The following is a 461373-nucleotide window of genomic DNA, read 5'->3' on the forward strand; positions in this document are numbered from 1 at the left end:
GCAAAAAACTGTCCCAGTGATATTCTCCGGGTTGCGATTCAATTAAATACCAACGGGCGCCATCGCGTGCCGTCAGGATCTGATGGCTGGCTAACAGCGCATAATCTTTCTCCAGCAGCGTGTCATGTCCGCTGCTGATCATCAGGTCGGCGCGCTTGCCCGGTGTCCGGCAGGCAGTGGAGCAGGCGAAGCTCCCCTGGTAGAAGCTGGAAAACAGACCGGGCGGGTAATGTCCATCATGCATAATGTTCTCCTGAGGGAATAAAACGCAGGCGATGGGCTAAGTCTAGACTATATGTTTGCAGGCCTGAACAGACTGTGGGCCAGGCCGGAGTTAACCGGATGAATAACCGTATTACCGCACAAGGATTGCTGATGACCGACACGCTTCACCCATTGCAGGCAGTCAGCCCGGCTGACGCGACACGCCTGGCGCAGGCGATTACGCCACTGGTCGCACAGCATCCCCTGTACAGCGGGGTCTATCCACTGGCCGAAGGGCTGGATGCCTTTGCCGCGCGCTATCAGTTGATCACCCTGGCGGAAAATACGCTGGATATTCAGTATTACATCTGGCAGAACGACCTGTCGGGCAGGCTGTTGTTCAGCGCACTGCTGGCGGCAGCCCAGCGCGGCGTGAAAGTGCGTCTGCTGCTGGACGACAATAACACTCAGGGACTGGACCGGACCCTGAGCGAACTGAACCGTCACCCGCTGATCGAAGTGCGCCTGTTTAACCCGTTTACCTTCCGCACGCTGAGGGCGCTGGGTTACCTGACGGACTTTGCCCGCCTGAACCGACGGATGCACAACAAAAGTTTCACGGTTGATAATCAAGCCACCATCGTGGGGGGGCGTAACATCGGTGATGAATATTTTGGCGTGGGTGATGAACCGCTGTTTTCCGATCTGGATGTGCTGGCCGTGGGCCCGGTGGTGGATGAAGTGGCGCAGGACTTTGACCGCTACTGGCAGAGCCGGCCCGTGGCACCGCTGCACCGCGTGGTTGAAGAGGAAGAGGGCGAGACGTCGGCGGTGTCACTGCCGGAGGCCTGGCGCGACAGCCCACAGGTGGCGCGCTATCTACGTCAGGTGGATGAGTCAACGTTCGTGACCCAGTTAGACAATCGCAAGCTGCCTTTTACCTGGGCGAAAACGCGTCTGTTAAGCGACGACCCGCGTAAAGGGCTGGGACGGGCCAGAACCAGCACGCTGCTGCCACAACGTCTGCTGGAGGTGATTGGTAAACCGCAGCAGCAGCTCGACATCATTTCTGCCTATTTTGTGCCAACACGTACTGGCGTGGCGCAACTGCTGGCCCTGGTGCGCAAAGGGGTAAAAATCTCTATCCTCACGAATTCGCTGGCGGCCAACGACGTGTCGATTGTGCACGCGGGCTATGCAAAATGGCGTAAAAAGCTGCTGCGTCACGGTATTCGTCTATACGAGCTTAAGCCGAACAGCGGAACACGCGAGCCCAGCCACGATCGTGGTCTGACGGGGAACTCGGGGTCCAGCTTGCATGCAAAAACCTTCAGCGTGGATAACCAGACGGTATTTATCGGTTCGTTTAACTTTGACCCGCGCTCTGCCGTGCTGAATACCGAAATGGGGCTGGTGATTGAAAATGATGCGCTGGCAACGCGCATTCACGAGCGATTTATCAGCAGTATGCGCGACCGCGCCTGGACGCTACGTCTGGATAAATGGGGGCGGGTTAACTGGGTGGAGTATCCGGGAGAAGGGTCCAATGAAGTGGTGCATAAGCATGAACCGCGCACCCGGCTGATGCAGCGTCTGCTGGTGCGCCTGGTATGGCGTCTGCCAATCGAATGGTTACTGTAAGGGGCGACCCTATTTCCGGTCGCCCCCTGCCATTACTGGCGCTGTGGCTTCCCGGAGAACAAGAAGCGCAGCAGTGGAATGCGCAGATGAATCTCATACAGCAGGAAGGCGATGCCAAACACAAACACCAGACCGGCGAAGAATCCGAGGGTGTTGCTGTCGATCTGCTTCACAAACAGAATGCCATAGAGAATGGTTAATGGATGGTGGACCAGGTAGATAAACAGTGAGGCGTTCACCAGATACGTTACGCGTGGAGAGTGGGAGTTCAGCAGGCGATGACCGAAGGTAAACACCACGTTGACCATCCACAGGCCCATGAGCATCGAGACCACCGCATCAATCTCATACAGCCAGCCTTCCCCTTTACTCCAGGTCTGATTGGCCACATAGGCGGCAAAAGCCAGCGCCGATCCCACAAAGGTCCAGGGAACCGGACGAACAAACAGGGCCTTAATCGCCGGATATTTCCATGCCATGGCACCCAGTATAAAGAAAGGCAGGAACATCAGTGTTTGCATCACCGCCATATTAAACAGCGCATCGCTCAGGATCTGTGGTGCAAAAATAAACATCAGACGACGAAATGCACCCCAGGCCAGGCTGCAAAGCAGAATAAAACAGGTTAAACGGGTCCAGGTGAGTTCGGAATAGTCTGTTTTCTCACGTGCGCCATCGCGCAGAAAACGGAACAGCCAGAAGCCTGCCACGGTCAGAACGATCAGGACCAGCAGGAACCACAGATGGGAAATCAGATCCCAAACCAACGTATTATATTTCTCATACAGGGTCTTACTGCTCCAGTCACCGATCTTACTGGTCCACTCTTTCAGCATAAAAAACTGCGGCAGCGTAATCAGGGGGATGGCGGTCAGCATCGGGATACCAACCCGCTCCACACGCACCTTCAGCCAGTCTGATGGGGTGTAGCGCAGGAACAGCATATAGGAAAAATAGCCTGAAATAACAAAGAACACCTGCATGCGAAACGCATGGATGAAGTCATTCAACAGCGTCAGCCATTCGGAGGGCGCGACACTGTTGACCGACCAGTTTTGTGTGGAATAAATCAATGAGACATGAAAAGGCACCCCTAATAACATCAGCCAGGCGCGAATCGAATCCAAAAAGTATTCTCGTTGTGGTGTTTTTTTAGTCATATATGTCCAGTATTCAACAAGTTAATCACCCGGTTCACCCTGAACCAGTCTAAAGCTTACCGCTTACTTTAATAGAGCAAACCCGCGTATACTATCAGCCGAATCTGTTTCCGCTAAACGCTTGAGAATCGGGCTATTAGCCACTCGGAATAGTGGAACAAAAACGGGCTCAGGCTGTCGGAATGCTGAATTATCCTTTAAGATGGATCCATTGATTTAAGCACCCGAAAGGGGGGGATGTGCGGACTAAAATGAACAATAAACCAAAACTGATGAAATTGCGCTGGGTTGGCGCGGCAGTTTTGCTTTCAATGTATGCCAACACCAGTTGGGCTTTCAACATTGACGATGTGGCAAAACAGGCGAAAGAGTTAGCCGGTAAAGGCTTTGAAGCGCCGAAAAGTAATCTACCGTCACAGCTGCGTGATATGAAGTATGCCGACTATCAGCAGATCCAGTTCAATCATGAAAAAGCCTATTGGAACAAGTTGAAGACCCCTTTCAAACTTGAGTTTTACCATCAGGGTATGTACTTCGATACGCCGGTACGCCTCAATGAAGTGACGGCTAACAGCGTTCGTGAAATCAAATACTCTCCGGAATATTTCAATTTCGGCAATGTGAAGCACGATCCGGATACCGTGAAAAACCTCGGTTTTGCCGGTTTTAAAGTGCTGTACCCGCTGAACAGTAAAGATAAGAAAGACGAGATTTCCAGCTTCCTGGGGGCCAGCTACTTCCGCGTGATTGGTCAGGGCCAGGTATATGGTCTGTCTGCCCGTGGTCTGGCCATCGATACGGCATTGCCGTCCGGTGAAGAGTTCCCGCGCTTCAAACAGTTCTGGATTGAGCGTCCGAAACCGCAGGATAAACATCTGGTGATCTATGCGCTGCTGGATTCGCCGCGCGCGACCGGCGCCTATCGTTTCCTGATCACCCCGGGTAAAGACAGCACCGTTGATGTGCAGTCAAAAGTCTACCTGCGTGACAAAGTGGGCAAACTGGGCGTGGCTCCGTTAACCAGCATGTATCTGTTCGGTGCGAACCAGCCGTCTCCTGTGGCTAACTACCGTCCGGTGCTGCATGATTCCAACGGCCTGTCGATCCATGCCGGCAACGGTGAATGGATCTGGCGTCCGCTGAATAATCCGAAACACCTGGCCGTCAGCACCTTCACCGTGGAAAACCCACGTGGTTTCGGTCTGCTGCAACGTGGCCGTGATTTCGATAAGTATCAGGATCTGGATGACCGCTACGATCTGCGCCCAAGCGGCTGGATCGAGCCTAAGGGTGACTGGGGTAAAGGCCGCGTTGAGCTGGTCGAAATCCCAACCAGCGATGAAACTAATGACAACATCGTGGCATTCTGGACCCCGGAAAGTCTGCCAGAGCCAGGCAAAGAGATGAAGTTTGCCTATCGCCTGCACTTTACACGTGACGAAAGCCAGCTGCATACGCCGGATACCGCCTATGTGAAAAGCACGCTGCGTTCTCTGGGTGATGTGAAACAGTCTAATCTGGTGCGTCAGCCAGACGGCACAGTGGCGTTTATCGTCGACTTTGTTGGCCCGGACATGAGCAAGCTGCCGGAAAACACCCCGGTCACGCCGCAGGTGAGCATCGGTAATAATGGTGAGCTGGTAGAAAACAGCGTGCGCTATAACCCGGTCACCAAAGGCTGGCGTCTGGTGCTGCGTGTTCGTGTTAAAGACAATAAACAGCCGACCGAGATGCGTGCTGCACTGGTTAACGGTGACAAAACGCTGACGGAAACCTGGAGCAATCAGTTGCCTGCCAATGAATAAGTCTACCGTAATACCCAACGAATATATCGATGCGCTGCCCCTTTCCCCGGAGCGGAAAGGGGCGCTGCGTGATGCGTTGCCAGAACAACCGTCCGATACCTTCAGCCAGTTGCACTATCAGCTGGCCGAAGACGGCCCGGTCGAAACGCGCCCCGATGATGCTCCGCAGGAATCGGTAAAAGCGCGTGTCGAGATGAGCTGGCCTGACTCTGTTGATGGCGGTCGTCAGTTTGACAAAGACGCGCTGGATCGCACCACGCTGAAAGCGATGCCGAAACACACCCGTTCTTCTATGTATCCGGAAGAGTGGCGGACCAACCCGGTGGCGCGCGCATGGGATTCCCTGCGTGGGCGTAAAAGCACACCGCGTTACGACAGCCGCGAAGAGCAGAAAAATGAAGACAAATGGCGCCATGTTGGCTCTATTCGTCGTTATATCCTGCTGTTCCTCTCCGTCTTCCAGACGGTGGTGGCCACCTGGTATATGAAAACCATTCTGCCTTACCAGGGCTGGGCGCTGATCGATCCTATGGAGATGATCAACCAGAACTGGCAGCAGTCGGTGTTGCAGATCCTGCCTTATGTGTTGCAGACCGGGATCCTGTTCCTGTTTGCCATCCTGTTCCTCTGGGTATCTGCGGGGTTCTGGACGGCACTGATGGGGTTCCTGCAACTGATGATCGGCAAGGACAAATACAGTATTTCGTATCTGACCAACGGCGACGAACCGATTAACCCGGAACACCGCACCGCGCTGATCATGCCCATCTGTAATGAAGATGTCGGGCGTGTGTTTGCTGGTCTGCGTGCTACCTGGGAATCCGTGGTGCGTACCGGTGAGCAGGCGAACTACGATGTGTATATCCTCAGCGACAGTTACAACCCGGATATCGCCATGGCTGAACAGAAGGCCTGGATGGAGCTGGTACGTGATGTCGGTGGGGAAGGGCGTATTTTCTATCGCCGCCGTCGCCGTCGCGTGAAACGCAAATCCGGTAATATCGATGACTTCTGCCGCCGTTGGGGCAGCCAGTACAGCTACATGGTCGTACTGGATGCCGACAGCGTGATGAGCGGTGACTGTCTGAACGGTCTGGTGCGCATGATGGAAGCGAACCCGAAAGCGGGCATCATCCAGTCATCACCAAAAGCATCGGGTATGGATACGCTGTATGCGCGTTGTCAGCAGTTTGCGACCCGCGTTTACGGTCCGCTGTTTACCGCCGGTCTGCACTTCTGGCAGTTGGGTGAGTCGCACTACTGGGGCCATAACGCGATTATCCGCGTGAAGCCGTTTATCGAACACTGTGCGCTGGCGCCATTGCCGGGCGAGGGCTCGTTTGCCGGTTCCATCCTGTCCCATGACTTCGTGGAAGCGGCCCTGATGCGCCGTGCAGGCTGGGGGGTGTGGATCGCTTACGATCTGCCGGGTTCTTATGAAGAACTGCCGCCAAACCTGCTGGATGAACTGAAGCGTGACCGTCGCTGGTGCCACGGTAACCTGATGAACTTCCGTCTGTTCCTGGTGAAAGGGATGCACCCGGTTCACCGTGCTGTGTTCCTGACGGGCGTGATGTCTTATCTGTCAGCACCGCTGTGGTTTATGTTCCTGGCGCTCTCCACCGCTCTTCAGGTGGTGCATACGCTGATGGAGCCGCAGTACTTCCTGCAACCGCGCCAGCTGTTCCCGGTGTGGCCGCAGTGGCGTCCGGAACTGGCGATAGCGCTGTTCTCCACCACGCTGGTGCTGCTGTTCCTGCCGAAGCTGCTGAGTATTGTGCTGGTGTGGTTCAAGGGCGCGAAACCTTACGGCGGTGCACTGCGCGTACTGGCTTCCCTGTTCCTGGAAATGCTGTTCTCCGTGCTGCTGGCACCGGTGCGCATGCTGTTCCATACGGTGTTTGTGGTCAGTGCCTTCCTCGGTTGGGAAGTGGTGTGGAACTCACCGCAGCGTGACGATGATGCTACGCCATGGAGTGAAGCCTTTAAGCGCCACGGTTCGCAGATGCTGCTTGGCCTGGTCTGGGCGGGCGGTATGGGCTGGCTGGATCTTAACTTCCTCTGGTGGCTGTCGCCGATTGTCTTCTCACTGATCCTGTCTCCGTTTGTTTCGGTATGGTCCAGCCGTCGTACGCTCGGTCAGGCATCGAAGCGCGGTAAACTGTTCCTGATACCGGAAGAGTTCAGCCCGCCGCAGGAGCTGGTGGATACGGATCGTTACGTTGAGCTGAACCGCGAACGTGAGCTGGATAATGGCTTTATGCACGCCATGTTCCATCCCTCGTTTAACGCGCTGGCCAGCGCCATGGCGACCTCGCGTCACCTGAAGAGCGATATCCTCGACTTCGCCCGTGACCGTCGTATTGAGCAGGCGCTCAGTGAATCGCCAGCGAAGCTGGACCGCGATCAGCGCCTGGCGTTGTTAAGCGACCCGGTCACGCTGTCACGCATGCATTACCGCCTGTGGCAGCACGCCGATAAGTATCACGACTGGTTAGATCATTACCATACGTTGAAACTGAATCCACTGGCGCTGAATAACGCTAAATAGTATGCGGGTCGGGCATGCCCGACCCCTACGTGATGGCATACCCGATCTTGTAAAGGCTGACTTTCTTTTCCGGTCAGCCCGTCAGGCGGGAAGATAAAAGCCGGGGCCTTGTGTCCCGGCTTTTTTACGTTTTTTTTGCATTGAGTGCTATGGTGCTGTGATGTACAGACGGTAAGATAGTGCGTTTTTTATTCGGGAATAATGTGGTGAGCATGTTTTTACGCGGTGTGATGTTGGCAGTCAGTGTGCTGGTACTGAGCGGGTGTGGCAGTATTATCAGCAGAACCGTGCCCGGACAGGGGCACGGTAATCAGTATTATCCCGGCGTACAGTGGGATGTGCGTGATACGGCGTGGCGCGTGATCACCATTATCGACCTTCCGCTGTCGCTGGTGGTGGATACCTTGTTGTTACCGGTGGATGCACACCACGGTCCGTACGAGTAATCCCTTTTACCGTACCTCAGGCACGGTTATCGGCATCCGTATTATTGTCTTCCCACTCTTCTGCTGCCGCTTCAGCTTCTTCACTGTCGGCAGGTGGCTCAAGCTGGAATTCCCCTTCATCCCATTCATGCAGGGTATTTTCAGGCAACCATTCGCTTCGCAATTCGACCTCGTCGAAATCACCGTCAAAAATGGCCTGCGCGGCTTCACCGCTGTACAGCGACACAAGCTCGCCTTCATCTCCATCCTCGGTGAGAAACTCCGCCTGCCACATAATGTCCCCATCCTGCATCACAAACTTTTGCAGATTGAACTGATTCACCGCGGCGTCATCTTCGTCGACCTCCGGGTTGGCAGCAAGGTACTCTTCACGAGCCGTATCAATGGCTTCTTCCAGCGTGGCATAAAGTGTCATGGTCATCTCCCTGGTTTTATTGGTAAAGAGTAATTGTTGTCGTTGTGCGTCAGGATGCAAGGCGGTAAAGAAGAAATTTTGTGTACCGTGCGTGAGGCCGATTGACAAGGATTTCTGTCGCTTAGCGATATCTGGTCAATCTTTGAACGGGTAAATTTTACTTAAATACATCAGCAGTAAACGGCCTTTATTATTTTTCATCTTTTCTATTTTAATTAAATCAGCCTGTGTTATTGACTTAACGTAAATTACTGGAGGGAGTATTCAAACTGAATGAATTAAGTTTATTCTTATTTCACAGCAGGTAATCTGTGCGCATTGAATTCCTCCCCTATTCACATTTATTTAACTTATATCATGATGATGTTAACCCCGGTAAGGACACTGACGGCATTACTGCTGGCGGGTGCGTGTTTTACTCTTTCAGCGGCCATGCTCAGCCCAGCCGATCGTGACGCCGTACGCCAGCAACAGCAGCAAATCCTCGATCAGAACCAGCAGCAGCGTGATGAGCTGGAGCGCAGCACGGCATTACCATCCGCGCAGCCTCCGCGCCCGGTGCTGCCCTCTGCCGGCCCCTGCTTCAGGATCAATACGCTGCGTCTGACCGGTGTGACGTTGATTTCCCCCCATCACCAGCAGCAGTTGCTGGCACCCTGGCAGGGTTCATGTCTGGACATGGCCAGTATCAGCCAGCTCACCCACAGCATCTCCGACTGGTATATCAGCCGTGGCTATATCACCAGCCGCGCGTTTATTCCCGAACAGGATCTCTCCGGGGGGGAATTAACGCTGGCGGTGCTGGAAGGCAAATTACAGCATATTCGTCTTAACGGTTCCCCGGCGCGTGAACTGAATATGGCTTTCCCTGGGCTTGAAGGAAAAATCCTTAATCTGCGCGATATCGAGCAGGGGATGGAACAGATTAATCGCCTGCGTACCACGCCGGTTCAGATTGAAATCCTGCCTGCTGACCAGCCGGGGTACTCGGTGGTGAATCTGACCGCCACCCCGGAGTTTCCCCTCAGTCTCTCCGCGGGCTTTGATAACAGCGGGCAGAAAAGCACCGGCACCGGGCAACTCAGTGGGTCGCTGACGGCAAACAATCCGCTGGGCCTGGCTGACCGCTGGTTTATCAGCGGTGGCCGCAGCTCGGCATTTTCCCGCGCACGCGATGCGCAAAATTTCCAGGCCGGGGTCAGCGTGCCTTATGGCTACGGCCTGCTGGACTACAGCTACAGCTGGAGCAACTACCTCAGCACCATCAACAACAACGGCTTTGACTGGCTGTCACGCGGTGACACCAAAACCCACCGGCTCGGTCTTTATCAGGGGCTGTACCGCAACAGCGATATCAAAACCGGCCTGTCTTTCGGCATTACTCATCGCATCAGTCGTAACTGGCTGAACGATGCGCTGTTGCAGAGCAGCAGCCGCAAACTCTCCAGCCTGCAAATGGGTATTAATCATACGCAGAAGCTGGGCGGCGGTATCGCCACCCTGAACCCGATGTTCACGCGGGGAATGCCGTGGTTTTCGGCGGAAAGCGATGAGGGGAAAAACGGAGATCTGCCGAAGGCAGAATTTCGTAAATGGAGCCTGAACGGCAGCTATCAGCTCCCTGTCACCCAAAGCCTGTGGTGGTTAAGCAGCTTTTACGGCCAGTGGTCACCGGACCGTCTGTACGGCAGCGAGCGCCTGACGCTGGGGGGTGAAAGCTCGGTACGCGGCTTTAAAGAGCAGTATCTCTCCGGGGATAACGGGGGCTACTGGCGTAATGAGCTGAACTACGCCCTGTTTACCCTGCCGGGTCTGGGGCAGGTCAGCGCGCTGGCGGCGCTGGACGGTGGCTGGCTGCACAGCGACCGCCTCGACCCCTGGGCGGCGGGCACCCTGTGGGGCAGCGCCGTGGGCCTGACCACCAGTCAGCGCTATTTCTCCACGCAGTTTACCGTTGGCACGCCGCTGGAGTATCCGGACTGGCTGGCGCCCGATCACCTCGCCGTGCAGTACCGCATCTCACTGATTTTTTAAGAGGCCAGGATTATGGACAATCATCAGCAACCGGTTCGCCGTTCTCAGCGTCTGCTGAGTTACCTGATTTGTACGCTGATTGCCGGGCAGCCGCTGCTGCCAGCGGTGGCTGCCGCCATCACCCCGGTGACCCCGGGCAGCCAGATGGACAAGGCGGCCAACGGCGTACCGGTGCTGAATATCGCCACGCCAAACCAGGCAGGGATCTCCCATAACCAGTTCAGTGATTACAATGTCGGCAAACCGGGGCTGATCCTCAATAACGCCACCGACAGGCTGACGCAGACCCAGCTGGGCGGGCTGATCCAGAACAACCCGAACCTGAAGGCAGGAAAAGAGGCGCGCGGGATCATCAATGAGGTGGTTGGCGGCAACCGCTCGCAGCTGCAGGGCTTTACCGAGGTGGCGGGCAAGGCCGCGAACGTGATGGTGGTTAACCCGTACGGGATCACCTGTAACGGCTGCGGCTTTATCAACACGCCGCAGGTGACGTTGACCACCGGGAAACCAACCTTTGACAGCCAGGGTAATGTCAGCAGCCTGGCGGTTTCTAAAGGCACCATCATCGTTGAAGGGCAGGGGCTGAATGCCAGCCAGAGCGATGCGCTGTCCATTATCGCACGCGCCACTGAAATCAACGCCGATATCCATGCCCGGGATCTGACGGTGATTGCCGGATCGAACCGCGTTGATGCGCAGGGCAAGGTCACTGCGCAGGGATCTCAGGACCCGCAGCCCTCGGTGGCGGTGGATACGGGCGCGCTGGGCGGCATGTACGCCAACCGCATCCGCCTGGTGTCGAGTGACAAAGGCGTGGGGGTGAACCTTGGCAACCTTAATGCCCGTCAGGGGGATATCATCCTGGATGCCAGCGGCAAACTGACGGTGAACAACAGTCTGGCCAGCGGGGCGCTCAGCGTCCGGGCCGTGACGGTCGCGCTCAGCGGCGATCATAAAGCCGGAGGCGACATCACGGTCAGCAGTGACGGTGACGTGGCGCTGAAAAACGCGGCGCTGGTCAGCGATCGGGATGTGATAATCAACGCCGGGAAAACAGGGGCTCTGGAGAGCGGCAAACTGACGGCGGGCCGGGATATTCAGCTCAGCGGCGATGCGCTGACGCTGGATAGCGCCAGCCAGGCGAACGCAGCCGGAGATATCCGGGCCACCGCGACCACCCTGCTCTCGCAGCAGGGTCAGATGACCGCCGGACAGGATCTTACGCTTAACGCGGACGCGCTGGATAACCGCGGTGCGCTGAATGCCAGCCGAAACCTGAGTGCCCGCGCCATCACGCAACGTAACAGCGGCACAATGCAGAGCAGCGGCGACCTGACGGTCAGCGGCAGTCAGCTGAAAAATCAGGGAAAGATGTTGAGCGGCGGGTCGCTAACCCTCACTGGCGACCGGCTGGAGCAGAACGGCACGCTCAGTGCAAAAACGCAGGCCAGCCTGACCCTCAGCGACAGGCTGACGCAGGGCGCTCAGGGAGAAATACTCAGCGACGGTTTACTGTCGATGCGTGCCGGGCAACTGGAGCAGCAGGGACTGCTGTCGGGCGATCGCGGCGTGTATTTCAGCGGCGACGGTCTGAATCAGCAGCAGGGCGCACGCATCACCAGCCAGCAGGCGATTGACCTGCAGGCCGACCAGATGCAGCTGGGCGGGGAGGTTAACGCAGACGGCGATCTGACGCTGAATGCCGGGACGCTGACCACCCAGAGCACGGCGCAGGTACAAAGCGGCGGTAACCTCAAGCTGGCGGCGCAGCAGGCGACGCTGAACGGCACCCACGCCGCGCGCGGTGACCTCATCGTCAACGCCACCACCCTGAACCATAACGGCAAAAGTAACGCGGCGCGCATCGCCCTGACCGCCGACAGCCTGAATAACCACGGCACCCTGGTGGCGCCCGAACTGTCGCTCAGCACACAGCACCTCACCAACGGCGGCCTGCTGGATGGCAGCCGCAGCCTGCAATTGCAGACCGATCTGTTCGATAACCTACAGGGTGCCACACTGCACAGCGCAGGTGACCTTGCACTGAGTCCCGCACGGCTGAATAACGCCGGGCTGATCGCCAGCGATGGCGATCTGACCCTTAGCGGTGACAGCCTGTTTAACCGCGGTGAAATTAACGCGCACAATCTCAGCGCGGATTATCTCGATCTGCACAATCAGCAGGGTGGCCTGCTGCTGGCACAGGGGCAGCTGACGACTGTCAGCCAGTCACTGGATAATGCCGGACAGATGGCGGCGGCGACACTGCATGTTTCGGGCGATCGCATCGAAAACAGTGGCACCTTGCAGGGCAACGACAGTCTGGCCCTGAAGGCGCACACTATCACCAGCCAGGGCGATATGGTCTCGCATGGCGCGCTGAGCATCGACGGCGATAGCCTGAACAACGGCGGTGCGCTTCAGGGGGCGGTGCTGGCCCTGACGCTGGTTCAGCAGTTTGCTAACCAGCAGGGAGCGGAGGTGAATGCCACCCGCAGTCTGGCCATTGATGCGGCAAAGGTGGTGAATGACGGGCAGATGGTCACGCCTGCTCTGACTCTGAACAGTGCCAGCCTGGTGAACCGTGGCTGGATGCAGGGTGATAATACGCTGGTGGTGAACAGCGCAACGATCGATAACCTCGCGGGTGGCACCCTGGTGAGTGGCGACCGCGCCGAACTGACCAGCACCACGCTGAATAATGGTGGTCAGTTGCAAGCCGGTCACCTGGTACTGAGCAGCACCAATCTCAATAACAGCGGTACGCTGTTGATGAACCATCTGGGAGAACTGACGGTTGCGCAGACGCTGACCAACAGCGGCCTGTTGCAGGCTAACCGCGCACTGACGTTAGGCACACGGCAACTGGTCAATACTGCCAGCGGTGCGCTGATTGATTCCGGCGGACTGACGCTGACGCTCGACAGTCTGCGCAATGACGGGCTACTGCAAATCAGTGAAGCGCTGGATGTGACGGCGCGCGAGCTGAATAACCAGGGCCAGTTGCTGGCAGGTCGCACGCTGGCGCTGAACGCGACGTCATTGATCAACGGCGGCCTGATGCAGGGCGATGAGCGGCTGACGCTTGACAGCACCTCGCTGGATAACAGTGGACAGATCCGTAGCCTGGCAGACGGCAAGGTCAGCGCAGACAGCTTACTGAATACGGGAAAAATTACCGCGCAGGATCTGGCACTCAGCGGTAATGTCCTCCGCAATAGCGGCCTGTGGCAGGGTAATCAACACCTTGGCGTCACCGCCGGGCAACTGACCCAGAGCGCCAGCGGGCAGACCCTGAGCGGCGGCATGCTGGAACTCAGCAGCCATACGCTGACCACTGACGGCACCCTGCAGGGGGCGCAGGTTAGCGTCACGGCGCAGAGCTGGCAGCACCTCGGAACGGCCATCGGCAGCGCAGGCATCTCGGCACAGGTCGGGGATACGCTGGCGAATACGGGTGAGATTTTAAGCCAGGGCGGCATTCAGCTTGATGCTGCGACGCTGAACAATACCGGCAAGCTGCTCGGCGAAGATGCCGTGACGCTGCGTGCCACTGGCTTCACTAATCAGGGCGCGGTGCAGGGCAGCACGCTGGCGGTAGACGCCGCAACGCTGACCAACAACGGCACGCTGGTGGGGTTGCAGGCCCTGACCCTCGGCTCTCTCCCCGCCGCTGTGGCACGCATGGCGCTGGCGGCAACACCAGCAGTGCAACGTATTTATAGCGGCAGCGGTAAGCTGCTGACCCAGGGCACTCTGAGAATAAACGGCGACAGCCTGAGTAATGACGGCATCTGGCAGGCGCAGGATATTGTCGCCAACGCCCGCACGCTGAGCAATCAGGGCCGCATACAGAGCGCCGACAGCCTGGAGTTGCAGCTGAGTGATACGCTGACCTCCGCTGCCAACAGCCAGATCGGTGCGCAGGGTGAAGCGTTACTGCATGCCGCCACCCTCAGCAATCAGGGACAGTGGACGGCTAAAAATCTCGCGCTGACGGCCGATGCGCTGGATAACCAGGGCACCATCAGTGGGGTGGATAACCTGACCCTGGGCCTGACGGGTGTGCTAAAACAGCAGCAGGCCGGATCGTTGTTAAGCGGCGGTGCGCTGGGCGTGAATGCGACCTCAATAGAGAATGCTGGCCGTATTCAGGGCAACACGCTGGCCATGAACGGCAGCACGCTGGAGAACAGCGGCAGGTTACAGGGGGATAACGGCCTGACGCTGGTCCTCGGCGATCGCCTGACCAATCATCAGAACGGGATACTGTTCAGCCAGCAGGCGCTGACGCTGCAGGCGGCGCAGATGACCAACGACGGTGTGATTCAGGGGGGGAAACAGACCCGGCTGGATATCACCGGAACGGCACAGAATAACGGAAAACTCCTTTTCAGCGATGATTTGACGTTTAACGCGTCGCAGCTGAATAACGGGGGCTGGTTACAGGCGACCGATCTACTGCTTAAGGCGGCGCAGGTAGAGAATACAGGCACGCTGCTGGCGCAACAGCAGGGCGCCTTTACCGGCAATAGTCTGATCAATCAGGGCAGTGTCCAGGGCGATCGACTGACGGTTAACTATCAGCAACTGAACAACAGCGGCACCGTGCTCGGCAACCAGCAGCTAGATGTCACTGCCGCAAATGTCGAGCAACAGGGCGGCGGCAAACTGCTGAGTGGCGGTAATCTGACGCTGAAGGCCAACCAACTCTCCCCCACCGGTCAACTGGTGGCCCTTGGGGATGTGACGGCCACACTGGCTAACGCCTTCACGCATCGCGGCACACTGGCGGCAGGCAATCAGCTGACGGTCACCAGCAACGGTGCCATCGACAACCAGGGCGTGATGCAGGGGCAGGGCGTTAACCTCAGCGCGGGGGCCGTACTGACCAACAACGGTAAAATCACCACTGGCACCCGCACCAGTACCCTGAGCGGTAGCCAGATCAACCTCAATGACGCCGGGAGCGTGCAGGGCGGGGGCGATATCTCGCTGACCAGCCGTGGCGATATCAATATCGCCGGCTTTACCGGAACCAGTGGGTCACTGACGCTGACGGCACCGGGCAGCATCATTAACACAGCCTTACTCTATGCAGGCCAGGATATGCGTCTGCAGGCCAACAGCATCCGCAACCAGCGCGGCGATATCCTTGCTGACAATAATCTGTGGATGCAGCGTGATGCCGCAGGCAATGCCAACAGTGAAATCATTAACACCTCCGGCACCATTGAGACGCGCAACGGCGATATTACGATGGCCACCGCGCATCTGCTTAATCAGCGCGACGGGCTGACCTGGACGGAGAAGGTGACGAACTATTATCCGGCTAATAGTGGAACCATCACACTACGACTGACTCCCGATATGCTTGAGTACTACAGCATTGAAAAGTGCTCAGGTGGACATCATGGTAACTGTTCGTATGAGTCAGGAGCTCGGCCGCTGACTGAAAATATGCAACAAAGGGTTCTGGTCAGCGAAAAACAAGTCACAGCCAGTGCCAGTGGAGGAGTTGCGCGTATTGCGTCCGGGAAGGATCTGAGCATTAACGCGGTTAAATTAGAAAATAAAGCCAGTAGTCTGCTCGCTAACAGAAATATACAACTGCGTGGAAACAGCCTGGATAATAATTCCATTGAAAACGGCATCATGCAGACATGGCAGACGTATAAATGTGGTGGATCTTCATGGACTGAAACCTGTAGCAGTCGTGTAGATAACAGCAGGTCGAGTGTTAATTTCATATATACCCTTATGGGCGGCCCGACCATTGAAAATCTGGCGACCGGAAGCGCACTCCGCGCCGTGATCCAGGCCGGTGGTGCACTGACCGCCAGCTTCACCAGTAACGTCAGCAATACGACTACCCGTGCCAATACCGGCACGATCACCAGTACCCTGGCAAAACCCGTGCTCAATACCCTCAGCCAGCAGGGTATCGGCAGTACTGTGCAACAACAGGCTCTGTCCGGCACTGAAAAAGTGACGGTTAATTCACCCCAGTGGCAGTCGCAGATCCAGTTTGCCCTGCAACAAATGAGTGGTGGGAAAGCCCTGGACAGCAACGGTCAGCCGCTGGCGACGCTGGCCGATCAGCGCACGAATAACAACAACGGCACTTCGCTGTTTACCAAAAAACCAGCCTCATTGCAGCAGCCAGTGGCTCAGGGCATCGACACCAGCGCGTGGCCACTGCCCACCGGCAATAACGGCTATTTCGTTCCTGCCAGCGATCCCAAAAGTCCGTATCTGATCGTCACCAACCCGCAGCTCGACGGGCTGGGCAAGCTGGATCACAACCTGTTTGGCGATCTCAATGCGTTACTGGGCAAACAGCCGGGCAGCGCACCGCAGGAAACGCGCAGTGCTTACACCGACCAGAAACAGTTCCTTGGATCGTCCTACCTGTTGGATCGCCTCAATCTTAAGCCTGACTACGACTACCGTCTGCTGGGTGATGCGGCCTTTGATACCCGCTATGTCAGCAATGCGCTGCTTAATCAGACCGGCAACCGCTATCTGAACGGAGTGGGTTCCGACCTGGAACAGATGCGTTATCTGCTGGATAACGCCGCCAGTGCACAGCAGTCGCTGGGATTAAAATTTGGCGTATCGCTGGATGCAAAACAGGTTGCTGCGCTTGACCACAGCATTGTCTGGTGGGAAGCGACGCAGATTAACGGCGAAACCGTGATGGTGCCAAAGCTCTACCTGTCGCCGAAGGATATTACCGTCAACAGCGGCAGCGTGATTGCCGCCAACTCGGTGGAACTCAACGCCGGAACGCTGACCAATAATGGCAGCACACTGGCCGCCAAAACCGATTTGAATATCAACAGCCAAAACAGCATCAGTAACCTGAACGCAGGCCTGATTAGCGCTGCCGGGGATATGAACCTCAGTGCGCTGGGCGATATCAACAATATCGGTTCGGCCATCAGTGGCAAAACACTGGCGCTGGAGAGCCTCGACGGCAGTATTAATAACCAGACGCTGGCCACGCAGTGGAACGCCAGTAGCAAAGGCTGGTTTGGCTCCGGTGCGGCAATGAGCCAGACCCAGCTGGGCACAACGGCAACGATGAGCGCACAGCAGGGCGTAACGCTGAAAGCGGGCAAGGATATTACGGTCACCGGCAGCAAGGTGACGGCAGGCGGCGATCTGAAACTGGATGCGACAGGCGATATTGCTATCAATGCCAATCAGACGTCCAGCAGCAGTCGCTATACCGGGTATGCAGGCAAAAACATCGCCAGCAGCGGCAAGGTCGACAACGTCGGCAGCAATCTCTCTGCGGGAGGTTCATTAACTCTTAACGCCGGAAACGATCTCAGCGCCACCGCCAGCACCATCAGCGCGACAAAGGATCTGTCGCTGTCGGCAGGGCACGACCTCAACCTGAACGCAGCAGACACCGCGCAGCGCAGCAGCAAGGGCAAAGGGGAAAACCATGTCACCGGTCAGGATCGCACCACGCTGACCAGCGGCAATGACCTGACGCTCAGCGCAGGCCGCGATCTGAACAGCCAGGCGGCAGGCCTGGTGGCCGATAACGATGTGACATTACAGGCGGGCAGGGATGTGAATCTGCTGGCGGCCACCACCACTAAAGGTGACAGCTACCGCAGCAGCGAACGTACGGAAATCCACGAAGCGGTGCGCCAGCAGGGCACGGAGATTGCCAGCGGCGGCAATACTGCGGTGCAGGCGGGGCGGGATATTAACAGTGATGCTGCAACGGTCAAAGCCGACGACCTTCTTGCACTTCAGGCCGGCCGTGACGTCAATCTGAACAGCGCGCAAGAGAGTGACTACGCCTTTAAAGAAGAAGTCACTACCAAGAAAGGCTTCCTGAAGAAAACCACGACCCACACCATTAAAGAAAATTACAAGACCACAGCAAAAGGAACGCAGCTGACGGGCGATGCGATTTCTGTGGTGGCAGGACATGATGTCACTGCAACGGGTGCAGCTATTGGCGCGGAAAGCAGCGTCACGCTTCAGGCGGGTAATGATGTTAACGTGCTGGCTGCCACTGAGAGAGCATCGACCTACAGTCTGCACGAAGTGAAAAAAAGCGGGCTGATGGGCGGCGGCCTCAGTATTGGCTATGGCAAACAGTCGGCGAAAACGGAATACAACGGGGCAAAAGTCACCCAGAGCGATGCACGAAGCCTGGTGGGGGCCTCTGCCGGTAATGTCATTATTGTTGCCGGGAATAATGCGACGGTGAAAGGCAGTGATGTCCTTGCTGCACGTGCTGCTGACGACATCACACGGGCCACCGGGCATATCGACATTACCGGGGCCAACATCGCCATTATCTCTGGCGAGGACCGCATCCGTGAAAGTCTGTCTCAGACAGTAAAAAGCAGCGGCTTTGGTCTGACATTAACCGGCACGCCGCTGGATACCGTGCGTAACCTGCGCGATATCGTCACTTCCTCCGGTAATGGCTTCCAGAAGGTGAAAGCGTTCAGTACTGAAACGGGGGCTTCCCTGGGAGACACCGCCCAGGTGGGACTGAGCTACACCCGGTCCTCAGCCAACAGCCAGCAAAGCAGCGACAGCGTTTACCAGAGTGGCAGCCAGCTGACGGCCGCCGGAAATACCCAGCTGCATGCCACAGGCAAAGAGAATAAGGCGGGCAGCGGCAACCTCCTGGTGGCGGGCAGCAGCATCAGCGCCGGGGAAGATGCCATTCTTGAGGCGAAAAATCAGCTCAGCGTTGTGGCCTCAACAGACAGCCAGAAGGTCAATAGCAGCAGTAAAAGCAGCAACTGGAGTGTGACCACAGATATGTCTACCCCGGGTGCCATGACGCGCCTGGTGGGTGGCACACCCAATCACGGGACTCAGGTCACGCCGGTTGGCGTACAAAAAGACAGCAACAAAAGTGACGGCACGTATCTGACGCAGAATGCTTCATCCGTGACGGGTAACCATGTGGCGTTGGCCAGCAGTGAGGGCAATATTCTGCTGGCGGGCAGCACACTAACCGGTAGCCGGGGCGTCAGCGTGCTGGCGACCAAAGGCCAGGTGACGGCGACCAGCGGTGAAAACTCACAGGTTGAGAAAGCCAGCGGCAGCAGCAGTACTCTCGGATCGCTGGGCAGTGATGGCTACAGCGGCACGCTTGGCTGGGGGCAGTCAGCCTGGCAGCAGGCGAGCCGCGGTAAACAACAAAGCGTGGTGCGCAGCGCTATCGTCAGCGACCAGGGTGACGTTACGATAGCGTCAGCGGGTGACACGGCGCTGAACGGCAGCGATGTGTATGCCGGTAACAACCTGAAGGTGAACGGTCAGAATATCGTGCTGGGCAGTTCACAGGACAGCACCAACAGCAGTAGCAACAGTAAATCCGCGCAGTACGGGATTACTACATCAGTGTCGGGTTATGCCGTTACCCTGGCGCAGGCAGCGGAAAAAATGACTAATAGCCTGTCAGGCAGCGACGACCCGCGCCTGCGGGCTATCTATGCCGCACAGGCAGCGTTAACCATCGCCTCCACCGTTACGCAAAATACGGCTGCCTTAAAGGTGACGGTGAAAACAACGGTGGGCAGTAGCCACCAGTCGCAGCAGTCAGAACAGGTCGCACAGCAGGGGACGGTACTGAAGGCGGTGCAGGATGTGACGCTGACTGCCGATCAGGATATCAGTGGTCAGGGAGTGCAGGTGGCAGGTAAAAACGTCACGCTGGATGCAGGGCGCGATATTGCCCTGAGTTCTGCCCAGGACATCTATTCACAACAGTCAAAAAGCGGCGGTAATCAGTACGGTGCGGGCGTCGGCCTGGGCGGTGGCGGTGGTCAAAACGGTTTCACCATCGAACTTTCTGCCAGCCAGAGTAGCGCCAAAGCCGATGGCAGTGGCCTGACGCACCATAACAGCGTGGTGGATGCCAGCGACAAGCTGGTGGTCAACAGCGGTCGGGATATCGTCCTGAAAGGCAGCAACCTCTCGGGTAACCAGGTGGAGGTTAATGCCGGGCGCGACCTGCTGATCGCCAGCCAGCAGGATAAGGCTAACTACGACAGTAAAGACAGCTCATCCGGTTTTAGTGCCAGCATTTGTGTTCCGCCTATCTGTGCGGGTACGACCGTTCAGGGCAGTGCCAATATCAGTGGCAGCCAGCTGTATAACAACTATGCCTCGGTACAGCAGCAGAGCGGCATTGCAGCAGGCAGCGGCGGCTACAATGTATTTGTCGGCAACCATACCCAACTGGATGGCGCAATCATTGCTTCGACGGCCGATGCCGATAAAAATCACCTTAGTACCGGTACGCTGGGCTGGAGCAGCATTGATAATGTGGCGAAGCAGTCAGCCACCGGTTTTAACGTTGCAGGGGGGACAGAAGGCCCGCCGGCCGCCGGACTCCAGCAGGTCAAAGACAGCGCCAGCTCTACTACCATCAGCGCGATATCGCCGGGCACTATCGAGATCCGTGATGCTGCCCAGCAGAAACAGGATATTGAGACCTTAAGCCGCGATACGGCCAACGCTAACGCCGCGCTGGAAAATACCTTCGATGCGCAGAAGATGAGGGACCATCTGGCCGTGCAGCGTGAGATGGCGGCGCTGGGGCAGCAGGCAATAGGCTATGCCAGCACAATACTTACCGAGAAGGCAAAAGAGGAGGCCAAAGCCGCTGCACTGGCCAGGCTTTCCGCTAATCCGGCTAACAAAGACCTGACTGCCGCTGAATTGACAGCGAAGGTACTTAATTCTGACGAGTATAAGCAGGCAGAAGCCAAATACGGCATCGGTTCCAACTTCCAGATTGGCGCTAATGCCATCGTTGGTGCGCTGTCTGCTCTGGCAGGCGGCAACGCAGGCGGCGCACTGGCCGCCGCCAGCGGGCCGCTGCTGGCTCAGGTGATTAAGCAGGCTTCTGGCGATAACGAAGCAATGCGCGTGGTGCTGCACACTGCGATCTCCGGGCTGCTGGCCCAGGCGCAGGGCGGCAGTGCGATTGGCGGTGCCGCCGGTGGTCTGGTCTCTTCGGTTGGTGCGGAACCGCTTAGCCAGCTGTTGTATGGCAAAAGTGCCACTCTGTTGACGCAGGAGCAGAAAGAGCTGGTCGCCAACCTCGCCACGCTGGCCGGTATGGGCGCGGGTGCAGCGGTGGGCGGCTCTACTGGCGCAGGGAGCGGCGGTGCAGCGGCGAAGGTTGAGGTGGAGAATAACTATCTGAGTGATAAGGACATTAAGGCCTTCACTGAGAAGTATGCTGCTGCCAAGACTGATGTTGAGAAAGAACAACTTGTTACAGATCTTAAAAAGCTGGATGCGGATCAACAAAAGCAGGCGTTATCTACAGGGATATCGATAGCAGATCAGAAAACCGAACTGGAAAAACTGAAGCAACTTGCAATGTCCCCAGACTGCACGGGGCAATGTCGCGAACTGGCGAATTACTCGATATCACAACTTGAGCCAGTGGTGAATAACATACAATTGCATAAGAACAATTTGACAAAAGCGGTGCTTGCGTCAACGATCATTGCATTGACGTTAGAGCAATCAGGGAAAGTTGGCGAGAAAGCACCTGCAACGGGAACGACCAGCGCAGGCAAATCGACCTCTGCTATTGATGATATTGTTAAGGGTGAAGGTCAAGCGGCAAAAGGGTCGACGGATTCTCCAATTGGCCAGCAGACTAAATTAACGCCTGAAATTGAAACTAAAATACTAGCGGGACAAAGGATTGATGGATCGAATAGGATAATAGGAGGGCATTCCCCTAATATTAATGATGCTAATCCTAAATATGCTGTGGAAACAATAAAGGTTAATGCAGATGGAACCCGAACTGTAAAATATACAACGCAATTTGAAGATGGGAAATTATCAAAAATAAAAACTAGCACCTTATTCCCTGAGGGCTGGTCAGATAAAATCATCATTGATTCCATCAGTAAGGTTGGAAATACCACTGCTATAGGTAAGAGGGCTACAACAGGAGAAACTCTTTATCGAGGAACTGTTAATGGAGTGGAAATTGATGTAATAAAAAAAGGTAATGAAATTACCGCAGGGTATCCAGTTGGAGGAAAACCAACACCTGGTTTTAACCCTTTAAAATGAAAGAGATATTAGATATGTATAATAAATTTGAAGTTTGTATATTTGATTTTAGTCACGAGAGTGAACCTGGTGATTATTGGTATGACTGTGCTATTGTAGAAGCAACTGAAATACTAAAGGAATTTAATGATGATGACTGGGAGGTGTTATTAAAACGGCTAGAGCTTAAATCGTTGTTTTGGAAAAAAAGACTTGTAGAATGTTTGGGTGACTTACACAACCCATATGAACTGGAGGTAATTTTACATCTTATTAATATAGATGATGAAGATCTGTTTGTTACATGTATTGATTCATTAAGATTTTTAAATTTATCAGTATTAAGTAAATCTAAAAAAGAGAAATTTTTATCTCTCGTAAAACCTCTATCAGAAAAAGCTTCCCCGCCAATAAAAAAAATATTAGAAGAATTTTTTAAAAAAAATAGCTAAATTAGTTAATCCCCACTTAGTCAGTGGGGAGCTCATTTTTAGCCGTCAGAACTTAATCTCAGTCTCAATTACCAACCATGCCCGTTCATTGGTGACGGTGGCCGACTGGCCGGTGGTGAAGCCCAGTTGATCCAGCCAGCGGCCCTTGATAAGAAACTGTGGATACGGGTTAGGCTGCCCGGGGTTAGGCACATAACCCACTGTATAATAACTCATTTGGGATTATTTAACCTAGATTGTGCTTGTAATGGGGTCGGACTTACAATTGCGCTTAGCCATAGTAGTGGAGAATAATGTACTGAGTGTGCAGGAAAACCAGGACTGTAGTGGCATACTGAATAAGTAGGATTTATTATGTCAAATGATGTTTGTGGATACTTAGAACCAGCCTTAGGCTTTAACGAAATGGTTTCATTGATGGAGTATATTGAAAATAGTCAACTTAATATTCGGCCAATCAAGGCCGGAGAGCTATTCAACTACCCATCGGAATTTTTTCCAAAAGATGCTTTTTTCCTATTCGATATTGCGGATTGCCATGGGGCAATTAATGCAACCTATTTAATTGACTATGATCAATATGATCCTGACTCGTCAGACATAGGTTTTCCTGGAGATCCCAAAGAACGATTAAATATTCTCCTGGATACGCTGGTCGATATGATAAAGCTAACCAATGCTGAAAAAATGGTGGTTGCAATGACGGAATGTAACCAAATCGAAACCATCAAAAAGATAACATTATCTGAGCTGTATGATGTCATTCATGCGGATTTTGAGAAATATCAGGCCCCTCCAGATACGCTTTATGAGATTACGGTTTAGTTCATGTTCTGCCGAACTCAAAATTTATTCGATGTGATTTTTAAATAGTCAATCACCCCGGCCCTTTAAGCCGGGATGAGCCTGTTCCAACCCCAGAACCTCGTGGACCTGATCTCTTCACTTTGTTCAGTACCGGCGTAAAGTGGGGTTTCCGGCCTTTCTTTCCCTGAACACATTCCAGTTATTGAGGACGAATTAATGGTTAGTTATGAAGAGGCTGTAGAAAAAGCGACAGAATATCTAAAAGATACTGATATTCCGGTTGTTATTACCCTGCATGGACGTTTTTCTGAAGGGTGGTTTTTTTGTTTTCAATCTCGAGAATACCTTGAAACTGGGGAGTTTTCTGCGCAGCTCGCAGGTAATTCGCCATTTATAGTTGATAAGGATACGGGTGATGTACATGAACTTGGAACTGCATATCCTATTGAAAAGTATTTACAAGATTATGAAGAAAAGAAAAATGCTCTGAGTTAGAAGGGCCCAAACATTCATGGACTAAACCTAAAAAGTTGGAACCCTGACTTTGTAAGGTGCAATCTGGTGACGTTGAAGTGGCGGCGCTGGGGCAGCAGGCATTGTTGGTGGAACCGGGAAGGTAAGAAATAAACCTGAGAGTAGTACTAATCAAGTCATTACTAAAAACATAGATCCAAATATTTTAATTAGCAGGCAGAATAAAAATTAAATGCCAGAATCCCAAGGAAAACGGCTTGTAAAAGATATGAAAAAAAATGGCTTTGATGTCAATGAACCTATTGATGCTGCTATTGTTAATGGTAAGGTGATTATTATTGATGGTCATCATAGAGCTGAAGCAGCAGCAAAGGCTGGAATTAAGGATGTACCAGTTAGAATACACGATGTCACTACGGCACAAGGTGATCAACTTTTACGTGAAGCTGCTGAAACAAGGGTAAGATATTGATATGTTGAGCGAAAAACAGGTTTTTGACTTTATCAGCCTTCAAGGGAAATTAATAAAAGCATTCTTTTTTACTTATTCAAACGTAAAGGATTTTGACTTGCTATTGGACTTCCCCAAGAAAGGAGTCGTCTGGCTTGATGATGAAGGTTGGTGTTTTGTTAAACATGGTAAAGGTATTCGGTTTTTAATAAAAAATGAAAAGAAAGAGAAGGTGGTTGATATTAATAATAATATTAAAAATACTAATGTCATAGATGTGTGGCGTTTATCTCAATATTTTTCATTGTGTGATGATTATGAAATAAAAAAACTATTAGAGGGTATGGTTATATCTGGGATTTTACAAAAAACATCAGAAAAACAATATGAATTAATATGAATCTGTAGTCAGATGTTCAGTGTATCGGCCCAGATGCCTTGAGATTATGGCGCAGCGGGTGCTACCAGGACATTTTCGCAGATCGTTTCGCGTCCGTTTCGACAGGAACTAAAGAGGCGAACCCGACACAAGGATGTCATGCATGGCGGTGTTAAAAACCCACAGCGAGTACGAATGTTTGAAGGGATGGTGCCGGTTTGAGGTAAGCCGGGCGTCACGCGGCAGGACGCCGCGTGCCGAGGCCCGCAGGGATGCATCTTTTGCCGATCCGGTGTGCTCAAACCGGCACCAGCCTTATGCACTGAACATTCAGCTAGAAATCATGTCCGGAGATACATCTGCGGGCGCTCCAGGTCCTCACATATCAGCAGTGCATTCATCAGAATGCACACAACTTCACCTCCCAGGAACTCCCTGACCGCCAGCATCGCGTGCTGTCGGCGGTTTTTCGCACGTTTTTAATGGGGTTCTATTTCTGAAATATGATGTATTAGCGCCGGGCAAATGAACTGCCCCAACTCTGGCGGTGTGCCAGGTTGTTCACCCCCTTTTCAGGATCAGTGATATGGATAAATCAGCCTTAACGTGCAGAGCGTCGCGCAAAACCGTTCTCACCCGTTTCTCCTGCAGTCTTCTCTTTCTTGCCGCGCCTGTGTTCGCGAATGATGCCCCTTTTGACCCGGATTCCCCGTGGCTGCTCGGTGACTGGGCGGGCTACCGCAAACATCTGGCGGATGAAGGCGTGGATTTCCAGGTGGACTATACCACGCAGTCGGCGGCCAACCTGGCCGGCGGCTACCGCACCAGCACCACGATGCGCTATGCCGATCAGTGGACGTTCGGCAGTAAGCTCGATCTGGATAAACTGATGAACTGGCAGGGCGGTCAGTTTCAGGTGACGCTGACCAACCGCAACGGGCAAAATCTTACGCCCTATATTAACGATCCGCGGACGGGTGGCCTGTCTAACGTACAGGGTATCTCGGCACGAGGTGATTATCTGCGCCTGACGCAGTTCTGGCTCAACCAGTCGCTGTTTGATAACTGGCTGGAGGTGAAACTGGGCCGTGTCACCACCAACGAAGATTTCGATACGGCCAGCGTCGGAATGTTCCAGAACTGGGCGATGGGCGGCGGCCAGCCGGGCCACTGGCGTAACGACCGCTGGTTTAACGCCCCGGTATCGCAGTGGGGAGGGCGGTTCAAACTCAATCTGCCCGAAGACGTTTATTTCCAGGTCGGGGTCTATAACCAGAACCGTGCCAACTACACGAAAGCGAACGGATTTCGTTTTGATATGGGCCACGGCGAAGGAAACCTGATCCCGGTTGAACTGGGCTGGAAGCCGCAGCTGGGGCAGGACAAACTTCAGGGTAATTATCGGCTGGGGATGTTCTACAGTTCCACCGAGGGCGGGGATTTTCACTCGTTTAAGGATGGGGAGTATCAGCATAACCGACGTGCTTACGGCGGCTATCTATTGGCCGAACAGCAGTTGTTCGCGATGGACGGTGATAACAAGCGTGGTCTGAGCGTGAGTTTCCAGTATGTGATGAACGACCATCGTACGGCGAAGATGGACAATTATCAGTCGCTGGCACTGGCGTGGAAAGGGCCCTTTGATGCCCGTCCCGCCGATGAGATCGGCATCGGCATGGCGCGTATCCATGTTAACAGCGACTACACAAAGATGCGTGAGGGGCAGAACGCCGCAAACGGCGTGAGCGATTATCGCAATCCTGCTTATCTGCCGCTGCAACAGGGCGCGGAATGGAACTATGAACTGTATTACAACGCGAAGGCTACCCGCTGGCTGAATATACGTCCCAACCTGCAAGTTGTGACTAAACCGGGCGGGGTGCGTCAGGTTCAGGATGCGTTAATTGGTGGCCTGGCCGCCGATATCAGTTTCTGATTAGCCGGGGGTGGCGTTTGTTTCAATGCCACCCCGGCACGATTAAACCTGTGCAATCTCATCCAGATGCTGATAAATCGTCAGCCCCAGCTCATGGCCAATGCGTACGTCGTTATCGGCTCCGCGTGACTCACCCGGTAAACGCAGAATGGCATCACAGTGGCCAATAAGTCGGTGTGCGACCGGATATAAATACGCTTCACTGATCGCATCGCCAATCTTCTGCGACCCGGCAATCCGCGCCAGCGGAAATGCCAGCCACTCGCCAATCAGCGGAATATGCCCTTTCTGGTAAATGGCTAAGGCTGCCTGTTCCATACGTTCAAGGTTGGCATGGATTAAGTCTTCACGGTCGCCTGTGCCGCTGCGTACCGGGCCTGCCACTAAAATTTGCAGTGATTTCATAATGATTTCCTAAAAAATGGGGTTAAGGGCCAGGTGCTGGATCAGCATGATGGTTTTGGCATCCATAATTTCGCCGCTGCGCACGGCGTCCAGTGCGCGGGAAAAGGGCCACTCCAGTACTTCGATATCTTCCCCTTCCTCCGCGACGCCACCGCCGCTTCCCTGACGATCGTCATCAGAATATTCGGCGATAAAGAAGAACAGTTTTTCTGTCACTGAACCGGGGCTCATATAGGATTCGAACACCTTTTCGATGTGCGTGATGCGAAAGCCAGTTTCTTCTTCGGCTTCGGCAATAATACGCGCTTCCGGCGAGGCGTTATCCAGCAGGCCTGCGGTGGCTTCAATCAGAAAACCGTGATGGCCGTTGACGAAAATGGGGAAGCGAAACTGCCGCGTCAGTACCACGGTTTTTCGGGCTTTGTGGTACAACAGCACCACGGCGCCGTTACCGCGATCGTAGGATTCCCGGCTTTGCTCCTGCCAGCTGCCGTCGCGGCGCAGCAGTTCAAAGGTGTATTTTTTCAGGGTGTACCAGTTATCCGACAGCAGCTGCTCGCGGATGTTGCGTACGCGTTCCTGCATGTTTTGCATGTTTATGCCCTTATTGTGGTGACAGAAAACACGCTAACATGCATAATCGTGCAATATCAAGATCAATCGTGAAGGGGGAACCGTGCTTTCCAGTCAGCGTAAACAGCAGATCCTGGCCATGCTCGATCGCGAAAAGCAGGTGCTTTCGCGTGAACTGAGCCAGTATTTTTCCGTATCAGAAGACTCTATTCGTCGGGATTTGAGAGAGTTAGCGGCAGAAGGGTTGCTGCAACGCGTTCACGGCGGTGCGCTGCCGGTGTCTGCCGCGATTGCCCCCTTCGAAACGAGAAAAAGCGTGCAGATGGCGTCCAAACGTCGGGTGGCGGAGAAAGCGGCCGCATTGATCCAGCCCGGTCAGGTGGTGATGATCGACGGTGGCACGACCACGGCTGAGATGATCACGTTGCTGCCGAGGGATCGGGCTTTTACCGTGGTCACGCACAGTCCGGGCGTTGCGGTCGGGCTGGTGGATTATCCGTTGATTGAGGTGATTATCATTGGCGGGCAACTCTACAAGCATTCGGTGGTGACGGTCGGTGCGGCGATGATGGAAGGGATACGCCGCATCAATGCCGATCTGTTTTTTATGGGGGTGACCGGGGTACACAAAAGCGCCGGGCTGACCACGGGAAACTATGAAGAGGCCTGCGTAAAACGGGCGCTGGCAGAGCGGGCCGCGGAAACCGTGGTGCTGGTGTCACAGGAAAAACTGAACTCTGCCTCCGCCTTTGCCATCGGCGATCTCTCGCTGGCCAGCACGCTGGTGGTGGATGCGTGGCCCGACGAAGAGATGTGCCAGCTGCTGGAAAAACTGCACATCGCACTGGTTTGAGGATGACGTTACTCTTCCCGTACCACCATCATTTCGGTACGGCCGCGCAGGGTGATCCAGGTATACAGCACGTTAAACAGCACAATGCAGGCGGTGACGATAAACACCGCCCGAAAACCAAAGTGGGCTGAGACGGTCGCACCCATCAGCGGCCCGGTGACGTTGCCAATATCGCGGAATGACTGGTTGTAGCTGAACACGCGCCCGGCCACCTGGTTGCTGGCGTTATAAATCAGCAGAGACTGTACGGCGGGAAGCAGTGCGCCATCGGCGGCGCCGAGCAGGAAACGCAGAATCCCCAGCTGCCACGCATTCTGCACAAACGCCATCGGGATCAGCAACAGTACGGACAGCATCAGCATGGTGATCAAAATGCGCTCAGGGCCGATGCGGTCGCCCAGTTTGCCGAGCCGGGGCGCGCTCATTAGCGCCGCGACGCCCGGCACCGAGGCGATCATCCCGCTGATAAAGGCCAGGTTAGAGACATGTCCCGCCAGCTCACGCACATACAGTGTGAGGATCGGCGCAATGGAGCCGGTGGCGACCTGAATAATCAGCGTGGTGACAAATAACGCCAGCACCAGGCGCGGGTTTTTCAGCGAGCTCAGCACCTGGCGGGCGTGCAGCATGTCTTTTTTCTGCACCGGAATAAAACTTTCGCGTACGCAGAACAGCGTCATCATAAAGCAGGTAAACAGCACGCCTGCCGTGATAAAGAACACCGGGCGCAGACCAAAGCTGTCGGCCAGCAGGCCGCCAATCAGCGGGCCAATCAGTGCGCCACTGACCGCACCGGTGGAGAGCCAGCCCAGCGCCCAGCCGGTTTTACCGCGCGGGACCTGGGTAGCGATCAGCGCATTGGCATTAGGAACAAATCCCCCCAGCAAACCGAGCAGGGCACGCAGCGCCAGAAATTGCCAGATAGAGGTTGCCATCCCCATCAACATCATCACTATGGCCATCCCGAGTGCCGAACGCAGCAGCATGATTTTTCGTCCTTTGCGGTCGGCCAGTCCGCCCCAGAAGGGGGAGGCAATCGCGGAAAAAAGGAACGTAATGCTGAAGACCAGTCCTGACCAGAGATTCAGTGCCTGTGGATCGGTGATGCCCAGTTGCTCCACGTAGAGCGGCAGAAAGGGCATCACCAGGCTGAATCCTGCTCCCGTCAGAAAACAGCCTATCCAGGTCACGAACAGATTTCTTTGCCAGTTGATGGCGGCAGCGGGGGTAGCGGGCGTGGACATAAAATAAAGGGTCACCTTTTGAACTATTAGCTCACCAAGTATACGCGTTTATCCTGCTGCTAACCGACGTGCGATCAAAAAAAATGAAAAACTGTTTCAAATACTGGAACAGGCCGGATCGGCGACCCGTTAGTTGTCGTAAAAAGAGGGTTGCCCTTCAGGACGGGTCTTAAAGCGGCGATGCAGCCACATATACTGTTCGGGGGCCATTAAGACGGCGTGCTCAATAATCTGGTTCATATGTATGGCAGTGGTGCGTTCATCGTCCAGCGGAATGGCGGAGGTCTGCTCTGGCAGGATCACCATTTCATAGCCTTTGCCAGAAGGCAGACGTCGTGGAACAAAAGGGATCACCGCCGGGTTGCCGCTGCGGATCAGCAGGTAACTTCCCTTGGTGGTGGCGGCCTCGTCTACGGCGAACAGCGGCACGAACACACTGCTTTTGGGACCGTAGTCATGGTCAGGAGCATACCAGATGATATCGCCGTTCTTCAGGGCGCGGATCATCCCTTTCAGGTCTTTACGGTCAAGCATGCTTTTATTGGAACGCATCCGTCCCCAGGTCTGTAACCAGTCGATCAGGGGGTTATCATTGGGCCGATAAACGCCAATTCCCGGATTATAAATGCCAAAAATGCGCGCACCCAGCTCCAGCGTCAGAAAGTGCAGGCCAATCAGCAGCACGCCTTTTCCATCCGTTTTCGCCTTCTGGATGTGCTCCAGCCCGCTAACGCTGAACCATTTTTTGATGCGCCAGTCGGGCCAGAACCAGGCCATGCCAGTTTCGATCAGACCCATGCCCAGTGACTCAAAGTTACAGATGACCAGCGCTTCGCGTTCGGCATTCGGCATCTGCGGGAAGCACAGTTCAAGGTTACGTCTGGCAATGGTCACCCGGGATTTCAGGAAGCGCATTGAGACTCTTCCCAGGCCACAACCAATGAAGTACAGCACCGGGTAGGGCAACAAAACCAGCAAATACAGCAGGATAATCCCTGACCAGGTAAACCAATAACGGGGATGCAGCAATGTGCGATTGAAGTGGGGAAGCTGTGTCATGAGTGTCCGGATCGCAAGTAAATTAGAGTAATTATGAATAGGTATAAAAGTTTAATTATGGCTAATTGTGCGATTTACAACGAGATATTTTACATTATCTGTAGATTGCTGTGATGAAAAAGGGCTGTGACTAAGGACAATCCACCATGCCTCAGGTATGATAGCGCCGCAAATTTTTCCTCTCTTTGAATGCAGGAACGTACACCATGCCAGTGTTACATAACCTTGTTTCCAATGAAGAGCTGAAGGCGCGCATGTTGGCCGAAACCGAACCGCGTACCACAGTCTCTTTTTATAAGTACTTCACTATTGACGATCCGCGCGCGTTCCGCGACGCCCTGTATGTCACCCTGACAAAGCTGAAAGTGTTTGGCCGCGTTTATGTGGCGGCAGAAGGCATTAACGCGCAGGTCAGCGTCCCGGCCAGCCAGTATGAGCAGATGAAAGCCGCGCTGTACGGCTTCCACCCGGCGCTGAACGATCTGCGAATGAACATTGCGCTGGACGACGACGGTAAATCTTTCTGGGTGCTGCGCCTGAAAGTGCGCGAGCGCATTGTCGCTGATGGCATCACGGATGACAGTTTTGATGCCAGCGATGTCGGTGCTTATCTGAAAGCCGCCGAAGTGAATGCGATGCTGGACGATCCACAGGCAGTATTTGTCGATATGCGTAACCACTATGAGTACGAAGTGGGGCATTTTGACAACGCGCTGGAAATTCCGGCGGACACCTTCCGTGATCAGCTGCCGATGGCGGTGGACATGTTGCAGCAGGACAAAGACAAAAAAATTGTCATGTACTGCACCGGCGGCATCCGCTGTGAGAAAGCCAGTGCCTGGATGCGTCACAACGGCTATGAAAATGTGTACCACATTGAAGGCGGGATTATCGAATATGCCCGTCGTGCCCGTGAACAGGGGTTACCGGTGCGTTTTAAAGGCAAAAATTTTGTCTTTGATGAACGTATGGGGGAGCGAATTTCCGAGGATGTTATTGCGAACTGCCACCAGTGCGGTGAGCCTTGTGATACCCACGTCAACTGCCTGAACGATGGCTGCCATCTGCTGTTTATTCAGTGTCCGAGCTGCGCTGAGAAGTTTAATCACTGCTGTAGCCCAATCTGTATGGAAGAGCTGGCGTTATCGCCGGAAGAGCAGCGTGCCCGCCGTGCGGGTCGTGAGAACGGTAATAAGATTTTCAACAAGTCCCGTGGCCTGTTGAGTACCACGATGCACATCCCTTCGCCTGAAGAGTAACCGGGTGTATCGACCTCTCACCGGGCGATGTTCCGGTGAGAGGCCAGTCTGGCGTTACTGACGCACGCCTTCGACAGAAATAATCAGCTCAACGTCCTGCGATGCCGGGCCTAAATCGGATTTAACATTGAAATCTTTCAGGGCAATGGTCCCGGTGGCTTCAAAGCCTGCACGGTAGCCGCCCCATGGATCTTTCCCTTCGCCGGTCAGCTTCGCAGCCAGTTTCACCGGTTTGGTCACGCCGTTCAGTGTCAGATTACCGTTCACGGCCAGGCCTTCACCCTGTTTCTCTACGCCCGTTGAAACGAACGTTGCCTGCGGGAATTTGCTGGCATTCAGGAAGTCAGCGCTGCGCAGGTGTTTATCGCGTTCGGCGTGGTTGGTGTCCACGCTGCCGGTATTAATGGTGACATTGACTTTGTCTTTCGCCGGATCGGCCTCATCAAAGGTAAAGCTACCATCGAAATCTTTAAACGTACCGTACAGCCAGCTGTAGCCCAGATGCTTGATGCGGAACTGGACAAAGGCATGCTGTCCTTCTTTATCAATTTTATAATCTGCGGCGCTGGCGGTGCCTGCGGTCATCAGCAGTGCGGCAGTCGTTAAACCCAGAATACTTTTCTTCAGCATGGTGTTCTCCATTCCTGTTAGTTAGTCGATGCGGTGACCCAGCATCCTTTTCAACGTAATATCGCGATCGATAAAGTGGTGTTTCAGTGCGGCCAGCGCGTGCAGCCCGGAGAGGATCACCACGCTCCATGCCAGCCAGAGATGGATATCACCGGCCAGGTCGGCCTGTTCACCCAGCCCGGAGAAGAGCGCGGGCACCGGCAGCACGCCAAAGACATCAATAGGTTTACCTTCGGCAGTTGAGATCAGATAGCCACTGACTAAAATGGCAAACAGAATGCCGTAAAGCAGAAGATGGGCGGCGACGGCGCTGTAACGCACCAGCGGCGTATAACTGCTGAGAGGTTTAGGGGGCGGCGAAACAAAACGCCACACCACGCGCACCAGCATCACAACAAACAGCACCATACCGATACTTTTGTGCAACTCCGGCGCTTTGTGATACCAGGTATCATAATAGCCCTGGGTGACCATCCACAGACCAAGTGCAAACATACCGTAAACGGTACCCGCCACCAGCCAGTGCATAGCAATACTCAGTGAGCCATAACGCAACACGCTATTTTTCAATTGCATTGAGAGACCCGTTTGTCAGAATTTTCAATAAGACTGACCAGATGTAAGGGCAAAATCAACAAATAATTTTACTGGTTTTAAAATTCACTCATAGCGTGAAATATTTTGAACAAAATATTGAATCATGCGCAGTAATTCAGAAGGCATAGAGGGGGGGCGGCTCTGTCTGGCTTATTGTTGGCGCTTTGACGGCAGTTTGATGAAAGTATGATGTTCTGATTTTTTGCTGTTTAATTAAGGTAATGTCAATTTTTTGTCACGTTATGTCAATATCAGGCAGGGTTTAATCGTTATGAAAATTAATGCATTGCCAGAGGTAATTATCCCCTATTTGAAGCGATCATCTCACCCAAAGTCACAGGGGGAGTGCCTGTGATTGAAATTTATCATTAAGCCAGTGAATATCGCTCTTAACTTGAATTTTTGCGAGATATTGTCTACCGTAAAGACGTGTCAGTAACGTTCACTATAAAATTTACCGTTAATTACCATTCTTAATTTGCTGCGTTATAGCTTTCTTCCTCTTCACTATTTTCCATTTTATGTCAGGCGACGAAAGCTATGAGGCTGCTCATTGATAGTCACACCGGGAGCATACAATGGGTCACACATCAGAGGGGCAACAGCCCCGAAAAAAACATTTCTGGAATAAAGATAAGTCCGCTAAACCGGCGTTGAGTGTCGACGATATTACCATTGTCGATAAATCGATGCTGAAGCGGGCAGTCGGGGCTGCGGCTCTTGGCAATGCCATGGAGTGGTTCGACTTTGGGGTATACAGCTTTCTGGCTGTGACCATCGGTAAGGTCTTTTTCCCTGGCGGTAGCCCGGCGGCACAGCTGCTGGCGACGTTTGGTGCCTTTGCCGCCGCGTTTCTGGTGCGTCCGATCGGTGGGCTGGTGTTTGGTCCGCTGGGCGATCGTATTGGCCGCCAGAAGGTGCTGGCCCTGACGATGATCATGATGTCGATCGGTACCTTCTGTATTGGCCTGATCCCCGGTTATCACACCATTGGTATTATGGCTCCGGTGCTGCTGCTGCTGGCGCGTCTGTTGCAGGGATTCTCGACGGGCGGTGAATATGGCGGAGCGGCAACGTTTATTGCCGAGTATTCTACCGATAAGCAGCGTGGGTTTATGGGGAGCTGGCTGGAGTTTGGTACGCTCGGCGGCTACCTGTTGGGCGCAGGTCTGGTGACCGGACTGACCGCGGCAATGCCGGAACAGGCGCTCCTGGACTGGGGATGGCGTATTCCCTTCTTTATTGCTGCGCCCCTGGGGCTGTTTGGCCTGTATATCCGCCTTAAGCTGGAAGAGACGCCGGCTTTCCAGAAGCATATGGAGAAACAGGAGCAGCTGGAACATAGCAAACCCCGCCTTAACCTGTGGCAGATGTTGAAAAAGTATCGCGCGGCGATGCTGAAGTGTATTGGGCTGGTGCTGCTGTTTAACGTCTCGAACTATATGATGACGTCTTACATGCCGAGCTACCTGACCGGGATCCTCGGCCTGAGTGAGCTGAGTTCGTTGCTGCTGATTATGGTGGTGATGTTCGTCATGATGCCGCTGACGCTGTTCTGGGGGCACTGGAACGATCGTCTGGGCCGCCGTCCAGTGATCTGGGGCGGGGCAGTCGCGCTGATCCTGCTGGCGGTGCCGTGCATGATGCTGATCGGCACCGGAAACCTGTGGCTGGTGTTCCTCGGCCTGATGATCCTGGGCGTGATTCACACCTGTTTCAGCGGGTCGATGCCTGCCACCTTACCGGCGCTGTTTTCCACCGATATTCGTTACAGTGCGCTTGCGATAGGTTTTAACCTGTCGGTGTCGCTGTTTGGCGGCACCACACCGCTGATCACCACCTGGCTGGTGGAGAAAACCGGTAACTTACTGATGCCTGCTTACTATCTGATGGGCGCGGGGATTATCGGGGTGATCACGGTCTTCACCCTGCGTGAAACGGCACGCAAGCCACTACGAGGATCGGCGCCGTCGGTTGGCAGCCGTGCAGAAGCGCAGCGTCTGGTGGATAAACTGCGTTTGCGCGGGAAGAAAACCTCTGCGGCTACAGAGAAGTAAATTCCTCATCTGAAAATACACAAACTCAGATAATAAATCGTAAAAATACGGGGACCGGGTTACCGGTTCGCGTATTTTTTTTATGAAAATTTCTGGTTAAGTTGTCCTTCGCACATTTTATGTTCAACGTAAACGGGCTAAGGACAGCATATGGCAAAGGGCTATTTTCTTCGCGTGGGCGATAAAACCAGCTGCGGTGGGGAAGTACTGAGCGGTCACTCGACCGTCTTTCTGCGTGGCGCGGAGCTTCCGCGGGAGGGCAGTCTGGTCTCCTGCGGTAAGGAACCCCGGTATGACGTACAGCATCATCAGCGGGCCGGGCAAAATCAGGGTGGGCGGGATGCCGCTGGCCGGTACGCTCGACAGCGTCAGTTCCTGCCCCTGCGGGGCCACGTTTATTTCCTCGATTCCTGACGGTTACGGCAAAGAACCCGCCAGCGTAACGCAGCGCAAGCCAGAGCCGATTGAACTCTCCCTGTTCGCCCCCTCTCAGGCAGACGTACCGCAACAACACGCCCAGTCCGCGAAGATAAAGCGGCGCGAAATCACGCTGACGATCGGGGTGTTTTTTGATGGGACGGGGAATAATGCGGATAACAGTGCTGACCGTCAGAATGCCTGTGCAGGCGAGCATTATGGCATGAGTGACGGGGATGCCGAATCTACGTTATCTCAGTGCATAAAGGCTGAAACGGAGTCATAGCGGTATTGCCGCAGGAAGTTATCTTGGTTATTACACCAATGTGTATTGGCTGAATAGGTTGTATAAGGAAAATATAGCAGCTGATACAGGTTATGGACAAAATGCCATTTATATTGAAGGGATTGGTACAGAAAGCGGGCAGGGAGACAGTTCTTACGGTATGGGAACGGGCAGGGGGAATACCGGCATAGTGAGTAAAACGGATAAAGCCGTCGCCGCGCTGGTTGCTGCTATTAAAAGCTATTTAAATAAGCCCTCCCAATCCAGCATTGGCATCGTCAGGGAGTTACAGTTTGATATCTTCGGTTTTAGCCGGGGGGCAGCGGCGGCACGGCATTTTTCCAACCGGGTGTTCGAGCAGGATGATGCCATTGTGGCAGCGATTAAAGCCGGATTAGGTGAGGTTAAGTTCAATGGCACGCCCGGCGGCAAAACCCGCTTCCTGGGGATATTCGATACCGTTGCGGGGATTGGTTCGCCGGTGAATGGCTTTAACCCGCACAGTGCGGATACCGGAGAGGTGAATATTGTGCTGCGCCCCGGCGTGGCGGAGAAGGTGTTCCATATCACCGCACAGCATGAGTGCCGCTTTAACTTTGCGCTGAACAGCGTAAAACCTGCGTGGCCGGAGCTGGTGTTGCCCGGGGCGCACTCGGATATTGGCGGCGGGTATAATCCTGACGAGCACGAAGCCTGTTTCCTCACCCGCCCACAGTTTGAAACCGTACCGGCTTCGACTTCCGATAAGGAAACCGCAACATATCGTCTTGCCGGGGCACAGTTTGGGATCATGACGCGTTATCCGGCCATAGCGCCGCTGCTTGAGGGTAACGTGATTAAACTCAGAGCCTGGCATGACGACCGAATGCCCACCGACCGATATGGTATGCTGCAAAAACGCAGTGCTGCTGCGCTAATTCTTGAGCGCCCCACGCGCAATGACTGGTCAAAAGTGGTACTGCGGGTGATGATTGATGCCGCGCAGGATGCGGGAGTGGTGTTCGAGCCCATACTGCCTAAAGATGACAACCTTTCATTACCGACCGAACTAAAAGTGTTGTATAAAAAAGCCATTGTGATGGGCCGCGCCGTCCGCAATGGTCAATCGGTCAGCGAGTTTACCACCGCGGAAATTACTGCGCTGGCGGGAAAATACCTTCACTGCTCAGCCAACTGGAACAGCGTGATACGGGACAGTCAGGGAAGGATCACCGGGGCGGTGAAGCCTGCGAAGCTGGTGACCTTTACCAACCGGCCGGATGAACGCTGGCAACGGACGATTTACGATATGGACGGGAACAGAATATGGAAATAAAACAGATCGCTGTGCTGCTTTCACTACTGACGTTGACGGCCTGCCAGGGGGCAGACCAGGCCAACAAGACGACTCAAGACCCGGAGCCTACAGAGTGGAAATTTAACTTTTTTACACCCAAAGCGTTGCCTGCCCTGGTGACGTTTGTCGTAGTCCAGGATGCCGCCGGTACGGTTTACCAGTTTAATACGCTTAACAGCACCCCAGATATGGATGATGTTATCGATGAGTGGAACGACAGTTCGCGGGCACCAGGTGGACACTGGAATCACGTTGAAAAACCTCCTAAGCATATGATTTTTTGCTGGGATTCGGTGATTGATAAAAAGGTCTATGAAACCCATCTGACTTTTCCCTGGGATGTGGTGGATAAAATGCGTAAACCCAGCGTATACAAGGATTATCTTGGCAAGGCTGCGTATTACGACAGCGTACAGATGGGGTTAGCCCCCGGAGGAAAGGTGGCCGTCTGGGTAAATGGTATCCGTTTCGAACATAACTACCGTATAACGCCGTCAGTGCTGAAGACGTTATCCGGGGATAAATTAGATATTTGCAAAGGGATAACTAATTTTTCAAACGGTTATGAATACGGAGAAAATACAAAAGAATTTATTAAGGACAAAGTGTATCCGTATGGTGTCTGGTAATTTTTAGCGCAAGGACGGGAACAGAATATGGAAATAAAACGTATCGCTGTGCTGCTTTCACTACTGACGTTGACGGCCTGCCAGGGGGCAGGACAACCCAACAAGGCGACTCAAAACACGGAACCAACGGAGTGGAAATTTAATTTTTTCACGCCTAGAGCACTGCCTGCACGAGTAACGTTCGTCGCCATCCTTGATATGGGCGGTATTGATTATCGTTTTAATACTCTCGACAGTACCAAAGCGCTGTATGACGTGACGGATGAGTGGAACGACAGTGCGCGTGCACTTTACGGGTACTGGAATCATGTACAGCATCCTCCCCGGCATATTTTATTCTGTTGGGACTCGGTGATTGATAAAAAGGTGTATGAAACTCATCTGACATTGTCCGATGAGATAGTGGATAAAATGCGTAAGCCCAGCACACATAAAGACTATCAGGGAAAGACCCGGTATCACGACAGTATCCAGATAGGGCTGGCCCCTGAAGGAAAAATCGCGGTCTGGATTAATGGCATAGGATTTGAGCCTAATTATCGTGTCACCCCGTCCGTCCTGAAAACGCTCTCCGGGAATAAGTTAGATATTTGCAAAGGGATAACTAATTTTTCAAACGGTTATGAATACGGAGAAAATACAAAAGAATTTATTAAGGACAAAGTCTATCCGTATGGTGTCTGGTAGTTTTTAGAACAGAGATGGGAACAGACGTCGCTATTCTGACGGCCTGCCAGGGGGCAGGCCAGTCCAGTAAGACGACTAAAACACGCAACCCAAAGCATGGGCCTTGAATCCGTGACTACTGAAAGCGCTTCAGCGCGAACGGCGTTAAATCAAAGTCGCTGCTTTTCCCCTGGGCGAACTGGGTGGCAATTTCTCCCAGTACGCTGGCGAATTTAAAACCGTGGCCGCTTAAACCGGTAATCAGCATGCGGTTCGGCTCACCGGGGAAGGTATCAATAATAAAGTCTTCATCCGCGGTGTTGTCATAGGTGCAGGCTTCCCCGCGCAGGCATACGCCAACGCCCGGCAGGAAAGTGCGCATAAAGTTAAACAGCTCACTGCCGTCTTCCGCTACGCTGCCAAAAGGTTTACGTCCATCCGGCGTATCAATGGGCTGCCCACCTTCGTGTTTACCGATTTTGATGGCGTTGTTATCGGCGGGGAAACCATAGTAGTGGATGCCGTCCGGCATCTCGACGGTAAACGCCGGGAACTTATTGTCCTCGCTGTAGCGACCGTCGGCCTGATGCCACGCAAACACTTTTCGTACCGGGGTGACCGGCAGGGAAGGGTAAAGGGTTTTCACCCAGGTTCCGGCGCTGATCAGCAGTTTGCGCGCACGGTAAACGCCGTCCGAGGTGGTGACCGCTTGCAGGCCGTCCTCGGTTGCAATTTGTGTGACGCCGCAGTTGAAAAGCTGGGCGCAGCCGGCATCCTTCGCCATGCGGATCCAGCTCTTAACGGCAACCTCTGATTTCAGGTAGCCCGACTGTGGTTCAAACACGCCGATATAACCGTCCGGTACGTTGATCTGCGGCCAGCGCTGACGGATCTCTGCTTCGTTCAGGATCTGTACGTTTAATGCAAACTGTTCTGCGCTCTGGATAACATTCTGAATAAATTCGGAGCGGTGTGGGGCAAGATTCAGTACGCCGCTGCGCTGCATGACGCGCTCGCCGCTCTGTTGTTCCAGTTGATCCCACAGCTGTTGGGCGCGCAGAACCATTGGGACATAGCGAGCACCTTCACCGTAGGCATGGCGGATAAGGCGGCTTTCACCATGATGGCTGCCTTCCCTGTGTGGCGGATGATGACGGTCAATCATCAGTACTTTCAGACCCGCCTGCGTGGCATACCAGCCGGTGGCAGCACCGACGGAGCCACTGCCCACCACAATTAAATCGTAAACCATCAGTATCAGCCTCTGTTAATCAAGCAATTGAAGCAGAATAGCAAATATGGCAGACATGAAAAAGGCACCCTGTTGGGTGCCCTGGGAAACAAGATTCAGTTGCAGATTAGTGCTTCTTGTAATCACGGTCCTGGTATTCGGTGGCTTCTATTTTGGCAATGCCAGCTTCAAGAATGGAAATAAATTGCCTTGCAACATCAGTTGTCAGCCAGTAGGTCTGACCAACTTCAGCATCTTCTGCCGGTTGATGATCGGAAGAGAGCGAGTGCAGACGGATCATCATGGCATCATAGCTGTCTACGGTACTGATATCCCATCCGATGAGGGGATGTGTCTGGATGACCTCTTTGTTTCTGTCCATTATAACCCCCTATTACTCGTGAAAGATGACAACGAAGTGTTTTATCGAGGTTCAATGCGGCTTTTTTTCTTAGAGCTTTCTAATTATAACAGGAGTTTTTTTGTTCGCAGACTTAAATTTCGTTCTGAGTAAAAATCAGGCGCTATTCGCACGCTAATTAAGCATCGCAGGGTGGAAAATAATCACCCTGCTGATGAATGGCAGCATTATTTCAGGTGTGATAATACAGGTTATATTTAAGACACATCCGGTATTATCGGTAACACACCCAGGCGTTTTTCCAGTTCCCCGGCCAGACGGATGAAATGCTGCTGGAGCTGTTCATCGTAGTTCTGGTTCTGTCCTTCAAGTTTTAAACTGTGTATTAACAGTTGGTTAGCTTTGTCATCAAGACAGAAAGAGAGGGTGGAAAAGGCATTTTCTAATACTGTCAGACGGCGTTGCTGTTCACCAATCATCGCCAGCAGTTCGCCAAACGTCATTGCCTCATCTGGATTATCGGCAGCCATAGGAAAAACCTCAGTAATAAATGTCAGCCTCAGAATAGGATATTCTACCCGAGCCGTCTATCTGCGTTCAGCGGTAAGACGCGCACATAAAAAAGCCGGATGGCGTATCCGGCAAAAACGGCACAATCATTATGGAATCGAGTGGGAATAGCGGTATTGCCTGACATCACAACCGCATTAACTCAGGCGATAAACCAGTCGTCAGCGCTTTCCCAGGTTTCCTGTAAAATATCGGTGATCTGATCTTTGGCTTCTTTTCCGCCGCCCATCACCGTCAGATTATTGGCTCCGGCATAGCGTACCGATATGGTATTGGTGCCATCTGGAAACTGTTTGTCGATTCGCTTGCTGAGTTCCTGCGTCAGCGCATCAATAGCGCCTGCAGGCAGGGACGTGGTTTTTGCTACAGTGACTTCAATACGCATGATAGCCTCCGGTTGAATTACTGTGAATATATACAGTAATTCAACCGTGCGCAATCATTATCGCGCATTGCCCAAGGGAGGGCGCGCGATTAAATGTCGACCTTCCAGTTGAGGGTTTCACCCGCCAGGAACGGCACCAGGGTGTGGCCGTCGCGGCCAACGGAGACGGATTCCGCCACGGTCCAGGGCTCACGAACCAGTGTCACGGTGCCTTGATTCAGCGGCAGGCCGTAGAAACGTGGGCCATTTTCGGAGCAGAAGGCTTCAAAGTGGGCCAGGGCGCCAATCTCTTCGAATACCGTGGCATAGGCGGAGAGCATTGAGGGGGCGTTAAATACCCCGGCACAGCCGCAGCTGGTTTCTTTACGATCGCGGGTATGCGGCGCCGTATCGGTGCCCAGGAAGAATCGGTCGTGACCGCTTGCCACCGCGTCACGCAGTGCCTGCTGGTGAATGTTGCGCTTCAGGATGGGCAGGCAGTAGAGATGCGGGCGAATACCGCCCACCAGCATATGGTTGCGGTTAAACATCAGATGCTGAGGGGTGATGGTGGCACCAAGGAAACGATTGCCTTCCAGCACATACGCGGCCGCTTCTTTGGTGGTGATGTGTTCACACACCACTTTCAGCTCCGGAAATTGCAGGCGCAGCGGGTGCAGCACAGTCTCAATAAAACGCGCTTCACGGTCAAAAATATCGATATGCGCATCGGTGACTTCACCGTGGATCAGCAGCGGCATGCCAATTTTCTGCATACGCTCCAGCACCGGGGCAATGGACGCAATGCTGGTCACGCCGTGCGCAGAGTTGGTGGTGGCGTGCGCTGGATAGAGTTTTGCGGCGGTAAACACGCCTTCAGTGAAGCCGGTTTCGATCTCATCCGGGTCCAGACCGTCGGTAAGATAGCAGGTCATCAGCGGGGTAAAATGATGCCCGGCAGGAACGGCAGCAAGAATGCGGTCACGGTAGGCACGGGCGGCAGCAACGCTGCTGACGGGTGGCACCAGGTTTGGCATAACAATGGCGCGTCCACACACCTCACTGGTAAACGGCACGACCGCCTCCAGCATATCACCATCACGCAGGTGGATGTGCCAGTCGTCAGGGCGGCGAATAATCAATTGCTGAGGTTGTGTGGTCATGCGATGTGCTCCGGCAGAGTGGGAAAAGGGCAGGTTTTGGCCGGGTACAAAGGATAGGGATAAAACGGGGGGAATGCACCAGGTTTATGCGCGCCGGGATAAAAAACGGTACGGGCAGACCGTACCGCCTTGTTCTGTCAGTCAGTAAACGGGATCACCAGTTCACCAGGTTTTACTTCCAGCCCTTTCGCAAAGCGTTTCGCCAGCGATTCCGCTTTGCTGCGGTCTGTGCTTAATACATAAGCCGGTTTCTGATTGAAGTAATTCTTCAGCGACTCGTTAAGATATGGTGTCAGCGTTTTCAATACGCCTGCCATTTTCTCCGGCTGCACTGTCACATCAACCAGTTCCATATCTTTCAGATAGATCGCGCCTTCCTGCTGATTAAACACGGGCTGTGCTTTCATCTTTAACATCATTTCTGCCTGCTGCGGGCCAAACAGGGAACTGATGTTGACGTTAGCTTTGCCGGTCAGGGTGATTTTGTTTGGTTCTTCACGGCCAATCTGACTGCTAAGATCGCTCAGAGTAATATGCGCATCGGCCAGCCCGGAGACACCAATATTCTTCTCGTAGTTGTTATGTTTCACCAGCGCCTGGTTAACTTCCTGCTCGCTGATGCTGTACTGGGCAATATCATTACAGCCGCTGACCAAACCCGCTAACAGTAAAGCGCTAAGGCCAAAAAGTATTTTTTTCATGATGTTCCTCTGTTTTCAATCACCGGTCGATCCTACCGGTGCAGGGGGATAGCATGCACCACTCGCGCCTGCCCGTCACCAGGACAACGCTGAGAGAAACCGGGAAAAATGACAACGGAATGTGTCGGGCCACCGTTTGGCGGCCCGGACAGGTCAGGAAGCGGAAGAGGAGAGCAGGGTGATCTGGGTCTGTTTTGCCATATTGTCACGGTAATCCGCCACGCGGGTTGGGTATTCCACCCCGGCCACCAGCGTCAGGGAACGCAGCAGCGGGAACAGGTGGATATCGTCCAGCGACAATTCACCGCTCACGGCATTCGGTTTAACAATCAACTTGTCGAGTTTACGCAGGTCATCATTGATGTTTTTAATCCAGCCTGCTGAATGTTCTCTCAGCTCAGCGAAATCACCGGCAACGGCCTGTTTTTTGTTTTTAAAATAGCTGCGTGCTTCCGGGGTCGCGAACTCGGCAAACGGGGCTTCTGCTACGCGCGGATACAGCAGTTTATTCACATAAGTGTGGACATGTCGCAGCCAGTCGCTGATCGCCGGATTGGTTTTACCGGTCAGCAGGGGATCATGATCCACCCGATCAATGTACTGCACGATATCCAGACTTTCCGGCATGCAGCTACCGTCTTCTTTCATCAGAATCGGGGCCATTTTCTGGCCGATCAGACGGTTTGGCGTGGCTTCGTCATCGTTCATCATCACCACCAGTTCAACCGGAATATTTTTCAGGCCGAAGATCATGCGGGCTTTCACGCAGAACGGGCAGTGGTCATAAATATAGAGTTTCAAGCGGTTCCCCTTAAATTGGGATAAATGATGAGCACTCATCAACTATCTGAATGTACAAAGGAAGTATGGAAGAGAACCCGCCATAGGGCAAACCTGTCCCTGACATTCGTTGTTTTCTCCACAATTTTACGAATTTTTAATCGGCAGTGTTTTACCGGGGATTCGGATGGCGGTTATAGTAAAGCGATGGGGATAACGTGCTTTTTCGCCGATAAATCCCCCCCCGCAAACTTACACCCGGCCAGGGATTTCAGGAGAGAAGATGTTTGGCTACCGTACTGCTGCGCCGAAAGTGCGCCTGACGACCGATCGACTGGTGGTTCGTCTTGTCAATGAGCGTGATGCCTGGCGACTGGCTGACTACTATGCGGAAAATCGCGCGTTCCTGAAACCCTGGGAACCCGTGCGTGATGAAAGTCACTGTTATCCCTCCGGCTGGCAGGCGCGGCTCGGGCTGATTGCAGAAATGCAGAAGCAGGGCAGCGCATTCTATTTCGCAGTGATGGACCCGGAGGAAAATGAAGTGCGCGGTGTGGCCAACTTCAGCAACATTTTGCACGGGTCATTTCATGCCTGCTACCTCGGTTATTCGCTGGGGGAAAAATGGCAGGGGCAGGGGATGATGTTTGAGGCGTTGCAAAGCGTAATTCGTTATATGCAGCGGCAGCAGCGCATTCACCGTATTATGGCCAACTACATGCCACATAATCACCGTAGCGGCGGTTTACTGGCGCGCCTCGGCTTTGAAAAAGAGGGCTACGCCAAAGATTACCTTCTGATTGACGGGCGCTGGCAGGACCATGTTCTGACGGCGCTGACCTCCCACGAATGGACGCCGGACCGGCGCGGAGTGTAACCCCCAGATGATCAAAACCCCTTTTACCGCCGTTGAAGCGCGCGTCATCGGCAGCCTGTTGGAAAAACAGGTCACTACTCCGGATCAGTATCCGATGTCGCTTAACGGCGTCGTGACCGCCTGTAACCAGAAGTCCAACCGTGAGCCGGTGATGTCGCTGACCGATAGCGATGTACAGAACACCCTCGATTTGCTGGTGAAAAAACACCAACTGACGGCGTTGAACGGTTTTGGCAGCCGGGTAGTGAAGTATGAACAGCGTTTTTGTAACTCTGAGTTTGGTCAGTTGAAGTTTACTGCTGCCGAAGTGGCGGTGATCACAACACTGCTGCTGCGTGGCGCACAGACGCCGGGTGAGTTGCGCACCCGCACTACGCGTATGCATGATTTTGCCGATATATCCGAAGTGGAACAGACGCTGGAGCGGCTGGCACAGCGCGAATCCGGCGCACTGGTGGTGCGTCTGGCACGTGAACCGGGTAAACGCGAAAGCCGCTTTATGCATCTGTTTAGCGGTGATGTGGATGAAGGTTCACTGGCTGCCAGCCCTGTTAATGACCATGACAGCGGGCTGGAAGCGCGGGTGGCCTCCCTTGAACAACAGGTTGTGGCACTGCAACAGCAGCTTGCCCGGCTACTGGCCGTACAGGAGGCAGAATGAGTGCATTAAAAGTGGGGATCGTCGGTTTGGGCGGCATTGCGCAAAAAGCCTGGTTGCCGGTGCTGACGAAGACAGATGGCTGGCAGATTGCTGGCGCGTTCTCACCGAATCAGGAAAAGGCGCGCCCGGTCTGCGATAGCTATCGCATTCCCTTACTCAGCTCCCTTGACGATCTGGCGGCGGCCAGCGATGCCGTGTTTGTCCACAGCACCACTGCCAGCCACTATGCGATCGTCGATCGGCTGTTACGCGCCGGGGTGGATGTCTGCGTTGATAAACCTCTGGCGGCTACGCTGAGTGAGGCGGAGCGGCTGGTGGACCTGGCCGATAAGCGCGGACGCAAACTGATGGTGGCCTTTAACCGCCGTTTTGCACCACGCTACCTTCAGTTGAAGTCAGCGCTGTTGCAACCGGCGACGATACGTATGGATAAACACCGCAGTGATAGCGTGGGGCCACAGGATCTGTTTTTCACCTTGCTGGATGACTATTTGCATGTGGTCGACAGCGTGCTGTGGCTGGGTGGCGGGGAAGGAAAGTTGTTGAGTGGCACGTTGCAGACCAACGACAGTGGGCAGATGCTGTATGCCGAACACCACTTTAACGTGGCGGGTGTTCAGGTCACGACCAGTATGCATCGTCGTGCTGGCAGCCAGATGGAACGCGTGATGGCGGTGGACGAGGGGGCGGTCTATCAGGTCAGCGATATGCGTGACTGGCAGCAGGAGAAAGCAGGGCAGATCAGTATTGACCCCATCCCCGGCTGGCAGAGCACGCTGGAGCAGCGTGGTTTTGTCGGCGCAGCGCATCATTTTATCCGCTGCGTGGAAAATCAGACAATGCCGCAAATCAGCGGCGAGCAGGCGCTGCTGGCCCAGCGTATGGTCGAAAAATTATGGCGTGATGCCGAGCGGGAATAGGTTTACAACACAAACCCCGTAACAATCCACTGTGGTTATTTCCTTTCACTTCAGTAGACTATCCGCACCTTAAATGGCCCGAAGATCATCGGGCTGTGATTGTCGCAAGCCGGTCTTCCCGGATATCAGAATCAGGAATTACATGAACCTGTTGAAATCACTGGCAGCGGTCAGCTCCATGACCCTGTTTTCACGTGTGCTGGGCTTTGTGCGTGATGCCATTGTGGCACGCGTGTTTGGCGCGGGGATGGCGACCGATGCCTTCTTTATTGCTTTCAAATTGCCAAACCTGCTGCGCCGTATTTTTGCCGAAGGCGCATTTTCTCAGGCCTTTGTGCCGATTCTTGCGGAGTACAAAAGCAAGCAGGGTGAAGAAGCGACCAAAGTCTTTATTGCCTATGTGTCAGGGCTGCTTACCCTGGCTCTGGCGATTATCACGGTGCTGGGGATGTTCGCGGCTCCCTGGGTGATCCTGATTACCGCCCCGGGTTTTGCCGACACACCGGACAAGTTTGCGCTGACGTCTTCGCTCTTGCGGGTCACCTTTCCTTATATTCTGCTGATTTCGCTGGCGTCGCTGGCGGGGGCGATCCTCAACACCTGGAACCGTTTTTCCGTTCCCGCCTTTGCACCCACGTTACTGAACGTCAGTATGATCGGCTTTGCGCTGTTTGCGGCACCGCACTTTCATCCTCCCGTCATGGCACTGGCATGGGCGGTGGTCGCGGGGGGCGTGCTGCAACTGGGTTATCAGCTGCCGCATCTGAAGAAAATCGGCATGCTGGTGTTGCCGCGCCTTAACCTGAAGGATGCGGGCGTGTGGCGTGTGATGCGTCAGATGGGGCCGGCGATCCTCGGTGTGTCAGTCAGCCAGATTTCGTTGATCATCAATACCATCTTTGCCTCCTTCCTCGTGTCCGGTTCGGTATCGTGGATGTACTACGCTGACCGTCTGATGGAATTTCCTTCCGGGGTGCTGGGCGTGGCATTGGGCACCATTCTGCTGCCTTCGCTGGCGAAGAGTTTTGCCAGCGGTAACCAGGACGAGTATTCCAAACTGATGGACTGGGGGCTGCGCCTCTGCTTCCTGCTGGCACTGCCCAGCGCGGTAGCGCTGGGGATTCTGGCGAAACCGCTCACCGTGTCGCTCTTCCAGTACGGCAAGTTCAGCGCATTTGACGCCGCCATGACGCAGCGGGCGCTGGTGGCTTATTCGGTCGGACTGATGGGGCTGATTGTGGTTAAGGTGCTGGCGCCGGGTTTTTACTCGCGACAGAACATCAAAACCCCGGTGAAGATTGCGCTGTTTACGCTGCTGGCCACGCAGGTGATGAACCTGGCGTTTATCGGCCCGCTGAAACACGCCGGGCTGTCGCTGTCTATCGGTCTGGCTGCCTGTCTTAACGCCGCGCTGCTCTACTGGCAACTGCGTAAGCAGGATATTTTCCAGCCGCAGCCGGGCTGGTTCAGTTTCCTGATGCGTCTGGGGATTGCTGTTGTTGTGATGGCAGCGGCGCTGCTGGGCATGATGTACGTGATGCCTGACTGGGCCAGCGGCAATATGTTGTCGCGTTTGCTGCGTCTGGCCGCGGTCTGCGCGGTGGGAGGGGGTGTCTATTTTGTTGTGTTGGGTGCTCTTGGTTTCCGCCCGCGTCACTTCTCTCGCCGAACGGCGCAGTAAGAGAATAACAAACAGAAAAACCCCGCAGCGCAAGGGCGCAGCGGGGTAAAGTCGAACACGGGTTGACGGATATTATGCTTTGCGACTTACCGGAGCGCTGGTAATCGCATGTCCGTCAGGGCCATAAAATTTTTGTGACTGATAAGGCTTCAAGACTTGCAGCGCATGCTCGTTATGACTGATCTGATGGTTGAGCAACATACCGTTATGTAAATTGGTATCACGCAGTTTTACCGTCTGTTCCTGAATAGCCGCCCAGCGCCGTGCAAGTGCCGGGTGCTGGCTGTAAGGCACATGCATACCAGTGACTTTTTCGGCGTCACGACGCATATCTTCCAGGAAATTGAGGGTAGCCAGTAAAGAGCTTTTATCCTCGGTAATCCGTTGCAATAAGCTGCTGTTGACCTGACCTGCCGAGAGCTGTTCTTGCTCCGCATTCATGACATCGGCCAGCGACGAAAGAACTTCAAGCATTTTATCAAGTGCGTTTTGCAGCTTATCCATGGGTTAATTACCTTGCAGTGAGTCTTTAGCTTCCTGAATCAGTGCGTCGGCAATTTTGCCGGTGTCCATCTTCAGTTCGCCGTTGCGAATTGCATTCTTCAGCTCTTCAACGCGAGCCGTATTAATGTCCTGTGAGCTGGCTTTGCTCAACTGTGACTGTGCGCCGCTGAGAACAACCTGAGTGCCGGTTGTGGTTTCAGTGGTTTTGCTTTCTGCTGCACGCGCTTTTGGCTGGGCAACATCATTGGTATCACGTGACTGTACAGTGCTTGCCGGTTTCAATGCCTGGGTTCTGTCGATGCTCATATGCGCTCCTGTTAACTCAGGTTCTCACAACCTGATGTTCAATATTCTAATAGTACAATGACCGTTATAAACACTATCGGCAGAACTGTAGCCTTCTTTAGTGGTTTATAGCGATATCAGAATATTCCCATTAGCGTCGACCTTACCCATCACGATTTGCCCTGAACTCATCCGAACTCTGACCGGTTGCGTGGACGTGGCATTGTTCAGTGCCTTGCCTTCGCTGCTGATATTAAACCCTTCACCGCTGGCGGTAACGGTAACCATCTGGCCTGCTTTCACTCGCCACGGTTGGCGCATCATCATCAGTGTGACGGGCTGACCGGGATTGATATCGCGCAGGGCAATAGCGCCGACCGCGTCCGCGGGGCTCGTCAGGGTGCGGGCGGGCAGGGTATCCAGTCGGCCCTGCTCCATTCGCATATCACTGGCGGAGATCGTCGCGCCGCGCGGCACCTGGCGGGTGGCAACCAGATATTGGCCGCTGACCTGAACCTGTACCTGAATATAACGTCGATTCTGATCGCAATTGGCAGCAACGCTGATATTGCCCCACATGCGGCTGTTGCCCGGCAGTGAGAACTGCGGTTGCTCACAGGCAGGCCACATCGTCTGCGGAGTTTTCACCACCACGGTGAGGTTATCGGCAGACTGCCCGCTTTGCCCATAGCGATTTTTAAAAAATTCATTGAGCTGTGCGTTAAGGTCGACAGCACTGGCAGAGACGCTTATCAGAGCGAGTAAAACGGCCAGTAGTCGTGTGAATCCTCGCATCAGAGACCCCCTTAATTTCAACATGGCACCGATTCTACCCTCAGATGCATATTGTCAAGGCGCAAATTAGCGACGATTTTTAGCGCTATTCAAACGATAGTCCTTTCCCCCTCGAGATTATGCTGTCAGCTCTAAATTCTCACTTGCGGAGGACGCATGCTCGACAAACTGGACGCAGCACTACGGTTTAACACCGAAGCCCTGAACCTGCGTGCACAGCGACAGGAAATCCTGGCATCCAATATCGCCAATGCTGACACGCCGGGCTATCAGGCTCGCGATATCGATTTCGCCAGCCAGATGAATAAGGTGCTGGAACAAGGGCGGGCGCAGGGTTCCGGGCTGTCGCTGGCGGTGACGTCGGCACGCCATATTCCTGCGGAAAATCTTCAACCGCCTTCGATGGACCTGATGTACCGCATTCCTGACCAGCCTGCGCTGGACGGTAACACGGTAGATATGGACCGCGAACGCACAGAGTTTGCCGATAACAGTCTGAAATATCAGACGGATTTGATGGCTATCAGCAGTCAGATTAAAGGCATGATGTCTGTGCTACAGGGGCAATAACAATGGCACTTTTAAATATTTTTAATATTGCCGGTTCGGCAATGGCTGCACAGTCACAGCGTCTTAACGTCAGTGCCAGTAACCTGGCCAACGCCGACAGCGTTACCGGGCCGGATGGTCAGCCCTATGTAGCGAAACAGGTAGTGTTTCAAACCGACGCGGCACCCGGGTCCCCGACGGGTGGCGTGAAAGTGGCGCAGGTGATCGATGATCCTGCCCCGGCACGTCTGGTGTATGAGCCCGGTAACCCGATGGCCGATGCCAAAGGTTACGTGAAAATGCCCAATGTGGATGTAGTAGGAGAAACGGTGAACACCATGTCAGCCTCGCGCAGTTACCAGGCCAATGTTGAGGTTTTAAACACCGTTAAACAGATGATGTTGAAAACCTTAACCATGGGTCAATAAGGAGCTTCCCGATGAGTATTGCTGTTGGTGTAAATGAAAAGCAGGCCACCACGACGCTGCAATCTTCCTCGTCTTCTTCTGATACGTCAGCGGCGGACTTGCAGAGTAACTTCCTGACGCTGCTGGTCACCCAGTTGCAGAATCAGGACCCGACCAATCCGATGGATAACAGTCAGCTGACCTCGCAGCTGGCACAAATTAATACCCTCAGTGGTATTGAGAAACTGAACACCACGCTGGGATCCATTTCCGGTCAGATTACCTCCGGCCAGTCCTTGCAGGCCTCGACCCTGATTGGTCACGGCGTGATGGTCAATGGTTCACAGGTATTGGTCGGCAACAGCACCACTACGCCGTTTGGCGTTGAGCTGGGGCAGGCTTCCACTGCGACCACCGCCACCATTAAAGATGGCAGTGGTGCCGTGATCCAGACTATTGAGCTGGGCGCACAAACTGCTGGTGTACACACCTTCCAGTGGGACGGTAAAGCGGCCGATGGTAGCGTCGCGGCCGATGGTAAATACACCGTTTCAATCAGCGCCAGCAATGCCACCGGTCAGCTGGTTGCACAGCCGTTGAACTATGCCTTAGTGAACGGCGTGAGCAGCACGGCCAAAGGGGCTGTACTTGACCTGGGCACCATGGGGACGACCACCCTGGAAAACGTACGTCAGATTATTTAATCCACTAATTTATGCTTCAGGAGTGACAACATGGGCTTTTCACAGGCAGTCAGCGGCTTAAACGCAGCATCCAGCAACCTCGACGTTATTGGTAACAACATTTCGAACTCCGCCACCGCGGGCTTTAAATCCAGCACCGTCGCGTTTGCTGATATGTTTGCCGGTTCTAAAGTGGGTCTGGGTACTAAGGTTGCGGCCGTGGTACAGGACTTTAACGATGGTACCACCACCACCACCAGCCGTGGTCTTGATGTGGCGATCAGCCAGCAGGGCTTCTTCCGTATGGCGGATACCAGTGGTGCGGTGTATTACAGCCGTAACGGCCAGTTCACGCTGGATGCAGATCGTAATATCGTCAACATGCAGGGCCTGCAGCTGACCGGTTATCCGGCTACCGGTACCCCGCCAACCATCCAGACCGGTGCTAACCCGGTAGGATTGAGCGTGCCAACCACCGCGATGTCAGCTAAAGCGACCACTGGCGTGACAATGACGGCGAACCTGAACTCCACCGATAGCGTTAAAGCGTTAGCGGATTTAGATATCACCGACTCAACGACCTACAACGCCAAATCATCAATGACGACGTTTGATTCGCTGGGCAACTCGCACATCGTTAACCTGTACTTTAACAAGACGTCGAATAACAACTGGACCGTTACCCCTGTTGATTCTTCAACCGGCACCACGGGAACGGCCACGCCACTGGTCTTTGACACCAGCGGAAATCTGACCACCCCAGCCAGTGGCATGGTGGGCTTTACTATGGGCGCGTTGAACGGTTCAGCAGGCCCAACCAACCTGACCGTTGACATCACCGGCAGCCTGCAACAGAACAACGGGACCAGCACGTTTGGTAACCCGGTGCAGGATGGGTATAAGCCTGGCGAACTGACCAGCTATCAGATCAATGATGATGGCACCCTGGTGGGTACCTATTCCAACGAACAGACTCAGGTTCTGGGTCAGATCGTCCTGGCTAACTTCGCAAACCCGGAAGGCCTGAAATCAGAAGGTAACAACGTCTGGTCTGCGACGGCGTCTTCTGGTCAGGCACTGACCGGCATCGCCGGCACCGGTAACCTCGGTACGCTGACCGCGGGTGCGCTTGAGTCCTCAAACGTGGATCTGAGTAAAGAGCTGGTGAACATGATCGTTGCGCAGCGTAACTACCAGTCGAATGCGCAGACCATCAAAACTCAGGACCAGATTCTTAACACGCTGGTCAACCTGCGTTAATTCGGTTAACAGGATCGTTCTATGGATCACGCAATATATACCGCAATGGGGGCTGCCAGTCAGACCCTCGATCAGCAGGCAGTGACGGCGGCCAACCTGGCCAACGCCGCAACACCGGGATTCCGTGCGCAGCTTAGTGCTGCGCGTGCGGTGCCGGTGGAAGGGTTGTCATTGCCTACCCGTACGCTGGTCACGGCGTCGACGCCGGGAGCAGATATGACCCAGGGGGCGCTGGACTACACCGAGCGTGCGCTGGACGTGGCGATGCAGGGTGATGGCTGGCTGGCAGTGCAGACTGCCGACGGCACCGAAGCCTATACCCGCAACGGGAATATGGAAGTCAGCCCGGCCGGGCAGCTTACCGTACAGGGCAACGTGGTGATGGGTGACGGCGGGCCGATTGCGGTGCCGCAGGGCGCTGAACTCACCATCGCGGCTGACGGTTCTATTACTGCGCTGAATCCGGGCGATGCGCCGAATGCGACGGTGCAGTTGGGCAGGCTCAAGCTGGTACAAGCTACTGGCAGTGAGCTGACGCGCGGTGATGACGGTATGTTCCGCGTCTCAGCCAGTGCGGTGGCCCAACGCGGTGCCACGTTACCTATCGATGCCACCATGAAAGTGATGCCGGGCGTGCTGGAAGGCAGCAACGTCAGCAGCACGCAGACCATGGTCGATATGATTGCCAACGCCCGTCGTTTCGAGATGCAGATGAAAGTGATTTCCAGCGTCGATGAAAACGAACAACGAGCCAACCAGCTGCTGTCAATGAGCTGATCAGAGGAATAATAGATGATTCGTTCTTTATGGATTGCCAAAACCGGTCTTGACGCTCAGCAGACCAATATGGACGTGATTGCCAACAACCTGGCAAACGTTAGCACCAACGGTTTTAAACGTCAGCGTGCGGTATTTGAAGATCTGATGTACCAGACGATGCGTCAGCCAGGCGCGCAGTCATCTGAGCAGACCACGCTGCCTTCCGGTTTGCAGATTGGTACGGGTGTGCGTCCGGTGGCCACAGAGCGCCTGCATAATCAGGGCAACCTGTCGCAGACCAGCTCATCGAAGGATGTGGCGATCAGTGGTCAGGGCTTCTTCTCGATTCAGATGCCTGATGGTACCACCGCGTATACCCGCGATGGTTCTTTCCAGACGGACCAGAATGGTCAGTTGGTTACCAACGGTGGTTTCCCGGTGCAGCCCGCTATCACGATCCCGCCAAACGCCCTGAGCATGACCGTCAGTCGTGATGGTGTGGTGAGCGTGACCCAGCAGGGCCAGACTAACCCGGTTCAGGTCGGACAGTTGACGTTGAGCACGTTTGTCAACGATGCCGGTCTGGAAAGTATGGGTGAAAACCTTTATCAGGAAACACAGGCATCCGGTGCGCCAACGGAAAGTAACCCGGGCAACAACGGTGCGGGTACGCTGTACCAGGGCTATGTGGAAACGTCAAACGTTAACGTAGCGGAAGAGTTGGTCAGCATGATCCAGACTCAGCGCGCTTATGAGATTAACAGTAAGGCCGTGAGTACTTCTGACCAGATGCTGGCGAAACTGACTCAGCTGTAAAAGTAAGACGGACTGATTGACCGTTACAGGTGCCGGGTTTGCCCGGCCCGTTAATACAATATTCTCGTAATGAAAGGTTTATATCCATGGCGCAGCAGATCTCATTGCCTGGACGTTTGTTGGTAGCCACGTTGCTGCTAACGCTTAACGGTTGTGCGTTAGTTCCCCGTAAGCCACTGGTTGAAGGCTCGACGACGGCCCAGCCGATGCCTGCTTCACCTGCATTGGTCAACGGTTCTATTTTTCAGGGCGTGATGCCGATGAACTACGGCTATCAGCCGCTGTTCGAGGATCGCCGCCCACGTAATATTGGCGACACATTAACCATCACGCTGCAGGAAAATGTCAGCGCGAGTAAGAGTTCTTCTGCCAATGCCGGACGTGATGGATCTTCCAGCTTCGGCTTAAGCGCGACACCGCGCGCCCTCGTCGGACTGCTGGGTGGCGACAAAGCCACCTTCGCCGGGGAAGGGAAAAATGATTTTGCAGGAAAAGGGGGCGCTTCAGCGAATAACACCTTTACCGGCACCATCACCGTTACCGTTAACCAGGTATTGCCTAATGGCAACCTGAATGTGGTCGGTGAGAAACAGATTGAAATTAATCAGGGAACAGAGTTTATCCGCTTCTCCGGTGTGGTTAACCCACGCACGATTAGCGCCAGCAACAGTGTTGTTTCCACCCAGGTGGCTGATGCCCGCATTGAGTACGTCGGTAACGGCTACATCAATGAGGCGCAGAATATGGGCTGGCTGCAACGGTTCTTCCTGAACATATCACCGATGTAAGAGGTTTTAATGCGTAATGTACTGATTCGATGTGTCCTGCTGCTGACGGTAGGGTTTAGCGCCCTGGCGCAGGCCGATCGTATTCGCGATCTCACGACCGTGGGCGGCGTGCGTGATAACTCCCTGATCGGCTACGGTCTGGTGGTGGGACTCGATGGCACCGGTGACCAGACAACCCAGACGCCATTTACCACACAGAGCCTGAGCAACATGCTGTCGCAGTTAGGGATCACCGTTCCTACCGGCACAAATATGCAGTTGAAAAACGTGGCGGCGGTGATGGTGACTGCAAAGCTGCCAGCATTTGGCCGTCAGGGGCAGGTGGTTGATGTGGTGGTTTCCTCCATGGGTAACGCCAAAAGCCTGCGCGGCGGTACGCTGCTGATGACCCCGCTGAAAGGGGTGGATAACCAGGTTTACGCGCTGGCGCAGGGTAACATTTTGATCGGCGGTGCCAGTGCTGCGGCCGGTGGCAGTAGCGTGCAGGTCAACCAGGTGAACGGCGGTCGTATTACCGGCGGTGCCACGATTGAGCGTGAATTGCCGAATAACTTCGCCACCAGCAATATCGTTAGCCTGTATCTGAACCAGGAAGATTTCAGCATGGCGCAGCGCATCAGCGACGCCATTAACAGCCGCGGTGGCTACGGGATGGCGCAGGCCGTCGATGGCCGCACTGTGCAGATCCGCTCAACAGCAAATAACACCTCTCAGGTACGTCTGCTGGCGGATATCCAGAATATTGATGTCTCGGTTCCGATTCAGGACGCCAAAGTGATCATCAACTCACGTACTGGCTCGGTGGTCATGAACCGTGAAGTGATGTTGACGCAATGTGCGATCGCCCAGGGCAGCCTGTCGGTCACGGTCAATCAGACGCAGAACGTCAGTCAGCCTGATACGCCATTTGGCGGTGGTCAGACTGTGGTGACACCGCAAACGCAGATTGATATGCGTCAGAGCGGGGGCGCACTGCAAACGGTTAACGCCAGCGCGAATTTGAACAGCGTGGTTCGTGCACTGAACTCGCTGGGTGCGACGCCTATCGATCTGATGTCTATTTTGCAGTCGATGGAAAGCGCAGGTTGCCTGCACGCCAAACTGGAAATTATCTGATGAGCGACAACAGCCAGTCTCTGAGCAGCGCGGCGTATGACAGCCGCTCGCTGAACACCCTGAAACGGTTAGCCGGTGATGACCCGAAAGCGCATGCGCGCGAAGTGGCAAAACAGGTCGAAGGGATGTTTGTCCAGATGATGTTGAAAAGCATGCGCCAGGCGCTACCGCAGGATGGCCTGATGAGTAGCGAGCAGACGCGGCTTTATACCTCAATGTACGATCAGCAGATTGGCCAGGAGATCGGGGCGAAAGGCCTCGGTCTGGCTGACCTTATCGTGAAACAGATGGAAGGGCAGAAGCCGCTGGATGAGAAAGCCGGTACGGTGCCCATGCCGCTGGATAAGAGCTTTATCAACACCTTACCTCCGCTGGCGATGGAACAAATGGTCCGTAAAGCGGTGCCACGTTTCTCCAGCGCAGAGATGCCGTTATCCGGTGACAATGGTGACTTTATCGCGATGCTGTCAAAACCGGCACAGGCGGCGAGTGAGCAAAGTGGTATTCCTCATCACCTGATTCTGGCCCAGGCCGCACTCGAATCAGGTTGGGGCCAGCGCCAGATCCTCACGCGTGACGGTAAGCCAAGCTATAACGTCTTTGGTATTAAAGCGACGGGCAGCTGGCAGGGTAAAACCACTGATGTGATGACCACCGAATTTGAGAATGGTGAAGCGAAAAAGGTGAAGCAAAAATTCCGTGTTTACGACTCCTATTTCGATGCCCTCAACGACTACGTCAAACTGCTGAGTAACAATCCACGCTATGCGGCCGTGACGACCGCTTCCTCGCCGGAACAGGGCGCGCAGGCGTTGCAGGCTGCGGGTTATGCCACCGATCCTAAATATGCACAAAAGTTGGTGGGTATGATCCAGCAGTTCAAAAATATGGGTGAAAAAGTGGTCAAAGCCTACAGCCAGGATATCGGCGATTTGTTTTAAATTTTTCGGGGAAATGCTCAAGTTTGCCCCGGTTTAACCGATAACCTTTTCAGGCCGGATTTGCGTTAACCCCCTTCCGGCAAACGATTCGTCAATGCTGGCTCTGCAGTTGCCGGTTAACAAGGACCCGAAATGGCTAACTTAATCAATACCGCGATGAGCGGGTTAAGCGCTGCATCTGCTGCGCTGAATACCACCAGTAACAACATTACTAACTATGCCGTTGGCGGTTATTCACGCCAGACAACGGTGCTTGCTCAGGCCAACAGTACCCTGAGTGGCGGCAGTTACTATGGTAACGGTGCTAATGTCTCCACGGTATACCGTGAATATGACCAGTTCATCACTAACCAGCTGCGTGCGGCCAGCGCCCAGTCCAGTGGTATTGCCAGCCAGTATAGTCAGATTTCCAATGTTAACAATATGTTATCAAGTACCACGAATACGCTCTCAAGCAATATTCAGGACTTCTTCAGCTCGTTGCAGACATTGTCGAGTAATGCCAGTGACCCCTCTTCTCGTCAGGCTGTTCTGGGTAAAGCTGAGGGATTGGTTAATCAGTTCAAAGTGACTGATACCTATCTGTCCAACCTCGACGGCAGCCTGAATACGGCGGTTACCGCTTCAGTTGAACAAATTAATAACTACGCAAAACAGATTGCTAACGTTAACCAGCAGATTATCAAGCTAAAAGGCGCAGGTGCGGGTAGTGAGCCCAATGATCTTTTAGATCAACGCGATAAACTGGTCAGCGAACTGAATGCCATAGCTGGTGTTAACGTTACCCAGCAGGATGGTGGTAGTTATAATATCTCTATCGGTAATGGGATTTCCCTGGTCCAGGGCGACACCTACAGTCAACTGGCGGCAGTGCCATCGAGCGCTGATCCTGGACGCACGACTATCGCGACTGTTGATCCTGTAACGGGTGCAAAAACTCAGATTCCTGAGTCAGAAATTACCAATGGTTCGCTGGGAGGCCTGCTGGCGTTCCGCGGCGATCTGGATAACGTACGTAATCAAGTCGGCCAATTGGCGATGGCGTTGGGAACAAGCTTCAACACCCAGCACAAACTCGGCAAAGATATTGATGGCGCGGATGGTGAAGATTTCTTCGGTTTGGGCGGCCCTTCAGTCCTGCAGAATGCCAAAAATAAAGGCACCGGCGAACTGACAGCGGAGTGGGATGACACCACCAAAGTTCAGGCCACGGACTACAAGCTAACGCTTAATAATGGTACCTGGACTGCAACCCGTCTGTCTGATAATACGACGGCGACCATTGATAGCACCACCACGCCTGGCGTGTTGGCATTCGATGGCCTAAAAGTGACGCCGACGGGTACGCCTCTCTCCGGCGATAGTTTCACCGTTCAACCCGTTAAAAACGTTATTGCCAATATGGCGGTTGAGATTACCTCTGAAGGAAAATTGGCTGCTGCCAGTGCGGCCGGGGGGGAAAGTAACAATGAGAACGTACAAAAACTGCTGGATTTACAAACCAAAAATTTAGTCAATGGCAAAAGTACTCTGACGGAGTCGTATGCCAGCCTGGTTGCGAACGTGGGCAACAAAGCCAGCACCCTTGCTAAAACCAATACCACACAGGCAGCCGTGGTGACACAGCTTACCAATCAGCAGCAGTCTGTTTCCGGGGTTAACCTGGATGAAGAGTATGCAAACCTGACGCGCTATCAGCAGTATTACATGGCCAATGCCCAGGTATTACAGACGGCTTCCACTATTTTCCAGTCACTGATAAGTGCTGTCAGCTAAATTTTGCAGAGGAATTAAACCATGCGACTCAGTACCAGCATGATCTACGATCAGCAGATGCGCGGGATCTCTACTTCACAGTCTGCATGGCTGAAAGGGGGAGAGCAGCTCGCTACCGGTAACCGTGTTAATAGTCCGGAAGATGATCCTGTCGCTGCCGCTCAGGCCGTTGTCATTTCACAGGCGCAGACTGAAACTTCACAGTATAAAACGGCGCGTGTTTTTGCCACGCAAAATCAGTCTACCGAAGTGACGACGCTTAAACAGGTAACTGATGTGATCATCAATGCTCAGACAACACTGGTTGCCGCTTCAAATGGAACCTTGTCTGACGACGATCGCCAGTCTTACGCGACTCAGCTTACCGGGCTTCGTGCTCAGTTACTGAATCTTGCCAACAGCACTGATGGTAGTGGCCGCTATGTTTTTGCGGGATATCAGAGTGACAAACCTCCTTTTGTTACTGATGCGACTACAGGCGCAACAACTTATGAGGGGGGGCTGACGCCTATTTCTCAGAAAGTGGATGCCAGCCGGACGTTAACCACCAATCATACGGGCGAACAGATTTTCAATTCTCTGACCAGTACTGCGGTGAAAGAAGCTGATGGCACGGCAGAAACGAATATATTTAACATGCTAGACACGGCGATCGCATCGTTGAATAAGCCGTTGGCCGATGCGTCCCAGGCAGATATTGATGATGGGTTAGCGGCACTGGAGAAATCGGGCCGAGGCTTGCGTAATGCGTTAAATAACGTATCAAGTGTTAGTGCAGAAGTCGGTACAAACCTGCAGGAGTTATCCAGTCTTGATTCCAAAGGGGATGACACTATCCTTAACCAAAAAAATCAGCTGTCAGCATTGATTGGCGCTGATACCGTGGAGTCAATTTCTAACTACACCATGCAGCAGGCGGCGTTAAAAGCCTCTTATACGGTGTTCCAGCAGATGTCCAAACTGTCTCTGTTTAACCTGAATTCGTAGACTGACCTCTAATATTTGAACGTGCTTTAACCGGGTTCGTTCAGTTTCTCCCGCTGTCAGTAGCCAAAGCTGACAGCGGGTTTTTTTTGCCTGCTATCTCCCCTCACGTAACGGTGTGCCCCGTATCCTTTTAACGACTTGTCGATAACGCAATGGTGTCTATGAACCGCGATGCTGATGACGGCGGGTATATGTATACTCACAGACATGAATACGTTGCGACAACGATCGGTGAATACAGAGATACTGGCGTAAACGGGGAGGGAAGAGCAGATAAAAAAAAGCCCCGGCCAGGTGGCCAGGGCTTGATTGACGCGTTATCAGGTATTAAGGACGGGTTGCCGGAGCAGTCGCCTGATGAGTTGCAGCGTGACCGCCTGCTGACCCCTTACCTTCAAAGTTAAAGTCCGGACGCACCCAGTCGCTCTGACTTGGTGCTTCTGGCTGGTAAGCCGGAGCCGGGGCTTTCGTCATTGGCGCGGTAGCATGATGCGGAGCGCTGCTCTGCACGGGGGCAGCGGCCACGGGTTCTGCAACAGCAGGTGCGCTGGCAACGACCGGTGCAGCATCAACCACAGGCTCAGCAGCAACCGGTGCATCCGCGACAGGCTCGTCACGGGCAGGAACCGGAGCGTGCGGCTCGCTGGTCGCCACAGTGTGTTGTGCTGCAGTCACTTCCGGTGCATGGAGCACTTCGGCAACCTGCTGCTCAACTTCAGGGCTAACTTCAACCGGAGCAACGCTGGCAATGTCAGTCGCCTGTTGGGCTTCTTCCACAATATCCGCAACAGCATCAACTGCGGCAAAAGTTGGCTCAGGCTGAACATCTTCCACAGGCGTCGCTTCTGCTGCAGTCTCTTCCGCGACAACTTCGTCAGCGGCAGAAATTACGGCGGGTTCTTCGTTTACCGGTGCGTCAATGGCAGCCGTCTCTTCAGCAATCACAGGGGTGATTTCTGGCAGATTTTCTGGCTGTGGCTCAGCCTGCTGCACAGGTTCTGCCTGCTCTTCGACCGGGGCTTCAATCGCAGGAGTGTTAACCTCAGGGGTTTCAACCACAGGTGCGGTGGCAGCGACAGCCTCTACCGCATTAGCGGCTTCGACAGCGGCAGTGGCTTCTGCAACAGGCGTTTCAACCTCTGTATGACCGTAAGGAGGGACCACTGAATGGCCATGCTCTTCATGCGTTTCGTGATCGCTTGTCTGAGCAACCGGATAAGAAATCCACACTTTACCTGATGCCATTTCTGGCGATGCAGCAGCGTTAGACAGCGGCATTGGTGACTGTGTCGGATAACGCTCATCACGGTAACGGCGACGACGCTGACCGCTCACACGCAGGTGGCGTGGAGAGCGACGTGAACGGCGTGGCATATTGTTGCCATCACGATCGTCGTTGTCATCAGACTCAGCCACAGGTTCGTTAACCACTGGCGTGGCTGCCGGGGTCACTTCTTCACCTTGCGGTTCAAACGAACGCGCAGCGGTCTGTTCAGCCGTTTCGATACGCACTTTCTGGTTCAACTGGCGCGGTTTACGGCGCGGCATCACCTGTACGTTCTCTTCCTGCACTTCCTGATTGTCTACAGCTTCGATGATCGGCTCAACGATGCTCTCTTCCTGCACGACCGGCCGTTTTTCTTCCTGGTTCTGACCAGGACGACGACGCTGGCGATCCTGACGAGGTTGACGTGGCTGCGAGGTTTCGCTGCGTTCAAATTCGTCTGGAACCATACGTTCGCTGCGGGCATCCGCCTGTGGTGCATTGCGTTTATTTGCGTTGTTACGACGATTGTCGTCACGACCATTTTCACGCGCTTCGTTGTTGCGTTCACGTGGTGCACGTTCAGTACGTTCACCGTTGCGGTCGTTACGCTCGCTGTTGCGCTCGTTACGTTCACCATTACGGTCGTTACGTTCACTGTTACGGTCGTTACGTTCGCCATTACGATCGCTACGGTCCGCATTACGGTCGCCATAACGCTCACCACGTTCACCGTTACGGTCGCGACGGTTGTTGTTCTGGCGGCGGTTATTACGACGCTCACCACGTGGAGCCGCGGCTTCGGCCGTTTTTTCTTCAACGACAGGTGGCTGTGGCTCAACGACCGGTTTCTCTTCCGCAGCGAAGAGTTTTTTCAACCCGCTGAAGAAGCGGCTAACCAGGCCCGGCTCAGCAGCAGCAGGTGTTTTCGCGACAGGCTGGGCAACCGGAGTGGCTGCTGCAACTTCTGCGATTTCTTCCTGTGGTGCTGGCGGCGCATCTGGCATCACGAAAGCGGCGAGGGCAGGCTGCTCAGGACGCTTGCGCTCAGCGTGCTCTTCTTCAGAAGGTAACGCCATTTCTGCTTCGTGAAGTTTAGGCAGGTGATAGCTGAGAGTTTGCGTCTCTTCACCACTGCGCACGCGCAGAACTGAGTAGTGCGGTGTCTGCATATTATCGTTGGGTACGATAATGGCACGCACGCCGCCCTGGCGTTTTTCAATGGCGCTGACGGCTTCACGTTTCTCGTTCAGCAGGTATGAAGCAACCTGAACCGGTACGATGGCATGAACTTCTTTGGTGTTCTCTTTCAGCGCTTCTTCTTCAATCAGACGCAGAATGGAGAGAGCCAGCGATTCGTTATCACGGATGGTACCGGTGCCGCTACAGCGTGGGCAAACGTGATGGCTGGATTCACCCAGAGAAGGGCTAAGACGCTGACGCGACATTTCCAGCAGGCCGAAACGTGAAATATGGCTGATCTGAATACGAGCACGATCCTGGCGTACGGCTTCACGCAGGCGGTTTTCTACCGCACGCTGATGACGAACCGGGGTCATATCGATAAAGTCGATAACGATCAGGCCACCGAGGTCACGCAAACGCAGCTGGCGGGCAATTTCATCGGCCGCTTCCAGGTTGGTGTTAAACGCCGTTTCTTCGATGTCCCCGCCGCGAGTGGCGCGTGCGGAGTTGATATCGATAGCCGTCAGCGCTTCGGTGGAATCGATAACAATCGATCCGCCAGAAGGCAGACGCACTTCACGCTGGAATGCAGATTCGATCTGCGATTCGATTTGATAGTGGCTGAACAGCGGGATTTCACCGGTGTACAGTTTAATTTTGCTGCTGAAATCTGGACGACCCAGTGCGGCGATATGCTGGCGAGCCAGCTCCAGCACTTTTGGATTGTCGATGAGGATTTCGCCGATGTCCTGACGCAGATAGTCGCGGAAGGCGCGCACGATCACGTTACTTTCCTGATGGATCAGGAAAGGCGCGGGGCGGCTGTCAGCAGCTTTCTTAATGGCTTCCCAATGTTTCAGACGGAAGCTGAGATCCCATTGCAGTGCATCGGCCGATTTGCCCACACCCGCGGTGCGTACAATCAGACCCATACCATCAGGCAATTCCAGTGCTGACAGGGCTTCTTTCAGTTCAGTGCGGTCATCGCCTTCGATACGGCGTGAAATACCGCCTGCTCGTGGGTTGTTTGGCATCAGAACCAGGTAACTTCCCGCCAGGCTGATAAAGGTGGTCAGGGCTGCGCCTTTATTACCACGTTCTTCTTTATCGATCTGAACAATGACTTCCTGGCCTTCACGCAGTACATCCTTGATATTTGGACGACCGTGAGAATTGTAATTAGCAGGGAAGTATTCGCGGGAAATTTCTTTCAGAGGTAGGAAACCGTGCCGTTCAGCGCCGTAATCAACAAATGCGGCTTCGAGGCTGGGTTCAATGCGGGTGATCTTGCCTTTGTAGATGTTGGCTTTTTTCTGTTCGTGTCCAGGGCTTTCAATATCCAGATCGTACAGACGTTGTCCGTCCACGAGGGCAACACGCAACTCTTCCTGCTGAGTTGCGTTTATCAACATTCTTTTCATCGTAACTTACTCATTATTCTTACATTAGTGACAAAGCTGCGGGCAAAGTAACGCTGGACATGAAAACCGATGACCCCGTGTCTCATCGCAAAGCCGTCAACCTCCCGGTTGTCAGCAGCTAAAGGGGTGCAAAAACTCGGTAGCCTGTTTTACATATGGAAAAACAGCGCTTTTAAGGGGGGAACCGCCAGTAGAATACCAGGTGAACCAATCCCGTTTTATCGTCCAGGCTGCAACCCGCAGCCCGCTAAATGCCTGATTGCACAATACGTCTTACGCCATTGCTGCGTGTATGCGCTATCCGGCAAAATTTCTCACCCTTCATCTTTCGAGCCGCAGCCATGTTGGCTGATCTCATTCATCCCCAAATACCGACTTATGTCTGTTTCCGGGGATTCTTTCGCTTGCCTTGCTGCAACACGAAATCTATTGGGTACACGCTAACTATTCCCTTACGTTCGCAAGTCTTAGCGTCAAAAACGGAGATATTATTCCATTGCTAAGGCGGTGATCGCAAGGTGACTTTATCCGCGTTGAGAAGTTTCTCTCAGCTTTTAGAACGTATTGCAGTGCTTTTCAGCAGATTGTCTAAAAACCGGTCACAACTTCCTGCGGTAACCGTCTCTGTCAGTTAAGCACAGAAAAAGAGGTGGCGCTATCACAGCGCACTATTTAGAATCGCCAACCATGAAAACCAATACTCCAGCCGTACATTTTATTGCCATTTCTGCTGATGAAGCAGGACAGCGCATCGATAACTTTTTGCGCACCCAGTTAAAAGGGGTGCCGAAAAGCATGATTTATCGCATTTTGCGTAAAGGCGAAGTGCGGGTGAACAAGAAACGTATCAAACCGGAATACAAACTGGAGGCCGGGGATGAGGTGCGCATTCCCCCCGTGCGGGTGGCAGAGCGTGAAGACGATAATGTGTCACCTAAGCTGGCGAAAGTCGCCGCACTGGAACACGCCATCATTTATGAAGACGACCACATTCTCGTCATGAACAAACCGTCCGGCACTGCCGTACACGGGGGCAGTGGTCTGAGTTTCGGTGTGATTGAAGGGCTGCGTGCGCTGCGTCCAGATGCGCGCTTCCTGGAGTTAGTCCACCGCCTGGATCGCGACACCTCCGGGGTATTGCTGGTGGCAAAAAAACGCTCTGCGCTGCGTTCGCTGCACGAGCAACTGCGTGAGAAGGGCATGCAGAAGGATTACCTCGCGCTGGTACGCGGGCAGTGGCCATCCCATGTGAAAGCGGTCCGGGCACCTTTACTGAAAAATATCCTGCAAAGCGGTGAGCGCATTGTGAAGGTGAACAGTGAAGGCAAACCGTCCGAGACGCTGTTTAAAGTGGAAGAGCGTTATGCCATGGCTACGCTGGTAAAAGCCAGTCCGGTCACCGGGCGTACTCACCAGATTCGCGTACATACATTACATGCCGGGCATCCGATTGCCTTTGATGATCGCTACGGCGAAGCCGATTTTGACCAGCAGCTAAGTGGGACCGGTCTGAAACGCCTGTTCCTGCATGCCGCTGCGCTGCGTTTCACGCACCCGAATACCGGGGAAATCATGCGTGTGGAAGCGCCCCTGGACAACGAACTGAAACGTTGTCTGGAGATTCTGCGTAAACAGTATCCCGCCACGTAGGGTCAGGCAGCCCTGACCCAGGGCGAGGCATGCCTCGCCCCTACGTAAGGACACGGACTTTGTAGGGGGCAGGTAGCCCTGACCCAAGGCGAGGCATACCTCGCCCCTACGTAAGGACACGGACTTTGTAGGGGTCAGGCATGCCTGACCCAGGCCCCCATGCCGTGCTTCGGTTCTCCATCACACCAGTGGATTAACACCGGCGTTTCTCAGCATGTCGCACAGGGCAATCAGCGGTAGCCCTACCAGTGTATTGGGGTCACGCCCTGACAGGCGATCGAACAGTGTGATACCCAGTCCTTCACTTTTAAAGCTCCCTGCACAGTTAAGTGGCTGCTCTTTGCTGATATAGGCCACGATTTCCTCGTCACTCAGTGTGCGAAAATCGACGCTGAAGGGCTCACAAAGCACCTGCAGTGACGCGTTGCGGCTGTCATAGAGCGCCAGACCGGTATAAAACACCACGCTGTGGCCGCTGGCTGCACGCAACTGCTCCTGTGCCCGTGCGGCTGTGAGAGGTTTGCCAAAAATCTTGCCGGCCACCACGCAGACCTGGTCGGAACCAATGATTAAGTGGTCCGGGTAGCGTCCGGCCAGCGCCTGCGCCTTGGCGGTTGCCAGTCGTACCACCAATTCAGTGGCATCTTCATCGTCCAGCGGTGTTTCATCCACCTCTGGCGCCGCGGTAATAAACGGCAGTTCCAGTTTGGCTAATAAGGCTTTTCGATAGCTCGATGTGGAGGCTAATACCAGGTGGCGCATAATTTTTTCCAGAATATATAGCGAATCAGTGTCAGGCATTTTAAACTATGCGCCGCACTGGATGCGAATCATGGGTGAAAGATGCCGTAAAACGGCCTTTTTCTTTGACTCTATGTCGTTACAAAGTTAATATGCGCGCCCTATGCAAAAGGTAAAATTACCCCTAACTCTCGATGCGACTCGTACCGCTCAAAAACGCCTGGACTACCAGGGTGTTTACACCCCTGAGCAGGTTGAGCGGATTGCCGAGTCGGTAGTGAGTGTGGACAGTGATGTAGAATGTGTCATGTCGTTTGCGATTGACGAGCAGCGTCTGGCAGTACTGAAAGGTACGGCCGAAGTTTCAGTGACGCTGTGCTGCCAACGTTGCAACAAGACTTTTCCGCAGCATGTCCACGTATCGTACTGTTTCAGCCCGGTCGTCACTGACGAACAGGCCGAAGCACTGCCGGAAGCGTACGAGCCGATCAACGTCAACGAGTTTGGCGAAACCGATCTGCTGGCAATGGTTGAGGATGAAATCATTCTCGCCCTGCCTGTCGTTCCGGTGCATGATTCTGAACACTGTGAAGTGTCCGAGGCGGACATGGTCTTTGGTCAGTTGCCTGAAGAGGCAGAAAAACCAAACCCATTTGCCGTATTAGCCAGTTTAAAGCGTAAGTAATAGGAGTAAGGTCCATGGCCGTACAACAGAATAAACCAACCCGTTCCAAACGTGGCATGCGTCGTTCACACGATGCGCTGACCACAGCAGCTCTTTCCGTAGATAAAGTTTCTGGTGAAACTCATCTGCGTCACCACATCACTGCGGATGGTTACTACCGCGGTCGCAAGGTCATCGTTAAGTAATTCCGCGGTCCGCGGCGCTACTTTGACACGTTTGACCCTGGCGATAGATGCCATGGGCGGGGATTTCGGTCCCTGCGTGACAGTGCCTGCATCACTGCAGGCACTGGCCTTAAATCCGCATCTGCATCTCCTTCTGGTCGGCGATCCCGACACCATCACGTCATTACTTGCCAAAGCTGATTCTGCCCTCAAGGCACGTCTGCAGATCATTGCTGCCGAATCGGTTATTGCCAGTGATGCCAGACCTTCACAGGCGATCCGCGCCAGCCGTGGAAGCTCTATGCGTGTCGCGCTGGAGCAGGTGAAAGCAGGGCAGGCACAGGCCTGTATCAGTGCAGGTAATACGGGTGCGCTGATGGGGTTAGCTAAATTATTATTAAAACCGCTGGACGGCATTGATCGCCCGGCGTTGATGACCGTGTTACCGCATCAGCAATACGGGAAAACCGTGGTGCTGGACTTAGGCGCTAATGTCGATTCGGACAGTGCTATGCTGGTACAATTTGCCGTTATGGGCGCGGTGGTGGCAGAGGAAATCCTGGCCATCGACCGACCGAGAGTGGCACTGCTTAATATTGGTCAGGAAGAGACTAAAGGGTTGAGTTCGATACGTGAAGCAGCGGCAATACTGCGTGCATCGCCAGAACTTAACTATATTGGATACCTCGAGGGTAACGATCTTCTCACCGGTAAGACGGATGTGCTTGTTTGCGATGGTTTCGTGGGCAATGTCACGCTGAAAACGATGGAAGGTGTAGTAAGAATGTTCCTTTCGCTGTTGAATTCACAGGGCGAAGGTAAAAAGAAGGCCTGGTGGCTGGGATTGCTGGGACGCTGGCTCAAGAAGCGTCTGGCAAAGAAGTTCGGCCATCTCAATCCCGACCAGTACAATGGCGCCTGCCTGTTAGGATTACGTGGCACCGTGATTAAGAGTCATGGCGCGGCGAATCAACGTGCATTTACTGTGGCGATCCAACAGGCAGAGCAGGCGGTGCGGCGGCAAGTTCCCGAGCGGATTGCTGCGCGCCTTCAAGCGGTATTACCTAAGAGTGACTGAGCGTACATGTATACGAAGATTATCGGTACGGGCAGCTATTTGCCCGAGCAGGTGCGGACTAACGCCGATCTGGAAAAAATGGTAGAAACGTCGGATGAGTGGATTGTCACTCGTACCGGCATTCGTGAACGTCGTATTGCCGGCCCGGACGAAACCGTGGCAACCATGGGCTTCCATGCGGCCGAGCGCGCGCTGGAGATGGCCGGTATCGATAAAAATGATATCGGTCTGATCGTGGTAGCGACCACGTCGTCCAGCCACGCATTCCCAAGCTCAGCATGCATGATTCAGCAGATGCTTGAGATTGATGATGCCGCTTCCTTTGACCTCGCCGCCGCCTGCGCAGGCTTCACCTATGCGCTGAGTGTGGCCGATCAGTACATTAAAAATGGTGCAGTGAAACACGCACTGGTGATCGGTGCTGATGTCCTCGCTCGTATGCTTGATCCTGAGGATCGTGGCACCATTATCCTGTTTGGTGATGGCGCAGGCGCCGTGGTATTGGGCGCCAGTGAAGAGCCGGGGATTATCTCTACTCATCTGCATGCAGATGGCCGCTATGGCCAGTTGTTGACGCTGCCTAATCAGGATCGTGCGAACCAGGACACGCCAGCGTATGTCACCATGGCGGGCAATGAAGTGTTCAAGGTTGCTGTGACTGAACTGGCTCACATTGTTGATGAAACGCTGGAAGCCAATAAGCTTGATCGCTCTGCTATCGACTGGCTGGTGCCGCATCAGGCAAACCTGCGTATTATCAGTGCCACTGCCCGCAAACTGGGCATGGACATGGATAAAGTCGTTGTGACGCTCGATCGTCATGGCAACACCTCGGCGGCATCTGTGCCGACCGCACTTGATGAAGCGGTACGTGATGGCCGTATTCAACGTGGTCAGTTGATTCTGCTGGAAGCTTTTGGTGGCGGGTTCACCTGGGGTTCTGCACTGGTTCGCTTTTAATTAAGCAAAAATAGCGATTAACAGGAAATCACAATGACGCAATTTGCAATGGTCTTCCCGGGGCAGGGATCGCAAACGGTAGGTATGTTGGCCGATCTGGCTGCAACGAATCCGCTTGTGGAAAAAACCTTCCGTGAAGCTTCTGACGCACTGGGTTACGATCTCTGGCAGTTAGTGCAACAAGGCCCTGCTGAAGAATTGAACAAAACCTGGCAAACTCAGCCTGCTTTATTGGCTGCTTCTGTTGCCATTTTCCGCGTTTGGCAGGAAAAAGGCGGAAAAGCGCCGTCAATGCTTGCAGGGCACAGCCTGGGTGAGTACAGTGCGCTGGTTTGTGCAGGTGTCATGGCGTTTGCAGATGCGATTAAGCTGGTTGAACTGCGCGGCAAACTGATGCAGGAAGCCGTTCCAGAAGGAACTGGCGCGATGCAGGCGATTATTGGTCTGGACGATGCGTCTATTGCCAAAGCCTGTGAAGAGTCTGCTCAGGGGCAAATTGTCTCTCCGGTGAACTTTAACTCTCCGGGTCAGGTTGTGATTGCCGGTAACAAAGAAGCCGTAGAACGTGCGGGTGCTGCCTGTAAGGCCGCCGGCGCGAAACGTGCACTGCCGCTGCCTGTCAGCGTGCCGTCACACTGTGCACTGATGAAGCCTGCGGCAGATAAACTGGCCGCAGCACTCGAATTGCTGACCTTCAACGCGCCTGCCTTCCCGGTAGTGAATAACGTTGATGTGCAGTGCGAGACGTCAGCAGAAGCTATCCGTAGTGCGCTGGTTCGCCAGTTGTACAATCCAGTGCGCTGGACCGGATGTGTAGAATTTATGGCCGGGCAGGGCGTAACGTCGCTGCTGGAAGTGGGTCCGGGTAAAGTTCTGACCGGGCTGACTAAACGTATTGTTGACACCCTGACAGCGGCGGCGGTAAACGACCAGGCCAGCCTGACAGCGGCGCTTGAACAATAACACGGAGAGAAACATGAACTTCGAAGGTAAAATTGCGCTGGTAACCGGTGCAAGCCGTGGAATCGGCCGTGCGATTGCAGAAACCCTGGTGGCACGTGGTGCCAAAGTTGTGGGTACTGCGACCAGCCAAAGTGGCGCCGACGCTATCAGTACCTATCTGGGCGATAACGGAAAAGGCCTGCTTCTGAACGTGACCGACAGCGCATCGATTGAAAGCGTGTTGGAAAATATTCGCGCCGAATTTGGCGAAGTGGACATTTTAGTCAATAATGCAGGCATCACGCGTGATAATCTCCTGATGCGCATGAAGGACGATGAGTGGCAGGACATCCTGGACACCAATCTGACTTCAGTATTCCGTCTGTCAAAAGCGGTAATGCGTGCCATGATGAAAAAACGTGCGGGTCGAATTATTACCATTGGCTCCGTAGTTGGAACAATGGGTAATGCGGGTCAGGCAAATTACGCGGCAGCAAAAGCGGGTTTGATTGGCTTTAGCAAATCACTGGCGCGTGAAATCGCGTCCCGTGGTATTACTGTTAACGTCGTGGCACCTGGTTTCATTGAAACCGACATGACGCGTGCACTGAGCGAAGATCAGCGTGCGGGCATTCTGGCGGAAGTTCCTGCAGGTCGCCTCGGCGGCGCGCAGGAGATCGCTAATGCCGTTGCATTTTTAGCCTCTGACGAGGCAGCGTACATCACTGGTGAAACGCTGCACGTCAATGGCGGAATGTACATGGTCTGAAAATCACGAAAATTATTTGCGTTATTTGGGGTAAAGGCCGCAGAATAGCGTAAAATCGTGGTTGGACCAGCCGGGATTTAGTTGCATCTTTTTCAACATTTTATACACTACGAAAACCATCGCGAAAGCGAGTTTTGATAGGAAATTTAATAGTATGAGCACTATCGAAGAACGCGTTAAGAAAATCATTGGCGAGCAGCTGGGCGTTAAGCAGGAAGAAGTTGTTAATACTGCCTCTTTTGTAGAAGATCTGGGCGCTGATTCTCTTGATACCGTTGAGCTGGTAATGGCTCTGGAAGAAGAGTTTGATACCGAGATTCCGGACGAAGAAGCTGAGAAAATCACTACCGTTCAGGCTGCTATTGATTACATCAATGGTCACCAGGCATAAGTGAGCATCTCCAGGCGGTCGCTCGACCGCCTGAGTTTTATCTGAACGTCCCACACAGTGTCAACTTTTCCCTCTCTGGAGGACGAACGTGTCTAAGCGTCGTGTAGTTGTGACTGGTCTTGGCATGTTGTCTCCTGTCGGCAATACCGTAGAGTCCACCTGGAATGCTCTTGTTGCCGGTCAGAGTGGCATCAGCCTCATCGACCATTTTGATACTAGTGCCTACGCAACGCGTTTTGCTGGCTTAGTAAAAGATTTTAATTGTGATGAATTCATCTCGCGTAAAGATCAGCGCAAGATGGACGCCTTCATCCAATATGGAATTGTTGCTGGCATTCAAGCCATGCAGGATTCCGGCCTGGAAATCACCGAAGAGAACGCTGAACGTATTGGCGCTGCCATTGGCTCCGGCATTGGCGGTCTTGGTCTTATTGAAGAAAACCACACCTCTCTGGTGAATGGTGGCCCACGTAAAATCAGCCCGTTCTTTGTTCCTTCGACCATTGTTAACATGATTGCGGGTCACCTGACGATCATGTTTGGCATGAAAGGCCCAAGTATCTCCATCGCAACTGCCTGTACTTCTGGCGTGCACAATATCGGTCACGCTGCACGTATCATCGCTTATAACGATGCTGATGTTATGCTGGCTGGTGGTGCTGAAAAAGCCAGTACACCACTGGGTGTGGGCGGATTTGGTGCTGCACGTGCACTTTCTACCCGCAACGATAACCCGCAGGCAGCAAGCCGTCCGTGGGATAAAGATCGTGATGGCTTTGTACTGGGTGACGGTGCAGGTCTGGTGGTGTTGGAAGAGTATGAGCACGCGAAAAAACGCGGGGCGAAAATCTACGCTGAAATCGTCGGGTTTGGGATGAGCAGCGATGCCTACCACATGACCTCTCCACCGGAAAACGGTGCGGGTGCGGCGCTGGCGATGGTGAATGCACTGAAAGATGCACAACTGTCACCAGAGCAAATCGGCTATATCAACGCGCACGGTACCTCGACGCCGGCCGGAGATAAAGCAGAAACGCAGGCAGTGAAATCCGTCTTTGGTGCCAGTGCGAACAGCGTGATGGTCAGCTCGACAAAATCCATGACCGGTCACCTGTTAGGTGCAGCGGGCGCGGTGGAGTCGATCTTCACTATTCTTGCATTGCGCGACCAGGTCGTTCCGCCAACCATCAATCTGGATAATCCAGATGAAGGTTGTGATCTTGATTTTGTTCCGCACACGGCGCGTCAGACAAAAGGTCTGGAGTACACTTTATGTAACTCCTTCGGATTCGGCGGTACCAACGGTTCGCTTATTTTCCGTAAGATCTGAGTTTGTCCTGTCCGATTGAAAGGCCCGCACTGTGCGGGCCTTTTTTTATTCTGATCGTCAGTGAGCGACAATCAGATGATTCTGGCGGGATTGGCAGGTAATCTTGGCACTGACGATAACGGAGAGTGAGCATGATGTGGGTCAATGGTGACACGCGGGACAATATCGATATCCGCGATCGCGCAGTGCAGTTCGGCGATGGTTGTTTTACCACGGCGCGTGTTCAACAGGGCAGGGTAACGTTTCTTGAGGCCCATCTGACGCGTTTACAGCAAGCCTGCGAACGTCTTATGATCGTTGACGTTGACTGGCATAACCTCGAAAAAGAGATGAGCTTTGCTGCGACAACCCGTAGCGATGCCGTCCTGAAGGTTATTTTGACGCGTGGCAGCGGCGGACGCGGTTACAGCGCAACGGGCTGCAGCCAGCCGGTACGCATCATATCGCTCGCTGACTATCCTGCTCATTATCATACGCTACGCCAGACTGGCGCACGGCTGGCACTCAGCAGTGTGCGCCTGGGGAAAAATCCCCACCTGGCAGGAATAAAACATCTAAACCGCCTTGAACAGGTGCTGATCCGCACAGAGCTTGAGCAGACTGCCGCCGATGAGGCGCTGGTGCTTGACAGTGACGCTATGCTGGTGGAATGCTGTGCGGCTAATTTATTCTGGCGTACGGGAAATCAGGTGTTTACCCCTGATTTAACGGCATCGGGTGTGAATGGCATTCAACGTCAATGGGTGATGCAGCAGGTGGTTCAACTGGGCTTCACCCTGACAGAAGTCCGTGCTGAGATTGACGCACTGGCGTCGGCAGAAGAAGTGCTGATCACCAACGCACTGATGCCTGTATTGCCGGTTTACCAGGTTGAGAACTGGCATTATTCATCACGCCAGCTTTTTGGTCTGCTCAACCACCATAATGAATGACGTGGGACCTTCATGACTAAACTCCGAAAAACGATAGTAGTGCTGTTCGCATTCGTGCTACTGGTAGCCGCATACGGTTACTGGCAAACACGCCAGCTGGCTGATTCTGCGTTAACCATTGATAAAGAAACGATCTTTACCCTGCCTGCGGGGTCAGGCCGCGTGGTGCTGGAAGCTCAACTGGAGTCGAAGCACATCGTGCCTGATGGCCCGTGGTTTGGCGTTCTGCTGAAGTTGGAACCTGAACTGGCGAAATTTAAAGCCGGAACCTACCGCTTCACGCCAGGAATGACCGTGCGTGAGATGCTGGCGCTGCTGGCCAGTGGTAAAGAGGCACAATTCCCCCTGCGTTTTGTTGAAGGCACGCGTATGCAGGAATGGCTGAGTCAGCTCCGCAATGCGCCATACATTAAACATACCCTGACGGATGACAAACTCACGACGGTTGCCACGGCATTAAAGCTGGAGGGGGAACAAGCCGCCGTGGAAGGCTGGTTTTATCCCGATACTTATCTTTATACGGCGAACACCACCGACGTCGCGCTGTTGAAACGTGCGCATGATCGCATGGTGACGCTGGTTGACAGTGAATGGCAGGGTAAAATGGATAACCTGCCGTATAAAAGCAAAAATGATATGCTGACCATGGCCTCGATCATTGAGAAAGAGACTGCGGTGAGTGACGAGCGTCGTCGCGTCGCCTCGGTATTTATCAACCGTCTGCGTCTGGGCATGCGCCTGCAAACCGACCCGACGGTAATTTATGGTATGGGTGATGCCTATAAAGGCACGCTAACACGCAAGAATCTGGAAACGCCCACGGCATATAACACCTATACGATTAACGGACTGCCGCCAGGCCCGATTGCCATGCCAGGAAAAGCCTCGCTAGCTGCGGCAGCGCACCCGGATAAAACTAACTTCCTCTATTTTGTGGCCGATGGAAAAGGAGGGCATACCTTTACCACCAATCTGGCCAGCCATAATAAAGCCGTACAGGTGTATCGCCTGGCGATGAAGGAAAAAAATGAACAGTAAATTTATCGTTATTGAAGGCTTGGAAGGCGCAGGGAAAACCACAGCACGTGATGCCGTGGTCAGCGAACTTCAGCGCCACGGCATTAACGACATTGTCTTTACCCGCGAGCCCGGCGGTACGCCGCTGGCAGAGAAACTGCGCGAGTTGATCAAGCAGGGAATAAATGATGAACCCATCACCGATCAGGCGGAACTGCTGATGCTGTACGCAGCCCGCGTACAGCTGGTTGAAAATGTCATTAAACCTGCGCTGGCACGCGGTGCCTGGGTGGTAGGGGATCGTCATGATCTCTCATCGCAGGCTTATCAGGGCGGAGGACGCGGCATGGACAGCGAGTTAATGCGCAGCCTGAAGCAGGCAGTACTGGGCGATTTTTCCCCGGACCTGACGTTGTACCTCGATGTCACGCCTGAAATTGGCCTGCAACGTGCCCGTGCCCGTGGCGCGCTGGACCGCATCGAACAGGAATCCCTCAACTTCTTTATCCGCACGCGTGACCGTTATCTGGCGCTGGCAGCCGCTGACACCCGTATTAAAACCGTGGATGCCACCCAGTCACTGGAACAGGTTACCGTCTCGCTGCGCCAGACGCTTGACCAGTGGTTACAGGAACAGCAATGAACTGGTATCCGTGGCTCAATCACAGCTACCGTCAGATCCTCAGCCAGCATCAGGCACAGCGCGGCCATCATGCTTTGCTGATTCAGGCGCTGCCGGGGATGGGCGATGATGCCCTTATCTGGGGGATCAGCCGCTGGCTGATGTGCAAGCGGCCTGATGGCCTGAAAAGCTGTGGTGAATGCCACGCCTGCCAGCTGATGCTGGCCGGAACGCATCCGGACTGGTATCGGCTGGAAGCGGAAAAAGGCAAAAGTTCGCTCGGCATTGACGCAGTGCGCAGTGTCACTGAGAAGCTGTACCATCATGCGCAGCAGGGCGGGGCAAAAGTTGTCTGGCTGCCGGATGCCGGACAGTTGACTGAAGCGGCCGCGAATGCGCTGCTGAAAACGCTGGAAGAGCCGCCGAAGAACACCTGGTTTTTACTCAGTAGCCGCGAACCCTCGCGCCTGCTGCCGACGCTGCGCAGCCGCTGTCTGCTGTGGCACCTCGCTCCCCCCGCAGAAGCACAAAGTCTGCAATGGTTACAGAAACAGTCTGCGGCCGGTCTGAGTGAACGTACTGCCGCCTTGCGCCTGTCAGCGGGCGCACCTGCGGCAGCGCTGGCGTTACTGGACGACAAAATCTGGCAACAACGTCAACGGGTCTGCGAGGCGCTACCTGATGCTTTGCAGGGTGATATGCTGAGCCTGCTTCCCGCGTTACATCATGATGATGCCGCCCAGCGTATTGGCTGGCTCTGTTCACTGCTGATCGATGCCGTGAAATGGCAGCAGGGAGGCGGGCAGTTTATCAGCAACGTCGATCGCCAGGCGGACGTGATGCGTATCGCCAGCCTGTTACCGACCAGCGCTATTGATGCCAGTCTGCGCCAGTGGATTATCTGTCGCGACCGCCTGCTGAATGTGGTCGCCGTCAACCGCGAACTGCTACTGACCAATCAGCTGCTAGGCTGGGAAGCCATGCTCAACCCGGCATCGGCCGGTTCACCGCTTTAGAGAGTACATTATGTTTTTAGTTGATTCCCACTGCCACCTCGATGGCCTGAATTATGAAACGCTGCACCAGGATGTGTCGGATGTGCTGGCAAAGGCTGCTGCCCGCGATGTGAAATTTATGCTGGCAGTAGCGACCACGCTGCCGGGCTATAAAGCGATGGTTGACCTGATTGGGGAACGTCCAAACGTTGCATATTCATGCGGCGTGCATCCCCTGAATCAGGAAGAGGCGTATGACTTCGCTGAATTGCGCGAGCTGGCCGCACACCCGCGCGTTATCGCGATGGGTGAAACCGGGCTGGATTATTTTTATCAAAAAGAGACGATGGTGCGTCAGCAGGCCTCTTTCCGCGAACATATTCGCATCGGGCGCGATCTGAACAAACCCGTGATCGTCCATACTCGCGATGCCCGCGAAGATACGCTGGCGATCCTGCAGGAAGAGAAAGCAGAAGAGTGTGGCGGTGTGTTGCACTGTTTTACGGAAGATCGTGAAACCGCCACCCGACTGCTGGATATGGGGTTCTATATTTCTTTCTCAGGAATTGCCACATTCAAGAACGCTGAACAGATCCGCGAAGCCGCCCGTCATGTGCCACTGGACCGTATGCTGGTGGAAACCGACTCGCCGTATCTTGCCCCGGTGCCGTACCGTGGCAAAGAAAACCAGCCTGCTTATACCCGCGATGTAGCGGAATACATGGCGGTGGTCAAAGGGGTCAGTATTGAGCAGATGGCGCAGGCGACCACAGAAAACTTCTCGCGCTTATTTCATGTGCCAATGTCGCGTCTGACAGACTGACATTGAGGCGGGGATTTCTTTTATAGCTCGTAATTAATAAGCAAAAGTCGTAAAGTGCAGCGCCCTTAAATCGGGTGCTGCATTTTTTTTGCGCAAAAAACTGGCGTTTCCCGTCAACTTTTACTAAAGAAGTGGCACGCGTTCAACGAAACGTGATAGCCATCAAACAAATTTGAGCGGATTTATTTTACCCTTCGTAATAAATACCGAGAGCGCTTAAGACGCTCCTTATTTTGCACTACCCGCAAAGGATCCTCCCCCTTTGCAACGCGCACAGCGCGAAGAAAAGCACTCATACTCAGGAGCTTTACACTATGTTCAAAAATGCATTTGCGAACCTGCAAAAGGTCGGTAAATCGCTGATGTTGCCCGTATCGGTGCTGCCGATTGCGGGGATCCTGCTGGGCGTTGGTTCTGCCAACTTCGACTGGCTGCCAGCGGTAGTTTCTCATGTGATGGCCGAAGCCGGTGGTTCGGTGTTTGCCAATATGCCGCTGATCTTCGCGATTGGTGTGGCACTGGGCTTCACCAATAACGATGGCGTTTCAGCGCTGGCCGCCGTTGTTGCTTACGGCATCATGGTGAAAACGATGGCCGTCGTGGCACCGCTGGTCCTTCACCTGCCTGCCGAAGAGATTGCGGCTAAGCACCTGGCTGACACGGGTGTACTGGGCGGGATTATTGCCGGTTCCATCGCGGCCTATATGTTTAACCGCTTCTATCGCATCAAGCTGCCTGAGTATCTGGGCTTCTTCGCGGGTAAACGCTTCGTTCCGATCATCTCCGGTTTTACCGCGATTTTCCTCGGTGTGTTGCTGTCCTTTATCTGGCCACCCGTCGGTACTGCGATTCAGGAATTCTCACAGTGGGCGGCGTATCAGAACCCGGTCGTCGCCTTTGGCATTTACGGCGTGGTTGAGCGTTCGCTGGTGCCATTCGGTCTGCACCACATCTGGAACGTTCCCTTCCAGATGCAGATTGGTGAATTCACCAATGCGGCAGGCCAGGTATTCCACGGTGATATTCCACGTTATATGGCGGGTGATCCAACGGCAGGTATGCTGTCAGGTGGTTTCCTGTTCAAAATGTACGGTCTGCCAGCCGCTGCGATTGCTATCTGGCATTCAGCGAAACCTGAGAACCGTGCCAAAGTGGGCGGTATCATGATCTCCGCCGCGCTGACCTCGTTCCTGACCGGTATCACCGAACCGATCGAGTTCTCGTTCATGTTCGTTGCGCCGATTCTGTATGCAATCCACGCAATCCTGGCGGGTCTGGCCTTCCCAATCGCTATCCTGTTGGGTATGCGTGACGGCACCAGCTTCTCGCATGGTCTGATCGACTTCATCGTTCTGAGCGGTAACAGCAGCAAAATCTGGCTGTTCCCGATTGTGGGTATCGTCTACGGCCTGGTCTACTACACCATTTTCCGTGTACTGATCGCCAAGCTGGATTTGAAAACACCTGGCCGTGAAGAAACGACCAGCGAGCAGACTGTCGGCAACGCCAGTGAAATGGCGGGTAACCTGGTGGCTGCCTTCGGCGGTAAAGATAACATCACCAATCTGGATGCCTGCATCACCCGTCTGCGCGTTAGCGTGGCGGATGTGAGCAAAGTCGACCAGGCGGGTCTGAAGAAACTGGGTGCGGCCGGTGTGGTCGTGGCAGGTTCTGGTGTTCAGGCGATTTTCGGTACTAAATCCGATAACCTGAAAACCGATATGGATGACTTTATCCGTAATTCGAAATGATCACGGTATAGTGACCAGAAGGGGCGCGAAAGCGCCCCTTTTTTTATGCCTCAGAGATAGACCCGCAGATACTCTGTCAGGCACAGGAGCGCCATCGCTTGTCCATACGGCATTGAGGTCAGCGGTATCTGGCGGTAATAGTCTAAATCACTGCCCATCGCGGTGCCGAATGACACCTGCGTCAGCTCACCGTCATCATTGATGTGTTCCATCACACCTTTCAGTGCGCGCTCGGCCACAGGATAATAGTCGCGGCTGAGATAGCGTTTACGCACAGCTTTCAGGATGCCGTAAGCGAAACCGGCAGTCGCCGAGGCTTCAAGATACGCGTCACGATCGTCCAGCAGCGTATGCCATAACCCGCTTTCATGCTGGCACTCCGCCAGCGCTTTCACCTGTCTTTCCAGCACCTGAAGCAAGTAGCGGCGGGTGGCGTGTTGCTCCGGCCAGTTCATCAGTTCAAGAAAATCGGGAATGGCGATGGTCAGCCAGCTGTTACCGCGCGCCCAGCGGGCGTTGGCAAAGTTGTGGTGGCCGTCGAATGTCCAGCCGTGGAACCACAGGCCGGTCTGGCGATCCATCAGATATTGTGTATGCAGCAGAAACTGATAGGTGGCTTCTTCGACAAACTCCGGACGGTTAAGCAACTGGCCTATTTTCGCCAGTGGCAACACGCTCATCATCAGCGTGTCATCCCACATCTGCTGGTGGTTCTCATTGTTATAGACCAGATGCTGAATACCATTATGCTCAGTGCGTGGCATGTCATACATCACCCATTCTGCCCAGCGTTCCAGTACCGGGCGCAGGGACGGATCGCGCGTTTCTTCATAGCGGTACGCGAGGGTCAGGAACGGACAGACAGTATTGACGTTTTTGGTCGGTGTACCCTCCTGGAGCCGTGCACTAAACCAGTCATCGATACGTTGCAGGGTCAGCTTATCGCCGGTCTGCTGGTAATAGTGATACATGCCGTACAGCCCGATGCCGTGCGTCCACTCCCAGCCTGCCCAGCCTTTGGTATCAATCACCCGGCCATCATCCAGGCGCAGCAAAAATTCGCCGCTTTCATCAGTAATGCCGACCAGATTATCACTGACGCGGGCAATCAGCTGCTGTAGCGCGGTGCGCGGCAGCAGGTATTCGGGCTGGCGCAGCAGTGCGCTGAACTTAACCGGGTAAACTGTCATCGTGGTGCTCCTGAGGTCGGATAGAAGGGAAGGCGGCGCGTGTTTCTGACAACGCTGCTGCCTGAGGTTTATGACGATTGAGGTAGCCAACATTGTTGTTACCCCAGAGATTCTCATACGGCATACCGGTCAGGGTTTCGACGGTGGCACGTGCTTCCGGTGTCAGCTGCTGCGGAACCACACCATCGGCCTGGCGCATTTTCAGCGTTTCTTCGCGCAGGGTATGGTGAGTGGCAAGATTGAGTTTAAAGCGCAGGGAGATAATAAAACCGAATGTCAGCATCACCAGCGTGCCGGCACCGAGAATAACGACAATGGTATGGCCGACCTGGGGAAGCTGCTCCGCTTTGCCCGAGACAAACCCGGAAAGTTGCAGGACGATACCGACCACCATCACTGCACCTGCCTGTGAGGCTTTGCGCGTCAGCGTCATGATTCCGGCAAAAATCCCCTCGCGCCGCTGACCGGTAATGGCTTCATCCACATCCGCAATGTAGGTGTAAATATTCCACGGGATATAGTTGATGCCACCACGCCCCAGACCCGCTACCGCGGAAATCAACAGCAGCAGTGCCAGGTTATTACTCATACCCGCGTACCACAGCAGGCAGTATGAGAGGGCGCTGGCGGCAAACAGTGCCACCACCAGGCGATAGGCCGGGGCAGGCCCAATGCGAATACATAACGGGATCATGCCAATCACCGCGATAAATTGCAGGACCGCCATGGTGCCCATCAGGTTGGAGGCCAGCTGCGCGCTCTGCATCAGCACAAAAACCACGTACCAGGTAAACACCGCGTTAAACACATCCTGAGCGATGTAGCCGCCGAGATACATACCAAGATGCTGGCGGAATATACGGATACGTAACGTTGATGCCAGCTCGACATACAGGCGTTTCAGGCTCTGGCCCAGCGTGAGGTGTTTTTTCTCCTCCTCTGCGCGTTTTGACTCTTCCGACATGGCATCGGCCGGACGCTCCCAGGTGAAGAACCACACCAGCGTCAGCACGATGGCACAGAGTGTGGAAAACACCAGGCTGGAATAGAAGAATGACACCGCGTTGTCCTTACCGAAAACCCCCAGCAGGATGCCCGGTAAAAAGGCGGCAAGAATCGCAGATAGCTGGGCGAGGGCGATACGGGCACCGGAGAAGCGCGTTTTCTGCTTAAAGTCGTCGGTCATTTCCGGTACCAGTGTTTCATAGGGCACCAGCACCATGGTGTAGACGATATCAAACAGCAGATAAGTGAGCAGATACCACAGGTAGCTCATATCCCCGACCCACATCAGGCTGTAGCTGAACACACAGGGAATGCCGAGCAAAATAAAGAACTTACGGCGGCCAAAGCGTTTACCCAGCCGGGTGCTGCCGAAGTTATCGGTGAGAAAGCCCATCAGTGGACTGATCACGGCGTCCAGCACCCGGGCAAGGGCGAAGATAAAGGTCGCTTCAATTGGCGTCAGGCCACAGAAGGTGGTGTAAAAATAAAGCAGCCATGCGGCGGTCAGGGCAGTAGTGCCGGCGCCGAGAAAATCACCGGAACCGTAGGCGAGATAATTTGCCAGTCCGATCTTACGAGTGTGCATCAGGAAAACTCCTTGCGCGGTGGGGTGGCTTCAGCCACAGGTTCCGGACAACTCATACGGATGCTGGAAAAATAGAGCGTTCGCGATGGCTGAACCTTGCCGTTTTTGCCATCTGAGGCAAGAAGGTGGCAAAATGGCCGTCATCGGTGTGTCGCACATCTAAATTTATAAAACACTGTTTTGTTTTTATCGAAAGTAGCGGTTCATTTTGTTGATGAACAGCACAGAAAGAGGGTGAAGGGCAACGCTGAGAGAGTGAAATGCCGTAAAGCCGAGCGATTAACCAAAGAAAAGTCAGTTGCAGGTTGAAAGAAAACGATTCTCTCGCTCATACTGCGGTAACGTTAACGACATGAACACAAGGACAGATAGCATGGCTGAAGAAACCATTTTCAGTAAAATTATCCGCCGTGAACTCCCGGCCGACATCGTCTATCAGGATGAACTGGTCACGGCATTTCGCGATATCTCCCCGCAGGCGCCGACGCACATTCTTATCATTCCTAACCTGCTGATTGCCACGGCTAACGATGCTGTCGCCGGGCACGAAGCCGCGCTGGGACGTATGATCACCGTAGCGGCGAAAATCGCGAAGGATGAAGGGATTGCTGAAGACGGCTACCGTTTGATCATGAACTGCAATAAACACGGCGGGCAGGAGGTTTATCATATCCACCTGCATCTTGTCGGTGGCCGACCTTTAGGCCCAATGCTGGCGTCCTGAACGCCAACGAATACGGACATAATCCTATGCGGGCAAGCGTAACGGCCATCACGTTACTGATAGCATTAACCGGATGCAGCAGCGATCGTACTGCCATAAATACCTCACAGTCACTGGTGATGGAATCGTCAGTATTGTCAGCGGGGATCACGACCGACGAACCGACGATCCGCGAGACAGAAGGACAACAGCGCGCGTCAACGGTACTATTTAATCAGCAGGAAAAACCGGTCCAGGTGACCTACCGATTCTATTGGTATGATGACAAAGGGCTGGAAATCTTGCCGTTTGAACGACCACATACCCTGACGGTACCCGCTCATGGTAAAGCCGAAATTTCATCTCAAACCGGTAATCTGACGGCGAGCAAAGTTCGTCTCTATCTGTATCTGTAAGGAGTTATCGCGTGAACAGCAACATCGTTAAACGCTCAGGGGTGCTGATGCTGGCGCTTTTTCTGAGCGGCTGTGTATTTTTTCAGAAGCAACAGGAAACGGCACCCCCTGCGCCCGTTGAACCGGTGCAGCCACCGATTACTGTGCCTGAACAGCCAAAAGCAGAGCCGGGGCAGAACGTGCCACCGCCGCCGAAAATGCAAACCCTCAACTGGCCAGCCAGTGTTTCTCCGCTGATTGCCCAGATGCTCAAAGCGGATGGCGTTACGCCTGGCGGCGTGCTGCTGGTGGATAATGTAAAAAACAGCACCAACGGCAGCCTGCAAAGTGCTAAAGCGACGGCTGCGCTGCAAAGTGCGTTGAAGGATAACACCCAGTTTACGCTGGTGACGCCACAACAACTGGCGGTGGCGAAGCAGACGCTCGGTCTGTCAGCGGATGACAGCCTGGTCTCACGCAGTAAAGCGGTGGGTCTGGCGCGTTACGTGGGTGCACAGTATGTGCTGTACAGCAATGCGGAGGGGGATGTGAAAGCACCCACGCTGCAAATGCAGTTAATGCTGGTGCAGACCGGCGAAATCATCTGGTCAGGTAGCGGTGCCGTTGTGCACTGATCCCGCCCTTGAGCGGCTGATCATGCAACAATTTCCGGCGGCGCGAGCCGCCGGTTCTTTTTCCCCCCTTGAGGGATTGAGCGGGTGCAGTGTTCAGGTTTCGCTTGAGGGAGTTTCCCTGCTGGCCAGGCGTGCCGCAGGGCTGCAGACCATGCCTGGGGTGGATCGCCAGCGTGAATACCGCCTGCTGCGCAAACTGGCCGCCAGCGGCCTTACACCGCGCGTTTATGGACGCAATGCGGACTGGCTGCTTCTGGCCTGGCAGCCGGGTAACGTGCTGTCGACAGGGCAGTGGGACAGGTGGGTAGAACCTCTGGTGAATGAAGTCGTCCGCTTGCACCGTCAGCCGCTGTCAGGATACCCCTTACAGCTGCTGCCGCTGCTGATGAGCTACTGGCAGCGCAGTCAGCCTGCGCGGCGCCAGATACACTGGCTGCGGGCGCTAAAGCGCTGTCAGCGGCAGGGCGAACCGAAACCATTACGGATGGCCTTACTGCATATGGATATTCACTGTGGGAACCTGATCCTCAATGACGGGCGCCTGCGACTGATTGACTGGGAGTACGCCGGTGATGGCGATGTGGCGCTGGAACTGGCCGCGATCATAATGGGTAACGGGCTGGATGCACAGCAACAGCAGCGTTTGATTGTCCATTATTCGGATCGGCAACAATTTGATTATGACCTACTACGACGGCAGGTTGACCGTTGGTTACCGTGGCTCGATCTACTGGCGACCAGCTGGTATGAGTTACGCTGGCAGCAAAGTGGTGAACACCAATTTAAGACGCTGGCAGCCGAGGGCTGGCAGCGCATGTCATCAGGTTAAGAGGTGAAGTGTGGGACCGGTAATGTTAGATGTACAAGGCGGCGAACTGGATGCCGAAGAGCGTGAAATTTTACAACACCCGCTGGTTGGCGGACTGATCCTGTTCAGCCGTAACTATCACGATCCGGCGCAGCTGCGTGAGCTGGTGCGACAGATCCGTGCGGCATCGCGCCATCGTTTGGTGGTGGCCGTCGATCAGGAAGGTGGCCGCGTTCAGCGCTTCCGCGACGGATTTACGCGTCTGCCGGCGATGCAGGCTTTTGCCGCATTACATCGTGGTGAGCAGGCAGAGGCACTGGCCCAGCAGGCAGGCTGGTTGATGGCCTCTGAAATGATTGCAATGGATATTGATATCAGCTTCGCCCCGGTACTGGATATTGGTCACGGCAGCGCGGCCATCGGCGAACGCTCATTCCATGAAAATCCGCAGGTTGCCCTGCAAATGGCGCGTTCATTTATTCGCGGGATGCACGACGCGGGAATGAAAACCACGGGTAAGCATTTCCCGGGACATGGTGCTGTGAGTGCAGATTCCCATAAAGAAACTCCGCGAGATACGCGCAGTGAAGCCGAGATCCGCCAGCATGACATGCCAATCTTCAGGCAGTTGATTGCGGAACAGGCGCTGGACGCAATTATGCCGGCCCACGTTATCTATACTGAAGTTGATCCGCGCCCGGCCAGCGGTTCGTCACACTGGCTAAAAACCGTGCTGCGTGAGGAACTTGGTTTTGACGGCGTCATCTTTTCAGATGATTTGTCGATGGAAGGTGCGGCTATTATGGGCAGCTATGCCGAGCGGGGTCAGGCCGCGTTGGATGCCGGGTGTGACATGATTCTGGTATGCAATAATCGTCAGGGAGCGGTGAGCGTGTTGGATAACCTGTCGCCGATCAATGCTGAAAGGGTGACGCAGCTTTACCATCGAAGCTCATTTACCCATCAGCAACTGCGTGACTCGACACGCTGGAAAGAGACCAGTGCCACACTGAGTCAATTGCAGGAACGCTGGCTGGAACATAAAGCGGCGGCAGGCATCTGATTTCAGGCTGCCTGCGGCGCATCAACGGTGAGGATGACAATGATTATTTATCTGCACGGTTTTGATTCAAACAGCCCGGGCAACCATGAAAAAGTGTTGCAACTTCAGTTTATTGACCCGGATGTCCGGCTGCTCAGCTACAGCACCCGGCATCCGAAGCACGATATGCAGCATCTGCTGAAAGAGACCTACAAGATGTTGCAGCAAAGTGATGACGAACGGCCATTGATTTGTGGTGTTGGTCTGGGCGGCTACTGGGCTGAACGTATCGGCTTCTTGTGTGATGTGCGCCAGGTGATGTTCAATCCTAACCTGTGGCCACAGGAAGTGATGGAAGGCAAAATTGACCGCCCGGAAGAGTATGTTGATATTGCCACCAAATGCGTCGGCAATTTCCGTGAGAAGAACCGTGACCGCTGTATGACCATTCTTTCCCGTCATGACGATGCGCTTGATAACCAGCGCAGTGCCGAGGCGTTACAACATTTTTACGAGCTGATATGGGATGAAGTGGAAGGGCATAAATTCAAGAATATCTCCCATCATCTTCCGCGAATCAAAGCGTTCAAATCATTAGGTTAATCCCCGTTTTTTATCCCTCGAAAACAGACCTCATGCCCGCTAAAAGGCGGGCTGGATGCAGGGTCTTTATTCGTACTATTCTTAGTTTTGCTAATAAAATTGACCAGGATCAATTTTCTTAGAACAGATGAATTCCCTCGTGTTATTCTGGCCCCAGCTCGCGAATTAACATCGCCAACCCTATGTTTACTAAGGTTATTTATTTAACTTTTAGTTAACGATTGGTTTACTTTTAGAGAGGGTCGTTTGACAACACCTATGAAAAAAATTGTAATCATCGGCGGAGGTGCCGGAGGTCTTGAACTGGCGACTCAGCTGGGGCACAAACTGGGCCGCAAGAAGAAAGCACACATTACGCTGGTGGATCGTAACCACAGCCATTTGTGGAAACCCTTGTTACACGAAGTGGCAACCGGGTCGCTGGATGAAGGTATTGACGGCCTGAGCTACCTGGCACATGCGCACAAACATGGTTTCAGCTTCCAGCTGGGAACGCTCACCAACCTCGATCGTGAGAATAACCGTCTGCAACTGGCTGAAATTCGCGATGCGCAGGGTGAACTTCTGGTCCCGGAGCGTGAGCTGGCGTATGACACGCTGGTGATGGCGCTGGGGAGCACCTCAAACGACTTTGGTACGCCGGGCGTAAAAGACAACTGTATCTTCCTCGATAATCCACACCAGGCACGCCGTTTCCATAATGAGATGCTGAACCTGTTCCTGAAGTTTTCCGCCAGTGAAGGTTCGCAGGATAAGGTTAATATCGCTATTGTCGGCGCGGGTGCGACCGGCGTTGAGCTGTCAGCCGAGCTGCATAACGCGGTGAAACAGCTGCACAGCTATGGCTATAAAGGTCTGGACAGCCAGGCGTTGAACGTCACGCTGGTGGAAGCCGGTGAACGTATTCTGCCTGCACTGCCACCGCGTATCTCCAGCGCGGCTCACAGCGAGCTGACCAAGTTGGGGGTACGCGTGCTGACTCAGACGATGGTCACCAGCGCGGATAAAAAAGGTCTGAACACCAAGAGCGGCGAATTTATTGATGCCGATCTGATGGTCTGGGCGGCAGGGATCAAGGCACCGGACTTTATGAAAGAGCTGGGCGGCCTGGAAACCAACCGTATTAACCAGCTCGTGGTTGAGCCAACCTTACAGACGACTCGTGACCCGAACATTTACGCCATTGGTGACTGCGCATCCTGCGCGTTGCCGTCCGGCGGTTTTGTCCCTCCGCGCGCACAGTCTGCGCACCAGATGGCCTCACGTGTTTTGGCCAATATTCTGGCGGATATAAAAGGGCAGCCACAGAAACCGTACGTCTATAAAGATCACGGTTCACTGGTCTCACTGTCCCGCTTCAGTACAGTGGGTAGCCTGATGGGTAACCTGATGCGCGGTTCGATGATGGTCGAAGGGCGCATTGCGCGTTTCGTCTATATCTCGCTGTACCGCATGCACCAGGTTGCGCTGCACGGTTACTTTAAAACCGGGTTGATGGTGCTGGTGGGCAGTATCAACCGCGCGATCCGTCCGCGCCTCAAGCTGCACTAAGCTGTGAAAAAACGGCTTATACTCCCGGATGAGCGTCTGTGGTGGTATAAGCCGTTCTTCTGACTCCCCCCGCTAATCCCCTTTGATAAGAACTCTCTTAAAAACTTTCTCTTATCATGCCTGATCCGATTTTCGTCCAGTATTCTTATTGTCACAATCCCCGGCTGGTAGCAGAATTCCTATCAATTACCACGGCGCGTCGCGCACGCCGAATATGCCGCACCTGTTCAGGATGCCGCAGTAATCAAGAATGCGCGGTAACAATGTCAGGAGGTTTCCTGTGAATAAATCAATGTTAGCGGGTATTGGTATTGGTGTTGTGGCTGCACTCGGTGTAGCAGCGGTGGCCAGTATGAATGTGTTCGATCGCAGCCCACAGTTCGCGCAGGTACTTTCAGCCACGCCGATTAAAGAGACCTTGAAGAATCCACGTCAGGAGTGCCGTAACGTCACGCTGACTCATCGTCGCGCTGTTCAGGATGAAAACCGCATCGCCGGTTCCGTGCTGGGTGCTGTTGCCGGTGGTGTGCTGGGTCACCAGTTTGGTGGCGGTCGTGGTCGTGATGTTGCCACCGTGGCGGGTGCGCTGGCGGGGGGCTATGGCGGTAACCAGGTCCAGGGCGCGTTGCAGGATCGTGATACCTACACCACGACCGAGCAGCGTTGTAAGACGGTCTACGATAAGCAGGAAAAAATGCTGGGTTATGACGTCACTTATAAGATTGGCGACCAGCAGGGTAAAATCCGCATGGAGAATGACCCGGGTACACGTATTCCGTTAGACGATAATGGTCAGCTGGTGCTGAGTAATAAAGCGTAAGTCAGCAGATTGACGCTATACGATGAAAAGGGACCTCATGGTCCCTTTTTTGATGTCAGCCCGTTGCATTCTCCAGCATCTGCTGCATAAACGTCTGCACCCACTTCATCCGCACCTTACGTTCGCCCAGCTCACGGATAAATTTCAGACGCGTTGGCCCATCCAGGCGCCAGTGCTGCGGTTCTTTTTGTAACAGACCAATCAGCCATACCGGGTCGACCTTGTTTTTCTCTGCAAACTCAACGAAACCGCCTTTCTCACTGGCTTCGACCTTGCGGATACCCAGCGTTTTCGCCACCAGACGCATAGACGCGATATCCAGCAGATTGCGTGCCGCATCCGGCAGCAGGCCGAAACGGTCAATCAGCTCAACCTTCAGGTCGTCCAGTTCACCCGGCTGCACGGCGCTGGCAATGCGTTTATAGAATGAAAGACGGGTATTCACATCCGGGATAAAGTCATCCGGCAATAGTGCCGGCATACGCAGCTCGATCTCGGTCTGATTGTTGGTCAGATCCTCGAGCGAAGGTTCACGCCCCTCTTTTAAGGCATCGACGGCGTTTTCAAGCAGTTCCATATACAGTGAGAAACCAATGGTTTCCATCTGGCCGCTCTGACCTTCGCCCAGCAACTCCCCGGCACCACGAATTTCCAGATCGTGTGTTGCGAGCGCAAATCCGGCGCCCAGATCCTCTAACGAAGCAATGGCTTCCAGACGCTTATGCGCATCGGTGGTCATCGATTTTGGATGTGGCGTCAGCAGCCAGGCATAGGCCTGATGGTGCGAACGCCCGACGCGACCACGCAGCTGATGCAGCTGTGCCAGGCCAAAGTGATCGGCGCGTTCAATGATGATGGTGTTCGCGGTCGGGATATCAATACCGGTTTCAATAATGGTGGTACAGACCAGCACGTTAAAACGTTGATGATGGAAGTCATTCATCACCCGCTCCAGTTCGCGCTCACGCATCTGACCGTGACCGATGGCCACACGGGCTTCTGGCACCAGATCCGACAGGCGTTTTGCCGCCTTTTCAATATTCTCAACGTCGTTGTACAGGTAATACACCTGGCCGCCGCGCAGTACCTCACGCAGGATCGCCTCGCGCACCACCATATCGTCATATTCACGTACGAAGGTTTTCACCGCCAGACGGCGCGCGGGCGGCGTGGCAATAATCGACAGATCGCGCATTCCGCTCATCGCCATATTCAGCGTACGCGGGATCGGTGTGGCGGTGAGCGTCAGGATATCCACGTCGGCGCGCATCGCTTTGATTCGCTCTTTATGGCGCACGCCAAAGCGATGCTCTTCATCGACGATCAGTAACCCCAGATCGCGCCACTTGATGTCGTTTTGCAGCAGCTTGTGGGTGCCGATAAGAATATCGACCTTACCCTCCTGCGCTTCTGCCAGCACCTGTGCCTGTTCTTTGGCGGTACGAAAACGTGACAGCATCTCAATACGTACCGGCCAGTTAGCAAAACGGTCGCGGAAGTTATCGTAATGCTGCTGAGCCAGCAGGGTGGTCGGCACCAGCACGGCAACCTGCTTATGATTTTCTACGGCCAGGAAGGCGGCGCGCATGGCGACTTCGGTTTTACCGAAGCCAACATCGCCGCACACCAGACGATCCATTGCCAGCGGCTGGCACATATCGCTCAATACCGCATTGATGGCCTGCGCCTGGTCCGGGGTGGTTTCAAAAGGGAAGCTCTCACAGAACAGCTGGTACTGCTGTTTGTCGTGCTTAAACGCGAACCCGGTTTTCGCCTCGCGCTGTGCGTAGATATCCAGCAGCTCTGCTGCAACGTCACGCACTTTCTCGGCTGCTTTTTGCCGCGCACGTGACCAGGCATCGCTGCCCAGTTTATGCAGTGGGGCATTCTCTTCGGCGCCGCCGGCATAACGGCTGATCAGATGCAGTGACGAGACTGGCACATATAACTTGGCATCCCCGGCATAGGCCAGCATCAGATACTCGGCCTGAATCCCCCCCGTTTCCAGCGTAGTGAGGCCAATGTAGCGGCCCACGCCGTGCTCCAGATGCACCACGGGCTGACCGGGACGCAGTTCGGCAAGGTTACGGATCAGGACATCCGGGTTAATGGTCCGGCGGCTATCCTGACGGCGGCGACTGACGCGCTCCCCCAGCAGATCGCTTTCACAGATCAGGGCGCGGTTGCGCAGCCGGTCAATAAAGCCGTGTTCGCTGGCACCAATTAACAGATAGTGGCCGGGTTGGTCGGCCTGCGGCAGCGAGTCGATAGCGGTGGGTTTTAACTTGATGCGTGCCAGCAATTCCTGCAACGTTTCACGGCGGCCCTCGCTTTCTACCGAGAACACCACCGGACCATCGAAAGACTCAAGGAAACGGCGCAGCGTGTCCAGCGGGGCTTTGGCCTGCGCCTGTACGGCGAGGTCCGGCAACGTTTCATAACGCAGGTTGGTATTGGCGGCTTTGTCAGCCAGCAGGTCGGTTTTCAACTGTACGCGAGGCCACAGCTTCAGTTCGCTGAACAATTCATCCGTACGCAGCCACAATGTCGGAGGCGGTAGCAGTGGGCGCATCGGGTCGACGCGGCGGTTTTCATAACGTGCATTGACATCCTGCCAGAAGCGCTCGGCGCCGCTTTCCAGATCGCCGGAAATCACCAGCAGTGTGGTGGCCGGGATATAGCTGAACAGCGCGGGAAGGGGCTGCTCAAAAAACAGCGGCTGCCAGTACTCAATCCCGGTAGGCAACGTCCCCTTACTCACCTGCTGATAAATATGCTCGGGCTCACGGCGCACATCAAAATGCTCGCGCCACTGGGTGCGAAACAGTTCGATGGCTTTTTTATCGGTCGGGAATTCGTGAGCGGGCAGCAGATCGATCGCTGTCACTTCTTCCTGCGTACGCTGGCTGTCGATATCGAACAGACGCAGGCTGTCGATTTCATCATCAAAGAAGTCGATGCGGTAGGGACGTTCACTGCCCATCGGATAGAGGTCGAGCAGGGCGCCACGGGTAGCAAATTCACCGTGTGCCATGACCTGGTCAACGCTGCGATAACCGGCTTGCTCAAGCTGGGCACGCAGCTTATCACGTGAGAGCTTCTGTCCCTTTTTCATCACCAGCGCGTGGCCGTGCAGGAAGTTATGCGGGCAAACGCGCTGCATCAGGGTATTGACCGGCATAATCAGTAACCCGCGTTCCAGCCCGGGAAGTTGATATAAAGTGGAAAGCCGGGAGGAGATGATTTCCTGATGGGGAGAAAAACTGTCGTACGGCAGGGTCTCCCAGTCAGCCAGTGCCATCACGGGGTGGGAGGTAAACTGTTTGATTTCATCCTGCAGGCGCAGTGCATTCTGCATATCCTGCGCAATCAAAATCACCAAACCATGATGACGTTCAACAATTTCGGCGCATTCAACGGCACAGGCCGCGCCGGTGAGTTGCCCCAGCTGGCGCTGGTCACCTGCTCTGGTCGGCAGGTCATAACGGTAGAGTTCAGGCATAATAAGTTAGACGGTCTCTTCACAAAAGGGAGAACGGGACCCCTGGCGCGCCGGGGGGGCCCGATTCAGCTAGATGGAGTATACCTTGATTTTAGCGCTTGTTGGGGGCAGTACGTTATTTTGGTGATTGTTGACCATCATGCATTCTTGGGCGGTCGATATTCGCCCATATCAGTTCGTTTTCAGCGTGATAGCTGTGGTTTCCATCATCCCACTTGATGTAATATCCTGCGGATCGGTCGCCCTGATCAAAGACGTTAAGGACCACACCTTTAATCTGTCCCGTTTTATGGCGCACAATACTGCCTTTAGGAAATCTGGACATTACTACCTCCTGTACCAGCAGGGCCTCAGGCGAATACTCTTTACAGTAATAGCGCTATTTTCCCCCTGTTGAAAGGGGTTTGGCCTGAAGGAGATCAATAAAAATGTCATCACTCTGTCGTACGAACGCCGCGTGCTGGCTGCGCAGTAGGCAGCGGTCTAAACTGTGTAAAAACCAAGAAGAGTAGCGGCGGAGAATGCTTAAGTGATGCCTGACAAAAGTTCGCGTTTCTTTCGGCCTAAAAACATGGTTCATTTCTGTTTTGCGATTGTCTTTGCCTTCTCCAGCATTTTAACCCTGCATGAAGCGATAGTGCTGAAATCGTCACATGAAACCACCCAGCGTGCCTGGCTGACTCAGGCGGGCAGCAGCCTTGAGCGGCAGTGGCAGCAAAGTATTGATGAGATGTTCTTCTTTCGTAATATGCTGCGCCATGCGCTTGGCGATCCGCTGGAAACCGATAAATCCCGTGATGCGTTAACCGTCTTTGCCGGCGAGCGGCAAAGTCCGCTGTGGAGCATCTCTATTAATACCGAGCGCAGCATACCGATCTCCGGAATTTCTGATGCTGCCGTACAGCGCCTGCCATTACTCGACCGCAGCGATCCACAGCGCCTGAACGATGAGCTAACCGCCGCGCTGGAGATGAGCTACATCCTGCAGTTCAACAATCCTCAACAGGATTTCCACTACCGTCTCTGGTATATCTCGCGCGCCGGTTTTTATCTGAGTTCTGTGCCTGACGATCATGCCGAGACGGCGACAAGTTACAGCAGCGTTATCAACCGCCCTTATTTCCTCAGTGCCAGCCCGGAACAAAACCCGCAGCGTAAACTTCGCTGGTCTGGAACCTATCGTTCCGTTGATAACGAAGGTGATGTGGTGACGGTGGCTCTGCCCGTCGACCATGACCAATACTGGTATGGCGTTCTGGCGATGGACTTTTCCACCCAGGTCATTCAACGGTACTTACAGCACGCTTTGCCCAGGTGGCAGGACGGCAGCATCATCTTGTTCGATAGCCAACAACACGCGGTGGCGATTTCGGATGGTCAACCGCTGAACGAACACGGACTGGATGCTGCACAGGTGGCCAGCATTTTCAGCCAGGTTACCCCGGAGCAAAGTGGGCAAATCCGTTCAGGAATGCAGTTAATCACCTGGATGCATTTACAAAACTTCGACGGACTGCTGGTTAATGTGCAAACCCTGCATGAGGGGCTGCGGGGTGAAGCGGGACGGGTGATGATGATACTGCTGCTGATGTGGGGGCTGTTCAGCCTGACGCTGCTGGCGTCCCATCAGGCCATCATTCGGATGATCGGGCGCTTATTGACCCTTCAGGAAACCCTGAGCTGGCGTGCGAACTATGATGGTTTAACCCGCCTGTTAAACCGCAGTGCCTTTTTCGACCATGCGGAACGCGTGTCAGCGTTCTGTGAACGTCAGCAGCAGCCTGTTTCTCTGATTCAGCTCGATCTTGACCATTTTAAATCGGTGAACGATACGCTTGGGCATCATGCGGGCGATGTGGTGTTGACCCATGCAGCGGCCATCATTGCCCAGACCGTGCGAAAAGTGGATGTGCTGGGGCGCGTAGGGGGCGAAGAGTTTTGCATTGTCTTACCCGATACCGGGCTTGAGGAGGCAGTAGAAATAGCGGAGCGAATTCGCGGCAAGCTGGCCTCAAAAGAGGTGTTGATTGACGCCACTCATACGTTGAAGGTGACCGCCTCACTGGGTGTGAGCAGCAGCGAAGAGCAGCAGGAGTACCAGATAGATACCCTGCAATCGGTGGCAGATGGCCGGCTTTATCAGGCAAAAGCCGCCGGCCGTAACTGCGTCAGCAGCGGGCCTTAAACGTCCCCGCTGTTATCATCTTCAACCGCCTGGTAAATGCGTTGCATGATATCAGGAAAGGCCGATTGTACACGGCTCCAGCTGGGGATAAACGGCTTCTCATTCGGGCGCTCAATAAAGGCTTGTCCGGCATCAAGGATCGACTGCGTAAACGTTTCGACGGCGGCTTCTTCCGCATGTTGATCGAAAGTCAGGCCATTCATGGTCGCTTCATGGTGGTAGATTTCCATCATATCCAGCGCATTGCGATAATAGGTCGCTTTCAGCACGCGGAAGGAATCACTGGTGATACTGACTCCCATCGTGGCCATCTTGCGCAGTAACGACTGCACAATGTCGTTGCTCATGCGCTTCAGACCGCCAGTGCCGTCCTCTTCTGCCAGTGGCTGATGCTTATGATCGTAATTATCCGCGATCTCTACCTGGCAGCTCTGGCGGGTGGTGTAGTTGCGATATATTTCTGACAGTACGCCGATCTCCAGCCCCCAGTCGCCCGGCAGCTTGATGCCGTTGAGCACATGCGTGCGCATGGCGAACTCGCCGGAAAGAGGGTAGCGAAAGCTGGTCAGGTAATCCAGATAGTCAGAGTGACCGTATACTTTTTGCAGAGAACGTAACAGCGGTCCCACCAGCAGCCGTCCCACACGACCGTTGAGCTTGTTATCGGCTACCCGCGCATAGAAACCTTTGCAGAACTCATACTGAAAGCCGGGGTTAGCCAGAGGATAGAGCAGGCGCGCCAGCATTCCCCGTTCATAGGTAACAATATCGCAGTCGTGCAGGGCGACGCAGGCCGACTTGTCTGACGCCAGGGTATAGCCGGTGCAAAACCAGACGTTACGGCCTTTTCCCGGTTGCGAAGGTGATAGCCCCTCTTTGTCCAGCTCCGCATCCAGCGCCTTCAGACGCGGTCCATCGTTCCACAAAATACGATGTCGCTGTGGCAGACGTGAAAAGAACTCCCGAGCGAGCAGAAACTGGTCGCGGTCCGCGCGGTCCAGACCGATAACAATCTCCGACAGGTAGGGGACTTTGGCCAGTTCATCGACAATATGACTGAGGGCTGGACCTTCCAGTTCGGAAAAGAGTGATGGCAGGATCAACCCCATTTTGCGCTTGCGCGAAAAGCGCACCAGATCTTTTTCCAGCGTCTCTACGGAGCGTCCGGTCAGATTATGAAAATTCGTTATCACGCCATTCTGGTAAAAATCGCTCATCGCTTACCCCTTAAAAATCGCCTCAGTTTACTGAGTGATAAAATGCGTCAGCCCTTCGCTCCAGCCCTCGGGGCCAAAGTGCGCGGTATGATAGATATGATGTTTATCCTGACGTTCCAGGATGATGGGATTTTTACTGTAGCCTTTGATTACGATGGCATAATCGACGGCATCCAGCATCGGCGCATCGTTGGGGCCATCGCCCAGTCCAATGGTGACGGGGGATTTGTCTCCCTGCAGGGTGTGTTGAAGTAGCCAGCGCAGTGCGGCGCCTTTGCCGCTGCCTTCCCGCATCACGTGCCAGAAGCGTCCTCCCTGAACTAAGGTCAATGCCCGGGCCTCCAACTGCTGGCGGAACAGGGCGAACTGTTCGCTACTGTCACGCCAGATAAGGCTTTCGGAGGCTTCGCGCAATCTGGCCAGAGCAGCATCATGCGGCGTCAGTCCCGTCCATTCGGAAACCTCTTTTTCGCTCACATCAGAAAAACCGGTGAACTTAAAGCCATACTGCTGCTTCAGTTGTGCTAACTGCCCGCACAATGCCGCGTAGTTAACGGTGCTTTCAGGAAGATGCGGTGACGGCGTACGGGCATGACCATCGCTCACAACGGCACCGTTTTCAGCAATAAAAGGGGTGCCACTTAGCCCCAGTGCTCGCTGTAGCGGAATGATTTCTGCTGCGGTTTTGCTTGAGCAGATCACCAGCGGAATGTGGTGCGCTTGCAAACGCGCCAGCCAGGGCTCAGCAGGCTGCCAGCTGTAGGTGTGGTGATCAAGCAGCGAGCCGTCGAGATCGGTGACGATCATCAGTGGGTCCTGCAACGTCGGCATAAGCCCTACCTCAGAGTGATATTTGGCAGTAGAACCGTCAGTATAGCTCAGCCATCGCATTGAGAAGGGTAGGGAAGGGATTGAGGCAAGGCTTCCACTCACTCCAGGAATTATCTTAAAAAAAACAGTGTTAAATAACGGGCGTGATTATCCCGGTAGGAAGAAGAAGCCAGATGTGGTGCAGCTTAGCGTCGTTTAAGCTGTACGAAAATTCTCAGGCTGTACACATTAGGCGGTGTATTAAGACTTATCCGAACGTGAGGATCGGTTAGTCTGCTAACGTTAAAGAATTCCCAGATGTAACGAACTTCATTTCCTGTGAGAAACACTTTTATCCCGGCCTGGTTTGGTCGGGATTTTTTTTGCCCATTGATATCAGGTCAGGGATTCAGAAGGGATGTACATTATTCAGGGCAAAAAAAAGCCCGCGCTGCGCGGGCAAAAATCCTTGTTACTTAGGTGCTGCCCATTGAGTGGACATCACCGTCTGCCCCTTTGGGGTTGGCGCAGTAAGAATATTCTAAGGGTTTACGCCGTGAAAAATCTCACTGTGAATCGTAAAGAAAGTGAAAAAACCTGATGGGATAAGGCTTTACCCAGCTTTACCCGCCGCAGACAGTGATGTGAATCCAGACTGGCTATACTCTTTGTGCGGGTCATCCCGTGCGATAAAACAGATAACGGAGAATTTATGGACTTTTTACGAATTGTAATTGCGATTCTATTACCCCCACTGGGTGTGTTTATGCAGGTCGGTTTTGCAGGTGCCTTCTGGCTGAATATCCTGCTGACGATATGTGGTTATATCCCGGGCATTGTGCATGCTGTCTGGGTCATCGCCCGTCGCTAATCATTGATGTGAGTGCCTGCGCAGAGTGAGATTTTCGGTTAAACTCATCCAAAAATGGCGCAGGAGGGGTTATGAAGGTCAATGAACGGGTAACAGTGAAAACGGATGGCGGACCGCGTCGTGAAGGTACGGTTCTGGCCGTTGAGAACTTCAGTGAAGGTACTATGTTTCTGGTCGCGCTTGAGGACTACCCATTGGGGATCTGGTTCTTTAATGAAGTCGGTCATGACGACGGCATTTTCGTCGAGCCGCATTCGTAATCTGCTGTACGGGGCGACCCTTTTTCGGTCGCCCCTCCGCCCTGTGATCAACGACTCAGAACGTTTCCCAGTGGTCATTGCTGGTGGATGCCAGCGCAGGCCGTGGAGCCGCTAATGCTTTGGATTGACTGCCTGTGTTGCTGGTTTTTACCGTGGCTGCTGCGGCACCATTCAATTTAAAGGCTGATACCGCCTGAGTCAGACGCGCCGCTTGTTCTTCCAGAGACGCCGCCGCAGAAGACGCTTCTTCTACCAGTGAGGCATTCTGCTGGGTGACGTTGTCCATCTCGGTCACTGCCATACTCACCTGCTGAATGCCTTTACTCTGCTCGTCAGAGGCAGCAGCAATCTCCGCCATAATATCGGTCACCCGACGGACGGCATCAACAATTTCACCCATCGTATTACCGGCGTGGCCAACCTGTGCCGAACCTTTGCCGATCAAATCTACCGATTCAGCTATCAGTCCTTCGATCTCTTTCGCTGCACCGGCGCTGCGCTGCGCCAGATTGCGAACTTCGCTGGCCACCACGGCAAAACCACGACCTTGCTCACCGGCGCGTGCAGCTTCAACGGCGGCGTTCAGTGCCAGAATGTTAGTCTGGAAGGCGATGCTGTTAATCACCGTAGTGATTTCGGCAATTTTCTTCGAGCTGGTGGAAATATTATTCATGGTATTCACCACGCCAGTGACAATATCGCCACCCTGGCGTGCTTTGCCGGAGGCATCCGAGGCGAGCTGGCTGGCATGATGAGCATTCTCAGCGTTCTGTTTCACCGTCGCAGTCAGTTCTTCCATACTCGCGGCGGTTTGTTCCAGCGCCGAGGCCTGCTGCTCGGTACGGGAAGAGAGGTCGGTATTGCCCGCTGATATTTCGCTGGAGCCTTGATAAATCGCTACGGCTCCTTCACGCACGGTGCCAACGGTTTTCACTAAGGCCTGCTGCATCAGCTGCAGATTATTCCCCAGACTGCCAATTTCACTGCGTCCCCAGTTTTGCAGTGGCGCGGTCAGATCGCCACGGGAAATATGTTCAATGCGTTCTACCGCCTGGCGTAATGGGGTAATAACCACCCGGCGCAAGAAGATAAAGGTCGCCAGGGTTAATAACAGCGCAAGGCCAAACGCGCCTGCCATCATAATAAAGCCGAGACGGGTTTGAGAGGCGGCCTGCACATTAATCGCTTCCGCGCGTTCGGTACGGATCTTAATGGCTTTTAACAGCACCGCGTTATACGCATCGTCCAGCTTGCGGGTGTAGTCAGTTTCCTGGGCAATAACGCCTTCAAAGCTCCCATCGGAAGCACTTTTTACCATCGGCATGACGCCCTGAGTGATATATGCCTCAAAACGGGTTTTCAGTTCGCCATCCAGCGCTTCATCAGCCGGCGTTTTTACCCGGCGGTTGAGATAGGCATTAAAGCTTTCGCGTGCCGATTTAATGCGTGCCTGAGTTTTGTCGAGGTTGGTTTTGAACTCATCCATCTCACCAATACGTGCGGAAGCTCCTGCGTGGACTACGGTCAGGCGTGCCGTACGTAAATGGTTGGAACTGTTAGAAAGCGCCATACGTACCTGAATCTCTTCCGTCACATCATTCAGTGACTGATTACTCTGAATCAAAAAGTAGCTGGCGAGGCCGATACACAGGGCAAAAAGTAGCAAAATTCCGCCAAGAATGGCGGCGAACAATGGAACCAGACGCAGGTGTTGCCAGAAGCTGATAGCCTGATGTTCGTTAGATTGTAATTGTGATTTCATATCCATTGCTCTCTGTCAGGTAGGGACGAAGTCATACTCCGGTCGTCTACAAAACATCGGCATACGGGCTAAAAGGATTAGGGCTGGAAGTGCGAGCAGGCTCACAAAATGAGTATTATCTGATAGGAGGCGGGGGGCCGGTGAGTACCAGCCTCCCCTGGATGATTATCTTACGTTGACATAAATACCGCTGGTAACGTTATCAGTTAAACGAACCACATGATAAATAACCTGCTTGTTATGCGTTTTTATTTTACGTTTGATATTACCTTTGTGTGATGACACCGTTTTCGCTTTTATTTGCATTTTATCTGAAATCTGAATGGTGTCGTGACCTGACATCCACATCTTCAGCATGTTTGACTCCGTCTGACTGAGCGTCAGTGGATGTACGTCGAAGCCCGAAGAATAGCGAGGTGACAGATTAAGTTTCTTTTGAAAGTACGTGCTAAGTAATGAATCCAGGGTCGACGGCTTTATCGATTTTGATGTAATAATCAGATTCTTACGAACGTAGAGGTATTCCTCAAAATGGATATTAGAGATGGCCATAAAAATGAAAAACAACGTATCAGGATGCTGCATAATAATGTTTCTGATTCGTTGGCTTGCATCGGATTCATGAATGAAGCAATCTTCATTAATAAAAACAACGCCGGGTTGAAGCTGCTGGCACTTTATTTGTAACTGCTCAATATCGTTAACTGAGGTTATATTTTTCTTTTTAACCCCTTTCACTGCCATATAGTCAGTTAAACCTAGCCGTGTATAGTTACATGAATCCATAATAATCGTTGGCATAATAGCGACCCTCACCAATTTGTTATCCGTTTAAATCAACGATGAATTACGCGCGTTCGGTACGAGAGCAAGAGTTCTGTTTCACGGTCTTGTTATATTTACCCAGCGTTAGCAAAGCTTGCCATTGACGGCGAGGGTACTTAATTCATCCTTGCTGACAGGTAGTTTGAGTTTTGACGAGGTGAAAACCTGTCTGAGTACCAGGGTCAGTGCAAAAGCAGAGGTTCCGCTTAGCAATCTGACTTAACACAGCATTTGACGCAGCTTTCTGCCTGCATCGACACACTATCGCGCAGAAAACAGAAAACTCTGATAGGACGATTCTTAAAAACATTCATTTTCCGAAAGTGTAGACTCACGGAGTGCATTGACAATGCCGGAAAATGTATTTTAAAACAAGGAAAACCGCGAAAAATAAAATTCCCATAAAAAACAGTCGTTTGAGTGTTTTTTAACCGTTAACTCTTTCGCAACAAATCATCGGTTTGAGGGGATAAAATACGCTAAGTGCGTTTTAATAAGAATGATTTTCATCGTGCTAGTGCATTTATCAGAATTTCCTTAAGGATATTCTGCAAATAATGGCCCAAAAAATACACAGATGTATTTTCAACGCTTAACAATAACTTTGCACAAAAATGAGAATAGGTAAGTTTACTTACCGGGTAATTCACTGAGCAACGTTGCCAGCAAGTCGAACACTTCACTGAACAAATGTTCGCAGAAGGGCGCTAGCAGCGGCATCATCAGGCTAATGAACACCATACCGATTGATAAGGTAACAGGGAAACCAATAGCGAAAACGGAGAGTTGAGGTGAAACGCGGTTTAACAAACCCAGGGCCAGGTTTAAGGTGAGTAACAGAGTGATTAACGGTAGCGCTAATCTCATGCCATTAAGGAAAATCAGGCCTGCCGCTTTGGTCAGGGCCATAAACGCATTGCCGTTAAGCGGTTCCCCGCCGATGGGCAATGTATGAAAACTGTCGGCAACCATCGAAATCAGCCACAGATGACCGTTGAACGACAGAAACAGCAGCATGGCCAGCATATCCAGAAAGCGTGCCAGTACCGGCATATTCAGGCGGCTGCTCGGATCGAAGAAGGTGGCAAAGGATAATCCCATCTGCAAACCTATCACTTCACCCGCTGTGCGCACGGCGGCAAACGCAAACTGCATGGTGAAACCAATCGATACGCCAATCAGTATCTGTTGGATTAGCAGCCAGAAACCACCGACAGAGAACAAGGTAACGGTAGTGGGGGGTAAGGAAGGCACCAGTACCCAGGTAATCATCACACCCAGCCCGATTTTGACTTTACGACTGATGGATTTTTCATTCAGTAACGGCGCAGACATGATCAAAGCCAGCACACGGGCGAGGGGCCAGAAAAGCTGACTTATCCAGAACAACAGTTGACTACTGTCAAAAAGAATCATTATCCGATCATATACGGCAGGTTACTGAACAGAGTGCGCATATAGTCGAGCACCAGGTTCAGCATCCAGGGGCCGGCAATCACGATAGTGGTGACAACCGCCAGGATCTTAGGAATAAAGGAGAGCGTCTGTTCGTTGATCTGGGTTGCCGCCTGTAACAGGCTGATAAGAAAACCACTGACCAGCGCAGCCAGCAGCAGCGGAGCCGCCAGCGCCAGCGCAATCAACATGGCATCATGCCCCAGTACCATTACCGATTCAGGTGTCATTGTCGTGGCTCCGGGTTAGGAATAGAAACTTTGGGCCAGCGAACCGACCAGCAACTGCCAGCCATCAACCAGCACAAACAGCATGAGCTTAAAGGGTAGCGATATGGTCGCCGGTGGCACCATCATCATCCCGAGAGCCATCAATACGCTGGCGACCACCAGGTCGATAATCAGGAACGGAATAAAAACGGTAAAACCAATCTGGAACGCCGTTTTCAGTTCGCTGGTGACGTAAGCCGGCAGCAGAATACGCATCGGTACGGCTTCGGGGCCGGCGATTGGCGGTGTGTTGGCTAAACGGGCAAACAGTGCCAGGTCACCTTCACGCGTCTGACGCAGCATAAACTCACGCAGCGGCTGGGAACCTTTCTCAATGGCTTCCTGCATGCTGATTTTGTCTTCACTGAACGGTTGATAGGCATCGGTATAAATTTTGTCGAACACCGGGCCCATAATAAAGAAGGTCAGAAACAGTGCCAAACCCAGTAAAACCTGGTTCGGTGGTGCAGACGGTGTACCGAGTGCACTTCGCAGCAGCCCAAAAACGATAATGATGCGCGTAAAGCTGGTCATCATCAGTAAGATGGCTGGCAGGAAGGTCAGCGAGGTAATAAACACCAGTGTCTGAACGGGCAGTGACCAACTCTGGCCGCCATTGGCCATCGGTTTGCTGATCAGGCCCGGTAACTGGGCATAAACATCAGGTGCCAGCATCAGCAGGCCGAGCAGCAGCAGTGGAAGGGTGCGTTTCATTTTTTCTTCCCGGCGCTTTTCATTAATGACTGGAGAACCAGACGGAAATCGGGCTTTGGCTCCGCAGCGTCGGGTGTCTCTTGCTGAGGTTTGGCAGGCAGCGTGTGCAGATGGGTAATTTGCTGGGCAGTGACTCCCAGCACCAGACGCGCATCATCAACGTCGACAATCACCACACGTTCACGTTGACCCAGCGAGCAGCTTGCACTGATATTCAGTGTCTGACTGCCGCTGCGCCGTGAAGCAAAACCGAATCGTTTTGCCACCCAGGCACAGGCGAGAATAAGAATAATAATCGCCGCCAGCACGCCACTCACCTGAGTGAGCATTGAGCCGGTTGAAATGGCCGGTTGTGGGATGACCGGCTGCTGCTGCGTGGTATTCATTTAGCGACTCAGACGACGCATACGTTCAGACGGGGTAATGATGTCGGTGATGCGCACGCCATACTTATCGGCCACCACGACCACTTCACCCTGAGCAATCAGATAACCGTTAATCAGGATATCCAGTGGCTCACCCGCTAATCCATCCAGTGCGACAACCGAACCTTGCGACAAGCGCAGCAGCTCTTTGATTGTCATTTTGGTACGGCCCAGTTCAACGGTCAGTTTGACCGGGATATCCATAATCATATCGATATCTTGCAGAGAACCGGACACATCGCCCACATCCAGCGATTTAAATACGCTGTCGGTGGAAGAGGATTTTACCTGTTCATTCATTGCGTCAGCCCACAGGTCGTCCGCAGAGATGTCGTCATCGGACGGCTTATTCGTATCACTCATCGGGCTGTTCCTCATTCAGCGAATTCAAAATCGGGTTGATCAGGTGTTCCACGCGCAGAGCGTACTGCTTATTCAGCGTTCCGTACTGGCTGGTCAACACCGGCACGCCATCCACATGGGCGATAATGCGGTCCGGTTTTTCAATCGGTAATACGTCGCCAGGCTTCAAGGCCAGCAGACGTGAAATTCTCATCGATACTTCGGCAAAATTCGCCACCAGCTCCAGCTCAGAGTGCTGAACCTGTTTCACCAGCGTGTCACGCCAGTTTTCATCTTCACTGCGCGAGTTTTCTAACGGTGGGTTCACCAGCGTTTCACGCAGCGGTTCAATCATGCTGAATGGAATACAGATATTGAACTCACCGGTCAGGTTACCAATCTCAACCTGGAACGGCGTGGTGACCACGATATCGTTAGGTGAGGTGGTGATGTTGGTGAACTTCACCTGCATCTCTGAACGGACGTACTCAACATCCAGTGGATAGATCGGCTTCCAGGCCTCACTGTAACAGTCGAGCGCCAGCTTCAGCATACGACGGATGACGCGTTGCTCAGTGTGGGTGAATTCACGTCCCTCGACTTTCGTCGGGAAACGGCCATCACCCCCAAACAGGTTATCTACGGCGATAAACACCAGACTCGGCGAGAAAACCACCAGCGCCGTGCCACGCAGCGGCTTGAGGTGGATAAGGTTAAGGTTAGTTGGCACCGGCAAATTGCGGGCAAACTCATGGTATGGCTGAATCTTGATCGCGCCGACCGAAATATCCGGGCTGCGGCGCAACAGATTAAACAGCGCCATACGATAAGAACGCGCAAAACGTTCGTTAATGATCTCCAGTGCCTGCAGACGCTCACGAACCACGCGGCGCTGGGTATTGGGATCATAGGGGCGAATGTCGCTCTCGCCACCGCTACTGACCTTATCTTCTGTCGCACTATCGCTGTCGCCATTGAGTAGTGCGTCAATTTCTGCCTGAGAAAGAATGCTATCGCCCATAAATATCCATCACCGCAGAATGAAGGCCGTGAAGAGGACATCTGTCACGACCTGCTGTGGTTGTCCCTGCACCAGCGGAGGTGCCAGTACCTGTTTTATCTGTGCTACTAATGCCTGCTTGCCTTGTTCATTCGCTAACGCCGAGGCACTTTGACGTGAAAGCAACAGCAGCAGACGACTACGGACTTCCGGGAGATAATCATTCATACGACGACGCGATTCTTCGTCTGGCAAACGCAGCGTAAAGCCCACGTACAGCACACGATCCGGGTCGTTATCTGGGTTGATCAAATTAACCGTAAAAGTATCCAGAGCAAAAAACACCGGCGCAGGTGGCGGCTCCGGCTTTGCTGCCGCAGCGGCATCTGCCGGAGTTTTCATCATGCGCCAGACTGTATAGCCCGCCACGCTGCAAGCGACCAGAGTCACAATGAGTAACACCGGTATCAGGAGCTTACGTTTGCCGCTTTTGGCTTTAGCGTTATCAGTCATATTAGCTGTAACTTCCTGTGATTATTTTCGGGGGCGGTGCCACGTAATCCACTGTCCCACGGCGTTATGACAAATTATCCCGCGTCTTGCGCCAAACAATAGGCAGAAAAGACGCGAGTTTTGCCATCAGCTTACGCGTTTGTTGCCGTCAGGCGAAAATATCAACAGCATTGGAGCCGGCTGCGCGCGCCTGCAGGGCGGCAGGAACGGCAATTGGCGTCACATCACTGTCATTTTCTGTAGCAAGACTAAACGGGCTTCCGTTGTTATTGCGCTGCTGTTCCTGCTGACCAGCAAAAGACTGGCCTTGCTGGAACGCATCGCTACTGACATTACTTTGACCCAGGTTGATGCCACTCTCAGCCAGAGAGGCGCGCAGTTGAGGCAATGCTGCCTCCAGTGCGGCCCGCACCTGGCTCTGATTTGACACCATACTCAGCTGGGCCTGGTCATTATCCAGTTTCAGGCTGATCTGGATACTGCCCAGGTCCTGCGGATGCAGATGCAACTCGGCGGTCTGTTGCCCGTTGCGACTGAACATCAGGATCTGTTGTCCCAGTGCCTGCTGCCATTCCGGGCTTCCCAACTGAGAATTCAGCAGAGGAGTTGCCGGTGCACTTACCATCGAGGTTGACGTCGGGGTAAGTAATGAAGACGCGGTACTGATCACATTATTGGTTATCGTCGCGGTAGGGGCAGAACTTGAATTTTCTTTATCGATATCTTTGCTGACATTGCTCATAACCTGCTGAAAAGCCGGGTCGAGAGTCACTGCACCTGGATTTACCGACGTTTTGCCTGTGCCCGTGCCGTCAGAAGATTTTGCACTAACGGGAACCAAAAGGGCATTATTGCTGTTTTTAGCGTCTGCGCTAGTGGCATCCCCTTCTTCCGTTGTCACTTTACCCAGGGCCGCACTCAGCGCATTCAGCGTCGATTGTTTATCGCTTTTATTCAGCCCAGCGGTGAGCAGATCGCTACTTTTTGCCGTAGCACTGGCAACCGGAACAGCGGCGTTGTTCGGCAGCATGGCATAAAGCGCCTGCAATGCCTGAAGATCGCTGTCGCTGAGTGTCACCGCAGGTGCCTCTTTCTCATCCGTCGCCACATCGTCTTTGGTAGCGATTTTTGCCTGCTGTGGCTGCAAGAGGGCCGTCAGTGTATCGGGCTTATCCAGAGCGGCCAGCAGATCGCTGATGCCCGGCTTCTTAGCCTCTTTACCGTCATCACTGGCTGCAACCTCGACGCCATCGACTGCCACACCCGTTCCACCCTGTTGGGCCAGGGTGAGCAGGCGGTTGCCTAAAAGCGTCAGGAAGCCCTGCTGCGAGGTCTCCCCACCCACCGTTAATTCACTGCCGGTGCTGTCGAGAGTACTGTCGCCGGTGCTGCTGACTTTCGCGCTGCCGGTGGTTGCCGTCGTCGTGACCGCAGTTGGTAAGGTAATCATTCGCCTTTCCTCAATGATGCCCGTTGGGCAAATTCATCCATCCGTTTCTGATCGAGACGGTTTTCTTGTAACAGGGCGGTAGCCAGCGCGCGTGACTGAAGAGTCTCGTAGGCGTGCAGCCGTTGTTGTTTGTCGCGCCACAGGCGCAATGCATTTTCCACGCGCGTATTCCAGTGCAGCAGTTGCTGACGATGTTGCTCAATCGCGTTTTCCAGCGTCTGAATAAACTGGTGATAGTTGTACCAACGGGTACTGGCTATCCCTTCGCTCATGGTGTTGTTAAGGTTCTTGCGGTATTCGTCCTGATAATTGAGCAGCATGTTGAGCTGCTCATCGGCCTGTTTTTGCGCTCGACGCACGTCACCTAACTGAATGGCGGCTTTTTCCACATCTTTGTGCGCCAGATCGCGCAGCGTATCAATGGCTGAGACTGTTTTTGTCATAAAGCCCTCCAGTCAGGCGGCATCACGGCACAGGGCGTGATGCGACTTCAGATGAAACTTAACCAAAAATCGCCTGCAAATGCAGGCTGGCATCGTCGAAGGTGCTGCGCTCAAACATACCCTGTTGCAGGAAGGCTTCCAGTTCAGGGTAGAGTTTGATCGCTTTATCCAGCGTTGGGTCGGTTCCCGCCGCATAGGCGCCCACGCTGACCAAATCACGGTTGCGCTGATAGCTCGACAGCAGCTGTTTAAACTGACGCACGCGGGCGTAATGGGTCTCATCAATCAGGTGTGCCATTACGCGGCTGATCGAGGCTTCAATATCAATGGCCGGATAGTGGCCGGATTCCGCCAGGCGGCGTGACAGAACGATATGGCCATCAAGGATGGCGCGGGCTGAGTCAGCGATGGGATCCTGCTGGTCATCCCCTTCGGTCAGAACGGTATAGAAAGCGGTAATCGAACCACCGCCGTCGATGCCATTACCGGCACGTTCTACCAGTGCAGGCAATTTCGCGAACACGGAAGGCGGATAGCCTTTGGTCGCAGGGGGTTCACCGATGGCCAGGGCAATTTCACGCTGCGCCATGGCATAACGCGTCAGGGAGTCCATGATCAGCAGCACGTGCTGGCCACGGTCACGAAAATCTTCGGCAATACGCGTGGCGTACGAAGCACCCTGCATACGCAGGAGGGGAGAGACATCGGCCGGGGCGGCAATCACTACCGAACGCGCACGTCCTTCTGTGCCGAGGATATTCTCGATAAAGTCTTTCACTTCACGGCCACGCTCACCAATCAGGCCCACGACAATCACGTCGGCTTTGGTATAACGGGCCATCATGCCCAGCAACACACTTTTACCCACGCCGGAACCGGCAAACAGGCCCATACGCTGGCCGCGTCCGACGGTGAGCAGGGCGTTAATCGCACGCACACCGGTATCCAGCACATCGGTAATCGGCGTACGCTGCAACGGGTTAAAAGGCGGGGTATTCAGCGGTGCGCGATAGCCGGTTTCAGGTGCAGGCAGCCCGTCCAGCGGGCGGCCGCTGCCGTCCAGCACGCGGCCAAGCAGTTCCGGGCCCAGCATCATCTGTTTACCGCTGTTCTGTTTGTCGCCGGCGATACGTGCGTACACGCGCGCTCCGGGCAAAATACCTTCAACTTCTTCCAGCGGCATCAGCAGCAGCTTCTGGCCGTTAAACCCCACCACTTCACTTTCCACTTCGCTAACGCCCTGGCTGTCGTGACGTTCAATCACACAGGTGGCGCCCAGCGGCAGTTGCAGCCCGGTCGCTTCCAGTACCAGACCGGTAGCGCGGATCAAACGACCATAACGACGGACGTCCGGCACTTGTGCCAGACGTTGTTCGAAGTTGTCGAGTGCGCCAAGCCAGCGCGACAGGCGAGTGGTCATTATAATTCTCCCGGTGCGGCCAGGCGGCAGAGTTCGTGCCAGCGGGTGGCAATACTGGCATCCAGATCGCCATCTTCCGCGCTGACCTTGCAGCCGCCGGGATGGATGGTACTGTCACCGAGCAGACGCCAGCCGTGCAGGCTGAGCGTCGCGCCCAGCGTGGTTTCCACGCGGGGCAAATCGTCGGGATGGACGCGCAACGTAGGTTTGCCGCTGAACATCGGTTCCTGTTGCAACATGCCCTGAATCTGACGCAGCAGGGCGGTACCGTCGACGTGAGGCGCCTGGCCAATCACCTGACGGGCCGCTTCCAGTGCCAACTGCATCAGACGTGAGGCAATCACGCTATCCAGTGCTTCCAGCGTATGGTGAAACTCGGAAACCAACTGCTGCATACGCGCCTGTAATGGCGCCTGCTGCTGCTGTGCCTCTGCCAGACCCTGTTGAAAACCAGCGTCATAGCCGGCTTTCTGACCTTCAGAAAAACCGCGCTGCTGCCCTTCGGCGTAACCCAGACCCTGGGCTTCGTTGCGGACCTGAGCCTGCAACTGTTCTAACTGAAACTGCTGCTGCTCAATCGGGTCATCGGTAGTGACCTCGGGTAAGACCAGCTCTTCAAGCAGCGGACGATCCGGGCGCGCCAGGTCGTTTGGCTGCCAGCGTTGCCAAGGCAGTGACGCGTTATCAGACATAAGTTTCCTCGCCACCACCAATCACCATCTCGCCGGTTTCGGCCAGACGACGAACAATCAACAGAATCGCTTTCTGTTCGGTTTCCACCGCAGACATACGCATTGGACCGCGGTTGGCGAGGTCGTCGCGCAGGATGTCGGCAGCACGCTGCGACATGTTGCGCAGGAATTTCTCGCGCAACGGCTGCTCGGAACCTTTCAGAGCCACCAGCAGCGATTCGGATTCCACTTCCTGCAACAGGCGCTGGATACTGCGATCGTCCACTTCGACGAGGTTTTCGAACAGGAACATTTCGTCGATAATTTTCTGTGCCAGCTCGCCGTCGAACTCGCGAACCGCTTCGATAACCGCTTCTTCCTGCTGAGTTTTCATCAGGTTGATAATCTCTGCCGCGGTACGAACACCACCCATCTTCGCACGCTTGAGGTTCTGACCATCCAACAGGCCGTTGAGCACTTCGGTCAGTTCTGCCAGCGCGGCTGGCTGTACGCCGCCGAAGGTGGCAATACGCAGCATCACATCGTGACGCAGACGTTCGTCGAACTGCGCCAGAATATCGGCCGCCTGGCCGCGTTTCAGGTGCACCAGGATGGTGGCGATGATCTGCGGATGTTCGTCGCGGATCAGGTCGGCAGCCGCCTGTGGTTCCATAAAGTTGAGCGTGTCCATCCCGGAGGTGGTCTCGCGCGTTTCCAGAATATCTTCCAGCAGGGTAGACGCTTTCTCTTCGCCCAGCGCTTTGATCAGCACGGAACGCAGGTAGTCGTTGGAGTTGAGGCTCAGCGCTGCAAACTGCTCTGCATCAATTTCGAATTCGCGCAGAACATCGGTAAGCTGCTTATGAGATACCTGACGCATATTGGCTATCGCCGCACTGAGGTGCTGCACCTCGCGGGAGTCGAGATGTTTGAACACCTCGGCGGCGCGGTCTTCGCCAATTGTCATCATCAGGATGGCGCTTTTCTCAGTACCGGTGAGACTCATAGTTCTTCCTTCATCCACTGGCGAATAACCAGAGCCACTACGCGTGGGTCATTTTCTGACATCTCACGAATACGCTGGCTCATCACCTCAGCACTCATGCGGTGCTGAGATTTACGTTCCTGGTCAAGTTCGTCTTTCGACAGCTTGACGGAGATACCGGACTCTTCATCTTCGGCCTGACGTGCAGCAGTAATGGCAGCAGCTTCCAGCGCGGCTTTCTCCTGCTCTGCTTTACGACGCAGCTGTGGACGAACCAGTTTGCGGTAGAGGATGTAAGCCACAATCAGCACCAGTAACCAGCGTCCGGCTTCCAGCATCTGCTCGATAAATGCAGGTTGTTTCCAGAATGGCAGCTCAGCGCCAAGGTCACTGTTTTCCGTGAACGGAGAGTTAACCACGTTCAGGCTGTCACCACGCTGCTCCGAGAAGCCCATCGCTTCGCGGGTCAGGTTTTCGATCTGCTTAAGCTGTGCATCATTCAGTGCAATAGGCTTACCGGCGGCATCGGTACGGTAGTTCACCACCACCGCAACAGACAGACGCTGAACTTCACCGACATTCATCTTGGTATGCAGAATGGTGCGGTTCACTTCGTAGTTAGTCGTGTCATCGTTACGCGTATTTGACGGAACGATTTTCTGAGCACTGCTGGTGGCTGCATTGGCAGCCGCATTATTCGCGTTAGCACCGGCTGCACCGTTAGCGCCAGCGGCACCCGCAGCACCGTTAGCACCCGCAGCACCATTGGCACCGGCGGCACCGTTAGCTGGGGTGGTAATCGGACCTGCGTTGGCCGGAGCCGGTTGGTTCGACAGGGCACCCGGAACGCCGCCAGGATACTGGCCACCAAGTTGTTCGCTGTTGCTGGTCTGGCGTGAGCGAATTGCTTGCTGGTCAGGGTTGCTGTTCGGTTTGTACTGCTCGTCGGTCTGCTCACGGGTATTAAAGTCGATTTGCGCGGTGACCTGCGCATGGACATTGCCGTTGCCAACGATAGGACCCAGGATGGCTTCGATACGCTGCTGGAAACGCGCTTCAACATCGCTGGCATATTTTAACTGGGTGTCATTGAGGTCACGCCCGGTTGGATCGTTCTGAGTCAGCAGACGGCCCGCCTGGTCAACGACGGTCACATTGCCCGGTGGCATACCGGCGATGCTGCTGGACACCATATGGACAACGGCGTTGATCTGACCTTCATCCAGCGCACGACCCGGCTGCAATGCCAGGGTCACAGACGCGGACGGTGATTTCTGCTCGCGCACGAACAGCGTTGGTTTTGGCATCGCCAGATGCACCCGTGCACCCTTAACCGGGCCGAGTGTTTCGATGGTACGTGCCAGCTCACCTTCCAGCGCACGCTGGTAGTTCACCTGTTCGCTGAACTGGCTGATACCGAATTTCTCTTTATCCAGCAGCTCGAACCCCACAGCGCCACCTTTCGGCAACCCCTGTGAAGCGAGGCGCAGGCGCAGCTCATGCACCTGTGCGGCAGGAACCAACAGCGCACCACCCTGATCGTCGAACTTATACGGTACGTTCATCTGGGTCAGTTGCGTGACGATAGCCCCGCCATCCTCATTACTGAGGTTGCTATAAAGGACGCGATAATCTGGCTGCTTGGCCCACAATACCATCGCAATAACGATGGCAATGACCGCGGCCGCCGCAACGATAATAGGGATGCGTGGGTTGGCGCGTAGGCGAGCGAACAGGTCATTCAAACCTTTCTTCTCTGGATTATCCTGCGTGACAGTTGCATTCATGACTCGTTCCTGCCTGACAGTTGACCGGACTGTTGCGTGTAGTGTCGTAACAAAACTGACTCCCTGATGCGCTGGCTTAAAAAATTTCCACCTCAATGGACTGCCATTATTTTCTGAAATGAGAAATTCGATGGCTGGATAAGCTGTGATTTATGCGGCTATTTAGGGGCTTTGTCTTATTGACATTGTGTTAAGTTTGTCAGCAATCGTAATCACCACATCGTTCGTTCGGGAGAAAACATGGCTATTCAGGGTATTGAGAGTGTGATGCAAGCGCTGCAAACCACCGCAATGCAGGCTGCTGGCGGTAAAGGCGCTGACAGTACATCGCAGGCAGATTTTGGTGCGGAGCTAAAAGCCGCGCTCAGCAAGATCAGTGAAGTCCAGACCGAGTCACGTGCTCAGGCGCAGGACTTCCAGATGGGTAAAGAAGGCGTTTCACTGAATGACGTGATGGTGGATATGCAGAAGTCCAGCGTCTCAATGCAGATGGGCATCCAGGTGCGTAACAAGCTGGTGAGCGCGTACAGCGACATCATGAACATGCAAGTTTAAATTGGTTAAGTACCTGAATAAAATTGTTTAAATACCTATCCGGTGTGAGTGTGGGGCAGTAGTGGGCAAAGCCGTTTCAGGGCTGGTGATCATCAGCCCTGCCATACCGCGTGATAGTGAAAGCAGTCACTGATTAGCTGCGCTGTATCCTTACAGGTGCTTATCGACACGTCATCAATGTGTTTTTTATTCAGTGGTCATCGTTGATGCCGATGCTATGCCCCTGCCAGCCAATATAGACACACTCAGACAGTCTAAATTCCTATGCGAATGATACTTAATATCATTTAACTTGTTAAGAATGCTTCTTACTTGTATCATTGCTTTGCCCCTCACAGAGCTAACACCACAGAGTGCCGGAGATAAGCGCCGGAAGGGGTATGTCACTCTCATCTTTTTCTCTCCCCCGGTCATAAATCCTGCAATCTGCCCTGTATTTTTCTTCGTCACTGCCGATAACTTTCAACAGCGATCCTGAGCGCGTGCTGTTTTTCCGCGCCGGCTGACAACAATGAATAATAACCTTGAGGTAGACATGGATAACTTTCAAAAAGAGATCGATGAGAGAGCGAATCTCGCATTATCGAATAAGTTCGAACTTTTGTTATTCCGCCTGGGGTCTGCTCATCAGGATGATAAGCCTGAGCTGTTCGGTATCAACGTTTTTAAACTGCGTGAAATTGTGCCGATGACCAACATCACCCGTGCGGCAGGTATGAAATCGCCGCTGCTGGGTATGGCGAATATTCGTGGGCAGTTGATCCCGGTGATCGATCTTCCTGCGGTGGCGGGTTGTACTCCTTCAACGGGCCTCAATTTATTGCTGGTGACCGAATACGCGCGCAGCACGCAGGCGTTTGCGGTGGAATCTGTTGAAGATATCGTACGCCTTGACTGGAGCCAGGTACATGCAGCGGAATCCGGTGTCAGTACCCGTAACATTACCAGCATTGCCTGCCTGGATAACAACAACAACATGGCCATGGTGCTGGATGTTGAGCAGATTCTGCATGATGTCATCCCTTCTGTTCGTGAAGTGAAAGAAGGCGACATTAAGGTGAAAACCTTCAAGCTGAAGCCGGGCGCGATAGCGATTGTGGCGGAAGACTCGAAAGTTGCCCGTCAGATGCTCGAGCAGGGCCTGAAAGCGATGGGGATCCCGGCCGAGATGCATACCACAGGCCTGGAAGCCTGGGAAAAAATTAAAAAGCTCTATAAGGAAGCTCAGGAAGAGGGCACATCTATCCATGACAAGATCGCGCTGGTGTTAACCGACCTTGAAATGCCTGAAATGGATGGCTTTACGCTGACGCGTAACATCAAGAGCGACCACAATCTGAAGGATATTCCGGTGGTGATCCATTCTTCACTTTCTGGCAGTGCTAACGAAGATCACGTCCGTAAAGTCGGGGCGAATGGTTATGTGGCGAAATTCGAAATTAATCAGCTTTCCGCGGTGATACACCAGGTACTGGAAGATGCAGTCTACTGATTGTAATACGTTAAATATCCCTCCGTCCTAAGAGGGCAGTCAATGAAGAGAATGCAGCGGGCAGGACAGGTGCGACTGGCGCACCTGCCTGCTTTTACTTCTCCCTGCAACGCCTTTGCAACGTGGCGATAATCATTGCGCTAATTCACATATCAGAATAATTCACTTATCACTTGTCTGAAAAATCCTAGAATGAAACCGGGCATCGTTAAAAGGAGGCTGGAGGAAGTAAGGAAGAGAACGTACAAGGCCCGGTACGTCGATTTGACGCGATCTGGATGGTGCGCTTGCTTACTGAGGTTCCTTCATCAGAACTTATGGATAAAGACAGTCATAACCCACCCGCCGATGTTCAGGCGGAAATTCCTGCGGATCCTCCACCGGACAGCACGGATTGTGCTCATCCGATTGCAGTGGATCTGGAAGGTTGGGTGTTAACACCCGCGCAGCGAACCTTTATTAAGTCATTACTCAGTGAGGATGACGAAAGCGATACCGATCGCTAAAAACAAACAGGCCGCCAGTGTGCGGCCTGTTTTTTATCTGTCCTGTGTCTGCTGAACAAACGCAGCGCAAAATGAGCAGCCTGAATGGTTGCCTGGGCCAGGTAAAGCACAATGCGGGCAGCGATGCCCGGCGGCAAATGTACTGCGCATAGTCAGACTTAACCTCGCACACTCTTCCTGACCCAGCAAATGACCAATTTTGCGTATCAATCTTTTCTCACGCTGACGCGCAGCGATGGCTGCCGCACGTCGCGCCTTATAACGGCTACGACAGGTACCGAATGGCGCTGCCGTTTTCCAAAATATCGTAGTCATAAAGACCTCCGGTGCAGGAACCCGTTGTCTGATTCCCCTTGCCATGTGCGGTAAAAATCCTCGTAAGCGCAGCTGATGAATCGCGCCTACAAAAAACGATAGCTATAGTTATTATCAATATCAAATGTTATGAGTTAAATAACCTTTGCTATCATCGTATTTGTTTGAAATAGCTGATTTTTAATATTTAATTTGGATTAATTGGCAGTTTAATGGCAAAGATCTGAAAAATTTTACTAACCTATTCAGTTATATCGATAGATGAACACTGTCATGCCCATGATGTGAGAGGGATTGATGGTTTACCGCGAGGAAATACTGATGGTTTCTGTGTTGTTCAGGGTGTCTGGCGGTCACTACGAGGAGATAATCCTGCCGGAGCAGGAGGTGAGTGATTATCGTCTTAAATCGCGAATAAGGAAAATAGCCACACCGATTAAGCGGACTTCTCCCGCCAGCTCAACCGCGGGCAGGCGTGGGTCATCAACGGTTAAAAAACCATTCGAGGGCCCTTCCAGATAGCGGTATACAGAGACGCGTGAATTCATCTCAGCCATGACAAGATCTCCAGATTCAACTGGTACATCGACGTCAATGATCACAACGCTGCCTGCGGTTGCTTCCACGCAACCGCTATTTCGGTCAAGAATATAGGCCCGCCAGCTCTTTTTAGCCTTAACGCCGGTGGGGACAGCGACCAGTTCAGTGGTTTTTCCGCTGGCATCCCAGAGCGGCACAGTAGTGCCGCTTTTTACTTTGTCTGTGGGGCTCATGGTTGCCGCTCCGCGCATCTCTCCTGCGCCATTTGCCAGCCACTCCACGTTGATATCCAGTGCTCTGGCAATGTCGACCAGTTTACGCGATCCCTCTGCCTCACCCTTCGTCAACCGCCAAATCGTTGGCTGTGATACGCCCGATGCTTTTGCCAAAGCACCCTGTGTCATTCCCATCATGGTCATAGCCATGTTCAGCCGCCAGGCGAGTGTATTCGGTTTCATATACCAGAATTTATAGCGATGCGTATTTTTCGTCAAACACGCTTTGCTATTATTTTTTATAATAGCCTTTGCTATTTATTGTCTTTTATCTATACCTATAAGTATCGACATGGTGAGCGAATGGCATTCAAAAGCGTTTTTTTGTTACCAGTCAGGAAAGCATGTCGGGTTCTATGTGGTGCTAACGGCCACATCCGGCGGTTCGGGAACAGGTCCAGTATTAACGTGACGTTGCAGGATAGTGTTGCACCGATATCGTCGGATTTCCCCTTATTGCAGGATATTTTTTACCGCTCTTTACCAACCCGGTCGTCCAGCCTAATCGCTGGTCTCATCTTCACGGTGGCGTAATGGCCACCCGTCCTGGTGTCTTTGCCAGCATCGTCGCACGATCGGGAGATCGTGCCGACCTGGGCAAAACACTGTTTTGACACTCACCGTTGCAGGCCGACACCTGGCATAAATCGGGGCTGTCGGACAACCCTGCATGGGATAAAGGAGCAGGCTATGCGAGATATCAAAATACTATTGGAACGATGGGGCGGTTGGGCGGCGGCCAGTGGACACGGGCTGGGCTACTCTTCTGTCGCGGCGGGCTTCAGAGGCCTGGTCAGCGATCGTGGTCATCAACGACTGACTTGCAGTGATAACGACGGCCTGATACTCGACGGCTGTATTAGCCGGCTGATGAGCGTGAATAAAGAACAGCACACTATCCTCGTGGCACATTACCTCTATCAAATTTCACTACGTTCGATTGCCCGTCGTCGTCGCTGTGCTGACGGGACTATCCGTAAGCAGATTCAGACGGCTGAGGGATTTGTTTCTGGTGTTCTCACCGCACTGGAGTGTGAACTGGAATGTGATTCGCTCTGCAAACTCGAATAGGACACTTCCGGGTAAAATCACTCAACAACGCAATTGAAAAAAGAATATTAAAAAAATCAGGAAAATTTATTGCGTACGCAAATTCTGTCTCAAACTATCACTATCCACCTTTAAATAACATTCTTAAGCGTCACTGTTATTTCTCTTTTGTGAAAAAACTCGCCATTTTATTGTTCGACGTGATGAACAAGGCTGGCAAAGCAGCCTTTTTTTATTGCCTGTCAGTGAGGTGAACTATGAGTAAAGTCATTCAGATTTTAATGTATGAAGAAGGATACCAGGAGAAACCTTACCGGGATACGGAGGGATATCCGACGGTAGGGTGCGGAATTAAGATCGGACCCAAAGGTGCGGCGCTCGATAATTATATTTTCAGCCTGCCGCGAACGGTCGCCGAAGTCTGGTTACAAGAGATGCTAAACAGCCAGATGAAGGATATTAACCGTCGTCCTTCGATTCTGGCTGCGCTGCGGCAGTGCAACACGCCGCGCGCCGATGTGTTGTACAGCATGGCCTACCAGCTGGGTGTTGACGGGCTGTCAGCGTTCAAAAACACCCTGTTGCTGATTGCTGCGGGGAATTTCAGCGGCGCAGCGGAAGCGATGCTGGCCAGCCTCTGGGCACGACAAACTCCGACACGCGCCCAGCGCCATGCTGACGTGATGCGCAGCGGAACCTATACGCAATATCAGGAGGTCCTGTGAAATTTACCCTGTTTGTTTCGCTGGTGGCTGTGACGTCACTGGCAATCTGGCTGTTAGTCCATTATGGGCGGGTGGCGGTAGTCAATCATGCGCGCCTGTTGTTTAAAACCTGGTCTGTCTGGCTGGCGTCAGGGGGGGCGGCACTGACCGCATGGGTGCAGTCTTTTCCCGATGCTGCGCTAACGGCATGGAGTTCGCTACCAGAGGATGTTAAGTCCTATCTGCCACACAATTTCCTGGGGATGACGGGCGCTTTTATGGTGGCAATGGCAGTGATGGCGCAGTTTATAAAACAGAAAAACCTCAGTAAACAGCGTGATACGTTGAATGGAGGCAAGGTATGAGTGCGCTGCTTTCACTACTCAGCAGTAGCTGGCATGGCCTGCTGGCGATCGTTGCCGTGGTTGGGGCCTTTTTCGCCGTCTGGTTCGGCGGTAAGCAGGTGGGCAAAAGCCAGCAGCGAGCGAAAGCCCAGGTCGCCGAGGCGCAGAAAAGTGCCGCGCAGATTGCCGTTGTGGCAAAAAAACAGGCAGATAACAGTGAGGAGGCAAAACGTGTACAAACGGCCAATGCTGTGCTTGATGATACTGACGCTCGTCGCAAGTTGCAGCAGTCACAATTCAACTCCGACGATAGCCAGTGAGTTAATTACTGACTCTTCCTGCACCCTCTTTTCACCTATTTACACGCACGGTCAGGATGCACAGTTAATGGATATCAGAACGGTCAGGCAAATAAATGCCCATAACGATCTCTGGGTATCATTGTGTGCAAGTAAAAACAAGTAAGCCTCGCCTTTATTATTTTATTTAGGAGGTGTTACGCAGTTTGTTATTTATTGTATCCCACTCAACCCCATTTATTAATCCTGAATAAGGCGGCTGACATCTGTGCGCTGCCCGGAGGTTATTATGATTGAAGTTAACTCTTTTGCTGAATTACGCACCACCGCGCCATCAAAATCAGGCGAAATTGCGCTGTTAAAACGTTATTACGATAAAGACTCCACCTTTCGTGGTGGTGGTACTTTTGCCGGTTTCGTGACAACGGCGCTGCCGGTGGATGACAGTGGCACCTATGCCGTCGGAACAGGATTTTTTTGGAAACGGGTGGTGAACAGCCAGGACGAGCTGAATATCTATCACTTTGGCGGCAAAGGTGACGGTATCACCGACGACAGCGGTGCCTTTAAGCTGATGCTGAACTGGGCACAGAATGTGAATACCAGCAGCAAGGATCTTGGCGTTCGTTTCCCGGGCGGTAAGTTTCTGATCAACCCGATTGATCTCTCCGCCAGCGAAATCCCGTTCTTTTATCTCTATGGTGACGACAACCCCCAGGGGGGAATGCCGCGTACCACCATTGTTTCCGATAAATCCACCAGCCCGGTGTTCAAAGTGAACGCACGGCGCACGGCGATTAAAGGTATTTGCTGGAACGGTCAGGCCTCGGCGGATATCACCGCCAATAAGGGAGCGATCAGCGCTGAGATGTGTACCAACCAGCAGCCCTTCTTTGAAAATATTATGGTGGCAGGCCAGACGGTGCTGATCACCTGTTTCCGGGTACAGAATTCGGGGGGGACGGCGGTCAAGCTTCTGGATACGCTGGATACCAAGTTCGACCAGATCTACTCGATCAATACCTATGGGCGCGTCTTTGACGTCGGCTGGTCTGATACGGTGAAGGGCGTATGGGACCACTCCACGGCCATTGAGTTGTCGAATGCTAACTTCCAGAGCGGCTATGGTGACGCCACGCTAATGATGCCGCGCGTTGGCCAGGGGCTGATACGCAACGTCTGGATTGAGCACACCCGCTTCCCGGGGGATTTCAATAACGGGCAGTGGCTGGTGGATGCCCTGAGTCTGGAGGACTGCGCCAATCCGCTGAATATGGATAATGCCCGCGTGCAGATCCGCCAGCTCAATCTGCAATCCGGCGGCGCGGTCAGCCTGAACGCCGCCGCCGGGCGCTGGTTGTCCGGCTATGAATCCGGCTGGCGTCGGGATGAAAGCTTCGGTACACAGATGACCGGCACTATGCGCGCGGGCTGGTACAGCGGCTATAAAATTACCAACATCTCTACCAGCGACAAATGGTACAAGCTGGGTAAAGTCTTTATGCCAAAAGATAACCAGCAATGGATTATTGAGATGATCGGTAAGTCGACGAACGATGCTGTGACCGGGACGGCGGGAAGCCCGATCGGTGCCATGTCATCCGGCACCAGTTATCTGGCCATTTCTCGCTGCGCCACCGCGATTTACGGCGATATCCGGCATCATGGTTCTCCTGCGGTGCTGGATATCAAGTTCAACCGCATCGGCGTGACCACATCGGAGATTTGGGTCAAACTGAAAGCGGCCAGTGGCGATACTATGTTCAACCTGAAATCCACCGGACCGACGCGCTTTGAATCCGGTGAGTGCTCGCTGTTTACGCCGGACCTGAGTGAAGTCACGGATGCCACGACGATAGGCACCGTCTCTCCGGCGGCACGTATGAGCCTGCATAACGGGCTGGCGGGCGTGGGGGCGAATGAAAAAGGCGTGCTGACGGTGGCGACAGCGATCGCAACAGCGCCGGCCACCACCACGGTTGCTGGTTATATCACTGTGAACGTCAATGGGACCGACAGAAAAATTGCGTATTATTAATCAACAGCTTAAGGCCGGGGAAATCCGGCCTTTTTTTGTCGTTTTCGCGGCTGTTAAAAAATGGTTATGAACTTTCTCCACCTCGTCCGGTCACAAAAAGGGTAGGCTTCTTTTAACGATGAAAGGAAATATCCATGAGTGATAACGAAAGCAAAACGCAGACTGACCACTTACGTGACGTGACTTCGCAGCTAAAAGAAATGCGCCATTATGCTCAGAGTAATACTGAAACGCTGTCAACACAGTGGCTGGCGTTCGATCAGGGGGAGCACAAAGACACAGGCTTTGCAGAGAAAATTAATCAGTTACTGACTCAGCAAGGTAGCCTGCTGGATGAGCTGGATACCACCATCCAGGATTTTGAAATCGAAGCGAACCGCATCGAAAACGAAGCATAATGCAAAAAAGCCGGCCTTTTCAGGTCGGCCCTTTATTCTCATCTGGTCTGACAGCATCACGTCTGGCCGCACCAGCCCTCGCCAAACCCGTAGTTACAAGATAAATTCCGGACGGACCTGATTTCTACCGCTGCTCTTGGCGATATAGAGCTGCTCATCGGCTTTGGTAATCGATTCGTCCAGACTGTTGACGTTATTGATATTGAGCGCGCTGATACCGATGCTGGCCGTCACGCTGAGATCGTTGCCGTCAAGCAGGATCTGGTTCTCTTCAATACTGTGACGCAGACGGTTGGCTAACAGAAAAGCGCGCGGCTGTGAAATCCCTTCTATTAATACCAGAAATTCCTCGCCCCCCATCCTGCACACCAGCGCTGACGCGGGCAATCCCTGACGAATACACTCCACCGTTTTTGCCAGCACATAATCGCCGCTGGCATGGCCGTAGGTATCATTAATGTTCTTGAAGCGGTCGATATCAATGACAAATACCGCACCAAAAAAGCCCTGTGGGCGGTTACGCGGGGTGACCAGTGTTTCCAGTTTGGAGGCGAGACCGCTGCGTGTCAGCGCGCCGGTCAGGAAATCATAGTCGGCACGCTTGGTAATCCGCGCCACCAGTTTACGGTTTGAGGCGGTACTCAGTGCCACAATCAGTGGGCTGATCAACATCGCTGCCACGCCCAGGCGCGCGGATGACAAACTGTCAATACGGAACAGGTCGTCTTTGCCCTGAATATTCAGCACGTTTCCCGCAACCAGAATAATTTCGCTAATACCGGTAAACAGCGTCAGGAAACAGGTAATAAACAGCGGATAGCTGATCGCACACCACAACAACGCCGGTAATGGGAACAGTAAACTGCCGCCGCCACCGACCCAAATGCCGGTTACCGTGGTGAGCACCAGCGCCAGTATCGGTAGCACGCTGCTGTCGCGCAGGGCAGTAACCAGATGTACCAGTTCATCGCGTCTCGGCAGGCTGATCACCAACGGTAATAGCAGAATCGATGTCGACATCTGTTCGGAGAACCAGGAGAACCAGGCTTTAAACAGCTCATCTTCGAAGTAGCGCTCGCTGACGATGGCGCCGACCAGCGCACAGGCTGCGGCACCCAGCAGTGAAGCAGGAAACACATGCAACAGCGCCTGCAAGCGGCGGGGATGTCCGCGCGTGAAAAAAGGGTTACTCAGCAACACCCAGCGGGCGGTGGCGATAAAAAGAATATTAGCGATATCCAGACCGACGGCAATCCTCACCTGGGTACCATAAAGGATATCGGCACTGAGCATACCGAAATAGAGCACGACCAGGGTGCTGGGTTTGTCCAGTGATGGGAAGCGGATCAGCAGCCCCAGAAGAATGGCGTTACCCGGCCAGAACAGTGACAGTGAGGCTAAATTGCGCGATTCCAGGCCGATTGTGGATAGCAGCATGGCAAGGGCAAATAAGATGATGGCCCTGTTGAGGTTATATTTATAATTTGGCATCGTTAGGCTCAGGACGGTTAAAACGGGTCACTCTCGAGACGGTCGAGTTTACTGGCTGGCTGCAGTTAGATAACAGATCGACATCAGGGGATTGGCGCGAAATGACGCGCCCACAACATACGTGACAACCCGGATGAAAGCAATTCCTTAAGACTATTCCTGGTATTGCTATTAGCAGAATGGCGCAAGCACGATCTGACTATCACTTGCGCTACTCAATCAGTTAAGTATTTTTAATCTGTTTCCCGGCCAGCGCCGTTATGTGATGCCACATATAGCGCAAAACCCAGCAGCGATCGAATAAAAAAATACACAGTCAGGCGGTTTGGGAAAAATCCTGGTGATGCTAACTCACTGAGCTAAATCATAAAAGAAACTGACTATCCTGAGTGTTGCGCTATCCGCAGGGAGGCCAGCCCGCTGAAATAAGGGTAATGAATGGACTTGAGGACCCCGCCAGAAAGGCGGTTTGCGGCGGGGGGGGATGGACCGTAACGCGAGGCAGGAGGGGGAAAAGTGTTTCAGCCATTGACAAAACAATGTGCGGACTCAGGGGCTTAGTGGTTCCATAACGCAGTGCTAACCTTTATTATCCTCCCCAATTGTTTACTGCCATAAGAAAGACGGATGTCATGTATCAACCTGTCGCCTTATTTATAGGCCTGCGCTACATGCGCGGGCGTGGTTCAGATCGCTTCGGGCGGTTTGTTTCCTGGCTTTCCGCTATCGGCATTACGCTGGGTGTGATGGCGCTGGTTACCGTGCTGTCGGTGATGAACGGCCTTGAGCACGAGCTGGAAAAAAATACCCTTGGCCTGATGCCACAAGCGTTGATCACCAGCGATACCGGGTCGATCAATCCGCAACAACTGCCTGCCAGTAGCCTGCACCTCAGCGGGGTCAGTCGCGTCACCTCGCTGACGACCGGGGAAGTGGTGATGCAGAGTGCACGCAGCGTTGGCGTTGGCGTGATGCTGGGCATTACTCCCGATGAAGCCGATCCGTTAACGCCTTACCTGGTGAGCGTACGCCAGCAGCAGCTGGAATCAGGCAAGTACAATGTGATCATCGGTGAACAACTGGCGGGACAGCTTGGCGTAAAACGTGGCGACCAGGTGCGTCTGATGGTGCCGTCAGCCAGCCAGTTCACCCCGATGGGGCGTATTCCCAGTCAGCGTTTGTTTACTATTATTGGCACCTTTGCCTCGAACAGCGATGTCGACGGTTATCAGATTCTGGTCAACCAGCAGGATGCCTCGCGTCTGATGCGTTACCCGGCCGGGAATATCACGGGCTGGCGTTTGTGGCTGGACAAACCGTTACAGGTGGACAGCGTCAGCCAGCAAACCCTGCCGAAAGGGCTGGTGTGGAAAGACTGGCGTGAGCGTAAAGGCGAACTGTTCCAGGCAGTCAAGATGGAAAAAAACATGATGGGCCTGCTGCTCAGCCTGATTGTCGCCGTCGCTGCATTCAATATTGTTACCTCGCTGGGCCTGCTGATTATGGAGAAGCAGGGTGAAGTCGCGATCCTGCAAACGCAGGGGCTGAAACGCCGTCAAATTGTGGCAGTGTTTATGGTGCAAGGCGCAACGGCTGGTATTGTCGGTGCGCTACTTGGCGCACTGCTCGGCGTGCTGCTCGCCAGCCAGTTAAATAACCTGATGCCGGTGATTGGTGCCTTCCTTGATGGCGCCGCCTTACCGGTTGAAATTTCCCTGACTCAGGTTGCCACCATCACCCTGACGGCGATTGTCGTGGCGCTGTTGTCAACGCTTTACCCTTCCTGGCGTGCGGCCGCCGTTCAACCCGCTGAGGCTTTACGTTATGAGTAACAAGATCCTGTTGCAGTGCGACAACCTGTGCAAACGCTATCAGGAAGGCAGCGTGCAGACCGATGTCCTGCGCAACGTTACCTTCAGCGTAGAACCGGGTGAAATGATGGCGATTGTTGGCAGTTCCGGTTCGGGGAAAAGTACCCTGATGCACCTGATGGGCGGGCTGGATACACCGACCTCGGGCGAGGTGGTGTTTGACGGGAAGTCGCTGAACAGCATGTCCTCGGCAGCCAAGGCCGAATTGCGTAACCGCGAACTGGGCTTTATCTATCAGTTCCACCATCTGCTGCCTGATTTCAGTGCGCTGGAAAATGTCGCGATGCCGCTGCTGATTGGCCAGACCGCCAAAGCAGAAGCTCAGCAGAGAGCGGTCGACATGCTGAAAGCTGTCGGGCTGGATCACCGTGCTGCACACCGTCCTTCAGAATTATCCGGCGGTGAACGTCAGCGTGTGGCCATCGCGCGTGCGCTGGTCAACAACCCGCGCCTGGTGCTGGCCGATGAACCGACCGGTAACCTTGATGCGCGTAACGCCGATGCCATCTTTGACCTGCTCAACGAGCTGAATCAACGGCAGGGCACGGCTTTTCTGGTCGTCACCCACGATCTGCATTTGGCGAAACGTATGCGTCGTCAGATGGAGATGCGCGACGGGCAGCTCAGTGACCAGGTCAAACGGGCAGGTAGCTTCTGATGGCGGGCTCTCTCTCTCTTCTGCTCGGCCTGCGCTTCAGCCGTGGTCGTCGGCGCGGAGGCATGGTCTCGCTGATTTCCGTGATCTCAACGGTCGGCATTGCGCTGGGCGTGGCGGTGCTGATCGTCGGGCTAAGCGCGATGAATGGCTTTGAACGTGAACTGAATAACCGCATTCTGGCCGTCGTGCCGCACGGTGAAATTGAGCCGGTCAACCAGCCGTTCACCGGCTGGCAGGGGCTGGTGCCGAAAATGGAACAGATCCCAGGTATTGCGGCGGCAGCACCTTATATTAATTTCACCGGGTTGATCGAAAGCGGCAGCAAGTTGCAGGCCGTACAGGTGAAGGGCGTTGACCCGCAGCAGGAGAGCCGCCTCAGTGCGCTGCCCTCCTATGTGCAGGGGGATGCCTGGCAGAACTTTGGTGCGGGCAAGCAACAGATCCTGCTGGGGCAGGGCGTCGCCAACAGCCTGAAGGTAAAACAGGGCGACTGGCTGACGATTATGATCCCGAACAGCGATGCCGGGCACAAACTGTTGCAGCCCAAGCGCGTGCGCCTGCAAGTGAGCGGTATCTTAAAGTTAAGCGGGATGCTCGATCACAGTCTGGCGCTGGTGCCGTTAGCGGATGCGCAGCAGTTGCTGGGCATGGGGGACAGTGTTACCGGCATCGCCATCAAAGCCACTGATCCGTTCAATGCGGTCAGCCTTGTCCGTCAGGCGGGCGAAGTCACCCACGCGTATGTGTACATTCGCAGTTGGGTAGGCACTTACGGTTATATGTACCGTGATATCCAGATGATCCGCGCGATTATGTATCTGGCGATGGTGCTGGTGATTGGCGTGGCCTGTTTCAATATCGTCTCCACCCTGGTGATGGCGGTGAAAGATAAAAGCAGCGACATTGCCGTACTGCGCACCCTGGGGGCGAAAGACGGCCTGATCCGCGCTATCTTTGTCTGGTATGGCCTGCTTGCCGGACTGGTGGGCAGCGTGAGCGGCGTGGTGGTGGGGGTGCTGGCTGCGTTCAATCTGACACCGATCATTCATGGGATTGAAGCGCTGACCGGTTACCATTTCCTTTCCGGGGATATCTACTTTATTGATTTCCTGCCGTCAGAGCTGCACTGGCGTGATGTCGGGATTGTCCTGGTCACGTCGCTGTTACTCAGTCTGCTGGCAAGCTGGTATCCGGCGCGCCGGGCCAGCCGTATCGATCCGGCACGGGTACTGAGTGGGCAGTAAAAACACGAGGGCATTGAGGGCGGTCTCTCACTCTCAGGATGCGGATTTTCCTGGGGTGGATATCACGTTTATCGGCACACTCTCAGTGCACCCGGGTTAATCACCCGTTATTATCAGGGACAGGTTCCGCACCGTACGGTGCGCCATTCCTGCATATTAAGGATTAGAGGATTTGATGATGCGCACACCCCGTCGCCGCCTCAGGCTGGCACGCTACAAGAAGACCCGACGCCAGGTTCACCAGCGTTTTCGTCAGCGCATTTTCGAACGTGACCGCAATATCGAAATTGCCCGTCATCCGCTGCCGCGTGTGGTGGTGCTGACCGGGGCCGGGATTTCCGCTGAGTCCGGCATCCGGACTTTCCGCGCAGCCGATGGCCTGTGGGAAGAGCACAAAGTGGAGGATGTCGCCACGCCGGAAGGTTTTGCCCGCGACCCTCAGCGGGTGCAGGATTTCTACAATGCCCGCAGGCGTCAGCTGCAGCAGGATGATATCCAGCCCAATGCGGCGCATCTGGCGCTGGCTGAACTGGAAGCCGCACTGGGTGACCATTTTCTGCTGGTGACACAGAATATCGACAACCTGCATGAGCGCGCCGGAAACCGTAACGTTATCCATATGCACGGTGAGCTGTTAAAAGTGCGTTGCTCCGGTAGTGGTCAGATCCTGCAATGGACGGATGATGTGAAACCCGACGATCGCTGCCATTGCTGTCAGTTCCCGTCCGTATTGCGCCCACACGTGGTGTGGTTTGGCGAAATGCCGTTGCAGATGGATGAAATTTACCAGGCGCTGGCGCAGGCCGATTATTTTGTGGCGATTGGCACCTCCGGGCACGTTTATCCGGCGGCAGGCTTCGTCCATGAAGCGCGTTTGCAGGGGGCTCATACCGTGGAGCTGAACCTGGAACCGAGCCAGGTGGGCAGCGAGTTTGAAGAAAAAGAGTACGGACTGGCCAGCGAAGTGGTCCCGGAATGGGTTCATGACCTGCTGAAAAACATCGCTGTACCGGTGCTGACCGGTGCCGATGCGCCTTCAGCGTTTGGCCAGCGAGAAGACCAGGTGGGCGATAACTCCGCCGACTAATCCCCAAAACGCGGCACCCACGCCAAGCAGGGTGAGGCCCGAGGCGGTGATCAGAAAAGTGATCACCGCTGCATCTCGCTGTTTCTCATCGCTTAATGCCCGTTGCAGACTCCCGGCGATGGTGCCCAGCAGTGCCAGCCCGGCAATCGTGTGGATCAGTGCCAGCGGCAACGCAGTAAACAGGCCGCTAATCGCCCCACCAAACACCCCTGCCAGTAAATAAAACACCCCGGCAGCGGCAGCGGCCCAGTAACGGCGCTGCGGATCGCTGTGCACCTCCGGTCCCATGCAAATCGCTGCCGTAATCGCGGCAATACACACGGTAAAGCCACCGAAAGGGGCGAGTAGGAGTGCCACCAGCCCGGTCCAGGCGATCAGCGGTGACACCGGAAGCGTATAGCCGTGTGCTTTGAGGGTGGCGATACCGGGTGCATTCTGTGATGCCATCGTGACCACAAAAAACGGTACGCCAATGCCCAGCAGCGTTTCGAGCGTAAAGTGCGGCATGATAAATTCCGGCATCACCAGGCTCTGCGTCTGCGTAGCATGAATATTGCCCTGGAGTGCCGCCATGCCTAACCCGGCCAGCAACGTGAGAATAATGGCATAGCGCGGCAGCAGACGGCGTGACAGCAGATAGACCAGGCACATGGTGCCGCTCAGGGCGAAGTTAACCTGGATCGCGGCAAATGCATCCACGCCAAACCGCAGTAAAATTCCTGCCAGCATCGCGGCAGAGATCGCCTGCGGTATGGCATTCATCAGGCGGGCAAACAGTCCGGTAATGCCGCAAAGAAAGATCAGCGCCGAGGCAAAGACAAATACGCCAACGGCCTCATTGAGTGATGTGCCGGGCAGACTGGTCACCAACAATGCCGCGCCGGGTGTTGACCAGGCGGTGAGTACTGGCGTGCGATACCACAGTGAGAGGCCGAGCGTGGTGAGGCCCATCGCCAGCCCAAGCATGGTCAGCCAGCCGCCCGTTTGAGACGCGGTGGCCCCGGCGGCCGCTGCGGCCTGGAAAATAATCGCCGCAGAGCTGGTGTAGCCGACGAGCACGGCAACAAATCCGGCGACGATGGCAGGAAACGTCAGGTGACTTAATGTAAGCGGTGGGCGCATAGCGAGTGTCCTGGCAGAGGCAGACCAATGTGCGTTATAACGTACAAGGTAGCATCGTGCGTTATAGCGCACAAGGCGTTATACTCGTTTCATGCTTACAGGAGATCACAACGTGGACAGTCTGCAACACCATCTGGCGCAAACCCTGAAGACCCAGCGTAGCGCACGTGGCTGGAGTCTGACCCAGGCCGCGGATGCCACGGGCGTGAGTAAAGCGATGCTTGGGCAAATCGAACGCGCGGAATCCAGCCCGACCGTCGCAACGCTGTGGAAAATCGCAACGGGTTTTAACTTGCCATTCTCTGCCTTTATCGATCCGCCAGCCGTTGACAGTGCGGCACGGCACCAACGTCAGCAGGGCTACACTGCCTTTGACAGTACGATGCAGGTGTTCCCGCTGTTTCCTTTCGATGCCGCCCTGAATTTTGAAATGCTGGTGATTGAGCTGGCCTCCGGGGCATCCAGTGCATCCGACGCCCATGAACGCGGTGTGGTCGAACATGTCATTGTCATCGAGGGCGAGCTTGAGTTACAGGTTGATGGTCAGTGGCAGCGCCTTTCCGCGGGGGATGGGGTGCGTTTTCACGCTGACTGCGCCCATGCCTACCGCAATCCGGGCACGGAGCCGGTGCGTTTTCATGATCTCATCCATTATCCGCAACGTTAATGCTGCGCCAGCGTACTAAACTGACCTGAAACAATATTTAACATTGTTCCGCTATCCATAATAAGCACTGGCATCCAAAGGGAAGACAGATGAATAACTTACTTGATCGCTTCTTAAACTATGTGTCTTTTGATACGCAATCTAAAGGTAACGTTCGTCAGGTTCCCAGTACTGAAGGGCAGCTTCGCCTGGCGCAAAGATTGTGTGATGAGTTACGTGCGCTGGGACTGAGCGATGTGTCCTGCAGCCCACGCGGTATTGTGATGGCCACGCTGCCGTCAAACGTAAGCTGGCCGACGCCGGTCATCGGTTTTATTTCCCATATGGATACGTCCCCGGATTTCACTGCGAAAAATGTTAACCCGCAGGTGATTGAGAATTATCGCGGTGGTGATATTGCCCTGGGAATTGGCGATGAAATTTTGTCGCCGGTGATGTTTCCGGTACTGCATGAGCTGACCGGGCATACGCTGATCACCACGGACGGTAAAACGCTGCTGGGCGCAGATGATAAAGCCGGAATTGCCGAGATTATGACGGCGCTGGCCCATCTCACCTCCGGAGAAGTGGCGCACGGCGAGGTGCGCGTTGCTTTTACTCCCGATGAAGAAATTGGCCGGGGTATCCAGCACTTTGATGTTGCCGCCTTTGCCGCCGACTGGGCTTATACCGTCGATGGCGGGGGGATGGGGGAGTTTGAATATGAAAACTTCAATGCGGCTTCGGTTACGGTAAAAATTACTGGCAATAACGTCCATCCGGGAACGGCAAAAGGCGTGATGGTCAATGCGCTGGATGTGGCGATGCGTTTCCATCGTGAAGTGCCGGAAGATCAGGTGCCGGAAAAAACGTCCGGTTACGAAGGTTTTTACCATCTGCATGGCATCAAAGGCAGTGTGGATCGCGCCGAGTTGCACTATATTGTGCGCGACTTTGCCCGCAGCGGCTTTGACGAGCGTAAACAACGGCTGGCAGCTATCGCCCACCGTTTAGAGAAAACGCTGCCTGCCCCGGCGGCGATTGAGCTGGTGGTTGAAGACAGTTACTACAATATGCGTGAACAGGTGGAAGCGTGCCCGCAAAGTATCGAGCTGGCCCTTCAGGCGATGCGCGATTGTGACATCACCCCGCATGTGAAACCGATTCGCGGCGGCACGGACGGTGCGCAACTGTCGTTTATGGGTTTACCTTGCCCGAATCTGTTTACCGGGGGCTATAACTATCACGGCAGGCATGAGTTTGCCTCACTCGATAATATGGAGCAGGCGGTAAGGGTGATCACCCGGATTGCTGCACTCACCGCAGAGCAGGCCAAACCCGCAGGCTGACGGGCATTGGATTCGGTAGAGGGCGATCCCTGAGCGATCCCCACAAAACAAGACCGACATTGCCTCTGGTGGCGGACTTGACCCGTGATGATGGTATGCACGACGCTCAAGGTCAAGATACAGGTCAACGTCAAGGGCGTTTCGCTTTCCCACTTCGTGGGCTGAGCGACCCAGGGCGGCCAGTCGCCGCCGCCCTGGGGACCCGGGCTTTGCGGCAGGCGCTGCGTCCACTGCGTGGATGCCTTCCCAAGCGCGGTTCACCGACGGACTGGTCGTGACGGCACATCCCTGTACCGGCTCTCCCTCTCACCGCCGTCCTGGCGGTTCGTCCTGGTTCACTGCGCTTCCTCAGCGCAGCTGAATGCCGCCTCAACGTCAAAACCTGGGTCTAAACCCAAAATCCTGATTCAAATTCATCCGCAGAGATCGTTATGTTGTGGTGGTTTTAAAACTAACAGCGAGCAACCATTCAGCGGGGATGGGGCCAGTTTGAGGTAAGCCGGACGTCACGCGGCAGGGACGCCGCGTGCCGAGGCCCGCAGGGATGCGGATTTTGCCGATCCGGCGTGCTCAAACTGGCCTCAGACCTGAAGTTAGACTGTCAGCGACAAAAAATGACTGGGAAGCCATCAGGGTACGACCCTTTTTCCGGTCGTCTCTGACGTAACCTCACTCGCGACAGGCTTCAGGCTGTGATGTTTTGACATCCGGCAGCAGCGTTAACAGCCCGCACAGCGCCATCCCGGCACCGATCCACAGCGGGGCGCTCAGGCCGAAGCCATATTCAATACTCAGCCCGCCCAGCAACGATCCCAGCATCAGCCCGAACGTCACCATCGACGTATGCAGCGTATTCACCAACTGGCGATTACCGGCCGCACCCATCACGCGGGTCACCATCGCCGGGTTCATTGTTACCCCGAACAGACCCACGCCGACAACGCAGGCTATCGCCACCGACGGTAGCTGAATAAAGCTGGCAAACAGGGCGAAAAAGCCCACCAGCGCCAGTAAACCGCAGGCAATGACCGGCAACGCATAGCGCCCGGCCAGACGCCCCACAACCGCATTCCCCAGCACGGTCGCCATGCCATACACCAGCAGTAACCCGGTGACCTGGCCGCTGCTAAAGCCGGTTTGCGCACTCAGGATCGGCGTAAAGTAGCTGAAGCCCGCAAAGGTCGCGCCAATAATCAGCAGACTGGTGGAATAAGCACGCCACAGCGTCGGATTTTTCAGTGCCCGCAGCTCTTCTTTCAGATTAATGTCATCCGGAGCCAGCGTGGAGGGCAACGTTTTGTGCGTCAGCCACAGCGCCAGCAGCGTAATCACCACCACCGACCAGAAGCTGACGCGCCAGCCCGCCAGGTTACCGATAAAACTGGCCAGCGGCAGGCCAATCACCGTACCGATCATCAGTCCACCCAGCACCACGGTAATCGCCGCCGGGATCTGCTGCTCGGGCACCAGCTTCACGCCGGTACTGACCGCACAGCCAATATAGGCCCCGGCCACGGCACCGGTAAGAATGCGCGCAATCACCAGCGGCAGATAGCTGCCCGCCACCGCCCCCAGCGCCTGACTGGCAATAAACAGCGTCAGCAGGATCAACAGACTGCGGCGCGGCGGGTGTTTCAGCAGCAACAGGGCGAGCAGCGGGCCGCCAATCGCCATCGCCAGCGCATACACGGTGATCAGATAGCCGGTCATCGGCAGGGTGATATGCAGGTCGGTGGTCATAATATTCATCAGTGCGGCAACCTGAAACTCACTGGTTACCAGCGCAAAAACACCAAAGCCGAGCGTATACACGGCAGCGGGAAGACGGGAGGGAGACGACGACATAACGTTTCCTGAAAAGAGATAAGTGAATACGAGTGTAGAGCCTGAGGCCGCTGCGTCCAGCTAGCCTTTAGTAGAGGGGGGAGGGCAGATAGTTCATTTCAAGCGCCCGGCGAATCGCATGTTTCCCATTACTGACGCCCAGTTTCCGCGTGGCATTGGCGATATGAAACTTCACGGTACTGAGCTGAATCCCCAGGATGATAGCGATCTCTCCGTAGGTTTTACCCCGGCTGCTCCACAGCAACACCTCCTGCTCACGCGGCGAGAGCACCGGGCTGTTTTCGCGCCGCAGGTGGGTTTTTTCATGCAGCAGGATCAACAGCATCTGCAAATCCGCCAGCCGGGAAATCACGTCGTGGGAAAACGTCAGGTTGTCGTGGCGGCGTATCACGCTCAGCAGTGACATCTGTTGCTGCTCGTCGTGAACCGCAAAGGTAAATCCCTTCACCCGCTGGCACTGGCTGCCTGCATCGCATAGCCCGGCGTTGGGGCGCGTGCAATCCTGCCAGTTAAAGGGTGAGATGCGCTGCCGGGCGGCCAGCGCCACCGGATCTTTCAGATAGCGGCGGCGATCGCGATAGTCGCTGATCCACTCCTCTGAATGACTGGAAAGCACCAGCGCCTCTTCCGGGGCACGCTTATTCTGGCGCAGATAAAGAAAATCCACCGCTCCCAGCTCTGCCAGTTTCTGGCTCAATACGGCCCCGGCCTGCACGATCTCGCTTTCGTTATCCACGCTGTATCCTTCTGGCTGACTCTGACGTTGCCTATCCTGACACACTCCCCGCACTTTTTAAAAACCTTCATCTGGCGTTAACCGCACTGTCACACAACATCTTCAATGTAACTGCCATCAGTAGCAGGAACCTTAACGCAAATAACCCCGCTAACCGGCTTTGTTCTGTGGAGATTTTTTTATGCTCAACTTATCCAGACATCCGACCACTTTATATCAGGCCATTGCGGCGCAACTGGAGGATGAACTGCGCAGCCGTTACCGCTGTGGCGAGTACCTGCCGTCTGAGAAACAGCTGGCGGCGCACTATGCCGTTAACCGCCATACCCTGCGCCGTGCGGTGGATGAACTGGTGGATAAAGGGTTGGTACAGCGCCGTCAGGGGGTGGGGATACTGGTGCTGATGCGGCCCTATAACTACCCGCTCCATGCCCAGGCACGCTTCAGTCAGAACCTGATGGAACAGGGAAGCCATCCCACCAGTGAACGCCTGCTGGCGGTGCTGCGCCCCTGCAATGCCGAAGTGGCCGCCGCGCTGGCCTGCAACGAAGGCGACACGGTGATCCATCTGCGCACCCTGCGCCGGGTCAACGGCGTGCCGGTCTGCGTGATCAACCATTATCTGCCCGACCTGACGTGGTGGCCGCACTTGCAACAGTTCAGCAGTGGCTCACTGCACGATTTTCTCCGTCAGCAACTGACTACCGGGCTGACACGTAAACAGACACGCATTACCGCCCGCCGCGCGCAGGCGAAAGAGAGCGGTCTGCTTGAAGTTTCCCTGCATGCGCCGCTGCTGTGCGTACGCACCCTGAATACCTGTACCGACAACGGCCGGATGGCGGAATACTCCGTCAGCCTGACGCGTGCCGATATGATTGAACTGACGCTGGAGCACTAAATGGAAGCACATAAGGCACGTCAGCACTGGCTTTCCGTGCTGGCTCATAGCCAGCCGCAACAGTTGCTGGCGCATTGCCCCGCCGATCTCCCCACCGACTACCAACTGTTGCGCGCACCGGAAACCGGATTGACCCGTTTGCAGGCGCGAATGGGCGGTACCGGTCGTCGCTTTATTCTTGGGGATACCACCGTGACACGCGCCGTGGTGCGCCTGGCCAACGGACTCTGTGGATACAGCTACATTCTCGGGCGCGACAAAGTCCACGCCGAACGCTGTGCGCTGCTGGATGCTCTGTTGCAGGGTGACAGCTCACCGCATTTATATCAGCAGATTATCGCACCGCTGGCGGCCTTGCGTGCAGAGCAGCTGGCGCTGCGTTCGCGCGAAGTGGCCAGCAGCCGGGTCGACTTCTTTACCCTTGTTCGCGGAGATAACGCATGACCTTACTGGCCAGTTTTAGCCATCCCGTTGCTGATGCTCAGCGCGCCTTCCGCCGTATTCTCAAGGCGATGAGTGAACCGGGCGTGATGGTATCGCTGCCGACGCTGCCCGCCTGGGGCAACGCCTCCTGTGCCGCAACGGCGGTCATGATGACGCTGGTGGATCGCGAAACGCCTCTGTGGATTGACGAAGCGCTGCGCGATGATGCCCTGCTCAGCAATCTGCGGTTCCACACCGGTGCACCGATCACCGACAGCACAGATGCCCCGTTTGCCCTGCTGCATGCCAAATCCGGCACCAGCATCGACAGTTTCTCCCCCGGCGATAATGTGTCACCGGAGAAAAGCAGCACGCTGATTATTGACGTACCGGCCCTGAGCGGCGGCCTGACACTGCGCCTGCGCGGCCCGGGCTTGCAGGAGCGCCGCGCCATTGCTCCGCAGCTGCCAGAAAGCGTGCTGAGTTACCTGCGCGATCGCCGCCACCGCTTCCCGCAGGGCATTGACCTGATCTTCACCTGTGGTGAAAACATGATGGCGCTGCCGCGCACTACTGACGTGGAGGTCTGCTGATGTATGTCGCGGTGAAAGGGGGCGAGAAGGCGATAGCCGCCGCCCATCAGCTTCAGGAGAGTTTGCGCCGTGGCGCGGATGACCAGCCGGAACTCACCTGCACACAGATTGACCAGCAGCTTGGCCTGGCCGTTGACCGCGTGATGACCGAAGGCGGTATTCACGACCGTGAGCTGGCGGCGCTGGCCATTAAGCAGGCGAGTGGCGACCTGGTCGAAGCGATTTTTCTGCTGCGTGCCTACCGCACCACGCTGCCACGGCTGGCCGACAGCCTGCCGCTGGACAGCGGTGCGATGCGCGTTGAGCGCCGTATCTCTGCGGTCTACAAAGATCTGCCCGGCGGACAGCTGCTGGGGCCAACCTATGATTACACCCATCGTCTGCTGGATTTCACCCTGCTGGCCGAAGGCAAAGCGCCCGTGACACCGCGTGCGGAACAGCCACTGGCAGCAGAATGCCCGCATATGTTTGACCTGATGACGCGCGAAGGGCTGGCGCTGCGCGAAGAGGACGATGGCAGCGAGCCGCTGGATATCACCCGCGATGCGCCATCTTATCCGATGCCGCGTTCAGCGCGTTTGCAACAGCTGGTACGCGGTGACGAAGGGTTTCTGCTGGCGCTGGGCTACTCCACGCAGCGCGGTTACGGGCGCACCCATCCCTTTGCCGGGGAAATTCGTACCGGATCGGTCACTGTTGAGATTATCCCGGAAGAGCTGGGTTTTGCGCTGGAGATTGGCGAAGTGATGCTGACCGAGTGTGAAATGGTGAACGGTTTCACCACCCCGGCGGACGATGCGCCGCACTTTACCCGGGGCTACGGGCTGGTCTTTGGTCGTGCGGAACGCAAAGCGATGGCGATGGCGCTGGTGGACCGTGCGCTGCAAACCGATGAACACGGCGAACGCATTACCAGCCCGGCGCAGGACGAAGAGTTTGTGCTATCGCATGCGGATAACGTTGAAGCGGCGGGGTTTGTCTCTCACCTGAAACTCCCGCATTACGTCGATTTCCAGGCTGAACTGGAACTGCTGAAACGCCTGCGGGCGGAATACCAGGAGAAGCAGCGTGACTGAACTAAGCGGTTATAACCCCGGTTATCTGGATGAACAGAGTAAACGTACGATCCGCCGTGCCATCCTTAAAGCGGTGGCGATCCCCGGTTATCAGGTGCCGTTTGGCGGACGTGAGATGCCGATGCCCTATGGCTGGGGCACTGGCGGTATTCAGCTCACCGCCAGCGTGATTGGCGAACATGACGTGCTGAAAGTGATCGATCAGGGCGCTGACGATACCACCAACGCCGTCTCTATCCGCCGCTTCTTCCAGCGCGTCAGCGGTGCCGCCACCACGGAACGCACCGTTGACGCCACACTGATCCAGACGCGTCACCGCATTCCTGAAACGCCGCTGACGGAAGATCAGATCCTGATTTATCAGGTGCCGATCCCGGAGCCGCTGCGCTTTATCGAGCCACGTGAAACGGAAACCCGCACCATGCACGCGCTGGAGGAGTACGGCATCATGCAGGTCAAACTGTATGAAGATATCGCCCGTTACGGTCATATCGCCACCACCTATGCCTATCCGGTCAAGGTCAACGATCGCTATGTGATGGACCCGTCACCGATCCCGAAATTCGACAACCCGAAGATGGATATGATGCCCGCGCTCCAGCTGTTTGGTGCAGGACGCGAGAAGCGTATCTACGCGCTGCCGCCCTATACCAAAGTGGAAAGCCTCGATTTTGACGACCATCCTTTTACCGTACAGCAGTGGGATGAACCCTGCGCGCTGTGCGGTTCACGCGACAGCTATCTGGATGAAGTGGTGCTGGACGATCAGGGTTCGCGCCTGTTTGTCTGCTCCGATACCGACTACTGCCATCAGCAACAAGAGAATCCATCATGACGCGCGAAACACCGCTGCTGGCGGTCAATCAGTTAACGCATCTCTATGCGCCGGGCAAAGGGTTCAGTGACGTCTCCTTTGAGCTCTTTCCGGGAGAAGTACTGGGAATTGTCGGGGAATCGGGTTCCGGTAAAACCACGCTGCTGAAGTCGATTTCGGCCCGGCTGGCACCGCAGCAGGGTGAGATTATTTATCAGGGCCAGGATCTCTATGCCCTGAGCGAAAGCGAACGCCGCCGTCTGCTGCGCACCGAATGGGGCGTGGTACATCAGTATCCGATGGATGGCCTGCGGGCGCAGGTTTCTGCCGGGGGCAATATCGGTGAACGCCTGATGGCGGTCGGGCAGCGTAACTATGGGCAGATCCGCGAAACCGCCGGGAAGTGGTTACAGGATGTGGAGATCCCGCTGTCGCGCATCGATGACCTGCCGGGCACCTTCTCCGGCGGCATGCAGCAGCGTCTGCAAATCGCCCGCAATCTGGTGACGCATCCGACGCTGGTGTTTATGGATGAACCCACCGGCGGGCTGGATGTGTCGGTGCAGGCGCGACTCCTGGATCTGCTGCGCAGCCTGGTCCGCGATCTCAATCTGGCGGTGGTGATTGTCACCCACGACCTCGGTGTGGCGCGTCTGCTGGCACACCGTCTGCTGGTAATGAAAGAGGGGAAAGTGGTGGAGAGTGGCCTGACCGACCGGGTGCTGGATGATCCGCATCATCCGTATACCCAGCTGCTGGTCTCATCCATTGTTTAAATACTCCCCACAGGAATCATTATGAATCTGAAACTGCGTGTCGAAAATCTGTCAAAAACCTTTGTGATGCACAATCAGCAGGGGGCAGAACTGGTGGTGTTACGTAACGCCTCCTTACAGGTGGCTGCCGGGGAGTGCGTGGTGCTGCACGGTCATTCGGGCAGCGGTAAATCCACGCTGCTGCGTTCGCTGTATGCGAACTATCTGCCGGATAGCGGGCATATCTGGGTGGATCATCAGCAGCAGTGGGTTGACCTTGTCAGCGCCCCGGCGCGCCAGATCCTCAGCATTCGCCGCGATACGATTGGCTGGGTGAGCCAGTTTTTGCGCGTCATCCCGCGGATTTCCACGCTGGAGGTAGTGATGCAGCCGCTGCTGGAGCGTGGTGTGTCGCGATCCCAGAGCGAAGAGCGTGCCAAAGCATTGCTGGGCCGCCTTAACGTGCCGTCGCGCCTGTGGGGACTGGCACCGTCGACGTTTTCCGGCGGTGAGCAGCAGCGCGTCAATATTGCGCGCGGGTTTATTGCCGACTCTCCGATCCTGCTGTTGGATGAGCCGACCGCCTCACTCGATACCGCCAACAGCGCTGCCGTGGTGGCGCTGATTGAAGAGGCGCGCCAGCGCGGCGCGGCGATTGTCGGCATTTTTCATGATAACGCGGTGCGCGATCGCATCGCTGACCGTCTGCATGTGATGCAACCTGTTGCTCTGGAGCACGCCGAATGATCATCAATAACGTCAAACTGATCCTGGAAAATGAAGTGGTCGAGGGATCGCTGGCCTGTGAAAATGGCGTGATCCGCGCCTTCTCTGACACACAAAGCCAGCTTCCGGCAGCGATTGACGGCGAGGGCGGCTGGCTGATGCCCGGCATGGTCGAGCTGCATACCGACAATCTGGATAAGTTTTTTACCCCGCGCCCGAAGGTGGACTGGCCTGCGCACTCCGCCATGAGCAGCCATGATGCGCTGATTGTCGCCAGCGGCATTACCACGGTACTGGATGCGATTGGCGTGGGTGATGTGCGCGATGGCGGCCACCGCATGGAGAATCTGAATAAGATGATCGATGCGATTCGCCATGCGCAGAAGCATGGCCTGAACCGTGCCGAACATCGTCTGCACCTGCGCTGTGAACTGCCTCATGACTCAACGCTGCCGCTGTTTGAACAACTGATGTGTAACCCGGCACTGTCGCTGGTGTCACTGATGGATCACTCACCGGGGCAGCGCCAGTATGTGTCGCTGGCGGCATGGCGCACCTATTTTGGCGGCAAATATCAACTCAGCGATCGGCAGCTTGATGAGTACGAGGCCGATCAGCTACGCCTGGCGGCCCGCTGGTCCACGCCGAACCGTGAGGCGATTTCTGCCTGGTGTCGTCAGTATCACATTCCGCTGGCCAGCCACGATGACGCCACCTATGAACACGTGGTTGAATCGAAAGGGGTAGGCAGCGTTATCGCTGAGTTCCCGACCACCGAAGAGGCCGCACGCGCCTCGCGTGAAATGGGCTTACAGATACTGATGGGGGCGCCGAATATTGTGCGTGGCGGCTCGCACTCCGGCAACGTGGCGGCCAGCGAGCTGGCACAGCTGGGGCTGCTGGATATTCTCTCGTCGGATTACTATCCCGCCAGCCTGCTGGATGCGGCATTCCGTCTTGCCGCCGATGAACGTAACAGCATGACGCTGCCTGCGGCCATCGCGCTAGTGACGCGTAACCCGGCCCGTTCCATCGGCCTTGACGATCGCGGTGTGATTGATGAAGGCAAACGGGCCGATCTGGTGCTGGTGCGTGCGCACCGCGATCAGGTCTATGTATCGTCGGTGTGGGCGCAGGGCAGGAAGGTGTTCTGATGGGGCGGCTGATCTGGCTGATGGGCCCTTCCGGCTCCGGCAAAGACAGCCTGCTACTGGCGCTGCGTGAATGCGCACCGGAGCGGATGATTGTGGCGCATCGCTATATCACCCGCAGCGCCAGCGCCGGGGGCGAAAACCATATCGCCCTCAGCGAGCATGAGTTCCGACGTCGGCGTGAATACGGTCTGTTTGCCCTCGACTGGCAGGCGCATCATTTTTACTACGGGCTGGGTATTGAGATCGATCAGTGGCTGGCAAGTGGGCTGGATGTGGTGGTGAACGGTTCACGGCTGCATCTGGCGGCTGCCCGTCAGCGTTACGGTGAGCGGCTGTTGCCGGTGTGTTTGCAGGTGTCGGCGGAGATCCTCGCCGGGCGACTGCGCCAGCGCGGTCGCGAGGATGAAGCCGCCATTGAACAGCGGTTGCAGCGTGCGGCAGAGCCGGTGGCGGCAGGGTGTATGACGTTAAGTAATGATGGGCCATTGAGTGAGACATTACAGGGTTTTTCGGCGTTGTTAGCACAGCCCCGTTGACGGCGGGCGGGTCATGACCCGCCCCTACGCAACACCCACTGACCTGCGCATTCTCCAGGGGCGAGGCATGCCTCGCCCGCGTCCCGTAATGCAACACCCACTGACCTGCGCATTCTGTAGGGGTGAGGCATGCCTCGCCCGCGTCCCGTAATGCAACACCCACTGAACTGCACATTCTGTAGGGGTGAGGCATGCCTCGCCCAATGTCCCGTAATGCAACCCCCACTGACCTGCGCTTCTGTAGGGGCGAGGCATGCCTCGCCCGCGTCCCGTAATGCAACCCCCACTGACCTGCGCTTCTGTAGGGGCGAGGCATGCCTCGCCCGATGTCCCGTAATGCAACACCCACTGACCTGCGCATTCTGTAGGGGTGAGGCATGCCTCGCCCGATGTCCCGCTTCAGCAACATTGACGTTCCGGAAAATTCCTGACTTAATTCCCCCTCCAGGGGGAGCCAGGCAACTGGCTGAGAAATCGTAAAAGATTCAGCGCGATGACCCTTAACACCTGATCCGGATAATGCCGGCGAAGGGATGGGGCAACTTACCTCTCTTTTGCCGGTAGTCTGCTTATAAGGACTACCTGATGACCACTCGTTTTACCGACACACTCCGTACACTGAGCCAGCCCATCTGGACACAGGCCGTCACGCATCGTTTTGTTCGCGAGCTCTATGATGGCAGCGTGGATCGCCAGGTGATGAGCACTTACCTCACCCAGGATCACCGTTTTCTCGACAGCTTCCTCACCTTAGTCGGATCGGCCATTGCCAGTGCCGACAGCCCCGCAGCCCGCCTGCGCTTTGGTCGCTGCGCCGGGGTTGTCTCCGGTGAAGAGAACACCTATTTTCTGCGCGCATTTGAGGCGCTGGACGTCAGCGCTGCGCAGCGCGACGCCGAACCGGACACTTCTCCCACTGCGGGATTCAAGGCGATCATGCTGGAGGCCGCTGCCACGCGCTCCTATGCGGTGATCCTGACCGTACTCAATGTCGCCGAGTGGCTGTACCTCGACTGGGCGTCACAGGCCCCGCTGCCATTGCCTGCCAGTTTTGTTCACGCCGAGTGGATTATGTTGCACGATAACCCCGATTTCCGCGAATTTGTCGCCTTTTTACGTCAGGAGCTCGACCGTGTTGGCCCGGCACAGCAGGCGCAGTGTGAGGATTTCTTCCTGCGCGCCGTGACGCTGGAAAAGGCTTTCTTTGATGCGGCTTATCAATAAACAGATCTGATTATTCGCAGTGGCCGACCTTTTCGGGTCGGCCTTTTTGCCGGAGTGATAATGCCGTTGTGCAGGTTGATGAGACGACGCTTAATCGCTCTTTAACGCGGCGGTGACGTGGCCGATGGCGCGTAGCACATCGTCGGAACTGTCGCGTATATCAGCGATGACGCCGCCGGCTTCCTGCGCCAGCTCCACGCCGCGATCGGCACGTTGCAGGTTTGAGGTAATGCCTTTCTGCGCTTTGCTCGCCAGCAGGTGATTTTGCTGCACCATCTGTTCGATTTCGGTGGTGGCGCGGTTGATGTTTTGCGCCAGCGTGCGCACTTCGTTGGCCACCACCGCGAAGCTGCGACCCTGCGTGCCTGCGCGGGCGGCTTCCACCGCCGCATTGAGGGCCAGCAGGTTGGTCTGATCGGCAATACGACGAATACTGGTCACGATCTGGCCGATATTGTCTGAGGAATCCCCGAGCCCGGTGATATCGCCAGAGATCCCGTGCAGTTCACCTGCCAGTTCATTCATGGTCTGCACGCTGTTGGCAATCACGCTGGCACCGCGTTTTGTGCTTTCGCTGGTTTGCAGCGCCGTTTGATAAGCCTGTTGGGCTGCATCACGCTCTAGCTGGTTTTTCTCAACCTGGGCGGTGACATCGGTGGCAAACTTCACCACTTTATACAGCTCACCACTGTCGTCGAACACCGGGTTATAGGTCGCGCGCAGCCAGAGGGTAGACCCTTGCTTGTTGACGCGCTGAAACTGGCCGGAAATAAACTCACCACGGTTGAGCTTCTGCCAGAACAGTGTGTATTCCGGGCTGCTGCGCAATGTTGCGGAACAGAACTGGCTGTGATGCGCACCGATAATTTCACTGGCGCGATATCCCATGGTTTTAAGAAAGTTATCGTTAGCTTTCAGCACTTCGCCTTTAAGGTTAAAGGCAATCACCGCCATTGAGCGCTCGATAGCATTGGTCATTGCCCGTTGCTCCTGGGCATCCATAATGCGCGACGTGATGTCGGTAGCGAGCTTAATAATTTTGAACACGCGCCCGTTACGATCCCGCACCGGTACATAGTTGGCTTCGAGCCACACCGGACGGCCATTTTGCGCCACGCGCAGAAATTTATCGCTGAAACTTTCCCCGCGATTCAGCCGCATCCAGAAGTCCTGATACTGGCGCGACGCCAACAGGTCCGGCGTGCAAAACAGGCTGTGATGCTGCCCGACCACCTCATTCAGTTCGTAGCCCATTTTCTCAAGAAACAAGCTATTAGCCGTGATGATGGTGCCATCGGTCATGAATTCGATCATGGCGATAGAGTCTTTTAATGAGTCAAGCGTGGCAGAAGAGTGAGTGCGTTTCTGCCACGCAAGGCGTGACGTGATACCTGATGCAATAGTGGAAAACATGGTGGACCTTATTATTAGAGTTAGCTGTCCACAGGGTTATCGGCGGGAGGGGATAAACATTCAATCTTTGTTAATTTGCTCAGTGCCCTTTTCGGTCTGTCATGCTTCCATCACCCCTCTGTCATTAAACTTTCATCGCACAGGTGGTTAATAGGGCGCACAGCGGATAACGCGCAACCTGATAATGGACAACACATGGCACAGGCATTGTTAAAAATTGCCCCCCAGCAGCAGGCGATCCCCCACGCGGAGCATCGTGCAAAAGTGCTGGCAGTGAATGGACTCGGAAAATCATACGGCACACAGACGCGCGTCTTGCAGGACATTAACTTTGACCTGCACGCCGGTGAACTGGTGGCGGTGATTGGTCGCAGCGGCGCAGGAAAATCAACGCTGCTGCATGTGCTGAATGGCACCCTCCCGGCCAGCGAAGGCGCCATCCTTCACTTCAATGATCATGGCAAACAACAGAACATTGTTGAGCTGAATACCCGGCAGATGCGCCAGTGGCGCAGCGAGTGCGGCATGATCTTCCAGGATTTCTGCCTGGTACCGCGGCTGGATGTGCTGACCAATGTCCTGCTGGGCCGTCTGAGCCAGACCTCGACGCTGAAATCCTTCTTTAAAATCTTCCCCGATGCCGATCGTGCCCGCGCTATCGGCCTGCTGGAGTGGCTGAACATGCTGCCTCAGGCCTTGCAGCGGGCAGAAAATCTCTCCGGTGGACAGATGCAGCGTGTGGCGATCTGCCGTGCGTTGATGCAGAACCCGAAGATTTTGCTGGCCGATGAGCCGGTTGCCTCGCTCGACCCAAAAAATACCCGGCGCATTATGGATGTGCTGCGTCAGGTGAGTGAAAACGGCATCAGCGTGATGGTGAACCTGCACTCGGTGGAGCTGGTGAAAGAATATTGTACGCGTGCCATTGGCGTTGCTAAGGGCCGCATTGTGTTTGACGGCCATCCGTCAGAACTGACCGATGATCTTTTGCATGTGTTGTATGGCGACGAAAACTCTGAACTTAACGATGCCCATCACGGCTGACGGTCACACCGCAGGCATGACGGGTAATAACACTTTTATGGGACACGGAACTCAGCAATGAAAAAAATGATTCTCGCAGCAGTAATCGGTAGTCTGATGGCAGCTAACGTCTCTGCCGCTGACGCACCGAAAGAACTGAATTTAGGTATCCTCGGCGGCCAGAATGCCACGCAGCAGATTGGTGATAACCAGTGCGTGAAAGATTTCTTCGATAAAGAGCTGAACGTTGATACCAAACTGCGTAATTCGTCTGACTATTCTGGTGTGATCCAGGGCCTGATCGGCGGCAAAGTGGATATGGTGCTGAGCATGTCACCGTCATCGTATGCCTCGGTCTACATCAATGACCCGAAAGCTGTCGATGTGGTTGGCATTGTGGTGGATGACGCCGATAAATCACGCGGCTATCACTCTGTTGTCGTTGTGAAAGCGGACAGTCCGTACAAAACACTGGCCGACCTGAAAGGCAAATCATTTGGTATGGCCGACCCGGATTCCACTTCCGGCTTCCTGATCCCGAACGAAAGCTTCAAGAAAGAGTTTGGCGGTTCGGTGGATGACAAATACAAAGGCCACTTCTCCAGCGTGACCTTCTCCGGCGGCCACGAGCAGGATGTACTGGGCGTGCTGAACGGTCAGTTCGAAGGCGCAGTGACCTGGGCCTCGATGATCGGCGATTACAACACCGGTTACACCAGCGGTGCATTCACCCGAATGATCCGTGCCGGTAACCCGGACCTGATGAAGAAAATTCGTATCATCTGGCAGTCACCGCTGATCCCGAACGGTCCGGTGCTGGTGAGCAACAAGCTGCCTGCTGATTTTAAAGCGAAGCTGGTCACGGCTATCAAAAAGCTGGATACCGAACATCACAGCTGCTTCGTCAAAGCCGTGGGTGGCGCCCAGCATATCGGCCCGGCTACCGTGGCTGATTATCAGGCGATCATCGATATGAAACGTGCGCTGACCAAAGCCCGTTAATCACCCGTTCTCTTCTCCGCTGATAAGGGTCGACTGCCGTCGACCCTTCACTCAGGTATCCGCATGACACATCCCGATTTTGAACGCTATTACCAGCAGATCCGCGGTAAGCAGAAGCGCGACACGCTGCTGTGGTCCCTGACGCTGCTGGTGCTGTACCTCGCCTCCGGCCAGATGGCGGAATTTAATCTGCACACCATATGGGTGTCGTTGCCGCACTTTTTCGATTACCTCGCGGAAACCGTGCCCACGCTGAGCGCCTCACGCTTGTTTGCCGACAGCCATACGGAAGGCTCACTGGCTTACTGGGGCTATCGTCTGCCTATTCAGCTGCCGCTGATTTGGGAAACACTGCAACTGGCGCTGGCCGCGACCCTGGCATCGGTGATGGTGGCGGGCGTATTGGCCTTTTTCGCTGCCAGCAACACCCAAACACCGCGCAGCGTGAGTTTCGCCATTCGTACCTGTGTGGCTTTCCTGCGTACCATGCCGGAACTGGCGTGGGCAGTGATGTTTGTTATGGCGTTTGGTATTGGCGTGATCCCGGGCTTTCTGGCACTGGCGCTGCACACCATTGGCAGCCTGACCAAACTGTTCTATGAAGCGATTGAAAGTGCGTCAGATAAACCGGTGCGCGGCCTGGCATCCTGCGGGGCATCGTCGTTGCAGCGTATGCGTTTCGCGCTCTGGCCGCAGGTCAAACCGGTGTTTCTCTCGTATGGTTTTATGCGTTTTGAGGTCAATTTCCGTCAGTCCACGATCCTCGGACTGGTGGGGGCGGGGGGCATCGGCCAGGAGCTGATGACCAACATCAAACTGGACCGTTATGACCAGGTCAGTATGACGCTGATTCTGATTATTGTGGTGGTCTCGCTGCTGGATATGGTGTCCGGACGGGTGCGTCAGCGTGTTGTGGAAGGAAACCGCTCATGATGGGATTAATCGGCAGTGACAAGCTGGAAGGCATGAAGCAGCAGCATCAGGCGCTGTTTGCCATTCAGCGCAGCTACCTGAGGCGCATCGGGCTGATTGCGGCAGCCATCCTGCTTTACTACGTGTTTTTCTTCACCCAGTTTGGCATCAGCTGGCAGCAGCTCACTATTGGCTTAGGCCAGCTGGCGCACTATTTTATGCGCATGTTTGTCTGGCATGACGTGGCGAACTGGCCGTTTGCCTACTATTTCAGCCAGATCTTTATCACGCTGGCGATTGTCTTCGCCGGTACGATCACCGCCACACTGCTGGCCTTACCGCTGTCATTTCTTGCAGCACGCAACGTGATGGCCACGCCTGTGCTGCGTCCGGTGGCGCTGGTGGTTCGTCGCCTGCTGGATATCCTGCGCGGAATTGATATGGCAATCTGGGGGCTGATTTTCGTGCGTGCTGTCGGCATGGGGCCGCTGGCCGGGGTGCTGGCGATTATCATGCAGGATGTCGGGCTGCTGGGGAAACTTTACGCGGAAGGGCATGAAGCCGTGGAACGTTCACCAGGACGCGGGTTAAATGCGGTGGGGGCCAACAGCCTGCAAAAACATCGTTACGGTATTTTCACCCAGTCATTCCCGGCGTTTCTGGCGCTGAGCCTGTATCAAATTGAGTCGAATACCCGATCAGCGGCCGTGCTGGGCTTTGTCGGCGCTGGCGGTATCGGCCTGGTGTATGCCGAAAATATGCGCCTGTGGAACTGGGATGTGGTGATGTTTATTACCCTGATCATGGTCGTGATCGTAATGATCATGGACCATCTCTCGGCGAAACTACGCAAACGCTATATCAGCGGGCAACCCGTGCCGCTGTTTACGCCAGAAAAATAGCGTAAGGACCCTCTGTTTGTAGGGGTGGGGCAAGCCCCGCCCGGGTCAGACATGTCTGACCCCTACGATACAGCGTTCCACCACAGCTTATTCAGCGTGTAATAGCGGGCATCAGGATCGGGTTGCTTCTCCCATGCATATGCGGCTGCACTTCGGCATGCCAGCGTGGCATTCTGTGCTCAGTTCCACACCAGGGGATGCTGGGGGGAAAGATGTGGCTGACGGCGAGGATAGTCGGTCGTTTCGCGAGTCATTGACAGCTCCTGTTCAGGACAATAACGGGTGAATGGAGGGCGATGGCAGGCAGTTCAGCCAGACGCTAAGCGTAGACGAAAAACCCCGCTATGAGGGCATAGCGCTGAGGGATCCCCACAAAACAAGACCTGCATTATTGGCAGCCACCTTCTTTAATCCTGATTCAAATCAATCCGCAGAGGCTGTCACAAGGTGGGGGTTGTAATACCCACAGCGAGCAGACGTTCTGCGGGGATGGGGCCAGTTTGAGGTAAGCCGGACGTCACGCGGCAGGGACGCCGCGTGCCGAGGCCCGCATGGATGCGTCTTTTGCCGATCCGGCGTGCTCAAACTGGCCTCAGACCTGAAGCCGAATGATCAGCCATTCATTTTTGTGGGAATACCTCAGGGCATAGCGGGGTAATTGTGAGTTGTACCGATTTAAATGGGCTGTAGAGATTAGCGCTCAGGGCGCAGATAACGCAGCGTGGCATCCACCACTAACCGGCGGTTACGCGCCAGGCTCTGCTGTTCGGTTTCATTGCCGCCAAACAGCGTATGGAAGGTGTAATGGTTGCCGACGTTGTGGAAGCTGATGCTGCTGATCAGGCGGTGAACGTCCACGGTGGTGACATGCGGATCAAACTCACCGCTCTGTTTTCCGCGTATCAGTACCGCATCCAGTACATCCAGCGCGCTTTGGTTCAGCGTTTTGATCGTCTCTGACTGGCGAATATAGCGGCCACGCATCAGGTTCTCACTGCAGATCAGGCGCATAAAATCGGGATGCGAAATGTGATAATCGAAGCTGGCTTCCGCCAGGCGGGCAATGGCCATGCCTGGTGACATCTCGGCCAGATTCAGGCCGGTCTCATGCTGGCGGATCTCGCGATACACCAGGTGCAGAACCTCGATATACAGCTGCTCTTTATTGGTGAAGTGATACACCACCATTCGCTTGGTGGTCTGCGCATCCTCGGCAATCTGCTCCATACGTGCACCCTGTAAGCCGAATTCAGCAAAGGTGGTGAGGGCGCTGGCGAGGATGCGTTTCTTTAACCCTTCCGGATCGTTTTTACGTTTGACGGGGGCTGGCATAGTGAATCTATATCCATCATTTTCAGTGGAAACCGCCGCCAGAGTAGCGCCTGAGGCGCTGATTTACAAATAGTGCCTCGCAAAATCGCCGTCACCAAATAGCCAGATAAACCGGTCTGCGATAAAATAATCGTTCACATATTGTGACCATGAAGGGATGTCTGTATACTTTGCAACCATGATAACGAAGAGGGATCTATGCGTGTTATCTCAAGACGACCGTTTATCGAGGCTGCCCGCTGCTATCCGAACGCAGCACTCTCGCTTGATGATATCTGGAGGGTACTGAACTCAAGGGATTACATTACACCTGAGCAGTTGAAAGCCCAGTTTGCCTCACTGGACAGATTCAAGTATCGGCGTAAATGGTGGGTCATCAATGCCGCGGGGAACCACCTGCGCATCATTACCTATATCAAGTTTGAGACACAAAATGTATTTATTAAGCATATTGTTACGCACGATGAATACGACAGGTTAACGGACTACTATCGGAGGCACCCGGAATGAGGGTTGCAGAAAAAAAATTTCATACCGCACTCAGTGCCAGTGCTGCACTGATTCATGCGATTCCTTTCCTTGGTCGTCAAGCAACCACACATGACTATGAAGAGGCACTGGTGCTGGTGGAGTACCTGATCGATCACGATGATGAAAATCCACTGATCGATATTCTGGCGAAGAAAATTTCCGCCTGGGAAAATGTTGCACCGGCATTCGCGGATTTTAATGCGCGTATTGATGCAACACCGCGCGAACTGGCAGTACTGCGGGTTTTAATGGATCAGCATGGCCTGAACCAGAGCAGCTTCCAACAGGAGATTGGCAGCCGCTCGCTGGTGAGTATGATCATGAGTGGCCAGCGGGCCTTAACGCTGGAACATATGAGAGCGCTGGCGAAACGGTTCAGCATTCCGCTTGCCACTTTTATCGAATAATAGCGGGCTGACTACACTGTTGAAAACCACGGATGCATGCGCTCGGTGACGCTGGTGTGATGCTCTTTAATGCGGGTTTTCAGCTGTGCCTCCGTGGGAAGCGGGCGGCCGCGTAATACCGCCTCAGCAGTGGCACCAAAGGTGATAATCCCCCGGGTGGCGATGTCGGCGGCGGCAACATATCCCGCCAGTGCATCCTGCTCGCCGCTGCTTTCTTCCGCCTTCTGGCGGCAACTCACCAGTAATCCTTCCAGCGCCCGGTACAGTTCACGCGCTTCACCCAGCACCGGGATCTTACCGCTGGAATCATTCAATACCTGCTCAAGCCGGGTAAACACCGCGGCATTATCGCCCGCGCTGAACAGGGTCTCCAGCGTTTGCTGCCAGTGGTGCCAGGTGCGGACAAACAGCGCATTCTGCACCAGCGGCAGGCTGGCATGCTGCCAGCGAAAGTGCTCACTCAGATGGCTGACCCGCTGCTGCAGCTCACAAAACTGGGCTTCATTCACCAGCGCGGCAGGAACCACCGGGTTAAGCGCAGCAATAAAAGCGGCCACTTCATCTTCGGTTTCTGGGGTGATCAGCGGCAAAATTTTTCGCTGTTGCAGGAGCTTAAGCTGGCTGAGGTCATAAAACGCTGCACTGACCCGTTCTCCGGCCAGTAATGCACGATTAATGGTATGAATTACCTCTGCTGACTGCACCCGGGAACGTTGTTCCAGCAGGGCGCTGTGCAGTTGGCCGTAGGCAGGGGATGGGCTGAGTTCAGTATTCATCGGGCGCCTCACGGTGATGAGAATCCGGCCCGTAGCCGGGCAGTGCCACAGAGTATGGCAGAATCTCAGCCACCTATCAGGCCGGGCGGGCTTTCTCGCGCCGCCACTGCGTAGGGGAGCAGTGAAAATGTTGCTGAAATACCTTGGCAAACTGCATCTGACTGGTGTAACCCAATGAATAGGCTATTACTTTTATTGGCAGGCTGTGGTCAGAGAGCAGCGAAGTGGCCACCTCCATCCGCAGCAACAACAGATACTGTTTCGGACCATAGCCGAACTGCTGCTGAAACAGGCGGCTGAGATAGCTGCGGTCAATATTGCAGTGGTCTGCCACCTCGCCAATCGCGAGATTACGGTGGTAGTGGCGTTCAATAAACTGAATGGCACTGTCCAGGTGTTTATTTCCGCAACGGGTTTCCTCACCGTCCTCGTGGTGCGCGTTGGCGATTAATGCATCAAGAAACAGGCAGGTTAACCCGGCGATACGCAGCGAATGTACCGGGTCCTGCGCCACCAGTTGTTGCAAATAGGGGTAGGCAGGGCAGGGAGAAAGCGTCTCTTTTGGCCGATATAATGGCATGTCACGGCGTAACCCGCATTTTTCCAGGCTTCTCAACGCAATCAATCCATCCAGTTCCACCCACATATATTCCCATGGCCGCTGTTTATCGGCGGTGTAGGTGGTGATCTCATGCGGATGGATAAGAAACGCCTCCCCCTGACGCACGGGCCAGCGCCGATCGCCGCTAAACAGCGTCCCGCCGCCGCGTATCACATAATGTAAAAGATAGTGCTGGCGCACTGCGGGGCCATAGCTGTGCTGGCTGGCGCAGACTTCATGCCCGTACTGATAAATGTTTAGACCGAACTGGGCAATGTCATCGGGGTGAATATCTTTCTGCATGGCATCTTCCTTTTATTTTTCAGCTCATTACAGCAGTGAATCGTCAGCTGGTTGCGTGAAATAAACCCGGATTGTGACATTGCACCGTTATTTTACTCGTCGGGGACGGTAATTAGCGAGCCAGATCACAGTTCGATTTGGCGGTCGTTTTTCACCATATCAATGTCAAAAAATGGCATAGGCAGCCGTGCGCCTGCTGCCTAAAGTGAGTGCAACTTCACCTCATGGATTCAAAAGGGCACAACAATGAAAATTACGTTTCTCGGAGCAGGCAGTACGGTATTTGCGAAGAATGTACTGGGGGATATTCTGGCAACGCCCGCGTTGCAGCAGGTGGATATCGCCCTGTATGACATTGACGCTGAACGGCTTAATGACTCCTGGCTGATGCTGAATAATCTCAATGCCAATCTGTGCCAGGGCAAAGCTCGCATTGAGAAATACGCCGGCGTGGAGCAGCGCCGCCATGCGTTGCAGGGGGCCAGCTATGTGATTAACGCCATCCAGGTGGGCGGCTACGATCCCTGCACCATCACTGATTTTGAGATCGCGAAAAAGTACGGCCTGCGCCAGACCATTGCCGATACTCTCGGTATTGGCGGCATCTTCCGTGCGTTGCGCACCATTCCGGTGATGCTGGATTTCGCCCGTGATATGGAAGCGGTGTGCCCGGATGCCTGGCTGCTGAACTACACCAACCCGATGGCGTCGCTGACCGGTGCCATGCTGCAACACACGGGGATTAAAACCGTTGGCCTGTGCCACAGCGTGCAGGTTTGTGCTGAGACACTGCTGAAGTCCGTTGATATGTCGATGGACGGTGTGAAATGGCAGATTGCCGGTATCAACCATATGGCGTGGTTGCTCAATATTACCCGTGATGGCGAAGACATTTACCCGGAGATCAAACGCCGCGCGTTGGCCCTGACGGATAAACATGACGATATGGTGCGTCACGAAATCATGCGCGTCTTTGGCTATTACGTCACCGAGTCCTCCGAACATAATGCGGAATATATGCCGTACTGGATCAAGCGCAACTATCCCGAGCTGATTGAACGTTTTAATATTCCGCTGGATGAATATCCGCGTCGCTGTATTGAGCAGATCGACCGCTGGCATCAGCAGCGCGATAAGCTGACGCAAAACGAGAACCTCAGCCATACGCGCAGCCACGAGTACGCGTCGTGGATGATTGAAGCGATGGAAACCGATGTGCCGTATAAGATTGGCGGCAACGTTCTGAATCACGGGCTGATCACCAACCTGCCGTCCCAGGCCTGCGTAGAGGTGCCGTGTCTGGTTGATGGTCAGGGTGTGACACCATGTTATGTCGGCGACCTGCCGCCACAGCTGGCGGCACTTAACCGCACCAATATTAATACCCAGCTGCTGACCATTGAGGCCGCGATCAGCCATAAAAAAGAGCATATCTACCATGCTGCGCTGCTTGACCCGCACACCGCTGCGGAACTGTCGATTGATGACACGGTGAAGCTGTGCGACGAACTGATCGCCGCCCACGGTGGCTGGTTGCCCACTTACCGTTAATCTCTGAAACGGCTACAGCGCTTTGGCTCGTGGCGGCCACTTACGGTCGCCATTTACGATGACACTGGCAGGGATTAATCACGATGACAGTTTCGGTAAAGACAAAAATCAGCTACGGGCTGGGGGCATTCGGTAAGGATTTTGCCATCGGCATTATCTATATGTATCTGATGTACTACTACACCGATGTGGTTGGGGTATCGGTCAGTATGGTGGCCTCACTGTTCCTGGTGGCACGCATTCTTGATGCCTTCTTTGACCCGGTGATGGGCTGGATTGTTGAGCGCACCCGCACCCGCTGGGGCAAGTTTAAACCCTGGATATTGATTGGTACGCTGAGCAATTCGGTGGTGCTGGTCTCCGTTTTCTGTGCGCATAACTTCGAGGGCGGTGCGCTGATTGCGTGGATTTGGGCGACCTATCTGCTGTGGGGTTTTACCTATACCCTGATGGACGTGCCGTTCTGGTCGCTGGTGCCCTGCATTACCCTCGACAAACGGGAACGTGAAGCGCTGATCCCGTGGCCGCGTTTCTTCGCCAGTCTGGCGGGTTACACCACCGGGGTGATCGGTCTGCCGCTGGTGAACTACCTGGGTGACGGCAACAAAGGGCAGGGGTTTATGCTGTTCTCGCTGATCCTGGTGGTGTTCTTTATCCTCTCTGCGATCATCACGCTGCGTAATATCGAAGAGAAATACTCTTCCTCTGCCGTGCCGAATGCGCCAGAGCAGACCACCATTAAAGCCGTACTCAGCATGATTTTCCGCAACCGCCCCTTGTTCGCGCTGCTGTTGATGGCGCTGGCCTGGAATCTGGCACATAACGTGATTACCGCATTTGCCATCTACTACTTCACCTATGTGGTGGGCCGGGCAGAGCTGTTCCCGTGGTACATGATGTATGCCGGGATCGCCAACCTGATCGCCATCCTCTGCTTCCCGAAACTGGTGGCGCGCTTCTCACGGCGGGCGATCTGGATTAGCGCCTCGGTGCTGCCGGTGATGAGCTGCCTGCTGCTGCTGGTGGTGGGCATGTATGCGCCACAGAGCGCGACGCTGATTTCACTGTCCGGGATTCTGGTCAACATTGGCGGGGCGTTCTTCTGGGTGATGCTGGTGATTATGGTCGCGGATACCGTGGACTACGGCGACTACGCGCTGGGCGTTCGCATTGAAAGTATCGCCTTCTCGGTGCAGACCATGGTGGTGAAAGCCGGTGCCGCGTTTGCCGGGCTGCTGATTGGTGTGATGCTGGGTGTGGTGGGGTATGTGCCAGGCGCGCAGCAGTCAGCCAGCACCATCATGGGGATGCAGGGGATTATGATTGGCCTGCCGCTGGTGTTCTTTGTTCTCACGCTGTGGATCTACCTGCGTCACTACAAGCTGGATGGCGAAATCCTGCATGAAATGCAGCGGGCCTTACAGCATAAATATGGCGAAGGGCAGGGGGTGATGACGGCGCAGGTCAGGCCGCTGGAGAGTGACGCTGAGGGCAGATATACATCTGAGACGTTGAATCCGGGTCACCTCAAACCGTAGTGGACGTGCGCGATTGTCCAGGTCAACGTCAAGGGCGTTTCGCTTTCCCGCTGCGCGGGCTGAGCGACCCAGGGTGGGCAGTCGCCCCCACCCTGGGGACCCGGGCTTGCGGCTGGCGCATCGCCCGCTTTCAGCGGGTGCCTTCGCAAGCGTCGTTCACCGACGGAGCGGTCGTGACGGCACATCCCTGTGCCGGCTCTCCCTCTCACCGCCGTCCTGGCGGTTCGTCCTGGTTCACTGTGCTTCCTCAGCGCTGCTGAATGCCGCCTCAACCTCAAAACCCAGGTCAACACCCAACCCGAAAACAACTCAGGGCGCGTAGATACCGTCTTGCCCGTAATGTTGAGCAGGACGCCAATCCGGAGTTACGGGGCGATCGGAAAAGATGATCGCCCCCTACGAAAGATAGCCATGCAGTCGGGGTTTTAAAATTTACAGCGAGCGCTATCTTGCGGGGATGGGGCCCGTTTGAGGTAAGCCGGACGTCACGCGACAGGACGTCGCGTGCCGAGGCCCGCAGGGATGCGGCCGTTGCCGTTCCGGCGTGCTCAAACGGGCCTCAGCCCTGAAGCCAGACTGCCAGCGACAAAAATGGCTGGGGATCCCTCAGTGGATGACCTTTTTTCGGTCGTCCCGTGGCAGGCGTTATCTCCAGGTACACAGAATCCCCCGTTAAATACGGGGAATTGTAACTACAGATTGCTAATTGTAATGTTATAAAGTAACAGTTATCATCCGCAGCGCGGGCGTCAGCCTGCGTTGTTCCCTTTCTCTGGATAAAGGATTGATAACGGATGCACAAATTTTTACGCTCACCGCTGCTGGCCCTGATGCTGGCGGCCATTGCTGCCCCGGCCAGTGCCGCCCCTGAGCGGATCGCCGCGCTGGTCGCCCCCTTCGAAATCAAAGGTACAGACCCGACGCTTTCCGGCGATATTTTCCTGAAAATGTCGATTGTTGAAACCCTCGTCAACGCGGATACCGCCGGGCAGCCGCTGCCTGGCCTGGCGACCAGCTGGACGGTGTCCGACGATGGTCTGCTGTGGCGCTTTACCCTGCGTGCTGGCGTGAAATTCCATGATGGCAGTCCGCTGACTGCTGAGAGTGTGGTGAATGCGCTGGAAGTCTCACGCAGTAAACCCGGCCTGCTGGATAAAGCCCCGGTCACCGCCATCCTCGCCGAAGCAGGGCAGGTAGTGATTGCGCTCAGCCAGCCGTTTACGCCGCTGCTCAGTATGCTGGCGGAAAACCGTGCTCAGATCCTGGCGCCCGCGTCCTACGATGTCGCGCACAAAGTCGTGCAGATTATCGGTAGCGGCCCATACCGGATGACCTCCTTGCAGGCACCGCAGAAGCTGACCGTGACCCGTTTCCACGACTACTGGGGCAAAGCCCCTGCCATTGAGCAGGCCAGCTACATGGCCGTGGGTCGCGCGGAAACCCGTGCCCTGCTGGCTGAAAGTGGCAATGCCGATATGGTACTGAATCTCGATCCTGCCAGCCGCACCCGTCTGAAAAACAACCGCAACGTGCAGCTCCTGTCAGTCTCGATCCCGCGTAGCGTCCTGCTGAAAGTGAATGCCGGGCATCCGCTGCTGAATGATGTGCGTGTGCGCCAGGCGCTGAGCATGGCGCTCGATCGTCAGGGTATTGCACGCGCCATTTTGCGATATCCGGCGGCGGCCGATCAGCTGTTTCCTCCTTCCGTGGCACAGTGGCATAACGCCAGCCTGACGCCTCTGGCGAATCAGCCGCAGCAGGCCCAGGCACTGCTGGCGGAGCTTGGCTGGAAGCCGGGTGCAGACGGCGTGCTGCAACGTAACGGCAAGCCGTTCTCCCTGACGCTGACCACCTATCCGGACCGCCCGGAGCTGCCACTGATTGCGGCGGCCATCCAGCAACAGCTGCGTGAAGTGGGCGTGCAGGTGGCGATCAACGCCACCAACTCCGGGGAAATTGCCGCGAAGCATCATGACGGCACGCTGGAGCTGGCGCTGGTGGCACGTAACTTTGCGCTGACGCCAGATCCACTGGGTACACTGTTGCAGGATTATCCACCTCAGGGCGGAGAGTGGGGGGCAATGAACTGGAGCAACGCCACGTTCAATCAGACCCTGGCCGACCTGGTGCAGGGCCGCGACCCGGCGAAAAGCCAGGCAGAACGTCAGCAGTTAACGCGCATTCTGCAAACCGATCTGCCCACCATTCCGGTGGCCTGGTATCAGCAGACCGCGGCCGTGTCTAAACGTCTGAGTGGTGCCACCCTTGACCCGTTTGAGCGCACCTTCGGACTGGAAAAAATGAGGTGGGCTGAATGATACGGATGCTGGGCTACCGCTTGTTGCAGGCCGGACTGGTGGCGCTGCTGGTCGGCGGCCTGACCTTTGTGCTGATGCGCTCGCTGCCGGGGGATATTGCCTACCGTATTGCGGCGGGGCGTTACGGTTATGACCGCGTTGATGCGGCGGCGGCCAGCGCGGTTCAGCAAGAACTTGGGCTGGATCGCCCGGCCTGGCAGGCGCTGGCTGACTGGTTTGTGCAACTGCTGCACTTCAATCCCGGTAACTCGCTGGTGTCCGGTGCGCCGGTGATGGAAGAGATAGGTCATCAGCTGGGGCAGACCCTGCTGTTGGCGGCCGTGGCGCTGCTACTGTCACTGCTGCTCGGCCCGCCGCTCGGCATTCTGGCCGGGTTGTCCCCCGGTGGGAAGCTGGATCGCGCGCTGCTGGCGATCTCCACCACGCTGCGTGCGCTGCCGCACTTTGTGCTCGGGCTGATTCTGGTGGTGATCTTTGCGCTCAACCTGGGCCTGCTACCTGCGGCCGGCTATGGCGATGTGCAGCATGTGCTGCTGCCTGCCCTGACGCTGGCCCTCGGGTTGGCTGCGGTGTCCAGCCGGGTGGCGCGCAACGCTATGCGCCAGGTGACTGACTCGGCCTGGTATCAGTTTGGCCGCACCAAAGGGCTAAAAGAGGGCACGCTGTTCTGGCGGCACGGTCTGCGCAACGTCAGCGTGCCGCTGGTGACGTACCTCAGCGTTCAGTTTATCTACCTGATTGAAGGCGTGATCGTGGTGGAGACGCTGTTCGCCTGGCCGGGCATTGGTCATGCACTGGTGCATGCGATTTTTGCCCGCGATGTGCCGATGATTCAGGGTACGGCACTGGTTATGGGATTGATGTTTGTGCTGCTCAACGCACTCAGTGACGGGCTGTGTTACTGGCTCGATCCGCGAAGGAAAAATGCATGATGATGACGATAGTGCGCCGCAGTTCGCTGGCGCAACGGACCGGGGCAGCACTGTTACTGTTGCTGGTGGTGTTTGCTTTTGTGCTGCCGCTGCTGTGGCCGCAGGACCCGGTGCGGCAGAAGCTGATGCTGGCACTGCAATGGCCTGACCTCAGTGCCCCCTTCGGTTATGACCATCTGGGGCGTTCCCTGTTTGCCCGTCTGACAGCGGCGATCCGTCTGTCGCTGGGGCTGGCCTTTGTCAGCGTGCTGAGTGCGATGATCCCCGGCATTCTACTGGGCGTGCTGGCAGCCTGGCGCGGGGGTGTGGTGGATCGTGGCGTCTCACTGCTGGCCGATGCGTTTCTGGCGTTGCCCGGCCTGCTGCTGGTGCTGCTGCTCACCGCGTTGGTGCCTGACTCGGCCGTGATGCTGTATGTCGGGATTTCCCTGCTGCTGTGGGTGGAGTACTTTCGCATCAGTCGCGCCATTGCGCGCCCGCTGCTGAGCTCACCCGCCGTACAGGCATCGCGTCTGCTGGGCCTGAGTCCGTGGCTGATTTTCCGCCGTCATTTGTGGCCGGAGATGGCACCCGTGGTGCTGACCGTAGCGGCCTTTGGGGCGGCCAGCGCGATTATGGCGATTGCTGCATTAGGTTTTGTCAGCGTTGGCGTTCGCCCACCGACCCCGGAGCTGGGGCTGATGATGACCGAGCTGCTGCCCTATTATGAAGAAGCGCCGTATGCGCTGTTGCAGCCCGTGGTGGTGGTGTTTTTACTGGTGTTAAGCCTGCTGTTGCTGGCAGGCAGGGAGAAAGCATGATCCTGATGGATATTGAACAGGCGGCCGTTAGCGGCGGCGATTTACCGGTGCAGCCGCTGTCGTTTACGCTGCGTGCCGGGCAGCCATTTACGCTGTTAGGGGAAACCGGATCGGGTAAAAGCCTGCTGGCGCAGGCGGTGATCGGCACGCTGCCCGCCGGACTGAAGGCCAGCGGTACGCTGCATGTTGATGGTCAGGTGCTGCCGCTGGCTTCTCGTCCGGCGCGTGCCTTCTGGGGGCATCGGCTGGGCATTCTGCCGCAGGAGCCGTGGCTGGCGCTGGACCCGACCATGCGTGCAGGCGAGCAGGTGGCCGAGAGCTACCGCTTTCTGCGTGGCATGAAAGCGCGACCGGCCCGCGAGGCCGCCCTGCGCGATCTGGATGCGCTGGGCGTGTCCGCCGCAGCCGACCGCCTGCCGCAGGCGCTGTCCGGCGGGATGGCCCAGCGGGTGGCCTTTGCCGCGGCGCGGGCGGGCGGGGCGAACATTATTGTCGCCGATGAACCGACCAAAGGGCTGGATGTGGCGCGGCGCGATGAAGTGATCGCCTTGCTGTTGCAGGAAGTGCGCGCAGGCGGCGGGTTGCTGACCATCACCCATGATATCGAACTGGCCCGCCAGATCGGCGGTGAAGTGGCGGTGATGCTGCGCGGTGAAATCATCGAGCGTGGCAGTGCAGAGCAGGTACTGACGCAGCCGCAGCATCCTTATACCCAGGCGTTGCTGGCTGCCGATCCGGCTCGCTGGGCCGCACGTTTACCTGCTGCACACGCGCGTGACGTGGTGCTGGAAGCCCATAACCTCAGTATCACGCGCGGAGGCCGTCAGTTGTTCAGCGACCAGTCGCTGCGCGTCCATGCCGGGGAGGTGATTGGCATTACTGGCCCCAGCGGCTGCGGTAAGAGCAGCTTCGGCGATATCCTGCTCGGGCTGCTGGCCGCTGACAGTGGAGACGTGGTGCGTGACCGCCAGTTAGCCGCGGTGAAATACCAGAAGATTTTCCAGGATCCGCCGTCTGCTTTTGCGCCGCGTGTCACGCTGCGTGAGGCATTAAGTGATGTGGTGAAACGTCATCGCCTGGATGGCGCACGCATTGCGCCTCTGATGGAACGACTGAAGCTGCGTCCGCTGCTGCTGGACCGTTATCCCGGTGAGATTTCCGGCGGTGAGCTGCAGCGTTTTGCCCTGCTGCGCGTGCTGTTGCTCGACCCGGTGTTTCTGTTTGCCGATGAACCCACCTCGCGGCTGGATCTGCTGACCCAGCAACAGACCATTGAGCTGTTAGTCGAGGTCGCCGCAGAGCAGAACTGCGCGCTGCTGGTGGTCAGCCACGATGAAGCGCTGATTGATCATATCAGCCATCGGCGCATTCGTTTTGGGGAGGAGGGGATCCGTAGTGGAGGGTAACACCGCCAAGGCATGGGTCACCTGTAATATTGAACGGCCCCATCGTAAACATTCATGTCAGGTCTTGATTGTGAGGGGCTGATGCTGGCTAATGTAGACTCAAAAATCTGTTTAAAAAGGATTTAGTGATGAGCATGATTGAGAAATTAAAAGTTAAGTACCCGGGCGCGATCGCATGGGCATTTGGGGACTCGCCAGAAATGGCAGATGAACTGGCTGAACTGGTCATCAAAGGCGTGAAAACGGCCACCTGTGGATCGCTTTCGTCGTTTAAAAACGAAGAGGGAGCACCCACCATTGGCGGTTACAGCATCATCCTTAACGGCAGAGACGAACCGGTATGCGTCATCAGGACTATTTCGCTGTGTATCGTTCGCTTCTGCGATGTCGATGAAGACCTTGCAAGGAAGGAGGGCGAGGGGGATCTCAGCCTGAAATACTGGAGGACAGAGCATAAAGCATTTTTCTCAAGAGAGGGCACATACCAGGAGGATATGGAGCTGGTTGCAGAAGAATTCGAGCGGGTTGAAGTCCTGTAGCAGGCGATTGTTGTACCCGTCGCGTGCGCAACGTCTGTTATTACCGTCTTATTATTTTCCGGTAAACCGCAGGCGTGACGCCAGTCAGCCAACTGAAAACACGCCGCATCACGTCCGGCCCGGAAAAGCCGCATTCTGCGGCCAGTTTTTTCACGGGCAGCATTTCTCTCTCGATCAGAAGCCGCGCTTTTGATACCCGTTCATTTTTCTGTGGACGAGTGGTTACTGCGCTTTGACACGATAGATATCAGGCCGGGTTATCGCCCATGCATAATTCGGTTTATTGACAGGCTCATAACCGAACTTTTCATACAGCCAGGGCGCGGTGGTGGTGAATAGCGTGATCCTGCGGAGCCGGACAAAAACCGGGTGACTGTGGATGGATTGCATCAGCCATTTTGCCAGCCCCTGGCCCTGATGTTCTTCCAGCACGTAGACGTCGCACAGGTAGGCAAAGGTGGCGTAATCCGTAATAAGGCGGGCAAACCCCACCTGCACCCCATGATGATAAAGGCCAAAGTTAAGGCTGTGACGGATCGCGTTCGCCACGGTATCTTTATCGATTCCGGCAGCCCACGTTGATCGGGTCAGATACTGGTGTATTGCCACCGCGTCTAACTTTTCGCTGTCGGTGCTGATCAGGTAAGCGTTGCTGTGCCACTCATGTATCGCGTTTTCGCCCATTTTTGCCTGTTTATCCTGTGACAGTTTGCGTGATTTCAACCTTATCATGGGGCGGAAGGGCCAGGGGGAAAATTCAGGAGGTGAGGGGCGGGGGAGTAAGAGGAAGCTGGCTGATCCTAATAATTAGTGTTTGAGTTACAAGAGATGTTATTTGGAAAATACGCCATAAAGTGACTTCCGATGGTATGGTTACATTCTTACCAATAAAAGGGGAAACGCTAATGATTGTAAGGACCTGGCACGGTTGTGTTCCACTAAAATATGCTGAAGCTTTTGCGAAACACCTTGAGAAAACAGGTGTAGAGCATTCAAAAAGCATATCTGGGAACAGAGGCGCTTGTGTGCGTCGAGAGACCCAGGGTGGCTGGGAGCATTTTTTTCTGGCTACTTACTGGCAAGATCTGCAATCGGTTAAGGCATTTGCCGGAGAAAGTTATCACGTCGCGGTGACTTACCCAGATGACGAAGAATTTGAACTACTTTCCGATCCCTATGTTTTCCAGCATGTCGTGGAAAACATTGTGCCGCTTTAGCTTCTTTTCCCGGGCAACCTGTCCGTTACCCAGGTTTTGTATAATATCCATACTTATTCAAATCGCTAAGGTCTGCTCCTGGCACTGAGCGAGCTGACGCAAGTAGAGGAAGGTCAGCTGTGAGCGAGGAGCAGACCTAGCATCTCAATCCGATTTATTTTTATACTACCGAACAGATTTCTGAGTCAACGAAGAGAAAACTACAGTGCCATGTTGAAAATTCGCAAAATCGTAGTCGTTGGATTATCCTGCAGACAGTTTCTAAAGGGAGCAGTATATGAGCAATAGAGTAAGTTTACATTCTGCAGTACATCATCGACAGATCGTAGAAAATCTATTTCGATATTACGTTTACGACCTTTCTGAGTTCAGTCGATCCCCATGTAATAACGATGGAAGTTATAGTTTTAAGTCGTCATCACTTGATCCTCACTGGAGCCGTAATGACCATTGGCCGTATTTAGTTTATTGCGGTGAGGAACTTGCTGGCTTCTGTCTGGTGAGGCACTATCCCTATGATTTACAACGTTATGACATTGATCAGTTTTTTATTATTCGTCGGTTCAGAGGAATGGGCATTGCTAAAGAGGCATTTCGTCTCGCAGTGTCTGATAGGCCTGGACTTTGGCAAACAAGGATAATGCTGGAAAACACATCGGCATTGCAGTTCTGGCGTTCGGCGGTTAATTCAGTCAGCGAAGGTAATTTTCAGGAGAGGATTCTGGCTGATTATGATTTAGACATGCATTTCTTTTTATATGAAATAATATAAGTATTTTTGCAATTCAATGAGTATTAGAAAATGAATAGTCATCAATTTTTCTAAAAGAGAATTTCGCCGTTGATGAATATCATTTATTCAAAAGCACTCTTAGTCAATATTTCTCTCAATCTGACCTGCTTACCGCGTGGTTACTATGGTCCGCTTTTGGCACAGGGCTGCTATTGCAGCCCTGACAACCTTAGACTTCAATCGATTCAGAGATCTCTAACGCATCATCGACTTCAATGCCCAGATAACGGACTGTGCTTTCCAGTTTCCTATGGCCCAACAGAAGTTGGATCACCCTGAGATTCTTAGTTTTCTTGTAGATAAGGTAAGGTTTTGTTCTTCTCATGGAATGAGTGCTGTAAAGCGCATCGTCGAGACCAAGTTTTGCTACCCACCCATGAAAAATCCGGTTGTATTGCCGGGTTGATATGTGCTGATTAGTACCGACCCGAGATCGAAACAAGAAGTCATTACTGTGCAAATTGCCAAGCTTTATCAATGCAGCAACAGCTTCTCTTGTCCCTTTAGTTATCTCAAATTGCACAGGGCTACCGGTTTTCTGTTGCAACACCGTTGCCCTGCTTGAAACAGAGCTGCCATATGCAACATCAGATACTTTAAGTTTTACCAGATCGCAGCCTCGTAGCTTACTGTCCAGGGCCATATTGAACAGAGCCAAATCGCGCGTCTTACCTTCCAGTTCAAGCCTGATTCGGATCCCCCAGATATGAGATATCTGAAGTGGTCTTTTTTGGCCTACGATACGGCCTTTGTTCCACGATGACGTGTTCATACTCAAATCTCCTGCATTGTGGGAGATTTGAGTATGGCTGTCCCTTTTGAGCGAGGAGCGGACGTGCAACTTATGCCCTTATCATTGAGCCAGATAAGAAAAAATATTTTTCATGCAGTTATTGAAGTCATGTTATTAAACAATCTTACAGCTATTGAACAGACATCATAATCTTCGATGTTTGATAATACTGCCAGAGTATAGGCTGCTTCCTGTGAGCGCAAAAAATATGTTTCTCTTCCAAACGTAGAACCCTGGTGACAATAAATTTTCCCTGATTTATCCTCATCGAGTTCAATGCCAAAGCAGTATGAATTATGGTCTTCAATCATAATGTTGGTGTCAGTAGTCAGGGGAAGAGGGATAAGCATTTTTCTTATCAACTCCTTTCCTCCGACCAAACCCGAAGAAAAATTCAGTCCCCATTTCATTAAATCATTAGCAGATGAGTGTACAAGGCCTGCTCCGGTAACGCCCCATGGGCTGTGAACAGGGAAAAATATATTGTTATCTTTTTCTTGATATCCGCTGACAGATTCCTTCTCCATAGAAACCCCATCGGAAACAAAGGAATCATTCATATCCAGAGGTGAAAATATTTCCTTTTTAACAAAGTCCGGGTAGCTTAGTCCTGAGACTTTTTCAACCACTTGAGCAAGTAAAATATATCCAGTATTACTGTACTCGTACCTGGTTCCGGGAGTAAATTTTAAATATTTCCTTTCGCTAATTCCTTTGATTATATCTTTGGTTTTAAATGGTGAGTAATAGTCAACACCTTTATCTTCAGCAATATCAAAAAGACACGGGAGTCCAGAGGTGTGATAGATTAAGTTTTCAAGTGTTATATTATCTGGAAGGGCTTTAACTTCTGGAATAAAGTCGAAGAGGTTGTTATTTAAATTCAGTAATCCATTTTTTTCCAGGAGAAGAATACTGAATGCTGTAAACTGCTTTGATACTGAAGCAAGATCGAATATGCTATTTTTATTGATTGGTACACCGGTCAGCATATCTTCAACACCCATGCTGAACTCGATAGTTCTGCCATCATCAAAGTGCATAAGTGCAATAACACCGGGTCTGTTAAATAATGAGTTGGTCATAATTATCCATCAAATCTGTTAGTTATTAATACATGCAATTTAATAATCAAAGAGATATTTTCAAAGAGGTAATTGTTCCTTCCTTGCAGTGTTTCTGAGTCGCGTTCGTCATACAAGCGTGGTTAATAGAGACATAATAATCGCCTTAAATACCATAATGTGTTAAATCTTTATAACTCCAGAACCGAAAGCATCTGTGGCTCGCGCGCGGTTTTCTTGTTATACAATATTCCAATGTTTGCATCTGGCACGAAGCAGGCCCTCTAAGGGTTAATATGTCCGCCAGAGCGAAGAGCGGACATAATTTGCAATACAGAAAAATCATAATCGCACTAACTCTGCCCGGGTCGAATTCGAATATCATTTAAAGGATCAATGCGAATTCTTCATAATGGACAGCTCACATCACCTTCAGGGCAGCTAAGCATGTCTTTCAGTTCTTTGGTACGTTGTTCAGTTTTTGCCTTGAGGCAGAGCCCGATATTCATTGAATTAACGGAACCTTCACGCGATGCAAAAGTCTGAAACTGACAATCAGCATCACGATATTCGATCCATTTTTTCTGGGCCTTCCGAAAAAGTGCTGTTTGTTCTCCAGAGGTGGATTTCAGAACCTGCTGATAGGTAGAATTCAATTCCTTGTCAGCTTTCTTGTAATCTGCATTCGCGCACTGGCTCATTTCAAGCTGGGTTTCTGCATTGTCACAGTCTGCTGCCGAGACCTGAGATACAGGCCAGAGAAGCAGCGAAGCAAGAATCAGTTTTTTCATAAATACTCCATTAATATGATGAACTCACGTTTAATTTGAAACGCCAGACGCAGGCTAAAGCAATGGGGGTTGCTGGTTTGCTGAATATGTCAGCAAAATTTTATCTGGTACTGAACGGCTTTTCATCTATTTTTACACGCATAAGTGCATAGGGTTTCTGGTGCATATCTTTATTCATATGAAACGCCGGCTGGCGATACGGCTGGTTCACAATAAAGTACAGATAGCCGTCTGACCTGCCCCCGGCCTGTCGCCACAGGCCTTTTTCGATTCGGCGTCCGAAACGGACACAGATACCGGTAGTTGCCGCCGACACTTCCTGAGTAAGACCTTTATTTCGTTGAGTTATGGAAAAATCGACCTGTCTGATGTTGAGCGTCACAACCTCTCCATGGGAAGAAGAAACATGACGCTAAGATTACAAACAGGCCAAAGTAATTGTCGCCTAATACCTCAGATTCAGACTGGTTATATAATAATGATATTTGCTTCTGCTTTTTTTGAATTTAGGGTTGTCACTTACTACTGCTGTTAAGAATAGCGCTTAATAAAAATGTAATATGTATCATTTCATGAAAAGAGTAAATTGTTAACAGAGTAATCATTAGCATTAAATGTCGTTTAATATCAATAATTTAGCCTAGCATTGAAAGCTTATAAACTTTCTTTTTAAATTAAAAAAACATTCTAAAACAACGAAAAACGTTTCATTACACTCCATGGTTTTTATTTTCCAGTTAATTTAACTTTAATGAAGTAGCTCATTAGCTACGGGGTGGGCCAACGATTATCTCATGTATTTATTACCTTTAAGGATGGATTATGAGACATAAAAAATTAATTCTTGCTTTAGGTGTTTTTGTCCTCTCTGCGACGCGACTTTCTGTCGCCGCACCCTTACATAACGAACCGTTTACGGATCACTCCCCACATACCTTCTTGCTTGTCGGCGATGCTAATGGCGGTGACGGCGGGAACGGGGGTTCTGGTGCCAATTCTCCTGGTGGTCCTGGAGGAGACGGAGGAAATAACAGCGCCAGCGGTAACGGGAACGGCAGTGGTAATGATAACGGTACTGGCAATGGCTCAGCTAATGGCAATGGTTCCGGAGACGGTGACGGCGGCGGTGATGGTGGCGACGGCGGTGGCGATGGTGGTGACGGCGGCGGAGCGTAATCAGGCTGCAGAATCTAACTAAAAATGGTCGCCTAATGAAGGCGGCCATTAATTAAAGGATGAAACTTTTATGTCAAAGCTACACAACACTCTGATTTTTCTTCCGCTGTCTGCAGGGCTGCTCCTTTCCCTGCCGGTATTCAGTCAGACACTCCCGCAGGACACTATCCAGCTGTCTGCCTGTGAGAGCCAGAACGGACAGGATGGGAACGGCACTTCGCCTGACGGAGAAAATGGTAAAGACGGCGTGCCTGGTACAGGCTGTCTGAACGGAGGTAACGGCGGTAACGGCTCTGCTTCAGGTGGTAACGGCGGAAATGGGGGAAATGGCGCAGGCGCCGCGAATGAAACCCATCACAAACACCACAAACATCATAAAAATACACACGGTAGCGCTAATGGTGGAAACGGTGGTGATGGTGGGTCAACAGACAATGCGCCCGGAGGTGCTGGCGGTGATGGAGGTAACAATGACCAGTCAGAACATCTGTAAACGATGCCGTACCGTACTAAGGTGCTCCACGCTGATACTGGCGGTTTTAACTCACTACGGTTATGCCTCTCCGGCATACCCGACCCCTTTTCCTGATTCCTTATCACTGATTTCTGATGGTGGAAACGGCGGGGACGGTGGTCCGGGTGAAAACGGAGGGGATGGCGGTAACGGCGGCAATGCTGGGACAGGCTCCAACTCAAATGGCGGAAATGGTGGAAATGGAGGCACAAACGGAGCCGATGGAGGGGATGGTGGCAACGGAGGAAGCGGGAATAATTCATCCGGTGGTGATGGTGGTGATGGTGGTGATGGTGGTGATGGTGGTGATGGTGGTGATGGTGGCGGCATATAATTTATAACGCAGAGGATGATATGAAAAACCTTCTCATGAAAGTTGTTTACCTCATTATTCTGACCTCAGCATTACTGAGACCTTTCATTGCCGTATTCACTGTAACGTCCTCTCTGGCGGCCGGAATATTCAGCACGGCGGCATGGGCAGACGGTGATGGTGGCGACGGTGGTGACGGTGGCGGTGAAGGAAACGGCGGAGACGGAGGGAATGCTGGCTCTGGCAGCAACGGAGATGGCGGCGATGGCGGTAATGGAGGTGAGAACGGAGGAAACGGAGGGAACGGCGGTAATGGTGACGGATCAGGTAATGGAGGAAACGGAGGCGATGCGGGTCCTGGCGGCGTCGGCGGTCAGGGTGGCAGTGGCGGGAATGAGGGAGGACATGATGGTTCTCCCGGGATTAGTGGCGCTAAATAGTTATCCGTCTGCCGTTAACGTGGTCTGCCGGAGGTTAATTACCCCGGCGACCTCATGCATACAGACTGAGCAGAAAGTAAGGCAATGCTGAGACACCGTGCTGCAGGGCCTAAACTGCGAAAGCCAGCACTGAGCAAAGGGAACAGATCACTTCATTCTGGCTGCATATTCTGGCAACCGGCAGATTTTTCGGCAAATTCACAGGGCGTCATCCAGCCCGGTGCAGAATGAGGACGACTCTGGTTATAGTGTATGCGCCAGGCCCCGATTTTGCACCGTGCATCCTCCAGAGACATGAACCCGTTCTCGTTTAGACATTCCTGTCACTTCTGTTGAACGCAGATTCTGCCCCACACCGATCGCCAGGGCTACTCAGCCCTAAAGGGTTGCTTACCGGACTGAGTAGCCCTGGCTCAGGGATTAATCAATATCCTCTCCTGGCACGATGTAGACATGATGGTGCGAGTGGTCCGCTGTGAGCGAGGAGCGACGTTGAGTATTCTGCTCAACGTCACCCAGTTCAGCTCCTGGCGTTAAGATCTTCGCGAGTTGGACCTTGAAAGTAGATGCTACTTATATGGCAACTACGCGGTTGTGTCAGCACAAAACGAATCGTTTCCCAGATCGATCGTCCATTCATTAAACGTTCTCCCATTCTGGGTTGACTATCGACAGACGTATCTAACCCTGTCAATTCGAAATCCGGAGGGTACAACCCGGTAACACGGATATTTTCTTCAGGTAACTGCTGTGCCAGTTTAGTTGTAAACCCGCTAAGCCCGTGTTTACTGGCGAAAAAGGCTGGGTGGGCAATAGAATCCGTAAAATTCGGGATCCCACATGAAGATATAATTGAGACAATATCAGCATTTTCTGAACGTCTTAACCCAGGCAGCAGAGCCTGAGTCAGTAGAATCGAACCTGTCAGGCCTGAACTGACGGTATTGATAATTTCTGTGTCAGGCTGATCGTCCAATCTCCCTGACAACCACTGAGCAGCATTCAGGATTAAAATGTCTACAGGCTTGTCTGAAGTTAACAACTGTGAAGAAAACTGAGAAAGGGATTCAGGCCGGGTTAAATCACAGATATACCCTTTTGCAATGCCGCTTTCAGCAGCGATGATGCTGCAGGTTTTTTGAATATCTTCAGCCCGCCGTGCGCAAAAATCCACCTCGACGCCCTCTCGTGCCAGCCACACGCACAGCGCCTGGCCAAATCCCCCGCCTCCACCGGTAATAACAGCTCTTTTACCTCTCAGCATCTTCATTCATCCTTTTCCTGATGACTATGTGTGGATGTAGATATACATGAGAGAGTTAAGTGACATCTTTCAGTTAATGCTCTTTTTGCATGAGGAACAGAAATAAGCTGCACTGCAAATTGTTTAAGCGTGTGTCAGGGGATTAGCAACGTCCGCTTCTGGCACAGGGCTGTTGTTGCAGCCCTGACAACCTTAGACTTCAATCGATTCAGAGATCTCTAGCGTATCATCGACTTTAATGCCCAGATAACGGACTGTGCTTTCCAGTTTCTTATGGCCCAACAGAAGTTGAATCACCCGGAGATTCTTGGTTTTCTTGTAGATCAGGTAAGGTTTTGTTCTTCTCATGGAATGTGTGCTGTAAAGCGCATCTTCGAGACCAAGTTTTTCTACCCACCCATGAAAAATTCGGTTGTATTGCCTGGTTTTTCGTTATCCCACCGATGGACGTTTTCTCCCCTGGCAATCGGCGCTGAATTCAAAGGTAAGAGCATTTATTGCGTTTTTAGATGAGGCGATTTAAGACGCTGGACGATCTAAAGTGCGTTGAGTTTTTGACGTGAAGTGAAAAATGTCAGCCCGGCTGCGCTAATCAGTAACAGGCCACTCAGTGCAAAAGCGCTCTGCCAGCCGAGGTGGTCAAACACCATCCCCCCAGTCATTGAACCCAGGGCTATAGAGAGCTGAACGACGGCAACCATGAGCCCGCCTCCCGCTTCTTCATTCCCTGGCAGCGTCCGTGCAATCCATATCCACCACCCCGTTGGCGCTGCAGTGGCAAGCATCCCCCAGCAGCCTAACAGTAGCGTAGCGGCCCAGACGCCGTGTCCGGTCAATATTAACCCCACGGCAATGGAGGCCATAAGGCAAGGGATGGCAATCAACGTCGGATAAAACCGCTTGTTCAGGAATGGGGTGATGACCAGCGTGCCAACCACCCCCATGAAACCGGTGGTGAGCAGAATCAGTGACAAACTGGACGTATTGACCCGGGTTACTGTTTCCAGAAAGGGGCGAACATAGGTAAATAACGCAAACTGCCCCATAAAGAATAATCCGCAGGCCAGTAAGCCCGTTGTCACGATAGGGTGCCTGAAAAGACGAAACACCGATCCGCGCGATGCGTCACTTTTATTGTTGTCCATGTTGGGCAGGCTAACCCACTGCCAGATGAAGGTCACAACCGCGATTGGGACCAGGCACAGGAAAGCGCCGCGCCATCCAATGCTTGACCCAAGATAGCTGCCAAGCGGCGCCGCCACGACAGTCGCCAGCGCGTTACCGCCATTAAAAATGGCTAACGCACGGGCGACCTGATGCTTTGGCACAAGGCGAATAGCCGTTGCCGCAGACATTGACCAAAACCCACCAATCGCGATACCAATCAGGGCTCGTCCTGCCATATAAACCAGGTAGCTGGAGGCCAGGCCGATAATGGCTCCCGATATTGCCATCAGAACCGTCATCCCCAGCATCAGATGCTTACGATTAACGTTTCCGGCAAGGCCAGACAGTGTCAGGCTGGTCAGGACCGCAAACGCACCGGAAATGGCAATTCCCAGGCCCGCCAGCCCCTCCGTTACGCCCAGGTCTGTGGCTAAAGGCGTCAGTAAACTGACCGGCATAAATTCTGATGCAATCAGTACAAACACGCACAAGGTCATGGCAAAAACGCCGTTCCAGTGTGCAGGTTCTTCATGTTGTGGTGTTTTAAGACTCAGTGTGGACATTATCAGCATCTCTGAAGATCGCTCCGGCTCTGTTAAGGCAAACCGGGACGGACGCTATTCACAGAATAACGATCAAGCATCAAGGCCACCTTCACGATGTGGGTGGCCTTTGACGGGTTGAGGAGGACGGTTTTTATTTCAAGCTGGTTTTGAAGAACTGTTCAAAACGGACAAACGGTATCTTACCGGCGACATTGTCGTATAAATCCACATGGTTGGCCCCAGGGACAATCACCAGTTCTTTCTTGTTACTGCCAACGGCTTTATAGGCATCCTCTGCAAAATAGCGCGAGTGTGCATTTTCACCTGTCACGATCAACGTTGGGATCGTGATTTCCTTTGCATAGCTCAGCAGCGGCATATTCATAAAGGATAAGGGCGTTGTCGCCGTCCATGCGCCAGTGGAGTTCACGGAACGCTCATGGAAACCGCGCGGCATCCGGTAATAATCGAAAAATTCTTTGAGTATCGGGTTTGGATTTGCGGGTAACGCTTCCGGCAGAATACGCGCTGAAGTGCTTACGCTACCGTTCTTATCCACATAAATATCATGACCGGCGTGTGCGATAGTGCCGTTTTCCGCATCCTTCCAGCGCTGCTCATTAAGATACTGCAAAACGGCGCGGCGATCGGCAGTTGAATAACGGTCTTTGCCCTCGCCAACGCCATGCCCCATCGCCCGGCTCATATCGTACATCACGCTGGTGGCAACCGCTTTAACGCGTGTATCCATGGCTGCCGCGTTCAACGCCATTCCCCCCCAGCCACAGATGCCGAGTAAACCGATGCGGTTGCGATCCACCTCTTTTTGTAACCCAAGGAAATCAACTGCGGCACTAAAGTCCTCGGTGTTGATATCCGGAGAGGCGACATTACGCGGATAGCCACCGCTTTCGCCGGTATAAGAGGGGTCGAATGCCAGTGTCACAAATCCCTGTTCTGCCAGCGTCTGCGCATACAGGCCGCTGGATTGTTCCTTCACCGCGCCAAAGGGACCACTCACGGCAATCGCAGCCAGTTTGCGTTCCCCTCGATTTTTGGGCAGGTAAAGATCCGCGACTAACGTGAGCCCATACCGGTTCTGGAATGACACTTTGCGATGATCAACTTCACTGCTGAGAGCGAAAGTTTTATCCCATTTTTCTTCCATTGAAACGGGGGCATTCGGATGGGCTGTGTCAGCATAACTCATCGTTGTTGTTCCTGATATTGATGCGCATAGCAGTAGGGCTGGCATTGCGGCGGTCAGTTTACGGGTGAAAACGCGCATTAAAAACTCCCCTGAAAACATGAGACAGGTACAGGTTTCATACGGACAACGCTGCGGTGTGTGATATCAATGTGCTGATTATAATGGGCATAAATAGTGCTGATTAGCCGGGCTAAAATGCTAAGATTAATATCATTTTGTTATGAATTCAGAGGCGGTCGTGGCGGCACCTTTGGCCAGATACGCTGAGGACACACTGATGGCGAAACGGGAAAACTATAATGATCTCTACTTGTTTATGCTGGTCGTGCGAGAGGGGAGTTTTACCGCCGCAGCGCGTCGGCTTGGGCTGGCACAATCAGGGATCAGTCGCGCTGTGCGCGAACTTGAAGAGAGGTTAGGGATACAGCTTCTGGTTCGAACCACGCGCAAATTATCATTGACGCAGGCAGGGGAACGGCTCTATCAGACCGTAGAATCCGGGTTTGATGCTTTAGATACGGGCCTTGCAACACTGGCATATTATCGGAGTATCCCCTCGGGTACGGTACGCATCAATGCCAGCCAGCATGCTATTGATAAAGTGCTGTTACCGAAGCTGGCCGTCTTTAAACAACGCTATCCGGATATCGAACTTGAGCTGATCAGTGAAAGCCGGTTTGTCGATATTATTGCTGAGAGATTCGATGCCGGTGTCCGTCTCGGGCCGGAGGTGGGCAGTGGCATGGTGGCGGTACGTATTACCCCGGATATGGAGATGGTCGTGGTGGGCACGCCCGAGCATTTTCGTCGCTATGGTTTTCCACAAACCCCGGCTGATTTAGTGATGCATCCCTGCATTGCCTACCAGTTTGCCGACGGCAGTCTGTACCAATGGGAGCTTAATCAGGACGATAAAAAGATCACGCACCGGCCACAGGGACAATGGGCCTTTTCTGACAGCTATATGGAAGCAAAGGCAGCCAGGCTGGGGCTGGGACTGGCGTATGTCCCTGAGGAACTGGTGGCTGAGGATTTGGAGCAAGGGACGCTTATCAGAACCTTACGGCCTTACAGCCAGCGGATGGAAGGTTCGTTCCTTTATTATCCTCATCGCAATGTGTCACCTGCGCTCAGAGTGGTCATTGATACATTGAAAATCTGATGTGTCGCTAACCCGTCCCCTGTATGAGGACGGTAGCGCTGAGTCACCCGGAGATGCGTCGTGTCCGGGCCTTAATCTGGCAGGAGGATATGGGCACAGGGAAGGGCTCAGTGACCGTGAACCGTTAACCCGACCAGTCGGATAACAATCGGACGCACAACGAGTATGCAGACAAAGGCCGCAGGCATGGCAACCTTGTACGCATTCATCACACTTTCCATGTAATGTGGCCCCATGCCAAATTCCGCGAGAGTGATGACCAGGCTCATCATAAATGCCATGATGGTCGCCATATAAAGCGCAAAGATGTAGGGTGAAGTGTGCTTTGGAAGGCGCACGCGTGGGGTATTTTTAGCAACAGCATTCGTCATTACGTTATCCTGTTTTATCAAGGGGGGCGAAACGGCCACTAACCTAACAAGCTAACCAGGACGGCGGTAGAGCCGTTATGCTTTAATCATTATTAAGTAAAAGTGACGAATGAGGCATTGGGAACACTATGGATCTGTTGGGGCTGATGAGTAATTTTATCCGCGTGGTGGAGAACGGCAGTATCGCCGCGGCGGCGCGTGCTAAAGGAATGAGCCCGGCGGCGGTGAGCCAGAGCCTTTCCCGGCTTGAGGCTCATCTGGGCGTGCGTCTGCTATCACGCACCACCCGCAGCATGACCTTAACCGAAAGTGGTCAACGTTACTTTGAGAAAGTACGTCACATTCCCCATGATATCGACCTCGCCTCGCAGGCTGCTGCCATTGAAACCAAACCGCAGGGCCCACTTTGCATCGCCACAACGGCTGCATTTGGTCGGTACGTCATCGCTCCACTGATGCCTGCGTTCAAAGCGTCTTACCCTGATATTGATATCGAACTGATCAGTACCGATCGTAACGTCGATCATCGTCTGGAAGGCGTCGACGTCAGTATTCGCATTGAGGCGCAGCTCAACGATCAGCTGATTGCCAGAAAAATCGCCTCATTACCCTTTATATTCTGCGCCGCCCCCGCTTATCTGGCGCGTGCGGGCACTCCCCGGACTCCCGAAGAGCTTAGCCAGCACGCCTGCCTGGTTTTTCGTTATCCCACCGATGGACGTTTTCTCCCCTGGCAATTTATCGTCGATGGTCAACCTGTTAACGCGAAACTTAATCCAGAATTTATCAGCGATGATATTGATATCATTGCAAAAATAGCAGAAAGCGGCGGAGGGGTTGCCCGTCTGGCAAGCTTTATTGCCCAGCCGTTAATCGACAAGGGGCGACTCACCCCTTTATTCTGCTCAGGCCTCAGCGGTGAGAGCGACATCGCGTCTTCACCGATGAATATTTATGCCTGCGTCAACGAACGTTCGGCGCTGAATTCAAAGGTAAGAGCATTTATTGCGTTTTTAGAAGAGGCGATTTAAGACAAAACTTCGGACGATCGCACAGCAGAATCGGTCAGTGTGGCCCTCACGTGAGGAAGGCTTTGCGGATAATTCTGCTGAATAAACTCAATCATCTTTTCCCGCACGTGGCAGCGTAAATCAAAGGCCGTGGGGGAATTCTGTGCCGTCATTAATAATCGGATCGTCATGGTTTTGTCAGTCGTATCGGTGACCTGGAGCACCTGAGTCTGTTGATCCCAGAGCTTTGTTTCACTGAGGACTTTTTCAAAATATTTACGCAGAGGATCTAATGGCATGGAATAATCAAGGTAAAGAAAAACAGAGCCTAATATTTGTGCGTTATTACGCGTCCAGTTCTGGAAGGCGTTTTCGGTAAAGTAGGTAATGGGCAGAACCAGTCGGCGCAGGTCCCAGATACGCACAACCACATAAGTCAGGTTGATCTCCTCAATCCATCCCCATTCATTTTCAACCACCACGGCATCATCAATTTTTATCGGTTGCGTGAAGGCGATCTGAATGCCAGCAAACAGGTTAACCAGCGACTTCTGCAGGGCAAAACCAATGATGATCCCCGCCACCCCGGCACCGGCCAGGATTGTGGTGCCGAATTTTCGAACCCCAGGAATACTCAGTAACACCAGGGAAAGACAGAATAGCACCAGTAAGACGATAGCGACCTTTTTGACATACATTATCTGCGTGCGAATTTTACGGGCGCGAAGATTATTTGAAAGGTTAATGTCATAGCGTATAAAAAGCATATCCTGCGCGACATTAGTCAAGCGGATTAAAATAGAGCAAAATGATAATATAATAAATATATTAATGACTGTACTTATAAAAGAAAGTGAGTTCGGATTAACATTAATATAATTAACCCCTACATTGATTAACAGTAAGGGGATGAAAAGAAACATTGATCCACGAAGATGCTTTTCAAGTGATTTGAAGAGCTTTCTGTCACGACTCTGCCAGTATCGGATGAATCTTAAAAGTATAAATCGGGCCAGGAAACCCACTGCAAATGAGAGCGTGACGAGCAATACAGCAGGCACCCATGATGGAGCACCAGATAACTCACCGAATATCATTGGCATTCTTTTTCCCTTATCTTCCGCCAACAACCCATTGGTTGTCAGGTCAGTAATAAAACTCAGTAACCGCTCTCTTCTCAGTGATCTGCGGATGAAATGGTGAATACATGAGTGTATGAAAAATTGAGTGTCCTGACTGTCTTAACACAAAAAAACGTTGAAAAGAAAACGATTTTTGTGGGGCATCAGCGTGATCCAGCTCACCCCCGCATTCAGCAGTATGTCCGCCCAGGATGGCCTGCTTAACTTGCCTGACCCGCCGCTTTGGCAAACAGACGCACATCTGCTGCGCGGGTGATCGCCGTGAGTGTTTTGATGGTCGGGTTCCCTTTTTCGGAAAGCGTACGGTAAAGTTGCTCACGGGACAGACCGGACTTAGCCGCAATTTCACCGATGCCGCCACGGGCATTGACCACGTGGCGCAGGGCGGTCAGAAAAGCACCGACGCCACCGTCTTCATAAATATCTTCCAGTGCTGTTTGCAGGTAAACCTGCGCGAATCCGGGATCCTCACGCAGCATGTCGATAACGGCGGTATCATGTTCAATTGCTTTACTGTGCATATCTTTACCTCGTCAATGGTGATATTTCATCCTTGATAATTCTGACTGTAGTTTAAATACAACAGACAGGCAAGTGACTACCTCGCAAGAAAAGCTGTACACGAATAAGTACAAATAATTGTTTTTTTTGAAATAAAAAAATCGCGCTGAATTTCAGCGCGATTGACGAGTTCAATGCAGGCAGTTTACTGCGGATGATATTCGATATTGATCGGGTCATCCGGCAGCTTAGTAAAGGTGCGGATAATGTAGTGATAGTCAGCGGTCGGATTCGTCTGGCTGAACTGCTGCGGGTAGAAGTCCTTCGCCAGCATCTCAATGCCGATAATGTTGTACGGATGGTTATAGAAGTGGTGATACACCGCCGCCACTTTGCCTGCTTTTACCGCCGGAATATCTTTCACCCCGGTACGATTGCGCAGGTTGTCAAAGCTGGCCTTAATCTCGCTCACCTCGGTGTTGTAACCCAGCGGGATCACCGGGCTGGTTTTACCCCCGCGCTTCGAGCCACTCATCACGTAGTAATCCGGGTTCAGGTTGATGACCTTTTCCACCGCGATGGTGCCGCTGGTGCCGGGCAACAGATCGGAACCGATATTTTTCGCACCGGTAGCTTCTATCAGCGCGCCCCAGCCGTTATGGCCGTGGGTGAAGCAGCATTCACCGCCGCCGCCTATCCCGGCAATCGGCTCAACAAATACGCTCGGTTTGGGCGACACATCTTTGACCGCGGCCTGAATGGCGTTGAGTTTCTGGGTATAAAAATCGGTGTAGGCGCGGGCATTGTCTTCCTTATTCAATACCTTGCCCAGCAGGGTAATGCTGGCCGCGGTATTCTGTACCGGGTGCAGCTCATCATCAACAAACAGCACCGGGATATTCAGCGCACTCAGTTGAGTCAGTACCCCGGTCTGTTTCAGCGCCGGTTTGGCGCGCAGCTGGGCAATCATCAGGTCTGGTTTTTTGGCGATCACCGTTTCAAGGTTGACCTCACCCTGGTCAGAAAAGCCCATATCGAGGATTTTTTCCGCGTCCGGCCAGCGTTTTTTTAGCAGGTTCCAGCTACCGGTATCCTGCTTTTTCATCAGGTTATTCCAGGAGACGACGCGCTGGAAAGGGTTGTCACGGTCAAGTAAGGCGAGGCTGAGGATTTCACGTCCGTCCTGGAGGATCACCCGCTGCGGTTCATGGTTGATGACCACTTTTTGCCCGTCCATATCGGTGACGGTCAGCGGGTAAGTGGTGGCGAATGCCAGTGAAGGCAGCGTCGCCAACAGCAGAGCGGGTAAGGTTTTCAGCGTTGTCATGGTACAAATTTCCCGGCCAGTTAATAAACGATAATTGTTATCATTATTATTGGCCGTAGAGTAAACATAAGTTAAACAGAATGTAAACGGCGAACCCGAAAATCGTGACGGGATTTGTCAGGATGGCGTTTTAAAGCGGCGCGGCTTCTCACGACGAAAACCCAGCCCGATGATCCAGCCGAAAACATAAGGCAGGAAAGGAAAGCGCTTTATGATACGCGGCAGCGGGCTGGATTCGCCCTCTTTGCGTTTTTTTCCGCTCATTTTGATCTGGATAAATTGCGTGGCGCAGGTCGGGAAATGGCGGCGTTTTTGCACTTTTTGCAGAAGGCGCAGGCTGACTTTCCCCTGGCGTAACGCGGGCGTCAAAATGTTGGCGCAGGCAACGGCATCCTGGATCGCGAGGTTGACGCCAACGCCGCCGATAGGCGACATCGCATGGGCGGCATCCCCGATGCACAGCACGCCGGGCTTCATCCACGCATCCAGTCTGTCGATGCGGATATCGAGTAGCCTGACCTGCTGCCAGTCGGTCATCTCTGCCAGCCTGGCGGCCGGAAAGGGCGCCACGGCGGCAACCTGCTGTTTAAACGCCTCGATTCCTGCGGCCTTCATTGGCCCGAACTCACCTTTGGTAATGGAGTAGCCGCACTGCCAGAAACTGCCGCGATCGAGCATGATAAAGTTTTGTTTGGGGCCTTTGTGGCCCATATTCCATTCCGGGTCCTCATCGCGTTTATCCAGCGGGAACCACAGCACATCGCGCGGCGATCCAAACGAGCGACCGGTCAGCCCGGCCTGCTGCCGGACCTGCGAATGCCGTCCGTCACAGCCGATCACCAGCTGTGCGTGGATGTCGCAGGTGCCGCTGCTGTTGCTGGCACGCACGCCGCATACGCTGCCATTGTCATACAGTAACTCGCTGAATGCGGTGGACTGGCACAGGGTAAACGCGGGCAGGGCAGAGGCTTTCGCCGCCAGGAAATTGAGGAAGTCCCACTGTGGCATAAACGCAATAAAGCGGCATTTCACCGGCAGGCGGGAAAAATCGGCCAGCGTGACCTCTTCACCCCCTACTTCTGCCTGTAAACGCGGGGCACGCTGATGAGGCAGGCTGAGTAACTCCTCCAGCAGGCCCAGGTGATGCATGATTTGCAGCGTGGAGGGATGAATCGTGTCACCCCGGAAGTCGCGCAAAAAATCGCCGTGTTTTTCGATCACGGTCACCTGCACGCCTGCGCGCGCCAGCAGATAACCCAGCATCAGTCCGGCCGGGCCGCCGCCTACGATACAGCAGTCAGTGGTGATGCGTTCAGGGGACGTTGCGTTCATGTTGGCTCCGGGTAGGTAATCGCTGGTTTATGGTAATGGTTATCATTATCTTTGGCGAGCGGTGATTTGCGCAGATTGGCTGGAACTGGCGACCCGGAACTGAAGGTCCATCATGACAGATTAATGCCTGCGAAGGGTTCGACCTTTTACCGGTCGAACCCTGTTGAGGGGGTGCGTCAGGGTTTTAGTCGATTAGCGCAACTCAACTGCATACTGCGCAACGGGCGTGATCTTCTTAATCAGCTTATTCTTCAACAAAAACTGTTCGTAAGCGTCATACCGTTTCACGTCCAGTGCCGCCGGGTCTCTGGCAAACAGCGGCAGGGTTTTCTGCCACGCCACATGGTTCAGCTCGGTATTCAGCTCCGGGTGCGCTTTGGCGAACACCTGCCAGCTCTCTTCCGGGTGGGCCTGTAAATAGTCGTTGCCTTTCTTCAGCGCCGCGAGGAATTTTTTCACCTTCGGTTCATTGACGCTATCGCGATTCGCCACAATCACCAGCTCGTCATAGGCCGGAACGCCGTAATCCTCAACGTTAAATACCACCGGATCTTTGCCCTGTAGCTTCAGCTCTTGCGCTTCAATATTGCGGTAACCTCCAATCACCGCATCCACCTGCCCGGCCAGCAGGGCGCTGGTCAGCTGGAAGTTAACGTTGACCAGCTTAATCTCCTTCATGCTGGCGCGCTCCTGCTTCAGCATGGTGGTCAGCGTTGCCTGTTCAATACCGCTCACGGAATAACCCACCGTTTTCCCTTTCAGTTTTGCCGGTGAGGTGATGCTTTTATCGAGCGTCATCACCGTGTTCAGCGGGGTATTGATCAGCGTGCCCACGCGCACCAGCGGCAGGCCTTCATCGGCGAAAAAGTGCAGCTGCGGCTGATAAGTAATGGCGAGATCCGCCTGTTTCGCTGCGACCAGGCGCGGTGGCAGGGAAGGATCGGACGGGGGGACAATCTTCACGTCCAGCCCTTCCGCCTTAAATGCCCCGATCTGATCGGCAACCATAATCGGTGCGTGGTCCGGGTTGATATACCAGTCGAGCACCAGCGTCAGTTTCTCGTTGGCCATGACGCAGGTGGAGCAGGCACCGCTTAACAGCAGGGCAGCGCAGGTTTTCATCATCATTCTGTGTTCCTTTCAGATTTAAGGGGAATCAACATTATTCGGGTGCCCAGTTGATCAGGCGATGGAGCAGGGCATCGACCGCCATCCAGAGTAAGACGGTCATCAGCACCAGGATAAACAACGCGGCAAAGCACTGATCGGTTTGCATGCGCGCATTGGCATTCAGCATTACGTAACCCAGCCCTTCGGCCGAACCCACCCATTCGCCGATAATTGCGCCAATCGGTGCCACGGCAGCCGCCATGCGCAGGCCGGAGCCAAAAGCAGGCAGCGCCGCCATCAGCCGGACATGGCGCAGCTGCGCCCAGCGTGAGGCACCCAGGGTGCGGGCAAGGTCCAGATAGTCCTGATTAACCCGCCTCAGCCCGTCAAAGAAAGCAGAGGTCACCGGGAAGAAGATCACCAGCACCGCCATCGCCACTTTGGCGCTGATGCCAAAGCCAAACCACAGCACCAGCAGTGGCGCGAGGGCAAACACCGGAATGGCCTGGCTGGTCAGCACCACGGGCATCAGCCAGCGTTGCAGGCGGGGGGAGAAGATCATGCCGATCGCCAGCAGCGACCCCAGCAGTACGCCCAGCACCAGCCCGATCAGGACTTCTGAGGCCGTAACCAGGCTGTGATACGCGAGGAAAGCGCGGCCATCCCACAGCGCGCGGGCAACAGCGGCGGGCGACGGCAGCAAAAAGGCGGGAATATCACTCAGTGTGGCCAGCCACCACAGCAGCAGCAGCCCGGTAAAAATCATGACGCCACGTGCGCTGGTGGCGATTTTTCCGCTCATTCTGCGGCCCTCAGCAACTGCTGCAACAGTTCGGCCTGGCTTTTCAGCACGTCAGCATCATCCGGCGCACGGGGCGGCTGGCCACCAATGGTGTGAGTGTCGTCGATCCCGGCAGGATAACCAGACAACACCAGCAGGTGGTGACTCAGACGGCAGGCTTCCATCGGGTCATGGGTAATCAGCAATACGGTGTGGTCGGCCAGCAGTTCAGCGGCCAGCGTCTGGATTTTGGCCCGCGTCAGCGTATCCAGCGCGGAGAACGGCTCATCCATCAGGACAACGGGGCGTCTTTCATACAGCGTACGGGCAATCGCCGCCCGCTGGCGCATGCCGCCGGAGAGCGCCGCAGGACGGTCGTTGCCGTGTCCGTGCAGTCCGACGCGTTCCAGCAGATGGGCAGCCCAGGCGGCATCCACGTTTTCGCCGCGCAGACGCGCACCCAGTGTGATGTTGTCGCTGATCGACAGCCAGGGATAAAGCAGATCTTTCTGCCCCATATAAGCAATACGCCCGGGCAACGGCAGGCCATCGCTACCGCAGACGGTGCCGGAGGTGGGCTTCGCCAGCCCGGCGATAATCTTCAGCAGGCTGGTCTTGCCGCTGCCGCTGGCCCCCAGCAGGGCAACAAATCGCCCCGGCGGGAGGGTAAAACTGAGACGGTCGAAAATCTGACGCGGGCCGAAGCACAGCGTCAGATCGCGCACCTCGATGCCGGGTGGGTTCATGTCCGGTGCACCGCATTCAGTCCCATCTGCCAGAATGCCGACTCGAGGCGCGTGGCGGTGGTGAAAATCTCAGACAGAGCGGCGAAGCGGCTTTCGGCCCCGCGCTGCTCGCCGACCGTTTCCAGTAAACCGAGGGCGGCACGAACGCCGTTCAGATAGTCTGCATCACCATAGTTGCGGATCCAGGAGGCATAAGGGCTGCCTTGTAAAACCGTCTCCGGGGCGTTCAGCAGGCGCAGGCCAATCTCGGCGTAGCCCGCCACACAGGGCAGCAGCGCCACCAGCAGATCCAGCGCATCACCCGAGTGACCGATATCCAGCACGTAGCGGGTGTAGTTCATGGTTTCCGCCGCTTCCGGTTCGCGCATCATCTGCGCTTCGCTCAGTCCCCAACTTTCGCAGTAGCCAACGTGCAGCGGCAGCTCAGCCACAATGGCGTTCAGCGAAGCCGTCGCCGCGCGCATTTCCGGCAGCGTGCGCAGTTTGCTGACCAGCAGCGCCCAGGCACGGGCAAAGTGAATCAGAAAAAGATAGTCCTGCGTCAGATAACGACGAAAGGCGCTCTCGGGCAGCGTGCCGCGTGAGAGTTGGTGAATAAACGGGTGCGCCACATAGTCCTGCCAGTCGTTACCGGCCTGCTGGCGTAAACGTCCGTACAGACCTTGGCTGAAATCAACAGGCTGAATAGTTTTAGACACTGAATCCCCTCATTTAAGTGGAGATCCGGGCACGCGGAGGTGTGAACAGGGCAGAGGTAACTGCCAACCCGTCCCTTCGCTGGCATGACCCAGATCAGGTTCAAAGGGTTCGGCTTGTTACGCCATCTCAGCCCATACAGGACACCCCTCGGAGGGCTCTTTTATACGGGATTTCATTTTTCATTACAATCCACCCGTCAGACTTCGAGCCGCAGATGCGTTGGCTGCACCTCGAATTATTTTGGGTATATACTGCTAATCAATCGTCATTTGTTTCACCCCACAGGATACCCCCATGAAAAGTATTGGATTTCTGTCGTTCGGCCACTGGACCCCTTCGCCGCAGTCCGGCACCCGTTCGGCGGCCGATGCGCTGTTGCAGTCGATTGATCTCGCGGTCGCCGCTGAAGAACTCGGTGCGGACGGTGCTTATTTTCGCGTGCATCACTTTGCCCGCCAGTTAAGCTCGCCGTTCCCGCTGCTGGCCGCCATCGGCGCGAAAACACGCCGTATTGAGATCGGCACCGGGGTGATCGATATGCGTTACGAGAATCCGATGTATATGGCAGAAGATGCTGGCTCTGCCGACCTGATCTCCGGTGGGCGTTTGCAGCTGGGCATCAGCCGGGGTTCTCCTGAGCAGGTGATCGACGGTTGGCGCTATTTTGGCTATCAGCCTGCGGAAGGGGAAAACGAGTCGGATATGGCGCGTCATCACACCGAAGTGCTGCTGGATGTGCTGCGTGGCGAAGGCTTTGCCAAACCAAACCCGCAGCCGATGTTCCCGAACCCGCCAGGGATGCTGCGCGTGGAGCCGTTCTCGGAAGGGCTGCGTGACCGTATCTGGTGGGGGGCCGGTTCCAATGCTACCGCCGTCTGGGCGGCGAAACTGGGGATGAACCTGCAAAGCTCAACGCTGAAAGATGATGAAACCGGTGAGCCTTTCCATATCCAGCAGGCGCAACAGATCCGCGCCTACCGGGAAGCGTGGAAAGCCGCCGGACATACGCGCACCCCGCGTGTTTCGGTGAGCCGCAGTATCTTTGCGCTGGTGAATGATATGGACCGTGCGTACTTTGGCAACAGCGGCAAAGAAGGGGACAAAGTGGGTTACCTCGATGAGAAAACCCGCGCCATCTTTGGCCGCAGCTACGCCGCAGAACCGGACCAGTTGATTAAACAACTGGCGCAGGATGAAGCCATCGCCGAAGCCGATACCCTGCTGTTAACCGTGCCGAACCAGTTGGGTGTGGACTACTGCGCGCACACTATTGAAGCAATCCTCAAGCATGTGGCGCCCGGCCTTGGCTGGCGCGAGTAGCACATGCTGTCAGGCTCTCCCGGTATCCGGGGGAGCCTGACAACGATGATCTTATTCACACTCGCCGGGGCGTAGTCGGTTTAAAACGAGGTCCACTCTTCCTCAAGGGCTTTAGACGTTTGTGCGCGGAGGGGAAGGGGGTTATGGCTTGAGGATCCGACAACAAACTCGCCTTCATGCACCCGGCTGGTGTTGATCTTAAAGATAGCGACCATCTCACTCAGTTTCTTTGCCTGCTGCTCCAGCGAAATAGCGGCGGCAGACGATTCCTGAACCAGGGTCGCATTTTGCTGCGTGGTCGAGTCCATCTCGGTCACGGCTTTCCCTATCTGTTCAATGCCCTGACGCTGTTCGTGAGAGGCACTAGAGATTTCATCGATAATCTGGCTGACATGGCTCACGGAGTTGACGATATCTCCCATGCTGTCACCGGCTTTATTCACCAGTTCAGTCCCTGTCCCAATACGTGCTACCGACTCGTTGATCAGCGACTCTATCTCTTTCGCCGCATCTGCGCTGCGCTGCGCCAGCGTTCTGACTTCACCGGCAACAACGGCAAAACCGCGCCCCTGTTCACCGGCCCTGGCGGCTTCGACAGCGGCATTCAATGCCAGAATATTGGTCTGGAAAGCAATACCGTTGATCACGCTAATGATTTCAGTGATTTTCTTTGAGCTACCTGCGATGCCATTCATGGTGCTGACCACCTCACTGACGATCTGACCCCCTTTACGGGCATCGGCGCTGGCGCTGGCAGCAAGCTTGCTGGCTTGCAAGGCATTATCGGCGTTAAGGCGTACCGTCGAGGTGAGCTCCTCCATACTGGAGGCGGTTTCCACCACGGCGGCGGACTGTTGTTCCGTTCTGGACGCTAAATCCGTATTCCCTGCGGCAATCTGTGATGAGGCACTGGCTAAGTGACTGACGCTTTCACGTATGCCCGAGATCATGTCGCATAAACGGGTATTCATCGCGCCCATTGTTTGGGTTAGCTCACCCAATTCATCTTTGGAGGAGGCGGTGATCTGAGCCGTCAGATCGCCACTGGAAATGCGCTGTGCCAGGGCAAGATTTTCACTCACAGGTCGTGTGATTTTACGCGTGATCGCCCAAGCGGTGACCAGCCCGGTAAACACCGCCAGTAATGAAAGGAGGGTGATAATGGTGATCGTGCGAGAAATTACTTGGGTGTTATATTCCGTCTGCATTTCAATTAATGTGGCTGCAGTGGTGTTCAGTTCGTTAGCACCCTGGGCCATGTTGTCGGCAGATAGTTGCGTTTTCTCGATGGCAGATAAATACGTTTCTGCACTCGCTTTCAAAGCCTCGTAGCGCATCCATACCGGGGTCAATACGTTTTTTGTCGCCTCTGGCCATTGTGCCAGGCTGTCATTATACAGCGATTCAGTGCGGCGATATAATGCGTCAAAGTCCGATATGGTTTCAGGAGTATGCTTTGCGATCAGTGTGTTGCCAGCCTCACTGAGCAGGGAAAACGCGAAGAGTAAATCAAAAATTTTATCGAGAGAGTCACTATCAGATGCGGTATTTTTTAAGTCATCTTGCAGGTTGGGGAGAAAGCGATTATCACTTTGTTGCAGCAGGTTTTTAGCGAGTTGATTACTGTGGCGGCTTTTATCGTAATAGTCAGTTCGTAACTCACTGTAGCGTTCAATATTGGCGCTGAGCTGTTCAAACTGCTTTTGAGCTTCTCCGCGCCAGGTGAACTGACTGGCATCCTTAATCAGCGTTTGCATCGATTTAATGGCATCGCCGTTCGCTTTCATTTTCTCATCATCACCCGTATGCATGTAAATCAAACGGTTTTGCCGGGCGGCATCCAGCTGGTTGCCAATATCATTGGTCAGCGTTGTTTTTATTGAGTTATGTTCTATCGTTTTTAACGCGTAAATACCGTAACCTGATATGCCGATAATAATGCAGATTAAAAGAATAAATCCTGAAAAAAGTTTCTTACCTATTGAAAAGTCGTTAAATTTTAAAATAATCATATTAAGTCCTTTATTAAACATAATTAGTGTTATTGAAATAATTCTGCTTCCGGAGGTAAAACACGTGCCTGCAGGATTTTATCGGCAGTGAGAGCGGTTTCATTAAAAATGACTTTTATTGGGCAGTGATGGGATTTAGTGTGTTGATTTTAAAGTTTTTTTAATGTTAATAAGGGGGCTGATTATAAGATTGATGCGCGTTATTTCTGATGAAATAACGCGTTTTCTGATGTTTTGCTGGCAGACAGGGTACTTTTGTCAGTGGAATTAACTTTATGTAAATGGAGTTTTACATTTTTTTACATTTATATTGCAAGGTATCAGCGTTCTTTCTCGCAAACAGGCTGTTTATTTCTTAGCGTTTCCGGCTATCAGGAATAATCAAATCCCCGCGTAGCACGCATGCACCCAGCATGTCGCGGGTTTTCTCTGTCAGCCAGCTGACGATACGTGCTGCCATCGCATCCATGGAGTATTCAATCGAAGGAATGGACGGAATGCCCGGCAGATCCAGCGAACCGGCAAGGCTGAAGATCATAATGTCACCCGGTACGGTTTTATTAAACGCCTGCAGCTGGCCGATCACCCGCTGTGCTTCCTGCTCGTCAGCCACCAGCAGGGCGTTGAAATTAACGGTAGTGGCGTTATTCAGCAGCACCTGTACCGCAACGGACGAGGTGGTGGAATCCATAAACACCAGATTGCGGTTAAACGGCAAAAAGTTGTTTTCCAGCGCCAGCTTATAGCCCAGCAGCACCTGATCGGTATGACCGCTGGCCTCCGGATGGATCAGGGCAATCTGACGGCGGCCCTGGCTGATCAGATAATTACAGGCGGTCTCTGCGGCAAACGCATGGTCAAACTGGATGCTGTTTGGCGTGTCGGCAGCGACACAGTCAATCAGGATGACGTTGTCATCCGTAATATTCAGCGGGAAACGTGCGCCGATAATCAATACATCATCACAGAGGCCGCAGGAGAGTTCATCCAGCGCATTCATCACGCCCGTTTTGCTGTTGGCGAAACGCAGCAGCAGATGCTTTTGATGCTGGCTGAGGTGTTTTTCCAGTGCATAGAGATAACCGGTGGTCTGGTTAATATTCTCCTGTGCGCAGATCACGCCAATGCAGCCCGTCGACTGCGACAGTAGTGACTGCGCGATAACATTTGGCCGGTAGCTGAGTTCTTCGGCTGCTTTCAGCACCGCAAGGCGACTGGCTTCTTTCACTCCGCGCGATCCGCTCAACACCCGTGATACTGTGGCTTTAGACACCCCAGCTAAACGCGATACATCGTTGATTGTTGACATTTTTCTCCCCTGACACCCGGTAACAGCCTGCAAAAAATACCGCAAGAATGGCGCAAAATATCGCCACTGCCAGTATAGCGGCTTTGCATTTTCATGGAAACCGATTTTCCATATCACCTCAAAACTGTCCATATAGACCGCATTTTTGTGATGGGAATCCAGGAAAAAACCCTTTAACACCTGCGTTTATGATGAGTATCACATTTTTGTTTTCCTTAAATGGAAAACGGTTTCCGTATGGTGTCCAATCGTTTCCACATTTACGTTCTATTACATTTCGAGGATAACGGATTATGGTGAGGATTATGCTGTGCTGCTCTGCCGGGATGTCCACCAGTATGCTGGTGAGAAAAATGGTGGAGGCCGCCAATGAAAGAGAGCTGGAGGTGGACATTGAGGCGTATGGCGTCGCAGAGTTCGATACCCAGTTTCCCCGTTATCAGGTGGTGCTGCTGGGGCCACAGGTTAAATATATGCTGAAAACACTGTCAGAAAAGGCTGCCACGCAGGGTATTCCGGTTCAACCCATCGATCCGATGGATTACGGCATGCAGCGCGGTGACAAGGTGCTGGACTTCGCGCTGTCGTTGATTAACGCAGCAAACTAAAGGGTGTTCATATGAGTTCGCTATATCAGTCAATGATTGCCGTTATCGAGCAATCCATCACCCCGCTGGCGGGGCGTCTGGGTCAGCAAAAATACGTTATCGCCATCCGTGATGGCTTCACTGCCGCGCTGCCGTTTATGATCATCGGCTCGTTTATGCTGGTGTTTATCTTCCCGCCCTTTTCGGCGGATACCACCAACAGCTTTGCGCGTGGCTGGCTGGATTTTTCACTGTCCTACCGTGAACAGCTGATGCTGCCGTTTAACCTGAGCATGGGGGTGATGACCTTCTTCATCTCTGTCGGGATTGGTGCCAGCCTTGGGCGGCAGTTTAATCTTGACCCGGTGATGTCCGGTCTGCTGGCGTTTATGGCATTTCTGCTGGTGGCGGCCCCTTATGCGGATGGTCATATCTCCACGCAGTATCTCTCCGGGCAGGGTATTTTCACCGCGTTGATCACCGCGATCTACTCGACGCGCGTCTATGCCTGGCTGAAGCAGAACAACATTACCATTCGCCTGCCAAAAGAAGTACCCACCGGGGTGGCGCGCTCCTTTGAAATCCTGATCCCGGTGGTGGTGGTGATGGGCACGCTGCATCCGCTGAATCTGTTTATTGAAGCGCAAACCGGCATGATTATGCCGCAGGCGATTATGCACCTGCTGGAGCCGCTGGTGTCGGCATCGGATTCACTGCCTGCGATCCTGCTGTCGGTGCTGCTGTGCCAGATTTTCTGGTTCGCCGGTATCCACGGTGCCCTGATTGTGACCGGGATTATGAACCCGTTCTGGATGGCGAACCTGTCGGCCAACCAGGCTGCGCTGGCCGCCGGAGCGGCGTTACCGCATATCTATTTACAGGGCTTCTGGGATCACTACCTGCTGATCGGCGGTGTGGGTTCAACACTGCCTCTGGCTTTCCTGCTGTTGCGCAGCCGCGTGACTCATCTGCGTACCATCGGCAAAATGGGCGTGGTGCCCAGCTTCTTCAATATCAATGAACCTATCCTGTTCGGTGCACCGATCATTATGAATCCGATGCTGTTCATCCCGTTTATCTGCGTGCCGATGATCAACGCCTGCCTGGCGTATGGCGCGACCAAACTGGGCTGGCTGGCGCAGGTGGTGTCGCTGACGCCGTGGACCACTCCCGCGCCAATCGGGGCTTCCTGGGCAGCTAACTGGGCGTTCAGTCCGGTAGTGATGTGTCTGATTTGTATGGTGATGTCGGCCCTGATGTACCTGCCATTCCTGCGCGCCTATGAGCGCTCGTTAATGAAAACCGAAGAGCAGAAAGCCCAGGCCAGCGCACCGTTAAGCGGCACCGTCAGCAGCAACTGAACATCATGGAGAACACAACGATGAAATATCAATTTCCCAAAGACTTCTGGTGGGGCAGCGCCAGCTCTGCGCTGCAAACCGAAGGGGAAAGCCAGCCCGCTCGTGGGGAAACCACCTGGGATGCCTGGTACCGCCAACAGCCAACGCGTTTTCACCAGCAGGTGGGGCCGCAGGATACCTCGACCTTTTACCAGCACTGGCGTGACGATATTGCCCTGCTGAAGCAGCTCAACCACAACAGTTTCCGTACCTCATTGAGCTGGTCCCGTCTGATACCGGACGGCACGGGAGAGGTTAACCTGGAAGCGGTGGCGTTCTATAACAACGTGATTGATGAACTGCTGGCGCAGGGGATCCAGCCATTTATCACCCTGTTCCATTTTGATATGCCGATGGCGATGCAGCAGCAGGGTGGCTGGGAAAGCCGGGACGTGGTGGCGGCTTTCAGTCGCTATGCGAACCTCTGCTTTGAGTTGTTCGGTGACCGCGTGCTGCACTGGTTCACCTTCAACGAGCCGATTGTCCCGGTGGAAGGGGGATATCTTTACGACTTCCATTACCCGAACGTAGTGGACTTTAAGCGGGCAGCGACCGCTGCATACCACACGGTGCTGGCCCATGCGCAGGCAGTGCGTGCATTTCGTGCCGGGCAGTACCCGGGGGAAATTGGCATTGTGCTGAATCTGACGCCGTCCTATCCGCGTTCGCAGAACCCGGCGGATGTGAAAGCGGCCCACCATGCCGACCTGCTGTTTAACCGCAGCTTCCTTGACCCGGTGTTGCGCGGCGAGTATCCGGCCGATCTGATGGTCCTGCTGCAAAGCTACGATCAGCTTCCGGCTTGCCAGCCGGGGGACCGGGCGTTAATCGCTGACGGTAAGATCGACCTGTTGGGGATTAACTATTACCAGCCGCGCCGCGTCAAGTGCCGGGACAGCGCCGTGAATCTGCAATCGCCATTTATGCCAGAGTGGTTATTTGATAATTACGAGATGCCCGGTCGTAAAATGAATCCGTATCGCGGCTGGGAAATCTATGAGCCGGGTATTTACGATATTCTGACTAATTTACGTGTGAATTATGGTAACCCGCGCTGCTTTATTTCCGAGAACGGCATGGGCGTGGAAAATGAACAACGATTTGTTGATGACGGCCAGATTAATGACCACTACCGCATTGAATTTGTATCTGAGCATCTGAAGTGGCTGCATAAAGGCATCAGTGAAGGGAGTCATTGCCTCGGTTACCACATGTGGACCTTTATTGATAACTGGTCATGGTGCAACGGTTATAAAAATCGCTACGGCTTCGTACAGCTCGATTTAGCCACGCAGCAGCGCACGGTGAAAAAAAGCGGAGAGTGGTTTGCCCGCACCGCCGCCCGTCATGGATTTAATGAAGAAGGGGATAATGATGATTGATTTAGAAGAGGCAGTGATGGAGATCATCGTCAACGCCGGACAGTCGCGCAGCCTGTGCTTTGAAGCCCTGCATGCCGCGCGTGGTGGGGATATTACCCGGGCGAAAGCCCTGTTGCAGGAAGCGGATGGCTTTTCGCGGCAGGCCCATCAGATGCAAACCAAACTGATCGAGCAGGATGCCGGAGAAGCCCGGCAGCCGATGACCTTGATTATGGTGCATGCGCAGGATCATCTGATGACCTCCTTACTGGCCCGTGAATTATCCGAAGAAATTATCCATCTCTATCAGCGATAGAATCAAACATTCAGTGAGGAAATTAATTACCAGAATATATTAATCCGTCTTTACCTCTGTGTATTATCAATAAACTGCTGGTTATGGTAGTGGGGTTGGTATTATTTAAATCATAACAAGACAGTTATTATCCAAAATAACATCGCTCACGCACACGTCTTTGCGCGGCATTGTGACGCGCAAAGACCACGGCTGGGTAATATTGAGATAATTATGAAAATATTTAAAAAATTGCCCTTGACGCTGGCGGTCATGGCAGCCCTTTGTTCTGGATCCGTCGTTGCACAAGAATTTACTCAGGCACAAATCGACGCCATCGTGGCGCGAGCCGTGGATAAAGCGTTAGCCGAACGTCAGGTCAAAATAGACACTGCCGTCGATAAAGCCCTGGCAGAACGTCAGGCCAAAGCCGACAGTGCCATGGCTAAAAAAGCGGATGTGATCACTGAGCCACAAACCACGGCGCAGTCGCCTGACAAGGCAATTCCGTTTGGCGTGCAGTTCACGGGCTACGCTCGCTACGGTGCACAGTTCCAGGGGGGTGACCAGAAGTTTGTCGGCGTCGACGGTTCCTATAATGGTTCTTCTGCGATAGGCCGTCTGGGCAATGAAGGCAATGGCGGTGAGTTCCAGCTTTCCAAAGCCTTTAAAGGCGATAACGGCGCAATCTGGGACGTTAACGTGATGATCGATCACTGGGGCGATGAGGTTAACCTCAAAAAAGCCTATGCGGGCGTCACGAATCTGTTCGAGTCGAACCCCAATGCGTATCTGTGGGCCGGACGCGATTTCCACCAGCGTCCACAGCAGGGGATTAACGACTACTTCTGGATGAACCATGATGGGCAGGGTGCGGGGGTGAAAAACTTCGAACTCGGCGGCGTGAAGTTTGATGTGGCGACAGTAGCCGCTGTAGAGTCCTGTAATCCTGAAGTGATGGACGACGGTGGCAACCCGTCACGCATCAGCTGTACCGGTGGTTCGGGCACCGGCGACAAAGGTAACTATGCGGTCACCTCCAAAATCCACGGCATGAAGGTCGGCCCGCTGGATCTGGAGTTGTACGCCAACTACGGCTTTGATTCCAAGGCGGTGGAAAGTGAAGAGCGTCTGAAAGCCTGGCAGGGCGGTGTGGTCCTGAGCCACACAGGCGAAAACGGCGTGAACAAAGTGATCACCCGTTACTCCAACAACGCTGATAACAGCGTGTTTAATAAAACCGACGAGCTGACGGCGATCTATGCCAGCTTTGAAGGGAACTACAAGTTCACGCAGCAGGCGCAGGTGGAGTATCTGCTGGCCTTCCACGACTACGCGAATAAAGCGGATAACACGGATGATCGCCGTAACTACGGGGCAATCGTGCGCCCGATGTACTGGTGGAACGATGTGCACTCCACCTGGCTGGAAGCGGGTTATCAGCGTGTTGATTACGATCAGGGCGGCGATAACCACGGCTGGAAGCTGACGCTGTCGCAGAACGTCTCCATTGATATGGGGCCGGAGTTCCGTCCGATGCTGCGCTTCTACGTCACGGGGGGCGAAGTGGATAACAAGCGTACCGCACGTATCAACGGCAACGATGATAATACGCAGCTCGACTCCTTTAACGTCGGTGCGATGTGGGAAGCCTGGTTCTGATTGTCAGCGGATGAAACGGGAACAGAGGGGCGACCAGTGACGCTGGTCTGCACGATGGTCCAGGTTCAGGTCAACGTCAACGTCAAGGGCGTTTCGCTTTCCCGCTGCGCGGGCGAAGCGACCAAAGGGCGGCAGTCGCCCCGCCCTTTGGAATCCGGGCTTGCGGCAGGCGCATCGCCCGCTTTCAGCGGGTGCCATCGTCAGCTTCGTTCACCGACGGAGCGGTCGTGACGGCACATCCCTGTGCCGGCTCTCCCTCTCACCGCCGTCCTGGCGGTTCGTCCTGGTTCACTGTGCTTCCTCAGCGCTGCTGAATGCCGCCTCAACGTCAAAAGCCAGGTCAAAACCCAGATCCAAAACCCTGATTCAAATCAATCCGCAGAGACTGTCACGTGGTGGGGGTTGTAATACCCGCAGCGAGCAGACGTTCTGCGGGGATGGGGCCAGTTTGAGGTAAGCCGGACGTCACGCGGCAGGGACGCCGCGTGCCGAGGCCCGCATGGATGCGTCTTTTGCCGATCCGGCGTGCTCAAACTGGCCTCAGACCTGAAGCCGAATGATCAGCCATTCATTTTTGTGGGGATCTCTTAGGGGGCGGCCACTTGTATCTTAATAACGTAACGGGTTAGCTACCGTTACGCGAAGCGGGGTGACCCTCTTTTCCGGTCATCCCGTCATGGCTGCCTGGTCCTGCGGTAAGGGGATATCGGCGCTGATGCGCAGCCCGTCGCCATCAAACACCATACACTGGTGCGGATAGAACGCGGGGCGCAGCATCTGATAAGGGCGGAAATGCACATCACCCGGCAGCAGCATCTTAAAGCCGTCATAGCCGTAAATCTGCCCGAACAGATAGGTATTGTTACCCAGCCGCTCGACCACCTCACAGTGAAAATCCAGCTGTAACGGCGCATCGCTGTTGATGCGCAGATGCTCAGGACGGATACCCAGCGTCAGTTCCTCACCCGGCTGCAACAGGCGTGCAGGTGCAGGCAACGTCAGCGTGTTCGCCCCCTCATTCACAGTAACGATCAGCCCCTGAACGCTGCAGTGCTGCACGCGTGCAGGCAGGAAATTCATCTTGGGTGAACCGATAAAGCCCGCGACAAAGCGGTTCACCGGGTTGTAATACAGTTCCATGGGTGACCCCACCTGCTCCAGCTTGCCGTAGTTCATCACCACGATTTTATCCGCCAGCGTCATCGCCTCAATCTGGTCGTGGGTCACATACACCATGGTGGTTTTCAGCTCCTGGTGCAGTTTGGCGATATGCAGACGCATATCGACGCGCAGCTCGGCGTCCAGGTTTGACAACGGCTCATCAAACATAAAGACCTGCGGATTACGCACGATGGCCCGTCCAATCGCCACGCGCTGGCGCTGGCCGCCGGAAAGCTCTTTGGGTTTGCGTTCAAGCAGGTGGGAGAGTTGCAGGGTTTTCGACACCATCTCCACCTGATGGCGGATCTTCTCTTTCGCCACCCCGTTCACTTTCAGCCCGTAACCCATATTTTCGGCCACCGTCATATGCGGATAAAGCGCATAGGACTGAAACACCATCGCCACGCCGCGATGGGCGGGCGCCACATCGTTCATCAGCTCATCGCCAATCAGGATCTCGCCATCACTGACCTCTTCCAGCCCGGCAATCAACCGCAGAAGGGTGGACTTACCACAGCCAGAGGGACCGACGAAGACGGTGAACTCACCGTCTTCAATATCCAGATGAATATTATTGAGCGTTTCTGTTTTACCAAAACGCTTGGACACGTTTCTCAGTCTGATGCTGGACATGCGGAACCTCATCGAAAGGGGGATTTAAATAATAAATGTATTACGTATTACAATTTATGTTGTGACACGCTAACCCTTGTGGTGTCTGGCCTGACTATAAACCCCTGATGCAGAGCACCCTAGAGTCGATTTTGATTTCTGTAATATTGATCACATATTAGCGAGAACAGGGTGGAGGAGTGACGCTGTTCCGCGTAGCGTATGACATCACGCGCTGTGACACTCTCCCTTCTGCAAGTGACGTTATATGGGGCTTGCGATGTGTAGGTCAGAAATTCAGCGGATTGAAAAACAGTTAAATGTTATACGTTCACATGAGGTCAGCAATGAAAGTCAAAACCGGCATCACTCTGCTTCTGTCTGCTCTGGCTCTGGGGCAGGCTGCACACGCAGCGCAGCAACTTACCGTCTGGGAAGATATTAAAAAATCCGAAGGTATCAAAACGGCGATTGCTGATTTTCAGAAGCAATACAACGTTGAAGTCAAAGTGCAGGAAATGCCCTTTGCCCAGCAGATAGAGAAGCTGCGTCTTGATGGCCCGGCGGGGATTGGCCCGGACGTGCTGGTGATCCCTAATGACCAGCTGGGCAGCGCAGTGGTGCAGGGACTGCTGTCACCGCTGGCCCTCGATGCAACACAGCAGGCGGCCTATACCCCATCAGCGATGGCCGCGTTTATTCAGAATAAAGTGGTGTATGGCGTGCCAAAAGCCGTCGAAACCCTGGTGCTGATTTATAACAAAGACCTGCTGCCGCAGCCGTTGAAAACGCTGGATGAGTACCGCGCCTTCTCGCAGAAGCAGCGCGCAGCGAAGCAGTATGGCCTGCTGGCAAAATTTGACCAGATTTATTACAGCTGGGGGGCTATCGCCCCGATGGGCGGTTATATCTTTGGCCAGGACGGTAAGGGCGGGCTCAACACCCTGGACATCGGGCTGAACACACCGGGCAGCGTAGACGCGGTCAGCTATCTCAAGAGTTTCTTCACCCAGGGGCTGCTGCCCAGCGGCATCCTCGGTGACAACGGTCTGAACGCCATCGACTCCCTGTTTACCGAGAAAAAAGCGGCGGCGGTGATCAATGGTCCCTGGGCATTCCAGCCTTACCAGGCGGCAGGCATCAACTATGGCGTGGCGCCGTTGCCTGAGCTGCCTAACGGCAAACCCATGAGCTCCTTCCTCGGCGTAAAAGGCTATGTGGTGTCCACCTGGAGCAAAGATAAAACGCTGGCGCAGCAGTTTATCCAGTTTATTAACCAGCCGCAGTATGTGAAAGAGCGCTTCCAGAAAACGCAGGAAATTCCGCCGGTCGTCGCCCTGATGAATGACCCGCTGATTAAAAACGATGAAAAAGCCAATGCGGTGGCGGTGCAGGCGGCGCGTGCCGTTGCGATGCCGGGTGTGCCGGAGATGCAGGAAGTGTGGGGCCCGGCCAATGCGGCACTGGAGCTGAGCGTGACAGGCAAGCAGGAGCCAAAGGTCGCACTGGATAATGCGGTGAAGCAGATTGCCATGCAGATTGAAGCGATGCAGGCCAGCAACCAGTAAGCCCCTGCCGCTCGCGGTTTGAATAAATAAGGAAAAGGCTGTGATGATTTCCCCCAGTGAAAAACTGACGCTGCACAAGCGCTCACGCCAGCATGCTCTGGCAGGCGTGCTGCTGGCGCTGTTACCCGGTTTTGGCCAGTTTTACCACCGCCAGTGGGCAAAAGGGCTCTGCTATCTGATCCTGCTGACCAGCTTTTACGGTGTGTTTCATAACTTCCTCCAGCACGGGCTGTGGGGGCTGGCAACGCTGGGGGAAGAAGTCCCCCGCGATAACTCCATCTTTTTGCTGGCAGAAGGCATTATCAGCGTCCTGATTATCGCCTTTGGCCTGACGATATGGGGACTGTCGCTGCGCGATGCCTGGCTGAACGGCTGCCGCCGTGACGAAGGCAAACCGCTGCACGGGGTGCGTAAGCAGTATCAGCTGCTGCTGCGAGAGGGGTTCCCGTACCTGATGATCACGCCGGGGTTTTTCCTGCTGGTGTTTGTGGTGGTGTTCCCGATCCTGTTTGGGTTCGCCATCGCCTTTACCAACTATAACCTCTACCACACGCCGCCCGCGAAGCTGGTGGATTGGGTGGGGCTGAAAAACTTCGTCAATATCTTCACCCTGTCGATCTGGCGTTCGACCTTCTTCGACGTGCTGCAATGGACCGTGGTCTGGACGCTGCTGGCCACCACGCTGCAATGTTCAGTGGGTGTGATGCTGGCGATTCTGGTGAACCAGAAAGACCTGCGTTTTAAACCGCTGATCCGCACCATTTTTATCCTGCCGTGGGCGGTGCCGGGCTTCGTCACTATCCTGGTGTTTGCCGGCATGTTTAACGACAGTTTTGGCGTGATTAACAATGCGATCCTCGATTTCTTCGGCATTGCGCCGAAAGCATGGATGACCGATCCGTTCTGGACCAAAACCGCACTGATTATGATGCAGACCTGGCTGGGCTTCCCGTTTGTGTTCGCCATGACGACCGGCGTATTGCAGGCGATCCCTGACGATCTGTATGAAGCGGCGATGATGGACGGTGCCGGGCCCTGGACGCGTCTGAAAACCATCACTCTGCCGCTGGTGATGTACGCCATTGCGCCCATCATCATCACGCAGTACACCTTCAACTTTAACAACTTCAACATTATCTACCTGTTTAACAACGGCGGTCCGGCGGTGGCAGGGTCAAACGCAGGCGGCACCGATATTCTGGTGTCGTGGATCTACAAGCTGACCATGTCGTCATCGCAGTATGCGATTGCCGCAACCATTACGATTTTGCTGTCGATCTTTGTGGTCGGTCTGGCGCTGTGGCAGTTCCGCGCCACCAAATCGTTTAAACAAGATGAGATGGCGTAAGGGAACCGTTATGGCGAAGTCAGTCAGTATTAAACGTGAAAAATGGCTGCGTCTGTCGCTCACCTGGCTGGTGGTTCTGGTGGTCTCGACCATCATTATCTACCCGCTGGTGTGGACGGTCGGGGCGTCGCTGAATGCGGGCAACAGTCTGCTGAGTAGTTCGATTATTCCTGAGAACGCATCGTTACAGCACTACCGCGACCTGTTTAACGGCACGGTGCCGTACCTGACGTGGTACTGGAACTCGATGAAAATCAGTTTCTTTACCATGGTGCTGACCTTAATCAGCGTGAGCTGCACCGCGTATGCATTCTCGCGCTTTCGCTTTAAGGGGCGGCAGAACGGTCTGATGCTGTTTCTGCTGTTGCAGATGATCCCGCAGTTCTCGGCACTGATTGCCATCTTTGTGCTGTCGCAGCTGCTGGGATTGATCAACAGCCATCTGGCGCTGGTGCTGATCTACGTTGGTGGCATGATCCCGATGAACACCTATCTGATGAAGGGTTACCTGGACGCGATTCCAAAGGACCTGGATGAGTCAGCGCGCATGGACGGGGCAGGGAACTTCCGTATCTTTATCGAGATCATCATGCCGCTTTCGAAGCCGATTCTGGCGGTGGTGGCGCTGTTCTCCTTCACCGGCCCGCTGGGGGACTTCATTCTTTCCAGCACCATTCTGCGCAGCCCGGATCAGTTCACGCTGCCCATCGGGCTGTACAACCTGGTCTCGCAGAAAATGGGGGCCAGCTACACCACTTACGCCGCCGGGGCAGTGCTGATTGCCGTACCGGTCGCCGTGCTCTATCTGGCGCTGCAAAAATACTTCGTTTCCGGCCTGACCTCAGGAAGTACAAAGGGATAAACCATGACACCTAAAACGCTGTTACTCGCCCTGGCAATGGCCTGGGCGACGCCTCTCTTCGCCGCAAATCCGGACGTTATTCGTTCCATCGGCCCGGTGCCGGCCGATTTTGTCAAAGGGGCTGATATCTCCACGCTGCCGGAACTGGAAAAGCAGGGGGTGAAATTTTACAACGCCCATCACCAGCTACAGGACCCGATTGCCATCCTGAAAGCCAACGGCATCAATACTATTCGCCTGCGCCTGTGGGTTGACCCCTATGACAGCAACGGCAAAGCCTACGGGGGTGGCACCAACGACCTGCCCACTACCCTGGCGCTGGCGAAACGTGCCAAAGCCGCCGGGATGCAGATCCTGCTGGACCTCCACTACAGTGATTTCTGGACCGACCCGGGTAAGCAGTTCAAACCGAAAGCCTGGGAAAAACTGACTTTCCCGCAGCTGGAAACGCGCGTGCATGACTACACACGCGACACCCTTGCCCGCTTCAAAGCCGAGGGCGTGCTGCCGGATATCGTCCAGATTGGCAACGAGCTGAACGGCGGCATGCTGTGGCCGGAAGGGAAAAGCTGGGGGCAGAACGGTGGGGAGTTTGACCGTCTGGCGGGCCTGCTGAAAGCGGGCATCACGGGCGTGCGGGAAAACCTCAGCGATCCGGGCCAGGTCAAAATCATGCTGCACCTGGCTGAAGGCACCAAAAATGACATGTTCCGCTGGTGGTTCGATGAGATCACCCGCCGTCAGGTGCCGTTCGATGTGATTGGTCTGTCGATGTACACCTACTGGAACGGCCCGATTAGCGCCCTGAAAGCCAATATGGACGATATCAGCCAGCGCTATCAGAAAGACGTGATGGTGGTGGAAGCGGCCTATGCATACACGCTGAAAAACTGCGACAGCGCCGAAAACAGTTTCCAGGCGAAGGAAGAGAAAGATGGCGGCTACCCGGCCACCGTTGAGGGGCAGGCGGCCTATCTGCACGACCTGATGCAGGCGGTGCTGGCGGTGCCGAATCACCGCGGTAAGGGCGTGGTCTACTGGGAACCGACGTGGATTGCCGTGCCGGGTAACACCTGGGCGACGCCGGAAGGCATGAAGTATATCCACGACGAGTGGAAGCAGGGCAACGCCCGTGAAAACCAGGCGCTGTTTGACTGCCAGGGCAACGTGCTGCCGTCAATTCAGGTATTTCATTAATTTACAGGCCTGAGGGCCGGTGTCACTGACACCTCAGAGGAACCGCAATGACTAGATTTCCACCGCTCTTTGCCGGGGTCAACACGCTGCTGCACGGCGCGGATTACAACCCGGAACAGTGGCAACATACCCCGGGCATCATTGATGATGACGTCGCGATGATGCAGCAGGCGAACTGCAATGTGATGTCGGTTGGCATCTTCAGCTGGGCGAAACTGGAGCCGGAAGAGGGGCGCTATGACTTCGGCTGGCTGGATGACGTGATTGAAAAACTGCATCAGCGGTCGATTCGGGTGTTTCTGGCCACGCCCAGCGGCGCGCGCCCGGCGTGGATGTCGCAAAAGTACCCGGAAGTGTTGCGCACCGGGCGCGATCGCGTGCCTGCGCTGCACGGCGGGCGGCATAATCACTGCATGACTTCGCCGCTGTACCGGCAAAAAGTTCGGGCGATCAACAGCCAACTGGCGGCGCGCTATGCGCACCATCCGGCGGTGATCGGCTGGCATATTTCCAACGAATACGGCGGCGAGTGCCACTGCGGGCAGTGCCAGCAGGCCTTTCGCGGCTGGTTGCAGCGCCGCTACGGCACCCTGGAGCAGCTTAACCACGCCTGGTGGAGTGATTTCTGGAGCCATACCTACAGCGACTGGTCGCAGGTGGTTTCCCCTGCACCGCAGGGGGAAATGTCGATTCACGGGCTGAATCTCGACTGGCGGCGCTTTATGACCGATCAGGTCACCGACTTCTGTATCGAAGAGATCAAACCGCTGAAAGCGGCCAACCCGGACCTGCCTGCCACCACCAACTTTATGGAGTATTTCTACGACTACGATTACTGGAAGCTGTCGCAGCCGCTCGATTTTATCTCCTGGGACAGTTACCCGACCTGGCATAACGAGCAGGATGAAACCACGCTGGCCTGTTATACCGCCATGTATCACGACCTGATGCGCACCCTGAAACAGGGGCAGCCGTTTGTGCTGATGGAGTCGACGCCGGGGGCGACCAACTGGCAGCCCACCAGCAAGCTGAAAAAACCGGGGATGCACATTCTCTCTTCATTGCAGGCCGTGGCCCACGGGGCGGATGCGGTGCAGTATTTCCAGTGGCGTAAAAGCCGCGGCTCGGTGGAGAAGTTCCACGGTGCGGTGATTGACCACGTCGGGCATCTGGATACCCGTATTGGCCGCGAAGTCAGCGAACTGGGTCGGATGCTGGCAGCAATGGCCCCGGTGCAGGGTAGCCGCGTTGACGCGAAAGTGGCGATCGTTTTCGACTGGGAAAGCCGCTGGGCGATGGACAATGCCCAGGGGCCGCGCAATACCGGCCTGCACTATGAGCGCACGGTGGCCGAACACTACCGCACGTTCTGGGAGCAGGGCGTGGCAGTAGACGTGATCAATGCCGATGTTGACCTCAGCGGGTATGCGCTGGTGATCGCCCCGATGCTGTATATGGTGCGCGACGGCTTTGCCGCCCGCGTGGAGCAACATCTGCGCCAGGGCGGGCAGTTTGTCGCCAGCTACTGGACGGGCGTGGTCAATGAAAGCGACCTCTGCCATCTGGGCGGTTTCCCGGGGCCGCTGCGGCCGCTGCTGGGGATCTGGGCGGAAGAGATCGACAGCCTGACGGACGACGAAACCAACGGCGTATGTGCTGTCGAAGGCAACATGCTGGGCCTTCGCGGCAGCTATCAGGCCCGTGAGCTGTGCGAACATATTCATCTGGAAGGGGCAACCGCGCTGGCCGTTTACCAAAGCGATTTTTATGCCGGCCAACCCGCGGTCACCGTTAACGCCGTGGGCGCCGGGCAGGCCTGGTATATCGCCTCACGTAATGACCAGGCTTTCCATCGGGATTTCTACGGTGCACTGATTGCCAGGCTGGCGCTGCCACGTGCGCTGGCGGTGGACCTGCCTCCGGGGGTGACCGCGCATCGCCGCACCGACGGCGAGTCCAGCTTTATCTTCCTGCAAAACTTCACGGCGCAGGCGCAGACGGTCACGCTGCCTGCGGGTATCAGCGATCTGATTGACGGTGTGCCGCTCTCCGGCGAGCAGATCATGCCGCCGTGGGGCTGCCGCGTGCTGCGCGCGCCGCTGTAAACAGCTGTTCACCAGCGGGCGCAAGCCCGCTTTTTTTATGTCTGAAAGGAGAGGTATATGGTCAGTCTGAAATCGTTTAAGCATTACTTCAGCCGGCAGGAAACCCCGGAGGAAGCCGACGCAGCGGAGTGTGCGCTGCTGGATCAGTTAATGGGCTGCTTTGGCGGGCGCGAGAATATCGTGCAGGTGGATGCCTGCCTCACGCGACTGCGCGTCACGGTGAAATCGGTGGCGGCAGTGAATGCCAGCGGATTACAGCAGGCAGGGGCAACGGGAGTGGTGATTCTGGGCCATGAAGTGCATGCTATTTTTGGCACGCGCTCTGACCGTCTGCGCCAGCTGATGGAAGCACACTATTTCCGTCAGCCATAAAAAAAATGGATAACCGGTAACGGTTATCCAAATTAACGATCCAGTGCTTATCCAATGATGATGAAGGCGTTGATCAGGGCATTACCACCAGGCTTCAACCTGCACACCAAAGTTCCAGGTGTTGCTGGCCGTGCCGTCCTGGAAGCTGTTCCCCTGCTCGGAGTCATTCAGGTAAGAAGTGAAGATGCGCAGTTCCGGGCGTGACATAAATTCCGGACCCGCGGCCAGGCCCAGCGCGAGGGTATATTTCTGCCCGGCCTGTTTGTAGTCGCTGCCGTCTTTGTTCTGATCTTTCTGCATAAACGTCCCGGCTTCACCGATACCGCGCACATAGTCGGTAAACTGGTACTGGGCGCGCCCGACCAGGGAGAGCAGGGTACTTTTATCGGTGAACGCGGTGACGTTATCGGCGGAACCCCAGGTCACGACCTGATTCAGCGACAGGCGGTCAGTGATCGGCAGCAGGCCGGTGTTGATCACGCGATAGCCTTTGGCATCACGGGTATCGTTCCACATGTCATACCAGCCGCCGCCCTGCGAGATCATATTCTGCGCCAGCCCTTTGTTGGCATACTGCAGCACCAGTTTCTGATAGCCGCCCCACATATCCTGGCTGATTTCCCCGGTGACCATCACGCCGTTATCTGCGTCATACAGTTCGCCGTACTCTTTCTGTTTGTTGGTCGGGTTCGGCATGGCGTAGTCCACACCGAACTCTGTCCATGCGCCGTTCCACGGCTTCCAGCCAGCGTAACGGACATCGAGGTAGTTGATATTCACGTCGTTATCGCCGTCGGCACGGTAGTCAACATCGTTGGCATCACCGCGTATCCAGGCGACGGAGACGGCGCCTGGGCCAAAGGTGTAGTTTTCAATACCGGCACCGGAGCCGGAGATATTCCAGTATTTGGTATCAATGATATGCAGGTCATGGCGCTGGTAGTAGCGTTTACCGCCCCAGATGACGGCGTTTTTATCCCCGGGGATCAGGCCTTTGATTTGCAGGTTGAGCTGACGCAGCCCGAACTGGGCGTCGTCGCCGAAGGTGGTTTCATTATCGTTGGAGCCGTCGGAAAACATGCTGACCATTGAGTCGACATAGAAACTGACGTCATCCTTTTTGTACACTTCGCTGCCCAGTTCGATTTCACCGTAGGTATCGGCTTCGTTACCCAGACGACCAATCTTATTTTTTTGCCACTCCTCCATGCCTCCATCGCGCGAAACCCCCACACCGCCGCGCAGATAGCCGTGGAAATCAATGTTGTCGATGGCTGCGAATGCAGGAGAAGTCAGTGCTGCGGCAAGTGCCACAGCGGTCGCTGTCAGTCTTGTGTTCATGTCACCCTCTGTTTATATTTGTCATACGTTCACACGATGGCGACAGTAAACGCCTCACGATGAGCGTGAAGCAATTGGAGTAACGAAATTGTGTGATTTAGTGCAAGTATTTACCCGTTATTTGTAACGATTGGTGAAGTTGATCACCGAATTATGTATGTGAACGTCTGACTTTACTGTGGGTTTTTGACAGTGTGACCGACTTAACCTGAACGTCATTTGCACTGTGATACAATCCGGCCATCTGTAAACAGGGAAGCGAACCATGAAATCAAAGAGTGCCACCTTGGAAGATGTCGCCCGTCGCGCTGGGGTGTCTTATCAAACGGTTTCCAGGGTGCTGAATAAGTCTGCGAACGTTTCGGAAGGTACGCGCAGCAAGGTAACAAAGGCGATAGAGGAGCTGCGCTATGTGCCTAACCGCCTTGCGCAACAGCTGGTGGGAAAACAGAGCACCACGCTCGGTCTGGTGACCACGTCTCTGGCTCTCCATGCCCCTTCTCAGGTGGCGGCGGCGATTAAGCGCTACGCCAACGCGGCGGAGTATCAGGTGCTGATCGCCATGATCGGTGAGAACGTCAATCAAAGTTTGCAGGAGTCGATCAACGAGCTGAAATCGCAGCTGGTCGACAAAGTGATTATTAACGTTCCGCTGGATACCGCCTGTGCCGAGCGAATCGTCGAAGAGAACCAGGACATTATTTGCCTGTTCCTGGACGTCGACCCTTATTGTTCGGTGTTTAACGTTTCGTTTAACCCGGCGGATGGCACCCGGGCCAGCGTCAAATACCTCTACGAGCAGGGGCACCGTGAGTTTGCGCTGCTGGCGGGTCCAGCGCACTCCGTTTCGGCGCGGCTGCGGCTCAGGAGCTGGCTCGAGACACTGGAGAGCTACCGGCTGGCCCCGGTGAGCGTCATTCACGGTAACTGGGATGCGCAGAGCGGCTACAGCGGCATCTTACAGCTGCTGCGTGAAACCCCGCACTTCAGTGCGCTGCTGGTGGGGAACGATCAGATGGCTTTGGGCGTGCTGAGTGCCTTGCATCAGCAGGGCGTAACCGTGCCGGGGCAGGTGTCCGTGGTGGGGTATGATGACACGTATGAGAGCGCGTTTTTCCATCCGTCGCTGACCACGGTGTCGCTGGACCTGGACTTACAGGGAAAAGAGGCGGTGCAGCGTATTTTGCAGGCCAGCGATGATGACCACAGCCGCTCATCCTCCATTCTGCCCGCACGTCTGGTGGTGCGCAGCTCAACGTCAGCGGCCGGTCAGCAGCAGCAGGATTTAAAACAGATAGCCGAACAGCTGCGCCTGATTGCCAGCCGTCTGGGATGACGGCTGAACGGTGATGGCTTCCGGTTGACCGACGTCCGCCGGAAGCTGTCGCGTTATTTCGCCCCAAAGCAGGCGTTCAGCCCGGCCTGGGTATCCTTGCTTGCCAGGCCGGGCATCGGTTTATCCGCGATAAGTGTGACACCGGTATCCACATACCCGGACACTTTCTTACCGTGCCGGGCGTAAGCCACCGCCGCATCAACGCCCATCGCTGCCATGGTTAAGGGATATTGCTGCGCTGTGGCAGCAATCTTCCCTGAACGCACGTTGTTCACTCCGGCACAGCCCCCATCGACCGAGACGATCATCGCCTGTTTACCGGCTTCCTGTAAGGCCTTGTACGCGCCGGCAGCGGCCGGTTCGTTGATGGTATACACCAGGTTGATATCAGGATGGCTTTTCAGGCAGCTGGCCATTACCTCATAGCCTTCCTTCTCGGCGCCTTGAGAAAAACCGGCACAGACGGTTTCAGCGGTGACCGACAGCTCACTGGAGTCGGCACCTGCTGCCGCTAATCCCAGCCCGCTCATAAAACCATTATGACGTCTTGCCCCGACTAAATGTCCGGGCGATAAATCCAGCATGGCAATCTTCAGTGGCTGTCCGGAAAATTTTAACGGCATGGCGGCTTTGGCATATTCGCCAATCAGCTGCCCGGCTTTATAGTTGTCAGTACCAAACAGCGCATCCACCGCCGTCATCGGATCGGTCGGGGAGTCCAGTGCGATGACCTGCACCCCTTTGGCACGCACTTCATCCAGTGCGGGCACAATGGCTTTGGCATCGCTCGGGGTGATCAGCAGAGTGGTCGCCCCTGCGGCCACCATCTCCTGGATGGCCTGAATTTGCGCCGGATAATCGCCGTCTTCTTTGCCTGCCGCCGTCAGGAGTTTCACCCCATGCACGGTAGCGCCCAGCATGGCACCTTCTTTCATTTTCAGGAAAAAGGGGTTGGTATCTGTTTTAGTGATCAGGCCAATAGTGATGCTGTCGTTACTGGCATACGCCGCTGAACTGACCATCGCGGCGAGAGCAAAAGCACAGGTTATTTTCATCTCAGATCCTTAGCGCATCGCTGCTGTTGTATCGTTGAGACGGCCTGCACGTGAAATATCAAACGCAGAGATCCCTTCCAGCAATAAATAAGCCTGCTGCTTAAGGCTGGCGGCAGCGGCGGCACTCTCTTCCACCAGGGCGGCATTTTGCTGCGTGGCTTCGTCCATATTGACCACGGCTTTATTCACCTGATCGATACCCGTGTGCTGTTCGCTGGAGGCGAGGGTGATTTCGGCCATCAGGCTGTTAACGCCCTTAACCGCATTGACCACTTCCTGCATGGTACTACCCGCCTCATCGACAAGCTTAGAACCGGTATTGATCCGCTCGACAGACTCATCGATCAGGTTTTTGATTTCCCTCGCGGCGGTGGCACTGCGCTGGGCGAGGATGCGAACCTCACCGGCCACAACGGCAAATCCACGGCCCTGCTCACCGGCGCGGGCGGCTTCCACGGCCGCATTAAGCGCCAGGATGTTGGTCTGGAAAGCAATCCCTTCAATGACGGTAATAATCTGGGTGACCTTGCCGGAACTGCTGGCAATGTCGTGCATGGTGCTGACCACACGTTCGACCACATTGCCGCCACGCTGTGCCACCTGAGAGGCACTGGTCGCCATCAGATTTCCCTGGTGGGCATTATCGGCGTTGTGCTTCACGGTGGCGGTTAACTGCTCCATGCTGGCAGAGGTCTGCTCCAGTGAAGAGGCCTGCGCTTCGGTGCGGCGGCTTAAGTCTTCATTGCCCAGGGTAATTTCACCTGACGCGGAAACTATGCTCTCAGCCGAGTTTGCCACCTGGCTGATCAGGTTATGCAATTTCTCCTGCATCTCACCCAGGGCAGCCAGCACGCTACCGGCCGGGGCAGTGACCGCGCCGTTAACCTGGCTCAGGTCGCCCTGAGCAATGCGCTGAACGACCTGACCTAAAATGGCCGGTTCTTCGCCTAAGGCACGGAACAGGGAGCGGATGATCATTGCACCGAGAATCACTGCCAGACTCAGCGCCAGCAGGCTGATCGCGATGAAAATAATCCGCGTTTGCTGATAGGCGCTCTCTGCGGTACTCAGACTCTCCGCCGCGCGCTCGGTGCTGTATTTAAGGTACTGATTCGCCGTGGTCAATAAGGTGGTGAGCTGAGGGCGTAATTCACGGTTCATACGGTCAATCGCTTCCGCCTTTTTCTCCGCCAGGGCTAACTCAACAATGTGGTGAGCAATGGGGCGATACCCCTCTTCCGCCTGTGCGATGGCGGAAACAAACTGTCGATCCTGGTCGGTTACGTCAGTGTGCTGCTTGATGGCTGCCTGTAACTGAGTCAGCGCTGCGGCGGTTTTCTCTTCTGCTGCGGCCACCTGTTTTTTACCGGCTTCAATGTCGGCGGCCTCACTGACCAGCACCAGACCGTACAGACTCAGTGAACTGTCCTTCACACCGCTGAGAATAAGATTGACGGAGGACTCACGTGCCGCCACCTGCTGCACATGGGTTTTGAATCGGTCATTCGCATTGCTGAGGGCGTTCATCGCGAGAAGAACGACGGCAAGCACAATCACCACTAACACGCCGAACCCGAGGAGGAGCTGAGTTCGTACGGTGGTATTTTTGAATTGCATAAATGGACACCCCTAAAATGGCAACTTGAAGGTCAGCCAGCGGCCGTGAAAACCGGCATGGCGCAGAATATATATTGTAATTGAATCGATTCAGCTACCCGGTTTGATGACACAGCAAAAAAGTGAGAGTGAAATGTCATTCAGACTGCGGATAGAATTTTGAAAATGCTGATCGGATTAACGGCGTGCAGGGGGGAAACTTGACGGTTCGACGCAGGCAAGACGCGGCTTTTTTGAAAAGTGTGATGAGAATCGCCTTATTGGTCAGTCGGCGATGGCCGGGTTTACTCGCGATACAATTCAGAGGATCGTGCCGGGAAAGCTGTTTCCTTCCGGGAAACAACTGTTATACTGTTTCCCGGAAGGAAACAAGGAGTGTTAGCCGTGATCAAAAGCTGGAAGCATAAGGGATTGCAAAAACTGTTCGAAACAGGAAATCCCAGTGGTGTGCAGGCCAAAGATGCCGAACGGATCAGAACGCGTCTGCTGGTTCTTGACGAAGCCCTGTCGGTAGAAGAATTCAGAAACTACCCTGGCTTCAGGTTCCATCCGCTGAAAGGCGACAGGCAGTATCTTTACGCCATTACTGTTCGTGCCAACTGGCGTATCACTTTCGAGTTCAGAGACGGTGATGCTTACATACTTAATCTGGAGGACTACCACTAATGGCTATGATGACCCCCCCGCATCCCGGCAGCCTGATTACCGAGTATCTTGAGGACTATAACGTCAGCCTGCGGACGCTGGCCGGAAACCTCGGGGTATCCCCCTCGGCGTTGAGCAAAGCGGCGGCAGGAAAAACCGCTATTACCCCTGAAATGGCGGTACGACTGGAAGCCGGGCTGGGCATTGCGGCCCGTCTCTGGCTGGCGATGCAGGCAACGTACGATATTAGCCGGGTCCGCGAAACGATTGATATCACGCAGGTCGTGCCCGCCTGCTATGACGAAACCGATGGTCAGCCAGTGAAGACCTGTGGATGATGACCTGAACCTGGCCTCATTACGCTCTTCACCGGCATCAGCACTCTTCATGCTAGTCGCATGATGCCCGGTTACGGATTGGTCACCGGGTCCTGCTCATCAGTCGGGCCTGCCTCCTCCGGCGGTGACATTGTCGCCCGGCGCAAGGTGCCGACCAGGCTTGCCAGCACCAGCGCTACGCCTGCGGCCACCGCGCCAAATGACAGTACGCTCACCACTGGCGTAAACAGCTTACCTAACACGCCTAATCCCAGAGCACCGACAGAATCCCCGGTTACATCCTGCGCGGTGCCCAGACTGTTCACGCGACCGAGCAAAGCGTCAGGGGTATGGTGTTGAATCAGCATATATTGCAGCAGCGAAGCGATCGCGTTGCAGTAGCCATACACCACCAGTGCCAGCAGGGCCGGGATAAAGTGGCTGTAAAGCCCCAGTGAGGCAATGGCCAGAAACGCGCAGGTGGCGCTGATCAGGACCAGCACACCTGGACGGGCATAACCCGGTACCCAGCCGCTGGTAAAGGCGCCAATCATGGCCCCCAGCGGCACGGCGGAATACATCAGACCAATCGCCGAAGCGTCAGCGTGATAGCTGATAGCCAGCGCCGGGAACAGAATACGCACCGCGCCGACGATGCTCACCAGCATGCCCAGCAGCACCACGGAACCCACCACCTTCTGCTGGCAGACAAACTGAACGCCGCTGGCCAGGGCGCGCAGCGGATGCTCCGGCTCCTGCACTTCCGGCTTCATCGACGGCAGACGCACCAGCGGGATTAACGTTGCCAGCGTACCGACAGCCGCCACGGCAAAGGCCCAGCCCACGCCGCCCGCCACAATAATCACCCCGCCAATGGCCGGGGAGAGGATAGCCCCGAGACGTACGGTCACCATACTCAGCGCACCGGCCGCGCCGAGGTTCTCACGCCCGACCAGCAGCGGGATCACCGCCATTAATGCCGTCATCCCCAACGCCCCGAAGAAACCGTCCCAGGCGGCCAGCAAATATAGTGCCCACAAAGAGGGTTCCGGCAGAAACGCATTCAGACTGAGGGCCGCGAAGCCGATGCCGCAGGTACCACGGGCAAACAGAATCAGCTTACGACGATCGAGGCGGTCTGCGAGGATGCCACCCAGCATCAATCCGATAAACATACCGATGCCATCCAGCATCACGGCCACACCCACCTGAAGCGTGGAGCCTGTCATGGCCTGGATCTGAATCGGTACGCCGACTGCCAGCATACCGAGTGAGAACACGGACAGCATGCGGGCACAAAAGATGGCGCGGAAATGGGCGTTATTTTTCAGCAGGCTGAAATCAAGCAGAATGGAGGGCTTTGCCATGAGTATCCATGTAGTTAATAGGGCTCAATGCCTGGCGGCCGGAATGCTGTCCGGTGCGGCGCGTAAGGATGCCGATGTTTTTCTGGCGGGGCGCATGGTAACATATTTGGTTAGTAACGTTAATGATAATAATACTCATATTCATTTGCATATGAAGAGGATCTCTCAGGGATGTCATTGCAGCAAGCTTCCCCCCCATCTGCTCCGTTGTCGCAAGGCCTTTCGCGCAGCGCGGGTGTCATCATCTGTCTGATATTACTGACGGCGGTCAGCCTGGCGAGTCTGATGCTTGGGGCCAAACCCATCGCGCCTGCCCTGGTGTGGCAGAGTCTGTCCGGCCAGATCACTAACGCCGATAGCATCATTATTCTCAATGCCCGTCTGCCGCGTACGCTGGCCGGGATCCTCGTAGGCCTGGCGCTGGGCGGCGCAGGGGCGGTGATCCAGGCACTGACGCGTAATCCGCTGGCAGACCCCGGCATTCTCGGCGTCAATGCCGGGGCCAGCTTCGCGATGGCGATTGGCATTACCCTGTTTGGCGTCAGCGGCATGGCAGGCTGGCTTGGCTTTGCCTGGGGCGGCGCGCTGATTGCCAGCATGGCGGTCTGGGCGATTGGCACACTGAGCGGTGGCCGGGTCAATCCGGTACGGTTGACGCTGGCCGGGGTGGCACTGAGTGCGGTATTGGGCGGGCTGACTTCGTCGCTGTCGCTGCTTAATCCGCAGACCTTTGACCAGCTGCGCTTCTGGCAGGCGGGAACGCTGGATATCCGTTCCTCAGCGAACCTGATGCTGGTGGCCCCGGCGATAGTCGTCGGCGCGGTGCTGGCACTCGCGGCATCGCGTTCACTGAACAGTCTCAGTATGGGTGAAGACATTGCCGCCGCGCTCGGCACCCGGGTGCTGCTGGTGCGCCTGCTGGCGCTGCTGTCGGTGATGCTGCTGTGTGGATCGGCCACGGCGCTGGTGGGGCCCATTGGTTTTGTTGGCCTGATGGTGCCCCATGTTGCGCGCTGGTGGGTGGGGGCCGACCAGCGCTGGATCCTGATTTATTCGTTTCTCATGGCCCCGGTGCTGTTGCTGACCGCCGATATTGCCGGGCGTTTTATGGCACAGGGTGAGCTGCGGGTGTCGATTGTCACCGCATTGATCGGTGCGCCAGTCTTAATCTGGTTAGTCCGTAGCCGCAAACATTAAGGATGACAGGATGCACAGTAAAACCTTACTGATCGGCCGTGCTGACGGCTGGCTCAATCTGCGCCTGGCGTCCCGGGTGCTGTGGGCGAACCTGACGCTGATCGTTCTCGCTGCACTGCTGGCGCTGTTTGCGCTGTGCTACGGCACGCTGAGCATCAGCCCGGGGCAGGTGTGGCAGGCGTTGCAGGGGGAAGGGCCTCGCGGATTTATGACCGTTATCGCACAGTGGCGTGCACCGCGTGCGGTGATGGCGCTGGTGCTGGGGGCGGGCCTTGGCGTCAGCGGGGCGATCTTCCAGTCGGCGATCCGCAACCCGCTCGGCAGCCCGGATGTGGTGGGTTTTAATACCGGGGCGTTTACCGGGGCGCTGGTGATGATTATCGGCTTTGGCGGCAGCTACTATCAGATTGCCGCCGGAGCGCTGGTGGGCGGTATTGGTTCGGCGGCGCTGGTTTATCTGCTGGCGTGGCGCCAGGGGATTGTGGGTTTCCGCCTGATTATTGTCGGGATTGGCGTGGGCGCGGTGTTGTCGGCGCTCAATACCTGGCTGATTGTCAGCGCCTCGCTGGAGAGTGCCATGAGTGCTGCGCTGTGGGGGGCGGGATCGCTTAACGGCATCACCTGGGCGAAAGGGCAGCCTGCGCTGCTGCTGGTGCCACTGACCATTATGGTGTCGCTGGCGCTCAGCCGCCGTTTGCAACTGATGGAAATGGGCGACGACAGTGCGCGGGCGCTGGGGGTGAATGCTGAGTCCAGCCGTCTGTGGCTGATGCTGTGCGGCATTATTCTCACGGCAATTGCCACCGCCAGCGCCGGGCCGATTGCCTTTATTGCGCTGGCCGCGCCGCAGATTGCCCGCCGCCTGACCGGTGCCAGCGCGGTGCCGCTTTTTTCCGCCGCCACCACCGGGGCGCTGTTGTTGCTGACGGCCGATGTGATCGCTCAGCATGCGTTTAACGGGGTACAACTGCCGGTGGGGGCTGTTACCGTCAGCATCGGTGGTGTTTATCTCATCTGGTTACTTATCAGGGAGTCACGACGTTGATCATGGATACTTCTTTATCCCCCCGTCTTCAGGCCGCTGGCGTGACGCTGGCCTACGATCAAAAAGTGATCGCCAGTGAGCTTAGCGTGCAGATCCCCGACCGCCAGTTTACGGTGATTATTGGCCCTAACGCCTGCGGCAAGTCAACGCTGTTACGCGCCCTGTGCCGCCTGCTGAAACCGCGTAGCGGGCAGGTGCTGCTTGATGGTCATGATATTCATCAGATGGGCACCAAAGCGCTTGCCCGCCAGCTGGGTCTGTTGCCACAGCATGCGATTGTCCCGGAGGGGATCAGCGTGGCCGATCTGGTGGCACGTGGACGCTATCCACATCAGAGCTTACTGAAGCAGTGGAGTGAAGCCGACCGTGAGGCGGTGGCGGCGGCAATGCAGGCCACCAACATCAGTGAACTGGCCGCGCGCAGCGTGGATGAACTGTCCGGCGGCCAGCGTCAGCGCGTGTGGGTGGCGATGGTGCTGGCGCAGCAGACGCCGCTGCTGTTACTGGATGAACCGACCACCTGGCTGGATATCGCCCACCAGATTGAGCTGCTGGATCTGTTCCGTCAGTTAAATCAGGAGCACGGGCATACGCTGGTGGCGGTGCTGCATGATCTGAATCAGGCCTGTCGTTACGCCGACCACTTAATCGTGATGAAGGAAGGGCAGATTATCGCCCAGGGTAAACCCGCTGAGATTGTGGATGCACAGCTGGTGCGGCAGGTGTTTGGCATGAGTAGCGTGGTGATTGACGATCCGGTATCACATACACCGATGATCGTGCCGTGCGGGCGTTATCATCAGCCTTTACAGGGATCGTTGTAGGGGTGAGGCACGCCTCGTCCGGTGCGGAATAACAAGGGTCGGGCATGCCCGACCCCTACGGGTATTGCTGCAGGGGCGAGGCACGCCTCGTCCGGTGCGGAATAACAAGGGTCGGGCATGCCCGACCCCTACGAGTATTGTTGTTGGGGCGAGGCACGCCTCGTCCGGTGCGGAATAACAAGGGTCGCGCATGCCCGACCCCTACGGGTATTGCTGTAGGGGCGAGGCACGCCTCGCCCGCTGCGGGGCGGTCCCCCTTCTTTACGCCAGGTCCTGGCACGCCTCCATCAGCCCAGCCAGCAATGGCCCCAGCGTCACCAGCGTTTCCGGTGACAGGATATCCATATGCTCGCAGGCCAGTTCGTGGATCTGCACTTGCTGAAGATAAGGCGCCCAGCTGTCTTTCACATCCATTCCCTCAGGCAGGGTATTTTTCGCCACAAACAGCGTGGCCTGCCCTTCAAAGCGTGGTGTCCTGGCGGTACTCAGGCGCTCAACCGCATCGGCATAGTTTGCGACGATAGTGCTGAACATTTCCGCCTTCTCTGCCAGTAACAGCGCATCGTCATCAGTGGAGGCCATAAACTCGGCCTCCTCGCGCGCCACTTCGGCACGCGCATCCTCTTCCGACGGGCTGGTCCAGTCCTGGCCTTCCGGCGGATAGGTATCCAGCAGCCCGAGGAAGTTCACCTGTTCTCCCTGCTGTTGCAAACGTGCCGCAATACCGTGGGCGAGGGTGCCGCCCAGCGAGTAGCCCAGTAAGTGATACGGACCGTGCGGCTGAATGCTGCGCAGCGTCGCCAGATGGCGTTCGCACATTTCATCCACACTTGCGCAGCGGGCAATCACGCCGTTCGGGCGTGGCGATTGCAGGCCAACAATCGGGAAATTGCCCCCGAGATGACGCATCATGCCGGAGTACTGCCAGGCAAAGCCGGAAGCCGGGTGAATACAGAACAGCACCGGTCCTGTACCGCTGCGGAACGGCAGGCTTTCGCCGTTGGCACGGTTGTCCGCGTTCACGCCACGCGCGCTGTCATCCAGCAGGCGTGCCATGTTTTCGACGCTACGTGCGGCCATGATCTGCCCGATAGAGAGCGGTTGTGGCAGGCGACGGCGCAGCTCGGCGGCCAGGCGCATCGCCAGCAGCGAGTGCCCCCCCAGCGCGAAGAAGTCATCATCGGCATAGACCGTGTCACGCGCCAGCAGGCTGGAGAACAAGGTCACCAGCAGTTGCTCATGCAGGCCCTGTGCGGGACGACCTTCAGACTGCGGCGTCTGCGGCAACGGCAGGGACTTACGGTCCAGCTTGCCGTTAGCGCTGAGCGGGAAGTGGTCCGTCAGCACATAGCTGACGGGCAGCATATGCGCCGGTAAGCGCTGTGCCACTTGCTGATGCACAACGGCGGTATCCAGTGTGACACCGGGCTGTGCGATCAGCCACGCCACCAGCTGACGCGCATCGGCACCCACGGATGCCACACTGCCCAGTTCACGGGCGGCCACAACGGTCTGTGCCACGCCATCAACGGTTAACAATGCCTGTTCAATTTCGCCCAGCTCAATACGCTGCCCACGAATTTTCAGCTGATCGTCACTGCGTCCCAGATACTCAACGGCCCCGTTCTCCAGCCAGCGGGCAATGTCCCCGGTACGGTACATCCGTTCACCGTCGGCAAACGGGTCGGCGACGAAGCGTTGCGACGTCAGGTCGGCGCGATACAGATAGCCGTCTGCCAGCTGCACGCCGCACAGGTAGAGATCGCCCGCCACGCCGAGCGGCACCGGGCGCAGCAGCCCGTCGAGGATGCGCAGTTCCGTGTTCCACACCGGGTAACCAATCGGCACGCCTGCGCCGCTGCATTGTCGCAAGCTTTCGCCGCTGGCCGGATGGTATGTGACATCAACGGCGGCTTCGGTTGGGCCATAGAGGTTGTGCAGCGGTGCCGCGATCAGCGCCTCATAGCTGGCGGCCAGATCGCAGGAGAGGGCTTCACCGCTACAGAACACGCGTTGCAGGCTGTGGCACCCTTTGTCGCTGCCATCACGGCTTTCCAGCGCGGTGACCCACGCGGCGAGCATCGAAGGCACAAAGTGCATTGTCGTCACGGAATAATCTTCAATCAGCTGTACCAGCGCATCCGGATCGCGATGGGCTTCCGGCGGAGCCATCAGTAACTGAGCACCGACCATCAGCGGCCAGAAGAACTCCCACACGGAGACGTCGAAGCTGCACGGTGTTTTCTGCAACACCACGTCATTCGCCTCCATCGGGTATTCATCCTGCATCCACCACAGGCGGTTAACAATCGCCTGCTGACCGACCACCACGCCTTTCGGGCGCCCGGTCGATCCGGAGGTATACAGCACATACGCCGGACGCTGTGGATCGGCGGCAGGCAACGGATGCGTCGGCTGACGCTGTTCGTCTTCCAGCCGATCAAAGGCCAGAATCGGCCCCATCACTGCAAAGCGTGCGGCTAAGGTGCTTTCACTGATAATCAGGCGTGGACGGGAGTCCTCCACCATCAGCGCAAGACGGTCGTCCGGATAACCGGTATCCAGCGGCAGCCAGGCGGCACCGGCCTGTAGAATGGCGGTCAGTGCCAGGCTCAGGCGTACCGAACGCGGCAGGGCAACGGCAACGATATCACCCGGTTGTACCCCGGCCTCAATCAGACGGTCGGCCAGCAGACGTGCCTGCTGCTGCATCTGGCGATAGGTCAGACGATGCTCGCTGTCCAGCAGGGCCAGCGCGTCTGGCGTGCGGTTAACCTGCTGTTCAATGGCCCCTTGCAGCGTGCCTGCGGCCACCGGGTAAGCGGTGTTATTGATGCTGGCAATCAGCGCCTGTTCGTCAGGGGTTTGCAGCTGCCAGCGTGCCAGCGGCAGGTCGGGCTGCGCCACCAACTGGGCAATCAGCATCAGCAGGCGCTCAGCAAAGCGTTGCGGATGTGGCACCGCATCGCGGTACTCCATCAGCAGATGCAGACGCTCACCCGGCAGCACCAGCAGGGTAAGCGGATAGTGGGTGTAACCCCGGTTGCTGATATGGTCGCAGCGCAGGCCATTGTGGCCCTGCAACAGGTCGGCGTTGTCCGGGTAGTTTTCCACCACCAGCAGGGTGTCAAACAGCGTACCGCTGCCGGCCAGCTGTTGGATCTCACCCAGGCCGAGATCGTCATGTTCGATCAGCTGGATCTGCTGAGCCTGGTGATCGGCCAACTGATCGAGTAGCGGACGCTGGCTGTCGAAACGCACGCGCACAGGCAGGGTGTTACTGAACAGGCCAACGTGCTGCTCCTGGCCGTCAATCTGGCCGAAGCGACCGGAAACCGGTGAACCAAACACCACGTCCTGGTGGCCGCTTTCAATCGCCAGCTGCATTCCCCAGATGCCCTGCATCACGCTGTTCAGCGTCAGGCCCCGGCTGCGGCACAGTGCCAGCAGGCCGCGTTCCAGATCGGGTTCCAGTACCAGGTCCAGGTCGTGCACCGGACCGTTATGGGTATCGTCACCAAACAGCAGCGTGGGACGCAAATCCTGCAACACCTGTTGCCACAGCTGGCGGGAGGCGTTGGCATCACGCGAGGTTAACTGACGCACGATATCCGCGTAGCTGAAGCGGTGCGGCGTCAGGGCCTGCGGGCCGTGGTACAGCGCGGTAAACAGATCGCCTAAGATCACCGGCGTTGACCAGCCATCCACCACCAGGTGATGGGCATTCAGCATCAGTGTAAAGCGCTCGCTGTCAGCATGCTGCACCAGCAGTGCATGCAGCATCACCGGCTGGCTGAACAGATCCCGTGCCAGCTCGCGTTTCTCCAGCGCCAGTAACGCCTCGGTTTCTTCAGCGGCTGACAGGGCAGGGAGTACGTGGCGATCCAGCGTCCAGAGCGACTGTTCCTGCGGGAGAGCCGGGATCAGTTGTAACGGCTGTAGCGCCTGTTCACTGTCAAAGCGGGCCGCCAGCTGCGGATGGTGACGGACCACCGCATCCAGTGCGGCACGCAGGCGATTCTCATCCAGCGCACCGCTAAAGCTCAGGCGCGTCAGTGAGTTATAGCTGCCGCTGCTGTCGGCGGTGGCGGCATGGAACAGCAACCCTTTTTGCAGCGGTAGCAGCGGCAGAACAGCGGCCAGCGGGCCATGACGCTCACCCAGCTGAACGACATCCTGCTGGCTGACTCCGTCAATGGCGACCTCGGCGGCCACTAAGGTATCCGCCGCTTCCTGTGGATGACGATGGGCGAAATCGCTCAGCGCATCGCAGGCACCGGCCAGCGCCAGGTGCAGGGCATCAATATCCTGCTCGCTGAATACCCCATTCAGCCAGCCCCAGTTAACCGCCAGCTGCGGCAGCGCGCCGGTTTCATCCACGAAGATATTAATTTCCAGGCTGTGCAGCTGCGGCATGTCAGGTGACTGATGTACCGCAAAGGCATCGCGGAAATGTTTACGCGTCCGCTGTGGCGTCCACAGGCCCTCTGCGGCACTGAAACGCCCGAGGTAGTTAAACAGCACTTCCGGCGCATGCTGCTGTGCCAGCGGCTGTAACTGGGTGGAACGCACCGCATCGAGATAGCGCAGCTGGCCGTAGCCAACGCCACGATCCGGCACGGCACGCAGCACACTTTTGACCGCGCGCAGGGCATCGCGCAGGCTGCCGCTATCGCCTTCATCCAGCGTGACCAGCAACGGGTACTCTGCGGTCAGCCAGCCAACGGTGCGGGCCAAATCATGGTCACCCGCCAGTTCGGCGCGGCCATGCGATTCCAGGGTGTAGCGCAGCTGGCTGACCTTAAAGCGGTCGATCAGCGCCAGTGACAGTGCGCACAGCAGCGTCTCTTCCACGCTGGCACGATACTGCTGCGGCAGCGTGCTCAGCAGCGCCTGGGTCTGCGCCCCGTCGAGCAGCGTACGCTTCTCTTTCAGTTCGCTGTGGGTATCCTGCGGATGCAGCGCCCGCTGGCCGAGCAGCGGCACCGGATGCTGCAACATGCTCTGCCAGAAAGGCAGCTCAGCGGCACGACGGGAGACGTTGCTTAACAGCGCAGCGGACCAGTCATGCAGTGATGTCTCTTCCGGCGGCAGGGTCAGCGGGGTGCCGCTGATGGCGGCCTCCGCTGCCTGACGCAGTTCATCCAGCAGTACACGCCAGGACACACCGTCCACCACCAGGTGATGGATCACCAGCACCAGGCCAAAGGCCCGCTCGTTCTGCTGGAGCAGCGTGGCCTGCATCATCACGCCGTTCTCCGGGTCGAGGCGGGTGACGGCGGCGTCGAAGGCATCTTCTGCGCAGGCTTCCGGGGCATCATGCAGCGGCTGGGCGGTGACCCAGCGGGTAAATCCGGCAGGACGAGGTTCACCCACCACCAGCTGCCCGTCACGGGTAAAGGCGGCCAGCGCCGGGTGTGCGCGGCTCAGCGTGGTCAGTGCCTGCTCAAGGTGAGCACGCTGCAATGCCTCAGGGACCTGCAGGAACACGCCGTGCGCAAAGCGCTGATTAATGCCGCCATGTTCGTTAAACCATTGCAGGATGGGTAAGCCGCTGATGGCACCGTGCTGCGCCACGTTATTGACGGCGGTGCGGGTGGTCAGCAGGGGCATATTTTGTGCCATACGTGCCGGGGTACGCTGGGCGAAGATATCGCGCGGACGCAGCAGATAACCCGCACGGCGGGCGGCCGTGCCCAGCCCCATCGCGGAAATACTGTCCCCGCCCAGCGCGAAGAAATCATCGTCAGCGCCGACGCGTTCCATTCCCAGCAGGTCAGCAACGGCCTGGCAGATCAGGGTTTCCTGTGCGCCCTGCGGCTCGCGTCCGGGTTTAAATGCCACCTGCTGCGGCTCAGGCAGGGCCTGGCGGTCAATTTTGCCGTTCACGTTCAGCGGCAGTTCATCCATCACCACCAGGATTGCGGGCACCATGTAGTCGGGCAGGGTGACTGCCAGTTTCGCCAGCAGTTTTGCGGATAACTGATCGTCGGCACGCAGGGCATCGTCATACACCGAGCAGTAGCCAATCAGGCGGTTGGTGGCACCGATAGGCTGAGCAATCACCACGGCGGTGCTGACCTCATCCAGCGCCACCAGCGCATTTTCCACTTCGCCCAGCTCAATACGGAAACCACGCACCTTGATCTGGTGGTCAACGCGGCCGATAAAGGCCAGCTGACCATCGCTGCGCCAGCGCATCAGATCGCCGCTGCGGTACATCACTTCCCCCTCCAGGAACGGGTTAGCGACAAAACGCGCGGCGGTCAGATCCGGGCGACGCAGGTAGCCACGGGCAATCCCGGTACCGGAAATGTACAGCTCGCCCACACAGCCGACCGGAACCGGACGCAGTTTGCTGTCCAGCAGCCACACCTGGGTGTTACCGACCGGGCGGCCAATCACCGGCTGGTCAGAGACCATCACGCTGGCACCCAGGGTATCGATGGTGTACTCAGACGGGCCGTAATAGTTATGGATCTCCAGCTCCGGGTGCTGCTGCATCAGCTTCCACAGCGTTGGCGTCGCCGCCTCACCGCCGATCATCACAAACGCCGGACGATGGCTTTCCGGCTCAAACAGTCCGGCATCAATCATCTGTGAGAAGAAGGACGGGGTGATATCCAGCAGGTCAACCGGCACCTGTTTCATCTTCTGCAACAGCGCCCAGGCATCGCGGCGCAGTTCTTCGTCGAAGATATTCAGCTCGCAGCCCATCATCATGCAGAACAGCGGTTCCCATGAGGAGTCGAAAGAGAAGGAGGCGGTGTGTCCGGTGCGCATACGGCGCGGCTGGCTGCGATGGAAGCGCTCAATCGCCGGGCCGAACAGGTTAGCCTGATGGGAAAGAAACAGGTTGAGCAGTCCGGCGTGAGTACTCATCACGCCTTTCGGGCGCCCGGTGGAACCGGAGGTGTAGATCATATACGCCAGGTGTTCACCACGCTGGGCAACACGGCGCTCGCTGTCGCTCACCGGGGTGGCAACGTGCGCATCACAGACGGCCCGTACGGCAGCATCATCAATACAGAGATACTCACCGTCCGGCATCTGGGCCACGGTGCTGCTGTGCGTCAGCAGCAGCTGCGGTTGCGCGTCATCGCACATCAGCGCCAGACGCTCACGCGGGTAGTCGAGGTCCAGCGGCATATAGGCGGCACCGCTGGCCAGCACACCGAAGATCGCCACCAGCGAATCAACGGAGCGCGGGATACCAATAGCCACCACGTCTTCGGCACCCAGGCCGCGCGCAATCAGCTCGCGAGCCAGCTGCATGGCACGGGCAGAAAGCTGGCCGTAGGTCAGGCTGATATCGCCGCAGGCCACGGCGACCGCATCCGGCTGCGCGTCCACCTGGCGCTGTAACATTGCCAGAATCGACACCACACCTTCCGGCGGCGTGACGCTGATCCCCTGAGACCAGCGGGCAATTTGCTGCTGTTCATCGTCGGCAATCAGCGCCAGGCGGGAGAGCGCTTGCTGTGGCTGCTGCGCCAGCTGGTTTGCCAGGAACGCAATGCGTTCACCGTGCCAGGCCAGCGTTTGCGCATCATATTTCTCGGCGTTGGCGACCAGCGTGACCTGCAACTGGCCGCGCTGGAAGCCGATTTCAAACTCCAGATCGTCGACCGGGCCCATCGCCAGGGTGTGGCTGATGGCATCAATGCCGTCAAAGGACAGACTGTCGTGATAGACCTTCAGGTTGATCACCGGGCCATACAGCGACTGGCTGCTGCCGACCAGACCAAGGTCACGGCGCAGTTGTTCTGCCTCGTAACGTTGATGGCGGCGAACCTGTTTAATCTCGCTCTGTAAGGCGCGGCTGATATCGGCCAGCGTCATGCTGTCTTCAATATCCAGCAGCAGCGGCAGAACGTTGACGACCGGGCCGGTGGCGGCCAGCGCGGCGGAACCCATGCGGCGCATAAACGGGAAACCAATGCTCAGGCGGGATTCACCGCTGATGCGTGCCAGATAGGCGACCAGCAGGGCGCTGGCAATTTCTGCCGGGGCGTTCTCCTGCAAACCGGGCTGAAGGGTCAGCGCCGCCAGCAGCGCCGGGGGCAGGGTCACCTGTTGTTTTAACGGTGCGCCGTGGGCGCTGGCGGGGAAGGTTTCGCTGGAGAGTGAAATTGCCGTCGGGAAGTGCTCTGCGTGCTGTTGCCAGAACAGGGCGGCACGTTCACAGGCGGGTGAATGCTGCCAGGCCTGATACTCAGCGACCACTTCGCCAAAGGAGATAAACGGCGATGCCGCCGGTGTTTCACCCGCACGCAACGCCTGATAGATCGCTGCCACGCGGCGTGTCAGGGCCTCAAAGCTGAAGCCGTCGAGCATCAGATGGTGGTAGCGCTGATACCAGAACCAGCGATCGTCACTCACGCGGATCATCAGCTGGCGGTACAGCGGGCGGGCACCGTCTGCGGGCAGATCGGCGGCCAGATCGGCCTGCATCAGGTCGTGCGCGGCCTGCACGGCATCGCTGCGTGGGCTGAAATCAACCCATTCAACAGGCTGTACCTGTTCTGGGGTACGCGTATGAGGGAGTCGCTGCACGGCGCTGCCGTCATCAGAGAGGCCAAAGGTGGCCTGCACGGTATCGGCTTCGGACATCGCCTGGCGGATCGCTCTATCCAGCATCGGGCGGTCAATATCGCCATGCAGTTCACTGTAGTGGGCAACGGCAAAGGTGTTTCTTGCGCTGGCGATCTGATCGGCGATCCAGATCCCCGGCTGCGCCGCAACCAGCGGATATTCGGTAAATTCGGCCTGTATTTCAGGCATGATCTGAGCTTCTGACACGGTGGCAATTCCTGTCGTAAGAGGTAAAAACTGATCCCGTAGGGGCGACCTTTTTTCCGGTCGACCCGGGCTGGCTAACCTGCCGTTTTCAGCACGGCGGGGCGCATGTCGTGCCAGTTTTCTTCGATGTAACGAATACATTCGGCGCGGGTATCCGGGCCGCTCACGGCCTTCCAGCCAGCAGGAACGTCGGAAAACGCTGGCCACAGGCTGTATTGCTGGCGTGCATTGAGCAGCACCAGGAAGTCGAGGGTTTCATCGTCGAAGGGATTTTGTTGTTCGGTCATGTTAATTACCTGTCTTTCCAGAATAGGGAGGTGTAATAAAGTCGGCGAGTAGCCAGCGTAAGCCGTCCAGCAGCCCGCCGCGCCAGCACAGGGCATCATGCCCGCCGGAGAAAATTCGGAAATTAATGTCATGCCCGCCCGGGAGCAGCGCCTGACGCATCTGTTGGTTAACCCAGGCCATATCGGCTTCGCGATCGCCCGCTTCCTGGAAGATCTTTAAGCGGCTGGCCGGCAGTACACCCTTGATCGCCTGCCCGGTCAGCCAGCCCATCTCCTGCTCACCGGCTTCGGAAAAGTGGGTGACCAGGCGGACGTTTGGCCACCAGAAGGAGCCAGACTGGCTGAGGATGCGGCCAAAGCGCCCGGGCCAGTGCAGCCCGGCATACATCGCCGCCAGGCCGCCGTAACTTTGCCCGGCGACCACGGTACGGTCGGCCTCTTCACTGAATTCCACACGGCTGCGCGCCAGCGGCAGCAATTCCTGCTGCACCGCCTGCCAGAATTCAGCATTGCAGGGCAGCTCTTTTTCGCGCCAGTCACCGTTAATCACATCAATCAACAGCCAGCAGGCGGCGGGCAGATGGCCGCTGTCGGTTTCGGCATGCAGCGCGGAATAAAGCGGTTGTCCGTCTGCCCAGTTCTGTCCATCCAGCAGAATCACCAGCGGGCGCTGCTCTGGGATCGCTGTACTGCCCGTGGTATAGAGCCAGATACGGCGCTGATTCCCCAGCAGGGCGCTGTCCCAGGTAAATTGTTGCAGCTGGTGGTTATCGGGGTGTATCGGCTGTCCGCTGTCCAGCGCGTGCCACGCAGACTGGTCCGGCGCCGCGGGCATATGCGCGGCCGACAGCGCGTGCCCGCGGCTGTTGAGGTGGGCACAGCTGCGATTTAACGGGTCGGCAATCGCCAGCGGGAACAGAGATATCCACCATTCGCGCTGTTGTTTGCGGCGTGTGTCGTCATCGGTGCTAAAAGTGGGGGGGAGTTGCTCAGCGTTTACCGGGATCAGGCTGTAACTGCCACGCCAGTGCTCATCAATCTCCGTTGACCAGTGCCAGACATCGGTTCCCGCCAGGCGTTGCAAACTTTGCGGCTGCGGGCTGTGGTGGTCGGTCACGCAGTTAATATCCACATAAACCTGATGTATTGCAGAGCGGGTTTCGTCACCTGCCGGGTCACGCCAGAAATAGTTCATCCGGACTGTTCCTTCAGCAAAGGCTTCAACCAGTGGCGTGCCATGTTGCGCAATGTGCTGCCACCAGCTCTCTTCACCCACGTTATCGGCGGCCAGCAGCTGTGCTGCATGACCTGCGGGCTGACGCATCGGCCATAATGTGTGCCGTGTTGTCACGATAATTTTCCTTAATTTACATTTAATTACTTAAAAGGAGGGACTTTAATCTCTCTTACAGTAAATGACGCTAATACAAATAGTATTGAGAATAGTTTGCATTTGCAATAAGATGCGTCGCAACTTTCTTAAGGGCCTGTAAGTTGTACGTAAATATCGGTTTTCTTAAGAAGGGCAGAAGAATCGACGAAAGTAGTGGCAAACGTGATTCTCACATTTCACCGCGGCCAATCAGTTCTCCTTAACAATTGGCGGGTTTTAACGGGTTTTTTTTATCAGCAAATCTGTTCAGACGGGATACCAGAACATGTTTAATAAGATTAAAAAACAGGCATCACCAGGCATTGCAGTTCGTTCAGACAAACACACCCTGCGTTTATTACTGGCTTCAACCCTGCTGATGGCGCCCGCCGTGCAGGCAGCCACCGAAGCCGAAAATACGCTGACGGTCACCGCAGACACCCAGGAAAGCGTCACCGCCCCGACCAAAGGGATCGTAGCGAAAGAGAGCGCTTCAGGCACCAAGACCGCCACACCGCTGCGTAAAACCCCGCAATCCATTTCTGTGGTGACGCGCGATCAGATGGACGATCAGGATGCTCGCTCAGTGGCTGATGCACTGAGTTACTCCAGTGGCGTGGTAGCAACCTACCGTGGAAACTCGAACCGTAATGATGAAGTGATCAGCCGTGGTTTCCGTTATGCACCAAAATTGCTGGATGGATTACATTTCGGTCTTTCTTCTGAGAATGGCGGGGCTGGGCAACTCGACCCATGGTTGCTTGAGCGTGTTGAAATCGTACATGGCCCGGCATCGGTACTTTATGGCCAGGTGAGCCCTGGTGGGCTGGTTCTGATGACCAGTAAGCGCCCGACAGCAGAAAGTATTCATGAAGTGCAACTCAGCACCGGTAATCGCCACTATGGTGAGGCAGCGGTGGACTTCGGCGGCAAGCTGAACGATGACAACACCTTGTTCTACCGCCTGAACGGCATTGCCAGCACCCAGAATGAGTTTGTGAAAAACAGCAAACAACAGCGTATGGCGATTGCGCCAGCGATCACCTGGCTGCCAAATGAAGACACCAGCTTTACGCTGTTAACCAGCTACCAGAATGACCCGAAAGCGGGTTCGCGTAACTTCTTGCCACGCGCAGGTACGCTCTATTCTACCGCTGCTGGCTATGTTCCTTATGACCTGAACGTCAGCGACTCTGACTTTACTAAGTCAAAGCGTGAACAGACCTCTATCGGTTACAGCCTGGAGCACAGCTTTAATGAAGCGGTATCGTTTACCCAGAACCTGCGTTACAGCCACCGCAATGAAGACTACAAATATCTGGTCTACAACGTGGATGACGGCAACCGTACACTGACGCGTCTGGCGCAGCATGAAACGGCGATGACTAACGAATTCAACGTCGACAATCAGTTGAAAGGGCTATTCGATACCGGTGAAGTGAAGCATACCGTGCTGGGCGGTTTCGATTACCGCTACTCGCATATTGATAGCAAACTGTATCGTGACTACGGCAGCAGTTACCCGATGGACTGGAGCAACCCGAGCCGTGTAGAGGTTGATGAAAGTTTGTTGGAGCTGGCCACCCATACCAAGAAATCCCTGAACCAGTACGGTGTGTATGTCCAGGATCAGCTGGAGTGGAATAACTGGAACCTGCTGCTGTCAGGTCGTAATGACTGGTCGCAGGTGAGCAACAAGGACCTCACAGCCGGGGGTTCAGATATCACTTATAATGACAGCGCGTTCACAGGGCGTGCCGGACTGCTGTATGCATTCGATAACGGTATTTCACCGTATGTCAGCTACAGCACCTCGTTTGAACCGGTGCTGGAGCAGGCGGCGGCAGGTGCCGATCCGCTGAAACCGACCACCGGTGAACAGACGGAAATCGGGGTGAAATTCCAGCCAGTGGGCGTGAATGCGATGATGACAGTCTCCTGGTTTGATATTAACCAGAAGAACGTCACCTCTTATAACCGTCTGACCAGTGCTTACGAGCAGATTGGTAAGGTCAACTCTCAGGGTATTGAGACAGAACTTCATGTGCAGCCAACGCCGGAAATTAAGCTGACTACCGCTTATACCTATACCGATGTGGTGACCAAGAGCTCAACAGATCCGGATAAAGTCGGTCACAGCCCAAATGCTATCCCGCGTCATGCTGCTTCAGCCTGGGGTAGTTACAGCTTCCTTGATGGTGTGCTGAATGGTTTGACTGTGGGTACCGGCGTTCGTTATGTGGGTAAAGCTCCGGGTGATGATATCGGCGAATACTATGTGCCGCATTACACCCTGTACGATGCGATGGTGAAATATGAACTGGGCCAGGCTGTCCCGACTCTGAAAGGGACCACCTTACAGTTCAATGCGCAGAACCTGACGGATGAGCACTATGTGTCATCTTGTGCGGGTCAGTGGGCATGTTTCTACGGTGCAGGCCGTACGTTTGTTGCTTCTGTTAATTACCGCTGGTAATGGGTAGAGCAGGGCGTTCGTCGCCACTTTGAACTAAAGCGGGGTTCCACAGAGAACCGCGTTCCTGACAAGCTTCATTATCATCCTTTTAGCCACCCCAGACGGGGTGGCTATTTTTTTACCTGATCGTTCCCTCACCGCACGTCCTGCTTTTTTCTGACGCCAGTCTGTTTAGCCGAACCGTTATAAATCACACTGATTTTTTCTTTAGTTTACATGTTGTTACTTTTTATCGTCCATGCCAGTTATTTGTGTAATAAGAAATGCTAATACAAATGTTATTGAGAGTGATTTACATTTGCATTAGTATGCGTCGGAACTTCACACAGGTAAGAGGTAACTCTTCATTTAGTAAGGTTTTTTTTCATAAGCAGAGGGTGCGTTCGGACGTTAATGATCCGTGCCATTCCTGAAGTTAGCTACGGCCAATCAGTAAATCTAATGGGTTGGCGGGCTTTACTGGTTTCTTTCGTAGACAAGGCTGTTTCAGACGAGATAACACAACTATGTTGAAGAAGATAAAAACCCAGGCGCGCCCTGGTGTGGCAGTACACTCTGGAAATACCACCCTGCGCCTGTTGCTGGCGTCTTCACTGCTGGCGGCGCCGCTGGCGCAGTCCGCCACTGACAACACGCTGACGGTGACGGCGGAGTCCCAGGAGAGCGTGACGGGGCGAAACAGTGGTATTGTGGCGAAAGAGAGCGCTTCAGGCACCAAAACCCCCACCCCGCTGCGCAAAACCCCGCAATCGATTTCGGTGGTGACACGCGAGCAGATGGATGACCAGGCGGCAGCATCGGTTTCCGATGCCCTCAGTTATACCAGCGGTGTGGTGACCAACTATCGCGGTAACTCCAACCGTAACGACGAAATTATCAGCCGTGGCTTCCGCTACGCGCCAAAACTGCTGGATGGTCTGCACTTTGGTCTTTCCAGCTCCAGCGGGGGAGCCGGGCAGGTTGACCCGTGGTTGCTGGAGCGCGTGGAGATGGTCCATGGCCCTGCAGGGGTGTTATACGGCCAGGTCAGCCCGGGTGGCCTGGTGATCATGACCAGCAAGCGCCCGACGGCTGAAGCCGTTCGCGAAGTGCAGCTCAGCACCGGCAATCATCATCTGGGCGAAGCGGCCTTTGATTTTGGCGGTAAGCTGAACGATGACAACACGCTGTTTTATCGTCTGAACGGTATTGCCAGCACCAGACATGAAGAAGTGAAAAACAATAAACAGGAACGCGTGGCAATAGCGCCCGCCATCACCTGGCTGCCGAATGCCGATACCAGCTTTACCCTGTTAACCAGCTACCAGAACGACCCGAAAGCCGGATCGCGTAACTTCCTGCCGATGGTCGGGACGTTGAAAGAAGCCAGCACCGGGTATATCCCGTATGACCTGAATATCAACGACCCGAACTACTATGGTAACAAGCGCGAACAGGCTTCCATTGGCTACGAATTTGACCACAGCTTCAATGAAACGCTGTCGTTTACCCAGAACCTGCGCTATACCCATCGTGATGAAGACTATAAATATATGGTCTACACCACCAGCTCCGACCTCAACGACCACACCATTGAACGTCGCCCGCAACATGAAACGGTGATGACGAACGAATTCGGTGTCGATAACCACCTCAAAGGGCTGTTTGATACCGGTGATGTCGGCCATACCGTGCTCGGTGGGCTGGATTATCGCTGGAGCCGCGTTGCCAGCACCCTGTCACGCCATACCTCGACCCAGTACCAGCTCGACTGGGCAAATCCTGGTCGTGTTGATGTGAATGAGGATGATTTTACCCCCAGCATTAACACCGTGAAGCAGCTGCATCAGGTTGGGGTCTACCTGCAGGATCAGATGGAGTGGAATAACTGGAACCTGGTCCTGTCCGGCCGCAACGACTGGTCGCAGATCCGCACGATTAACCGCCTGAACGGTACGGATGTGAAGAACAATGACAGCGCCTTTACCGGCCGTGCCGGGCTGTTGTACGCCTTCGATAACGGTCTGTCGCCGTACATCAGTTACAGCACCTCGTTTGAACCGAACCTGAGCAATGGCGCACCGGGAACCGATCCGTTTAAGCCGACAACAGGGGAGCAGACCGAAGTGGGGGTGAAATACCAGCCGCCGGGTTCCAATACCGTGATGACCGTGTCGGTGTTTGATATTACTCAGAAAAATATCACCTCGGCGAATACGGTGACCGGTTACAACGAGCAGATCGGGAAGGTTGACTCTAACGGCGTGGAAATGGAAGTGCATGCCCAGCCGTTGCCGGAAGTCAAACTGATGGCGGCTTATACCTATACCGATGCGGTGACAAAAGAGACTTACACAACCGCTCAACTTGGACGTACCCCTGCCAGCATTCCGCGTCATGCGGCATCGGCCTGGGGCAGCTACAGCTTCCTGAATGGGGCTCTGAGTGGGCTGACCGTAGGTACGGGTGTGCGTTACACCGGTGATGCCCCGGCGGACAGCACCGGAACCAACGAAGTGCCGCACTTCACGCTGTACGATGCGATGGCAAAATATGAACTGGGCGAGGCGGTTTCCAGCCTGAAAGGCACCACGGTTCAACTGAATGTGCAGAACCTGACCGACAAGCACTATGTGGCATCCTGTAGCAACAGCGAAGCCTGTTTCTATGGTTCAGGCCGCAATGTGGTGGCATCGGTGAACTATCGCTGGTAAGCCGCGAATCGTCTGACGACGAGGTGATACGTACACGCCTCGTCCAGCGATTTATCATCTTTTACCACCCCAGCCGGGGTGGTTTTTTTTTGGCGCTCTGTCAGACTGAATGCTGCCAGTAACAGGAGAGATAAATGTCGCAGTTATCGGGCCGCAGCCGTGCAGGCGCGTGCTGTTTCGCCGCCGGGGGATTGCTGTATCTGCTGGCCGAACGTACCAGCGCGCTGGCCTGGCATCATCCGGCCTATCGCTACAGCCACAACTATATTAGTGATCTCGGTATTCCTGAATGCGGGGCGCAGATTTGCTCACCGCTGCATAACGTGATGAATGCCGGATTTGCGATGGAAGGCGTGCTGTTTCTGCTGGCTTGCTTACTGTTGCGGCCGCAGCTGTCAGGGGGAATGGGGTGGGCGGCGTTGCTGGCAGGCGGCCTGCATGGCATTGGTGGCGTTATGATCGCGCTATTCCACAGCGGTGGGGAAGCCGATGGGGTGACATTGCATCAGGCAGGTGCGGTGATGGCGATTGGCGGGGGTAATCTGTGCCTGATCGTCACCGGCCTGGCGTTGCGCCGTTGCACGCCAGTGTATGCCGGGTTTAGCCTGCTGCTGGGAATGGTCGGCTTGCTCTGTATGGTGCTCATCCCGTACGTGGCGTTGCCGATCGGCATCATTGAGCGTGCGGCGGTGTATCCCATCACCCTCTGGCAGGTGGTGAGCGGATTTTCGTTGCTGTTACTGTCTTACCGGTTCAAAAGGAGCGTGTTGTGAATCAGAGCCAGCGTGAACATATTGCCACCGTGCTTGCCTGCACCCGCGAAGATACCCGGAATCTGGCGCAGGGTCAGCATGACCAGGCCATCCATGACTCCTGGCAGCGCTGCGTTATCAACCATGGTCTTGATCCCAGCCGTATGCAGGCGGCGCGCATCCTTCCCTGGCAGGAGCTGCGAGAGCATCGCGAACATCTTGAAGAGTTTCGCCATATTGCCCGGCACGGTTTGAGCCGGTTATACCAGCAGATTGCTCCGGCGGGCTATGTGGTGTTGCTGACGGATGCCCACGGGGTGACGGTGGACTATCTGGGGGATGACAGCGCTGAAATCAGCCTGCGTCGCGCTGGCCTGTTCCTGGGGGCACAATGGTCGGAAGCCTGGGCGGGCACCTGTGCGGTTGGCACAGCGCTGGCGACCGGGAAACCGCTGACCGTACATCACAACGACCATTTCGATGCCACGCATATCGCGCTCTCCTGCTCGGCCGTGCCGCTGTTCGATCCGCAGGGGCAGCTTAACGCCATCCTGGATATCTCCGCACTGACCTCGCCGCAGCCGAAATCCGGCCAGCAGCTGGCGTTACAGATTGCGCGGATGCATGCCCACCAGATTGAAAATGCCTGGTTTGAGCATCGCCACCGTGCCGACTGGGTGCTGAAACTCAGCCCGTCCTCGCCGTTTGTCGAGGTCAGCCCGGATTACCTTATTGCTTTTGATGCCGATGGCCGGGTGATCGGGCATAACCACCGTGCGCAGCGGATGCTGGAGAAAGAGCTGGGCATTGATGCGCCGCTGCCGCACTGCCGCAGCACGCTGCTCGGGATGCCGATTGAACAGCTGTTTAATACTTCGATAGACAGTTTGCCGGACTGGCTGGCCAGCGCCAGCGGTCGTCAGGGCACGCTGGATCGGCTGCACAGCGGTGAGCGGCTGTATGTGACGGCAGTGCAGCCCGCACGCCGCCCGGAGCGCACGGCGATCACCACGCCCGCCGCACTGCCTGCGCCGCTGGCGGCCCTCACGGGCGGCGATCCGGCATTGCAGCAACAGTTACAGCGTGCCTCGCGCTTACTGAGTGCGCCGCTGCATCTGGTGGTGCAGGGGGAAACGGGCAGCGGCAAAGAGTATTTTGCCCGCGCTTTCCATCAGTCCAGCCAGCGCAGTGGGCAGCCGTTTATTGCGGTGAACTGTGCCGCGATCCCCGCGACCTTGATTGAAAGTGTGCTGTTTGGTCATCTGCCGGGCAGTTTCTCCGGGGCGGGCAGCAAAGCGCGGCGCGGCCTGGTCCAGGAAGCCGACGGCGGCACGCTGTTCCTTGATGAGATCGGTGATATGCCGCTGGAGATGCAGACGCGGTTGCTGCGCGTGCTGGCCGAGCAGGAGGTGCTGCCGGTCGGGGCTTCACGCCCGGTTGCGGTGGATATCCGTGTGATTTCGGCTTCACATCATGTGCTTGAGGAGCTGGTGGAGCAGGGGCGTTTTCGCGCCGATCTGTTCTGGCGTTTGCAGGGGGCGCGCATCACCCTGCCTGCACTGCGCAACCGTCAGGATCTCGACTGGTTAATCGACAACATGCTGGCGGGCAAAGCCCGACTGTCCGCAGCGGCGCGTCAGTGCCTGCATCAGCATGGCTGGCCGGGTAACCTGCGTGAACTGAGCAATGCGCTGGATTACGCCGTGGCGATGGCCGATGGCGACACGATTGACGCTGGCGATCTGCCTGACGGCATCGGCATTAGCGCACCGCTGACGTTAATTCAGGCGCGTTCGGCAGAGGGACAGACGCTGGCGGATGAAGGGCAACAGCTGGTGGCCCTGCTGCGTGCCGCACGCTGGAACCACAGCGCCGTGGCGCGTCAGCTGGGCATCAGCCGGATGACGCTGTATCGCCGGATGCAGCGTTATGGCATTCAGTCGCCCAACACGCAGCCTGCATAGCGGAAAGACATGACGATGAAAAAAAACGTTCAGGTCGCGGGTGACGGCCCGTTTATGTTGCCACACGGGCGACTGCTGTTCTGTTCAGACCCGACTGAGGCCGAGGACGGGTTGTTTCCGCTGGCTGCCGCAGGCCATAAAGTGGCCCAGCTGTGGTACGGGCCACAGTCGCTGGTGGTGCCTTCCAGCTACCGGCGTTTTAGCTCGCTGGAGGCGGTGCGGGAGCAGTTTGCCGCAGCCGGATGCCCGGTGTTCCTGCGTAAATCCGGCGGCGGGCTGGTGCCACAGGGGCCGGGCATTATCAACCTCAGCCTGGCGTATCCGATCGCGCGTACCCTCGGTGAGGCAGCGGAAGAGGTGTATCGTCATCTGTGCGCGATCTTAAGTGATGCGCTGGCGGAGCTGGGTGTGGTAACGGGCTGGCAGGCGGTGGAAGGATCGTTCTGCGACGGGCGTTTTAACCTCGCCTGCGGCGAAGGACAGCAGGCGCGTAAAATCGCCGGAACGGCACAATACTGGCGGGCAATCCCTGACAGTGATGTGGATGCACCGCGTCGCCATGTGGTTCTGGCCCATGCGGTTCTGCTGGTGGACTGTGATTTAGCGGCGGCACATCGCCAGGCGAATCAGTTTGAGGCGGCGTTAGGCAGCGGGCGTTTCTATCAGGCATCAAAAACGGTCAGTGTGGCGCAGAGGCTGTCAGCCCGGCATCCGTATTTGCGTGATGAGGTGGTTGACGCGCTGATCGCGAGGATCACGTAGGGCTGGAGGTTTTATCGCTGCAAGAATCGCGTCAGGTCTGAGGTTTCCCCATCAGACAAGAGCGAAATGATCTGTAGAGGCGGATCTTGTTTTTCGGTCGGCCTGTCAGGAGTTTAACGGCCAGGTCAACGTCAAGGGCGTTTCGCTTTCCCGCTGCGCGGGCTGAGCGACCCAGGGCGGCCAGTCGCCGCCGCCCTGTGGACCCGGGCTTGCGGCTGGCGCTGCGTCCACTGCGTGGATGCCTTCGCAAGCGTCGTTCACCGACGGAATGGTCGTGACGGCACATCCCTGTGCCGGCTCTCCCTCTCACCGCCGTCCTGGCGGTTCGTCCTGGTTCACTGCGCTTCCTCAGCGCTGCTGAATGCCGCCTCAACGTCAAAACCGAGGTCAACACCCAAACCGAAAACAACTCTGGACGGGTAGGGGGTGACCACTGAGGTATCCCCACAAATATTAGTGGCTGATAATTCTGCCTCTGGTCTGAAAATAGAGTGCTCACTGTGGGTTTAAAACCGCCACGGCATCCGAACTTTCGTAGGGGCCGACCCTCTTTTCCGGTCGGACCGGCCTGAATGTATGCACCGCAGGCGAGGTCTGCGTCACTGGCTGACCGGAAAAGAAGGTCAGCCACTACCAATTAATCGCTGTTTTGTTTTATGGGGATACCTCAGGGGGTGACCATTTTTTCCGGTCTGCCCATGATGTTGAGCAGGGTGCCGAGGCCCGCAGGGATGCGGACATTATCCGTGGTGATGGTCTGCACAATGGTTCAGGTCATCATCAAGAGCGTTTCGCTTTCCTGCTATGTGACTGACAAATTAACCCTCGCAAACGTTAAACAGCACACACAAATGCTATCCTTGGCTGGCGATAATCATGGAAAAACTAAGGAATAGTAATGATTGATAAGGAAATGAAGGATGGCAGCTTGCGCCTGATGACACCAGGTGAAGTCAAAATGGCCAAAGATATTTTTCGCGAGACAATTAACTACTCGAAAGTGTGGGTACATAAAGGGAGTTATTTCTTTTTTGGACTACAGAATAAGAACACTTCCATGTCTCCCAATGGAGAAATGTATTTCCGAAATTATTACCACCCGGACTTCTCAAAAGCCAGTATAAGCAATCAGCACATTTTTATTCATGAGCTGTCTCACGTATGACAGTTCCAGCACGGTATGAGGGTTAAATTAAGAGGGCTGCTGAGTTGGGCAGCAAAGTATCAATATACCTTAAGCAGTTGGCCACTCAGCGTTTATGGCATGGAACAGCAAGCACAAATTATTGCAGATTATTATCTACTTACGCGTTTCAATGGACGAGAGGATTGGAATTCGAATACTTTATGTACTAACTGTAAAGACTTATCTGATGCGGATTTAATCAGCCAGTATAAGCACACGCTGAGATCCTTCCCGTGGAGTCTGTAATGAAGATGAAAAAAATAGTGTTTCCCGTGCTACTCACTTCACTTTTGACGGGATGCGGATTATTGGGCGATTACACGCCATTGCCTGAAATCGGGCAGGTTTCAAAGTCTCAGGCTGGATTCTGTTTCCAGATTAAAAATCCAGGTGACTATTACGTACATTTTCTTTCGATCAGAGAGAGAAGTGCGCCTGAGAGGTCTGGCTTCAATAGAGAGTTTCCTGCCTTGCCGATCGCTGATAATCAGCTGTGTATTCCACCGTCTTACTATCACTTCCCGGATGATGGCGAGATCAATGTTGATATAGCTTTACGCTCACCGACAAAGAAAAGGGAATATCGTCGAGATATCATTTCTGAATTCAGAATGGTGAATGGTATGCCTATGCCCTTTGCTCCAAAGGAATATTCAGTGAAAACCGATGACTATATACGGGAAATAGAATAACGGAGCTGAACGATCCCATTAAAATAATTATGGGGTACCTCTGGCCGTTATGGCCGACCTTTTCATTTGGTCGGCCAGCACAGCCTGAGGATTACTGCGGTGGACGAACCAGGATTTTCACCTGATTTTTCTCTTTCACCAGCGCTTCAAACCCTTCTGTTACCAGATCTTTCAGCTCAATGCGCTTGGTCACCAGCTTCTCAGCCTGGAAGTAGCCCTGGGTCATCAGCTCCATTACCGCCGGGAAGATATGACGGTAAGCGATGATGCCTTTGACGTTACGCTCGGCCAGCACCACTTTGTTCGGGTGGAATGAGGCTTCGCCTTCCCAGATAGACACAATGATGGTTTCGCCTTCGTAACGGGTGCTGTCGATGCACTGCTTCAGCACCACCGGCACGCCGGTCACTTCGAATGCGACATCCACGCCGCCTTTGCTCAGTTCACGAATGGTGGCAACCGCATCCTGTTTGCTCGGATCAATCACCACGTTGGCACCCAGCTCCCGCGCTTTCTCGCCACGCTGCGGTGACAGTTCCACCACATAAATCTCAGAGGCACCCGCAGCACGCAGGGCTTCAATCACCAGCAGACCGATAGGGCCGGCACCAAATACCGCCGCTTTGTCACCGGCTTTCAGCTTGCTCATACGCACCGCATGCAGCGCCACGGCGGCAGGCTCGACCAGCGCACCCTGCTCGTAAGAGAGACCGTCTGGCATACGGTGCACCATGTGCTCATCCACGGTAGTGAAGGAGGAGAAACCGCCACCGCCGCCGGACAGACCGTGGAAGCCCAGGTCACCACACAGGTTGTATTTGCCTTCGCGGCAGGCTTCGCATTCACGACACGCAAGGATCGGCTCGACGACCACACGGTCACCGGCTTTGAATTTGCTGACACCGGTACCGACTTCGACCACTTCGCCAGAGAACTCGTGGCCCATAACGATAGGGGCAATATCGTGGCTGATTTTATGCGGTTTATCGACCGGAACAAAGATCGGCCCGGCGAGGTATTCGTGCAAATCGCTGCCGCAGATCCCGGTCCATGCCACTTTGATTTTTACCTTGCCTGCAGAAACCTGGGGTTCTTCAATATCGTCAATACGGATGTCATGCGCTTTATACCAACGTGCTGCTTTCATCTTCTTTTCCCTTGAGATTGGTCAACATCCTGTCCATTGCCACTAATGCGGCCGGATCAGGAACTCAGGGCTGCATAGTGCGAAAAGCGTGCCAGGAATTGGGTGGTGGGTAAGTTGTTGATTTTTAGATGGTAGAGTGAGGAGGGCGCTGGGAGGGGAGGGGACAAGGCGGGGGAGTGTGACAGGTGTAACGGGGTGCGGGTGTAACAGGGTGGGCCGGTGGTAATAGTCAGATTTTGGTGCGTTGTTGAGTGTCTGCTGTGTGCCAGGAGCGGACATCATCCCAACTACCGTAATTTATTATTTTATGAACAAGTGGCAGATGACATTGAACCCTTTTGCGTTTCAATAAATTTGAAAATTTCATTTATTGATGCTTTGTCAGGCTTGTTAAATTCACTCAAATGATCTCCTTTCCCAAGGGTCATCAATAAACCATATTGTTGCGCTATCTCAGCCATAGGAGAGTTATAAGGGTCGTTGGCTCCGGCCCAAAGTAAAATTGGTGTCTTATAAGGAAATAAAGCTTCTTTTTTTTCAGAATACTTTCTTAATTCATTGAAAAAGCATCTGACACTTTCTTGATCATCCAGCGAAAGCCCAGAGACAAGTTCTGGTGCTGTGCTTCTTGCATAAGACATAAACATATCAAAACTAAGTTTGCCTTCAGGCGTTTCCGGAAGGCCATTCTTTAAATCCCATCCGCCTAAAACGACAGAATGCAGCCGTTCCGGATGGTGGTTTAGCAGCCCTAATGCTGCCCATGCGCCAGAGGAATACCCAATAACATGCGCTTTCTCATAGCCCAGCTCATCCATAATTTTCACAATGGATAAAGCCTGATTTTGTTGTGTATATAATTCTGGCACTGACGGTTTTACGCTTTCGCCGTGGCCTAAAAGGTCCGGACAAACAACGTGAAAAAATGGACTAAATAAGGAGAATAATCCATTATTTCGCCAAGATTTTCCGTCCATTAGAAGACCATGAAGCATTATAACCAGTGGGCCTTTTCCTTCTGCAATATATGACAACTGAGGTGAGCCTGATGTAGATGGCATATGTGTCCCTTTAAATTTAGAGTGGACAGAAAGCATACACGTCTTTAGACAAGCAGCTCAACGACTAATCGCATAACGTCAGCTCCTCGCTCAAAACTGTCTGTCAAAGTGGTTAAGCTCTACAACAGCTCAGAGGTACAAAAAATCACCTTCACGTACAATAATTTTCGATATCCAAACTGACCCCTTCCATACCGCTGGGGGCTATCAGTGAAGCAGGTAAACACAGAGTTTTGGCTTGGGTCTATCGTATTCATCCATCCCCTAAAACGGCAACCGAAACCATATGGCCCACAGGATATAAACGCCACCCGCGAGAAATAACAGGCGATAGACCCAGACAATGGCGTTTTCCTGCCGCAGGTAAAATTTCAGCGGGTTACGGTGCAGGTTGGCCGCATTGTGAGTTTTATGAAAATGCGTCATCTGTTGCGCGCCTCTGCTGGCCAGTGCAATCATAAAACTGGTCATCATGATCATCACTAATACCATATAGCTTTTCACCAGAAGCCCCAGGCTCAGGCGCAGCCATGAACTGTCACCCTTGTGCAAAACGACGACACCATGTTTTTTAAGCGCAATCGCAGCAAAGCTAAGCGTAAGGTGCACGACCAGCAGGATGACAAAATGCTTCGCATTGGTGCGGAAAGGATTCTTCAGTGTGATACCAAAGATCCAGGCGAAAAACAGCAGTGTTGATGCCAGCCACATCATTGAGTTTAGAATCATTCCAGGCCTGCTCAGTAAATTACTCAGTGGCATATTTTTGCCGAATGACGGTAAGAGCGCCAGGATGATTTTTGCTGCTAAATCGTAACTGACAATATTTCACGAATACTCGGGTTCTTTTGACTGACGGTTTTTTGCCAAAAGCGGACGTCAGATCCGCTAAATACAATCAGCGCAATGGCTTTGAGAAACAGACAGCTTCTGTCCTGCCTATGTATGGGCCGTAATTCTCAATACGGATATAACCATTTTTCTCGTAGAAATTTACAGCCCGATAGTTCATGTGTCGGGTTTCCAGCCTAAGTTCTGTATATCCCATCTCTTTTGCCGATTTTTCAAGAAAAGTGAGTAAGGCACCGCCAATCCCTGACACACTTCGGTCTGAAAACATTCTTTTAAGCTCGGCGATATTTTGCGTTAATGGCCTTATAGCACCGCATCCTATAGCTTTGCCATGAGAATTCTTTGCTAATGCCCATAAAGCTTTGTCATCACTCATTGCTTCAACGGTGAAATTGCTTTTGCCATTATCACCAGTAATAGCGGCAAGTTCTACTGACAGCATTTCGATTAATCGATGGGATTCTGAAGAAAATGGATCTGATTTCTCTACTGTTATCATGGTTATACCCTGCAGGATGAGTGTGACCAACATAAAGCATCCTGTTAAGGAAAGCATCAGCCAATACGGGGGATGGGACAACACTGTTTCCAAACTATCCCGAGGGTATCATGCCCGCTCCTCACTCTAAGCCGCCATCAGTCCACTAACTCCCACACCAAAAAAATGCCATCCCTCAACGGGACAGCATTCCAAAATCATCCAAACCACTCTGACCTCAAAGGCATAAGCGGTTTTGTTTCCCTACATACTCAACTCACCGGAACGGCGGTTCATTAAACGTGCGCAGCTTACGCGAGTGCAGGCGGTCGCCCTCGGCGCGCAGCAGATCGATGGCGCGAATGCCAATCTGCAAATGCTCGGAAATGGCACCCTCATAGAAGCGGTTCGCCTGGCCCGGCAGCTTAATTTCGCCGTGCAGCGGCTTATCGGAAACGCACAGCAGGGTGCCGTAAGGCACGCGGAAGCGGTAACCCTGGGCGGCGATGGTGGCGCTTTCCATATCGACGGCAACGGCGCGGCTGAGGTTGAAACGCAGCGCGGAAGCCGAATAACGCAGCTCCCAGTTGCGGTCGTCGGTGGTCACCACGGTGCCGGTACGCAGGCGTTCTTTCACCGCTTCACCCGGCATCCCGCTCACCAGTTTGGTGGCGTCATACAGCGCGCGCTGCACTTCGGCGATGCTCGGGATCGGGATATCCGGCGGCAGCACAGCATCCAGCACATGGTCGTCACGCAGATAGGCGTGCGCCAGCACGTAGTCGCCAATGGTCTGGCTCTCGCGCAGTCCGCCGCAGTGGCCGATCATCAGCCAGGCATGAGGGCGCAGCACGGCGAGATGGTCACAGATGGTTTTGGCATTCGACGGGCCCACACCAATGTTCACCAGCGTGATGCCCTGGCCGTCTTTGCCGATCAGGTGCCAGGCGGGCATCTGGTGTTTTTTCCAGGCGAGGTCAGACACCGTCTGTTCCGGGTGCGGCGTATCATGCGTGATGGTGGTGCCACCCGCGCAGGAGAGCGCCAGATACGGTGACGTCGGGTCGGCAATCTGCTCGCAGGCCCACAGCACAAACTCATCGACATAACGCGTGTAGTTGGTGAACAGCACGTAGGGCTGGAAATCTTCCACCGGCGTGCCGGTGTAGTGGCGCAGGCGTGCCAGCGAGAAGTCGGTGCGCAGGGCATCGAAGTGCGACAGCGGGAAGGTTTCACCCGGCGGTAGCAGTCCATCGGCATTCTCATCGCCAATCTGCGACAGCTCGGTGGTCGGGAAATGCTGGGCGATCCCGGCGCTCATGCTGCGATCCAGCGCCAGGCCGGAACCGTCAATCACATACGGGAAGGGGATCTCCTGCTGCGATGGCAGCACGTCAATCTGCACCTGATACTCCTGGGTCAGCAGCGTGAGCTGATCGCTGAGGTAGTGGCGCAGCAGGGCCGGGCGGGTAATGGTGGTGCTGTAGCTGCCTGCGCGGGTGAAGCGACCAAAGGCGCGGGTCAGGCGCTGGGAGGGGGCCACGCCGTCCCAGGTGACGCGCAGCTGCGGATAAACAAACAGGCCAGCTGCGCGCTGTGTGGCATCAGGCAGGCTGCCGTCAGCGATGAACGCCGTGATGGCGTCGCGCAGGGCATCAACTGCCGCGTTGTAATGGTTTTCGAGGCTGTCGAGCGCTTCGGTGACGGTCAGGGATCGCGCTACGGGATAAGTCATGGTCTCTCCTTGCATCGTTTAATTTATACCCGTCATACTTCAAGCTGCCTCTTTGCTGGCGACGTTCACTCACCCGAATCACTTACCTGTGTAAGCTCATCGGGATTCGCTCTCTTACCGCCTCAACGCAGCTCGAATTATTTAGGGTATGTTAGCTGCTGGCACCGGGTTCCAGGCTGAATCTCACCTGTTCTTCCTGCGGCTGCGGGGCATTGTCCAGCATCGCCATCAGCTGCTGGCCCACCTGCTGGCCCAGCTTTTCGTAATTCAGTCGCATTGAGGTCAGCGCCGGAAAGGTGTGATCGCAGTTAGCCGAGCCATCAAGGCAGGCCACCGCCATATCATAGGGTACCTTCAACAGTCGCCGCTGACACTCAGACAGTACACCAAAAGCAATCTCTTCATGGCTACAGATAATCGCATCCAGATCCGGCTGATTTTGCAGTAGCTGCCCCAGCGCATAGCGGCCAAACTCCAGGCTTGGCGCATCCGGCACGGTGATCATCAGGTCCGCATTCTGATAGTGCATCAGCATCGCTTTATGCCAGCCGTTCAGCTGCTGTTTGTGCAGGCGGTTATCCGTGTGCGCGCCAATAAAGCCGATGCGGCGATAGCCTTTATCCAGCAGATGCGCCGTCAGGCGTTCGGCCGCATCATTGATGGCGATATCGAGGGTGATATCGGCAGAAAAACGCTCCGCGCCGCAGACGTTAACCGTCACCAGTTCAGCGGATTCAATCAGGTCGCAGGTCTTTTTGGAGAGCTGCGCCCCGAACAGTACCAGGGCAGAAGGGCGGTTTTGCAGCAGTTTTTCCACCAGCGGCGTTTCACCGTACTGATGATATTCATGGCAGGCCATAATCAGCTGGAAAGGCTGTTTACTCAGGGTTTGTTGCAGTGCCTGAACAAAGCGGGTGCTGGCACGATCGTGCTGAAAGGGGTAGAGCACGGCCACGGTATGCAGCTGGGACGAGGCGAGCGTGCTGGCGGCCTGATTGGGCACGTAGCCGAGGGTCGCGACCGCCTGTTGGATTTTGATGAGCGAGGCTTCAGAGACCTGGCTCGGATCGCGCAGCGCGCGCGATACCGTCATCGGGCCGATACCGGCATGGCGGGCGACATCCTGCAAGGTGACGCGGTCGCTGCGCCCGGCTGCCAGTTCGCTGGCTTCCGGATTGGCCTGATAGCCCAGTGCGCGGGCGGCCTGTTCTACTTTGTTACGAACACTGTCTGACACCAGCTCCGGTGTGCGCATCACGCGCGACACGGTCATGGCCCCGACGCCGACATAATCGGCGACATCCTGCAGCGTCACCCGACCGCTACTGCGACGCTTGCGCATCCTGGTTTCTCCTTCTTTGCTGGTTCCGGCAGGGCCGGGCGAGGCGTGCCTCGCCCCTACAAAAGTATATGTAATGGTGAGGCGTGCCTCGCCCCCACGAAATTAGCGTAGGGGTCAGGCATGCCTGACCCATTATCAACGCGCATGTGATGGTGAGGCGTACCTCGCCCCCACGAAATTAACCCAGGGGTCAGGCATGCCTGACCCATTATCAACGCGCATGTGATGGTGAGGCGTACCTCGCCCCCACGAAATTAACCCAGGGGTCAGGCATGCCTGACCCATTCTCACCGTCAGTGTGCCGTTGCCGACGTCTGGCAACAAATTATTCTCCGGCTGATGATAAGCCGATCACAATTAATGATAGCTATAACAGTTAGCGTTATCTTTTTAGATGTTCGTCACATTAATCAGATGAGTCTCACACTACTCTGCTCGGGCGATTAAGAGAGAGGTGACACACATGCTTAAAGAATTACTGACAGCCGACGTTGTTCAGATTATCCCTGCCTGCGCTGACTGGCGTGAGGCTGTCTCACTTTCCTGCCAGCCGCTGCGCGATAATGGCACCATTGAAGCCCGTTATGTCGAGGCTATCTACCGCTCACACGAGGCGATTGGTCCATATTACGTGGTTGGCCCTGGTATCGCTATGCCTCATGCACGTCCTGAAGACGGCGCAAACAAAATGGGCGTCAGCCTGACGGTGGTCCGCGAGGGTGTAAACTTCGATTCAGAAGGGAATGACCCGGTGCATCTGCTGATTGTGCTGGCCGCAACGGACAGTAACAGCCATATCGGCATTATTACCGCGCTCGCCCATCTGTTTGATACCCCTGAAGATACGGCATCGCTGATTGCAGCGACAGAGGTCGAACAAATTTTATCCATTATTTCACGCTATTAATTCTTCCAGAGGAAAAAAAATGAAAATCACCGTGGTATGTGGCAACGGTCTTGGTACCAGCCTGATGATGGAAATGAGCATTAAATCAATCGTTAAAGATCTGGGCGTGAATGCAGAAGTCGACCACGTCGACCTCGGTTCAGCCAAAGGCACCGCCAGCGATATCTTCGTGGGCACCTCCGATATTGCCGAGCAGCTGGTGGCTCAGCAGGTGGGCGGTAAAATTGTCTCCCTGAAAAACATGGTAGACAAAGTGGCGATGAAAGAGCGTATCTCCGAAGCTCTGAGCGAACTCGGCGCGTTATAAGGGAGCCAAAAATGGAATTTTTCCGTTTTTTAATGAGTGATGTGTTGTCTGAGCCGTCCATTCTGGTGGGGCTGATTGCGCTGATCGGTCTGGTGGCACAGAAAAAACCGGCCACGGAAGTGATCAAAGGGACAGTGAAAACCGTGATGGGCTTCCTGATCCTCGGTGCCGGTGCCGGACTGATTGTCTCTTCTCTGGGCGACTTCGCCGCGATCTTCCATCATGCCTTTGGTATCCCGGGTGTGGTGCCGAACAACGAAGCGATCGTTGCCGTGGCGCAGAAGAGCTTCGGCACTGAAATGGCGATGATTATGTTCTTCGCGATGGTTATCAACATTGCGATTGCCCGCTTCACGCCGTGGAAATACATCTTCCTGACCGGTCACCACACGCTGTTTATGTCGATGATGGTGGCGGTGATCCTCGCGACAGCAGGCATGAAAGGCGCCAGCCTGATTGCGGTCGGTTCGCTGGTGGTTGGTGTGTCGATGGTGTTCTTCCCGGCGATTGTCCACCCGTATATGAAGAAGGTGACGGGTTCAGACGACGTAGCATTTGGTCACTTCTCGGCGATTTCTCAGTTACTGTCTGCCTGGATCGGCAGCAAGTTCGGTAATAAAGAGAAATCTACCGAAGATATGGAAGTACCGAAAAGCCTGCTGTTCCTGCGTGATACGCCGGTGGCGATTGCCTTTACCATGTTCTTCATCTTTATCTTCACCTGTCTGGTGGCGGGCCCGTCAACGGTCAAAGAGATGAATGCGGGTGGCAAAAACTGGTTTATGTTCTCACTGATGCAGTCCATCACTTTTGCCGCCGGGGTTTACATCGTGCTGCAGGGTGTGCGCATGGTGATTGCGGAAATCGTTCCGGCGTTTAAAGGCATCTCCGACAAGCTGGTGCCGAACGCGAAACCGGCCCTCGACTGCCCGGTGGTGTTCCCGTATGCCCCTAATGCGGTGCTGGTGGGCTTCCTCAGCAGCTTTGTTGCCGGGGTACTGGGCATGTTCCTGCTGTACGCGCTGAATATGACGGTGATTATTCCGGGCGTGGTGCCGCACTTCTTCGTCGGTGCTGCCGCCGGGGTGTTCGGTAATGCCACCGGTGGGCGCCGTGGTGCCATCCTGGGGGCCTTCACCAACGGCCTGCTGATTACCTTTATTCCGGTGTTCCTGCTGCCGGTACTGGGCAGCATCGGTCTGGCGAACACCACCTTCAGTGACTCTGACTTCGGTGCTGTCGGCATCCTGTTAGGCCTGATTGTGCGTTAAGGTTCTTTGCCTGAAAGCAGGGGCTGGCGAGATTCTCGTCAGCCCCTGTTTGTTTTTAGCGGTGCATGAACCCGGATTAATGCGTCTTAGCTGAATTTCACCCAACCACATTCGTTTTTCTTAGTGGCGTAAAAACCTCAGCCCTTTATTTTTTAAGCCTCTGACCTGGCTGAAATAAGGGACTTAACGTGACGACTCAACACCGCAGACGACTGAAAACACTGGTGGGCGCGGGCAGCGTGATTTACGCCGCCAACGACACCGACCGCGCCTTTGGCATTCAGCGCGCCGTGGCACTGGCGCAAACCGCTGAACGCGAAAAAATCACCGGGCTGTTTACCGCCGATCTGCTACAGAGCGATCCCGCCGGGCTGGCCGGGATCACCGGCAGCCAGGACCCGATTGTCACGCTGGCGGCGTTAAGCCAGGTGACCCGCCAGATAGGCTTGATAGCCACCGTCACCACCACCTTCCAGCACCCGTATAATCTGTCGCGCCTGATCGGCACGCTCGACCATATCAGCGCCGGGCGTGCGGGCTGGAATGCGGTGACCTCCTCGGTCGGTGAGGAGAATTTTGGCGGGGGCGAGCTGCCTTCTCCGGCCGCGCGTTATGCCCGCGCCACCGAATTTATTGAAGTGATTAATGCACTGTTCGACGCCAACGACCGGGACGCGGTGCAGCGCAAAAACGGGGGTGGCGTCAGCCTTGATCCGCGTAAGCTGCACCCGGTTAACTATCACGGTGATTTCTTCCGCGTGGCGGGGCCGCTGAATGTGCCTCCGCCACCGCAACATCGTCCGGTACAGTTCCAGGCCGGGCAGTCGGAGGAGGGGATCAGCCTCGGCGCCCGCTATGCCGAAGTGATTTACACCTCGCAGCCCACGCTGGATGATGCCAGTACGTTTGTGGCCGAAGTCCGGCGGCGTGCACTGCTGGCAGGTCGCGAACAGCCGCCGCTGATCATGAACTCTTTCCATTCAGTTATGGGTGAAAATCCGGCCGATGTGGCACGACGGCTGGAAGAGAAGCATCAACGCATTGACTATCAGCGTGGACGTCTGAAGGTGGCAGATATGCTCGGCGGGGAGGTTGACTTGCAGGATCTGGATCTCGACCGGACGATCCCGGAATCCCTGTTGCCGGATACGCGTCAGGTGAACCGACGTCGTGGACGTGCGGAAATTTTTACCCGCTATGCCCGCCAGGGGCTGACGCTGCGTCAGCTGATTATTGAAGCCGAAGAGACCGGACACTGGTTTGTCGCCGGAACCCCGGAATCGCTGGCCGATGCCATTGAGCAGCGCTATAACGCGGGCGTACTGGATGTGATTTCGCTGCACGGGCTGGGGCAGTCAGACCAGGAAGATCTGCTGATTAATGGCCTGCTGCCGGAGCTGCGCAAACGTCATCTGCTGGATGAAGATTATCGGGGCGAAGATTTCCGCACCAGCCTTGAACTGCCCGCACGACTGCCGGGCAGGTGATACAGGTGTCACAGAGGCCGCGATTGATCAGGCGATTGCGGCAGCCATATTGCGTAACTCTGGCAGGCCGCTGAGATCCTGCTCCAGCACCAGGTCCTGATGAATTTTCAGGATCACCGCTTTCACCACATCAGAGGTTTTTTTCATCCCCTGCTGCTGCATCAGCTGGTTGAGTTCCGCCTGCTGCTTTTGCGTGATTTTCATCGAGAGGCGTCTTGACGCTTTCGCATCCGCCATGTCGCTGCTCAGCAATGTTTTCAGTTCCTGCTGCGGATAACGGCCGCTGGTCAGCGCATGCAGATACCAGAGGATCAAAGCCTTGTTGAAGTTTTCGCTGAGGGTGGTATCAATCTTCTGCGTAGCAACATACAGAATATCCAGGTAGTGTACCGGCACTCTGATTTCCAGCGGGGAACTGGACTGTTCGAAGGCCTCTTTGATACGCGCGGTGGACTGCGCGGGGATAGCGGCCACCTCATCGCAGCGGTCGCAGACAGCGGCGAGAATATTTTTCACCGTGCCACGCTTATCGCTGAATGCGACATCACGTACCCGGTAGGTGGCAGATGTTTTACCGCAGTTATGGCACAGCAGCGTCCGTGTTTCGCCCTCTTTGACAATTCTCATGGTCACCTCTTCCTTGTTACAGATGCACGCTGATAAAAATCATATCAGGTTCCATAAAATAAAATTTAACGTACCACCAGCCGCCGCATTTCCAGCTGCGACAGATATGAACATCCACGTCAGGGGCCCGATGATGAGGGCTGCAATGATACCCCGACCCGCTGGTTTTCCTGATCAGTTCAGCAACCCAGACCTTATCCACCACGCCCGTCGCAAACAGGTTTTTTACGTCCAGATCCCGCCGGACTTCATGGTCATAAGCATCTTGCCTGAGGCAGTTGATTGCCTGCTTCTTCACCTCTGTGAGTGTCATATTACCTCCGTGTATTGTGTACGTTTCATTTCGTACTTTCAAGTGCCAGACACAATAAATCTGCCTGGATTGTAAACGCAGGTGCGACAGAAAGGATGAAGTCATGGCGCTAAAGGGGCAGGAAATGACAACTTTCAGAGCAGGCTCGTAAAACTGACGTTGGGCAAAACTCTGCCCTGACCGAAATAGTTACCGATAACAATTAAAATAATTTTGTTTTTATATCAGATTTTTTTAGTTAAATTAGTGTAAGTACGTTGTAATTATTTGTCAGATAATAATTGCGCACTTTAACACTAAGGGATACCAATGCTTAACAAGATAACCAGTATTGTCATCGCAATCGTCGGGATCGCGATGCTCTACATGGGTACACAACTGCTGTTGATCGGCGGTACGCCGTTCTATGCACTGATGGGCCTCGGCCTGCTGGTCACGGCTATCACGCTGTTTATGAATAAAAAAATCGCTTTGTCTCTCTACGCTTTATTAATGTGGATGGTACTGGCGTGGATGATTTATGAAGTCGGCTTTGACAAATGGCAGTGGATCCCGCGCGGAGACATCATTGGCGTGATCGGCCTGTGGCTGGCGTTGCCCTGGGTGGTTCGCCCACTGTACAAAAAAGAAGGGCGCCGTTTTCATCCCTTCCTCGGCACGACGGTCATTCTGATTGTGGCGCTGGTGGTGGGGATGATGTTTTACGATCCATTGCCACAGGCAGGCAACATTACCAACCAGCGCCAGAGCGGCGACACCGAGGTGGCGGGCAGTGACTGGACGGCCTACGGTGGCACCACCAACGGCCTGCGTTTCTCCAGCCTGAAACAGATCACGCGCGATAACGTCAGCAAGCTGGATGTGGCCTGGACCTACCATACGGGCGACGTGCGCGATGCGGAAAAAGATGCCACGGAATACACCTTTGAAGCCACGCCGCTGAAGGTGAACAACAGCGTCTATTTCTGTACGCCGCACAATGAAGTCCATGCGCTGAACCCGGAAACCGGTGCGCTGAAGTGGAAATATCAGCCAGCGAAAGATGCCTCTTATCTGCAACAGCATCAGACCTGCCGTGGCGTCAGCTACTATGACGGCAGCGCGGTACAGGCAGAGAGCACTCCCGCCCAGCCCGCCCTTTGCCGCAAGCGTATCTATAACGCCAGCAACGATGCCAAACTGATCGCGCTGGATGCGGATACCGGCAAGCTGTGTGCTGACTTCGGTAACAACGGCGTGGTGGATCTGCATGCCAATATGGGCACAGTGCGCCCGCATGCTCTGATGCAAACGGCAGCACCGCTGGTGGCGGGTAACCTGGTGATTGTCGGCGGTTCCGTCATGGACAACGGCTACAATACTGGAAATCCATCTGGGGTGATCCGTGCCTATGATGCGATGTCTGGCCGTCTGGTGTGGAACTTCGACCCGGCCAACCCGGAAAACACCCAGCCGATTGCCGCCGACCAAAGCTATCCGCAGGATACGCCGGTGGCGTGGGGTACGCTGAGTGCTGACCTGAAAAATGGCCTGGTGTATGTGCCGTTTGGTAATGCCTCGCCGGATGAAGTGGGCATTGCGCGTGATGCTAACAGCAACACCGAGAAGTTCCGCGACACGCTGGTGGCGCTGGATCTGAAAACCGGTAGCTTCAAATGGCGCTTCCAGTCCTCGAAAAACGATCTGTGGGACCGCGATAATCCGTCACAGCCTTCGCTGCTGGATATCGACTATCAGGGCCAGAAACAGCCTGTGGTGATCCTGCCGACCAAAACCGGCAACCTGTTTGTGCTTAACCGCCTGACGGGCCAATCGGTGTACCCGATTAATCAGGTTGATGTTTCCACGCAGGGCATCAGCGGTGAGAAATATTCCCCAACGCAGCCCGTTTCTGCGCTGAACTTTATTCCGGCACCGCTCAATGAAAAAGCGATGTGGGGCCTGACGCCGTTTGACCAGATGGCCTGCCGTATTGACTTCAAGTCACTGCGTTATGACGGCAATCCGTGGACGCCAGCGACCGAAGCCGGTTCGATTATCTTCCCGGGCAATATCGGGGTGTTTAACTGGGGTTCTGTTGCGGTCGATCCTGAGCGTCAGATCCTGATCGCTTCACCGGTGCGTCTGGCTTACAAATACAACCTGATCAAACGTTCGGCGGCAACGGCGGACAAGCGTCTGTTCACCAAAGACGGTACGCCGTACTGGAATGAGAACTTTGAAGGTGATTACGCCATTCATATTCAGCAGCTCTCTTCCAGCCTGGGTATTCCGTGCATCGCGCCGCCGTGGGGCCGCATGGTCGGTGTTGACCTGAAAACCGGGAAAACCGAATGGCTGCGCCGCGTGGGCACCACCAAGAACCTGAACACCAGCTTCCTGCCGGGACGCTTCCCGATTGGCTTCCCAATGGGGATGGTGGCACACGGTGGCCCGTTAACCACCGCAGGTGATGTGGTGTTCCACGGTGCAACGGCCGATAACTTCTTCCGTGCTTACGATGTCAACACGGGTGAGTTACTGTGGCAGACCGAACTGCCCGCCGGGGGCCAGGCCACGCCTGCCACCTATATGGGCAGCGATAACCAGCAGTATGTGGTGATTGCGGCCGGTGGTCACGGTTCGCTCGGCACCAAAGCCGGTGACTCGGTAGTGGCTTACCGCCTGAAGTAATCTGAACCGGGGAGCGGTATCTGCCGTTCCCCGTCAGTCATTATCAAGCTGGTCGGCCACATACAGCAGGAAGCGGTCGTCCAGTTTGCTCAGATTCAGCCCGGTCAGGTCGGCAATGCGTTTCAGCCGATAGTCCAGGGTATTTTTGTGAATATAGAGGGCTTTTGCCGTGGTGCTGGCATGCAGATCATGACGAAACCAGGCACGTAACGTTCTGCGATAAACCCCATTTTCATCCATTGCTTTTAACCGTTTCAGTGGGCTGACCAGCTCAGCCGCCTGCCAGCCATCCGCTAAACTGTCCAGCAGCACTGGCAGCTTACTGTCCTGATAATCATAACAGTGCACCTCTGGCATACGCTGCTTACCCACCTTCATGGCCGCTTTTGCCGTGCGATACGATCGCTCAACGCCGCCCGTTCCCGGGAAAAAGTTCCCCAATGCCAGGCGTACTTTGAGTGAGCTGCCCTGTTGCAGGCGCTGATAAAGCCGCTCCATCCGCTGTTTATGCTCTTTCGGCTCCCAGCGTTCGGCATGCAGGTGAGCGGGGCGAAGGACCACCATTTCCGTCAGTGACACGATAGCCATCAGATCATCCTGCCCGCTTTCCAGCAGTAAAGACTGGAGTTGTTGCAGTTCACTCATGGCACTGGTGACGCCGAGCTGCCCGCTCTCCAGCTCCACCACCATGGCCACGCGCGGCTGTTGCAGATCCACATTGAGGCGCTGTGCCCATTCACTGGCGGTTGCGGTGTTCCCACTGTTGCGGATCAGGCTTAACACCAGCTCTTCACGCAGGCGGCTGTTATGGGCCAGCAGTTGCAGCAGACGCGCCTGCTCGAGCATCATTTCGGCGGTCATACGCACCAGTTCACCAAACTGCATCAGCCCCTGAGGGTCCCCGGTCAGTCCGATGACGCCAACGGTCTGGTTATTCAGTTTGAGCGGCAGATTGATGCCGGGCTTCACGCCGTGGAGCGAGTGCATCGATGCATCATCAATGGTGACGACGCGCTGCTGGGTTAACGCTAACAATGCGCCTTCATGCATTTCACCGATCCGCGCCGGGTCGCCGCTGCCAATAATGCGTCCATTGGCTCCCATCACGTTGACGTTGCAGTTGATGATCTGCATGGTTCTGTCGACGATGGAACAGGCAAGCCTGGCATCGAACAGAGATTCACTCATTGACGGACTCCGGAATAACTGACGAATGCACGCCGCGCAGTCGGGTCCTGCGCGGCGCTGCGGCACAGAGGCCGCAGAGAGAAGTGGACTTAGTCGACGATCGAAATACGGCAGGTGTTGGCGCTGCCAATCTGGCCAACGCTGTCTCCCTGCGTGACGATCACCAGATCGCCCGAGGCCAGGTAACCTTTTTCACGCAGAATAGCGATAGCATCCTGCGCCGACTGTACGCCTTCGGCATGACCGTTAAACAGCACCGGCGTGACACCACGATACAACGTGGTCAGATTGAGCGTGGACTGATGGCGGGAGAGGGCGAAGATCGGCAGGCGCGAGGTGATGCGCGACATCATACGTGCCGTGCGCCCGGATTCGGTCATGGCAATGACGGCTTTCACCCCGGTCAGATGGTTTGCCGCGTACATGGCAGACATCGCTGTCATCTCTTCGATATTGCTGAACTCAACGTCCAGGCGGTGTTTAGAGGTGTTCGTTCCCGGCACCCGTTCCGCACCCAGGCAGATATTATGCATGGAGGTGATGGCTTCTACCGGGAAGCTGCCCGCTGCGGTTTCAGCCGACAGCATGACGGCATCGGTGCCGTCGAGCACGGCGTTGGCGACGTCCATCACCTCTGCGCGGGTTGGCATCGGGTTGGTGATCATCGATTCCATCATCTGGGTGGCGGTGATCACCACGCGGTTAAGCTGGCGTGAACGCGCAATCAGGCGTTTTTGCACCCCGACCAGCGCCGCATCACCAATCTCGACGCCGAGGTCACCACGCGCCACCATAATGACATCGGAGGCGAGGATCATATCGTCCATGCTTTCCTGTGTTGCCACCACTTCGGCACGCTCTACTTTTGCCACAATCAGCGCCTTACAGCCCGCTTCACGCGCCAGACGGCGGGTGAAACGCAGGTCTTCACCGCTGCGCGGGAAAGAGACGGCAAGGTAGTCGACGTTCATTTTGGCGGCGGTGAGAATATCGGCTTTGTCTTTCTCGGTCAGGGCATTGGCGGAGAGACCACCGCCCAGCTTATTCACGCCTTTATTGTTCGACAGCACGCCGCCCACGGTGATCACGGTAGAGATCGTCGCGCCCGCCACGCGCAGTACGCGCAGTTGAATGCGGCCATCGTCCAGCAGCAAAATATCGCCGGGCACCACATCATCGGGCAGGGATTTATAGTCGATACCCACGCGCTGGTTGTCGCCCTGGCCTTTGTCCAGCAGGGCATCGAGGATAAATTCATCGCCGACCGTCAGCAGGGCTTTACCTTCTTTAAAGGTCGAAACACGGATTTTCGGCCCCTGGAGATCGCCTAAAATCGCCACCTGACGACCAAGGCGGCTGGCGACATCACGCACGCGCTGGGCGCGGGCAATATGGTCTTCGGCGGTACCATGAGAAAAGTTCAACCTGACGACGTTAGCGCCCGCTTTGATAATTTTTTCGAGGTTATTATCCCGGTCTGTCGCCGGGCCTAACGTGGCAACAATCTTGGTGCGTCTCAATACTTCAGACATGATCACGTCCTTGGTTAAATGTCACCCGTCGTTATCCTGGCGCGTTGATGCCAGTGATCGGGTATTAATGAGAACCTGCCGCTGTTTTTTTTATCAGTCGGCCAATATTTTCGCAGGTGCGTTCCATATTGGTTGTGCCTTCCTGCAACAGCGATTCTATTGCCGCCGCGTGCGGGATAATGCCAAAAATAGCATCAATGCCAGCGTCATACAGCGCGCCGACATCATCGCCAATACTGCCAGCAACTGCAATGACCGGAACCTGATGTTGTCTGGCGGTCTGTGCTACACCGAAAGGCGTTTTACCAAAACGTGTCTGGAAGTCGATGCGGCCTTCCCCGGTAAAGCAGTAATCAGCCCCGGCCAACTTCGCGCTCAGACCACTGTACTCAACCACGATTTCAATACCTTTACGCAGCGTACAGTGGGTGAAGGCCATCAGCCCGGCGCCCAGCCCTCCCGCGGCTCCGGCTCCTGGCGTTGCTGCCACTTCGTAGCCGAGTTGCTGCGAGATAACGTCAGCATAATGAGCGAGGTGATGGTCGAGGGTGGCGACCATCTCAGGTGTTGCCCCTTTTTGCGGACCAAACACCGCCGATGCACCCTGCGGACCGCATAGCGGGTTGGTGACATCACAGGCCACCTGAATATCTACCTCTGCCAGTCGGCTGTCCAGCCCGGAAATATCAATGCGGTGTAAATCACCCAGTGCGCCGCCACCGGGCGCTAAACGTTCACCCTGTTTATCAAAGAAACGCACGCCCAGCGCTTCTGCCATTCCGGCCCCGCCGTCATTGGTGGCACTGCCGCCGATGCCCAGAATGATCTTCCTGATGCCTTTATCCAGGCAGGTGCGGATCAGTTCCCCGGTGCCCCAGGTGGTGGTCAGCAAAGGATTTTTAGTGTGCTGGTTAACGTAATGGATGCCGCTGGCCGAGGCCATCTCAATCACCGCAATGTCGCCACCGCCCATAATGCCGTAGCAGCCTTCCACCGGGGTACCCAGCGGGCCGGTCACCTGTAGCGTGAATATCTCACCCCCCGTGGCATCAATCAGTGACTGAGTAGTGCCTTCGCCGCCGTCCGCCATCGGAACGTGAATATAGTTGGCATCAGGAAACACGCGCTTCAGCCCGGCCTCCATCGCGAGGCAAACCTGCTTCGCCGTCATGCTCTCTTTGAAGGAGTCGGGTGCTAATACAAACGTCTTGTTCATAATGGGTTGCCTTATATTAACGAGCAAAGCCGTAGAGAAGAGTCGCGACCAGCGTCATGGTTCCGCCCACCATTGCCTCATAAGGCAGTAGCGCCATACGTTGTCTGATGCTCATATTCATGCTCTGGGCCGTCACGTGGAAGTAGTTTCCCTGTGGTAATGAGTCAATCACGGTGGCGCCGGTGTGCACCATCACCGCAGAGGCAATCGGCGCCATGCCAATATTAGTGATCGTATGGCCGAAGGTGCTGGTGGCGAGGATCACCCCGGTGGAGGTCGACGCTGTGGCACCCGCCATCAGGATGCCGGAAATCGGGGCGAGGAAAGTGCCGGAAATCCCCATCATATCGATCAGTTGCACCACCTGGGTGGAGAGGTCTGATGCGGCAATCAGTCCAGCGATCGCCCCGGCACCGATCAGAATCAGCACGGTGGCGGTCATTTTTTCCAACCCGGACGTAGTATAGGCCAGCATTTTCTCTTTTTTGCCCATTGCCAGCAGTCCGACGAAACCGGCCACTGGCAACACGTACATGGCATCCAGTTTGAAGGCGGTCAGCGCGCTGAGATGGAAGATCGAACCTATCGGGTTGACCATCAGCAGGATCACGGCCAGCAGCGGAGCAACCACGGCTTTACCCAGCGTTGGGTACTGCTTATCGCCGGATGCATTGCCTTTGCCATAGGCTGCCGCGGCTTCAGCATCCGATACGTTGATACCTTTATTTCTCAGCAGTGAGGCGACAAGCACCGTCATCAGCAGGCCGCACAGGGCCGGAATAAAACCGGCAATCATCACATCGCTAAGATTAATATGGAAACCATTAGCGGCAGCAATGGCGTTGGGGTTGGGCGAAATAATATTTCCCGCTTTCCCTCCGCCAGATAAGGCCAGCAATAAAGCAATTTTCGATATGCCGATTTTATTACCGACGGAGAGCGCAATTGGTGCAACAATTAACACCGCCACCGGAATAAAGACACCAACGGCGGTAATAATCATGGTAGCCAGTGCCAGCGAAATAATCGCTTTGCTCTCACCCATTCTTTTCACAATCGCCTGGGCGATGGTTTCCGCTGCGCCGGACTCCATCATGACTCCAGCCAGCACCCCGGCCGCAAGGACGCGGATCACTGTGCCCATCACGCTCTGCGTGCCGGATGTCAGCAATGAAATCGTCTGCTCCAGGCTGCCGCCACCGATAAATGAGCCGATAATAGCACCGAAAAACAGTGAGTAAACAGGGTTGGTTTTTTTCAGAATAAGAAAAATGGCAATAAACAGACCTGCCAGCGCCCCATACCAGGCAAGGGGTTCGGAAATAGGCATTTTGTCACCTCTATATTATTATCATTGACGATAGGGTACAGCTATCCCTGAGTTGTTTTTTATAATGTCCGAACAGGTGTTATAAATTTTTTTTATTTTCATTGTAAGTGTTAAATAATAAATTTCGCCTCGCGTAATATTCAGTGAGAATATTCTAAGGCTTATTGTAGAGTGACGCTATGTGCGTTTACCCAAATAACCGGGGGAATAAAAGGAAAGAGTTGGGCGATCGCCCAGGAGCAAGAGAGGTTTATCACAGGTTCAGGGTGGAGGAATTACAGGGCCAGCTTGAAATGTCTGTTCAGCATCATCCTGCCTTTCGGGGTGATCGTGACCATCCGGTAACCCGGCGTACGGACAAACCATCCCTGCGCTTCGCCGTGCTGGAAAAAAGCGGCACCGATATAGCCACCAAGATGAAATCGTCGCTCACTCCAGTCCAGGCAGGCGCAGCAGTGTTTCCTCCGGGTACCGGCATCGGGTTCAATCCCCAGTTCAGTCAGGTGTCGTCTGCCGGTATCGGTCAGCGCAGCGCCATCTGCCGTTATCCACTGTGCATCGCGCATTGCGTCATAGATCTGTACCGCGACTTCCCCCGCCAGATGGTCGTAACAGGTGCGGGCATAACGCATATCGGCGGGCGTGCTGGGTTCTGGTGCCGCAACACGCCGCCATGACACTCCCATCATGGTTTCGATCAGCTGCGCAATATCGCCACCGGCCAGCCGGTAATAACGGTGCCGCCCCTGGGACAGGCAGGAAATCAGACGGCTTTGCACCAGACGTGCCAGATGCGCGCTGGCGGTGGAAGAAGCAACGCCCGCCACGGCACTCAGCTCTGTCGCCGTCCAGGCGCGCCCGTCCATTAAGGCGCAGAGTATTTTAACCCGGGAGGTATCCGCCAGGGCCGCCGCGACGGCGACCATGGAAAACGCCAGCACATCCTCATTGTCGGTCGTTATCGTCTGTTTGTGCATGGTTACTCAGGCACTAAGGCCCATTGTTTGGTAGCGCGTTCGGCAGCAGCGGGGTTGTCCGTCACCAGAATTAACTGATTCGCATGATCGCTGTACTGCGTCAGGATCGAAATCCCGGCGTCTGCCAGTGCGGTTGCGATCTCGCCCAGTTCACCCGGGCGCGCCTGCTTCAGCTTGCGGATCAGCGGCTGGCAGACATTCTGAACCTGAAACCCTTCTGCCTCAAGCACAGCCCGCGCCCGCTTGCCTTCGACCACCAGAAAGTGTGCATGACTGTGTTCACCTGCGCTAAAGACACCACCGCCTTCCAGGCCGATACCCTGACGGCCTAACAGGCTCGCCAGCGCGGCCAGCGCACCGGGAACATTGGGTAACAGGATATGGATATCAAACATGGTGTTGTCCTTTATTTTCTGATGAGTAATCCCGCAGTACCCCGGCAATGCGGATGCGGTAGAAGGAAAAAAGGTGGCGGCGTCCTTCAGCCTGGGCCGCCTGGTGGTGGGCATTCTGTTTCCAGGCCAGTACGGCGTCTTCGTCGCGCCACCATGAAAGCGACAGGATCTTGCCGTCGTCGGCCAGGCTACGAAAACGTTCAATGGCAATAAAACCATCAATATCTGCCAGCAGAGGTTTCAGTTCAGCGGCAAGTTGCAGGTAACGCGTTTGCCCGTCAGGGCTTATCTCGGCTTCAAAAAGAACGGCGATCATCAGTGCACTCTCTTGCAGGGGGAGAGGCAACTTTACTGATCTAAAAAAACAACACTTCGCTGGAGAACGAAATATGGAGGGGGAACTTGCGCAGCGCTATCCGGTGTTTTGAGAGCGCTGCGCAGAAGGGACTAGAGTCGGGCAATACGCAGCAAGTCGTCTTTAGCGCCTGGCGCTACGGCCAGCACCGGGGCACCACGCAGCAGGTGCTCACCGGCGGTGTTAAACGTGTGGGTCCAGCCGCCTGCCTCATTGACCAGGCAGTAACCCGCCAGGCAATCCCACGCGTGCATATGGGGTTCGTAATAGCCCACCAGACGCCCGGCGGCAACGTATGCCAGCATCATGGCCCCCGATCCGTTGCGGAAGAAGTTGCCGCCTGCGGCGGTGATCCCGGCGGCAATCTCACCTACGCGTTCCGGGGTAACATAGCTGTTAGCACCGAAGCCGGTGACGTGGTTCTGCATGGTGCGTGCCGGATCAACCTGCAACGGTTTGCCATTCAGCGTTGCGCCCTGGCCGCGTGCAGACACAAAGCACTCCTGCTGGCACGGTGCCATGATCACGCCAATGACCGGCTGCCCTTCGTGGATCACGGCAATCGATACGCACCAGTTCGGCATACCGTTAACAAACGGGCTGGTACCATCAATCGGGTCCACCACCCAGGTGAAACCTGAGCTGCCCGCCTGCAAGCCGAACTCTTCACCGAGAAAACCGTCATCCGGGAATGCCTGAGCAATCTGCCCGTTAATCAGCATTTCCACTTCGCGGTCGGCGATCGAGACCACGTCCTGCGCATCTCGCTTGGTTTCAATCACCAGCGTTTCACGGCGATGAAAATAATCGAGCGCTTTGGCGCCGGCTTCTCGTGCTACCTGTTCCGCCAGTCTCAGCCGGCGGGAAATGTCTTCACTCATGTTCAGTCCTTATTAATGGGGATCACTGGGCAATCAGCGCCAGTCCCTGAGGTTTGAAATCCACGAATACGCGGCTGCCCGGCGCCAGCTGGCTTTCCATCTGCACATCGACAATAAACAGCGCACCCAGCGCCGTCTGCACTTCATATTCGATGTGGTCCCCCAGCCAGGTGCTGTGGGTGACTTCACCGTTTAGTGCGCCTGCCGGTTCAGTGCGCAGCGTAATAAACTGCGGTCGCACCGAGAGCTGCGCGGCACCGGGGCGGGCGTAAGCGCCGGGTACGCGATATTCACGATTGCCCAGTGCGATCACCGCTTCGCTGTCTTCCACCCGGCGGATATCGCAGGGCAGGATATTGGCCTCGCCCATAAAGTCGGCGATAAATACCGACGCCGGTGACTGATACAGCTCCTGCGGTGCACCCTGTTGGGCAATATGCCCTTCTTTCATGACAATAATCTTATCGGAGACGGCAAGCGCCTCTTCCTGATCGTGAGTCACGTATACGGCCGTAAAGCCCAGCCGCTGTTGCAGATCGCGGATTTCAGTGCGCACACGGCGGCGCAGGCGTTCATCGAGGTTGGAGAGCGGTTCATCCAGCAGCAACACCTGCGGCTCCAGCACCAGCGCACGTGCTACGGCAATACGCTGCTGCTGCCCGCCGGACAGCTCCGCCGGAAGGCGCTGGCCCATATTCTCCAGGCCGACCAGCTTCATCCCTTCGCGGGCACGATCCTGCGCTTCTTTTTTCGACATTCCGCCGGAGAGCAGGCCGTACATCACGTTATCCAGTGCGCTCATATGCGGGAACAGGGCGTAGGACTGAAACACCATCGCCACATCACGTTCGTTAGCGGGTAGATGTGTCACATCTTTACCGCCAATCAGAATACGCCCGGAGGTCGGGTGTTCCAGTCCTGCCAGCAGGCGCAGGGTGGTGGTTTTGCCACAGCCGCTGGGGCCGAGCAGGGTCACCAGCGTGCCCGGTTCAACCGTCAGCGATAAGTTGGGCAGGGCGTTGAAATCGGCAAACTGTTTGGTGACGTTCTCAAACACCACCGAGCCGGAACGAATGGTCGTCATACGGCACTCTCCTGATGTAATGCCGGTGGTGGAGCCACCGGTGCTGTGGCAATGCGGGTAGCGCGGCGCAGGCGGCGTTCACCGACCAGCAGCTGGAAGGTGAGGATCACCGCCAGCATCACCACAATAAGGACGGAGGAGTAAGCGATAGCGACGCCGTATTCCCCGTTTTCGACCAGCCCGACGATATAAGAGGTGGCCATGTTGTACTGGGCGCTGACAAGGAAAATGACGGCGCTGATGGAGGTGATCGCCCGCACAAAGGCGTAGACCAGTGCGGCGCTGATCGCCGGTTTCAGCAGTGGCAGGATTACTTTGCGTAGCGTGCGGAAACTGCTGGCCCCTAATGTTAATGAGGCTTCATCCAGGCTGCGGTCGAGCTGGCTCATGGCGGCAATTCCCCCGCGAACGCCAACCGGCATATTGCGGAAAACAAAGCAGGCGACAAGGATCAGCGCTGTACCGGTGATCTCCAGCGGCGGCAGGTTGTACGCCATGATATAGCTGACACCAATGACGGTGCCGGGAATGGCAAAACTGAGCATCAGCATAAATTCAAAGGTCGAACGCCCGGCAAACTTCTGCCGTACGATCAGCCAGGCGGTCAGCAGGCCGACAATGGCCGTCAGCGGAGCCGCAATCAGCGCAATTTCCATGGTGGTCCAGAACGAGTTCCAGGCCACGCCGGTCCACACCATCTGGCCCTCGTTCCAGTGGAAGCCGAACGCGCGGGCGTAGTGCGCCAGCGTCAGGCTGCTGTCCAGGCCCCACGACTGTACAAATCCACCAATCAGGATCATGCCGTAGATCACCAGCGTGAACAGGCCCCACGGGATCACCAGTGCGTAAACACCGTAACGCAGGCCTCGCGGCAGACCGCAGTGCTGACCGGAGTCGCCTTTGCCGGTGACGGTGGCAAAGTTTTTACCCGACAGCCACAGTCGCTGGAGAATAAAGGCGCTGAGGGTAAAGCACAGCAGGATGATCGCCAGCACCGCTGCCCGGCTCGGGTCGTTTTGCGCCCCGACCACCGAGAAGAAGATCTCGGTCGAGAGCACGCCGTGGCTGCCACCCAGCACCATCGGGTTGCCGAAGTCCGCCATACTTTCGATAAAGCTGATCAGGAACGCATTCGCCAGGCCCGGTGCCATCAGCGGCAGCGAGACGTAGCGGAAGGTGCGCCAGCGGTTAGCGCGCAGCGTTTGCGAGGCTTCTTCCAGTGACGGACTGACGCCTTCAACCACACCAATCAGCACCAGGAAGGCAATCGGCGTGAAAGAGAGAACCTGGGCTATCCAGATCCCGGTCAGACCATACAGCCAGCGGCCTGGCTCAATACCAAACACCGTTGCGAGCAGTTCTGTCACGACGCCTGCACGGCCAAACAGCAGCATCAGCGCCAGGCCAATAACAAACGGCGGCGTGATGATCGGCAGCACGGTCAGCATGCGCAGCGCTTTCTTAAACGGCAGCGGCGTGCGGGTCGCCGCCAGCGCAAAGGCCAGACCCAGCAGGGTAGAGCCAGAGGCGGTCATCAGTGCCAGCCACAGGGTACGCCAGGCCGTGCCGCAGCCTCCGCTGCCGTTCAGGCAGCCGAGGCTCCAGATAGCCGGGTCCTGAATATTGGCGATCATGCCATCCGGTTTAAAGGAACCGTCCACATCCTGTACGGAGGCGACAAACATACTGAGCACCGGGTACAGCACGAAGGTGGTCACCAGGGCTACCAGCAGTACAATTGCCGCCACCACAAAGGCATCACCGCGCAGCACGCCGCGTTCTGCCAGCGCAAAGGAGAACAGCAGCAGGAAAGTGGTCAGAAGCAGGATCGCCCCTGCGCCAAAAGCAGGCTGGCCGTCGCTGAGTGCGCCGAACAGCTGTTCGCTCCACTGCCAGTTCCAGCCTGTGTAACCAATCGCATGGCCTTCAAACAGCAAAAACAGGACGCCAAAGATACTGGCCCCCATCAGTAACCAGGAGCGGCGATTGCCCACGGGCAGTAAGCGCGCCAGGGCGCAGATCAGTAGCATCAGCACGGCAATAGTCAGCCAGGGACGCTGGAACTGGGCAATCTGCCATAGCGCCGGGGCCGTTTCGCGATCCTGCCAGAGTGTTGTCAGCCAGCCGAAGTCGAAAAATCCGGCTTCCAGGCTGTACCAGGGCAGCAGCAGGATGGCAAGTGCGCCCAGCACGAAAGCCCCGTCCAGGCGGCGGTTTTGAGCATTCATCATAACCTCGATCGTTTATGATCCGGCCTCCCGCACGGGCGGGAGGGGAAGGGAGGAAGAATTACTGGGCGCTGGCGCCGATCTCTTTATCCCAGCGGCTGAGCAACGCTTTGCGTTTGGCCGAGTCACCGTAGGTTTTGAAGTCGTAATCGATCAGTTTGATATTCTCGAAGCGCGGCGCGTATTCCGATATCGCCGCATTTTTATTTGACGGAAGCTGGAAGGATTTGGCGTCTTTCATATGGGACTGTGCCTCCGCACTGAGTGCCCAGTCGTACCACACTTTGGCGGCGGCCAGGTTACGCGCCCCTTTCACAATCGACATGGAGCCGATTTCATAGCCGGTGCCTTCGCAGGGGGCGACGGCTTTCACCGGGAAGCCATCCACCTGCATGGCCACCGCATCATGCATAAAGACAATACCAATGGTGGTTTCACCGCGTGCCGCCGCTTTCACCGGGGCGGAGCCGGATTTGGTGTATTGGGAGATATTGGCGTTGAGCTTTTTCAGGTAATCGAAGGCTTTCTCTTCCCCCATGATTTGCACCAGGGTGGCAAGGGTATTGTAGGCGGTGCCGGAGGAGTTCGGGTTTGCCATCTGGATCTCCCCTTTCCATGACGGGTCCAGCAGATCGGCCCAGCAGGCAGGCGCTTTCAGTTTTTTCTCTTCCACCAGCTTGGTGTTGTAACCCCAGCCCAGTGCACCTGCATAGACGCCGACGGTGCGGAACTGTGCGCTTTCCGCCTGCTTACGTGCCCAGTCCTGCTGCTGGTCGAGCAGTGGTGATTTGTAGGCCTGGGTCAGGCCTTCGTCGGCGGCCTGCATATGCGGATCGCCCGTCCCGGCCCACCAGATATCGGTACGTGGGTTGCGGGCCTCGGTGCGGATGCGTGCATAGGCTTCGCCCGCAGAGAGACGCACCATGCTGACCTTGATATCCGGGTGTTGTTTCTCAAACAGGTTGGTCATTTGCTCACAAACAACCACATCAGCGGAGCAGATCATATTCAGTTTTTCAGCGGCCTGAGCCGGAAGGGCTGAGAGCGCAGAGCCAGCGGCGATGACCGCCATCAGAGTAATACGATGCATGGTGTTCTCCTTCGGTGTGTAGGGTAGGCGATACGTTGTCGCCAGGCTTTTTGTGCATACGTTTTGCACGTGTGTGCAATTAATTAATGCACAAAATTTATGCTGTCAATTGCGCTGGTGCGCATTTCAGTTGCCATGTCACAAAAATGAAACAATTACGCTACAAAAATAATTGCACAGCCGTGCAAAGTGCGACAGACTCATTCGCAACACAAAGCGGGCGGGTGTGATGATGGCGATGGAAAAGGCAGTGGTCAGTGCGAAAGATGTGGCAGAGAGGGCGGGCGTGTCGCGTTCAGCGGTGTCGCGCACCTTCACGACGGGGGCCAGCGTCTCCGCGGCCACGCGGAAAAGGGTCATGCAGGCCGCAGAAGAACTGGGCTATCACGTTAATCACCTGGCTCGCGGGCTGGTGCGTAACCGCAGCGGCCTCGTCTGCCTGATTGTTTCTGAACTGGCCACACCGTACCGTGCCAGCCTCGTGCGACTGGTGACGCAGCATCTGCAGGAAGCCGGGAAAATTGCCATGCTGATCAATACCGACCGCTCGGATGACAGCGTGTCGCAGGCATTGCAGCAGGCGATAAACTACCGTGCTGATGCTTCCTTTGTGCTCTCGGGAATGCCGGAAAGCGCCATTGCGCGTCAGTGTCATAAACACGGTCAGCGGCTGGTACTGATTAACCGCAACGATGTGCTGCCGGGATCATTGAGTATTAATCTGGATAACGAAGACGCCGCCAGCCGGGTAGTGATGGCGTTTGCGCGGGCGGGTTGCCAGCACGTGGCATTTGCTAACTCCCTTGCCGGAACGCCGAGCCTGATGGCGCGTGAACGTGGGTTTCTGCAGGCGGCAGAAGCTGCCGGGTTGAAGGTCAGCGTGGAGCACTTCGGCACCACCTCCTACGAGAGCGGGCAGATCCTGGCGCACCGCTTGCTCACTCGTCGCGATCGCCCCGATGCGGTATTCTGTGTGACCGATCTGCTGGCCTGCGGCTTTATGGATGAAGCGCGGCACCGTTTTTCCTTGCGCATCCCGCAGGACCTCTGCGTGGCAGGTTACGATGATATTCCCCAGGCGGCGTGGTCGTCTTATCATCTCACCACCTTCACCCAACCCGTTGATCGCTTTGCCCGTGACGCGGTCGAGTGGCTGGTGAATGAGGAGCAACGTGAAGATAACCAGCCTGCGGCGCTGGACGAGGAGATGCCTGGCGAAACACGGATGTACCATGCTGATTTTATCTGGCGCGGGACGATCCGCGGGGGATGAAAATAGCGCTGTGCTTTATTTTAATGTATTAATTATTGACGTGTATTAATGATATTCAATATTTTATTTATCTATGATATTAAACTTTGTGCTTTCTCTGGCTAATTCAATTCTCCATGTGGAATTATAATTTTGTGCAGAGGGTTATTGTTTTATTAATACCCTTGTCAGCACTTTTGTGAGTAAAATGAAAAGGTTTCTTTATAACCCAACAACCCCTCGCCAATCAGGTCAATATTGTCTACTATCTTACTCAAGTCCTGACTTGATAAAATGGTTAAAATGGAAATAAAGAAAACAGATCCTAAGCCACGTACGAAACCGGCGGAAGTCCGTCTTGATGAACTGATGGATGCTGCACAGCAGTTGTTCATCACTAAAGGGTTTGAAGCCACCACCATCAGCGACATCGTGCGCGATGCGCAAGTGGCAAAAGGGACCTTCTACCACTACTTCCCGTCAAAAAATGAGATGCTTTCCGCACTGCGTGAGCGCTTTACCCGGCATTTTATCGAAGAGATCCAGCTGGCCGTGGATGCCTGTCCCGCTGAAGACAGTGTTGCGCGTCTGCGTGCCTGGTGTGATGCCGGTATCACCGCCTATTTTAACGGCATGGCGCTGCATGATGCGTTGTATCACGATCATCATTATCACACGCGCGGTAATCAGGATCGTGATGCGGTACTGGATCAAATCCTGACAATCCTCAATCACGGCAGCACTTTTGGTGCCTGGCAGCTTGAGAACCCGCGTCTGACCGCTATCCTGATGTACCACGGCATGCACGGTGCGGTGGATGATGCGGTGGTCACTGATGAAAACGATAAAACGCAGTTGGGCCATCAACTTGCCTGCGAGTTTCTGCGCTTACTCGGCTACCACCAGCCATAATTCTCTGAAGGGGGCGTCGCGACTACGTCTCCTTCCGGCCTTTGTTCTCCCTTCCTCGTTCTTCTTCTGAATACCCTCATAAACATAAGTTTTATTAATTGTTTGTTTTACATTCATACAAACTTCTGTGGTGAAAAAGCTGTTGACCGACTGGCGGTCAATGCTAATAATAATCACTTTCATTAATCATTAGGTGAAACTGTTATGGATTTTAACAACATAATCTCCCTGCTCAATGAGATTGGTATTCCGGCAGATGTGCTGGATGAGGCAGACGGAAGTTGGCAGTTAAGGCGCGATCTGGCGCTATCTTCTGCCGAAACGGTGGCTCTGCAGGCACGATTACAGCAGCAAACCGGCAGGCAGTTTTCGTTATGGGGAAGCAATGACTACACCCTTGATGAAATTATTGCACTGGGTAACTAAAGCGAGAGGGGCAGTAGGGATTTATCTGATTCGTTATCGCAACAGAAGCGAAGGTACTTAGGTTGCGAGAAAAATACATATAAAATTAATCTATTTTTAATTGACTGACGGTCAGTCGTGGTGTGTAGTGTGGCCCATAACTAATAAATACCAGTAAGTAAATTTTTCTCTTCCATGTGAGTAAGCACGAGTAACAGCATCTTCGTTAAGCCAGGTCCGAAGAAGGGGTAACCCTGCATGATTGCGGTTGACCGTATTTTCAAAGCAGACAAATAGTGTGCGCATGATGGAGTTAAACATGGTTAAGTCTGGTGGTTCATTGAATCAAAACCTGCTGGCGGCGCTGCACGAAAACCGCCGACGCCGGGCATTGTTCGAGCAGGACATGATAATCACTCACGGTGAGTTAGCCGACCGCGTGGCCTCTTGTAGCTATCGCCTGCAGCAACGGGGTGTGCAGAAGGGAGATCGCGTGGCGATGCAACTGCGTAATACGCATCAGGCCGTGATATTAATGCTCGCTACGCTGATGATCGGCGCGATCCCCGTTCCTGTCCTTCCTTCTTATCGTGAAAAAGAGTTGCGTCATATTTTGCAAATGACCACGCCTAAAGTGCTGGCTGTGCAACGCAGTACTCGTCGTTATAACCCTCTGGCAGTATTACAAAATCTGCAGCAGGAGGGGCTTAATGTCGATCTGGTGCTGGTGGAGGAGGGCGCTAACTGCCACCAGGACTCACGTTATCTTAATTTGCAGGATTTCTGCGCGTTGCTGGCGCCCGTTCCCGTGCAAAAGCTGGCGACGATGGCCGATGACGATATCGCCATGATGCTGCTCTCCAGCGGCACGACCGGTCTTCCGAAGGCTATCGCCCGTAAAAACGCCGGCTATAGCTATATGATTGCCTGCGGGTGCGACGTTTTTGGCCTGACTGAGCGCTCCGTTTATTTCGCGGTAATGCCGGTTTCTCACGGATTCGTGATCAATTGCCCGGGTATGCTGGGCACGCTGTTGCGGGGGGGCGCCGTCGCACTGGCCGATGTGCCCTCTGCGGCGCAGGCACTGGATTTCATCGCCTACTGTGGCGTCACTCATACCACGCTGGTTCCGGCGCTGCTTTCGCAGTGGGCGGAGGTTCAGCGCGAGAGTCCTCGCTTTATCGACTCGCTGTGGCATGTGCAGGTCGGTGGCGCACGCGTGACACCGGAGCTGGCCGCATCCGCATCTGACACCCTCGGCATTACCCTCCAGCAATGCTATGGCATGAGCGAAGGGCTGCTCTGTTTTAACGCTCTCGAAGATGATGACAGCCTTCGTTTCCACTCGCAGGGGCGCCCGCTTTGTCCTGAAGATGAGGTGCGCATCGTTGATGAACAGGGGGAAGACGTTCCGCCGGGACATTCGGGCGAATTAATTACCCGTGGCCCTTATACCATCACCCGTTATTACCAGAATTCGCTGGCCGACAGCCTGGCGTTTACCGCTGACGGGTTTTATCGCACCGGCGACCTCGCACACGTTGATCGACAGGGCAATGTCTTTATCGATGGACGAGTTAACGACGCGATTAACCGTGGCGGGGAGAAGTTCTCACCGAATGAAATTGAAGAGCTGGCGCTTCATCATCCGGCGATCCGGCAGGCCGCCTGTGTGGGCATGGCGGATGCGTTGTATGGCGAAGTTCCCTGCCTGTTTGTCACCACCGACGATAGCGAATTGACCCTGGGGGCGGTGCGCCGTTTTTTTGAACAGCAGGGGCTCGCCACCTTCAAGGCCCCGGAAAGACTGATCCTGATTGATTCCATCCCGATGAAAGGCATTGGCAAAATTGACCGCCTGGCCTTGAGGGCGTTACTGGCGCAGCAAGAGGCGCCTCTTCCTGGCACGATGACAGAGCGAACGTAGACGATGAAAACCACCCTCAGTCATAACAGAACAGTCATGCGCTTCAGCACCGGTAACGTTGCACCCGTACAGCAGCAGCTGGTGATCTTTCCTCATGCTGGCGGCAGTGCCGCGTTTTACCAGCAGTGGCGTGAGCGACTCCCGGCAGAATGTGACCTGCTGGTGGTGCAATATCCGGGGCGGGAAGAGCGCCAGGCAGACCGTCCCTGGTCGGGCGCACAGCAGGCGATCGCGGCCTGTAACCACGGGCTGCGGGAATTACTGGGCGTGGCACCGGTAACATTTTTTGGTCACAGCATGGGCGCATTGCTGGCATTGCAGGTGGCCACTGCGCTATGGGATTCACGCTTTGCCTGCCAGCGGGTGGTGCTCTCCGCACAGCGGGTGCCGTCAGAACTGGTGATGCTGCAACAGCCGGGCGCGCGCGAGCGACTGCTCGACACCATCCTCAGCTACAGCGAACAGAGCGGCATCATGCGCCTTGACGAACTGACGCGCCCGAGGGTCGCCGCTTTAATTTTGCAGGATCTGATGTTGCTCGGGCAGTTGGCCGACCTGCCGGTCGCCGATATCCCGTTACTGATTGCCGGTGGGGAAGAGGATCCGCTGGTGGAACGGTCGGCGCTGGAAGCCTGGTCGACAACGGTGACGGAAAGTCAGCTTAAGCGCTGGCCGGGCGGACACTTTTACTTCCAGGACAATCTGGATGCCTTTTTACACCAGCTGTTGCCGTCATGCGCAGCGGCTCCACTCAACTGATGGTCAGATAAGGAAGATGTGATGAACTTTGAGCTGTTTAATCCTCAACACGCTGCGCCAGACACGGAAAAGGCTTTTACGCTGTTCCCGGCATTGAAAAAGTTTTATGCCTCGCTCGGCAAAACGCCGTTGATCCCGGTGCCAGGCCCTCAGGGGCACGCGACGATTCTGGCGAAATATGAATTCAACAACCCTTTTGGTTCGGTAAAAGACCGGACCGCCTTCGGGCTGTTTTGTGATGCCATCAATCAACATGACTTTGCGCGTGGCGAACTGAAACTGCTGGATTCGTCCGGCGGCAATATGGCGAAGGCGCTGGCAAAACTGGGCAACATGTGTGGCATTGCCGTGCAGGTAGTGATCCCCGACTCCTCACCCGAGCAGCTGGTGGCGACGCTGAAGGGCGATAATGCGCAGGTGACGCTGGTGGACCGCAGTCAGTTTTTACTCGGCGTGATTGCCCGTAGCCAGCAAATTGCCCGTGATGATCCCAGCTGGACGCTACTCTCACAGCACCTCAATCTGGTGAATACCGCCGTGCATCAGCATCAGACCGGGGCTGAGATCCTCCATCAGTTGAACGGCACACGTGCCGATGGCTGGGTATCGGCAGTGGGAACCGGTGGCACCTTATCCGGCGTATATGCAGCACTGAGCCGCGATAATCCCCAGATTATCGCCTGGGGCTCCACGCCTGCAGAGTTACCTTATGGCACGCTGAATGCCCCTAACGGTGAGGCAAAGTTTGCCGGGGCAGGCGGCCTGGGGTTTGGCTTCCGCCAGCCGTTTATTACCCAACTGATGCCAAAAAATCTGCCGTTTAATGAAGTGACCTATCGTGAGGCACTGACGGCTATGTATGAATTCTGGCAGTTGACCGGCGTGAAAATTGGCGCATCCTCCGCCGCCAACTGGAAGACCGCGTGGAAACTGGCGCAGACGCTTGACCGCGGTCAGCAGGTGGTGACCCTGTTCGCTGACGCCGGAAGTGATGTGGAAAGAGAGAAAGGAGAAGCCTGGTTTAAACAGTCAGATATCGTGGTGGCATAACCTCATTTTTAATTAAAGGGTCAAAAACATGGAAATTATTCAGGGCAATAATAATGTATTGTCAGAGCTGATTGCGCTCGCAAACTGGGTTCGCGCTGAAATTGAACAGGGTTCTTCGGTAACCGAGGTTGAGCATTCTCTGGCAGAAAATAAAGGCTACGCGAATGCTACGGTTATTTCCGTCGTGGAAATGGCAAATATTCATTTTAATGCGAAAACCAACAGTGGGCCGACGGTGGGCGACGCGAATTCGCACGTCGACCATTTTATTGATGAGCGAGGTGACCCCGCAGGAACCATGACCGGCAGCGGGTGGAAAATTGCGGCGCTGGCCGATAACAGCGTGGTCTCTTATTATCATGAGACCGCCGAAACCCCTCAGGGACGTATTGAAACTTCAGGCATCTGGAACTCCAGTGCCATCTGGGCATCGCAGTGGCAGTCATTGCTGGCCGTAGGCGTAAGTGGCGATGTGATGGGGAAAGTGGGGGTACGTCAGCTTTATCAGGAAGTGCCCAGAGAGAAATATCGTACGTTACTGGTGCTGGTGCCACTCGATCAAATTAAAACACTGACCCAATAATTTTATATTCAAGAACAGATAAACACTCTTAAGGGGTAGGTATGCACACGTCTGAAGAATGGGATGTTGTTATTATCGGTGCGGGTCCGATTGGTTTATCCACGGCCTGGAATTACGCCAGAGAGAATAAACAGCATAAGGTGTTAGTCTTAGATAAATATGGTCTGATGACGCAACTTGCCGGCACGAGTGGTGAAGAACGCCACTGGCGTTTGCAATATTCAGAAATTGATATTTTCCGCTTAACGCTGGAAGCCGATAAATTATGGCAGGCGCTGGAAAAAAACGCTGACCGGAAACTGATCCATCGTACCGGCAGTCTGTGGTTTGGCGATGCGGATGTCTGGACGAATGAAGGACAGATCACGCAGACAATGAAATCGATGGATGAGATGGCGTTGCCCTATGAGCGTCTGAGCATCCGCGCCATTGAGCAGCGTTTCGGCTTCACCCATTTTGACGCTAACTATGAAGGTTTTTTACAGCGTGACGGCGGCGTTATTGATGTTAAGGGCACGCTCTCCACGCTGTATGCGTTGGCCAGCGAACTGAATGTCAGCTTTGCTTTCGGCCAGGAAGTGGTGGCACTGGAGCCGGACAGCACGGGCGTCACTGTGATTGGCGCAGAACAGCGTTTCCGGGCGCGTAAGGTGCTGGTGGCCAGTGGTCCGGGAAGTAAAAAACTGGTGGGGCAGTTGGATATCGATCTGGCGCTGTCGACCTATGAGATGGCCTGTATCAGCATGCTGCGCAGCGAGCGCACCACGGCGAATGATCCATTCTGGTTCGCTTTTCAGCAGCCGGTTGCCAGTGACAGTAATCTGTTTTACGGCTTTCCCCCCAATCCCTGGTCGGTTAACGGTTTTGACCGCCTCGGCACCGATTTTGAAGTCGACCCGCTCAGTGACACGCATGGCCCGAGCTATCGTGCCAACCCGCTGCACGTCGAACGTGCACTGGAGTTCGCCCAGCGTCACATGCCGTTCCTCGCCCCCGACCGTGAACATTACGCCAGCAGCTGCCTGGCCGTGCTACCCACCGATCCCCAGCGGCAGTTCTACCTGGATAGCGCCCGCGGCCGCTGCCACGGCGGCGAGAACGTGGTGGTGTCTGCGGGGGGATGGGCATTCAAATTTACGCCACTGATGGGGCAGATCTGCGCGGACTTGTTAAGTGATAAATCGCCCCGCTGGGATATCAGCGCATTACGTTTTTGACTGAGGAGAGCAGTATGCAACAGCAACACTGCACGCATCAGAAGATTGCGCTGGTGGGGATGGCCTGCCGTTTTCCCGGCGCCAGTGATATCGAGACATGGTGGCACCATCTGGTCAACGGCGTTGAATCTCTGATCACGTTGGAAGACGGCCCGCAAGACGATCCGACCTGGGTGGGGGTTGCTGCGCCGCTGGCGCAGGATATCGCGCGCTTTGATGCCGGATTTTTTGGTCTCAGTGCGCGTGAAGCCGCGCTGATGGATCCGCAGCACCGTCTGTTCCTTGAGTGTGCCTGGCACGCACTGGAAGATGCCGGCATTGTGCCTGGCGCACTGCCTGATGCTGCTCTGTTTGCGGGCTGCAGCAGTTCAGACTATTTACGGCAGAACAGCGGCGCGCAGCGCTTTGCCAGCCTGGCACCCTCGGCATTCGAGCAGCAGATCACCAACGATAAAGATTATCTCAGCACGCGTGTGGCCTGGCACCTGGGCATAGGGGGGCCTGTCGTGAATGTTCAGGCCGCCTGTGCCACGTCTCTGGTCGCTGTCTGTGAGGCGGTCTATGCCCTGCGCAGCGGGCGTTGCAATCTGGCGCTTGCCGGAGCCTGCACGTTGCGCATTCCTCAACTCGAAGGCTATTTCAGCCAGCAGGGCATGATCTTCGCCACGGATGGGCATTGTCGGCCATTTTCGGCGGATGCCAGCGGGACAGTGTTTGGCAGCGGTGTGGGCGTGGTGGTGATGAAACGTCTGGAGGACGCGCTGGCCGCCGGGGACGAGGTGATCGCCGTGATAGACGGCGTGGCGATGAACAATGACGGGGCTGAAAAAGTCAGTTTTACCACTACCAGCCTTGCGGGGCAGCAACGCCTGTTGCGCCTGGCCTTGCAGGATGCGCAGCGGCATCCGGAGGATTTCCGTGCGATAGAAGCCCACGGTACGGGCACGCTGGCGGGTGACCCGATCGAGTTTTCCGCGCTTAACAGCGTGTTCAGGGAATTTACCGGGCGTGAAGGTTTCTGCGCGCTGGGGGCGGTAAAGGCCAATGTCGGGCATCTGGAAACGGCGGCTGGGATGGCGGGACTGATCAAAGCTGCACTGCAAATCAAACACGGCTGGCTAACACCGCAAATCAATTTCACCCGTGCCAATCCGGCCTTCGACCTGCGCCACAGTCCATTTCGCGTGCTGACACGTGCAGAACGCTGGCAGGCTGACGATCCCCGCCGTGCAATTGGTGTCAGTGCCTTTGGTATCGGTGGCAGCAACGCGCACGTGGTGTTAAGCCGACCTGAGGTTGCCGCAGCCGCATCTGACACCCGGTCTTCTTCGCTGGCTGACAGCGTGGTGCCGATCTCTGCCCGTTCTGAACAGGCCTGGCACCAGCTGGCAAAGCAGTATCGTCAGCGTGCGGCGGGTGAGCCGTTATCCGCGCTGGCCTGGAGTGCGCAGACCCGCAGGCAGGCCATGCGCTTTCGCGGCACGCTGGGGCCAGATGAAGAGGGAAAACTGGTGGTGAAAGAGGGCGTGACCGACAGCGGTAAAGGGCGACTGAGCGTGATATTCCAGTTTCCAGGGCAGGGCAGCCAGTTTATCGGTATGGCGCGAGAGCTGATGGCCAATGACAGCACCTTTCAGCGTCTGATGGAGGAGAAAATCGCACTGCTGCGTGATCAACTGGCGCTGGATATTGCTCTGCTGTTTAGCCCGCAGGGCAACAGCGCGATGCTGAACAATACGGCACTGACCCAGCCGACACTGGTGGCTGTGGAAATATCTCTCGCCGAACTGCTGATGCATTACGGCGTGGTCCCCGACCGGGTGATCGGCCACAGCGTCGGGGAGATCGCTGCGGCCTGGGCTGCGGGCGCCTTCTCCATTGAGCAGGCGCTGATCTTTGCTGCGCAGCGCGGCAGATTGATGGCCTCACTGGAAGGGGGGGCGATGCTGGCGGTGGAACTCAGCGACAGTGGCTGCCAGCCCTGGCTTGGACGCGGTGTTGCGCTGGCGGCGGTCAATGGCGAAAACAGCTGTGTACTGTCGGGCAATGTGGCCGTGTTGGCCGACTGCGAGCAACGCCTGCGCAGGGAAGGCATTCGCTGTAAAGCCCTCAGTGTTTCCCACGCTTTCCATTCGGCGATGATGGAACCGATCCTCAACGACTTGCGTCACGTTGTGCCCCCCGTCACTGTGCCGCACCAGGGCGTGCGCTACTACTCCGCGCTGCTGGCGCAGGAGGTCGGTGACTTGCGTCAGCTGGATGCCGACTACTGGTGTCGCCATGCCCGCGAGGCGGTGCGCTATCACCAGGCGCTGCAACAGATCCCCGAACGTGGGCGAACGCTGTTTATCGAAGTGGGGCCAGGATCGACGCTGACCGCCCTGGTCGCGCAGTTACGACAGCAGGGTGGGAAAACCTCCACGGTGCGCACACTGCGTCGCCGCGATGATGCACTCAGCGAATGTGCTCTGTGGGTACAGGCGCTGCAAAAAATCTGGCGTGCCGGGGTGGATATCTGCTGGTCACGGCTGTGGACGTCACCGCCCGGCCACGTGGCATTGCCGCTGTATCCTTTTGAACCGCATTTTTGGTGGATGGGTGACCGCGAGTTGCCCGCCAGCCCGCAGCCCGCTGGCGCCGGTGAGGAGGCAGAAGAACATGATGCGCTAATGGCCCGTATCCGCCTGCTGTGGCTGGAAATTACCGGGGCGCTACCTGCGTCGGGATATCAGGATTTTTATGATTCCGGTGGGCAATCACTGATGGCACTGCGCCTGATGGCGCGGCTGGAACAGGAATTTAGCGTGGCCATCAGTATGGCCGATTTTTTACAGCAGCCAACCCCGTTGGGGATTCGCCACTGTTTGCTGAAGTCTGGCGTTGTTGAGCAACATCTCACTCATTAACAGGATGAAAATCATGTGCGCATTGAATGCAACACTGAACGATAAACAGTATCAGATTGAAACCGTGCAGTTTGACAGCGAGACGTCCTTTACTCTGGCCTGCTCACCACAAATCAAGCTCCTTCCCGCCAACGGCGGCATTCGCTGGCGTCAATATGGCTCGCGTCAGCAGCAGGAGAGTGAGGCTGTGATGCTGGCACAAAGTATGTCACTCAAGCATGGTTTGTATAACACCGGCTTCAGCGGCGGCAAAATTGTGGTCAACAGCCCGCATCTGCCCGCCCAGCAACCGGAGGTGATGGCGGCGATTGGCGAGCTGCTGAATCGCTATAATGGCACCATGTTTACCGGCTGTGACATTAACACCAGTAACCAGGATATGGATTATCTGCGGCGTTTTACCCCCTGGATCCTCAATGCGATGGACAGCCCACAGATTGATACGTCGATTGCCACCGGCTACGGCGTGTGGAGCTCGATTCATAAAGTGATCATGCTGCGTCTGTCTGATGTTGCGCATCCGCTGGTGGCGATCCACGGTATGGGCAAAGTGGGTTCTGAAGTGGCCAGGCAGTGCCTGCAACAGGGGTGCGAGGTGGTGGGATATGACATTAACCCACGCGCGGTTTTCCCTGAAGGCGTGCGCCGGGTTAACGAAGCGCAGCTATTCGAGTTGCGCAGTCATATCCTGTGTATCGCGTCACTGTCCGGCATTTTAACCCAGGATAACGTTACGCAGTTAGCCTGCGGATGGGTGGTCAGCAGCGCCAACTCACCGTTTAACAGCCAACTGGCGGAAGATGTGCTGATTGCGCGCGGGATTCATTATCTGCCCGACTATGTCAGCAATGCGGGGGCGGTGATTTGTGACAGTATCGAAATGGCCTTTACCGAGCGCTACAACCAAATGAGCCAGGATCAGGTGAATGCCTATGTTTATTCGGTGATTGGGGCGAAAACGGAAGAGTTATTACGGCGTGCAACGCTGCTGGATTGTGAAGTGGGCAGGTTATTGCAGCCGGTAAAATCCGCGCTGATGGTGGCCTGATACACGGGGGATGGCACCTGCCATCCCCTTTTTTTACCAGCGATAATCCACGCTGGCCGTGACGCTGCGATCCTGACCGACGAAGCAATACATCGCCGAGGTGCAGCTGGCCACATACTGTTGGTTTGTCAGATTGCTGACATTCACGGCCAACGTGGTGCCTTTTAGCTGTGGCGTTAACTGCCCTAAATCATAGCTTACCGCCATATCCACCAGCGTGGTGGCCGGGACTTTGAAGGTATTGGCGGGGTCGCCGTAGCTGGTGCCGAGATAACGCACGCCGCTGCCCAGCTGTAAGCCCGCCAGCTCTCCCGCATCAAAGCGATAGTCAAGCCAGGCGGCGGCGCTGTTGGCCGGTACCTGCGTCAGGGTGTTGCCCTGATTTTTCGTATCCCTGGTCAACGTATTATCCAGCCAGGTGTAGCTGGCGATCAGGTTCAGGTTGTGCACAATTTCAGTGGTCGCCTGTAAATCAAGCCCGCGCGTGCGCGCCTCACCGGCCTGGGTATTGAAGCCCAGATGCTCGGCATCGCTGGTTTTCACATTGGACTGGGTCAGCTGGAAGAGGGCGGCACTGAGTAATGTTTTCGACCCTTGCGGGTGGTACTTAATGCCGATTTCGCTCTGCTTCGTTTCCACGGGCAGGAAGGTTTTACCATCATAGCCACTGCCCAGCAGCGGGTCGAATGAGGTCGCGTAGCTGATGTAAGGTGCCAGCCCGATATCGAACTGATAGCTTAACCCGGCGCGCCCACTCCACTGGGTATCTTCTTGGCGGCTTTTCACCGTCACCGGAGAGTAGCTGTTGGTTTCATGGTCGGTATTCGACCAGTCATGGCGGCCACTCAGCGTCAGGCGCCAGCGGTTCCAGGCCATCTGATCCTGCACATAGACGCCGGTACGGTTAAATGTCTGTTTCTCTTTCCAGGGGGCGGCCCGGCTGGCGGTGAAATCAGGATTGAGATCCGGTCGGTAGTCAGAACTGTACGGGTCAATCAGCACCGGACCGACACTGTATAGCTCGTTCTTCAGACTACCGGTGGAAAAATCGATGCCGGCCAGCAGCGTATGACGGGTGGGGCCAGCGTCCACATCGCCACTGATATGGTTATCCATCGAGAACGTGCTGACTCTGGCCGGGGTCAGCTCATCGTAAGCTTTGAGCCAGGGGCGATCGTTGACGAGCTGATACCCGTAAACCACGCCGCGCTGAATATCTGAATGGACATTCATATAACGCGCATTGCTGTTGAAACGCCAGCCATTATCAAACTGATATTCAAATAGCGAGGTCAGTGAATCCTGACGGCGGGTGGAGTGGGAAAAATGGCCATCAGTGTAGTTTTTATGCCGGTCAATTTGCTGATAAGGGCTGTTATTCAGCCCCAGGACGGCCGCAGGCAAACTGTTGTAGTCGGGAATATCCGGTTCCCAGGAATACGTCGCCAGCACGGTCCAGCTGGCATTATCACTCGGGCGCCAGGTCAGGGAAGGGGCGAGATAGAGGCGGCGGTGACGGCTATCTTCAATTTGCCCCTGGCTGTCCAGGCCACTGGCGGTAAAACGATACAACAGACTGTTATCGTCATTGACTGCGCCGGTGGAATCAATGCCGAACTGCTTACGGTTGAAGCTGCCGTATTGCAGGCTGACCTCGTGTGAGGCGATATCCTGGGGCTTGCGGCTGACCTGATTGACAATACCGCCGCCCGTCCCCTGGCCGTAGAGGGTCGATGCGGGGCCGCGCAGCACTTCGATCCGTTCAAGGGACCAGGGATCGACCTGCGGCAGCCAGCTGCCCGGGTTGCTGATGATGCGTAAACCATCCAGATAGTAATCGGCATCGACGCCGCGAATCCGGGTCATATCCAGATAATCACCAAAGCCACCATATCGTTCACTGGTGGCGCCAGCCGTGTAGCGCAATGCGGCACTGCTGGATGACGGGCGCGTCAGGTCCATCTGCGAACGGGTGATCACCGAGACGGACTGGGGCGTTTCCAGGATAGAGGTGCGGGTTTTGCTGGCGACGGCCGATTCTTCCGCCACATAGCCGTTTTCCTCTCCCTCAGTTTGCACCGGCACACTGGCACTCACCGTCATCGGGGATTGTTCTGTGGTCGCGTCCTCTTTTTTCTCACCTGACGGATTTTCTGCGGCGTTAGCGGGCGCAGTGAGGCAAAGAGAAAGCATCAATGACAGGGAAAAGCCGCTTAACACCAACGGCGGACAGGGTAGAGAGCGAATGTGTGCAGCAGCAGATTGTTTCGTCAGCATGTACGTCCTTATGATCCTGGTAGAAGTTCAGAGTGGAGTGGTCTGTGCACACAGTGCTCATTTCAAGTTATTGAAATAAAATGTTTTAAGCGTATTTTTCACAATTCATAAATGCGAATGATAATTATAATGACTGCATATTATACATTGACCGTCAGTCGGTCAATGTTATGATTCTTTCTCTCTCCGCTAACAGAATAATGTCCTCATGATGCAAAAACCGTCCTCCACTCATCGCCGTGAACGTGTCAGTGATGCCGCATCTGGCGGCACCTCGCGACGTTCACTGCTCACTGGCCTGCTGGCCGCGGGGGTTCTGATGACCACGCGGGCACTGGCAGCAAAACCCGCCACGCAGTCTGTGGTTGATATCACCGGGCGCTCAGTGCGGATTCACACGCCGGTCAGCCGTATTCTGCTGGGTGACGGCACCCTGGCGTATGCACTGGCGCTGCTGCGCCCCGACGATCCCTTTCAGGGCGTGGTGGCCTGGGGAGATAACTTCCGCGCCGCCGACCTCGATAGTTATCGGGCGTATCAGCGGCAGTTTCCCCATATCGACCAGATCCCACGCTTTTCCGGTAAGACGGTTGATGCGATTGGCGGAGAGCAGGCGATTGCGCTGAAGCCCGATATTGTGGTGCTGAACCTGAGCTCGGCAGGTGCAGCAACCACCTCCGGTTTACTGCGCCTGCTGGAGCAGGCGGGGATCCCGGTGGTGTTCGTCGATTTTCGCACCCGGATGTTCGCCAACACCGGGCGCAGCATGCAGATTTTGGGGGAGGTGTTCGGCAGAGTGGCAAGGGCAGCCGACTTTTTACGCTTTCGTCAGCAGCAGATCGACCGGGTGATACAGCCACTTAAACTGTTAACCACACGCCCCCTGGTGATGGTTGAACGCGCAGCAGGACTCTATGACGACTGTTGCCTGACCTACGGTGACGGTAACTTTGGTGAACTGGTGGCGGTGGCCGGGGGGCGTAACCTGGGCACGCAATTACTGCCTGGCACCTTTGGCGCTCTCAGCCCGGAGAAGGTGATCCACGCCGACCCCGATGTGGTGCTGGTCACCGGCGCGAACTGGTCACTGTATTCCCCCGGCGGTGACTGGGTGAATCTGGGGCCAGGGGCCGATGCGCAGGAAGGGCATGCGCGCCTGCAACGCCTGATGCAGCGTCCGGCGTACCGCACGCTGCGTGCCGTCAGGGAACAGCAGGTGTATGCCATCTGGCACCCGTTTTATGACAATCCTTACTATTTTATCGCCCTTCAGCGCGTGGCGAAGTGGCTACATCCTGAGCTGTTTGCCGCGCTTGACCCGGAAGCCACCTTCCGCGAGTTACATGAACGTTTTCTTCCCGTGCCTTATCAATCCGGCTACTGGTTAAGCCTCAAGGAGACCGTCGTATGACCCGAACACCTCAACTTATTCTGCTGGCGATGCCCAGCATTCATGCCGGTGCATGGCGTTATCCCGGCGCCATCCCCGAGTTTCACAGCAGCTTTAAACATATGAAATGGTTTGCCCGGACGCTGGAACAGGGGCGGTTTGACGGCCTGTTTTTGCCCGACACGCTGGCGCTGCGCCAGGTATCGACCGAGGCCCTGACGCGGGGGCACAGTACGGTGACGTTGGATCCGCTGACGCTGCTCCCTGCGCTGGCGGCGGTTACACAGCATATCGGGCTGATTGCCACCGCCAGCACCACCTACAATGAGCCTTATATGCTCGCCCGGCGGCTGGCCACACTGGATCACATCAGCGAAGGCCGGGCCGGATGGAATCTGGTGACCTCCAGTAATCCCAACGAGGCCGGTAATTTTGGTGTCACTGAACATATGGAGCACGGCCTGCGTTATGCGCGCGCGCGCGAGTTTTCGGCGGTGATGAACGGGCTGTGGGACAGTTGGGAGCAGGATGCATTTTGCCGTGATGCCGCCAGCGGCGTGTTTTTTGATGCGGCAAAGATGCATACGCTCAATCACGAGGGGGAGTATTTTTCCGTACGCGGGCCGTTAAATATTGATCGTCCTCCGCAGGGGCGACCGGTGATTGTGCAGGCCGGGGCGTCTGAAGCCGGCAGGCAGGTGGCAGCAGAAACGGCAGAAGTCATCTTCACCTACCAGACGGATCTCGTCTCTGCCCGTCAGTTTTACCAGGATATGCAGTCCCGGGCGCAGGCTGCTGGCCGCCCTGATGCACTGAAAATCATCCCGGCGGCGTTCGTGGTGCTGGGAGAAACGCCACAAGAGGCGCAGGCGAAAAGAGCACTGCTCGACAGTCTGGTCGACGAGCAGAGCAGCCTTGCCACCTTATCCGTGGCGCTTGGGCATGATATTTCGCCGTACGATAAACATGGCCCGCTGCCCGCGATGCCGGAAAGTAATGCCAGCAAAAGCGGGCGTGAACGGGTGGTTCAACTGGCGCGGCGGGAGGGTCTCAGCATCCTGGCGCTGGCGCGTCGCATTTGTGGTTATCAGGGGCTGGAAATGGTGGGCACGGCAACCCAGGTGGCCGATACCCTGCAACACTGGCTGGAGAGCGGGGCGGCCGATGGATTCAACGTGATGTTCTCTCATTTTCCCGGCGGCGCAGAGGAGTTTGTCACCCAGGTGATCCCGGTGTTACAGCGCCGGGGGCTGTTGAGAGAGCAGTACACCGCGACCACCTTCCGGGGACATTTGGGGCTGAAAACACCGGAACGGGCGGATGCACAGCCGGGGGGATGAAGGGCGGAATAATGATGGCTGGCAGATTGTCCATTGTGTTGAGTTTTGATTGACCGTCGGTCAGTCAATTGCTAGGGTTGGGTAAAGTCAGCCAATCACGTTAGGGATTATCATGCGTCTTAGCCGTCATCATGCCGCGCTTGCTGCGGCTTACCTTGGCACTTTTCTTGCCTCGCTGGATATCAGCATTGTGAATGTCGCCTTGCCCACTATGCAGAGTGCGCTGGATACGGACATTGCCGGGTTGCAGTGGGTGGTCAATGCCTACGCCGTTTGCCTGTCTGCTTTTATGCTTTCTGCCGGTCCGCTGGCCGATCGTTACGGTCATAAACGTGCCTGGGTGAGCGGCGTCGTGCTGTTTACCGGCGGGTCTCTGCTGTGTGGTGTGGCACCCAGCCTCGGCATGCTGCTGACCGGGCGGGCCATTCAGGGCGTGTCCGCCGCGCTGCTGATTTCAGGGGCGATGCCCATCCTGACCCACGCGTTTCCTGATGCCCGCCAGCGCGCGCATGCCATCGGCGGGTGGTCGGCGTTTAGCGCGCTGGCGCTGATCCTCGGGCCGCTGCTGGGGGGCGTTCTGCTCCAGTGGCTGGGCTGGCAAAGTATCTTTCTGGTCAATATCCCACTGTGCCTGGTGGCGATTGCTGCAGGGCTGTGGGGGATACCGGAGCGTAAATATCCTGACCACGCGGCGCTGGATACGGCGGGCCAGTTGCTGGGGATTGTCGCGTTAGGAACGCTGGCCTGGGGAATGATTGAGGCAGGGCAATACGGCTTTACCGGCAAACTTCCACTGGCGATTCTGGCCTGTGCCCTGGTGAGTTTTATGCTTTTCGCGCTGGTGGAAAAACGGACGTTGCGCCCGCTGCTGCCGCTGGCACTGCTGCGCGAGCAGGGATTTGTCAGCGTGAATCTGGCGTCGTTTATTCTCGGTTTTTCTTACTACAGCTGTCTGTTCTTTTTCTCGATTTTCCTCCAACAGATTCAAGGCTGGGCACCCGCAGAAGCAGGCTGGCGCATGATGCCGTTATTTGTCGTCACCGGCCTGGTGTCGCTGTTGTTTGGCCGCATGAGTGCGCGGCTGCCGATGCGTGGATTAATGGTCACGGGTTACGGGCTGGCGGGCCTGTCGATGATCGCTATGGTGCTGCTGGATGCGAACTCCGCTTACTGGCAGGTGGGGGCGTTGTTTACGCTGCTGGGGGCCGGGGCCGGGCTGGCGGTTCCGGGCACGGGCATGCTGGTGATGGCGATGGCGCCGCCTGAGCAGGCCGGGTCAGTTTCCGCCATGATGAATGCGCTGCGCCAGGCGGGGATGACCATCGGCATTGCGTTACTGGGAACGTTAATGAGCGCACAGGCAATACGCACGCTGACGGCCTCCCTCGATGTCAGCGGTATTAGCGATGCTGCGCAGATTGCCCACCTGGCGGTGACGCGGCATCTGCCCACCTCGGTTGTCGCTGATTTTAGCGCACGCTACACAGCAGCGATGGAAAGTGGTTTTCATCTCGCCATGCTGTGCGCCGGAGGTGCCTGCTTTATCGCCGTGGCATTGCTGCTACGCTTACAGTGGGTAAAAGAGGCGCAGGGCATTAACGCCGCGTAACAGCGCGAAGTGCTTATCTGGCGAATCCGCATCGGGTGTATACCTGACGGCACTGAGTCGATGGCATGTGCCAGAAATGTACAAACCAGGAGAAGATAATGAAAGCAGTCACGGTTACCAGCCCATTTAATCTGGACAGTGTTCAGCTCACCGAGGTGAAGGATCCCGGCCAACCCGCTAAAGGGGAAATCAGGGTCGCCATCAAAGCCAGCTCGCTTAACTTCCATGACCTGATGGTGGCCACCGGCGCTATGCCGGTGGAAGATAGCCGTATTCTGCTGTCGGACGGTGCCGGAATTGTTGAGGCGGTAGGCGAAGGCGTAACGGAGTTCCGCGTGGGTGATGCCGTGGTTTCCACCTTCTTTCCGCAGTGGGCAGCAGGCAAAGCCACCCCGGCGGTGGGCGGTTTTGCGCATACGCCAGGCGATGGCGTTGATGGCCTGGCCAGCGAAGTGGTGGTGCGTCCGGTCAATGCCTTTACTCCCGCTCCTGCGGGCTGGTCGCACACCGAGGCGGCCACCATCACGACCTCCGGCCTGACCGCGTGGCGGGCGCTGGTGGTCAACGGTCGCTTAAAGGCGGGTGAGACCGTGCTGGTACAGGGCACCGGCGGTGTGTCGATTGCTGCGTTACAGCTGGCCAAAGCCATGGGGGCCAGAGTGATTGCCACTTCGTCCTCTGATGAAAAACTGGCGATGGTGCGCAAACTGGGCGCCGATGACACCATTAACTACCGCTCCACCCCGGAGTGGGGGGATAAAGTGCTGGAACTCACTCACGGCCTGGGCGTTGACCATATTGTTGAGGTCGGCGGCCCTGCCACGATTAATGAGTCCCTTAAGGCGGTGAAAGTCGGTGGGCATATTGCCGTCATCGGCGTGTTGTCCGGTACGGATGCGGCATTGTCGATTTTCAGCATCCTGGCTAAACAGGTGCGTATTGAGGGGCTGATTGTCGGCAGCCGTCAGGACCAGATTGATTATGTGAAGGCGCTGGAACTGATGTCGCAGAAACCGGTGATCGACAAGGTCTTCAGCTATGAGCGTTTGGGTGAGGCATTTGCCCACCTGCAAAGCGGTCAACACGTTGGCAAGGTGTGTGTGAGCTGGTAGTGATACTGGCCGGAGGCTTAATCACGGCCTCCACTGCCATGGCGGATCTCATCTGCGGAGCCTGTTTCAGAAGACGCTTCGCGGGTGAGACCCGCTTTTATCCGCGCAATAAAATTATCCCTGATGAGATCCTCCGTACTGGCATGCCAGGCGATGCCCACCTGCCAGCTTAACGATTCGCCGCTTAACGGAATAATATTCAACCCCGGTGGCGCAATATGAATAACGCTTTGTGGCAAAAGCGCCACGCCCGTACCGGCAATCACCAGCGCGACGATGGTATGAATATCGTCAGCCAGCTGAGTCGAGGAAGTATAAAGCGCGTTGTCCTGCAAGAAGCGATCAATCTGTGTATTCAGCCCACGGCCGCGTTCAGTATGCAGCCGCAGCAGAGGGCGATTTTTTAGCCACTCTGCCGCACTGACCCACGTTTTATCGGGCGTCACTAACACCAGCCGATCGTTGAACAGCGGCAGGTAATCCAGCGGCTCGCTGGGTGGAACGCGAACAAACCCCACCTGAAGCTCGTCAATTTGCAGCAACTGGTCCTGTTTTGCTGAGGGAAGATCCGTTAATGAGACGTCGACACCGGGATAACATTGGCGAAATTCTGCGATGTAGCGCGGGGCTAAGTAGAAACTGGAAAGCCCAAATCCCACGGCCAGACTGCCTTCACTCCCTTTCGCGACCTGCTCTGCATGCTGGAGAAACAGCGCGGCCTGCCTGATCACCTTCTTCGCTTCTGGCAGTAAGCGCCGGCCGCCGGCAGTTAACGTTGTGCCGTGACGGCCACGTGAAAACAGCGACAGAGTGATCTGTGACTCAAGCAGGTTAATCTGTTTGGTTAACGCGGGCTGCGAGACAAACAGCGCCTGTGCCGCGTCGGCATAATTACCTTTCTCTGCCAGTGTGACAAAGGCTTTGAGCAACCGCAGGTTCATTATTACATTCCAGAAAGTTATCAGAATGGGAAATCATTTGATTATACCGTTATCAGCCAACCGGGTGTAATGATGTTTTGACCACCGCTGGAGAATCATTATGTCCGTGTTAACATCATTAAAGGCTGCCACCGTGCAGTTTCAGCATCAGGCCGGTAACAAACACTATAATCTCCTGATGATGGAGAAGTTTATCGAGCAAGCCGCCCTGCAACAGGTGAAGATCCTCACCTTCCCCGAAATGTGTATCACCGGTTACTGGCATGTTCCTAAATTGACCTCTTTTGAGGTTTCAGCTTTGGCAGAGCCGATTGAAACCAGTCCTTCTCTGGCATTAATCCGTTCGCTGGCCATCAAGCATCAGATGCTGATTGGTGCCGGGCTGATCGAACGTGCCGACGATGGCCGCCTGTATAACGCCTACGTTGCCTGTCTGCCCGACGGTTCACTGCATACACATCGCAAACTTCATGCCTTTGAACATCCCGCTATCAGCAGCGGCGATCGGTTCACGGTGTTTAATACCCCCTGGGGGGTGAAAGTGGGGATACTGATCTGCTGGGATAACAACCTGGTGGAGAATGTGCGTGCCACGGCGCTGCTGGGTGCCGATATTCTTCTCGCACCGCACCAGACCGGGGGTACGCAATCCCGCAGTCCCTGCGGTATGAAGCCGATCCCGCTGGAACTCTGGGAGCAACGGGCGACGCGTCAGGAGGAAATTACTGCTGCTTTTAGAGGCCCGAATGGTCGCGGCTGGCTGATGCGCTGGCTGCCTGCGCGCGCTCATGACAATGGGGTGTTTATCTTATTCAGTAACGGCGTTGGTGCGGATGAAGACGAAGTCCGTACCGGCAATGCCATGATGATTGACCCTTACGGCAGCATTATTGAGGAAACCTGGGCGGCGGGCGATGCCATGGTCAGCGCCGAACTCGATTTAACCCTGCTGGCGATGAGCACGGGCCGCCGCTGGATCCACGGTCGCCGTCCTGAGCTATACCAGATACTGACGGAACCGCAGGGGTATGAACGCGATGCAAGAACGGCCAGGTTTTCGGTCGATGTGCCGCAGAGAAATAACCGGTGAGGTGAGCGCATCCGGTGCGGTGTTATCCCGTCATCACCAGCGCAATTTTAGGGTAGCGTTCGCAGATAAAATCGACGAATGCCCTGACCTTTGGCGCCGTTAAACGCCGCGAGGTATGCAGCACCCACAGCGCCACCTTGACATCTGACACCGTTCCCCACTGCACCAGGTCGCCGCGGGCAAGGGCGTTGCCGACAATAGACTGAGGAATAATCGCGGCACCGCCACCGGCGATGGCGGCGTCGCGGATCATCAGAAAAGAGGAAAACCTCAGGCGGGGGAGAGGTTCAATCACCAGGCGGCCATCGTCCAGTTTCCACAGCGATGGCTGTGCGTTGCCAAATACGATGGCGGGAACCTGAGTGACCAGGCCCGGCTGGGGCAGGGTAACGGAGGGCGCGGCAACCACAATCTGGCGGTCTTCAGCAAAGCATCGCCCCGTCAGGCTGCTGTCGGGGCGCGGGTTAATACGAATGGCCACATCATAATGTTCCTCCACCAGATCCACCATGCGGTCTTCTGCCACCACTTCAAGGGTGATTTCCGGATACGCGGCGCAAAACTCGGCAGCTATTCTCCCCATGGTGAGCTGCGAGAACAACACGGGTGATGCCACGCGCAGGTGCCCGCGTGGAACAGAGATCCCTTCCCGCACCGACGTCATGGCCTCCACCACCTCGTTCATTGACCCCGATGTTCTGGCCATCAGCATATCGCCCGCCTCAGTGAGTCTCAGCCCTCTGGGGCTGCGCTCGATAAGGCGTACGCCAAGCTGTTGTTCAAGATCCGCGATATGACGCGATAACGTGGCTTTAGACCTGCCGCTGGCGCGGCTGGCCTTCCCCAGCCCGCCATGGGTGGCGACAAGCGCAAAATCAACCAGAGCATTGAGATCCATACTGTTCCATTTTTGAAACGACATGTCTCTAATTTAGAGTCTGCTCTCTGTCTGCGCAACGGTTTATCGTTCATTCATCCTAACAAACCAGAGGAACAGATCATGAGTATGACGCAACGAGCCGTTGTCATCGGAGAGTACGGCGGGGCTGATGCCGCCAAAGTGGCTGAGATAGCGCTGCCCGACGTGGGAGAGCGTCAGGTACGGGTGCGGGTACACGCCGCCGGTATTAATGGCCTCGACTGGAAGGTGAGAGAAGGGTACGTCCGCGATGCGTTTCCCTTATCGTTGCCCGCCGTTCTCGGCATTGAGCTGGCAGGTGTTGTTGAGGCCGTGGGCCCGGGCTGTTCGCGTTTTCGTATCGGTGACCGTGTGATGGGATCGCTGGGGCGAATCGGGGCGTATGCGGATTTCGTCGTCGTCAGTGAGGCAAATCTGGCCCATACACCGGCAGGACTGGACGATATCCACGCTGCTGCCATCCCCGTTGCCGCCGTCGCTGCATGGCAAAGCCTTAACTATGCTGGCCCGATCTCCGCCGGGCAACGCATTCTGATCCACGGCGCTGCCGGAGGGCTGGGGGGCTACGCCGTGCAGTTTGCTAAACAGGCCGGGGCAGAGGTGTTTGCCACCGTGGCGGCGGCAGGCATGGAATACGTGCGCAGCCTCGGGGCCGACCACATTATCGACTATCAGTCGCAACCGTTTGAATCGCTTGCCCGCAATATTGACCTTGTCCTCGACTATGTTGGTGGCGGCGTGCTGGATCGCTCATGGCCGGTGCTGTCGGGGCAGGGCGTTATCATCAGCACGGCTTCGCCCGACATTGTTGCCCGCACACCTGCCGGGCGCCGTGGGCTGTGGTTTATGAACACGCCGGACGGCACGCAGCTGGAAACGCTGGCCGCCAGCATTGCCAGCGGAGCATTGAAGTCACACGTCAGCGAGATCGTCGGCTTTAACGACATCCCGCAGGCCATTGAACGTCACCGCACGGCGCCGCGTATCGGCAAAGTGGTGGCCGATTTTCTGCGCTAACCGGCGCTATCTGACGCATTCTGGAGATAAATATGACCATTCTTGTTATTGGTGCCACGGGCACGCTGGGTTCGTTGATTTGTCAGCGTCTTGCTGATGCGGGCGCAGACACCAAGGCGCTGGTGCGCCAGCCGGGTAAACACGTTTTTCCGGCCGGTGTGACTGAAGTCGCGGGTGACATGACCGATGTCGCGGCAATGCGCGCCGCTTTAGCCTCGGTGCGTACCCTGTTCCTGCTGAATGCGGTGACACCCGATGAAGTCACCCAGGCCCTTATCACCCTGAATCTTGCCCGTGAGGCGGGTATCGAACGCGTGGTGTATCTGTCGGTGATCCATGCGGAAAAGTACACCAACGTACCGCACTTTACCGGTAAATATACGGTTGAACGTATGATCGAAAGCCTGAATATCCCGGCGACTATTCTGCGTCCGGCCTATTTCATGCAGAACGAAGCCTCGGTGCAAAAGGTCATTGAAGAGTATGGGGTGTATCCGATGCCGATCGGTTCGGCGGGTGTTTCCATGATCGATGTGCGGGATATTGCCGATATCGCGGTAGTGGAACTGTTGCGGCGTGACAGGGCACCCGAAGCACTGGAGAGCAACACCCTGGCGCTGGTGGGCCCGGACGTTCTGACCGGTGAGCGTGTCGCCGCCGTCTGGAGCGCAGCGCTGGGGCGTGAAGTTGGCTACGGCGGTGATGACGTGGTCGCTTTTGAGCAGCAGATGACCGCCTGGAGCCCCGGTTGGCTGGCCTATGATATGAGCCTGATGATGGCGGGCATTCAGCAGTACGGGATGCAGGCGGCAGAAGGAACGGTGGAGCGTTTGCAGACGCTGCTGGGACGTCCGCTACGGACCTACGAGCATTTTGTTAATGAGTCTACCGGCACGCGCTGAACGGGATATGCAGGGAGATAACGGGGAGACTCGTTATCTCTGCACCGATGCGAAAGGCTATTTATCAGCTTCAAGCCCTTTGACTTTCAGCAAGTTGTTGAGCCAGCTTCTTAATGCCTTCGACGATCTCTGACGGTGGATGCGCGGCAAAACCGAACAAAATCGCCTGCTTCGCTGGCCTGGTCTGGCAGTAGCGTGAAAGCGGCTGTGCGCCTAAACCCGCTTGACGGCAGTGCTCAATGATGACGGATTCTTCGAGGTTATCCGCTAACCAGCAGACAAGATGAATACCTGAATCCGACGGTTCCACACAGACGACTTCCGGCAGATATAATTTGATGGCCTCAATCATCACCTGCTGGCGTTCATGACAGGCTTTTCTCACCCGCCTGACGTGACGGGCGTAATGGCCTTCAGAAATGAAAGCGGCAAGGATCGTTTGTTCTAAATACGAGGTGCGTGTATCGGCGTAATATTTGGCAATGTTAAAAGACGCCACTAAATGTTCTGGAACCACCAGGAAACCTAAATGAAATCCCGGGAACATCATTTTGGAGAAGGTTCCTGCATAGATCACGCGCTGATGTTTATCTAACCCCTGAAGGGCTTGTATTGGCTGGCCGGTGTACCTGAACTCACTGTTATAATCATCTTCGAATATCCACATGTTATTTTCAGCGGCCCACTCCAGTAGCGCCAGCCTGCGGGATAAACTTAATGTTCCGCCCAGCGGAAACTGGTGAGAGGGAGAGGTGAAAATCAATTTGGCCTTGGGCCAGTGCCTGATGCCATACGCAACGTCCATGCCATTGTTATCACTGACGACAGGACGGAGGGTGGCCCCCATGGCGGTAAATGCCCCTAACGCACCATCATAGCCCGGCTCATCCAGCCAGACTTCATCTCCTTTTTGCAATAGCACCTGCGCGGCCAGATTCATGGCTTGCTGGGTACCATTAACAATCAGTATCTGCTGCTCGGTGCAATGCAGGCCGCGCGTGGTGCAGACATATTTACTGATAGCCTGCCGTAAGGGTTTAAACCCCTGGAGTTCATTCAGTTTTCCATCCTGGTGGCGGAACTGACGCCAGGTGCGCCCTAACAGGCGACCCCAAAGTTCATAAGGGAATAAATCTCTGCAGCCGACGCCAATATTAAACGTCAGATTTTGCCCCGAGCAGGGCTGCGTTTCATCCCATATGTTTCTCATGACCTGCATATGCGGATTAATGTCGGGGCTCCCCTTATCAAGGCTCGCCGGTAGATAAGAGGCTTGCGGCTGACTGTGCATCACCTCATCAGGAATGATCGATGCCACATAGGTTCCCGATCCTTGTTTAGCGATCAGGTAGCCCTCATCAGTCAGGCGTTCTAAGCCTGCGAGAACAGAGTTTCTTGATATGGACATCATTTCAGAAAATGTCCGGCTGGAGGGGAGTTTTTTCCCTGTTTGAAGCTGACCATTCAGGATCAGTTCTTTGATCACCGAATAGAACTGTTCTTTAATTTTCCCGTTTTTTAACAATATGCTGGGAAAGCTGGCCGCGTTCTTTTTTATCGCCAAAGTGGACCCATAAAAAATCAACAAAGTGTGCCTTATACAATACCACTGTCAGCGTTACTCTTTCATCACCTGATACGTTTCATTTTAAAAAAGTGATTGATATGAATGATGAAAATTTAGAAATTTCCGTGGTGCCCGTTCAAGAGGCAGATTACTCAGCATGGCTACCTTACTGGTTGAGCTATCAGCAATTCTATGGTGTTGAGCTGCCAGAAGAGACGACATTAGCAACATGGGGGCGTTTTTTTGATGCTGATGAACCGATGTATTGCGCTGTCGCAAAAGAGGGGGAGACCCTCCTCGGATTTGTTCACTATGTTTTTCACCGCTCAACATGGTCGGTCAGTGATTTCTGTTATTTAGAAGATCTGTTTGTGGCCCCCACTAGTCGGGGTAAACAGACAGGAAAACATCTGATTGACTATGTGCAACGGCAGGCCCGCGAGCGCCAGTGTGGGCGCTTATACTGGCATACCCAGGAAAAGAACGTAACGGCACAGAGGCTTTATGACTGGGTGGCCGAGAAACCGGGGGTTATCGAGTACAGAATGCCTCTCTGATTATGACTGAGTAAGGCGTTAATGGCTGCCAGCTCTCCCTGCCTGGCAGCCTGCTGCAATCATCCCTGGAAAGTATTTCTGCAGATTCATCAGCGTGATAAGCAGGCTTTTTACTTTGGATACCGCTATTTACACTAACAGCGGCATGGCCAGTACTCAGGCAATGACTGTTTCTTCCTCAGGCTCTTGCAATGCCTCAGTTTCCAACGATTTGTAATATTGAAGTGCTGCCGGATTAGCGACATATTCAACTACACCATGATGATGTTTAACGACATTGATGATTTTTTGAATATCAGTGCGAAAAAATTCTTTCCTGGTGTTGACTTTATTTATACGATTTTCACTTAACTCAGCATGCAATACACTTTCAAGGGTAGGTGCATCATCACAGCTGATCATGGCATGAACATCAAACTCAAAAGGTACACTAGCGCTACTGAGTTCGTAAATTCGATCAAGTGGTTCCAGCCTACGTGTCATGCCAATTTTAAAGACGTTTTCACCGAAAGAACCAATGTTTGAAATTACATAAACATGTCCCTGACGTGTCATTTGCGCCATCGACTTAGCCCGTTCATACTGTTTATGAACTTCTACAATCTCATCTTCGAGTAGCTTTCTTGCTGCTTCTAATTCTTTACGGTGTTCCTCACTGGCCTCAAGTAAAGCATGCTGTATGGCTGCTTTTCTTTCTTCGAGATCAATTTCCTTTTTCTCAGCCTCTAACTGTTGACGTTCGAGTTCTTCAATTCGCGTTCGCTCTTCCCGCATCTGTCTTTTTATTTCATTCTGGGCCTCTCTTTCATCCATGGCTTCTTGCAGTTTAAGTGCCTTGTCTCGGAGATCATTCTCCACTGCTTTCCAGTCTGAGTTATCAGTTAGCTTAAAAAAAGCATAATTAACAATCAAGGAACGGTATTTATCACGCTCTTTTATTAGCTCGTCGAGTTTTTTTTCGAAATTTTTCAATGAAACAGAAGATAGTAAAGTTTTAGCTTTAAAACGATAACTGTCATCCAATACCTTTTGTATTTCTATCTGAGCAGTTTGATGTTCTCTCTGAAATTCTGACTCGAAATTAAATGCATATTCTACTGCGCGATTCATTATCTCTTTGCTGCGTGCTCGATGATATTCAATAAGGTCGTTCAACTCTTGCTGCTTACGTGCAGATGCTTGCTCGGCTTTTTTTATCCGGCTGTCACATTTTGCATTTAGATCATCCTCCTTATCATTATGACGAATTGATAATTCGTTTATTCTTTTCTCATATTTATCATTAAGAACTTGTCGCGTTTTTAGGAACACAGCTAATATTCCGGAAAAAAACAAGGCTAGAATAGTAAGTAATATTATAAGTGAGTTATCCACTAACCAGATCCTTTTTAAAGTTATGACATAAGTTAATTAACAGGTGGGCAGGTCTTTGATATCTTATTTTTTATGAAAAGCTCTCAGTGAGATTTTGTTCGTTTTACTCCATATGGCTAGAAAAGTAAACATATGAGTGATTTGCGTTCATTGATTCATGTACCGCAATGTCAGGTTGGCTCTTTGTTCATTACAGCCATATCCTTTGGTTTGCTAATATTTGGAAACGAATAATACTTACCGTGATTAACTAGTGTTTGAAAGAAAGTTTACTGAGAAAGAAATTGTCAATAACTGGTAGAGAAGCTCTTGTTATTCATGACGATATTGATATCGTAAGGCCCTTCAAGATTTGAATGACCGGTGAGAAAGCGCGATGGCTCACCTCTTTTGAGAGCAGGGATTTGATATGTTTAAGCACTATGCGCCTATTTTTTTAGTTTCCATGGTGGCGGCCCCGCTGGCCCTGGCGGCTAATCTGCGGGCTGTTGATGTCACCACCTTTGATATTGCCGGGGTGAAGACCGGTATGGATTATGATGAATCCGTAAAGGCCATCACTGAGCACTTCCACGTGCCAGCATCATCGTTAAACGTTGATAAACACCCGGGCATAAATGCGGTCACGGGCAATAAGCAGCCACAGTATGTTGCTTACGAGAAAGATGGCGTGAAACTTCTCGTACACTTTGAAGGCCGTGTGCCTGCCGATGCCAAACGTGCGCTGGTTGTGTCTCAGGTTTCTTACGAGATGCCATATTCAACAGAGAATAAAAACGCCATGGCAAGGGCTGCTGTAGAAAAATACGGCGCCCAGTCAAATGCTCCTTACACACCGATGGTATGGTGCAACAGCCCCGGGAAGATGGCTACGATGGCCTGCGGCCCAGACCTCGAGCAGCCGGTGTTGAAATTATCAGGCACGTCCCTGCAGATGAACGATCCCTCATGGACTAATGCTCGCATTAAGCTAATGGACAGTAAACAAGCCCGCAAGCCGGGTTTCTAAAAAATGCTCGAGGTTGCCAATGTTAATCAGGGCAACCTCAAACTCAACCATTTGACGTCGACTGATGTTGACCCGTCGTTTTCATGTACGCAAAGTCATGCCAGCTGCGCTTCAGTCATAATTTCCATTAAAAACTCAGCCACGACCCCGATCGGCGAAAAGCCGACCCGATCGGTATGACTGACTACACCCATTTCCTGCTCCAGCCTGACTCAGGGGCTGCGCCATAGGAAGTCGTTGCGCGGCGCGGTTGGAGTGCCATTCTTCTGCGACGGCAATCAACGGGAAAAGAAGCCAGGTTTCGATCATAAGACCTCATGAATATGTCCGAAATTATGTTAAATGCAGTGTTGGACTGTGCTTCGCCATTTGCACCCTGCGGTGATATGTCGGATGGTAACGCTCTCAATGATGTGACGAGTATTCTTCTGGTTTACGCAGTGCAGGGGCACCCATGTTCCTGACACTGATACCGCTGTGAGTGGTGTTCCTTCACTTTACGACAGGATGTTATGCATGCCTATTTTACATACAAAACATGGCAATATCGATTATCAGGATGTTGGCAGCGGCGATACGACTCTGTTTCTGATGCCGGGTTGGTGCCAGCCGAAGACTGTCTTCAATGAATTCTCTGCGCTGGCCGCCGCTTCTTTTCGGGTTGTCACTCCAGACTGGCGGGGCCATGGGAAATCTTCCACTGATGGTCAGGATTTTGACGGGGCAGCGTTATTCTCTGACGCCCTGGCACTCATTGAACATCTCGGGTTGAAGCGCGTTGTCCCGGTTTCCGTCGCCCACGCCAGTTGGATCGCCGTGGACTTAGCGGAAAGTTTAACTGAACGCGTGCCTGCTATGATATTCCTGGACTGGATCATGAATCAGCCGTCGACGGAGTTTTTCAGTGCCATCACAGAGATGCAGCAAGAAAATCGCTGGGAATATGCACGGGATCAGCTGTTTGAATTTTGGTTAGCAGGGAGCGACTCACCCACCATGATCCATCATCTCAACACCGAGATGGCGGAGTCCAGCTATCAGCTCTGGCGCCTGGCAGGCCAGGTGATCGCCGATGCCTATCATCAATACGGCTCGCCGCTCCAACGCCTGGAAACGCTCAAAAATCCACCGAAGTGTACACACCTCTATTCCCTTGACCGGGACGACGACTACCTTGCCTTTCAACAGCGTTTCGCTGAAGAGCATGATTTTTTTGAAGTGAAACGACTGGAGAATGCCAGAACACACTTGGCCGTGCTTGAAAGGCCGGGAGATGTACTGGCGTGGATTTTAAAATCACTCTGAACCGCTCATCGTTCAATCGACTACGGCTGAGGATGTCGTTTCTTCAGCGTGTGGCCTCATTCACTAATCCGAGATAGCGGGAGCCAGATATGTTTCTACCGCTGACCACGCAGACAGCGTTACGCCCGCTCAGTTCTTTTGCATAACGAAGGACTGCCGCAACTGCGGGCACTCCTGAAGGCTCCACAACATGGCGATGCAGATTAAGCATTAACGCCATCGCTGCTTTAATTTCGGCTTCTGAGACGAGAAGAACACGATCGACACGGTCGCGTATCAGTGGCCAGGTCATCGTTTCGGGCTCTATGTAGCCACTGATGCCTTCGGCGATTGATGACGTTATTTCCACAGGAATCGTCTCGCCAGCGTCTTTCCAGCGCGCAAATGTCGGGCTCGCTTCGCTTTGTATTGCCCACACTTCGGCAGCAGGGTTAATGGCTTTGATGGCCGTCGCAATACCTGAGGCCAGCCCGCCGCCGCCAATGTTCACGAGAATAACGTCAGCATCTGCCCAGTCTTCCATAATTTCCAGACCGACGGTGCCGCCCCCGGCAATCATCTGCTCATTATTGTAGGCGGAGACGAACGTCGCGCCGGACTGTTGCGCTGCGGCAATAGCGGCTTGCCTTGCGTCTTCAATACTGTCAAAAAAGGTCACCTGAGCACCATAATTTTTCATCGCCGAGACCTTCATCGGGTCTGCTGAATGCGGTAAGTATATGGATACGGGTATGCCTGTTACATGCCCCGCACAGGCAAGTCCTAAGCCATGGTTCCCCGCCGTCGGGGCGATGACGCCGGTGCTTCGCTGTTCTGCATCAAGACTGGCAAGAACGTTTGCGGCGCCTCTCAGCTTAAAGCTACCGGTATGCTGGAGATTTTCCATTTTGAGTCTGACCTCCGCCCCGACAAGGGCAGACAGTTCCTGCGAAGGCTCCAGCGGTGTCCTGCATACTGTTGCCTTAATTCGCCGGGAAGCGGCATAAATATCTTTCAGCGTGACACTGCCCATTGGCCTTTGTGCGGGGTTTGTCATAGTATTCTCCTGAAGTTATATAAGAAAATGACTATATAGGTAATTGGCTATATGAACAACTCAAAGACGTTAATGGCCGATATTTTTCGCGCCCTGGGTAATGAGCACCGGCTCGTGATTGTTGAATGGCTGTCCGATCCAAGGTCACATTTTCCGGAGCAGCAGGACGGCGACCTGGTTGAGGACGGTGTGTGTCGGGTTTATCACCGAAAAAATTGGTCTGAGTCAGCCCACAGTGACAGGCCATCTACAAAATCTGGCTAAAGCCGGAATTGTGACCTCGAAACGTATCAAGAACTGGGTATTCTATAAACTTGATCGTCAACGGATGGATGAAGCAACGGCAATGTTGTCGGAGTATGGAAAACGGGCAACGCGTCCACATGAGTAGCGCGCAGATCAAAACATACGAAGGACGTAAGATGCTTTTGCCTGATTTGAGCTTTACAAAAACCGTCTATCAAGCGTCATTTGAACAATGAGTCGTCCGCTGTTTGTCACGCTGGATGGGCCCAAGGGCGCCGGTAAAACCACACTGTTGGAGGCCATCACCAAAGTCCTCAGGGCTGACAACAAGAAGGTGATCCGACTTTGCGAGAAAAAAAGCGATCCCTACAGGCGCGAAACCATGGTTCTCGTTAACAGGCTCGCCAGACAACCCACCCTGGCGTTGGAATGGGAGGTGTGTGAGCGCCTGGCCGCCAGCCGTGCCTGGATATCCCGGCACGTGCTGGCTAAACAGCCACAGGACAGCATTATCTTGATGGATCGCTGGTATCCATCGGATGCCGCGTTTCGCCGCATGGTTCCCTTCGCAGAGATTTTACAGCTTAACCTTGAACGAAACGTGCGAACGCCAGACCTGCATGTCGGGGTGGTGACAGCGCCTGATATTTCATGGGCAAGGGCCGCGGCCCGATCGCGTGGGCTAAGCAGTACGGTGATTCATAAGCTGGAAGAACATGTTGCCTGTAGCCAGGCGTTCGAGCGAGAAATTGCCGATAACGGCTGGGTTTTATGCCGTAATGAAGGAACAATCGAAGACGCCACGATGCAGGTGATTTCTGAGATCTACCGCGTGCCTGGGTGCGCCACAGGGATTCAGATCACATCGCCGGGGCAGTCCGTTCCCTGAGCCCGTTTTCACGGCGTGTTTTTCTTACAGGCTGAATTCCTGCTCAGCAGGGTGGAGCATAACAGGCTGGCGAGCAGTGAGAAGGCGATGCCGACGCAGAGGGCGATGTCAATATCCTCTGCGAGCGGTTTGACCGCGTTAAGCAATCCCCCAAAGATTGCGACTCCCAGCGCGGAACCCGTTTGTCGGCTTGCGTTGAGCACGCCGGCGGCAATTCCAGCGTGCTCTTTGCCTGTCGAGCCCATGACAATTGCCGTGGCGACCGGTGTAATGATGCCAGCGGCAAGGCCGAGTGCAGGAAAGCAAAGTGCGATCTGCCAATAGGGTGTATTTTCTCTTACTATCATTAACCCTGCGAATCCGGCGGCGTAGAGCCCGCAGCATCCTGTCATCAGCCAAAATGGGCCAAGCAGGCGGTTAAGTTTTCCGGCGCTAAAGCTGCCCAACGTGACCAGCAAGGTCAAGGGAAGGAAGGCGAGACCCACGTCCAGCGATGACCAGCCGCGCACGGCCCCGAAGTACAGGCTGAGCAGGAAGAACACCCCGTAAAACACTAATCCAGAAATCAGCGAGACGCTAACCGAGGCAGAAAAATCAGCAAGGCGAAAGAGTGTCATCGGCAGCATCGGCTGGTTGATTGTGCGCTCGGTAAAGATGAAAACCCCCCAGGCAATGACCGCCACCAGTATTCCTCCGCAAATCCACGGGTCACGCCATCCACGATGGACACCTTCAATCAGCACGGCAATAGACGATCCCAGTGCGATAATCGCCAGTAACTGCCCTGCAAAATCCATCTGCCTTTCGCGAGCAGTAATTTTTATCGCAGGAATGCGCGTTGCCAGTACAGCCCCGAGTACGGCAATGGGGACATTGACCAGGAAGATACTTCGCCAGCCTGATAAATGGATCAGCAAACCGCCCAATAACGGACCGGCCGCCATGGCAATTCCACCGCATCCGGCCCAGATACCGATGGCTCTGGCACGATCCCGAGACTGAGGGAACGCACTGTTGATCAACGCCAGAGAGGAGGGGACCAGCAAGGCCGCACCGACCCCCTGCAATATCCTCGAGAAGATCAGGGTGGGCAATGTGGATGAAAAACCACATCCCGCTGAAGCCAGTGCAAAGAGCAGCAGACCGGTGAGATAAACGTTTTTTGCCCCCAGTTTGTCGCCTAAAGCACCACCGCTGAGCAGCAGACTGGCGAAAGTGACGGTATAGGCACTGACGACCCATTGCAGGCCGGTAATGGTCGAATGCAGAGTGGCGGCCAGCGGTGCAAGTGCAACGTTCACAATCGAGGTATCAAGAATCACGATGATATAGCTGATACTGGTCGCCGCTAACAACCATTTTTGAGCCGAAGGGGTGTTGTTCATGAGTCGAGGTCATTGTCCATAAATGAGATTTATTGACTATACCCCGCACGCGCTAAATAATGATTCGAGCTGTATCGAAGTGTTATTCCCTCTGAGGAACACTGACTTCACTTTTACGGGCGCAACAATGAACCAATTTCACATCTCTGTCGTGGCCCATCTCATCGCCGAGCCGGTGCGTTCGATAATGCTCATTAACCTCTCTGGAGGCGAAGCACTTTCTGCCAGCGCTCTGGCAGAAGCCGCCAACATCACAGCACAAACCGCCAGTTTTCATCTCGCAAAACTGCGTGATGGCGGGCTTGTCACCGTCGAGTCTGTTGGGCGCTATCGTTATTACCGCCTGGCCGGGCCACATATTTCCCAGCTCTTAGAAAGTCTGGCCTCGGTCGGGCCTGTCACTTCGCAGTGGCAAACTACGCCCAATAGTGCAGCGAAAGCGCTGCGTTTTGCGCGTTGTTGTTACGATCATTTAGCCGGGCAAATCGGCGTGCTGATTACGCAAAGGATGCTCATCCAGGGGCTGATTACCATGCAAGAAGGCCAACACGCGGTGCTCACTGTTCAGGGGCATCGCTGGTTTGAACAGCAAGGCGTGGAAATCAGTGCGGAACGCGCAGGTAATAACCGTTTGTGCCTTGACTGGACCGAGCGGCAATATCACCTCGCAGGCCCTCTTGGCTCCGCTATGCTGGAGGCATTTACTGCGTGGGAATGGCTGAGCCGCTCGAATCAATCAAGAGCGTTGAACGTCACCGCGTCGGGATGGGAAGCCTTAGCGCAACACTTTGGTATTCGCCATCAGCAAGGATCGCTACGGCATGAATAGTGGCCTTTCTTTGAACACATGCCTTCGGCTGCCCGATATTCTGGGATGAATCGTATACACATCCCCGGCGTCTGGGGACGTAAGTAACTCCGAAGGCGTCATAGCAAAGCGTGCGGTGGTAATGAATAATGTCGCAAGACCTTCGCCACCAAAGCAGCAACTGGTAGGGCGCGGAACGGGCATGATGACACGATCGCTCAGACACCCGTTGCTGTCGTAGCGCAGCAGGCATCCCCCGTTGAACTGACATACCCACAGCCCTCCCTCCTTATCCAGAGCGATACCGTCAGGACGGCCGAGTTCGGCGGGTGTCTCAACAAATAACCTGATATCGCCTGGCAAGCCCTCTGCCGAACAGGTTGCCTGAAAAATTGCACATGCTACCGAATCAACGAAAAACAGAGTACGGCCATCTTCCGACCAGGCCACCCCGTTGGGCAGTGCAATTCCCTGCTGGATTAACCGGGCATTCAGCGCACTGTCGAATCGGTACAGCGCACCGCTATTGCCATCCGGGCGCTCGTTCATCAATCCGGTAACAAAACGTCCCTGTGGATCGCAGGCACCATCGTTGAAACGATAGCTCGCGCCTTCATGGATAATGGGAGAGCCGTGGCGCACTGCACCGGTCTCCAGATTGAGCATGGCAACGCGGGCATCTTCAGTGAAAATCAGATTCCCTCTGTCAGTGAGCGCCAGGGCGCCAATGCGTGCGGCGGACTCATAAACACGGTCGACCTTTCCCTCTGGCCGCAGCACGTTGATCCGCCCTTCAACGATATCCACGAAGTACAAAAGCCCCTTCTGAGCATCCCAGACCGGACTTTCGCCCAACGTGGCGCCGACATGAGCAATGTTGCGCAGATCATAATCCTTACGCATATTCACACTCTTTGATCTGCTGCCACTGGCGGGCGACGTCAGCCACATTCTCACATTCGACACGCGCCAGATCAGTGGGATAAACAACGCCGGGGTTCTCACAAAAGCGGGTTGCGGTGAAATGACCGTTGCTTGCGCGAAGGATGTAGCCTGTGTCATGGCACAGCGGACTGGCCAGATACACGACGCCCGGTGCGACCCACTCCGGTTTGAGGTTCTCGGGTGACGGCATACATCCCCACATGCGTGTTTTGGCAACAGGGGAGATAGCATTGACAAGAATCCCATGCTGCTCGCCTTCCAGACTCAGTGCATTCATGATGCCCACCTGAGCCATCTTACCGGCAGCGTAAGCCACGAGGCCAGGCTGCGCATATTGCTGGAACAGGGCGCGGTCAGAGGTGTTGAGCACGATCCGTGGTGATGAAGAGTGCTTAAGGTATGGCCAGGCATATTTGCTCAGCCAAATCGGCGCACGAACGTTGATGCCGATGGCACGTTCAAGGAAATCATCACTCTGGTCTTCGATACGTTGATAGTCCACCCAGCCTGCGTTGTGAATCAGGATGTCCAGCTTACCGAAGTGGGTGATAGCCAGCTCCACGAGCTCCCTGCAGCCATCCTCATTATCCAGGCGTCCGTTGTGTGCGATCAATTGCCCGTTGTCAGCGCGCAGGGTACGGCCAGCTTCCGCAATCACATCCATACTGGCGCCTTCACCGGCCCGGTTGGTGCCGAGGTCGCTGATAACAACGCGCGCACCATGGTCTAACAGTGACTGCGCGTAGGCACGTCCCAGGCCCTGTCCTGCGCCGGTGATGATGGCTACCGCATCCTTTAACAGCGCATCGGTAAGCGGGTTCTTCTGTCCCATGTTGAATCTCCGTGAATTTGAGTGTCACGATGATGGGACGCCACGCGTAGCCAGTAAAATATATTATTTGTAGTCTAATAAGACCTAAATAGTCTTAATCAAAGCCTGGCGGCATTGCATTGCGTATTTCTTCGATGAGTTTGTCCCGGATGAGAGAAGGTGAGTGCTCATTCCATCCCATTAACAGTTCAACGTGCTGGAGTTCGGCCGGCGCATCGACCTCAAGTGGCCGGAATATCACGTCCTTCCTTGGCTCCTGCGCCAGTGAGGCGGGTAACAGCGCGACGCCGAAGCCGCTGGCAACCAGTGCAACGAGTGTCTGCAATTGCCGGGCCTGCTGTGCAATGTGAGGTGTGAATCCAGCCGCTTCGCAAAGCTGCACAAGCTGGTCATGAAAACCCTGGCCCAGGTGGCGGGGGGCTGAAACGAAGTGGTCACATTGAAGTGCTGTCAGTGGGATGCTCTCGCAGCCTGCAAGGCGGTGTTCAGCAGGCAAAGCGATCATGACAGGTTCGCGCAATATGGCGTTGAAACGCAGGCCAGGTGAGGTTCTGCCTGGCGGCCGCATAAATCCCAGGTCGGCGCGTCCTTGCTCAAGGGCATCAACCTGTTCTTGCGTCGTGGCCTCATTCATCGTGAAAGAGACGGCAGGGAAGGCAGTACGAAAGTTCCTGAGGGCGCGTAGCAGGGGGCCATAATGTGTAATGTTGATAAAGGTGAGGGTGAGATGGCCTTCAATCCCCTGTGACACACGGCGGCTTTTATCAACGCCTTCGTCAAGAATACGCAATACCTCTCTGGCAGATTCGAGAAAGTCTTCTCCAGCAGGCGTCAGCGACACGCTGCGATTGGTGCGTTCAAACAGCGAAACGCCCATTTCCTGCTCCAGCCTGCGGATCGCCTGGCTCAGGGGGGGCTGCGCCATATGGAGTCGCTGCGCGGCGCGGTTAAAGTGCAATTCTTCTGCAACGGCAATGAACTGGACAAGAAGCCGGGTTTCGATCATGAGACCTCATGAATACGTCTGAAGTTATATTAAATACAGTGTTGGACTGTGCTTCATCATTTGCACCCTGCAGTAATATGTCGGATGGTAGCTCTCAATCGTGTGACGAATATTCTTCTGATTGACGCAGCACAGACGCTTCAATCTTCCTGACACTGATACCGATGTTATTTATGTTCCTTCACTTTACGAATGGGTGGCATGTGAGGAAGTATCGGTGAGCTAAGCCGATTGCGTTGGACGAGCAAGGCAGATTTACGTTGTTTTTTACACCGATTCACGAAGTAGCAACGGGCTTTCAACGGCCACCGTTTTCTGATGAGACTCACCGTTAATAATATGAAGCGCACTAAGACGACCGATCTCGTAATGGGGTAATTGCACCGTTGACAGTGATGGTAAGAATAGATCGCCAATACCGACCATATTATCGTAGCCAAGCACCGCGACATCTTGGGGTATTCTTAACCCCTGTGACAGCAGAGTCTGATAGACCATAAAGGCGATACGATCATTTCCACACACAATTGAATCAAATTGAGGTATGCCTTGATGGATATGCGCTAAAACCCTGTTGGGAATATCGCGATAATGTTCATCCCCATATCCCATGTAATAGTGGTCGAGTGTATCAGGCGCTATACCTGCTTCCCTGCATGCCTGTTCCAGACCTTTGCGACGTCTGATGGTAGCGACTTGATTTTCAGGTAAATGTAAGCAGAGCGGGCGACGATAGCCTGCAGAAAAAAGTGCACGCACCGCAGCATACTGCCCACGTTCATCATCCGGAATATAACTCGCAACCTGTTGATGCAGGCTTTCGCAGTTGGCCAGTACGCAGGGGAGGTTTAACAACTTCCCGGGTAGCGGCACCTGCCGTAATCCCATTGTTGTATAGATAATGCCATCCGGCCGATGTGAGAGAAGCAGATCGACGATATTTTCCGGGCTGTCATCGGAAAACATGTTCACCACAAAGCTGTTCCAGCCATGTGCGCGTGCCGTTTCTTCAATAGAGAGTGTGATTTCCACTGAAAAGGGGGTGGTGACGGTATCCAGTGCTAACACCCCGATGGTTTTTGGAATTGCGTGAGCACCGCGTATTTTTTTTGCCGATAAATCGGGCACGTAATTCATCGCATCGATAGCGGACTGTACGCGAGACAATGTCTCCGGCTTCAGGCGTTCCGGGGAGTTTAATGCCCTGGATACAGTCATCAGCGAGACGTTTGCCAGTTTTGCCACATCTTTCAGGGATGCCATTGTTTTGCTCCAGCCTTATCACTCTGCCACAGGTTATATAACTAACTTACTGATGTAAAAGGATCATACGTGATTATGGACTGCGGGTATCGATTGCAGCGAATAAGAAAAGTTGATCATGATCTCATATTCTCAATGTTAACGTTAACTTTTGTGATTAACATCTAGAATTGCCGTAAAACGGCATGCATTTGATTTTATGTTAACGTTATCATTTGTGCTCCAACTCCGCATGAGATTGCCATGATGAAAACCCATCATTCTCAAAGTTATCTGATACTCAGCGCTTTATTATTCTTTTTCTTTGTGACCTGGTCCTCTACTGGCTCACTGCTCTCTATCTGGTTGCATCAGGAAGTCGGTCTGAAAGCAGGGGACACCGGAATCATCTTTTCAGTGATGTCGTTTTCCACCCTGTTTGTGCAAATTTGTTATGGTTTTATTCAGGATAAGCTCGGTTTGCGCAAGAACCTGCTCTGGTTTATCACGGCATTGTTGATCTTTTCCGGCCCGGCTTATCTGCTTTTTGGTCATCTTCTGAAAGTGAATGTCTTTCTTGGCAGTTTTTTTGGTGGTGTCTATATCGGTCTGACATTCAATGGCGGTATTGGTGTTCTGGAATCCTACACCGAGCGTGTCGCACGCCAGAGCCAGTTTGAATTCGGAAAAGCAAGAATGTGGGGGTCGCTGGGCTGGGCGGTGGCAACGTTTTTCGCCGGGCTGCTGTTTAATATAAACCCGAAGTTAAACTTCGTGGTCGCCAGCTGTTCCGGTCTGATCTTCTTTATGCTTTTGATGCGGTTGCGCGTCTCTTCGGCACCACATGCGATGCAGGAGGCCGTATCAGGCGGAAAAGTCACGCTGGAAGATGCGGTTCGTCTGCTGACCCTGCCGCGCTTCTGGGCTCTGGTGTTCTTTGTGGTCGGGACCTGTATCTACGGCGTCTACGATCAGCAGTTCCCGGTCTATTTTTCCTCACAGTTCCCGACGCAACATGAAGGAAATGCCATGTACGGATATCTGAATTCATTTCAGGTGTTCCTTGAGGCTGCTGGCATGTTCTGTGCTCCATGGCTGGTCAATCGTATCGGCGCCAAAAATGGTCTGATTTTCGCCGGAATAGTGATGGCGATGCGCATGATCGCTTCCGGGTTAGTGGAAGGTCCACTGCTTATCTCCATCACTAAGCTGTTACATGCCGTTGAGCTACCGGTACTGTTAATCTCAATCTTCAAGTACAACAGTCTTAACTTCGATAAACGGCTCTCCTCCACGCTCTATCTGGTGGGCTTTGCTTGTACGAGTTCAGTGATCGCCACCGTGCTGTCACCCCTCGCAGGCTACAGCTACGAAAAATATGGATTTGCCCAGTCCTATCTGGTTATGGGGCTGATGGTGTTCTGTATCACCTTTATTTCCATCTTCTTGTTGCGCTCCGGTAAACCCACCCGGGATCCGCAAATACCGCAACTTTCTACTATTTGAATGAAAAGAGTGAAGACTATGACGTACTCAATTGCTAACGCTGAACATGAACTTGAGGCTAAACGCGAGAGGCTAAACCTGCGCTGGTACCCGCGTTATCACCTGGCCGCAAGGGCTGGCTGGATTAATGATCCTAATGGCCTGGTGTGGTTTGATGGTTGGTATCACGCTTTTTACCAGCACCATCCGTATTCCACTCAGTGGGGGCCGATGCACTGGGGACATGCGCGGAGCAAAGATTTGCTTCACTGGGAGCATTTACCTGTTGCGCTGTCCCCGGAAGGGCCGGAAGACAAAGACGGGTGTTTTTCGGGTTCGGCGGTGGTTGATGGCGATACCCTGTCGCTGATTTACACCGGACACAAATTTCACGGCGATGTCGGCAATGAAGAGAGCCTTTATCAGGTGCAGTGCCTGGCCACCAGCACCGATGGTATTCACTTTAAGCGTGAGGGGATCATTATCGATACCCCGCCGGACTTGCATCATTTCCGCGACCCTAAGGTATGGCGCGAAGGGGACAGCTGGTACATGGTCGTTGGTGCGCGCGTTGGCGATACCGGGCAAGTCCGGTTGTATCGCTCAGCCGATCTGCGTCAGTGGCAGGAAGAAGGGATTCTGGATGAGGCGGAAGCCGGTATGGGCTTTATGTGGGAGTGCCCTGATTTCTTTACCCTTAATCGCAAACGTGTCCTGATGTTTTCCCCGCAGGGGATCGCCGCGCAGGGTTTTGAGAACCGCAACCTGTTCCAGAGCGGCTATCTGGTGGGTGACTGGCAGCCTGGAGAGCCGTTTGTCCGCGCAGGGGAATTTGCCGAAATGGACAACGGACATGACTTCTATGCCCCACAGAGCTTCCTGACGCCGGATGGCCGCCGCATCATCATTGGCTGGCTGGATATGTGGGAGTCGCCGCTGCCGGAGCAACAGGACGGCTGGGCCGGGATGCTGTCTCTGCCGCGTGAGCTGAGTCTTGATGACAACAATCGCCTGCAAATGCGGCCCGCGAAAGAGGTCGACGCGCTGCGTCAGGCCTGGTTCCCCTGGCCTGTCAGTACCTTGAAAAATCAGCAGATCATGATGGCGGAAAAAGGGGAAGCCATGGAAGTTGTGCTTCACTGGGATTGCGCAAACAGTGACGCGGAACAGTATGGACTGAGTCTGGGTGAAGGCTTGCGTGTTTATGTTGATACACAGATGCAGCGTCTGGTGCTTGAGCGCCGCTATCCGCAGTACGGATTATGTGGCACGCGTAGTGTACCGTTGGTGCCCGGCGCTCCTCTGGCTTTACGTATGTTTATTGATAGTTCTTCGGTCGAGGTATTCGTTAATGACGGTGAGGCGTGCCTCAGCAGCCGAATATATCCTGATGCCGATCGCCGCGAATTAAGTTTATTTGCCTGGCATGGAACGGCGACATTATCAGATGCCGGAGCCTGGCAGCTGGGATAATCCATAGTGAGTGTCGAAAATAACCTGCCCTGGAGGATGGGCGGGTTATTACTGTATTTATCTCTGGGCTGTATTTACACCAAAATGATGCATTACTATAAATAATAAGAAGGTCTTTCCGATGAATAAAATCTGGCTCGGATGTATTTTGACGTCTGTACTCTCCTCAGCAGCGAATGCACAGGATGCGCTTTCACTCGAACAACGGCTGGAACAAATGGAGCAGCGACTGAAAGTCACGGAACAACGCGCTGCGACTGCGGAGGCAGAAATTCGCGTCCTTAAGCAGGAGAAGCAAGTATCCCCTGTGGTCAATAATGTTCCCGCCACTCCTGCTCTTCAGCTCACTGGCAATAGTGATATAAAATTTTATGGTGATGTTGAATTTAATATGGATGGTGCCAGCCGTACCGGTAGCCTGACGTCGGTAAAAACCAGTAGTAATAAAAACTGGGCCCCCGGAGATAAAGAACGCTGGGATATGAATGGTCGCATTCTCCTTGGGTTTGATGGTCTGCGAAATGGAATTAATGGAAAATATGCTGGATTTAGTGTTCAGCCACTGGCTGATATCAACGGAAAAATGAATCTCGATGATGCGGCATTTTTCTTTGGTCAGCAGAATGACTGGAAAATTAAAATAGGTCGCTTCGAGGCCTGGGATATGTTCCCGCTAAACCAGGATACGTTCATTGAGTATTCCGGTAACACCGCTAACGATCTCTACAGTGACGGCTACGGTTATATCTACATGATGAAAGAGGGGCGCGGGCGTAGCAGCAGCGGTGGCAATTTCCTGCTCAGTAAAACCCTCGACAACTGGTATTTCGAACTCAACACGCTAATAGAAGATGGCAGTTCGCTATTTGTCGACAATAACTATCACGGCAACACGTTAGATAACCGAAAAAATGTGGTTTATGCCCGCCCGGTCGTGGCCTGGCAATCCGGCGAGTGGTCGGTCGCCGCCGCTGTCGAAAGCAACCTGGTGAACAATGCTTATGGATATCAAAATACGCAGGGTGTTTGGGTCGATCAGTCAAGCCGGACAGGATATGGCATGACCATGAGCTGGAACACACTCAAAACTGATGCAGAAAACGGCGCAGTCGTTAACCTGAGCACCGCATATCTCGATGCTGCTGACGAAAAAGATTTTAGCGCAGGAATTAATGCCTTATGGCATCGCGTGGAACTTGGTTACATCTATGCGCACAACAATATCGACAAGTTCAATATGGCCGGCCTGGCCAGTGACTGTGACAGCGACTGCGCGATCCTTGCACCGGGAAAATATGACATTCATACCATCCATTCTTCATGGCAGCTGCCTGACATCATGGATATGCCTAACTTCAATATTTATCTCGGGGCCTATGCCTCATGGCTTGAATCACCGGCGGTTAAAACCGGCAATACCGATAACCGCTATGGCGCACGGGTGCGTTTTAAATATCTTTTCTAACTCTATTCATTGCGCTAAGGAGGTCAAATGAAAATCTGGACATTGGGTGACGCGGTAGTCGATTTGATGCCTGAGGGGATGATGCAGTATACGGCGTGTGCGGGCGGCGCGCCGGTCAATGTAGCCGTTGGTGCTGCACAGTTGGGATGTGATTGTGGATTTATTGGCAGGGTAGGTGATGACCCTTTCGGTCATTTTCTTCAGGACACGCTTGCTGAGAAGAATGTTGATACACAGCATATGCAATTTGATGCCGAACATCGTACCAGCACAGTGGTGGTTTCCCTCGGTGAAAACAGCGATCGCAGTTTTACTTTTTTGGTCAATCCCTCGGCAGATCAGTTTTTGTCTTCCACTAATCTGCCGGATTTCGGCAACGACATTTTGCATTTTTGTTCGCTGGCGTTGGTGGCTGTGGATTGTCGCGAAACCCTGGTGCGGGCAGTGGATCAGATTAAACAGCGCGGAGGGATGTTAAGTTTTGATCTTAATCTACGTGAACAAATGTGGCCGGACCCCATGATCATGTCTGATACCGTGCGTCATTTTGCACGCGAGGCGGATATTCTCAAGCTTTCAGAAGAGGAGTTGTACTGGCTGGCTGGGACAAACCATCATGAGAACGCGCTGAGTTTATTAATGGAATACCCTTCATGCCTGAAAGTGGTTACCAGGGGGGTAAACGGTGCAGACGTATTGTGGCAGGGCAAGTTCGTTCGCGTAAGTGCATTCGAGGTGGAAAGCCTGGACACAACGGGAGCGGGGGATGGCTTCATGGCAGGGTTGCTGGCAAGCATCGCACAGGGAAATCCACTGGATGATTTAATACAACTCGAGAAAGCTATCACACAGGCCAGCGCCTGCGGAGCGCTGGCGACGACGCAAAAGGGCGCATTGACAGCATTACCCAATAAACAGGGTGTTAAGCAGTTTATTGATGCTGAAAATATGCTCTCATTTCATGTGCATACACCCCAACTCCAGGGATTAAAAACAGCTAACTCTGACGGATTACGTGCTGTGCGGTAAACGAGATTTTCTTTTCACTTATCGCATCATCGCTTTACGAGCACTGATGCGATATTTGAGATACCAGAAACGTTAACTGCCGGGATTAACTAACGGGTACAGGCGGTGTTGATTGCAAACGTTGAAAGGTTTTTCAGAAGGCCTGAGACTGCGGATTTTAGTGTCGTTCTCCTCGTTGAATCTCAATCGTATACAGATTCGTGAAGATGCATGAAACATAAATTTGGCTCTTCTGACTGGGATCGCCTTTGCCAGTAACTGGCTAATAAGTAAGGTAAATCTGAATTTTCTTTCTGTCAAGACAACCAGAATGACCACCGTTGGGGGCTCCATAAATCTGGTATGAGTGTTCCGCAGCATGGGTGAACATTACTATTTTACTCTCTGGAAATGAAGCGTAGCCAGAGGTAACGTCGAAGGTGTTTATCCTATGTAAAGCTGCGTGCAAAGAGGTTTAACTGTCGGCTGAGTGCCAAAAGCGGACAATTTCGCTGGTTTCCTGATCCACAAAATCATTATTAATACTCAGTCCATGTAGACTATAAGTCACATAGCGCATAGAGTAAGTTAATGCGTGGCGGTCGCCAGGAATCTTCGTAAACCCATCATTCATCCAATTGTGGAACAGACAGGCAGAGGTTCCAATTTCCTTGGCGGGATTACGTGGCATCATCTTCAGAAAGATGTAAGTTCGGCCCAAGGAACGAAAGCACGCTTACAGTAAGAAGGTCGCCCGCTACTAAAATTATAGAAATGACAACGCCAGTGAAAAACCAAAGACTCCGCAGCAATTTATAAAACCGTTCTCTGCCAGGCATCCACTCGGCATGCCTTTTTTCTTTCTGGCTCAACAAATATTTAGATTATGCCCTTTGCCTGATAAGACTCGCTTAAGAAGTATTCAGACTCACATCTGATTCCCACCTTCCGCTCACCGCAAACCTTTGGTCGTCAAGTTGACCTCTAAGTGCAAGAAGCGGAACTGTTTGAGTCATCCAGAGCGACAGTATTTCGTCAGCCTGGGGATTTCAATACCTGATTTGTTGTCATTGTCATACCGCACGAATTACATATTCATCACTCTTTCACTGACAAAAATTTTGCTATATGCTTTTATCTAGTGCGCTAGATAATCATCAACAAGATAATATATTGGGATACGAGCATGCAGTCACGACAGGAAATAGGGACACAACTTTCTTTTGCTCTCTATGGTGCGGCGAGTCGTATGAACCGGTTACATAAGCCGTTACTGGCTCCGCTGGGACTTACCTTTCCACAGTATCTGGTCATGCTGGAGTTGTTTAACGGAACCCCACGCAACGTCAGTGATATCGGGAACAAGCTCGGCATGGATACCGGCACCATCACGCCCGTTCTCAAACGGCTTGAGGCTGCCGGACGCATAATACGCACGCGGGATCGCGCAGATGAAAGGCGCGTGCTCATTACCCTTACGGATGACGGGCTCGCTTTGCAAAGCGAGGTGTGGCGCGTAACCGAAAGAATCAAATCAGCCTGTCAGTTATCGGATGCAAAGCTCGAGGAATTACGAGATACCCTGAATAGCTTTGCCCATCCCGCTGATGACTGATCATCCTCCACTCAGACAAAAGGTATTGGTATGAAAATAGGCATTATTGGCGCCGGAAACATTGGTGCGACGCTGGCCCATAAGCTCTCTGTGCATGGCCATGAGGTCAAACTGGCGAACTCAAGAGGACCGGAAACCATTGCAGATTTGGCGCTAAGGGTGGGAGCACTGGCTGTTGAGCGCCAGGAGGCCGTAAGAGATGTGGACGTTATCATCCTCTCTTTGCCCTTTGATAAGCATACCGGGCTGGCTGAACTCTTGCGTGATGTTCCGGAAAGCGTGATCGTCATTGATACGTCTAATTACTACCCCTTCCGCGACGGGGACATTGAAGAAATCCGTGAAGGCAAACCTGAAAGCGTGTACGCCAGTGAAATAGTCAAACGCCCTCTTGTTAAAGCCTGGAACGCTGTTCTGGCCGAGACACTTAAAGAGAAAGGGCTGACTGCCGGTTCACCATCCCGTATCGCTATCCCGGTTGCCGGCGACAGTCCGGTAGCAAAATCTGTTGCGCTTGAACTGGTCAGTCAGACCGGTTTCGATGCAGTAGATGCCGGTACGCTTAGCGAATCATGGCGGCAACAGCCCGGCACGCCAGCCTACTGTACTGAGCTAAAAACCGGAGAGCTTGAAGCAGCCCTTAAGGCAGCCGATAAAACTCGCGCTCCACTGAACAGAGATGCGTTGATCAGGGAGTTTATGTCTGCAGGCGAACAACTCACTCATGATGCTATCGTCAAACGTAACCGTGCAGTAACGGCCTGAGCCAAAAAGGGAAAATTATGATTAGTAATGAAAAGTACCGGATTGCTGTTCTGGGAACCGGCCACATCGGTAAAACGCTTGCTCGCAGTCTCGCATCTGCCGGTTACTCCGTTAAGGTCGCTAATTCACGTGGACCTGAAACGATAGCCCCCGACGTGCTTGAAACGGGCGCTGAAGCAGCTGATGCAGTCAGTGCCATGCAGGATGCACAGGTTGTCATCCTTTCCATACCTATGGCAAAGCTTGCGGATATCGCTCCTCTGATCCGGAAATTACCCCAGCATGTTATCGTTGCTGATACCTCTAACTATTATCCACATCGCGACGGTAACATTGATGCGTTCTCAGATGGTCAGGTCGAAAGCGCGTGGGTGGCGCATCTCCTGAACCGTCCGCTGGTGAAGGCGTGGAATGCAATAGGTTCAGATTCCCTTGCGATAAAAGGTACAGTAGGGGGCACGGTGGGACGTATTTCAATTCCGGTGGCAGGGAATATCGAAGAGCACAAGAAAATGGTTATGCGTCTTGTCAGTGATACGGGGTTCGACGCTTTCGATGCAGGTACAATTGAGGAGTCATGGCGTCAACAACCGGGTGCACCCTGCTACTGTACTGACCTCACATATGATGAAATGAAGTCAGCGATCGCCGCAACGGAAAAAACACGGCTGCCTGCGCGTCGGGATATTGCTGTTCAGGCTATTCAGGAGCGAATGGGCGATAAGCGATCCAATCCGACTGCAGATTATATTGTTCGATTACACCGGGCTCTTTTTATGTAATCCGTAAGCCATATTTCATTTATTGATGCATGAGCGAAAATGCAAACGTCTGCTGATCGCTCTCAGCAGACCTTCAGCGTCACGTGTTTGTCTGCTGTGTGCCAGAAGCGGAAGTTGCTTACATCGTGCTATGTTAGTTTACTGGGAGCAGGTCACCCACAATTGATGCTGACCAAATTCAGTAAACCACTACAAGTGCGTAGAGACCTGTCAGACGGTGTTAACTTTATGCTAACGCCGACATGACCGACGCGCTATCGACGTACTGCTCCATGGTCATAATCTTCCCATCCTCAAGGCGATAAAGGTGCGCAAATGATGCCGTCATCGCCTTGCCGGTTATTTTATAAACGCCGGAGTAAATCCCAAAAGCAGCAACATAGTTACCGTCAGCAAGAAACGTATGCGTCTTTGCCTGATAGTCTGTCCACTCAGTTGCCAGTCGCTGAAATACGTTAGCGATTATCTCTTCTGCACCGGTGTAAGTCCCTGCATAGGGGAACCCAGCCGCTTCAGTCCATGTCGCATTGGGGGACAGGACAGCAAGCAGGTTCTTTCCATTTTCTTCAGAGGTGCCTTCATAAGTCGCGCGTATAATTTCCACATTACTCTTCACTATTCTATCCCCAACTCATTTCGCCCTTGGCGACTTTTGCACCAATTTGTAAAGCGACACTCATGCCAGCATCAGGATAACGTTTTGTCATGGCTGCAATCAGTTCGCTACTGTCGCCGGCCAGATTAAGTTCGTTCTCAAAAGCCAGAAGATAGTCGCGGGTATAGGTTATTGCTGAAATATCGGTAGTACCCTCAGATAACATATGCCCTGCGATGACCGTCGTGGGATGTCTGGATGCCATGGTGTCCAGATTTTTTATCCAAAGTGCGCGAGCCTCTGGACCTTGAGTGTCGGCGGTCCACACATGGGTACCAGAGAACACCAGTACACCGCCAAAAATGGCGTTAAGCGAAGGTACCCAGAGATAACGACGGTTAGCGAGGCCATCAGCATCGATAATTTCGAGGGCCTGGCCTTCGAGAGATAACGCATCCTCGTCAAAGACCTCGGGCATAACGATGTCTGACAACGTTTGCGGGCCGTTGTCCTGGAGTTGTGGGCCCCACACTGCCAGTTTCTTATCAACACTTTTCTTAATGGCGTCGATTGTCGACGATGCGGCAACGACACGAGCTTCCGGAAAGGCTGCTCTTACGGGACCGAGGCTAAAGTAGTAATCAGGGTCGCTTTGGCTAATATAGATTGTGGTCAGCTTTTTACCTGTTTTCTGGATAGCCTCTGCCAGCAGTCTGCCATCGGCGAGCGTAAAACCACCGTCAATAAGTACGGCTTCCTTATCGCCAGAGATCAGCACTGGCGAGCGATAAAAACCGTGCTCGCCGGCAGGAAAATGTGTCCAACTCAGGGGAATGTTCTTCCCTGCATCAGGGACGTTGGTTTGTAGTGTCATCGTATTTTCCCCTTCTGTTAAAGTGGTAATTAGGTGAGCATTGCTTTCACCAGACGTTATGAATCCACTAACTGACGTACCCATTCATGAGGGTTTGAAAACAATATGCTTGAGTTTAGCATCCAGCGCTTTGAGCCGGATTCGGCAATAAAAGTGGGAACACCGCGTGCGCCAAATTCCCGCATTAATCGTTTCGCACGCTCAGTACGAGTATGGTTTGCTTCGAGCAAGTCTGCTGTAGGATCCAACACTTTCTTCGCTGCATTTTCCAACCCCTGAGAACTTAACACACCCGCAAGAACCGACAATGACGTGACGTCAAGCCCCTCAACATAACGGGCGCGTTGTATTGCTTTCAGCGCTTCAATTTCCCGTGAAGGGTTTGACAGCGATACTGCAGTAATCGCAAGCGTGGCTGAACCACTGTCAAATTTTTTCTGCTGGTCATGAAGCACTTTTTCGCGATAAATCTCGGAAAAAGGCTGCCCGGTGATATTAGAAATTCGCTGGTCGTTTTCCCACGCAAAAGCAGCAAATTCATTGTTCATGGGACGTGCACCGGCATCTGAAAACAGGCCGGTTGGCATGAACTCAAGTTTAATACCCGGAATGTCATTTAGTTCAGTAAGCACAGGTGACGCGCCGTAGCACCAACCGCAAAGTGGATCGAATAAGTAGTTAAGAATCATGTTCACAGGTGCCCCCTATTTTTAAAAGTAGCTCATCATAGAAAACTTTTATTGGATATTAAATACATCCATGGTAAACAGCTTGTCATCTAAAAACATACAATTGGAATGCGATAGTGAGAAAACTGGGAAATATCAGACGCCTTGCCTATTTTGTCTCCGTGGTTGAAGCTGGCTCATTTACTGCAGCTGCCGAGCGTTTGGGTATAACTAAAGCGGTAGTCAGTCATCAGGTCGCGCGTCTTGAAGAGGAGTTGAACACCACTCTTCTTATCCGTACTACTCGTACCATTCGCTTAACGGATGCGGGAAAAGTCTTTTATGAGCACTGTGCGTCTATTCTACGTGAAACAGAGGAAGCCTTTGCAGAGTTAGACGCACTGGTGGCTGAGCCCTCTGGGACATTGAGGCTGACAGCGCCTTTTGACTATGGGATCAGCGTCGTCGTTCCAGCTATCACTGCATTCAGTCAGCGCTATCCAGACTGCAAAGTTGATGCCGTGATAAGTGATAACAAGTTTGATATCGTGGACAAAGATATAGAAATAGCCATCCGTGTGGGCTGGTTAGATGACTCACATTTGCAGGCAAGGAAAATCGGGCACTTCCGGCAGTTGCTGATAGCCCCGCGCAATATGCAGCCGCAGGTAGAAAAAATTAATAAACCACAAGATATCAAACCACTGCCTTTTATAGCCAATACAGCTCTGCGTGAACCTTCTCAGTGGCATTTCACGCTGAATGGATCGGATCAACAAAGTATCAACGTTCAGCCCTCGATATTCATTAATAACACACTGGCGGTCCGTGAAGCGGTGAGAGAAGGTGCAGGCATCTCTGTGTTGCCGGATTACGTTGTCAGTGATGATCTTATTTCTGGCCGCTTAATTCAGGTGCTCCCAGAATGGGAACTACCTTCAGGTGAGATTCATGCAGTTTTTCCCGCATCTCGATTTCGCCCGACAAAGGTACGCTCATTTTTAAATATATTGATGGAGAAAGATAAAGAGCGCTGATTGTGCTTATCTTTTGCATGCCAGCTTTGATTCAGGAATACGCAGCGTACCGGTCATCATGGCAATTTCAGCAAACGTAGACGTGTTTTTCGCACGATTGGCCCTCTAGCCCGTAAGAAGATGGGATGTCCGCCCTGTGCCAGAAGCGGAAGTTGGTAAGCCTTGGTTCTATTGAGCATTAGTGAGTGCTAATGGATACTTGCCGTGGATGAGGAATGTTGGATCGTTACCAATAGACAAACCTCCACGCCAGGAATTATTTTATAAGTAAGAAATATTAATCCAAAAGAACCTGGTCAATAAATGCGCCGTAAAAATATTAACGATTATCAAGCCTTTATCGCAGTAGCCCGAGAAAAAAGCTTCACAAAAGCGGCCGCTCAATTAGGTGTCTCACAGTCGGCGCTGAGCTACACCGTAAGGACTCTTGAAGCAGATCTTGGTCTTCGTCTTCTTACACGTACCACACGTAGCGTTTCTGTGACAGAGGCTGGCGAACGGCTACTTTCCCGTATAGGACCACACTTTGACGAAATTGAAAGTGAGATCGCCGCGCTCAGTGGATTGAGAGAAAAACCCGCTGGTACTGTGCGCATTACTTCCGTTGAACACGCAGCCGATACAATACTCTGGCCTAAGCTCGCCCCGGTGATGCTTGAATATCCCGATATCAACATTGAAATTATCAGCGAGTACGGACTCAAGGATATCGTCGCTGAACGTTATGATGCTGGAGTTCGGTTGGGCGAACAGGTCGATATGGATATGATTTCCCTGCCGCTTGCCAGAGACTTCCGTTTTGCAGTGGTCGGAGCACCCTCTTATTTCATGGGGAAGACATATCCGGTCACGCCTCGTGATTTAAACGATCATAGCTGTATCAGATTACGCCTGCCCACTCATGGCGGATTCTATACCTGGGAGTTTCGCAAGGATGAGACTGAAATTAAGGTCCGTATTGATGGACGAGCGACTTTCAGCACCATAAATATGATGAGGCAGGCCGCCCTTGATGGACTGGGACTTGCTTATCTGCCGCTAGATACCGTCGAGGCTTATCTTGAAAACGGGATGTTAGTCCAGGTGCTGACAGACTGGTGTCCACCGCGTCCCCCCTATCATCTTTACTACCCCAGCCGTCTGCAACATTCTCCGGCATTTGCACTTGTGCTCGAAGCACTCCGCGCCCCATAACCTTTGAGCGCTGTTTGTACTGGTCTATATCGAACTCAGTTTCTTATAACCCTATTAATAAAACCTCCTTCTAAGCCCATGCGAAATTAAGCCTCTAATTTCTCAATACTAAAGAGATTAAGATGGCTGCTGAAACAATCTGTGTTCTTTCAGCGGCCAGGGCCGTCATCATGTAAATGAAGGAGTCTTGCAATGAGTAAAAAAGCAGGCGGGTTAAGCCGCCGAAATTTTATCCTGACGAGTTCAGTGGCTTCAGCAGGATTATTGATGGCGGGTCATGCTTCAGCCCTGCTCTCACCAACACCTCGTACATCTGGCACCACGGCACACGTAGATGGCGTCACAGTCAGCAGTGTCCTGTTCCGGAACAATGAAATAATGATGTCCGGAAACGTCTATGTTCCCCCGGACTTCAGCGAAAACCGTCAATACGCTGCAATTGTCGTTGTCCACCCAGGCGGTGGTGTTAAGGAACAGACTGCGGGCCTTTATGCCCTCAAACTGGCTAAAGAAGGATTTATCACCCTGGCGTTTGATGCCTCCCATCAGGGGGCTAGTGGCGGATTACCACGTTTTATTGATGATCCCATGAAGCGAGTCGTCGATTTCTATAGCGCAGTCGATTACCTGACCACTCTTCCTTATGTCGATAATAATCGTATCGGCGCATTAGGCGTTTGTGCAGGCAGTGGTATCACGGTTAAAGCATCGATGACGGAACGCCGAATCAAAGCGCTGGCAACAGTCAGTGCCGTAGATGTTGGGGCGGCGACCCGTAAAGGTTGGGAGGGAACAACATCAGAATCTGAACTCATTCCAACTCTGGATGCGGTTGCTAAACAGCGCACAATCGAAGCAGCAGGCGGCGCACCGGTTTATGTCAACTATGTGCCCCAATTGGGTGATACCAGTGCCCCAAAAGATCTTCAGGAAGCTGCGGACTACTATCTAACCGAACGCGGAAAATATCCGACTTCCACCAATCAAATGCTGATGACAAGTATCAGTACGCTGGCATCTTTCACCGGGTTTGAAGGGGCGGATGTCTATTTAACACAGCCACTTCTGATTGTAGCCGGTAGCAAAGCTGGCTCGCTCTGGCACAGCCAGGAATTACACAAAACTGCTGCTTCTGTTCAAAAAACGCTGCATATCATCCCAGGTGCGACGCACATGGGTCTCTATGATGGTCAGGGGGCAACAGTTGCAGCGAGTCAGCTGACTCCTTTCTTCAAAAATAATCTCGTACAGGTATAACTATCCATGAAACAAACTCCACTTCTTGAAAGATTTCCACTGGGTAAAGGTGTGACGCTGCGCAACCGTATTGTGATGGCCCCGATGACGACCTGGGCGGGTAATGATGACGGCACGGTGTCTCATGAGGAAGAAGCATATTATCGTCGACGCGTTCAGGACATCGGGCTGGTCATTACTGGTTGTACACATGTTCAGGAAAACGGCATTGGGTTTACGGGAGAGTTTGCTGCGTATGACGACAAATTTATTCCCGGTTTAAAGCGCCTTGCTACTGCTGCAAAAAGCGGTGGAGCACCGGCAATCTTACAAATATTCCATGCAGGTGTGAAAACCAGCCCTGAACTGGTTTCGGATATTGTAGCTGCAAGCGCTATTACCGGTGACGCCGGTCCTTTCGCACCTTCAGTTACTCCTCGCGAACTGACATTCGCTGAAATCGAAATGGTTATTCAGGCTTTCGGTGAAGCAACTCACCGTGCAATAGAAGCAGGATTTGATGGTGTTGAGTTACATGGTGCTCATGGCTTTTTACTTCAGAACTTTTTCTCACCTCATTCCAACCGAAGAGATGATCAATGGGGCGGTTCACTTGAAAAGCGTATGCGTTTCCCACTCAGCGTCATTGAAAGTGTGCGTAATACGATTGCTGAGCATGCAGCCAATCCCTTCCTGATGGGATACCGCATTTCCCTGGACGAGCATTATGAAGATGGGTTGCGCATTGATGAGTCGCTTCAGCTGGTTGACCGACTGGTCGATGAGGGTATTGATTATCTTCATGTATCACTCGGTAATGCACTTGAAGCCAGACCCGTTGATGCACCGAATGGTCCCAAAGTCATCGAAATCGTGCGCGACCACCTTGCTGGACGTATACCTCTGATTGTTGCCGGGCAGTTACGAACACCAGAGCAAGCCGAGGATGCTGTTAAAGCAGGGGTATCTTTGACGGCAGTAGGTCAGGGTATGGTTATGAACCCAGACTGGGTTAAATTCGTAGATGGCAAAGCTGAAGGAAAAATTGCTCTCAATATTGCTGCATCAGACGTAGAGCAACTTGCTATACCCCAGAAACTGTGGCGTGTCATTGAGGGTACAACTGGTTGGTTCAACATTCGTTAAATACGGCCTAACCGTAATATGACAATTAGAATCAACTTGCCATTGATTCACTTCAGAACCTGGAAAGTTCTTACATGGCCGGATTTCGGGATTAACTGGGTTACGGCCATGTAAATTTTATCTTATTCCTTTAAGTCCTCTTCAATTCGAGGGCTATTATTTCAGACATAACTTCCGCTCCTCGCTCAAAGCAGAAAGTCTGATTTGAGTGTGCTCTACCTCAGAACACTGCTATATCAGGTCTGAACTGACACCGTTGGATTCAGGTTCTTAACGCCAGCCTTAACCCATTTCACCGCCGCGAACCAAGGTGCGCTACGCCCGGTTATGCCGGTCAGATGTTTTCTCCTGCGTGTCTTCCGTTCCGAATCAACTTCCGGTTAATCGTTTCCCAATACAACCCGTCCCGCAAGAGTAAATGGCACGGCATCCAAAGCGCATCGTTATTTGATGGATAAAATCTGAGCCTGTTAGCGATTCACCAATCACACAAACAGCAAAAAGCCCGCTCAGGTTTCCCTGAGCGGGCTTTTCTAATTTGGCTCCTCTGACTGGACTCGAACCAGTGACATACGGATTAACAGTCCGCCGTTCTACCGACTGAACTACAGAGGAATCGTGTGAACGGGGCGCATGTTAACGGCGTGTCCGGGAAATGTCAAAGGCCTATTCCACTCTGTCGGTGCGTTTGCTGGCAAAAGCAGCAGTGTGAGGGTTTTTTATCTTGATTGGACAATCTTCAATCTCTGCGCCAGATCTCACTTTGTAGCGTTTAGCTGGCCGATGTTAGAGGTGTGTCAAATTTTTGTTATTTGCTGATTTTAAAACATGCGTTTCGATGCTTTCATAGTGAAAGTTTCAATTAGCGTTATTATGAAACAAAAAAACTGCTCTGCGGTAACGTAGACGGGGATGAAAGAAAAAGAAACAGTGGGTTGTACATAACGTGTTGTTGTAAAGAGTAAAAGTAGGTCCCGATACACAGTAATAAGAAAGATAGTTTTACCCGAGATAGTCACCCCCTACACTTTAATAAAGCCGTCGGTGAGGGTGTGTGAATGTAAAAGAAATTTTTCATTCGCAGAATCCGTCACCTTCGCAAGCTAACGATAATAAGGGCCTGGACATGAACGTGAAAAAAACAATTTTAGCGTCACTGTTAGTCTGCATGTTACCTGTTACCAGCTTTGCCAAAGACCTGCAGGTTGGCGTCTCTATGGCATTGTTTGATGACAACTTTTTAACGATTGTCCGTAACTCAATCACTAATGAAATGAAAACGGAAGGCGTGAAAGGCCAGATTGAAGACGCCAAAGGTGACGTCGCCCAGCAGTTGCAACAGGTGCAAAACTTTATCGGTCAGGGCGTTGACGCGATCATCATTAACCCGGTGGATACCAATGCGGTGAAACCGATTGTTGACCTGACCTCTAAAGCCGGTATTCCACTGGTGTTTGTTAACCGTAAACCCGCAACTGAACTGACGGGCAAAATGGCCTATGTAGGTTCTGACTCCGAGCTGGCGGGTCGTCTGCAGATGGAAGCGCTGGCAAAGCGTCTGGATTATAAAGGCAACGTCGCCATTCTTCTGGGTGACCTGGCCAACGAAGCTACACGTGACCGTACCAAAGGTGTTGAAGCGGTTGTCGCAAAATATCCGGGTCTGAAAGTCGTTCAGAAGCAGACGGCGAAATTTACCCGTAATGATGCGGTAGATGTGGTGAGTAACTGGCTGACAGCGGGTGATGACATCCAGGCCATCGCCTCAAACAACGATGAAATGGCTATCGGAGCATTGCAGGCGTTAGGTAAAAACGAGAAGAAAATCCTGATCGCGGGCGTTGATGGTACACCCGATGCCCTGCAGATGATCAAAAACGGAAAAATGGTTGCTACCGTATTCCAGGATGCGAAAGGCCAGGGTGCGGGTGCTGTACAAACGGCCGTAAAACTGGCTAAAGGCGAACAAGTTCAGAAAAATGTGTTTATCCCTTATCAGTTGATTACAAAAGATAACTACACAGACTTTACGAGTAAAAACCTGAAATAACTTTCGCTGAACTTGTAGTACGGAGGTAGTTAAATGACCGCATATGCGCTTGAAGCCGAAGGCATCAGCAAATTCTTCCCGGGTGTGAAGGCGTTAAGCAACGTCTCATTCCGTATCAAGCCGGGAACGGTGCATGCTCTGATGGGTGAGAATGGCGCAGGTAAATCCACTTTAATGAAGTGCCTCATCGGGATTTATCGTCCCGATGAGGGGCAGATTCGTATTAAAGGGCAACCTGTGCAGTTTACCGACACGCTGGATGCACTGCGTTCGGGAATTTCCATGATTCACCAGGAGCTTAATCTGGTACCGCATATGACGGTCGCCGAAAATATCTGGCTGGGTCGCGAGCCGATGAAATTCGGCTTCGTTGACCACGGTAAGCTCAACCGTTTAACCAAAGATCTGCTGGTTAAGCTGAATATTCGTCTGCGTCCCGATCAGATGGTGGGCGATCTCAGTATCGCCTCCCAGCAGATGGTGGAGATCGCCAAAGCGGTTTCCTGGAACTCAGACATCGTGATTATGGATGAACCGACCTCAGCCCTGACGGAAACCGAAGTGGCGCATCTGTTCACCATCATTCGCGACCTGCGTGAGCAGGGCAAAGCCATCATCTATATCAGCCATAAAATGGATGAGATCTTTGCGATTACCGATGAAGTCAGCGTATTCCGTGACGGCACCTGGGTGGCGAGCAATGAGACATCGAGCTATACGCGACAGTCGCTGATCACCCAGATGGTGGGGCGTGAACTGACCCAGTTGTTCCCAAAAACAGACAGCAATATTGGCGAAGATGTTCTGACGGTACGCAGCCTGACGCGTAAGGATGTGTTCCACGATGTGAGCTTTAGCGTACGTCGCGGGGAGATCCTTGGGGTGGCGGGTCTGGTGGGTGCCGGACGCAGTGAAGTAATGGAAAGTCTGTTTGGTATGACATCAATAGACAGTGGAGAGATCCTGATTGATGGTGTGCCGACCAAAATTGATTCACCGGCCAGTGCGATTGATAAAGGACTGGCGTTCCTGACCGAAGACCGTAAAAAGTCAGGCCTGTTCCTGGTGCTGTCGGTAATGGAAAACATGAGTATCGTCAAAATGACTGACTACAGCGCCAAAGGCGGCTTCGTCAATCATGCCAACATGGCGAAAGACTGTCTGGAACAGATCAAACGTCTGAATATCAAGACGCCAACCATGGACCAGATCATAAACAACCTCAGTGGCGGTAATCAGCAAAAGGTATTGATTGCCCGCTGGCTGCTGGCACAACCGAAAATCCTGATTCTTGACGAACCTACCCGTGGTATCGACGTCGGCGCAAAAGCGGAAATCTACCGTTTGATCAGCGAACTGGCGAGCCGTGGCGTTGCCATCATCATGGTGTCCTCTGAACTGCCGGAAATTATTGGCATGAGTGACCGCGTGATGGTGATGCACGGAGGACGTATTACCGGCATCCTCAATAAAGAAGAAGCCGACCAGGAAACCATATTGTCGTTGGCGTCCGAGTAAGGGCGTGAGGTAAACAAACATGAGTGATGTGAAAATGACAACGCAACAGTCAGCTGAGACACCGTCGTTCTTTAGTAATCTGAAAGGCAAACTGCCGAAAGATACCGGTATTTTTGTGGTGATGGTCGGCATCGCGCTGATATTTGAGGCCTTCGGCTGGTATGTTCGCGATCAGTCATTCCTGATGAACCCGAACCGCCTGGTGCTGATTGTTCTTCAGGTCGCGATTATCGGTATTATTGCGGTCGGGGTGACTCAGGTCATTATTACCACGGGGATTGACCTGTCGTCCGGTTCGGTGATTGCATTGACGGCGGTGGTTGCCGCCAGTCTGGCGCAAACCTCTGAAAGCCTGTCACCGATGTTCCCCTCGCTGGTGGATATGCCCGCCGCGCTGCCGATTAGCGCCGGGATCGGGGTCGGTTTGCTGTGCGGTATCGTCAACGGCGTGCTGATCACGAAGACCGGTATTCCGCCGTTTATCGCCACGCTGGGGATGATGGTATCGGCGCGTGGTCTGGCACAGTATTACACTCAGGGTAACCCCATCAGCTTCCTGTCCGATGGCTTTACGTCGATTGGTCAGGGTGCAATGCCGGTGATTATCTTCCTGGTGGTGGCGGTGATCTTCCATATCGCGCTGAAACATACCCGCTACGGTAAGTATGTTTACGCCATCGGCGGCAACATGGTGTCGGCGAAAGTCTCCGGTATCAACGTTAATAAATACCTGATCATCGTTTACACCATCGCAGGCGGTCTGTCTGGCCTGGCGGGTGTGGTGCTGGCGGCGCGTGTGAGTAGCGGCCAGTCAAGTATGGGCCTGGGCTACGAGCTGGATGCCATTGCCGCGGCGGTGATCGGCGGTTCCAGCCTGATGGGTGGGGTAGGGCGTATTACCGGCACGCTGATTGGTGCGGTGATCCTCGGCCTGATCAAGAGCGGCTTCACCTTCGTGGGTGTTGATGCCTACATTCAGGACATCATCAAAGGGATGATTATTGTTGCCGCGGTATCGATTGATATGTATCGCAACCGCAGTAAGCGTTAATTCGGGTGGGACCGGGCGGGCCAGAATTCAGGTCCGCCTTTTCCATTAACCCCTGCACATCCTCAACGCATTTCCTGCACCATCCGCGTGCAACCCGGCAAAGGGATCTGACCTGCCAGACCTCCTGCGTACGCATCATCCCAGTACCCGTAATCAGATTCTCTTATTTTACCGCCTGTTAGCCCATATCCCGGACGCCTTGTCACCATTAGGAAAATTCTGGCACGCCCCTTGCAATTACCCTCGGGTCAGAATGAAAACTTATTACAGACGCCAGCATTACTGGCACTCGGGGAACCGTGACGGAGGCAAAATGAACTTAAGACGACTGAAGTATTTCGTAAAAATCGTCGACATCGGCAGCCTGACTCAGGCGGCAGAAGTCCTGCATATTGCACAGCCAGCTCTCAGCCAGCAGGTGGCAACACTGGAAAACGAACTTGACCAGCAGTTGCTGATCCGCACCAAACGCGGCGTTACGCCGACCGACGCGGGTAAGATCCTCTATGCCCACGCCCGCACTATCCTGCGTCAGTGTGAACAGGCGCAGACGGCGGTGATCAACGCCGGGCAGGCACTGGCAGGGCAGGTTTCCATCGGCCTGGCGCCGGGGACCGCCGCCTCTTCGCTGACCATGCCTTTGCTGCAAACCGTGCGCGAACAATTTCCGGATGTGCTGGTGTATCTGCATGAGAACAGCGGCGCGTCATTAAACGAAAAAGTGATGAGTGGTCAACTGGATATGGCGGTGTTGTATGACCGTTCACCGGCCGCGGGCATCACCAGCATTCCCCTGATGAAAGAAGAACTGTATCTGGTGGGTGCCAGCGCCTGTCCGGGGCAGACAATCGACCTGACCGATGTGGCAGAGATGAATCTGTTCCTGCCGCGTGATTACAGCGCCGTACGTAAACGTGTGGACGAAGCATTCTCTCTGCGTCGCCTCAGCGCACGCATCATCGGTGAAATTGAATCTATCGCTACGCTGACCGCCGCCGTCTCCAGCGGCATGGGGGCGACCGTGCTGCCAGAGTCTGCTGCGCGTGCGCTGGTGAGTTCAACCAATGCCTGGATGGCGCGCATCACCAGCCCTGCGCTGAACCTGCCGCTGTCATTAAATGTCTCTGCCACGCTGCCCATGTCACCGTCTGCGCAGGCGGTCAAAAACATTCTATTGTCGCTGCTGAATAATCCAGTGACAGAAGATCGCGAACTGATGCTGGTCAGTTAAATGCCTTTGTGCCGGGCGCGCCATCGCGCGCCTCACTTCCTGCCGCTTCGCCTCCCTTATCGCTAAAAAGCATATAAAACCTCTTTTTATTATTTGTTGCTATCAATGTGCGTCCTTAACATGAAGGAAACCAACAGATAACAGAGGGAGGAGCGCGCGTGAATTTTCAGCAACTTAAAATCATTAAGGAAGCAGCACGCTGCGAGTTTAATCTTACCGAAGTGGCGAATGCGCTGTTTACCTCCCAGTCTGGGGTCAGCCGCCATATACGGGATTTGGAAGATGAACTTGGGGTCGAGATTTTTATCCGCCGGGGTAAACGCCTGCTGGGGATGACCGAACCGGGCAAAGCGCTGCTGACCATTGCAGAACGTATTCTTGATGAAGCGGGTAAAGTGCGTCGCCTGGCCGATGTGTTCACCAACGAATCCAGCGGCGTGCTGACGATAGCCACCACCCATACTCAGGCGCGCTACAGCCTGCCGAAAGTGATTAAAGCGTTCCGTTCGCTCTATCCGAATGTGCGTCTGGAGCTGAATCAGGGATCCCCCCAGGAGATTGTCTCCATGCTGGTGGCGGGCGAGGCCGATATCGGCATCGCCAGTGAGCAGGTGGTTAACAATCCGGCGCTGGCTGCCTTCCCGTGGTTCAGCTGGCACCATGCGCTGCTGGTGCCGAAAGGGCACGAGCTGGAGCAGCAGCAACCGCTGACGCTGGCGGCGCTGAGCCGTTATCCGCTGATTACCTATCGACAGGGGATCACCGGGCGTTCGAAAGTTGACCGTGCGTTCCACGCCGCCAGTCTGAAGCCGGATATCGTACTGAGTGCGCAGGACTCGGACGTGGTGAAAACCTACGTTGAGCTGGGCCTCGGTGTGGGTGTGCTGGCTGATCAGGCCTGCCAGCTGGATGAGCATTCGCCGTTGACGCGGCTCGAAGCGCGCCATTTGTTCGAGTCTAATACCGTCTGGCTGGGGCTGAAACGCGGGCAGTTGCAGCGTAATTTTGTCTGGCAGTTCCTGGAGCTCTGTAATGCGAACCTGTCGCTGGAAGAGATCAAACGCCAGGCATTGTCGCTGAACGAAGAAGAACCGGTGATCGACTTCCAGATCTGATTCTGACATGGCGTTGGGTGCAGCTATATACTGACACCCCTGCGTCTTCCGCCTTATCGGCTGACGGCCTAAGCTCCGGGTACATTCTATCCGCGAGCTTAAGCCATGACCTCATCTCTTCCCCGTTCTTCCTCCGGCCCGCTTTATGCGTTGGCCTTCAGTATGTTGATCTCCTCAATGGGCAGCAGTATTGCCAATGTCGGCCTGCCGACGCTGGCTGTGGCGTTTGCTGCCTCTTTTTCACAAATACAGTGGGTGGTGCTGGCGTATCTGCTGGCGGTGACGGCTTCCGTGCTGGCGATGGGGTGGCTGGGCGATCGTTTTGGTCGCCAGCGGCTGCTGGGCTACGGCGTGCTGCTGTTCAGTGTGGCATCGCTGAGCTGTGGGTTGGCAACGCATATCGGCTGGCTGATTGCTGCCCGCATTCTGCAAGGCCTGGGCGGCGCGATGATGATGGCGAATACGCTGGCGCTGGCGATCCAGGTGTTGCCCGCTGAACGCACCGGGCGGGCAATGGGGCTGCTGGGGACCGTCTCTGCCATCGGCACGGCGCTGGGGCCTGCGCTGGGTGGCCTGCTGATTACGGGTTTCGGCTGGCAGGCGCTGTTTGTGATCAACCTGCCGCTTGGGCTGATCGCATGGGGAATGGTGCAGCATTTCCTGCCGTCTTTTGGCGCGCCGGATGCCGCCATGCCCCGTGGATCACTGCTGTCGCTGCTGCGTCAGGCGGCGCTGGTACGCGGCCTGCTGCTGAGTATGGCAGTTGCCATGGTGATGATGACGACCTTTGTCGTCGGGCCATTCTATCTGAGCCATGGATTGCAGCTTTCCCCGCGCCAGACCGGGCTGGTGATGGCGGTGGGGCCGCTGGTGGCCGCCTTCAGCGGTGTACCTGCCGGGCGTCTGGTGGATCGTCTTGGGGCGCAGTCCACGACGTTAATCGGTTTAGTCGCGGTGGCGGGGGGCTGCCTGTTACTGGCTTTGTTGCCGCCCGGCGCCGGTATTGCGGGTTATGTGGCGGGCCTGATGCTGCTGACGGCGGGTTATGCGCTGTTTCAGGCGGCGAATAATACGGCCTTACTGAAAGGGGCCGACCCGGCACGGCGCGGTCTGGTGTCCGGGTTGATGAATCTGGGCCGAAACCTGGGGTTTATTGCTGGTGCGGCCTTGATGGCGGCGGTATATGCCGCAGCCACACGGTACGGTGATTTTGCTCCTCATCTCGCATCATCCCACGGGATGCGACTGACGTTCGGGCTGGCGGGCGGAATGGTGTTGATCGCCCAGCTTGTCTTGTACGGGCACGGCCTGCGCCATCCTCAACGGCAGTAAGAATTCCGACTGGTGTAAAATCTGATTTATTGTGCAGCATGAAAATTCAGGGAAAAACCAGGCTATATTAGGCGCTTCTCTATTCCCCTACATGATGAAGGGGTAAAGCAAAAGGAGTTGCTCTGTGTCAGAACAATCGTTTGATCCCAACTCGCTGTTTAAGCAGCCTGCCATTTCTCTTCCCTGTCGTCTGTTTGAGACGATGAACCGCATGGATGAATACAGTGCCGATGATATGCGCTATGGCGACGTATCAGAATCTCGTCTGAAAACCGATTTCAAGCTAAGGGACGTTTCCGCAAGGGTAAATCCTTACACGGGTGAGAGGATTACCGCATCGCGTTTCACTCTCTTTAATCAGTGGGCATCACAACCGCTTTCAGTGAAAGAACGATCGGATATTTTATTTGATGAGTTTCGCGAGTTATCGCGTATATTCTCATTTGTTGGCCCTTATCGCGATCTGATCGAGAAGTTAATTACCCATATGCAGACAGGTAATGGCAAGGTATTTAGTAGCCACTTGTTAGATAGTGCGTATAAGGAGCAGATAGTAAGCGACTTATCAAGAGGTAGTTCTCTCCTGAAAATCAAGAAAACATTATCTGAGTCTATTAACTGGGAGATAGGACGTTACGATAGTAAAAACAAGTCTAAGTTTTCAGAAAATATTCTGGACTCAGTGCTTCCAAAATTCAATAAGTGGGTAGATCGAGTCAACTCACTCACGATCAGCGTTCATGATGTGTGGGCAACTACGATTACGTTAAAATCACTTGTCATCAAAGGGGATAACTATTCTGCTACCATTCACTATCGAGCCCAGGATCATTTTGGGCTGGATTCCAAAGATGTTTTGAACCCGGTTTACAGGCAGTTTAGAATTTTTCGCATCTGGTTTTTACTGCAATATTATGAAAAGTATTCATTTAAGCCATTCATTACGGAAATGAATGCCAGTATATCAGTAAAGGGAAATCGATATGACCAAGTCAAATAAAAATAATGAGATAAGATCGTTTAAAAAAACAATTTTATTTGTATTGATTTTTTTTGGTTTTATTTATTTTTTATATATTTCTCTGGTTCCCGTGAAAATAATCAGTTTTGTACGGGAGGGAAGCCGAATTTATCTATTTGTGGAAAATTTTCCAATAACTGATAAAGCGAGAATTGCATGGTGGCTGGATAATAAAGAGTTATTGAAAGAAAAATATAACTTGCCCTTTATTGGCAGTAAATACCCGTGGACCGTGTTAGTTAGCGAAGTAGGTGATGGGTTTCAGTTTCTGCAGCACAGGGCCAGCGACAATGATTTACGCTGTTTTGACAGTCTAAAGCCTGGCGCCAATTGTGTCGAAAAAAAATGGCTGCTATGGATATCGCACTTCAATCAAGTCGACACCAGATACACTACGGATGATAGTGAATATATTCAGCGTGGTGAGAATGCTGAAATTAAGCGTGTTGCTGATTAAATTTATCTTTGTTAGCCGACTGATAGCAAGGCTATGTCGGTCGGTTAAGAAATAACAGGAATCGCTATGATTAATTCAAAAATAAAGACGAGTCGGCAACGTTTTGAAAAAGTCGTGCCGGCTACTGTCATTTTGGTCACCACTGTTATCATACTGTATTTTTTTCTCAGGCCAGTGAAAATTGTCAGTACTGTCCGCGAATGGAATGAGGGTTATTTTTTTGTGGCTAACTTCCCAAGTACCGCTAAAGCGAGAATTGCATGGTGGGAAGAGAATAAAGACGTGTTAAAGGAAAAGTACAACATGCCCTTTATCGGCGGTAAATATCCGTGGCAGGTGTTAATTGGTGAAGCCGGTGATGGGTTTCAGTTTCTGAGCAACAGGGCCAGCGACAACGACCTTATTTGTTTTGACAGCCTGAAACCTGCTGCTAATTGTATCGAGAAAAAATGGCTGTTATGGATATCACACTATAACGAAACCGATACCAGCTACCATACGGATGACGAAAGATATATCCAGTGTGGCGTTAATGCTGAAATTAGACGTGTTAAGAAATAAAGCGGTCTTGTCTGGATAGCAGAAAGCAGCTATTCGGTTGATATTATAACTGGCCTGATATGACGATTTTCGTCGTTGGGCCATTTTCGTGCATCCTGTCAGAAGGAAACAGATATGGGCATAGTAGAGAAAATGGGGAAAAATCAGCGAGTAATAAAATCGGTTTTAGTGATCTCGTTGCTTATCATTTTCTTTCTCCTGTTGTTCCTGTTTCTCAGGCCAGTGAAAATTGTCAGTTTCGTACGGGAAGGAAGTCGTATTTACCTTTTTGTGGAGCATTTCCCCATGACGGATAAAGGTCGGATTGCATGGTGGTTGGATAATAAAGCGTTGTTGATAGAAAAGTATAACGTGCCATTTATTGGCGGTAAATACTACTGGTCGGTATTGATTGGTGAGGCAGGCGATGGTTTTCAGTTTCTGCAACACAGGGCCAGCGACAACGACCTTATTTGTTTTGATAGTCTTAAGCCTGGCGCTAATTGTGCCGAAAAAAAATGGCTGTTATGGATATCGCACTATAGCCAAACCGATATCAGTTACACGACGGATGATAGTGAATATATTCAGCGTGGCGATAACGCTAAAATTAAGCGTGTTGCTGATTAATCGATAATGCTGAGATTAATCCGTAGTGGCGGACTCTCTTTTTCGGTCGTCCTGTAAGGGGCTTAACGGCCAGGTCAACGTCAAGGGCGTTTCGCTTTCCCGCTGCGCGGGCTGAGCGCCCCAGGGTGGGCAGTCGCCCCCACCCTGGGGACCCGGGCTTTGCGGCAGGCGCTGCGTCCACTGCGTGGATGCCTTCGCAAGCGTCGTTCACCGACGCACCGGTCGTGACGGCACATCCCTGTGCCGGCTCTCCCTCTCACCGCCGTCCTGGCGGTTCGTCCTGGTTCTCTGCGCTTCCTCAGCGCTGCTGAATGCCGCCTCAACGTCAAAATCCAGGTCAAAACCTAAAAATTCTGATTCGAATCAATCCGCATATTCTGATTCGAATCAATCCGCATAGATTGTCACGTGGTGGTGGTTTTAAAACCTACAGCGAGCAGACGTTCTGCGGGGATGGGGCCAGTTTGAGGTAAGCCGGACGTCACGCGACAGGACGTCGCGTGCCGAGGCCCGCAGGGATGCGGTCGTTGCCGATCCGGCGTGCTCAAACTGGCCCCGGACCTGAAGCCAGACTGCCAGCCATTCATTTTTGTGGGGATCCTTCAGTGATCGCCTCCTGGATCAGACCTGGACGCCGTTGAGGTTTTAAAACCGAGCGCATCAGCAGTGACGGAAGATCATAAAATCAGCCCCCAATACCCCAACGGCATAAAATTTCGTTTCCCGCAGCAAAACACGCGCCACCACGCATCGGCCCAAACGATAACGCAGCATTGCCTGCGCCTCCTCCGCTAAAGTGAAATGAACTTATTAAGGAGACGCTATGCTCGCACAACGTTTACAGGATGCCACTCTGCTGCGCCAGCAGGCTTATTTCAACGGACAGTGGCAGGACGCATTTAATGGCGAAACCCTGCCGGTGATCAACCCGTCTACCGGAGATGTGCTCTGTACCATTCCGTCGCTCGGTGCTGAGGAAACCGAACAGGCGATTGCCTTTGCCGATGCGGCGCGCAAAAGCTGGGCAAAAACACCGAATGCGCAGCGCGCACTGCTGTTGGAAAAATGGCACCAGCTGATCCTCGACAACGCCGACGACCTGGCGATTATCATGACCGCCGAGCAGGGTAAACCGCTGGCAGAAGCCAAAGGGGAAGTGCTGTACGGTGCAGGGTTTGTTAAATGGTTTGCTGAAGAAGCCCGCCGCATCTACGGCGATACCATCCCGGCACCGAGCGACGACCGCCGTATCCTCGTGCTGAAGCAGCCTGTTGGCGTGGCGGCGGCGATTACGCCGTGGAATTTCCCGATTGCGATGATCACCCGCAAAGTGGCCCCGGCGCTGGCCGCAGGCTGCCCGATCATTGTTAAACCCTCAGAGCTGACGCCGCTCTCGGCGCTTGCCCTGGTGGAACTGGCCCAGCGAGCAGGTATTCCCGCAGGCGTATTGCAGATTGTCACCGGGCTGCCGAAAGCCATCGGTGAAACCCTGACAGGCAGCCGCACGGTACGTAAGATCTCCTTCACCGGCTCAACCCGTATTGGTCAGCTGCTGATGCAGCAGAGCGCCGACAGCATTAAACGTCTGAGCCTGGAGCTGGGGGGCAATGCCCCGCTGATCGTCTTTGATGATGCGGATCTGGATATCGCCATCAGCGGCGTAATGATGAGTAAATTCCGCAATGCCGGGCAGACCTGCGTCTGCGCCAACCGTATCCTGGTGCAGCGCAATATCTACCCGCGCTTTGCCGAGCGTCTGCTGACCGAGGTGGCGAAACTGAAAGTCGCCGACGGATTCACAGAAGGCAGCACCATCGGGCCGCTGATCAACCAGGCTGCGGTGACTAAGGTGAACAGCCATATTGAAGATGCCCTCAGCCACGGTGCAGAACTGCTGGCGGGTGGCATCAGCAACGGGAACGGCACGTTTGTGATGCCAACGGTACTGGGTGACGTCACCAGCGCCATGCGTATTGCCCATGAAGAGACCTTTGGCCCGGTCGCACCGCTGTTTATCTTCGATACTGAAGAGGAAGCGATTGCGATGGCGAATGACACCCCCTTCGGTCTGGGGGCTTATTTCTTCACCGAAGATATTCGCCGTGCCTGGCGCGTAGGAGAGGCGCTGGAGTTTGGCATGGTTGGGTTTAATACCGGATCGGTTTCGCTGGAAGTGGCACCGTTTGGTGGGATTAAATTATCGGGTGTTGGCCGCGAAGGGTCACGCTACGGCATCGAAGAATATCTGGAATCTAAGGCCTTCCATTTCGGCAGCCTACAGTAACTTACCCGTCATACTTCAAGCCGCAGATGCGTTGGCTGCATTCATTCACCCCAGTCACTTAGTTATCTAAGCGCCTGGGGATTCATTCTCTTGCCGCCTGCCTGCAGCTCGAATTATTTAGGGTAAGGATTAAGGTTAATCTTTAAAAAACGGCCCGCGACCCATAAAGGTGCGGGCCTTTTTTTATCTTTAATACCTGCACTTAACGGAAAACTAACACATTCACCGCTCTTATTTGGTGCAAGTTTAGTACCGAGTTCACCGCAGTGGTGCATCTTTTTTGTGATGAAAATCATCTATTTAATCACTCGGTTTATCTGGAAAAAAATACCCTTCATTACGGCAGAAAATTTTTTTGCACCCGCTTTTACGCATTATTATTTTTTTGCGTGAGTGGCATACTTTCTGCATTGCTTAATACAAATGAAATAACTAAGACCAAAAAGTTCTGGTCTCCATTAAGGGTCTATTCATGCTCAGTTTCGATCCCGACAAAATAGCGTTACCGGCAGGACACTTCATTAATGGTCAGCATCTGACCGGTAAAGGTGAGGCATTAACCGTAAACCGTCCTTCTGATGGTTTACGTGCCGCAGAACTGTTTGAGGCCGATGCCGCGCTGGTCGATGACGCCGTGAGCAACGCTGATCGTGCGGTGCGCGACAGTGGCTGGGCATCCTGCCCGCCACGCCAGCGCGGCGCGGTACTGAAGCGCTGGGCCGATCTGATTGCTGCTGACTCGCTGCTGGCACAGTTAGAGTCTCTCGGCTCCACCCGCCCGATTCATGACGTGGTGAACCACGAAATTCCCTTTACTGCTGAAGCGATCCGCTTTTATGCCGAGTGCGCCGACAAATACAGCGGCGATGTGCTGCCGACCCGTGATGCCAGCCTGGGCATGCTGGTGCCGGAACCTTACGGCGTGATCGGTGCGATTACGCCGTGGAACTTCCCGCTGTCGATGGCCTCCTGGAAATGTGGCCCGGCGCTGGCAGCAGGAAATGCCGTGGTGCTGAAGCCTTCCGAGCTGACCCCGTTTTCAACCGTACGTATGGCCGAACTGGCCATCCAGGCGGGTCTGCCTGCGGGCGTGCTGAACATCATCCAGGGCGGCGGGGCGGTGACGGGCAGCTCGCTGGTGGCCCATCCGCTGGTGCGTAAAGTCTCCTTCACCGGGTCAACCGCTACCGGGGCACGCATTATGAGCGATGCCGCGTTTAACGGTATGAAACCGGTCACGCTGGAACTGGGTGGCAAAAGCCCGCAGCTGGTGTTTGACGACTGTGGGGATATTGATGAAGTGGCCGGACGTATCCTGCGCGGCTTCACCGCCAACGGTGGGCAGGCCTGCGTGGCGGGCACCCGTCTGATTGTCCAGCGCGGCATCCACGATGCGCTGATTAGCAAACTGATTGAGCTGTGCCAGGGCTTCCGCGCTGGTGTGACCTGGAACGACACCAGCCGCTATGCGCCGATGATTGACCGCCGTCAGGCGGAAAAAGTGGCCTCTGTGGTGAGCAGCGCTCGTCAGCAGGGGGCTGAAGTGCTGGTCGGCGGCGAGCGCTTTGCGGATACCGGTGAAGGCTACTTCTGGCAGCCCACGCTGCTGGCCGTCAGCGGCAACGATAACCCGGCGGTACAGGAAGAGATCTTTGGCCCGGTACTGACGGTGCAGATCTTCGACGACGAAGCCGAAGGCCTGGCACTTGCCTCCCATCCGACCTACGGCCTGTGCGCCGGGGTGCATACCAAAAATATCGACCGCGCCCTGCGCGCGATGCGCGGTATTGCTGCCGGGACAGTATGGATCAACCGTTATGGCCGCTCCGGCGACTTCATTATTCCTACCGGGGGCTTCCATGGCTCCGGCATCGGCAAGGATCTGGGCCGTCAGGCTTTTGAGGCCTGCCAGCGCTATAAAAGCGTGCTGATCGATTTCTGAATCCGTTCCACCCTTAAATTCCACTCTGTAGAGGTAGCATAATGGCCGTGTTTAAACCGAAATACATCACCTTCGATTGCTATGGCACGCTGATCAACTTCGATATGGCCGGTGCCGCCGCCGCCATCTTCGCCGATCGCGTCAGCCCGGCTCAGATGGTGGCGTTTACCACCGACTTCTCGAACTATCGCATGGATGAAGTGCTGGGTGCCTTTAAGCTTTACCCGCTGGTGGTGGCCAATGCGCTGTACCGCACCTGTAACAAATGGGGCGTGGAGTGTACGGATCAGGATTGCGCCGACGTGATGACCGCCTGTGCTACCTGGGGCCCGCATCCTGATGTGCCTGCCGGCCTGGCCATTGTGGCGAAAGAGTTCCCGCTGGTGCTGCTGACCAACTCCACCGATGCGCTGATCAAGAACCATATTCCGCGCCTGGGCGCGCCGATCCATATGACCATCACCGCCGAAGAAGTCGGTGCCTATAAGCCGCAGATGAAAGGCTTTGAGTACATGCTCAACAAGCTGAACTGTGGGCCGGAAGAGATCCTGCACGTTTCCAGCAGCCTGCGTTATGACCTGATGACCGCCTACGACCTCGGCATCAAAAACAAAGTGTTTGTTAATCGCGGTCACGGCCCGGGCAACCCGGCCTATGAGTACAGCGAAATCACAGATATTGGTGGTCTTCCGGGCGTCGTCGGGCTGTAAGCCTCAGAGGAGCAGGGCAATGAAACTGGAATCATTCTGGCAGGCAACGGCACCCGCTTTCACCGGTGCGGCAACGGGCGACCTGCCAGCCACTGCCGATGTGGTGGTGATTGGCGGCGGCTTTACCGGCATCTCAGCAGCACTCAACCTCGCCCGCAGTGGCGTGAAAGTGGTGGTACTGGAAGCGGGTGAAGTAATGAGCCAGGCCTCCGGCCGTAACGGCGGCCACTGTAATACCGGCGTCGCGCAGAACTTCTCAGCCCTGGTGGAGAGCCAGGGCGTGGAGCAGGCCACCCGCTATTACCGCGCTTTTGCGGATGCGGTGGACTATGTACAGAGCGTGGTGACGAATGAGCAGATCGATTGTGATTTCCGCCGTTGCGGCAAGCTGAAGCTGGCAAGCAAAGCGTCGCACCTGCCGTCACTGGTCGCCGCGTGCGAAATGATGAAACGCCACGTTGACCCGGATGTGGAAATCCTGAGTGCTGACGAGGTGAAGCGCGAAATCGATTCGCCGCAGTTCCATGGTGCGCTGTTACAGCGCCACGGCGGCCAGATGCATATGGGCAAGTTTGGCGTCGGCCTGGCAGAAGCTGCCGCCCGCGCCGGAGCAGCGATTTACCCGCACAGTGCGGTCACCGGCCTGACGCGTCTGAGCGGGTACCGCCACCGTGTGAGCACCGCTAAGGGCGATATTATCGCGGACAAAGTGCTGATGGCGACCGGTTGTTCGAACATGGGCCCGTTTGACTGGTTCCAGCGCCGCATTATCCCCGTGGGCAGCTTTGTCGTGGTCACCGAGCCTCTGGAGGAAAGCCTGCTTAACCGTTTACTGCCGGGTGACCGTACCTACGTCACCTCACTTAACCTCGGCAATTACATGCGTACCACCGTCGACCGTCGTCTGGTGTTTGGTGGACGCGCCCGCTTTGCCATCAGCAGCCCGACATCGGATGCAAAAAGTGGCGACGTGCTGAAAGCCGGAATGCAGAAGATGTTCCCGGCGCTGGGCAATGTGGCGATTGATTACTGCTGGGGTGGACTGGTGGATATGACCGCCGACCGTCTGCCGCATGCGGGCGAACAGGACGGGGTGTTTTACTCGCTGGGCTACAGCGGGCATGGCACTCAGATGTCAGTGTGGATGGGCCGTGTTATGGCCGATCTGATAGCAGAGAAAAGCAACGAAAATCCGTGGCAGCGCAACAGCTGGCCAGCGGTACCCGGTTACTTCGGGAAGCCCTGGTTCCTGCCGGTAGCAGGACTGTATTACAAAGTTAAAGACAAAATGTCCTAAATAAGAACATATCCGTTCAGGGTAAACGTTACTAACAACGATTTTGAGGGTGTGCAAATGAGTAAATTTCGCAAAGAATTTAGCCGTGTTAACCCGAATTTGACCCAGGCGATTACGGATGTCGCAATATCCCGACGCGGCATGATGAAGCTGCTGTCAGCAGGCGCGGTGATGAGCACCGGTCTGATTGGTTTTCCGGAATTCAGCTTTGCCGCTGAAGCCCCGGTGAAGGGCGGCAAACTGCGTGCGGCTGTCGCCAACGCCTCCGCCAGCGATACGCTTGACCCGGCGAAAGGCAGCAACAGCGGCGACTACTGCCGTCAGTTTATGTTTTATAGCGGTCTGACCGAACTGGATAAAGAACTGAAAGCGCAGCCTGCGCTGGCGGAATCCATTACCAGCAGTGATGGCCTGAACTGGAACGTGAAGCTGCGTACGGGTGTCACCTTCCATGACGGTAAAACGCTGACTGCCACCGACGTGGTTTACTCCCTCAGCCGCCATAAAGATCCGGCGGTGGCATCAACGGTGATCACCCTCGCCAGCCAGATGAAAGAGATTAAGGCCGTCAGCCCGTCTGAAGTGCAGATCACGCTTGAGCAGCCAAACTTCGACCTGCCGTCGATTCTGGCGACCAGCTCCTTCCTGATTGTGCAGGACGGCACCAAAGACTTCAGCAAAGGAATGGGGACCGGGCCGTTTGTTCTCACCTCGTTCCAGCCGGGTGTACGTACCGTCGGCACAAAAAACAAAAACTACTACAAACCGGGCCTGCCTCACCTCGACGAAGTGGAGCTGATGGGAGTGACCGATCCGGCAGCACGTGTCAACGCACTGATGTCGGGCGACCTGCATATCGTCTCTACGCTGGGCGCAAATGATGTGAAACGCCTGCGTCAGAACGGTAAGTTCAACATTCTGGAAAGTAAGTCCGGTATGTACAGTGACCTGATTATCCGTACTGACCGTACCCCGGGCAGCAATCCTGACTTCGTGCTGGCAATGAAGTATCTGCAACCGCGTGAAATGATTGTGAAAACCGTGCTGCAGGGCTTTGGCGATGTGGGTAACGACACCCCGGTTCCGCCCTGGCATCCGATGTTCAACAAGGATCTGCCGCAGCGTCCGTTGGATCTCGATAAAGCCAAATTCCACCTCAAAAAGGCCAATATGGTCGGTGCGAAAATCGAGATCATCACTACCCCGAATATCGAAGGGGCAGTGGAAGGCGGCCAGCTGTTACAGCAGATCGCGCGTTCAGCCGGACTGAATGTGGCCGTACGCCGTGTGCCGTATGACGGTTACTGGTCAGCCCACTGGATGAAAGATCCTATCGGTTACGGCTCGGTCAACCCGCGCCCCACGCTGGATATGCTGTTCTCCCAGTTCTACTTCTCCTCCGCCCCGTGGAACGAGTCTGGCTGGAAAAATGCACAGTTCGACCAGTTGGTTACCGCCGCCCGTGGCGAAAGCGACCAGGGCAAACGCAAGCAGATGTATGGCGACATGCAGAAACTGGTGTACGACAACTGCGGCACGCTGATCCCGGCCTTCATCAGTTCGATGGACGGCTGTAGCAACAAAGTGAAAGGGGTTGAAGCGATGCCGTCAGGCATGATGATGGGCTATCGCTTCCACGAGTATGCCTGGCTGACGTCGTAAATCTTTCATCTTTCACCAGGAGAATGGCGATGAACAGGTACATTTTCACACTGATATTCCGGCGCATAGGGTCGGGTTTACTTACGCTTCTCATTGTTTCGGCGCTGGTGTTCTTTATCACCAGCATGCTGCCGGGCGATGCGGCGCAGATGATCCTTGGCCAGTCCGCGACGCCTGAAACGGTCGCGGCACTGCGCCAGCAGCTTGGACTGGATCAACCGCTGATCATGCGTTACTTCAGCTGGCTGGCCGGCATGTTTCAGGGCGACTTTGGCACCTCCTTCGCCAGTAATCTTCCGGTGACGCAACTGGTGGCGCAACGTATTCCGGCCACCTTCCAGCTCGCCGTCACCACGACCCTGGTGTCGGTGCCGCTGGCGCTGTTTATCGGTATCACCGCCGCCATGAAGCGCGGGTCGTTCCTTGACCGCGCGCTGGTGGTCAGCACCATGGCCGTGGTGGCCGTACCCGAGTTTCTGGTGGCTACCGTGGCGGTGATTATCTTTGCCGTCAAACTGCACTGGGTGCCCGCCATGTCGCTGGGTTCCACCCATCAGGATTTCCTCGGTTTCCTGCGCACCTTCGCTCTGCCTGTGATGACACTGTGCTGCGTGGTGGTGGCGCAGATGGCAAGGATGACGCGTGCCGCTATCGTCAACCAGATGGACAGCCCGTATCTGGAAATGACGCTGCTGAAAGGTGTTTCACCGCTGCGCGCCATGCTACGCCATGCGCTGCCGAATGCGGTGGGGCCGATTGCCAATGCTATCTCACTCAGCCTCTCTTACCTGTTTGGCGGGGTGATTATTATCGAAAGTATCTTCAGCTATCCGGGGCTGGCCAGCCAGATGGTGGATGCGGTCAGCAACCGCGACCTGCCGGTGGTGCAGCTTTGCGTGATGTTCTTCGCCGTCTGCTATCTGGTGCTGTTACTGGCCGCTGACATTCTGACTATCGCGTTCAATCCTAAGTGGAGGGGCTGATGAACACATTGACGCTGCCGTGGCGCTTCTTTCAATCTCTCACTATCAGCGGCCGAATCGGCCTGCTGATCACCCTGTTCTGGATCTTTATGGCGGTGTTTGGCACCGCGCTGGCGCCGCACAATCTGGAAGATATCGGTGGCGGTCCGCTGTTCGGTGACTTCAGCCGTGAGTTCTGGTTCGGCACCGATTATCTGGGCCGTGACATCTTCAGCCGTATTCTGTTTGGTGCCCGCTATTCGATTGGCCTGGCGCTGACCGCCGCACTGCTGGCCAGCCTGGTCGGTACGCTGCTGGCGCTGCTGGCGGCCGTGGCCGGGCGCTGGCTGGAGGAGGTGCTGGGGCGCATCAACGATGCCATGCTGGTGCTGCCGGGGAAAATCCTTGCGCTGATGATTGTCGCTGTATTTGGCTCATCGCTGCCGATGTTGATTATTACCGCGGTGTTTACCTACTGGCCGGGGGCGTATCGCATCGCCTATGCGATGGCATCGAGCCTGCGTTCGATGGACTATGTTCAGGCATCCCGTCTGCGCGGTGAAAGCCGTCTGTATGTGGCTATCCATGACATTCTGCCGAATATGCTGCACCCGATGCTGACCGACTTCGGTCTGCGTTTTGTCTACATCGTTCTGCTGCTCAGCGGCCTGAGTTTCCTCGGCCTGGGCGTGCAGCCGCCGTATGCCGACTGGGGCACGCTGGTACGCGAAAACCTGCAAGGGCTGTTTGATGGTTCGCCTGCGGTCCTGATGCCGGCGGTGGCGATCGCCAGTCTGACCATCGGCGCCAACCTGTTTATCGACAGCCTGCAATCGATGCGCTCATTAACTGTTGTTGCTAAGGGGACCGCATGAATATTACGCCACATGCCTCAACGCCGATGGTGTCTGTCGACAATCTGCGTGTGACCGCCCAGGCCGATGATGGCCACGAGATTTCCCTAGTAGCGGATATCCATTTCACCGTGCAGAAAGGCGAAGTGCTGGCCCTGATTGGTGAATCAGGCTCGGGTAAAACCACGATTGCACTGGCGCTGATGGGCTATGCCCGACACGGCTGTAAGATCGCCGGAGGTACCGTGCACGTGGCGGGCACCGACGTGACCTCGCTAACGCCCGGCCAGCTGTGTCAGTTCCGTGGCAACAAAGTCGCGTACATCGCACAAAGTGCTGCTGCCTCGTTTAACCCGGCGATGAAAATCATGGACCAGGTGGTGGAGCCGGTGGTGATCCACGGGGTGATGAGCCGCGCCGATGCCGAAACCAAAGCCATCGAACTGTTCCGTGAGCTGGCACTGCCGAACCCGGAAACCATCGGTGACCGCTATCCGCATCAGGTCTCCGGCGGCCAGTTACAGCGCCTGATGACGGCGATGGCGCTGATCAGCGACCCGGAAGTGGTGATCCTCGATGAACCCACCACGGCACTGGATGTGACCACGCAGGTGGAAGTACTGAAAGCCTTCCGCCGCGTGGTGCGCCAGCGTGGTACCACCGCTATCTACGTCAGCCACGATCTGGCGGTGGTAGCGCAGATGGCCGACAAAATTCTGGTGCTGTTGAAAGGGGCGATTGCCGAATACGGCACCACTGAGCAGTTGCTGCGCGCACCTCAGGCGGAATACAGCCATTTGCTGCTGGAAGCCGCGAAGCAGAAGCCGCGTCCCAGCCCGTGGGAAGCGCAGGATGAGAGCGTGCAACCGCTGTTGCAGGTGCGCGATCTCTCCGCCGGTTATGGCCCACTGGACAGCAACGGCCAGCCGAAGATTAAGATCCTCGAAGACATTAATTTCAAACTGTACCGCGGCCAGGCCATCGGCATTATCGGTGAGTCCGGGTCGGGTAAAACCACCCTGGCACACGCTATCGCCGGGATGAACAAACCCAGCGGCGGCCATATTCTGTTTAACGGCCACTACATCGCCGGAGATATGCATAAGCGCCCGGAGAACGAGCTGCGCCGCATTCAGTATGTGTTCCAGATGGCGGACACCGCGCTTAACCCGGCGCACAGCATTGAAACGATCCTCAAGCGCCCGCTGAAGCTGTTCCACGGGCTGCGCGGTGCGGCGCTGGAAAGACGGATGCTGCAGCTGCTCGACCTGGTGCGCCTGCCGCGCAGCGTGCTGTGGCGTAAGCCCTGGTCGCTCTCTGGCGGGCAGAAGCAGCGTGTGAACCTGGCGCGTGCGCTGGCAGCAGAGCCGGATCTGATTCTCTGTGATGAGGTGACCTCGGCGCTGGATACCGTGGTGGCCGCTGCGGTGCTGGATTTGATCACCGAGTTACGGCGTGAGCTGGGTCTGTCGGTGCTGTTTATCAGCCATGATCTGCACGCGGTACGTTCGGTGTGTGATGAGATTATCGTGGTGAAAAATGGCCGTATGGTCACCCAGGTGGCGCGTGCCGACTACGACAAACCGTCGACCGAGCTGTACTATGAGCGCCTGAAACGCGCGGTGCCAGAGCTGCGTCAGGGCTGGCTTGACGAGCACGAAGAGAGTGATATCGCCTTGTGATGTTATACCGGGTGAGGCATGCCTGACCCCTACGTTCACCGGGGATGCCCGGCGACAATATCAATGCCCGTAGGGGTGAGGCACGCCTCACCCATAAAACATATTTACGCAGGGGTGAGGCACGCCTTGCGCATAAAAACCTATTTTCGTAGGGGTGAGGCACGCCTCACCCACAGATGAAGACACTATTTTCAGGTAAGGAATAACATGCCCGCACCGATTCGATACGTACAGGACAGCCCTCATTTTCCGCCCGCAGCGGATGTGGTGGTGATCGGCGCCGGCATTGCCGGAGCGGCCGCCGCCTATGAGCTGGCCAAAAAAGGCGTCAGCGTAGTGCTGATTGAAAAGGGTCTGGTGAGCGGCGAACAGTCGAGCCGTAACTGGGGCTGGTGCCGCCAGCAGAACCGCGACGAGCGCGAACTGCCCTTAATTCAATATGCGCTGCAACGCTGGGAAGAACTGGGTGTGGAAACCGGTGAAGAGCTGGGCTTTCGTCGCAGCGGGCTGGTGTACGCCACCAAAAACCAGGAGGACATTAATGCCTGGGAAGCCTGGAACACCATGGCGAAAGGGTATGGCTTCCACAGCGAAATTCTGACCGCTGAACGCGCCAGAGCGATGACGCCGGGGAGTTCCAGCGCCTGGCTGGGTGGTGTTTCTTCACCGACTGACGGCCACGCTGAACCTTCACTTGCGGCACCCGGTCTGGCGATTGCGGCTCAGCGCCTGGGCGCAATGGTCTTTCAGCAGTGCGCGGTGCGCGGGCTGGATATCTCGGCGGGACGCGTCAGCGGTGTGCTGACTGAACGCGGCTTAATTAAAACCAGCAGCGTGATCTGCGCCGGTGGGGCCTGGACATCGATGTTCTGCCGCCGCCACGGCATCGATCTGCCGCTGGGTAATGTGATTGGTACGGCATTCCGTACCGCACCTATCGAACAGAAAATTGCTTTGCCGCTGTATACCCCGGGCTTCGCCTGCCGTCCGCAGCTGGATGGCAGCTATACCGTTTCCGTCTCAGGCCGCGGGCGTCTTGAACCCGGTTTTCAGGGGCTGCGCTATGCACGCCAGTTCTACCCGACCTTTAAAGCGCGGCGCAAAAACCTGACCATTAATCTTGGCCTTGGCCCGTTCCTCAACGGCCCGGAATCGCTGGCACGCTGGCAGATGGATGGCATCTCGCCGTTCGAAAAAGTGCGCATTCTTGACCCGGCACCGGATATGGCGATGGTGCAGGAAGGGCTGAGTGCGATGCGCAAAGAGTTCCCGTCTATGGAAAACGTGCGTCTGGAGCAGGCCTGGGGCGGGATGATCGACAGCACCGCCGATGCGGTACCGGTGATCTCCCCGGTGGGTAAACTGCCGGGTCTGATTCTCTCGGCGGGTTACAGCGCCCACGGTTTCGGCATTGGCCCCGGTGCCGGTCGCCTGGCGGCCGATCTCGCCACCAAAGATACCCCGATTGTTGACCCGACGCCGTTCCGCTATGAGCGTCTGATCGACGGTTCCGGCCTTGATGCGCCGGGCATGATGTAAGGAGCTGAAATGACTATTGAATTCGTTGCAATGAATGAAAATCATCTGGATGCGGCATTTGCCCTGACGCAGCAGATGAAGTGGCCACACCGCCGCGCTGACTGGCAGCAGGCTCTTCTGCTGGGGGAAGGCCTGGTGGCGCAGGAAAATGGTGAGGTGATTGGCACCGCGCTGCGCTGGCGCTGGGGGCGTGACTACGCCACCCTCGGACTGGTGATTGTCGATGGCGCACAGCAGGGGCGCGGCATTGGTAAACAGCTGATGCAGCAGACGCTGGCGGCGCTTGAGGGCAGCAATGTGCGTCTGCACGCCACGGAGGCGGGGCAGCCGCTGTATGAAAAACTGGGTTTTGTCGCCACCGGACATGTCGAGCAGCATCAGTGCCGCGAACTGCCTGCCATCAAGGCAATTGCCTGTGGCCCGCAGCAGCGCTTACGTGTTGCCGGGGGACAGGATGCAGCGCTGCTGACGGCGCTGGATCGTCAGGCGCTGGGACAGCATCGCCCCCTGTTGATCGCCAACCTGATCGACAGCGCGGAGCGTTTCCTGGTGCTGGAAGAGAATGGCACGGCGGCGGGTTTTGCCTGCCTGCGTCGTTTTGGTCATGGCTATGCTATCGGCCCGGTGATCGCACGCACGCTGTCGAATGCGAAATTACTGGTCAGCCAGCTGTTAAGCGGTGTCAGTGGGGAGTTTGTGCGTATTGATACCGACCGTTCAGCGGGGCTGGGCCCGTGGCTGAATGACGTGGGGATGGTGGAAGTGGATGCACCGACCACCATGTACAAAGGCGTGCCGTGGCAGCCAGAAGCGGGCGGGATGCAGGCGTATGGGCTGATGAGCCAGGCGCTGGCCTGATGAACATTGTCTATAAGTCAGAACCCGAACGCGGGAATAAATGGGCCGCCCTGGTAGCAAAACTGGCCCCCGCCGCCAGCTTCCGCCTGTGGCCGGATATCGGTAACCCGGAAGACGTTGAATACCTGGTCGCCTGGGTGCCGCCGGACAATATTATGCAGCAGTTTCCGAATCTGAAAGTGCTGTTTTCCGTGGGAGCAGGGGCCGATCAGTTCGACTATGCCAGCCTGCCGCCTGGGCTGCCGGTGGTGCGGATGATTGAACCCGGCCTCACCAGCGGGATGGTGGAATACGTGACTTTTGCCGTGCTGGGCCTGCATCGTGATATGCCGCGCTACCTGCAACAGCAGCGCGATGGCCTCTGGCAGGTGCACAGTGTGCATACCGCAGCCAGCCGGCGTATTGGCGTGATGGGCCTGGGCACGCTGGGCGAGGCGGTACTGAAGCCGCTGGTGGCGATGGGCTTTGACTGTGGTGGCTGGAGCCGTACGCCGCGCGATCTGCCGGGTGTACGCTGCTGGGCCGGTAACGAACAGTTGACTGAATTCCTGGCGCGCACGGACATTCTGATCTGCCTGCTGCCGCTGACGGCCAGCACGGAAGGGATGCTGAATGCCGATCTGTTCAGCCAGCTGCCCGCTGGTGCCGCGCTGGTGCAGGTTGGGCGCGGTGCGCAGCTTAATCACGAGGATTTAGTCAGTGCGCTCGACAGCCAGCAGATGAGTGCCGCCGTGGTGGATGTCACCGCGCCGGAGCCGCTGCCCGCCGGGCATGCCTTCTGGCAGCATCCGGCGATCTGGCTGACGCCCCATATTGCCAGCCAGACGCAGCCAGAAAGTGCAGTGAAGGCACTGCTGGAGAATATTCGCCGCTATGAACGCGGAGAATCCATGATCGGCGTGGTCGATCGCGACAAAGGATATTGATATGGATAGGGCGCATTTAGTCGCACTGCGGCGAGATCTGCATCAGCATCCCGAACTGGGTTATCACGAGCACCGTACCAGCGGCCTGGTGGCTGACTTTCTCACTGCGTTGGGATTGGAAGTCCATCGCGGTATCGGGAAAACCGGCGTGGTGGGGGTGCTGAAACGCGGCACCAGCACGCGGGCAATCGGTCTGCGTGCCGACATGGATGCGCTGCCGATGGAAGATAACGGAAGCCAGCCGTGGAAAAGCCAGCAGCCCGGCAGATGCCATGCCTGTGGCCATGACGGACATACCGTGATGCTGCTGGGGGCCGCCGAACAGCTGGCTGCCGACCCGGATTTTGACGGGACGGTGAATTTTATCTTCCAGCCTGCGGAAGAGGGGCTGGCCGGGGCGCAGGCGATGATCGACGACGGCCTGTTTACCCGCTTCCCCTGTGATGCAGTTTACGCCATTCACAACTGGCCACAGCTCCCGCTGGGCACCGTGCAGACGCGGCCGGGGCCGATTATGGCGGCGGGCGATGCGTTCAGCATCACGGTCGAAGGTGGCGGCGGCCATGCCGCACAGCCACAGCTGACGCCGGATACCCTGCTGGCGACCAGTGAGCTGGTGGTGGCGCTGCACACTATCATCAGCCGCGATCTTGACCCCTGCGATCCGGCGGTGTTGACGGTGACGCGTATTAACGGCGGCTTCTCACACAATATGATCCCGGCACAGGCAACCCTGACCGGTACTGTACGCACCTTCGACAGCGCGGTGCAGGACCGCATTGAACAGCGAATGCGCGAACTGGCGCAGCATGTGACGGCAGCGCACGGGCTGACGGCCAGCGTAACCTATGACCGTTACTATCCGGCCACCCTCAATAGCGAATATGAAGCAGGTGTTGCACTGAATGCCGCACGCCGTGCCGGGCTTGAGCACGGCACCGCACCGAAACCGGCGATGACCTCGGAAGATTTCTCCTTCATGTTGCAGGCAAAACCGGGCGCTTATGTCTGGCTGGGCTCTGCGGAAAGCCGCCCGCTGCATCACTCTGAATACGACTTTAACGATGCGCTGATCCCGTACGGCATCCGCTGGTTTTGTGCGGTGGTGCAGGAAACGCTGGCGGTAAAAATTTAATCCAACGTTTAGGACGAATTACGAAAGTTAATGCTGCCGCCGCCCGTTGAACGGCAGCTTTCCCTTACGGCTTATTGCGATACTTGACCCATGCCCGCTAAGGGCAACTATTCATCTTCACGTCAATGAGGCAAATAAATGCACAATTTACTGGCTGAACAGCAGACATTCTCTGATAACGCCCTGTTTCTGGACGCTCGTGCAGAAAATGTTCCCCGTGGCGTAGTGACCGCACACCCGATCGTTATTGCCAAAGGCAAAGGTTCTGAAGTCTGGGATGTGGAAGGGAATCGTTATTTAGATTTTGTCGGCGGGATTGGCGTATTAAACGTTGGCCACAGTCATCCGGCGGTGATCAATGCCGTTACCGAGCAGCTGCAGCTGGTGACCCACGCCTGTTTCCAGGTGGCGGCCTACCCGGGCTATATCGAGCTGGCAAAACGCCTGAATAAGCTGGTTGGCGCGGGCGAAGAATTTAAAAGTGTCTTTTTCACCAGCGGCGCGGAAGCCGTAGAAAATGCGGTGAAAATTGCGCGTGCACATACTAACCGTCCCGGCATTATTGCTTTCGATGGTGCGTTCCACGGACGTACCTTATTAGGTGTGACCTTAACCGGCATGAGCCAGCCTTATAAGCAGAACTTCGGCCCGTTCCCGGGGGATATTTACCGTGTGCCCTTCCCGAATGCGTTCCACGATATTTCTGAAGAAGATTGCTTAAAAGCGCTGAATACCCTGTTTGCCGTGCAAATCCTGCCTGAGCGTGTGGCGGCGATCATTATCGAGCCGGTGCAGGGCGATGGTGGCTTCCTGACGGCATCTCCGGCGTTTATGCAGGCACTGCGCGACATCACTGAACGTCACGGCATTCTGCTGATCTGCGATGAAGTGCAGACCGGCTTTGGCCGTACCGGCAAGATGTTTGGCTTCCAGCACACCGGCATTGTGCCGGATCTGGTCACCGTGGCGAAAAGCCTCGGCGGCGGCCTGCCGATATCTGGCGTGGTGGGGAAAGCGGCCATTATGGATGCACCGACCCCGGGCGGGCTGGGCGGCACCTATGGCGGTAACGCGCTGGGCTGCGCGGCTGCGCTGGCGGTGCTTGATCTGTTTGAGCAGGGTAATCTGCTGGAGCGTTCTAACCAGCTCGGTGAGCAGTTGAATGCACGTCTGCAACAGCTGGCCGACAAATACGCCTGTATTGGTGAAGTGCGCGGCATTGGTTTTATGCAGGCGGTGGAGATTATCGACTTCGAAACCAAACAGCCGGATGCGGCATTGACGCAGAAAATCCTCGATTGCGCCTGCCAGGAAGGATTGTTACTGATTAAATGTGGTCTGCATCGCAATACCGTGCGTTTCCTGGCACCGCTGGTCACCAGTGATTCCCAGCTGGAAGAGGCGCTGCATATTTTTGATATCGCACTGGCGCGTGCAACGGGGCGTTTAGGCTAATCATAAAGATGCTTCCTCATTGATATTATTGCAGTTATTGATGATAACGCTCGAAGGGTATAGCGCGGTAAAACACTGGCGTAAGTTGTTGAAAGCGTGTTATACCATTTGAGTGATGTAAAACAATGAAGGGGTTCTATGAACGGCTTAATGAAACTGGACCGTATCGATATTAATATTCTGGTGCAGCTACAGAAAGATGGCCGTATCAGCAATGTGAACCTTGCCGATGCCGTTGGGCTTTCGCCCAGCCCCTGCCTCCAACGCGTGAAGCGCCTTGAAACCGCGGGTTTTATTACCGGTTATGAGGCCCACATCAATCTGACGAAAATCACCGACTCGGTCACTGTTTTCACTGAAGTGACGCTTTCCGGCCATCGCCGCGAAGATTTTATGAAGTTTGAGAACGCCATCCGCGAGGTGGATGAACTGATGGAATGCCACCTGATTACCGGTGGTTATGACTATCTGCTGCGCTTTATTACCCGCAGTATTGAGCATTATCAGGAAGTGATTGAGGGACTGCTGGATGCCAAAGTGGGCATCGACAAATACTTCAGTTATATCGTGATTAAATCGCCGATTATGAAAAGCAGTGTGCCTCTGCGCTCGCTGATTACGCGCCATACCCAGGTTGAGTTTTAACCGCGGGGCGGGCATGCCCGCCCCCTACAGCGACTTACTCCCATAGGGGCATCGCATGCCCATCCGCCTTAAGCGACTCACTCCCACAGGGGCGAGCATGTCCGCCCCCTACAGCGACTGACACCCACAGTGACATCGCATGCCCATCCGCCTTAAACGACTGACTCCCGCAGGGGCATCGCATGCCCATCCGCCTGTAGCTACTCCCTCCCGTAGGGGCGTGGCATGCCGCGCCCGGGATGGCTGAACTCCCCCGGCAGAATATTTCCCCACTTCCCACCAATTCCCCACAAAACGCCGTCTTACCCGCTATGAACCAAAAAACTCCTGCCGCTAAAGGCCTTACACTCTTTTTATCCGCTAAAAAAAGAGTCAGGAATCCTTATGCTGAAGCCGCTTGTGCCCGCCATTGCCGAATGGCAGCGCGATGACTATCTGTTAAGCAGTGACCCGCAAAAACTCGATATTGACTGGGTTCATCGTCAGATCGCCGAAAAGAGTTACTGGGCGCAGGGGCAGACGCGGGAGATGACCGAACGCTCTCTCGCTGCTTCCCTGACATTCGGTATTTATCATCATCAGCAGCAGGTGGGCTTTGGGAGGCTGATCACCGACTACAGCCGCTTTGCTTACCTCAGTGATGTGATGATTGATGATGCGCATCGCGGCAAAGGCCTCGGCGGCTGGTTTGCCGCGACCATCCTGACCCACCCGGAATTACACACGATAAAACGCTGGATGCTGGCCACCGACGATGCCCACGAGGTCTATCGCCGTGCAGGATGGCAGCCGGTAGAAAAGCCACAACGATTGATGGAATTTGTTCCCACCCCACCAGAGGAAAACACCCCATGAGTTACCGCGTTGGCGTCGATATTGGCGGATCGTTTACGGATTTTGCGCTGCTGGACGAGCGTGATAATAGCATCCGTACCCTGAAAGTGCTGTCCCGCCCTGACAGTCCGGGCAGCGAAATCACGACCGGGCTGGCGGCGTTTACGCAGCGCGACGGCATTGATCCGACAGAGATTACCTATTTTACTCACGGCACCACCGTTGGCGTGAACGCGGTGATCCAGCGTAAAGGGGTCAGGCTGGCGCTGTTCACCACGGAGGGGTTCTGCGATGTCCTGGAACTGGCCCGGCTTAAAATTCCCCATATTCACGATCTGTTCTCGCGCCGGCCGACGCCGTTAATCTCCCGTGACCGGGTCTTTGCGATTACCGAACGTACTGACCGTGATGGCAAAGTGCTACAGCCTGTTGACCGCCAGAGCGTGGTCAATGCGGTTGACGCTGCCCGTGCGGCAGGCTGTGAAGGCATCGTGGTTTCGCTGCTGCACAGCTATCGCAACGGCAGCAATGAAGCATTGGTGCGTGAGATTGTGGCCGAACTGGCTCCCGATCTGCTGACCTCCTGTTCGGCAGAGATCTGGCCGATTATCCGTGAATACGAGCGTACCATTACCGCCGTGATTAACGCCTATGTGCAGCCGAAAGTGATCCACTATCTGGACTCTTTCGAGCGGGCGTTAAAGGAGATGGGGGTGCCGGTGCCGCCGCGTATTACCAAATCCAACGGTGGGGTGATGGGGCTGGCGCAGGCCAAAGCCGAATGCGTACAGATGGTGCTGTCCGGCACTGCCTCCGGGGTGATGGGGGCCAGCTATATTGCGGAAAGCTGCGGCTTCGACCGACTGTTGAGCCTGGATATCGGCGGTACCAGCGCCGATGTGGCGGTGATTATCAATGGCCGCCCGGAATACGGCAGCGGTGAAATTATCGGGGACTTCCCCATTTATATTCCCTCTGTTTCTGTCACCTCGGTCGGTCAGGGCGGGGGGTCTATCGCCTGGATTGACAGCCTCGGCGTGTTGCAGGTTGGCCCGGACAGCGCCGGTTCCCTGCCTGGCCCGGTGTGCTTCCGTCGTGGCGGCACTGAAGCCACCGCCACGGATGCCTTTGCTGCCTGTGGCCTGATTGGTCACGGCGATCTGGGTTATAACGCGGTGCAGGTGGATGTGGCCGGGGCGCGTGCAGCGGTCGGTAAACTGGCAGAACCGCTGGGGATCAGCATTGAAGAGACGGCAGAAAATATTATCGCACTGGCCATCTCCAGTATGTACAGCGACACCAGCGGACTGATCTCACGCTTTGGCCTCGACCCGCGCGAGTTCTATTTCCTCGCCTTCGGCGGTGCCGGGCCGATGATGGGCTGCTTCCTGGCGCGTGAGCTGAAACTGAAAGGCGTGGTGGTGCCGCCGACACCGGGCGTACTGTCTGCGCTCGGTGGGCTGGTCGCCGACATCAAAAACGACTTTATCCGCACGCTGTACTGCGATCTGACGGCGGCGGTCAGCGACCGCCTGCAACAGAATGCCCAACAGCTTCGCACCGAAGCCGAAGGCTGGCTGGCGCGTGAATATGGTGCAGATTTGCCATACGAACTCAGCTTCTCGGCCGATATGCGTTATCGCGGCCAGTCTTTTGAGATCGATGTGGTGCTGCAACCGTCATGGTTGCTGGAGGGCGATCTGGCGGCGATCCGCAGTGCCTTCGATGCGCATCATACCCGGTTGTTTGGTCATCATGATGCAGAGGCCGCGGTGCAGTTGATCAACCTGCGGCTGGTGCTGTCATCGCCCACCCCAAAACCGCGCCTGACAACGCTGGCGGCGGCTGAGGGGCCGGTGCCGGTCGTGCGCCAGGTTGAAGCCTGGATTGACGGAGGCTGGTGGCAGGTGGATGTGGTGTCACGCGGTGCGCTGTTCGCCGGGCACCAGCTCACCGGCCCGGTGATCATTGCACAGGATGACTGCACCACCTGTGTTCCCCCGCAAATGCAGGTCGATGTTGACCACTTTGGCAACCTGATTATCACCCCGCAAACCGGAGCACATCATGGCAATTGATGGTCGTAACCTGCAAATTCTCGCCAACTACTGCGCGGCGGCGGCCGATGCGATGGCGTTTACCCTGATGCGCACCGCGCACTCGACGTTTGTTAAAGAGACGGAAGATTTCTCCTGTCAGATTGTCAGCCGTGACGGCCTGGCATTTGCATCGCCGCGCAGCTTTGGCGCCCCCTGGTACAGCGGTATTGATTATGGCCCGGTGCTGGAGCTGATTGATGGCTACCAGGAAGGGGATATCTGCATCACCAATGATTCCTACGCGGGCAATGTCGCCACGCATTCGCCGGATATTCATATCTGGAAGCCGGTATTTCATGAAGGAGAAATTACCTGTTTTGTGGTGGGGCATATTCACAACACCGACGTGGGCGGTGCGGTACCGGCTTCCCTGTCGCGTTCGCTGACGGAAATCGTGCAGGAAGGCATCCGCATCCCGCCGCTGAAAATCATCAGCGGCGGCGTGCTGAACCATGAAGTGGCACGCATTATGCGGCTTAACGTGCGTGCGCCGGATCAGAACTGGGGCGACTTTAATGCCCAGATCGCGTCCGTGAATATTGGTGAACGTAAGGTACAGGAGATTATCGCCCGCTTTGGTATTGATGATTTCCTCACCGGGATTGACGGTATTCTTGATTATGCCGAACAACAGGCACGCGGCATTATCAGCACCATTCCGGACGGTGACTACTTCTATGCCGATTACGCGGATGAAGATGGCGAAGGCGGTTATCCGTGCCGCATTGCCGTGACACTGCGTGTAAAAGGTGACAGCCTGGTGCTGGATTATACCGGCAGCGATCCGCAATTGATGTCCTCGCTGAATATGCCAACCGGCGGGCGCGAACGTCATCCGCTGGCACTGGTTGGCGTGACCTATGTCCTCTCGACGCTGGACCGTTCGCTCCTGCTGAATGCCGGTACGCTGCGTCCAACGCGGGCAATCCTGCCGCTGGGCACCATCATGAACTGTGAAGCCCCGGCCGCTGTCGGCATGCGCTCTCTGACCTGCGCCATGTCGCAGATTGCCACCGTCGGTGCTTTCTCGCTGGCGATGCCGGAGCGCCTGCCGGCGAACTCACCGGGCGGTAACTCGATTATCAATATTCGTACCGTGGATGGGCTAAATCGCAGCGTGGTGGCCTCGCTCGGCCCGGTCGGCGGCGGTGCGGGCGGTACACCGAAACATGATGGCCCGGACGGTTCCGGCGGTCTGTCAGCCTTCCTGAAAAACACACCGATTGAGATCAATGAAGCCGAGGTCCCGGTGCGTTTTCTGCGTTATGGTCTGGCGGCAGACAGCGCAGGGGCCGGAGAGTATCGCGGTGGGCTGGCGACGGAAATGGCCTTTGAGGTATTTGCACCGAACACCACCATTACGGCGCGTAACCGCAACCGCTCCGTCTTCTCTTCTGCGGGGGCGGCCGGTGGGCGGGCCGGAAGTACCTCATGGTTCCGTACTGAACATGCGGATGGCCGGGTGACGGAACACGGAAATACCGATGTGATCCACTGTGGTCCTGGCGATGTGGTGGCCATCAAAGGCCCGGGCGCGGGTGGCTACGGACTGGCGAAACACCGCCGGGTGCAGGCTGTTCTGCAGGATGTGCAGTGTGGTTTCCTGACGGAGCAGGCGGCGCGTGAGCAGTACGGTGTGGCGTTGCAGTGCGGTGAGATCGACGAGATCGGTACAGCCCGTCTGCGTGCCGTTATGCCGGAGGGGAACGGCGAACACTTTGATGTGGGCGAAGCCCGTCGCACCTTTGAAGCGGTCTGGACCCCGGAACGTTATCAACTGCTGACTGCATTTCTGGCGCAGCAACCGGTCGTGTGGCGTCACTTCCTTAAGCACCAGGTTTTTGCGGCGGTGAAAGCGGGTGAGGGCAATGAGCTGACGCTGGATGAACAGATGTCGCAGTTGTTTGCGGAGCTTAAGCTGCGGTTCCCGGCGCTGGGCGCGGTGTAATGATTTCCCCACACAAATTCTGCGAGACGTCCCGAATAACGGGATTTGTGTGGGGATTGTTTTGTATTTTAAATATTTTTAATTTTTTCCTGCAGTCATAGTATCCGGGATGATGATTTCGCTGGCCAATATCGTCCCGGAACCTTCTGGTCCGGGATAATATTACTTCACCAGCGCCAGCGAGAACCCATCCCAGCCTTTGGCACCCACGGTCTGAATGGCGGTGGCATCCAGGCGTGGATCGTGGCCCATCTGCGAAAGAAAATCACGTACTCCCTGGATGTTCCAGTCGCTGGTATCCCCATCGGCAACCCGTCCGTTACGCACGACGTTATCACCAATAATCAGGGTGCCTGAACGTGAGTACTGTATTGCCCACTCCAGATAGGCCGGATTATTGCGTTTGTCGGCATCAATAAAGATCATATCAAAAGGCGCTGCGTCAGCCAGTGTGGGCAGGGTATCCAGTGCGGCACCCACGCGGATCGTGACCTTGCTCTCCAGCCCGGCACGTCGAATATTCTGCGCGGCAATCTCTGCGTGATGCGCTTCATACTCCAGGGTAATCACTTTTCCGTCTTCCGGCAGCGCCCGCGCCAGCCACAGTGTGCTGTAGCCGCCCAGCGTTCCGATTTCCAGAATGCGTTTTGCGCCGACCATTTTCGCCAACAGATTAAGCAGTTTTCCCTGATTCGGGGCCACATCAATGGCAGGTAACCCGGCGGCCTGGTTGTTTTCCAGCGCGGCCAGCAGTGCCGCATCCTGTGGCACCAGTTGTTCCACCAGATATTGGTCGACCTGTGTCCAGCGTGGCTGATTCATGGGGTTTCCTTTCACATAATTGACGGGATCATTGTCGCCGGGGCAGCCTGGAAGGTGTCGGCCTGAAGGGAACGGGGCGACTTTTTCTGGCCGCCCCGTGCAGGGATTACTCTTCGTCAGCAAAATACCAGTAGCCGCTGTTGACCAGCGCGGCCAGCTGGGCGAGGAAGGACGGGTCGTCCAGCGCATCGCCGAACTGATCCTGCCCCAGCGTTAAATCGTTCGCCAGTGCGGTCAGGGCTGCACGGTGCGGCGATTCCACCTGCTCACCGTTAATAAATACGGCCTGACCAATCGAGACCACGCGCAGGCCGCCAAGGCGTGACAGCCTGTCACCCTGTTGCAGCGCATCATAGATCTCATCCGGTTGATAAGGCGGTTCCGGCGGGGCGACATCCAGTTCGTGGCGCGACTGCGAAACAAACTCACCGAACCACTGGTTAAAGTGTTCAGGCTGGTTGATGACGTCCATCATCATGGCGCGAATACCATCGAGTTCGTCAGGCAGGATCTCTGCATTATGTTCGCGTGGCTGCACATCCGGATCGCTGAAGCGACGGCTGCCCAGCTCACGTGCCAGCACGTAATCAGCAAAGCCGCTGATCAGTTCACGTCCGCTTGGCGCACGGAAACCGACTGAATAGTTAATCGCGTTTTCCAGTGAGTAGCCTTCGTGCGGGAATCCTGGCGGGATGTAAAGAATATCGCCCGGCTCCATCTCTTCATCGATAATCGCGTCAAAGGGTTCAACCTGGAGCAGGTCCGGGTGCGGACAGTGCTGTTTCAGCTCCGTTTTTTCACCCACACGCCAGCGACGACGGCCGGTTCCCTGAATGATAAACACATCATACTGATCGAAGTGTGGGCCAACGCCACCGCCCGGCACCGAGAAGGAAATCATCAGATCGTCAACGCGCCAGTCGGGGATCATCCGGAAGGGATGCATCAGGGCGGCAGAAGGTTCATGCCAGTGGTCTACGGCCTGTACCAGCAGTGACCAGTTATTTTCGCCAAGATGATCAAAGCTCTCAAACGGGCCATGGCTGACTTCCCATTTACCCTCCTGGTGACTCACCAGACGGCTGTCGACTTCATTCTCCATCGCCAGACCCGCCAGTTCGTCGGGTGAAATAGGGTCTACGAAGTTTTTGAAACCGCGCTTGAGGACTACCGGGCGTTTCTGCCAGTAGCGCTGAATAAAATCGGGCCAGTTGAGATCGAGCTGATAATCCATGATGGTTTCCTGAAACGCGTAAGTGGAAAGATTATAACAGCGCACGGCCACTGTGTAATGTCATGGCCGGGGGGAAAATTACTCGTGCTTGTGCAGCATTTCCTGGCGCTGGAATTCGACTTCCATACGTGCGCCGCCAAGCTCGCTGGTGCTGGCACGAATATCCCCCGCGTACTGTTCGAGGATATCGCGTGCCAGTGACAGGCCCAGCCCCTGGCCGGGGCGCAGTGTATCGGCACGCTGACCGCGAATAAACACCAGGTCACGCTTGTTCTCCGGAATGCCAGGACCGTCATCCTCAACGATAAGCAGCAGTGTTTTTTCCGTCTGTTGCACGCTGACCTCAACGAACTCCAGGCAGTATTTGCAGGCGTTATCCAGTACGTTGCCCATCACTTCCATAAAATCGTTCTGCTCACCGACGAAAATCACCTCCGGTGAAATATCCAGCGTCAGAACAACGCCTTTTCGCTGATAGACTTTATTCAGTGCCGAGCACAGCCCGTCGAGCAGGGCCGGCACCGAATGCACATCGCGCTTCAGTGCATGGTGATCGGCCTGCATGCTGGCGCGATGCAGGTAATAGCCAATCTGCTGGGAGATACGGCTGATCTGCTCCAGCATGATCGGTTCGGCCTGTTCGATGGAGAGATTGCGTTCACCGCGCAGCGAACGCAGCGTAGTTTGCAGCACCGCCAGCGGGGTTTTCAGGCTGTGCGTCAGATCGCTCAACGTTGTGCGGTAACGGGTGTAGCGCTGGCGTTCGTTATCCAGCAGCAGGTTCAGATTTCGCACCAGCCCTTTTAGCTCCTGGGGCGGGGCGGGATCAAGCGTGTCGCGATTGCCACCTTCCAGCTCACGGACCTGGGCCGCCAGTGCGCCAATCGGACGCAGACTCCAGTGGGCTGCCAGCCACAGCAACGGGATAATCAGCAGCAGATTGGCCAGCAAGACATAGCTGAACCACGACCACACCACGTCAGAGTGTTGTAGCTCTTGCGGAATGGAGTCGACCACTACAATGGTCAGCGCCGGCAGGTTGGGCGTGGCATCATAACGGTTCACCGCCACCGAGTGGGTGAAGGTATCGTTGCCATCATCGTCATAGGCGCTGAGTTTACTTTGTGCATCCCGATCGTTGCCCAGCACTTCGCGGCTGGTGTGATTATTGGTGTCGATCTCATAAAAATCCGACTTATTCAGCCATTCGCGGCGGATCTTGCTGCGAATATCGGGGACGTCGCGCTGTTGCCACAGCAGTTTGCCGTTATTGTCGTAAATAAACACCAGCGCAGGAAAATTGAGCGTCATGCGCTCAGGCTGCACGATAGTCAGCTTATTGTCCTGCCACTGGGAGAGAGTGAAAAACAGATTACTTTCGCTGCGCAGCACGCGGTAGGTGTTTTTATCGAAGCTCACCACATAACCGATGACCGCCACCATGCCGTAGGAGAGCGACATGGTTAACACGACCGCTGCGGTAGCGAGTAAGAAACGGACCCGCAGCGAAAGCGGTTTTTTGCGGCGCCAGTTAAACATGCTCAGAGATCGAAGCGGTAGCCCTGACCGCGCACCGTAGTGATGACGTCCTGAGCGTGCTCTGCCAGGATTTTTTTGCGTAAGCGGCCCATCAGCACATCAATCGTGTGACTCTCGCGCAGTTCGGCATCGGGGTAGAGTTGCAGCATCAGCGAGTCTTTGCTGACCACTTTGCCTGCATTGCGTATCAGCGTTTCAATAATGGTGTACTCGAAGGCGGTCAGTTTGATCTGCTGCTCATTGATCGTCAGCTCACGGCGTGAGAGATCCACCTGAAAAGGGTGCAGGGTGATAATTTGCGAGGCTAACCCGCTGTTGCGGCGCATCAACGCCTGCATCCGGGCCACGACCTCTTCAATATGAAAGGGCTTGGTCACGTAATCATCGGCACCGGCTTCCAGTGCTTCAACTTTAGCCTGCCAGCCGTCACGCGCGGTGAGGACCAGAATCGGCTGACGGACTTCCTGGCTGCGCCAGCGGCGGATCAGCGCCATGCCGTCTTCATCCGGCAGCCCGAGATCGACCAGGGTAATATCCGGTGTGTGTTCATTGAGGAAATAGTCGGCTTCTTTCGCGTCTTCGGCGGCATCAACCTGGTGGCCCATCTCACGCAACTGCACCGCCAGATGATGACGCAGCAGCGGATTATCTTCCACAACTAACACTCGCATAACCGAATCCTTAATAAGATCAAATAACCAGAATTAACAACATAGCCCCAGGAGACCTGAAGGTGCAATAGCCCGAACGGTGGCTCGCTTTTTTTGGGGGCACAACAGGCGTTAAGTATAGGGGAGATCAGATAAACAAGAGGTTAACACGGGCCGACTGAGCCGGCCCGGTGGGGCGAGATTATTTCAGGTCGTCAACCATCTGGATGGCGCGGCCGATATAGTTGGCCGGGGTCATCTGCTTCAGGCGAGTTTTCTCGTCTTCCGGCAGATCCAGTCCGTCGATGAAGGTTTTCATGCCTTCAGCGTCAACACGTTTACCGCGCGTCAGTTCTTTCAACTTCTCGTAAGGTTTTTCGATGCCGTAACGGCGCATGACTGTCTGGATCGGTTCAGCCAGCACTTCCCAGTTGTGATCCAGCTCGTCCAGCAGACGCGCGCGGTTCACTTCCAGTTTGGAGATGCCTTTCAGCGTTGCCTGATAAGCGATCAGCGCATAACCCACGCCCACGCCGAGGTTACGCAGTACCGTGGAGTCGGTCAGGTCGCGCTGCCAGCGTGATACCGGCAGTTTGCTGGCCAGGTGCTGCATCATGGCGTTAGCCAGGCCCAGGTTGCCTTCGGAGTTTTCGAAGTCAATCGGGTTCACCTTGTGCGGCATGGTGGAAGAACCGATTTCACCCGCAATGGTTTTCTGCTTGAAGTGGTTCAGTGCGATGTAACCCCAGACATCACGATCGAAGTCGATCAGAATGGTGTTAAAGCGCGCCATGCAGTCAAACAGCTCGGCAATGTAGTCGTGCGGCTCGATCTGCGTGGTGTACGGATTCCATGTCACGCCCAATGACGTCACGAAGGTTTCACTGAATTCATGCCAGTCCACTTCCGGGTACGCCGCGATGTGGGCGTTGTAGTTGCCCACGGCACCGTTGATTTTACCCAGGATTTCAATGCGTTCTAACTGGCGCAACTGACGCTCAAAGCGATAGGCAACGTTCGCCATCTCTTTACCCAGCGTTGACGGCGTTGCAGGCTGGCCGTGGGTGCGCGACAGCAATGGGATATCACGGTACTGCACCGCCAGGTCCTTCACGGCGACGATGATTTTGTTCCAGTAAGGCACAATCACCTCACGGCGTGCGGTTTCCAGCATCAGCGCGTGTGACAGGTTATTGATATCTTCTGAAGTACAGGCGAAGTGAATAAATTCAGATACCGCGTGCAGGGCAGGGACGGATTCCACTTTCTCTTTCAGAAAGTATTCCACTGCTTTCACATCGTGATTGGTGGTGCGCTCAATGGTTTTGATGCGCGCAGCGTCTTCTTCGCTGAAACTGCTGACAATAGCATCAAGGTAAGCGTTTGCGTCGGCATCAAATGCAGGAACTTCCTTGATCGCAGCGCAGGTTGCCAGTTTCTGTAACCAGCGAACTTCAACTTCAACGCGGAATTTCAGCAGGCCATATTCGCTGAAAATACCACGCAGTGGGCTGACTTTGTCGCCATAACGGCCATCTACAGGTGAGACGGCGGTCAGAGAGGATAATTCCATTGTTGCTGCTCCAGGATCGGTTAAAAAATCAGGTTGGGGTCCCGTTAAGGCGGGCCAGAATCGCTTTTGCCTCATTGACTAAGCGGTTACGGGAAAACATCAGCTGCAGACGGCCACCGCCGACCTGCTGCCACAACACCGCTGCACGGATACCCGCCAGCAATGTTGCACGAACTTTGCTCTGTACCTGACTATTCTGCAGGACAGCCGGTGAACCGGTGACCTGGATGCGCGGGCCGAGCGGGCTGATTACATCGACATAAATCCCTGCCATCGCGCTTAACAGGGTATCGGATTCCAGATCGTAGTGCGCCAGTTGGCGATCGAGCTGGGCAATACGGCTGGACAACTCATTCGGTGCCGTTTTGCTGGCGTTCAGTTTACGCTCCAGCACCATCATACTCAGCGTGTAACGCGTCAGTTCGGCGCCCAGACCCTGGCGGCTGTTGCTGTTCAGCACGGCCAGCAGGGTTTCCAGACCAAACTGCAGGTTTGCTTCGTCGTTACCGAACACCGCCAGTGTGGATGACGGGTTCAGGTCCAGCAGGCTCTTCAGCGATGTTTTTAACGCATCGGGCGGGCACTGTCCCTGGTGCGCCAGTTGCTGCACCAGGTGAGCGGACTGGCAGACGCCAGCCAGTGCCAGAGTAATATCATAGTAATTCTTCGCCACGGTAACTCCTGTATACGCCAGACTTCAGGCTGCTGGTACGTTGGCTGCTGTTCTGCGGCCCGACTGTTGATGTGTTAACCCGCTTATGCGTTAACCAGCGGCTGACGCTGCTCGATGATGCCACCACCCAGGCAGACTTCATCGATATAGAAAACCGCCGACTGCCCAGGCGTCACGGCTGCCACCGGCTGGTCAAAACGTACTTCAATACGTTCAGCATCCAGCGGGGTGACAGTGCAGGGGATATCTTCCTGACGATAACGGGTTTTCACCATGCAGCGCAGCGGTGCGGTCAGCGTTTCGCGATCCACCCAGTGCAACTGCTGAGCAATCAGGCCCGTGGACATCAGACGCGGATGGTCGTGGCCCTGAGCAACCACCAGTACATTGTTCGCTACGTCTTTATCGACCACGTACCAGGGCTCTTCGTTACCGTCTTTGGTACCGCCGATGCCCAGCCCTTTACGCTGGCCCAGCGTGTGGTACATCAGACCCTGATGCTGCCCGACGGTGTCACCGTCAACGGACACAATCGGCCCCGGCTGAGCGGGCAGATAACGGCCCAGGAACTCGGTAAATTTGCGCTCACCAATAAAGCAGATGCCGGTGGAGTCTTTTTTCTTCGCGGTGATCAAATCAAGCTGTTCTGCAATACGGCGGACTTCGGGTTTCTCTAATTCGCCCACCGGGAACAGGCTTTGTGCAATCTGTTCATGACCGAGGGTGTAGAGGAAGTAGCTCTGATCTTTATTGCCATCCAGACCGCGCAGCAGGCGGCTTTTACCGTCCACATCCTGGCGACGCACGTAGTGACCGGTGGCGATGTAGTCGGCCCCCAGATCTTCGGCGGCAAATTCCAGGAAGGCTTTAAATTTGATCTCTTTATTGCAGAGAATATCAGGATTGGGCGTACGGCCCGCTTTGTATTCCGCCAGGAAGTGTTCAAACACGTTGTCCCAGTATTCGGCGGCAAAATTGACCGTATGCAGATAGATACCGAGCTTGTCACAGACTGCCTGCGCATCGGCTAAATCTTCCGCTGCGGTGCAATACTCCTCACCATCATCCTCCTCCCAGTTTTTCATAAACAGGCCTTCAACCTGATAACCCTGTTGCTGGAGCAACCAGGCGGAAACGGAGGAGTCAACGCCGCCGGACATCCCGACGATCACTTTTTTCTGGCTGTTAGAACTGTTCAACATTGCTTGTCCGACTTTAAGGAGCCGTTAAAGGCGACTCTGATAAAATTGCGCGGCATTCTATCACGCGTCGGCGACCTGCGCACTCTCGCTAAACGGCCACTGGAAGGCACTGAGGATCTCCAGCGGATAGCGCGGCCCGGTCTGATAAATGTGCAGGCTTTCTGCGACCAGTGGTGAGCGCAGTTTTTTTGACGTCATGATCTCCTGCGGCGGCAGCCACCAGCAGCGATCAATATCGCGGTCCTGTGGGTAGGTGTCGATCGCTTCAGGCAGATCCAGGGCGAACAGGAAACGCAGGAACGGGGTGTTATCCGGGGCAATCCACTGGTGCAGACGTAAAAAGGCCTGGGGAATCGCATCAATGCCGGTCTCTTCCGACAGTTCACGCACCGCTGCCTGAAGCAGCGTTTCATCCGCTTCCAGATGGCCCGCAGGCTGGTTCCAAGTTGTGCGTCCACGCACACGTTCTTCTACTACCAGAAACTGTCCTTCAGCCTGTACCACCGTGGCTACGGTGACGTGCGGTTTAAACATAATGTCCTCCATTCGGTTAAGACGCGCAGCGTGCCACGCGTTAAAAAGTCAGATTTCGTTGCTGATATCACGCCATTCGCCTGGCGCCAGACCCTGTAACTGTAACGCACCCATGGAGAAACGGATCAGCCGCAGGGTGGGAAAGCCAATATGCGCCGTCATTCGACGTACCTGACGGTTACGCCCTTCAAACAGGGTGATTTTCAGCCAGCAGGTCGGAATCGCTTTGCGCTCACGAATCGGAGGTTGACGATCCCACAACCAGTCGGGGGCGGCCACTTTTTCTACCCCGGCGGGCAGGGTGGGGCCATCTTTCAGATTTACGCCAGTGCGTAACGGTTGCAGGTCACTCTCCTGCGGATCGCCCTCGACCTGTACAAAATAGATTTTTCCGGTGCGTTTACCGGGCTGGGTCAGCGTGGCCTGGAGTGCGCCGTCATTGGTCAGCACCATCAGCCCTTCGCTGTCACGGTCAAGGCGCCCGGCAGCATAAATACCCGGCTGGGGAACATAATCTTTTAGCGTGCGGCGCCCGGCTTCATCGCTGAACTGGGGCAACACATCAAAGGGCTTATTAAACAGCACCACGCAACGTGGGCCTTTAACGGCTGGTTTGGCGGCGCGGCGCGGGCCGGAACGCCCAGGGTGATGATTCGTCAAGGAAGATTTTCGCATGGTCTTTGCACTGAGTAACAATGAGTGCATTATACCGCAATCCCGAGATGATTGGCGCGGAGTCAATATTCAAGTAGTATTGACGCGCATCTTACAAGTCATTAACAAAAAAAAGCGCTCGAAGGAGAGGTTAATGGAAAGCAAAGTAGTTGTTCCGGCGGAAGGTCAGAAAATCACCCTGGATCAGGGAAAACTCAACGTACCTAACAATCCAATCATCCCGTTCATCGAAGGTGATGGCATTGGCGTTGACGTGTCTCCAGTGATGATCAAAGTTGTTGATGCCGCTGTGCAGAAAGCTTACAACGGTGAGCGTAAAATTTCCTGGATGGAAATTTACACCGGTGAGAAATCGGTAGAGCTTTACGGCCAGGATGTCTGGTTACCAGAAGAAACCCTCGACCTGATTAAAGAATATCGCGTTGCCATCAAAGGCCCACTGACCACCCCGGTCGGCGGCGGTATTCGTTCCCTGAACGTTGCCCTGCGTCAGCAGCTTGATCTGTACATCTGCCTGCGTCCTGTCCGTTACTACACCGGCACACCAAGCCCGGTGAAACGCCCGGAAGACACCGATATGGTGATTTTCCGTGAGAACTCCGAAGATATCTATGCGGGTATCGAGTGGAAAGCGGGTACGCCGGAAGCAGATAAAGTCATCAAGTTCCTGCGTGATGAAATGGGCGTGAAGAAAATTCGCTTCCCTGAGCAGTGCGGTATCGGCGTTAAGCCATGTTCAGAAGCGGGCACCCAGCGTCTGGTGCGTGCAGCCATCGAATACGCAATCACTAACGACCGTGATTCTGTAACGCTGGTTCACAAAGGCAACATCATGAAATTCACCGAAGGCGCTTTCAAAGACTGGGGTTACCAGTTGGCGAAAGAAGAATTCGGCGGTGAGCTGATCGATGGTGGTCCGTGGATGACGGTGAAGAACCCGAACACCGGCAAAGAGATCGTCATTAAAGACGTGATCGCCGATGCCTTCCTGCAGCAGATCCTGCTGCGTCCGGCTGAGTATGACGTAATTGCCTGTATGAACCTGAACGGTGACTACATCTCTGACGCCCTGGCGGCGCAGGTGGGCGGTATCGGTATTGCTCCGGGTGCTAACATCGGTGACGAATGTGCACTGTTTGAAGCCACCCACGGTACTGCACCTAAGTATGCTGGCCAGGATAAAGTGAACCCAGGTTCTATCATCCTGTCTGCAGAAATGATGCTGCGTCATATGGAATGGTTCGAAGCCGCTGACCTGATTGTTAAAGGCATGGAAGGCGCAATCGCTGCCAAAACCGTGACCTATGACTTCGAACGTCAGATGGACGGCGCTAAGTTGCTGAAAGCGTCAGAGTTTGGCGACGCGATGATTAAACACATGTAATCAGCTTGATGATGCTGTGCTGACGGGAACCTGATGGTTCCCGTTTTTTATTATTAGCATTCTAACGGTTATCAAAATATTATCAAAATAATTTATCAAAACGTAAACCTACTGATAGAATGTTAAATACAAATATTGAACTTGGGATTGATGGAACCTCCATATGCCTCACAACTTACTCATTGAAAGTGTTAATTTAGACTCAAAGTGCTGGGTTGTTCGTTCTGGTGTTCGTTATAGATATATATCGCAATTCTTCGATGGTGATTTTATCGCAACTGGACACCTTGATGATTATGAATTAGAACCCGGGGTGTTTGATGAGGAATTAAGCCATGCTAATTTTTCTCATTTTTTTCCTGAAATAGATGGTGCAATAACGAGAAATATAAAAACCCAAATTGAAAATTTCGTACTTGATATGAGTGTCGGGGATGTCGTTTTTACGATGGATTCAATGAATGTTATCCCTGGTGTTATTAAGTCAGGTCCTTTTATTAGTTTGGATGCAATTTCTCAGAACGAAGGTTTTTATGTTCGTAGAAGTGTAGAATGGGGGGAGCCTATTTCTAGACGGTCTATACCTATAACTATTCAAAGATGTTTTAATGCTTATCAAGCAATTTTTTCGCTAGGTGACAGTTCAAAAGAAATATTCCATTGGTTGATGGCATTTTTTATTTCGGATAATAGTTATTACGGTAGTTTACGAGTTGAGCAGCCGAATGCTATAAAACACCATACCTTAAAGCAATTAAATGAACTAATCGATCGTATACAAGTACTTTCATTGTTAATTGGCGAGCATTTAGATAATAACATTCAGGAAGACTTTGTTTTAACCTTCGAAGACATTCGAGATGGAATGGAACGATTTTCTGAGTCAGGTGAGCTTAATCTCACAGTTCAGCAAATGTTGATGTCGCCAGGCGATCTTTGGTTAAAATTCACAAGTACGTCTAACATTGCTGGTACTGCCTTCCTTTGTGCACTTTTATCGTTTTCTTCACCGGCTTCGTCTTTAACATTTGTAAACAATGACTTTAATGGTAAAATTGATCAGATTACACAAATGATCAACACAAGCCGTGATGTCATTTATCAAGATATAAATGTTGAGGCAGTTAAAAGACAGTTAATCTTGGAGGCTGCTGACCAAAACGTTGAGTTTGTGACGTCTGAGCCAACTAAGACTCAAGACGATGATTTCCCAGAGGATGGTGACCCAAGGCATGTTGGGGGATAATTATGATTATTGTGGGATGGGTATTATTAGCACTGCTAATTATTGTTCTTTTTTGGCAAGCTAAGAATATATGGAGGAACCATAATAACTTCAACAATATTTCTATATCTTTATGCGCAATCCTGACATTGGCTTGGGGAGCATATACTTTTGATGCTTTGAACCAGAAAGACAAAGCCAATGCTGAATATGCAGAGCTTCAGCAGAAAATAAGAAATACTGAATCAACATTTTTTAATATTGATGCATCCATCACTAAGTCTTCTGATGGATATTATATCACTCCAGTTATAAGCATAAAAAATAGTGGCTCGGAACCAATATTTATAAAGTTAAGGGGCGACTCCGTATCTATAGATGCTATTGAGGTGCGTGGTGATAAGGTTAAATCAATAAAGACATATACTCCAAATATATATGAAGAAATCTCATCGAGTGCAAAAGGTAAAAATATACCCATCTATGATTGGAAAATACCAATTTCAGCAGAGCGGAAACTCAACTACGTAGCAAAGGTTGATTCGCCGGGTATGTATTTCATTACTTTTTCAGCAAGGGAGGCTGATAAGGATTTTAATGAAAAAAATAATAATGTAAACGGAAAGCCTATGATTTGGTTCGTTTCTAAATATGTTTATGTTGAATGAATAACTTGGCTTTTTTTAGTGGCGTTCTAAATGGTTGTTATCATTTAATGATTTTTAAAGTCCAACCATGGTCCATCCTTTTCCTCGATCGTCGTGATATTTCGCTGTCTGATGGGCTGATTTATGCCCCAACAGTTTTTGGGTGTTGATACCCTCAATTTTATAAAGACGTTCCGCCAGAGAGCGCTGTTCGTGAAATGTTGCAGGTGTGCCTTCTTTCCAGTCAATCGCTGCTTTGTCTCTCGCTTTGCTGAAGTTCATCGTCAGGGTATTGGACTTAACCTGAGCGCCACGTTCCGCCTGAGACGTAGCCCTGAAAAAGTGAATCAAGTAAGGACTCACCACATAATCGCGACAGCGTGCCACGACATCTCGGAGGCTCCAGTCTATTGCATTCAGGCGAAGCGAGAGAGGAATGGCTATCTTGCTCCCGGTTTTTTCCTGAATTACATGTAGGTGATCGTCCCAGATATCACTGAACTTCATATTTGAGATGTCACCCAGTCGCTGGCCAGTAACGAGCGCCAGAAGCATCGCGTTACCCAAATACTGATGGTGGGTATCTGCAATAGTGAAAATTTTCTGCCACTCTTCCAGGTTTAGACGCTGCCGGGTAATCCGGATCCTGGGCTGCTTGGTAGCCAATGCAGGGTTGTAACCAGGCGGAACTTCGCCATAGTGCTGCGCTTCTTTAAAGACATCGATTAACACCGAACGGATCACCTGCGCCATTCGAGGCTGCCCCTCTGAAATGTACCCTTCAAGAATCTCCGCAATATCACGAACATCCACTAATGAAATAAGCTTCATACCAACCCGTTCCCGAAGCAGGGCGACAGGCTTGACTTTTTGTTTATGGGTATTTGGTCTTATCTCTCCATTGGTCAATCTTTCATCCTGAATTTTCCAGTAACGATCCAGCCAGGTCGCGGTAGAAATTGCTTTCCCCTTACTGGTAGCAATCCTGTCGCTGAGCGTCAGTATCTGCCTCGAACGTTGTTCCGCCATACGTGCGTTGGCTTCGGTTGCTATAGCGACAGCTTCTGCTTCATTCGTTCCAAGACTGTGAAATTTACCAGTGGCAGGATGTTTGTAGCGCCAGTAGATTTTATTCACTTTCCTGTTATAAAGCGCATATAAATTTGGAATCTGGATATTATTTTTACGTGGTCTCGCCATCTTGAAGAATCCTTTTTAAACGCGGATCGTCGGCTTTATTAATAACCGGCTTAACTGTCATTCCTACAAATCTTGCAGTTCTGTCTACTCTCCAACATCTCCCTGCCTTCACAGGAAGGGGTTGTATCATGCCATTTTTAGCATACTTCACCAGGGAGGCCTGGCTGGGTACAGGTTCGTCGAATTCCTCTTTCGCCCAATCATTTAACTTCATTGTTCTGCTCATTAATGTCTCCGCAACCCGCTGCATCGGGTAGTTAAAGGCCGTGACATGTCACGGCGTTAATTTCACGTCATACCATCCATTACGCACCCAGCACGCCACTTCCTTCTGTAATGGGCAACTCTGCACCGGCAACTGATCACCACATCGCCCACAGCGTTTCTTGCTGAGTGATTTGAACCTAGCTCTAACCCGCGCATCATCCTGGCGAATGAGAAGGGCTACATACTCAGTTAGCTCGTAAGGGTCCCGACCCGGGCGACGAGCAACGCGGTTACGTTCCAGCATCTCCAGTTCCTGCATATCTAGAACCATGGTCAACGTGCCCTCACCATTAGAAGCATTGTGCAATGCCTCTCGCATACGCTGCGCGGCTTTACGTTCTGCTGCTGACTTAGCCATCACCACCTCGTTGCAGGACTTCATAAAATGCGTCATTGATGGCTTCGTGCATGTCGCACGCCGGGCCAGCTGACTCGAAGTAATTCCCATTCTTATGGGCGGATATGGCGTAACTGTCACGCACTAGGTGGAATTCGAACTGCTCGCAACTCTCAGCCATCCATGACAGGCGCTCGCCAGAAGTAATCGGGGCATCTTTCACTTCGCCACCTCATAAGGCACATTGGCCGCGTCGAGAGAGGTGGCACATGCATATATCGCTTTATTCCACACCTCTGTTTCTGTCCACAAAAGACTACCGGCATGCTCAGCGGCGCAGAATCTCTCAGCAGGAAGAACAACAGGCTTCTGCTGCTGTGCGCCCAGTTCTTTGGCTGCCCATCGCGCCCCGTTACGGAAACCATCTGAAAGCTGACTGTGACCATCTACCGCTGTCCGCAAACCGTGTAACTTCAAAGCGCCTTCAATAAGCGGTTCAATATCACGCAACACGGCTGGCGGTGCGGCGGCGTAGAGTTCACGGAAAATAGTGAACCCATGTGACTCTGCGACTTCTCGCGATGCGCAGTCTTGCCACTTTCCGTTGTCGCCCATGCACTGCAACCCAACAGGCTCACCCGCAGCAGCATCGCGCCGGGCAAGTTCAGCCTCTGCCCTGGTAAAGCGTTCGTGCATCGCCTGCTTAATTTTAAGGTTCAGCTCTTGATTGCGTTTCAGCTCGTCGCGCTCACGCTCAACAGCACTGAGCCGTTTTATTTCGATATCTTTTGCGACATTCCGATCAATGGCTCTGGTCAGCTTCTCCCGCGTGCCGCGCAACAGCTGCTTCGTTTCTTCCAGTTCGTGTTCAGTCGTGGCACAGGCTACAGCCACTTCATGCAGCCGGGACTCTGCTGCTTCCAGTTGCTCAATAGCAGCAATAACTGTTGCGAAAAAATCATAGTTATCTTTGTCTGCCGGATCGCTGTAGTGCTCCTGCCATCCCTGAAGCTCTTCTTTTAACTGTTGTGTTTTCACTGCTTCACCTCTTTGCAATAAGAGCCATCCGGTGCGCTCGGGAAATCATCTCCCCAGCCTCCATGTGAGCGAACATCCGCCAGAACTTGCTGGCAGACGGCCATCGACGGCATTGGCGTGATGCTCCAGGCGCTGCCGTCGCGCACCTGAGAGGCCATGATCAGGAAAACAAAGGTGATGGTGCTCATGGTTAAGGTGTCCAATAAGTCAGTTCTTCAGCAACGTTCCAGCAGGCATCCCCGATGTCTTCAAAATCAGGCTCTTCGCTGCACTGGCGTGAGTCGATAGTGATTTCGGCATTACGGCGGCAGAATTCTTTCCACTGCTTGCGGCCTTTTTTCCATCCCCGGTGCCAGCCCAGCGCTTTCGTTTCTATACGCCAGGCGCGGTTGGCCAGCTGCATTTGAGACTTAGCCATTGGAAACCTCCTTGGACACAGTGCCGGTGCGTGTGATAGCAAACGCAGTGCATGAAGGACCGATACGAATTGCACGTAACGCCATTACGAAAGGCGCATGAAATCTTCCATCAAAACTGTTCAACAGGGTCGTACAGTCACCAACACCCAAATCGGCATCATTATGGAAAGCAAAAGAGCAAAGCATTGGCATCTGATGCTGATTGCAGATTTCAATAATCTTCTGCATTAACGGGCTGATTTGTTCGTCGTAGACAGCCTCAAGGTCATAGAGCTCTTTCATGACGTCACCTTTAACTGGTTCCAGCGGTTAATGAACATCGCCTGTGCGGTTTTTGGAGGAAGAGGAGTTATCAGAAAGGGATCGAGTTCAATGCCATCAAGGCAGGGCCAGCGAATGCCATCATCCAACCCCAAATCCCGGCGTTCTGTACCGAGCATCACTAAATCAGCGTGTTTAACTTCTGGTGACATAGCTGGTGGAAGCCCGAACTTAGCCCGGATCACTGCATCTGCGCGCCCTTCGATTGCCTGATAGTCAGGTAACAGGGCTTTCAGCGGAGAATTGATATCACTGCAATACGCTTCAGTGGCATCGTGCAACAGACCTTCCAGGGCGAATTCAACAGGAACCAGATAGCTGACGCGAACGGAGTGCTGTGCAACGCTGTAGAACTCAGACACATGACCAGTGAACCGGCAGATGTTCGAAAGCGCCCCTGCAATATCTTCAATACAGATCGTATCTGCCTGCGGATTGATGAAGTCAAAGTGCTTTCCTGTGAGGGTAGTAATCCAGGACATTAGCTTGCCTCCCCAACCAGTACGGCATTGGTTCCCACAACGCGCTCGATCACTTCGGCAGAGAAATTACGCTGACCGGGAAGATTAAGAGCCAGGGCAATGGTTGTCTGAATCAGATGAAGGTGTGCGTTCTGCTCAACTAGGTCGGCCAGCACATCAAACTGAACGTAACGACCAGCAGGGCATTCACGCATGAAAGCGAGCTCATGGTTCATCTGCATCTGGTAATCAGGCTCAAAGCGTTTGACGTTGCTCTTACATACGGCTGCGGCCAGAACGTTGCGAACGTCGAGGCGTGTAGCCAGAGCGCGAAGCAGCTGGCTGATATCTGGGAATGAGTGTTCCAGTTCACGTGCTTTGCCGTAAGCCTCTTTGACGAGTTCCGGCGTTGTCAGAGTTCCGACTTCATGTGCCATCGAAATAACCTTTTCGCTGTATTCAGGTTGCACGAAGCCCTAACCGGGGTTGGTTATATTTCGTGAGCCTGATGATTTTTATTAAATGGCTGGTGGATCACTGCATTAATCCACAGCCGTCTCCGCTGAGTAACACATCGAAAAGAGCACTATCTCCGGTTCACTCGCCAGCCTGCTAAGCAGCGCCGTCCCCTAAATACTCTTACCTGTTGTGTTCGCGGGGTCTACTTCCCTCCTGTCACGGTTCTTTCCCCGCGTCATCATGTGTTCATTCGGTACATGAAACCCTTTTGGCGGGCTTCCACCGACTCCCATCTGTTTTTTAAGTCACTCAGATATCGTCTGGACTTTTAAAGCGGCAGTGTGATTTTTCACTAATGCCCACTTTGGTGACCCTTACTGGACTTGAACCAGTGACCAGGCGGTTATGAGCCGCATGCTCTGACCGACTGAGCTAAAGGGCCGAAATATGTGTGGTGCCAGATGCTTATCTTCTGGTTGTCTCTGAGGACTGCAATTCACCACATCGGCAAGGGCATTCGCTTCACGTCTCTAAAGCGTTCGAAAACACCCGTGTTACAAAAGCCCTTGCCGATGTGACCAGTGCCGCCGCAGCGTCGCGGATTGGTTATTCAATAACTTCAGCCAAGCGATAACTACCTGGGAATTGCTTAACTTTTTCGAGGTAATTACGTGCATCGTGCTCATCAGAGAATTCTCTCGAAACAAGCCACTTCCCTCGGATTTCGCCACCCTCGACTTTAAAAAGAACAAGAAACATTAAGCCTCCATCCATTTTCGGAACTTTGCTGCCTGGTTGGCAGATGAAATTAAACCTGGTTCCTGCATTGTGCTGGCGCGATAAATCTCAACTTCAGGTGCGTGGGTGCTAAAGCGCGGACCGTCAATGAGATAGACTGAACCCTGACTACTGAAAACGTTAGGGTTTTTCATTCCCACAATCATCTTGGCGAAATCTATTTTTTTCGTGTTGAAAGCCATCTTCTCTACTCCGCTAAGTGGCAGACCATGTATGCATTAAAAAGGACGGTCAAACAGGGCGGGACCTACTTACCCTGGATGGTAAAACCCTGCTGACCGTCAAGACTACACACAGCGTTTAACTCTTTGCTGAAATCAATTAAACAATAGCTTTATTGCTGTGTCAACTAAATGTTTATATCTGGGTTTTCGAGGCGCAGCGAAAGGCATACGCCCAGCATGAGCTGGGCATACATACAGGAAGAGGGGGATTAGTCTTTGGAAACGTCTTCGGCTGATATAAAGCGAGTTGCTTTGATAATTCCCGAAACAAAATGGATTTTTACAACGTTGGATGGGGGCATTGTGATCGGCTTGTGGTCATTGTTGATGCTAGTGAATTGATAGTCACCATCACGAGTAAAATTAAGTATTTTTATCATGTTGTGTCCATCTGCTGTGCGGATAAAAACCTCATCGCCCGGATGCACTTTCGTGTTGGGTTCAATAACGACAAACTCACCAGACTGGATTCGTGGCCACATGCTATCTCCGCGAACACGAACGCCATAAGCACGGTTGTCGCTGCTGTAAATTTGCAGCCACCCGGCGTGGAACTCCATCATATCAATCAAGCCATCCATACCCAGCACTGCATCACCTATTACAGGGATAACTCCATCCCTTGCACCACCAACAAGCTCAATGCTGTCTGAGCCATTATCTTCGCCCAGTATCCATGACAGACTTAAGCCAGTTGAAGCCGCTATTTTGATAGCTGCCGTCTTCCCAATTTCACCACGCTTGAACCAGTTATTCACAGCCTGAGGGCTAACTTCAGCCAGCCTGGCTAAACCAGCCTTCGTCACATTCGCTGCTTTAAGTAGTTCCTCTGGGCGACTGAGCTTGACCATCTCTCTTTCCACGCTTTTATCTTTCATCCCTTAATAATAAACCTTTTGTTTACACGCAGGAATAAACAAAAGATTGACGTTTATATAAACTTATTGTTTAATCTCACCATCAACAAAAACTGGAGATTTTTCATGACCCCATTAGGCAAGGCGATCAAGGCAGCAGGTTCGGCAAGAGCTTTAGCAGAGAAGCTCGGAGTATCTGCAATGAGCATCAGCTATTGGCAGCATCGCTCATCAGGGATGGTTCCGGCAGAGCGAGTGATCCGCGTTTTTGAGGTTACAGGTGTAACCCCTCATGAGCTTCGCCCTGACCTTTATCCAAACCCAACAGACGGAATGACAGAGATTAGTCGTTCAGCTGGCGCACGTTAACTACCAAAAGGACAGGGAAATGGTGGAATTACAGCAGATCGTGATTCAGGCATGTAAGGGCTACGAAGGTACTAACGCTCAGATAGCTGAACTGATGGGGTTGAAATACAGCGAGTTTAACAACCGCCTGCACATGAAGAACGGCACACGCTTCTTCGACATGGACCAGCTGGCCTACATGCAACACGTGGTGGGTTATCCGTTCCTGGCTGATTACTTTGCATCACAGTTTGGAATGTTGGTCGTTGATAACCCGACTCCAGAGCTGGTGGACAATGTGGATTTATTAACTCTTCAGATGCGCGCTGATGCAGCGAGAGGCCTTGCAGCTCAAGGCAAGCTGGATGCTGAGGAGGATGGAGTAGTTGAGTACCACGAACTGAAATCAGTAACACAGAGCTTCATGAAGTCCATTCGTTATATGAAGCAGGGTGTACTGATGTGGGCAGCGTTGCACGGCATGCAGGCCGAAGCAGCGGATTTACTGGTGGGCAGAAAAGTTGATGCCCAGGAGATTGCAGCCCCTGGGCATCGGCGCACTTAAGTCACTTCGCGGAGACAATAAGCACATGAACACTTTACTAAAAAAATCGGGTATACAGCAAATGCGTTGTAAGGCGATGACGGGAGGTAAGTCCCCGGCCTCGTTCTCGTATGAAGCAAGATTACCTGGCCAGATGGATTTCAACAACTACCAATACGTTCTGCCACGGGTAGACGTGGAGTCGTTCTGGAAGCGCGTAAACGCGATGGGGGGGGGCTTATGAACCCTGTCGATTTTATCCAGACAAACCTCGTTAAAAAGCTTCTGGAGGAAGGATTCCCGGCTGACGTTGCCAACAGTGGCGCACTGGTCGGCGTTGATCACTACAGACGTTGCAGCCAGGCATCAAAGAAGGGTGCGATGTTTGACGACTGTCTGCATTACGCACGCTTACACGCGACCTACAGCACTCCAAAAGCTAATCGCCCTAAGCGCACGCGTAAATCTAAATCAGCTGGGGGTGCACGTGCATGAAGACAGCCAAAACCTCAATCGCAAATATCGCGACCCACGTGGCGTTCTCGTCAAAGTCATTCGTTGGGACAAAGTTAATCAGCAGGTCATCTTCCTGCGCGAAGGATATCCGCACGAGTGCATGCAGCCGCTTGAGCGCTTCGTTAAGAAATTCACGAGGGTTCTATGAGCGTTAAGTTATCCGCATACGTCTGGGATGGCTGCGCACTGTCTGGCATGAAGCTGACAGAGGTGGTCATCATGGCTCGTCTTGCTGACTGGTGTAACGACGAGGGTGTTTGCTGGCCTAGCGTAGGGACTATTGCCCGTCAGATTGGCGCGGGTGAAAGCACTGTCCGTACTGCTATTGGCAAGCTTCAGAAAGAGGGCTGGTTAAGCCGCCGTCAGCGCCGCCAGGGGAACCGTAACGCATCCAATGTTTATCATCTGAACGTGGCAAAACTGCGTGAAGCGGCCAACAAAGTTCATACGCCAGAATCTGACACATCAAAATCTGATGCATCAAAATCTGACGCGTCGAAATCTGAGGCCTCAAATTCTGACCCGTCGAATAACTGCCGCGAAACAGGTTTTCACCCGTCAGCATCTGGGGGCGATCCGTTAGTAAATTCAAAACAAGAACCATCAGATAAAAACACTTCTGTCCAACCGCCTTCAGCGGCAGGACTGGATGACAAAATTTCTGAAGAAATCCACGTAACAGACCAGGCGATTCTTGTGCTGAAGCATCTGAACCTGATGACCGGTGCAAAATACACAACGGCCAAAGCCACTCTGGAGAACATCAGGGCGCGTCTGGTCGATGGTCACACAGTCGACGAGCTGAAAACTGTTGTTGAGTACATGTCCGACCGCTGGCTGGGAACTGAGTGGTCAAAGCACCTGACCCCGCCGACGATATTTCATCCGGCTAAATTCCCGGCGAACCTCCTTGGAGCGCAGGCATGGGAGAAATCAGGACGTGCAGCAGCGGCACAACGAGCGGAGCCAGTGAACACCGCTGAACGTGACGATGCCTTCAAGCGCCTGGTGGCAAACCCTGGCAAACCCCGTAACCGTATCGAGGAACTGGCTAAACGCGCAGCTGGCAAGGCTGGCCTTGGCCGGATGAACGAATCGATCGCTCGTAACTCGTGGAAAAGCATCTGGACAGAAGCGGTGAAGAACGCGGCAGAAGAAAACCAGCAGGAGTCAGCATGAATATTCGTGAGATGGCTATCGAGTTTGTTCGCAATAACCCTGGCTGCACGTCAACGCAGATCGCTAACGGAGCTGGCATCCCGAAGCGACTTATCCAGCCGCTTATGTCGGAGCTTTACATCGAAGAAATCGTTTCCCGTTACTCGCATTACGCGCACCCGTTTTACTACCGCATCCCCCTGGATTCAGACCAGGAGAGTCTGGGTAAAAAGTATGACCTTCACCGTGCTAAAGCAATCGATCTGGAGAAGCGCGGCCTGTGGCGTAGAGCTGCCCGTGAATGGCTTCTGGCGATGGATGGTACCGACAACTCCGTAGCCCGCGATAAAGCTACCGTTCGTCGTGAGCACTGCATCAGTCAGGGCCGGGTAGGGGTCGCATACGACACCCCGGGGATCGGCGTAGCGGTTGTGCCAGAGATTGATCACTGGAGGGACTGGTGATGAAGAAATTGCGGGAGCACTTCACCCGGCACGAAATTTTCTATCACAGCATTCAACTCGCTAGCGTAATGATTTTTCTTCTCTTTTTGGCCCTGGTATTGGAGATGGTAAGCAAATGACTTCACTTTCAGTAGTACACAAAAACCGCGACGAATCTGAAACCGATATCGTCCCACGCAAAACCTACTTCGCAGGGCTGAAAGAGTTCTATGTTGAGCCCGGCTATAACGTTCGCGACATCGATCAGACGCATGTTGAAGAGTTCCGTGATGCTTTTATTCTCGGTGAAGAAGTCCCGGCGCTGGTGGTTCAGGTCACAGAGCAGGGCTTAAAAATCATCGACGGCCACCATCGTTACTACGGTGCATTGCTGGCGACTGAAGCAGGCACTGAAGTGGCTCGTCTGGAATGCAAAGACGCCAAAGGCACAGAAGCTGATCGCATTGCACTGATGGTCACCAGTTCCCAAGGACGATCACTGCTGCCGTTGGAGCGCGCAGGCGCATATCAGCGCTTGATGAATCAGGGCTGGACCGAAGCCGAAATTGCGAAAAAAGTAAAACGTTCTGTGGCTGACATTGAGCATCACCTCCAGTTGCTCGAAGTAGGCGACACGCTGATCGGTATGGTCCGTTCGGGGGAGGTTGCGGCAACAACAGCAGTATCATTATCACGTGAACACGGCACTAAAGCTGGCGCAGTAGCAGAAGAGAAGATGGCTGAGGCTAAAGCCGCTGGCAAAAAGAAACTGACCAAAGCCGCTGCTATTCCGCAGTTTAACGCTGGCAAAGCCCGCCGCCTGGTGGAACTGATGGCCGCATTCGAATTCAGTGATGATGGCTACAAGGCACCGGATGAAATTTATCTTGAGGCGATGGGCATTCTGGCCGAGTACCGCGAGAAGCATGGCGTGCCAGCGCCAACCATCACAGAAGGTGAAACGCTTGAAACCAAACTGCCCCTTCTGAAAGAAGACATCATCAACCAGAGCGGTGTAACGACCTGGGCATGTGCAGCGGCCGCGTTCGGCGACAAAGCAGAGTTCACATTCAGCGAATCGAAGTACGCGCACACATGGGCCAGCGACTCTTTGGAAAATCCTCAAGTCGTCGTTATCCCGGCAGAGACTATCCGCAAAGCCGTTGAGCTGGTGGACGCGTATTCATCAACTGACGAACTGCGGGCATTTGTTGATAAGCATTACGCCGATGAAACGACACGGGAAGACATGTTCCAGCGCTTCAGCCAGGTGTACAAAGAAAACCGAAACTTCGCCCCAACAGCAGCAGATTTCCTGAGATTACTGAATTGCACGCTGAGTTCTACCTGGGCAAATGTCAGAGAGTTACGTGCAGCAGTAAAGTCGGCCATCAAAGAGCTATCACCAGAGGTGGCCTGATGAAGTACGGACTGATTTACGCTGATCCTCCCTGGTCATATGGCAACACCATCAGCAACGGCGCAGCCAGCGATCACTACAGCACGATGAACCTTGCAGATATTAAGAGGCTCCCCGTATGGGAGCTTTCTGCGGACAACTCAGTGTTGGTGATGTGGTACACCGGCACTCATGTTGAAGAGGCCAGAGCCGTCGCTGAGGCGTGGGGCTTCGACGTTCGCCAGATGTTTCTGTTTACCTGGGTGAAGTTCAACGGCAGGGCAGAGCAGCGCTTCAACGCCGCATTGGAAGAGCAGACTATTCACGACTTCACCGACCTACTGGAAATGCTGAACGCTGAAACACGGATGAATCCCGGCAATTACACGCGGGGTAATCAGGAATCTGCGCTGGTGGCTGTCCGGGGAACGGGACTGGAACGCGCCAGCAGATCGGTAAAGCAGGTGATCTACTCCTGCCAGGGCGAGCACAGCACTAAACCAGCGGAGGCACGTTTTCGACTGGAACAGCTTTACGGTAATGTTTCGCGCATTGAGTTATTTGCACGCCGCCCTTCAGAGGGCTGGGATATCTGGGGCAATGAGTGTGACAGCAGCGTGCAGATGCTGCCGGGGAGGATTGCATGAAATTAACAAAAAAACAGCGTAGCGAGTTGCGAATGAAGTTTGGCGGTCGGTGTGCTTACTGTGGATGCGAACTACCTGAAAAAGGCTGGCATGCTGATCACGTTGAAGCGGTGCTGCGCGTTTCAGAGCAGGACATGAAAGCGAAAGAAAAGGGCCTGTTTAAGCTCAAAGCTACCGGGGAAGTATTTAACAAGCACGCTGACTGTGTCGACAACCTCAACCCCGCATGCGCTCCGTGTAATCTGTTCAAAACATCTTACTCCCTTGAGATGTTCAGGAAACAGGTTTCGCTTCAGGCTGAACGCGCAAGAAAATCCAGCGTTAATTTTCGCACTGCTGAAAGGTTTGGGTTGATTGAATTAACTAACGCACCGGTAGTGTTCTGGTATGAAAGGTATCTGAAGCAGGGGGATGTGGCTTGAAATTAACCTTGCCATTTCCACCCAGCGTTAACGGCTATTGGCGTTCCACTCCGAAGGGGATGCTGATCAGTGCAAGAGGGCGAACATACCGGACCAATGCTATAGCGTCAGTATGGGAGCAGCTTAAGCGCCGCCCTCAGCCTATCACCCACGAAATTGATATCCACGTCATTCTCTACCCGCCGACCCGCGCAAAGCGGGATTTGGACAACTTCCAGAAAGCATTATTCGATGGGCTGACCCATGCCGGAGTATGGGCAGATGACAGCCTGATTAAACGAATGACGGTCGAATGGGGTAGCGTGACATGTCACGGCAAGGTGGAAGTGACGATCAATGAATTTCATCGATAAAACAACGTACTTACGTTGCCCTGTCGGTGTCGGGATTGTATATTTATACAGTCACTTAGTTACGGTCCGCATGCAGGCGGGCGTAACAACAACAAGCGGAGACAAGTATGAATCAGTTACTCGTAATTGATGGCGTTTCTGTACGCCAGGATACAACCGGGCGTTATTGCCTGAATGATTTGCACAGAGCAGCTGGTGGAGAAGAGCGGCATAAGCCAGCTAACTTCTTCCGTCAGGACAACATCAAAACGCTGTGTGCGGAAATTGACCGTTGCTCAGATTTGAGCATCGGTTGTGTGGAGTCAATTCGCGGCGGTCCTAACCAGGGAACATACGTCAGTAAAGAACTGGTGTACGCGTATGCGATGTGGATCAGCGCTATCTTCAATCTGAAGGTTATCAGAACGTTTGACGCGGTGATGACCGGGCAACATAACATCCAGCGTTCTGACCAGGTGCAGGCGGGTGTGATACTGCTGGAGTCGGCCGCACGAACGCTTAACTTCTCAAATTCATCAAAGCTGGGTGCTTATCAAAAGCTCCAGGAGTTTGCCGGGTTGCCAAACATGATGCCGTCATACGCGATTGATGCGCCGTCAGACAGTGTTGATGGCTCCAGCCGACCGACACTATCGCTCACGGCGTTGATTCAACAGAACCACGTCCAACTGAGTATCACTGAGGCATTCAGCCGCCTGGCTACCGCTGGCATCGTAGAGAAGTTATCTCGCGTCAGTAATTCCCGCAGGGCGCGTAACGGCAGAAAAGAATTCTGGTCCGTGACATCGAGAGGCCTGTTGTTTGGTAAGAACATCACCAGCCCGAACAGCCCCCGCGAAACGCAGCCACACTTCTACATCACAAAGTCTCAGGAACTGATCCGCATAATGGTTTCGGCCAACAGCGCAGCGGGGTGTTAATGAGAGCGTTACTAAAACCCTGCATACAGCCTGATCTGGGGATTGTACTGTTACGCCCTGGCAGTGAGCTTATGTCGCTGTTTCGTTCGCGCAGGGTGCTTATCAGTACTGAGCCGCATCACATGCACAACCTGCCATCGGGAAAACTTGCTGAAGCAGAACAACCGTTACTGGATCACCCAGGGATGTTGGCGTTCTTCACTCATGAACGCGTTATCAGTTCGGCTGGTGGCATTAACGTACTGGAAGAACACTTGATGCGGAGTAAGGGCTGTCAGTGGAGTGGGGACTGGCATTCATCGGATCATACAACTCTGCGCACAGGGAACGGTGCTGTACGGCTTTGCTATCACTGCGATAACAAACTGAGGGAAGTTGAACCTTCGCCACCGATGTTGGATTTAGCGGCACGCAATACGGCCTTGTGGGTGATCGACAAGGCGCGTTCTGCGTTCATGCTGCCGGAAGCGCATCAAATAACGTTACCTGAGCTGTGCTGGTGGGCTGCAACAAAGAGCGTCACAGACCTGATGCCAGAGAACGCGGCGCGTCAGGTGCTGAAACTCCCCGATGAAAAGCCATTAAGAGGCACGTTAAAAGAGTCGCGAATCAGGCCAGAGCCCTCAGCGGTCCGCATTCTGGAAGAGCAGGCAAAGCAGGTGCTGGAAATGGCTATCGACCCTGAGACGCCGGAAACCTACATGCTGCGCCCGAAGCGCCGCCGCTGGAGCAATGAGAAGTACACCCAATGGGTAAAAGCTCAGCCGTGTCTGTGTTGCGGTAAGCAGGCCGACGACCCGCACCACCTTATCGGTTACGGCCAGGGTGGAATGGGAACTAAAGCGCATGACCTATTCGTGTTGCCGCTATGCAGAGCGCATCACGATGAGCTTCATGCGGATGCACGTGCGTTTGAATCGAAGTACGGCACACAGCCAGAGCTGATCATTCGCACGCTCGACAGAGCCCTGGCACTGGGCGTTATTGCCACGGGGAAGAAAAATAGCGGAGACAAAGATGCGTGATATTCAGATGGTATTAGAGCGCTGGGGCGCATGGTCCCGGCATCGTTATGAAATGGGGTATTCGCCAATAGCGGCGGGATTTAAAGGACTACTGCCGGAATCACCGAGCGCGCTTACATGTACAGATTCAGACGCGATGATTGTTGATGCCTGCGTAGGACGGCTAAAGGCAAAAAAACCAGATGAGCATGCGCTACTTGAAGATCATTACATCAAAGGGATATCAAAGCGACAGATTGCACGGCAATACAGACTATCAGAGGGCATGATCCGCATTCAGATGCAGATGGCAGAAGGTTTTGTAGAAGGCTGCTTGTCGATGCTCGACATTACACTTGAGATGGATTCTTACACTCAGAAAAAAACAATTCAGGAACCTGTAAAATAATATTCATGCGTTACGCATTTTCTCTTGTAACGTGATAAGAGTGGTCACAACGACAACAACTTATCCTAATAAATATCCAGCCTCGGCAATCGACGGGGCTTTTTTTTATCCCTTTACTCAACCCACACACGGCACCACGGCAATGCCGGAGGTGGAGCATGTATCGAATGAATCAACGTGCAGACTTTGCAATGAACGGGGGCAGCATCGTGACGTTTATATCCAGCGTCTTGGGCCTGTCCACACTTGAGCTGGTATATGTTGTGACAGCGATAGCAGGCGCTCTCATTGCATTGCTCGGCTACCTGGATAAACGGGTTACAGAAAAACTAAAGCGGAAAGCAATTGAGGAGGAACGCAGTAACGAGAAAGAACGCCTTCGCCTCGACCGCATCCGCGCCCAGGCTGTGATTGATTACCTCAAAGGGAGTGGTGACACTCCTTCAGTTAACAGATCACCCGAGGTTATCAAAGGCATCAACCGTGTGCTCGACGAAGCGAAGGATTGACCAATGGCAAACCTGAAAACAAAGTTGAGTGCTGCTGTTCTGGCGCTTGTTCTCGGTGGCGCGTCAGCCAATCTGATTCTGGATCAGCTTCTCGACGAGAAGGAAGGCAACAGCCTTAGCGCGTATAAAGATGGCTCCGGCATCTGGACAATCTGCCGTGGTGTCACCCGCATTGATGGAAAGCCTGTTAAACCCGGCATGAAGCTGTCAGCTGAGAAGTGCAGTTCCGTGAACGCCATCGAGAACCGTAAGGCCCTGGCATGGGTTCAGGCTAACGTTCGCGTTCCGCTGACTGAACCACAGAAAGCCGGCATTGCATCTTTCTGCCCGTACAACATCGGCCCCGGAAAGTGCTTCACGTCGACGTTTTACAAAAAGCTCAATGGCGGGGACAAGCCTGGTGCGTGTGCTGAGATTAAGCGCTGGGTGCATGACCGGGGGCGCGACTGCCGGCTGACGAAAGGCCAGGAGAATGGCTGCTACGGCCAAGTCGAGCGACGGGATCAGGAATCCGAATTAACGTGCTGGGGGTTAGATAAATGACGTGGCGAGCTTTCATCATCACCCTGGCAGTAATAGTGGCTATCTCCATCGGATATGGAGAGGTTCGCTACCTGAACGGCTGGTACGCGCATTCAGCGAAGGTTAATGCAGATGCCGCTAAGAAGGTTACGAAAGCCAATAAGGCACTTGAACCAGCAGAAGCTAAGGCGGCAACAGCACAGGCCGAGGCCACTGTTATTTACCGGACAATAACCCGTGATGTGGTGAAATATGTTCAAGACCCGAATCGCACTGTCTGCAAGTTTGATCCTGATGCTGTCAGCATGCGGCAACGCGCCATCGACGCTGCCAACAATATCCCAGGATTTGATGCTGGAGCCGTGCAGGCTCAGCCCGGCAGGTAGTGACAGCGATAGTGACGTGCAATCGGACGTCGAGAGCGCTGCATGCGTTGCTAAGCTGCGCCTGAACACTTACCGCTGGCAGGAATGGTACAAGGCGGCGAAGTGAGCATCACAAGGCGCATTTGCGAGTGCGCCTGATGATGAATCATAAATTTAGCTTCACTGGGGTTAATCCTAGCGCTAAGGTGTAGCCTCACTTTAAAAAGGAGGTTGTGATGTTAGATAATTATTATACCCCGAGCGAAGGCGCTGAGAAGAAACAGAGACTTTTAGCTGTTCAAGCAGCACTTGAAATCGCTAAAGCTTCTGTTGGCAGTAGCAACGCAGCAAGTTTATCAAGAGTTGATGATGATTTAAAAGCTGTAGCTAGCGGAATTAACAGCTTGGCAAATGCAATACAGCATGCATTAAAAAATTAAATCAAGCCGCCTCCGGGCGGTTTTTTATTGGAGTAAATATGCCAGCCAGAACGCCCAGAGCCTGCCGCAAGCGCGGTTGCCGCATGACTACGACCAACGCCAGTGGCTACTGTGATGAGCACAAAGGGGAAGGATGGGCGGCATACAAACCCGGACAGGACCGACACCAGCGAGGCTATGGTACTGACTGGGAGGCACTCCGGGTCATCGTGCTTCAGCGGGATAATCATCTTTGCCAGGAGTGCCTGAAAGAAGGTGTTGCACGTCAGGCTAAGACAGTCGATCACATCATACCCAAGGCACGCGGCGGTGGTGATGACCCGAGAAATCTCCAGTCCCTCTGCTGGCCGCATCACCATGCGAAGACTGCGAAAGAGAGATGCAAGTAAGAATCGTTATCATTAATGCGAAATTAGCATTATTTTGGTGCAAAAATTTAACGAATCAGAGGGGAGGGGCGGGTCAAATTTCTGGAGCGCCTTGCCCTCCGTACTGCCCGCCCCGTCGAATTTTTACGCGTGAGAAATAAGAAATCTTTTTTCGACGTTTTTTAACATTTGAGGCGACCAATGGCGACTGCAATGAGAGCTGCTGGTGGGGGCCGAAAACAGAATCTGCCTGCCAAAAATAAAAGCAGCCTGACCCGGATCGCCCCTCCTGAAGAATTACTGAGTGATACAGCGATCCGCTTATGGAAAACGCAGAGCAAAATATTAATCGCGCGTGGCACATTCGAACTTGAAGACGCTCCGCTCCTCCTGGCGTACTGCAACACTTTTCATCTGATGATTACCGCAGAAAAAGTGATAACAAAGCAGGCTGAAACGGATTTGGAAAACTTCGGCCTAGCTGACATCGGTGGGACTGGTGGGCTAAAAAAACATCCCGCGGTATCCGTTCGTAACGACTGCGTTTCTCAACTGGCGCGGCTGGGCTCACTGCTCGGCCTTGATCCTCTCAGCCGAATAAGAATGACAGGCGGAGGAGGCCAGGAGGAAGAAGAGAACGAATTTAATGAGTTTTAGATATGGCGACATACCCGAACGTCAATGCAGCAAATCAGTATGCACGGGATGTGGTCAGCGGAAAGGTTATCGCGGGGCAGTATGTTATCGCGGCATGTCAGCGGCACTTAAACGATCTGGAATTAGCGAAAGATAAATCCTGGCCGTACCGCTTTGATAAAGATAAAGCGGAGAGAACCTGTAAATTCATTGGGCTGATGCCGCACACGAAAGGTGAGTGGGCCCGACGAAAACAGAAAATTAAATTAGAGCCCTGGCAGCAGTTCATTTTTGCCGTGGGCTTCGGCTGGCTGAAGAAGAAAAACAAGCTTCGCCGTTTTAATGAGATTTATGTTGAGGTTCCCCGTAAGAACGGGAAGTCACTGATTGCCGCTGGCGTGGGCAACTACATGTTCTGTGCCGATGGTGAGTTTGGTGCAGAAGTCTACTGTGGCGCAGTAACCGAAAAACAGGCATGGAAGGTGTTTGAACCCGCTTTGCTGATGGTTCAGAAGCTTCCTTCTCTGCGGAAACACTTTTCAATAAAGCCGTGGGCAAAAAAAATGACCCGGCCGGATGGCTCTGTTTTTGAGCCGGTAATTGGGGACCCGGGTGATGGTGACTCACCATCCTGCGCAATCATTGATGAGTATCATGAGCACGCAACAGACGCGCTCTATACCACGATGACGACAGGGATGGGGTCGCGCACTCAGCCGATGACGCTGATTATCACTACAGCCGGTTTTGATATGCAGTCTCCGTGTTACGAGAAGCGCACGCAGATAGTGGAAATACTTGATGGTGTTCGCAGTGGTGGCGAAAGCGATCACATCTTTGGTGTTATTTATACGCTTGATAAAGACGACGACTGGACAAAGCCTGAAGCACTGGCAAAGGCTAATCCAAATATCGGTATTTCCATCGACCCAGATTTTTTGAGGGCAAAGCAGCAGCTGGCTATATCCACACCTAGTCAGACGAACAAGATTAAGACGAAACATTTCAATATTTGGGTAACGGCTAAATCCGCTTACTACAACATGGAGAAATGGAAAGCTGCGGCCGATCCCTCTCTCACCCTGGAGCAGTTCTATGGTGAAGAGTGTTATCTGGGTATCGACCTTGCATCGAAGCTTGACCTTAACTGTGCCTGCCCTGTTTTCATGCGTGAGATCGATGGGAAAAAACATTATTACTGCGTAGGTGCAAAGTTCTGGGCCCCCGAAGAAACCATTTATTCGACGGATACCCAGTTAAAACGTACAGCTGAACGCTATCAGAACTTTGTTAATCAGAATCGTTTAGTACCGACTGAAGGTGCTGAGGTTGATAACCGCCTTATTTTTGAATCGATAGTGTCTTTGAATGAAAAAGTTAAGGTGGTTTCTTCTCCAATCGATCCACATGGCGCCACAAGCCTGTCCCATCAGCTCAATGATGAAGGCTTGAGCCCGGTCACCATCATCCAGAACTACACAAATATGAGCGATCCTATGCGTGAAATTGAGGCGGCGCTTGCCGCTGGTCGTTTTCATCACGATGGAAACCCGGTCATGCAGTGGTGTATGACGAACGTGATCGGGAAATATATCCCGGGTAGTGATGATGTGGTGAGGCCAACAAAGCAGGGGGATGAAAATAAAATCGATGGTGCAGTCGCACTGATCATGGCAATCGGACGGGCAATGCTTAACGACTCAGACAGAACCTTATCCAATCATATCGAATCCCACGGCATCCGTTCACTTTAACTGAGGCAATTATGCTCATGATGATAATCACCCCACTGATCGGGGTGCTGGGGGCTATTTTGCTCTCTTCCGGTGTGTGGATGATCTATCACCCTGCCGGATATATCGCGGGAGGTCTGCTGTGCCTATTGTGGTCATGGCTCGCAGCACGATTTTTATCTACGCAGAAAAAAAACGTCGCAGGGGGTAACTGATGTTTTTCCCCGGAATGTTCAGAAAAAACGATACACCAGTAACAACGGCTGCCGAACTGGCTCATGAAATAGGTCTCACCTATGACACCTACACTGGCAAGCGTGTGAATAGCCAGAGAGCAATGCGCCTTACTGCTGTATTCGGTTGTATCAGGGTATTGTCGGAATCCATAGGAATGCTTCCGTGCAGCCTTTATAAATCAACAGGGAAAGGCAAAGAGAAAGCAACAGGAGAGCGCCTGTATAAGCTCCTCTCACTGAAGCCTAATGACTATATGACTCCTCAGGAGTTTTGGGAGCTGGTCACTGTTTGCCTTTGCCTGCGCGGCAACTTTTACGCCTATAAAGTCAAGGCGCTGGGCGAGGTTGTAGAACTGTTGCCGCTTGATCCCGGATGCGTGTCGCCATCCCTAAACAGCCAGTGGAAGCCCGTATACCGGGTGACGTTCCCAGATGGTTCTACGGATGTTCTGGGGCAAGACGATATCTGGCATGTCCGCATTCTGACCCTTGACGGACTGGTAGGGCTTAATCCGATAGCCTATGCGAGAGAGGCGATTTCTCTTGGTCTTGCAACAGAAGAGCACGGCGCACGCCTTTTCGGTAATGGTGCTGTAACTTCCGGCGTTCTTCGGACAGATCAGACACTCAGCGACACGGCATTCAATCGCCTCAAAGCCGATTTTGAAGAAAGGCACACTGGGCTGGGTAACGCGCACAAACCGATGATCCTTGAGATGGGGCTCGACTGGAAGTCTATGGCGTTGAGCGCTGAAGATAGCCAGTTTCTTGAAACAAGAAAATTCCAGCTTGAGGAGATTTGCCGACTGTTTCGCGTGCCAATGCACCTTGTGCAGAACACTGACCGCGCGACATTCAGTAACATCGAAAGTCTGGGTATTGGTTTCATAAATTATTCACTGGTTCCTTATCTGACTAGGATAGAACAGCGAATTAATATCGGGCTTGTGAGGGAAAATAAGCAGGGGACCTATTACGCAAAATTTAATGCCGGTGCATTACTGCGTGGAGATATGAAGTCCCGCTTTGAATCGTATGCCACAGGAATTAACTGGGGAATGTTTTCTCCGAATGACTGCCTTGAGCTTGAGGACCGAAACCCTAGACCTGGAGGAGATATTTACCTCACTCCGTTAAATATGACAACCAAGCCTTCAGACGGCAGCAAACATAAACAGGAAAATATCGATGAGCATACTGACTAAACAACGCCTGGATGTACCGCTGAAACTGAAGTCAGTCAGTGACTCCGGTGAGTTTGAAGGCTATGGCTCGGTATTTGGCGTGAAGGATAGTCATGACGACATTATTTTGCCGGGTGCCTTCGCAACATCGTTGGCTGCATGGAAATCAAAAGGCGGAATGCCTGCGATGCTCTGGCAGCACCAAATGGCCGAGCCCATAGGTGTTTATACCGAAATGAAAGAGGACGAGGTGGGCCTTTTCGTAAAAGGGCGATTGTTGATAGATGACGACCCGTTAGCAAAGCGCGCACATGCACATATGAAGGCCGGTTCTTTAACCGGCCTTTCTATTGGCTACGTATTAAAAGACTGGGAATACGACCGGGATAAAGATGCTTTTATCCTCAAGACCATAGAGCTATGGGAGGTTAGCCCGGTTACTTTCCCGTCCAACGATGAAGCCCGCGTCAGCGATGTTAAATCCGCTTTCGCCCGTGGAGATACACCCGCTCCAAAGAATATTGAACGAGTCCTGCGCGACGTTGGACTTTCCCGCACCCAGGCTAAAGCGTTTATGGCCTCGGGATATAGCGCCCTTTCTCAGCGTGATGCTGCCGATCTGGGCGTTGCCTTACATGCACTTAAGTCCCTTAAATTTTAATCTGGAGTACGAAAATGGCTGTAGACATTAAAGATGTTGAAGACGTCGCGAAAAATTTGCAGAAAAGCTTTGATGAGTTCCGCGAAAAAAACGACAAACGCCTTGAAGCTGTAGAGCAGGAAAAAGGCAAACTCGCCGGGGAAGTTGAAACCCTTAACGGCAAGCTAACTGAGCTGGACCAACTTAAGTCCGATCTTGAAGCTGAACTTAAATCCATTAAACGCCCAGGTGGTGGCACAGTCAGCAAAGAGGCAGGTGAGCATAAAGCTGCTTTCATGGATTTCATGCGCAAGGGCAAAGATGACGGCCTACGCGACCTGGAACGCAAAGCGTTGCAAGTGGGCGTGGATGAAGACGGTGGTTATGCAGTTCCGGAAGAATTGGATCGCGCCATTATTGAACTTCTGAACGATGAAGTCGTGATGCGCCAAGAGGCTACCACCATTACCGTGGGCGGGGCGAATTATAAGAAATTGGTAAACCTCGGCGGCACTAATTCTGGGTGGGTTGGTGAAACTGATGCCCGTCCTGCAACAGACGCCTCAAAGCTCGGTCAGATTGAACCTTTTATGGGGGAAATCTACGGCAATCCGCAGGCCACGCAGACCATGTTAGATGATGTATTCTTCAATGTTGAAGACTGGATCAATAGCGAACTGGCAATTGAGTTTGCTGAAAAGGAAGAAGTTGCCTTCACCAGCGGTAATGGCACCAAAAAGCCAAAAGGGTTTCTGGCTTATGCCTCCAGCCTGGCTGATGACAAAACCCGCGCATTTGGCACGTTGCAGCACCTCCTTTCAGGTGCCGCTGGTGGCGTGACGGCTGATGCCATCATTAAGCTCGTTTACACGTTGCGTAAAGTTCACCGCAGTGGCGCTAAGTTCATGATGAACAACAACAGCCTGTTCCAGGTACGCATCCTTAAAGATGGGGAGGGTAATTACCTGTGGCGTCCTGGTCTTGAACTGGGTCAGCCTTCAACTCTGGCCGGTTATGGTGTAGCAGAGAATGAGCAGATGCCTGACATTGTGGCAGATGCAAAAGCTATTGCATTCGGTAACTTCAAACGCGGCTACACCATCGTTGATCGCATCGGTACTCGCATTCTGCGTGACCCGTATACCAATAAGCCATACGTTGGCTTCTACACCACCAAACGCACTGGCGGAATGCTGGCTGATTCCCAGGCAATTAAATTGCTTCAAATCGGCACGGCTGCTTAACATCCGGGGCTTCGGCCCCATCCTTTGAGGTCACTCATGATCAAATTACTTAAAGAACTTAAGTGGTCACCAGATGGCTGCGCTGTAGAAACCATTTCGGCAGGTGAGTATCAGGTAGGAATCCTGCCGCCTCGTGCCGTAGCCATTGCCCTGGAGCTGGGTTTTTTGGAAGATTCAGAATCCAGCGACACTCAGCCACCACTGGGAACAATTGTAGTCACTGACTCTCCAGTCGTTACTGACCCTGTTGTAGTCACTGACCCTGTTGTTGTCACTGAAACGGAAGTTAAAAAAGTCAAAAAATAACGCGCCTCGGCGCGTTTTTAATGGGTGGAATCATGATTCTGACAATAGCCTCAATAAAGCAGCAACTCAGGCTGGAGGAAGATGACACCAATGAGGATTCATTGCTTGAGGCTATCGGCATGGCTGCGGAATCAAGAACCGCAACTTTGCTGAATAGGCCAATTTACGCCAGTGAGTCCGAAAGGCCAGATGGGGATGATGTGGGTATGGTTGCAACTGCTGATCTTCGTCTCGCCATGCTGATGCTGGTTTCTCACTTTTATGAGCACCGGTCATCTGTTTCTGATTTTGAACAGACAGCAACGCCGATGGCATATGAGTGGATTGTCAGGCCTTACAGGTTTATCCCGCTATGAGAGAACGACTATCCCAGACCAGCGCGACATTCAGTTTCCCCGATCCTGGTGAACTGGATAAGCGAGTGGAATTACGTCAACGCCTCGATGTGCCAACATCGGATTTTGGTGTTGAACCTGAATACCACAACGTCAGAAAAGTGTGGGCGAAAGTCCGGCAGGTTGGAGCGGGGACGTATCAGTCATCAGTACAGTCAGATGACATCATTACTCACTACATCACGATCCGCTATCGCCCAGGTATAACGTCTGATTTTGAGATTGTTATAAGCGGGCAGGTTTACAGGATTAAGCGCTCCCGCGATCTCAACTCCGCACGGCGCTTTTTGTTGATGGAGTGCGAAGAGCTGGGGGCGGTGCAGCGGGGAGGTCCTTCATATGGCTAAACCACTGCTTCACGTCGAGTTCAAGCAACCTGACGAGCTCGTTTTCAACCGCGCACGGATGCGTAAAGCGTTCATTAAAATCGGCCAGGTACACATGCGAGACGCCAGACGACTCGTGATGAACCGTGCGCGGTCAAATCCCGGTGAAAATCCGGGATACCGGACCGGTAAGCTGGCCCGATCGATTGGTTATTACGTTCCGCGTGCGTCCAGTCGCCGCCCTGGCTTGATGGTCAGAATAGCGCCAAACCAGAAGCGCGGGGAGGGTAACCGGCTCATTGAGGGGGACTTCTATCCGGCTTTCCTCTTCTACGGTGTTCGCCGGGGAGCGAAAAGGAAAAAAAGCCATCATAAAGGCAAGTCTGGCGGCTCTGGCTGGAAAGTTGCTCCGCGTAATAACTTCATGACGCAGGTGCTGGAAAACAGGAAGTCGTGGACGCGTTACATCCTTAGTCGTGAGTTGAGAAAGTCCCTTCGACCACAGAGGAAGAAAAGTAAATGAAACTGTCACCGATTATCGGCGCAATTCGGGGGCGATGCCCTTTTTTTGCTAACAATGTCAGCGGAGCAGCAGAATTCAAAAACCTGCCTGAAACTGGGAAAATGTTGTTACCCGCTGCTTACGTTATTCCTGTTGAAGATATCGCAGGAGAGCAAAAAACCCAGACCGATTACTGGCAGGTGATAAAAGAGGGTTTCTCTGTTGTCGTCGTGCTGGATAACACCCGCGATGAACGCGGCCAGGCCGCAAGTTATGACGTGGTTGATACAGTCCGCGCCGAATTATGGAAAGGCCTGCTCGGTATGCGACCAGACGAAGATAGCGACATCATCGTTTACGCTGGCGGGCAGTTGCTGGATATGGATCGCGGTCGCCTTTATTACCAGTTTGACTTCACCTGCGACAGGGAAATTAATGTCGAAGATACACGGCAACAGGAAGAGCTAGACAGTCTTGATGACTTCCGTGAGATAGGTCTCAACATCGACTATATCGACCCCGGCAACGGGCCAGACGGCATCATAGAACACCAAACAGAAATCAACCCCAGCGAGTAAATCATGCAAATCAAACCCGTAGAAGGGCGGTCGGTTCCCGATCCCGCCCGTGGCGACCTTTTGCCTAAAGAAGGGCGAAATGTCGACAAAAATAGTTACTGGCTCCGTCGCCTGGCGGCAGGGGATGTTACCGAAGTAAGCGCATCTTCTGCTGAAAAGGCGGTTGTCGCTGCAAATAAAAAAGGCGGTGAGTAATGAATTTCCCCTCCATCCCTTCTGATATCCGTGTGCCGCTATTCTGGGCAGAGATGGATAACAGCGAGGCCAATACAACGCAGGATAGCGGTCCCGCTTTGCTGATTGGTTGCGCGAATACCGACAGTGAAATCGTAAAGAACAAACTCACTATCATGCCGTCAGCGTCACTGGCCGGAAAACTGGCAGGGCGCGGAAGCCAACTGGCGCGAATGGTTGCACAGTATCGTAAAGTTGATCCTTTCGGTGAGCTGTGGGTGATTGCAGTCAACGAAACTACAGGCGCGGCCGCTACCGGAACGCTGACACTTAGCGGAACTGCGCAGGCAGCAGGCACACTCAGTCTTTATGTCGGCATTGTCCTGGTTCAGGCCCAGGTATCGACAAGCGATAATGCCGCCGTTGTTGCGACAACCCTGGCTGCTGCCATCACCGCAAATCCTGACCTGCCAGTAACAGCTACGGTGGAAACGGGCGTTATTACACTGAAAGCCCGGCACAAAGGCTTAACGGGCAACGATATCCCGCTGATGTTGAATTACCACGGCACTGTTGGTGGAGAGAACACGCCAGAGGGTATCAACGTTGCGATCACGGCAATGGCTGGCGGTACGGGAGCACCGAATTTAGACCTGTCGATTGCAGCAATGGGCGACGAGCCTTTTGATTTCATCGGTTCCCCTTTCAGCGATGCGGCTTCACTCGAAGCGCTCAAGCTGGAAATGAATGACGGCTCCGGCCGCTGGAGCTATGCGCGTCAGCTTTACGGCCATGTCTATACGGCGAAAAAAGGGTCGCTTTCTGACCTGGTGGCCTTCGGGGATACGCAGAATAACCAGCACATCACTGTGGCTGGTTATGAAGTGGATAACCAGACGGCGGGTGACGAACTGGCTGCGCTGCGAACCGCGCGTAATGCGGTGTTTATCCGTAACGATCCGGCGCGGCCAACACAGACCGGGGAGCTGACTGGCGCACTTCCGGCACTGGCAGGTTCCCGCTTCACGCTCACAGAGCAACAATCACTACTGTCCCACGGTATCGCTACAGCCTATGCAGAAAGTGGCGTGCTGCGCATTCAGCGCGATATCACCACGTATCAGAAGAATCAGTACGGGGTGGCAGATAACAGCTATCTGGATAGCGAGACGCTGCATACCAGCGCTTATGTCATCCGTCAGTTAAAAAGCGTCATTACCAGCAAATACCCACGTCACAAGCTGGCGAATGATGGTACTCGCTTCGGTGAAGGGCAAGCCATTGTTACCCCGGCTGTTATCAAAGGGGAGATGTGCGCAATTTACCGCCGCATGGAGCGTGCGGGTATCGTTGAAAACTTTGAGCTTTTCAAACAACACCTGATCGTAGAACGCAACGCCAGCAACCCGAATCGTCTGGATGTTCTGTTCCCGCCTGATTACGTCAATCAGTTGCGGGTGTTCGCGTTGATCAATCAGTTCCGTCTGCAATACAGCGAGGAGGCAGCATAATGGCCCGTATTGGTGGTACATGTTACGTCAAAGTGGACGGTCAGCAGCTGTCACTAACCGGTGGCATTGAAGTGCCGATGAACACCAACCTTAAGGATGACGTTATGGGGCTTGATGGCTCCGCAGACTACAAAGAGACTCACCGCGCACCGTATACCAAAGGTACGTTTAAAGTGCCAAAGGGTTTCCCGTACGACAAGCTGACATCTTCAGATACGATGACCATCACATCCGAGCTTGCGAACGGGCAGGTGTACGTACTCTCAGACGCCTGGGTACACGGTGAGCTTAATCATAACGCCGAAGAGGGCACTGTGGATGTTGAGTTCCACGGTCAAGAAGGATTCTACCAATGACAGAATTAGTTCTCTCGAAACCGATCATGGCGCACGGTGAGAAAGTTAACGTGCTTGAACTTCGTGAACCCACTTATGACGAAGTGGAGGCTATTGGCATCCCATTTTCATATAACGCCAGTGGTGAAATGAAACTGGACACCGGGAGCTCACTGAAGTACCTGCCGATCCTCGCAGGCATTCCACGCTCATCAGCCAGCCAGTTATCGCTGAAGGACGTGTTTATGGCCTCAATGGCTATCGTCGGTTTTTTTACGGGGTCGGAGCCTTTGAAAACCTCAGAAAGCGGCTCTACAACACCGCCCACTTCTGGCGAATAAACCCACTGGAATTAAAGACTATCGGCATCTCCCGCTTCCTTGAAATGGAAGCGGAAGCCGTACGCATCAATGAGGAGATGAACCGTGGCCGATAGTTTTCAGCTTAAAGCGATCATCACCGCCGTGGACCAACTTTCCGGTCCATTGAAGGGGATGGGTAAGAGCCTGAAAGGCTTCCAGAAGGAAGCATCAGGCATCATGATGAACGCGGCTGCGATGGGGGCCGCAATTACCTCTGCCTTTGTTATTCCGATTAATCAGGCAATGCAGTTTGAATCAACGATGGCTGACGTGCGTAAAGTCGTGGATTTCGACACGCCGCAGCAATTTAAGCAGATGGGTGAGGATATCCTGAAGCTTTCCACTCAGCTACCGATGACCGCTGATGGTATCGGTCAGATCGTCGCGGCTGGTGGGCAGGCTGGTATAGCGCGTAACGAGCTTAAGCAGTTCGCTACAGATGCAGTAAAAATGGGCGTGGCATTTGACCAGACGGCTGAAGAGTCCGGGCAGATGATGGCGCAGTGGCGTACCGCGTTCAAAATGACCCAGGGCGATGTTGTCGGGCTCGCTGACAAGATCAACTATCTGGGCAATACCGGCCCGGCAAGTGCCGGGAAAATTTCAGATATCGTTACCCGAATAGGTCCGCTGGGTAGCGTTGCAGGACTGGCATCAGGCGAAATTGCAGCAATGGGCGCAACCATCGCTGGCATGGGTGTTGAGTCCGAAATTGCAGCAACGGGTATCAAAAACTTCATGCTTTCCCTGACATCTGGGAAATCGGCAACCGCGTCACAGAAGAAAGCCTTCAGGGCTCTTCGCATCAGTCCTAAGCAGCTTGCCGCAGATATGCAGAAAGATTCAAAAGCGGCAATGTTGAAAGTACTGGACTCACTTGCGAAATTACCTGCCGCCGAGCAAGCGGCAACGCTCACATCAATATTTGGTAAAGAATCACTCGGAGCAATAGCACCTTTGCTTACGAATCTGGACCTGCTGCGTACCAACTTTAAAAAAGTCGCGGAGACCCAGCAGTACGCAGGTTCAATGCAAAAGGAATACGAGTCACGTGCGGCGACAACGGCCAACGCCGTACAACTGATGAAGAACCAGTTTACCGCCGCGAGTATCAGCATAGGCGATATGTTCCTGCCTGATATTGTGAAAATTACGCAGAAGATACAGCCATTGATTGAGCGCTTGCGGCAGTTCGCTAAAGCTAACCCTGAAATGATCCGTTCAACCTTCAAGTTTGGTACAACGCTTCTGGGAACCGGTGCAGCAATGGGTGTTGTTGGGAAAGCACTTAAAACCTTCGATTCTATTATGAAGATGACCACGCTTGGGAAACTGGTTTCGTTACTGGTCATTGCTGGTGGGTTGATCGTCAGCAACTGGGATCAGGTTGGCCCGGTAGTGAAATCTGTCTGGAAAGATATTGACGGGATAGCTGAAGCGCTAGGCGGCTGGGAGAATGTGCTAAAAGTTGTTGCAGCGTTCACTGCTGGTGCATGGCTGGTTTCAATGAGCAAGGGGCTTGGCGGCGCAAACAAGGAAGCCGGAAAGCTCTCTGGCAATCTTCGTGATATTGCAAAGATGGGGCTGATAAGCGTCACTATCGGCGTTGCGATAGATATGTTCAACAGGATCGGTGAGCTTCATGAAGAGGCGGCAAAACAAAACATCAGTACCGGGCAATTGATAGTGAATAACATTAAACAAAAGGAATCAGACCGTGGCTATCATGGGTTTATCCCGCGCCTGAAAGAACTGCTGGGGATGGATCAGCCTGGTGATAAAGCTGCGGGACTGGTGCAATCGCAAAAACCGCAGCAGGGCGAGTTGAAAGTTTCTTTTGAAAACGCACCTCTCGGCATGCGCGTTGCTCCAGCTGGAAGCGCGTTACCGTGGTATCAATACGATGTTGGATACAATAGATTTTCACCCCAAAAATAATTCTATACAATGAAGAAGGATTCATTAAATGGAGATTTATTTTGAAGAGGACTTTATACACCGCAGTTTCATTAATCCTGCTATCAGGATGTGACGCACCCCCAGAGGGAAAAGACAACACCCCTGAGTATGTCATAAGTGCAAAAAGCGACATTGGGGCAGCGCTAGTCGCGAACGTTTATAAAAACCCTGACTTTAAATGTGAAAGTATTCCTGCAAATGATGGGGTGTGGTCTATGGGATGCTTCATTCATGAGGAAAAACCCGGGCCTTTCTTATTGTTTGCAGTTGTGCAGAACAACGAAAACCCACCATTCGATTACAAGCTTTACGCAGTAAACGGAAAAGCAAAACAATTGGCAGAAACGCCATCCTTACAGATGTTTAAAATTGATGCCCAAAATAATATGAACACGGATTATGAAAAGGTAATGCAAACGTTCATAAATGAGTTTGTCACAAATAAAAAATAAACCGCTTCGGCGGTTTTTTTTCGCCCGGAGAAAAGCATGGCCGCCAAGTGGAAAGACTACCTTCAGGACGCCTCCTTACGGGATGTCCCGTTTAAAGTTAGTGAGGATGAGGCAACGTTTGGGCGTCGTGTACAGGTTCATGAATATCCTCAGCGAGATAAGCCGTTTGCGGAGGATATGGGCCGTGCTACCCGTAAGTTTAGCGTTCAGGCGTATGTGATAGGCGATGATTTTTTCATCCAGCGCAACAAACTCATTGAAGCCATTGAAAAACCCGGAGCCTGCACATTAGTTCATCCGTACTACGGTGAAATGGAAGTGATACTGGATGAGACAGTCCGGGTAAGTCACTCCGTCGATGAAGGTCGCATGTGCCGTATAACCTTCAGTTTTGTCGAAGCGGGGGAATTATCATTCCCTACGTCCGGGATAGCCACGGGCTCTAAACTGAATTGGGCCGTCGCTGCGCTCGATGACTGCATTTCATCTGCATTTGAGTCCTTTGGGCTGGATGGCATGAGCGACTTTATGCAAAGTGACGTAATTAAAGAAGCGACAGATATGGTTGATACCATTACAGCTGTTTATCAGTATGTTGATTCAGGTATCACAGCAGCTTCTCGTTTATTGCAAGGCGATCTGTCGGTATTGCTTTCGCCCCCGTCAAGTGGGATGACCTTCGTCAACAAGCTGCAAACGATGATGCGTGCTGGTTTGAAACTTAATGGTGATGCATCTGATCTCATGTCTGCTGCAAAGAGTTTTAGTGCGGTAGCGCTGCTCCAGGGGCTCTCACCACGATATGCCTGGAAGACCGACAGCAAGACCACACAGGCAACAACGGTGCAACGTAACCATATTGCGCAGGCGATCAGAACAGTAGCGCTCAGTGAGGCGGCTTATACAGTTATCAACCTGCCGCAACCCCCCGCCGTGACTGTCACGGAGCAAAATAGCACGCAGCCAGTCAAGGTTCCTCATCCGGCTGTAAACGACATCATCGAAGATTCCGCAGGGGGATCACCCGGCGTAACCACTTCGACTAATACCGCAAACGTTCCATCTTGGGATGAGCTTGCAGACGTTCGTGAAAGTTTCAATGCCGCCATCGATCAGGAAATGGTACGTGTCACTGACGATGCACTATTTCTGGCACTCAGACAGGTGCGCACTGACCTCAATAACGACATCAGCACCCGGCTTGAACAGGTGTCACGCGTAACGGTTCGCACACCTTTGGAGGTTGTACCTGCACTCGTTCTTGCGGCTGACTGGTATGACTCTGCTGCTCGGGAGTCTGATATCACAGCCAGGAATGGCATCAGGCATCCGGGCTTTGTCCCTGTCCAACCGCTAAGGGTTCCCGTCAGATGAACAACACCGTATTTCTTCGCGTTAATGGCCGTGAATGGGGCGGCTGGACTTCTGTTCGTATCTCTGCCGGGATTGAACGTATTGCTCGTGATTTTAACGTTGAAATTACGCGTTCATGGCCCGGCGATAAAGACGATGCGAGCAGGAAAGCTCGAATAAAAAACGGCGACAAAGTGGAGGTGTTGATCGGTGATGACCTGGTGATCACCGGCTGGGTGGAAGCGACCCCTGTTCGTTATGACTCTACAAGCCTAAGTATGGGAATTGTTGGGCGCAGTAAGACAGCAGACCTTATTGACTGCTCCGCTGCCCCGGCACAGTACAGCGGCAGATCATTGGCACAGGTGGCAGCAGAACTGACGAAGCCCTTCAGCATTACCGTTGTTGATGATGGTGGTGCTTCCGGCGCGTTGCAGGGCGTACAGGCCGATCAGGGAGAAACGGTTATGGATGTGCTGAATAAGATGCTGGGAATACAGCAGGCGCTGGCTTACGACGATGAAAAGGGGCAACTGGTTATCGGGGGGATCGGCGCGAAGAAGGCCACAACCGCCTTAGTTCTCGGTGAAAACATTCTGAGTTGTGACTCTGAAAAAAGCATCCGTGATCGCTTCAGTTCTTACGAAGTCGCAGGGCAGCGGCAGGGGAATGATGATGACTTCGGTGAAGCGACGACGACAGCTATTCGCGGCCAGACAATCGACGGCGGCATAGCACGGTACAGGCCAATGCTGATCAGGCAGACAGGTAATGCCACGTCTGCAACATGCAGTGACCGCAGCAAGTTTGAGATGCGTCAGCGTGCAGCACGTACTGACGAAGTGACTTACACAGTTCAGGGCTGGCGGCAGGGTGACGGAACGCTGTGGCGGCCAAATATGCAGGTTATCGTTTTTGACCCGATTCTCAATTTTAACAACAGAGAAATGGTAATCGCCGAAGTGACCTACCAGTTGGATGGTATCGGCACAATTACCGAACTCAAAGTTGGCCCGGCTGATGCCTATTTACCTGAGCCGGAGAAACCGGGCAGACGGAAGCGTAAAGCTATAAATGATGAGGACGATTTCTGATGGCAAACCCGTTTCAGGCCGCTGCGCGAGGCATTTCAAACCTGCTATCACGGGCCGTGGTTCGCACTGCAAGCTCGGCAACTAAGTGCCAGTCGCTACAGATCAGCATGGCCGGTAATGAATCAAAGAGTGACATAGAGCATTTAGAACCGTATGGATTCACGTCTTCCCCTCATCCAGGCGCTGAGGCGGTGGCCGCATATTTCGATGGTGACCGCTCTCATGGCGTTGTGCTGGTGGTCTCTGACCGCCGCTATCGTATTAAAGGACTGGACCAAGGGGAAGTAGCTTTCTATGACGACCTGGGCCAGTCCGTGACGTTAAAGCGAAGCGGTATTGTTGTGGATGGTGGAGGCAAGCCAATCACATTTAAGAACGCCCCTAAAGCCCGCTTTGAAATGCCAATTGAGGCAACAGGGAATATCAAAGATAACTGCGATGGGCCAGGCGTCTCTATGGCGGATATGCGCGTTAAATACAACGGTCATACGCACAAAGAGAACGGTGACGGTGGTGGGACCACTGACGCCACGACCCAGAAAATGGAGGCATGATGATTATTACTGTGAACGGGAAGCAGTGCAGCGCCTCTTATCCCTTCGACCCCCTGACCCGCGCCGTGCTTATTTCAATTGGCACATGGCGACGAGCAGAACCTGATGATTCACCAGAAGAGCCGAACGGCTGGTGGGGAGACAGCTTTCCCACTGTGCAGAACGACAGGATCGGCACGCGGCTGTATTTGCTCAAACGGCAAAAGCTCACAAATAAAACTCAGCTTAAGGTACGCGAGTATCTTCAGCAGTGCCTCCAGTGGCTGGTGGATGACCGCGTGGCCTCACGCGTGGATGTAACAGCTGAACGTACAGGTATTGATACGCTCATCGCCTCCGTGACTATCAGTCGCATGGACGGCACTCAACAAACAATATCTTTTGATGACCTCTGGAGTGAACTTAATGGCTGAAAGCGGTTATTCCCGTCCCACACTCCCGCAACTGATCACGACAATCCGCAGCGACATTTTCACAAGAATTGCAGCAGACACGACACTGGCCGAACTGAGGCGTTCTGATGCGGAAGTTTACGCCCGTGTTCAGGCTGCTGCGGTTCATACCGTCTACGGATATATCGATTATCTGGCGCGCAATCTGTTGCCTGACCTGGCTGATGAGGATTGGCTGACACGACACGGGAATATGAAGACAGCGCCACGCAAAGCCGCTGTAGCCGCTACAGGTTATGTACGCTGGGAAGGGGTTAAAGATGGCATACATGTTGCTGCTGGCGTATTAATCCAACGTGATGACCTTGTTTCCTATACCTCAACCGCTGATGTTTCGTCTGCTGGTGGTGTTCTGCGTGTACCTGTTACCTGCAATGCCACCGGGTCAGCAGGCAATGCTGATGACGGGACAACGATGAGACTTGTAAGCCCCATCGAAGGTATCTCCTCGACGGCCCAGGCGGACACGATTCAGGGGGGGGCGGATATTGAGGATATCGAACTATGGCGCTCCCGTATTATTGAGCGCTGGCAGTGGACGCCGCAGGGCGGGGCTGATGATGATTATAAGGTCTGGGCAAAAGAAGTAGCCGGAATTACACGTGCATGGGTATACCGGCACTGGTCAGGGCTGGGAACCGTGGGTGTCATGGTCGCCAACAGTGACCTTATTAATCCCATACCTGACGCCGCAACAGTCGAGGCGGCTCAGTCACATATCGAACCCCTTGCACCTGTTGCCGGTTCCGATGTTTACGTATTTGCGCCAGCATCTCGCGAGGTTGATTTCCGAATTCGGCTTTCGCCCGATACTGAAGCTGTTCGCTATGCCGTCATCGCTGAATTACGGTCAATGCTTTTACGGGACGGAATTCCTGAAGGGGTTATCAAGCCATCCCGGGTGAGTGAAGCAATCAGCATTGCTACTGGAGAATACAGTCATACTCTCCTTAGCCCGATTGATGATGTGACTATTGCTAAGGGAGAGCTGGCAATCGCCGGGGAGTTCTTATGGATCTGACAGAACAATACGAGCAGATGCTCGGCGTTCTGCTACCCCGTGGGCCTGCATGGGATGAGATGGACCCCCTTTTAATGGGGCTGGCTCCTTCATTGTCCAGGGTGCATGAGCGTGGCGATGCGTTGATGCTGGAAATTGACCCCCGATCAGTGACCGAACTCATCGACAGATATGAAACCATTACCGGACTTCCCGATAGCTGCGCCCCTGCCGGGGTGCAAACGCTGCAACAGCGCCGCCAGCGCCTTGATGCGAAGCTAAATCTTATTGGAGGCTTGAGCGAAAAATTTTACTTATCTCTTCTCGCATCGCTTGGCTATCCATCAGCAACGATCACCCGGTATCAAAAATCGCAGTTCACGTGTCTTTCTAACTGTACTGAATCACTCTATTCAAATGAATGGCGCTACTACTGGCAAGTCAATATCAATGAGTCTGCACAGATTCTGCCAATGACGGCAATCAGCAGCTGCACTGCTTCGCTCAGGACGTGGGGCGACACTGTTGCTGAATGCGTCATAAGTAAAATGGCTCCCTCTCATACTGTTGTTATTTTCCGCTACACGGAGTAATTATGCATCGTATTGACACATCAACTGCTCAGGTTGATAAATTTGGCGTGGGTAAAAACGGTTTTACGGCTGGAAATCCACAGACCGGGGAATTACCTACAGCGCTGGATCAGGACTTTTTTGATTCTCTTCAGGAAGAACTTGCAGGGGTAATTGAAGGTGCATCTATCGCACTCAGCAAAACTTCCCGGAATCAATTATTAACCGCTTTGAAAAAGCTATTTTTACAGCCAGGAAATAACTTATCAGAAATAGTCAACACGGCAGCAGCGCTGACTAAGCTCGGAGGCGCGCCGCTTGACAGCCCTACATTCACAGGAACCCCGAAAGGACCAACTGCGGCAGTAGGCACTAGCAATACGCAGCTTGCAACGACAGCGTTCGTACAGTCTCTGATTGCAGGATTGCTGAAAGCATCAAACAACCTCTCTGAAATAGCAGTAGCAGGAATTGCGGCACAAGCACTGGCTCGCGGTAATATTGGCCTTGGTACGGCAGCAGTAGCTAACATCGGAACCGGTGCTAATCAGATCCCTGATATGAATAGTTTCGCGTCAACACTCTCAGTGGGTGGAATTCAACGCTTACCAGGTGGGTACGCCAGGCAATGGGGTAGCGCAGTTGCTACTTCAGGGGCCGACTGGACTATAAATTTCCCCGTCGCCTTTTTATCCGCACCATTCGCAATGACATTCGGATGTCGGCAGGCCGCTACCCCTGACGCAATGCAATCAATCATAATTACCGATAGCACTCTCACAAATACTGGCGTACAGGGTCGTGCATACAGACTGGCTGGTAGCGGAGGGATTACACCTTCGCCGAGCGCATTTTTTTGGATGGCAGAGGGCAGAATATAATGTACGCATATAGCAAAACAACAAACGCATTCTATTTGCTGGAATCAAAGGCTTCATATCTATTGGCAGGAACTTGGCCACCTGATGCGGAAGAAGTGACGGACGATATTGCAAATGAATTTGTGTTCACAACGAGAGTTGGAAAAGTTCGCGTTGCTGGCAATGACGGGCTGCCCGCTTGGGTTGATATTCCACCACTCTCTGACATTGAGAAGTTGATAATTGCTGAAGGCAAAAAAGATAATTTGTTAGCTGAAGCCACACAGAAGATTACTGTCTGGCAAACAAAATTATTAATGGGTCGAAAGTTAACTAGCGCTGAATCAACTTCTCTTAACTTGTTGATGGATTACATTGACGACTTAGAAGCGGTTGATACTTCGACTGCAAGTTCCACATCACAAATTTCATGGCCTGCACCGCCAGCAATCTAAATTTCCCACCAGATCATCGCCATGACAATTTCCCCTGCCGCCGCGGTTGACCATTCTCGTTAGTTGATCAAATAATACTGTATATCCAAACAGTGTTAGAGGTGAGTTGTGGGCAGACGAGATGACATACCGGCGGCGGTTCAGGGCGAGCATTAAAATTGAGTCCAGCGGGCGGCGAACAGTAGCCACCGCTGACTTTATCGTAGCGTTAGAAAGGGTTAACTACGAATGGACGCTGAAAGAGGCTAATCAGTGGATAGAGCACTATCAGAGCACGTTCCGCGACGTTTCAACGGAAGAGGGTGAGCGCCGGACGTTCCAGCTGTTCAATCCTAACAATGGGGGATACTGATTATGGGCTTTCCTTCACCTGCTGCTGATTACGTTGAAGACCGGATAAACCTGAACACGCTGTTTATTCATCACCCTTCAGCAACTTCACTGATCGATCATTGCGGGCTGACATATGTCGTTGATGCCGCCATAACACCCCGTGACGGCGACACGCTGTGTTATGAGATATTTGGAGAGCAGGGCATAGGCAAGCTGATGGGTGGCTGCATAGTGACGCCAGACGGTGAGAGTATCGAAGGTGAGGCTCTAAGTGAAGTGATCGTGAGGGGGAAGGTCATACTGACGATTACACAGCACTATGATTTTGGCAGGCCGACGATTTAGACACGGCCTGCAAACCAATGTGTCATGGATAGTCTTATGTGGGTTTTTCTTTGAAATGTATTTCTGCAAAACTATTTTTAACTTGATGTTATATAAATTATTTTTCACCAGAAAAAAGAGTGATAAGAACCCGGTGGCAGTAATGTTTATGTGATAAATATCAATTGGTTAATTAATCTTTATCATGCTACTGCTGCGTCATATGGAATGGTTCGAAGCCGCTGACCTGATTGTTAAAGGCATGGAAGGCGCAATCGCTGCCAAAACCGTGACCTATGACTTCGAGCGTCAGATGGACGGCGCTAAACTGCTGAAAGCTTCAGAGTTTGGCGACGCGATGATCAAACACATGTAATCAGCCCTGCTGATGCTGTGCTGACGGGAACTTTAGGGTTCCCGTTTTTATTTTCAGTTTCGAATTATTTAGCGTGATATTCTTCACGTTTTTGCTTCAGAGAGGCAGATAGCCACGCCAGGAAATCAAGTAGCGTTGGGGTGTAATAATGGGTGTCACCAGCCAATCCGTTCGTCAACGTGTTTAAAGCCGATGCCGCAGACTCATTATCGGTATAAGTTTCCCGAAACAGATCGATGCTATTAATCAAATCATCAATATGTTGCATGCCATGCCTGGAGATGGTTTTAAAGGCAGTATCAACAATTTCCGGATAAGTATCTCCGTATTCGTCAGAGTCCTGCCCGAAGAAAACCACGAAAAAATCGCTAATCCATTTATGATCATTCATCAGTTACCCCGGCACAGGATAAGCAGTAAGGATATAGTAGGGTTTACCATAGTAAGTCTCCTTGAATAACACGACGACAAGTTTATTTTTCATGTTATTTAGCGCGATCTTCTTGCCGCTTTTGCTTCAGAGAGGCAGATAACCACGCAAGAAAATCAAGCAGTGTCGGGGTATAATAATGGGTGTCACCGGCTAAATATCGCGTCAGCTTGTTCAGAGCGACAGCGGCAGATTCATTGTCCGGATAAGTCTGGCAGAAATCATCAATATTACGGATCAGATTATCCAGATAGTTTTCACCATCTTCAATATAGATTTTGAAAGCAGAATCGACAATGTCGGGATAATTTTCGCCATATTCATCACTGTCTTGCCCGAAGAAAACGATGAAAAAGTTACTAATGTTGGTGAAATTTTTCATATTTAAATTACCGGGAAATCCGTAGTGATGTAATAAGGCTTGTTGTTGAATTGTTTTTTCTTCATAACAACCTCAATTTTGGTGGCTTTAACTGCTTTGCTTATTGCCTGTTCGGCAATCTCCAGAGAAATGAAAGAGCTGGCAGCGTTTACTTCTCTGCCCCAGATACGCTCAGTGAGCACTGACTCATCAGCCATGACGGCTGCCAACTGGACCGGGGTCATGGCAATACTAAAACCGTTTTCCATAACGTTTCCTTGTTATCACATCATCCAGAACTGAGGATAAAGGAGTAGGATTAACGGGTAAATATTACCCAGGGCACCTGCGTCTTTTTCGTAAAAACACTCAATTTTGCATACCATCGGTAAGTTATGACTTAATAGTGGATATCTTATGTGTGTGATCGCTTTACGAGGATGAATGATTGTCAGGACATGGCACGGCTACGTGCCTCTCAAACACGTGGAAGGATTTAGTGCTCATTTGCAGAGAAAGCTGGGGTAGAGCATGCAAAAGGGACGCCGGGTAACAAAGGCGCAGCTGTCCGCCGTGAAACGCAGGGGGACTGGGAGCATTTGACGTGGTGGGAGTGTCTGGATGCCGTGAAGGCATTTGCCGGAGACATTCAGGAAGGTAACACGGTGACAGTGGCCCACATGGATGTGGGCCGTAGAGTATTATCTGGCGTTATACTCATCACGCTTTTGTTTTAGAGTGGACGAAAGCCACTCCAGAAATTCAAGAAGTGTTGGTGTGTAACATCTCGTATTGCCCGCAGACCCTCCGGTAAGTTCATTCAGGGCAACAGCAGCGGACTCATTGTCCGGGTAATTTTTACGAAAGTCATCAATGTTGGTGATTAGGTTATTGAGATAATTACCACCATCTTCCACATAAATCTTAAAAGCAGAATCTACAATCTCTGGATAACTTTCACCATATTCATCACTGTCCTGTCCAAAAAAAATGATGAAAAAGTTACTAATGCTGGTGAATTTTTTCATATTTAAAGTACCGGATAAGCTGTGGTGATGTAATAAGGTTTGTTGTTGAATCTTTTTTTCTTCATAACAACCTCAATTCTGGTGGCTTTAACTGCCTCAGTTGAATCATATTTAACAATGATCCCTACATTTTTCTTAACGTTATACTTAAAAATAAGGTGAGATTCATTATCAGTGCTATTACTCTTTGCCCATTGCCGAATTTCAGCCCGATTGGCTTTAACGGCTTTGCTTATGGCCTGTTCGGCAATATGCAGAGAAATGAAAGAGCTGGCAGCGTTTCCTTCTTTGAATGAACCTGACTGAATACCCCTCTTAACCTTTTCCAGTAATTCACGCTCAGATTTGCCCACATGCTTTCTCAAAGTATGCCCACCGCCCGAAAAACCTTTCACGGCCTCATGCCTCATCAAATTAACCTGTCCCATTCTGACCGATGCCACACGAGCCGTACCCGCTACTGAGAACGGGAGTATCACATCCACGGCGATACCGATCTGGTCAGCCGTAGACTTATCTGCGCCCAGCTCACTTGCGATACCCGCCGTAGCGCGAGCGGTCATTGAGGCCGTTGGTTTGCCGGAATACACCTGCCAGGCTGAAGCACTCATCCCATCCAGACTGTGCGCCCCCACAATAATGCATCCCGCTTTCGTCACTCCGGTAGGTTCCGGGACCAGGCAAAGGGCAGTGGCACCGGCCAGCTCCAGCACACTACCGAGAAACCCGATACTGCCCCAGATACGCTCAGTGAGCACTGACTCATCAGCCATGACGGCTGCCAACTGGACCGGAGTCATGGCAATACTAAAACCGTTTTCCATAACGTTTCCTTGTTATCACATCATCCAGAACTGAGGGTAAAGGAGTGGGTGCAACGGGTAAATATTATCCAGTGCACTCGCGTCTTTTTCGTAAAAACACTCAATTTTGCATAGCATCGGCAAGGTATGACTTAATAGTGGATATCTTATGTGTGTGATCGCTTTAGGAGAATGGATCAATGATTGTCAGGACATGGCACGGCTGCGTGCCTCTCAAACACGCTGAAGGGTTTAGCGCTCATTTGCAGAAGACTGGGGTGGAGCATGCAACAGGGACGCCGGGTAACAAAGGCGCAGCTGTCCGACGCGAAACGCAGGGGGACTGGGAGCATTTCTTCCTGGCGACGTGGTGGGAGGATCTGAATGCCGTGAAGGCATTTGCCGGAGAGCATTATCAGATTGCCGTCACTTACCCGGATGATGAGGTGTTTGAACTGTTGTCTGACCCTTACGTTTTTCAGCATGAGGTTCAATCGATCTCCACCTTGTGATGCCAGGCGAAGCGCTCAGAGCAAAACGGCATCCTGAGTGATTTGCCCCTGAACACCCCATACAGCGATCAATCAGGACGAATACTGTCACCGCGGCCCACGGATTTTTCACAGTCAGCTTTTAGTCTGCCGTATGCATCGGGTGCCAGCGGGGCGGTCATCATGGTGCGCCAGGTACGGCATTCAGGCGTTTCACTGCGCTGTTGCTTCGGCTGATGTGGTGAACAGGCGGTTGTAAGAGCCGCGATGGCTATCAGTAAGGTGGTTTTGTTGATCATGCTCTCTCCTTTTGTACGGCAGAATCTATCGCGGGGCGAAAAGGCAATGGCATCACTTCCCGCTCCGGTTCTGTAAGAATAGGTAAAAAATTAACATAAGCTCTGGTTAACCATTAGCGCGCTATGTTAGTTTTATCTTTCACGCGGATACAAGAGGAAAATGGTCATGACCTACTTCCAGTATGCAATGGAGCGGATTAAGCTGATTACCACCGAAGTGGAATGCCCTGATTGTCACCGACCTGGCCGACAGTCGATCACCATGCAATCAAAAGCCTCACCGATGAAATGCCCGCATTGCGAAACGAGATTCACCCTGCAGCAGTAACCGTTACCGATTTTGTCACAAACCGCCGGATGGGCGGTTTTTGCTTTTTCGCCGTCCCGTTTTGCCACATACACTATTGTCGGATCAGGTTCAGCGCCGCGCTCCGGGGTAACGTTCTTTCCTCGATAAAAATAGCGGCCTGTTACCCGGTTTAAAGGACAGCCACTGGGTTTGTGCCAGTGACGGTTTTCTTCAACGGCAAATGCTATGCTAATCGTGCTTATCTGCTGTTAAACGCCGACAGGCCCGGTTTAACGCATTCTTACATATCATTTTCGCAGGTCGCAATGTCATGAATAAGCTGCACCGGTTGTGCCTGGTTCTGGGCGATCAGCTATCGTTTGATCTGGCTTCATTACAGGGGCTGGATGCGGAGCGCGATACGGTTTTACTGGTTGAGGTCATGGAGGAGGCCAGCTATGTTCCTCATCATCCGCAAAAAATCATATTGATCTTCAGCGCCATGCGCCATTTTGCCCAGGCGTTACAGCAACGTGGCATCCGGGTTGAGTATGTCACTCTCGATGACCCGAAAAACAGCGGATCAATACCCGGGGAACTCAAGCGCTGGCAGTCGCTGGTGGCGCCGGACGAAGTGCATCTGACCGAGTGCGGGGACTGGCGACTGGAGGCGTCGATAAAGGCGTGTAGCTTCCCGATTCACTGGCATAGCGATACCCGATTTCTGTGCACGCGCAGTGAGTTCTCTTCCTGGGCTGCAGGTAAAAAACAGCTGCGCATGGAGTTTTTTTATCGTGAGATGCGTCGTAAGAGTGGGCTGTTGCTGAACGGCGACGGCAGTCCTGTCGGTGGGGCATGGAATTTTGATGCTGAAAACCGTAAAGCGCTGCCCAAAAACGTCACCGCACCGTACCCGGCACGTTTCAGTGCAGACGCCATTACCCGTGACGTCATGGCACTGGTGGGTGAACATTTTAGCCATCATTACGGTTCAGCCGCCTCTTTCGATTATCCGGTTACTCATGAAGATGCCTGCACTCTGTGGGATTATTTTCTCGATTACGGTCTTGCAGCCTTTGGCGACTATCAGGATGCGATGGCCAGCGATGAGCCTTTTTTGTTCCATGCTCGCATCAGTGCGGCACTCAATATCGGTCTGCTTGATATGCGCCAGTTATGTGCTGATGTGGCATCTGCCTATCAGGCAGGCCATGTTGCACTCAATGCTGCCGAAGGATTTATCCGTCAGTTGATTGGATGGCGTGAGTATGTACGCGGCGTCTATTGGCTGAAAATGCCCGAATACGCCAGCGGTAATCGGTTTGCTAATCAACGGGTGTTGCCTGAGTTCTACTGGACGGGTGAAACACAGATGAACTGCATGCGGCAAACTATCGGTCAAAGCCTGGAGCATGCCTATGCCCATCATATTCAGCGCCTGATGGTGACCGGCAATTTTGCGCTGCTCGCGGGTATTGCACCAGAGGAGGTATGTCAGTGGTATCTGGCGATCTATATGGATGCATTTGACTGGGTTGAACTCCCCAATACGCTGGGTATGGTGATGCATGCCGACGGGGGGTATCTGGGATCTAAACCTTACTGCGCCAGCGGACAGTATATTAATCGTATGTCTGATTACTGCCGTAGCTGTGCATATAAAGTCAGTGAAAGCACGACCGACAATGCCTGCCCGTTCAACGCCCTCTACTGGCATTTTTTGATGCGCCATAGCGATATTCTGCGGGATAATCCGCGTATGAACCTGACGTATAAAAACCTTGAGCGTATGACCGATGTCCGGCAGCAGGCGCTCTGGCAACACGGTGAAGAGCTTCTGGCCCGCCTGGATGCCGGAGAGGCGTTGTGAACAAAAAGAGTGAGCTCCCGGTTAAAATCTGTGCCGTCTGCGGGCGGCCTTTCAGCTGGCGCAAAAAATGGGCGAACTGCTGGGAAGAGGTGCGCTACTGCTCAGAACGTTGCAGGCAACAACGTGTGTCGCGGTGATGGTGAAGACGCATCGACAACTAAATTTCCCGCCACTTCAGGTGCTTTCCAGAATCTCATCGCAAGGCGCTTGATCGCAGCACAGATTCAGCGATACTGTATATAAATACAGTATTATTGAGATTCCCCTTATGCAGTTCATCCGCCCGACCGACAGTTATCACGCCCTGCACCTGCCTTTATTCCTTGAGCGCGTTCCGTGTGGCTTTCCCAGCCCGGCACAGGACTATGTTGAAGATCGCCTCGATCTCAACAAGTTTGCCATTAAGCACCCCAGCGCCACCTACTTTATCAAAGTCAGCGGGGACTCGATGCGTGGGGCAGGGATCGGTGACGGTGATCTGTTGATCGTCGATCGTTCACTGACCGCCGTGCATGGCGATATTGTGGTGGCGGCTGTGGCCGGAGAATTTACGGTCAAAGAGCTGCGTACCCGGCCCACACTGCAACTGGTTCCCCATAACAGCGAGTATTCCGCGATCGTCTTTTTGAGTGAGGAAGAGCTGGAGATTTTCGGCGTGGTGACCTTTACCCTTAAAGCACACAAATAACTATGTATGCGCTGGTGGATGTGAACAGTTTCTACACTTCCTGCGAAACGGTTTTCCGCCCGGACCTGCGCGGGCAACCCGTGGTCGTGGTATCCAATAACGACGGGTGCGTGATCTCCCGCTCGGCGGAAGCCAAAGCGCTGGGGATCAAAATGGGTGCGCCTTATTTTAAGCTGAAACAAGAGCTGCAGCGCCAGCATGTGCATGTGTTCAGCTCTAACTACGCGCTTTATGCCGACCTCAGTGAGCGGGTGATGATGTTACTGACGGAGATGTCCCCGGGCATTGAGATTTACTCGATTGACGAAGCCTTTATTGATGTTGCCGGGGTGGAAAATTGCATGCCGCTGGAAACCTTTGGGCACCAGATGCGCAGCCGCGTATTGAAAGAAACGGGGCTGACGGTGGGCGTGGGAATTGGGCCGACGAAAACGCTGGCAAAACTCGCCAATTATGCGGCGAAAAAGTGGCGCAGGGCTGGCGGCGTGGTTGATCTGTCGAATGTTGACCGCCAGCGTAAGTTACTGGCGCTGGTGCCGGTAGAAGAGGTGTGGGGCGTTGGTCGGCGGATCAGTAAAAAACTCAATGGGATGGGCATAGAGAATGCGCTGCAACTGGCGGAATCGTCCCTGTGGGTGATCCGCAAACATTTCAATGTGGTGCTGGAAAGAACCGCCCGTGAACTGCGCGGCGAGCCATGCCTCGGGGTGGAAGAGTTTGCCCCCACCAAGCAACAGATTATGTGCAGCCGCTCGTTCGGGCACCGCATCACTGATTATGAAGAGATGCACCAGGCCATCTGTGCCTATGCCGAACGCGCCGCCGAAAAGTTGCGGCAGGAAAAACAGTTCTGCCGTTTTATCAGCGTTTTTCTGCGCACCAGCCCGCATGCGGAAGGGGAAGTTTTCTATGGCAACCAGGCTTCCGGCACGTTATTGATCCCTTCTAACGATACGCGTGACATTCTCCGTGTGGCAACGGAGGCCCTCGATCGTATCTGGATTGAAGGGCATCGCTATATGAAAGCCGGGGTGATGTTGGGGGATTTCTTCAGCCGGGGCGAGGCCCAGCTCAACTTGTTTGATGAGTATCAGCCGAAGCCCAATAGTGAAGCACTGATGCAGGTGCTGGATGAGTTGAACCAGTCGGGCAAGGGAAAGGTATGGTTTGCCGGGCAGGGCATCGAAAAATCCTGGGCGATGAAGCGGGAAATGTTATCTCCCGCGTATACCACCCGCTATGCCGATTTCCCGGTGGCGAAATAGCCTGATCGTATCTATCTCATTTATATCAACCATAACAAACTACATCTATCACGACATCACAGCCCTCGCTCTGCCAGGTCGCCGCTGTTTCCACGCGCTGTCGAAAGGTGATGCCTTTTGACTGTTGCACGAGGTGGAACACCTGCTATGATGTTCCACATCACGGAACAAGGACTGCGCCATGATTAAAAGCTTTAAGCATAAGGGACTAAAAAAATTCTTTCTAAAAGATGATAGTAGCGGTATCGAACAAAAGCTGGTGGGTCGAATAAGGAACCGCCTGACCGTGATTGATGCGGCAGAAAAAATCGGAGCGATCGATATGCCTGGTTACGACCTGCATCCGCTCAAAGGTGATCGGCAGGAAATGTGGTCAGTTAGCGTATCGGGTAACTGGCGTATCACGTTTACGTTTATTGATGGCGATGCTGAGATTCTTAACCTGGAGGATTACCACTGATGAAAATGGCTAACCCTGCTCACCCTGGCGAGATCATTGCAGAAGCACTGGATGATATGCGCGTTAGCGTCCGCCAGTTCGCCCGGGCAATGGAAATTGCACCCTCAACGGCCAGCCGGTTGTTGTCAGGATATACGGCGGTAACACCTGAGATGGCGTTGCGTCTCGCTATCGTTGTCGGGAGTACGGCGGAAACCTGGATGAAAATACAGACAAATTACAGCCTGCATCAGGCACGGCAAACGCTGGACACCCGTCATCTGCATCGACTATCGGCAGCCTGAAAAACACAGAACAGCCCGCCTGCAAAGGGCCGGGCTAATGTCTGCTTCTGAGATGCATTCGCTCTTCAAACTGATGCCATAACGCCAGCAGAACGCCCGGCAGGCAAATACCGATAATCACTAAAAAACCAATTAATGGCCCACCGATCAGCAGCAGAGAAAAGAGTAGTGCAGCGTTCATGTTGTTCCTTCGTTATCAGGCTATCGCTGAGATTTTATGCTGTCCCAGCCATGCACAGCATGTTTTGATTACGATCATGATTGATGATTTTGGTTATCGGCGGCACTAAAAAAAACATAAAAAATAACATCCCCGACTCACGCGTACGCAAAAATCGATGTAACTTTATAAAAACACAGTTACCGACATGACAGCGCTAACTGTTTATCAACCCGGCATTTGCCGGGTTTTTTTTATCCCTTAATCGGTAAGAGGGCACAGCAAAGGGGGCAACATGGCAGCAATGATATTCGCAGTGAGCCTGGGGGCTGCAGTCACCAAAGGTGCTGGTGTGGCCGGATTTATCGGCGCCACCGACTACGGTGTTCTGTTTGGCGCTTTTGCCGGTGCCGTTTTCTATGTTGTGACGGCAGCAGAACTCCAGGTTATCCGTCGGGCAGCCTATTTTATGGTGTCGTGGATCGTAGGTATTTATGGCGCAGGACTGGTCGGGGCGAAGATGGCGCTACTACTGGGGTACAGCGATAAACCGCTGGATGGCCTGGGGGCGGTGTTGCTGTCTGCGCTGGCGATTAAAACGTTAACGTTTTTCAGCCAGCAGGACCCGTCAAAGTGGCTGGCGCGCTGGAGAGGAGGACCTCATGGTAACAAATGATCCTATGGTCATCACCAACGTGGTGGTGTGCTCAGCAATCGTGCTGCGCCTGATGTTCTTCTATAAAGCCGGGGCCCGGCATCAGCGGTGGGCATCGTGGCTGGCCTATATGATCATTCTGGCTTACGCCTCTGTGCCTTTTCGTTTTCTCTTCGACGTCTATGCCCATACGCACTGGGCAGCGATTGTCATCAATGTCATTTTTTGCGCGGCGGTTTGGCGGGCTAAAGGCAACGTCGCACTGATTTTTCAGGTGCTGCGCCCACGGCAATGAAAACCACGCCAACGGACTGAAGATCACCAACATCAACCCGACAATCTACTGAGGAGGTATCCCCAACATCCCGACGTCAGTCACCTTTCCGTGCCGCTTCCCGGCATCGATGACCACTCCTTTCTTCTTGCCCACAGGGCATTCCTGACAGGTTTTCCTGTCTTTATCCGGAGGTTTTTATGATTGAAGTTAACTGCTTTGCCGATCTGCGTACCACCGCACCCGCGAAGGCTGGTGATATTGCCATGCTGAAACGTTATTACGATAAAGACTCGACCTTTCACGGTGGCGGCGATTTTGTCGGCTTCCTCGGCACATCGCCATTGAGTGATGACGGGGGCAGTGTGGCCAAAGGTAACGGCTTTTTCTGGAAGCGTATTATTAATGATACCGAACAGGTGAACCTGTACCACTTTGGTGCCCGCGGGGATGGAGTTACCGACGACAGCGATGCTTTCCTGCGTATGTTCAAGTGGTCGCAGGGATACGATACCAATGCGAAAAACATTGGTGTTCGCTTTCCGGCCGGTAAGTTTTTGATCAACCCGATTGATCTGACGGCCAGTGAGATTGCCTGCTTCGCCCTGTACGGTGATGACAGTCCATACGGTGTGACACCGCGTACGGTGATCGTGTCGGATAAGTCGATTAACCCGGTGCTCAAAGTGAATGCCCGTCGTACGGTGATCCGTGGCATTAGCTGGAATGGTCAGGCCAGCGCCGATACCACCGTCAATACCGGGGCGATCACGCCTGATATGTTGTCGAACGTACAGCCCTTCTTTGAAAACATCACCATTGAAGGGCAGTTCGTTAACATCCGCTGTTTCCGCGTGCAGAATAACGGCGGCACGGCGGTGAAACTGCTGGATACGCTCGACAGTCGTTTTGACCAGATCTATTCGCAGACGACCTATGCCCGCGTCTTCGATATCGGCTGGTCGAACTCACCCCGGGGCGTCTGGGACCATTCCACGGCGGTCGAGTTGACCAACGCCAACTTCCAGAGTGGTTATGGTGATGCCACGCTGATGATGCCGAGAATGACCCAGGGGATTATTCGTAACGTATGGATAGAACATACCCGTTTCCCTGGTGATCTGACCAACGGACAGTGGATTGTTGATGCCCTCAGCGTCGAGAACTGCGACAACCCGCTGTATATGAGTAACAGCCGGGCGCTGGTCCGCCAGCTTAACCTTCAGGCGGGGGCGAAAGTGAACCTCGATAACGCCCCGGGCCGCTGGCTTTCCGGCTATGAGAACGGCTGGCGTCGGGATGAAAACTACGGCACGGTAATGACCGGTTCGATGAAGGCGGGCTGGTACAGCGGCTATAAACTGACGAACACCACCACCAGTGATAAATGGTTCAAGGTGGGCAAATTTATCTTTCCGAAGGTCAATCAGCAGTGGACGATCGAACTGCTGGGCAAAATGTCGACGGCCAATCCTTCCGGCGTCGCGGGTAATCCCACGCAGGCGGTGTCCAGCGGGATGACCTGGTTGAACTTTCAGCGCTGCGCCACTGCCGTATGGGGCGATATGTTCCATCGCGGGCAGCCGGCAGTGCTGGATGTGAAGTACAAACGTAGTTATGAAAATATCGTTGAAGTGTGGGTCAAACTGAAGGCGGGGAGTGGTGACACGATGTTTAATTTACGCTCAACCGGCCCGACGCGTTTTGAGGCGGGCGAGTGTTCCTTGTTTACACCGGACCTGACGGAAACGCTGGATGAAACGGAGATCGGTACGGTCACGCCGAATGCCCGTCTCAGTTTACATAACGGGCTGGCGGGCTTTGGTGCAAATGAAAACGGGGTCGCCACGATGGCCACCAGCGTCGCCTCCGCCCCTGCCAGCAGCGTGCCGACAGGGTATGTGACACTTAATATCAATGGTGTTGACCGCAAACTGCCGTACTACAGCTGATAAAAAAGTAAATACATTAACCGCCCTTAGTTGGGCGGTTTTTTATTTATCATGATCAATTGTCCGAATCAGACTCTTTTCCTGATAAACCTTAGTGAAACAAGTGATAAATTTCCCTCTGCGAGTCAGTTTTTCCGCGCTTTCAGGCTGGCATTAATCTGAATTAAGGCAAGGAAACGCCTTTTTTAAGCGATAAACGCTTGAAAAGCAGGCAATGGCTGATTTAAATCCAGCGGCGGGGTTGTGATGACGTCACCAGGCTACGTAAAATAGGTCCAAAAGGTAAATCAGGAGAAGATCGTGTCTGAAACTGCATCTGGCGAACATCAATTTGAACGGCTTGAAGAAGCTAAAAATATCGCCCTCGGCTGGCGTATTGTGGGGCAGATGCCACCACAGACCCTTGAAGAAGCCATTCAGATGCTGCGCGACAGCTCAGATTTTGCCGCGAAAGTGTGCGATTTGCTGACAGAAGAGCTGGCTGCGAATAAGCGACGCTAAGGCGCATCGTTTTAATCAGATGACAGCCGCGCTGTTTCACCGCGATGTCGAAAGCGGGACCACTCGTCCCAGCAGTTTTCCGGGTTTATATCACTGAAGTTCTGTGACGGATCGAGCGCAAAGGCGATACGATCGGGAATAGACACACACATGGCGGTATCGCGCAGTGCTTCTACCTCTTCGCGCGTCAGGCTCGCCCCTTTCTGTCGTTCCGCATCGCTCAGTAATCCCATCAGTGAGGGAATATAAATTGTGGCCATAGCATGCCCCATTGGTCTCTTATTGTGATGGTTAATTTTTCGGCATCGCAGAGGGGAACTTTAGTGGCAGGGCTTGCATAGGAGGCTAACTGGTTACAAAAGCTGATATTTTAGACAAAAAAAAGCCCGCTAAGAGCTTTAATGCGGGCCAACACCAGGGAAATCTATTAAAATAAATAATAAGACGAATCTGAATAAATGCAAATGAAAAGCATCTTTTTTACGCATTAAATTCAAAAAATTTGGCATGTCACCGCACATATACATCAAAATTCTTCTGATACCATCCACTGATCGGCTTCATCGAACATCTCTTCAACGATGCGTAACAGCGTGGATTTATCGCTTTTACTGGCGTCGCTCTTCACACCGTTAGCCTGCATGGGTTTTACCTTGACCTGTGCGTCAGGAAACACTCTCTTGACCCGCTTTTCCAGCTCATTAAGAATAAGTTGTTCGGCATTGGCCAGACCGGCTACGTTGCGCTTGTCATAAATCAATTCAACAAACATTTTTGCTCCTTGTGCATTTTTGCTGGATAAAAATACAGGTATCTTATGCCGGGTTCAAACACTATTTCCGCTCTGGCAGGAAGAAAGGCAGCAAACCGCAAAACAGGGCTCCCAGCGGGACTAGAATAGGGCACCGGTTAAAAAGGAGAGCAGCATGAACAAGATGATGGCAAGTGCGATGGTGTTAATGATGATGGGAGTGTTGGCAGGGTGTACCAGCGACCACATCTTGCATATGCGGGATGGCAGTACGGTCGTGGTGGAGGGTAAACCTCACCTGGATAACGCCACTAAAATGCTGGTCTATACCGACGCAACCGGGCGCACCCAGGCCGTGAACCTGGACGAAGTGCAGGGGATGTCCCGGCTGAAAAACTGATCGTCATCCTTATCTGCCAACCGATGCTGAGCGGAAAGAAGAGCAGAATACCCCGCTAATGTCCGCCAATCGGCAGTACCGAGTGGCGCAGATCCAGCACATTATTTTCCGCTTCATCCAGCAGCGCCAGCCACTGGCGCACATCGACTTCCTTCCATGCCAGATGCCCGGCAGTGGTGCCCATCAGGACCACATCCGGGCGTAACGCGCGATAAAACTCCAGCGTCTGCCGCAGTTCACTCTCATTACTTTCATCGACCAGCACGGTGACCCAACGATCATGGGATAGCGTGACAGTGTCACCGACGAATAAATACGTTTTACCATGAGGAGAAGCATACAGATAGCTGGTGCTGCCCGGCGTATGCCCCGGGGTGGGCACCACATGAAAACTACCGCAGTGGACCTCCGCTGCATTGAACGTGGCATCGGCTTCGGCAAAGTGGCTGACCTGGCCTAATGCACGCGCATGACAGTAGAGTGCGGAGTTGAAACGTTGCTGTAAGCGCCGCGTACCCGGACTGGCTTCGTGCCAGTGCGTCAGATAGTGGCGAATAATGCCCCCCTGATCCGCAATCATCTGGTGGTCCTCCGGGTGTTCAACCCGTGATATCAGCAGGTTGCCACGCACATGTTGCAGTAAGAAACCATGCATCATCAATACGGGTTCATCGTCACTGGTAGGAAATTCCGGGGTGGATACCCAGAGATCTTCATATAACTGTTTCATCTTTTTTGCGCTCCCAACGATCAGCGCAGCACAGGATGTCCTGATACCTGTAACGAAGCGGCGGTATTCTCCACCGTCAGCATTCCCTGGGCGCCAAGGGGCAAGGTGACGGTGTCCGCGCTGTGGCCGAACGCTAACCCGGTAATTACCGGAATACCCGTCAGATCGCGTATCAGGTTCCAGACACTGGTGAAATCGTAGCCATTGTCGTAATCCGTAGAAGTGGTTCCGCTAAAACTGCCGATAATAATGGCATTCTGGCGGGAAAGAATACCGCTCTGATGCAGTTGCAACAGCATGCGTTCGATACGGAAAGGATGTTCATTCACATCCTCGATCACCAGAATGCCGTCCTGAATATCCGGCATCCACGGTGTGCCGATCAGTGAAGCGATCATCGCCAGGTTGCCGCCCCAAACTGTACCGGTTGCCTGAACGCGTTGTGAGACTGTCGTCCACTCCAGAGTTAATTTAGGCGAAGTTAGCGCGCGCCAGAAGTGTTCAATGGTAAAATCAGACAAAACCTCAGCGCCGAAATTACCCGCCAGCATCGGCGCGCTGAAGCTTTGCATCCCACTTTGCGCCAATAACGCCAGCTGAATGGCAGTAAAATCGCTGTGGCCGCAGAGGGCGAGCGGGGCACCGGCCAGCCGCTCACGCAGTGCCGCGTAGTGAATATGTGGTAAAAGTCGGCTGGCACCATAACCTCCGCGTACTGCCAGAATGATATCCGGCAAGGGATTAAGCTGTACCAGGCCGTTGATATCGGCCAGACGCTGGCTGTCATTACCGGCAAAACGTTGCTCGCGGCGGGCAATAATGCCGCTGTTATCAACCCGGTGGCCATCAGCCTGCAAACGTGTCACACCGCGCGCTGCGGCCGCAGGATTGTGGCAGTAGCCTGAAGGGGCAACCAAATGGATCGTACGTGGAATTGTCGACATAACGCTCACTTTGATGATTTTTTATGCGCCAGCAGTGAATTATTTCGAACCGGGCGCTGTCCAATTGATTCGATGATGACGAATAGCCGCTATGAAGTCACCAGCATGCCGCACAATTTAAGAGTTACGGTAATTTCCTAATGGCCGGCAACCCGTATGATAGTCGCGAAGCTCGGGCTCAGAGGATAATAAAAACGTGAGAAAAAGCGTGAAAATGGCGGCGATGATCGCTGCATTATTGCTGGCAGGTTGTGCCAGTGAACCCCAGAGAAAAATTGTTCGTCAGCCGGATACTCCCTTAACTCAGGCCCCTCCTTCGCAGGTGGCCAGTGCCTGGTCGATGATGACCGAGCAGGCAGCACAGCGGAATGGTGTGGATCAAAAGCTGGTGGAAGCGATTATTAGCGTAGAATCGGGCGGCAACCCCACGGTCGTCAGCAAGTCGAATGCCGTTGGATTGATGCAGATAAAAGCCTCTACGGCAGGGCGGGAAGTGTATCGTTCACAGGGCCGACGTGGGCAACCAACGAAGTCGGAACTGCGTGACCCGGTGAAAAATATCGATATTGGTACTGCGTACCTGCGTATTCTGCAAGAGCAGCAGCTGGCGGGGATTCGTGATCCGAAAACCCTGCGCTATGCCACTATCGTCTCCTACGCTAACGGTGCAGGTGCTTTACTGCGAACCTTCTCTCGTGACCGCGATCGTGCTATTGCGATGATTAACGCCATGACCCCGGAAGCGTTTTACCAGCATGTGCAGGATAAACATCCGGCGGCCCAGGCGCCACGTTATCTGTGGAAAGTCACCACCGCCTATCGCACAATCTGAATCACTCCTGGAAACGGTTGGCTTTATCACGCGCCAGCCGTTCCAGCGAGAAAATCACCTGTTGCAGCTCACGTTCCTGCCCGGCATTCAGCGACAGGAAGCGGAAGCTGAGGCGTGGTGTTACGATTGTCTCGCTTTTACTGCCCACCACGCTGCGTTTACCAATGGTAATCAGCTGTGCATCCACTTCAAAACGGCCATATTCCCCCATCTCCACGCGCAGCTTTTTAATGCTGTCGCCGATTTGTAGCGTCTCCGGCAGGGCATTATCGGACAACACGCCAACGCCGCCCAGTGAGAGGTCTTGCAAACGCAGGCGACCTTCACCTGATCCATCAGGCCAGGGGATATAGCAGTAAAACACCGGATTGAGCGGTGCCGTTACGCGGAAAAATTCGCGGCGCTGGATCATCCAGAGCAATTCAGGCAGCTCTGCAGAAAATGCCGGTAATCCTTCGTGCTCGTCCTCGCCAAGGGCCACCAGGGCAAACTCAACTTTGGCACCGCGTGTTTCTGCGGTGATATGCAGATTCCGGGCCTCTTTCGCCAGCTGATTGTCGTAATCATTACTGCCGAAATCGAGCAACATGTTCTCTTTATCCGCGTACAGTAGTCGTGTGATGAACTGACCGCGAGCGTGCGACACCATCACGGGTGTTTGACTGTCCAGCAGATCGCGCAGGACGGCCAGAACTGCCAGCGGCCCACGTTTCAGGTATTGTTCTTTGTCGTCCTCTTTCACATCCGGCTCCAGTCGAATAGCAAATCATGCGCGTTAGCGACCCTGTAACGGTTATCGGCAACCCCTTCAAGGGCTTTACAATTATTTTACGCGATAGACAAAGAAAGTTTAGATTTAAATCACAGGCTTAGAAACCTCGCCTATACTTAGTGCGTTTTATTAGGCGAAGCGTTAAATCATAAGATTATAAGGAGTGACTAATGGGTATTATTTCATGGATCATCTTTGGTCTGATCGCCGGTATTATCGCCAAATGGATTATGCCGGGTAAAGATGGCGGTGGTTTCATCATTACCGTGGTTCTTGGGGTGGTGGGTGCCGTTGTGGGTGGCTGGATCAGCACCTTCTTTGGTTTCGGCAGGGTAGATGGTTTTAACTTCGGCAGCTTTATTGTCGCGGTGATTGGTGCGATCGTGGTGCTGTGGATTTACCGTAAGGTACGCAGTTAACACAACGGTTTAGAAACAAGGGAGGCTGAGGCCTCCCTTTTTACTGTCTGGCTTTTAGAAATCGTAACCCACGGTGGCGATCACGCTGCGTTCAGCCCCCACGTAACAGTTGGTGGTGCTGTAACAGGCGGCGATATAGTCACGACCAAACAGGTTATTGGCATTGACCTGCACATAAGCCCCTTTCATGCTGCTGTTCCAGTCGCCCAGATTGGCACGTACAGAGGCGTCGACCAGCGTGACGGAGGGGACCCGTGCGGTATTGTCGTCATTGGCCCACTGTTTACCGATGTAACGTACCCCGGCACCGGCACTGATGCCGTAGTCAAACTGATAGTGTGCCCAGGCAGAGGCCATCTGATTGGGTGTCAGCAGTGGCGTGTGGCCATCATTGCCGTCCTGCAACTCTTTATAACGTACGTGGTTCAGCGTATACCCGGCGATGGTGCTCAGACGCGGGGTCAGCTGATTACGTGCTTCCAGCTCAAGTCCCTGAGAGTGCACTTTCCCGGCGGGAATGTAGGTGGCGCTGGCAATATCGTTAGAATCACGTGCCGCGACATCTTTCTGCGTCAGGTCATACACGGCAGCGGTGTACAGATCGCTGGTGCCCGGGGGCTGGTATTTCAAACCGGCTTCATACTGCTCAGACGTAGACGGTTTCAGCAGGTTGCCGTCTTTGCCAGGAAGAATGGATGGCGTGACCGCCTGGCTGTAGCTGACGTAAGGCGACAGGCCGTTTTCAAAGGCATACAACAGCGATGCGCGTCCGCTGATGTGATCATCCTGCAGACGATGTTTAACATCGGTGGTGTGATTATCCTGCTCTGACACCATGCGATCATAGCGGCCGGACAGCGTGGCATGCCAGCGATTCCATTCCAGCTCATCCTGCAAATAGACGCCGGACTGATAGTAGCGGCGAGTGGTGTTGTCCTGAGACGTGACCGTTACGCCGTGAGAGGCGGTGGCGCCGGTGAACGGATTAAGTGGGCTGGCACTCCCGTATCCGCTCCAGACATCGTTTTTATACTGATGGTATTCCGCACCTACCACCAGCTTATGCGTCACGTCGCCAGTGGCGAAATCCGCTTCCAGCTGATTATCCGTTGACCAGGCATCCAGTGAACCGCGTGAGCCACTGTAGCCACGTGCTAACTGGTCACTATCATCGATCCAGCCGTTCTGATACACCTGATCCAGTGCAACGCTGCTGTGCGTGTAGCTGGCATCAGAGCGCACTGCCCATGTCTCATTGAAGCGGTGCGAGAAGGCGTAGCTGTAAACCTGTTCACGCCGTTTGTACTGGTCAACGCTGCTTTCGCCTTCGTTGAAGCCATCCTTTAACCATTTGCCATTATGCTGGGTCAGGTTACCGGAAAGCGGTGTGGAGCCGTGATAACCACCAGAGGGATCTTTTTGCAGGTAGGCACGCAGCAACAGGGAGGTGTCTTCTGACGGCTGCCACAGCAATGACGGCGAGATCGTGTAACGTTCTTCACGTGTATTGTCATACTGCGTATCGCTGGTGCGCGTCATGCCGATCAGGCGGAAGGCCCACTGGTCATTAATCGCATTGGTATAATCAAAGGCGGCCCCTTTGGTATTTTGTGTTCCACCGGTCAGACGGAAATGCCCTTCAGAGACAAACTGCGGACGTTTCGAGGTCATATTCACCAGCCCGCCGGGAACGGTCTGACCATACAGCGCAGAGGAGGGACCTTTGATGATATCAAGGCGCTCAAGGAACCAGGGATCGACCTGCATAATATTATGGCTGCCGCCGTCGCTCATCAGGCGCATACCATCGAGGAACAGATTATCGACATCGCCGCCGTGGAAGCCACGCAGGGCAACGGTGTCAAAACGGGTGGCACCCCCACTGAAGTTAGAAAACACCCCTGGCGTATAATTCAGCGCCTGGCCAACGGTATTGGCGGCCTGATCGTCAATCTGCTGGCGGGTGACGACAGACACCGACTGACCGGTGGTGATCAGCGGCTGATCGGTTTTGCTGGCGCCGGTAGACGTGGTCGCGTTGTAGCCACGCGTTGGTGAATCGGCGGTCTCCGCGGGCGCTGCCGTCACCACCATCTGGCTGTCAGCAGCGAAAGTCATGCCAGGGGCGGTCATCGCAATGGCGCAGCACAGCACCGATCGCTTCAGGTTAAAAACCAGAGTCATCTTCTTTCCTTGTAGGGTGGATCGAGGGAACTGAAAGCCGATCAGATCCCTCGGGAAAAGGCATTCTTACATAAAAGTAACAAAATATGAGAATAACAATGAGAATTGTTATTGTTATCGTTGATTTTTTCAAGCGTAAATTTTATTTCAGTATCGGAAGGTGTCTGGTGGGCTGCGGAGTCTGGCAGCGTGAGGTGAGGGGGGCCGGGAACGATAAAAAAAGGCGGCACAAAGGCCGCCCGGTCAGGGTTAATGCAGGTTAAGGTGCTGGTTTAGCCGTGCTGATATCCCCCACATTATTACAGGTCACGCCTTTAGGGCAGTAAAGATCCATTAATTTCAGCGTTACGCCATTGGTCCAGCCAAAGCCATCCTGCAACGGATATTCGCCGCCACCGCCGCCGCCCAGCCCTTTACCTTCGACAACGTATTTCTCGACCAGCTTGTGTTCTTTATCGTAGGTGGCCTGCACGTTTTGCAGGAAGCGCATACCGATCTCTTTCGCCAGGTCCTGCTTACCATAGTGATTCAGCCCCTCAACGGCGGCCCACTGCAACGGTGCCCAGCCGTTAGGCGCATCCCACTGCTGGCCGTTGTTGACGGTGGTGGTCACCAGGCCACCTTCTTTCAGCAACTGCGCTTTCACGGCGCTGGCCGTACGGTTAGCGTGATCGTCCGTCGCGGCCTGCACATAGAGCGGGAACAGCGTGGCGGCGGTTAACTGCGGACGGACCTGCGCTTTCTGCCAGTCATAGTCGGCATACCAGCCCTGTTTCTCATCCCACAGATAGCGGTTGATCGCGTCACGACGCTGTGTGGCACGCTCGGCCAGACGCTTGCTGGCACCTTCATTTTTCGCCACCTGGTAAGCGTGGGCGAGGGTATTCTCCAGGTGGAACATCAGGGCATTCAGGTCCACCGGGACAATGCGGGTGGTATGAATGGTAGCCAGATCACCCGGTTTATCGAACCAGCGAGAACTGAAGTCCCAGCCCGATGCGGCCCCGGCTCGCAGGTCGCGATACAGCCCGGCTTTATCGCGCGACGGGGCTTTCCCGGCGGTGGCGATATCGTCCATCCAGGATTCGGTACGCGGCACATCGCGGGCATCCCAGTAGCGGTTGAGCACGGTGCCATCTTTAAGCTTCACGACACGTTTGCTGGCCGATCCGGCGGCTAACGTGCTGCTGTCGGCATCGGCCATCCAGTAGTTGTACTCTTTCTCCAGCTGCGGCAGATATTTGCTGTAGACCGCTTCACCCTCATGTTTTGCCAGCAGATCGACCATCATACTGAAGAACGGCGGCTGCGAGCGGCTGAGATAGTAGCTGCGGTTACCGTTGGGGATATGGCCGTATTTATCCAGCTCAGAGGCAAAGTTATCGACCATATCCTGCACCCGATCCCAGTGACCGCTTTCCGCCAGCCCCAGCATGGTGAAGTAGCTGTCCCAGTAATACACTTCGCGGAAGCGCCCACCCGGCACCACATAAGGCTTCGGCAGCGGCAGCAGTGAATCCCACTGATTGGCCTGACTGGCGGAACGCGTCAGCACGGGCCACAGGCCGTTGATATGTTCACGCAGGCTCTGACCAGCGGGTGGAACATATTTCTCCCCCTCTGCGGGCAGGATAAAATTCGTGGCAACAAACCGCTTTAAATCGAAATTGCGCTGCATTTTCTGCATTTGCCAGTCGGTAAGAATGGCGGTCGGGTCCTGTTTCGGCACGGCATCAGCAAAGGTTTTCTGGTCGGGGAAAATTTTTGCCGCCTGCACCGCGTGGAACAACGGCCCGAGCCGGATGTCCGGTGGCTGCGGGTTACTGCTCAGCATACGTTGATTATCTTCCGCCTGCAGCGTGAAGCTGGCGGTCAGCGCGGCGGTGAGCAGCAGGGGGGTAAACAGGCGTGTATTCCATTGACGTTGTTCGACTCTTCTCATTAGCCATTCTCCATGTCCAGACCATGCATGATCTGTAAGTAGTTGAGCAGATTAAAACTTTAGTCGAATTTAACGAAAGGGTAAGGGATCGAAGGGGCAAAGTGTGAGTCAGGTAGGGGTTTTAACACCACAATGCGCTGAATGTGGTCGAAAAAAATACAGCGGGAATGGCAGGAAAACACGGGGACTGGCAGGCCCCCGTGAGGCGATATTACAGATTCACGCAGGTCTCTTCCGGCAGGCCAAGCATCAGATTCAGGTTCTGTACCGCAGCACCCGAGGCGCCTTTGCCGAGGTTATCCAGGCGAGCAACCAGAATGCTCTGGCGCTGCTGCGCATGGCTGAAGACAAACAGTTCCATATTATTGGTATTATTCAGCGCTTCCGGCAGCAGGTAAGGGGCAGTATCGGCGTCCAGGCTGTTCAGTGCGTTCACGTGAATAAACCGCTGGCCGTGATAGAAGTCAGCCAGCGCCTGCTGTAACGCTTCGCCATCCACATCATTCAGCGGAATAAACACCAGCATACCCTGCGCATAATCACCGACGGATGGCTGGAAGATCGGCTTGCTGCTCAGCCCACTCCATGCCTGAATCTCTTTCAGGTGTTTATGATCAAAGCCCAGGCCGTAGGCGGCAAACCCGGTGCCTGCCTGCTGGTATTTTTCGATCATCGCTTTGCCGCCGCCGCTATAGCCGGATACGGCGTTAATCGCCAGCGGTTGATCGGCTTTCAGCAGGCCGCTTTGGGTCAGCGGTGCGAGCAGGGCGATAGCGCCGGTAGCGTAGCAGCCCGGATTGGACACATGGCTGGCAGCACGAATTTTCTCGCGCTGGTCGGCCGCCAGTTCCGGCAGGCCATACACCCAACCTGCTTCTACGCGGTGCGCAGAACTGGCATCGAGTACGCGTGCACCCACGTCATCGGCCAGCGCGACGGCTTCACGTGCAGCAGCATCTGGCAGGCAAAGGATGCTGACATCCGCCTGTTTCATCAGCGCCTGGCGGGCAGCGGCATCTTTACGCTGCGCCTCATCAATGCTGAGCATTTCAATCTGAGGATGACGGGCCAACCGCTGCTGGATCTGTAACCCGGTGGTGCCTGCCTGACCATCGATAAACACGCGATATTTCTGACTCATTACCGTCTCTGCCCTGACTTCGTAAAAAAAAGAGTGGTGAGAGTATGCGAGATTTAGGGCGAAGGGACAATAAAAAATGACTGAATATCTGTTTTATTTGCATAATAAGTCATTATTGTTCGAGTGGACAGGTCAACATCCTAAGGTCAACGTCTTAAGGTCAAGGGCGTTTCGCTTTCCCGCTGTCGCGGGCTGAGCGACAAGGGGCGGCCAGTCGCCGCCGCCCCTTGACCCCGGGCTTGCGGCAGGCGCTGCGCCCGTTTCACGGGTGCCTTCGTCAGTTCCGTTCACCGACGGACCACTCGTGACGGCACTTCCCTGTGCCGGCCCGAGCTTTCACCGCCGTCCTGGCGGTTCATCCTGGTTCACATCACTTCCTCAGCGCCGCTTAATTGCCGCCTCAACATCAAAACCAAAAACCTACAAGATTAAATAAAACCAACAAATACCAAAAATGGCTCTTTGGTATTTGGTTTATTTTTAGTCCGTCTTTGATTGTTCTTTTGACCTGGCCGTTGACCTTTTGAGCGGCAATTAAGCCTCGCCGAAGGAGGGCGGATTTCCAGGACGAGCCGACAGGACGTCGGCGAGAGGGTGAGCCGGGACAGGGATGTCCCGTCACGCCCGTTCCGGCAGGAAAACCGACCGACTGAGGGAACCCGCTTTAGCGGGCGATGCGCCTGCCGCAAGCCCGGGTTCCCAGGGCGGCGGCGACTGGCCGCCCTGGGTCGCTCAGCCCGCGCAGCGGGAAAGCGAAACGCCTTTGACCTTCAGACCTTGACCTTAAAAGCTTGACCAGACCTTTAAGCCGATCACCGATTCAACATAAACACCACGCTGCCGCGATACCACGGCGAAGCCAGCAGGTGCTGCTCATCCTGCTTATCCCAGCGGCCGTTCTGCACCAGCCCCAGCCGGAAGGGAATGCGCAGCTCCGTCAGCGCCGGGAAGTAGTCGGCGTAGCGGTTCACCGTCTGGCGACCCTGATAGCTCTGGATCACCAGCTCATCCACCGGCAGCGCATTCAGCGTCGCCACGTTACCGGTTTTGGCCCAGTCCAGCAGCCCGGTGACGCCAAGGGCATACTCCGCAGGCAGCACCGTTCTCAAGCGTTGCAAAAACGCGCTGTACTGATCGAGGCGGTGGGTCGCGGCATCAAAATCAATCTGTATGCCGATCACCTGATTGCCCGCCTGCGACCAGCGCTGTGCCAGCCGCACCATCCGTTCCAGCATCTCATCCGGCACCGCCAGTGTTTCCATTCGCACGGTGACCCAGATATGCGGAAACGTTAAGCGGCTCACCGGCAGGCCCATACGAATAAACACCGCCTGACCCTGCTGCGTCACCACTTCACCCTGATGCAGATACACGGTGTGAGCGGCTTTCAGCTCGGGTCCGGGGCGTACCCCCGACCAGAGCCAGAACGCCTGGTAATCGCTGGCATTAACCTGCTGTGCAGCACGAACCGGAAGGCCGCACAGGGCGGCCAGCAGGAGGCTTACCAGTAATACTTGAGCTTGTTTGCCCACGTGCTTCCCGGATACTGTTTTTTCAACTGAGTGAACCAGCGCTGGCGCTGTGTTTTATCGACCTCTTTGCCGCCGCAGTCGTTATAGCCTGACGGTGCGTAACACATGACGGCGCGGTACAACGCGTAGCTTTTATCTTCCGGTTCGGTTTTGCTGTTGCCGATCACCTGCTGATAATAGTGCTGGCGATCCGGCTGACCCGTGCGTTTCTCGGTCGTCACCGCGTTATCCAGCGTACCGTTACCGCCGCTGTCGGGCCAGGTGGTGACCGAAACGTTCGTGGTGCGGAAGAACTCGCTGAGGCAGTTCAGCGCATGGCTGTTGTCGGCGTGCTGGTTCAGTTGGGTGACCACCGTTTCCAGCGTCGGGCAGGCGTAGCCTTTTTCAGTCTTTTCGCCCGTCCAGTCAAAGGCACTGAGCTGCACATCGGCAAATGCGTCAGTCACCACGGGCTGCGTAATATGCTGGCTCAGTTTGCGGTCCTGCAACCATTCGCCGTAGCGCGCCTCGGTCAAATCGCTGACCAGCAGGGTGTGCAAAGCAATGGTGCGTTCTTCATCGTTTGGCCCTTTGCTGGCCTGCTGACGTAGCAACTCTGGCGTCGCGCGAGTCTTCAGCACCAGCGAACGGTAGCGCAGGTTCGTCACCCGGCTGTCTGCGGCAAAAATCTGTGCCACTTCATTGCCGGAAACCAGCGCGGCCGCCAGTCGGGCCTGAACAAACTGCTGCTGTTCCGTGTCCTTACTCAGCGTTAACAGATGCGCCCAGTGGTCGCGAGCGGCGGGCCATTGTTGCTGCGCCATCAGCGCATCGCCATACAGCACCTGCTCGCTGAACGCGACAATGTTGCGGGCGGGCAGTTCGGTGATGGGTTTGATGTTAGCGATCACCGCAGGATAATCCCCGGTGCGGAACGACTGCATGACCGTCAGATAGTGCCAAAGCGGCAGCTTGCGTGCCTGGTCAAATGACGGCATCAGCGCATCAAGATACGCCTGGTCCACACAGGGCAGGCGCGGATTACACTCTTTGCTGCGCATCAGACGTAATGTCTGGGTAAAGGTCAGCAGCGGGGCGTTAGTGGCGCTGATAAACATCGCATCGCCGCTTTGATCTTTGCTTTGCAGCTTCAGATCGTTTTCTGCGATCAGCGCAACAATGTCATCATTATTCGTGGCCGCTTCCAGCGCCTCCTCATAGTGATCTGCCAGCAGGTCCCAATCCTCCCGATACCAGTCGATACGGCGTAGCATGCTGTAGGCGGAGTGCGCATATTGCCCTTTGGGCCAGGCGGTCAGATAGGCCAGTGCTGCGGTACGCGCCTCAGTGGCGGCGTTTTTGTCGATCTTTTTGACATCGAAATCACCGTATTCACCGTTGGCATTCTCGCTGCTCTGGTTGAGTGCCGTGCGCATCAGCATATAACTGGCAGTTTCTGCCACCCACGGCTGTTTTGCCGTTTGCAGCGCCGTGAAGGTCTGCGCGGCAGCCGGATAGTCGCCCTGATAGAAGTCGCTGGCGGCCAGCAGATAATCACGGAAGGCGCGTGCCGATGATCCTTCAGCATAATCCAATGCCCCCGTCTGCTGGCGGTATTCAGCGCTATCAGACAGTGACATACGGGCAGTGGCCAGTGCCTGGCGCTGTTCTGCGCTTAGCGAGGTATCCGCCAGCAGTGCCCCGAAGAAAAGCGAAACGGTGGTCAGCGTATAAGAGACAAAACGATTTTCCTCTTCGCCGGGCGCCATCGGGGTAACTTTAAGAATGCTGTCGTTCAGACCCAGCGCGGCAATCTGATTTTGCAGTGTTGCAGACAGGGTATCTTCGGTAGCAGCAGGGCTGGCAGCGGCAGGAGCGGCATCATCATGGTAGCCGAAATAGAACGAGCGGCTGCGCGTCATATCTTGCGGTATGGGCTGCGACGTCAGGGTGACAGCTTTGGTTTCGCTGACCAGGCGTAGCAGGTTGTCACGGGTGTCGTTGGTCACGTCCAGCACAGGAGGGCTGACAATAAAACAGTCTTTACTGCCCCACATACAGGCCTCGATATCTGAAGAGGCAAACGTCTGGAAACTGGCGGTTAATGACGCCAGCACGGTCAGGGCAATCCTTGATTTACGCATAATCCTTTTCCGGCAGATGATGAAGCGTTGATAAGCCGGCGAATTCTAAGCTGAAAACGGGCTTTTCATCAATGGCATTGCTGCTATCTCACCTCATCGCCACTGAGTGGGATGAGGTGATGCGCGTTATCCGACTATTTTCGGCCCATTATGCAGTCTCAGCACGCCGGGCCGCTCACTCCGTTGTTACTCTTCCCGCAGTTTAAACACTCGCACCATCTCTAACAGCTGCTCAGCCTGCTGCTGCATTGCCTGTGCGGCGGCGGCGGATGCCTGAGAGAGCGTGGCGTTCTGCTGGGTGGCGGCATCCATATGCACCACGGCGATATTCACCTGATCGATGCCGCTGCTCTGCTCGCCGCTGGCCATCGAAATGGTTTCCACCAACTGGCTGACGCGCTGCACGCTGCTGACGATCTCTTCCATCGCGCTGCCCGCTACTTTCACCAGCGAGTTACCCTCATTGATGCGGGTGACAGAGCTGTCGATCAGTGTGCCGATCTCTTTCGCGGCGGTGGCAGAACGCTGTGCCAGGGCGCGCACTTCGGCGGCGACCACGGCGAAACCGCGTCCTTCGCTGCCTGCACGCGCCGCTTCAACGGCGGCATTCAGTGCCAGAATATTGGTCTGGAAGGCGATGCCGTCAATCACGCTGATAATGTTGCTGATCTGAGTGGAGAACTGGTGGATATCGCTCATAGTGCGTACCACCTGTTCCACTACTTCACCGCCCTGGCTGGCGACGGCACAGGCTTCAATGGAGATATCGCTGGCGATACGCGAGTTCTCGGCATTGTTTTTGACCACTGACGTCAGCTCCTCCATTGAGGCCGCGGTCTGCACAATGGCGCTGGCCTGTGCTTCATTGCGCGTGGACAGTTCGCGGCTGCCAACGGCAATTTCGCTGGAGGCCGACGCAATGGTTTCGGTGCCGGAACGTACCCCGGACACAATACGCGTCAGGTTGCCGTTCATCTCCTGCAGGGCATGCATCAGTTCGGCGGTTTCATCGCGGCCGCTGACGATAATCGGCGTCTGCAAATCACCGGACGCCACCGCTCGTGCAATCGAGACAGCCTGCGCCAGCGGGCGGGTGATGCTGCGGATCAGCCAAAAGGTGATCATAAAGCCAGCCAGTAGCGTCAGACCCATTGCCAGCAGCAGCATCATGCGCGTTTGCTGATACAGATGCTGGTTACGCGCATTACTCTGCTCGCGGATCAGCACCGCCTGTTGCAGCGTGGCGGCAACCATTTCATCGATCATCCGCGTGGGCTCACGGTCAATTCCGGTGACCAGACCATCGACTTTGTGCGCGCTGTCGCTGTCCTGAATGCTGTACTGTTGCAGGGCTTTTAGATAGTGCTGCTCCAGCTCGGCGTGCAGCGTGCGGGTTTTCAGTACCTCGCTGTTGCTCATGCCAATCTCAGGGAGCAGTGTGCTCAGCTGGCCCAGCAGCACCTGGGTTTTCTGGCTTTGTTTAACAAAGGCATCACGGTACTGATTGAATTTCGCTTCGCCCTGCGTACCGCGCAGCAGGGTGTTCTTCCACTCCTGCACCTGAATTTTGAACTGCACCTGCGCATTGCGTGCGGTATCAATGCTCTCTGCGATGGTCTGCTCCGTAGCCATAATATGCTGATTCTGCGTTAACCCGTCGGCGTTAACCGTCAGACCGCGTATACCGATAAACAGGGTGGCCAGCAGCAAAATGGCCGCCAGCATGCCGAGGCGTTGCCCGATAGAGAGATGATTAAGTTTCATAGCGTCAGGATTTCCCGGTGAATAAAAAATGCAAAAAAGCTCACAGTCGCCAGAGATATCGACCTGGCGGGCAGCGACTTTAATCGGGAGAAGGGGGGATAACAGAGGATGTGAAGGCTAACTGACTCATCTGTAGAGAGGAGTCTGGTTTATGACGTTTTCGTGACAATTGCATTCCCCTCCTGAAGCGGAGGGGAATGCCGCCTCAGGCGGTTACTTCACGCATTTATCGCACTGATTCTGTTGGATCTGAGCGAAGAAGTCGTTGCCCTTATCATCGACCAAAATAAAGGCCGGGAAGTTTTCGACTTCGATTTTCCAGATGGCTTCCATACCCAGCTCAGGGTACTCAATGCACTCCAGACTTTTGATACTTTGCTGTGCCAGCACCGCCGCCGGGCCACCGATGCTGCCGAGGTAGAAACCGCCGTGTTTATGGCAGGCATCCGTCACCTGTTTGCTGCGGTTGCCTTTCGCCAGCATGATCATACTGCCGCCGTTGGCCTGAAGCAGGTCAACGTAGGAGTCCATGCGGCCTGCGGTGGTCGGGCCGAGGGAACCGGACGCATAACCTTCCGGGGTTTTCGCCGGCCCTGCGTAGTAGATCGGGTGATCCTTGATGTACTGTTGCAGATCTTCGCCATTATCAAGGCGCTCTTTCAGCTTGGCATGAGCAATATCACGGCCCACGATAATGGTGCCGCTCAGAGAGAGGCGTGTTGAAACCGGATACTCAGAAAGATGGGCCAGAATCTCTTTCATCGGACGGTTCAGGTCAACATGCACTACATCGCCTTCGCCCTGCTGGCGCAGTTCGACAGGGATATACTGGCCTGGGTTATCTTCCAGTTTTTCAATCCAGATGCCTTCGCGGTTGATCTTCGCTTTGATGTTACGGTCAGCGGAGCAGGAAACCGCCATCGCCAGCGGGCAGGATGCGCCGTGGCGCGGCAGACGGATGACGCGGATATCATGTGCGAAGTATTTACCGCCGAACTGTGCGCCCAGGCCCAGCTCTTGTGCGGCCAGCAGCAGTTCCTGCTCAAGTTGCACATCACGGAAGGCCTGGCCGTGTTCATTACCTTCGGTTGGCAGCTCGTCGTAGTAGTGTGTTGAGGCCAGTTTCACGGTTTTCAGCGTGCTGTCGGCGGACGTACCACCGACCACAAAGGCGATATGGTACGGCGGGCAGGCGGCCGTGCCGAGGCTGCGCATTTTCTCAGTCAGGTACTCTTTCAATTTACCCGGGGTGAGCAGCGCTTTGGTTTCCTGGTACAGGTAGGTTTTGTTGGCTGAACCGCCGCCTTTCGCCATACACAGGAATTTATACTCGTCACCGTCAACGCTATAGAGGTCGATTTGCGCAGGCAGGTTAGTACCGGTGTTGACCTCTTTGTACATATCCAGCGCGGCGTTCTGCGAATAGCGCAGGTTGTCTTCGGTGTAGGTGTTGTACACCCCCAACGCCAGGGCGGCTTCGTCACCGCCGCCCGTCCAGACGCGCTGGCCTTTTTTACCCATGATGATCGCGGTGCCGGTGTCCTGACAGGTTGGCAGAATCCCTTTGGCAGCGATTTCGGAGTTTCTCAGAAACTGCAAGGCAACGTACTTATCGTTCTCACTCGCTTCCGGGTCGGCCAGAATGGCGGCCACCTGGCGCTGGTGGGCCGGGCGTAGCATAAATGAGGCATCATGAAACGCCTGTTGCGCCAGTAACGTCAGAGCCTGAGGCTCTACTTTCAGGATTTCCTGCCCGTCGAATTCGGCCACGGAGACGTGATCGCGGGTTAACAGGTAGTATTCGGTATCCTCTTTTGCAAGAGGGAACGGGGTCTGATAATGGAAAGGTTTTTTCGACATTGTGCTCTCACTTAATGATGTGCTGCCCTCCTTCTCGGATGCGGAGGCTCGGCAACATTAATGGCGATATCTGTTTTATTGTTTTCCTGCCGACCCTGAGTCAGGTCGGCAGGTCAGGAATGGTATAACATTGTTGCAACAACTGCATGTCTGAGTGCGTGATTAACCGTTAAGCGCGCATCAGAACATCATCACCATCCACGGATAGCCAATCAGCATCAGGGCGCAGAGGAAGAAGGCCCCGAAGATGGTACCCAGACGCCAGTAGTCTTTGGTTGGCAGGTAACCACTGCCGTAGTAAATCGGGCTTGGACCTGTACCGTAAGGTGTGATGATGCCCATCAGACCAAGTGAGGTACACATCATCAGGCAGAATACCGGCATATTGATGCCCGGAATCGAGGCGGCAATGGTCAGCATGGCCGGTAACAGCGCGGTGGTATGCGCAGTGGTACTGGCGAACAGGTAGTGCAGCAGGAAGAAGGCGATCATCAGTACCACGGCGGAGACCTGCGGGTCGTAGCCTTGCAGCAGCGTCCCACCTTCTTTACCCAACCAGGCGATAAAGCCAACGCGTGCCAGGCCATCTGCCAGTGCCACCAGGGTGGCGAACCAGGCAAAGGTGTTCCAGGCCGGTTTGTTACTGGTAATGTCATTCCAGTTGAGTACGCCAGTCCACAGCATCAGCACGACGACCAGCAGGGCAGCCATAGCCGGTTCAATCCAGGCGGTGGCGAAGATCCACATCAGCAGGGCAGAGACCACAAACACCAGCAGCAGGATTTCGTTACGGGTCAGTTTGCCCAGTTTTTCCAGCTCACTGATGGCCCAGCGCGGCACTTCATCGTTGAACTTCACTTCCGGCGGATAGAGCCAGTAAGCCAGCAGCGGCATGGTCAACAGCAGTAACAGACCTAACGGCAGGAAGGCCAGGAACCACATTCCCCAGGAGATATCAAAGCCCACCACACTTTTCACCAGCGCCAGGGCCAGCAGGTTAGGGGCCAGCGCCGACAGGAACATCGAACTGGTGATACAGGCGGCGGTGATCGCTACCCACATCAGGTACGAACCAATCTTACGGGCGCTGGGGTCGTTAGGTTTTGAACCATACAGCGGCGGCAGGTTGGCAATAATCGGGTAGATTGTGCCCCCGCTGCGTGCGGTATTGGACGGCGTGAACGGGGCCAGCAGCAGGTCAGCGAAGGTAATGGCATAACCGAGGGTCAGACTGCGACGCCCCAGATATTTCACCAGAATCAGCGCCAGGCGGCGGCCGAACTGTGTTTTGTCATAACCCGCGGCGAACATAAAGGCGCCAAAGATCAGCCACACCGTAGAGTTACCGAATCCGCTGACGGCCCATTTAAATGCCTGAGCGGCCGTTTTGAATTTCGGGTCGGCCAGTTCTGCCGGGCTGAACAGCACCCACTGACTGAACAGCGCGATGACCACCACGCCGGTAAGGCCGATCACCGCACCAGGCAGGGGTTCAAAAATCAACCCAACAATCACCCCCACAAAGATAGCGAAGAAGTACCATGCATGAGGTTCCAGCCCCTGAGGTACCGGCACCAGTAGCAGTAACACCGCAACCAGTACAGGCAGGAACAACATAAGCAGGCGTTTTTTTTGCCCCGCAGCGGCAGGAGGTGCCTTTGCGGTTTCACTGACCATAGATGTCTGTTTCATAGTTTTAGTCTGCAAGTTAATAAGAATTCGTTAAGTGTCCCGGTAGGTTATAACTGATTTTTTTACTTTCTTTTCTATTTATTTAGTTTTTCTACCGTGAATCTTGAAGTCGTTTTCGTCTTTTCCCAATGAAAAAGCATCTATTTATTGGGTTGATATAAATATAATGCGACATCCTTAAATATAGACTTTGATCTGGATCAATAAAAATTGCAGCACCCTTTTATTTTTAACAACTGGCTATCATTTATTAAGCGTTGTTTTCATTTAAGAGGCTTAATCTTCATCTTAGTGTACATTTTATTTCCAGTAAAGTCAGATTTGTTTTGGTAAGAATATGATTTTATTTATTATAATTTTTCTGTAAACGATAGGTTGATTTTTTGTGTTCATTAGTTAACAATTAATAAAACTATTTGTAGCATTTCGGGTAAATAAAAAGTATTCGTTTATTTAAAAGTTAAATAATTAAAGTTATCGATTATATAGCTAAAGAAATTGTTATATTAGCATCATGACGTCGGGCTATTAATATAAATAATAAAATAGCTGCCCGCTAAAGAATTCAAAACTTTTAATTTGGAGTACACCTAATGAATACGCTAACCCCTATTCTGAACCCGTTGACCCTGCCAAACGGGGCGGTTCTGAAGAACCGCCTGCTGATGGCGCCGATGACCACCTGTACCGGTTTCTACGACGGCACCGTCACCAGTGAACTGGTTGAGTATTACCGCGATCGTGCCGGCAGCATAGGTACGGTGATTGTTGAGTGCTGCTTCATCGACCCGAAAGGCCCGGCCTTCCCGGGGGCCATTGCTATCGACAGCGATAACAAGATTTCGGGTCTGGCGAAAATTGCCAGCGCTATCAAGACCAAAGGGTCTAAAGCTATTCTGCAAATCTATCACGGCGGCCGTATGGTTGAGCCGGAACTGATTGGCGGACGTACGCCGGTCGCGCCAAGTGCCATAGCTGCACCGCGTGACGGTGCGACCACCCCGCAGGCGCTGACTGCCGAAGAAGTTGATGTGATGATCACCAAATTTGGTGATGCGGTTAACCGCGCGATTAAAGCCGGATTTGACGGCGTGGAAATCCACGGTGCCAACACCTACCTGATCCAGCAGTTCTACTCACCGAACTCCAACCAGCGTGATGACAAATGGGGCGGTAGCCGCGACAACCGTGCGCGCTTCCCTCTGGAAGTGCTTGAAATTACCCATAAAATGGCAGAGCGCTTTGCAGATTCTTCCTTCATCATTGGTTACCGCTTCTCACCGGAAGAAATTGAAGTCCCGGGCATTCGTTTTGATGACACGCTGTATCTGCTGGAAAAACTGGCTGCACGCGGCCTGGACTACGTGCACTTCTCAGTGGGGCAGCTGTTGCGCTCCTCGATTGTTGACCGCGAAGATCCGACGCCACTGATCACCAAATACCTGGCTGCACGTTCAGAAACCCTGGCAAAAGTGCCGGTGATTGGCGTGGGCGGCGTGATCAACAAAGCGGACGCTGAACAGGCGCTGGAATACGGTTTTGACCTGGTCGCGGTAGGTAAAGCCTGTATTGCTTACCCGGACTGGGCCGATCGCATTATTAAAAACGATCATCTTGAACTGTTTATCGACAGCACCCAGCGTGAAGCGCTGAACATTCCTGAACCGCTGTGGCGCTTCTCACTGGTTGACGCCATGATCCGCGACGTCAGCACCGGTGGCCGTAAATATAAAGCAGGGGTGTACCAGGAGAAAGTGGAAGCCGAAGCGCTGAAACTGAAAATCAGTGTCACCCTGGATACCGACCGTATTACCGATATTTCACTGGTGCCGGATGACACCCTTGACGTGGACTTCACCACCACCTTTGAGAGCCTGCGTACCCGTATGCTGGTGGCGAACAGCCCGCACGTGGATGCCGTTACGGGTGCCACTACACAGAGTGAGGCGCTGAAAAAAGCCGTCTCCCGCGCCATGGCCACCTCAAGCAAAGAGCATGTGATTGAAGAGGGGGGTAACCCGCAAGCCCCGCAGAACTACGATGTCGTCGTGGTCGGCAGCGGCGGTGGCGGCCTGGCAGCGGCCATTCAGGCCAGCGATGCGGGCGCGCATGTGGTGATCATCGAGAAAATGCCAACCATTGGCGGGAACACCATTAAAGCCTCGGTTGGGATGAACGCCGCGGAAACCCGCTTCCAGAAGCTGAAAGGCATCGAGGACAACAAAGAACTGTTCTATGAAGAAACGCTCAAAGGCGGCAAGTTTAAGAACAACCCGGAACTGCTGCGCGAGTTTGTTAACCTGGCACCCGAAGCTATTGAGTGGCTGGCGACTAACGGTATTGAGCTGAACGATATCACCATTACCGGCGGCATGAGCATTGACCGCACGCACCGTCCGGCTGACCGTTCTGCGGTCGGTGGCTTCCTGATTAGCGGCCTGGTGAAAAACATTAATCAGCGTGATATCGAAGTGCTGCTGGAAACCTCCGTGGCGGAAATTCTGCTGGAAAATGGCGCGGTGAGCGGCGTGAAAGTGGTCGATGAATATAACGACACCCGCATCCTGAATGCCAAAAGCGTGATTGTGGCGACCGGTGGCTTCAGCGCCAACCGTGAGATGGTGGTGAAATACCGTCCTGAGCTGGATGGCTTTGTCACCACTAACCACAAAGGGGCCACCGGTAGCGGCATCGCCATGCTGCAAAATATTGGTGCGGATACCGTCGATATGGGCGAAATCCAGATTCACCCGACCGTGGAACAAACCACTTCTTATCTGATTTCGGAAGCGATTCGCGGCGGCGGTGCCATTCTGGTCAGCCAGGCCGGCCAGCGCTTCTACAACGAAATGGAAACCCGCGACAAAGTCTCCGCCGAGATTATTGCGCTGCCAGAGAAGAGTGCGTGGATTATCTTTGATGACCAGGTGCGTGCGAATAACAAAGCCGCCGATGAGTACATCGCCAAAGGCTTCGTGATCAGTGCACCCACGCCGCACGAGCTGGCAGTGAAACTCAATATGGACCAGGAAACCCTGCAAACCACGCTGGGTCGCTACAACCAGTTCGTTGAACAGCAGAAGGATGAAGACTTCGGCCGTACCACCGCGCTGCGTCATCCGCTCAACCAGGGGCCGTACTATGCTATCCGTATCGCTCCGGGCGTGCATCATACGATGGGCGGCGTGACCATTAATACCGACACCGCGGTGCTGGATGCGCAGAAACAGGTGATTAACGGCGCCTGGGCTGCGGGCGAAGTGGTCGGCGGTATTCACGGTGCTAACCGTATCGGCGGTAATGCTGTAGCCGATATTATCATCTTCGGGATTCTGGCAGGGCGTAACGCGGCGGCGTACGCGAAACGTTAAACCCCCGGGCCGGGCATGCCCGGCCCCTACCGGACGTCGTTGGGGCCGGATAATATACGGCCCGACAGAAAGCATCACATCGTAGGGGTAGGATAATATCCGGCCCGACAGAAAGCATCACATCGTAGGGGGAGGATAATATCCGGCCCCGACAGAAAGCATCACATCGTAGGGGTAGGATAATATCCGGCCCCGACAGAAAGCATCACATCGTGGGGGTAGGATAATCCCCGGCCCCGACAGAAAGCATCACATCGTAGGGGAGGATCATACCCGGCCCCGACAGAAAGCATCACATCGTAGGGGAGGGGCATGCCCCTCCCATTGACTCCGGGCCGGGCATGCCCCCCGTTGACCAGAAGGAGACCCAATGTCCGCAGGTTCCTACGCTTACTCCGCTGTTCTGATGGGATCGCCCATCCTCCTCAAACTGTTTGAACATGACGAGGCACTCGCAGGGCGGGTGTTTCGTCTGATCAAGCATCAGGAAAATCTGTTTACCGTTAACCGTGCACCCTCGGAAGTGATGGCGATCAATCACGCGGCGGGTCTGCATCCGGTCGTAGTCAGCGCGCCAGTCTACCAACTGATTAAACGCGCCAGCGAGGTCAGCACGCGTGCGGAAAGCTGTTTCAACTTCGCCATTGGCCCGCTGGTTAAACGCTGGAAGATTGGCTTTCAGGGGAATACGGTGCCGCCTGAGAGCGAGTTACAGGCGCTGCTGGCCCTGACCAATCCCCACCAGGTGATTCTCGACGATGCGGCACAGTCCGTGTTCCTGCAACAGGCAGGCATGGAGATCGACCTCGGTGCGATTGCGAAAGGTTACATTGCCGATGTGGTGCGTGATTATCTGCATCAACAGCAGGTCACGAACGCGTTGATCAATCTGGGGGGCAATGTGCAGACGCTCGGGCATCCGGCGCAGCAGGCATGGGGGATTGGCCTGAAAAAGCCTTTTGCCGGGCCTGATGCCCTGATTGGCGTCATCCACGTCACTCACCAGTCCGTGGTCACTTCCGGGGTGTATGAGCGGTATTTTGAGCTGGCAGGGCGTTGCTATCATCACATTCTTGACCCGCGTACCGGTTACCCGCTGGATAACGAGTTGCTGAGTGTGACGATTATTTCCGATGATTCCATCGACGGGGATATCTGGACCACATTGCTGTATGGACTTGGGGTAGAAAAAAGCCTCGTCTGCTTGCGAGAGATGCCGCAGATCGAGGCTATTTTTGTCACCCGGGACGGTCAGGTAATCTGTTCTTCACAGCATAAGTACCGCTTCACGCTACTGGACGACAGCTACCGGGTTACTGACAATACTGTTTAAGCAGGGCGGTATGCTCTGGCTGGAGGCGGTAACGATAAACCGGACGACCGGTGGCACCATAGTGGATGCTGGTGAACAGAATATTGCTGTGCGCCAGCCAGATGAGGTATTTACGGCAGGATACGCGCGAGATATTGACTGCCGCAGCGAGATCGTCCGTGGAAAATTCCTCATTCGGATGGGCGTCAATCCACAGGCACAGAGTGCGTAACGTCTGTGGCGTTAACCCCTTTGGCAGGCGTTTATTATCCTCAACTGCCGGATGATTACCGTGAATCAACTGATCGACATCCGCCTGTTCATAGAACTGATGGTTATCCATCATGGTTTTTTTCTGTTTCCAGCCGGTCAGCGCTTCTTCAAAACGCGAGAACTGGAACGGCTTAATCAGATAGTCGACCACGCCATAATGCAGAGACTGTTTGATCGTAGCGGCATCGGCGGCGGAAGAGATCACAATCACATCCACCGGACGCTTTGCTTCGCGTAGCGCAGGCAGAAGATCCAGCCCGTTATCCTGCTGCATATACACATCCAGCAGGATCAGGTCGACCGCCAGTTCGCTGTTCAGCACCAGATCTTTCGCCTGCTGTAAGGTTGAGGCAACGGCGCAGCAGGCAAATCCTGGCAGTTGGGCGACATAGCAGCGGTTCAGTTCTGCGACCATCGCATCATCATCGACGACTAAAACATTGATCATGCGTTTTTACTCTCTCCATCCCAGGGCAGTTGTACAAAAAATTGCGTATAAACGCCAGGTTCGGACTCTACAATAATTTTCCCGCCAAGGCTTTCAGTTTGTTGTTTTACCAGAAACAGCCCGACGCCGCGTTCATCGCCTTTGGAAGAAAATCCCTTCTCAAAAATCGCCTCTAACTGGCTGGCCGCAATGCCGGGGCCGTCATCGCTGACTTCGCAGGCCAGGAAACCCTTCTGGTAGTGCAGCAATACACTCACCTCGCCCTCAGCGCTGGGGCCAAGGGCATCCAGTGCATTATCAATCAGGTTACCCAGCACGGTGATCAGCGCGGCAACCTGCTGTTCGCTGCCGCTGTCCGGCAGCATACAGTCATCGCTGATCAGCAGGTGGTTGCCTGTGTCCGAGGCGCGATTCATTTTACTTAACAGGAACCCGGCAATAACCGGTGACTTGATTTTTCCTAACAGAGAACCGATCTCTGTCTGATAATTATTAGCCGTTTTAAGAATATAATCCTCTACTTTGCCGTAACTTTTCATATGCAACAGACCGAGGATCACATGCAGTTTGTTCATAAATTCGTGGGAGCGTTCGCGCAGGGCATCTACATAGCTCACCATGCCATCCAGCCGCTGCATTAGCTGGCTGATTTCTGTTTTATCCCTGAAGGTACAAATGGCACCGATGATCACGCCGTTGCTGCGCACCGGCATGGTATTGCAGAGTAAGATGCGGCCTTTAAAATTGATCTCCTCATCGCGCAGTGGCACGCCGTTGTTCAGCACATCGCGCAGGTTGGAGATCAGCGGGCCTGAGGCGGCCACCATTTCGCCGACGTCGATGTTCACCGCCTGCTGACGGTCGGTTTCACGCAGCAACTGCCGTGCGGCACGGTTAATCAGCGTCACCTGCATATGATCATCAACGGCGATCACCCCTTCTTTCATGGATTGCAGCATCGCCTGACGCTGTTCAAACAGTGTTGAAATCTCATACGGCTCCAGCCCGAACAGGATACGCTTCGCGGCCCTTACCAGCAGAAACGTGCCGATGGCACCGACCAGCATGCCGCACAGCGCGGCCCAGATGATATTCCAGCGGCTCTGGCTGATCTGTAAGGCCACTTCGCTTAACGAAATGCCGATAGCGACCACGCCAATCTGCTTATGCTGACTGTCGTAAACGGGGGTGAACAGCCGCAGTGCTTCCGCCAGCTTACCGTGGTTGATCGCCATGTTTTCGCGCCCTTGCAGGGCCGGAATAATGTCCTCACCGATGAAATGCTGGTTAATCAGTTCTGCTTTTGGGTGGGAATAACGAATGCCGTCCATATTGGTCACCACCACAAACAGCAGGTCGTTGCTTTCCTGCACAGCGCTGGCAATCGGCTGAATCAAGCCGCTGTCAGGAGGAAGCAGCAGTGCGCGCTGGATCTCGGGAGAGTCCGCCAGGGTGCGTGCCACTGCCAGCGCCTTATCTTTGACGCTCTCCTGGGTCACATGGCTTATCTGGAAAAAATAGAACAGATGAACAATCAACAACACCGTTGCAATCACGGCGCTGACCATCAGGCTGACGGACGTACTCAGTTTCATCGGACGCTTGCGCACAACAGGCGGCTGCAGCGGGTCGCTCATGGAGACTCCTGAAAGAAGGGAACCAGCGTTATCTCTGGCTAATATAGCGCGGGACGCTATGAGGCATGATGATTTTACATCAGAAAATCAGCGGTCCGGGCGAGTTTTTCAGGTAGAGGAGGAGGGAGCAATGGCAGCAGGTAAAAAGCAGGCAGTAAAAAGCCCCGTGAGGGGCTGTAACGATTATTTCGGCAGCTCACTGAGCTCTTTAACGTCACCTTTATTAATCTGTTGTTCAGTGCCGTTAGCATCGGTGTAAGCAATCAGACCCGTTTTGGCGTCTTCTTTCGGTTTGCCGTCACTGATAATCGTTCTGCCATCGTTAGTATGAATGGCATAACTGCTGCGGGTGCAGCCAGACAGCGCGGTCACACAAAACAAAGCTGCGAGAGAAAGTGCCATGATCTTTTTCATCTGAACTCCTGTTATTTAGTTATCTAGTTCACTCATGTTTTTAATCTGCTCACGATTAATCTGTTCAGTCTTACCCGTTTCGGCATTCTTATAGGAGACCAGTCCGGTTTCATCATCGACCTGCGGTTTACCATCGGTGACGATCGTTTTACCGTCGGTGGTTTGAATGGACTGATTTGAAGCACAGCCAGCAAGCATGAACAGAGACGCTGCGATAAAGGTCGCTTTAAACAGTGTGACTTTCATTTGGGATTTCCTTATAGATGTCTTTCTCATTCGAACGCTTTAATTATAGAAGGGTTTGGCGATTTTGCGCGTTTATATTTAAAAACATGAGAAAAAACGGAATATTCTGAAAAGATTAAGTCAGGCTTGATTTTTATTGTCGTTATTGCCATTCAGTGGTTAGCGAAAGGGGTTGTGAATTTATCCTTCGTGAAAGTTAATAATAATTCGTTGAAAATCAATTTGTTTATCTTTTTCTTGTTGTGGCGGTGAGCATATTGTAGCAGTGTGTTTAGTGCAGCATGTGCATTATTTAAGGTGAAATGATAATATGTAAGTACATACAGCCAGACAAGGGGTGCATGTGCACGGTAATAATAAGGAATATCCAAAAGAAATTTATGCAGTTATTGGCAGGGCAGTCTCAGAACTGATTGCGGCCAACCAGCCTCTGGATAAGAAGAGCGTATTAATTATGCTCCAGGCTCACAGCACCAGAGCAAATGATGCCCACACTCAGGGCATCTATCGACAGGCATTTCGTTATCTGCTGGAAAGCTTCCATTGATAACCCTCATTAATAACAACGCAGTTACGCATCGTCAGGCGTCATGCCTACCACCACTTCCAGCACCTGACGATAGACATCCAGCTGGATTACATCGGTGGTGGTCTCCAGCTTCTCAATCAGTTTCAGGATCATGGCTTTATTGCTGACGTGCGTGCCCTCAGCGGAGAGCTCCTTAATCACAGCACCCAGAACCTGCACTTCGTGTGAATACTTTTCACCGCCCCCCTGAAAGTAAGACAGGATTTCGGATTCAGGGGATATCTGCTGCATGTGCTCCATGCTGTTCGCCTTATCAATAAAGTTAAAGTGGAAACGCTCAGTGTTTTTTGGTGCCGTCAGCCGGGCCTTCACTGGTAAACAGGTGTGTGACATTGTCGCGATCGCGAATCTCTTGCGTATCGCTGTCACGAACCGGAGCCTGGTGATCCCGGACCTCCGCAATCGCCCGCCGGCAGGCGCGTTGCCGCGATGTATCTTGCTCTGCGGCAGCCATCATTTGTAACTGGCGAACCAGGGCTGCACTGCTGATGGCGGCATCGGCTTTCAACAGAACCATCACCGCTTCACCCAAAATAATATCGGAGAGTAACTCTTCTTCGTCTTCGTTTCTGTACATACCAACTTCTCTGAATCAGTGATACGGGCATAGCGTACATACCCGCAGAAACCTGCATCCCGTTAATGCCATGCCTGCTTAACGCTGGCGACCGGGACGGTCAGATGGTCGGACTGAGTTGTAACCTAACGCGTACGTCAATGTCGTTAATCCGCAAACATACTGCTTTGAAACTCAGTCCCCGCGGCCAAACAACAGGCCGATCAGTTCTTGATAGTGCCGTTCCTGCTCCGGTCCTGATGCCAGCTCAAGGCGCGTCAGCAGCTTTGAACAAATAGCCTTCCGGTTAAGTTGACGCCCTGAACGCAGGATCTCAACCACAATCTGGCCAAGCGTTTCCTGCTGAGAAGGCATCTTTACTTCACTAAAATAACGGCTGATGTCATTTTCAATCTTCGGGTTGGAACCGTCCTGACGCATAACAATGCCCCTCAGTCGTAAATCAATATAGTCAAAATTTCCGCAATAAAGTTATACATCTATGATTAGTTTGTACAGAAATAGTGAATTTTCATTCGCTATTTGCTTGAGCAAAAAATGCTATATGTTATTTATCATAGGGTTATAAATGTATTTATGCATAAATGATACATTTCTGCGGTGTGCGGAAAAGTGGGAATAGTCTGAATTGTAGGGTGGAACACGAGGGGAACCGTCATTCCTGACGGTCACTATCGGGGGTGTATGACTTAAGACGTCTTGTTATTCGCTTAAAGGATAGCCGTGCGCTTCCATAAAATCAGATACGGCTTTTTCGGCAACAATAAGGACCTCTTCCAGTGATTGGTTTGCATCAATATCAACAATGTGGGCACCTTCGAAGGTCAGCAAAGGGGTAATGGCAATCTTTTTTGCCAGTGATTCAGCAAGATGGTCCGGTTTGCGAGCGCAGGCGACATCCAAATCAACATTCAGCTTTATCACTAAGTCTGGTTTCTGTGTTGTCATCCAGTAAAACGCTTTACGTTCGAGAGTCGCCAGCCAGGAAACAAAGCGACTGCCGGGCGCATTAACCGGGAATACCGGGCCATCATAAGTTCCGGGGATTTGTACCTGGGGAAAACGGTCGGTTAATACCATCATTCCACGGCGACGAGAAGCCAGCATATGCCGGAAACGCAACAAACGGCGCAGGACGAAACATATAATGACCAGGGACGGCAGCAAACCGGGAAGCGTTGTGGGGTTGACAGTATTATGGCGCTTAATCGACTTGCCCAGTGAATTCCCTAACAGAGGCAACTGGGTGAGGGCGCGGCCTACGTTTCCAGATTGTTTCCCAAGATGAATGTGTATTGCCGGGCCGTATTTTTTTACATAATGAATAAGATATTTACAGACAGTCGATTTTCCTGAACCATCACTGCCAATAACCGCAATCAGTGGGGGTGATTTGATTTTCATTCGATGACTTTTCTCCTTTATTTCTTCGTGGAAAATACGCTTTTATTTCCAGTTCATCAAGGTTTCTTCATTTGAGAAAACACATGAATTCACAAATGATATTTCTTATGGCACGCAGAGCAAATATTTTCGCAGATGAGATGACTTAATATTAATGCAACATTTATTAATATTGGGCTATTTGTGCGAAAACAGACAAATCGTTTAACTTATTCTACGCCATTGCGAGTTATTGCTATTATTGGGTGCGATGGTTCAGGTAAATCAACGTTGGCATCTCGTCTGGTCACTTATCTCTCCCTATCAGAACCGACAGAGTTACTTTATCTCGGGCAGTCATCGGGGCGTATCGGGGAATGGATCAGCGGCCTTCCTCTGATTGGCGCGCCTTTAAGTCGCTACTTACGGGCAAAGGCCATCCAGGTGCATCAGCGTTCTTCCGCGCCACCGGGTGCGTTCACTGCGCTGGTGATCTATCTGCTTTCCTGTTGGCGGGCGTATAAATTCAAGCGAATGCTGGCCAGAAGTGAGCAAGGACGCGTGCTGGTGACGGATCGCTATCCTCAGGCAGAAGTCGCGGGTTTTCGTTTTGATGGTCCTCAGTTGGCTAAAACTGCGGGGGGAAACTGGTGGGTAAGCACACTCAGAAAACGTGAAAAAAAAATGTATCAATGGATGGCCTCCTATCCGCCCATGTTGTTAATCAGACTGAATATTGATGCAGATACGGCGCACTTACGTAAGCCCGATCACACATTGCAAGCGCTGCGCGAAAAGATTGAGGTCATCCCTCATCTTAATTTTAATGGTGCGGCTATCTGTGATTTAAATGCACGTCATCCGAAAGATGACGTGTTTAGAGCATCGTTACGTGTGATTAATGCTTATATTCCACTATCGCACGATCAGGCCTGTGATTGAGATTATCATTGATGATAAGGCGGGAAAATAAAGTGAATGAACATAATCCCTCCCGTTCGCGTGTTATTCCTGGTCTTATCGCCGTGGTGGGATGTGACGGAACGGGAAAGTCGACACTGACTCTCGATTTGGTAAAGATGTTGAATCAATACCGCGTGACGGAACGCCGTTATTTGGGGCTGGTATCCGGGGAAGATGGCGATAAAATTAAACGCGTGCCCTTTATTGGCATATGGCTTGAACGCTATCTGGCGACGCGCTCTTCAAAGAATCAAAACATGAGTACCCATTCCCCTGCTTTATGGGTTGCATTCATTATGTATTTATTCTCGTTACGTCGCAGGGCTAAATTGCGTCACGTGCTGCATCTGTCACAGCGCGGCGTATGGGTGATTAGCGACCGTTATCCGCAGGCCGAAATTTCAGGTTTTCACTATGATGGACCCGGCATTGGCGTGGAGCGCGTGACTGGCTGGTTTTTGACGCATTTAGCAAAACGCGAAAAACGGTTATATCAGCAAATGGCGTTATATCGTCCTGCGTTAGTTATCCGTCTCGGCATTGATATCGATACCGCTTTTTCGCGCAAGCCGGATCATGATTACGATGAGCTAAGGGATAAGATCGCCGTCATGGAAAGGATTCATTACAACGATGCGACCATCGTTGAGCTGGACGCAAGAGCACCCTATGGCGACGTTCTGGATAAGGCATTGAATGCCGTATTGTCTGTCGCTGAGATCTCTTCGGCTAGAAAACCGATGCTGTGAATGTCGCGTTTTCTCTGGTTGAAATGGAATTTGGCAGGTGTTAACCGATGAAGCATGGGTTCTCAGATGGTGTTTTTCGTACGATTATTCGTAACGCCGCGTATTTAGGTTCCAGTCAGGTTGTCAGTGCCTTACTGGGACTACTGGCACTGTCTTGCGCGGGAAAAGGCCTGTCACCAGAGATGTTTGGGGTGCTTGTTGTCATTGAATCCTATGCAAAAGCGATAAGTGATTTTGTAAAATTCCAGACGTGGCAATTGGTGGTGCAATATGGTACGCCGGCATTAGCCAGTAAGAACCTGGAAAAATTTCGTGATGTTATTTCCTTTTCTTTTGGATTAGATATCGCCAGCGGTGCCGTGGCCGTCATTGTGGGGATGTTACTGCTGCCATTACTTTCTCACTCATTGGGGCTTGATTCCGATAGTTTCTGGCTTGCCATGTTTTACTGCACGCTGATCCCCTCGCTGGTGGCAGCGACCCCGACGGGGATCTTGCGGGCCGTAAACCGTTTCGATCTGATCGCAATTCAGCAAGCCACACGACCCTTTCTTCGTGCCGCGGGGAGTGTGCTCTGTTACTTCAGTGAGTTTGGTTTCGCGGGGTTTATCATCACCTGGTATGCCTCAAACATGATCGGTGGTTCACTCTATTGGTGGTTTGCCTGGCGGGAGTTACGCCGCAGGGATATTCATCATGCATTACGGCCAGGGCTATTTGGCACGGCACGTAAAATCAAAGGTGCATGGAATTTTGTGTGGATAACCAACATTGCTCACTCTGTTTGGGCTGCGCGGAATTCAGGTAGTGCGGTGTTAGTGGGGATTATGTTAGGACCTTCAGCGGCCGGGTTATTCAAGATTGCGATGACGTTTTTTGATGCTGCTGGATCGCCGGCTAAATTGCTGGAAAAAAGTTTTTATCCTGAAATTATGCGCCTGGACCCACGAACGAAAAGACCGTGGTTATTGGGCCTTAAGTCGGCTTGTTTAGCGGGGGGAGTTGGCATACTCGTTGCGCTGGTGGTGGTGGTGGTGGTGGTCGGTAAGCCGGTAATTTCTCTTTTTTTCGGACAAAGCTACCTGATGGCATATGACTTAATCCGGGTGATGCTCTGCGCGATTATCGTTTCTATGATAGGTTTTCCCCAGGAGTCATTGTTATTTATGGCGGGAAAACAACGCGCGTTTTTAGTGGCTCAAACGGTAGCATCCGCTGCGTATATCATTCTCTTAATCGTATTTTCTCATTTATTCGGCGTGTCGGGTGCCGCGTTTGCCTATCTGGGCGGACAATGTCTGGACGTTATGTTGTCATTTATCCCTGTTTTATATACCTGGCGGCACCGCCATGTATTGATTTTTAGGGAACCAAAGGAGAGTCATCAATGACGAATGGATACGTAGTGAAGACATTTTCACCTGAAACCCTACAGCTGCTCTTTTCTGCAATCAATGAAGATGATCTTGTGGATGAAAATGTCAGTCTTCCCCCGCGGATCGATGTGCAATGCACACAGGATAGCCTGCGTGAAAACTATGCTTTGTGCCTGCAGTATTGGGAAGAGGGAGTTGATCGTCATGAACTATTGAATTTAGTTCGTGAATTATTGAGGGGGGACACATTGTCTGATAGTGCCAGGATGCAGTTTAAATACATTCGATCCCGCTATAAACATTTACGCTTCGCGCAGAGACTCTATAGTAAAAAACATCTATCCAGACTCTGGTTCAGTAAGACAACGGTCCTGCTCGGGAAACTTCAGGATGCATTTCGTAACAGTAATATAAGAGCGGTAAAATTTTATGCCGGAATACTGTGTTTTTATCTGAGTAAACCGATCTGGAACTGGGTTTACTTTTCCCTGCGTGATATGCCATTAGATTCGGCCAGTCATTTTATTGCCTACCGGAAAAAACAGATAAGAAAACTACAGGTTTTAATCGCTAAAACCGCGCTGACAGGGCGAGAGTTTCACGCTGTGCGTAAAATTGTCAGCCAGCAGGTATCTTATTATGACACGTTAAGATCTATCGACCCGGGCAACCAGGATTTCCATCAGATCTCACGCTTCTTAGCCGCTATTAATGGGGTGATGGGCGATAAGCATGATGAAATGGTCGCTGATAATTTGTCAGGGAGAAGACGCTACGACGAACTCGCTCAGCTGGATATTCATCTGCGCCAGCGTCTGGAGCTACTGCTCGCACGGTATCCATTATAAGAAGACAGTGCTCAGAGAGCGCTGAACAGGAACAGGCGCAAAAAAGGAAGCGCGATGAGATTATGCAGACTGATGTCTATGGCACTGCTGTTGTGGCCGTTGGCAGGATCGGCACATAACTTTATTATCGGTGAGCGGGTTGCTCCGATAGTTATCAGGGATCGGGGAGAGCTGTTATTGAATGACAATCGCTTACGTTATCAACCCTGGCGGAGTTCAGCGCTGGCAGGGAAAGTCCGTGTCGTTCAGTATATTGCCGGGCGTACTTCGGCGAAGAAGAAGAATTCATTGCTGATTAGTGCGATCAAGAATGCGAATTTCCCTGCCGATCGTTTTCAGCCGACAACCCTTGTTAACACCGACGACGAGATCCCGGGCACCCAATTTTTCGTGCGGAAAAAAATCGAGAAAAATAAAAAACGCTACCCCTGGGCGCAATTTATTATCGACAGCCACGGTATTGGCCGCAAATCCTGGCAACTTGAGGAAGAGAGTTCAACCATTTTAGTGCTGGATAATGCCGGACGTATTCAGTGGGCGAAAGAGGGGGCTTTGACGCCGGAGGAAGTCTGTCAGGTGCTCAAAAACGTGCTGAATCTGCTGGATGAGAAACCTCGTAACGCGGACTCACCAAAATAAAGTGTCTGTCCTGGTTAAGATTGTCCGTCAGGCTATCTGAGCCAGTGAATGTGGGATTTTCATCATCTATGGACGTAATCGAGCGTTATATTGTGACTCAGACCCAACGGTTAGTGCTGACCCTTGTCGGTTTTCTGATAGTTATCTTTGCCAGTTATTCAGCTCAGCGCTATCTGACCGAAGCCGCTAATGGCACATTATCGCTGGGGGTCGTGCTCGATATTGTCTTTTATAAAGTGCTTATTTCACTCGAAATGCTGATCCCGGTGGGGCTCTATGTTGCCGTTGGGGTCGCTCTGGGCCAACTCTACAATGACTCAGAGATCACCGCGATGCACGCTGCGGGGGCCAGCCCGATACGGATTTATAAAGCCGTGCTATGGCTTGCCATTCCTTTCGGAATAGGGGTCATGCTTCTCTCGTTGTACGCCAGACCCTGGGCTTACGGAGAGATTTATCAGTTAGAACAGCGCTCGCAGTCTGAAATGAACGTGAATCATCTGATAGCCAATAAATTTAATGTGAATGACGATGGGCGGATGGTGGTCGCTTCAACGGTTGACGCGGCGAACAACGTATTAACCGATGCGCTGATTTATACCTCATCCGATAACAAGAGCCATATATACCGGGCAAGGAAGGTCACAGTGCTGGGTACGCTGTCTTCATCGCCCTCTGTCCTGCTGCACACAGGAACGTCTTATGTGCTGGATCATCGGGGATGGGGGGACCAGGAAATGCGTTATCAGGATCAGCATCTGCACCTTAAAGCGATCCAGCCAACGGCATTGATGAAGCGTAAGTCGGCATCAATCACGACATTATCGCGCTCGACCGCTCCGGCTGATATCGCCGAACGACAATGGCGAGAAAGCCGTGGGCTCAATACGATATTGATGACGTTATTGGCGATTTCGTTAAGCCGTATCAAGCCACGGCAGGGGCGTTTTACCACATTACTGCCCTTAACCCTCGTATTTACCCTTATTTTTTATGGCGGCAATCTGTGCCGCACACTGGTAGCCAATAGCGCCTTTCCTGTTATTCCGGGCGTCTGGTTTTTGTCCTTACTGATGCTGGCTGGCGTCGTGATACTGATGGCGCGTGACTTTTCGTTATGGCAAAAATTTTTGCGATGACACTCTTCAGCCGTTATTTACTGCGTCATGTCTTTACCGGATTTGCGGCTGCAGCAGGATTGCTCATTCCGCTTTTTACTACGTTTAACCTGATTAGTGAGCTGGATGATGTCACACCGGGTGGATACCACTGGACTCAGGCCATTCTGGTGGTGTTGATGACTCTGCCCAGAAGCCTGATTGATATGGGGCCATTTATTGCGCTGCTCGGTGGGATCGTAGGATTAGGACTGCTTTCTAAAAACCTGGAGTTAACGGCGATGCGAACGGTGGGTTTTTCCATCTTTAACATCGCCATGGCAATGGTGTGTGCCGGATTGATTTTGACCCTGGCTCTCAGCACAGTTGATGAATGGGGGGCCTCGCCCTTACAGCAACGCGCAATTCAACTGAAAAGCAGCGCTATTTCCCCGGAGGCGAATAGCGATAATACCCAAAACAGGCTGTGGGCCAGGCGCAATGATGAGTTTGCTACGGTAAAAAACCTGGATAAACATCATCAACCGCTGGGTGTTGAAATATTTTCCTACCAGAAAGATCTCTCGCTGCAATCCTACATTTATGCCGAACACGCCACCATTCTGGATAATGGAATATGGATTCTGCATGATGTTTATCAAAAGAAATGGCGGCACGGAAAAGAAGAGGTTAGCAGGCTGGATACGCTGCCCTGGGCCTCTCTTTTTTCTCATATCAGCCTGACTGAACTGACTATGCCCGCTAACAGCTTCTCCATCAGACAGCTCTGTCGTTATATTCGCTACCTGCAAGATACGCATCAGCCCAGTCAGGAATTTGCTATTGCCCTGTGGCAGAAACTGGGAAGACCTATTTTAACGCTTGCCATGATATTACTGGCGATCCCCTTCACCTTTAGCCTCCCTCGCTCGCCAGGCTTGGGAAGCCGTTTAGCCACCGGTGTTATTGTGGGGCTACTGGCCTGGATCACCGATCAAATCATCATCAACTTAGGGATATTACTCTCACTGAATGCACCGCTAATGACAGTGGCACCGCCTGTATTACTGTTGATCCTCGCCCTGTTGCTGGTATATCGCTTTGATCAACGGCATTAGCCGCAGGGCAAGGGCGTACTAGCGCTTTAGTTCGGCGAATGCCTGAATGATAGTATCGATTTGTGCTTTACTGTGGGCCGCGCTGACACTGCAGCGCAGTAGCGTTTGACCCGCAGGAGTGGCGGGGGGTAACACCAGGTTGACATAGACATGCTTTTCTATCAGATCGCGCCAGAAACGCAGACCTTCTTCTTTCGACTCCATCACCACCGGGACCACCGGGCTGATGTTGGGGCCAAGCGTGTAACCCCATTTTTTCAGCCCCTGATAGAGCCGACGCGCATTATCCCAGAGTGTTTCACGCAGCTCCGGATGCTGTGAAATGGTCCTTAAAGAGGAGCGAACAGAGGCTATCGTGGAGGGCGAGGGGGAGGCGGTGAAGATGTAAGGGCGACTGCTGTAGCGCAGTGCCTCCATGGCCAGCGGACCGGCGGCAAAGCCACCAACGGAAGCCAGACTTTTGCTGAATGTGCCGGTAATGATATCAACATCCTGCTCAACGCCGAGTGCTTCAGCCAGACCCCGGCCCGTGTGACCCATCACGCCAAAGGAGTGCGCTTCATCGACGATCAGATACCCCCCAAGACGGCGTTTAACATCAGCAATGTCAACTAACGGAGCCACATCACCCAACATGCTGTAAATGCCTTCAACAATAATGATGGCTTCGCGCGCGCGCGCGCCAAGACGCAGCATGCGGCGTTCCAGATCCCGGGCATCATTGTGACGGAACCGAATGATGTCCGCGCCTCCCAGGGTGCACGCATCATAGATGCTGGCGTGGCAGTCTGCATCCAGTAACACAACGGCATCGTGATCGGCAAGGGTGCTGATAACACCTAAATTAGCGGTATAACCAGTAGAGAAGACAATGGCCGTCGGCCGGTTAAAAAAAGTGGCCAAATCGTGTTCTAATGCCAGATGCGTTCCGTAACTCCCATTCGCCATACGTGAGCCGGTGGTGCCTGTTCCCTGAGCGGCTAATGCTGCCTGACCGCTCGCGATCGCCTGAGGATTAAATGTCAGGCCCAGATAGTTATTGGTCCCCGCCAGAATAATCTTTTGATGGCCAATGCGTCCTTCCGTCGCTGAATAGATTTCATCAATACAGGTGCCGAAAGGACATAACCCGGATGCCTGGACGTGTTCCCGATAGTTTATATTGGGTGCAAATTTGTCATAAAGGCCCATACGTTTTCTCCAGGTGAGGAAGTAAAGCATCCCGCAGCTGTTCGGGTGTTCTGACATCCAGCAAAATATTTATCGGAATGGGAATATCAAATCTGTCTTCTAACATCATTAACAGATCCATGACCTTGATGGACTCCAGGCCCAGTTCATCAATGAGATTGCTGTCAGGATGTATCTCCACGTCACTGGCGACCATATTCTGCAAACATTGAATAATATAATTCATTACAGCATCATGATTTATCATAGAAATTTAAATTCCTTCTTATCTGATGATTAAAAGAGTCCTTCACGCAGGGCATGAATCAAACTTATCATCGGGCTCCAGTGAATATGTCGGGACAAACTGAGATGACTTGCAGACCAATCCGGATGGGTTAATTCATGAATTTTGCTGCGCGTCAGCATCGGTTCTTTTCCAGAAAGTCTGCTCGACACCTGGCTGATATCAGCCATAAGGTTGAGCACAGGGAAAGGAACTGTGATTAAGCGCACTCTTCCATTACGCACGTTCTCACCAATCTGTTGTAATCGCTGCCAGCTATAGGAATTACCATCACAGAGCTCATAGGGAAGAGTCGGCTGTGGTTCGGCGACTAGCCATTGCCCAACGGCCTCTGCTAAATCGCTGACGTGGATGAAAGACAGCCGGGCATCTGATGCTCCCATCCGGGGAAGCACGCCACGCAAAAGCCAGGTGAACAGCGGTTTGAGTTCTTTGTCGCCGGGGCCGTACACCGCCGTTGGGCGAAATATTCCGAGGGTCATATCCGCCGCTCGGGCAGTTAACTGCTGTTCTGCAACATATTTGGAATGGGCATACCATGACAAACCAGGGTGGCGGGCAGCCAGAGAAGACATAAATAAGAAACGCTTAATGTGGCCACTTTTTTTAGCCGCCTGTAGCAGTTGCAGACTGCCGGTGACATTACAGTGAGTAAAGATCGCTTCTTTGTGCCCACGAACCTGGCCCGCACAATGCACCACGCTCTCAGCACCGTAAACTAATTCAGAGAGCGCATCGGGGTTATCCAGATCGCCTGTTATCCACGTCAGATTGTTCACTGATGTTTTATCAGCTTTGCTGCGGGTGAGCGCCCGCACGGCATAACCCCGCGCCAGCAAATTCTCAGCAATATGCCTGCCGATAAAGCCTGTCATGCCGGTGAGGGCGATCGTGACGGGCATGGCGGTCAACCTGCCAGCTTTGCATGCGTGTTGATGGCTTCATTCCGCGCGTTAAGATAGCGTTTCTTCGCCTCCGCACGGGCCGGTTTACCTGAAGAGGTGCGCGGGAGACTATGCGGTGGCAGCAGTTCAATCCCGACAGTAACGCCAAATTCGCTGTGAATATGCGATGTTAACGTATGGATGATTTGCGCCCGACGCTCTTCGGAACTGACCCTGCACTGGATTTGCAAAATGATCCGGGCATTCTGATCGTGAGCGGTAACGAAGGCTATTGCATCACCGGAATGAATTTCTGGCTCCAGCTCGGCAATATATTCAATATCCTGAGGCCATATATTACGGCCCCGGATAATCATCAGGTCTTTCTTACGCCCGGTGACAAACAGGCAACCATTGAGCAAATAGCCTAAATCACCCGTATCCATCCATCCTTTAGACTGGATCTCCTGTTGCGATGTGGCATCCTGAAAGTAGCCGCTCATTAAACTGGGGCCTGAAATAAAAATATTTCCGACTTCACGCTCAGATAACGGAATGCCCGTGTCGCTACGAATCTCGATGCGGTGATGCGGCAGGGCTTTGCCACAATTAACAAAGGCCGTGGTTGATTGAGTGTGCGGGCCTGGTGGCACTGCTTTATTCTGATATTCAAGAATGCTACGGTCAACCTTGTCAATCAGCAGGCCTGAGTTCTCTTCCACGAAGCAGACTGCCAGTGTATTTTCCGCCAATCCATAACAAGGCATAAATGCCTTGCTATTAAAATTAACTTGACTGAAGTGTTGAGCAAACAGAGTCAGTTGCTCAGCGGAAATAGGTTCAGCGCCGACACCGGCGATACGCCAACTGGCGAGGTCAATTCCGGCTAATTCTTTATCATTACATCGGCGCAAGCACAAGTCATAGCCGAAGGGGGGTGCGACAGAAATACTGCAACGATTTTTCGTGATTAATTTTAACCACTGCATCGGACGCATGGCGAAGTCCTGAGTGCGTAAATAATCGACGGATAGCTGGGTTGCTACTGGCGTCAACAGGAAGCCCACCAGCCCCATATCGTGATAAAACGGTAGCCAGGAAATACAACGGTCGCCCACCCGTGCGTTGATACCGTTACGGCTTATCACCTGCAGATTAGACATAGCCGCGCGGTGGGTAATCATCACACCACGTGGAAAGCGCGTACTGCCCGATGTGTACTGGAGATAGGCAATATCATTGGGTGATGGCAGGGGTAATTCGACCTCTTTCTCCGGCAGCTCCTGAAAGTCAGTATTGCTAAGAATATGAATGGTCATCGCATCCGTGCAGGCCGGGCGAATCAGGGGCAACCACTCTTCATTACTGATAATAGCAACAGGCTGACAGTTGATTAATAGCGCGTGGAGTTTCGTAATATAAGAATGACGCTGACCCATTCCCATTGGGACCGCCAGCGGTACGGCAACCAGCCCTGCATACTGGCAGGCAAAGAAAGCCTCGACAAAGCCTACCTCCGTCTCAGCAATCAGTGCCACGCGGTCGCCCCGATTAAGATTGAGTGATAACAGGCGTCGCGCTCCTGCAATAGCACGCTGTTTTAGTGAACGATATTCCAGTACAGCTAAGAGCTGATTTCGTCGGTCGTAAAAATTCATTCCGGTGTTTCCCTGGGCTGCGTAATTTAATGCTTCCACCAGACTGGGGAAATCAGCATGGCGCAGGGGAAGAGAATGGATTGAACTGGTTTCAGACAGATATAATGGATCCATAGATTAACAATCACCCTAAAAGAGTAGCCGCGAAAAATATTGTTTTTTGTAAAAATCAATATATGTATTCATGCGCTAGTGATTTTGAATTAAATTTTGTGTTGAATTGTAATTTCAGTATCTATTAGCATTGAAAGCCTCGATTTTTATTAAGATGTCGATTTTGTCATGTGGTTAGTTGCAGCTATTTTGATGGGCTCCCCCCGGGAGGGGTAATGTTCTCATGTCATTGCTCAGCCGTTATTATGACGACAAGCTTCGATGAAGTGTATGCTTTGTTTAATGTTGACGGCAGGAAGCGCATTAACAGGTAAAAATAGCAATATCTCTTCAAGTGATAATTTTTTCATGCCTTAATTAAATTTAAATGCGCGGGTAAATAGCAGTGAAACGCAAGTTTAATGATTTTTTTTCAGGTTACTATTGTTTCTTTTATAGTAAAGCTTAAGGGTTTTATGATTTGCATCGAAAAAGTGAAGAATAAGGATGAACGTAAGGTATTCATCACTTTCCCCTCGTTACTCTATCGTGATGATCCTCACTGGATAGCCCCCTTATATAGTGAACGCGCAGAGCATCTTTCTAAGAAAAACCCCGCAGCAGAACATATTGAATGGCAGGCGTGGGTGGCTAAGAAAGAGGGCAGAGTGGTTGGGCGCATCACCGCGCAGGTCGATACCTTACATCGCGAGCGTTATGGGGCTGACACCGGGCATTTTGGCATGATTGAGGCCATTGACGATCCCGAGGTGTTTAGCGCGCTGTTTAGCGCGGCAGAGAGCTGGCTGAAGTCGAAGGGCGCACGGAAAATCACCGGGCCTTTTGGACTGAATATCAATCAGGAGAGTGGGTTGCTTATCGAGGGTTTTGATACACCGCCTTCGACCATGATGCCGCACGGTAAGCCTTATTATGCGAAGGCGCTGGAGCAGCAGGGTTATGCCAAAGGCATAGACTTAACGGCCTGGTGGATGCGCCGTACCGATCTGCACTTTTCCCCGTCATTAACCCGCCTGATGGACCAGGTGCGCAAAAAGGTCACCATCCGCCGTCTCAACCGTAGTCAGTTTGGTGAAGAGATGCAGATCATGCGGCAGATCTTTAACTCCGGCTGGCAAAACAACTGGGGCTTTGTTCCTTTTACGCAGCATGAGTTTGCCGTGATGGGCGAGCAGCTTAAGTTTTTGGTCCCTGACGACCTGATCTACATCGCTGAGATCGATGCCAGGCCCTGCGCATTTATTGTGGGCTTGCCCAATATTAATGAGGCCATCGCAGATTTAAACGGACGTTTATTGCCCTTTGGCTGGGCAAAACTGTTATGGCGCCTGAAAGTGAGCGGCGTTCGCACCGCGCGCGTGCCGTTGATGGGAGTGCGCCAGGAGTATCAGTTTAGCCGGACAGGACCGGTGATTGCGCTGCTGCTGATTGAGGCGTTACGCGATCCTTTTGCCAGGCGCAGGATCGAGGCATTAGAGATGTCGTGGATTCTGGAAACTAACCGCAGTATGTGTTCGATGCTGGAGCGGGTAGGTGCGGTGCCGTATAAGCGTTATCGGCTGTATGAGAAGGTGTTGAGTGATGTGTAGAGGGACATCGCTGTGGGTTTTAAACCCCGACTGCATCACGATTTCCTGTAGGGGGAGACCTTCTTTTTCGGTCACCCCGTGCTTGATGGTCAATACAACAGATTAGGCTGCATCACTGACCGATCAAAACAAAAAGTCAGCTACCACTGGCGAATACCTGCCATTTTTGTGGCTGCCAGGTTTGCGTCAGGTCTGAGGCCAGTTCGAGCACGCCGGATCGGCAACACCCGCATCCCTGCGGGCCTCGGCACGCGACGTCCTGTCGCGTGACGTCCGGCTTACCTCAAACTGACCCCATCCCCGTAAAAATAGTGCTCGTTGTAAGCTTTAAAACTGCGACGATATGACGTTTTACAGTAGAACTGGAAGGTATAGTGTAGTGGGTTTAAATATTTGATTTAATTAAAAATAAAAAGTTTTTAGGTATTAAACCTCATCGTCGAAGATGCTACTGTCTAACCAATTTACGATATTCAGCACTACCGTCGGGAGGGAGTGTGTCGAATGCACCATATTGGCATCACCATCGGGTGCAAATTTGAGTATATTGTATTCACCAACTGGTGTTTCAGATGAGGAAACGAACATTTCCGGACAGAAAATCAACCTCCAGTCACCATAGGCAATCGCTTTAGCTGCTGCCAACCAGAAAGAGAAAACTCCGATCGGAAAAGCTGCAGCTGCCAGCGTGTTCGATGGTTCTTGAACCGCGCGTTTAATCGTGATTGCGTGAGTTATTATCACGGTAATCAATCCAGTCAGGAAGGTTGTGTTCCAGGCTGTAAAGATAGACATTGGAGATGTAATGGCTTCGTAGATAATTAAGGCTGTAAAGATAATATAACTGATGATGAAAGGCAGATTCATCTTCTCTCTGGTAATCTTTGATGCGGCGTTCAGTTGGGATAAAACACCAAAACAAACTTCATGAACAACGCTAACAAACCTTAACGCAGAGTCTGCTTCATCTCCGATTGCGTGAAATATTGCGACATTGTTAAGTAAAATTGCGCCATTTTCATGAATAGATTCTTTTTCATAAGACTTTCGGCAGCGTTTGGCCAGCCAGATTTCTAACAGTGCTGCTGGAGATATGAATAGTGCAATGATAACGGGATCATTAAGGTCTAGGGCTAAATACAGTGCAACTACCGGAATCAATAGAGCAAAACTAAAACCAAAAACATTGGCATTGATTAATTTTCCTGCTGAGCGAGTAACTGACTTGCGATAGATAAAGGGAGTGGATAGTAAGCAGGCTCCACGGATCTTCTCGGCAATATCCGGAGAAGTGTGGGACATTTCGCGAACAATATTGCCACCGTGGCTATGGGCGATGATGTAGTGCTTATTGCTGGTTGAACGTTTAACTTTGTCTGCTAGAGCTTTGGCTGCCTGTGTACGTGCATAAGGAGTATTGCTGCTACTCCAAGCAAAACGCGCTATTTTCACCTCGGGTCTGATATTAGCGATAGCATTTCGCATGGTTGAGCCAGGAAGTGTCCATGCGGCATTCTTTTCGAAAGTGCCATGTACCAGATGGACGGTTATCGCCTCAGTGTCTGCTGGTTCATCAAATGTTGTATCAGTTTGCGTGGTGCCCTGATGTGAACGGTTTAACCTTCTGCACACCGTAGTGATCTTTTTTATGCAGAATATAGAGGAAATTACTGTTATATAAACAATACCTATTATTGAAATGATGATGGCGACAGGCACTGTCAACAGTCCTATCGTCAATGTCATGAATATGTAGCGGCACGAACCTTTGAAGTGCATAAAGATGAATAATCCGCTTGAAGATAAAAACAATGCGATTGGTGCGGATAATATACCTAAAAATACCATCATGACCAGTATGTTAATGGTTGTTCCTTCTATCACATTTTTCTCCTTAATATAGAATTTTTATTGAAAAAATAATGAAAATTTCTCGTGCTTGACAAGTTATTTTCATGGCGGTGAGTTGGTTTTTTGCCAGGGTGTCTTACTTTTATTGAAATTTATATTTATTTCAGGCGCAGTGAGGTATGTCTGAATAATTTTATTATCCAGGTATTTATTAAACAGATGTGCACAATTAATTCAGGCTCTCACAGGGCATATTTATAATTTTTTTAATATTGTTTTCAATGCGGCTAATAATGTATTCTCGTGGTCCGTTGCATCAGTATGTACTTAAATAAAAAGCTTCCAGAGCCGAGTTAATACACTCTTAGCTATCGAATGTACGTATCAAGTAATAACTGTCCGGGTCGTGCAGGGAATGGCCATACGAAACTACGTCCATACCGTGAAGCTGATGGAGGGGAGCACTAATATTACGCATAACATTATGAAACTCAGTACCTGTAGCAGTGCATAACGTATATTGAAAAATTTCCACCACATTGTTATCCATAACACATTCATCCCTGTTAGAAACCTGACGTTACTATAAACAAAGCCCCACGCTGATACGTGGGGCTTATGTATTGACGTTACTGTGTTACATCATCTGCAGATGACGTCAGACAACAAAACTTATTTAGACGTTGAACAGGAAGTTCATCACATCGCCATCTTTCACGATGTAGTCTTTCCCTTCTGAACGCATTTTACCGGCTTCTTTCGCCCCTTGCTCACCCTTGTAGGTGATGAAGTCATCAAAGGCTATGGTCTGAGCACGGATAAAGCCTTTCTCGAAGTCGGTGTGGATTTTACCGGCAGCCTGCGGAGCCGTTGCGCCCACCGGGATGGTCCATGCACGCACTTCTTTCACGCCAGCGGTGAAGTAGGTTTGCAGGTTCAGCAGGGCATAACCGGCGCGGATCACGCGGTTCAGACCCGGCTCTTCAATACCCAGCTCGGCCATAAACTCTTCGCGGTCACCATCTTCCAGCTCAGCAATGTCGGACTCTACGGCAGCACACACTGGCACAACAACAGAGCCTTCTTTCTCAGCAATCGCACGCACGATATCGAGGTACGGGTTATTTTCAAAACCGTCTTCGTTCACGTTAGCAATGTACATGGTGGGCTTCAGGGTCAGGAAGCTCAGGTAGCGAATGGCGGCTTTATCATCGTCGTTCAGATCCAGCGCACGCAGCATCCCGGCTTTTTCCAGATGCGGCAGGCACTTCTCCAGTGCAATCTGTTCTGCTTTCGCGTCTTTATCGCCACCTTTGGCTTTCTTCTGCACGCGCTGCAACGCACGCTCACAGGTGTCCAGGTCGGACAGCGCCAGCTCGGTATTAATGGTGTCGATGTCGTCAGCCGGATCCACTTTATTATTCACGTGGATAATATTGTCGTTCTCGAAGCAGCGCACCACGTGGCCGATAGCTTCAGTTTCACGGATGTTGGTCAGGAACTGGTTACCCAGGCCTTCACCTTTGGACGCGCCTTTTACCAGACCGGCGATATCAACGAATTCCATCGTGGTGGGCAGGATGCGCTGTGGCTTGACGATCTCAGCCAGCTGGTCCAGACGTGAATCAGGCATCGGCACGACGCCGGTATTTGGCTCAATGGTACAGAACGGGAAGTTCGCAGCTTCGATGCCCGCTTTGGTTAACGCATTGAACAGCGTGGATTTCCCGACGTTAGGCAGGCCCACAATACCGCATTTGAATCCCATGTTGAATCACCTTAATAGCTTGATAATCAACGCACTTTTACGTGCCCTGATAGTGTCACAGACGGTTGTCTTAAAAGTTTCCGCGCATTATACACGTAATTACCGCCCGGAGGCGGGTGATTTCTCAGGCACGGGTGAAGTTATCTCTTGAGATCGGACTCACATTTTTTCATACTGACGTGTCTTTACAGAAACCGGAGAACCACGCAGATGCATCGCTTCCTGCTTACGCCACCTTAAGAGCCCCCCGCCAGCGCAACGCCTGTTGCCGCCACTCGTCACTCTGACGAGCCAGCTGTGCCCGAACGCCGGGGCGCAGAAAAACGATCACATTAAAATAATGGAAAGACCATGTTTAACCTGAGCAATTTCAGGGCGAGTGACGTCAAAAATGACGTGCTGGCCGGTGCTGTGGTGTCTGTCGCGCTGATCCCCGAAGCGACCGCATTTTCTCTGCTGGCGGGCCTGTCACCGACCATCGGCTTACATACCGCTTTTATTCTCGGGCTGGTGACGGCCTTTTTCGGCGGTAAACCGGGGATGATCTCGGGTGCAGCCGGGTCGATTATTGTGGTGCTGATCAGCCTGATTACTCAGCACGGCTACGAATATGTTCTGCTGGCGACCATTCTCGCCGGGCTGATTCAGCTGTCGATTGGCGTCTTGCGGCTGGGCAAGTTTATCCGTCTGGTGCCACAACCGGCGATCTACGGCTTTGTGAACGGGCTGGCGATTGTCATCATGCTGGCGCAGTTCCCGATGATCAAAGGGCAGGGGCCGGTGATGTATGCGCTGGTGGCGCTGGCAATGCTGATCGTCTGGTGGTTCCCAAAACTGACAAAAGCGATCCCCGGCTCGCTGGCCGCCTTAATTGCCATCAGTGCACTGGCAATTGGTCTGGGGCTGGACACCAAACGCGTGGGCGATCTGGCGGATATTTCCGGCACGCTACCCTCGTTCCATCTGCCCACCGCGCCTCTGAGCTGGGAAACCCTGAAAATCGTGCTGCCTTACGCCGTGGTGATTGCACTGGTCGGGCTGATTGAGTCGTTGTTAACGCTGGCCGTGCTGGATGAAATGGGCAGTAAGAAGGGCGCGGGAAATCAGGAATGCGTAGCCCAGGGTATTGGTAACACGATCTGCGGCTTCTTTGGCAGCTTTGCCGGGTGTGCGATGATCGGCCAGTCGATTATCAACTTTACCTCAGGTGGGCGCGGGCGCATTTCAAATCTGGTCGGGGCGGTGCTGCTGATCCTGTTTGTCGTTAGCCTGTCACAATATATTGCCTTACTGCCGGTTGCTGCGCTGGCCGGGATCATGTTTGTCGTCTGCATCAACACCTTTGAGTGGAGCTCGCTGCGTCGTCTGAAGCGGATGCCGAAAGCGGATGCGGTGATCATGGTGGCGGTGACGCTGGTGACCATTTTTACCGATCTGGCGATGGCGGTGATCTGCGGGGTGATTATCTCTGCGCTGGTTTTCGCCTGGCAGCACGCGCGCATCAGTATTCTGGCGCAGTCTGAGGAGGAAGGGCAGAAAACCTATCAGCTTGAAGGGCCGCTGTTCTTTGGCTCAACGGCCAGTTTCCAGGAGCTTTTCCACCCGGAGCAGGACCCGGATCATGTGGTGATTGATTTTGCTCGCACTCGGGTCATGGATTCCAGCGGCGTGGAGGCGATCGATAAATTAACGGCACGCTATCTTGAAGCGGGAAAAAGCCTGCGTCTGCGTCATCTTAGTGAGGATTGTATCAGTTTACTGCAACAGGCCGGGCCGTTTTGCAGCCATGAACTTGATGATCCCGATTATAAAGTTGCTAGCAATGATGTCTGAACCATAAAGCTGGCGCTGGTCCTGCCGATAACCTAAAAATCGTCGTTCTGCGACGGCGAATACAGAATTTACTTCTATAGTTTATCTGTGCGGCGATTGTATTCACTGGCAGGATGCCCGTTAACTGGCCCGACGGCATGAAAAACGATTTTTTTTGTACTCCTGTTCATACGCTTACCGGTGAGTTGATCGCTATCGATCTGAGCTACCGGCCGCAGCCCCAGGCCGTCACCGGCCTGTCAGGGGCTGTTCTTCCGTCTCTGTCGCCACAGGAGCGGTTGTTAAATCAGTTGCTGATCGTTGAAGAGTATGCGGACTATTTTCGTCAGCACGGCTTGCTGTGTAGTGTCGCCATTGATTTTCAACTGGCGCGTGCCGTCACCGAGTCATCGTTTATTCAGCAAATCCTCAGCCAGCTGCCTTTTGTGCGGCTGAAACTGTCGGAAGATTTTCCCAATCTGCATGATGGCATGAATAATCCGCTGTTGCGGACCTTGATTGAGCAACTGAATATTATCTGGCTTGATGACCTGGGCGCAGGCGATGCCAATCTCAACGCACTGCAGTCGAACATGTTTGAAGCGGTGAAACTTGATCGGCAGTTTTATCTCGAAAACGTCGATAAACCGTTTTTTACCGTACTGATTAACCATATTCGTCAGTACACCAATCGGGTGATTGTTGAAGGCGTGGCCGGAGATGGGCAACTGGAGACATTGCGTAACAGCAAAATCTGGGGCGTGCAGGGTTATTTCAGCCCGGCACTGACACTGGAAAATCTGGATCACAGTGACGGTCAGCGCTGTGAAAATTTGTAGCCCCGCTGTGGCAGACACCCCAGCGATGGCTCAATCAATAGCAACGGGTCAGACGGCTTTGTAGCTGTGCAAACGGTTCATGGCCTTCAGTTTGTCTTCTTTTAACCATACCTCAGTACAACGCGCGGCTTCATCGATAGCGTTATCAATCAGGGTCTGTTCCGCTGCCTGAGGTTTGCCCAAGACAAATCCTACCACTTTGTTACGGTCGCCCGGATGACCAATGCCAATGCGCAGACGATGGAAGTCCAGGTTGTTACCCAGTTTGCTAATAATATCTTTCAAACCGTTATGCCCTCCGTGCCCCCCTCCCTGTTTAAACTTCGCCACGCCAGGAAGCAGGTCGAGCTCGTCATGTGCCACCAGAATTTCTTCAGGGGCAATGCGATAAAAAGTGGCCATAGCCGCTACGGCTTTCCCACTGAGGTTCATAAACGTGGTGGGGACCAGCAGGCGCACATCTTCGCCACCAATATTAAGGCGTGCGGTATACCCGTAAAATTTGCTCTCTTCTTTTAACGACTGATTATGGCGATCAGCCAGCAAGTCAACATACCAGGCACCGGCATTGTGGCGTGTGGCGGCGTATTCAGCGCCGGGGTTGGCAAGGCCAACAATCAGTTTGATGCTGCTCACGAGTAGATTTTCCTGAAACGTGCGGGGTGAAAAACGGCTAGTTTACTGAAGCGGTTGCGATAACTCAAAGATCTGCGCGCATTGTGATGAAAATCACAATGATTGAGCAGGGTGATAATACGTTTTCTATATAAAAACAGTCTGTTAGTCGTAAAGTTTTGTCAAAATATAAGCGATAAATGTGATCGCAGACTCATCAGAGCAGTTAAAGATTGCCTAGACTGATCGCATCTGGCAACGGAGTTTGCCTTTTTACACTGACTGGAGGTGCGCAATGAAACGTAAACATTCACATGTACTGGGTAACACCCTGATGGTGCTGGGCCTGGTGGTCATGATTGGCGGGGTAGGTTACTCAGTGGTGAATCAAATACCGCAGTTCCACTTACCGCAGTTTATGGTGCATGGTGCACTCGGCAGTATCTTTATCGGTGCGTTGCTGTGGCTGGCGGGTGCAAGGATCAGCGGGCGTGAGAAAATTGCCGATCGCTATTACTGGGTGCGTCACTGCGGCGAAAAACGCTGCCGTCACGGTTCCAGTCAGCAGCACAATCGTTAATCCTGAATCGGAAACACACCCGGTGTGTTTCCGGATTTAACTGGCTAAAATACCCCTGACATCCTCATGATTTACGGCCCCAAAGGTTTTGACCTGGTTTCTGCCTGCGGCCTTCGCCTGATATAACGCATCATCTGCCGCCGCCATCAAGCTGTCGATAGCATCACGGTCTGGCTGGCAGCTTGCCACGCCAATGCTGACGCTATAGCTCACGTTCTCGGGGCAAGATCGCTCCACTACTTTGCGGATACGTTCGGCTACCTCCACACATTCCCTCTCTGCGCACATGACAACGGCGGCAAATTCTTCCCCGCCGAGACGCGCAAAATAGCTGTCAGCGGGTAACTGGTGCGCCACCTGTTGGCAAAAATCGGTCAGCACCCGGTCACCCTGCGAATGACCATAGCGATCGTTAATCGATTTAAAGTGGTCGAGGTCAAACAGCATCACCGATAAGGGCTGCTGGCTGCAACTCCAGCTGGCGGTCAGTTGAGCCGTTTTTTCAAACAGTGCGCGGCGATTCCAGACTCCGGTTAACGGGTCGAGCAGTGACGCCTGGCGGTAGATAATCTGCGTACGTTCATTCACCATCGCCATCATGGTAAAACTCAGGCCAATCACCACCAGGATCGACTCCAGAATGACATACACCGAGAAGGTTGAGCCGCCGATGGCACCATGTACCGGGTTAGGGATCCCGCCGTCCAGTAACACCCGCAGGATATTAAAGCCAAGGTGGATACCCAGCAGCAGCTGGGCGGGCCACCAGGTTATCGGAAGCAGGGTGCGTGAACGATGCAGTTCATACAGCATCGCCGAGGTATAGATAATACACAGCAGGCTGCTGGCCAGAATCCGCATGGGTAGCGAGGTGTAGAAAGAGGGGAACAGGCAGAGTACCGCCCATACCACCATCCCGGGCAGCCACAGCCAGCCACCTCGCGCCCCGCGCAGCGCACGGAATGCATTCAGTTGCAGGCCATAGGCGCACATGATCAGCAGATTTCCCACCACTATCGGCAGAAAGATAAAGCCTGAGCTACGCAGGCTGCTGAGGCCGACAGCGACAATGCTCAACAACAAAGAGAGACAGTTAAACCCCAGTACTCTGCTGTACTGCGCTCCGCGCCACGCGAACACCATGATAATGCTGAGAAAAGCCAGCACATAGAGTTCACAGACAAACAGCGTATAAACATCGAGTACCATTTTAGGATTATTCCTGGATAAGCTATCAGAGCAAAATATCACTAATGAATACTTACCAACAGGGGGGCTGAACCGTTACAGTAAAAAAATTAATGTGAACTCAGGAAAGTGGCCTGGGCGCAGGCACCAGACAGCGCCAGATGGCCACGGCACAAAGCAATGTCACGACCATCAGGACCAGCAGTAACTGGTGAAAAGCGGTCTCTGCCAGCGGCAGAAGATCCGGGCTGCTGACATGATAACTGGCCAACTGATGTGCTTTCTCGATCGATTTACCCTGCTGTGACAGTTGGCTAACCAGCAACTGGCTGAACAACGTACTGACGCTCGCCAGTGCGACCCCTTCACCTGCCACGCGCACGGTACTAAAGATACCGGTTGCCATCCCGGCGCGCTGCGGTGGCACCACGCTCACCGATAAATTATCCATCAATCCCCAGGGCAGACCGCTGCCGCTACCGATCATTACCATCGCCAGCAGGGTCACTGCCAGTGAGCTGTGTGGTGTTACCAGGCTGAGCAGGCCAATACCTGCTGCGGCAAGCACTAAACCCGCACAGCTCACGCTGCCAGGATGAAAGCGGCGCGTCAGCGCAACGGCAAGAGAAGGTACCACCAGCATCGGCAGCGAGATCGCCAGCATCAGCAAGCCGGTGGTCAGGGCGTCATAACCGTAGAAGCCCATAAAGCGCAGAGGCAGCAGCACCAGCAGTACCACAAAGCAGTAGCAGGTGGCGACGGGCAGCAGCTGTACGCCGATAAACCGGCCGTAGCGGAACAGGCTCAGGTCAAGCATCGGGTGTGCGCTGCGGCGTTCTATCCAGACAAACAGCAGCGCCACGACCAGCGAAGCCAGCAGCAATCCTGTTGCCAGCGGACCCGCACCGCTGTCAGCCACCTGTAACATTCCCCAGGTAAACAGAGTGAGCGTGGTGCTGAAGCTGATAATCCCCGACCAGTCCAGCGCACTGGCGTCCGGGTTGCGTGATTCTGGCAGGGTACGCATACCGATAACGAGCGCCAGCACGCCAAAAAGCGCGCAGCAAAGAAAGACGCTGTGCCAGCCGGCGATGGACATCAGCATACCGGCAATCACCGGGCCAGCCGCCAGACCTACGCCAAAGCTGGTGCCCAGCAGACTGAATGCCCGCGCGCGTTCGGCCCCGTCAAAGGCATTCGCCAGCGCGGCACCGCCGCCAGCCAGCGCCGCCGCTGCCGCTGCGCCCTGTAGAGCACGTACCACGTCCAGCCAGACGATGGAGGGCACCCAGCCGGTCAGCAACGACAGCATAGTAAAAACGCTGACGCCGCTGATAAACAGGCGTTTACGGCCATAACGGTCGGCCAGTGCACCTGCCGCCATCAGCAGACTGCCAAAGCTGAGCAGGAACGCGTTGGTGATCCAGCTCAGTGCCAGCGCCGATCCGCCTGTTTGCAGGGCAATGGCCGGGGTGGCGATCACCCCGGCAGAAAAACTCAGGGGCAACATCAGTGCAGCGCTGCACACCGCCAGAATGCTCCAGCGGCTGCTTTGTGCCGTCAGTGTCAGGGAACTCATGGGTAACTCTCCGCTTTCTTCCAGTGAAGAAGCAGGATAAATTGGCGTTACCGGGTGATAAACAGGCCGAATGGCCGCAGATAAAGGACATAAAGTCGCGAATGAGCAGCGTGGAAAGTTTGAGTGGGCTCAATGCATTTGTGAAAGCCGCCCAGCTTGGCAGCTTTGTCGCGGCCGCAGAGCGGCTGAGCGTCTCGGCATCGGCCATCGGGAAAAGCGTTGCGCGGCTGGAGGCCAGCCTCGGGGTGAGTCTGTTTAATCGCAGCACACGAAGCCTGAGCCTGACAGAAGAAGGCCTGCTGTTTTTTGAACGCAGCCAGCGCATTGTGATGGAGCTGGAAGAGGCGGAGCAGGAGCTGTCAAGGCTGATGGCGGCCCCGCGCGGGCGGCTGCGTCTGAGTTTTCCCGCGATTGGTTATCGTTTGCTCCTGCCGCTGTTGCCGGGTTTCACCGCCCGTTATCCTGAAATTGAGCTGGATCTCGACTTTAACGATCGGCTGGTGGATGTTATCGGGGAAGGGTATGACGCGGTTCTGCGCAGTGGCGAGTTTGCCGATTCACGGCTGAAGGCGCGACGGCTGGGCGGTTTTCGCTTTCGTCTGGTGGGCGCAACAGACTATTTCGCACGACACGGCGTGCCGCAGGGGCCGGAAGACCTGGCGCAACATGCCTGCCTGCTGTATCGCTTTTCCGGCAACAGTCAGCTTCAGCCCTGGCAGTTTGACGGTGCTGACGATCGCACACTCTCGCTGGCCGGGCCGCTGGTGTTTAATAATCTTGAGGCGCAGATCTCGGCCGCGCGCCGGGGGCTGGGGCTGATCTACGTACCGGATTTTGCAGTGACGGAATACCTGGAGAGCGGGGAGCTGCAAAGCGTGCTGGATGAACACATCAGCGCAGGAGGGCAGTTTTCGCTGCTCTGGCCGGGGAACCGGCATCTGCTGCCTAAATTACGGGTACTGATTGACTATCTGGCAGAGCATATTGCATTGAGCAAATAAAAAAGGGACAGGCGTTAACCTGTCCCTCTTATGCAGCATGGCCTGACGGGGCCGACCGAAAAAAAAGGTCAGCCCCTACACCTGTTAACTGTAGGGGCTGCCCGCCAGGTCACGCCACGATCAATGCTCAAACATCGCAGAAATAGACTCTTCGTTGCTGATGCGACGGATCGCTTCAGCCAGCATGCCTGACAGCGTCAGGGTACGCACGTTTGGCAGGGCTTTGATCTCTTCTGGCAGCGGAATGGTATCGCACACTACGACTTCATCAATCACCGAGTTACGCAGGTTTTCGACCGCGTTACCGGAGAAGATAGGGTGAGTCGCATAGGCGAATACGCGTTTAGCGCCACGTTCTTTCAGCGCTTCAGCGGCTTTACACAGCGTGCCACCGGTATCGATCATATCGTCAACCAGCACACAGTCACGGCCAGCAACATCACCGATGATGTGCATCACCTGAGAGACGTTGGCGCGTGGACGGCGTTTGTCGATGATGGCCATATCGGTATCGTTCAGCAGTTTAGCAATAGCACGTGCACGAACCACACCACCGATGTCCGGAGAAACCACAATCGGGTTCACCAGGCCAATCTGCAGCATATCTTCGAGCAGGATCGGGCTACCAAATACGTTATCAACCGGGACGTCAAAGAAACCCTGAATCTGTTCAGCATGCAGATCCACAGTCAAAACGCGGTCAACACCAACGCTGGAGAGAAAATCGGCAACCACTTTGGCAGTAATAGGGACACGGGCGGAGCGCACGCGGCGGTCCTGACGTGCATAACCAAAGTAAGGAATAACCGCAGTAATACGACCCGCGGAAGCACGACGCAGGGCATCTACCATCACAACCAGTTCCATCAGGTTGTCATTGGTGGGGGCACAGGTGGACTGGATGATGAAAATATCACCACCGCGTACATTTTCGTTAATTTGTACGCTCACTTCACCATCACTGAAACGACCGACGGCGGCGTCGCCCAGGCTGGTGTAAAGGCGGTTGGCAATACGTTGTGCTAGTTCCGGGGTGGCGTTACCAGCAAAAAGCTTCATATCAGGCACGAGAAGAACCTCAGGCTTTGCGTCCAGAGAATGAAATACCATAAATCGCACTGGGCGGTATACGACTTATGCTTTCATACGGGTGTCTTAACCCTGTGTTCTTGACGCCGTAGCGGCGTTGGCTGCATGTATTCATCCCGGTGACTTACTCAAGTAAGCTCCCGGGGACTCATCCACTTGCCGCCTTGCCACAGCGCCAATAGCTTGGGTTATATCAGAGCAGTGGTGCAGCGTCTGGAACAGGTGACACTGTCACATCAACTCTATTGCTCTGAAAGGGTGCGGTGCAGTGGCGAAACGTTAACGCCTCGCGCAACAAACCCCTGCAACCCTTTCGGAGCCAGCTCAAGCACCTGTCTTGCGGCGTACTCGGTGTCAAATTCTGCAAACACACAAGCACCCGTTCCAGTCAGGCGCGACGGCGCGTATTCTAGCAGCCAGGAAACGAGCTGTTCAACCTCGCGAAAACGATTTCTTACTGCTGCCTCACAATCATTGCGGAATTCGGCTGCTAATAAGGCGCTGATTTCCCTTTTTGGCGTGTTTCTGGTCAATTCAGGATCGTTAAATACCACGGGTGTCGCAACGCTGACACCAGGATGCATCACCAGATACCATTTTTCTGGTGGCGAAACCGGTGTCAGTTGTTCACCCACCCCCTCAGCGAAGGCAGAAAATCCGCGCACAAAGACAGGCACGTCGGCACCGAGTTGCAGGCCAAGCTCGGCCAGTTGTTCAAAACTGAAGCCGGTTTGCCATAAATGATTGAGTGCCACCAGTACGGTGGCGGCGTTGGAGGAGCCTCCGCCCAGTCCACCGCCCATGGGTAACCGCTTCTCTACCGCCAGGGTCGCCCCTGCGCTGGCGGGCAGCACGCCCTGATCGAGCGCCCGTTCGCGCAGCAGTTGCGCGGCACGGACGATCAGGTTCTGTTCATCAGGCACGCCATCGACGGGTGTCAGCAGACGCAATTCACCCTGACTGTTGGTTTCAATCTTCAGCGTGTCACCATAATCCAGAAACTGAAACAGCGTCTGGAGGTCATGGTAGCCGTCAGCGCGGCGGCCGGTGATGTAGAGAAACAGATTCAGTTTTGCCGGGGCAGGCCATGTTGTGATCATTTTACAGTCCAGCTATCCATTTTCAGCTTAATACGCTGGTCGCCTTCACGCAGTTCGAGGTTCGACGGTAGCGGTGGATTCTGTTTACTGTCGTAGCCCTGATAGGTCACTTTCCACTGTTTACCGTCCTGGCTGTAGTTCACTTCACGCAGACGATACTGGTCATCCAGGGTGAAATCGGTGGCATCACCCGGCAAGCCAAGGATCCACTGGCGCAGGTTATCCAGAGGAATACTCATGCCCGTGAGCTGAGAAATCATTTTAGCCGCATCGTTGCTGACATAGCGCTTGCCTTTATTGTCAACGATCTGTGCAACTTGTCCTTGCTGGTCAAGCTGCAGCTCTGTGCTGCCCAGGGGATTGGTCAACAGCAGGCGATAGCGATCCGCTGCTGTCTGTTGCCAGTTGTAGCGGGCATAGACTTTTTGCCGATCGGAAAGGTAGGCAAAGGCGCCACGCGTCTGGTACTGAGTGATTTTTTCCACCGCCTGCTGATGGTCACGCCATTGCGGGGACGTCGGGCTTTGGCCCGGAGTTTGCGCTGGTTCGTTAAGAACACACCCGGTTAGCAGCAGGGCGGCAAGGGGAAGAAGCCGCAGCAGGCGGCGATTCGACGATAACATGTTCAGGTCAGCTCCTAAGACTCAGTTCGCAATCAACCGCCCACGCTAACCAGCTAAAACGGCGGCGTCAATGCTCAAATTGTCTCATTTGACCCGCAAGAGGTATATCTTGTTACAGGGATAGGCGAAGCATGGCTTTTATTGATCTCGCTCATCTTGT

Annotated in this window: 446 protein-coding genes, 2 tRNA genes, 7 pseudogenes and 2 riboswitches (1 of these 457 cut by a window edge); of the genes and pseudogenes, 277 read left to right on the plus strand and 178 right to left on the minus strand. The window is 53.9% G+C overall.

Translation table 11 applies throughout. The annotated features are described in order from the left end of the window. A protein-coding gene (locus FVB43_RS17135) for a beta-glucosidase (RefSeq protein WP_159337097.1) crosses the window boundary here: on the minus strand, positions 1 to 244 show its 5' portion. It extends 908 nt beyond the left edge of the window; the window shows 244 of its 1152 coding nt (coding positions 1-244); it begins with the start codon at positions 242 to 244; its stop codon lies off the left edge, out of view. 131 nt (positions 245 to 375) lie between these two features. On the opposite strand from FVB43_RS17135, the gene FVB43_RS17140 reads away from it, so the two are divergent. Beyond that, entirely contained in the window at positions 376 to 1845 is a 1470-nt protein-coding gene (locus FVB43_RS17140) for a phospholipase D family protein (RefSeq protein ID WP_167864743.1), read from the plus strand. A 32-nt stretch (positions 1846 to 1877) separates the two neighbouring features. Here the strand turns inward: FVB43_RS17140 and mdoC are convergent, their stop codons facing one another. Continuing rightward, positions 1878 to 3005: a glucans biosynthesis protein MdoC gene (mdoC, locus tag FVB43_RS17145; protein ID WP_133840936.1), complete on the minus strand. Its 1128-nt coding sequence runs from the start codon at positions 3003 to 3005 to the stop codon at positions 1878 to 1880. 269 nt (positions 3006 to 3274) lie between these two features. Between mdoC and FVB43_RS17150 the strand changes: the two genes are divergently transcribed. The 3 genes from FVB43_RS17150 (at position 3275) to FVB43_RS17160 (ending at position 7807) form a co-directional block, all read left to right on the plus strand. Continuing rightward, positions 3275 to 4810 carry a glucan biosynthesis protein G gene (locus FVB43_RS17150; RefSeq protein WP_197931310.1) on the plus strand — a complete coding sequence of 512 codons (1536 nt, stop codon included), beginning with the start codon at positions 3275 to 3277 and terminating at the stop codon, positions 4808 to 4810. Further along, positions 4803 to 7361: a glucans biosynthesis glucosyltransferase MdoH gene (gene mdoH, locus FVB43_RS17155; RefSeq protein ID WP_133840934.1), complete on the plus strand. Its 2559-nt coding sequence runs from the start codon at positions 4803 to 4805 to the stop codon at positions 7359 to 7361. Before FVB43_RS17150 ends, mdoH begins: the two co-directional genes overlap by 8 nt. A 212-nt stretch (positions 7362 to 7573) precedes the next feature. Beyond that, positions 7574 to 7807, plus strand: a complete 234-nt coding sequence (locus FVB43_RS17160) for a YceK/YidQ family lipoprotein (protein WP_234472169.1) — start codon at positions 7574 to 7576, stop codon at positions 7805 to 7807. A gap of 16 nt (positions 7808 to 7823) precedes the next feature. Here the strand turns inward: FVB43_RS17160 and FVB43_RS17165 are convergent, their stop codons facing one another. Next, entirely contained in the window at positions 7824 to 8222 is a 399-nt protein-coding gene (locus tag FVB43_RS17165) for a MysB family protein (protein WP_167864368.1), read from the minus strand. A gap of 357 nt (positions 8223 to 8579) precedes the next feature. Between FVB43_RS17165 and FVB43_RS17170 the strand changes: the two genes are divergently transcribed. Genes FVB43_RS17170 through FVB43_RS17180 form a run of 3 tightly spaced genes read left to right on the plus strand, consistent with a single transcriptional unit; the run spans position 8580 to position 22786 of the window. Continuing rightward, positions 8580 to 10256, plus strand: a complete 1677-nt coding sequence (locus FVB43_RS17170; RefSeq protein WP_167864369.1) for a ShlB/FhaC/HecB family hemolysin secretion/activation protein — start codon at positions 8580 to 8582, stop codon at positions 10254 to 10256. A gap of 12 nt (positions 10257 to 10268) precedes the next feature. Beyond that, positions 10269 to 22355, plus strand: coding sequence for a hemagglutinin repeat-containing protein (locus FVB43_RS17175; RefSeq protein WP_167864370.1), 12087 nt, complete (start codon positions 10269 to 10271; stop codon positions 22353 to 22355). A gap of 14 nt (positions 22356 to 22369) precedes the next feature. Beyond that, complete coding sequence (locus tag FVB43_RS17180; protein WP_167864371.1) at positions 22370 to 22786, plus strand: hypothetical protein; 417 nt, start codon at positions 22370 to 22372, stop codon at positions 22784 to 22786. A gap of 45 nt (positions 22787 to 22831) precedes the next feature. On the opposite strand, the gene FVB43_RS17185 is transcribed toward FVB43_RS17180, so the two are convergent. Beyond that, a complete protein-coding gene (locus tag FVB43_RS17185; RefSeq protein WP_167864372.1) occupies positions 22832 to 23002 on the minus strand; it encodes a SymE family type I addiction module toxin in 171 nt (56 codons plus the stop codon). Between the two features lie 138 nt (positions 23003 to 23140). Here FVB43_RS17185 and FVB43_RS17190 point away from each other — a divergent pair, with 138 nt between their 5' ends. The 5 genes from FVB43_RS17190 (at position 23141) to FVB43_RS17210 (ending at position 26833) form a co-directional block, all read left to right on the plus strand. Then, positions 23141 to 23611: a hypothetical protein gene (locus FVB43_RS17190; RefSeq protein ID WP_167864338.1), complete on the plus strand. Its 471-nt coding sequence runs from the start codon at positions 23141 to 23143 to the stop codon at positions 23609 to 23611. 198 nt (positions 23612 to 23809) lie between these two features. Continuing rightward, positions 23810 to 24088: a YrhB domain-containing protein gene (locus tag FVB43_RS17195; protein WP_167864373.1), complete on the plus strand. Its 279-nt coding sequence runs from the start codon at positions 23810 to 23812 to the stop codon at positions 24086 to 24088. Positions 24089 to 24299: 211 nt separating this feature from the next. After that, a complete protein-coding gene (locus tag FVB43_RS17200) occupies positions 24300 to 24539 on the plus strand; it encodes a ParB N-terminal domain-containing protein (RefSeq protein ID WP_167864374.1) in 240 nt (79 codons plus the stop codon). 1 nt (position 24540) lies between these two features. Further along, positions 24541 to 24918, plus strand: a complete 378-nt coding sequence (locus FVB43_RS17205) for a DUF6896 domain-containing protein (protein ID WP_167864375.1) — start codon at positions 24541 to 24543, stop codon at positions 24916 to 24918. Positions 24919 to 25483: 565 nt separating this feature from the next. Next, positions 25484 to 26833 (plus strand): carbohydrate porin, encoded by a 1350-nt coding sequence (locus FVB43_RS17210; RefSeq protein ID WP_167864376.1) that lies wholly within the window; start codon positions 25484 to 25486, stop codon positions 26831 to 26833. 42 nt (positions 26834 to 26875) lie between these two features. Here FVB43_RS17210 and FVB43_RS17215 read toward each other — a convergent pair whose 3' ends face one another. Both FVB43_RS17215 and FVB43_RS17220 read right to left on the minus strand, forming a co-directional pair. After that, positions 26876 to 27238, minus strand: coding sequence for an NUDIX hydrolase (locus FVB43_RS17215; RefSeq protein ID WP_133840928.1), 363 nt, complete (start codon positions 27236 to 27238; stop codon positions 26876 to 26878). Between the two features lie 9 nt (positions 27239 to 27247). Continuing rightward, positions 27248 to 27832 (minus strand): NUDIX hydrolase, encoded by a 585-nt coding sequence (locus FVB43_RS17220; protein ID WP_167864377.1) that lies wholly within the window; start codon positions 27830 to 27832, stop codon positions 27248 to 27250. 82 nt (positions 27833 to 27914) lie between these two features. On the opposite strand from FVB43_RS17220, the gene FVB43_RS17225 reads away from it, so the two are divergent. Continuing rightward, entirely contained in the window at positions 27915 to 28664 is a 750-nt protein-coding gene (locus tag FVB43_RS17225; protein WP_159337089.1) for a DeoR/GlpR family DNA-binding transcription regulator, read from the plus strand. A gap of 8 nt (positions 28665 to 28672) precedes the next feature. On the opposite strand, the gene mdtG is transcribed toward FVB43_RS17225, so the two are convergent. Together mdtG and FVB43_RS17235 are read right to left on the minus strand one after the other, a co-directional pair. Then, the gene (gene mdtG, locus FVB43_RS17230; RefSeq protein WP_167864378.1) at positions 28673 to 29908 is read right to left on the minus strand and encodes a multidrug efflux MFS transporter MdtG; all 1236 of its coding nucleotides are present in this window, start codon (positions 29906 to 29908) and stop codon (positions 28673 to 28675) included. A 129-nt stretch (positions 29909 to 30037) separates the two neighbouring features. Next, a complete protein-coding gene (locus FVB43_RS17235) occupies positions 30038 to 30967 on the minus strand; it encodes a Kdo(2)-lipid IV(A) acyltransferase (RefSeq protein WP_133840924.1) in 930 nt (309 codons plus the stop codon). Positions 30968 to 31173: 206 nt separating this feature from the next. Here FVB43_RS17235 and trhO point away from each other — a divergent pair, with 206 nt between their 5' ends. Beyond that, positions 31174 to 32226, plus strand: a complete 1053-nt coding sequence (trhO, locus tag FVB43_RS17240) for an oxygen-dependent tRNA uridine(34) hydroxylase TrhO (protein ID WP_167864379.1) — start codon at positions 31174 to 31176, stop codon at positions 32224 to 32226. A 54-nt stretch (positions 32227 to 32280) separates the two neighbouring features. Here trhO and FVB43_RS17245 read toward each other — a convergent pair whose 3' ends face one another. Both FVB43_RS17245 and FVB43_RS17250 read right to left on the minus strand, forming a co-directional pair. After that, the gene (locus tag FVB43_RS17245) at positions 32281 to 32856 is read right to left on the minus strand and encodes a YceI family protein (protein WP_133840922.1); all 576 of its coding nucleotides are present in this window, start codon (positions 32854 to 32856) and stop codon (positions 32281 to 32283) included. 21 nt (positions 32857 to 32877) lie between these two features. Next, on the minus strand, positions 32878 to 33432 hold the full coding sequence (locus FVB43_RS17250) for a cytochrome b (RefSeq protein ID WP_159337087.1): 555 nt from the start codon (positions 33430 to 33432) through the stop codon (positions 32878 to 32880). Between the two features lie 599 nt (positions 33433 to 34031). Between FVB43_RS17250 and proP the strand changes: the two genes are divergently transcribed. From proP to FVB43_RS17270, 6 genes and pseudogenes are all read left to right on the plus strand, one after another. After that, entirely contained in the window at positions 34032 to 35510 is a 1479-nt protein-coding gene (gene proP, locus FVB43_RS17255; RefSeq protein WP_167864380.1) for a glycine betaine/L-proline transporter ProP, read from the plus strand. Positions 35511 to 35660: 150 nt separating this feature from the next. After that, positions 35661 to 35744, plus strand: a pseudogene (locus FVB43_RS24655) (PAAR domain-containing protein); the annotation flags it as partial. A gap of 58 nt (positions 35745 to 35802) precedes the next feature. Further along, on the plus strand, positions 35803 to 36213 hold the full coding sequence (locus tag FVB43_RS24660) for a hypothetical protein (protein WP_242462160.1): 411 nt from the start codon (positions 35803 to 35805) through the stop codon (positions 36211 to 36213). Between the two features lie 190 nt (positions 36214 to 36403). Further along, entirely contained in the window at positions 36404 to 37528 is a 1125-nt protein-coding gene (locus FVB43_RS24665; RefSeq protein WP_242462161.1) for a phospholipase effector Tle1 domain-containing protein, read from the plus strand. Continuing rightward, complete coding sequence (locus FVB43_RS17265) at positions 37519 to 38178, plus strand: DUF2931 family protein (RefSeq protein ID WP_167864381.1); 660 nt, start codon at positions 37519 to 37521, stop codon at positions 38176 to 38178. The genes FVB43_RS24665 and FVB43_RS17265 overlap by 10 nt, the downstream gene beginning before the upstream one ends. A gap of 27 nt (positions 38179 to 38205) precedes the next feature. Then, on the plus strand, positions 38206 to 38865 hold the full coding sequence (locus FVB43_RS17270) for a DUF2931 family protein (protein WP_167864382.1): 660 nt from the start codon (positions 38206 to 38208) through the stop codon (positions 38863 to 38865). A 115-nt stretch (positions 38866 to 38980) separates the two neighbouring features. Here FVB43_RS17270 and solA read toward each other — a convergent pair whose 3' ends face one another. From solA to grxB, 7 genes are all read right to left on the minus strand, one after another. Beyond that, entirely contained in the window at positions 38981 to 40096 is a 1116-nt protein-coding gene (gene solA / locus FVB43_RS17275; RefSeq protein WP_133842769.1) for an N-methyl-L-tryptophan oxidase, read from the minus strand. 106 nt (positions 40097 to 40202) lie between these two features. Further along, the gene (gene bssS / locus FVB43_RS17280) at positions 40203 to 40457 is read right to left on the minus strand and encodes a biofilm formation regulator BssS (RefSeq protein ID WP_133842771.1); all 255 of its coding nucleotides are present in this window, start codon (positions 40455 to 40457) and stop codon (positions 40203 to 40205) included. A 236-nt stretch (positions 40458 to 40693) separates the two neighbouring features. Next, positions 40694 to 40966: a hypothetical protein gene (locus FVB43_RS17285; RefSeq protein WP_133842773.1), complete on the minus strand. Its 273-nt coding sequence runs from the start codon at positions 40964 to 40966 to the stop codon at positions 40694 to 40696. Between the two features lie 182 nt (positions 40967 to 41148). Beyond that, complete coding sequence (gene dinI / locus FVB43_RS17290) at positions 41149 to 41391, minus strand: DNA damage-inducible protein I (RefSeq protein ID WP_133842775.1); 243 nt, start codon at positions 41389 to 41391, stop codon at positions 41149 to 41151. 89 nt (positions 41392 to 41480) lie between these two features. Beyond that, the gene (gene pyrC, locus FVB43_RS17295) at positions 41481 to 42533 is read right to left on the minus strand and encodes a dihydroorotase (protein WP_133842777.1); all 1053 of its coding nucleotides are present in this window, start codon (positions 42531 to 42533) and stop codon (positions 41481 to 41483) included. A 137-nt stretch (positions 42534 to 42670) separates the two neighbouring features. After that, positions 42671 to 43234 carry a lipoprotein gene (locus FVB43_RS17300; protein ID WP_133842779.1) on the minus strand — a complete coding sequence of 188 codons (564 nt, stop codon included), beginning with the start codon at positions 43232 to 43234 and terminating at the stop codon, positions 42671 to 42673. A 153-nt stretch (positions 43235 to 43387) separates the two neighbouring features. Beyond that, on the minus strand, positions 43388 to 44035 hold the full coding sequence (gene grxB, locus FVB43_RS17305; protein WP_133842781.1) for a glutaredoxin 2: 648 nt from the start codon (positions 44033 to 44035) through the stop codon (positions 43388 to 43390). Between the two features lie 262 nt (positions 44036 to 44297). On the opposite strand from grxB, the gene rimJ reads away from it, so the two are divergent. The 4 genes from rimJ to murJ all read left to right on the plus strand — a co-directional run bounded on the left by rimJ (position 44298) and on the right by murJ (position 48153). Further along, positions 44298 to 44891, plus strand: a complete 594-nt coding sequence (gene rimJ, locus FVB43_RS17310) for a ribosomal protein S5-alanine N-acetyltransferase (protein WP_159337080.1) — start codon at positions 44298 to 44300, stop codon at positions 44889 to 44891. Positions 44892 to 44901: 10 nt separating this feature from the next. Next, positions 44902 to 45552 carry a DUF480 domain-containing protein gene (locus FVB43_RS17315; protein WP_374760124.1) on the plus strand — a complete coding sequence of 217 codons (651 nt, stop codon included), beginning with the start codon at positions 44902 to 44904 and terminating at the stop codon, positions 45550 to 45552. Continuing rightward, on the plus strand, positions 45549 to 46472 hold the full coding sequence (locus tag FVB43_RS17320; RefSeq protein ID WP_133842787.1) for a Gfo/Idh/MocA family protein: 924 nt from the start codon (positions 45549 to 45551) through the stop codon (positions 46470 to 46472). Before FVB43_RS17315 ends, FVB43_RS17320 begins: the two co-directional genes overlap by 4 nt. Positions 46473 to 46614: 142 nt before the next feature. Beyond that, entirely contained in the window at positions 46615 to 48153 is a 1539-nt protein-coding gene (gene murJ, locus FVB43_RS17325; protein ID WP_167864383.1) for a murein biosynthesis integral membrane protein MurJ, read from the plus strand. Positions 48154 to 48225: 72 nt separating this feature from the next. On the opposite strand, the gene flgN is transcribed toward murJ, so the two are convergent. The 3 genes from flgN to flgA all read right to left on the minus strand — a co-directional run bounded on the left by flgN (position 48226) and on the right by flgA (position 49737). Then, positions 48226 to 48657, minus strand: a complete 432-nt coding sequence (flgN, locus tag FVB43_RS17330) for a flagellar export chaperone FlgN (RefSeq protein WP_133842791.1) — start codon at positions 48655 to 48657, stop codon at positions 48226 to 48228. A 3-nt stretch (positions 48658 to 48660) separates the two neighbouring features. Further along, a complete protein-coding gene (gene flgM, locus FVB43_RS17335; RefSeq protein ID WP_167864384.1) occupies positions 48661 to 48963 on the minus strand; it encodes a flagellar biosynthesis anti-sigma factor FlgM in 303 nt (100 codons plus the stop codon). A 105-nt stretch (positions 48964 to 49068) separates the two neighbouring features. Beyond that, positions 49069 to 49737, minus strand: coding sequence for a flagellar basal body P-ring formation chaperone FlgA (gene flgA, locus FVB43_RS17340; protein WP_167864385.1), 669 nt, complete (start codon positions 49735 to 49737; stop codon positions 49069 to 49071). A gap of 156 nt (positions 49738 to 49893) precedes the next feature. Here flgA and flgB point away from each other — a divergent pair, with 156 nt between their 5' ends. From flgB to flgL, 11 genes are all read left to right on the plus strand, one after another. Then, complete coding sequence (flgB, locus tag FVB43_RS17345) at positions 49894 to 50307, plus strand: flagellar basal body rod protein FlgB (RefSeq protein ID WP_062743748.1); 414 nt, start codon at positions 49894 to 49896, stop codon at positions 50305 to 50307. A gap of 2 nt (positions 50308 to 50309) precedes the next feature. After that, positions 50310 to 50714 (plus strand): flagellar basal body rod protein FlgC, encoded by a 405-nt coding sequence (flgC, locus tag FVB43_RS17350; protein WP_062743747.1) that lies wholly within the window; start codon positions 50310 to 50312, stop codon positions 50712 to 50714. Between the two features lie 11 nt (positions 50715 to 50725). After that, positions 50726 to 51397 carry a flagellar hook assembly protein FlgD gene (flgD, locus tag FVB43_RS17355; RefSeq protein ID WP_167864386.1) on the plus strand — a complete coding sequence of 224 codons (672 nt, stop codon included), beginning with the start codon at positions 50726 to 50728 and terminating at the stop codon, positions 51395 to 51397. 30 nt (positions 51398 to 51427) lie between these two features. Then, on the plus strand, positions 51428 to 52636 hold the full coding sequence (flgE, locus tag FVB43_RS17360) for a flagellar hook protein FlgE (RefSeq protein ID WP_167864387.1): 1209 nt from the start codon (positions 51428 to 51430) through the stop codon (positions 52634 to 52636). 21 nt (positions 52637 to 52657) lie between these two features. Further along, the gene (locus FVB43_RS17365) at positions 52658 to 53413 is read left to right on the plus strand and encodes a flagellar basal body rod protein FlgF (protein WP_167864388.1); all 756 of its coding nucleotides are present in this window, start codon (positions 52658 to 52660) and stop codon (positions 53411 to 53413) included. Between the two features lie 15 nt (positions 53414 to 53428). Continuing rightward, positions 53429 to 54211, plus strand: coding sequence for a flagellar basal-body rod protein FlgG (gene flgG, locus FVB43_RS17370; RefSeq protein WP_133842802.1), 783 nt, complete (start codon positions 53429 to 53431; stop codon positions 54209 to 54211). Between the two features lie 86 nt (positions 54212 to 54297). Further along, entirely contained in the window at positions 54298 to 54999 is a 702-nt protein-coding gene (locus FVB43_RS17375) for a flagellar basal body L-ring protein FlgH (RefSeq protein ID WP_133842804.1), read from the plus strand. A gap of 9 nt (positions 55000 to 55008) precedes the next feature. Further along, on the plus strand, positions 55009 to 56115 hold the full coding sequence (locus tag FVB43_RS17380; protein ID WP_133842806.1) for a flagellar basal body P-ring protein FlgI: 1107 nt from the start codon (positions 55009 to 55011) through the stop codon (positions 56113 to 56115). Then, the gene (gene flgJ, locus FVB43_RS17385; protein WP_133842808.1) at positions 56115 to 57056 is read left to right on the plus strand and encodes a flagellar assembly peptidoglycan hydrolase FlgJ; all 942 of its coding nucleotides are present in this window, start codon (positions 56115 to 56117) and stop codon (positions 57054 to 57056) included. Before FVB43_RS17380 ends, flgJ begins: the two co-directional genes overlap by 1 nt. 132 nt (positions 57057 to 57188) lie before the next feature. Then, on the plus strand, positions 57189 to 58832 hold the full coding sequence (flgK, locus tag FVB43_RS17390; protein ID WP_167864389.1) for a flagellar hook-associated protein FlgK: 1644 nt from the start codon (positions 57189 to 57191) through the stop codon (positions 58830 to 58832). Between the two features lie 21 nt (positions 58833 to 58853). Then, complete coding sequence (flgL, locus tag FVB43_RS17395) at positions 58854 to 59819, plus strand: flagellar hook-associated protein FlgL (protein WP_167864390.1); 966 nt, start codon at positions 58854 to 58856, stop codon at positions 59817 to 59819. Positions 59820 to 60146: 327 nt separating this feature from the next. On the opposite strand, the gene rne is transcribed toward flgL, so the two are convergent. After that, positions 60147 to 63689: a ribonuclease E gene (rne, locus tag FVB43_RS17400; protein WP_167864391.1), complete on the minus strand. Its 3543-nt coding sequence runs from the start codon at positions 63687 to 63689 to the stop codon at positions 60147 to 60149. Positions 63690 to 64376: 687 nt separating this feature from the next. Between rne and rluC the strand changes: the two genes are divergently transcribed. Next, a complete protein-coding gene (rluC, locus tag FVB43_RS17405) occupies positions 64377 to 65339 on the plus strand; it encodes a 23S rRNA pseudouridine(955/2504/2580) synthase RluC (RefSeq protein ID WP_133842818.1) in 963 nt (320 codons plus the stop codon). Positions 65340 to 65519: 180 nt separating this feature from the next. Here the strand turns inward: rluC and FVB43_RS17410 are convergent, their stop codons facing one another. Next, entirely contained in the window at positions 65520 to 66101 is a 582-nt protein-coding gene (locus tag FVB43_RS17410) for a Maf family protein (protein WP_133842820.1), read from the minus strand. A 142-nt stretch (positions 66102 to 66243) separates the two neighbouring features. On the opposite strand from FVB43_RS17410, the gene yceD reads away from it, so the two are divergent. From yceD to ptsG, 14 genes are all read left to right on the plus strand, one after another. Then, complete coding sequence (gene yceD / locus FVB43_RS17415) at positions 66244 to 66765, plus strand: 23S rRNA accumulation protein YceD (protein ID WP_133842822.1); 522 nt, start codon at positions 66244 to 66246, stop codon at positions 66763 to 66765. Positions 66766 to 66779: 14 nt separating this feature from the next. Next, positions 66780 to 66950 carry a 50S ribosomal protein L32 gene (gene rpmF, locus FVB43_RS17420; protein WP_003849870.1) on the plus strand — a complete coding sequence of 57 codons (171 nt, stop codon included), beginning with the start codon at positions 66780 to 66782 and terminating at the stop codon, positions 66948 to 66950. Between the two features lie 22 nt (positions 66951 to 66972). Continuing rightward, positions 66973 to 68007 carry a phosphate acyltransferase PlsX gene (gene plsX, locus FVB43_RS17425; RefSeq protein ID WP_159337076.1) on the plus strand — a complete coding sequence of 345 codons (1035 nt, stop codon included), beginning with the start codon at positions 66973 to 66975 and terminating at the stop codon, positions 68005 to 68007. A gap of 6 nt (positions 68008 to 68013) precedes the next feature. Further along, the gene (locus FVB43_RS17430; protein ID WP_133842826.1) at positions 68014 to 68967 is read left to right on the plus strand and encodes a beta-ketoacyl-ACP synthase III; all 954 of its coding nucleotides are present in this window, start codon (positions 68014 to 68016) and stop codon (positions 68965 to 68967) included. Positions 68968 to 69000: 33 nt separating this feature from the next. Continuing rightward, positions 69001 to 69930, plus strand: coding sequence for an ACP S-malonyltransferase (gene fabD / locus FVB43_RS17435; RefSeq protein ID WP_133842828.1), 930 nt, complete (start codon positions 69001 to 69003; stop codon positions 69928 to 69930). A 13-nt stretch (positions 69931 to 69943) separates the two neighbouring features. After that, the gene (gene fabG / locus FVB43_RS17440; protein ID WP_062743729.1) at positions 69944 to 70678 is read left to right on the plus strand and encodes a 3-oxoacyl-ACP reductase FabG; all 735 of its coding nucleotides are present in this window, start codon (positions 69944 to 69946) and stop codon (positions 70676 to 70678) included. A gap of 154 nt (positions 70679 to 70832) precedes the next feature. Then, a complete protein-coding gene (gene acpP / locus FVB43_RS17445) occupies positions 70833 to 71069 on the plus strand; it encodes an acyl carrier protein (RefSeq protein WP_004157115.1) in 237 nt (78 codons plus the stop codon). Positions 71070 to 71157: 88 nt separating this feature from the next. Continuing rightward, entirely contained in the window at positions 71158 to 72399 is a 1242-nt protein-coding gene (gene fabF / locus FVB43_RS17450; RefSeq protein WP_133842830.1) for a beta-ketoacyl-ACP synthase II, read from the plus strand. 131 nt (positions 72400 to 72530) lie between these two features. Continuing rightward, on the plus strand, positions 72531 to 73331 hold the full coding sequence (pabC, locus tag FVB43_RS17455; protein ID WP_133842832.1) for an aminodeoxychorismate lyase: 801 nt from the start codon (positions 72531 to 72533) through the stop codon (positions 73329 to 73331). Positions 73332 to 73343: 12 nt separating this feature from the next. Continuing rightward, positions 73344 to 74369, plus strand: coding sequence for a cell division protein YceG (gene yceG, locus FVB43_RS17460; RefSeq protein ID WP_167864392.1), 1026 nt, complete (start codon positions 73344 to 73346; stop codon positions 74367 to 74369). After that, positions 74359 to 74991, plus strand: a complete 633-nt coding sequence (gene tmk, locus FVB43_RS17465) for a dTMP kinase (protein WP_133842836.1) — start codon at positions 74359 to 74361, stop codon at positions 74989 to 74991. The genes yceG and tmk overlap by 11 nt, the downstream gene beginning before the upstream one ends. Continuing rightward, positions 74988 to 75986: a DNA polymerase III subunit delta' gene (gene holB, locus FVB43_RS17470; protein WP_159337074.1), complete on the plus strand. Its 999-nt coding sequence runs from the start codon at positions 74988 to 74990 to the stop codon at positions 75984 to 75986. The genes tmk and holB overlap by 4 nt, the downstream gene beginning before the upstream one ends. A 10-nt stretch (positions 75987 to 75996) precedes the next feature. After that, positions 75997 to 76788, plus strand: coding sequence for a metal-dependent hydrolase (locus FVB43_RS17475; RefSeq protein ID WP_133842840.1), 792 nt, complete (start codon positions 75997 to 75999; stop codon positions 76786 to 76788). A gap of 314 nt (positions 76789 to 77102) precedes the next feature. After that, on the plus strand, positions 77103 to 78539 hold the full coding sequence (gene ptsG / locus FVB43_RS17480) for a PTS glucose transporter subunit IIBC (RefSeq protein ID WP_133842842.1): 1437 nt from the start codon (positions 77103 to 77105) through the stop codon (positions 78537 to 78539). 50 nt (positions 78540 to 78589) lie between these two features. Here ptsG and bglB read toward each other — a convergent pair whose 3' ends face one another. After that, positions 78590 to 79729 carry a beta-galactosidase BglB gene (bglB, locus tag FVB43_RS17485; RefSeq protein ID WP_133842844.1) on the minus strand — a complete coding sequence of 380 codons (1140 nt, stop codon included), beginning with the start codon at positions 79727 to 79729 and terminating at the stop codon, positions 78590 to 78592. Then, positions 79710 to 81320 carry an MFS transporter gene (locus FVB43_RS17490; protein WP_133842845.1) on the minus strand — a complete coding sequence of 537 codons (1611 nt, stop codon included), beginning with the start codon at positions 81318 to 81320 and terminating at the stop codon, positions 79710 to 79712. Before FVB43_RS17490 ends, bglB begins: the two co-directional genes overlap by 20 nt. A 373-nt stretch (positions 81321 to 81693) precedes the next feature. Here FVB43_RS17490 and hinT point away from each other — a divergent pair, with 373 nt between their 5' ends. The 8 genes from hinT (at position 81694) to FVB43_RS17530 (ending at position 87877) form a co-directional block, all read left to right on the plus strand. Beyond that, positions 81694 to 82044, plus strand: coding sequence for a purine nucleoside phosphoramidase (hinT, locus tag FVB43_RS17495; protein ID WP_133842848.1), 351 nt, complete (start codon positions 81694 to 81696; stop codon positions 82042 to 82044). A 26-nt stretch (positions 82045 to 82070) separates the two neighbouring features. Next, a complete protein-coding gene (locus FVB43_RS17500) occupies positions 82071 to 82439 on the plus strand; it encodes a YcfL family putative periplasmic lipoprotein (protein ID WP_133842850.1) in 369 nt (122 codons plus the stop codon). Positions 82440 to 82486: 47 nt separating this feature from the next. Further along, positions 82487 to 83053 carry a penicillin-binding protein activator LpoB gene (gene lpoB, locus FVB43_RS17505; protein ID WP_167864744.1) on the plus strand — a complete coding sequence of 189 codons (567 nt, stop codon included), beginning with the start codon at positions 82487 to 82489 and terminating at the stop codon, positions 83051 to 83053. A 22-nt stretch (positions 83054 to 83075) separates the two neighbouring features. Continuing rightward, positions 83076 to 83882, plus strand: coding sequence for a thiamine kinase (thiK, locus tag FVB43_RS17510; RefSeq protein WP_167864393.1), 807 nt, complete (start codon positions 83076 to 83078; stop codon positions 83880 to 83882). Positions 83883 to 83904: 22 nt separating this feature from the next. Further along, entirely contained in the window at positions 83905 to 84924 is a 1020-nt protein-coding gene (nagZ, locus tag FVB43_RS17515) for a beta-N-acetylhexosaminidase (RefSeq protein ID WP_197931297.1), read from the plus strand. A gap of 39 nt (positions 84925 to 84963) precedes the next feature. Beyond that, on the plus strand, positions 84964 to 85506 hold the full coding sequence (ycfP, locus tag FVB43_RS17520) for an alpha/beta hydrolase YcfP (RefSeq protein WP_133842856.1): 543 nt from the start codon (positions 84964 to 84966) through the stop codon (positions 85504 to 85506). A gap of 246 nt (positions 85507 to 85752) precedes the next feature. Next, entirely contained in the window at positions 85753 to 87057 is a 1305-nt protein-coding gene (locus tag FVB43_RS17525) for an NAD(P)/FAD-dependent oxidoreductase (RefSeq protein WP_133842858.1), read from the plus strand. Between the two features lie 280 nt (positions 87058 to 87337). After that, complete coding sequence (locus tag FVB43_RS17530) at positions 87338 to 87877, plus strand: glycine zipper 2TM domain-containing protein (RefSeq protein WP_133842860.1); 540 nt, start codon at positions 87338 to 87340, stop codon at positions 87875 to 87877. A 55-nt stretch (positions 87878 to 87932) separates the two neighbouring features. Here FVB43_RS17530 and mfd read toward each other — a convergent pair whose 3' ends face one another. Together mfd and FVB43_RS17540 are read right to left on the minus strand one after the other, a co-directional pair. After that, positions 87933 to 91379 (minus strand): transcription-repair coupling factor, encoded by a 3447-nt coding sequence (mfd, locus tag FVB43_RS17535; RefSeq protein ID WP_133842862.1) that lies wholly within the window; start codon positions 91377 to 91379, stop codon positions 87933 to 87935. A gap of 115 nt (positions 91380 to 91494) precedes the next feature. Beyond that, positions 91495 to 91704 (minus strand): hypothetical protein, encoded by a 210-nt coding sequence (locus FVB43_RS17540; RefSeq protein WP_133842864.1) that lies wholly within the window; start codon positions 91702 to 91704, stop codon positions 91495 to 91497. 207 nt (positions 91705 to 91911) lie between these two features. Here FVB43_RS17540 and dgcQ point away from each other — a divergent pair, with 207 nt between their 5' ends. Further along, on the plus strand, positions 91912 to 93564 hold the full coding sequence (gene dgcQ, locus FVB43_RS17545; protein WP_133842866.1) for a cellulose biosynthesis regulator diguanylate cyclase DgcQ: 1653 nt from the start codon (positions 91912 to 91914) through the stop codon (positions 93562 to 93564). Here the strand turns inward: dgcQ and FVB43_RS17550 are convergent. Continuing rightward, the gene (locus tag FVB43_RS17550) at positions 93561 to 94781 is read right to left on the minus strand and encodes a glycosyltransferase family protein (protein WP_133842868.1); all 1221 of its coding nucleotides are present in this window, start codon (positions 94779 to 94781) and stop codon (positions 93561 to 93563) included. The genes dgcQ and FVB43_RS17550 overlap by 4 nt on opposite strands. Positions 94782 to 94808: 27 nt before the next feature. Continuing rightward, positions 94809 to 95612 (minus strand): mannosyl-3-phosphoglycerate phosphatase-related protein, encoded by an 804-nt coding sequence (locus FVB43_RS17555; protein WP_133842870.1) that lies wholly within the window; start codon positions 95610 to 95612, stop codon positions 94809 to 94811. Positions 95613 to 96303: 691 nt separating this feature from the next. Here FVB43_RS17555 and FVB43_RS17560 point away from each other — a divergent pair. Together FVB43_RS17560 and dsrB are read left to right on the plus strand one after the other, a co-directional pair. Beyond that, the gene (locus FVB43_RS17560) at positions 96304 to 96462 is read left to right on the plus strand and encodes a YqaE/Pmp3 family membrane protein (RefSeq protein ID WP_133842872.1); all 159 of its coding nucleotides are present in this window, start codon (positions 96304 to 96306) and stop codon (positions 96460 to 96462) included. A 71-nt stretch (positions 96463 to 96533) separates the two neighbouring features. Continuing rightward, the gene (dsrB, locus tag FVB43_RS17565; protein ID WP_133842874.1) at positions 96534 to 96722 is read left to right on the plus strand and encodes a protein DsrB; all 189 of its coding nucleotides are present in this window, start codon (positions 96534 to 96536) and stop codon (positions 96720 to 96722) included. Between the two features lie 55 nt (positions 96723 to 96777). Here dsrB and FVB43_RS17570 read toward each other — a convergent pair whose 3' ends face one another. The 15 genes from FVB43_RS17570 to fliF all read right to left on the minus strand — a co-directional run bounded on the left by FVB43_RS17570 (position 96778) and on the right by fliF (position 110783). Further along, positions 96778 to 98490 (minus strand): methyl-accepting chemotaxis protein, encoded by a 1713-nt coding sequence (locus FVB43_RS17570; RefSeq protein ID WP_167864395.1) that lies wholly within the window; start codon positions 98488 to 98490, stop codon positions 96778 to 96780. Positions 98491 to 98649: 159 nt separating this feature from the next. Beyond that, complete coding sequence (gene rcsA / locus FVB43_RS17575; protein WP_167864396.1) at positions 98650 to 99285, minus strand: transcriptional regulator RcsA; 636 nt, start codon at positions 99283 to 99285, stop codon at positions 98650 to 98652. Positions 99286 to 99939: 654 nt separating this feature from the next. Beyond that, positions 99940 to 100725, minus strand: coding sequence for a flagellar biosynthetic protein FliR (gene fliR / locus FVB43_RS17580; protein WP_133842880.1), 786 nt, complete (start codon positions 100723 to 100725; stop codon positions 99940 to 99942). Next, positions 100725 to 100994, minus strand: coding sequence for a flagellar biosynthesis protein FliQ (gene fliQ, locus FVB43_RS17585; RefSeq protein WP_133842882.1), 270 nt, complete (start codon positions 100992 to 100994; stop codon positions 100725 to 100727). The genes fliR and fliQ overlap by 1 nt, the downstream gene beginning before the upstream one ends. A gap of 15 nt (positions 100995 to 101009) precedes the next feature. Then, positions 101010 to 101747 carry a flagellar type III secretion system pore protein FliP gene (gene fliP / locus FVB43_RS17590; protein WP_133842884.1) on the minus strand — a complete coding sequence of 246 codons (738 nt, stop codon included), beginning with the start codon at positions 101745 to 101747 and terminating at the stop codon, positions 101010 to 101012. Then, positions 101744 to 102133, minus strand: a complete 390-nt coding sequence (gene fliO, locus FVB43_RS17595) for a flagellar biosynthetic protein FliO (protein WP_167864397.1) — start codon at positions 102131 to 102133, stop codon at positions 101744 to 101746. Before fliO ends, fliP begins: the two co-directional genes overlap by 4 nt. Beyond that, positions 102134 to 102535 carry a flagellar motor switch protein FliN gene (gene fliN / locus FVB43_RS17600; RefSeq protein WP_133842888.1) on the minus strand — a complete coding sequence of 134 codons (402 nt, stop codon included), beginning with the start codon at positions 102533 to 102535 and terminating at the stop codon, positions 102134 to 102136. Beyond that, positions 102528 to 103535, minus strand: a complete 1008-nt coding sequence (fliM, locus tag FVB43_RS17605; RefSeq protein ID WP_133842890.1) for a flagellar motor switch protein FliM — start codon at positions 103533 to 103535, stop codon at positions 102528 to 102530. Before fliM ends, fliN begins: the two co-directional genes overlap by 8 nt. 9 nt (positions 103536 to 103544) lie before the next feature. Beyond that, entirely contained in the window at positions 103545 to 104027 is a 483-nt protein-coding gene (gene fliL / locus FVB43_RS17610; RefSeq protein WP_133842892.1) for a flagellar basal body-associated protein FliL, read from the minus strand. A gap of 148 nt (positions 104028 to 104175) precedes the next feature. Further along, positions 104176 to 105477, minus strand: a complete 1302-nt coding sequence (locus FVB43_RS17615; RefSeq protein WP_133842894.1) for a flagellar hook-length control protein FliK — start codon at positions 105475 to 105477, stop codon at positions 104176 to 104178. Further along, entirely contained in the window at positions 105474 to 105920 is a 447-nt protein-coding gene (gene fliJ, locus FVB43_RS17620) for a flagellar export protein FliJ (protein WP_133842896.1), read from the minus strand. Before fliJ ends, FVB43_RS17615 begins: the two co-directional genes overlap by 4 nt. 58 nt (positions 105921 to 105978) lie before the next feature. Continuing rightward, a complete protein-coding gene (gene fliI / locus FVB43_RS17625; protein ID WP_133842898.1) occupies positions 105979 to 107340 on the minus strand; it encodes a flagellar protein export ATPase FliI in 1362 nt (453 codons plus the stop codon). Next, positions 107340 to 108032 (minus strand): flagellar assembly protein FliH, encoded by a 693-nt coding sequence (gene fliH, locus FVB43_RS17630; protein WP_133842900.1) that lies wholly within the window; start codon positions 108030 to 108032, stop codon positions 107340 to 107342. The genes fliI and fliH overlap by 1 nt, the downstream gene beginning before the upstream one ends. Continuing rightward, positions 108025 to 109017, minus strand: a complete 993-nt coding sequence (fliG, locus tag FVB43_RS17635; RefSeq protein ID WP_167864398.1) for a flagellar motor switch protein FliG — start codon at positions 109015 to 109017, stop codon at positions 108025 to 108027. The genes fliH and fliG overlap by 8 nt, the downstream gene beginning before the upstream one ends. Next, positions 109014 to 110783 (minus strand): flagellar basal-body MS-ring/collar protein FliF, encoded by a 1770-nt coding sequence (gene fliF, locus FVB43_RS17640; protein WP_159337067.1) that lies wholly within the window; start codon positions 110781 to 110783, stop codon positions 109014 to 109016. Before fliF ends, fliG begins: the two co-directional genes overlap by 4 nt. Before the next feature lie 240 nt (positions 110784 to 111023). Here fliF and fliE point away from each other — a divergent pair, with 240 nt between their 5' ends. The 3 genes from fliE to FVB43_RS17655 all read left to right on the plus strand — a co-directional run bounded on the left by fliE (position 111024) and on the right by FVB43_RS17655 (position 113336). Beyond that, complete coding sequence (gene fliE / locus FVB43_RS17645) at positions 111024 to 111338, plus strand: flagellar hook-basal body complex protein FliE (RefSeq protein ID WP_159337066.1); 315 nt, start codon at positions 111024 to 111026, stop codon at positions 111336 to 111338. 535 nt (positions 111339 to 111873) lie between these two features. Continuing rightward, the gene (locus tag FVB43_RS17650) at positions 111874 to 112830 is read left to right on the plus strand and encodes a chemotaxis protein (protein ID WP_133842908.1); all 957 of its coding nucleotides are present in this window, start codon (positions 111874 to 111876) and stop codon (positions 112828 to 112830) included. 317 nt (positions 112831 to 113147) lie between these two features. Next, the gene (locus FVB43_RS17655) at positions 113148 to 113336 is read left to right on the plus strand and encodes a hypothetical protein (protein WP_133842910.1); all 189 of its coding nucleotides are present in this window, start codon (positions 113148 to 113150) and stop codon (positions 113334 to 113336) included. 710 nt (positions 113337 to 114046) lie between these two features. Here FVB43_RS17655 and FVB43_RS17660 read toward each other — a convergent pair. Continuing rightward, the gene (locus FVB43_RS17660; protein ID WP_227536022.1) at positions 114047 to 114616 is read right to left on the minus strand and encodes a helix-turn-helix domain-containing protein; all 570 of its coding nucleotides are present in this window, start codon (positions 114614 to 114616) and stop codon (positions 114047 to 114049) included. A gap of 540 nt (positions 114617 to 115156) precedes the next feature. On the opposite strand from FVB43_RS17660, the gene FVB43_RS17665 reads away from it, so the two are divergent. From FVB43_RS17665 to FVB43_RS17690, 6 genes are all read left to right on the plus strand, one after another. Further along, complete coding sequence (locus FVB43_RS17665; protein WP_133842912.1) at positions 115157 to 115537, plus strand: antiterminator Q family protein; 381 nt, start codon at positions 115157 to 115159, stop codon at positions 115535 to 115537. A gap of 236 nt (positions 115538 to 115773) precedes the next feature. Then, a complete protein-coding gene (locus FVB43_RS17670) occupies positions 115774 to 116241 on the plus strand; it encodes a glycoside hydrolase family protein (protein WP_133842914.1) in 468 nt (155 codons plus the stop codon). A 20-nt stretch (positions 116242 to 116261) separates the two neighbouring features. Then, positions 116262 to 116585, plus strand: a complete 324-nt coding sequence (locus tag FVB43_RS17675; RefSeq protein ID WP_242462175.1) for a DUF7940 domain-containing protein — start codon at positions 116262 to 116264, stop codon at positions 116583 to 116585. Next, positions 116582 to 116884, plus strand: a complete 303-nt coding sequence (locus FVB43_RS17680) for a hypothetical protein (protein ID WP_205945542.1) — start codon at positions 116582 to 116584, stop codon at positions 116882 to 116884. Before FVB43_RS17675 ends, FVB43_RS17680 begins: the two co-directional genes overlap by 4 nt. 268 nt (positions 116885 to 117152) lie before the next feature. Next, positions 117153 to 118901 (plus strand): amylovoran biosynthesis protein AmsF, encoded by a 1749-nt coding sequence (locus FVB43_RS17685; protein WP_133842918.1) that lies wholly within the window; start codon positions 117153 to 117155, stop codon positions 118899 to 118901. Positions 118902 to 119035: 134 nt separating this feature from the next. Beyond that, positions 119036 to 119299 (plus strand): hypothetical protein, encoded by a 264-nt coding sequence (locus FVB43_RS17690; protein ID WP_133842920.1) that lies wholly within the window; start codon positions 119036 to 119038, stop codon positions 119297 to 119299. A gap of 93 nt (positions 119300 to 119392) precedes the next feature. Here the strand turns inward: FVB43_RS17690 and FVB43_RS17695 are convergent, their stop codons facing one another. After that, the gene (locus tag FVB43_RS17695; RefSeq protein ID WP_133842922.1) at positions 119393 to 120790 is read right to left on the minus strand and encodes a GGDEF domain-containing protein; all 1398 of its coding nucleotides are present in this window, start codon (positions 120788 to 120790) and stop codon (positions 119393 to 119395) included. A gap of 632 nt (positions 120791 to 121422) precedes the next feature. Here FVB43_RS17695 and lolC point away from each other — a divergent pair. The 4 genes from lolC (at position 121423) to cobB (ending at position 125650) form a co-directional block, all read left to right on the plus strand. Beyond that, on the plus strand, positions 121423 to 122622 hold the full coding sequence (lolC, locus tag FVB43_RS17700) for a lipoprotein-releasing ABC transporter permease subunit LolC (RefSeq protein WP_167864400.1): 1200 nt from the start codon (positions 121423 to 121425) through the stop codon (positions 122620 to 122622). Then, positions 122615 to 123319: a lipoprotein-releasing ABC transporter ATP-binding protein LolD gene (gene lolD / locus FVB43_RS17705; protein ID WP_167864401.1), complete on the plus strand. Its 705-nt coding sequence runs from the start codon at positions 122615 to 122617 to the stop codon at positions 123317 to 123319. Before lolC ends, lolD begins: the two co-directional genes overlap by 8 nt. After that, positions 123319 to 124563 carry a lipoprotein-releasing ABC transporter permease subunit LolE gene (lolE, locus tag FVB43_RS17710; RefSeq protein WP_133842928.1) on the plus strand — a complete coding sequence of 415 codons (1245 nt, stop codon included), beginning with the start codon at positions 123319 to 123321 and terminating at the stop codon, positions 124561 to 124563. The genes lolD and lolE overlap by 1 nt, the downstream gene beginning before the upstream one ends. 178 nt (positions 124564 to 124741) lie before the next feature. Next, positions 124742 to 125650 carry a Sir2 family NAD+-dependent deacetylase gene (gene cobB / locus FVB43_RS17715; RefSeq protein ID WP_133843465.1) on the plus strand — a complete coding sequence of 303 codons (909 nt, stop codon included), beginning with the start codon at positions 124742 to 124744 and terminating at the stop codon, positions 125648 to 125650. On the opposite strand, the gene FVB43_RS17720 is transcribed toward cobB, so the two are convergent. Beyond that, entirely contained in the window at positions 125600 to 126772 is a 1173-nt protein-coding gene (locus FVB43_RS17720) for a benzoate/H(+) symporter BenE family transporter (protein ID WP_159337062.1), read from the minus strand. The two genes, cobB and FVB43_RS17720, sit on opposite strands and share 51 nt — an antisense overlap. Positions 126773 to 126863: 91 nt before the next feature. On the opposite strand from FVB43_RS17720, the gene FVB43_RS17725 reads away from it, so the two are divergent. Further along, positions 126864 to 127439, plus strand: coding sequence for a helix-turn-helix domain-containing protein (locus tag FVB43_RS17725; protein ID WP_133842932.1), 576 nt, complete (start codon positions 126864 to 126866; stop codon positions 127437 to 127439). A gap of 89 nt (positions 127440 to 127528) precedes the next feature. Then, positions 127529 to 128767 (plus strand): peptidase T, encoded by a 1239-nt coding sequence (pepT, locus tag FVB43_RS17730; protein WP_159337061.1) that lies wholly within the window; start codon positions 127529 to 127531, stop codon positions 128765 to 128767. A gap of 669 nt (positions 128768 to 129436) precedes the next feature. Here pepT and FVB43_RS17735 read toward each other — a convergent pair. After that, positions 129437 to 130612, minus strand: coding sequence for an MFS transporter (locus FVB43_RS17735; protein WP_167864402.1), 1176 nt, complete (start codon positions 130610 to 130612; stop codon positions 129437 to 129439). A 67-nt stretch (positions 130613 to 130679) separates the two neighbouring features. Further along, a complete protein-coding gene (locus FVB43_RS17740; RefSeq protein WP_159337060.1) occupies positions 130680 to 131348 on the minus strand; it encodes a helix-turn-helix transcriptional regulator in 669 nt (222 codons plus the stop codon). Positions 131349 to 131529: 181 nt separating this feature from the next. On the opposite strand from FVB43_RS17740, the gene phnF reads away from it, so the two are divergent. The 10 genes from phnF (at position 131530) to FVB43_RS17790 (ending at position 139550) form a co-directional block, all read left to right on the plus strand. Further along, entirely contained in the window at positions 131530 to 132249 is a 720-nt protein-coding gene (gene phnF / locus FVB43_RS17745) for a phosphonate metabolism transcriptional regulator PhnF (protein ID WP_133842940.1), read from the plus strand. Further along, positions 132250 to 132693, plus strand: a complete 444-nt coding sequence (gene phnG, locus FVB43_RS17750) for a phosphonate C-P lyase system protein PhnG (RefSeq protein WP_133842942.1) — start codon at positions 132250 to 132252, stop codon at positions 132691 to 132693. After that, positions 132690 to 133265 (plus strand): phosphonate C-P lyase system protein PhnH, encoded by a 576-nt coding sequence (gene phnH, locus FVB43_RS17755; RefSeq protein WP_133842944.1) that lies wholly within the window; start codon positions 132690 to 132692, stop codon positions 133263 to 133265. The genes phnG and phnH overlap by 4 nt, the downstream gene beginning before the upstream one ends. Beyond that, positions 133265 to 134341: a carbon-phosphorus lyase complex subunit gene (locus FVB43_RS17760; RefSeq protein WP_159337059.1), complete on the plus strand. Its 1077-nt coding sequence runs from the start codon at positions 133265 to 133267 to the stop codon at positions 134339 to 134341. The genes phnH and FVB43_RS17760 overlap by 1 nt, the downstream gene beginning before the upstream one ends. Then, positions 134334 to 135176 (plus strand): alpha-D-ribose 1-methylphosphonate 5-phosphate C-P-lyase PhnJ, encoded by an 843-nt coding sequence (locus FVB43_RS17765; RefSeq protein WP_133842949.1) that lies wholly within the window; start codon positions 134334 to 134336, stop codon positions 135174 to 135176. The genes FVB43_RS17760 and FVB43_RS17765 overlap by 8 nt, the downstream gene beginning before the upstream one ends. Beyond that, positions 135173 to 135931 carry a phosphonate C-P lyase system protein PhnK gene (phnK, locus tag FVB43_RS17770; RefSeq protein ID WP_133842951.1) on the plus strand — a complete coding sequence of 253 codons (759 nt, stop codon included), beginning with the start codon at positions 135173 to 135175 and terminating at the stop codon, positions 135929 to 135931. The genes FVB43_RS17765 and phnK overlap by 4 nt, the downstream gene beginning before the upstream one ends. Positions 135932 to 135952: 21 nt before the next feature. After that, positions 135953 to 136657 (plus strand): phosphonate C-P lyase system protein PhnL, encoded by a 705-nt coding sequence (gene phnL / locus FVB43_RS17775; protein WP_167864403.1) that lies wholly within the window; start codon positions 135953 to 135955, stop codon positions 136655 to 136657. Beyond that, positions 136654 to 137790 (plus strand): alpha-D-ribose 1-methylphosphonate 5-triphosphate diphosphatase, encoded by a 1137-nt coding sequence (gene phnM / locus FVB43_RS17780; RefSeq protein WP_167864404.1) that lies wholly within the window; start codon positions 136654 to 136656, stop codon positions 137788 to 137790. The genes phnL and phnM overlap by 4 nt, the downstream gene beginning before the upstream one ends. Then, positions 137790 to 138326, plus strand: a complete 537-nt coding sequence (gene phnN / locus FVB43_RS17785; RefSeq protein WP_167864405.1) for a ribose 1,5-bisphosphokinase — start codon at positions 137790 to 137792, stop codon at positions 138324 to 138326. Before phnM ends, phnN begins: the two co-directional genes overlap by 1 nt. Before the next feature lie 437 nt (positions 138327 to 138763). Beyond that, positions 138764 to 138877: riboswitch (TPP riboswitch) on the plus strand. A 34-nt stretch (positions 138878 to 138911) separates the two neighbouring features. Then, positions 138912 to 139550: a TenA family protein gene (locus FVB43_RS17790; RefSeq protein WP_167864406.1), complete on the plus strand. Its 639-nt coding sequence runs from the start codon at positions 138912 to 138914 to the stop codon at positions 139548 to 139550. A 90-nt stretch (positions 139551 to 139640) separates the two neighbouring features. Here the strand turns inward: FVB43_RS17790 and FVB43_RS17795 are convergent, their stop codons facing one another. Further along, a complete protein-coding gene (locus FVB43_RS17795) occupies positions 139641 to 140963 on the minus strand; it encodes a methyl-accepting chemotaxis protein (protein WP_167864407.1) in 1323 nt (440 codons plus the stop codon). Positions 140964 to 141158: 195 nt separating this feature from the next. Between FVB43_RS17795 and phnC the strand changes: the two genes are divergently transcribed. From phnC to phnE (FVB43_RS17815), 4 genes are all read left to right on the plus strand, one after another. Further along, positions 141159 to 142007, plus strand: coding sequence for a phosphonate ABC transporter ATP-binding protein (gene phnC / locus FVB43_RS17800; RefSeq protein WP_133842965.1), 849 nt, complete (start codon positions 141159 to 141161; stop codon positions 142005 to 142007). A 57-nt stretch (positions 142008 to 142064) separates the two neighbouring features. Next, a complete protein-coding gene (gene phnD / locus FVB43_RS17805) occupies positions 142065 to 142988 on the plus strand; it encodes a phosphonate ABC transporter substrate-binding protein (RefSeq protein ID WP_167864408.1) in 924 nt (307 codons plus the stop codon). Positions 142989 to 143051: 63 nt separating this feature from the next. Continuing rightward, positions 143052 to 143921, plus strand: a complete 870-nt coding sequence (gene phnE / locus FVB43_RS17810; RefSeq protein WP_133842970.1) for a phosphonate ABC transporter, permease protein PhnE — start codon at positions 143052 to 143054, stop codon at positions 143919 to 143921. Then, on the plus strand, positions 143918 to 144802 hold the full coding sequence (phnE, locus tag FVB43_RS17815; protein ID WP_167864409.1) for a phosphonate ABC transporter, permease protein PhnE: 885 nt from the start codon (positions 143918 to 143920) through the stop codon (positions 144800 to 144802). The genes phnE (FVB43_RS17810) and phnE (FVB43_RS17815) overlap by 4 nt, the downstream gene beginning before the upstream one ends. A gap of 693 nt (positions 144803 to 145495) precedes the next feature. Here phnE (FVB43_RS17815) and FVB43_RS17820 read toward each other — a convergent pair. Beyond that, positions 145496 to 146134: a TetR/AcrR family transcriptional regulator gene (locus FVB43_RS17820; protein WP_167864410.1), complete on the minus strand. Its 639-nt coding sequence runs from the start codon at positions 146132 to 146134 to the stop codon at positions 145496 to 145498. A gap of 198 nt (positions 146135 to 146332) precedes the next feature. On the opposite strand from FVB43_RS17820, the gene FVB43_RS17825 reads away from it, so the two are divergent. Together FVB43_RS17825 and FVB43_RS17830 are read left to right on the plus strand one after the other, a co-directional pair. Next, complete coding sequence (locus FVB43_RS17825; protein WP_159337049.1) at positions 146333 to 146644, plus strand: type II toxin-antitoxin system HigB family toxin; 312 nt, start codon at positions 146333 to 146335, stop codon at positions 146642 to 146644. After that, entirely contained in the window at positions 146641 to 147072 is a 432-nt protein-coding gene (locus FVB43_RS17830; protein ID WP_167864411.1) for a helix-turn-helix domain-containing protein, read from the plus strand. Before FVB43_RS17825 ends, FVB43_RS17830 begins: the two co-directional genes overlap by 4 nt. 11 nt (positions 147073 to 147083) lie before the next feature. On the opposite strand, the gene FVB43_RS17835 is transcribed toward FVB43_RS17830, so the two are convergent. Continuing rightward, positions 147084 to 147848, minus strand: a complete 765-nt coding sequence (locus tag FVB43_RS17835; RefSeq protein WP_133842980.1) for a hypothetical protein — start codon at positions 147846 to 147848, stop codon at positions 147084 to 147086. A 76-nt stretch (positions 147849 to 147924) separates the two neighbouring features. Continuing rightward, positions 147925 to 148752 (minus strand): AraC family transcriptional regulator, encoded by an 828-nt coding sequence (locus tag FVB43_RS17840; protein ID WP_167864412.1) that lies wholly within the window; start codon positions 148750 to 148752, stop codon positions 147925 to 147927. A gap of 246 nt (positions 148753 to 148998) precedes the next feature. On the opposite strand from FVB43_RS17840, the gene melA reads away from it, so the two are divergent. The 7 genes from melA (at position 148999) to FVB43_RS17875 (ending at position 157836) form a co-directional block, all read left to right on the plus strand. Beyond that, on the plus strand, positions 148999 to 150303 hold the full coding sequence (gene melA, locus FVB43_RS17845; RefSeq protein ID WP_167864413.1) for an alpha-glucosidase/alpha-galactosidase: 1305 nt from the start codon (positions 148999 to 149001) through the stop codon (positions 150301 to 150303). Positions 150304 to 150386: 83 nt separating this feature from the next. After that, on the plus strand, positions 150387 to 151841 hold the full coding sequence (gene melB, locus FVB43_RS17850) for a melibiose:sodium transporter MelB (RefSeq protein ID WP_167864414.1): 1455 nt from the start codon (positions 150387 to 150389) through the stop codon (positions 151839 to 151841). 794 nt (positions 151842 to 152635) lie between these two features. Further along, positions 152636 to 154159 carry an ABC transporter substrate-binding protein gene (locus FVB43_RS17855; RefSeq protein WP_167864415.1) on the plus strand — a complete coding sequence of 508 codons (1524 nt, stop codon included), beginning with the start codon at positions 152636 to 152638 and terminating at the stop codon, positions 154157 to 154159. Continuing rightward, entirely contained in the window at positions 154156 to 155091 is a 936-nt protein-coding gene (locus FVB43_RS17860) for an ABC transporter permease (protein ID WP_133842990.1), read from the plus strand. The genes FVB43_RS17855 and FVB43_RS17860 overlap by 4 nt, the downstream gene beginning before the upstream one ends. Next, on the plus strand, positions 155091 to 155891 hold the full coding sequence (locus tag FVB43_RS17865) for an ABC transporter permease (protein ID WP_133843467.1): 801 nt from the start codon (positions 155091 to 155093) through the stop codon (positions 155889 to 155891). Before FVB43_RS17860 ends, FVB43_RS17865 begins: the two co-directional genes overlap by 1 nt. Then, positions 155888 to 157297: an ABC transporter ATP-binding protein gene (locus FVB43_RS17870; protein ID WP_167864416.1), complete on the plus strand. Its 1410-nt coding sequence runs from the start codon at positions 155888 to 155890 to the stop codon at positions 157295 to 157297. The genes FVB43_RS17865 and FVB43_RS17870 overlap by 4 nt, the downstream gene beginning before the upstream one ends. Positions 157298 to 157425: 128 nt before the next feature. Continuing rightward, positions 157426 to 157836 (plus strand): ASCH domain-containing protein, encoded by a 411-nt coding sequence (locus tag FVB43_RS17875; protein ID WP_167864417.1) that lies wholly within the window; start codon positions 157426 to 157428, stop codon positions 157834 to 157836. A gap of 40 nt (positions 157837 to 157876) precedes the next feature. Here FVB43_RS17875 and FVB43_RS24795 read toward each other — a convergent pair. Both FVB43_RS24795 and FVB43_RS17880 read right to left on the minus strand, forming a co-directional pair. Continuing rightward, a pseudogene (locus FVB43_RS24795) lies at positions 157877 to 158026 on the minus strand (AraC family transcriptional regulator); the annotation flags it as partial. A 32-nt stretch (positions 158027 to 158058) separates the two neighbouring features. Continuing rightward, a complete protein-coding gene (locus tag FVB43_RS17880) occupies positions 158059 to 158520 on the minus strand; it encodes a GNAT family N-acetyltransferase (RefSeq protein WP_167864746.1) in 462 nt (153 codons plus the stop codon). A 221-nt stretch (positions 158521 to 158741) separates the two neighbouring features. On the opposite strand from FVB43_RS17880, the gene FVB43_RS17885 reads away from it, so the two are divergent. Together FVB43_RS17885 and FVB43_RS17890 are read left to right on the plus strand one after the other, a co-directional pair. Next, entirely contained in the window at positions 158742 to 159053 is a 312-nt protein-coding gene (locus tag FVB43_RS17885) for a hypothetical protein (protein ID WP_167864418.1), read from the plus strand. 277 nt (positions 159054 to 159330) lie between these two features. Further along, positions 159331 to 159825, plus strand: coding sequence for a GNAT family N-acetyltransferase (locus FVB43_RS17890; RefSeq protein ID WP_167864419.1), 495 nt, complete (start codon positions 159331 to 159333; stop codon positions 159823 to 159825). Between the two features lie 190 nt (positions 159826 to 160015). Here the strand turns inward: FVB43_RS17890 and FVB43_RS17895 are convergent, their stop codons facing one another. The 4 genes from FVB43_RS17895 to FVB43_RS17910 form a co-directional block, all read right to left on the minus strand. Then, positions 160016 to 160618 carry a site-specific integrase gene (locus FVB43_RS17895; protein ID WP_167864420.1) on the minus strand — a complete coding sequence of 201 codons (603 nt, stop codon included), beginning with the start codon at positions 160616 to 160618 and terminating at the stop codon, positions 160016 to 160018. 110 nt (positions 160619 to 160728) lie between these two features. Then, positions 160729 to 161724 carry a serine hydrolase domain-containing protein gene (locus FVB43_RS17900; RefSeq protein WP_167864421.1) on the minus strand — a complete coding sequence of 332 codons (996 nt, stop codon included), beginning with the start codon at positions 161722 to 161724 and terminating at the stop codon, positions 160729 to 160731. 386 nt (positions 161725 to 162110) lie between these two features. Next, on the minus strand, positions 162111 to 162494 hold the full coding sequence (locus FVB43_RS17905; protein WP_167864422.1) for a lysozyme inhibitor LprI family protein: 384 nt from the start codon (positions 162492 to 162494) through the stop codon (positions 162111 to 162113). 100 nt (positions 162495 to 162594) lie between these two features. Next, positions 162595 to 162876 (minus strand): hypothetical protein, encoded by a 282-nt coding sequence (locus FVB43_RS17910; protein WP_167864339.1) that lies wholly within the window; start codon positions 162874 to 162876, stop codon positions 162595 to 162597. Between the two features lie 606 nt (positions 162877 to 163482). Between FVB43_RS17910 and FVB43_RS17915 the strand changes: the two genes are divergently transcribed. The 4 genes from FVB43_RS17915 (at position 163483) to FVB43_RS17930 (ending at position 164937) form a co-directional block, all read left to right on the plus strand. Next, positions 163483 to 163692, plus strand: coding sequence for a hypothetical protein (locus tag FVB43_RS17915; protein ID WP_242462162.1), 210 nt, complete (start codon positions 163483 to 163485; stop codon positions 163690 to 163692). 48 nt (positions 163693 to 163740) lie between these two features. Then, a complete protein-coding gene (locus tag FVB43_RS17920; protein WP_167864424.1) occupies positions 163741 to 164163 on the plus strand; it encodes a hypothetical protein in 423 nt (140 codons plus the stop codon). A gap of 116 nt (positions 164164 to 164279) precedes the next feature. Beyond that, complete coding sequence (locus FVB43_RS17925) at positions 164280 to 164525, plus strand: hypothetical protein (RefSeq protein ID WP_167864425.1); 246 nt, start codon at positions 164280 to 164282, stop codon at positions 164523 to 164525. A 13-nt stretch (positions 164526 to 164538) separates the two neighbouring features. Next, positions 164539 to 164937: a hypothetical protein gene (locus FVB43_RS17930; protein ID WP_197931298.1), complete on the plus strand. Its 399-nt coding sequence runs from the start codon at positions 164539 to 164541 to the stop codon at positions 164935 to 164937. 152 nt (positions 164938 to 165089) lie between these two features. Here FVB43_RS17930 and FVB43_RS17935 read toward each other — a convergent pair. The 5 genes and pseudogenes from FVB43_RS17935 to FVB43_RS17955 all read right to left on the minus strand — a co-directional run. Continuing rightward, positions 165090 to 165257: pseudogene (locus tag FVB43_RS17935) on the minus strand (integrase core domain-containing protein); the annotation flags it as partial. Between the two features lie 200 nt (positions 165258 to 165457). Beyond that, entirely contained in the window at positions 165458 to 166201 is a 744-nt protein-coding gene (locus FVB43_RS17940; RefSeq protein ID WP_167864747.1) for an SDR family oxidoreductase, read from the minus strand. 192 nt (positions 166202 to 166393) lie between these two features. Continuing rightward, positions 166394 to 166627, minus strand: a pseudogene (locus FVB43_RS17945) (tyrosine-type recombinase/integrase); the annotation flags it as partial. Positions 166628 to 166737: 110 nt separating this feature from the next. Then, positions 166738 to 167931, minus strand: a complete 1194-nt coding sequence (locus FVB43_RS17950) for an MFS transporter (RefSeq protein WP_167864427.1) — start codon at positions 167929 to 167931, stop codon at positions 166738 to 166740. Between the two features lie 133 nt (positions 167932 to 168064). Then, the gene (locus FVB43_RS17955; RefSeq protein WP_133843018.1) at positions 168065 to 169201 is read right to left on the minus strand and encodes an alpha/beta hydrolase; all 1137 of its coding nucleotides are present in this window, start codon (positions 169199 to 169201) and stop codon (positions 168065 to 168067) included. Between the two features lie 199 nt (positions 169202 to 169400). On the opposite strand from FVB43_RS17955, the gene FVB43_RS17960 reads away from it, so the two are divergent. Then, complete coding sequence (locus FVB43_RS17960) at positions 169401 to 170285, plus strand: LysR family transcriptional regulator (RefSeq protein ID WP_133843020.1); 885 nt, start codon at positions 169401 to 169403, stop codon at positions 170283 to 170285. 107 nt (positions 170286 to 170392) lie between these two features. Here the strand turns inward: FVB43_RS17960 and FVB43_RS17965 are convergent, their stop codons facing one another. Beyond that, on the minus strand, positions 170393 to 170656 hold the full coding sequence (locus FVB43_RS17965; RefSeq protein ID WP_167864428.1) for a DUF2798 domain-containing protein: 264 nt from the start codon (positions 170654 to 170656) through the stop codon (positions 170393 to 170395). 128 nt (positions 170657 to 170784) lie between these two features. Here FVB43_RS17965 and FVB43_RS17970 point away from each other — a divergent pair, with 128 nt between their 5' ends. Beyond that, positions 170785 to 171687, plus strand: a complete 903-nt coding sequence (locus FVB43_RS17970; RefSeq protein WP_167864429.1) for a LysR family transcriptional regulator — start codon at positions 170785 to 170787, stop codon at positions 171685 to 171687. Here the strand turns inward: FVB43_RS17970 and FVB43_RS17975 are convergent. The 8 genes from FVB43_RS17975 to FVB43_RS18010 form a co-directional block, all read right to left on the minus strand. Further along, positions 171684 to 172769, minus strand: coding sequence for a mechanosensitive ion channel family protein (locus FVB43_RS17975; protein WP_167864430.1), 1086 nt, complete (start codon positions 172767 to 172769; stop codon positions 171684 to 171686). The genes FVB43_RS17970 and FVB43_RS17975 overlap by 4 nt on opposite strands. A gap of 239 nt (positions 172770 to 173008) precedes the next feature. Further along, positions 173009 to 173329 carry an addiction module antidote protein gene (locus tag FVB43_RS17980; protein ID WP_238337045.1) on the minus strand — a complete coding sequence of 107 codons (321 nt, stop codon included), beginning with the start codon at positions 173327 to 173329 and terminating at the stop codon, positions 173009 to 173011. 185 nt (positions 173330 to 173514) lie between these two features. Continuing rightward, on the minus strand, positions 173515 to 174636 hold the full coding sequence (locus FVB43_RS17985; RefSeq protein WP_422718033.1) for an ABC transporter substrate-binding protein: 1122 nt from the start codon (positions 174634 to 174636) through the stop codon (positions 173515 to 173517). A gap of 117 nt (positions 174637 to 174753) precedes the next feature. After that, positions 174754 to 175968 carry an FAD-dependent oxidoreductase gene (locus tag FVB43_RS17990; protein WP_167864431.1) on the minus strand — a complete coding sequence of 405 codons (1215 nt, stop codon included), beginning with the start codon at positions 175966 to 175968 and terminating at the stop codon, positions 174754 to 174756. Between the two features lie 192 nt (positions 175969 to 176160). Next, the gene (locus FVB43_RS17995; protein ID WP_167864432.1) at positions 176161 to 177096 is read right to left on the minus strand and encodes an ABC transporter substrate-binding protein; all 936 of its coding nucleotides are present in this window, start codon (positions 177094 to 177096) and stop codon (positions 176161 to 176163) included. 34 nt (positions 177097 to 177130) lie between these two features. Beyond that, the gene (locus FVB43_RS18000; protein ID WP_159337026.1) at positions 177131 to 177880 is read right to left on the minus strand and encodes an ABC transporter permease; all 750 of its coding nucleotides are present in this window, start codon (positions 177878 to 177880) and stop codon (positions 177131 to 177133) included. Continuing rightward, positions 177877 to 178605, minus strand: coding sequence for an ABC transporter ATP-binding protein (locus FVB43_RS18005; protein ID WP_167864433.1), 729 nt, complete (start codon positions 178603 to 178605; stop codon positions 177877 to 177879). Before FVB43_RS18005 ends, FVB43_RS18000 begins: the two co-directional genes overlap by 4 nt. Next, positions 178602 to 179291 carry a TenA family protein gene (locus FVB43_RS18010; RefSeq protein WP_133843472.1) on the minus strand — a complete coding sequence of 230 codons (690 nt, stop codon included), beginning with the start codon at positions 179289 to 179291 and terminating at the stop codon, positions 178602 to 178604. Before FVB43_RS18010 ends, FVB43_RS18005 begins: the two co-directional genes overlap by 4 nt. A 66-nt stretch (positions 179292 to 179357) precedes the next feature. Beyond that, a riboswitch (TPP riboswitch) is annotated at positions 179358 to 179462 on the minus strand. A gap of 136 nt (positions 179463 to 179598) precedes the next feature. On the opposite strand from FVB43_RS18010, the gene FVB43_RS18015 reads away from it, so the two are divergent. Beyond that, on the plus strand, positions 179599 to 180624 hold the full coding sequence (locus FVB43_RS18015) for an LLM class flavin-dependent oxidoreductase (protein WP_167864434.1): 1026 nt from the start codon (positions 179599 to 179601) through the stop codon (positions 180622 to 180624). A gap of 80 nt (positions 180625 to 180704) precedes the next feature. Here the strand turns inward: FVB43_RS18015 and FVB43_RS18020 are convergent, their stop codons facing one another. Continuing rightward, on the minus strand, positions 180705 to 182636 hold the full coding sequence (locus tag FVB43_RS18020; RefSeq protein WP_167864435.1) for a methyl-accepting chemotaxis protein: 1932 nt from the start codon (positions 182634 to 182636) through the stop codon (positions 180705 to 180707). A gap of 355 nt (positions 182637 to 182991) precedes the next feature. Next, a complete protein-coding gene (locus FVB43_RS18025) occupies positions 182992 to 183945 on the minus strand; it encodes a LacI family DNA-binding transcriptional regulator (RefSeq protein WP_133843041.1) in 954 nt (317 codons plus the stop codon). Between the two features lie 293 nt (positions 183946 to 184238). Between FVB43_RS18025 and FVB43_RS18030 the strand changes: the two genes are divergently transcribed. From FVB43_RS18030 to FVB43_RS18050, 5 genes are all read left to right on the plus strand, one after another. Then, the gene (locus FVB43_RS18030) at positions 184239 to 184553 is read left to right on the plus strand and encodes a PTS sugar transporter subunit IIB (RefSeq protein WP_159337024.1); all 315 of its coding nucleotides are present in this window, start codon (positions 184239 to 184241) and stop codon (positions 184551 to 184553) included. An 11-nt stretch (positions 184554 to 184564) separates the two neighbouring features. Beyond that, positions 184565 to 185893 carry a PTS sugar transporter subunit IIC gene (locus FVB43_RS18035; RefSeq protein WP_167864436.1) on the plus strand — a complete coding sequence of 443 codons (1329 nt, stop codon included), beginning with the start codon at positions 184565 to 184567 and terminating at the stop codon, positions 185891 to 185893. 20 nt (positions 185894 to 185913) lie between these two features. Further along, complete coding sequence (locus FVB43_RS18040; protein WP_167864437.1) at positions 185914 to 187314, plus strand: glycoside hydrolase family 1 protein; 1401 nt, start codon at positions 185914 to 185916, stop codon at positions 187312 to 187314. Then, positions 187307 to 187609, plus strand: coding sequence for a PTS lactose/cellobiose transporter subunit IIA (locus tag FVB43_RS18045; protein ID WP_133843474.1), 303 nt, complete (start codon positions 187307 to 187309; stop codon positions 187607 to 187609). Before FVB43_RS18040 ends, FVB43_RS18045 begins: the two co-directional genes overlap by 8 nt. A 213-nt stretch (positions 187610 to 187822) precedes the next feature. After that, positions 187823 to 189250 (plus strand): carbohydrate porin, encoded by a 1428-nt coding sequence (locus FVB43_RS18050; protein ID WP_167864438.1) that lies wholly within the window; start codon positions 187823 to 187825, stop codon positions 189248 to 189250. Positions 189251 to 189916: 666 nt separating this feature from the next. Here FVB43_RS18050 and FVB43_RS18055 read toward each other — a convergent pair. Next, positions 189917 to 191044: an ABC transporter ATP-binding protein gene (locus tag FVB43_RS18055; protein ID WP_133843051.1), complete on the minus strand. Its 1128-nt coding sequence runs from the start codon at positions 191042 to 191044 to the stop codon at positions 189917 to 189919. Between the two features lie 326 nt (positions 191045 to 191370). On the opposite strand from FVB43_RS18055, the gene FVB43_RS18060 reads away from it, so the two are divergent. From FVB43_RS18060 to FVB43_RS18085, 6 genes are read left to right on the plus strand one after another with little or no spacing between them, the layout of a single operon-like run. Beyond that, positions 191371 to 192591, plus strand: a complete 1221-nt coding sequence (locus FVB43_RS18060) for an extracellular solute-binding protein (RefSeq protein WP_167864439.1) — start codon at positions 191371 to 191373, stop codon at positions 192589 to 192591. A 43-nt stretch (positions 192592 to 192634) separates the two neighbouring features. Then, positions 192635 to 193939, plus strand: a complete 1305-nt coding sequence (locus FVB43_RS18065; RefSeq protein WP_167864749.1) for a carbohydrate ABC transporter permease — start codon at positions 192635 to 192637, stop codon at positions 193937 to 193939. A gap of 10 nt (positions 193940 to 193949) precedes the next feature. After that, on the plus strand, positions 193950 to 194801 hold the full coding sequence (locus FVB43_RS18070) for a sugar ABC transporter permease (RefSeq protein ID WP_133843057.1): 852 nt from the start codon (positions 193950 to 193952) through the stop codon (positions 194799 to 194801). A 36-nt stretch (positions 194802 to 194837) separates the two neighbouring features. After that, positions 194838 to 195998: a glycoside hydrolase family 53 protein gene (locus tag FVB43_RS18075; protein ID WP_374760125.1), complete on the plus strand. Its 1161-nt coding sequence runs from the start codon at positions 194838 to 194840 to the stop codon at positions 195996 to 195998. A gap of 47 nt (positions 195999 to 196045) precedes the next feature. Continuing rightward, complete coding sequence (locus FVB43_RS18080) at positions 196046 to 198103, plus strand: beta-galactosidase (protein ID WP_167864440.1); 2058 nt, start codon at positions 196046 to 196048, stop codon at positions 198101 to 198103. Positions 198104 to 198160: 57 nt separating this feature from the next. Beyond that, positions 198161 to 198475, plus strand: coding sequence for a PTS sugar transporter subunit IIB (locus FVB43_RS18085; RefSeq protein ID WP_133843063.1), 315 nt, complete (start codon positions 198161 to 198163; stop codon positions 198473 to 198475). Between the two features lie 81 nt (positions 198476 to 198556). On the opposite strand, the gene FVB43_RS18090 is transcribed toward FVB43_RS18085, so the two are convergent. Further along, positions 198557 to 199816 (minus strand): maltoporin, encoded by a 1260-nt coding sequence (locus FVB43_RS18090; RefSeq protein WP_133843065.1) that lies wholly within the window; start codon positions 199814 to 199816, stop codon positions 198557 to 198559. A gap of 265 nt (positions 199817 to 200081) precedes the next feature. Here FVB43_RS18090 and FVB43_RS18095 point away from each other — a divergent pair, with 265 nt between their 5' ends. Further along, positions 200082 to 201152, plus strand: coding sequence for a LacI family DNA-binding transcriptional regulator (locus FVB43_RS18095; protein WP_167864441.1), 1071 nt, complete (start codon positions 200082 to 200084; stop codon positions 201150 to 201152). Positions 201153 to 201205: 53 nt separating this feature from the next. On the opposite strand, the gene FVB43_RS18100 is transcribed toward FVB43_RS18095, so the two are convergent. Together FVB43_RS18100 and FVB43_RS18105 are read right to left on the minus strand one after the other, a co-directional pair. Then, positions 201206 to 202207, minus strand: coding sequence for a substrate-binding domain-containing protein (locus FVB43_RS18100; protein WP_167864442.1), 1002 nt, complete (start codon positions 202205 to 202207; stop codon positions 201206 to 201208). 9 nt (positions 202208 to 202216) lie between these two features. After that, positions 202217 to 203824 carry a methyl-accepting chemotaxis protein gene (locus tag FVB43_RS18105; protein ID WP_167864443.1) on the minus strand — a complete coding sequence of 536 codons (1608 nt, stop codon included), beginning with the start codon at positions 203822 to 203824 and terminating at the stop codon, positions 202217 to 202219. Positions 203825 to 204208: 384 nt separating this feature from the next. Between FVB43_RS18105 and FVB43_RS18110 the strand changes: the two genes are divergently transcribed. Together FVB43_RS18110 and FVB43_RS18115 are read left to right on the plus strand one after the other, a co-directional pair. After that, a complete protein-coding gene (locus FVB43_RS18110) occupies positions 204209 to 204490 on the plus strand; it encodes a type II toxin-antitoxin system RelE/ParE family toxin (protein WP_133843476.1) in 282 nt (93 codons plus the stop codon). Further along, on the plus strand, positions 204490 to 204807 hold the full coding sequence (locus FVB43_RS18115) for a HigA family addiction module antitoxin (RefSeq protein WP_133843073.1): 318 nt from the start codon (positions 204490 to 204492) through the stop codon (positions 204805 to 204807). The genes FVB43_RS18110 and FVB43_RS18115 overlap by 1 nt, the downstream gene beginning before the upstream one ends. Before the next feature lie 71 nt (positions 204808 to 204878). Here the strand turns inward: FVB43_RS18115 and entS are convergent, their stop codons facing one another. Then, positions 204879 to 206153, minus strand: coding sequence for an enterobactin transporter EntS (gene entS / locus FVB43_RS18120; protein ID WP_167864444.1), 1275 nt, complete (start codon positions 206151 to 206153; stop codon positions 204879 to 204881). A 171-nt stretch (positions 206154 to 206324) separates the two neighbouring features. Here entS and fepD point away from each other — a divergent pair, with 171 nt between their 5' ends. The 3 genes from fepD to FVB43_RS18135 are packed head-to-tail and all read left to right on the plus strand — an operon-like array spanning position 206325 to position 209219. After that, complete coding sequence (gene fepD / locus FVB43_RS18125) at positions 206325 to 207350, plus strand: Fe(3+)-siderophore ABC transporter permease (protein WP_167864445.1); 1026 nt, start codon at positions 206325 to 206327, stop codon at positions 207348 to 207350. 10 nt (positions 207351 to 207360) lie between these two features. Beyond that, positions 207361 to 208395, plus strand: coding sequence for an iron-enterobactin ABC transporter permease (gene fepG, locus FVB43_RS18130; RefSeq protein ID WP_133843079.1), 1035 nt, complete (start codon positions 207361 to 207363; stop codon positions 208393 to 208395). A gap of 2 nt (positions 208396 to 208397) precedes the next feature. Beyond that, positions 208398 to 209219, plus strand: coding sequence for an ABC transporter ATP-binding protein (locus FVB43_RS18135; protein WP_133843081.1), 822 nt, complete (start codon positions 208398 to 208400; stop codon positions 209217 to 209219). A gap of 261 nt (positions 209220 to 209480) precedes the next feature. On the opposite strand, the gene FVB43_RS18140 is transcribed toward FVB43_RS18135, so the two are convergent. From FVB43_RS18140 to fes, 3 genes are all read right to left on the minus strand, one after another. After that, positions 209481 to 218003 carry a non-ribosomal peptide synthetase gene (locus FVB43_RS18140; RefSeq protein WP_197931299.1) on the minus strand — a complete coding sequence of 2841 codons (8523 nt, stop codon included), beginning with the start codon at positions 218001 to 218003 and terminating at the stop codon, positions 209481 to 209483. 92 nt (positions 218004 to 218095) lie between these two features. Next, positions 218096 to 218308: an MbtH family protein gene (locus tag FVB43_RS18145; RefSeq protein ID WP_133843085.1), complete on the minus strand. Its 213-nt coding sequence runs from the start codon at positions 218306 to 218308 to the stop codon at positions 218096 to 218098. A 1-nt stretch (position 218309) separates the two neighbouring features. Next, positions 218310 to 219632 carry an enterochelin esterase gene (gene fes / locus FVB43_RS18150; protein ID WP_167864750.1) on the minus strand — a complete coding sequence of 441 codons (1323 nt, stop codon included), beginning with the start codon at positions 219630 to 219632 and terminating at the stop codon, positions 218310 to 218312. A 334-nt stretch (positions 219633 to 219966) separates the two neighbouring features. Between fes and FVB43_RS18155 the strand changes: the two genes are divergently transcribed. The 7 genes from FVB43_RS18155 to FVB43_RS18185 all read left to right on the plus strand — a co-directional run bounded on the left by FVB43_RS18155 (position 219967) and on the right by FVB43_RS18185 (position 230205). Continuing rightward, on the plus strand, positions 219967 to 222156 hold the full coding sequence (locus FVB43_RS18155; RefSeq protein ID WP_167864447.1) for a TonB-dependent siderophore receptor: 2190 nt from the start codon (positions 219967 to 219969) through the stop codon (positions 222154 to 222156). Between the two features lie 506 nt (positions 222157 to 222662). Then, the gene (locus FVB43_RS18160) at positions 222663 to 224849 is read left to right on the plus strand and encodes a TonB-dependent siderophore receptor (protein ID WP_167864448.1); all 2187 of its coding nucleotides are present in this window, start codon (positions 222663 to 222665) and stop codon (positions 224847 to 224849) included. A 134-nt stretch (positions 224850 to 224983) separates the two neighbouring features. Then, positions 224984 to 225622 carry a DUF998 domain-containing protein gene (locus FVB43_RS18165; RefSeq protein WP_167864449.1) on the plus strand — a complete coding sequence of 213 codons (639 nt, stop codon included), beginning with the start codon at positions 224984 to 224986 and terminating at the stop codon, positions 225620 to 225622. Beyond that, positions 225619 to 227565 (plus strand): sigma-54-dependent Fis family transcriptional regulator, encoded by a 1947-nt coding sequence (locus FVB43_RS18170; RefSeq protein WP_167864450.1) that lies wholly within the window; start codon positions 225619 to 225621, stop codon positions 227563 to 227565. Before FVB43_RS18165 ends, FVB43_RS18170 begins: the two co-directional genes overlap by 4 nt. A 15-nt stretch (positions 227566 to 227580) precedes the next feature. Next, positions 227581 to 228327: a lipoyl protein ligase domain-containing protein gene (locus FVB43_RS18175; RefSeq protein ID WP_422718037.1), complete on the plus strand. Its 747-nt coding sequence runs from the start codon at positions 227581 to 227583 to the stop codon at positions 228325 to 228327. A gap of 898 nt (positions 228328 to 229225) precedes the next feature. Continuing rightward, positions 229226 to 229492, plus strand: coding sequence for a hypothetical protein (locus tag FVB43_RS24670; RefSeq protein ID WP_242462164.1), 267 nt, complete (start codon positions 229226 to 229228; stop codon positions 229490 to 229492). 266 nt (positions 229493 to 229758) lie between these two features. Beyond that, positions 229759 to 230205 carry a putative T6SS immunity periplasmic lipoprotein gene (locus FVB43_RS18185; protein ID WP_167864451.1) on the plus strand — a complete coding sequence of 149 codons (447 nt, stop codon included), beginning with the start codon at positions 229759 to 229761 and terminating at the stop codon, positions 230203 to 230205. Between the two features lie 91 nt (positions 230206 to 230296). Here FVB43_RS18185 and FVB43_RS18190 read toward each other — a convergent pair whose 3' ends face one another. The 6 genes from FVB43_RS18190 to FVB43_RS18215 form a co-directional block, all read right to left on the minus strand. Beyond that, on the minus strand, positions 230297 to 231352 hold the full coding sequence (locus FVB43_RS18190) for a 2,3-butanediol dehydrogenase (RefSeq protein ID WP_167864452.1): 1056 nt from the start codon (positions 231350 to 231352) through the stop codon (positions 230297 to 230299). 305 nt (positions 231353 to 231657) lie between these two features. Then, positions 231658 to 232413 carry an alpha/beta fold hydrolase gene (locus FVB43_RS18195; protein ID WP_167864453.1) on the minus strand — a complete coding sequence of 252 codons (756 nt, stop codon included), beginning with the start codon at positions 232411 to 232413 and terminating at the stop codon, positions 231658 to 231660. Positions 232414 to 232677: 264 nt separating this feature from the next. Then, a complete protein-coding gene (locus tag FVB43_RS18200) occupies positions 232678 to 233142 on the minus strand; it encodes a hypothetical protein (protein ID WP_159337002.1) in 465 nt (154 codons plus the stop codon). A 169-nt stretch (positions 233143 to 233311) separates the two neighbouring features. Beyond that, entirely contained in the window at positions 233312 to 233797 is a 486-nt protein-coding gene (locus FVB43_RS18205) for a GNAT family N-acetyltransferase (RefSeq protein WP_159337001.1), read from the minus strand. 223 nt (positions 233798 to 234020) lie between these two features. Beyond that, entirely contained in the window at positions 234021 to 235478 is a 1458-nt protein-coding gene (locus FVB43_RS18210; protein WP_133843115.1) for an AMP nucleosidase, read from the minus strand. A 151-nt stretch (positions 235479 to 235629) separates the two neighbouring features. Then, positions 235630 to 236820, minus strand: coding sequence for a LacI family DNA-binding transcriptional regulator (locus FVB43_RS18215; protein ID WP_167864454.1), 1191 nt, complete (start codon positions 236818 to 236820; stop codon positions 235630 to 235632). Positions 236821 to 237283: 463 nt separating this feature from the next. Between FVB43_RS18215 and FVB43_RS18220 the strand changes: the two genes are divergently transcribed. The 4 genes from FVB43_RS18220 (at position 237284) to FVB43_RS18235 (ending at position 240792) form a co-directional block, all read left to right on the plus strand. After that, entirely contained in the window at positions 237284 to 237727 is a 444-nt protein-coding gene (locus FVB43_RS18220) for a PTS sugar transporter subunit IIA (protein WP_159337000.1), read from the plus strand. Between the two features lie 19 nt (positions 237728 to 237746). After that, positions 237747 to 238034, plus strand: coding sequence for a PTS sugar transporter subunit IIB (locus tag FVB43_RS18225; RefSeq protein WP_167864455.1), 288 nt, complete (start codon positions 237747 to 237749; stop codon positions 238032 to 238034). A gap of 11 nt (positions 238035 to 238045) precedes the next feature. Further along, positions 238046 to 239305: a PTS ascorbate transporter subunit IIC gene (locus FVB43_RS18230; RefSeq protein ID WP_133843122.1), complete on the plus strand. Its 1260-nt coding sequence runs from the start codon at positions 238046 to 238048 to the stop codon at positions 239303 to 239305. Positions 239306 to 239493: 188 nt separating this feature from the next. Next, positions 239494 to 240792, plus strand: coding sequence for an NtaA/DmoA family FMN-dependent monooxygenase (locus FVB43_RS18235; RefSeq protein ID WP_167864456.1), 1299 nt, complete (start codon positions 239494 to 239496; stop codon positions 240790 to 240792). Between the two features lie 27 nt (positions 240793 to 240819). Here FVB43_RS18235 and FVB43_RS18240 read toward each other — a convergent pair whose 3' ends face one another. Beyond that, positions 240820 to 241419 (minus strand): hypothetical protein, encoded by a 600-nt coding sequence (locus tag FVB43_RS18240; protein ID WP_159336998.1) that lies wholly within the window; start codon positions 241417 to 241419, stop codon positions 240820 to 240822. Positions 241420 to 241435: 16 nt separating this feature from the next. After that, positions 241436 to 241732 carry a hypothetical protein gene (locus tag FVB43_RS18245; RefSeq protein ID WP_133843129.1) on the minus strand — a complete coding sequence of 99 codons (297 nt, stop codon included), beginning with the start codon at positions 241730 to 241732 and terminating at the stop codon, positions 241436 to 241438. 309 nt (positions 241733 to 242041) lie between these two features. Between FVB43_RS18245 and FVB43_RS18250 the strand changes: the two genes are divergently transcribed. Further along, positions 242042 to 244405 (plus strand): membrane-bound PQQ-dependent dehydrogenase, glucose/quinate/shikimate family, encoded by a 2364-nt coding sequence (locus FVB43_RS18250; RefSeq protein WP_167864457.1) that lies wholly within the window; start codon positions 242042 to 242044, stop codon positions 244403 to 244405. Positions 244406 to 244438: 33 nt separating this feature from the next. On the opposite strand, the gene FVB43_RS18255 is transcribed toward FVB43_RS18250, so the two are convergent. The 11 genes from FVB43_RS18255 to FVB43_RS18305 all read right to left on the minus strand — a co-directional run bounded on the left by FVB43_RS18255 (position 244439) and on the right by FVB43_RS18305 (position 256681). Beyond that, positions 244439 to 245593: a CdaR family transcriptional regulator gene (locus FVB43_RS18255; RefSeq protein ID WP_133843133.1), complete on the minus strand. Its 1155-nt coding sequence runs from the start codon at positions 245591 to 245593 to the stop codon at positions 244439 to 244441. Positions 245594 to 245682: 89 nt separating this feature from the next. Next, a complete protein-coding gene (pyk, locus tag FVB43_RS18260; RefSeq protein ID WP_167864458.1) occupies positions 245683 to 247125 on the minus strand; it encodes a pyruvate kinase in 1443 nt (480 codons plus the stop codon). Between the two features lie 64 nt (positions 247126 to 247189). After that, the gene (locus tag FVB43_RS18265; RefSeq protein ID WP_197931301.1) at positions 247190 to 248341 is read right to left on the minus strand and encodes a glycerate kinase family protein; all 1152 of its coding nucleotides are present in this window, start codon (positions 248339 to 248341) and stop codon (positions 247190 to 247192) included. A 16-nt stretch (positions 248342 to 248357) separates the two neighbouring features. Then, entirely contained in the window at positions 248358 to 249671 is a 1314-nt protein-coding gene (locus FVB43_RS18270) for a GntP family permease (RefSeq protein WP_159336994.1), read from the minus strand. Positions 249672 to 249946: 275 nt separating this feature from the next. Next, positions 249947 to 250648 (minus strand): ArsR/SmtB family transcription factor, encoded by a 702-nt coding sequence (locus FVB43_RS18275; protein ID WP_167864459.1) that lies wholly within the window; start codon positions 250646 to 250648, stop codon positions 249947 to 249949. A gap of 2 nt (positions 250649 to 250650) precedes the next feature. Continuing rightward, positions 250651 to 251043, minus strand: coding sequence for an amino acid-binding protein (locus FVB43_RS18280; protein ID WP_167864460.1), 393 nt, complete (start codon positions 251041 to 251043; stop codon positions 250651 to 250653). After that, the gene (locus tag FVB43_RS18285; protein ID WP_167864461.1) at positions 251036 to 251359 is read right to left on the minus strand and encodes an antibiotic biosynthesis monooxygenase family protein; all 324 of its coding nucleotides are present in this window, start codon (positions 251357 to 251359) and stop codon (positions 251036 to 251038) included. Before FVB43_RS18285 ends, FVB43_RS18280 begins: the two co-directional genes overlap by 8 nt. A 131-nt stretch (positions 251360 to 251490) precedes the next feature. Continuing rightward, complete coding sequence (locus FVB43_RS18290; protein WP_167864462.1) at positions 251491 to 252279, minus strand: inositol monophosphatase family protein; 789 nt, start codon at positions 252277 to 252279, stop codon at positions 251491 to 251493. 22 nt (positions 252280 to 252301) lie between these two features. Continuing rightward, a complete protein-coding gene (locus FVB43_RS18295) occupies positions 252302 to 253363 on the minus strand; it encodes an ABC transporter ATP-binding protein (protein WP_133843147.1) in 1062 nt (353 codons plus the stop codon). Then, the gene (locus FVB43_RS18300) at positions 253360 to 255591 is read right to left on the minus strand and encodes an ABC transporter permease (protein WP_133843485.1); all 2232 of its coding nucleotides are present in this window, start codon (positions 255589 to 255591) and stop codon (positions 253360 to 253362) included. Before FVB43_RS18300 ends, FVB43_RS18295 begins: the two co-directional genes overlap by 4 nt. A gap of 61 nt (positions 255592 to 255652) precedes the next feature. Beyond that, positions 255653 to 256681, minus strand: coding sequence for an ABC transporter substrate-binding protein (locus tag FVB43_RS18305; protein ID WP_133843149.1), 1029 nt, complete (start codon positions 256679 to 256681; stop codon positions 255653 to 255655). Positions 256682 to 256913: 232 nt separating this feature from the next. On the opposite strand from FVB43_RS18305, the gene FVB43_RS18310 reads away from it, so the two are divergent. The 10 genes from FVB43_RS18310 to FVB43_RS18355 all read left to right on the plus strand — a co-directional run bounded on the left by FVB43_RS18310 (position 256914) and on the right by FVB43_RS18355 (position 268740). Next, complete coding sequence (locus FVB43_RS18310) at positions 256914 to 257954, plus strand: LacI family DNA-binding transcriptional regulator (protein WP_167864753.1); 1041 nt, start codon at positions 256914 to 256916, stop codon at positions 257952 to 257954. A gap of 282 nt (positions 257955 to 258236) precedes the next feature. Then, positions 258237 to 258845: a TetR/AcrR family transcriptional regulator gene (locus tag FVB43_RS18315; RefSeq protein WP_241008326.1), complete on the plus strand. Its 609-nt coding sequence runs from the start codon at positions 258237 to 258239 to the stop codon at positions 258843 to 258845. A 204-nt stretch (positions 258846 to 259049) separates the two neighbouring features. Then, the gene (locus FVB43_RS18320; protein ID WP_133843153.1) at positions 259050 to 259271 is read left to right on the plus strand and encodes a hypothetical protein; all 222 of its coding nucleotides are present in this window, start codon (positions 259050 to 259052) and stop codon (positions 259269 to 259271) included. Between the two features lie 298 nt (positions 259272 to 259569). Continuing rightward, positions 259570 to 261177: an AMP-binding protein gene (locus FVB43_RS18325; RefSeq protein ID WP_167864463.1), complete on the plus strand. Its 1608-nt coding sequence runs from the start codon at positions 259570 to 259572 to the stop codon at positions 261175 to 261177. A 36-nt stretch (positions 261178 to 261213) separates the two neighbouring features. Continuing rightward, positions 261214 to 261936, plus strand: a complete 723-nt coding sequence (locus FVB43_RS18330; RefSeq protein WP_242462165.1) for a thioesterase II family protein — start codon at positions 261214 to 261216, stop codon at positions 261934 to 261936. A gap of 21 nt (positions 261937 to 261957) precedes the next feature. After that, positions 261958 to 262986 (plus strand): pyridoxal-phosphate dependent enzyme, encoded by a 1029-nt coding sequence (locus tag FVB43_RS18335; protein WP_133843159.1) that lies wholly within the window; start codon positions 261958 to 261960, stop codon positions 262984 to 262986. Positions 262987 to 263014: 28 nt separating this feature from the next. Continuing rightward, positions 263015 to 263569 carry an allene oxide cyclase barrel-like domain-containing protein gene (locus FVB43_RS18340; protein WP_159336983.1) on the plus strand — a complete coding sequence of 185 codons (555 nt, stop codon included), beginning with the start codon at positions 263015 to 263017 and terminating at the stop codon, positions 263567 to 263569. 41 nt (positions 263570 to 263610) lie between these two features. Continuing rightward, positions 263611 to 264786, plus strand: coding sequence for an NAD(P)/FAD-dependent oxidoreductase (locus tag FVB43_RS18345; protein ID WP_133843163.1), 1176 nt, complete (start codon positions 263611 to 263613; stop codon positions 264784 to 264786). 14 nt (positions 264787 to 264800) lie between these two features. Continuing rightward, on the plus strand, positions 264801 to 267692 hold the full coding sequence (locus FVB43_RS18350) for a type I polyketide synthase (RefSeq protein WP_167864465.1): 2892 nt from the start codon (positions 264801 to 264803) through the stop codon (positions 267690 to 267692). 13 nt (positions 267693 to 267705) lie between these two features. Beyond that, positions 267706 to 268740, plus strand: coding sequence for a Glu/Leu/Phe/Val dehydrogenase (locus FVB43_RS18355; protein WP_167864466.1), 1035 nt, complete (start codon positions 267706 to 267708; stop codon positions 268738 to 268740). Between the two features lie 33 nt (positions 268741 to 268773). On the opposite strand, the gene FVB43_RS18360 is transcribed toward FVB43_RS18355, so the two are convergent. Next, positions 268774 to 271017: a TonB-dependent siderophore receptor gene (locus FVB43_RS18360; RefSeq protein ID WP_197931302.1), complete on the minus strand. Its 2244-nt coding sequence runs from the start codon at positions 271015 to 271017 to the stop codon at positions 268774 to 268776. Positions 271018 to 271225: 208 nt separating this feature from the next. On the opposite strand from FVB43_RS18360, the gene FVB43_RS18365 reads away from it, so the two are divergent. The 4 genes from FVB43_RS18365 (at position 271226) to FVB43_RS18380 (ending at position 276468) form a co-directional block, all read left to right on the plus strand. Then, positions 271226 to 272428 carry an ABC transporter substrate-binding protein gene (locus FVB43_RS18365; RefSeq protein ID WP_197931303.1) on the plus strand — a complete coding sequence of 401 codons (1203 nt, stop codon included), beginning with the start codon at positions 271226 to 271228 and terminating at the stop codon, positions 272426 to 272428. Beyond that, complete coding sequence (locus FVB43_RS18370; protein ID WP_167864467.1) at positions 272425 to 273747, plus strand: LLM class flavin-dependent oxidoreductase; 1323 nt, start codon at positions 272425 to 272427, stop codon at positions 273745 to 273747. The genes FVB43_RS18365 and FVB43_RS18370 overlap by 4 nt, the downstream gene beginning before the upstream one ends. Positions 273748 to 273859: 112 nt before the next feature. Further along, positions 273860 to 275356 carry an MFS transporter gene (locus FVB43_RS18375; RefSeq protein WP_133843171.1) on the plus strand — a complete coding sequence of 499 codons (1497 nt, stop codon included), beginning with the start codon at positions 273860 to 273862 and terminating at the stop codon, positions 275354 to 275356. A gap of 98 nt (positions 275357 to 275454) precedes the next feature. Further along, positions 275455 to 276468 (plus strand): zinc-dependent alcohol dehydrogenase family protein, encoded by a 1014-nt coding sequence (locus tag FVB43_RS18380; protein WP_167864468.1) that lies wholly within the window; start codon positions 275455 to 275457, stop codon positions 276466 to 276468. A gap of 17 nt (positions 276469 to 276485) precedes the next feature. On the opposite strand, the gene FVB43_RS18385 is transcribed toward FVB43_RS18380, so the two are convergent. Beyond that, positions 276486 to 277409, minus strand: a complete 924-nt coding sequence (locus FVB43_RS18385) for a LysR family transcriptional regulator (protein WP_167864469.1) — start codon at positions 277407 to 277409, stop codon at positions 276486 to 276488. Between the two features lie 100 nt (positions 277410 to 277509). Here FVB43_RS18385 and FVB43_RS18390 point away from each other — a divergent pair, with 100 nt between their 5' ends. Next, positions 277510 to 278499 carry a nitrilase family protein gene (locus FVB43_RS18390; RefSeq protein ID WP_167864470.1) on the plus strand — a complete coding sequence of 330 codons (990 nt, stop codon included), beginning with the start codon at positions 277510 to 277512 and terminating at the stop codon, positions 278497 to 278499. A 22-nt stretch (positions 278500 to 278521) separates the two neighbouring features. Here the strand turns inward: FVB43_RS18390 and FVB43_RS18395 are convergent, their stop codons facing one another. Next, entirely contained in the window at positions 278522 to 279397 is an 876-nt protein-coding gene (locus FVB43_RS18395) for a LysR family transcriptional regulator (protein ID WP_159336977.1), read from the minus strand. A gap of 102 nt (positions 279398 to 279499) precedes the next feature. Here FVB43_RS18395 and FVB43_RS18400 point away from each other — a divergent pair, with 102 nt between their 5' ends. Together FVB43_RS18400 and FVB43_RS18405 are read left to right on the plus strand one after the other, a co-directional pair. Next, positions 279500 to 280435, plus strand: coding sequence for an NADP-dependent oxidoreductase (locus tag FVB43_RS18400; RefSeq protein WP_167864471.1), 936 nt, complete (start codon positions 279500 to 279502; stop codon positions 280433 to 280435). A gap of 32 nt (positions 280436 to 280467) precedes the next feature. Next, a complete protein-coding gene (locus tag FVB43_RS18405; protein ID WP_167864472.1) occupies positions 280468 to 281337 on the plus strand; it encodes an SDR family oxidoreductase in 870 nt (289 codons plus the stop codon). A 70-nt stretch (positions 281338 to 281407) separates the two neighbouring features. Here FVB43_RS18405 and pdxR read toward each other — a convergent pair whose 3' ends face one another. Further along, positions 281408 to 282895 (minus strand): MocR-like pyridoxine biosynthesis transcription factor PdxR, encoded by a 1488-nt coding sequence (gene pdxR, locus FVB43_RS18410; RefSeq protein WP_167864755.1) that lies wholly within the window; start codon positions 282893 to 282895, stop codon positions 281408 to 281410. 107 nt (positions 282896 to 283002) lie between these two features. On the opposite strand from pdxR, the gene FVB43_RS18415 reads away from it, so the two are divergent. Continuing rightward, positions 283003 to 283461 carry a GNAT family N-acetyltransferase gene (locus tag FVB43_RS18415; protein WP_167864473.1) on the plus strand — a complete coding sequence of 153 codons (459 nt, stop codon included), beginning with the start codon at positions 283003 to 283005 and terminating at the stop codon, positions 283459 to 283461. Between the two features lie 156 nt (positions 283462 to 283617). Here the strand turns inward: FVB43_RS18415 and FVB43_RS18420 are convergent, their stop codons facing one another. After that, complete coding sequence (locus FVB43_RS18420) at positions 283618 to 284835, minus strand: GIY-YIG nuclease family protein (RefSeq protein ID WP_242462166.1); 1218 nt, start codon at positions 284833 to 284835, stop codon at positions 283618 to 283620. 409 nt (positions 284836 to 285244) lie between these two features. Between FVB43_RS18420 and FVB43_RS18425 the strand changes: the two genes are divergently transcribed. Next, a complete protein-coding gene (locus tag FVB43_RS18425; protein WP_167864474.1) occupies positions 285245 to 285844 on the plus strand; it encodes a hypothetical protein in 600 nt (199 codons plus the stop codon). Between the two features lie 516 nt (positions 285845 to 286360). Next, positions 286361 to 287149 (plus strand): alpha/beta hydrolase, encoded by a 789-nt coding sequence (locus tag FVB43_RS18430; RefSeq protein WP_167864475.1) that lies wholly within the window; start codon positions 286361 to 286363, stop codon positions 287147 to 287149. Positions 287150 to 287192: 43 nt separating this feature from the next. On the opposite strand, the gene FVB43_RS18435 is transcribed toward FVB43_RS18430, so the two are convergent. Then, the gene (locus FVB43_RS18435; protein ID WP_197931304.1) at positions 287193 to 288185 is read right to left on the minus strand and encodes a threonine ammonia-lyase; all 993 of its coding nucleotides are present in this window, start codon (positions 288183 to 288185) and stop codon (positions 287193 to 287195) included. Between the two features lie 51 nt (positions 288186 to 288236). Here FVB43_RS18435 and FVB43_RS18440 point away from each other — a divergent pair. Further along, a pseudogene (locus tag FVB43_RS18440) lies at positions 288237 to 288576 on the plus strand (ArsR/SmtB family transcription factor). A gap of 87 nt (positions 288577 to 288663) precedes the next feature. After that, the gene (locus FVB43_RS18445) at positions 288664 to 289320 is read left to right on the plus strand and encodes a dTMP kinase (RefSeq protein WP_167864476.1); all 657 of its coding nucleotides are present in this window, start codon (positions 288664 to 288666) and stop codon (positions 289318 to 289320) included. Between the two features lie 8 nt (positions 289321 to 289328). Here the strand turns inward: FVB43_RS18445 and FVB43_RS18450 are convergent, their stop codons facing one another. Beyond that, positions 289329 to 290705, minus strand: a complete 1377-nt coding sequence (locus tag FVB43_RS18450) for an MFS transporter (protein WP_167864477.1) — start codon at positions 290703 to 290705, stop codon at positions 289329 to 289331. A gap of 127 nt (positions 290706 to 290832) precedes the next feature. Here FVB43_RS18450 and FVB43_RS18455 point away from each other — a divergent pair, with 127 nt between their 5' ends. Further along, positions 290833 to 291534, plus strand: coding sequence for an ArsR/SmtB family transcription factor (locus FVB43_RS18455; protein ID WP_167864478.1), 702 nt, complete (start codon positions 290833 to 290835; stop codon positions 291532 to 291534). Here FVB43_RS18455 and FVB43_RS18460 read toward each other — a convergent pair. The 4 genes from FVB43_RS18460 to FVB43_RS18475 all read right to left on the minus strand — a co-directional run bounded on the left by FVB43_RS18460 (position 291520) and on the right by FVB43_RS18475 (position 295559). Further along, positions 291520 to 292416, minus strand: a complete 897-nt coding sequence (locus FVB43_RS18460; RefSeq protein ID WP_167864479.1) for an SMP-30/gluconolactonase/LRE family protein — start codon at positions 292414 to 292416, stop codon at positions 291520 to 291522. The two genes, FVB43_RS18455 and FVB43_RS18460, sit on opposite strands and share 15 nt — an antisense overlap. Further along, positions 292409 to 293290, minus strand: coding sequence for an SDR family NAD(P)-dependent oxidoreductase (locus FVB43_RS18465; RefSeq protein ID WP_167864480.1), 882 nt, complete (start codon positions 293288 to 293290; stop codon positions 292409 to 292411). Before FVB43_RS18465 ends, FVB43_RS18460 begins: the two co-directional genes overlap by 8 nt. A 94-nt stretch (positions 293291 to 293384) precedes the next feature. Next, positions 293385 to 294296, minus strand: a complete 912-nt coding sequence (locus tag FVB43_RS18470) for a LysR substrate-binding domain-containing protein (protein ID WP_167864481.1) — start codon at positions 294294 to 294296, stop codon at positions 293385 to 293387. 267 nt (positions 294297 to 294563) lie between these two features. Next, on the minus strand, positions 294564 to 295559 hold the full coding sequence (locus tag FVB43_RS18475) for a LacI family DNA-binding transcriptional regulator (protein WP_133843201.1): 996 nt from the start codon (positions 295557 to 295559) through the stop codon (positions 294564 to 294566). Between the two features lie 243 nt (positions 295560 to 295802). Between FVB43_RS18475 and FVB43_RS18480 the strand changes: the two genes are divergently transcribed. The 7 genes from FVB43_RS18480 to FVB43_RS18510 all read left to right on the plus strand — a co-directional run bounded on the left by FVB43_RS18480 (position 295803) and on the right by FVB43_RS18510 (position 304131). Continuing rightward, the gene (locus FVB43_RS18480; protein ID WP_133843203.1) at positions 295803 to 297044 is read left to right on the plus strand and encodes an MFS transporter; all 1242 of its coding nucleotides are present in this window, start codon (positions 295803 to 295805) and stop codon (positions 297042 to 297044) included. Between the two features lie 18 nt (positions 297045 to 297062). Further along, entirely contained in the window at positions 297063 to 298496 is a 1434-nt protein-coding gene (locus FVB43_RS18485) for a glycoside hydrolase family 32 protein (RefSeq protein WP_167864482.1), read from the plus strand. A 121-nt stretch (positions 298497 to 298617) separates the two neighbouring features. Then, a complete protein-coding gene (locus FVB43_RS18490; protein ID WP_159336964.1) occupies positions 298618 to 299961 on the plus strand; it encodes a carbohydrate porin in 1344 nt (447 codons plus the stop codon). 27 nt (positions 299962 to 299988) lie between these two features. Next, entirely contained in the window at positions 299989 to 300990 is a 1002-nt protein-coding gene (locus FVB43_RS18495; protein WP_167864483.1) for an aminoimidazole riboside kinase, read from the plus strand. 1165 nt (positions 300991 to 302155) lie between these two features. Continuing rightward, positions 302156 to 302584: a MarR family winged helix-turn-helix transcriptional regulator gene (locus tag FVB43_RS18500; RefSeq protein WP_238337042.1), complete on the plus strand. Its 429-nt coding sequence runs from the start codon at positions 302156 to 302158 to the stop codon at positions 302582 to 302584. Between the two features lie 30 nt (positions 302585 to 302614). Next, complete coding sequence (locus FVB43_RS18505) at positions 302615 to 303349, plus strand: NADPH-dependent F420 reductase (RefSeq protein WP_159336961.1); 735 nt, start codon at positions 302615 to 302617, stop codon at positions 303347 to 303349. A 17-nt stretch (positions 303350 to 303366) separates the two neighbouring features. Beyond that, positions 303367 to 304131, plus strand: a complete 765-nt coding sequence (locus FVB43_RS18510; RefSeq protein WP_159336960.1) for an NADPH-dependent F420 reductase — start codon at positions 303367 to 303369, stop codon at positions 304129 to 304131. Between the two features lie 226 nt (positions 304132 to 304357). Here the strand turns inward: FVB43_RS18510 and FVB43_RS18515 are convergent, their stop codons facing one another. Genes FVB43_RS18515 through FVB43_RS18525 form a run of 3 tightly spaced genes read right to left on the minus strand, consistent with a single transcriptional unit; the run spans position 304358 to position 306289 of the window. Beyond that, the gene (locus FVB43_RS18515) at positions 304358 to 304747 is read right to left on the minus strand and encodes a nuclear transport factor 2 family protein (RefSeq protein WP_133625271.1); all 390 of its coding nucleotides are present in this window, start codon (positions 304745 to 304747) and stop codon (positions 304358 to 304360) included. Between the two features lie 4 nt (positions 304748 to 304751). Then, positions 304752 to 305600: an MBL fold metallo-hydrolase gene (locus FVB43_RS18520; RefSeq protein ID WP_167864484.1), complete on the minus strand. Its 849-nt coding sequence runs from the start codon at positions 305598 to 305600 to the stop codon at positions 304752 to 304754. 56 nt (positions 305601 to 305656) lie between these two features. Then, positions 305657 to 306289, minus strand: coding sequence for a DsbA family protein (locus tag FVB43_RS18525; RefSeq protein WP_197931312.1), 633 nt, complete (start codon positions 306287 to 306289; stop codon positions 305657 to 305659). A gap of 116 nt (positions 306290 to 306405) precedes the next feature. Between FVB43_RS18525 and FVB43_RS18530 the strand changes: the two genes are divergently transcribed. The 4 genes from FVB43_RS18530 to FVB43_RS18545 all read left to right on the plus strand — a co-directional run bounded on the left by FVB43_RS18530 (position 306406) and on the right by FVB43_RS18545 (position 310881). Beyond that, positions 306406 to 307305 carry a LysR family transcriptional regulator gene (locus FVB43_RS18530; RefSeq protein WP_197931305.1) on the plus strand — a complete coding sequence of 300 codons (900 nt, stop codon included), beginning with the start codon at positions 306406 to 306408 and terminating at the stop codon, positions 307303 to 307305. Positions 307306 to 307608: 303 nt separating this feature from the next. Then, positions 307609 to 308499: a LysR family transcriptional regulator gene (locus FVB43_RS18535; RefSeq protein WP_167864485.1), complete on the plus strand. Its 891-nt coding sequence runs from the start codon at positions 307609 to 307611 to the stop codon at positions 308497 to 308499. A 192-nt stretch (positions 308500 to 308691) separates the two neighbouring features. Beyond that, complete coding sequence (locus tag FVB43_RS18540) at positions 308692 to 309756, plus strand: alpha/beta hydrolase (RefSeq protein ID WP_242462167.1); 1065 nt, start codon at positions 308692 to 308694, stop codon at positions 309754 to 309756. Positions 309757 to 309762: 6 nt separating this feature from the next. Beyond that, positions 309763 to 310881: an NADH-dependent flavin oxidoreductase gene (locus tag FVB43_RS18545; protein WP_167864486.1), complete on the plus strand. Its 1119-nt coding sequence runs from the start codon at positions 309763 to 309765 to the stop codon at positions 310879 to 310881. Positions 310882 to 311420: 539 nt separating this feature from the next. On the opposite strand, the gene FVB43_RS18550 is transcribed toward FVB43_RS18545, so the two are convergent. Continuing rightward, positions 311421 to 311496: transfer RNA gene (locus tag FVB43_RS18550), tRNA-Asn, on the minus strand. A 511-nt stretch (positions 311497 to 312007) separates the two neighbouring features. On the opposite strand from FVB43_RS18550, the gene FVB43_RS18555 reads away from it, so the two are divergent. The 27 genes from FVB43_RS18555 (at position 312008) to FVB43_RS18685 (ending at position 344658) form a co-directional block, all read left to right on the plus strand. Continuing rightward, positions 312008 to 312931 carry a sugar ABC transporter substrate-binding protein gene (locus FVB43_RS18555; protein ID WP_133843230.1) on the plus strand — a complete coding sequence of 308 codons (924 nt, stop codon included), beginning with the start codon at positions 312008 to 312010 and terminating at the stop codon, positions 312929 to 312931. Positions 312932 to 312964: 33 nt separating this feature from the next. After that, positions 312965 to 314449: a sugar ABC transporter ATP-binding protein gene (locus FVB43_RS18560; RefSeq protein WP_133843232.1), complete on the plus strand. Its 1485-nt coding sequence runs from the start codon at positions 312965 to 312967 to the stop codon at positions 314447 to 314449. Positions 314450 to 314468: 19 nt separating this feature from the next. Then, positions 314469 to 315500: an ABC transporter permease gene (locus tag FVB43_RS18565; protein ID WP_167864487.1), complete on the plus strand. Its 1032-nt coding sequence runs from the start codon at positions 314469 to 314471 to the stop codon at positions 315498 to 315500. Between the two features lie 313 nt (positions 315501 to 315813). Beyond that, entirely contained in the window at positions 315814 to 316731 is a 918-nt protein-coding gene (nac, locus tag FVB43_RS18570; RefSeq protein ID WP_133843236.1) for a nitrogen assimilation transcriptional regulator NAC, read from the plus strand. 158 nt (positions 316732 to 316889) lie between these two features. Then, a complete protein-coding gene (gene cbl / locus FVB43_RS18575; RefSeq protein ID WP_133843238.1) occupies positions 316890 to 317846 on the plus strand; it encodes an HTH-type transcriptional regulator Cbl in 957 nt (318 codons plus the stop codon). 105 nt (positions 317847 to 317951) lie between these two features. Beyond that, complete coding sequence (locus tag FVB43_RS18580; protein ID WP_167864488.1) at positions 317952 to 319178, plus strand: MFS transporter; 1227 nt, start codon at positions 317952 to 317954, stop codon at positions 319176 to 319178. 124 nt (positions 319179 to 319302) lie between these two features. Further along, positions 319303 to 320178 carry a DUF3289 family protein gene (locus tag FVB43_RS18585; RefSeq protein ID WP_242462168.1) on the plus strand — a complete coding sequence of 292 codons (876 nt, stop codon included), beginning with the start codon at positions 319303 to 319305 and terminating at the stop codon, positions 320176 to 320178. Then, the gene (locus FVB43_RS18590) at positions 320162 to 320656 is read left to right on the plus strand and encodes a DUF943 family protein (RefSeq protein WP_159337297.1); all 495 of its coding nucleotides are present in this window, start codon (positions 320162 to 320164) and stop codon (positions 320654 to 320656) included. Before FVB43_RS18585 ends, FVB43_RS18590 begins: the two co-directional genes overlap by 17 nt. A gap of 66 nt (positions 320657 to 320722) precedes the next feature. After that, complete coding sequence (locus FVB43_RS18595; RefSeq protein WP_167864489.1) at positions 320723 to 321217, plus strand: DUF943 family protein; 495 nt, start codon at positions 320723 to 320725, stop codon at positions 321215 to 321217. Between the two features lie 114 nt (positions 321218 to 321331). Beyond that, positions 321332 to 321826: a DUF943 family protein gene (locus FVB43_RS18600; RefSeq protein WP_167864490.1), complete on the plus strand. Its 495-nt coding sequence runs from the start codon at positions 321332 to 321334 to the stop codon at positions 321824 to 321826. A gap of 823 nt (positions 321827 to 322649) precedes the next feature. Then, entirely contained in the window at positions 322650 to 324110 is a 1461-nt protein-coding gene (locus tag FVB43_RS18605; protein ID WP_167864491.1) for an NAD-dependent succinate-semialdehyde dehydrogenase, read from the plus strand. A gap of 472 nt (positions 324111 to 324582) precedes the next feature. Continuing rightward, complete coding sequence (locus FVB43_RS18610; protein ID WP_167864492.1) at positions 324583 to 326052, plus strand: aldehyde dehydrogenase family protein; 1470 nt, start codon at positions 324583 to 324585, stop codon at positions 326050 to 326052. Between the two features lie 41 nt (positions 326053 to 326093). After that, positions 326094 to 326762, plus strand: a complete 669-nt coding sequence (locus FVB43_RS18615) for a haloacid dehalogenase type II (protein WP_159337293.1) — start codon at positions 326094 to 326096, stop codon at positions 326760 to 326762. A gap of 19 nt (positions 326763 to 326781) precedes the next feature. Further along, positions 326782 to 328059 (plus strand): NAD(P)/FAD-dependent oxidoreductase, encoded by a 1278-nt coding sequence (locus tag FVB43_RS18620; protein WP_167864493.1) that lies wholly within the window; start codon positions 326782 to 326784, stop codon positions 328057 to 328059. A gap of 57 nt (positions 328060 to 328116) precedes the next feature. Then, positions 328117 to 329721, plus strand: coding sequence for an ABC transporter substrate-binding protein (locus tag FVB43_RS18625; RefSeq protein ID WP_159337291.1), 1605 nt, complete (start codon positions 328117 to 328119; stop codon positions 329719 to 329721). Positions 329722 to 329750: 29 nt separating this feature from the next. Further along, positions 329751 to 330704, plus strand: coding sequence for an ABC transporter permease (locus tag FVB43_RS18630; protein ID WP_133843264.1), 954 nt, complete (start codon positions 329751 to 329753; stop codon positions 330702 to 330704). Next, positions 330704 to 331558 carry an ABC transporter permease gene (locus FVB43_RS18635; RefSeq protein ID WP_133843266.1) on the plus strand — a complete coding sequence of 285 codons (855 nt, stop codon included), beginning with the start codon at positions 330704 to 330706 and terminating at the stop codon, positions 331556 to 331558. The genes FVB43_RS18630 and FVB43_RS18635 overlap by 1 nt, the downstream gene beginning before the upstream one ends. Further along, positions 331555 to 333219: an ABC transporter ATP-binding protein gene (locus FVB43_RS18640; protein ID WP_133843268.1), complete on the plus strand. Its 1665-nt coding sequence runs from the start codon at positions 331555 to 331557 to the stop codon at positions 333217 to 333219. The genes FVB43_RS18635 and FVB43_RS18640 overlap by 4 nt, the downstream gene beginning before the upstream one ends. Positions 333220 to 333426: 207 nt before the next feature. Beyond that, positions 333427 to 334758: an NAD(P)/FAD-dependent oxidoreductase gene (locus FVB43_RS18645; protein ID WP_133843270.1), complete on the plus strand. Its 1332-nt coding sequence runs from the start codon at positions 333427 to 333429 to the stop codon at positions 334756 to 334758. A gap of 9 nt (positions 334759 to 334767) precedes the next feature. Next, positions 334768 to 335616 (plus strand): GNAT family N-acetyltransferase, encoded by an 849-nt coding sequence (locus FVB43_RS18650; RefSeq protein WP_159337289.1) that lies wholly within the window; start codon positions 334768 to 334770, stop codon positions 335614 to 335616. After that, positions 335616 to 336542 (plus strand): 2-hydroxyacid dehydrogenase, encoded by a 927-nt coding sequence (locus tag FVB43_RS18655; RefSeq protein WP_159337288.1) that lies wholly within the window; start codon positions 335616 to 335618, stop codon positions 336540 to 336542. Before FVB43_RS18650 ends, FVB43_RS18655 begins: the two co-directional genes overlap by 1 nt. 1 nt (position 336543) lies before the next feature. After that, positions 336544 to 337677: a M20 aminoacylase family protein gene (locus tag FVB43_RS18660; protein ID WP_133843275.1), complete on the plus strand. Its 1134-nt coding sequence runs from the start codon at positions 336544 to 336546 to the stop codon at positions 337675 to 337677. A gap of 138 nt (positions 337678 to 337815) precedes the next feature. Continuing rightward, positions 337816 to 339132, plus strand: coding sequence for a 4-aminobutyrate--2-oxoglutarate transaminase (gabT, locus tag FVB43_RS18665; protein ID WP_167864494.1), 1317 nt, complete (start codon positions 337816 to 337818; stop codon positions 339130 to 339132). Between the two features lie 138 nt (positions 339133 to 339270). Then, positions 339271 to 339777, plus strand: coding sequence for an Lrp/AsnC family transcriptional regulator (locus FVB43_RS18670; protein ID WP_105594848.1), 507 nt, complete (start codon positions 339271 to 339273; stop codon positions 339775 to 339777). 384 nt (positions 339778 to 340161) lie between these two features. Further along, positions 340162 to 340632, plus strand: a complete 471-nt coding sequence (locus FVB43_RS18675; protein ID WP_133843279.1) for a GNAT family N-acetyltransferase — start codon at positions 340162 to 340164, stop codon at positions 340630 to 340632. Continuing rightward, positions 340629 to 342689 (plus strand): hydantoinase/oxoprolinase family protein, encoded by a 2061-nt coding sequence (locus FVB43_RS18680; RefSeq protein WP_167864495.1) that lies wholly within the window; start codon positions 340629 to 340631, stop codon positions 342687 to 342689. Before FVB43_RS18675 ends, FVB43_RS18680 begins: the two co-directional genes overlap by 4 nt. Further along, positions 342679 to 344658: a hydantoinase B/oxoprolinase family protein gene (locus tag FVB43_RS18685; RefSeq protein WP_167864496.1), complete on the plus strand. Its 1980-nt coding sequence runs from the start codon at positions 342679 to 342681 to the stop codon at positions 344656 to 344658. The genes FVB43_RS18680 and FVB43_RS18685 overlap by 11 nt, the downstream gene beginning before the upstream one ends. Before the next feature lie 162 nt (positions 344659 to 344820). Here FVB43_RS18685 and FVB43_RS18690 read toward each other — a convergent pair whose 3' ends face one another. The 9 genes from FVB43_RS18690 to rluE form a co-directional block, all read right to left on the minus strand. After that, the gene (locus FVB43_RS18690; protein ID WP_167864497.1) at positions 344821 to 345480 is read right to left on the minus strand and encodes an O-methyltransferase; all 660 of its coding nucleotides are present in this window, start codon (positions 345478 to 345480) and stop codon (positions 344821 to 344823) included. Positions 345481 to 345586: 106 nt separating this feature from the next. Then, complete coding sequence (locus FVB43_RS18695) at positions 345587 to 346714, minus strand: ribosomal protein uL16 3-hydroxylase (RefSeq protein ID WP_159337285.1); 1128 nt, start codon at positions 346712 to 346714, stop codon at positions 345587 to 345589. A gap of 78 nt (positions 346715 to 346792) precedes the next feature. Then, complete coding sequence (gene phoQ, locus FVB43_RS18700) at positions 346793 to 348253, minus strand: two-component system sensor histidine kinase PhoQ (RefSeq protein ID WP_133843289.1); 1461 nt, start codon at positions 348251 to 348253, stop codon at positions 346793 to 346795. A gap of 2 nt (positions 348254 to 348255) precedes the next feature. Further along, on the minus strand, positions 348256 to 348924 hold the full coding sequence (gene phoP, locus FVB43_RS18705; protein WP_133843291.1) for a two-component system response regulator PhoP: 669 nt from the start codon (positions 348922 to 348924) through the stop codon (positions 348256 to 348258). A 181-nt stretch (positions 348925 to 349105) separates the two neighbouring features. Next, positions 349106 to 350476, minus strand: a complete 1371-nt coding sequence (purB, locus tag FVB43_RS18710) for an adenylosuccinate lyase (RefSeq protein WP_133843292.1) — start codon at positions 350474 to 350476, stop codon at positions 349106 to 349108. A 28-nt stretch (positions 350477 to 350504) separates the two neighbouring features. Further along, positions 350505 to 351149, minus strand: a complete 645-nt coding sequence (gene hflD / locus FVB43_RS18715) for a high frequency lysogenization protein HflD (RefSeq protein WP_167864498.1) — start codon at positions 351147 to 351149, stop codon at positions 350505 to 350507. 83 nt (positions 351150 to 351232) lie between these two features. Continuing rightward, positions 351233 to 352351 carry a tRNA 2-thiouridine(34) synthase MnmA gene (gene mnmA / locus FVB43_RS18720; RefSeq protein ID WP_133843294.1) on the minus strand — a complete coding sequence of 373 codons (1119 nt, stop codon included), beginning with the start codon at positions 352349 to 352351 and terminating at the stop codon, positions 351233 to 351235. 60 nt (positions 352352 to 352411) lie between these two features. Next, a complete protein-coding gene (locus FVB43_RS18725) occupies positions 352412 to 352885 on the minus strand; it encodes an NUDIX domain-containing protein (RefSeq protein ID WP_133843295.1) in 474 nt (157 codons plus the stop codon). 48 nt (positions 352886 to 352933) lie between these two features. Then, on the minus strand, positions 352934 to 353590 hold the full coding sequence (gene rluE / locus FVB43_RS18730; protein ID WP_159337283.1) for a 23S rRNA pseudouridine(2457) synthase RluE: 657 nt from the start codon (positions 353588 to 353590) through the stop codon (positions 352934 to 352936). Between the two features lie 103 nt (positions 353591 to 353693). Between rluE and icd the strand changes: the two genes are divergently transcribed. The 3 genes from icd (at position 353694) to FVB43_RS18745 (ending at position 356837) form a co-directional block, all read left to right on the plus strand. Then, on the plus strand, positions 353694 to 354944 hold the full coding sequence (gene icd, locus FVB43_RS18735; RefSeq protein ID WP_133843297.1) for an NADP-dependent isocitrate dehydrogenase: 1251 nt from the start codon (positions 353694 to 353696) through the stop codon (positions 354942 to 354944). Positions 354945 to 355107: 163 nt separating this feature from the next. Beyond that, on the plus strand, positions 355108 to 356190 hold the full coding sequence (locus FVB43_RS18740) for a hypothetical protein (RefSeq protein ID WP_167864499.1): 1083 nt from the start codon (positions 355108 to 355110) through the stop codon (positions 356188 to 356190). Positions 356191 to 356192: 2 nt separating this feature from the next. Next, positions 356193 to 356837 (plus strand): hypothetical protein, encoded by a 645-nt coding sequence (locus FVB43_RS18745; protein WP_167864500.1) that lies wholly within the window; start codon positions 356193 to 356195, stop codon positions 356835 to 356837. A 54-nt stretch (positions 356838 to 356891) separates the two neighbouring features. Here FVB43_RS18745 and FVB43_RS18750 read toward each other — a convergent pair whose 3' ends face one another. The 13 genes from FVB43_RS18750 to FVB43_RS18810 all read right to left on the minus strand — a co-directional run bounded on the left by FVB43_RS18750 (position 356892) and on the right by FVB43_RS18810 (position 363218). Next, positions 356892 to 358016 carry a site-specific integrase gene (locus FVB43_RS18750; RefSeq protein ID WP_167864501.1) on the minus strand — a complete coding sequence of 375 codons (1125 nt, stop codon included), beginning with the start codon at positions 358014 to 358016 and terminating at the stop codon, positions 356892 to 356894. Next, positions 358000 to 358242 (minus strand): excisionase, encoded by a 243-nt coding sequence (locus FVB43_RS18755; protein ID WP_167864502.1) that lies wholly within the window; start codon positions 358240 to 358242, stop codon positions 358000 to 358002. The genes FVB43_RS18750 and FVB43_RS18755 overlap by 17 nt, the downstream gene beginning before the upstream one ends. Before the next feature lie 48 nt (positions 358243 to 358290). Continuing rightward, entirely contained in the window at positions 358291 to 358641 is a 351-nt protein-coding gene (locus tag FVB43_RS18760) for a hypothetical protein (RefSeq protein WP_167864759.1), read from the minus strand. A 198-nt stretch (positions 358642 to 358839) separates the two neighbouring features. Further along, entirely contained in the window at positions 358840 to 359658 is an 819-nt protein-coding gene (locus tag FVB43_RS18765) for a hypothetical protein (protein ID WP_167864503.1), read from the minus strand. Further along, positions 359655 to 359846 carry a hypothetical protein gene (locus FVB43_RS18770; protein ID WP_167864504.1) on the minus strand — a complete coding sequence of 64 codons (192 nt, stop codon included), beginning with the start codon at positions 359844 to 359846 and terminating at the stop codon, positions 359655 to 359657. Before FVB43_RS18770 ends, FVB43_RS18765 begins: the two co-directional genes overlap by 4 nt. Before the next feature lie 2 nt (positions 359847 to 359848). Further along, positions 359849 to 360076, minus strand: a complete 228-nt coding sequence (locus FVB43_RS18775) for a hypothetical protein (protein WP_167864505.1) — start codon at positions 360074 to 360076, stop codon at positions 359849 to 359851. Continuing rightward, a complete protein-coding gene (locus FVB43_RS18780) occupies positions 360069 to 360359 on the minus strand; it encodes a hypothetical protein (RefSeq protein WP_167864506.1) in 291 nt (96 codons plus the stop codon). Before FVB43_RS18780 ends, FVB43_RS18775 begins: the two co-directional genes overlap by 8 nt. Next, on the minus strand, positions 360356 to 360880 hold the full coding sequence (locus tag FVB43_RS18785; protein WP_167864507.1) for an HD family hydrolase: 525 nt from the start codon (positions 360878 to 360880) through the stop codon (positions 360356 to 360358). The genes FVB43_RS18780 and FVB43_RS18785 overlap by 4 nt, the downstream gene beginning before the upstream one ends. Beyond that, entirely contained in the window at positions 360880 to 361296 is a 417-nt protein-coding gene (locus FVB43_RS18790) for a hypothetical protein (RefSeq protein WP_167864508.1), read from the minus strand. The genes FVB43_RS18785 and FVB43_RS18790 overlap by 1 nt, the downstream gene beginning before the upstream one ends. Positions 361297 to 361683: 387 nt before the next feature. After that, positions 361684 to 361760, minus strand: a tRNA-Ile gene (locus tag FVB43_RS18795). Positions 361761 to 361924: 164 nt separating this feature from the next. Beyond that, positions 361925 to 362077 carry a hypothetical protein gene (locus tag FVB43_RS18800; protein ID WP_167864509.1) on the minus strand — a complete coding sequence of 51 codons (153 nt, stop codon included), beginning with the start codon at positions 362075 to 362077 and terminating at the stop codon, positions 361925 to 361927. Beyond that, positions 362077 to 362298 (minus strand): hypothetical protein, encoded by a 222-nt coding sequence (locus tag FVB43_RS18805; protein WP_167864510.1) that lies wholly within the window; start codon positions 362296 to 362298, stop codon positions 362077 to 362079. Before FVB43_RS18805 ends, FVB43_RS18800 begins: the two co-directional genes overlap by 1 nt. Positions 362299 to 362549: 251 nt before the next feature. Then, entirely contained in the window at positions 362550 to 363218 is a 669-nt protein-coding gene (locus FVB43_RS18810; RefSeq protein WP_242462169.1) for a S24 family peptidase, read from the minus strand. A 105-nt stretch (positions 363219 to 363323) separates the two neighbouring features. Between FVB43_RS18810 and FVB43_RS18815 the strand changes: the two genes are divergently transcribed. From FVB43_RS18815 to FVB43_RS19035, 45 genes and pseudogenes are all read left to right on the plus strand, one after another. Then, positions 363324 to 363566 carry a transcriptional regulator gene (locus FVB43_RS18815; RefSeq protein WP_167864511.1) on the plus strand — a complete coding sequence of 81 codons (243 nt, stop codon included), beginning with the start codon at positions 363324 to 363326 and terminating at the stop codon, positions 363564 to 363566. A 19-nt stretch (positions 363567 to 363585) separates the two neighbouring features. Further along, positions 363586 to 364110, plus strand: coding sequence for a YmfL family putative regulatory protein (locus FVB43_RS18820; protein ID WP_167864512.1), 525 nt, complete (start codon positions 363586 to 363588; stop codon positions 364108 to 364110). A 219-nt stretch (positions 364111 to 364329) separates the two neighbouring features. Beyond that, positions 364330 to 364584, plus strand: coding sequence for a hypothetical protein (locus tag FVB43_RS18825; RefSeq protein WP_167864340.1), 255 nt, complete (start codon positions 364330 to 364332; stop codon positions 364582 to 364584). Continuing rightward, on the plus strand, positions 364577 to 364753 hold the full coding sequence (locus tag FVB43_RS18830; protein ID WP_167864513.1) for a DUF4222 domain-containing protein: 177 nt from the start codon (positions 364577 to 364579) through the stop codon (positions 364751 to 364753). The genes FVB43_RS18825 and FVB43_RS18830 overlap by 8 nt, the downstream gene beginning before the upstream one ends. Continuing rightward, positions 364750 to 365784 carry a conserved phage C-terminal domain-containing protein gene (locus FVB43_RS18835; RefSeq protein ID WP_167864514.1) on the plus strand — a complete coding sequence of 345 codons (1035 nt, stop codon included), beginning with the start codon at positions 364750 to 364752 and terminating at the stop codon, positions 365782 to 365784. The genes FVB43_RS18830 and FVB43_RS18835 overlap by 4 nt, the downstream gene beginning before the upstream one ends. Continuing rightward, positions 365781 to 366227, plus strand: a complete 447-nt coding sequence (locus FVB43_RS18840; protein WP_167864515.1) for a PerC family transcriptional regulator — start codon at positions 365781 to 365783, stop codon at positions 366225 to 366227. The genes FVB43_RS18835 and FVB43_RS18840 overlap by 4 nt, the downstream gene beginning before the upstream one ends. Before the next feature lie 115 nt (positions 366228 to 366342). Continuing rightward, positions 366343 to 367626 carry a ParB/RepB/Spo0J family partition protein gene (locus FVB43_RS18845; protein WP_167864516.1) on the plus strand — a complete coding sequence of 428 codons (1284 nt, stop codon included), beginning with the start codon at positions 366343 to 366345 and terminating at the stop codon, positions 367624 to 367626. Next, positions 367626 to 368252 carry an MT-A70 family methyltransferase gene (locus tag FVB43_RS18850; protein ID WP_167864517.1) on the plus strand — a complete coding sequence of 209 codons (627 nt, stop codon included), beginning with the start codon at positions 367626 to 367628 and terminating at the stop codon, positions 368250 to 368252. The genes FVB43_RS18845 and FVB43_RS18850 overlap by 1 nt, the downstream gene beginning before the upstream one ends. Further along, complete coding sequence (locus FVB43_RS18855; protein ID WP_167864518.1) at positions 368249 to 368674, plus strand: HNH endonuclease; 426 nt, start codon at positions 368249 to 368251, stop codon at positions 368672 to 368674. Before FVB43_RS18850 ends, FVB43_RS18855 begins: the two co-directional genes overlap by 4 nt. Then, on the plus strand, positions 368671 to 369027 hold the full coding sequence (locus tag FVB43_RS18860) for a RusA family crossover junction endodeoxyribonuclease (RefSeq protein ID WP_167864519.1): 357 nt from the start codon (positions 368671 to 368673) through the stop codon (positions 369025 to 369027). The genes FVB43_RS18855 and FVB43_RS18860 overlap by 4 nt, the downstream gene beginning before the upstream one ends. Before the next feature lie 107 nt (positions 369028 to 369134). Beyond that, a complete protein-coding gene (locus tag FVB43_RS18865) occupies positions 369135 to 369947 on the plus strand; it encodes a KilA-N domain-containing protein (protein WP_167864520.1) in 813 nt (270 codons plus the stop codon). Further along, on the plus strand, positions 369947 to 370972 hold the full coding sequence (locus tag FVB43_RS18870; protein WP_167864521.1) for a DUF968 domain-containing protein: 1026 nt from the start codon (positions 369947 to 369949) through the stop codon (positions 370970 to 370972). The genes FVB43_RS18865 and FVB43_RS18870 overlap by 1 nt, the downstream gene beginning before the upstream one ends. Continuing rightward, positions 370965 to 371360 carry an antiterminator Q family protein gene (locus tag FVB43_RS18875; protein ID WP_167864522.1) on the plus strand — a complete coding sequence of 132 codons (396 nt, stop codon included), beginning with the start codon at positions 370965 to 370967 and terminating at the stop codon, positions 371358 to 371360. The genes FVB43_RS18870 and FVB43_RS18875 overlap by 8 nt, the downstream gene beginning before the upstream one ends. A gap of 167 nt (positions 371361 to 371527) precedes the next feature. Continuing rightward, the gene (locus FVB43_RS18880; RefSeq protein ID WP_133844958.1) at positions 371528 to 371869 is read left to right on the plus strand and encodes a hypothetical protein; all 342 of its coding nucleotides are present in this window, start codon (positions 371528 to 371530) and stop codon (positions 371867 to 371869) included. Between the two features lie 3 nt (positions 371870 to 371872). Next, on the plus strand, positions 371873 to 372412 hold the full coding sequence (locus FVB43_RS18885; protein ID WP_167864523.1) for a lysozyme: 540 nt from the start codon (positions 371873 to 371875) through the stop codon (positions 372410 to 372412). Next, on the plus strand, positions 372409 to 372777 hold the full coding sequence (locus FVB43_RS18890; RefSeq protein WP_167864524.1) for a hypothetical protein: 369 nt from the start codon (positions 372409 to 372411) through the stop codon (positions 372775 to 372777). Before FVB43_RS18885 ends, FVB43_RS18890 begins: the two co-directional genes overlap by 4 nt. 215 nt (positions 372778 to 372992) lie before the next feature. Beyond that, positions 372993 to 373196, plus strand: coding sequence for a hypothetical protein (locus FVB43_RS18895; RefSeq protein WP_167864525.1), 204 nt, complete (start codon positions 372993 to 372995; stop codon positions 373194 to 373196). 38 nt (positions 373197 to 373234) lie between these two features. Further along, on the plus strand, positions 373235 to 373585 hold the full coding sequence (locus FVB43_RS18900) for an HNH endonuclease (protein ID WP_167864526.1): 351 nt from the start codon (positions 373235 to 373237) through the stop codon (positions 373583 to 373585). 180 nt (positions 373586 to 373765) lie between these two features. Then, positions 373766 to 374221: a P27 family phage terminase small subunit gene (locus FVB43_RS18905; RefSeq protein ID WP_167864527.1), complete on the plus strand. Its 456-nt coding sequence runs from the start codon at positions 373766 to 373768 to the stop codon at positions 374219 to 374221. A 2-nt stretch (positions 374222 to 374223) separates the two neighbouring features. Beyond that, the gene (locus FVB43_RS18910; protein ID WP_167864528.1) at positions 374224 to 375954 is read left to right on the plus strand and encodes a terminase large subunit; all 1731 of its coding nucleotides are present in this window, start codon (positions 374224 to 374226) and stop codon (positions 375952 to 375954) included. A 193-nt stretch (positions 375955 to 376147) separates the two neighbouring features. Next, positions 376148 to 377374 carry a phage portal protein gene (locus FVB43_RS18915; protein ID WP_167864529.1) on the plus strand — a complete coding sequence of 409 codons (1227 nt, stop codon included), beginning with the start codon at positions 376148 to 376150 and terminating at the stop codon, positions 377372 to 377374. After that, positions 377364 to 378014 carry an HK97 family phage prohead protease gene (locus FVB43_RS18920; RefSeq protein WP_197931314.1) on the plus strand — a complete coding sequence of 217 codons (651 nt, stop codon included), beginning with the start codon at positions 377364 to 377366 and terminating at the stop codon, positions 378012 to 378014. The genes FVB43_RS18915 and FVB43_RS18920 overlap by 11 nt, the downstream gene beginning before the upstream one ends. A 14-nt stretch (positions 378015 to 378028) precedes the next feature. After that, positions 378029 to 379237: a phage major capsid protein gene (locus FVB43_RS18925; protein WP_167864531.1), complete on the plus strand. Its 1209-nt coding sequence runs from the start codon at positions 378029 to 378031 to the stop codon at positions 379235 to 379237. A 36-nt stretch (positions 379238 to 379273) separates the two neighbouring features. Then, on the plus strand, positions 379274 to 379543 hold the full coding sequence (locus tag FVB43_RS18930; protein ID WP_167864532.1) for a hypothetical protein: 270 nt from the start codon (positions 379274 to 379276) through the stop codon (positions 379541 to 379543). A 32-nt stretch (positions 379544 to 379575) separates the two neighbouring features. Beyond that, positions 379576 to 379899: a head-tail connector protein gene (locus FVB43_RS18935; RefSeq protein WP_167864533.1), complete on the plus strand. Its 324-nt coding sequence runs from the start codon at positions 379576 to 379578 to the stop codon at positions 379897 to 379899. After that, positions 379896 to 380285: a phage head closure protein gene (locus FVB43_RS18940; protein ID WP_167864534.1), complete on the plus strand. Its 390-nt coding sequence runs from the start codon at positions 379896 to 379898 to the stop codon at positions 380283 to 380285. Before FVB43_RS18935 ends, FVB43_RS18940 begins: the two co-directional genes overlap by 4 nt. Continuing rightward, complete coding sequence (locus FVB43_RS18945) at positions 380278 to 380787, plus strand: hypothetical protein (protein ID WP_167864535.1); 510 nt, start codon at positions 380278 to 380280, stop codon at positions 380785 to 380787. Before FVB43_RS18940 ends, FVB43_RS18945 begins: the two co-directional genes overlap by 8 nt. After that, the gene (locus FVB43_RS18950) at positions 380784 to 381344 is read left to right on the plus strand and encodes a phage tail terminator protein (protein WP_167864536.1); all 561 of its coding nucleotides are present in this window, start codon (positions 380784 to 380786) and stop codon (positions 381342 to 381344) included. Before FVB43_RS18945 ends, FVB43_RS18950 begins: the two co-directional genes overlap by 4 nt. A 3-nt stretch (positions 381345 to 381347) precedes the next feature. Beyond that, positions 381348 to 381539 (plus strand): DUF2635 domain-containing protein, encoded by a 192-nt coding sequence (locus FVB43_RS18955; RefSeq protein WP_167864537.1) that lies wholly within the window; start codon positions 381348 to 381350, stop codon positions 381537 to 381539. Continuing rightward, positions 381539 to 383029, plus strand: coding sequence for a phage tail sheath subtilisin-like domain-containing protein (locus FVB43_RS18960; RefSeq protein ID WP_167864538.1), 1491 nt, complete (start codon positions 381539 to 381541; stop codon positions 383027 to 383029). Before FVB43_RS18955 ends, FVB43_RS18960 begins: the two co-directional genes overlap by 1 nt. After that, a complete protein-coding gene (locus FVB43_RS18965) occupies positions 383029 to 383385 on the plus strand; it encodes a phage tail tube protein (protein ID WP_167864539.1) in 357 nt (118 codons plus the stop codon). The genes FVB43_RS18960 and FVB43_RS18965 overlap by 1 nt, the downstream gene beginning before the upstream one ends. Next, positions 383382 to 383705 carry a phage tail assembly protein gene (locus tag FVB43_RS18970; protein ID WP_167864540.1) on the plus strand — a complete coding sequence of 108 codons (324 nt, stop codon included), beginning with the start codon at positions 383382 to 383384 and terminating at the stop codon, positions 383703 to 383705. The genes FVB43_RS18965 and FVB43_RS18970 overlap by 4 nt, the downstream gene beginning before the upstream one ends. An 84-nt stretch (positions 383706 to 383789) precedes the next feature. Further along, positions 383790 to 385664, plus strand: coding sequence for a phage tail tape measure protein (locus FVB43_RS18975; protein WP_167864541.1), 1875 nt, complete (start codon positions 383790 to 383792; stop codon positions 385662 to 385664). A 41-nt stretch (positions 385665 to 385705) separates the two neighbouring features. After that, positions 385706 to 386137: a hypothetical protein gene (locus FVB43_RS18980; protein WP_167864542.1), complete on the plus strand. Its 432-nt coding sequence runs from the start codon at positions 385706 to 385708 to the stop codon at positions 386135 to 386137. Positions 386138 to 386173: 36 nt separating this feature from the next. Further along, positions 386174 to 387511: a DNA circularization protein gene (locus FVB43_RS18985; RefSeq protein ID WP_167864543.1), complete on the plus strand. Its 1338-nt coding sequence runs from the start codon at positions 386174 to 386176 to the stop codon at positions 387509 to 387511. Beyond that, positions 387508 to 388584 (plus strand): phage baseplate assembly protein, encoded by a 1077-nt coding sequence (locus FVB43_RS18990; RefSeq protein ID WP_167864544.1) that lies wholly within the window; start codon positions 387508 to 387510, stop codon positions 388582 to 388584. Before FVB43_RS18985 ends, FVB43_RS18990 begins: the two co-directional genes overlap by 4 nt. After that, a complete protein-coding gene (locus FVB43_RS18995) occupies positions 388584 to 389138 on the plus strand; it encodes a phage baseplate assembly protein V (RefSeq protein WP_167864545.1) in 555 nt (184 codons plus the stop codon). The genes FVB43_RS18990 and FVB43_RS18995 overlap by 1 nt, the downstream gene beginning before the upstream one ends. After that, a complete protein-coding gene (locus FVB43_RS19000; RefSeq protein ID WP_167864761.1) occupies positions 389138 to 389551 on the plus strand; it encodes a phage GP46 family protein in 414 nt (137 codons plus the stop codon). Before FVB43_RS18995 ends, FVB43_RS19000 begins: the two co-directional genes overlap by 1 nt. Next, the gene (locus FVB43_RS19005; protein WP_167864546.1) at positions 389544 to 390611 is read left to right on the plus strand and encodes a baseplate J/gp47 family protein; all 1068 of its coding nucleotides are present in this window, start codon (positions 389544 to 389546) and stop codon (positions 390609 to 390611) included. The genes FVB43_RS19000 and FVB43_RS19005 overlap by 8 nt, the downstream gene beginning before the upstream one ends. Beyond that, positions 390602 to 391183 (plus strand): YmfQ family protein, encoded by a 582-nt coding sequence (locus FVB43_RS19010; RefSeq protein WP_167864547.1) that lies wholly within the window; start codon positions 390602 to 390604, stop codon positions 391181 to 391183. The genes FVB43_RS19005 and FVB43_RS19010 overlap by 10 nt, the downstream gene beginning before the upstream one ends. Positions 391184 to 391185: 2 nt before the next feature. Beyond that, positions 391186 to 392043, plus strand: coding sequence for a gp53-like domain-containing protein (locus FVB43_RS19015; protein WP_167864548.1), 858 nt, complete (start codon positions 391186 to 391188; stop codon positions 392041 to 392043). Further along, positions 392043 to 392477, plus strand: coding sequence for a tail fiber assembly protein (locus FVB43_RS19020; protein WP_167864549.1), 435 nt, complete (start codon positions 392043 to 392045; stop codon positions 392475 to 392477). Before FVB43_RS19015 ends, FVB43_RS19020 begins: the two co-directional genes overlap by 1 nt. 121 nt (positions 392478 to 392598) lie before the next feature. Beyond that, on the plus strand, positions 392599 to 392829 hold the full coding sequence (locus FVB43_RS19025) for a DNA polymerase V (RefSeq protein WP_167864550.1): 231 nt from the start codon (positions 392599 to 392601) through the stop codon (positions 392827 to 392829). A 2-nt stretch (positions 392830 to 392831) separates the two neighbouring features. After that, a complete protein-coding gene (locus FVB43_RS19030; protein ID WP_167864551.1) occupies positions 392832 to 393155 on the plus strand; it encodes a S24/S26 family peptidase in 324 nt (107 codons plus the stop codon). A gap of 187 nt (positions 393156 to 393342) precedes the next feature. Next, positions 393343 to 393510: pseudogene (locus tag FVB43_RS19035) on the plus strand (NADP-dependent isocitrate dehydrogenase); the annotation flags it as partial. Between the two features lie 64 nt (positions 393511 to 393574). On the opposite strand, the gene FVB43_RS19040 reads toward FVB43_RS19035, so the two are convergent. The 3 genes from FVB43_RS19040 to FVB43_RS19050 form a co-directional block, all read right to left on the minus strand. Further along, positions 393575 to 393901: a hypothetical protein gene (locus FVB43_RS19040; protein ID WP_133843298.1), complete on the minus strand. Its 327-nt coding sequence runs from the start codon at positions 393899 to 393901 to the stop codon at positions 393575 to 393577. 94 nt (positions 393902 to 393995) lie between these two features. Further along, positions 393996 to 394322, minus strand: a complete 327-nt coding sequence (locus FVB43_RS19045; protein WP_133843300.1) for a contact-dependent growth inhibition system immunity protein — start codon at positions 394320 to 394322, stop codon at positions 393996 to 393998. A gap of 2 nt (positions 394323 to 394324) precedes the next feature. Next, positions 394325 to 394570 (minus strand): hypothetical protein, encoded by a 246-nt coding sequence (locus FVB43_RS19050; RefSeq protein WP_133843302.1) that lies wholly within the window; start codon positions 394568 to 394570, stop codon positions 394325 to 394327. 175 nt (positions 394571 to 394745) lie between these two features. Here FVB43_RS19050 and FVB43_RS24680 point away from each other — a divergent pair. After that, positions 394746 to 394948 (plus strand): annotated as a pseudogene (locus tag FVB43_RS24680) (hypothetical protein); the annotation flags it as partial. 54 nt (positions 394949 to 395002) lie between these two features. On the opposite strand, the gene FVB43_RS19055 reads toward FVB43_RS24680, so the two are convergent. Both FVB43_RS19055 and FVB43_RS19060 read right to left on the minus strand, forming a co-directional pair. Then, positions 395003 to 395329 carry a contact-dependent growth inhibition system immunity protein gene (locus FVB43_RS19055; protein WP_133843304.1) on the minus strand — a complete coding sequence of 109 codons (327 nt, stop codon included), beginning with the start codon at positions 395327 to 395329 and terminating at the stop codon, positions 395003 to 395005. A 2-nt stretch (positions 395330 to 395331) separates the two neighbouring features. Beyond that, positions 395332 to 396153, minus strand: coding sequence for an RNase A-like domain-containing protein (locus FVB43_RS19060; RefSeq protein ID WP_133843306.1), 822 nt, complete (start codon positions 396151 to 396153; stop codon positions 395332 to 395334). A 179-nt stretch (positions 396154 to 396332) separates the two neighbouring features. On the opposite strand from FVB43_RS19060, the gene FVB43_RS19065 reads away from it, so the two are divergent. Further along, positions 396333 to 396644, plus strand: coding sequence for a hypothetical protein (locus tag FVB43_RS19065; protein WP_133843308.1), 312 nt, complete (start codon positions 396333 to 396335; stop codon positions 396642 to 396644). 68 nt (positions 396645 to 396712) lie between these two features. Here FVB43_RS19065 and FVB43_RS19070 read toward each other — a convergent pair whose 3' ends face one another. Further along, a complete protein-coding gene (locus FVB43_RS19070) occupies positions 396713 to 396922 on the minus strand; it encodes a hypothetical protein (RefSeq protein ID WP_197931306.1) in 210 nt (69 codons plus the stop codon). Between the two features lie 166 nt (positions 396923 to 397088). On the opposite strand from FVB43_RS19070, the gene FVB43_RS24910 reads away from it, so the two are divergent. The 7 genes from FVB43_RS24910 (at position 397089) to FVB43_RS19100 (ending at position 401778) form a co-directional block, all read left to right on the plus strand. Next, a complete protein-coding gene (locus tag FVB43_RS24910) occupies positions 397089 to 397250 on the plus strand; it encodes a YnfU family zinc-binding protein (protein WP_213202313.1) in 162 nt (53 codons plus the stop codon). Positions 397251 to 397542: 292 nt separating this feature from the next. Further along, positions 397543 to 399081, plus strand: a complete 1539-nt coding sequence (locus tag FVB43_RS19075; RefSeq protein ID WP_167864553.1) for a cryptochrome/photolyase family protein — start codon at positions 397543 to 397545, stop codon at positions 399079 to 399081. Next, on the plus strand, positions 399078 to 399218 hold the full coding sequence (locus FVB43_RS19080) for a DUF2256 domain-containing protein (protein WP_167864554.1): 141 nt from the start codon (positions 399078 to 399080) through the stop codon (positions 399216 to 399218). The genes FVB43_RS19075 and FVB43_RS19080 overlap by 4 nt, the downstream gene beginning before the upstream one ends. Before the next feature lie 131 nt (positions 399219 to 399349). Then, entirely contained in the window at positions 399350 to 399769 is a 420-nt protein-coding gene (gene umuD / locus FVB43_RS19085) for a translesion error-prone DNA polymerase V autoproteolytic subunit (RefSeq protein WP_133843318.1), read from the plus strand. Between the two features lie 2 nt (positions 399770 to 399771). Further along, the gene (gene umuC / locus FVB43_RS19090) at positions 399772 to 401034 is read left to right on the plus strand and encodes a translesion error-prone DNA polymerase V subunit UmuC (protein ID WP_167864555.1); all 1263 of its coding nucleotides are present in this window, start codon (positions 399772 to 399774) and stop codon (positions 401032 to 401034) included. 181 nt (positions 401035 to 401215) lie between these two features. Beyond that, a complete protein-coding gene (locus FVB43_RS19095) occupies positions 401216 to 401494 on the plus strand; it encodes a type II toxin-antitoxin system RelE/ParE family toxin (RefSeq protein ID WP_133843348.1) in 279 nt (92 codons plus the stop codon). Then, on the plus strand, positions 401494 to 401778 hold the full coding sequence (locus FVB43_RS19100) for a HigA family addiction module antitoxin (protein ID WP_159337278.1): 285 nt from the start codon (positions 401494 to 401496) through the stop codon (positions 401776 to 401778). Before FVB43_RS19095 ends, FVB43_RS19100 begins: the two co-directional genes overlap by 1 nt. Positions 401779 to 401812: 34 nt before the next feature. Here FVB43_RS19100 and FVB43_RS19105 read toward each other — a convergent pair whose 3' ends face one another. Then, positions 401813 to 401959, minus strand: a complete 147-nt coding sequence (locus FVB43_RS19105; RefSeq protein WP_159337277.1) for a hypothetical protein — start codon at positions 401957 to 401959, stop codon at positions 401813 to 401815. A gap of 274 nt (positions 401960 to 402233) precedes the next feature. On the opposite strand from FVB43_RS19105, the gene FVB43_RS19110 reads away from it, so the two are divergent. From FVB43_RS19110 to FVB43_RS19125, 4 genes are all read left to right on the plus strand, one after another. Then, the gene (locus FVB43_RS19110; RefSeq protein ID WP_133843352.1) at positions 402234 to 402614 is read left to right on the plus strand and encodes a putative holin; all 381 of its coding nucleotides are present in this window, start codon (positions 402234 to 402236) and stop codon (positions 402612 to 402614) included. After that, positions 402601 to 402888 (plus strand): phage holin family protein, encoded by a 288-nt coding sequence (locus FVB43_RS19115; protein WP_133843354.1) that lies wholly within the window; start codon positions 402601 to 402603, stop codon positions 402886 to 402888. Before FVB43_RS19110 ends, FVB43_RS19115 begins: the two co-directional genes overlap by 14 nt. 179 nt (positions 402889 to 403067) lie before the next feature. Next, positions 403068 to 404819, plus strand: coding sequence for a glycosyl hydrolase family 28-related protein (locus tag FVB43_RS19120; protein WP_167864556.1), 1752 nt, complete (start codon positions 403068 to 403070; stop codon positions 404817 to 404819). A gap of 300 nt (positions 404820 to 405119) precedes the next feature. Further along, positions 405120 to 405320, plus strand: a complete 201-nt coding sequence (locus FVB43_RS19125) for a hypothetical protein (RefSeq protein WP_133843358.1) — start codon at positions 405120 to 405122, stop codon at positions 405318 to 405320. 11 nt (positions 405321 to 405331) lie between these two features. On the opposite strand, the gene FVB43_RS19130 is transcribed toward FVB43_RS19125, so the two are convergent. Further along, on the minus strand, positions 405332 to 405580 hold the full coding sequence (locus FVB43_RS19130; protein WP_133843360.1) for a hypothetical protein: 249 nt from the start codon (positions 405578 to 405580) through the stop codon (positions 405332 to 405334). A gap of 266 nt (positions 405581 to 405846) precedes the next feature. After that, positions 405847 to 406092 (minus strand): DinI-like family protein, encoded by a 246-nt coding sequence (locus tag FVB43_RS19135; RefSeq protein WP_133843362.1) that lies wholly within the window; start codon positions 406090 to 406092, stop codon positions 405847 to 405849. Positions 406093 to 406246: 154 nt separating this feature from the next. On the opposite strand from FVB43_RS19135, the gene FVB43_RS19140 reads away from it, so the two are divergent. Next, entirely contained in the window at positions 406247 to 406471 is a 225-nt protein-coding gene (locus FVB43_RS19140; RefSeq protein ID WP_133843364.1) for a YgdI/YgdR family lipoprotein, read from the plus strand. 55 nt (positions 406472 to 406526) lie between these two features. Here the strand turns inward: FVB43_RS19140 and FVB43_RS19145 are convergent, their stop codons facing one another. Together FVB43_RS19145 and ldcA are read right to left on the minus strand one after the other, a co-directional pair. Further along, positions 406527 to 407201 carry an MBL fold metallo-hydrolase gene (locus FVB43_RS19145; protein ID WP_167864557.1) on the minus strand — a complete coding sequence of 225 codons (675 nt, stop codon included), beginning with the start codon at positions 407199 to 407201 and terminating at the stop codon, positions 406527 to 406529. A 20-nt stretch (positions 407202 to 407221) separates the two neighbouring features. Continuing rightward, positions 407222 to 408145, minus strand: coding sequence for a muramoyltetrapeptide carboxypeptidase (gene ldcA, locus FVB43_RS19150; RefSeq protein ID WP_167864558.1), 924 nt, complete (start codon positions 408143 to 408145; stop codon positions 407222 to 407224). Positions 408146 to 408341: 196 nt separating this feature from the next. On the opposite strand from ldcA, the gene emtA reads away from it, so the two are divergent. Then, positions 408342 to 408977: a membrane-bound lytic murein transglycosylase EmtA gene (gene emtA, locus FVB43_RS19155; protein WP_159337275.1), complete on the plus strand. Its 636-nt coding sequence runs from the start codon at positions 408342 to 408344 to the stop codon at positions 408975 to 408977. Between the two features lies 1 nt (position 408978). Here the strand turns inward: emtA and FVB43_RS19160 are convergent, their stop codons facing one another. Next, the gene (locus FVB43_RS19160; RefSeq protein ID WP_133843371.1) at positions 408979 to 409719 is read right to left on the minus strand and encodes a flagellar brake protein; all 741 of its coding nucleotides are present in this window, start codon (positions 409717 to 409719) and stop codon (positions 408979 to 408981) included. 200 nt (positions 409720 to 409919) lie between these two features. Between FVB43_RS19160 and FVB43_RS19165 the strand changes: the two genes are divergently transcribed. Beyond that, on the plus strand, positions 409920 to 410168 hold the full coding sequence (locus FVB43_RS19165) for a GlsB/YeaQ/YmgE family stress response membrane protein (RefSeq protein ID WP_133843372.1): 249 nt from the start codon (positions 409920 to 409922) through the stop codon (positions 410166 to 410168). A gap of 54 nt (positions 410169 to 410222) precedes the next feature. Here FVB43_RS19165 and FVB43_RS19170 read toward each other — a convergent pair whose 3' ends face one another. The 8 genes from FVB43_RS19170 to FVB43_RS19205 form a co-directional block, all read right to left on the minus strand. After that, entirely contained in the window at positions 410223 to 412352 is a 2130-nt protein-coding gene (locus FVB43_RS19170; protein WP_159337274.1) for a TonB-dependent siderophore receptor, read from the minus strand. A gap of 259 nt (positions 412353 to 412611) precedes the next feature. Continuing rightward, positions 412612 to 414294, minus strand: a complete 1683-nt coding sequence (treA, locus tag FVB43_RS19175; protein ID WP_167864559.1) for an alpha,alpha-trehalase TreA — start codon at positions 414292 to 414294, stop codon at positions 412612 to 412614. Positions 414295 to 414505: 211 nt separating this feature from the next. Beyond that, positions 414506 to 415435: an N-acetyl-gamma-glutamyl-phosphate reductase gene (gene argC / locus FVB43_RS19180; protein ID WP_167864560.1), complete on the minus strand. Its 930-nt coding sequence runs from the start codon at positions 415433 to 415435 to the stop codon at positions 414506 to 414508. A gap of 812 nt (positions 415436 to 416247) precedes the next feature. Beyond that, entirely contained in the window at positions 416248 to 416967 is a 720-nt protein-coding gene (locus tag FVB43_RS19185) for a DUF3142 domain-containing protein (protein ID WP_133843379.1), read from the minus strand. Then, a complete protein-coding gene (locus FVB43_RS19190) occupies positions 416937 to 419090 on the minus strand; it encodes a PA5441 family protein (RefSeq protein WP_422718034.1) in 2154 nt (717 codons plus the stop codon). Before FVB43_RS19190 ends, FVB43_RS19185 begins: the two co-directional genes overlap by 31 nt. A gap of 186 nt (positions 419091 to 419276) precedes the next feature. Next, the gene (locus tag FVB43_RS19195; protein WP_167864561.1) at positions 419277 to 420854 is read right to left on the minus strand and encodes a methyl-accepting chemotaxis protein; all 1578 of its coding nucleotides are present in this window, start codon (positions 420852 to 420854) and stop codon (positions 419277 to 419279) included. Between the two features lie 213 nt (positions 420855 to 421067). Further along, on the minus strand, positions 421068 to 422714 hold the full coding sequence (gene fumA, locus FVB43_RS19200; protein ID WP_133843392.1) for a class I fumarate hydratase FumA: 1647 nt from the start codon (positions 422712 to 422714) through the stop codon (positions 421068 to 421070). A gap of 180 nt (positions 422715 to 422894) precedes the next feature. Next, positions 422895 to 424406 carry a DASS family sodium-coupled anion symporter gene (locus tag FVB43_RS19205; protein ID WP_133843393.1) on the minus strand — a complete coding sequence of 504 codons (1512 nt, stop codon included), beginning with the start codon at positions 424404 to 424406 and terminating at the stop codon, positions 422895 to 422897. A 593-nt stretch (positions 424407 to 424999) separates the two neighbouring features. Here FVB43_RS19205 and FVB43_RS19210 point away from each other — a divergent pair. Further along, the gene (locus FVB43_RS19210; RefSeq protein WP_167864562.1) at positions 425000 to 427777 is read left to right on the plus strand and encodes a flavocytochrome c; all 2778 of its coding nucleotides are present in this window, start codon (positions 425000 to 425002) and stop codon (positions 427775 to 427777) included. 370 nt (positions 427778 to 428147) lie between these two features. Next, on the plus strand, positions 428148 to 429110 hold the full coding sequence (locus FVB43_RS19215; protein WP_167864563.1) for an FAD:protein FMN transferase: 963 nt from the start codon (positions 428148 to 428150) through the stop codon (positions 429108 to 429110). Here FVB43_RS19215 and dcuR read toward each other — a convergent pair. The 4 genes from dcuR to FVB43_RS19235 all read right to left on the minus strand — a co-directional run bounded on the left by dcuR (position 429091) and on the right by FVB43_RS19235 (position 432107). Beyond that, positions 429091 to 429810, minus strand: coding sequence for a two-component system response regulator DcuR (gene dcuR, locus FVB43_RS19220; protein WP_133843399.1), 720 nt, complete (start codon positions 429808 to 429810; stop codon positions 429091 to 429093). The two genes, FVB43_RS19215 and dcuR, sit on opposite strands and share 20 nt — an antisense overlap. Then, a complete protein-coding gene (locus tag FVB43_RS19225) occupies positions 429807 to 431447 on the minus strand; it encodes a sensor histidine kinase (protein WP_167864564.1) in 1641 nt (546 codons plus the stop codon). Before FVB43_RS19225 ends, dcuR begins: the two co-directional genes overlap by 4 nt. 183 nt (positions 431448 to 431630) lie before the next feature. Then, complete coding sequence (locus FVB43_RS19230; RefSeq protein ID WP_133843402.1) at positions 431631 to 431861, minus strand: YgdI/YgdR family lipoprotein; 231 nt, start codon at positions 431859 to 431861, stop codon at positions 431631 to 431633. A 15-nt stretch (positions 431862 to 431876) separates the two neighbouring features. After that, positions 431877 to 432107 carry a YgdI/YgdR family lipoprotein gene (locus tag FVB43_RS19235; RefSeq protein WP_133843404.1) on the minus strand — a complete coding sequence of 77 codons (231 nt, stop codon included), beginning with the start codon at positions 432105 to 432107 and terminating at the stop codon, positions 431877 to 431879. A 343-nt stretch (positions 432108 to 432450) separates the two neighbouring features. On the opposite strand from FVB43_RS19235, the gene FVB43_RS19240 reads away from it, so the two are divergent. After that, a complete protein-coding gene (locus tag FVB43_RS19240; RefSeq protein WP_167864565.1) occupies positions 432451 to 432654 on the plus strand; it encodes a hypothetical protein in 204 nt (67 codons plus the stop codon). A gap of 24 nt (positions 432655 to 432678) precedes the next feature. Here FVB43_RS19240 and FVB43_RS19245 read toward each other — a convergent pair whose 3' ends face one another. The 4 genes from FVB43_RS19245 to FVB43_RS19260 all read right to left on the minus strand — a co-directional run bounded on the left by FVB43_RS19245 (position 432679) and on the right by FVB43_RS19260 (position 434677). After that, a complete protein-coding gene (locus tag FVB43_RS19245) occupies positions 432679 to 432927 on the minus strand; it encodes a biofilm/acid-resistance regulator YmgB/AriR (protein ID WP_167864566.1) in 249 nt (82 codons plus the stop codon). Positions 432928 to 432973: 46 nt separating this feature from the next. Continuing rightward, on the minus strand, positions 432974 to 433273 hold the full coding sequence (locus FVB43_RS19250) for a hypothetical protein (protein ID WP_133843409.1): 300 nt from the start codon (positions 433271 to 433273) through the stop codon (positions 432974 to 432976). A gap of 174 nt (positions 433274 to 433447) precedes the next feature. Then, positions 433448 to 433693: a regulatory protein YcgZ gene (gene ycgZ, locus FVB43_RS19255; protein WP_167864567.1), complete on the minus strand. Its 246-nt coding sequence runs from the start codon at positions 433691 to 433693 to the stop codon at positions 433448 to 433450. Between the two features lie 282 nt (positions 433694 to 433975). Continuing rightward, positions 433976 to 434677, minus strand: a complete 702-nt coding sequence (locus FVB43_RS19260) for a dTMP kinase (protein ID WP_159337265.1) — start codon at positions 434675 to 434677, stop codon at positions 433976 to 433978. Between the two features lie 183 nt (positions 434678 to 434860). Here FVB43_RS19260 and FVB43_RS19265 point away from each other — a divergent pair, with 183 nt between their 5' ends. From FVB43_RS19265 to lptG, 7 genes are all read left to right on the plus strand, one after another. Continuing rightward, positions 434861 to 435598: a nucleoside/nucleotide kinase family protein gene (locus FVB43_RS19265; protein ID WP_159337264.1), complete on the plus strand. Its 738-nt coding sequence runs from the start codon at positions 434861 to 434863 to the stop codon at positions 435596 to 435598. Between the two features lie 11 nt (positions 435599 to 435609). After that, complete coding sequence (locus FVB43_RS19270) at positions 435610 to 436368, plus strand: nucleoside/nucleotide kinase family protein (protein ID WP_159337306.1); 759 nt, start codon at positions 435610 to 435612, stop codon at positions 436366 to 436368. A gap of 47 nt (positions 436369 to 436415) precedes the next feature. Continuing rightward, on the plus strand, positions 436416 to 437759 hold the full coding sequence (locus FVB43_RS19275; protein ID WP_167864568.1) for a lipopolysaccharide biosynthesis protein: 1344 nt from the start codon (positions 436416 to 436418) through the stop codon (positions 437757 to 437759). Continuing rightward, on the plus strand, positions 437756 to 438592 hold the full coding sequence (locus FVB43_RS19280; RefSeq protein ID WP_167864569.1) for a hypothetical protein: 837 nt from the start codon (positions 437756 to 437758) through the stop codon (positions 438590 to 438592). Before FVB43_RS19275 ends, FVB43_RS19280 begins: the two co-directional genes overlap by 4 nt. 54 nt (positions 438593 to 438646) lie before the next feature. Further along, on the plus strand, positions 438647 to 439231 hold the full coding sequence (locus tag FVB43_RS19285; RefSeq protein ID WP_167864570.1) for a YtfJ family protein: 585 nt from the start codon (positions 438647 to 438649) through the stop codon (positions 439229 to 439231). Positions 439232 to 439299: 68 nt separating this feature from the next. Continuing rightward, positions 439300 to 440370 (plus strand): LPS export ABC transporter permease LptF, encoded by a 1071-nt coding sequence (lptF, locus tag FVB43_RS19290; protein WP_159337261.1) that lies wholly within the window; start codon positions 439300 to 439302, stop codon positions 440368 to 440370. Further along, entirely contained in the window at positions 440367 to 441446 is a 1080-nt protein-coding gene (lptG, locus tag FVB43_RS19295) for an LPS export ABC transporter permease LptG (RefSeq protein ID WP_167864763.1), read from the plus strand. Before lptF ends, lptG begins: the two co-directional genes overlap by 4 nt. 18 nt (positions 441447 to 441464) lie before the next feature. On the opposite strand, the gene spt is transcribed toward lptG, so the two are convergent. Genes spt through FVB43_RS19315 form a run of 4 tightly spaced genes read right to left on the minus strand, consistent with a single transcriptional unit; the run spans position 441465 to position 445579 of the window. Further along, positions 441465 to 442637: a serine palmitoyltransferase gene (gene spt / locus FVB43_RS19300; RefSeq protein WP_167864571.1), complete on the minus strand. Its 1173-nt coding sequence runs from the start codon at positions 442635 to 442637 to the stop codon at positions 441465 to 441467. After that, entirely contained in the window at positions 442624 to 442884 is a 261-nt protein-coding gene (locus FVB43_RS19305) for an acyl carrier protein (RefSeq protein ID WP_133843445.1), read from the minus strand. The genes spt and FVB43_RS19305 overlap by 14 nt, the downstream gene beginning before the upstream one ends. Positions 442885 to 442913: 29 nt before the next feature. Beyond that, complete coding sequence (locus tag FVB43_RS19310) at positions 442914 to 443825, minus strand: NAD-dependent epimerase/dehydratase family protein (RefSeq protein WP_133843447.1); 912 nt, start codon at positions 443823 to 443825, stop codon at positions 442914 to 442916. A gap of 5 nt (positions 443826 to 443830) precedes the next feature. After that, a complete protein-coding gene (locus tag FVB43_RS19315) occupies positions 443831 to 445579 on the minus strand; it encodes a fatty acyl-AMP ligase (protein WP_167864572.1) in 1749 nt (582 codons plus the stop codon). 455 nt (positions 445580 to 446034) lie between these two features. On the opposite strand from FVB43_RS19315, the gene FVB43_RS19320 reads away from it, so the two are divergent. After that, positions 446035 to 447168, plus strand: coding sequence for an N-acetyltransferase (locus tag FVB43_RS19320; RefSeq protein ID WP_167864573.1), 1134 nt, complete (start codon positions 446035 to 446037; stop codon positions 447166 to 447168). Positions 447169 to 447594: 426 nt separating this feature from the next. Here FVB43_RS19320 and FVB43_RS19325 read toward each other — a convergent pair whose 3' ends face one another. After that, positions 447595 to 449052: a lipase family protein gene (locus FVB43_RS19325; protein ID WP_167864574.1), complete on the minus strand. Its 1458-nt coding sequence runs from the start codon at positions 449050 to 449052 to the stop codon at positions 447595 to 447597. Positions 449053 to 449695: 643 nt separating this feature from the next. Then, entirely contained in the window at positions 449696 to 450787 is a 1092-nt protein-coding gene (ychF, locus tag FVB43_RS19330; protein ID WP_133845438.1) for a redox-regulated ATPase YchF, read from the minus strand. Between the two features lie 351 nt (positions 450788 to 451138). Here ychF and FVB43_RS19335 point away from each other — a divergent pair, with 351 nt between their 5' ends. Next, the gene (locus tag FVB43_RS19335) at positions 451139 to 452620 is read left to right on the plus strand and encodes a SulP family inorganic anion transporter (RefSeq protein ID WP_159337253.1); all 1482 of its coding nucleotides are present in this window, start codon (positions 451139 to 451141) and stop codon (positions 452618 to 452620) included. A gap of 137 nt (positions 452621 to 452757) precedes the next feature. Next, a complete protein-coding gene (locus FVB43_RS19340; protein WP_159337252.1) occupies positions 452758 to 453438 on the plus strand; it encodes an EAL domain-containing protein in 681 nt (226 codons plus the stop codon). 48 nt (positions 453439 to 453486) lie between these two features. Here FVB43_RS19340 and pth read toward each other — a convergent pair whose 3' ends face one another. Further along, entirely contained in the window at positions 453487 to 454074 is a 588-nt protein-coding gene (gene pth / locus FVB43_RS19345; protein WP_167864575.1) for an aminoacyl-tRNA hydrolase, read from the minus strand. Positions 454075 to 454348: 274 nt separating this feature from the next. Here pth and ychH point away from each other — a divergent pair, with 274 nt between their 5' ends. After that, the gene (gene ychH / locus FVB43_RS19350; RefSeq protein WP_133845430.1) at positions 454349 to 454633 is read left to right on the plus strand and encodes a stress-induced protein YchH; all 285 of its coding nucleotides are present in this window, start codon (positions 454349 to 454351) and stop codon (positions 454631 to 454633) included. Positions 454634 to 454669: 36 nt separating this feature from the next. On the opposite strand, the gene FVB43_RS19355 is transcribed toward ychH, so the two are convergent. Further along, positions 454670 to 455842 carry a GGDEF domain-containing protein gene (locus FVB43_RS19355; protein ID WP_167864576.1) on the minus strand — a complete coding sequence of 391 codons (1173 nt, stop codon included), beginning with the start codon at positions 455840 to 455842 and terminating at the stop codon, positions 454670 to 454672. 100 nt (positions 455843 to 455942) lie between these two features. Beyond that, on the minus strand, positions 455943 to 457400 hold the full coding sequence (locus tag FVB43_RS19360; RefSeq protein ID WP_167864577.1) for an MFS transporter: 1458 nt from the start codon (positions 457398 to 457400) through the stop codon (positions 455943 to 455945). A 110-nt stretch (positions 457401 to 457510) separates the two neighbouring features. On the opposite strand from FVB43_RS19360, the gene FVB43_RS19365 reads away from it, so the two are divergent. Further along, the gene (locus tag FVB43_RS19365) at positions 457511 to 458401 is read left to right on the plus strand and encodes a LysR family transcriptional regulator (protein ID WP_167864764.1); all 891 of its coding nucleotides are present in this window, start codon (positions 457511 to 457513) and stop codon (positions 458399 to 458401) included. A gap of 120 nt (positions 458402 to 458521) precedes the next feature. Here FVB43_RS19365 and prs read toward each other — a convergent pair whose 3' ends face one another. The 3 genes from prs to lolB form a co-directional block, all read right to left on the minus strand. After that, on the minus strand, positions 458522 to 459469 hold the full coding sequence (gene prs, locus FVB43_RS19370; protein WP_085939527.1) for a ribose-phosphate diphosphokinase: 948 nt from the start codon (positions 459467 to 459469) through the stop codon (positions 458522 to 458524). Between the two features lie 263 nt (positions 459470 to 459732). After that, positions 459733 to 460590: a 4-(cytidine 5'-diphospho)-2-C-methyl-D-erythritol kinase gene (ispE, locus tag FVB43_RS19375; protein WP_133845424.1), complete on the minus strand. Its 858-nt coding sequence runs from the start codon at positions 460588 to 460590 to the stop codon at positions 459733 to 459735. Then, positions 460587 to 461213 carry a lipoprotein insertase outer membrane protein LolB gene (gene lolB, locus FVB43_RS19380; protein WP_133845422.1) on the minus strand — a complete coding sequence of 209 codons (627 nt, stop codon included), beginning with the start codon at positions 461211 to 461213 and terminating at the stop codon, positions 460587 to 460589. The genes ispE and lolB overlap by 4 nt, the downstream gene beginning before the upstream one ends. Positions 461214 to 461373: the final 160 nt, after the last annotated feature.

The sequence above is a fragment of the Erwinia rhapontici genome, assembly GCF_012271765.1.
In the GTDB taxonomy this organism is placed as follows: domain Bacteria; phylum Pseudomonadota; class Gammaproteobacteria; order Enterobacterales; family Enterobacteriaceae; genus Erwinia; species Erwinia rhapontici.

Bases quoted from the DNA above. Each gene is read 5' to 3' on its own strand.
- FVB43_RS18195 (WP_167864453.1), bottom strand. From the start codon at position 232,413: ATGCCATCTACATCAGGCTCACCTCAGTTGTCATATATTGCAGAAGGA.
- FVB43_RS19280 (WP_167864569.1), top strand. From the start codon at position 437,756: ATGACGAATGGATACGTAGTGAAGACATTTTCACCTGAAACCCTACAG.
- FVB43_RS19270 (WP_159337306.1), top strand. From the start codon at position 435,610: ATGATAAGGCGGGAAAATAAAGTGAATGAACATAATCCCTCCCGTTCG.
- pabC (WP_133842832.1), top strand. From the start codon at position 72,531: ATGATGTGGGTCAATGGTGACACGCGGGACAATATCGATATCCGCGAT.
- FVB43_RS19355 (WP_167864576.1), bottom strand. From the start codon at position 455,842: ATGGTACTCGATGTTTATACGCTGTTTGTCTGTGAACTCTATGTGCTG.
- yceG (WP_167864392.1), top strand. From the start codon at position 73,344: ATGACTAAACTCCGAAAAACGATAGTAGTGCTGTTCGCATTCGTGCTA.
- FVB43_RS18475 (WP_133843201.1), bottom strand. From the start codon at position 295,559: ATGGCATCCCTGAAAGATGTGGCAAAACTGGCAAACGTCTCGCTGATG.
- FVB43_RS18985 (WP_167864543.1), top strand. From the start codon at position 386,174: ATGGCCGCCAAGTGGAAAGACTACCTTCAGGACGCCTCCTTACGGGAT.
- FVB43_RS17410 (WP_133842820.1), bottom strand. From the start codon at position 66,101: ATGCGCCACCTGGTATTAGCCTCCACATCGAGCTATCGAAAAGCCTTA.
- flgJ (WP_133842808.1), top strand. From the start codon at position 56,115: ATGAGCGACAACAGCCAGTCTCTGAGCAGCGCGGCGTATGACAGCCGC.
- mnmA (WP_133843294.1), bottom strand. From the start codon at position 352,351: ATGTTGAACAGTTCTAACAGCCAGAAAAAAGTGATCGTCGGGATGTCC.
- FVB43_RS18220 (WP_159337000.1), top strand. From the start codon at position 237,284: ATGCTTAAAGAATTACTGACAGCCGACGTTGTTCAGATTATCCCTGCC.
- FVB43_RS19305 (WP_133843445.1), bottom strand. From the start codon at position 442,884: ATGATAAATCATGATGCTGTAATGAATTATATTATTCAATGTTTGCAG.
- FVB43_RS17825 (WP_159337049.1), top strand. From the start codon at position 146,333: ATGCGTGTTATCTCAAGACGACCGTTTATCGAGGCTGCCCGCTGCTAT.
- FVB43_RS18880 (WP_133844958.1), top strand. From the start codon at position 371,528: ATGAATCAACGTGCAGACTTTGCAATGAACGGGGGCAGCATCGTGACG.
- FVB43_RS18525 (WP_197931312.1), bottom strand. From the start codon at position 306,289: ATGATTCTTAACTACTTATTCGATCCACTTTGCGGTTGGTGCTACGGC.
- solA (WP_133842769.1), bottom strand. From the start codon at position 40,096: ATGGTTTACGATTTAATTGTGGTGGGCAGTGGCTCCGTCGGTGCTGCC.
- fliP (WP_133842884.1), bottom strand. From the start codon at position 101,747: ATGAAACGCACCCTTCCACTGCTGCTGCTCGGCCTGCTGATGCTGGCA.
- FVB43_RS17735 (WP_167864402.1), bottom strand. From the start codon at position 130,612: ATGTCGTCGTCTCCCTCCCGTCTTCCCGCTGCCGTGTATACGCTCGGC.
- FVB43_RS18885 (WP_167864523.1), top strand. From the start codon at position 371,873: ATGGCAAACCTGAAAACAAAGTTGAGTGCTGCTGTTCTGGCGCTTGTT.
- cobB (WP_133843465.1), top strand. From the start codon at position 124,742: ATGCGCACACCCCGTCGCCGCCTCAGGCTGGCACGCTACAAGAAGACC.
- FVB43_RS18595 (WP_167864489.1), top strand. From the start codon at position 320,723: ATGATTAATTCAAAAATAAAGACGAGTCGGCAACGTTTTGAAAAAGTC.
- FVB43_RS17380 (WP_133842806.1), top strand. From the start codon at position 55,009: ATGCGTAATGTACTGATTCGATGTGTCCTGCTGCTGACGGTAGGGTTT.
- FVB43_RS18540 (WP_242462167.1), top strand. From the start codon at position 308,692: ATGAGTAAAAAAGCAGGCGGGTTAAGCCGCCGAAATTTTATCCTGACG.
- FVB43_RS17970 (WP_167864429.1), top strand. From the start codon at position 170,785: ATGGATCTGTTGGGGCTGATGAGTAATTTTATCCGCGTGGTGGAGAAC.
- FVB43_RS18930 (WP_167864532.1), top strand. From the start codon at position 379,274: ATGATCAAATTACTTAAAGAACTTAAGTGGTCACCAGATGGCTGCGCT.
- FVB43_RS18740 (WP_167864499.1), top strand. From the start codon at position 355,108: ATGCCTCACAACTTACTCATTGAAAGTGTTAATTTAGACTCAAAGTGC.
- FVB43_RS18645 (WP_133843270.1), top strand. From the start codon at position 333,427: ATGCCCGCACCGATTCGATACGTACAGGACAGCCCTCATTTTCCGCCC.
- FVB43_RS19170 (WP_159337274.1), bottom strand. From the start codon at position 412,352: ATGACTCTGGTTTTTAACCTGAAGCGATCGGTGCTGTGCTGCGCCATT.
- FVB43_RS17235 (WP_133840924.1), bottom strand. From the start codon at position 30,967: ATGACACAGCTTCCCCACTTCAATCGCACATTGCTGCATCCCCGTTAT.
- dgcQ (WP_133842866.1), top strand. From the start codon at position 91,912: ATGCCTGACAAAAGTTCGCGTTTCTTTCGGCCTAAAAACATGGTTCAT.
- FVB43_RS18850 (WP_167864517.1), top strand. From the start codon at position 367,626: ATGAAGTACGGACTGATTTACGCTGATCCTCCCTGGTCATATGGCAAC.
- FVB43_RS17165 (WP_167864368.1), bottom strand. From the start codon at position 8,222: ATGACACTTTATGCCACGCTGGAAGAAGCCATTGATACGGCTCGTGAA.
- rluC (WP_133842818.1), top strand. From the start codon at position 64,377: ATGAAAACCAATACTCCAGCCGTACATTTTATTGCCATTTCTGCTGAT.
- fliF (WP_159337067.1), bottom strand. From the start codon at position 110,783: ATGAATGCAACTGTCACGCAGGATAATCCAGAGAAGAAAGGTTTGAAT.
- FVB43_RS18305 (WP_133843149.1), bottom strand. From the start codon at position 256,681: ATGCATCGTATTACTCTGATGGCGGTCATCGCCGCTGGCTCTGCGCTC.
- FVB43_RS18580 (WP_167864488.1), top strand. From the start codon at position 317,952: ATGACCTCATCTCTTCCCCGTTCTTCCTCCGGCCCGCTTTATGCGTTG.
- FVB43_RS18345 (WP_133843163.1), top strand. From the start codon at position 263,611: ATGCACACGTCTGAAGAATGGGATGTTGTTATTATCGGTGCGGGTCCG.
- FVB43_RS17890 (WP_167864419.1), top strand. From the start codon at position 159,331: ATGAGCAATAGAGTAAGTTTACATTCTGCAGTACATCATCGACAGATC.
- FVB43_RS18905 (WP_167864527.1), top strand. From the start codon at position 373,766: ATGGCGACTGCAATGAGAGCTGCTGGTGGGGGCCGAAAACAGAATCTG.
- FVB43_RS19320 (WP_167864573.1), top strand. From the start codon at position 446,035: ATGATTTGCATCGAAAAAGTGAAGAATAAGGATGAACGTAAGGTATTC.
- FVB43_RS17955 (WP_133843018.1), bottom strand. From the start codon at position 169,201: ATGCGCGTTTTCACCCGTAAACTGACCGCCGCAATGCCAGCCCTACTG.
- FVB43_RS17895 (WP_167864420.1), bottom strand. From the start codon at position 160,618: ATGAACACGTCATCGTGGAACAAAGGCCGTATCGTAGGCCAAAAAAGA.
- mdoH (WP_133840934.1), top strand. From the start codon at position 4,803: ATGAATAAGTCTACCGTAATACCCAACGAATATATCGATGCGCTGCCC.
- FVB43_RS19100 (WP_159337278.1), top strand. From the start codon at position 401,494: ATGAAAATGGCTAACCCTGCTCACCCTGGCGAGATCATTGCAGAAGCA.
- yceD (WP_133842822.1), top strand. From the start codon at position 66,244: ATGCAAAAGGTAAAATTACCCCTAACTCTCGATGCGACTCGTACCGCT.
- dcuR (WP_133843399.1), bottom strand. From the start codon at position 429,810: ATGATCAATGTTTTAGTCGTCGATGATGATGCGATGGTCGCAGAACTG.
- FVB43_RS18725 (WP_133843295.1), bottom strand. From the start codon at position 352,885: ATGTTTAAACCGCACGTCACCGTAGCCACGGTGGTACAGGCTGAAGGA.
- phnM (WP_167864404.1), top strand. From the start codon at position 136,654: ATGATCATCAATAACGTCAAACTGATCCTGGAAAATGAAGTGGTCGAG.
- pyk (WP_167864458.1), bottom strand. From the start codon at position 247,125: ATGTCTGAAGTATTGAGACGCACCAAGATTGTTGCCACGTTAGGCCCG.
- dsrB (WP_133842874.1), top strand. From the start codon at position 96,534: ATGAAGGTCAATGAACGGGTAACAGTGAAAACGGATGGCGGACCGCGT.
- ycfP (WP_133842856.1), top strand. From the start codon at position 84,964: ATGATTATTTATCTGCACGGTTTTGATTCAAACAGCCCGGGCAACCAT.
- FVB43_RS18335 (WP_133843159.1), top strand. From the start codon at position 261,958: ATGAACTTTGAGCTGTTTAATCCTCAACACGCTGCGCCAGACACGGAA.
- fepG (WP_133843079.1), top strand. From the start codon at position 207,361: ATGCACAGTAAAACCTTACTGATCGGCCGTGCTGACGGCTGGCTCAAT.
- flgC (WP_062743747.1), top strand. From the start codon at position 50,310: ATGGCACTTTTAAATATTTTTAATATTGCCGGTTCGGCAATGGCTGCA.
- mfd (WP_133842862.1), bottom strand. From the start codon at position 91,379: ATGCCTGAACTCTACCGTTATGACCTGCCGACCAGAGCAGGTGACCAG.
- nac (WP_133843236.1), top strand. From the start codon at position 315,814: ATGAACTTAAGACGACTGAAGTATTTCGTAAAAATCGTCGACATCGGC.
- fliI (WP_133842898.1), bottom strand. From the start codon at position 107,340: ATGACCACTCGCCTGTCGCGCTGGCTTGGCGCACTCGACAACTTCGAA.
- FVB43_RS19015 (WP_167864548.1), top strand. From the start codon at position 391,186: ATGCATCGTATTGACACATCAACTGCTCAGGTTGATAAATTTGGCGTG.
- FVB43_RS17430 (WP_133842826.1), top strand. From the start codon at position 68,014: ATGTATACGAAGATTATCGGTACGGGCAGCTATTTGCCCGAGCAGGTG.
- FVB43_RS24670 (WP_242462164.1), top strand. From the start codon at position 229,226: ATGATTGATAAGGAAATGAAGGATGGCAGCTTGCGCCTGATGACACCA.
- FVB43_RS19070 (WP_197931306.1), bottom strand. From the start codon at position 396,922: ATGATCAACAAAACCACCTTACTGATAGCCATCGCGGCTCTTACAACC.
- FVB43_RS18075 (WP_374760125.1), top strand. From the start codon at position 194,838: ATGGCCTGGGCGACGCCTCTCTTCGCCGCAAATCCGGACGTTATTCGT.
- lolB (WP_133845422.1), bottom strand. From the start codon at position 461,213: ATGTTATCGTCGAATCGCCGCCTGCTGCGGCTTCTTCCCCTTGCCGCC.
- FVB43_RS17285 (WP_133842773.1), bottom strand. From the start codon at position 40,966: ATGGCTGCCGATAATCCAGATGAGGCAATGACGTTTGGCGAACTGCTG.
- FVB43_RS18360 (WP_197931302.1), bottom strand. From the start codon at position 271,017: ATGCTGACGAAACAATCTGCTGCTGCACACATTCGCTCTCTACCCTGT.
- FVB43_RS18470 (WP_167864481.1), bottom strand. From the start codon at position 294,296: ATGATCGAAACCCGGCTTCTTGTCCAGTTCATTGCCGTTGCAGAAGAA.
- FVB43_RS18915 (WP_167864529.1), top strand. From the start codon at position 376,148: ATGTTTTTCCCCGGAATGTTCAGAAAAAACGATACACCAGTAACAACG.
- fliG (WP_167864398.1), bottom strand. From the start codon at position 109,017: ATGAGTCTCACCGGTACTGAGAAAAGCGCCATCCTGATGATGACAATT.
- FVB43_RS18990 (WP_167864544.1), top strand. From the start codon at position 387,508: ATGAACAACACCGTATTTCTTCGCGTTAATGGCCGTGAATGGGGCGGC.
- FVB43_RS18395 (WP_159336977.1), bottom strand. From the start codon at position 279,397: ATGGATCTCAATGCTCTGGTTGATTTTGCGCTTGTCGCCACCCATGGC.
- bglB (WP_133842844.1), bottom strand. From the start codon at position 79,729: ATGACAGTTTACCCGGTTAAGTTCAGCGCACTGCTGCGCCAGCCCGAA.
- FVB43_RS18380 (WP_167864468.1), top strand. From the start codon at position 275,455: ATGAAAGCAGTCACGGTTACCAGCCCATTTAATCTGGACAGTGTTCAG.
- FVB43_RS19215 (WP_167864563.1), top strand. From the start codon at position 428,148: ATGTCCGCAGGTTCCTACGCTTACTCCGCTGTTCTGATGGGATCGCCC.
- FVB43_RS18210 (WP_133843115.1), bottom strand. From the start codon at position 235,478: ATGACTTATCCCGTAGCGCGATCCCTGACCGTCACCGAAGCGCTCGAC.
- FVB43_RS18055 (WP_133843051.1), bottom strand. From the start codon at position 191,044: ATGTCCAGCATCAGACTGAGAAACGTGTCCAAGCGTTTTGGTAAAACA.
- FVB43_RS17475 (WP_133842840.1), top strand. From the start codon at position 75,997: ATGTTTTTAGTTGATTCCCACTGCCACCTCGATGGCCTGAATTATGAA.
- FVB43_RS17725 (WP_133842932.1), top strand. From the start codon at position 126,864: ATGCTTACAGGAGATCACAACGTGGACAGTCTGCAACACCATCTGGCG.
- phnC (WP_133842965.1), top strand. From the start codon at position 141,159: ATGGCACAGGCATTGTTAAAAATTGCCCCCCAGCAGCAGGCGATCCCC.
- FVB43_RS18140 (WP_197931299.1), bottom strand. From the start codon at position 218,003: ATGCCTGAAATACAGGCCGAATTTACCGAATATCCGCTGGTTGCGGCG.
- flgK (WP_167864389.1), top strand. From the start codon at position 57,189: ATGGCTAACTTAATCAATACCGCGATGAGCGGGTTAAGCGCTGCATCT.
- FVB43_RS19140 (WP_133843364.1), top strand. From the start codon at position 406,247: ATGAACAAGATGATGGCAAGTGCGATGGTGTTAATGATGATGGGAGTG.
- gabT (WP_167864494.1), top strand. From the start codon at position 337,816: ATGCACAATTTACTGGCTGAACAGCAGACATTCTCTGATAACGCCCTG.
- FVB43_RS18145 (WP_133843085.1), bottom strand. From the start codon at position 218,308: ATGACCGAACAACAAAATCCCTTCGACGATGAAACCCTCGACTTCCTG.
- ptsG (WP_133842842.1), top strand. From the start codon at position 77,103: ATGTTCAAAAATGCATTTGCGAACCTGCAAAAGGTCGGTAAATCGCTG.
- FVB43_RS19065 (WP_133843308.1), top strand. From the start codon at position 396,333: ATGATTGTCAGGACATGGCACGGCTGCGTGCCTCTCAAACACGCTGAA.
- flgM (WP_167864384.1), bottom strand. From the start codon at position 48,963: ATGAGCATCGACAGAACCCAGGCATTGAAACCGGCAAGCACTGTACAG.
- FVB43_RS17245 (WP_133840922.1), bottom strand. From the start codon at position 32,856: ATGCTGAAGAAAAGTATTCTGGGTTTAACGACTGCCGCACTGCTGATG.
- FVB43_RS18020 (WP_167864435.1), bottom strand. From the start codon at position 182,636: ATGATTATTTTAAAATTTAACGACTTTTCAATAGGTAAGAAACTTTTT.
- FVB43_RS19340 (WP_159337252.1), top strand. From the start codon at position 452,758: ATGAAAAACGATTTTTTTTGTACTCCTGTTCATACGCTTACCGGTGAG.
- phnH (WP_133842944.1), top strand. From the start codon at position 132,690: ATGACCTTACTGGCCAGTTTTAGCCATCCCGTTGCTGATGCTCAGCGC.
- FVB43_RS19060 (WP_133843306.1), bottom strand. From the start codon at position 396,153: ATGGAAAACGGTTTTAGTATTGCCATGACTCCGGTCCAGTTGGCAGCC.
- FVB43_RS18275 (WP_167864459.1), bottom strand. From the start codon at position 250,648: ATGCACAAACAGACGATAACGACCGACAATGAGGATGTGCTGGCGTTT.
- FVB43_RS17555 (WP_133842870.1), bottom strand. From the start codon at position 95,612: ATGCCGACGTTGCAGGACCCACTGATGATCGTCACCGATCTCGACGGC.
- hinT (WP_133842848.1), top strand. From the start codon at position 81,694: ATGGCTGAAGAAACCATTTTCAGTAAAATTATCCGCCGTGAACTCCCG.
- FVB43_RS18910 (WP_167864528.1), top strand. From the start codon at position 374,224: ATGGCGACATACCCGAACGTCAATGCAGCAAATCAGTATGCACGGGAT.
- FVB43_RS18970 (WP_167864540.1), top strand. From the start codon at position 383,382: ATGACAGAATTAGTTCTCTCGAAACCGATCATGGCGCACGGTGAGAAA.
- melB (WP_167864414.1), top strand. From the start codon at position 150,387: ATGACAGTTTCGGTAAAGACAAAAATCAGCTACGGGCTGGGGGCATTC.
- nagZ (WP_197931297.1), top strand. From the start codon at position 83,905: ATGTTAGATGTACAAGGCGGCGAACTGGATGCCGAAGAGCGTGAAATT.
- FVB43_RS18050 (WP_167864438.1), top strand. From the start codon at position 187,823: ATGAAAATATTTAAAAAATTGCCCTTGACGCTGGCGGTCATGGCAGCC.
- FVB43_RS17375 (WP_133842804.1), top strand. From the start codon at position 54,298: ATGGCGCAGCAGATCTCATTGCCTGGACGTTTGTTGGTAGCCACGTTG.
- FVB43_RS18290 (WP_167864462.1), bottom strand. From the start codon at position 252,279: ATGAGTGAAGACATTTCCCGCCGGCTGAGACTGGCGGAACAGGTAGCA.
- FVB43_RS18840 (WP_167864515.1), top strand. From the start codon at position 365,781: ATGAATATTCGTGAGATGGCTATCGAGTTTGTTCGCAATAACCCTGGC.
- FVB43_RS17975 (WP_167864430.1), bottom strand. From the start codon at position 172,769: ATGCCAATGATATTCGGTGAGTTATCTGGTGCTCCATCATGGGTGCCT.
- FVB43_RS18965 (WP_167864539.1), top strand. From the start codon at position 383,029: ATGGCCCGTATTGGTGGTACATGTTACGTCAAAGTGGACGGTCAGCAG.
- FVB43_RS17170 (WP_167864369.1), top strand. From the start codon at position 8,580: ATGATGATGTTAACCCCGGTAAGGACACTGACGGCATTACTGCTGGCG.
- ycgZ (WP_167864567.1), bottom strand. From the start codon at position 433,693: ATGCGTCAGGACGGTTCCAACCCGAAGATTGAAAATGACATCAGCCGT.
- FVB43_RS17995 (WP_167864432.1), bottom strand. From the start codon at position 177,096: ATGATGATGAAAACCTGCGCTGCCCTGCTGTTAAGCGGTGCCTGCTCC.
- FVB43_RS18425 (WP_167864474.1), top strand. From the start codon at position 285,245: ATGTTTAAGCACTATGCGCCTATTTTTTTAGTTTCCATGGTGGCGGCC.
- lolD (WP_167864401.1), top strand. From the start codon at position 122,615: ATGAGTAACAAGATCCTGTTGCAGTGCGACAACCTGTGCAAACGCTAT.
- FVB43_RS17205 (WP_167864375.1), top strand. From the start codon at position 24,541: ATGTTGAGCGAAAAACAGGTTTTTGACTTTATCAGCCTTCAAGGGAAA.
- FVB43_RS19235 (WP_133843404.1), bottom strand. From the start codon at position 432,107: ATGAAAGTCACACTGTTTAAAGCGACCTTTATCGCAGCGTCTCTGTTC.
- FVB43_RS18925 (WP_167864531.1), top strand. From the start codon at position 378,029: ATGGCTGTAGACATTAAAGATGTTGAAGACGTCGCGAAAAATTTGCAG.
- FVB43_RS18505 (WP_159336961.1), top strand. From the start codon at position 302,615: ATGAAAATAGGCATTATTGGCGCCGGAAACATTGGTGCGACGCTGGCC.
- FVB43_RS17215 (WP_133840928.1), bottom strand. From the start codon at position 27,238: ATGAAATCACTGCAAATTTTAGTGGCAGGCCCGGTACGCAGCGGCACA.
- FVB43_RS18955 (WP_167864537.1), top strand. From the start codon at position 381,348: ATGCAAATCAAACCCGTAGAAGGGCGGTCGGTTCCCGATCCCGCCCGT.
- FVB43_RS18225 (WP_167864455.1), top strand. From the start codon at position 237,747: ATGAAAATCACCGTGGTATGTGGCAACGGTCTTGGTACCAGCCTGATG.
- FVB43_RS17880 (WP_167864746.1), bottom strand. From the start codon at position 158,520: ATGGGCGAAAACGCGATACATGAGTGGCACAGCAACGCTTACCTGATC.
- FVB43_RS17270 (WP_167864382.1), top strand. From the start codon at position 38,206: ATGGAAATAAAACGTATCGCTGTGCTGCTTTCACTACTGACGTTGACG.
- mdoC (WP_133840936.1), bottom strand. From the start codon at position 3,005: ATGACTAAAAAAACACCACAACGAGAATACTTTTTGGATTCGATTCGC.
- FVB43_RS17265 (WP_167864381.1), top strand. From the start codon at position 37,519: ATGGAAATAAAACAGATCGCTGTGCTGCTTTCACTACTGACGTTGACG.
- FVB43_RS18775 (WP_167864505.1), bottom strand. From the start codon at position 360,076: ATGGCTAAGTCTCAAATGCAGCTGGCCAACCGCGCCTGGCGTATAGAA.
- argC (WP_167864560.1), bottom strand. From the start codon at position 415,435: ATGAGTCAGAAATATCGCGTGTTTATCGATGGTCAGGCAGGCACCACC.
- FVB43_RS17950 (WP_167864427.1), bottom strand. From the start codon at position 167,931: ATGTCCACACTGAGTCTTAAAACACCACAACATGAAGAACCTGCACAC.
- FVB43_RS24910 (WP_213202313.1), top strand. From the start codon at position 397,089: ATGACCTACTTCCAGTATGCAATGGAGCGGATTAAGCTGATTACCACC.
- FVB43_RS18895 (WP_167864525.1), top strand. From the start codon at position 372,993: ATGTTAGATAATTATTATACCCCGAGCGAAGGCGCTGAGAAGAAACAG.
- FVB43_RS18340 (WP_159336983.1), top strand. From the start codon at position 263,015: ATGGAAATTATTCAGGGCAATAATAATGTATTGTCAGAGCTGATTGCG.
- FVB43_RS17220 (WP_167864377.1), bottom strand. From the start codon at position 27,832: ATGCAAAACATGCAGGAACGCGTACGCAACATCCGCGAGCAGCTGCTG.
- fliQ (WP_133842882.1), bottom strand. From the start codon at position 100,994: ATGACACCTGAATCGGTAATGGTACTGGGGCATGATGCCATGTTGATT.
- FVB43_RS17660 (WP_227536022.1), bottom strand. From the start codon at position 114,616: ATGGCTATGACCATGATGGGAATGACACAGGGTGCTTTGGCAAAAGCA.
- ychH (WP_133845430.1), top strand. From the start codon at position 454,349: ATGAAACGTAAACATTCACATGTACTGGGTAACACCCTGATGGTGCTG.
- FVB43_RS19205 (WP_133843393.1), bottom strand. From the start codon at position 424,406: ATGAAACAGACATCTATGGTCAGTGAAACCGCAAAGGCACCTCCTGCC.
- fes (WP_167864750.1), bottom strand. From the start codon at position 219,632: ATGCGTCAGCCCGCAGGTCATGCAGCACAGCTGCTGGCCGCCGATAAC.
- umuC (WP_167864555.1), top strand. From the start codon at position 399,772: ATGTATGCGCTGGTGGATGTGAACAGTTTCTACACTTCCTGCGAAACG.
- FVB43_RS19250 (WP_133843409.1), bottom strand. From the start codon at position 433,273: ATGTACAGAAACGAAGACGAAGAAGAGTTACTCTCCGATATTATTTTG.
- FVB43_RS18680 (WP_167864495.1), top strand. From the start codon at position 340,629: ATGAGTTACCGCGTTGGCGTCGATATTGGCGGATCGTTTACGGATTTT.
- FVB43_RS17490 (WP_133842845.1), bottom strand. From the start codon at position 81,320: ATGCACACTCGTAAGATCGGACTGGCAAATTATCTCGCCTACGGTTCC.
- FVB43_RS18240 (WP_159336998.1), bottom strand. From the start codon at position 241,419: ATGAGAATTGTCAAAGAGGGCGAAACACGGACGCTGCTGTGCCATAAC.
- FVB43_RS17840 (WP_167864412.1), bottom strand. From the start codon at position 148,752: ATGCAGAAAGATATTCACCCCGATGACATTGCCCAGTTCGGTCTAAAC.
- ychF (WP_133845438.1), bottom strand. From the start codon at position 450,787: ATGGGATTCAAATGCGGTATTGTGGGCCTGCCTAACGTCGGGAAATCC.
- FVB43_RS18115 (WP_133843073.1), top strand. From the start codon at position 204,490: ATGGCTATGATGACCCCCCCGCATCCCGGCAGCCTGATTACCGAGTAT.
- FVB43_RS18390 (WP_167864470.1), top strand. From the start codon at position 277,510: ATGTCCGTGTTAACATCATTAAAGGCTGCCACCGTGCAGTTTCAGCAT.
- FVB43_RS18945 (WP_167864535.1), top strand. From the start codon at position 380,278: ATGGCTAAACCACTGCTTCACGTCGAGTTCAAGCAACCTGACGAGCTC.
- lolC (WP_167864400.1), top strand. From the start codon at position 121,423: ATGTATCAACCTGTCGCCTTATTTATAGGCCTGCGCTACATGCGCGGG.
- pepT (WP_159337061.1), top strand. From the start codon at position 127,529: ATGAATAACTTACTTGATCGCTTCTTAAACTATGTGTCTTTTGATACG.
- FVB43_RS17175 (WP_167864370.1), top strand. From the start codon at position 10,269: ATGGACAATCATCAGCAACCGGTTCGCCGTTCTCAGCGTCTGCTGAGT.
- FVB43_RS18035 (WP_167864436.1), top strand. From the start codon at position 184,565: ATGAGTTCGCTATATCAGTCAATGATTGCCGTTATCGAGCAATCCATC.
- FVB43_RS17665 (WP_133842912.1), top strand. From the start codon at position 115,157: ATGCGAGATATCAAAATACTATTGGAACGATGGGGCGGTTGGGCGGCG.
- purB (WP_133843292.1), bottom strand. From the start codon at position 350,476: ATGGAATTATCCTCTCTGACCGCCGTCTCACCTGTAGATGGCCGTTAT.
- FVB43_RS18820 (WP_167864512.1), top strand. From the start codon at position 363,586: ATGGTGGAATTACAGCAGATCGTGATTCAGGCATGTAAGGGCTACGAA.
- FVB43_RS19130 (WP_133843360.1), bottom strand. From the start codon at position 405,580: ATGGCCACAATTTATATTCCCTCACTGATGGGATTACTGAGCGATGCG.
- FVB43_RS19135 (WP_133843362.1), bottom strand. From the start codon at position 406,092: ATGTTTGTTGAATTGATTTATGACAAGCGCAACGTAGCCGGTCTGGCC.
- FVB43_RS18200 (WP_159337002.1), bottom strand. From the start codon at position 233,142: ATGATTCTAAACTCAATGATGTGGCTGGCATCAACACTGCTGTTTTTC.
- FVB43_RS18810 (WP_242462169.1), bottom strand. From the start codon at position 363,218: ATGAAAGATAAAAGCGTGGAAAGAGAGATGGTCAAGCTCAGTCGCCCA.
- FVB43_RS18560 (WP_133843232.1), top strand. From the start codon at position 312,965: ATGACCGCATATGCGCTTGAAGCCGAAGGCATCAGCAAATTCTTCCCG.
- fliH (WP_133842900.1), bottom strand. From the start codon at position 108,032: ATGTCTGATAACGCGTCACTGCCTTGGCAACGCTGGCAGCCAAACGAC.
- pyrC (WP_133842777.1), bottom strand. From the start codon at position 42,533: ATGACCACACAACCTCAGCAATTGATTATTCGCCGCCCTGACGACTGG.
- FVB43_RS18650 (WP_159337289.1), top strand. From the start codon at position 334,768: ATGACTATTGAATTCGTTGCAATGAATGAAAATCATCTGGATGCGGCA.
- FVB43_RS17190 (WP_167864338.1), top strand. From the start codon at position 23,141: ATGTCAAATGATGTTTGTGGATACTTAGAACCAGCCTTAGGCTTTAAC.
- flgA (WP_167864385.1), bottom strand. From the start codon at position 49,737: ATGCGAGGATTCACACGACTACTGGCCGTTTTACTCGCTCTGATAAGC.
- FVB43_RS17695 (WP_133842922.1), bottom strand. From the start codon at position 120,790: ATGCCAAATTATAAATATAACCTCAACAGGGCCATCATCTTATTTGCC.
- FVB43_RS17655 (WP_133842910.1), top strand. From the start codon at position 113,148: ATGGATAAAGACAGTCATAACCCACCCGCCGATGTTCAGGCGGAAATT.
- FVB43_RS18670 (WP_105594848.1), top strand. From the start codon at position 339,271: ATGAACGGCTTAATGAAACTGGACCGTATCGATATTAATATTCTGGTG.
- fliR (WP_133842880.1), bottom strand. From the start codon at position 100,725: ATGATTCTTTTTGACAGTAGTCAACTGTTGTTCTGGATAAGTCAGCTT.
- FVB43_RS18960 (WP_167864538.1), top strand. From the start codon at position 381,539: ATGAATTTCCCCTCCATCCCTTCTGATATCCGTGTGCCGCTATTCTGG.
- acpP (WP_004157115.1), top strand. From the start codon at position 70,833: ATGAGCACTATCGAAGAACGCGTTAAGAAAATCATTGGCGAGCAGCTG.
- FVB43_RS17685 (WP_133842918.1), top strand. From the start codon at position 117,153: ATGATTGAAGTTAACTCTTTTGCTGAATTACGCACCACCGCGCCATCA.
- melA (WP_167864413.1), top strand. From the start codon at position 148,999: ATGAAAATTACGTTTCTCGGAGCAGGCAGTACGGTATTTGCGAAGAAT.
- FVB43_RS17985 (WP_422718033.1), bottom strand. From the start codon at position 174,636: ATGACAACGCTGAAAACCTTACCCGCTCTGCTGTTGGCGACGCTGCCT.
- FVB43_RS18675 (WP_133843279.1), top strand. From the start codon at position 340,162: ATGCTGAAGCCGCTTGTGCCCGCCATTGCCGAATGGCAGCGCGATGAC.
- FVB43_RS19115 (WP_133843354.1), top strand. From the start codon at position 402,601: ATGGTAACAAATGATCCTATGGTCATCACCAACGTGGTGGTGTGCTCA.
- FVB43_RS18065 (WP_167864749.1), top strand. From the start codon at position 192,635: ATGATTTCCCCCAGTGAAAAACTGACGCTGCACAAGCGCTCACGCCAG.
- FVB43_RS18510 (WP_159336960.1), top strand. From the start codon at position 303,367: ATGATTAGTAATGAAAAGTACCGGATTGCTGTTCTGGGAACCGGCCAC.
- phnL (WP_167864403.1), top strand. From the start codon at position 135,953: ATGAATCTGAAACTGCGTGTCGAAAATCTGTCAAAAACCTTTGTGATG.
- FVB43_RS18310 (WP_167864753.1), top strand. From the start codon at position 256,914: ATGGCGATGGAAAAGGCAGTGGTCAGTGCGAAAGATGTGGCAGAGAGG.
- FVB43_RS17615 (WP_133842894.1), bottom strand. From the start codon at position 105,477: ATGATTACCTTACCAACTGCGGTCACGACGACGGCAACCACCGGCAGC.
- FVB43_RS17930 (WP_197931298.1), top strand. From the start codon at position 164,539: ATGAAAAACCTTCTCATGAAAGTTGTTTACCTCATTATTCTGACCTCA.
- FVB43_RS17680 (WP_205945542.1), top strand. From the start codon at position 116,582: ATGAGTGCGCTGCTTTCACTACTCAGCAGTAGCTGGCATGGCCTGCTG.
- proP (WP_167864380.1), top strand. From the start codon at position 34,032: ATGGGTCACACATCAGAGGGGCAACAGCCCCGAAAAAAACATTTCTGG.
- FVB43_RS18325 (WP_167864463.1), top strand. From the start codon at position 259,570: ATGGTTAAGTCTGGTGGTTCATTGAATCAAAACCTGCTGGCGGCGCTG.
- FVB43_RS18430 (WP_167864475.1), top strand. From the start codon at position 286,361: ATGCCTATTTTACATACAAAACATGGCAATATCGATTATCAGGATGTT.
- FVB43_RS18805 (WP_167864510.1), bottom strand. From the start codon at position 362,298: ATGGCTTTCAACACGAAAAAAATAGATTTCGCCAAGATGATTGTGGGA.
- FVB43_RS19360 (WP_167864577.1), bottom strand. From the start codon at position 457,400: ATGAGTTCCCTGACACTGACGGCACAAAGCAGCCGCTGGAGCATTCTG.
- FVB43_RS18300 (WP_133843485.1), bottom strand. From the start codon at position 255,591: ATGAATGCTCAAAACCGCCGCCTGGACGGGGCTTTCGTGCTGGGCGCA.
- FVB43_RS17990 (WP_167864431.1), bottom strand. From the start codon at position 175,968: ATGAACGCAACGTCCCCTGAACGCATCACCACTGACTGCTGTATCGTA.
- FVB43_RS17650 (WP_133842908.1), top strand. From the start codon at position 111,874: ATGGATAACTTTCAAAAAGAGATCGATGAGAGAGCGAATCTCGCATTA.
- FVB43_RS18320 (WP_133843153.1), top strand. From the start codon at position 259,050: ATGGATTTTAACAACATAATCTCCCTGCTCAATGAGATTGGTATTCCG.
- FVB43_RS17140 (WP_167864743.1), top strand. From the start codon at position 376: ATGACCGACACGCTTCACCCATTGCAGGCAGTCAGCCCGGCTGACGCG.
- FVB43_RS17920 (WP_167864424.1), top strand. From the start codon at position 163,741: ATGTCAAAGCTACACAACACTCTGATTTTTCTTCCGCTGTCTGCAGGG.
- phnE (WP_133842970.1), top strand. From the start codon at position 143,052: ATGACACATCCCGATTTTGAACGCTATTACCAGCAGATCCGCGGTAAG.
- FVB43_RS19105 (WP_159337277.1), bottom strand. From the start codon at position 401,959: ATGAACGCTGCACTACTCTTTTCTCTGCTGCTGATCGGTGGGCCATTA.
- lolE (WP_133842928.1), top strand. From the start codon at position 123,319: ATGGCGGGCTCTCTCTCTCTTCTGCTCGGCCTGCGCTTCAGCCGTGGT.
- FVB43_RS18625 (WP_159337291.1), top strand. From the start codon at position 328,117: ATGAGTAAATTTCGCAAAGAATTTAGCCGTGTTAACCCGAATTTGACC.
- murJ (WP_167864383.1), top strand. From the start codon at position 46,615: ATGAACCTGTTGAAATCACTGGCAGCGGTCAGCTCCATGACCCTGTTT.
- FVB43_RS19010 (WP_167864547.1), top strand. From the start codon at position 390,602: ATGGATCTGACAGAACAATACGAGCAGATGCTCGGCGTTCTGCTACCC.
- mdtG (WP_167864378.1), bottom strand. From the start codon at position 29,908: ATGTCCACGCCCGCTACCCCCGCTGCCGCCATCAACTGGCAAAGAAAT.
- FVB43_RS17365 (WP_167864388.1), top strand. From the start codon at position 52,658: ATGGATCACGCAATATATACCGCAATGGGGGCTGCCAGTCAGACCCTC.
- FVB43_RS18785 (WP_167864507.1), bottom strand. From the start codon at position 360,880: ATGTCCTGGATTACTACCCTCACAGGAAAGCACTTTGACTTCATCAAT.
- FVB43_RS17300 (WP_133842779.1), bottom strand. From the start codon at position 43,234: ATGAAAAAAATACTTTTTGGCCTTAGCGCTTTACTGTTAGCGGGTTTG.
- FVB43_RS18350 (WP_167864465.1), top strand. From the start codon at position 264,801: ATGCAACAGCAACACTGCACGCATCAGAAGATTGCGCTGGTGGGGATG.
- FVB43_RS18465 (WP_167864480.1), bottom strand. From the start codon at position 293,290: ATGGGACAGAAGAACCCGCTTACCGATGCGCTGTTAAAGGATGCGGTA.
- FVB43_RS17860 (WP_133842990.1), top strand. From the start codon at position 154,156: ATGATACGGATGCTGGGCTACCGCTTGTTGCAGGCCGGACTGGTGGCG.
- FVB43_RS19165 (WP_133843372.1), top strand. From the start codon at position 409,920: ATGGGTATTATTTCATGGATCATCTTTGGTCTGATCGCCGGTATTATC.
- FVB43_RS18490 (WP_159336964.1), top strand. From the start codon at position 298,618: ATGAATAAAATCTGGCTCGGATGTATTTTGACGTCTGTACTCTCCTCA.
- FVB43_RS18315 (WP_241008326.1), top strand. From the start codon at position 258,237: ATGGAAATAAAGAAAACAGATCCTAAGCCACGTACGAAACCGGCGGAA.
- FVB43_RS17885 (WP_167864418.1), top strand. From the start codon at position 158,742: ATGATTGTAAGGACCTGGCACGGTTGTGTTCCACTAAAATATGCTGAA.
- FVB43_RS19230 (WP_133843402.1), bottom strand. From the start codon at position 431,861: ATGAAAAAGATCATGGCACTTTCTCTCGCAGCTTTGTTTTGTGTGACC.
- rpmF (WP_003849870.1), top strand. From the start codon at position 66,780: ATGGCCGTACAACAGAATAAACCAACCCGTTCCAAACGTGGCATGCGT.
- FVB43_RS18655 (WP_159337288.1), top strand. From the start codon at position 335,616: ATGAACATTGTCTATAAGTCAGAACCCGAACGCGGGAATAAATGGGCC.
- FVB43_RS19225 (WP_167864564.1), bottom strand. From the start codon at position 431,447: ATGAGCGACCCGCTGCAGCCGCCTGTTGTGCGCAAGCGTCCGATGAAA.
- lptG (WP_167864763.1), top strand. From the start codon at position 440,367: ATGACACTCTTCAGCCGTTATTTACTGCGTCATGTCTTTACCGGATTT.
- FVB43_RS18405 (WP_167864472.1), top strand. From the start codon at position 280,468: ATGACCATTCTTGTTATTGGTGCCACGGGCACGCTGGGTTCGTTGATT.
- FVB43_RS18165 (WP_167864449.1), top strand. From the start codon at position 224,984: ATGTCGCAGTTATCGGGCCGCAGCCGTGCAGGCGCGTGCTGTTTCGCC.
- FVB43_RS18445 (WP_167864476.1), top strand. From the start codon at position 288,664: ATGAGTCGTCCGCTGTTTGTCACGCTGGATGGGCCCAAGGGCGCCGGT.
- FVB43_RS19315 (WP_167864572.1), bottom strand. From the start codon at position 445,579: ATGGATCCATTATATCTGTCTGAAACCAGTTCAATCCATTCTCTTCCC.
- flgG (WP_133842802.1), top strand. From the start codon at position 53,429: ATGATTCGTTCTTTATGGATTGCCAAAACCGGTCTTGACGCTCAGCAG.
- FVB43_RS18030 (WP_159337024.1), top strand. From the start codon at position 184,239: ATGGTGAGGATTATGCTGTGCTGCTCTGCCGGGATGTCCACCAGTATG.
- FVB43_RS19005 (WP_167864546.1), top strand. From the start codon at position 389,544: ATGGCTGAAAGCGGTTATTCCCGTCCCACACTCCCGCAACTGATCACG.
- fepD (WP_167864445.1), top strand. From the start codon at position 206,325: ATGTCATTGCAGCAAGCTTCCCCCCCATCTGCTCCGTTGTCGCAAGGC.
- FVB43_RS18255 (WP_133843133.1), bottom strand. From the start codon at position 245,593: ATGAGTGAATCTCTGTTCGATGCCAGGCTTGCCTGTTCCATCGTCGAC.
- FVB43_RS17835 (WP_133842980.1), bottom strand. From the start codon at position 147,848: ATGAATACTGAACTCAGCCCATCCCCTGCCTACGGCCAACTGCACAGC.
- FVB43_RS18610 (WP_167864492.1), top strand. From the start codon at position 324,583: ATGCTCAGTTTCGATCCCGACAAAATAGCGTTACCGGCAGGACACTTC.
- entS (WP_167864444.1), bottom strand. From the start codon at position 206,153: ATGGCAAAGCCCTCCATTCTGCTTGATTTCAGCCTGCTGAAAAATAAC.
- FVB43_RS19310 (WP_133843447.1), bottom strand. From the start codon at position 443,825: ATGCCCGTCACGATCGCCCTCACCGGCATGACAGGCTTTATCGGCAGG.
- FVB43_RS17790 (WP_167864406.1), top strand. From the start codon at position 138,912: ATGACCACTCGTTTTACCGACACACTCCGTACACTGAGCCAGCCCATC.
- FVB43_RS17690 (WP_133842920.1), top strand. From the start codon at position 119,036: ATGAGTGATAACGAAAGCAAAACGCAGACTGACCACTTACGTGACGTG.
- FVB43_RS18105 (WP_167864443.1), bottom strand. From the start codon at position 203,824: ATGCAATTCAAAAATACCACCGTACGAACTCAGCTCCTCCTCGGGTTC.
- FVB43_RS18835 (WP_167864514.1), top strand. From the start codon at position 364,750: ATGAGCGTTAAGTTATCCGCATACGTCTGGGATGGCTGCGCACTGTCT.
- FVB43_RS18695 (WP_159337285.1), bottom strand. From the start codon at position 346,714: ATGGATTATCAGCTCGATCTCAACTGGCCCGATTTTATTCAGCGCTAC.
- FVB43_RS18080 (WP_167864440.1), top strand. From the start codon at position 196,046: ATGACTAGATTTCCACCGCTCTTTGCCGGGGTCAACACGCTGCTGCAC.
- FVB43_RS17925 (WP_167864425.1), top strand. From the start codon at position 164,280: ATGGTGGAAACGGCGGGGACGGTGGTCCGGGTGAAAACGGAGGGGATG.
- FVB43_RS18045 (WP_133843474.1), top strand. From the start codon at position 187,307: ATGATTGATTTAGAAGAGGCAGTGATGGAGATCATCGTCAACGCCGGA.
- spt (WP_167864571.1), bottom strand. From the start codon at position 442,637: ATGGGCCTTTATGACAAATTTGCACCCAATATAAACTATCGGGAACAC.
- FVB43_RS18685 (WP_167864496.1), top strand. From the start codon at position 342,679: ATGGCAATTGATGGTCGTAACCTGCAAATTCTCGCCAACTACTGCGCG.
- FVB43_RS18185 (WP_167864451.1), top strand. From the start codon at position 229,759: ATGAAGATGAAAAAAATAGTGTTTCCCGTGCTACTCACTTCACTTTTG.
- FVB43_RS17540 (WP_133842864.1), bottom strand. From the start codon at position 91,704: ATGTCCAGATTTCCTAAAGGCAGTATTGTGCGCCATAAAACGGGACAG.
- FVB43_RS18285 (WP_167864461.1), bottom strand. From the start codon at position 251,359: ATGATCGCCGTTCTTTTTGAAGCCGAGATAAGCCCTGACGGGCAAACG.
- FVB43_RS18060 (WP_167864439.1), top strand. From the start codon at position 191,371: ATGAAAGTCAAAACCGGCATCACTCTGCTTCTGTCTGCTCTGGCTCTG.
- FVB43_RS18330 (WP_242462165.1), top strand. From the start codon at position 261,214: ATGCGCTTCAGCACCGGTAACGTTGCACCCGTACAGCAGCAGCTGGTG.
- FVB43_RS18615 (WP_159337293.1), top strand. From the start codon at position 326,094: ATGGCCGTGTTTAAACCGAAATACATCACCTTCGATTGCTATGGCACG.
- FVB43_RS19025 (WP_167864550.1), top strand. From the start codon at position 392,599: ATGACATACCGGCGGCGGTTCAGGGCGAGCATTAAAATTGAGTCCAGC.
- fabG (WP_062743729.1), top strand. From the start codon at position 69,944: ATGAACTTCGAAGGTAAAATTGCGCTGGTAACCGGTGCAAGCCGTGGA.
- FVB43_RS17250 (WP_159337087.1), bottom strand. From the start codon at position 33,432: ATGCAATTGAAAAATAGCGTGTTGCGTTATGGCTCACTGAGTATTGCT.
- FVB43_RS18005 (WP_167864433.1), bottom strand. From the start codon at position 178,605: ATGAACCCACCCGGCATCGAGGTGCGCGATCTGACGCTGTGCTTCGGC.
- FVB43_RS18135 (WP_133843081.1), top strand. From the start codon at position 208,398: ATGGATACTTCTTTATCCCCCCGTCTTCAGGCCGCTGGCGTGACGCTG.
- FVB43_RS18385 (WP_167864469.1), bottom strand. From the start codon at position 277,409: ATGAACCTGCGGTTGCTCAAAGCCTTTGTCACACTGGCAGAGAAAGGT.
- FVB43_RS18750 (WP_167864501.1), bottom strand. From the start codon at position 358,016: ATGGCGAGACCACGTAAAAATAATATCCAGATTCCAAATTTATATGCG.
- FVB43_RS18565 (WP_167864487.1), top strand. From the start codon at position 314,469: ATGAGTGATGTGAAAATGACAACGCAACAGTCAGCTGAGACACCGTCG.
- FVB43_RS18545 (WP_167864486.1), top strand. From the start codon at position 309,763: ATGAAACAAACTCCACTTCTTGAAAGATTTCCACTGGGTAAAGGTGTG.
- FVB43_RS18815 (WP_167864511.1), top strand. From the start codon at position 363,324: ATGACCCCATTAGGCAAGGCGATCAAGGCAGCAGGTTCGGCAAGAGCT.
- FVB43_RS18015 (WP_167864434.1), top strand. From the start codon at position 179,599: ATGAAAAGTATTGGATTTCTGTCGTTCGGCCACTGGACCCCTTCGCCG.
- FVB43_RS18875 (WP_167864522.1), top strand. From the start codon at position 370,965: ATGCGTGATATTCAGATGGTATTAGAGCGCTGGGGCGCATGGTCCCGG.
- FVB43_RS18745 (WP_167864500.1), top strand. From the start codon at position 356,193: ATGATTATTGTGGGATGGGTATTATTAGCACTGCTAATTATTGTTCTT.
- FVB43_RS18000 (WP_159337026.1), bottom strand. From the start codon at position 177,880: ATGAGCGGAAAAATCGCCACCAGCGCACGTGGCGTCATGATTTTTACC.
- FVB43_RS18865 (WP_167864520.1), top strand. From the start codon at position 369,135: ATGAATCAGTTACTCGTAATTGATGGCGTTTCTGTACGCCAGGATACA.
- FVB43_RS17570 (WP_167864395.1), bottom strand. From the start codon at position 98,490: ATGGATATGAAATCACAATTACAATCTAACGAACATCAGGCTATCAGC.
- bssS (WP_133842771.1), bottom strand. From the start codon at position 40,457: ATGGACAGAAACAAAGAGGTCATCCAGACACATCCCCTCATCGGATGG.
- FVB43_RS17670 (WP_133842914.1), top strand. From the start codon at position 115,774: ATGAGTAAAGTCATTCAGATTTTAATGTATGAAGAAGGATACCAGGAG.
- FVB43_RS18175 (WP_422718037.1), top strand. From the start codon at position 227,581: ATGAAAAAAAACGTTCAGGTCGCGGGTGACGGCCCGTTTATGTTGCCA.
- FVB43_RS17760 (WP_159337059.1), top strand. From the start codon at position 133,265: ATGTATGTCGCGGTGAAAGGGGGCGAGAAGGCGATAGCCGCCGCCCAT.
- FVB43_RS19045 (WP_133843300.1), bottom strand. From the start codon at position 394,322: ATGAAAAATTTCACCAACATTAGTAACTTTTTCATCGTTTTCTTCGGG.
- rluE (WP_159337283.1), bottom strand. From the start codon at position 353,590: ATGCACTCATTGTTACTCAGTGCAAAGACCATGCGAAAATCTTCCTTG.
- FVB43_RS19030 (WP_167864551.1), top strand. From the start codon at position 392,832: ATGGGCTTTCCTTCACCTGCTGCTGATTACGTTGAAGACCGGATAAAC.
- FVB43_RS19260 (WP_159337265.1), bottom strand. From the start codon at position 434,677: ATGAAAATCAAATCACCCCCACTGATTGCGGTTATTGGCAGTGATGGT.
- FVB43_RS19050 (WP_133843302.1), bottom strand. From the start codon at position 394,570: ATGGAAAACGGTTTTAGTATTGCCATGACCCCGGTCCAGTTGGCAGCC.
- FVB43_RS19285 (WP_167864570.1), top strand. From the start codon at position 438,647: ATGAGATTATGCAGACTGATGTCTATGGCACTGCTGTTGTGGCCGTTG.
- flgB (WP_062743748.1), top strand. From the start codon at position 49,894: ATGCTCGACAAACTGGACGCAGCACTACGGTTTAACACCGAAGCCCTG.
- FVB43_RS19335 (WP_159337253.1), top strand. From the start codon at position 451,139: ATGTTTAACCTGAGCAATTTCAGGGCGAGTGACGTCAAAAATGACGTG.
- FVB43_RS17900 (WP_167864421.1), bottom strand. From the start codon at position 161,724: ATGACCAACTCATTATTTAACAGACCCGGTGTTATTGCACTTATGCAC.
- FVB43_RS18070 (WP_133843057.1), top strand. From the start codon at position 193,950: ATGGCGAAGTCAGTCAGTATTAAACGTGAAAAATGGCTGCGTCTGTCG.
- FVB43_RS18870 (WP_167864521.1), top strand. From the start codon at position 369,947: ATGAGAGCGTTACTAAAACCCTGCATACAGCCTGATCTGGGGATTGTA.
- flgD (WP_167864386.1), top strand. From the start codon at position 50,726: ATGAGTATTGCTGTTGGTGTAAATGAAAAGCAGGCCACCACGACGCTG.
- FVB43_RS19020 (WP_167864549.1), top strand. From the start codon at position 392,043: ATGTACGCATATAGCAAAACAACAAACGCATTCTATTTGCTGGAATCA.
- FVB43_RS18095 (WP_167864441.1), top strand. From the start codon at position 200,082: ATGAAATCAAAGAGTGCCACCTTGGAAGATGTCGCCCGTCGCGCTGGG.
- FVB43_RS17875 (WP_167864417.1), top strand. From the start codon at position 157,426: ATGAGCATGATTGAGAAATTAAAAGTTAAGTACCCGGGCGCGATCGCA.
- FVB43_RS18620 (WP_167864493.1), top strand. From the start codon at position 326,782: ATGAAACTGGAATCATTCTGGCAGGCAACGGCACCCGCTTTCACCGGT.
- FVB43_RS18630 (WP_133843264.1), top strand. From the start codon at position 329,751: ATGAACAGGTACATTTTCACACTGATATTCCGGCGCATAGGGTCGGGT.
- FVB43_RS18940 (WP_167864534.1), top strand. From the start codon at position 379,896: ATGAGAGAACGACTATCCCAGACCAGCGCGACATTCAGTTTCCCCGAT.
- phnF (WP_133842940.1), top strand. From the start codon at position 131,530: ATGCTCAACTTATCCAGACATCCGACCACTTTATATCAGGCCATTGCG.
- FVB43_RS18485 (WP_167864482.1), top strand. From the start codon at position 297,063: ATGACGTACTCAATTGCTAACGCTGAACATGAACTTGAGGCTAAACGC.
- FVB43_RS18250 (WP_167864457.1), top strand. From the start codon at position 242,042: ATGCTTAACAAGATAACCAGTATTGTCATCGCAATCGTCGGGATCGCG.
- FVB43_RS17940 (WP_167864747.1), bottom strand. From the start codon at position 166,201: ATGCTGAGAGGTAAAAGAGCTGTTATTACCGGTGGAGGCGGGGGATTT.
- tmk (WP_133842836.1), top strand. From the start codon at position 74,359: ATGAACAGTAAATTTATCGTTATTGAAGGCTTGGAAGGCGCAGGGAAA.
- FVB43_RS19075 (WP_167864553.1), top strand. From the start codon at position 397,543: ATGAATAAGCTGCACCGGTTGTGCCTGGTTCTGGGCGATCAGCTATCG.
- FVB43_RS17185 (WP_167864372.1), bottom strand. From the start codon at position 23,002: ATGAGTTATTATACAGTGGGTTATGTGCCTAACCCCGGGCAGCCTAAC.
- FVB43_RS19145 (WP_167864557.1), bottom strand. From the start codon at position 407,201: ATGAAACAGTTATATGAAGATCTCTGGGTATCCACCCCGGAATTTCCT.
- phoP (WP_133843291.1), bottom strand. From the start codon at position 348,924: ATGCGAGTGTTAGTTGTGGAAGATAATCCGCTGCTGCGTCATCATCTG.
- FVB43_RS18190 (WP_167864452.1), bottom strand. From the start codon at position 231,352: ATGAAAGCAGCACGTTGGTATAAAGCGCATGACATCCGTATTGACGAT.
- FVB43_RS18935 (WP_167864533.1), top strand. From the start codon at position 379,576: ATGATTCTGACAATAGCCTCAATAAAGCAGCAACTCAGGCTGGAGGAA.
- fliJ (WP_133842896.1), bottom strand. From the start codon at position 105,920: ATGACAAAAACAGTCTCAGCCATTGATACGCTGCGCGATCTGGCGCAC.
- FVB43_RS17855 (WP_167864415.1), top strand. From the start codon at position 152,636: ATGCACAAATTTTTACGCTCACCGCTGCTGGCCCTGATGCTGGCGGCC.
- FVB43_RS18755 (WP_167864502.1), bottom strand. From the start codon at position 358,242: ATGAGCAGAACAATGAAGTTAAATGATTGGGCGAAAGAGGAATTCGAC.
- fumA (WP_133843392.1), bottom strand. From the start codon at position 422,714: ATGTCGAAAAAACCTTTCCATTATCAGACCCCGTTCCCTCTTGCAAAA.
- FVB43_RS17965 (WP_167864428.1), bottom strand. From the start codon at position 170,656: ATGACGAATGCTGTTGCTAAAAATACCCCACGCGTGCGCCTTCCAAAG.
- rcsA (WP_167864396.1), bottom strand. From the start codon at position 99,285: ATGCCAACGATTATTATGGATTCATGTAACTATACACGGCTAGGTTTA.
- rne (WP_167864391.1), bottom strand. From the start codon at position 63,689: ATGAAAAGAATGTTGATAAACGCAACTCAGCAGGAAGAGTTGCGTGTT.
- FVB43_RS18995 (WP_167864545.1), top strand. From the start codon at position 388,584: ATGGCAAACCCGTTTCAGGCCGCTGCGCGAGGCATTTCAAACCTGCTA.
- FVB43_RS18770 (WP_167864504.1), bottom strand. From the start codon at position 359,846: ATGAGCACCATCACCTTTGTTTTCCTGATCATGGCCTCTCAGGTGCGC.
- FVB43_RS17320 (WP_133842787.1), top strand. From the start codon at position 45,549: ATGAGTGCATTAAAAGTGGGGATCGTCGGTTTGGGCGGCATTGCGCAA.
- FVB43_RS19055 (WP_133843304.1), bottom strand. From the start codon at position 395,329: ATGAAAAAATTCACCAGCATTAGTAACTTTTTCATCATTTTTTTTGGA.
- FVB43_RS18215 (WP_167864454.1), bottom strand. From the start codon at position 236,820: ATGCGCAAGCGTCGCAGTAGCGGTCGGGTGACGCTGCAGGATGTCGCC.
- fabD (WP_133842828.1), top strand. From the start codon at position 69,001: ATGACGCAATTTGCAATGGTCTTCCCGGGGCAGGGATCGCAAACGGTA.
- dinI (WP_133842775.1), bottom strand. From the start codon at position 41,391: ATGCGTATTGAAGTCACTGTAGCAAAAACCACGTCCCTGCCTGCAGGC.
- FVB43_RS18950 (WP_167864536.1), top strand. From the start codon at position 380,784: ATGAAACTGTCACCGATTATCGGCGCAATTCGGGGGCGATGCCCTTTT.
- FVB43_RS19195 (WP_167864561.1), bottom strand. From the start codon at position 420,854: ATGAAACTTAATCATCTCTCTATCGGGCAACGCCTCGGCATGCTGGCG.
- FVB43_RS18690 (WP_167864497.1), bottom strand. From the start codon at position 345,480: ATGAATCAGCCACGCTGGACACAGGTCGACCAATATCTGGTGGAACAA.
- FVB43_RS19275 (WP_167864568.1), top strand. From the start codon at position 436,416: ATGAAGCATGGGTTCTCAGATGGTGTTTTTCGTACGATTATTCGTAAC.
- FVB43_RS18265 (WP_197931301.1), bottom strand. From the start codon at position 248,341: ATGAACAAGACGTTTGTATTAGCACCCGACTCCTTCAAAGAGAGCATG.
- ldcA (WP_167864558.1), bottom strand. From the start codon at position 408,145: ATGTCGACAATTCCACGTACGATCCATTTGGTTGCCCCTTCAGGCTAC.
- fliL (WP_133842892.1), bottom strand. From the start codon at position 104,027: ATGACTGATAACGCTAAAGCCAAAAGCGGCAAACGTAAGCTCCTGATA.
- FVB43_RS19210 (WP_167864562.1), top strand. From the start codon at position 425,000: ATGAATACGCTAACCCCTATTCTGAACCCGTTGACCCTGCCAAACGGG.
- holB (WP_159337074.1), top strand. From the start codon at position 74,988: ATGAACTGGTATCCGTGGCTCAATCACAGCTACCGTCAGATCCTCAGC.
- FVB43_RS17500 (WP_133842850.1), top strand. From the start codon at position 82,071: ATGCGGGCAAGCGTAACGGCCATCACGTTACTGATAGCATTAACCGGA.
- FVB43_RS19190 (WP_422718034.1), bottom strand. From the start codon at position 419,090: ATGCGTAAATCAAGGATTGCCCTGACCGTGCTGGCGTCATTAACCGCC.
- phoQ (WP_133843289.1), bottom strand. From the start codon at position 348,253: ATGTTTAACTGGCGCCGCAAAAAACCGCTTTCGCTGCGGGTCCGTTTC.
- FVB43_RS18600 (WP_167864490.1), top strand. From the start codon at position 321,332: ATGGGCATAGTAGAGAAAATGGGGAAAAATCAGCGAGTAATAAAATCG.
- FVB43_RS17195 (WP_167864373.1), top strand. From the start codon at position 23,810: ATGGTTAGTTATGAAGAGGCTGTAGAAAAAGCGACAGAATATCTAAAA.
- phnN (WP_167864405.1), top strand. From the start codon at position 137,790: ATGGGGCGGCTGATCTGGCTGATGGGCCCTTCCGGCTCCGGCAAAGAC.
- FVB43_RS19245 (WP_167864566.1), bottom strand. From the start codon at position 432,927: ATGCAGCAGATATCCCCTGAATCCGAAATCCTGTCTTACTTTCAGGGG.
- flgE (WP_167864387.1), top strand. From the start codon at position 51,428: ATGGGCTTTTCACAGGCAGTCAGCGGCTTAAACGCAGCATCCAGCAAC.
- FVB43_RS18480 (WP_133843203.1), top strand. From the start codon at position 295,803: ATGATGAAAACCCATCATTCTCAAAGTTATCTGATACTCAGCGCTTTA.
- thiK (WP_167864393.1), top strand. From the start codon at position 83,076: ATGCAACAATTTCCGGCGGCGCGAGCCGCCGGTTCTTTTTCCCCCCTT.
- FVB43_RS18780 (WP_167864506.1), bottom strand. From the start codon at position 360,359: ATGAAAGAGCTCTATGACCTTGAGGCTGTCTACGACGAACAAATCAGC.
- FVB43_RS17560 (WP_133842872.1), top strand. From the start codon at position 96,304: ATGGACTTTTTACGAATTGTAATTGCGATTCTATTACCCCCACTGGGT.
- FVB43_RS18855 (WP_167864518.1), top strand. From the start codon at position 368,249: ATGAAATTAACAAAAAAACAGCGTAGCGAGTTGCGAATGAAGTTTGGC.
- FVB43_RS17160 (WP_234472169.1), top strand. From the start codon at position 7,574: ATGTTTTTACGCGGTGTGATGTTGGCAGTCAGTGTGCTGGTACTGAGC.
- FVB43_RS18295 (WP_133843147.1), bottom strand. From the start codon at position 253,363: ATGACGACCATTCGTTCCGGCTCGGTGGTGTTTGAGAACGTCACCAAA.
- trhO (WP_167864379.1), top strand. From the start codon at position 31,174: ATGCCAGTGTTACATAACCTTGTTTCCAATGAAGAGCTGAAGGCGCGC.
- FVB43_RS24660 (WP_242462160.1), top strand. From the start codon at position 35,803: ATGACGTACAGCATCATCAGCGGGCCGGGCAAAATCAGGGTGGGCGGG.
- FVB43_RS18900 (WP_167864526.1), top strand. From the start codon at position 373,235: ATGCCAGCCAGAACGCCCAGAGCCTGCCGCAAGCGCGGTTGCCGCATG.
- FVB43_RS17550 (WP_133842868.1), bottom strand. From the start codon at position 94,781: ATGAGCGATTTTTACCAGAATGGCGTGATAACGAATTTTCATAATCTG.
- FVB43_RS18845 (WP_167864516.1), top strand. From the start codon at position 366,343: ATGACTTCACTTTCAGTAGTACACAAAAACCGCGACGAATCTGAAACC.
- icd (WP_133843297.1), top strand. From the start codon at position 353,694: ATGGAAAGCAAAGTAGTTGTTCCGGCGGAAGGTCAGAAAATCACCCTG.
- FVB43_RS19000 (WP_167864761.1), top strand. From the start codon at position 389,138: ATGATTATTACTGTGAACGGGAAGCAGTGCAGCGCCTCTTATCCCTTC.
- phnG (WP_133842942.1), top strand. From the start codon at position 132,250: ATGGAAGCACATAAGGCACGTCAGCACTGGCTTTCCGTGCTGGCTCAT.
- fliM (WP_133842890.1), bottom strand. From the start codon at position 103,535: ATGGGCGATAGCATTCTTTCTCAGGCAGAAATTGACGCACTACTCAAT.
- FVB43_RS17830 (WP_167864411.1), top strand. From the start codon at position 146,641: ATGAGGGTTGCAGAAAAAAAATTTCATACCGCACTCAGTGCCAGTGCT.
- FVB43_RS19040 (WP_133843298.1), bottom strand. From the start codon at position 393,901: ATGAATGATCATAAATGGATTAGCGATTTTTTCGTGGTTTTCTTCGGG.
- FVB43_RS18365 (WP_197931303.1), top strand. From the start codon at position 271,226: ATGATGCAAAAACCGTCCTCCACTCATCGCCGTGAACGTGTCAGTGAT.
- FVB43_RS18100 (WP_167864442.1), bottom strand. From the start codon at position 202,207: ATGAAAATAACCTGTGCTTTTGCTCTCGCCGCGATGGTCAGTTCAGCG.
- FVB43_RS17980 (WP_238337045.1), bottom strand. From the start codon at position 173,329: ATGCACAGTAAAGCAATTGAACATGATACCGCCGTTATCGACATGCTG.
- FVB43_RS18270 (WP_159336994.1), bottom strand. From the start codon at position 249,671: ATGCCTATTTCCGAACCCCTTGCCTGGTATGGGGCGCTGGCAGGTCTG.
- FVB43_RS18890 (WP_167864524.1), top strand. From the start codon at position 372,409: ATGACGTGGCGAGCTTTCATCATCACCCTGGCAGTAATAGTGGCTATC.
- FVB43_RS18760 (WP_167864759.1), bottom strand. From the start codon at position 358,641: ATGGCTAAGTCAGCAGCAGAACGTAAAGCCGCGCAGCGTATGCGAGAG.
- FVB43_RS17720 (WP_159337062.1), bottom strand. From the start codon at position 126,772: ATGCGCCCACCGCTTACATTAAGTCACCTGACGTTTCCTGCCATCGTC.
- FVB43_RS18640 (WP_133843268.1), top strand. From the start codon at position 331,555: ATGAATATTACGCCACATGCCTCAACGCCGATGGTGTCTGTCGACAAT.
- FVB43_RS19120 (WP_167864556.1), top strand. From the start codon at position 403,068: ATGATTGAAGTTAACTGCTTTGCCGATCTGCGTACCACCGCACCCGCG.
- FVB43_RS18435 (WP_197931304.1), bottom strand. From the start codon at position 288,185: ATGACAAACCCCGCACAAAGGCCAATGGGCAGTGTCACGCTGAAAGAT.
- FVB43_RS18085 (WP_133843063.1), top strand. From the start codon at position 198,161: ATGGTCAGTCTGAAATCGTTTAAGCATTACTTCAGCCGGCAGGAAACC.
- FVB43_RS18450 (WP_167864477.1), bottom strand. From the start codon at position 290,705: ATGAACAACACCCCTTCGGCTCAAAAATGGTTGTTAGCGGCGACCAGT.
- fliO (WP_167864397.1), bottom strand. From the start codon at position 102,133: ATGAATACCACGCAGCAGCAGCCGGTCATCCCACAACCGGCCATTTCA.
- lpoB (WP_167864744.1), top strand. From the start codon at position 82,487: ATGCTGGCGCTTTTTCTGAGCGGCTGTGTATTTTTTCAGAAGCAACAG.
- FVB43_RS18230 (WP_133843122.1), top strand. From the start codon at position 238,046: ATGGAATTTTTCCGTTTTTTAATGAGTGATGTGTTGTCTGAGCCGTCC.
- FVB43_RS17870 (WP_167864416.1), top strand. From the start codon at position 155,888: ATGATCCTGATGGATATTGAACAGGCGGCCGTTAGCGGCGGCGATTTA.
- fliE (WP_159337066.1), top strand. From the start codon at position 111,024: ATGGCTATTCAGGGTATTGAGAGTGTGATGCAAGCGCTGCAAACCACC.
- FVB43_RS18520 (WP_167864484.1), bottom strand. From the start codon at position 305,600: ATGACACTACAAACCAACGTCCCTGATGCAGGGAAGAACATTCCCCTG.
- FVB43_RS18460 (WP_167864479.1), bottom strand. From the start codon at position 292,416: ATGCGTAAGGATTATGATCTGCGCAACATTGCTCATGTCGGCGCCACG.
- FVB43_RS18535 (WP_167864485.1), top strand. From the start codon at position 307,609: ATGCGCCGTAAAAATATTAACGATTATCAAGCCTTTATCGCAGTAGCC.
- FVB43_RS18590 (WP_159337297.1), top strand. From the start codon at position 320,162: ATGACCAAGTCAAATAAAAATAATGAGATAAGATCGTTTAAAAAAACA.
- FVB43_RS18495 (WP_167864483.1), top strand. From the start codon at position 299,989: ATGAAAATCTGGACATTGGGTGACGCGGTAGTCGATTTGATGCCTGAG.
- FVB43_RS18355 (WP_167864466.1), top strand. From the start codon at position 267,706: ATGTGCGCATTGAATGCAACACTGAACGATAAACAGTATCAGATTGAA.
- FVB43_RS18205 (WP_159337001.1), bottom strand. From the start codon at position 233,797: ATGTTGGTCACACTCATCCTGCAGGGTATAACCATGATAACAGTAGAG.
- FVB43_RS18160 (WP_167864448.1), top strand. From the start codon at position 222,663: ATGTTGAAGAAGATAAAAACCCAGGCGCGCCCTGGTGTGGCAGTACAC.
- FVB43_RS19110 (WP_133843352.1), top strand. From the start codon at position 402,234: ATGGCAGCAATGATATTCGCAGTGAGCCTGGGGGCTGCAGTCACCAAA.
- FVB43_RS19095 (WP_133843348.1), top strand. From the start codon at position 401,216: ATGATTAAAAGCTTTAAGCATAAGGGACTAAAAAAATTCTTTCTAAAA.
- fliN (WP_133842888.1), bottom strand. From the start codon at position 102,535: ATGAGTGATACGAATAAGCCGTCCGATGACGACATCTCTGCGGACGAC.
- FVB43_RS18635 (WP_133843266.1), top strand. From the start codon at position 330,704: ATGAACACATTGACGCTGCCGTGGCGCTTCTTTCAATCTCTCACTATC.
- FVB43_RS18400 (WP_167864471.1), top strand. From the start codon at position 279,500: ATGAGTATGACGCAACGAGCCGTTGTCATCGGAGAGTACGGCGGGGCT.
- FVB43_RS18375 (WP_133843171.1), top strand. From the start codon at position 273,860: ATGCGTCTTAGCCGTCATCATGCCGCGCTTGCTGCGGCTTACCTTGGC.
- flgN (WP_133842791.1), bottom strand. From the start codon at position 48,657: ATGGATAAGCTGCAAAACGCACTTGATAAAATGCTTGAAGTTCTTTCG.
- FVB43_RS18800 (WP_167864509.1), bottom strand. From the start codon at position 362,077: ATGTTTCTTGTTCTTTTTAAAGTCGAGGGTGGCGAAATCCGAGGGAAG.
- FVB43_RS17180 (WP_167864371.1), top strand. From the start codon at position 22,370: ATGTATAATAAATTTGAAGTTTGTATATTTGATTTTAGTCACGAGAGT.
- FVB43_RS18660 (WP_133843275.1), top strand. From the start codon at position 336,544: ATGGATAGGGCGCATTTAGTCGCACTGCGGCGAGATCTGCATCAGCAT.
- FVB43_RS18025 (WP_133843041.1), bottom strand. From the start codon at position 183,945: ATGTCAACAATCAACGATGTATCGCGTTTAGCTGGGGTGTCTAAAGCC.
- FVB43_RS18090 (WP_133843065.1), bottom strand. From the start codon at position 199,816: ATGAACACAAGACTGACAGCGACCGCTGTGGCACTTGCCGCAGCACTG.
- flgL (WP_167864390.1), top strand. From the start codon at position 58,854: ATGCGACTCAGTACCAGCATGATCTACGATCAGCAGATGCGCGGGATC.
- FVB43_RS18605 (WP_167864491.1), top strand. From the start codon at position 322,650: ATGCTCGCACAACGTTTACAGGATGCCACTCTGCTGCGCCAGCAGGCT.
- FVB43_RS17820 (WP_167864410.1), bottom strand. From the start codon at position 146,134: ATGCCAGCCCCCGTCAAACGTAAAAACGATCCGGAAGGGTTAAAGAAA.
- FVB43_RS18370 (WP_167864467.1), top strand. From the start codon at position 272,425: ATGACCCGAACACCTCAACTTATTCTGCTGGCGATGCCCAGCATTCAT.
- FVB43_RS18245 (WP_133843129.1), bottom strand. From the start codon at position 241,732: ATGACACTCACAGAGGTGAAGAAGCAGGCAATCAACTGCCTCAGGCAA.
- umuD (WP_133843318.1), top strand. From the start codon at position 399,350: ATGCAGTTCATCCGCCCGACCGACAGTTATCACGCCCTGCACCTGCCT.
- FVB43_RS18040 (WP_167864437.1), top strand. From the start codon at position 185,914: ATGAAATATCAATTTCCCAAAGACTTCTGGTGGGGCAGCGCCAGCTCT.
- phnK (WP_133842951.1), top strand. From the start codon at position 135,173: ATGACGCGCGAAACACCGCTGCTGGCGGTCAATCAGTTAACGCATCTC.
- lptF (WP_159337261.1), top strand. From the start codon at position 439,300: ATGGACGTAATCGAGCGTTATATTGTGACTCAGACCCAACGGTTAGTG.
- FVB43_RS18825 (WP_167864340.1), top strand. From the start codon at position 364,330: ATGAACCCTGTCGATTTTATCCAGACAAACCTCGTTAAAAAGCTTCTG.
- FVB43_RS18790 (WP_167864508.1), bottom strand. From the start codon at position 361,296: ATGGCACATGAAGTCGGAACTCTGACAACGCCGGAACTCGTCAAAGAG.
- FVB43_RS18280 (WP_167864460.1), bottom strand. From the start codon at position 251,043: ATGTTTGATATCCATATCCTGTTACCCAATGTTCCCGGTGCGCTGGCC.
- FVB43_RS17865 (WP_133843467.1), top strand. From the start codon at position 155,091: ATGATGACGATAGTGCGCCGCAGTTCGCTGGCGCAACGGACCGGGGCA.
- rimJ (WP_159337080.1), top strand. From the start codon at position 44,298: ATGTTTGGCTACCGTACTGCTGCGCCGAAAGTGCGCCTGACGACCGAT.
- ispE (WP_133845424.1), bottom strand. From the start codon at position 460,590: ATGATCACAACATGGCCTGCCCCGGCAAAACTGAATCTGTTTCTCTAC.
- treA (WP_167864559.1), bottom strand. From the start codon at position 414,294: ATGAGAAGAGTCGAACAACGTCAATGGAATACACGCCTGTTTACCCCC.
- FVB43_RS17210 (WP_167864376.1), top strand. From the start codon at position 25,484: ATGGATAAATCAGCCTTAACGTGCAGAGCGTCGCGCAAAACCGTTCTC.
- FVB43_RS18155 (WP_167864447.1), top strand. From the start codon at position 219,967: ATGTTTAATAAGATTAAAAAACAGGCATCACCAGGCATTGCAGTTCGT.
- FVB43_RS17200 (WP_167864374.1), top strand. From the start codon at position 24,300: ATGCCAGAATCCCAAGGAAAACGGCTTGTAAAAGATATGAAAAAAAAT.
- phnD (WP_167864408.1), top strand. From the start codon at position 142,065: ATGAAAAAAATGATTCTCGCAGCAGTAATCGGTAGTCTGATGGCAGCT.
- FVB43_RS18455 (WP_167864478.1), top strand. From the start codon at position 290,833: ATGAACCAATTTCACATCTCTGTCGTGGCCCATCTCATCGCCGAGCCG.
- FVB43_RS18500 (WP_238337042.1), top strand. From the start codon at position 302,156: ATGCAGTCACGACAGGAAATAGGGACACAACTTTCTTTTGCTCTCTAT.
- FVB43_RS17905 (WP_167864422.1), bottom strand. From the start codon at position 162,494: ATGAAAAAACTGATTCTTGCTTCGCTGCTTCTCTGGCCTGTATCTCAG.
- FVB43_RS18555 (WP_133843230.1), top strand. From the start codon at position 312,008: ATGAACGTGAAAAAAACAATTTTAGCGTCACTGTTAGTCTGCATGTTA.
- phnE (WP_167864409.1), top strand. From the start codon at position 143,918: ATGATGGGATTAATCGGCAGTGACAAGCTGGAAGGCATGAAGCAGCAG.
- FVB43_RS18415 (WP_167864473.1), top strand. From the start codon at position 283,003: ATGAATGATGAAAATTTAGAAATTTCCGTGGTGCCCGTTCAAGAGGCA.
- FVB43_RS17960 (WP_133843020.1), top strand. From the start codon at position 169,401: ATGGCGAAACGGGAAAACTATAATGATCTCTACTTGTTTATGCTGGTC.
- FVB43_RS17795 (WP_167864407.1), bottom strand. From the start codon at position 140,963: ATGTTTTCCACTATTGCATCAGGTATCACGTCACGCCTTGCGTGGCAG.